Origin of the sequence: Streptomyces sp. NBC_00090, assembly GCF_045160815.1 — a bacterium.
Taxonomy (GTDB): Bacteria; Actinomycetota; Actinomycetes; order Streptomycetales; family Streptomycetaceae; genus Streptomyces.
Map to the genome: position 1 here is coordinate 6,156,569 of NZ_CP108224.1, position 461,373 is coordinate 6,617,941.

375 protein-coding genes, 6 tRNA genes, 3 rRNA genes, 2 pseudogenes and 3 riboswitches (1 of these 389 running past the window's edge) are annotated in these 461,373 nt (G+C 71.5%); of the genes and pseudogenes, 260 read left to right on the forward strand and 126 right to left on the reverse strand.

The features are described 5' to 3' along the window. Window positions 1-241 precede the first annotated feature (241 nt). The 9 genes from OG361_RS27745 to gcvT form a co-directional block, all read right to left on the reverse strand. Entirely contained in the window at window positions 242-481 is a 240-nt protein-coding gene (locus OG361_RS27745) for a hypothetical protein (protein ID WP_405857788.1), read from the reverse strand. Between the two features lie 135 nt (window positions 482-616). Beyond that, window positions 617-1,372, reverse strand: a complete 756-nt coding sequence (locus OG361_RS27750; protein WP_405852512.1) for a transposase family protein — start codon at window positions 1,370-1,372, stop codon at window positions 617-619. A gap of 425 nt (window positions 1,373-1,797) precedes the next feature. Continuing rightward, window positions 1,798-2,046, reverse strand: a complete 249-nt coding sequence (locus OG361_RS27755; RefSeq protein ID WP_405862464.1) for a hypothetical protein — start codon at window positions 2,044-2,046, stop codon at window positions 1,798-1,800. 209 nt (window positions 2,047-2,255) lie between these two features. Then, window positions 2,256-2,648, reverse strand: a complete 393-nt coding sequence (locus OG361_RS27760; protein ID WP_399696033.1) for a type II toxin-antitoxin system VapC family toxin — start codon at window positions 2,646-2,648, stop codon at window positions 2,256-2,258. Then, on the reverse strand, window positions 2,645-2,917 hold the full coding sequence (locus OG361_RS27765) for a hypothetical protein (RefSeq protein WP_329115660.1): 273 nt from the start codon (window positions 2,915-2,917) through the stop codon (window positions 2,645-2,647). The genes OG361_RS27760 and OG361_RS27765 overlap by 4 nt, the downstream gene beginning before the upstream one ends. 250 nt (window positions 2,918-3,167) lie before the next feature. Next, on the reverse strand, window positions 3,168-4,538 hold the full coding sequence (locus OG361_RS27770; protein ID WP_384568399.1) for an L-serine ammonia-lyase: 1,371 nt from the start codon (window positions 4,536-4,538) through the stop codon (window positions 3,168-3,170). 189 nt (window positions 4,539-4,727) lie between these two features. After that, window positions 4,728-5,996: a serine hydroxymethyltransferase gene (gene glyA / locus OG361_RS27775; protein ID WP_405857791.1), complete on the reverse strand. Its 1,269-nt coding sequence runs from the start codon at window positions 5,994-5,996 to the stop codon at window positions 4,728-4,730. A 32-nt stretch (window positions 5,997-6,028) separates the two neighbouring features. Next, window positions 6,029-6,409: a glycine cleavage system protein GcvH gene (gene gcvH, locus OG361_RS27780; RefSeq protein ID WP_405857793.1), complete on the reverse strand. Its 381-nt coding sequence runs from the start codon at window positions 6,407-6,409 to the stop codon at window positions 6,029-6,031. Between the two features lie 77 nt (window positions 6,410-6,486). Then, entirely contained in the window at window positions 6,487-7,611 is a 1,125-nt protein-coding gene (gcvT, locus tag OG361_RS27785; RefSeq protein ID WP_405857795.1) for a glycine cleavage system aminomethyltransferase GcvT, read from the reverse strand. A gap of 172 nt (window positions 7,612-7,783) precedes the next feature. Continuing rightward, window positions 7,784-7,881: riboswitch (glycine riboswitch) on the reverse strand. 151 nt (window positions 7,882-8,032) lie between these two features. Here gcvT and OG361_RS27790 point away from each other — a divergent pair. The 11 genes from OG361_RS27790 to OG361_RS27840 all read left to right on the forward strand — a co-directional run bounded on the left by OG361_RS27790 (window position 8,033) and on the right by OG361_RS27840 (window position 20,291). Next, window positions 8,033-8,695, forward strand: coding sequence for an AAA family ATPase (locus tag OG361_RS27790; RefSeq protein ID WP_405857797.1), 663 nt, complete (start codon window positions 8,033-8,035; stop codon window positions 8,693-8,695). Window positions 8,696-8,808: 113 nt separating this feature from the next. Continuing rightward, the gene (locus OG361_RS27795) at window positions 8,809-9,549 is read left to right on the forward strand and encodes an enhanced serine sensitivity protein SseB (protein ID WP_384568414.1); all 741 of its coding nucleotides are present in this window, start codon (window positions 8,809-8,811) and stop codon (window positions 9,547-9,549) included. A 110-nt stretch (window positions 9,550-9,659) separates the two neighbouring features. Continuing rightward, window positions 9,660-10,451, forward strand: a complete 792-nt coding sequence (locus OG361_RS27800) for an enhanced serine sensitivity protein SseB C-terminal domain-containing protein (protein ID WP_405857799.1) — start codon at window positions 9,660-9,662, stop codon at window positions 10,449-10,451. 363 nt (window positions 10,452-10,814) lie between these two features. After that, the gene (locus tag OG361_RS27805) at window positions 10,815-11,852 is read left to right on the forward strand and encodes an ABC transporter permease (protein ID WP_405857801.1); all 1,038 of its coding nucleotides are present in this window, start codon (window positions 10,815-10,817) and stop codon (window positions 11,850-11,852) included. 110 nt (window positions 11,853-11,962) lie between these two features. After that, entirely contained in the window at window positions 11,963-13,732 is a 1,770-nt protein-coding gene (locus OG361_RS27810) for an ABC transporter substrate-binding protein (protein WP_405857803.1), read from the forward strand. A 114-nt stretch (window positions 13,733-13,846) separates the two neighbouring features. Beyond that, window positions 13,847-14,845: an ABC transporter permease gene (locus tag OG361_RS27815; protein WP_405857805.1), complete on the forward strand. Its 999-nt coding sequence runs from the start codon at window positions 13,847-13,849 to the stop codon at window positions 14,843-14,845. Next, window positions 14,842-15,966: an ABC transporter ATP-binding protein gene (locus OG361_RS27820; protein WP_405857807.1), complete on the forward strand. Its 1,125-nt coding sequence runs from the start codon at window positions 14,842-14,844 to the stop codon at window positions 15,964-15,966. Before OG361_RS27815 ends, OG361_RS27820 begins: the two co-directional genes overlap by 4 nt. Window positions 15,967-15,974: 8 nt before the next feature. Further along, complete coding sequence (locus OG361_RS27825) at window positions 15,975-17,180, forward strand: ABC transporter ATP-binding protein (protein ID WP_405857809.1); 1,206 nt, start codon at window positions 15,975-15,977, stop codon at window positions 17,178-17,180. 241 nt (window positions 17,181-17,421) lie between these two features. After that, window positions 17,422-18,099, forward strand: a complete 678-nt coding sequence (locus OG361_RS27830) for a trimeric intracellular cation channel family protein (protein ID WP_405857811.1) — start codon at window positions 17,422-17,424, stop codon at window positions 18,097-18,099. A 23-nt stretch (window positions 18,100-18,122) separates the two neighbouring features. After that, a complete protein-coding gene (locus tag OG361_RS27835; RefSeq protein WP_405857813.1) occupies window positions 18,123-18,998 on the forward strand; it encodes a thioesterase family protein in 876 nt (291 codons plus the stop codon). 129 nt (window positions 18,999-19,127) lie between these two features. Next, window positions 19,128-20,291, forward strand: coding sequence for a cysteine desulfurase family protein (locus OG361_RS27840; protein ID WP_405857815.1), 1,164 nt, complete (start codon window positions 19,128-19,130; stop codon window positions 20,289-20,291). Between the two features lie 20 nt (window positions 20,292-20,311). Here the strand turns inward: OG361_RS27840 and OG361_RS27845 are convergent, their stop codons facing one another. Beyond that, window positions 20,312-20,971, reverse strand: coding sequence for an N-acetylmuramoyl-L-alanine amidase (locus OG361_RS27845; RefSeq protein ID WP_405857817.1), 660 nt, complete (start codon window positions 20,969-20,971; stop codon window positions 20,312-20,314). A 60-nt stretch (window positions 20,972-21,031) separates the two neighbouring features. Here OG361_RS27845 and mnmA point away from each other — a divergent pair, with 60 nt between their 5' ends. Next, window positions 21,032-22,171, forward strand: a complete 1,140-nt coding sequence (gene mnmA, locus OG361_RS27850) for a tRNA 2-thiouridine(34) synthase MnmA (RefSeq protein WP_405857819.1) — start codon at window positions 21,032-21,034, stop codon at window positions 22,169-22,171. Between the two features lie 186 nt (window positions 22,172-22,357). On the opposite strand, the gene OG361_RS27855 is transcribed toward mnmA, so the two are convergent. Continuing rightward, window positions 22,358-23,143 (reverse strand): alpha/beta fold hydrolase, encoded by a 786-nt coding sequence (locus tag OG361_RS27855; protein ID WP_405857822.1) that lies wholly within the window; start codon window positions 23,141-23,143, stop codon window positions 22,358-22,360. A gap of 98 nt (window positions 23,144-23,241) precedes the next feature. Here OG361_RS27855 and OG361_RS27860 point away from each other — a divergent pair, with 98 nt between their 5' ends. The 9 genes from OG361_RS27860 to gatB all read left to right on the forward strand — a co-directional run bounded on the left by OG361_RS27860 (window position 23,242) and on the right by gatB (window position 33,868). Beyond that, window positions 23,242-23,781: a TIGR00730 family Rossman fold protein gene (locus OG361_RS27860; protein WP_384570827.1), complete on the forward strand. Its 540-nt coding sequence runs from the start codon at window positions 23,242-23,244 to the stop codon at window positions 23,779-23,781. 7 nt (window positions 23,782-23,788) lie between these two features. After that, complete coding sequence (locus OG361_RS27865) at window positions 23,789-24,487, forward strand: SDR family oxidoreductase (RefSeq protein ID WP_405857824.1); 699 nt, start codon at window positions 23,789-23,791, stop codon at window positions 24,485-24,487. A 70-nt stretch (window positions 24,488-24,557) separates the two neighbouring features. Continuing rightward, window positions 24,558-25,556: a methionine synthase gene (locus OG361_RS27870; RefSeq protein WP_405862466.1), complete on the forward strand. Its 999-nt coding sequence runs from the start codon at window positions 24,558-24,560 to the stop codon at window positions 25,554-25,556. A 32-nt stretch (window positions 25,557-25,588) separates the two neighbouring features. Beyond that, the gene (gene ligA / locus OG361_RS27875) at window positions 25,589-27,769 is read left to right on the forward strand and encodes an NAD-dependent DNA ligase LigA (protein ID WP_405857826.1); all 2,181 of its coding nucleotides are present in this window, start codon (window positions 25,589-25,591) and stop codon (window positions 27,767-27,769) included. Window positions 27,770-28,082: 313 nt separating this feature from the next. Beyond that, on the forward strand, window positions 28,083-30,197 hold the full coding sequence (locus OG361_RS27880; RefSeq protein ID WP_405857828.1) for a putative bifunctional diguanylate cyclase/phosphodiesterase: 2,115 nt from the start codon (window positions 28,083-28,085) through the stop codon (window positions 30,195-30,197). Between the two features lie 105 nt (window positions 30,198-30,302). Further along, entirely contained in the window at window positions 30,303-30,599 is a 297-nt protein-coding gene (gatC, locus tag OG361_RS27885) for an Asp-tRNA(Asn)/Glu-tRNA(Gln) amidotransferase subunit GatC (protein ID WP_015036350.1), read from the forward strand. A 2-nt stretch (window positions 30,600-30,601) separates the two neighbouring features. After that, window positions 30,602-32,101 (forward strand): Asp-tRNA(Asn)/Glu-tRNA(Gln) amidotransferase subunit GatA, encoded by a 1,500-nt coding sequence (gene gatA, locus OG361_RS27890; RefSeq protein ID WP_384570837.1) that lies wholly within the window; start codon window positions 30,602-30,604, stop codon window positions 32,099-32,101. Continuing rightward, window positions 32,098-32,340 carry a hypothetical protein gene (locus OG361_RS27895; protein WP_386296505.1) on the forward strand — a complete coding sequence of 81 codons (243 nt, stop codon included), beginning with the start codon at window positions 32,098-32,100 and terminating at the stop codon, window positions 32,338-32,340. Before gatA ends, OG361_RS27895 begins: the two co-directional genes overlap by 4 nt. Window positions 32,341-32,356: 16 nt before the next feature. Next, window positions 32,357-33,868, forward strand: coding sequence for an Asp-tRNA(Asn)/Glu-tRNA(Gln) amidotransferase subunit GatB (gene gatB / locus OG361_RS27900; protein WP_405857831.1), 1,512 nt, complete (start codon window positions 32,357-32,359; stop codon window positions 33,866-33,868). Window positions 33,869-33,941: 73 nt separating this feature from the next. Here the strand turns inward: gatB and OG361_RS27905 are convergent, their stop codons facing one another. Further along, entirely contained in the window at window positions 33,942-35,894 is a 1,953-nt protein-coding gene (locus OG361_RS27905; RefSeq protein WP_405857833.1) for a protein kinase domain-containing protein, read from the reverse strand. 292 nt (window positions 35,895-36,186) lie between these two features. Here OG361_RS27905 and OG361_RS27910 point away from each other — a divergent pair, with 292 nt between their 5' ends. The 6 genes from OG361_RS27910 (at window position 36,187) to OG361_RS27935 (ending at window position 45,363) form a co-directional block, all read left to right on the forward strand. Continuing rightward, window positions 36,187-38,265 carry a phosphocholine-specific phospholipase C gene (locus OG361_RS27910; RefSeq protein ID WP_405857835.1) on the forward strand — a complete coding sequence of 693 codons (2,079 nt, stop codon included), beginning with the start codon at window positions 36,187-36,189 and terminating at the stop codon, window positions 38,263-38,265. Between the two features lie 179 nt (window positions 38,266-38,444). Beyond that, window positions 38,445-40,688: an MMPL family transporter gene (locus OG361_RS27915; RefSeq protein WP_405857837.1), complete on the forward strand. Its 2,244-nt coding sequence runs from the start codon at window positions 38,445-38,447 to the stop codon at window positions 40,686-40,688. Then, the gene (locus OG361_RS27920) at window positions 40,666-41,253 is read left to right on the forward strand and encodes a GNAT family N-acetyltransferase (RefSeq protein ID WP_405857839.1); all 588 of its coding nucleotides are present in this window, start codon (window positions 40,666-40,668) and stop codon (window positions 41,251-41,253) included. Before OG361_RS27915 ends, OG361_RS27920 begins: the two co-directional genes overlap by 23 nt. A gap of 63 nt (window positions 41,254-41,316) precedes the next feature. Continuing rightward, window positions 41,317-41,940 carry a hypothetical protein gene (locus tag OG361_RS27925; RefSeq protein ID WP_405857841.1) on the forward strand — a complete coding sequence of 208 codons (624 nt, stop codon included), beginning with the start codon at window positions 41,317-41,319 and terminating at the stop codon, window positions 41,938-41,940. A gap of 161 nt (window positions 41,941-42,101) precedes the next feature. Beyond that, the gene (locus tag OG361_RS27930; RefSeq protein ID WP_384570857.1) at window positions 42,102-42,299 is read left to right on the forward strand and encodes a hypothetical protein; all 198 of its coding nucleotides are present in this window, start codon (window positions 42,102-42,104) and stop codon (window positions 42,297-42,299) included. 7 nt (window positions 42,300-42,306) lie between these two features. Beyond that, complete coding sequence (locus OG361_RS27935) at window positions 42,307-45,363, forward strand: AAA family ATPase (protein WP_405857843.1); 3,057 nt, start codon at window positions 42,307-42,309, stop codon at window positions 45,361-45,363. On the opposite strand, the gene OG361_RS27940 is transcribed toward OG361_RS27935, so the two are convergent. From OG361_RS27940 to OG361_RS27950, 3 genes are all read right to left on the reverse strand, one after another. Then, window positions 45,247-45,540 carry a DUF6191 domain-containing protein gene (locus OG361_RS27940; RefSeq protein WP_405862468.1) on the reverse strand — a complete coding sequence of 98 codons (294 nt, stop codon included), beginning with the start codon at window positions 45,538-45,540 and terminating at the stop codon, window positions 45,247-45,249. The genes OG361_RS27935 and OG361_RS27940 overlap by 117 nt on opposite strands. Before the next feature lie 26 nt (window positions 45,541-45,566). Next, entirely contained in the window at window positions 45,567-46,736 is a 1,170-nt protein-coding gene (locus OG361_RS27945; RefSeq protein WP_405857845.1) for a PQQ-dependent sugar dehydrogenase, read from the reverse strand. Window positions 46,737-46,848: 112 nt separating this feature from the next. Further along, complete coding sequence (locus tag OG361_RS27950; protein ID WP_405857847.1) at window positions 46,849-47,859, reverse strand: aldo/keto reductase; 1,011 nt, start codon at window positions 47,857-47,859, stop codon at window positions 46,849-46,851. A gap of 75 nt (window positions 47,860-47,934) precedes the next feature. Here OG361_RS27950 and OG361_RS27955 point away from each other — a divergent pair, with 75 nt between their 5' ends. From OG361_RS27955 to OG361_RS28025, 15 genes are all read left to right on the forward strand, one after another. Further along, window positions 47,935-48,900, forward strand: a complete 966-nt coding sequence (locus tag OG361_RS27955; protein WP_405857849.1) for a 2-hydroxyacid dehydrogenase — start codon at window positions 47,935-47,937, stop codon at window positions 48,898-48,900. Between the two features lie 428 nt (window positions 48,901-49,328). Next, window positions 49,329-52,160 (forward strand): putative bifunctional diguanylate cyclase/phosphodiesterase, encoded by a 2,832-nt coding sequence (locus tag OG361_RS27960; RefSeq protein WP_405857851.1) that lies wholly within the window; start codon window positions 49,329-49,331, stop codon window positions 52,158-52,160. A 214-nt stretch (window positions 52,161-52,374) separates the two neighbouring features. Further along, window positions 52,375-54,222 (forward strand): acetolactate synthase large subunit, encoded by a 1,848-nt coding sequence (locus OG361_RS27965; protein WP_384570873.1) that lies wholly within the window; start codon window positions 52,375-52,377, stop codon window positions 54,220-54,222. 31 nt (window positions 54,223-54,253) lie between these two features. Beyond that, window positions 54,254-54,781, forward strand: a complete 528-nt coding sequence (gene ilvN / locus OG361_RS27970; RefSeq protein WP_024756291.1) for an acetolactate synthase small subunit — start codon at window positions 54,254-54,256, stop codon at window positions 54,779-54,781. A gap of 119 nt (window positions 54,782-54,900) precedes the next feature. Next, complete coding sequence (gene ilvC / locus OG361_RS27975; protein WP_317599396.1) at window positions 54,901-55,902, forward strand: ketol-acid reductoisomerase; 1,002 nt, start codon at window positions 54,901-54,903, stop codon at window positions 55,900-55,902. 237 nt (window positions 55,903-56,139) lie between these two features. Beyond that, window positions 56,140-57,729, forward strand: a complete 1,590-nt coding sequence (gene serA / locus OG361_RS27980) for a phosphoglycerate dehydrogenase (protein ID WP_405857854.1) — start codon at window positions 56,140-56,142, stop codon at window positions 57,727-57,729. Between the two features lie 98 nt (window positions 57,730-57,827). Beyond that, window positions 57,828-58,409: a TetR/AcrR family transcriptional regulator gene (locus OG361_RS27985; RefSeq protein ID WP_405857856.1), complete on the forward strand. Its 582-nt coding sequence runs from the start codon at window positions 57,828-57,830 to the stop codon at window positions 58,407-58,409. 497 nt (window positions 58,410-58,906) lie between these two features. Further along, entirely contained in the window at window positions 58,907-60,142 is a 1,236-nt protein-coding gene (locus OG361_RS27990; RefSeq protein ID WP_405862470.1) for an ROK family transcriptional regulator, read from the forward strand. A gap of 481 nt (window positions 60,143-60,623) precedes the next feature. Next, window positions 60,624-61,127 carry a flavin reductase family protein gene (locus OG361_RS27995; RefSeq protein WP_405857858.1) on the forward strand — a complete coding sequence of 168 codons (504 nt, stop codon included), beginning with the start codon at window positions 60,624-60,626 and terminating at the stop codon, window positions 61,125-61,127. Between the two features lie 42 nt (window positions 61,128-61,169). Next, window positions 61,170-62,243, forward strand: a complete 1,074-nt coding sequence (locus OG361_RS28000; protein ID WP_405857860.1) for an ABC transporter substrate-binding protein — start codon at window positions 61,170-61,172, stop codon at window positions 62,241-62,243. Beyond that, entirely contained in the window at window positions 62,240-63,181 is a 942-nt protein-coding gene (locus OG361_RS28005) for an ABC transporter permease (RefSeq protein WP_405857862.1), read from the forward strand. Before OG361_RS28000 ends, OG361_RS28005 begins: the two co-directional genes overlap by 4 nt. Continuing rightward, a complete protein-coding gene (locus OG361_RS28010; RefSeq protein ID WP_405857864.1) occupies window positions 63,157-64,002 on the forward strand; it encodes an ABC transporter ATP-binding protein in 846 nt (281 codons plus the stop codon). Before OG361_RS28005 ends, OG361_RS28010 begins: the two co-directional genes overlap by 25 nt. Then, entirely contained in the window at window positions 63,986-65,380 is a 1,395-nt protein-coding gene (locus tag OG361_RS28015) for an LLM class flavin-dependent oxidoreductase (RefSeq protein ID WP_405857866.1), read from the forward strand. Before OG361_RS28010 ends, OG361_RS28015 begins: the two co-directional genes overlap by 17 nt. Further along, window positions 65,377-69,315: an ABC transporter ATP-binding protein gene (locus tag OG361_RS28020; protein ID WP_405857868.1), complete on the forward strand. Its 3,939-nt coding sequence runs from the start codon at window positions 65,377-65,379 to the stop codon at window positions 69,313-69,315. Before OG361_RS28015 ends, OG361_RS28020 begins: the two co-directional genes overlap by 4 nt. Next, entirely contained in the window at window positions 69,312-70,352 is a 1,041-nt protein-coding gene (locus OG361_RS28025) for an aldo/keto reductase (protein WP_405857870.1), read from the forward strand. Before OG361_RS28020 ends, OG361_RS28025 begins: the two co-directional genes overlap by 4 nt. A gap of 18 nt (window positions 70,353-70,370) precedes the next feature. On the opposite strand, the gene OG361_RS28030 is transcribed toward OG361_RS28025, so the two are convergent. Then, window positions 70,371-71,483: a PucR family transcriptional regulator gene (locus tag OG361_RS28030; protein WP_405857872.1), complete on the reverse strand. Its 1,113-nt coding sequence runs from the start codon at window positions 71,481-71,483 to the stop codon at window positions 70,371-70,373. A 185-nt stretch (window positions 71,484-71,668) separates the two neighbouring features. On the opposite strand from OG361_RS28030, the gene OG361_RS28035 reads away from it, so the two are divergent. Continuing rightward, window positions 71,669-72,595: a proline dehydrogenase family protein gene (locus OG361_RS28035; RefSeq protein WP_405857874.1), complete on the forward strand. Its 927-nt coding sequence runs from the start codon at window positions 71,669-71,671 to the stop codon at window positions 72,593-72,595. A gap of 30 nt (window positions 72,596-72,625) precedes the next feature. Next, window positions 72,626-74,266 (forward strand): L-glutamate gamma-semialdehyde dehydrogenase, encoded by a 1,641-nt coding sequence (gene pruA, locus OG361_RS28040; RefSeq protein WP_405857876.1) that lies wholly within the window; start codon window positions 72,626-72,628, stop codon window positions 74,264-74,266. An 89-nt stretch (window positions 74,267-74,355) separates the two neighbouring features. Here pruA and OG361_RS28045 read toward each other — a convergent pair whose 3' ends face one another. Further along, complete coding sequence (locus OG361_RS28045) at window positions 74,356-75,240, reverse strand: alpha/beta fold hydrolase (protein WP_405857878.1); 885 nt, start codon at window positions 75,238-75,240, stop codon at window positions 74,356-74,358. Window positions 75,241-75,351: 111 nt separating this feature from the next. Here OG361_RS28045 and OG361_RS28050 point away from each other — a divergent pair, with 111 nt between their 5' ends. Further along, window positions 75,352-75,888: a GNAT family N-acetyltransferase gene (locus OG361_RS28050; protein WP_405857880.1), complete on the forward strand. Its 537-nt coding sequence runs from the start codon at window positions 75,352-75,354 to the stop codon at window positions 75,886-75,888. Window positions 75,889-75,959: 71 nt separating this feature from the next. On the opposite strand, the gene OG361_RS28055 is transcribed toward OG361_RS28050, so the two are convergent. Both OG361_RS28055 and OG361_RS28060 read right to left on the reverse strand, forming a co-directional pair. Continuing rightward, window positions 75,960-76,721, reverse strand: a complete 762-nt coding sequence (locus tag OG361_RS28055) for a hypothetical protein (protein ID WP_405857882.1) — start codon at window positions 76,719-76,721, stop codon at window positions 75,960-75,962. Next, window positions 76,718-77,059 (reverse strand): PadR family transcriptional regulator, encoded by a 342-nt coding sequence (locus OG361_RS28060; RefSeq protein WP_384570917.1) that lies wholly within the window; start codon window positions 77,057-77,059, stop codon window positions 76,718-76,720. Before OG361_RS28060 ends, OG361_RS28055 begins: the two co-directional genes overlap by 4 nt. 358 nt (window positions 77,060-77,417) lie before the next feature. Between OG361_RS28060 and OG361_RS28065 the strand changes: the two genes are divergently transcribed. The 3 genes from OG361_RS28065 (at window position 77,418) to OG361_RS28075 (ending at window position 80,031) form a co-directional block, all read left to right on the forward strand. Beyond that, a complete protein-coding gene (locus tag OG361_RS28065) occupies window positions 77,418-77,549 on the forward strand; it encodes a hypothetical protein (protein WP_384570920.1) in 132 nt (43 codons plus the stop codon). Between the two features lie 95 nt (window positions 77,550-77,644). Beyond that, on the forward strand, window positions 77,645-78,685 hold the full coding sequence (locus OG361_RS28070; protein ID WP_405857884.1) for a 3-isopropylmalate dehydrogenase: 1,041 nt from the start codon (window positions 77,645-77,647) through the stop codon (window positions 78,683-78,685). Window positions 78,686-78,942: 257 nt separating this feature from the next. Further along, window positions 78,943-80,031, forward strand: coding sequence for a branched-chain amino acid aminotransferase (locus OG361_RS28075; protein ID WP_384570926.1), 1,089 nt, complete (start codon window positions 78,943-78,945; stop codon window positions 80,029-80,031). A gap of 49 nt (window positions 80,032-80,080) precedes the next feature. On the opposite strand, the gene OG361_RS28080 is transcribed toward OG361_RS28075, so the two are convergent. Beyond that, window positions 80,081-81,502 carry a cytosine permease gene (locus tag OG361_RS28080; RefSeq protein ID WP_405857887.1) on the reverse strand — a complete coding sequence of 474 codons (1,422 nt, stop codon included), beginning with the start codon at window positions 81,500-81,502 and terminating at the stop codon, window positions 80,081-80,083. Window positions 81,503-81,647: 145 nt separating this feature from the next. Between OG361_RS28080 and ureA the strand changes: the two genes are divergently transcribed. The 8 genes and pseudogenes from ureA (at window position 81,648) to OG361_RS28120 (ending at window position 92,846) form a co-directional block, all read left to right on the forward strand. Then, complete coding sequence (gene ureA, locus OG361_RS28085; RefSeq protein ID WP_405857888.1) at window positions 81,648-82,343, forward strand: urease subunit gamma; 696 nt, start codon at window positions 81,648-81,650, stop codon at window positions 82,341-82,343. Then, the gene (locus tag OG361_RS28090) at window positions 82,343-84,025 is read left to right on the forward strand and encodes an urease subunit alpha (protein WP_405857890.1); all 1,683 of its coding nucleotides are present in this window, start codon (window positions 82,343-82,345) and stop codon (window positions 84,023-84,025) included. The genes ureA and OG361_RS28090 overlap by 1 nt, the downstream gene beginning before the upstream one ends. A gap of 9 nt (window positions 84,026-84,034) precedes the next feature. Next, complete coding sequence (locus tag OG361_RS28095; RefSeq protein WP_405857892.1) at window positions 84,035-85,051, forward strand: agmatine/peptidylarginine deiminase; 1,017 nt, start codon at window positions 84,035-84,037, stop codon at window positions 85,049-85,051. A gap of 114 nt (window positions 85,052-85,165) precedes the next feature. Then, window positions 85,166-85,711 (forward strand): TetR/AcrR family transcriptional regulator, encoded by a 546-nt coding sequence (locus OG361_RS28100; protein ID WP_405862472.1) that lies wholly within the window; start codon window positions 85,166-85,168, stop codon window positions 85,709-85,711. Between the two features lie 75 nt (window positions 85,712-85,786). Then, window positions 85,787-87,127: an MFS transporter gene (locus OG361_RS28105; RefSeq protein WP_405857894.1), complete on the forward strand. Its 1,341-nt coding sequence runs from the start codon at window positions 85,787-85,789 to the stop codon at window positions 87,125-87,127. 282 nt (window positions 87,128-87,409) lie between these two features. After that, the gene (gene cimA / locus OG361_RS28110) at window positions 87,410-89,041 is read left to right on the forward strand and encodes a citramalate synthase (RefSeq protein WP_405857896.1); all 1,632 of its coding nucleotides are present in this window, start codon (window positions 87,410-87,412) and stop codon (window positions 89,039-89,041) included. Window positions 89,042-89,127: 86 nt separating this feature from the next. Then, a pseudogene (locus OG361_RS28115) lies at window positions 89,128-91,428 on the forward strand (glycoside hydrolase family 3 protein); the annotation flags it as partial. A 77-nt stretch (window positions 91,429-91,505) separates the two neighbouring features. Then, complete coding sequence (locus OG361_RS28120) at window positions 91,506-92,846, forward strand: hypothetical protein (RefSeq protein ID WP_405857898.1); 1,341 nt, start codon at window positions 91,506-91,508, stop codon at window positions 92,844-92,846. Between the two features lie 4 nt (window positions 92,847-92,850). On the opposite strand, the gene dnaN is transcribed toward OG361_RS28120, so the two are convergent. Next, window positions 92,851-94,035, reverse strand: a complete 1,185-nt coding sequence (dnaN, locus tag OG361_RS28125; RefSeq protein WP_405857900.1) for a DNA polymerase III subunit beta — start codon at window positions 94,033-94,035, stop codon at window positions 92,851-92,853. A 215-nt stretch (window positions 94,036-94,250) separates the two neighbouring features. Between dnaN and OG361_RS28130 the strand changes: the two genes are divergently transcribed. After that, complete coding sequence (locus OG361_RS28130) at window positions 94,251-94,697, forward strand: DUF4267 domain-containing protein (RefSeq protein WP_405857902.1); 447 nt, start codon at window positions 94,251-94,253, stop codon at window positions 94,695-94,697. 48 nt (window positions 94,698-94,745) lie between these two features. Then, a complete protein-coding gene (locus OG361_RS28135) occupies window positions 94,746-95,903 on the forward strand; it encodes a serine hydrolase domain-containing protein (RefSeq protein ID WP_405857904.1) in 1,158 nt (385 codons plus the stop codon). Between the two features lie 114 nt (window positions 95,904-96,017). Here OG361_RS28135 and OG361_RS28140 read toward each other — a convergent pair whose 3' ends face one another. Further along, window positions 96,018-96,629, reverse strand: a complete 612-nt coding sequence (locus OG361_RS28140) for a YceI family protein (protein WP_405857906.1) — start codon at window positions 96,627-96,629, stop codon at window positions 96,018-96,020. A 301-nt stretch (window positions 96,630-96,930) separates the two neighbouring features. On the opposite strand from OG361_RS28140, the gene OG361_RS28145 reads away from it, so the two are divergent. The 5 genes from OG361_RS28145 (at window position 96,931) to OG361_RS28165 (ending at window position 105,918) form a co-directional block, all read left to right on the forward strand. After that, window positions 96,931-97,440, forward strand: a complete 510-nt coding sequence (locus OG361_RS28145) for a hypothetical protein (protein WP_384570961.1) — start codon at window positions 96,931-96,933, stop codon at window positions 97,438-97,440. A gap of 180 nt (window positions 97,441-97,620) precedes the next feature. After that, the gene (locus OG361_RS28150; protein ID WP_405857908.1) at window positions 97,621-101,505 is read left to right on the forward strand and encodes an endo-alpha-N-acetylgalactosaminidase family protein; all 3,885 of its coding nucleotides are present in this window, start codon (window positions 97,621-97,623) and stop codon (window positions 101,503-101,505) included. Between the two features lie 127 nt (window positions 101,506-101,632). Further along, a complete protein-coding gene (locus OG361_RS28155) occupies window positions 101,633-103,963 on the forward strand; it encodes a polysaccharide lyase 8 family protein (RefSeq protein WP_405862474.1) in 2,331 nt (776 codons plus the stop codon). 153 nt (window positions 103,964-104,116) lie between these two features. Next, on the forward strand, window positions 104,117-105,700 hold the full coding sequence (locus OG361_RS28160; protein WP_405857910.1) for an acyl-CoA carboxylase subunit beta: 1,584 nt from the start codon (window positions 104,117-104,119) through the stop codon (window positions 105,698-105,700). A 14-nt stretch (window positions 105,701-105,714) separates the two neighbouring features. Continuing rightward, the gene (locus tag OG361_RS28165) at window positions 105,715-105,918 is read left to right on the forward strand and encodes an acyl-CoA carboxylase subunit epsilon (protein WP_405857912.1); all 204 of its coding nucleotides are present in this window, start codon (window positions 105,715-105,717) and stop codon (window positions 105,916-105,918) included. 171 nt (window positions 105,919-106,089) lie between these two features. Here OG361_RS28165 and OG361_RS28170 read toward each other — a convergent pair whose 3' ends face one another. From OG361_RS28170 to OG361_RS28205, 8 genes are all read right to left on the reverse strand, one after another. Then, a complete protein-coding gene (locus tag OG361_RS28170) occupies window positions 106,090-106,671 on the reverse strand; it encodes an ATP/GTP-binding protein (RefSeq protein ID WP_024756258.1) in 582 nt (193 codons plus the stop codon). After that, window positions 106,652-107,203 carry a DUF742 domain-containing protein gene (locus OG361_RS28175; protein WP_384573805.1) on the reverse strand — a complete coding sequence of 184 codons (552 nt, stop codon included), beginning with the start codon at window positions 107,201-107,203 and terminating at the stop codon, window positions 106,652-106,654. Before OG361_RS28175 ends, OG361_RS28170 begins: the two co-directional genes overlap by 20 nt. 92 nt (window positions 107,204-107,295) lie before the next feature. After that, window positions 107,296-107,709 (reverse strand): roadblock/LC7 domain-containing protein, encoded by a 414-nt coding sequence (locus OG361_RS28180; RefSeq protein WP_053725133.1) that lies wholly within the window; start codon window positions 107,707-107,709, stop codon window positions 107,296-107,298. Between the two features lie 7 nt (window positions 107,710-107,716). Beyond that, the gene (locus OG361_RS28185) at window positions 107,717-111,031 is read right to left on the reverse strand and encodes a nitrate- and nitrite sensing domain-containing protein (RefSeq protein ID WP_405857914.1); all 3,315 of its coding nucleotides are present in this window, start codon (window positions 111,029-111,031) and stop codon (window positions 107,717-107,719) included. Between the two features lie 374 nt (window positions 111,032-111,405). Beyond that, window positions 111,406-111,996 (reverse strand): ATP/GTP-binding protein, encoded by a 591-nt coding sequence (locus tag OG361_RS28190; RefSeq protein ID WP_384573799.1) that lies wholly within the window; start codon window positions 111,994-111,996, stop codon window positions 111,406-111,408. Continuing rightward, window positions 111,977-112,381 carry a DUF742 domain-containing protein gene (locus OG361_RS28195; protein ID WP_024756254.1) on the reverse strand — a complete coding sequence of 135 codons (405 nt, stop codon included), beginning with the start codon at window positions 112,379-112,381 and terminating at the stop codon, window positions 111,977-111,979. The genes OG361_RS28190 and OG361_RS28195 overlap by 20 nt, the downstream gene beginning before the upstream one ends. A gap of 162 nt (window positions 112,382-112,543) precedes the next feature. Beyond that, complete coding sequence (locus tag OG361_RS28200) at window positions 112,544-112,957, reverse strand: roadblock/LC7 domain-containing protein (protein WP_030496942.1); 414 nt, start codon at window positions 112,955-112,957, stop codon at window positions 112,544-112,546. An 8-nt stretch (window positions 112,958-112,965) separates the two neighbouring features. Next, window positions 112,966-116,847, reverse strand: coding sequence for a nitrate- and nitrite sensing domain-containing protein (locus OG361_RS28205; protein WP_405857917.1), 3,882 nt, complete (start codon window positions 116,845-116,847; stop codon window positions 112,966-112,968). A 568-nt stretch (window positions 116,848-117,415) separates the two neighbouring features. Between OG361_RS28205 and OG361_RS28210 the strand changes: the two genes are divergently transcribed. From OG361_RS28210 to OG361_RS28250, 9 genes are all read left to right on the forward strand, one after another. Next, window positions 117,416-117,619, forward strand: coding sequence for a hypothetical protein (locus tag OG361_RS28210; protein WP_405862477.1), 204 nt, complete (start codon window positions 117,416-117,418; stop codon window positions 117,617-117,619). A gap of 161 nt (window positions 117,620-117,780) precedes the next feature. Continuing rightward, a complete protein-coding gene (locus OG361_RS28215; RefSeq protein WP_405857919.1) occupies window positions 117,781-118,575 on the forward strand; it encodes a fumarylacetoacetate hydrolase family protein in 795 nt (264 codons plus the stop codon). Further along, the gene (gene gltX / locus OG361_RS28220) at window positions 118,568-120,043 is read left to right on the forward strand and encodes a glutamate--tRNA ligase (RefSeq protein WP_405857921.1); all 1,476 of its coding nucleotides are present in this window, start codon (window positions 118,568-118,570) and stop codon (window positions 120,041-120,043) included. The genes OG361_RS28215 and gltX overlap by 8 nt, the downstream gene beginning before the upstream one ends. A 36-nt stretch (window positions 120,044-120,079) precedes the next feature. Further along, on the forward strand, window positions 120,080-120,802 hold the full coding sequence (locus OG361_RS28225) for an HAD family hydrolase (protein ID WP_405857923.1): 723 nt from the start codon (window positions 120,080-120,082) through the stop codon (window positions 120,800-120,802). A 92-nt stretch (window positions 120,803-120,894) separates the two neighbouring features. Continuing rightward, a tRNA-Gln gene (locus OG361_RS28230) sits at window positions 120,895-120,966 on the forward strand. A gap of 41 nt (window positions 120,967-121,007) precedes the next feature. Then, a tRNA-Glu gene (locus tag OG361_RS28235) sits at window positions 121,008-121,080 on the forward strand. Between the two features lie 84 nt (window positions 121,081-121,164). Next, window positions 121,165-121,237: transfer RNA gene (locus tag OG361_RS28240), tRNA-Glu, on the forward strand. Between the two features lie 14 nt (window positions 121,238-121,251). Further along, window positions 121,252-121,323, forward strand: a tRNA-Gln gene (locus tag OG361_RS28245). Window positions 121,324-121,364: 41 nt separating this feature from the next. After that, a tRNA-Glu gene (locus tag OG361_RS28250) sits at window positions 121,365-121,437 on the forward strand. A 126-nt stretch (window positions 121,438-121,563) separates the two neighbouring features. On the opposite strand, the gene ndgR is transcribed toward OG361_RS28250, so the two are convergent. After that, complete coding sequence (gene ndgR / locus OG361_RS28255) at window positions 121,564-122,280, reverse strand: IclR family transcriptional regulator NdgR (protein WP_017235973.1); 717 nt, start codon at window positions 122,278-122,280, stop codon at window positions 121,564-121,566. Between the two features lie 140 nt (window positions 122,281-122,420). On the opposite strand from ndgR, the gene leuC reads away from it, so the two are divergent. The 4 genes from leuC (at window position 122,421) to OG361_RS28275 (ending at window position 125,619) form a co-directional block, all read left to right on the forward strand. Continuing rightward, window positions 122,421-123,845, forward strand: coding sequence for a 3-isopropylmalate dehydratase large subunit (gene leuC, locus OG361_RS28260; RefSeq protein WP_405857925.1), 1,425 nt, complete (start codon window positions 122,421-122,423; stop codon window positions 123,843-123,845). A gap of 6 nt (window positions 123,846-123,851) precedes the next feature. After that, window positions 123,852-124,445 carry a 3-isopropylmalate dehydratase small subunit gene (leuD, locus tag OG361_RS28265; RefSeq protein ID WP_384573783.1) on the forward strand — a complete coding sequence of 198 codons (594 nt, stop codon included), beginning with the start codon at window positions 123,852-123,854 and terminating at the stop codon, window positions 124,443-124,445. A gap of 104 nt (window positions 124,446-124,549) precedes the next feature. Further along, window positions 124,550-124,777, forward strand: coding sequence for a hypothetical protein (locus OG361_RS28270; RefSeq protein ID WP_024755921.1), 228 nt, complete (start codon window positions 124,550-124,552; stop codon window positions 124,775-124,777). A 143-nt stretch (window positions 124,778-124,920) separates the two neighbouring features. Continuing rightward, complete coding sequence (locus tag OG361_RS28275) at window positions 124,921-125,619, forward strand: HU family DNA-binding protein (RefSeq protein WP_405857928.1); 699 nt, start codon at window positions 124,921-124,923, stop codon at window positions 125,617-125,619. Window positions 125,620-125,757: 138 nt separating this feature from the next. Here the strand turns inward: OG361_RS28275 and OG361_RS28280 are convergent, their stop codons facing one another. Then, entirely contained in the window at window positions 125,758-125,970 is a 213-nt protein-coding gene (locus OG361_RS28280; protein ID WP_384573777.1) for a hypothetical protein, read from the reverse strand. Window positions 125,971-125,980: 10 nt separating this feature from the next. Continuing rightward, entirely contained in the window at window positions 125,981-126,628 is a 648-nt protein-coding gene (cofC, locus tag OG361_RS28285) for a 2-phospho-L-lactate guanylyltransferase (RefSeq protein ID WP_384573774.1), read from the reverse strand. A gap of 126 nt (window positions 126,629-126,754) precedes the next feature. Between cofC and OG361_RS28290 the strand changes: the two genes are divergently transcribed. The 3 genes from OG361_RS28290 to OG361_RS28300 all read left to right on the forward strand — a co-directional run bounded on the left by OG361_RS28290 (window position 126,755) and on the right by OG361_RS28300 (window position 129,803). After that, window positions 126,755-127,507 carry a lysophospholipid acyltransferase family protein gene (locus OG361_RS28290; RefSeq protein WP_405857930.1) on the forward strand — a complete coding sequence of 251 codons (753 nt, stop codon included), beginning with the start codon at window positions 126,755-126,757 and terminating at the stop codon, window positions 127,505-127,507. Then, window positions 127,504-128,505, forward strand: a complete 1,002-nt coding sequence (locus OG361_RS28295; RefSeq protein WP_405857932.1) for an NAD(P)H-dependent glycerol-3-phosphate dehydrogenase — start codon at window positions 127,504-127,506, stop codon at window positions 128,503-128,505. Before OG361_RS28290 ends, OG361_RS28295 begins: the two co-directional genes overlap by 4 nt. A 158-nt stretch (window positions 128,506-128,663) precedes the next feature. After that, window positions 128,664-129,803 carry a D-alanine--D-alanine ligase family protein gene (locus tag OG361_RS28300; RefSeq protein WP_405857934.1) on the forward strand — a complete coding sequence of 380 codons (1,140 nt, stop codon included), beginning with the start codon at window positions 128,664-128,666 and terminating at the stop codon, window positions 129,801-129,803. Between the two features lie 46 nt (window positions 129,804-129,849). Here OG361_RS28300 and OG361_RS28305 read toward each other — a convergent pair whose 3' ends face one another. After that, window positions 129,850-130,329 carry a DUF3515 domain-containing protein gene (locus OG361_RS28305; RefSeq protein WP_384573763.1) on the reverse strand — a complete coding sequence of 160 codons (480 nt, stop codon included), beginning with the start codon at window positions 130,327-130,329 and terminating at the stop codon, window positions 129,850-129,852. 20 nt (window positions 130,330-130,349) lie between these two features. Further along, complete coding sequence (locus OG361_RS28310; RefSeq protein ID WP_015036438.1) at window positions 130,350-130,583, reverse strand: Lrp/AsnC family transcriptional regulator; 234 nt, start codon at window positions 130,581-130,583, stop codon at window positions 130,350-130,352. Window positions 130,584-130,816: 233 nt separating this feature from the next. Between OG361_RS28310 and OG361_RS28315 the strand changes: the two genes are divergently transcribed. Together OG361_RS28315 and thiD are read left to right on the forward strand one after the other, a co-directional pair. Continuing rightward, the gene (locus OG361_RS28315; protein WP_056644467.1) at window positions 130,817-131,779 is read left to right on the forward strand and encodes a thiamine-phosphate kinase; all 963 of its coding nucleotides are present in this window, start codon (window positions 130,817-130,819) and stop codon (window positions 131,777-131,779) included. Continuing rightward, window positions 131,776-132,576: a bifunctional hydroxymethylpyrimidine kinase/phosphomethylpyrimidine kinase gene (thiD, locus tag OG361_RS28320; RefSeq protein ID WP_405857936.1), complete on the forward strand. Its 801-nt coding sequence runs from the start codon at window positions 131,776-131,778 to the stop codon at window positions 132,574-132,576. The genes OG361_RS28315 and thiD overlap by 4 nt, the downstream gene beginning before the upstream one ends. A 258-nt stretch (window positions 132,577-132,834) precedes the next feature. Here thiD and rpmB read toward each other — a convergent pair whose 3' ends face one another. After that, on the reverse strand, window positions 132,835-133,020 hold the full coding sequence (gene rpmB / locus OG361_RS28325) for a 50S ribosomal protein L28 (protein WP_003957616.1): 186 nt from the start codon (window positions 133,018-133,020) through the stop codon (window positions 132,835-132,837). Window positions 133,021-133,256: 236 nt separating this feature from the next. Here rpmB and OG361_RS28330 point away from each other — a divergent pair, with 236 nt between their 5' ends. The 9 genes from OG361_RS28330 to mutM all read left to right on the forward strand — a co-directional run bounded on the left by OG361_RS28330 (window position 133,257) and on the right by mutM (window position 143,228). Further along, the gene (locus tag OG361_RS28330) at window positions 133,257-134,885 is read left to right on the forward strand and encodes a DAK2 domain-containing protein (RefSeq protein WP_405857938.1); all 1,629 of its coding nucleotides are present in this window, start codon (window positions 133,257-133,259) and stop codon (window positions 134,883-134,885) included. Between the two features lie 28 nt (window positions 134,886-134,913). Beyond that, window positions 134,914-138,132, forward strand: coding sequence for a helicase-related protein (locus tag OG361_RS28335; RefSeq protein ID WP_405857940.1), 3,219 nt, complete (start codon window positions 134,914-134,916; stop codon window positions 138,130-138,132). Window positions 138,133-138,199: 67 nt separating this feature from the next. Next, window positions 138,200-138,784, forward strand: a complete 585-nt coding sequence (rsmD, locus tag OG361_RS28340) for a 16S rRNA (guanine(966)-N(2))-methyltransferase RsmD (protein ID WP_384573751.1) — start codon at window positions 138,200-138,202, stop codon at window positions 138,782-138,784. Window positions 138,785-138,810: 26 nt separating this feature from the next. Next, window positions 138,811-139,290 carry a pantetheine-phosphate adenylyltransferase gene (coaD, locus tag OG361_RS28345; RefSeq protein ID WP_405862479.1) on the forward strand — a complete coding sequence of 160 codons (480 nt, stop codon included), beginning with the start codon at window positions 138,811-138,813 and terminating at the stop codon, window positions 139,288-139,290. 110 nt (window positions 139,291-139,400) lie between these two features. Further along, window positions 139,401-140,435: an ATP synthase F0 subunit B gene (locus OG361_RS28350; protein ID WP_405857942.1), complete on the forward strand. Its 1,035-nt coding sequence runs from the start codon at window positions 139,401-139,403 to the stop codon at window positions 140,433-140,435. Window positions 140,436-140,572: 137 nt separating this feature from the next. Next, window positions 140,573-141,226, forward strand: coding sequence for a YceD family protein (locus tag OG361_RS28355; protein WP_405862481.1), 654 nt, complete (start codon window positions 140,573-140,575; stop codon window positions 141,224-141,226). A gap of 2 nt (window positions 141,227-141,228) precedes the next feature. Next, window positions 141,229-141,402, forward strand: coding sequence for a 50S ribosomal protein L32 (gene rpmF, locus OG361_RS28360; protein ID WP_015036448.1), 174 nt, complete (start codon window positions 141,229-141,231; stop codon window positions 141,400-141,402). A 20-nt stretch (window positions 141,403-141,422) separates the two neighbouring features. Continuing rightward, complete coding sequence (rnc, locus tag OG361_RS28365) at window positions 141,423-142,235, forward strand: ribonuclease III (protein ID WP_384573745.1); 813 nt, start codon at window positions 141,423-141,425, stop codon at window positions 142,233-142,235. Window positions 142,236-142,367: 132 nt separating this feature from the next. Then, a complete protein-coding gene (gene mutM, locus OG361_RS28370; protein ID WP_405857944.1) occupies window positions 142,368-143,228 on the forward strand; it encodes a bifunctional DNA-formamidopyrimidine glycosylase/DNA-(apurinic or apyrimidinic site) lyase in 861 nt (286 codons plus the stop codon). Between the two features lie 38 nt (window positions 143,229-143,266). On the opposite strand, the gene OG361_RS28375 is transcribed toward mutM, so the two are convergent. Next, window positions 143,267-143,656, reverse strand: coding sequence for a winged helix-turn-helix transcriptional regulator (locus OG361_RS28375; protein ID WP_405857946.1), 390 nt, complete (start codon window positions 143,654-143,656; stop codon window positions 143,267-143,269). A gap of 124 nt (window positions 143,657-143,780) precedes the next feature. On the opposite strand from OG361_RS28375, the gene OG361_RS28380 reads away from it, so the two are divergent. Beyond that, window positions 143,781-144,365, forward strand: coding sequence for a flavodoxin family protein (locus OG361_RS28380; protein WP_405857948.1), 585 nt, complete (start codon window positions 143,781-143,783; stop codon window positions 144,363-144,365). A 103-nt stretch (window positions 144,366-144,468) separates the two neighbouring features. Here OG361_RS28380 and OG361_RS28385 read toward each other — a convergent pair whose 3' ends face one another. Then, window positions 144,469-145,488: a CAP domain-containing protein gene (locus OG361_RS28385; protein ID WP_405857950.1), complete on the reverse strand. Its 1,020-nt coding sequence runs from the start codon at window positions 145,486-145,488 to the stop codon at window positions 144,469-144,471. 228 nt (window positions 145,489-145,716) lie between these two features. On the opposite strand from OG361_RS28385, the gene OG361_RS28390 reads away from it, so the two are divergent. The 4 genes from OG361_RS28390 (at window position 145,717) to OG361_RS28405 (ending at window position 152,066) form a co-directional block, all read left to right on the forward strand. Beyond that, the gene (locus OG361_RS28390; protein WP_405857952.1) at window positions 145,717-145,998 is read left to right on the forward strand and encodes an acylphosphatase; all 282 of its coding nucleotides are present in this window, start codon (window positions 145,717-145,719) and stop codon (window positions 145,996-145,998) included. 388 nt (window positions 145,999-146,386) lie between these two features. Continuing rightward, a complete protein-coding gene (locus OG361_RS28395; protein WP_024755899.1) occupies window positions 146,387-146,605 on the forward strand; it encodes a hypothetical protein in 219 nt (72 codons plus the stop codon). 234 nt (window positions 146,606-146,839) lie between these two features. Then, window positions 146,840-150,451 carry a chromosome segregation protein SMC gene (gene smc / locus OG361_RS28400; protein ID WP_405857955.1) on the forward strand — a complete coding sequence of 1,204 codons (3,612 nt, stop codon included), beginning with the start codon at window positions 146,840-146,842 and terminating at the stop codon, window positions 150,449-150,451. A 181-nt stretch (window positions 150,452-150,632) separates the two neighbouring features. Then, complete coding sequence (locus tag OG361_RS28405; protein WP_405857957.1) at window positions 150,633-152,066, forward strand: sugar porter family MFS transporter; 1,434 nt, start codon at window positions 150,633-150,635, stop codon at window positions 152,064-152,066. Between the two features lie 48 nt (window positions 152,067-152,114). Here OG361_RS28405 and OG361_RS28410 read toward each other — a convergent pair whose 3' ends face one another. Both OG361_RS28410 and OG361_RS28415 read right to left on the reverse strand, forming a co-directional pair. Then, window positions 152,115-153,140 carry an LLM class flavin-dependent oxidoreductase gene (locus OG361_RS28410; protein ID WP_405857959.1) on the reverse strand — a complete coding sequence of 342 codons (1,026 nt, stop codon included), beginning with the start codon at window positions 153,138-153,140 and terminating at the stop codon, window positions 152,115-152,117. A gap of 58 nt (window positions 153,141-153,198) precedes the next feature. Next, window positions 153,199-154,656, reverse strand: a complete 1,458-nt coding sequence (locus OG361_RS28415) for a cytosine permease (protein ID WP_405857961.1) — start codon at window positions 154,654-154,656, stop codon at window positions 153,199-153,201. A gap of 85 nt (window positions 154,657-154,741) precedes the next feature. Between OG361_RS28415 and ftsY the strand changes: the two genes are divergently transcribed. Further along, window positions 154,742-155,968 carry a signal recognition particle-docking protein FtsY gene (gene ftsY / locus OG361_RS28420; protein WP_405857963.1) on the forward strand — a complete coding sequence of 409 codons (1,227 nt, stop codon included), beginning with the start codon at window positions 154,742-154,744 and terminating at the stop codon, window positions 155,966-155,968. Window positions 155,969-156,060: 92 nt separating this feature from the next. Here the strand turns inward: ftsY and OG361_RS28425 are convergent, their stop codons facing one another. Continuing rightward, window positions 156,061-156,714 carry a bifunctional DNA primase/polymerase gene (locus tag OG361_RS28425; RefSeq protein ID WP_405857965.1) on the reverse strand — a complete coding sequence of 218 codons (654 nt, stop codon included), beginning with the start codon at window positions 156,712-156,714 and terminating at the stop codon, window positions 156,061-156,063. Between the two features lie 427 nt (window positions 156,715-157,141). On the opposite strand from OG361_RS28425, the gene OG361_RS28430 reads away from it, so the two are divergent. The 6 genes from OG361_RS28430 (at window position 157,142) to ftsH (ending at window position 167,046) form a co-directional block, all read left to right on the forward strand. Continuing rightward, complete coding sequence (locus OG361_RS28430) at window positions 157,142-158,617, forward strand: hypothetical protein (RefSeq protein ID WP_405862483.1); 1,476 nt, start codon at window positions 157,142-157,144, stop codon at window positions 158,615-158,617. A 495-nt stretch (window positions 158,618-159,112) separates the two neighbouring features. Next, window positions 159,113-160,459 (forward strand): ammonium transporter, encoded by a 1,347-nt coding sequence (locus OG361_RS28435; RefSeq protein WP_405857966.1) that lies wholly within the window; start codon window positions 159,113-159,115, stop codon window positions 160,457-160,459. Continuing rightward, a complete protein-coding gene (locus OG361_RS28440; RefSeq protein WP_015036464.1) occupies window positions 160,456-160,794 on the forward strand; it encodes a P-II family nitrogen regulator in 339 nt (112 codons plus the stop codon). Before OG361_RS28435 ends, OG361_RS28440 begins: the two co-directional genes overlap by 4 nt. A 20-nt stretch (window positions 160,795-160,814) precedes the next feature. Next, window positions 160,815-163,280, forward strand: coding sequence for a [protein-PII] uridylyltransferase (locus tag OG361_RS28445; RefSeq protein ID WP_405857968.1), 2,466 nt, complete (start codon window positions 160,815-160,817; stop codon window positions 163,278-163,280). A gap of 144 nt (window positions 163,281-163,424) precedes the next feature. Then, the gene (ffh, locus tag OG361_RS28450) at window positions 163,425-164,978 is read left to right on the forward strand and encodes a signal recognition particle protein (RefSeq protein WP_384573708.1); all 1,554 of its coding nucleotides are present in this window, start codon (window positions 163,425-163,427) and stop codon (window positions 164,976-164,978) included. Between the two features lie 142 nt (window positions 164,979-165,120). After that, a complete protein-coding gene (gene ftsH / locus OG361_RS28455) occupies window positions 165,121-167,046 on the forward strand; it encodes an ATP-dependent zinc metalloprotease FtsH (protein ID WP_405857969.1) in 1,926 nt (641 codons plus the stop codon). Between the two features lie 19 nt (window positions 167,047-167,065). Here the strand turns inward: ftsH and OG361_RS28460 are convergent, their stop codons facing one another. Continuing rightward, window positions 167,066-167,797: a methyltransferase domain-containing protein gene (locus tag OG361_RS28460; RefSeq protein WP_405857971.1), complete on the reverse strand. Its 732-nt coding sequence runs from the start codon at window positions 167,795-167,797 to the stop codon at window positions 167,066-167,068. Window positions 167,798-168,218: 421 nt separating this feature from the next. Between OG361_RS28460 and OG361_RS28465 the strand changes: the two genes are divergently transcribed. The 17 genes from OG361_RS28465 to OG361_RS28545 all read left to right on the forward strand — a co-directional run bounded on the left by OG361_RS28465 (window position 168,219) and on the right by OG361_RS28545 (window position 181,147). Further along, the gene (locus OG361_RS28465; protein ID WP_405857973.1) at window positions 168,219-168,812 is read left to right on the forward strand and encodes a hypothetical protein; all 594 of its coding nucleotides are present in this window, start codon (window positions 168,219-168,221) and stop codon (window positions 168,810-168,812) included. 214 nt (window positions 168,813-169,026) lie between these two features. Beyond that, on the forward strand, window positions 169,027-169,470 hold the full coding sequence (gene rpsP / locus OG361_RS28470) for a 30S ribosomal protein S16 (protein WP_030690646.1): 444 nt from the start codon (window positions 169,027-169,029) through the stop codon (window positions 169,468-169,470). Between the two features lie 2 nt (window positions 169,471-169,472). Beyond that, complete coding sequence (locus OG361_RS28475) at window positions 169,473-169,712, forward strand: RNA-binding protein (protein WP_005311361.1); 240 nt, start codon at window positions 169,473-169,475, stop codon at window positions 169,710-169,712. A gap of 118 nt (window positions 169,713-169,830) precedes the next feature. Next, window positions 169,831-170,424 carry a ribosome maturation factor RimM gene (gene rimM / locus OG361_RS28480; protein WP_405857975.1) on the forward strand — a complete coding sequence of 198 codons (594 nt, stop codon included), beginning with the start codon at window positions 169,831-169,833 and terminating at the stop codon, window positions 170,422-170,424. Then, on the forward strand, window positions 170,421-171,242 hold the full coding sequence (trmD, locus tag OG361_RS28485; protein ID WP_405857977.1) for a tRNA (guanosine(37)-N1)-methyltransferase TrmD: 822 nt from the start codon (window positions 170,421-170,423) through the stop codon (window positions 171,240-171,242). The genes rimM and trmD overlap by 4 nt, the downstream gene beginning before the upstream one ends. A 127-nt stretch (window positions 171,243-171,369) precedes the next feature. After that, window positions 171,370-171,720 carry a 50S ribosomal protein L19 gene (rplS, locus tag OG361_RS28490; protein WP_384568672.1) on the forward strand — a complete coding sequence of 117 codons (351 nt, stop codon included), beginning with the start codon at window positions 171,370-171,372 and terminating at the stop codon, window positions 171,718-171,720. Between the two features lie 69 nt (window positions 171,721-171,789). Beyond that, complete coding sequence (lepB, locus tag OG361_RS28495) at window positions 171,790-172,545, forward strand: signal peptidase I (protein WP_405857979.1); 756 nt, start codon at window positions 171,790-171,792, stop codon at window positions 172,543-172,545. Continuing rightward, a complete protein-coding gene (gene lepB, locus OG361_RS28500; protein ID WP_405857981.1) occupies window positions 172,538-173,476 on the forward strand; it encodes a signal peptidase I in 939 nt (312 codons plus the stop codon). Before lepB (OG361_RS28495) ends, lepB (OG361_RS28500) begins: the two co-directional genes overlap by 8 nt. Before the next feature lie 10 nt (window positions 173,477-173,486). Continuing rightward, window positions 173,487-174,392, forward strand: a complete 906-nt coding sequence (gene lepB / locus OG361_RS28505) for a signal peptidase I (RefSeq protein WP_405862485.1) — start codon at window positions 173,487-173,489, stop codon at window positions 174,390-174,392. A gap of 53 nt (window positions 174,393-174,445) precedes the next feature. Beyond that, complete coding sequence (gene lepB, locus OG361_RS28510) at window positions 174,446-175,258, forward strand: signal peptidase I (protein ID WP_405857983.1); 813 nt, start codon at window positions 174,446-174,448, stop codon at window positions 175,256-175,258. After that, window positions 175,255-175,812, forward strand: coding sequence for an NUDIX hydrolase (locus tag OG361_RS28515; protein WP_405857985.1), 558 nt, complete (start codon window positions 175,255-175,257; stop codon window positions 175,810-175,812). The genes lepB (OG361_RS28510) and OG361_RS28515 overlap by 4 nt, the downstream gene beginning before the upstream one ends. 55 nt (window positions 175,813-175,867) lie before the next feature. Further along, window positions 175,868-176,176: a DUF2469 domain-containing protein gene (locus OG361_RS28520; RefSeq protein ID WP_005311352.1), complete on the forward strand. Its 309-nt coding sequence runs from the start codon at window positions 175,868-175,870 to the stop codon at window positions 176,174-176,176. A gap of 132 nt (window positions 176,177-176,308) precedes the next feature. Then, window positions 176,309-176,674, forward strand: coding sequence for a YraN family protein (locus OG361_RS28525; RefSeq protein ID WP_405857987.1), 366 nt, complete (start codon window positions 176,309-176,311; stop codon window positions 176,672-176,674). Further along, on the forward strand, window positions 176,674-178,287 hold the full coding sequence (locus tag OG361_RS28530) for a YifB family Mg chelatase-like AAA ATPase (RefSeq protein ID WP_405857989.1): 1,614 nt from the start codon (window positions 176,674-176,676) through the stop codon (window positions 178,285-178,287). The genes OG361_RS28525 and OG361_RS28530 overlap by 1 nt, the downstream gene beginning before the upstream one ends. After that, on the forward strand, window positions 178,284-179,444 hold the full coding sequence (dprA, locus tag OG361_RS28535; RefSeq protein WP_405857991.1) for a DNA-processing protein DprA: 1,161 nt from the start codon (window positions 178,284-178,286) through the stop codon (window positions 179,442-179,444). The genes OG361_RS28530 and dprA overlap by 4 nt, the downstream gene beginning before the upstream one ends. Window positions 179,445-179,683: 239 nt before the next feature. Then, a complete protein-coding gene (whiG, locus tag OG361_RS28540; RefSeq protein ID WP_405857993.1) occupies window positions 179,684-180,520 on the forward strand; it encodes an RNA polymerase sigma factor WhiG in 837 nt (278 codons plus the stop codon). A gap of 72 nt (window positions 180,521-180,592) precedes the next feature. Beyond that, window positions 180,593-181,147, forward strand: coding sequence for a TetR/AcrR family transcriptional regulator (locus OG361_RS28545; RefSeq protein WP_405862487.1), 555 nt, complete (start codon window positions 180,593-180,595; stop codon window positions 181,145-181,147). Window positions 181,148-181,287: 140 nt separating this feature from the next. Here the strand turns inward: OG361_RS28545 and OG361_RS28550 are convergent, their stop codons facing one another. Beyond that, entirely contained in the window at window positions 181,288-181,737 is a 450-nt protein-coding gene (locus tag OG361_RS28550) for a murein hydrolase activator EnvC family protein (protein ID WP_405857995.1), read from the reverse strand. Between the two features lie 255 nt (window positions 181,738-181,992). On the opposite strand from OG361_RS28550, the gene rpsB reads away from it, so the two are divergent. The 9 genes from rpsB to OG361_RS28595 all read left to right on the forward strand — a co-directional run bounded on the left by rpsB (window position 181,993) and on the right by OG361_RS28595 (window position 191,929). Next, complete coding sequence (gene rpsB, locus OG361_RS28555) at window positions 181,993-182,940, forward strand: 30S ribosomal protein S2 (protein WP_405857996.1); 948 nt, start codon at window positions 181,993-181,995, stop codon at window positions 182,938-182,940. Window positions 182,941-183,042: 102 nt separating this feature from the next. After that, window positions 183,043-183,879 (forward strand): translation elongation factor Ts, encoded by an 837-nt coding sequence (gene tsf / locus OG361_RS28560; RefSeq protein ID WP_384568637.1) that lies wholly within the window; start codon window positions 183,043-183,045, stop codon window positions 183,877-183,879. Window positions 183,880-184,042: 163 nt separating this feature from the next. After that, a complete protein-coding gene (gene pyrH, locus OG361_RS28565) occupies window positions 184,043-184,807 on the forward strand; it encodes a UMP kinase (protein WP_055646001.1) in 765 nt (254 codons plus the stop codon). A 97-nt stretch (window positions 184,808-184,904) separates the two neighbouring features. Continuing rightward, entirely contained in the window at window positions 184,905-185,462 is a 558-nt protein-coding gene (frr, locus tag OG361_RS28570) for a ribosome recycling factor (protein WP_384568634.1), read from the forward strand. Further along, a complete protein-coding gene (locus OG361_RS28575; RefSeq protein ID WP_405857999.1) occupies window positions 185,462-186,565 on the forward strand; it encodes a phosphatidate cytidylyltransferase in 1,104 nt (367 codons plus the stop codon). Before frr ends, OG361_RS28575 begins: the two co-directional genes overlap by 1 nt. A 215-nt stretch (window positions 186,566-186,780) precedes the next feature. Continuing rightward, window positions 186,781-187,893: a 23S rRNA (adenine(2503)-C(2))-methyltransferase RlmN gene (gene rlmN, locus OG361_RS28580; RefSeq protein ID WP_384568627.1), complete on the forward strand. Its 1,113-nt coding sequence runs from the start codon at window positions 186,781-186,783 to the stop codon at window positions 187,891-187,893. Between the two features lie 29 nt (window positions 187,894-187,922). Beyond that, window positions 187,923-188,050, forward strand: a riboswitch (TPP riboswitch). 104 nt (window positions 188,051-188,154) lie between these two features. Next, window positions 188,155-189,234 carry a thiamine ABC transporter substrate binding subunit gene (locus OG361_RS28585; RefSeq protein WP_405862489.1) on the forward strand — a complete coding sequence of 360 codons (1,080 nt, stop codon included), beginning with the start codon at window positions 188,155-188,157 and terminating at the stop codon, window positions 189,232-189,234. A gap of 56 nt (window positions 189,235-189,290) precedes the next feature. Then, entirely contained in the window at window positions 189,291-190,904 is a 1,614-nt protein-coding gene (locus OG361_RS28590; RefSeq protein WP_405862491.1) for an ABC transporter permease, read from the forward strand. Further along, entirely contained in the window at window positions 190,904-191,929 is a 1,026-nt protein-coding gene (locus tag OG361_RS28595) for an ABC transporter ATP-binding protein (protein ID WP_405858001.1), read from the forward strand. Before OG361_RS28590 ends, OG361_RS28595 begins: the two co-directional genes overlap by 1 nt. Before the next feature lie 6 nt (window positions 191,930-191,935). Here the strand turns inward: OG361_RS28595 and OG361_RS28600 are convergent, their stop codons facing one another. The 6 genes from OG361_RS28600 to OG361_RS28625 all read right to left on the reverse strand — a co-directional run bounded on the left by OG361_RS28600 (window position 191,936) and on the right by OG361_RS28625 (window position 198,394). Further along, a complete protein-coding gene (locus tag OG361_RS28600) occupies window positions 191,936-192,997 on the reverse strand; it encodes a hypothetical protein (RefSeq protein ID WP_405858003.1) in 1,062 nt (353 codons plus the stop codon). Between the two features lie 89 nt (window positions 192,998-193,086). Next, on the reverse strand, window positions 193,087-194,265 hold the full coding sequence (locus tag OG361_RS28605; protein WP_405858005.1) for an LOG family protein: 1,179 nt from the start codon (window positions 194,263-194,265) through the stop codon (window positions 193,087-193,089). 124 nt (window positions 194,266-194,389) lie between these two features. Beyond that, window positions 194,390-195,541 carry a hypothetical protein gene (locus OG361_RS28610; protein WP_405858007.1) on the reverse strand — a complete coding sequence of 384 codons (1,152 nt, stop codon included), beginning with the start codon at window positions 195,539-195,541 and terminating at the stop codon, window positions 194,390-194,392. Further along, a complete protein-coding gene (locus tag OG361_RS28615; RefSeq protein WP_405858009.1) occupies window positions 195,523-196,251 on the reverse strand; it encodes an ABC transporter ATP-binding protein in 729 nt (242 codons plus the stop codon). The genes OG361_RS28610 and OG361_RS28615 overlap by 19 nt, the downstream gene beginning before the upstream one ends. A gap of 272 nt (window positions 196,252-196,523) precedes the next feature. Beyond that, window positions 196,524-197,903 carry an aspartate aminotransferase family protein gene (locus tag OG361_RS28620; protein ID WP_405858011.1) on the reverse strand — a complete coding sequence of 460 codons (1,380 nt, stop codon included), beginning with the start codon at window positions 197,901-197,903 and terminating at the stop codon, window positions 196,524-196,526. Further along, window positions 197,888-198,394 carry an Lrp/AsnC family transcriptional regulator gene (locus OG361_RS28625; protein ID WP_405858013.1) on the reverse strand — a complete coding sequence of 169 codons (507 nt, stop codon included), beginning with the start codon at window positions 198,392-198,394 and terminating at the stop codon, window positions 197,888-197,890. The genes OG361_RS28620 and OG361_RS28625 overlap by 16 nt, the downstream gene beginning before the upstream one ends. 191 nt (window positions 198,395-198,585) lie before the next feature. On the opposite strand from OG361_RS28625, the gene OG361_RS28630 reads away from it, so the two are divergent. From OG361_RS28630 to OG361_RS28640, 3 genes are all read left to right on the forward strand, one after another. Further along, window positions 198,586-200,022 carry a gamma-aminobutyraldehyde dehydrogenase gene (locus OG361_RS28630; protein ID WP_405858015.1) on the forward strand — a complete coding sequence of 479 codons (1,437 nt, stop codon included), beginning with the start codon at window positions 198,586-198,588 and terminating at the stop codon, window positions 200,020-200,022. 144 nt (window positions 200,023-200,166) lie between these two features. Beyond that, window positions 200,167-201,330, forward strand: a complete 1,164-nt coding sequence (locus tag OG361_RS28635; RefSeq protein WP_405858017.1) for a PotD/PotF family extracellular solute-binding protein — start codon at window positions 200,167-200,169, stop codon at window positions 201,328-201,330. Between the two features lie 120 nt (window positions 201,331-201,450). Continuing rightward, window positions 201,451-201,990, forward strand: a complete 540-nt coding sequence (locus OG361_RS28640) for a hypothetical protein (protein ID WP_405858019.1) — start codon at window positions 201,451-201,453, stop codon at window positions 201,988-201,990. Here OG361_RS28640 and OG361_RS28645 read toward each other — a convergent pair. Continuing rightward, a complete protein-coding gene (locus OG361_RS28645; RefSeq protein ID WP_405858021.1) occupies window positions 201,935-202,648 on the reverse strand; it encodes an IclR family transcriptional regulator in 714 nt (237 codons plus the stop codon). The two genes, OG361_RS28640 and OG361_RS28645, sit on opposite strands and share 56 nt — an antisense overlap. Before the next feature lie 74 nt (window positions 202,649-202,722). Between OG361_RS28645 and OG361_RS28650 the strand changes: the two genes are divergently transcribed. Then, entirely contained in the window at window positions 202,723-203,373 is a 651-nt protein-coding gene (locus OG361_RS28650) for a nitroreductase family protein (protein ID WP_405858023.1), read from the forward strand. A 21-nt stretch (window positions 203,374-203,394) separates the two neighbouring features. Here the strand turns inward: OG361_RS28650 and OG361_RS28655 are convergent, their stop codons facing one another. The 6 genes from OG361_RS28655 to OG361_RS28680 all read right to left on the reverse strand — a co-directional run bounded on the left by OG361_RS28655 (window position 203,395) and on the right by OG361_RS28680 (window position 209,131). Next, window positions 203,395-204,606: a serine hydrolase domain-containing protein gene (locus OG361_RS28655; RefSeq protein ID WP_405858025.1), complete on the reverse strand. Its 1,212-nt coding sequence runs from the start codon at window positions 204,604-204,606 to the stop codon at window positions 203,395-203,397. A 96-nt stretch (window positions 204,607-204,702) separates the two neighbouring features. After that, window positions 204,703-205,419 carry a response regulator gene (locus OG361_RS28660; protein WP_405858027.1) on the reverse strand — a complete coding sequence of 239 codons (717 nt, stop codon included), beginning with the start codon at window positions 205,417-205,419 and terminating at the stop codon, window positions 204,703-204,705. Beyond that, the gene (locus tag OG361_RS28665) at window positions 205,416-206,483 is read right to left on the reverse strand and encodes a sensor histidine kinase (RefSeq protein ID WP_405862493.1); all 1,068 of its coding nucleotides are present in this window, start codon (window positions 206,481-206,483) and stop codon (window positions 205,416-205,418) included. Before OG361_RS28665 ends, OG361_RS28660 begins: the two co-directional genes overlap by 4 nt. Before the next feature lie 131 nt (window positions 206,484-206,614). Then, window positions 206,615-207,394 carry an SAM-dependent methyltransferase gene (locus OG361_RS28670; protein ID WP_405858029.1) on the reverse strand — a complete coding sequence of 260 codons (780 nt, stop codon included), beginning with the start codon at window positions 207,392-207,394 and terminating at the stop codon, window positions 206,615-206,617. Further along, window positions 207,391-208,080, reverse strand: a complete 690-nt coding sequence (locus OG361_RS28675; protein WP_405858031.1) for a glycerophosphodiester phosphodiesterase — start codon at window positions 208,078-208,080, stop codon at window positions 207,391-207,393. The genes OG361_RS28670 and OG361_RS28675 overlap by 4 nt, the downstream gene beginning before the upstream one ends. Window positions 208,081-208,099: 19 nt before the next feature. After that, a complete protein-coding gene (locus tag OG361_RS28680; protein WP_384568596.1) occupies window positions 208,100-209,131 on the reverse strand; it encodes an adenosine deaminase in 1,032 nt (343 codons plus the stop codon). Between the two features lie 75 nt (window positions 209,132-209,206). On the opposite strand from OG361_RS28680, the gene OG361_RS28685 reads away from it, so the two are divergent. Next, a complete protein-coding gene (locus OG361_RS28685) occupies window positions 209,207-209,893 on the forward strand; it encodes a DUF4190 domain-containing protein (RefSeq protein ID WP_405858033.1) in 687 nt (228 codons plus the stop codon). Between the two features lie 61 nt (window positions 209,894-209,954). Here OG361_RS28685 and OG361_RS28690 read toward each other — a convergent pair whose 3' ends face one another. Continuing rightward, window positions 209,955-210,503: an NADAR family protein gene (locus tag OG361_RS28690; RefSeq protein ID WP_405858035.1), complete on the reverse strand. Its 549-nt coding sequence runs from the start codon at window positions 210,501-210,503 to the stop codon at window positions 209,955-209,957. 175 nt (window positions 210,504-210,678) lie between these two features. Here OG361_RS28690 and OG361_RS28695 point away from each other — a divergent pair, with 175 nt between their 5' ends. The 6 genes from OG361_RS28695 to OG361_RS28720 are packed head-to-tail and all read left to right on the forward strand — an operon-like array spanning window position 210,679 to window position 217,886. Next, a complete protein-coding gene (locus OG361_RS28695; protein WP_405858037.1) occupies window positions 210,679-212,193 on the forward strand; it encodes a gamma-aminobutyraldehyde dehydrogenase in 1,515 nt (504 codons plus the stop codon). A gap of 49 nt (window positions 212,194-212,242) precedes the next feature. Then, on the forward strand, window positions 212,243-213,490 hold the full coding sequence (locus OG361_RS28700; RefSeq protein ID WP_405858039.1) for a PotD/PotF family extracellular solute-binding protein: 1,248 nt from the start codon (window positions 212,243-212,245) through the stop codon (window positions 213,488-213,490). 44 nt (window positions 213,491-213,534) lie between these two features. Further along, window positions 213,535-214,704 (forward strand): ABC transporter ATP-binding protein, encoded by a 1,170-nt coding sequence (locus tag OG361_RS28705; protein WP_405858041.1) that lies wholly within the window; start codon window positions 213,535-213,537, stop codon window positions 214,702-214,704. Further along, window positions 214,701-215,636 carry an ABC transporter permease gene (locus tag OG361_RS28710; protein WP_405858043.1) on the forward strand — a complete coding sequence of 312 codons (936 nt, stop codon included), beginning with the start codon at window positions 214,701-214,703 and terminating at the stop codon, window positions 215,634-215,636. Before OG361_RS28705 ends, OG361_RS28710 begins: the two co-directional genes overlap by 4 nt. Next, window positions 215,636-216,430, forward strand: a complete 795-nt coding sequence (locus OG361_RS28715; RefSeq protein WP_405858045.1) for an ABC transporter permease — start codon at window positions 215,636-215,638, stop codon at window positions 216,428-216,430. The genes OG361_RS28710 and OG361_RS28715 overlap by 1 nt, the downstream gene beginning before the upstream one ends. A gap of 37 nt (window positions 216,431-216,467) precedes the next feature. Then, window positions 216,468-217,886 (forward strand): NAD(P)/FAD-dependent oxidoreductase, encoded by a 1,419-nt coding sequence (locus OG361_RS28720; RefSeq protein ID WP_405858047.1) that lies wholly within the window; start codon window positions 216,468-216,470, stop codon window positions 217,884-217,886. Window positions 217,887-217,999: 113 nt separating this feature from the next. Here the strand turns inward: OG361_RS28720 and OG361_RS28725 are convergent, their stop codons facing one another. Further along, window positions 218,000-220,315, reverse strand: a complete 2,316-nt coding sequence (locus OG361_RS28725; protein WP_405858049.1) for an MMPL family transporter — start codon at window positions 220,313-220,315, stop codon at window positions 218,000-218,002. 286 nt (window positions 220,316-220,601) lie between these two features. Here OG361_RS28725 and OG361_RS28730 point away from each other — a divergent pair, with 286 nt between their 5' ends. Then, window positions 220,602-221,075, forward strand: coding sequence for a hypothetical protein (locus OG361_RS28730; protein ID WP_405858051.1), 474 nt, complete (start codon window positions 220,602-220,604; stop codon window positions 221,073-221,075). Window positions 221,076-221,369: 294 nt separating this feature from the next. Beyond that, complete coding sequence (locus OG361_RS28735) at window positions 221,370-223,115, forward strand: chitinase (protein WP_405862495.1); 1,746 nt, start codon at window positions 221,370-221,372, stop codon at window positions 223,113-223,115. On the opposite strand, the gene OG361_RS28740 is transcribed toward OG361_RS28735, so the two are convergent. Next, window positions 223,051-223,815, reverse strand: coding sequence for a phosphatase PAP2 family protein (locus OG361_RS28740; protein WP_405858053.1), 765 nt, complete (start codon window positions 223,813-223,815; stop codon window positions 223,051-223,053). The two genes, OG361_RS28735 and OG361_RS28740, sit on opposite strands and share 65 nt — an antisense overlap. A 109-nt stretch (window positions 223,816-223,924) precedes the next feature. Continuing rightward, window positions 223,925-225,259: a 4-aminobutyrate--2-oxoglutarate transaminase gene (gene gabT / locus OG361_RS28745; protein WP_405858055.1), complete on the reverse strand. Its 1,335-nt coding sequence runs from the start codon at window positions 225,257-225,259 to the stop codon at window positions 223,925-223,927. A gap of 288 nt (window positions 225,260-225,547) precedes the next feature. Here gabT and OG361_RS28750 point away from each other — a divergent pair, with 288 nt between their 5' ends. Together OG361_RS28750 and OG361_RS28755 are read left to right on the forward strand one after the other, a co-directional pair. Next, window positions 225,548-227,806, forward strand: coding sequence for an ATP-binding protein (locus OG361_RS28750; RefSeq protein WP_405858057.1), 2,259 nt, complete (start codon window positions 225,548-225,550; stop codon window positions 227,804-227,806). Between the two features lie 188 nt (window positions 227,807-227,994). Next, window positions 227,995-229,548, forward strand: coding sequence for a PucR family transcriptional regulator (locus tag OG361_RS28755; RefSeq protein ID WP_405858059.1), 1,554 nt, complete (start codon window positions 227,995-227,997; stop codon window positions 229,546-229,548). A gap of 70 nt (window positions 229,549-229,618) precedes the next feature. Here the strand turns inward: OG361_RS28755 and OG361_RS28760 are convergent, their stop codons facing one another. Next, window positions 229,619-229,813: a hypothetical protein gene (locus OG361_RS28760; protein ID WP_405858061.1), complete on the reverse strand. Its 195-nt coding sequence runs from the start codon at window positions 229,811-229,813 to the stop codon at window positions 229,619-229,621. Window positions 229,814-229,966: 153 nt separating this feature from the next. Between OG361_RS28760 and OG361_RS28765 the strand changes: the two genes are divergently transcribed. From OG361_RS28765 to OG361_RS28810, 10 genes are all read left to right on the forward strand, one after another. Then, window positions 229,967-230,938, forward strand: a complete 972-nt coding sequence (locus OG361_RS28765) for an EamA family transporter (protein ID WP_405858062.1) — start codon at window positions 229,967-229,969, stop codon at window positions 230,936-230,938. Window positions 230,939-231,102: 164 nt separating this feature from the next. Further along, on the forward strand, window positions 231,103-232,548 hold the full coding sequence (locus tag OG361_RS28770) for an aldehyde dehydrogenase family protein (RefSeq protein ID WP_405858064.1): 1,446 nt from the start codon (window positions 231,103-231,105) through the stop codon (window positions 232,546-232,548). Between the two features lie 181 nt (window positions 232,549-232,729). Next, window positions 232,730-234,652: an acyl-CoA dehydrogenase family protein gene (locus OG361_RS28775; RefSeq protein ID WP_405858066.1), complete on the forward strand. Its 1,923-nt coding sequence runs from the start codon at window positions 232,730-232,732 to the stop codon at window positions 234,650-234,652. A gap of 70 nt (window positions 234,653-234,722) precedes the next feature. Then, the gene (aroA, locus tag OG361_RS28780) at window positions 234,723-235,958 is read left to right on the forward strand and encodes a 3-phosphoshikimate 1-carboxyvinyltransferase (protein ID WP_405858068.1); all 1,236 of its coding nucleotides are present in this window, start codon (window positions 234,723-234,725) and stop codon (window positions 235,956-235,958) included. Window positions 235,959-235,992: 34 nt separating this feature from the next. After that, a complete protein-coding gene (gene dxr / locus OG361_RS28785; RefSeq protein WP_405858070.1) occupies window positions 235,993-237,243 on the forward strand; it encodes a 1-deoxy-D-xylulose-5-phosphate reductoisomerase in 1,251 nt (416 codons plus the stop codon). Further along, entirely contained in the window at window positions 237,240-238,547 is a 1,308-nt protein-coding gene (locus OG361_RS28790; RefSeq protein ID WP_405858072.1) for a M50 family metallopeptidase, read from the forward strand. The genes dxr and OG361_RS28790 overlap by 4 nt, the downstream gene beginning before the upstream one ends. A gap of 127 nt (window positions 238,548-238,674) precedes the next feature. Then, the gene (ispG, locus tag OG361_RS28795; RefSeq protein WP_405858074.1) at window positions 238,675-239,832 is read left to right on the forward strand and encodes a flavodoxin-dependent (E)-4-hydroxy-3-methylbut-2-enyl-diphosphate synthase; all 1,158 of its coding nucleotides are present in this window, start codon (window positions 238,675-238,677) and stop codon (window positions 239,830-239,832) included. Between the two features lie 132 nt (window positions 239,833-239,964). Beyond that, window positions 239,965-240,810 (forward strand): GNAT family N-acetyltransferase, encoded by an 846-nt coding sequence (locus tag OG361_RS28800; protein ID WP_405858076.1) that lies wholly within the window; start codon window positions 239,965-239,967, stop codon window positions 240,808-240,810. Window positions 240,811-240,838: 28 nt separating this feature from the next. Next, the gene (locus OG361_RS28805) at window positions 240,839-241,384 is read left to right on the forward strand and encodes a GNAT family N-acetyltransferase (protein ID WP_384568531.1); all 546 of its coding nucleotides are present in this window, start codon (window positions 240,839-240,841) and stop codon (window positions 241,382-241,384) included. Between the two features lie 104 nt (window positions 241,385-241,488). Next, window positions 241,489-243,189, forward strand: a complete 1,701-nt coding sequence (locus OG361_RS28810; protein ID WP_405858079.1) for a proline--tRNA ligase — start codon at window positions 241,489-241,491, stop codon at window positions 243,187-243,189. A 111-nt stretch (window positions 243,190-243,300) separates the two neighbouring features. Here OG361_RS28810 and OG361_RS28815 read toward each other — a convergent pair whose 3' ends face one another. From OG361_RS28815 to OG361_RS28830, 4 genes are read right to left on the reverse strand one after another with little or no spacing between them, the layout of a single operon-like run. Next, window positions 243,301-244,242, reverse strand: coding sequence for a slipin family protein (locus tag OG361_RS28815; protein ID WP_405858081.1), 942 nt, complete (start codon window positions 244,240-244,242; stop codon window positions 243,301-243,303). Between the two features lie 46 nt (window positions 244,243-244,288). Then, window positions 244,289-245,188, reverse strand: a complete 900-nt coding sequence (locus OG361_RS28820; RefSeq protein WP_405858083.1) for an aminoglycoside phosphotransferase family protein — start codon at window positions 245,186-245,188, stop codon at window positions 244,289-244,291. Window positions 245,189-245,235: 47 nt separating this feature from the next. Then, window positions 245,236-245,652: a ferritin-like domain-containing protein gene (locus tag OG361_RS28825; protein WP_405858085.1), complete on the reverse strand. Its 417-nt coding sequence runs from the start codon at window positions 245,650-245,652 to the stop codon at window positions 245,236-245,238. Beyond that, window positions 245,649-246,221 (reverse strand): hypothetical protein, encoded by a 573-nt coding sequence (locus tag OG361_RS28830; protein ID WP_405858087.1) that lies wholly within the window; start codon window positions 246,219-246,221, stop codon window positions 245,649-245,651. Before OG361_RS28830 ends, OG361_RS28825 begins: the two co-directional genes overlap by 4 nt. A gap of 169 nt (window positions 246,222-246,390) precedes the next feature. Between OG361_RS28830 and rimP the strand changes: the two genes are divergently transcribed. The 9 genes from rimP to OG361_RS28875 all read left to right on the forward strand — a co-directional run bounded on the left by rimP (window position 246,391) and on the right by OG361_RS28875 (window position 258,478). Next, window positions 246,391-246,888, forward strand: a complete 498-nt coding sequence (gene rimP, locus OG361_RS28835) for a ribosome maturation factor RimP (protein ID WP_384568515.1) — start codon at window positions 246,391-246,393, stop codon at window positions 246,886-246,888. A gap of 2 nt (window positions 246,889-246,890) precedes the next feature. Beyond that, on the forward strand, window positions 246,891-247,886 hold the full coding sequence (gene nusA / locus OG361_RS28840) for a transcription termination factor NusA (protein ID WP_384568512.1): 996 nt from the start codon (window positions 246,891-246,893) through the stop codon (window positions 247,884-247,886). Between the two features lie 74 nt (window positions 247,887-247,960). After that, on the forward strand, window positions 247,961-248,242 hold the full coding sequence (locus OG361_RS28845) for a YlxR family protein (RefSeq protein WP_078626893.1): 282 nt from the start codon (window positions 247,961-247,963) through the stop codon (window positions 248,240-248,242). 145 nt (window positions 248,243-248,387) lie between these two features. Then, on the forward strand, window positions 248,388-251,489 hold the full coding sequence (infB, locus tag OG361_RS28850; protein ID WP_405858090.1) for a translation initiation factor IF-2: 3,102 nt from the start codon (window positions 248,388-248,390) through the stop codon (window positions 251,487-251,489). 150 nt (window positions 251,490-251,639) lie between these two features. Next, window positions 251,640-251,933 (forward strand): DUF503 domain-containing protein, encoded by a 294-nt coding sequence (locus OG361_RS28855; RefSeq protein ID WP_384568500.1) that lies wholly within the window; start codon window positions 251,640-251,642, stop codon window positions 251,931-251,933. 29 nt (window positions 251,934-251,962) lie between these two features. Next, on the forward strand, window positions 251,963-252,403 hold the full coding sequence (gene rbfA / locus OG361_RS28860) for a 30S ribosome-binding factor RbfA (RefSeq protein WP_267046149.1): 441 nt from the start codon (window positions 251,963-251,965) through the stop codon (window positions 252,401-252,403). Then, window positions 252,400-253,299, forward strand: a complete 900-nt coding sequence (gene truB, locus OG361_RS28865) for a tRNA pseudouridine(55) synthase TruB (RefSeq protein ID WP_405858093.1) — start codon at window positions 252,400-252,402, stop codon at window positions 253,297-253,299. The genes rbfA and truB overlap by 4 nt, the downstream gene beginning before the upstream one ends. Window positions 253,300-253,590: 291 nt before the next feature. Then, window positions 253,591-257,481 (forward strand): trypsin-like peptidase domain-containing protein, encoded by a 3,891-nt coding sequence (locus OG361_RS28870; RefSeq protein WP_405858094.1) that lies wholly within the window; start codon window positions 253,591-253,593, stop codon window positions 257,479-257,481. 31 nt (window positions 257,482-257,512) lie between these two features. Beyond that, entirely contained in the window at window positions 257,513-258,478 is a 966-nt protein-coding gene (locus OG361_RS28875; protein WP_384568493.1) for a bifunctional riboflavin kinase/FAD synthetase, read from the forward strand. A gap of 74 nt (window positions 258,479-258,552) precedes the next feature. Here the strand turns inward: OG361_RS28875 and OG361_RS28880 are convergent, their stop codons facing one another. The 8 genes from OG361_RS28880 to eccE all read right to left on the reverse strand — a co-directional run bounded on the left by OG361_RS28880 (window position 258,553) and on the right by eccE (window position 270,255). Continuing rightward, window positions 258,553-259,578 (reverse strand): ABC transporter ATP-binding protein, encoded by a 1,026-nt coding sequence (locus OG361_RS28880; protein WP_405858096.1) that lies wholly within the window; start codon window positions 259,576-259,578, stop codon window positions 258,553-258,555. Then, window positions 259,575-260,549 carry an ABC transporter ATP-binding protein gene (locus OG361_RS28885; protein WP_405858098.1) on the reverse strand — a complete coding sequence of 325 codons (975 nt, stop codon included), beginning with the start codon at window positions 260,547-260,549 and terminating at the stop codon, window positions 259,575-259,577. Before OG361_RS28885 ends, OG361_RS28880 begins: the two co-directional genes overlap by 4 nt. Further along, a complete protein-coding gene (locus tag OG361_RS28890; RefSeq protein ID WP_405858100.1) occupies window positions 260,546-261,457 on the reverse strand; it encodes an ABC transporter permease in 912 nt (303 codons plus the stop codon). Before OG361_RS28890 ends, OG361_RS28885 begins: the two co-directional genes overlap by 4 nt. Continuing rightward, complete coding sequence (locus OG361_RS28895; RefSeq protein ID WP_405858102.1) at window positions 261,454-262,515, reverse strand: ABC transporter permease; 1,062 nt, start codon at window positions 262,513-262,515, stop codon at window positions 261,454-261,456. The genes OG361_RS28890 and OG361_RS28895 overlap by 4 nt, the downstream gene beginning before the upstream one ends. A gap of 3 nt (window positions 262,516-262,518) precedes the next feature. After that, a complete protein-coding gene (locus tag OG361_RS28900) occupies window positions 262,519-264,396 on the reverse strand; it encodes an ABC transporter substrate-binding protein (protein WP_405858104.1) in 1,878 nt (625 codons plus the stop codon). Window positions 264,397-264,576: 180 nt separating this feature from the next. After that, window positions 264,577-267,909, reverse strand: coding sequence for an SCO5717 family growth-regulating ATPase (locus tag OG361_RS28905; protein ID WP_405858106.1), 3,333 nt, complete (start codon window positions 267,907-267,909; stop codon window positions 264,577-264,579). A 226-nt stretch (window positions 267,910-268,135) separates the two neighbouring features. Continuing rightward, a complete protein-coding gene (locus tag OG361_RS28910; protein WP_405858108.1) occupies window positions 268,136-268,951 on the reverse strand; it encodes a hypothetical protein in 816 nt (271 codons plus the stop codon). Next, window positions 268,951-270,255 (reverse strand): type VII secretion protein EccE, encoded by a 1,305-nt coding sequence (eccE, locus tag OG361_RS28915; protein WP_405858110.1) that lies wholly within the window; start codon window positions 270,253-270,255, stop codon window positions 268,951-268,953. The genes OG361_RS28910 and eccE overlap by 1 nt, the downstream gene beginning before the upstream one ends. A gap of 191 nt (window positions 270,256-270,446) precedes the next feature. On the opposite strand from eccE, the gene eccB reads away from it, so the two are divergent. From eccB to OG361_RS28935, 4 genes are all read left to right on the forward strand, one after another. Continuing rightward, the gene (gene eccB / locus OG361_RS28920; protein WP_405858112.1) at window positions 270,447-271,991 is read left to right on the forward strand and encodes a type VII secretion protein EccB; all 1,545 of its coding nucleotides are present in this window, start codon (window positions 270,447-270,449) and stop codon (window positions 271,989-271,991) included. A 13-nt stretch (window positions 271,992-272,004) separates the two neighbouring features. Next, window positions 272,005-273,261, forward strand: coding sequence for a type VII secretion-associated serine protease mycosin (mycP, locus tag OG361_RS28925; RefSeq protein ID WP_405858114.1), 1,257 nt, complete (start codon window positions 272,005-272,007; stop codon window positions 273,259-273,261). 190 nt (window positions 273,262-273,451) lie between these two features. Further along, window positions 273,452-273,802, forward strand: coding sequence for a WXG100 family type VII secretion target (locus OG361_RS28930; protein WP_384568462.1), 351 nt, complete (start codon window positions 273,452-273,454; stop codon window positions 273,800-273,802). A gap of 48 nt (window positions 273,803-273,850) precedes the next feature. Next, window positions 273,851-274,138: a WXG100 family type VII secretion target gene (locus OG361_RS28935; RefSeq protein WP_030322450.1), complete on the forward strand. Its 288-nt coding sequence runs from the start codon at window positions 273,851-273,853 to the stop codon at window positions 274,136-274,138. 66 nt (window positions 274,139-274,204) lie between these two features. Here OG361_RS28935 and OG361_RS28940 read toward each other — a convergent pair whose 3' ends face one another. Continuing rightward, window positions 274,205-274,411: a DUF397 domain-containing protein gene (locus OG361_RS28940; RefSeq protein ID WP_384568681.1), complete on the reverse strand. Its 207-nt coding sequence runs from the start codon at window positions 274,409-274,411 to the stop codon at window positions 274,205-274,207. A gap of 220 nt (window positions 274,412-274,631) precedes the next feature. Continuing rightward, entirely contained in the window at window positions 274,632-278,585 is a 3,954-nt protein-coding gene (eccCa, locus tag OG361_RS28945) for a type VII secretion protein EccCa (RefSeq protein ID WP_405858117.1), read from the reverse strand. 184 nt (window positions 278,586-278,769) lie between these two features. Between eccCa and eccD the strand changes: the two genes are divergently transcribed. The 6 genes from eccD to OG361_RS28975 all read left to right on the forward strand — a co-directional run bounded on the left by eccD (window position 278,770) and on the right by OG361_RS28975 (window position 285,875). Then, the gene (gene eccD, locus OG361_RS28950) at window positions 278,770-280,248 is read left to right on the forward strand and encodes a type VII secretion integral membrane protein EccD (RefSeq protein WP_405858119.1); all 1,479 of its coding nucleotides are present in this window, start codon (window positions 278,770-278,772) and stop codon (window positions 280,246-280,248) included. A 223-nt stretch (window positions 280,249-280,471) separates the two neighbouring features. Then, window positions 280,472-280,762 (forward strand): 30S ribosomal protein S15, encoded by a 291-nt coding sequence (gene rpsO, locus OG361_RS28955; RefSeq protein WP_056565800.1) that lies wholly within the window; start codon window positions 280,472-280,474, stop codon window positions 280,760-280,762. A 281-nt stretch (window positions 280,763-281,043) separates the two neighbouring features. Beyond that, a complete protein-coding gene (locus tag OG361_RS28960) occupies window positions 281,044-283,260 on the forward strand; it encodes a polyribonucleotide nucleotidyltransferase (protein ID WP_405858121.1) in 2,217 nt (738 codons plus the stop codon). Beyond that, window positions 283,257-284,636, forward strand: coding sequence for a M16 family metallopeptidase (locus OG361_RS28965; RefSeq protein WP_405858123.1), 1,380 nt, complete (start codon window positions 283,257-283,259; stop codon window positions 284,634-284,636). Before OG361_RS28960 ends, OG361_RS28965 begins: the two co-directional genes overlap by 4 nt. Before the next feature lie 28 nt (window positions 284,637-284,664). Further along, complete coding sequence (dapB, locus tag OG361_RS28970) at window positions 284,665-285,417, forward strand: 4-hydroxy-tetrahydrodipicolinate reductase (RefSeq protein ID WP_405858125.1); 753 nt, start codon at window positions 284,665-284,667, stop codon at window positions 285,415-285,417. 5 nt (window positions 285,418-285,422) lie between these two features. Then, window positions 285,423-285,875, forward strand: coding sequence for a hypothetical protein (locus OG361_RS28975; protein WP_405858127.1), 453 nt, complete (start codon window positions 285,423-285,425; stop codon window positions 285,873-285,875). Here OG361_RS28975 and OG361_RS28980 read toward each other — a convergent pair. Continuing rightward, window positions 285,865-286,425 (reverse strand): hypothetical protein, encoded by a 561-nt coding sequence (locus OG361_RS28980; protein WP_384568444.1) that lies wholly within the window; start codon window positions 286,423-286,425, stop codon window positions 285,865-285,867. The genes OG361_RS28975 and OG361_RS28980 overlap by 11 nt on opposite strands. Before the next feature lie 54 nt (window positions 286,426-286,479). Further along, a complete protein-coding gene (locus OG361_RS28985) occupies window positions 286,480-286,719 on the reverse strand; it encodes a hypothetical protein (RefSeq protein ID WP_384568441.1) in 240 nt (79 codons plus the stop codon). Window positions 286,720-286,884: 165 nt separating this feature from the next. On the opposite strand from OG361_RS28985, the gene thyX reads away from it, so the two are divergent. The 7 genes from thyX to OG361_RS29020 all read left to right on the forward strand — a co-directional run bounded on the left by thyX (window position 286,885) and on the right by OG361_RS29020 (window position 296,230). Beyond that, window positions 286,885-287,625 carry an FAD-dependent thymidylate synthase gene (gene thyX, locus OG361_RS28990; protein ID WP_405858130.1) on the forward strand — a complete coding sequence of 247 codons (741 nt, stop codon included), beginning with the start codon at window positions 286,885-286,887 and terminating at the stop codon, window positions 287,623-287,625. Between the two features lie 179 nt (window positions 287,626-287,804). Then, window positions 287,805-288,704 carry a 4-hydroxy-tetrahydrodipicolinate synthase gene (dapA, locus tag OG361_RS28995; protein ID WP_405858132.1) on the forward strand — a complete coding sequence of 300 codons (900 nt, stop codon included), beginning with the start codon at window positions 287,805-287,807 and terminating at the stop codon, window positions 288,702-288,704. Window positions 288,705-288,804: 100 nt separating this feature from the next. Continuing rightward, window positions 288,805-290,490 carry a ribonuclease J gene (locus OG361_RS29000; protein WP_384568433.1) on the forward strand — a complete coding sequence of 562 codons (1,686 nt, stop codon included), beginning with the start codon at window positions 288,805-288,807 and terminating at the stop codon, window positions 290,488-290,490. A gap of 519 nt (window positions 290,491-291,009) precedes the next feature. Beyond that, window positions 291,010-292,535, forward strand: a 16S ribosomal RNA gene (locus OG361_RS29005). Between the two features lie 289 nt (window positions 292,536-292,824). Next, window positions 292,825-295,948, forward strand: a 23S ribosomal RNA gene (locus tag OG361_RS29010). Between the two features lie 84 nt (window positions 295,949-296,032). After that, a 5S ribosomal RNA gene (gene rrf, locus OG361_RS29015) occupies window positions 296,033-296,149 on the forward strand. The 16S, 23S and 5S rRNA genes sit together here with 1 tRNA gene alongside, the layout of an rRNA operon. 5 nt (window positions 296,150-296,154) lie before the next feature. Further along, window positions 296,155-296,230 (forward strand) — tRNA-Thr (locus OG361_RS29020). A gap of 96 nt (window positions 296,231-296,326) precedes the next feature. On the opposite strand, the gene OG361_RS29025 is transcribed toward OG361_RS29020, so the two are convergent. Beyond that, window positions 296,327-298,972, reverse strand: a complete 2,646-nt coding sequence (locus OG361_RS29025; RefSeq protein WP_405858134.1) for a SpoIIE family protein phosphatase — start codon at window positions 298,970-298,972, stop codon at window positions 296,327-296,329. Window positions 298,973-299,241: 269 nt separating this feature from the next. Between OG361_RS29025 and OG361_RS29030 the strand changes: the two genes are divergently transcribed. The 10 genes from OG361_RS29030 (at window position 299,242) to OG361_RS29075 (ending at window position 314,132) form a co-directional block, all read left to right on the forward strand. Beyond that, window positions 299,242-304,722: a HAMP domain-containing protein gene (locus tag OG361_RS29030; protein ID WP_405858136.1), complete on the forward strand. Its 5,481-nt coding sequence runs from the start codon at window positions 299,242-299,244 to the stop codon at window positions 304,720-304,722. 294 nt (window positions 304,723-305,016) lie between these two features. Beyond that, complete coding sequence (locus OG361_RS29035; protein ID WP_383801202.1) at window positions 305,017-305,691, forward strand: two-component system response regulator; 675 nt, start codon at window positions 305,017-305,019, stop codon at window positions 305,689-305,691. A gap of 112 nt (window positions 305,692-305,803) precedes the next feature. Beyond that, complete coding sequence (locus OG361_RS29040) at window positions 305,804-308,647, forward strand: DNA translocase FtsK (protein WP_405858139.1); 2,844 nt, start codon at window positions 305,804-305,806, stop codon at window positions 308,645-308,647. Window positions 308,648-308,936: 289 nt separating this feature from the next. Then, the gene (locus OG361_RS29045; protein ID WP_405858141.1) at window positions 308,937-309,764 is read left to right on the forward strand and encodes a helix-turn-helix domain-containing protein; all 828 of its coding nucleotides are present in this window, start codon (window positions 308,937-308,939) and stop codon (window positions 309,762-309,764) included. 95 nt (window positions 309,765-309,859) lie between these two features. Beyond that, complete coding sequence (gene rimO, locus OG361_RS29050) at window positions 309,860-311,359, forward strand: 30S ribosomal protein S12 methylthiotransferase RimO (protein ID WP_405858143.1); 1,500 nt, start codon at window positions 309,860-309,862, stop codon at window positions 311,357-311,359. Then, a complete protein-coding gene (gene pgsA / locus OG361_RS29055) occupies window positions 311,356-312,030 on the forward strand; it encodes a CDP-diacylglycerol--glycerol-3-phosphate 3-phosphatidyltransferase (RefSeq protein WP_384568950.1) in 675 nt (224 codons plus the stop codon). Before rimO ends, pgsA begins: the two co-directional genes overlap by 4 nt. Beyond that, entirely contained in the window at window positions 312,027-312,548 is a 522-nt protein-coding gene (locus OG361_RS29060) for a CinA family protein (protein WP_405858145.1), read from the forward strand. Before pgsA ends, OG361_RS29060 begins: the two co-directional genes overlap by 4 nt. Window positions 312,549-312,657: 109 nt before the next feature. After that, entirely contained in the window at window positions 312,658-313,041 is a 384-nt protein-coding gene (locus OG361_RS29065; protein ID WP_024758922.1) for a helix-turn-helix domain-containing protein, read from the forward strand. A gap of 227 nt (window positions 313,042-313,268) precedes the next feature. Beyond that, window positions 313,269-313,739: a Dps family protein gene (locus OG361_RS29070; protein WP_405858147.1), complete on the forward strand. Its 471-nt coding sequence runs from the start codon at window positions 313,269-313,271 to the stop codon at window positions 313,737-313,739. A 123-nt stretch (window positions 313,740-313,862) separates the two neighbouring features. Next, entirely contained in the window at window positions 313,863-314,132 is a 270-nt protein-coding gene (locus OG361_RS29075) for a hypothetical protein (protein ID WP_405858149.1), read from the forward strand. On the opposite strand, the gene OG361_RS29080 is transcribed toward OG361_RS29075, so the two are convergent. The 3 genes from OG361_RS29080 to OG361_RS29090 all read right to left on the reverse strand — a co-directional run bounded on the left by OG361_RS29080 (window position 314,080) and on the right by OG361_RS29090 (window position 320,459). Then, window positions 314,080-314,844, reverse strand: coding sequence for an SDR family NAD(P)-dependent oxidoreductase (locus OG361_RS29080; RefSeq protein ID WP_405858151.1), 765 nt, complete (start codon window positions 314,842-314,844; stop codon window positions 314,080-314,082). The two genes, OG361_RS29075 and OG361_RS29080, sit on opposite strands and share 53 nt — an antisense overlap. A 32-nt stretch (window positions 314,845-314,876) precedes the next feature. Beyond that, window positions 314,877-315,707, reverse strand: a complete 831-nt coding sequence (locus tag OG361_RS29085) for an Fpg/Nei family DNA glycosylase (RefSeq protein WP_405858153.1) — start codon at window positions 315,705-315,707, stop codon at window positions 314,877-314,879. 90 nt (window positions 315,708-315,797) lie between these two features. Next, complete coding sequence (locus tag OG361_RS29090; protein ID WP_405858155.1) at window positions 315,798-320,459, reverse strand: DEAD/DEAH box helicase; 4,662 nt, start codon at window positions 320,457-320,459, stop codon at window positions 315,798-315,800. 134 nt (window positions 320,460-320,593) lie between these two features. Between OG361_RS29090 and OG361_RS29095 the strand changes: the two genes are divergently transcribed. The 3 genes from OG361_RS29095 to OG361_RS29105 are packed head-to-tail and all read left to right on the forward strand — an operon-like array spanning window position 320,594 to window position 322,678. Beyond that, window positions 320,594-321,550 carry an AraC family transcriptional regulator gene (locus tag OG361_RS29095; protein ID WP_405858157.1) on the forward strand — a complete coding sequence of 319 codons (957 nt, stop codon included), beginning with the start codon at window positions 320,594-320,596 and terminating at the stop codon, window positions 321,548-321,550. Between the two features lie 10 nt (window positions 321,551-321,560). After that, window positions 321,561-322,373, forward strand: a complete 813-nt coding sequence (locus OG361_RS29100) for an AzlC family ABC transporter permease (protein WP_405858159.1) — start codon at window positions 321,561-321,563, stop codon at window positions 322,371-322,373. After that, on the forward strand, window positions 322,370-322,678 hold the full coding sequence (locus tag OG361_RS29105; protein ID WP_405858161.1) for an AzlD domain-containing protein: 309 nt from the start codon (window positions 322,370-322,372) through the stop codon (window positions 322,676-322,678). The genes OG361_RS29100 and OG361_RS29105 overlap by 4 nt, the downstream gene beginning before the upstream one ends. Before the next feature lie 65 nt (window positions 322,679-322,743). On the opposite strand, the gene OG361_RS29110 is transcribed toward OG361_RS29105, so the two are convergent. From OG361_RS29110 to OG361_RS29120, 3 genes and pseudogenes are all read right to left on the reverse strand, one after another. Beyond that, the gene (locus OG361_RS29110) at window positions 322,744-324,147 is read right to left on the reverse strand and encodes an MFS transporter (RefSeq protein WP_405858162.1); all 1,404 of its coding nucleotides are present in this window, start codon (window positions 324,145-324,147) and stop codon (window positions 322,744-322,746) included. Then, entirely contained in the window at window positions 324,144-324,821 is a 678-nt protein-coding gene (locus tag OG361_RS29115) for an alkyl sulfatase dimerization domain-containing protein (protein WP_405862497.1), read from the reverse strand. The genes OG361_RS29110 and OG361_RS29115 overlap by 4 nt, the downstream gene beginning before the upstream one ends. Beyond that, window positions 324,795-325,259 (reverse strand): annotated as a pseudogene (locus OG361_RS29120) (MBL fold metallo-hydrolase); the annotation flags it as partial. The pseudogene OG361_RS29120 and the gene OG361_RS29115, both read right to left, overlap by 27 nt. 47 nt (window positions 325,260-325,306) lie before the next feature. On the opposite strand from OG361_RS29120, the gene OG361_RS29125 reads away from it, so the two are divergent. Next, window positions 325,307-326,245, forward strand: a complete 939-nt coding sequence (locus tag OG361_RS29125) for a PucR family transcriptional regulator (protein ID WP_405858164.1) — start codon at window positions 325,307-325,309, stop codon at window positions 326,243-326,245. Window positions 326,246-326,289: 44 nt separating this feature from the next. On the opposite strand, the gene OG361_RS29130 is transcribed toward OG361_RS29125, so the two are convergent. After that, complete coding sequence (locus OG361_RS29130; protein ID WP_405858166.1) at window positions 326,290-327,219, reverse strand: hypothetical protein; 930 nt, start codon at window positions 327,217-327,219, stop codon at window positions 326,290-326,292. A 79-nt stretch (window positions 327,220-327,298) separates the two neighbouring features. Here OG361_RS29130 and OG361_RS29135 point away from each other — a divergent pair, with 79 nt between their 5' ends. Then, window positions 327,299-327,493, forward strand: coding sequence for a DUF3046 domain-containing protein (locus OG361_RS29135; protein WP_384568909.1), 195 nt, complete (start codon window positions 327,299-327,301; stop codon window positions 327,491-327,493). 283 nt (window positions 327,494-327,776) lie between these two features. Beyond that, window positions 327,777-328,907 (forward strand): AI-2E family transporter, encoded by a 1,131-nt coding sequence (locus OG361_RS29140; protein ID WP_405862499.1) that lies wholly within the window; start codon window positions 327,777-327,779, stop codon window positions 328,905-328,907. 48 nt (window positions 328,908-328,955) lie between these two features. Here OG361_RS29140 and OG361_RS29145 read toward each other — a convergent pair whose 3' ends face one another. The 4 genes from OG361_RS29145 to OG361_RS29160 all read right to left on the reverse strand — a co-directional run bounded on the left by OG361_RS29145 (window position 328,956) and on the right by OG361_RS29160 (window position 333,453). Continuing rightward, window positions 328,956-329,735 (reverse strand): cytochrome d ubiquinol oxidase subunit II, encoded by a 780-nt coding sequence (locus OG361_RS29145; protein WP_405858168.1) that lies wholly within the window; start codon window positions 329,733-329,735, stop codon window positions 328,956-328,958. Window positions 329,736-329,786: 51 nt separating this feature from the next. Next, on the reverse strand, window positions 329,787-331,193 hold the full coding sequence (locus OG361_RS29150; protein WP_405858170.1) for a cytochrome ubiquinol oxidase subunit I: 1,407 nt from the start codon (window positions 331,191-331,193) through the stop codon (window positions 329,787-329,789). 236 nt (window positions 331,194-331,429) lie between these two features. Next, window positions 331,430-332,107 (reverse strand): response regulator, encoded by a 678-nt coding sequence (locus tag OG361_RS29155; RefSeq protein WP_384568900.1) that lies wholly within the window; start codon window positions 332,105-332,107, stop codon window positions 331,430-331,432. Next, entirely contained in the window at window positions 332,104-333,453 is a 1,350-nt protein-coding gene (locus OG361_RS29160; protein WP_405858173.1) for a sensor histidine kinase, read from the reverse strand. The genes OG361_RS29155 and OG361_RS29160 overlap by 4 nt, the downstream gene beginning before the upstream one ends. Window positions 333,454-333,662: 209 nt before the next feature. Here OG361_RS29160 and OG361_RS29165 point away from each other — a divergent pair, with 209 nt between their 5' ends. Both OG361_RS29165 and OG361_RS29170 read left to right on the forward strand, forming a co-directional pair. Next, window positions 333,663-334,466: an SGNH/GDSL hydrolase family protein gene (locus tag OG361_RS29165; RefSeq protein ID WP_405858175.1), complete on the forward strand. Its 804-nt coding sequence runs from the start codon at window positions 333,663-333,665 to the stop codon at window positions 334,464-334,466. After that, entirely contained in the window at window positions 334,463-335,248 is a 786-nt protein-coding gene (locus tag OG361_RS29170; protein ID WP_405858177.1) for a hypothetical protein, read from the forward strand. The genes OG361_RS29165 and OG361_RS29170 overlap by 4 nt, the downstream gene beginning before the upstream one ends. 128 nt (window positions 335,249-335,376) lie before the next feature. On the opposite strand, the gene OG361_RS29175 is transcribed toward OG361_RS29170, so the two are convergent. Then, window positions 335,377-335,955, reverse strand: a complete 579-nt coding sequence (locus tag OG361_RS29175) for a CGNR zinc finger domain-containing protein (RefSeq protein WP_405858179.1) — start codon at window positions 335,953-335,955, stop codon at window positions 335,377-335,379. A 56-nt stretch (window positions 335,956-336,011) separates the two neighbouring features. On the opposite strand from OG361_RS29175, the gene OG361_RS29180 reads away from it, so the two are divergent. From OG361_RS29180 to recX, 3 genes are all read left to right on the forward strand, one after another. Further along, window positions 336,012-337,226, forward strand: a complete 1,215-nt coding sequence (locus OG361_RS29180) for an MFS transporter (protein WP_405858181.1) — start codon at window positions 336,012-336,014, stop codon at window positions 337,224-337,226. Between the two features lie 194 nt (window positions 337,227-337,420). Then, complete coding sequence (gene recA, locus OG361_RS29185) at window positions 337,421-338,557, forward strand: recombinase RecA (protein WP_405858183.1); 1,137 nt, start codon at window positions 337,421-337,423, stop codon at window positions 338,555-338,557. Between the two features lie 4 nt (window positions 338,558-338,561). After that, window positions 338,562-339,128, forward strand: a complete 567-nt coding sequence (gene recX, locus OG361_RS29190) for a recombination regulator RecX (protein WP_384568836.1) — start codon at window positions 338,562-338,564, stop codon at window positions 339,126-339,128. Window positions 339,129-339,228: 100 nt separating this feature from the next. Here the strand turns inward: recX and OG361_RS29195 are convergent, their stop codons facing one another. The 8 genes from OG361_RS29195 to OG361_RS29230 all read right to left on the reverse strand — a co-directional run bounded on the left by OG361_RS29195 (window position 339,229) and on the right by OG361_RS29230 (window position 345,801). Then, complete coding sequence (locus OG361_RS29195; protein ID WP_405862501.1) at window positions 339,229-339,636, reverse strand: rhodanese-like domain-containing protein; 408 nt, start codon at window positions 339,634-339,636, stop codon at window positions 339,229-339,231. Between the two features lie 74 nt (window positions 339,637-339,710). Further along, complete coding sequence (locus tag OG361_RS29200) at window positions 339,711-340,259, reverse strand: cysteine dioxygenase (protein WP_405858186.1); 549 nt, start codon at window positions 340,257-340,259, stop codon at window positions 339,711-339,713. Between the two features lie 94 nt (window positions 340,260-340,353). Beyond that, complete coding sequence (locus OG361_RS29205; RefSeq protein ID WP_405862503.1) at window positions 340,354-340,440, reverse strand: putative leader peptide; 87 nt, start codon at window positions 340,438-340,440, stop codon at window positions 340,354-340,356. A gap of 32 nt (window positions 340,441-340,472) precedes the next feature. Continuing rightward, window positions 340,473-342,266 carry an FAD-dependent monooxygenase gene (locus OG361_RS29210; RefSeq protein WP_405858188.1) on the reverse strand — a complete coding sequence of 598 codons (1,794 nt, stop codon included), beginning with the start codon at window positions 342,264-342,266 and terminating at the stop codon, window positions 340,473-340,475. A gap of 192 nt (window positions 342,267-342,458) precedes the next feature. Next, window positions 342,459-343,349, reverse strand: a complete 891-nt coding sequence (locus tag OG361_RS29215; protein ID WP_405858190.1) for an amino acid ABC transporter permease — start codon at window positions 343,347-343,349, stop codon at window positions 342,459-342,461. Further along, the gene (locus OG361_RS29220; RefSeq protein ID WP_405858192.1) at window positions 343,346-344,020 is read right to left on the reverse strand and encodes an amino acid ABC transporter permease; all 675 of its coding nucleotides are present in this window, start codon (window positions 344,018-344,020) and stop codon (window positions 343,346-343,348) included. The genes OG361_RS29215 and OG361_RS29220 overlap by 4 nt, the downstream gene beginning before the upstream one ends. A gap of 120 nt (window positions 344,021-344,140) precedes the next feature. Then, the gene (locus OG361_RS29225; protein WP_405858194.1) at window positions 344,141-344,962 is read right to left on the reverse strand and encodes a glutamate ABC transporter substrate-binding protein; all 822 of its coding nucleotides are present in this window, start codon (window positions 344,960-344,962) and stop codon (window positions 344,141-344,143) included. Window positions 344,963-345,015: 53 nt separating this feature from the next. Further along, window positions 345,016-345,801, reverse strand: coding sequence for an amino acid ABC transporter ATP-binding protein (locus OG361_RS29230; protein WP_405858196.1), 786 nt, complete (start codon window positions 345,799-345,801; stop codon window positions 345,016-345,018). Between the two features lie 300 nt (window positions 345,802-346,101). On the opposite strand from OG361_RS29230, the gene OG361_RS29235 reads away from it, so the two are divergent. Both OG361_RS29235 and OG361_RS29240 read left to right on the forward strand, forming a co-directional pair. Next, on the forward strand, window positions 346,102-346,818 hold the full coding sequence (locus OG361_RS29235; RefSeq protein ID WP_405858198.1) for a response regulator transcription factor: 717 nt from the start codon (window positions 346,102-346,104) through the stop codon (window positions 346,816-346,818). Between the two features lie 18 nt (window positions 346,819-346,836). After that, window positions 346,837-348,267, forward strand: coding sequence for an ATP-binding protein (locus tag OG361_RS29240; protein WP_405858200.1), 1,431 nt, complete (start codon window positions 346,837-346,839; stop codon window positions 348,265-348,267). Between the two features lie 101 nt (window positions 348,268-348,368). Here OG361_RS29240 and OG361_RS29245 read toward each other — a convergent pair whose 3' ends face one another. Both OG361_RS29245 and OG361_RS29250 read right to left on the reverse strand, forming a co-directional pair. Next, the gene (locus OG361_RS29245) at window positions 348,369-349,367 is read right to left on the reverse strand and encodes a TAXI family TRAP transporter solute-binding subunit (RefSeq protein ID WP_405858202.1); all 999 of its coding nucleotides are present in this window, start codon (window positions 349,365-349,367) and stop codon (window positions 348,369-348,371) included. An 18-nt stretch (window positions 349,368-349,385) separates the two neighbouring features. Next, a complete protein-coding gene (locus OG361_RS29250) occupies window positions 349,386-349,808 on the reverse strand; it encodes an RCC1-like domain-containing protein (protein ID WP_405862505.1) in 423 nt (140 codons plus the stop codon). 703 nt (window positions 349,809-350,511) lie between these two features. Between OG361_RS29250 and OG361_RS29255 the strand changes: the two genes are divergently transcribed. The 10 genes from OG361_RS29255 to OG361_RS29300 all read left to right on the forward strand — a co-directional run bounded on the left by OG361_RS29255 (window position 350,512) and on the right by OG361_RS29300 (window position 360,291). Then, the gene (locus OG361_RS29255) at window positions 350,512-350,997 is read left to right on the forward strand and encodes a hypothetical protein (protein ID WP_405858203.1); all 486 of its coding nucleotides are present in this window, start codon (window positions 350,512-350,514) and stop codon (window positions 350,995-350,997) included. Between the two features lie 294 nt (window positions 350,998-351,291). Continuing rightward, window positions 351,292-352,569: a hypothetical protein gene (locus OG361_RS29260; RefSeq protein WP_405858205.1), complete on the forward strand. Its 1,278-nt coding sequence runs from the start codon at window positions 351,292-351,294 to the stop codon at window positions 352,567-352,569. Between the two features lie 66 nt (window positions 352,570-352,635). After that, entirely contained in the window at window positions 352,636-353,568 is a 933-nt protein-coding gene (locus OG361_RS29265) for a LysR family transcriptional regulator (protein ID WP_405858206.1), read from the forward strand. A 197-nt stretch (window positions 353,569-353,765) separates the two neighbouring features. Next, window positions 353,766-354,713, forward strand: a complete 948-nt coding sequence (locus OG361_RS29270) for a DMT family transporter (protein WP_405858208.1) — start codon at window positions 353,766-353,768, stop codon at window positions 354,711-354,713. A 367-nt stretch (window positions 354,714-355,080) separates the two neighbouring features. Further along, the gene (locus tag OG361_RS29275; protein ID WP_405858210.1) at window positions 355,081-356,247 is read left to right on the forward strand and encodes an ATP-binding protein; all 1,167 of its coding nucleotides are present in this window, start codon (window positions 355,081-355,083) and stop codon (window positions 356,245-356,247) included. Next, entirely contained in the window at window positions 356,244-356,645 is a 402-nt protein-coding gene (locus OG361_RS29280) for a roadblock/LC7 domain-containing protein (protein WP_384568784.1), read from the forward strand. The genes OG361_RS29275 and OG361_RS29280 overlap by 4 nt, the downstream gene beginning before the upstream one ends. After that, window positions 356,642-357,019 carry a DUF742 domain-containing protein gene (locus OG361_RS29285; protein WP_384568782.1) on the forward strand — a complete coding sequence of 126 codons (378 nt, stop codon included), beginning with the start codon at window positions 356,642-356,644 and terminating at the stop codon, window positions 357,017-357,019. Before OG361_RS29280 ends, OG361_RS29285 begins: the two co-directional genes overlap by 4 nt. Further along, window positions 356,994-357,596 carry a GTP-binding protein gene (locus tag OG361_RS29290; protein ID WP_405858212.1) on the forward strand — a complete coding sequence of 201 codons (603 nt, stop codon included), beginning with the start codon at window positions 356,994-356,996 and terminating at the stop codon, window positions 357,594-357,596. The genes OG361_RS29285 and OG361_RS29290 overlap by 26 nt, the downstream gene beginning before the upstream one ends. 5 nt (window positions 357,597-357,601) lie before the next feature. Further along, on the forward strand, window positions 357,602-358,951 hold the full coding sequence (locus tag OG361_RS29295) for a cytochrome P450 (protein ID WP_405858214.1): 1,350 nt from the start codon (window positions 357,602-357,604) through the stop codon (window positions 358,949-358,951). A gap of 224 nt (window positions 358,952-359,175) precedes the next feature. Next, window positions 359,176-360,291 (forward strand): tryptophan dimethylallyltransferase family protein, encoded by a 1,116-nt coding sequence (locus tag OG361_RS29300; protein WP_405858216.1) that lies wholly within the window; start codon window positions 359,176-359,178, stop codon window positions 360,289-360,291. Window positions 360,292-360,383: 92 nt separating this feature from the next. Here the strand turns inward: OG361_RS29300 and OG361_RS29305 are convergent, their stop codons facing one another. The 7 genes from OG361_RS29305 to OG361_RS29335 form a co-directional block, all read right to left on the reverse strand. Then, on the reverse strand, window positions 360,384-361,688 hold the full coding sequence (locus OG361_RS29305; protein ID WP_405858217.1) for a flavin-containing monooxygenase: 1,305 nt from the start codon (window positions 361,686-361,688) through the stop codon (window positions 360,384-360,386). 175 nt (window positions 361,689-361,863) lie between these two features. After that, window positions 361,864-362,508 carry a response regulator gene (locus tag OG361_RS29310; protein ID WP_405858219.1) on the reverse strand — a complete coding sequence of 215 codons (645 nt, stop codon included), beginning with the start codon at window positions 362,506-362,508 and terminating at the stop codon, window positions 361,864-361,866. Then, on the reverse strand, window positions 362,499-363,767 hold the full coding sequence (locus OG361_RS29315) for a sensor histidine kinase (protein WP_405858221.1): 1,269 nt from the start codon (window positions 363,765-363,767) through the stop codon (window positions 362,499-362,501). The genes OG361_RS29310 and OG361_RS29315 overlap by 10 nt, the downstream gene beginning before the upstream one ends. 71 nt (window positions 363,768-363,838) lie before the next feature. Next, on the reverse strand, window positions 363,839-364,510 hold the full coding sequence (locus OG361_RS29320; RefSeq protein WP_405858223.1) for a DedA family protein: 672 nt from the start codon (window positions 364,508-364,510) through the stop codon (window positions 363,839-363,841). Between the two features lie 74 nt (window positions 364,511-364,584). Beyond that, on the reverse strand, window positions 364,585-365,310 hold the full coding sequence (locus OG361_RS29325) for an NUDIX domain-containing protein (protein WP_405858225.1): 726 nt from the start codon (window positions 365,308-365,310) through the stop codon (window positions 364,585-364,587). Continuing rightward, window positions 365,307-365,684: a DUF4406 domain-containing protein gene (locus tag OG361_RS29330; protein ID WP_405858227.1), complete on the reverse strand. Its 378-nt coding sequence runs from the start codon at window positions 365,682-365,684 to the stop codon at window positions 365,307-365,309. Before OG361_RS29330 ends, OG361_RS29325 begins: the two co-directional genes overlap by 4 nt. Window positions 365,685-365,738: 54 nt before the next feature. After that, on the reverse strand, window positions 365,739-366,524 hold the full coding sequence (locus OG361_RS29335; protein WP_405858228.1) for a DeoR/GlpR family DNA-binding transcription regulator: 786 nt from the start codon (window positions 366,522-366,524) through the stop codon (window positions 365,739-365,741). 103 nt (window positions 366,525-366,627) lie between these two features. On the opposite strand from OG361_RS29335, the gene miaB reads away from it, so the two are divergent. Then, the gene (gene miaB / locus OG361_RS29340; RefSeq protein WP_405858230.1) at window positions 366,628-368,157 is read left to right on the forward strand and encodes a tRNA (N6-isopentenyl adenosine(37)-C2)-methylthiotransferase MiaB; all 1,530 of its coding nucleotides are present in this window, start codon (window positions 366,628-366,630) and stop codon (window positions 368,155-368,157) included. 191 nt (window positions 368,158-368,348) lie between these two features. Next, window positions 368,349-369,056: a class III extradiol dioxygenase subunit B-like domain-containing protein gene (locus OG361_RS29345; protein ID WP_405858232.1), complete on the forward strand. Its 708-nt coding sequence runs from the start codon at window positions 368,349-368,351 to the stop codon at window positions 369,054-369,056. A 143-nt stretch (window positions 369,057-369,199) separates the two neighbouring features. Here OG361_RS29345 and OG361_RS29350 read toward each other — a convergent pair whose 3' ends face one another. After that, window positions 369,200-369,457: an antitoxin gene (locus OG361_RS29350; protein WP_405858234.1), complete on the reverse strand. Its 258-nt coding sequence runs from the start codon at window positions 369,455-369,457 to the stop codon at window positions 369,200-369,202. Window positions 369,458-369,526: 69 nt separating this feature from the next. After that, window positions 369,527-369,907 carry a hypothetical protein gene (locus OG361_RS29355; protein ID WP_405858236.1) on the reverse strand — a complete coding sequence of 127 codons (381 nt, stop codon included), beginning with the start codon at window positions 369,905-369,907 and terminating at the stop codon, window positions 369,527-369,529. Between the two features lie 139 nt (window positions 369,908-370,046). On the opposite strand from OG361_RS29355, the gene miaA reads away from it, so the two are divergent. The 6 genes from miaA (at window position 370,047) to hflX (ending at window position 378,301) form a co-directional block, all read left to right on the forward strand. Beyond that, complete coding sequence (gene miaA, locus OG361_RS29360; protein WP_405858238.1) at window positions 370,047-370,985, forward strand: tRNA (adenosine(37)-N6)-dimethylallyltransferase MiaA; 939 nt, start codon at window positions 370,047-370,049, stop codon at window positions 370,983-370,985. Between the two features lie 108 nt (window positions 370,986-371,093). Further along, a complete protein-coding gene (locus OG361_RS29365) occupies window positions 371,094-371,570 on the forward strand; it encodes a hypothetical protein (protein WP_384567897.1) in 477 nt (158 codons plus the stop codon). 168 nt (window positions 371,571-371,738) lie between these two features. Beyond that, on the forward strand, window positions 371,739-372,620 hold the full coding sequence (gene dapF / locus OG361_RS29370) for a diaminopimelate epimerase (RefSeq protein WP_405858240.1): 882 nt from the start codon (window positions 371,739-371,741) through the stop codon (window positions 372,618-372,620). Between the two features lie 156 nt (window positions 372,621-372,776). Next, on the forward strand, window positions 372,777-375,041 hold the full coding sequence (locus OG361_RS29375; RefSeq protein WP_405858242.1) for a RelA/SpoT family protein: 2,265 nt from the start codon (window positions 372,777-372,779) through the stop codon (window positions 375,039-375,041). A gap of 119 nt (window positions 375,042-375,160) precedes the next feature. Beyond that, window positions 375,161-376,684: a M1 family metallopeptidase gene (locus OG361_RS29380; protein ID WP_405862507.1), complete on the forward strand. Its 1,524-nt coding sequence runs from the start codon at window positions 375,161-375,163 to the stop codon at window positions 376,682-376,684. Between the two features lie 123 nt (window positions 376,685-376,807). After that, the gene (gene hflX, locus OG361_RS29385; RefSeq protein WP_405858244.1) at window positions 376,808-378,301 is read left to right on the forward strand and encodes a GTPase HflX; all 1,494 of its coding nucleotides are present in this window, start codon (window positions 376,808-376,810) and stop codon (window positions 378,299-378,301) included. A gap of 171 nt (window positions 378,302-378,472) precedes the next feature. Here hflX and OG361_RS29390 read toward each other — a convergent pair whose 3' ends face one another. Continuing rightward, window positions 378,473-379,648, reverse strand: a complete 1,176-nt coding sequence (locus OG361_RS29390) for a trypsin-like serine peptidase (protein ID WP_405858246.1) — start codon at window positions 379,646-379,648, stop codon at window positions 378,473-378,475. 301 nt (window positions 379,649-379,949) lie between these two features. Then, window positions 379,950-381,125 carry a trypsin-like serine peptidase gene (locus tag OG361_RS29395; protein ID WP_405858248.1) on the reverse strand — a complete coding sequence of 392 codons (1,176 nt, stop codon included), beginning with the start codon at window positions 381,123-381,125 and terminating at the stop codon, window positions 379,950-379,952. Window positions 381,126-381,447: 322 nt separating this feature from the next. Here OG361_RS29395 and OG361_RS29400 point away from each other — a divergent pair, with 322 nt between their 5' ends. The 5 genes from OG361_RS29400 (at window position 381,448) to OG361_RS29420 (ending at window position 389,528) form a co-directional block, all read left to right on the forward strand. After that, window positions 381,448-382,938 (forward strand): diaminobutyrate--2-oxoglutarate transaminase family protein, encoded by a 1,491-nt coding sequence (locus OG361_RS29400; RefSeq protein WP_405858250.1) that lies wholly within the window; start codon window positions 381,448-381,450, stop codon window positions 382,936-382,938. Between the two features lie 71 nt (window positions 382,939-383,009). Next, window positions 383,010-384,863 carry an IucA/IucC family protein gene (locus OG361_RS29405; protein ID WP_405858252.1) on the forward strand — a complete coding sequence of 618 codons (1,854 nt, stop codon included), beginning with the start codon at window positions 383,010-383,012 and terminating at the stop codon, window positions 384,861-384,863. A gap of 55 nt (window positions 384,864-384,918) precedes the next feature. Next, the gene (locus OG361_RS29410; RefSeq protein ID WP_405858254.1) at window positions 384,919-385,617 is read left to right on the forward strand and encodes a GNAT family N-acetyltransferase; all 699 of its coding nucleotides are present in this window, start codon (window positions 384,919-384,921) and stop codon (window positions 385,615-385,617) included. A gap of 66 nt (window positions 385,618-385,683) precedes the next feature. Beyond that, window positions 385,684-387,504, forward strand: coding sequence for an IucA/IucC family protein (locus tag OG361_RS29415; RefSeq protein ID WP_405858256.1), 1,821 nt, complete (start codon window positions 385,684-385,686; stop codon window positions 387,502-387,504). Window positions 387,505-387,554: 50 nt separating this feature from the next. Next, complete coding sequence (locus OG361_RS29420) at window positions 387,555-389,528, forward strand: ATP-dependent DNA helicase (protein WP_405858258.1); 1,974 nt, start codon at window positions 387,555-387,557, stop codon at window positions 389,526-389,528. 91 nt (window positions 389,529-389,619) lie between these two features. Here the strand turns inward: OG361_RS29420 and lexA are convergent, their stop codons facing one another. After that, window positions 389,620-390,408 carry a transcriptional repressor LexA gene (gene lexA, locus OG361_RS29425; protein WP_024754934.1) on the reverse strand — a complete coding sequence of 263 codons (789 nt, stop codon included), beginning with the start codon at window positions 390,406-390,408 and terminating at the stop codon, window positions 389,620-389,622. A 450-nt stretch (window positions 390,409-390,858) separates the two neighbouring features. Here lexA and nrdR point away from each other — a divergent pair, with 450 nt between their 5' ends. After that, the gene (gene nrdR, locus OG361_RS29430; RefSeq protein WP_384567653.1) at window positions 390,859-391,368 is read left to right on the forward strand and encodes a transcriptional regulator NrdR; all 510 of its coding nucleotides are present in this window, start codon (window positions 390,859-390,861) and stop codon (window positions 391,366-391,368) included. 173 nt (window positions 391,369-391,541) lie between these two features. After that, window positions 391,542-394,436 carry a vitamin B12-dependent ribonucleotide reductase gene (locus OG361_RS29435; protein ID WP_405858260.1) on the forward strand — a complete coding sequence of 965 codons (2,895 nt, stop codon included), beginning with the start codon at window positions 391,542-391,544 and terminating at the stop codon, window positions 394,434-394,436. A gap of 443 nt (window positions 394,437-394,879) precedes the next feature. On the opposite strand, the gene OG361_RS29440 is transcribed toward OG361_RS29435, so the two are convergent. Further along, entirely contained in the window at window positions 394,880-395,410 is a 531-nt protein-coding gene (locus OG361_RS29440; protein ID WP_405858262.1) for a TerD family protein, read from the reverse strand. A 236-nt stretch (window positions 395,411-395,646) separates the two neighbouring features. On the opposite strand from OG361_RS29440, the gene OG361_RS29445 reads away from it, so the two are divergent. The 4 genes from OG361_RS29445 to OG361_RS29460 all read left to right on the forward strand — a co-directional run bounded on the left by OG361_RS29445 (window position 395,647) and on the right by OG361_RS29460 (window position 398,819). Continuing rightward, on the forward strand, window positions 395,647-396,381 hold the full coding sequence (locus tag OG361_RS29445; RefSeq protein WP_405858264.1) for an arylamine N-acetyltransferase: 735 nt from the start codon (window positions 395,647-395,649) through the stop codon (window positions 396,379-396,381). Between the two features lie 42 nt (window positions 396,382-396,423). Beyond that, window positions 396,424-397,029: a YdbC family protein gene (locus tag OG361_RS29450; protein ID WP_405858266.1), complete on the forward strand. Its 606-nt coding sequence runs from the start codon at window positions 396,424-396,426 to the stop codon at window positions 397,027-397,029. 209 nt (window positions 397,030-397,238) lie between these two features. Further along, on the forward strand, window positions 397,239-397,898 hold the full coding sequence (locus tag OG361_RS29455; protein WP_384567666.1) for a histidine phosphatase family protein: 660 nt from the start codon (window positions 397,239-397,241) through the stop codon (window positions 397,896-397,898). A gap of 12 nt (window positions 397,899-397,910) precedes the next feature. Continuing rightward, window positions 397,911-398,819, forward strand: coding sequence for an ADP-ribosylglycohydrolase family protein (locus OG361_RS29460; protein ID WP_405858268.1), 909 nt, complete (start codon window positions 397,911-397,913; stop codon window positions 398,817-398,819). Between the two features lie 200 nt (window positions 398,820-399,019). On the opposite strand, the gene OG361_RS29465 is transcribed toward OG361_RS29460, so the two are convergent. Beyond that, window positions 399,020-400,573 (reverse strand): MFS transporter, encoded by a 1,554-nt coding sequence (locus OG361_RS29465; RefSeq protein WP_405858269.1) that lies wholly within the window; start codon window positions 400,571-400,573, stop codon window positions 399,020-399,022. Window positions 400,574-400,743: 170 nt separating this feature from the next. Here OG361_RS29465 and OG361_RS29470 point away from each other — a divergent pair, with 170 nt between their 5' ends. The 3 genes from OG361_RS29470 (at window position 400,744) to OG361_RS29480 (ending at window position 402,944) form a co-directional block, all read left to right on the forward strand. Further along, window positions 400,744-401,370 (forward strand): TetR/AcrR family transcriptional regulator, encoded by a 627-nt coding sequence (locus OG361_RS29470; protein WP_405862509.1) that lies wholly within the window; start codon window positions 400,744-400,746, stop codon window positions 401,368-401,370. A 121-nt stretch (window positions 401,371-401,491) separates the two neighbouring features. Next, a complete protein-coding gene (locus OG361_RS29475) occupies window positions 401,492-402,202 on the forward strand; it encodes a ribonuclease HII (protein ID WP_405858271.1) in 711 nt (236 codons plus the stop codon). Between the two features lie 106 nt (window positions 402,203-402,308). Continuing rightward, entirely contained in the window at window positions 402,309-402,944 is a 636-nt protein-coding gene (locus OG361_RS29480) for a hypothetical protein (RefSeq protein WP_405858273.1), read from the forward strand. A 217-nt stretch (window positions 402,945-403,161) separates the two neighbouring features. On the opposite strand, the gene OG361_RS29485 is transcribed toward OG361_RS29480, so the two are convergent. Beyond that, window positions 403,162-403,791 carry a hypothetical protein gene (locus OG361_RS29485; RefSeq protein WP_405858275.1) on the reverse strand — a complete coding sequence of 210 codons (630 nt, stop codon included), beginning with the start codon at window positions 403,789-403,791 and terminating at the stop codon, window positions 403,162-403,164. Between the two features lie 422 nt (window positions 403,792-404,213). On the opposite strand from OG361_RS29485, the gene OG361_RS29490 reads away from it, so the two are divergent. The 8 genes from OG361_RS29490 (at window position 404,214) to OG361_RS29525 (ending at window position 417,018) form a co-directional block, all read left to right on the forward strand. After that, window positions 404,214-406,373: a RecQ family ATP-dependent DNA helicase gene (locus OG361_RS29490; protein ID WP_405858277.1), complete on the forward strand. Its 2,160-nt coding sequence runs from the start codon at window positions 404,214-404,216 to the stop codon at window positions 406,371-406,373. Between the two features lie 225 nt (window positions 406,374-406,598). After that, a complete protein-coding gene (locus OG361_RS29495; RefSeq protein ID WP_405858279.1) occupies window positions 406,599-408,032 on the forward strand; it encodes a DUF4192 domain-containing protein in 1,434 nt (477 codons plus the stop codon). A 115-nt stretch (window positions 408,033-408,147) separates the two neighbouring features. Further along, complete coding sequence (locus tag OG361_RS29500) at window positions 408,148-410,247, forward strand: glycogen debranching N-terminal domain-containing protein (protein ID WP_405858281.1); 2,100 nt, start codon at window positions 408,148-408,150, stop codon at window positions 410,245-410,247. Window positions 410,248-410,356: 109 nt separating this feature from the next. Then, window positions 410,357-411,160 carry an NUDIX domain-containing protein gene (locus OG361_RS29505; RefSeq protein ID WP_405858283.1) on the forward strand — a complete coding sequence of 268 codons (804 nt, stop codon included), beginning with the start codon at window positions 410,357-410,359 and terminating at the stop codon, window positions 411,158-411,160. Between the two features lie 122 nt (window positions 411,161-411,282). Next, the gene (locus OG361_RS29510) at window positions 411,283-413,088 is read left to right on the forward strand and encodes an ATP-binding cassette domain-containing protein (RefSeq protein WP_405858285.1); all 1,806 of its coding nucleotides are present in this window, start codon (window positions 411,283-411,285) and stop codon (window positions 413,086-413,088) included. Window positions 413,089-413,248: 160 nt separating this feature from the next. Beyond that, window positions 413,249-414,136, forward strand: coding sequence for a FadR/GntR family transcriptional regulator (locus OG361_RS29515; protein ID WP_405858287.1), 888 nt, complete (start codon window positions 413,249-413,251; stop codon window positions 414,134-414,136). A 374-nt stretch (window positions 414,137-414,510) separates the two neighbouring features. Then, window positions 414,511-416,055, forward strand: coding sequence for an RNA polymerase sigma factor (locus OG361_RS29520; RefSeq protein ID WP_405858289.1), 1,545 nt, complete (start codon window positions 414,511-414,513; stop codon window positions 416,053-416,055). Between the two features lie 144 nt (window positions 416,056-416,199). Beyond that, complete coding sequence (locus OG361_RS29525; RefSeq protein WP_405858291.1) at window positions 416,200-417,018, forward strand: serine protease; 819 nt, start codon at window positions 416,200-416,202, stop codon at window positions 417,016-417,018. Between the two features lie 114 nt (window positions 417,019-417,132). Here OG361_RS29525 and OG361_RS29530 read toward each other — a convergent pair whose 3' ends face one another. Beyond that, window positions 417,133-417,363 carry a hypothetical protein gene (locus tag OG361_RS29530; RefSeq protein WP_024754955.1) on the reverse strand — a complete coding sequence of 77 codons (231 nt, stop codon included), beginning with the start codon at window positions 417,361-417,363 and terminating at the stop codon, window positions 417,133-417,135. A 433-nt stretch (window positions 417,364-417,796) separates the two neighbouring features. Between OG361_RS29530 and OG361_RS29535 the strand changes: the two genes are divergently transcribed. The 3 genes from OG361_RS29535 to OG361_RS29545 all read left to right on the forward strand — a co-directional run bounded on the left by OG361_RS29535 (window position 417,797) and on the right by OG361_RS29545 (window position 422,109). After that, on the forward strand, window positions 417,797-419,914 hold the full coding sequence (locus tag OG361_RS29535) for a type IIA DNA topoisomerase subunit B (RefSeq protein ID WP_405858293.1): 2,118 nt from the start codon (window positions 417,797-417,799) through the stop codon (window positions 419,912-419,914). A gap of 189 nt (window positions 419,915-420,103) precedes the next feature. Continuing rightward, the gene (locus OG361_RS29540) at window positions 420,104-420,520 is read left to right on the forward strand and encodes a DUF485 domain-containing protein (protein WP_384567906.1); all 417 of its coding nucleotides are present in this window, start codon (window positions 420,104-420,106) and stop codon (window positions 420,518-420,520) included. Beyond that, window positions 420,517-422,109: a cation acetate symporter gene (locus OG361_RS29545; RefSeq protein WP_405858294.1), complete on the forward strand. Its 1,593-nt coding sequence runs from the start codon at window positions 420,517-420,519 to the stop codon at window positions 422,107-422,109. The genes OG361_RS29540 and OG361_RS29545 overlap by 4 nt, the downstream gene beginning before the upstream one ends. 13 nt (window positions 422,110-422,122) lie before the next feature. On the opposite strand, the gene OG361_RS29550 is transcribed toward OG361_RS29545, so the two are convergent. Beyond that, the gene (locus OG361_RS29550) at window positions 422,123-422,812 is read right to left on the reverse strand and encodes a response regulator (protein WP_405858296.1); all 690 of its coding nucleotides are present in this window, start codon (window positions 422,810-422,812) and stop codon (window positions 422,123-422,125) included. After that, window positions 422,809-424,563: an ATP-binding protein gene (locus OG361_RS29555; protein WP_405858298.1), complete on the reverse strand. Its 1,755-nt coding sequence runs from the start codon at window positions 424,561-424,563 to the stop codon at window positions 422,809-422,811. The genes OG361_RS29550 and OG361_RS29555 overlap by 4 nt, the downstream gene beginning before the upstream one ends. A gap of 267 nt (window positions 424,564-424,830) precedes the next feature. Here OG361_RS29555 and OG361_RS29560 point away from each other — a divergent pair, with 267 nt between their 5' ends. Beyond that, window positions 424,831-425,901 (forward strand): CobW family GTP-binding protein, encoded by a 1,071-nt coding sequence (locus tag OG361_RS29560; RefSeq protein ID WP_405858300.1) that lies wholly within the window; start codon window positions 424,831-424,833, stop codon window positions 425,899-425,901. Window positions 425,902-425,942: 41 nt separating this feature from the next. Here the strand turns inward: OG361_RS29560 and OG361_RS29565 are convergent, their stop codons facing one another. Together OG361_RS29565 and OG361_RS29570 are read right to left on the reverse strand one after the other, a co-directional pair. Continuing rightward, window positions 425,943-427,748, reverse strand: a complete 1,806-nt coding sequence (locus OG361_RS29565) for a DUF262 domain-containing protein (RefSeq protein ID WP_405858302.1) — start codon at window positions 427,746-427,748, stop codon at window positions 425,943-425,945. Window positions 427,749-427,964: 216 nt separating this feature from the next. Next, on the reverse strand, window positions 427,965-430,418 hold the full coding sequence (locus tag OG361_RS29570; RefSeq protein ID WP_405858304.1) for a DNA topoisomerase (ATP-hydrolyzing) subunit A: 2,454 nt from the start codon (window positions 430,416-430,418) through the stop codon (window positions 427,965-427,967). Window positions 430,419-430,599: 181 nt separating this feature from the next. Between OG361_RS29570 and OG361_RS29575 the strand changes: the two genes are divergently transcribed. From OG361_RS29575 to OG361_RS29590, 4 genes are all read left to right on the forward strand, one after another. Beyond that, window positions 430,600-431,952, forward strand: a complete 1,353-nt coding sequence (locus OG361_RS29575; protein ID WP_405858306.1) for a M16 family metallopeptidase — start codon at window positions 430,600-430,602, stop codon at window positions 431,950-431,952. 26 nt (window positions 431,953-431,978) lie between these two features. After that, complete coding sequence (locus tag OG361_RS29580) at window positions 431,979-433,346, forward strand: M16 family metallopeptidase (protein WP_405862512.1); 1,368 nt, start codon at window positions 431,979-431,981, stop codon at window positions 433,344-433,346. A 201-nt stretch (window positions 433,347-433,547) separates the two neighbouring features. Beyond that, a riboswitch (cyclic di-AMP (ydaO/yuaA leader) is annotated at window positions 433,548-433,711 on the forward strand. Between the two features lie 12 nt (window positions 433,712-433,723). Further along, window positions 433,724-434,506, forward strand: a complete 783-nt coding sequence (locus OG361_RS29585) for a M23 family metallopeptidase (RefSeq protein ID WP_405858308.1) — start codon at window positions 433,724-433,726, stop codon at window positions 434,504-434,506. Between the two features lie 195 nt (window positions 434,507-434,701). Continuing rightward, window positions 434,702-435,385, forward strand: coding sequence for a GntR family transcriptional regulator (locus OG361_RS29590; RefSeq protein ID WP_405858310.1), 684 nt, complete (start codon window positions 434,702-434,704; stop codon window positions 435,383-435,385). A 136-nt stretch (window positions 435,386-435,521) separates the two neighbouring features. Here the strand turns inward: OG361_RS29590 and OG361_RS29595 are convergent, their stop codons facing one another. Next, window positions 435,522-435,803 carry an HPr family phosphocarrier protein gene (locus OG361_RS29595; protein ID WP_267046286.1) on the reverse strand — a complete coding sequence of 94 codons (282 nt, stop codon included), beginning with the start codon at window positions 435,801-435,803 and terminating at the stop codon, window positions 435,522-435,524. Between the two features lie 175 nt (window positions 435,804-435,978). On the opposite strand from OG361_RS29595, the gene OG361_RS29600 reads away from it, so the two are divergent. The 6 genes from OG361_RS29600 (at window position 435,979) to OG361_RS29625 (ending at window position 444,178) form a co-directional block, all read left to right on the forward strand. Continuing rightward, window positions 435,979-438,918, forward strand: coding sequence for a GNAT family N-acetyltransferase (locus OG361_RS29600; RefSeq protein WP_405858312.1), 2,940 nt, complete (start codon window positions 435,979-435,981; stop codon window positions 438,916-438,918). A gap of 39 nt (window positions 438,919-438,957) precedes the next feature. Beyond that, window positions 438,958-439,554, forward strand: coding sequence for a DUF5998 family protein (locus OG361_RS29605; protein ID WP_384567734.1), 597 nt, complete (start codon window positions 438,958-438,960; stop codon window positions 439,552-439,554). Then, the gene (locus OG361_RS29610; RefSeq protein ID WP_405858315.1) at window positions 439,554-440,759 is read left to right on the forward strand and encodes an alkaline phosphatase family protein; all 1,206 of its coding nucleotides are present in this window, start codon (window positions 439,554-439,556) and stop codon (window positions 440,757-440,759) included. Before OG361_RS29605 ends, OG361_RS29610 begins: the two co-directional genes overlap by 1 nt. 50 nt (window positions 440,760-440,809) lie before the next feature. Beyond that, on the forward strand, window positions 440,810-441,460 hold the full coding sequence (locus tag OG361_RS29615) for a thymidine kinase (protein WP_405858317.1): 651 nt from the start codon (window positions 440,810-440,812) through the stop codon (window positions 441,458-441,460). 524 nt (window positions 441,461-441,984) lie between these two features. Continuing rightward, window positions 441,985-442,734 (forward strand): transposase family protein, encoded by a 750-nt coding sequence (locus tag OG361_RS29620; protein ID WP_405858319.1) that lies wholly within the window; start codon window positions 441,985-441,987, stop codon window positions 442,732-442,734. 238 nt (window positions 442,735-442,972) lie between these two features. Further along, complete coding sequence (locus tag OG361_RS29625) at window positions 442,973-444,178, forward strand: IS110 family transposase (protein WP_405858321.1); 1,206 nt, start codon at window positions 442,973-442,975, stop codon at window positions 444,176-444,178. A gap of 93 nt (window positions 444,179-444,271) precedes the next feature. Here OG361_RS29625 and OG361_RS29630 read toward each other — a convergent pair whose 3' ends face one another. After that, on the reverse strand, window positions 444,272-444,577 hold the full coding sequence (locus OG361_RS29630; RefSeq protein ID WP_405858323.1) for a hypothetical protein: 306 nt from the start codon (window positions 444,575-444,577) through the stop codon (window positions 444,272-444,274). Next, window positions 444,574-449,199: a DUF6531 domain-containing protein gene (locus OG361_RS29635; protein WP_405858325.1), complete on the reverse strand. Its 4,626-nt coding sequence runs from the start codon at window positions 449,197-449,199 to the stop codon at window positions 444,574-444,576. Before OG361_RS29635 ends, OG361_RS29630 begins: the two co-directional genes overlap by 4 nt. A 678-nt stretch (window positions 449,200-449,877) precedes the next feature. Here OG361_RS29635 and OG361_RS29640 point away from each other — a divergent pair. Beyond that, entirely contained in the window at window positions 449,878-455,058 is a 5,181-nt protein-coding gene (locus tag OG361_RS29640) for a sacsin N-terminal ATP-binding-like domain-containing protein (RefSeq protein WP_405858327.1), read from the forward strand. Between the two features lie 175 nt (window positions 455,059-455,233). Next, complete coding sequence (locus OG361_RS29645; protein ID WP_405862514.1) at window positions 455,234-455,863, forward strand: thymidine kinase; 630 nt, start codon at window positions 455,234-455,236, stop codon at window positions 455,861-455,863. 19 nt (window positions 455,864-455,882) lie between these two features. On the opposite strand, the gene OG361_RS29650 is transcribed toward OG361_RS29645, so the two are convergent. Beyond that, window positions 455,883-457,091 (reverse strand): sensor histidine kinase, encoded by a 1,209-nt coding sequence (locus tag OG361_RS29650; RefSeq protein WP_405858329.1) that lies wholly within the window; start codon window positions 457,089-457,091, stop codon window positions 455,883-455,885. A gap of 300 nt (window positions 457,092-457,391) precedes the next feature. Next, the gene (locus OG361_RS29655; protein WP_405858331.1) at window positions 457,392-458,072 is read right to left on the reverse strand and encodes a ScbR family autoregulator-binding transcription factor; all 681 of its coding nucleotides are present in this window, start codon (window positions 458,070-458,072) and stop codon (window positions 457,392-457,394) included. A 486-nt stretch (window positions 458,073-458,558) separates the two neighbouring features. Between OG361_RS29655 and OG361_RS29660 the strand changes: the two genes are divergently transcribed. Beyond that, window positions 458,559-459,203 (forward strand): winged helix-turn-helix domain-containing protein, encoded by a 645-nt coding sequence (locus OG361_RS29660; protein WP_384567748.1) that lies wholly within the window; start codon window positions 458,559-458,561, stop codon window positions 459,201-459,203. Between the two features lie 142 nt (window positions 459,204-459,345). After that, window positions 459,346-461,100, forward strand: coding sequence for an acetyl/propionyl/methylcrotonyl-CoA carboxylase subunit alpha (locus OG361_RS29665; RefSeq protein WP_405858333.1), 1,755 nt, complete (start codon window positions 459,346-459,348; stop codon window positions 461,098-461,100). A 244-nt stretch (window positions 461,101-461,344) separates the two neighbouring features. Here OG361_RS29665 and OG361_RS29670 read toward each other — a convergent pair whose 3' ends face one another. Then, window positions 461,345-461,373, reverse strand: partial view of a hypothetical protein gene (locus OG361_RS29670; RefSeq protein WP_405858335.1) — the final stretch only. It continues 886 nt past the right edge of the window; the window shows 29 of its 915 coding nt (coding positions 887-915); its start codon lies off the right edge, out of view — the gene reads right to left on this strand; the stop codon is at window positions 461,345-461,347.

Genomic DNA, 461,373 nt, shown 5'->3' on the forward strand with positions numbered 1-461,373 from the left:
TGGTGGTGGTTCTGACCTGCTAATTTAGCGCGACAAGCGCGCTTTGCGTCATGTCAGGGATTTTTTAGGGACTTCGTGTCGCCGGTTACCTGCAAGGTATCCGACGGTGTGTGACGTTCCTGAGTGGAGGCAGACGTTTGGCGCCCATGCAGACGTTCGACTACTTCATCGGGGCGCTGTGCGCGTAACGCCGACGGGGTGTCTACGCATTTGCTGTGGAGGGTTTGGCCAGGCTTGGTTGCTACCTGGGGTGGCGGTAGATCCGCGGGAGTCGTGACGACTTCAGCAGTCGCTCAAGCGACGGGACCCCGTCGTGGTAGATGGCTGGGCCTGCTGCGCCGGGCATGAGCCGGCGCAGCGCACGCGTTGCGATGTCGGCGAGGGTTGCGCCGACCTCGCCGTCTATCGCGATATTCATCGTGCCGATGAGATGAATCTCGCGATCGTCCCACTTGTCGATGTGCTCCGTGAGGAAGTCCACCGCCACAGACTGTCGACGGGCAAGAAGTAGCAGCTCGCATGCGTGCACGGCGTCGTGGAGGTCGAAGCGGAGGCAGGCTGTGAGCTCCGACGGTCCAGGCCCCGGTTCCCAGCAGGTAATGAGCCTTTTCCAACCTCACGCTGACGCGTGGTGAAGGACGAGGACGGCCTGGATGATCGCTGTGATGCGGTTGGTGCTGCAGCGGAGCTTCCGTAGGAGACGCCAGCGCTTCAGGGTGGCCATGGCCTGCTCGCCGAGGCAGCGGATCTTGGCGTGTGTGCTGTTGTGGCGGCGCTGCCACCGCTTGAGGCGACGGCCGCGGAAGGGCACCCGGATGGAGCCGCCGGCGCCCTGGTATGCCTTGTCGGCCCAGCACTTGAGGCCGGCGTCGGTGAGTGCTTCGACGATGCCGTGGGTGCGGGCGGCGGTCAGGTCGTGGGTGGAGCCGGGCAGCGCGGGCGAGGCCCACAGCAGGCGTCCGAACGGGTCGGTGAGGACTTGGATGTTCATGCCGTGGCGCTTGTGTTTGCCTGAGTAGTACGGGGTGTCGGCGGCGATCCGGTCGATCGGCAGCAGGGTGCCGTCCAGGATCACGAACGCCTTGGTCCGCGCGATGCGCATCGCCTCGGCCAGGGTGGGCGCGAGCGCGGCCAGCACGTCGACGGCCTCGCGTATGTAGCGGTATGCGGTCGCGATGCCGATACCGAACCCGGCGGCGAGCTGGGCGTAGGTGTCACCGCACCGCAGATGGGCCAGGGCGAGGAGAGCCTGACGACCGGCGGTCAGACGCCGCCACCGGGTCCCGATCTTCCCTCGCCGGGCAGCGAGTCGTCCGGTCAGGTACCGCAGGGTGCGACTGGACAGGTCGATCGACGACGGGTAGACGAGCACACGAAGCTCCTGGTGGCTACGGGCGATCTTGGTCGAGAACCCGTCTACCAGGAGCTTCGTCGTTCCGCAGATCCGTCCAACACGCGGCCAGCGCGGTCAGGTTGGAAAAGACTCAGTGCCCGGCAGGGAGGCCGCCGAAGCGCGGGGATCTGAACAGCTCGGCAAGCCTGCTGAGGTTGTTGCGCACCGCTGGCAAGTCCGGGAAGCGCTGGTACTCCGACGCCCCGATCAGCACCACACGGGTACCGTCGGGATCAGGCAGACTCATCACCTGTTTCCGGAGCCCGACGGCGCCGATGACTCTCCCGTGTCAGTCGCCCCTGAAGCTCCGCCGGGAGGCGCGGACGCCAACAGATCCACGACTCGGCGAAGGGTTTCCTCCGACGTATCGTGCACGGTCACGGTCGTACCGTCGCGGTCGAAGGTCACGGTCCCTGCGGCGAAGGGCGGGCTGCTCGCCAGGCGACCACGATGTTCACCAGCAAGCTTGCGGCGGCAAGGCCATTGCTGACGAACATGTTGATGGTCTCGCCCGCGTTCATGCGATCAGAAGCTTCAGGGGCTTGTGTCAGGTCGGCCTTCGCGTGACGCCGGAGTTCGCGATCCTGTCTGAGCCAGTAGTAGAGATCGTGCGCCGCTGCGTCGTCACCCTCTGCGTCGACCTTGATCTGCATCTCCACGACGTCTCCCCCTACGATCCCTGGTGCCCAGCGCTCACGGCATGGAGTAGTAGCCGGTCCAACGCTCCTGCCGCAGCTATCAACCAAGCCTGCTTCTGCGTCGTGTTGGCCGGAGTGATGAGGAGCTGCGTACCGGCTGCGCACTGGCCTTCCGCGCAGCGCTCTGATCCGCGCAAGGGGTGGGTCGAGGCGCGGCCTCACGGTCAGACCTTGATGATGCGGACGCTGGGGCCGCAGAGCATCAGGAGGTCTTCGGGGTCCGATGTCAGGACGGTCACTGGGGCCGGCGAGGTGAGCGCGGTGGCGGCCACGATGGCGTCGAGGGCGTACTTGTGGCCGTGCAGTCCGGCCGTGGCCAGGAGCTTGCTCGCATGGCGGGCGATGGCTTCGTTGGGCGGGATGATGTTCACTCGGGAGACGGCATAGTCGAAGCGGGCCTGGTTGACCTTGGGGTCGCGTGCTTCGACGAGGGTGACGGAGCTGGTGACGACGCGGATGTCTTCGGCTTCGGCTGCCGTCAGCCACTCGGTGATCTCAGGTGTGCGTCGTACCAGTTTGGACAGGCCTTCGCAGTCCAGGACGAGCGTGCCGCTCACGCGGCGTCCGCCGAGCTGGCCGTCTCGCCGCGGAGGACCGCACGTTTGGCGTCGACGGCCGACTGGTCGACCGGGCCATGGTCGGCTTCCGCGTCCTCGATGAGTTCGCGCAGTCGGTCCCGCTCCAGTTGGCGCTGGATGAGGGACTCGACGTAGGCGGACATGCCTCGCTTGCCTGTACGTGCCTTGAGGGCAGCGATGGTGCCTTCGTGGAGCGAGACCGATACGGGTCGGACGGGTCCTTCGCCGGGCGCAGGAGAGGTAGCCATGGGACCCAGTTTAACAAGACTCTTGTTATTGAATAAGGTGATGGTTCGATCTGCTGTGCCCGAGGGACATCATCGCTGCGCGGGTGCCGCGAACTTCCAGGTCACACGCCCATCAGTGGGGGATCCGCCAGGGACTGCTCAGGGACTTTCACGTCTGTCCCAGGGAGATTCCAGGGACTTTCCGCCGTGCAAGCAGGGAAGGCCCTGCCAGCGCTGAAAGATGGAAACGCGCTGGTCAGGGCCTAGAACCTCAGCACTCGATGATGTTCACCGCGAGACCGCCGCGCGCGGTCTCCTTGTACTTCACGCTCATGTCCGCGCCGGTCTCCTTCATGGTCTTGATGACCTTGTCGAGGGAGACCAGGTGGTTGCCGTCGCCGCGCATCGCCATCTTCGCGGCCGTGACCGCCTTGACCGCGGCCATGCCGTTCCGCTCGATGCACGGGATCTGCACGAGTCCGCCGACCGGGTCGCAGGTCAGACCCAGGTTGTGCTCCATGCCGATCTCGGCCGCGTTCTCCACCTGCTCGGGGGAGCCGCCCAGGACCTCGGCGAGCGCGCCTGCCGCCATCGAGCAGGCCGAGCCGACCTCGCCCTGGCAGCCGACCTCGGCGCCGGAGATGGAGGCGTTCTCCTTGAAGAGCATGCCGACCGCGCCGGCCGCCAGCATGAAGCGGACCACGCCGTCCTCGTCCGCTCCGGGCACGAAGTTCATGTAGTAGTGCAGGACCGCGGGGATGATGCCGGCCGCGCCGTTCGTCGGGGCGGTGACCACCCGGCCGCCCGCCGCGTTCTCCTCGTTCACGGCCATCGCGTAGAGGGTGATCCACTCCATCGAGAGCGCCGCGGGGTCGCCCTCGGAGCGCAGCTTGCGGGCCGTGTTCGCGGCGCGGCGGCGCACCTTCAGGCCGCCGGGCAGGATGCCCTCGCGGGACATGCCGCGCGAGACGCAGGCCTGCATGACCCGCCAGATCTCCAGGAGACCCGCGCGGATCTCCTCCTCGGTGCGCCAGGCCTTCTCGTTCTCCAGCATCAGGGAGGAGATCGAGAGGCCGGTCTCCTTCGCGAGCCGCAGCAGCTCGTCACCGGTGCGGAAGGGGTACTTCAGGACGGTGTCGTCCAGGACGATCGGGTTCTCGCCCTGCACGGCGTCCTCGTCCACGACGAAGCCGCCGCCGACCGAGTAGTACGTCTTCTCCAGGACGAGCGCGCCCTCCGCGTCGTACGCGAAGATCGTCATCCCGTTGGCGTGGTACGGGAGCGCCTTGCGGCGGTGCAGGATCAGGTCGGCGTCGAAGTCGAAGGGGATCTCGTGCGCGCCGAGGAGGTTGATCCGGCCGCTCGACTTGATCCGCTCGACCTCGTCGTCCGCCGTCTCGACGTTCACCGTGCGGGGCGAGCTGCCCTCCAGGCCGAGGAGGACCGCCTTGGGGGTGCCGTGGCCGTGGCCGGTCGCGCCGAGCGAGCCGTACAGCTCCGCCCGTATCGACGCGGTGTGGGCGAGCAGGCCCTCGTTCTTGAGCCGGCGGGCGAACATCCGGGCCGCGCGCATGGGGCCCACCGTGTGGGAGCTCGACGGGCCGATGCCGATCGAGAACAGGTCGAAGACCGAGATGGCCACGGAAGGACTCCTTGTGGGGGGCTAGACGCCGTTGTCTGCCGGGGTGGTGCAGAGAAGCGTGCAGAAAAGCGTGCGGTCGTGCGTGCGTGACGGCGCGACGACATGGGGTGGGGCACCGCGCTCACTGTCCAGTGTGCGCGGTGCCCCGGAAGTATCGTACGAACGAAGTCGGAACTAAATCGTACGAAATTACTTCAGGCCGGGGTACAGCGGGTGCTTGTCGGCCAGCGCGGTCACCCGGGCCTTGAGGGCCTCGGCCTTCTCCGCGTCGAAGCCCGGCTTCAGGGTCTCCGCGATGATGTCGGCGACCTCGGTGAAGTCCTCGGTCCCGAAGCCGCGGGTCGCGAGCGCCGGCGTACCGATGCGCAGACCCGAGGTGACCATCGGCGGACGCGGGTCGTTCGGAACGGCGTTCCGGTTGACCGTGATGCCGACCTCGTGGAGACGGTCCTCGGCCTGCTGGCCGTCGAGCTCCGAGTCGCGCAGGTCGACCAGGACCAGGTGCACGTCCGTACCGCCGGACAGGACCGAGACACCGTGCGCGGTGACGTCGTCCCGGACCAGACGCTCGGCGAGGAGGCGGGCGCCGTCCAGGGTGCGCTGCTGGCGCTCCTTGAACTCCTCCGAGGCCGCGACCTTGAAGGAGACGGCCTTGGCCGCGATCACGTGCTCCAGCGGGCCACCCTGGAAACCGGGGAAGACCGAGGAGTTCAGCTTCTTCGCGAACTCCTTCTTCGCGAGGATGATGCCGCCGCGGGGGCCGCCGAGCGTCTTGTGCGTGGTGGAGGTCACCACGTCCGCGTACGGGACCGGGTTCGGGTGCAGACCGGCGGCGACCAGGCCCGCGAAGTGGGCCATGTCGACCCACAGGTAGGCCTCGACCTCGTCGGCGATCCGGCGGAACTCCGCGAAGTCCAGCTGGCGCGGGTAGGCGGACCAGCCCGCGATGATCACCTTCGGGCGGTGCTCCTTGGCGAGGCGCTCGACCTCGGCCATGTCCACCAGACCGGCCTCGTCCACGTGGTACGCGACCACGTTGAACTGCTTGCCGGAGAAGTTCAGGCGCATGCCGTGGGTGAGGTGGCCGCCGTGCGCCAGGTCCAGACCCAGGATCGTGTCGCCGGGCTGGGCGATCGCGAAGAGGGCGGCCTGGTTCGCGGAGGCGCCGGAGTGCGGCTGGACGTTGGCGTACTCGGCGCCGAACAGGTCCTTGATCCGGTCGATCGCGATCTGCTCGGCCACGTCGACGTGCTCGCAGCCGCCGTAGTAGCGGCGGCCCGGGTAGCCCTCGGCGTACTTGTTGGTGAGGACGGAGCCCTGGGCCTCCATGACCGCGACCGGAGCGAAGTTCTCCGAGGCGATCATCTCGAGGGTGGACTGCTGACGGAGGAGCTCGGCGTCGACGGCGGCGGCGACGTCCGGGTCCAGCTCGTGGAGGGGAGTGTTCAGAAGCGACATGAATCGATCCCTAGGGGGTCTCGGGTCCGGTCTCAGTTCCCGGCGGAGAACGCGGTGTACTCGTCGGCGGTGAGCAGCTCGTCCGGCTCGCCCGCGACGCGTACCTTGAACAGCCAGCCACCCTCGAACGGAGCCGTGTTCACCAGCGACGGGTCGTCCACCACGTCCTGGTTGGCGGCGACGACCTCACCCGAGACGGGGGAGTACAGGTCGCTCACGGACTTCGTCGACTCCAGCTCGCCACAGGTCTCGCCCGCGGTGACGGTCGAGCCGACCTCGGGGAGCTGGGCGTAGACGACGTCACCGAGCGCGTTGGCCGCGAACTCCGTGATGCCGACCGTCGCGACGCCTTCCTCGGCGGCCGACAGCCACTCGTGCTCCTTGGTGTAGCGCAGCTGCTGGGGGTTGCTCATGACCTGATTCTCCTGGATCGGGGGAGTACTGATGAACGGTGGTCTCGCGAGGTGAGACCCGGGGTGAGACGACTGCGTCACTTCTGGCGCTTGTAGAACGGCAGCGCCACGACCTCGTAGGGCTCGTGGGTGCCGCGGATGTCCACACCTACACCCTGAGTGCCGGGCGCGGCGTGCGCCGCGTCCACGTACGCGATCGCGATCGGCTTTCCGAGGGTCGGGGAGGGGGCGCCGGAGGTCACCTCGCCGATGACCTCGCCGTCCTTGACGACGGAGAAGCCGGCGCGCGGGACCCGGCGGCCCTCGGCGATCAGGCCGACGAGCTTGCGCGGCGGGGCGGTCTCGGCGCGCTCGGCGGCCTTCTCCAGCGCCTCACGGCCGACGAAGCGACCCTCGTTGGTCGTCTTCTCGAACTTGACGACCCGGCCGAGACCGGCGTCGAAGGGGGTGAGGGCGGTCGTCAGCTCGTGGCCGTAGAGCGGCATGCCCGCCTCCAGGCGGAGCGTGTCACGGCAGGACAGACCGCAGGGGATCAGGCCGACCGGGGCGCCCGCCTCGGTCAGCGCCTTCCAGACGCCCTCGGCGTGCTCGGGCTTCAGGAACAGCTCGAAGCCGTCCTCGCCGGTGTAGCCGGTACGGGCGATCAGCGCGGGCACGCCAGCGACCGTGCCGGGCAGACCGGCGTAGTACTTCAGGCCGTCCAGGTCGGCGTCGGTGAGCGACTTCAGGATGCCGGGGGACTCCGGGCCCTGGACCGCGATCAGGGCGTACGCGTCACGGTCGTCGCGCACCTCGGCGTCGAAGCCTTCGGAGCGGGCCACGAGCGCGTCCAGGACGATCTGGGCGTTGGAGGCGTTCGCCACGACCATGTACTCGGTCTCGCCGAGGCGGTAGACGATCAGGTCGTCGAGGATGCCGCCGTCCTCCTGGCAGATCATCGTGTAGCGGGCACGGCCGACGCCCACCGTGGAGATGTTGCCGACGAGGGCGTGGTCCAGGAGCTCGACGGCCTGCGGACCCGTGACGGTGATCTCGCCCATGTGGGAGAGGTCGAAGAGGCCCGCCTTGGTGCGGACGGCGATGTGCTCGTCCCGCTCGCTGGCGTAGCGCAGCGGCATGTCCCAGCCCGCGAAGTCGGTCATGGTCGCGCCCAGGGAACGATGCAGCGCATCGAGGGCGGTCAGACGGGGGGCAGTGCTCATGGGGTGGCTCCCGGATCCCAAGGGCGGTTCGGTGACGAAACACATGACGGGCGAGGACGTCCTCCCCATCTGTCATGGAACCTGAGAGGTTCACCGAGAGCATCTCGTCACCGAGAGGTCGGCTTGCACCTTGGGTGGGGACACGGCAGGGTGTCCCGCTTTTCAGATCTGCCTCATCCACGCGGTACGGGGCCTGAGAGATTCAAGGGAGGGTCTTGCTCCTTCGGCGTCCGGCGCACGGGGCGTCCGGAACTCTCCCGCGCGGATTCGAGCGGCCGGTATGAGGTTGTGTGGCGACTGTGCGCGCCTGGCGCGGACATCATTGCACGCGTGCTCCGCGTGGCACATCACTTGTATCTCATTACCGCTTCTTTACACTTTATGGGCAAGGGTCTTCCGAGGCCCGGCAGGGGGAGCAGCGATGAGGATCCAGCACACCGGTGCATACGCGGCGGGTACCGGCATACCGTCCCAGCGCGCCCGCGCCCGGACCCGCCGCCGCGGCCGGATCCTGCGGGACCTGCGCGAGCGCGGCGGGCGGGGCCCCCGTGCCCTCACCTTCGCGGCCGGCGACCTCGTGGTCGTCTCCGGGCTGCCCGGAAGCGGCAAGTCCACCCTCATGAAGCGCGCCGCCGACGGCCGGGGCATCGACTCCCAGGACGCCCGCGAGCACTGGGAGGCCCGCATGCCGCGCCTCCTGCCGTACGCGCTCTACCGTCCCCTGGTCCGGCTCGCGCACTACGCCGGACTGCGCCGCGCCCTGCGCTCCGGGGCGAGCGTGATCGTGCACGACTGCGGCACCCAGTCCTGGGTGCGCGGCTGGCTCGCCCGCGAGGCGAGACGCCGCGGCGGAGCCCTGCACCTGATCCTGCTCGACGTCGCCCCGGACACGGCGCGGGACGGCCAGCGCGCCCGGGGCCGCGGGGTCTCCGCGTACGCCTTCGCCCGGCACCGGCGGGCCGTCGGCCGGCTCCTGCGGACCGCCGAGTCCGGCAGCCTGCCGCCCGGCTGCGCCTCGGCGACCCTCCTGGACCGGGACGCCGCGGACGCCTTGCGGAGGATCGGATTCCGCGGGGTGGCCTGAGAGCCGTACCACTTTCGTACCCACCGCTTTTGGCCACGACCGCGTCAGGGCGGCGTTAGGGTGCTGCGGGGTGGTGCGGGAGGGCGCGCCCCCGCGAGAAGGGGAAGAGGACCGTGGACGTGACGTGGCCGGGCAATGAGCTCGAAGAGGTGCTGGCCGCCTCGCTCGGCAACCCCGCCGCCGGGGGCCGACTGGTCGAGGTGCTGGGCCGCAGCCAGGTCTGGGTGCCCCTGCCCAACGGCGGCGGCCCCGACAGCCCCGACCTGGACCTCGCCACCATGGAGATCGACGGCGCGGCCTACGTCCCCGTCTTCAGCTCCGAGGAGCAGCTCCTCGCCTGTGTCGGCGGCCACATGTCCTTCACCGTCGCCCCGGCCCGCGACTTCGCCCGCGGGCTGCCCCCGCAGCTCGGCATCGCCGTGAACCCCGGTGGCACCGTCGGCCTCCCGCTGCCCCCGCCCGCCGTCGCCGAGCTCTGCCGCGCCGGCCGCACCCCGCTCGACGGCCCCGCCAGCGGCGGCCGGGTCCGCCTCTTCGAGCCCGACTGGCAGGACGACCCCGTCGACTTCCTCGCCGCCGCCTCCGCCGAGTTCGAGGCCACCGGCGTGGTCGCCACCGCCCACCGCGCGCTCGCGAGCGTCGAGGGCACCGAGCCGGTCCTCTTCATCGGCGTCCGGCTCCTCCACTGGGAGGGCGCCGACCGCACCGCGCCCCTGGACGCCCTCGGCCGCGCCCTCGGCCGGGTCGAGGTCGCCTGGCCGGTCAACCTCATCCTGCTCGACATGGCACAGGACCCGGTCGGCGACTGGATGCAGGAGCGGGTGCGCCCCTTCTACCGGCGTGCCGCCGGGTGAGCGGCCACCTCGGGGGTGTCCGGCGGCTCTGAGCCGAGGCGGCCCTAAGCTGAAGGAACTGAATCGGTAGCTGGACAGACGTGGTGAACGGAAGAGGGGTGGGACCCAGGGTGAGCGCGTCAGGCACCGCTGCGGCCGGACAGGTCGAGCACATGCTGCGCCAGGTGGCACCCGGACGCTACGACGCGTACGAGAGGCTGCTGCACGCCCTGGCCGACGGCGAGGTCTGGATGCTGCTCTGGCAGGGCTCGCCCGGCTCGCCCGACGCCCAGTACGGGAACATGGAGGTCGACGGCTTCGGCTACGCGCCCTGCGTCACCTCCGCCCAGGAGCTCGCCGCCTCCGGCTGGAACCGCGCCCACGAGCTCGTCACCGGCCGCGAGATGGCCCGCGCCCTCTACCCCGACCGCTGGGGCATCTGGCTGAATCCGCACGCCCCCGGCGGCGGCGTCGGCATCCCCTGGGCCGATCTGCGCCGCATCGCCACCGGCCTCGACCGGATGCCCGCGGGACCCCTGCGCGTCAGCGAGCCCGCGCTGGAGATCCCGCAGTTCTACGCCCTGCTCACGCAGAACGCGCACCGTACGTCGGCCGTCCGGTCGCTGCGCCGCGGCTGGGTGCAGCCCGCGCTCGGCTCCCCGTACCTCGCCATCGGCCTCGACCTGTACGACACCTCCGCGGCCGCCGTCGACACGGTCCGGGCGATGATGCGCCAGTCGATCTCCGCCGTGCCCGACGGGCTGCCCGTCTCGACCGTCGCGCTCTCCGACGCGTACGACCCGGTGGCGCTCTGGCTGGGTGCCAACGCGCGCCCCTTCTACGACCGCGAGGCGCACGCGGGACGCGGATCCGCCGCCGTTCCGGGGTACGGCTACCCTCCGCCGACCCCGTCCGGATACTGAGACGTCACGCTTTCACCCTTGCTTCCCACCGGCCTCCGGAGTCTTCTCCGGAGGCCGTCGTTCGTCCCAATACCGCACCTCGAACGCCTAGTTGCGCTACATGTCCGATTGGGGGGAAGAGGACCCGAGATGGTCCGCTCAGGTGATCACGACGTCCGGATAACGGAAGTCGCAGCACCGCATCACGTTTGAGCAAACATTCCTCGTCAGGGCTGGCGGGTGATCGCGAACGCATTGAAGACTCCCCGGAACACCGGGCGTTCGGCTCCTATCGAACCGATGCCCAGCAGGTTGTTCCACCGAGCCGCTACCCGCGGCAGGGCAAGGGCCGGCTACCGGCGGCCGAGAGGGGTCCTCACCACGATGACGGCACCACTGCACGAGACGAGTGCGGGCGAGTCGACCGCCACCGTCGTCGGCACGCCCGACGCTCCCGGCACACCGGACAACTCCGGCACCCCCGACACCTCCGCCAAGGCGATCCAGGGGCGGTCGCCCTGGCAGATCGCCTGGACCCGCCTCAAGCGCGACAAACTCGCCCTCGCCGGCGCCTTCGTCGTCGTCTTCCTCATCCTGGTCGCGATCTTCGCCCCGGTCATCGTCGGACTCCTCGGCCACCCGCCGGACGAGTTCCACGAGGACCAGATCGACCCGCTCTTCGGCACCCCGATCGGCTCGTGGGGCGGCGTCAGCTCCGACTTCCTCCTCGGCGTCGAGCCCGTCAACGGGCGCGACGTCTTCAGCCGGATCGTCTACGGCGCCCGGATCTCGCTGCTCGTCGCCTTCCTCGCGGCGGTCTTCGCGGTCGTCCTCGGCACCGTCCTCGGCATCGTCGCGGGTTACTTCGGCGGCTGGATCGACGCGGTGCTCAGCCGGGTCATGGACGTGATGCTCGCCTTCCCGCAGCTGCTCTTCACGATCGCCCTGGTCTCCGTCCTGCCGAACGAACTCCTCGGCCTCGACGGCTCCGGCGTCCGTATCGCCGCCCTGGTGGTCGTGATCGGCTTCTTCGGCTGGCCGTACGTGGGCCGCATCGTCCGCGGCCAGACCCTCTCGCTGCGCAACCGCGAGTACGTCGAGGCCGCCCAGAGCCTCGGCGCCGGTCGCCTCTACATCCTCCGCCGCGAGCTGCTGCCCAACCTGATCGCCCCGATCACGGTCTACGCGACCCTCATGATCCCCACCAACATCCTCACCGAAGCGGCGCTCAGCTTCCTCGGCGCGGGTGTGAAGCCGCCCACCGCTTCCTGGGGACAGATGCTGTCGACGGCCATCACCACCTACGAGGCGGACCCTCTCTTCATGGTGATCCCCGGCCTCGCGATCTTCATCACCGTTCTGGCGTTCAACCTCTTCGGCGACGGCGTGCGTGACGCGCTCGACCCGAAGGGCTCCCGCTGACCGCTCGTCGACGACACCCAAGACCCGCCCCTGCCGCTGGCGACAGGAGGCTCATCCCCCAACGGCGGACCGACGTAACGGCCGCCACTATCCCGGAGGTTGCGAGACCCATGACTCTGATGAGCTCTCAGAGGCGCAGAATCGCCGCGGGCGCGCTGCTCGCGGCGGCCACGATGGTCGTCACCACCGCCTGTGGCGGCGGCGAGAGCGGCGGCGGCGACAAGGGCAAGGGCGGTGCGCCCGGCTTCAACGCCGGTGTGAACAAGGTCGCCAACGCCTCCGACAAGAAGGGCGGCGAGCTGAAGTTCATCGGCTCGCAGGACGCGGACTTCTGGGACCCGCAGCGCGGCTACTACGGTTTCGTCTGGGACTTCGCCCGCTACTACACGCGCCAGCTGGTGACCTTCAAGGCGGAGCCGGGCGCCGCCTCCACCGAGCTCGTCTCCGACCTCGCCACCGACACCGGCAAGGTCTCGGCCGACGGCCTCACCTACACCTTCACCCTGAAGGACGGGGTGACCTGGGAGGACGGCAAGCCGATCACCTCCAAGGACATCAAGTACGGCATCGAGCGCATCTGGGCCCAGGACGTCCTCTCCGGCGGCCCGATCTACCTCCAGCAGGTCCTCGACCCCAAGGGTGAGTACAAGGGTCCGTACAAGGACACCTCCGCGGACAAGCTCGGCCTCAAGGCGATCGAGACCCCGGACGACAAGACCATCGTCTTCAAGCTGCCGGTCGCCAACGGTGACTTCCTGCAGATGCTGGCCATGCCCGCCGCGTCCCCGGTCCGCCAGGACAAGGACACCAAGGCCAAGTACACCCTGAAGCCGTTCTCGTCCGGCCCGTACAAGTGGGAGTCCTACACTCCCAACAAGTCCCTCAAGCTCGTCCGCAACGACAAGTGGGACGCCAAGAGCGACAACGTCCGCAAGGCGCTGCCGGACAAGATCAGCGTCACGTTCACCACGAACGCCGACGACATGGACAACCGTCTGGTCGAGGGCGAGTACGACCTCGACATCAACGCGACGGGTGTCGGCGCCGCCGCCCGCCAGAAGGTGCTCCAGCAGCACAAGGGCAACGTCGACAACCCCCAGACGGGCTTCATCCGTTACGCGGTCTTCCCGCAGACGGTCATCCCCAACATCGAGTGCCGCAAGGCCATCATCTACGCGGCCGACTCCAAGTCCCTCCAGACCGCCCGCGGCGGCCCGCAGGCCGGTGGCGACATCGCCACCAACATGCTGCCGCCGGCGCTCAAGGGTGCCGACGCGAAGGCCGACCCGTACGGCAAGCTCGCCGGCGCGCCGGACCTCGCCAAGGCGAAGGAGGCCCTGAAGAAGTGCGGTAAGCCGGACGGCTTCAAGACCACGATCGCGGTCCGCAACAACAAGAAGATCGAGATCGCGACCGCCGAGTCCCTCCAGCAGTCGCTGAAGGCCGTCGGCATCGACGCCCAGATCGACCAGTTCGACGGCGCCCAGACCTCCGGCATCATCGGTTCGCCGAAGGTCGTCAAGGACAAGGGCTACGGCATCATCATCATGGGCTGGGGCGCCGACTTCCCGACCGGTCAGGGCTTCCTCCAGCCGCTGGTCGACGGCCGCTTCATCCTCCAGAGCGGTAACAACAACTTCTCCGAGCTGAACGACCCGGCCGTCAACGGCCTGTTCGACCAGGCGCTGAAGGAGACCGACCCGACCAAGGCCGGCGAGCTCTACAAGCAGATCAACACCAAGGTCTCGGAGGCCGCGGTCTACCTGCCCTTCACCCACGAGAAGAACATCATCTGGCGCAGCTCCCGGCTGACCAACGTGTACACGGCGGACGCCTACAACGGCCGCTACGACTACGCGTCGCTCGGCGTCGTCAAGTAATCCGCTCCGCTTCACCGGCGCACCACCCGCCGCCAGGTCCGAAGGGCAGGTGATGGCCGAGGGCGGCGGCCGGGGGACCCGATCGGGTCCCCCGGCCGCCGACCGGCCGACCGCATGCTTGCATACATAGTCCGACGGCTCTTCGCAGTCGTCGCGATGCTGCTCGTCGTCACCCTCGTGACGCTCAGCATCTTCTTCCTCATCCCCAAGATGACCGGCAGTGATCCTGCCGCGATGTTCGTCGGCAAGCAGGCGGATCCGGCCGCCATCGAAGCCGTCCGGCAGAAGCTGGGTCTGGACGAGCCGATCCTGGTGCAGTTCTGGCACTTCGTCTCCGGCATCTTCGTCGGTCGTGACTACACCGGCGGTGGCGACACCATCCACTGCGCGGCGCCCTGCTTCGGCTACTCGTTCCGCAGTGAGCAGGACGTCTGGTCGATGCTGGTCGAGGCATTCCCCGTCACCCTCTCCATGGTGATCGGCGCCGCCGTGCTGTGGCTGGTCCTGGGTGTCTCCACGGGTGTCGTCTCCGCGCTCAAGCGGGGCACGGTCATCGACCGCGTGGCGATGATCACGGCTCTCTCGGGCGTCTCGCTCCCCATCTTCTTCACCGCCATGCTGGCGATGCTGGTCTTCCGCACCCAACTGGACTGGGTCGACGCCACGTACGTGCCGCTCTCCGAGTCCTTCGGCGGCTGGTTCGGCGGCCTGCTGCTGCCCTGGGTGACGCTCGCCTTCCTGTACGCGGCGATGTACGCGCGGCTCACCCGCGCCACCATGCTGGAGGTCCTCGGCGAGGACTACATCCGTACCGCGCGGGCCAAGGGGCTCCCGGAGTCGGTCGTGCTCGGCAAGCACGCCATGCGCTCCACCATGACCCCCATCCTGACCATCTTCGGTATGGACCTCGGCGCCCTCGTCGGCGGCGCGATCCTGACCGAGACCGCGTTCAGCCTCCACGGACTGGGCGCCCTGGCCATCCGGGGCGTCAACGAGCGCGACCTGCCGCTGATCCTGGCCGTCACCCTCATCACCGCCGCCTGCGTGGTCATCGCCAACCTCGTGGTGGACCTTCTCTACGCAGTGATCGACCCCCGAGTGAGGCTCGCATGACGGACAAGCTGACGAAGACCGGCGCGGCCGTGGAAGAGCCCGTCGCCTCCGGGACGTCCGCCCCTTCCGGGAAGTCCGCCCCCTCCGACGCCTTCCTCGACGTACGCGACCTGAAGATCCACTTCCCGACCGACGACGGTCTGGTCAAGTCGGTCGACGGGCTCAGCTTCCAGCTGGAGAAGGGCAAGACCCTCGGCATCGTGGGCGAGTCCGGCTCCGGCAAGTCGGTCACCTCGCTCGGCATCATGGGCCTGCACACGGTCGGCCAGTACGGCCGCCAGAAGGCGAAGATCTCCGGCGAGATCTGGCTCAACGGCCGCGAGCTGCTCTCCGCGGACCCCGACGAGGTCCGCAGGATGCGCGGCCGCGAGATGGCGATGATCTTCCAGGACCCGCTGTCCGCGATGCACCCGTACTACACGATCGGTCACCAGATCGTGGAGGCGTACCGCGTCCACAACGACGTCGACAAGAAGACGGCGCGCCGGCGGGCCGTCGAACTCCTCGACCGGGTCGGCATCCCCGAGCCCGCCAAGCGGTTCGAGAACTACCCGCACGAGTTCTCCGGCGGCATGCGCCAGCGCGCGATGATCGCCATGGCGCTCGTCAACAACCCCGAGCTGCTCATCGCCGACGAGCCGACCACCGCGCTCGACGTCACCGTGCAGGCCCAGATCCTCGACCTGATGCGCGACCTCCAGAAGGAGTTCGGCTCCGCGGTCGTCATCATCACCCACGACCTCGGCGTCGTCGCCGAACTCGCCGACGACATCCTCGTGATGTACGGCGGGCGCTGCGTCGAGCGCGGGCCGGCCGAGTCCGTCTTCTACGAGCCGCAGCACCCCTACACCTGGGGCCTGCTCGGCTCGATGCCGAGGATCGACCGCGAGCAGACCGAGCGGCTCATCCCGGTCAAGGGCAACCCGCCCAGCCTCATCAACATCCCGAGCGGCTGCGCCTTCAACCCCCGCTGCCCGTACGCGGACGTTCCCAAGGGCGGCATCACGCGCACCCAGCGGCCCGAGCTGGCCCTCGCCGGCGAGCGGCACTACTCGGCCTGCCACATGCCGCAGGAGGAGCGGACCCGCATCTGGACCGAAGAGATTGCGCCGAAACTGTGAGCGACAACATGGAACCTCTGCTCAAGGTCACCGGCCTGAAGAAGCACTTCCCCATCAAGAAGGGGCTTCTCCAGCGCCAGACCGGTGCGGTCAAGGCGGTCGACGGGATCGACTTCGAGGTCCTGCCCGGTGAGACCCTCGGCGTCGTCGGCGAGTCCGGCTGCGGCAAGTCCACGATGGGCCGGCTCATCACCCGGCTCCTCGAACCCACCGACGGCACCGTCGAGTTCCAGGGCAAGGACATCTCCCACCTCGGCGTCGCGGGCATGCGTCCGTTCCGCCGGGACATCCAGATGATCTTCCAGGACCCGTACGGCTCGCTGAACCCGCGCCACACGGTCGGCACGATCGTCTCGGCCCCCTTCAAGCTCCAGGGCGTCGAGCCCGAGGGCGGCGTGCGCAAGGAGGTCCAGCGCCTCCTCGGCCTGGTGGGCCTCAACCCCGAGCACTACAACCGCTACCCGCACGAGTTCTCGGGCGGCCAGCGGCAGCGCATCGGCATCGCCCGCGCGCTGGCCCTGAAGCCGAAGCTGGTCGTCGCGGACGAGCCCGTCTCCGCCCTCGACGTCTCCATCCAGGCGCAGGTGGTCAACCTCCTGGACGACCTCCAGCAGGAGCTCGGCCTCACGTACGTGATCATCGCCCACGACCTGTCGGTCATCCGGCACGTCTCGGACCGCATCGCGGTGATGTACCTCGGCAAGATCGTCGAGCTCGCGGACCGCAAGTCCCTGTACGAGAACCCGATGCACCCGTACACCCGGGCCCTGATGTCCGCGGTCCCGATCCCGGACCCGCGCCGCCGGGGCGCCAAGAGCGACCGCATCCTGCTCACCGGCGACGTCCCGTCCCCGATCGCCCCGCCGCCGGGCTGCCGCTTCCACACCCGCTGCTGGAAGGCGACGGAGCTCTGCAAGACCCAGGAGCCGCCGCTGGTGGAACTCCGCCCGGGCCAGCGCGTGGCCTGCCACCACCCGGAGAACGCGGAGTTCCTGACGATCCCGGGCGCCCGGGAATCGGTCGAGATCACGAAGCCCGAGGCGGCCGAGGCGACCGAGGCCGCCGTGTCGAAGACGGAGGCCGCGCCCGCCGCGGCGAAGTCCGAGACGGCGAAGTCCGAGACGGCGAAGTCCGAGACGGCGAAGTCCGAGACGGCGGAGGCCGCCGCCGAGGCAGCGGAGCCGTCGGTCGAGGGCGACGCACCGAAGGCGTGACCCCGAGAGGCCCCTGCCGCGCGGACGCGGCAGGGGCCTCCGGCGTACCCGGGCCGCTGCCGGCTCCCTGGTCGCCCCTGGACGCCCGCCGCACGGCAGTGGGGCCGGGGGCCGGCGCCCGCGGCGCGGAGCGGACGCGCACGGGGGTTCGGGGGCGGAGCCCCCGGTCCCGTCAGGGTTTCGGGGAGGGGCGGGGTGGGGGAGCCGCCGCCCCCTCAAGAGCAACCGGCACAATTGGGCGGTGCTCCACGATCTGTTCAGCCCCGATGTCCAGCACGCCCTGGACCTCGTCGGCATCTTCGTCTTCGCCATCTCCGGCGCCCTCCTCGCCGTCCGCAAGAACTTCGACGTCTTCGGCATAGCGGTCCTCGCCGAGGTCACCGCCCTCGGCGGCGGTCTTCTCCGCGACCTGATCATCGGCGCCGTACCCCCCGCCGCCTTCGCCGACCTCGGCTACTTCGTCATGCCGCTGGTCGCGACCGTCCTCGTCTTCTTCCTCCATCCTGAGGTCGAGCGGACCCAGACCGCCGTCAACGTCTTCGACGCCGCCGGCCTCGGACTCTTCTGCGTGACCGGTACGACGAAGGCGTACGACTACGGCCTCGGCCTCACCTCCTCCGCCGCGCTCGGGCTCGCTACGGCCGTCGGCGGCGGTGTCCTGCGGGACGTGCTGGCCAACGAGGTGCCGTCCCTGCTGCGCTGGGACCGGGACCTGTACGCCGTGCCCGCGATCGTCGGAGCGACGATGGTGGTCCTCTGCATCCGCTTCGACGTGCTCAACGCGTACACCAGCGGCGCCGCCGTCCTCACGGCCTTCGTGCTCCGGCTCCTCGCGATGCGCTACCACTGGCGGGCGCCCCGCGCCTGGAACCGCCGCTCCTCCGCCCGCGAGGAGCCCGAAAAAGCTACCGCTCAGTAGCTAGCTGCGGTACCGTCGGAACCATGAGCACGAGCACCGAGACGAACGCCGTCGAGACCGTGAAGGCGACGGCCGCCCCGACGGCCGAGTTCGACCGCGACACCGCCGTCACCCTCCGGGCCCCCGGTGTCTACGACGCCGACCTCTCCGCCGGCTGGACGATCATCCACGCCGTCAACGGCGGCTACCTCCTCGCCCTGCTCGGCCGCGCCCTCGGCGACCACCTCCCGCACCCCGACCCGTTCACGATCTCGGCGCACTACCTCACGCCGTCCGTGCCGGGCCCCGCGGTGATCCGGACCGAAACCGTCCGCACCGGCCGGACGCTCTCCACCGGACAGGCCTCGCTCTTCCAGTACGCCGAGGACGGCACCGAGGTCGAGCGCATCCGCGTCCTCGCCTCGTACGGCGACCTCGACGGCCTCCCCGACGACGTCCGCACCACCGCGACGCCGCCCGCGATGGCCCCGATAGAGAACTGCTTCAGCGCCTCCGACAACCCGGCCCCGAGGATCCCCGGCTCCTCCGCCATCGCCGACCGGCTGGACCTCCGCCTCGACCCGGCCTGTGTGGGCTGGGCGATCGGCGCCCCGTCCGGCAAGGGCGAGATGCGGGCCTGGTTCGGCCTCGCCGACGGCCGCGAGCCGGACGCGCTCTCCCTGCTGCTCACCGTCGACGCGCTGCCGCCGACCTCCTTCGAGCTCGGTCTCAAGGGCTGGACCCCGACCGTGGAGCTCACCACCCACATCCGCTGCCGCCCGGCCCCCGGCCCGCTGCGGGTCTCCATCACGACCCGCAACCTCGCCGGCGGCTTCCTGGAGGAGGACGCCGAGGTCTGGGACAGCGCCGACCGCCTGGTCGCCCAGTCCCGCCAGCTGGCCCGCGCCCCGCGCGCCTGAACACCCGGGCCCCGGGCCCACCGACGACCCGGGCCCAGGGGTCAGGACGCCCCGGGCCCCGTCGTGAGCGGGGGCGTAAACAGGCCAGGCGCCGGGGCCGCCGCGGTGGGCTCGTAGAATCGACCCACCATGGCTTACCTCGACCACGCCGCGACCACGCCCATGCTGCCCGAGGCGATCGAGGCGATGACCTCCCACCTCGCCGTCGCGGGCAACGCCTCCTCTCTGCACGCCGCCGGACGGCGGGCCCGGCGGACCGTCGAGGAGGGGCGCGAGACGCTCGCCGCCGCTCTCGGCGCGCGGCCCAGCGAGGTCGTCTTCACCTCCGGCGGCACCGAGGCCGACAACCTCGCCGTGAAGGGCCTCTACTGGGCCCGCCGCGACGCCGACCCCCGCCGCACCCGCGTCCTCGCCAGCCCGGTCGAGCACCACGCCGTCCTCGACGCCGTCGACTGGCTGGCCACGCACGAGGGCGCCGAGGTGGAGTACCTGCCGGTCGACCGCCACGGCCGGGTGCACCCCGAGGCCCTGCGCGAGGCGATCGCCCGTGACCCCGGTTCCGTCGCCCTCGCCACCGTCATGTGGGCCAACAACGAGATCGGCACCGTCATGCCGGTCCGCGAACTCGCCGACGTCGCCGCCGAGTTCGACGTGCCCCTGCACGCCGACGCCGTCCAGGCCGTCGGTCAGGTTCCGGTCGACTTCAGCACCTCCGGTCTCGCCGCCATGACCGTCTCCGGCCACAAGATCGGCGGGCCGTACGGGATCGGCGCCCTCCTCCTCGGCCGCGAGTACACCCCCGTCCCCGTCCTGCACGGCGGCGGCCAGGAGCGGCACGTCCGCTCCGGCACCCTCGACGTGCCCGCCGTCGCCGCCTTCGCCGTCGCCGCCCGGCTCGCCACCGAGCGCCGCGAGGAGTTCGCCCGCGAGATCGGCGCCCTGCGCGACGAGCTCGTCGGCGCCGTCCGCTCGGTCGTCCCCGACGCGATCCTCGGCGGCGACCCCGTCGAACGGCTCCCCGCCAACGCCCACTTCACCTTCCCCGGCTGCGAGGGCGACTCCCTGCTCCTCCTCCTCGACGCCGCCGGCATCGCCTGCTCCACCGGCTCCGCCTGCACCGCCGGCATCGCCCAGCCGAGCCACGTCCTGCTCGCCACCGGCACCGACCCGGACCTGGCCCGGGGCACCCTGCGCTTCTCGCTGGGCCACACCTCCACCAAGGAGGACGTGGCGGCGGTCGCCGAGGCGATCGGCCCGGCCGTCGAACGGGCCAGGACCGCGGGCCTCAGCTGAGGCCCACCCCCGCATCCACCTCACACGGGCTTCTTCGACGCCTCGCGCACCAGCCGCAGATAGCGGTCCCAGTCCCAGTGCGGCCCGGGATCGGTGTGGTCGGTGCCCTCGACCTCCACGTGCCCGATGATGTGCTCCCGGTCCACCGGTATCCCGTACCGCGCGCAGATGTCGGCCGTCAGCCGCGCCGACCCCGCGTACATCGCGGCCGTGAAGTCCTGCGGCCGGTCGACGAAGCCCTCGTGCTCGATGCCGATGCTCCGCTCGTTCATGTCGCGGTTCCCGGCGTGGAAGCCGACGTCGAGCTCCCGGATCATCTGCGCCACGTGACCGTCCTTGCGGACGACGTAGTGCGCCGCCGCCCCGTGCCCCGGGTTCTTGAAGACCTTCAGCGCGGTCGCGTAACTGCCCTGGACGACATGGATGACGACCCGGTCGATCCGGTAGTCGTCCGGCCGGTCGGCCCGCCGCCAGTTCGCCCGCGCCGCCGAGCTCCACTCGGCGCCCTTGTGGTCGAGCTCTCCGTCGACCCGCTTCTTCTCCATGCCCGGCAGCCGCCACCACAGCCGCGCCAGCTCGTCCCGGGCCAGTGCGGCCGTACCCACCACGGCGACCCCGCCGCCGAGCAGCACGGCCCGCCGCCCCACCCGCCTGTCCGACCCGCTCCCCTTGCTCCCCATGCACCAGAGAACGCTTACTCCCGCGACCAAGGTTCCCGGGCCCCGTACCCTGGTAGGGCTATGACTCAGACCCCGCCCTCGCGCCCCCGCACCCTCCGGGTCCTCGCCGCCATGTCCGGCGGCGTGGACTCCGCCGTCGCCGCCGCCCGTGCCGCCGAAGCAGGCCACGACGTCACCGGCGTGCACCTCGCGCTCTCCGCGAACCCGCAGTCGTTCCGTACCGGAGCGCGCGGCTGCTGCACGATCGAGGACTCGCGCGACGCGCGCCGGGCCGCCGACGTCATCGGCATCCCCTTCTACGTGTGGGACCTCGCCGAGCGGTTCCGCGAGGACGTCGTCGACGACTTCGTCGCCGAGTACGAGGCCGGCCGTACCCCCAACCCCTGCCTGCGCTGCAACGAGAAGATCAAGTTCGCTGCGCTGCTCGACAAGGCGCTCGCCCTCGGCTTCGACGCGGTCTGCACCGGCCACTACGCCACGGTCGTCCTCAACGAGGACGGCACGCGGGAGCTGCACCGCGCCTCCGACATGGCGAAGGACCAGTCGTACGTCCTCGGGGTGCTCGACGAGAAGCAGCTCGCGCACGCGATGTTCCCGCTCGGCGACACCCTCACCACCAAGGACGAGATCCGGGCGGAGGCCGAGCGGCGCGGACTCGCGGTCGCGAAGAAGCCCGACAGCCACGACATCTGCTTCATCGCCGACGGCGACACCCAGGGCTTCCTCGCCTCCCGGCTGGGCAAGGCGGAGGGCGACATCGTCGACGAGGCGGGCGCGAAGATCGGCAGCCACGACGGCGCGTACGGCTTCACCATCGGCCAGCGCAAGGGCCTGCGGATCGGCCACCCGGCCGCCGACGGCAAGCCCCGCTACGTCCTCGACATCTCGCCCGTGAACAACACCGTCACCGTCGGCCCGGCCGAGGCCCTCGACGTCACCGCCCTCACGGCGATCAAGCCCCGCTGGTGCGGCACCGCCCCCGAGGGCCCGGGCCGCTACACCGCCCAGCTCCGCGCCCACGGCGGCGAGACCGAGGTGACGGCCGCCCTCGCGGACGGCGAGCTCACGGTCGCCTTCGCCGAGCCGGTCCGCGGCGTCGCCCCCGGCCAGGCGATCGTGCTCTACGACGGCACGCGCGTGGTCGGCTCGGCCACGATCGCCACGACGACCCGCCGCACGACGGAGCCCACCCCCGCGTAGGGCGTGTGTCGAAAGTCCCGCCTGCCGGGCGGCGCCCGGCACGCACGCTCGCCGCGTTGTCGGGATCACCCCGATACATCCAGTATCGGGGCGACCCTCCGCCTTGCGATCGCACGCACCGGACACCGCCCGGCCTGCCCTTCGGGCAGACGGCGCTACTTTCGACACACGCCCTGGCTCCGGCGCCTACGCCGCCCCGCTCGTCTCCCGGTCGTCCGTCAGGAAGTCCTCCAGGACCGGCGCCAGGACGTGCGGGGCCACCTCGTGCGTCTGGCCCGTCAGCGTGCGGTGGCGGGCCCGGGGGAGTACCGCCGTCAGGGCGCGGGCCGCCCGGCGCGCCCACACCGGGCTCGCGCCCCCGTCGACGACCAGCACGCGCGCGTGGACCCCGGCGAGGCGCCGCTCCGGCACCGTCCCGTCGCCGAGGACGGCGTGGTCGTACGCGAGCGTCGACGCCAGCTCCTCCCGGCCGGGCCAGGCCACCGGTACGGCCGACTCCGCCAGGAACAGGTCCAGGGCGGCGCCCCGCTGCCCCCGGCCGAGCAGCGCCGCCGCCCTGCCGTGCGGTACGGCGGCCTCCGCCGAGTACGGCGGCTCGTACACCGACACGGGACCCGTCGACAGCCCGGCGGCCACCGCGGCGAGCGCCAGGGCGCCCCCCGTGCCCGTCCCGTGCAGCGCCGCGCCGGCCCCGGCCTCCCCGACCACCGCCGCCAGGTCCTCGATCTCCCGCTCCACCGCGTACGGTCCCGTGTCGCCGCTCCCGCCGCGCCCCCGCCGGTCGTACGCCACGACCGAGAAGCGCCCGGCCAGGAACCCGGCGAGGGGCCGCTCGCTCGCGGCCGTGCACAGGGTCCCGCTCACCAGGACCACCGGCGGCCCGTCCCCGTACCGCTCGTAGGCGATCGGCGTCCCGTCCCGGGACGTGACCCGTCCCCGGACCCTGCTCAGCGTGGTGTCCACCTCGTCCATGGCAGTGCAGACCCGGCCCGTCACCGGAACTCATCGCCACGCGGGGGGATTTCCCGAAGAATCTTGGAAGCCGCTGGTCAGGCCCTACGGTGGAGCGCATGAACATCTGCGTCTTCCTCTCCGCCGCCGACCTCGACGAGCGCTACACCGCCCCCGCGCGCGAGTTCGCCGGTCTTCTCGGCAAGGCCGGTCACACCCTCGTCTGGGGCGGCTCCGACTCGGGACTGATGAAGGTCGTCGCCGACGGCGTCCAGGAGGCGGGCGGCCGACTCGTCGGCGTCTCCGTCGACTTCCTCGCCGCCAAGGCCCGCCCGAACGCGGACGAGATGGTCACCACCCGGGATCTGGCCGAGCGGAAGGCGCTCCTCCTCGCCAAGTCCGACGCGATCGTGGTCATGGTGGGCGGCACCGGCACCCTCGACGAGGCCACCGAGATCCTGGAGCTGAAGAAGCACGGCAAGCACGCCAAGCCGGTGGTCCTGCTCAACACGGCGGGCTTCTACGACGGTCTGAAGGCCCAGTTCCACCGCATGGAGGACGAGGGCTTCCTCCCGCTCCCCCTCGCCGACCTCGTCTTCTTCGCGGAGGACGGCCGGACGGCCCTCGCGTATCTGGAGGACAACATCGGCTCCCGCTGATGGGAGCATGGCTCCCATGGCTACACATGTGATCACCGGAGCCGGTTCCGGCATCGGCGCGGCCGTCGCGCGCCGCCTCCACGCGCGCGGGGACGACCTCGTGCTCCACGCGCGTGACGCGGGGCGGGCCAAGGAGCTCGCCGCCGCCTTCCCCGGCGCCCGGACCCTCGTCGGGGACCTGGCCGACCCGGACCGGCTCTCCTGGGCCTTCTCGCACCAGAGCCTCCCCGACCGGGTGGACGGCCTCCTGCACATCGCGGGCGTCGTCGACCTCGGGCCGATCGGGGAGCTCACCCCGAAAGCCTGGCACCAGCAGCTCAACGTCAACCTGGTCGCCCCCGCCGAGCTGACCCGGCACTTCCTGCCGCAGCTCCGGGTCTCCAAGGGCCATGTCGTCTTCGTGAACTCGGGCGCCGGGCTCAACGCGCACGCCGAGTGGGGCGCTTACGCGGCCTCGAAGCACGGCCTGAAGGCCCTCGCGGACTCCCTGCGCCACGAGGAGCACGCCAACGGGGTGCGGGTGACCTCGGTCTACCCGGGCCGCACCGCGAGCCCCATGCAGGCGAAGGTGCACCAGCAGGAGGGCAAGGAGTACGACGCGTCGAAGTGGATCGACCCGGAGTCGGTCGCGACGGCGATCCTGACGGCGATCGACCTGCCGCGCGACGCCGAGATCAACGACCTGACCGTCCGTCCGGGACGGTAGGACGGTGGACATGAGCGACACCGGCGTGAGCGGAACCGGCGTGAGCGGCACCGACATCAGCGGCACCGACATGAGCGACACGAGACTCTGGTCCCCCGCCACCGGCGTCGGGTCCATGCCCGGCGGCGACGCGCGAGAGGCGGCCAGGACGGTCACCGGCTCCTTCGAGGACTTCCCCTTCCTCGCGGAGCTGCCCGCCCGCGGGCCCGGCGCCGACATGATCGGCCGGACCATCGGCATGCTCGTCGACATGTACGCGCACGTCGAGCCGAGCGGCTGGCGGATCAGCGACCGGCCCGGCCGGGACACCAAGCGGGCCCGCTCCTGGCTCGGCGAGGACCTGGACGCCCTGGAGGAGTTCACCCAGGGGTACGAGGGCCCGCTCAAGGTCCAGGCCGTCGGCCCGTGGACCCTCGCCGCCGCCCTGGAACTGCGCGGCGGCGAGGCGGCCCTCGGCGACGCGGGCGCCTGCCGCGATCTGGTCGGCTCCCTCGCCGAAGGACTCCGCACCCACCTCGCGGAGCTGGCCAAGCGCGTCCCCGGCGCGCGGGTCGTCCTCCAGCTCGACGAGCCCTCGCTCACCGCCGTCCTGCGCGGACACGTCCGCACCGCCAGCGGCTACCGCACCTACCGGGCCGTCGACCGGCAGGTCGTGGAGAGCGCCCTGCGGGACGTGATCGCGGTCCACGACGGGCCGGTGGTCGTCCACTCCTGCGCCCCCGACGTCCCCTTCGCGCTGCTGCGCAGGGCCGGCGTCGCCGGGGTCTCGTTCGACTTCGGGCTCCTCACCGAACGTGACGAGGAGACGATCGGCGAGACCGTGGAGGCCGGCACGAAGCTCTTCGCCGGTGTGGTGCCGTCCACCGACGGCCCGTTGTCGGACCCGGGCGGTAGCGTCATGGGTGTCAGGACGCTGTGGCGCAGGCTGGGGCTGAATCCGGGGATTCTCGCGGAGTCCGTGGTCGTCACCCCCACGTGCGGGCTCGCGGGCGCTTCGCCCGCCTACGCCCGTGCGGCGCTCGCCCACTGCGCCCGGGCGGCGAGATCGCTCGCGGACAACCCAGAGTGACCGGGTTTCGAGGCACGGGAGGACGGACGAAGGTGGCAGTCGAACAGGGGGCCCCGCCCGCCGAGGCACGGGAGAAGCACGCCGACCTGGCGGAGCGGATCGAGGAGCACCGCTTCCGGTACTACGTGAAGGACCAGCCGGTCATCAGCGACGGCGAGTTCGACACGCTCCTGCGCGCGCTCGAAGCGCTGGAGGAGGAGTACCCGGAGCTGCGCACGCCCGACTCGCCGACCCAGAAGGTCGCCGGGCAGTACGAGACCGACTTCACCTCCGTCGAGCACCGGGAGCGCATGCTCTCCCTGGACAACGCCTTCGACGACGAGGAACTGGCCGCCTGGGCCGAGCGGATCGCGCGGGACGTCGGCACCCCCGACTACCACTACCTGTGCGAGCTCAAGGTCGACGGCCTGGCCGTGAACCTGACGTACGAGCACGGGCGGCTGACCCGGGCCGCGACCCGCGGCGACGGCCGCGCCGGCGAGGACATCACGCCCAACGTGCGGACGATCGCCGACATCCCGGACCGGTTGCACGGCGACCGCGTCCCGGAGCTCGTCGAGATCCGCGGCGAGGTCTACTTCCCGATGGAGGCCTTCGAGGGGCTCAACGCCCGCCTGGTGGAGGCGGGGGACAAGCCCTTCGCCAACCCGCGCAACGCGGCGGCGGGTTCCCTCCGCCAGAAGGACCCCAAGGTCACCGCCTCCCGTCCGCTCCACATGGTGGTCCACGGCATCGGCGCCCGCGAGGGCTTCGACATCGACTGCCTCTCCCACGCCTACGAGCTGCTGCGCGAGTGGGGCCTGCCGACCGCCCGGCACAACAGGGTGGTCGACTCGCTCGACGGCGTGCGGGAGTTCATCGCGTACTTCGGCGAGAACCGCCACTCCGTGGAGCACGAGATCGACGGCGTCGTCGTCAAGCTCGACGAGATCCCCCTCCAGGGCCGCCTCGGCTCCACCGCACGCGCCCCGCGCTGGGCCATCGCCTGGAAGTACGCGCCGGAGGAGGTCAACACCAAGCTGGTCGACATCAAGGTCGGTGTCGGCCGCACCGGTCGCGTCACGCCGTACGCGCAGGTGGAGCCGGTGACGGTGGCCGGGTCCGAGGTCGAGTTCGCCACCCTCCACAACCAGGAGGTGGTGAAGGCCAAGGGCGTGCTGATCGGCGACACGGTCGTGCTGCGCAAGGCCGGCGACGTGATCCCCGAGATCCTCGGGCCGGTCGCCGACCTGCGGGACGGCAGCGAGCGGGAGTTCGTGATGCCGGCCGAGTGCCCGGAGTGCGGGACGCCGCTGAAGGCGATGAAGGAGGGCGACATCGACCTCCGCTGCCCGAACGCACAGACCTGCCCCGCCCAGCTCCGCGAGCGGCTCTTCTTCCTCGCCGGACGCCAGTGCCTGGACATCGAGAACTTCGGCGCGGTCGCCGCGGCGGCGCTGACCCGCCCGCTGGAGCCGGCCGAGCCGCCGCTGGTGGACGAGGGCGACCTCTTCGACCTCACCATCGAGCGGCTCCTGCCGATCAAGGCGTACGTCCTCGACCCGGACAGCGGGCTCCCCAAGCGGGACCCGAAGACCGGCGAGGCGAAGATCGTCACGGTCTTCGCCAACCAGAAGGGCGAGCCGAAGAAGAACGCCCTGTCGATGCTGGAGAACATCGCGGCGGCCAAGGAGCGCCCGCTCGCCCGCTTCATCAACGGACTGTCGATCCGGCACGTGGGGCCGGTCGCGGCCGAGGCGCTGGCCCGTGAGTTCCGCTCCCTGGAGCGGATCGAGCAGGCGAGCGAGGAGGAGCTCGCGGCCGTCGACGGGGTCGGCGGGATCATCGCCGCCGCCGTGAAGCAGTGGTTCTCCGAGGAGTGGCACCGCGAGATCGTGCGCAAGTGGCGCGCCGCTGGAGTCGCCCTGGAGGACGAGGGCGCCGGCGAGGACGAGGGCCCGCGTCCGCTGGAGGGCCTCACGGTCGTGGTGACCGGCACCCTGGAGAAGTTCACCAGGGATGGCGCGAAAGAGTCCCTCCAGGCGCTCGGAGCGAAGGTGACCGGTTCCGTTTCGAAGAAGACCGCCTTCGTGGTGGTGGGTGAAAACCCTGGTTCGAAGTACGACAAGGCGATGCAGCTGAAGGTTCCGGTTCTCGACGAGGAAGGCTTCTCGGTCCTGCTCGAACAGGGTCCCGACGCCGCTCGGGAGGCCGCGGTCCCGGTCGCCGGGTAGCCGCCCTCCACCCCGCGAAAAGCTCACCCGTTCGGCGCATACCAGATCGTTACGGGTGGCCGGTCCGCATTCGGGCAAGACATGGAGAGCGCTGCCCGTCGGAGCCCTCGGCGGCCTAGTGTGGTGACCGTGCGTCTTGTCCCGCACGGCCGAGCGAGGGCTTGCCGGTCGGGCGTGCCCAGGACGAACGGCCAAGTGGCATGAGGAACGGCCGCCCGGTGGCGGCCGCATGGCGGAGGGCCGGACCACGGACGGCCGCGCGACCGCGGCCCATCGCACACCGACGGCACCGCCGCCTGTGAGAGGGACGGGAATGGAACCGACCGAGAGCGCCGCCCCGGGCCCACGGCCGTACGGCCGTGTGGTCCCCACGGGCTTCCCCTCCCGGCTGCCCGCAGCCGTGGTGGGTATCGCAGCCGTCGTGCTCGTCGTCGGCCTCCAGCGGGCCCTGAGCACCGGACACGGACTCTTCCCCGGCGGGGTCGTCGGCTGGTCCCTCGCCCTCCTCACCGGCCTCATCGTCGGCCACCTGGTCGCCCTGGGCCGCGACCGCTGGTGGGGCGGCACCGGCTCCGGCGCCGCCCTCACCCTCGCCGTCCTCCTGCTGTACGGCTGGGTGCCCGCCGGACTGGTCTCGCTGACCGTCGTCGCCCTCGTCGGCGCGGCCCGCCGGCACCGCTGGCGCCAGGGCCTCCTGCACGGCGCCGCCGACGTCCTCGGCGTCGGCGCCGCCGCCCTCGTCCTCGCCCTCTTCGGAGACGTACCGACCGTCGAACAGCCCTGGCAGCCCCTCGACTGGTCGATCGAGGACCTCCCGGAAGTCGTCCTCGCCGCGGCGGCCTATCTCGTGGTGACCCGGATCCTCCTGTGGTACACGCTCGCGCCCCAGGGCCGCGGACTGCCCACCATCGCCCGCACCGCGCTCCTCCGGCAGGGGCTCGTCGCCGTCGCCCTGCTCGGCATCGCCCCGCTCATCTGCGTCGTCGCCGCCTCCCGGCCCGTCCTGCTGCCGCTCTTCGCCGTCCCCCTCATCGCCCTCGACTCCACCCTCTGGATCGCCCGCGCCCGCGCCGAGGAGCAGCTGCGCGACCCGCTGACCGGGCTCCCCAACCGCCAGTGGCTCCTGGAGCGGGCCTGGACCGCCCTGGAGGAGGCCGAGGGCGTAGGCACCCGCGCCGCCCTCGTCCTGATCGACCTCGACCGTTTCCGATCGGTCAACGACACCCTCGGGCACCTCGCGGGTGACCGCCTCCTCCTCCAGATAGCCGACCGGCTCCGGCTCGCCCTGCCGCACGGAGCCGAGGCCGCCCGGCTCGGCGGAGACGAGTTCGCCGTCCTGCTGCCCACCGCCGACTCCACCACCAGCGCCCAGCGCGTCGCGCGCCACCTCGTCGCCGAACTCTCCTCCCCGCTCGACCTCGACGGACTCACCCTCGTCCTGGAGGCCAGCGCCGGCGTCGCTGTCTTCCCCGACCACGCCCTCGACGCCGAGGGCCTGCTGCGCCGCGCCGACGTCGCCATGTACCAGGCCAAGCGGGACCGCACCGGTGTCGAGGTCTACGAGTCGAAGCGCGACTCCAACACCCCCGACCGGCTCGGCCTCCTCGGCGACCTGCGCCGCGCCCTCGACGCCGGCGACGTCGAGCTCCACTACCAGCCCAAGGTCCGCTTCGACGGCCAGGTCGCCGGCCTGGAGGCGCTCGTCCGCTGGGTCCACCCGGAGCGCGGAAAGGTCCCGCCGGACGAGTTCATCGCCATCGCCGAGTCCTCCGGCCTCATGCCCCACCTCACCGAGTACGTCCTGGAGACCGCCCTCGCCCAGGTCGCCCGCTGGCGCGCCCAGGGCCTCAACGTCCCGGTCGCCGTCAACGTCTCGCCGCGCGACGTCCACACCCCCGGCTTCGCGGGCGCCGTCGCCGCCCGCCTCGCCCGCCACGGGGTCCCGGCCGGAGCGCTCCAGCTGGAGATAACCGAGCACGTGCTCCTGGAGGACCCCCAGCGGGCCGCCGACACGCTCAACGGGCTCACCGGCCACGGCGTCAAGATGTCCCTCGACGACTTCGGCACCGGCTACTCCTCCCTCGTGCACCTGCGCCGGCTGCCCGTCAGCGAACTGAAGATCGACCGCTCCTTCGTCGCCCGGCTCGCCGTCGACACCGAGGACGCCGAGATCGTCCGCTGCACCCTCGACCTCGCCCACTCGCTCGGCCTCGTCGTCGTCGCCGAGGGAGTGGAGGACGACGAGACCTGGGAGCGCCTCCGCGACCTGGGCTGCGACGCCGTCCAGGGCTGGCTGGTCGCCGCGGCGATGCCGCCCGCCGAAGCGACCGCCTGGCTCCTGGCCCGCGGCGAACACGGCTGGCGCCGCCCCGCCGACATCGCGGCCGAGGTCGAGCTGGACCACCCCTCGGGCCAGGTCGTGCAGTAGGGGGTCGACCGATCGGGCCCGGCTCCGGCCGAACCGTTTCACGGGGAGCGGCGCGGGCCCCATAGGATGGGCCAACACCATCAAGCTCACCCCGTGAGGATCCGCATGCCTGGCATCACGCGCGAGGAGGTCGCCCACCTCGCACGGCTGGCGCGTCTGGAGCTGAAGGGCGAAGAACTCGATCACTTCGCCGGCCAGCTCGACGACATCATCGGCGCGGTCGCCCGCGTCTCCGAGGTCGCCGACCAAGACGTACCGCCGACCTCCCACCCGCTGCCGCTGACCAATGTCATGCGCGCGGACGAGGTCCGTCCGTCGCTCACCCCCGAGCAGGCGCTCTCCGGCGCCCCGGCCCAGGAGCAGCAGCGTTTCAAGGTGCCGCAGATCCTGGGGGAGGACTAGTCATGACGGACAACATCATCATCAAGCTCACGGCCGCCGAGATCGCCGGGAAGATCGCCGCGGGCGAGCTCACCGCCGTCCAGGTGACCGAGGCCCACCTGGCCCGTATCGAGGCCGTCGACGAGAAGGTCCACGCCTTCCTGCACGTCGACCGCGAGGGCGCCCTCGCCCAGGCGCGCGCCGTCGACGAGAAGCGCGCCCGGGGCGAGAAGCTCGGCCCGCTGGCCGGCGTCCCGCTCGCGCTCAAGGACATCTTCACCACGGTCGGCATTCCGACCACCGTCGGTTCGAAGATGCTCGAGGGCTGGATCCCGCCGTACGACGCGACCCTGGTCAAGAACCTGAAGGCCGCCGACGTCGTCATCCTCGGCAAGACCAACATGGACGAGTTCGCGATGGGCTCCTCCACGGAGAACAGCGCCTACGGTCCGACCGGCAACCCCTGGGACCTGACCCGGATCCCCGGCGGCTCCGGCGGCGGCTCCTCGGCCGCCCTCGCGGCGTACCAGGCCCCGCTCGCCATCGGTACGGACACCGGCGGCTCCATCCGCCAGCCCGCCGCCGTCACCGGCACCGTCGGCGTCAAGCCGACCTACGGCGCGGTCTCCCGCTACGGCATGGTGGCCTTCTCCTCCTCCCTCGACCAGGGCGGCCCCTGCGCCCGTACGGTCCTGGACGCGGCGCTGCTGCACGAGGCGATCGCCGGGCACGACCCGCTCGACTCGACCTCCATCGACGCCCCGGTCCCGCCGGTCGTCGAGGCCGCCCGCAACGGCTCGGTCGCCGGCATGCGCGTCGGTGTCGTCAAGCAGTTCCGCGGCGAGGGCTACCAGGCCGGTGTCGTGCAGCGCTTCGACGAGTCCGTCGAGCTGCTCAGGTCGCTGGGCGCCGAGATCGTCGAGCTGGACTGCCCGACCTTCGACCTCGCCCTGTCGGCGTACTACCTGATCGCGCCGTCCGAGTGCTCCTCGAACCTGGCCCGCTTCGACGCCATGCGTTACGGCATGCGGGTCGGCGACGACGGCACGCGGTCCGCCGAGGACGTCACGGCCCTCACCCGTGAGGCCGGCTTCGGCGACGAGGTGAAGCGCCGCATCATCCTCGGTACGTACGCGCTGAGCTCCGGCTACTACGACGCGTACTACGGCTCGGCGCAGAAGGTCCGCACGCTCATCACCCGCGAGTTCGAGAAGGCCTTCGAGGAGGTGGACGTGATCGTCTCCCCGACGACCCCCACCACCGCCTTCCCGATCGGCGAGCGCGCCGACGACCCGATGGCGATGTACCTCGCGGACCTGTGCACCATCCCGACCAACCTGGCCGGCAACGCCGCCATGTCGCTCCCCTGCGGCCTCGCGCCCGAGGACGGTCTGCCGGTCGGCCTGCAGATCATCGCTCCCGCCATGAAGGACGACCGGCTCTACAAGGTCGGCGCCGCCGTCGAGGCCGCCTTCGTGGAAAAGTGGGGGCATCCGCTGCTTGAGGAGGCTCCGTCGCTATGAGTGCCATGGCAAAGAAGGCCAAGAACTTCAAGAAGTCCAAGACCGGCGTCTACGTCTCGCTGGCGACCACCGCGTTCGGTGCCATCAGCGTCGCGAAGCAGGCCAAGCTGGCCCGCAACGACAACGACATGCTGCGGCTGATCGACTCCGCCGTGTCCGCCGCCGCCATCGTTACCGGCCTGGCGATCCTCTACCGGGAGCTCAAGCGCCTGGGCGACGACGACGTCCTGCTGGGCTGAGAGGGAAAGTCTCACCGTGACTGTCACTGAACTGCTGTCGTACGACGCGGCCCTCGCGGCGTTCGACCCCGTCATGGGCCTGGAGGTCCATGTCGAGCTCGGCACCAAGACGAAGATGTTCTGCGGCTGCTCGACCGAGCTGGGCGCGGAGCCGAACTCGCAGACCTGCCCGACCTGCCTCGGCATGCCCGGCTCGCTGCCGGTGGTCAACGCGATCGGCGTCGAGTCCGCCATCAAGATCGGCCTCGCGCTGAACTGCGAGATCGCCGAGTGGTGCCGCTTCGCCCGGAAGAACTACTTCTATCCGGACATGCCGAAGAACTTCCAGACCTCCCAGTACGACGAGCCGATCGCCTTCAACGGCTACCTGGACGTCCAGCTGGAGGACGGCGAGATCTTCCGCGTGGAGATCGAGCGCGCCCACATGGAGGAGGACACCGGCAAGTCCACCCACATCGGTGGCGCGACCGGCCGCATCCACGGCGCCTCGCACTCCCTGCTCGACTACAACCGGGCCGGCATCCCGCTCATCGAGATCGTCACCAAGCCGATCGAGGGCGCGGGCGAGCGGGCCCCCGAGGTCGCCAAGGCGTACGTCGCCGAGCTGCGCGAGCTGATCCGCGCCCTCGGCGTCTCCGAGGCGCGCATGGACAAGGGCCAGATGCGCTGCGACGTGAACCTGTCGCTGCGCCCGAACGGCACCAAGACCTTCGGCACCCGCTCGGAGACGAAGAACGTCAACTCGCTCCGTTCGGTGGAGCGCGCGGCGCGCTTCGAGATCCAGCGCCACGCGGCCGTGCTCACCTCCGGTGGCACGATCGTGCAGGAGACCCGTCACTTCCACGAGGACGACGGCTCCACCACCTCCGGCCGCATCAAGGACAACGCCGAGGACTACCGGTACTTCCCGGAGCCCGACCTCGTCCCCGTCGCCCCGGCCCGCGCGTGGGTCGAGGAGCTGCGCGGCGGTCTGCCCGAGCTGCCGCGGGTGCGCCGCAACCGGCTGCGCGAGGAGTGGGGCGTGTCCGAGCTGGACATGCAGTCCATCCTCAACGCGGGCGCGGTCGACGCGATCGTCGCCACGATCGAGGAGGGCGCGGACGCGGCCTCGGCCCGCAAGTGGTGGATGGGCGAGCTCGCCCGTAACGCCAACGAGCAGGGCGTCTCCCTGGAGGAGCTGGCGATCACCCCGTCGGACGTGGCCCGGGTCTCCGCCCTGGTCGCCGCCGGTGATCTGAACGACAAGCTGGCCCGTCAGGTCATCGAGGGCGTCCTCGCCGGCGAGGGCACCCCCGACGAGGTCGTCGAGAAGCGCGGTCTGAAGGTCGTCTCCGACGACGGCGCGCTCGGCGCGGCGGTCGACGAGGCCATCGCGGGCAACGCGGGCATCGCCGACAAGATCCGCGGCGGCAAGGTCGCCGCGGTCGGCGCCCTGGTGGGTGCGGTCATGAAGGCGACCCGCGGCCAGGCGGACGCGGCGCGCGTGAAGGACCTGATCCTGGAGAAGCTGGGCGTCAGCGAGGGCTGAGCCTCTTCTCGTACGGACATGTGAGCGGCCCCGCACCGGAGTTCCGGTGCGGGGCCGCTCGTCGTCGTACGCGCTACCGCTTGAGCAGCGGGGCGGCGATGACCGCGTTGCCGGAGTCGGTGCAGGTCGCCTCCACCTTGAGCCGCAGCCGCAGGGCCCCTTCGATGTTCAGGGACTTGGTGATCGGCTTTCCGAGGTCCACGGTCTCGTTGAAGAGGGCGGGCTGGTCGTCCACGGAGATGACGACCCGTGCGGACTCGATCCTGGAGCCGTCGTCGATCCCGGCGGTGAACTCGAAGGTCTTCCACTCGCGGTTGAGGTCGTACTCGACGTACGCGCCGTTGTAGCAGTCGCCGATGAGGGCGGCGCCGTACTCCTTGGTGTCGATCTTCGCGCTGCCGATGGCGAAGTCGTCGGGTTCGCTGACCGAGGCGAGGGCGGTCAGATCGGCGACGGGCAGGTCCCGCACCGAGCCGGGGTCGTCGGTCGGGCTGGCGGAACCCTCCGGGTCCGTGGCCGGGGTGTCCGTCGGTTCCTCGGAGGTCGGCTGCTCGGAGGTCGGCTCCTCCGTGGGCTCCTCCGTCGGGGCTTCCGTCGTGGGCTCCGTCGTGGCGGGCGCGGAGGTGGTGGCCACGGTGGACGGGCCGCCGCCGGCCCTGTTCTTGCCGTCCTCGCCCTCCTTGTCGCCGAGCAGCTGGACGCCGATCACCGCGAGGACGGCGATCAGGACGACCCCGGCAGCGGCACCGATGAGGGGGCCCTTGCGGCGGCGGCGCCGCGGCTCGGGTGCGGAGGGAGCCGTCGACGCGGGCGCGGACGCCGCGGGAGGCGTCGGGGGACCGAAGCCGGGCGTCGCGACGGTGGGCGGCTCGGCGGACGGCTCCGGTACGAGGGGCTGCGGGGCCACGACGGGCTGCGGGGCCACGGGCTGGGGAGCCACGACCGGCGGCTGGGCCACCGGCGGCTGGGCCACGGGTGGCTGGGCCACCGGCGCGGCCACCGGCGTGGGCGGCGGGGTCGCGGGCGGGGGCGGGCCCACGGGAGGTGCCACCGGCGGTACCGCGGGCGCCGCCACGGGCCGCGCGGTGGGGACCGGCGGGACCGCGTCCTGGACCGTCGCGGGGCGCGAGGTCGTCGTGGACACCATCCCGTGCCGGACGTCCTTCACCCAGGACGACAGGGAGAGCGGGCGGCGGTCCGCGTCGGCCGCCGCGATGCTCAGCACCCGCTCGCGCTGCTCCGCCGGCAGCCCCGCGATCTGCGGGAGCGCGCTGAGCGCCGCCACCAGCTGCTCGGGCGCGGTGGGCGGGGACTCCCCGCTGAGCAGGAAGTACGCGATGGCGCCGAAGGCATAGCGGTCGGTGCTCGGGGTGCGCTTGCCCGCGAAGATCTCCGGTGCCGCGTATCCGGGGGTGAACCACACCTCGGCGGTCTGGTGGTCGGCGGTCAGTTTGCTCAGACCGAAGTCGACCAGGGTGGCCTGGCCGTGCTCGTCGACCATGACGTTGCCCGGGGACAGGTCGCCGTGGACGACGGTCCGCCCGGAGGGCGTGGCCTTCCCTGAGTGCAGCCAGTCCAGGACGTCCGCGAGCTGCTCCAGGGTCCGCATCACCTCGCGCCGCTCGCCCGGCGTGGTGAGCGTGCGCTCGGCCCGCCAGTCGCGCAGGTCGAGGCCGTCGACGTGGTTCATGACGAGCACCAGGGCCCGGCCGGTGATGCTTCCGGACTCGCCCGGGCGGTGGATCGGCGGGCCCTGGAAGTGCTCCCGTACGCCGACCACACCCGGCCGGTGGACAAAGCGCAGCAGCTCGGCCTGCTCGTTCCACTTCTGGCTGATCCGCTCGAACACCTCGGGCGTGATCGTCGTCTTCGAGTCGAGGATCTTGACGACGACGGGCTCCGTGCCGCCGGCCAGCTGGATCTCCGCGAGATAGAGCACGGCTTCGCCGCCCCGCCCGATGGACCGGAGGAGCCGGTACCGGTCAGGAGTGGAGTCGGGCCCGATGTGGTGTGCCGTGTTGCTCAATTTTCCCCCAGGGCACAGTGATTGACTGAGGATCAGCTTGCCGTTCCGGTGTGTCGGAGGTCAACGCGGGAGTGGTCCCGCACAATGGTCCGGTGCTCCGGGGCCTCCCGGCGCGGGGCGAAGATGGCCGGAGATCGCTTGGATTCCCGGCGCGTCCTCTTGGACGTTCACCGCCACGCCCCCGTCGGGTCTTCTCGACGTCATTCCGCCTCACTACCGTCCCCGGCGTACCACCCAATGGCTCGAAGGCGAACCATTGGCCGTCGACTGGAGGTCGGTCTTGTCATCCGAGATGTCCCGCAGAAGGCTCCTCGCACTGGGCGGCGGCGCCCTCGGCGTCGCGGCGGCCGGCTCGTTGCTCCCGCCGTCGCTGCAGGCCGCGATGGCCGCGGAGCCCCCGGCCGGGGGGTTGGCCGCGGTGCGGCACGTGGTGATCCTGATGCAGGAGAACCGTTCCTTCGACCACTACTTCGGGACCCTCCGCGGGGTCCGCGGATTCGGCGACCGCAACGCCATCGAGCTGCCCTCCGGCAAGCCGGTGTTCGAGCAGCCGGCCGCGCTCGGCCGGACCGTCCTGCCGTTCCCGATCCGCGGGGCCGCCGAGACGCAGCAGAAGGACCTCCAGTACATCGGCGACCTCGACCACTCCTGGAGCGGCGGCGGCAAAGCCTGGCGCGGCGGCTGGATGGACGGCTGGGTCTCGGCCAAGACCGCCGCCACCATGGCGTTCTACGACCGGCAGGACATCCCCCTGCACTACGAGCTCGCCGACACCTTCACCGTCTGCGACGCGTACCACTCGTCCGTCCACACCTCGACGAGCCCCAACCGCAACCACCTCTGGTCCGGCTGGACCGGCTTCGAGGCCGACGGCAGCCGGGCCGTCACCAACGCCGCCTACGCCGAGGGCACCCACCCCGGCTACGGCTGGTCCACCTACGCCGAGCGGCTCGAAGCCGCCGGGCGGAGCTGGAAGACGTACACCGAGTGGGAGAACTTCACAGACAACAACATCGAGTTCTTCACCACCTTCAAGAAGATCGCCCGGAAGGCGCTCGCCGGGACCGGCGGGCACACCTTCATGGAGTCGTTCTACGCCGCCGTCCGCGACACCGACGACACCACGGAGCGGACCCGCCTCCTCGGCCTCCTGGAGGAGGGCGTCGCCGGCCTCACCGAGGCCGAGCGCTCCCTCTTCGAGCGCGGACTGCGCCGCGTCGAGAGCGGCACCCTCGCCGACGCCTTCCGCGCCGACGTCGCCGCGGGCACCCTGCCCGAGGTCTCCTACCTCGTGCCCTCCGCGATCGACTCCGAGCACCCCGGCTCCTCCTCGCCGATCGCCTCCGCCACCCTCGTCTACAAGGTGCTCGACGCCCTCGGCTCGCACCCCGACGTCTGGCGTCACACCGTCGTGCTGATCAACTACGACGAGAACGACGGCTTCTTCGACCACGTGCCACCGCCCGTCCCGCCCACCGAGAACACGGACGAGCGCTGGAAGGGCCAGCCCACCGGCCTCGGCATCCGGGTCCCGCTGCTCGTCGTCTCCCCCTGGTCGGTCGGCGGCTACGTCTGCTCCGAGACCTTCGACCACACCTCCGTGATCCGCTTCCTGGAGAAACTGACCGGGATCGCCGAGCCCAACATCACCCCCTGGCGCCGGGCCGTCACCGGCGACCTCACCTCCGCCTTCGACTTCAAGCGGGGGCGCCGGCAGCCGCCCGTCGAGCAGCCCGGACCGATCCCGCCCTTCACCGGCCGCTGGCGGCCCCAGCCCCCGGCCGTCCAGCGGATGCCCGTCCAGGAGCCCGGTGTCCGCCCGGCCCGCCCCCTGCCGTACCAGCCGGACGCCTCCGCGACCGTCGGGCCCGGGGCCGTGACCGTCGCCCTGCGCAACACCGGCAGGGCGAGCGCGCACTTCGCCCTCTACCCGTACGCGGGAGAGTTCGCCGTCCCGCAGCATCGGGACGTCAGGGGGACGGGGGAGTGGACCGTCCCCGTATCGGGTGATCGTTACCGCTTCACGATCACCGGCCCGAACGGCTTCCGCCGCGAGTTCGAGGGCCCCGCCATGGGCGGCGCGGAACTCGCCACGCGCCTCGACCACCACGACCGCGACCTGCACCTCACCGTGCGGAACACGGGCCCGGCCCCGCTCGCCTTCACCGTCCGGCCCCTCGGGTACGTCGACGAGCGCGACCTCGCCGACTGGACCCGCACGGTCACCGTGAGGCCCGGGAAGACCCGTACCGTCGTGCACTCGGCCGCCGACGCCCACGGCTGGTACGACGTCGAGGTGACCGCGCCCGGCGGCTTCCGCCGCCGCCTCATGGGTCACATCGAGAACGGTCGCCCCAGCGTCTCCGGATGACTCCACTCCGTGCGCGGGGGTTCGGGACCTCGGTCCCGAACCCCCGGACACGGCTGTGAGCATCGACACGAAAGGGGCAAATGATCAGGTTTGGCTGCGAGAGTGGGCGCGATTAGGTCATGCGTTCTTCTCGGGCTGTTCCCGTGCAAGATCCACGAACCAACCAGGGAGCACGTCCTTTGGCAGCCATCGCCCGATGGTGCATCCGGCACCGTCTCGTCGTCGTTCTCCTCTGGCTCCTCGCGCTCGGCGGGGTCGGCACCGGTGCGGTCCTGGCCGGCAACGCCTACTCCAACGACTACGAGGTCCCCGGCACCGAGTCGGGCCGGGCCACCGCCCTCCTCGACCGCGGCTTCCAGGGCCTCGGCGGCGACAGCGACACCATCGTCTGGCACACCGAACAGGGCAGCGTCCGCGCCGACGCCGTCGAGCAGCGCATGACCGCGATGCTCGACAAGGTCGCCGAGCTGCCCGGGATCGCCGCCGTGACCTCGCCCTACGGCGACACCGCGGGACAGATCAGCGAGGACGGGCACACCGCCTACGCCACCGTCACCTTCGGCGCCCAGGCCGACGACATCCCCGAGGCGCAGGCCGAGGCGCTCGTCGACACCGCCAAGGCCGCCGAGGCGGAGAGCGAAGGCCTCCAGGTCGAGCTGGGCGGCACCGCCGTCGCCCTCACCGAGGCCCCCGGCGGCCACATCGCCGAGGTCGTCGGCGTCGCCGTCGCGGCCGTCGTCCTCTTCCTCGCCTTCGGCTCCCTCGCCGCCTCCGCGCTCCCCATCGCGACCGCCCTGGTCAGCGTCGGCATCGCGTACTCCGGGATCGTGCTCCTCGGCCATCTGATGACCGTCGCCGACTTCGCCCCCATGCTCGGCATGCTCGTCGGCCTGGGCGTCGGCATCGACTACGCGCTCTTCATCGTCACCCGGCACCGGAAGGGCCTGAAACGCGGGCTCTCCGTCCCCGAGGCCGCCGGGATCGCCGTCGCCACCACCGGCCGCGCCGTCGTCTTCGCCGGGGCCACCGTCTGCATCGCCCTGCTCGGCATGCTGATCCTGCGGCTCAGCTTCCTCAACGGCGTCGCCATCGCCGCCTCCCTCACCGTCGTCCTCACGGTCGCCGCCTCCATCACGCTGCTGCCCGCGCTGCTCTCGTTCATCGGCATGCGGGCCCTGTCCCGGCGCGAACGGCGGGCCCTCGCCGAGCACGGGCCGCAGCTCGAGCTCCCCACGGGCTTCGCCGCCCGCTGGTCCGCCTTCGTCGAGCGCCACCCGAAGCTCCTCGGGGCCGTCGCCGCCGTCGTCATGGGTGTCCTCGCGCTGCCCACCCTCTCGCTCCACCTCGGCACCTCCGACCAGGGCAACGGGCCCGCCACCGCCACCACCCGGCAGGCGTACGACCTGCTCGCCGAGGGCTTCGGGCCGGGCGTCAACGGCCCCCTCACCCTCGTCGCCGGGCTCGACGGCGCCGACGACCGGGTCGCCCTCGACCAGCTCCCGGCGGCGCTCTCCGCCACCCGCGGGGTCGCGTCCGTCTCCCCGGTCACGTACAACAGCTCCGGCGACACCGCCGTCCTCACCGTCGTCCCCGACTCCTCGCCGCAGTCCAAGTCCACCAGCGAGCTCGTCGACCGGCTCCGCCAGGACGTCCTCCCCAAGGCCGAGTCCGGCACCTCCCTGGAGGTGCACGTCGGCGGCGTCACCGCCTCCTACGACGACTTCGCCGAGATCATCATCGGCAAGCTGCCGCTCTTCGTCGGCGTCGTCATCGCGCTCGGCTGTCTGCTGCTCCTGCTCGCCTTCCGCTCGATCGGCATCCCGCTCAAGGCCGCCGCCATGAACGTCGCCGCCGTCGCCGCCGCCTTCGGCATCGTCGTGGCGATCTTCCAGTGGGGCTGGGGGAGCGAGCTCCTCGGCCTCGGCAGTGCCGGACCGATCGAACCCTTCCTCCCCGTGATCATGGTCTCCGTCCTCTTCGGGCTCTCCATGGACTACCAGGTCTTCCTGGTCAGCCGGATGTACGAGGAGTGGCTGGAGACCGGCGACAACCGGCGGGCGGTCCGGGTCGGCCTCGCCGAGACCAGCCGCGTGATCAACTCCGCCGCCGTCATCATGATCTCGGTCTTCCTCGCCTTCGTCCTCTCCGGTGACCGGGTCATCGCGATGTTCGGCATCGCGCTCGCAGCGGCGGTCGCCCTCGACGCCTTCGTCCTGCGCACCCTGCTCGTCCCCGCCCTCATGCACATGCTCGGCGGGGCGAACTGGTGGCTGCCGAAGCGGCTCGACCGGATCCTGCCCCGGATCAGCATCGAACCCCCCGAGTCCCGTGCCGCCGCGGACGCCCGTGCGAAGATCCCCGGGCAACGCGTGACGGATTCGACGGCGGAGGAGAACGACGATGTTCGCGATATCGCTGGGTGACGACGGGGCCGAGCTGCGGCCCCTGGAGCCCTGGCAGGCCGAGGAGTTCCTCGCCCACATGGACCGGGGCCGGGAGTTCGTCGGAGAGCACATCGCGCTCCCGGACTTCGTCGCGGACCTCGACTCCGCCCGCTCCTTCCTCCGCTCGTACGCCGAGAAGGCCGCGAACGACGCCGGACGCGTCTACGGCATCTGGACCGACGGCACGCTCGTCGGCGGCGTCCTCTTCCGGACCATGGACGTCGAGTACGGCACCGCCGAGGCGGGCTGCTGGCTGGAGCCCGCCGCCGCGGGGAAGGGCCTGATCACCCGGGCCTGCCGGGTGATCATCGACTGGGCGGTCGAGGAGCGCGGCATCCACCGCGTCGAATGGCACGCCTCCTCGAAGAACGAACCGAGCATCGCCGTCGCCCGCCGCCTCGGCATGACACGGGAGGGCGTCCTGCGCGAGAACTATCCGTACCGCGGCACCCGCTCGGACACGGAGCTCTGGGCCGTCCTCGCCCCCGAGTGGCGCGCCGCCCGGGCCGCGGCGAAGGCGCAGGCGCGGCCGGAGCCGTCCTGAGACGGCTCCCACATGAGAGCCGTCTTAAGACAGCTCTCATGTGGGCCGCCTAGCGTGCGCCGCATGGACATCACGAAGACCGACGCGAAGACCGACGAGAAGACCGAGGGCACGGCGCCGGAGCCGGAGGCCGAGGTCGCGGCCCCGGCCGAGGAGCTCGTCGACCCGCTCGCCCCGCAGGACGCCGAGCGGACCGCGTCGGCCGACGCCGCCCCGGCGGCCACCGACCGGGAAGCCGTCGACCTGGACGAGGACGACCTGGACGACGAGGACGATCTCGACGACGAGGTCTCCGGGACGGCCCCCACCGGCATCGGCGCCGGCGGCGCGGCCGTCGTCTCCGCCGCCCTCGGCGCCGTCGCGCTGACCGGCACCTGGACCGGCAAGGTCGTCTCCGAGCGCGAGACGCTTCTCGGGCAGATCAAGACCTCCCAGTCCGCCACCCCGGCCCAGCAGATCTCCGAGATCTACGGCGACGCCTGGCACAGCACCGCACTGGTCAACGGCGTCTTCTCGCTGCTCGCACTGGTCACCGCCGTCCTCGTCCTGGTCCTCGTCCGTCCCGAGCGCCCCGCCTGGGTCCGGGCGGTCGCGCTCGCCGGCGCCGTCCTGGGCGGTCTCGGGCTGCTCCTGTCGGTCGGTACCTACTTCGACCTCTTCCTGAGCCTGCCCACCGCCGGCTCCTGAGACGGGTACGCACTCCGCCTAAGGACCCCCTGAGGTCCGCCTAAGGCCCCCCGTACCCCGAACATGCGGCACTCGCCCGATGTGACGGCACCCCCTGGGAACCGAGAGTAGAGGCATCGCAAGGAGCGATACCGAAACCCGAAGCGACCAGGGAGCACCCGATGTTCGAGTACGAACTCCACCGCATGAACCACGCCCAGCTCGTCCGCGAGGCCGCCGCCCAGCGCCTGTCCCACGAGGCCGCCGAGTCCACCGGCTCCGCCCGGGGCCTGCGCCGCCTCGGCCGCCGCAGCGGGGGCCATGACACGGAGGGGCCGGTGAGCGGCACCGGACGCGGTCACTTCGTCCGGGCCGCGTGACCCCCGTATGAGCGACCGTGCGGATGGTTGTGCGATGCTCGGCGCCGTGGAGACCAGGTCAGTCAGCCCCGTCTTCGTCGGCAGAGCCGGCGAACTCACCGCCCTCACCGAGGCGCTCTCCCGCGCGACCGCGGGAGAGCCGCAGGCTCTGCTCGTCGGGGGCGAGGCGGGGGTCGGCAAGACCCGTCTCATCGAGGAGTTCCTCGACACGGCCTGCGACCGGGGCGCCGTCGTGGCCGTCGGCGGCTGCGTCGAACTCGGTGCCGACGGTCTGCCCTTCGCGCCCTTCGCCACCGCCCTGCGCTCGCTCCGCCGCAAGCTGCCCGACGAACTGACCGCCGCCGCCGACGGCCAGGAGGGCGAGCTCGCCCGACTCCTGCCCGAGCTGGGCGACCCCGGCAGCCACGAGTCCTCCGAGGAGGACTCCACCGCCCGCCTCTTCGAACTCACCGTACGGCTCCTGGAGCGGCTCGCCGCCGACCGTACGGTCGTGCTCGTCCTGGAGGACCTGCACTGGGCCGACACCTCCACCCGGCACCTGCTCACCTACCTCCTCCGCACCCTGCGCCGCGGCCGGATCGTGGTCGTCGCCAGCTACCGCGCCGACGACATCCACCGCCGCCACCCGCTGCGCCCCCTCCTCGCCGAGCTCGACCGGCTCCGCACCATCCGCCGCATCGAGCTCTCCCGCTTCACTCGCACCGAGGTGCACCGCCAGCTCACCGGCATCCTCGCCGCCGAACCCGCCCCCGGGCTCGTCGAGGAGGTCTTCGAACGCTCCGACGGCAACGCCTTCTTCGTCGAGGAGCTCGTCGTCTCCCACGAGGCCGGCTGCGCCCCGGGCCAGCTCAGCGACTCCCTGCGCGACCTCCTGCTCGTCCGGGTCGAGGCGCTCCCCGAGGACGCCCAGCGGGTCGCCAGGATCGTCGCCGAGGGCGGCTCCACCGTCGAGTACGGCCTGCTCGCCGCCGTCGCCCGGCTCACCGAGGACGAGCTCATCGAGGCGTTGCGGGCCTCCGTCGGCGCCAACATCCTGCTCGCCGTCCCCGACGGCGACGGCTACCGCTTCCGCCACTCCCTCGTCCGCGAGGCCGTCAGCGACGACCTGCTGCCCGGCGAACGCTCCCGCCTCAACCGGCGCTACGCCGAGGCCCTGGAGGCCGACCCCACGCTCGTCCGCCCCGACGAGCGGGCCACCCGGCTCGCCACCTACTGGTACCACGCGCACGACCCGGCCAAGGCCCTGCCGGCCGTCCTCCGCGCCTCCGTCGCCACCCGCAAGCGCCACGCCTACGCCGAGCAGCTCCGACTCCTGGAGCGGGCCATGGAGCTCTGGGACGAGGCCCCCGCCGAGATCCGCCGCGAGCTCCGGCCCATGGACTACGCCGAGGCCTACCCTCCCTGTGGCTGCGACCCCGAGACCACCCCGCTCAGCTACCTCGACCTCCTCGCCGAGGCCGCCGTCGCCGCCCGGCTCAGCGGCGAACGCGAACGCGCCCTCAAGATCGGCCGGATGGCGCTGCACCTCCTCGACAGCGAGGACGTGAACGACCCGCTGCGCGCCGCCTGGTTCTGGACCGAGAAGGCCCGCCTCCAGTCCAACCTCGGCCGCGGCGACGGCTCGGAGGAGATCGCCCGCGCCCAGGAGCTCGTCAAGGGCCTCCCGCCGTCCGCCGTCCACGCCGTCGTCCTCGTCGGCGCCGCCGGCTGGGGCATGCTCCGCAACCCCGGCCCCGAGGCCCTCACCGCCGCCGAACGCGCCGTCGAGTACGCCCGGCACGTCAGGGCCGAGTCGATCGAACTCAACGCCCGCCTCACCCTCGGCACCATCATGACCGCGGCCGGGGACGTCGAGGCGGGTCTCGCCGAGATGCACGAGGTACGGGAGCGCACCACGGCCCTCGGCCAGTTCAGCGAGGCCTCGCGCGCCCACATCAACATCTCCTCCTCCCTCGAGGCCCTCGGCCGCTCCCGCGAGGCCGTCGAGATCGCCGACTCCGGCATCCGCCTCGCCCGCTCGTACGGACTCGTCGACAGCGTCGGCTGGGTCGAGGCCAACCGCGCCGAGTCCCTCTTCTCCCTCGGCCGCTGGGACGAGGTGCAGGAGGCCGCCGAGCGGCTCCAGCGCTCGGCGACCAGCACCAAGCCCCGCGGCTCGGCCTCCCTCCGCCTCGCCCAGCTCGCCGCCGCGCGGGGCGAGCTGGAGGCGGCCACCCGCCACCTCGCCGACGCCTGCGCCGTCTACGGCACCCGCGACCCGATCCCGCAGTACACCCTGCCCATGGCCCAGGTCGCGATCGCCGTGGCCGCCGCCGAGGGCCGGGTCCGGGACGTCCGGGCCCAGCTCGCGACCGCCGCCGAGGGCGGCTTCCCGCCCGGCACCCACCGCTACGGCTGGCCGCTCGTCCTCACCGCCGCCACCGCGGAGGCCGACAGCCGGGGGCTGCCCGCCGCCGACGAGGGCCGCGCCGAGGCGCTCGCCCTGATCCGCGACTGCGTCCGCCGCCTCGCCGCCCCGGCCCCCGTCTGGGCCGCCCACTCCCAGCAGGTCTCCCAGGAGCTGGCCCGCGCCGAGGGCCGCGAGTCCGCCGCCCGCTGGACCGAGATCGTCGCCGCCTACGAGCCGCTGGAACGCCCCGCCCAGCTGGCCCGCGCCCGCCACCGCCTCGCCGACGCCCTGCTCGTCGAGGGCGGCCGCCGCGAGGAGGCCGTGGCCCTGCTCCGCGAGGCCCACGCCACCGCCGTCCGCCTCGGCCACCGACCGCTCCGCGAGGACGTGGAGCTCCTCGCCGCCCGGGCCCGCCTCTCCCTGGCGCCCGAGAAGCAGCCCCCGGCGCCCGCCGAGCCCGGCGACGACAGCTTCGGCCTGACCCCGCGCGAGCAGGACGTGCTGCGCCTGGTCGCGGCCGGCCGCACCAACCGGCAGATCGCCGAGGAGCTCTTCATCTCACCGAAGACGGCGAGCGTCCACGTCTCCAACATCCTCGCCAAGCTCGGCGTCGCCGGCCGCGGCGAGGCCGCCGCCCTCGCCCACCGCCTCCACCTCCTCGACGTGGCCATCTGACCCAGGGCGGGGGACCGCGACCGCCCCCGGGCGGGGGATCCGTATCGTCACGCGCCCCGAGGTCAGGTCTATCGGCCCGCGTGACGGGTCCGCGTCCCCCGGGTCCTCCCTGGTCAGAGCCTGTCGCCGCCGTTCCTCCTCGGCGTGCCTGTGCCCCGGGGCGAAGAGCTCCGCCATCGGACCGAACACGGTCACCGCCTCCCTCACGTCACCTCCAGCCGGAGGATCCTGTCGTCGCCGGGCTCGGGCGTGCCCCGGGTGTCGGTCTCGCTGGTCACCAGCCAGAGCCGGCCGTCGCCCCCGGCGAGGACCGTGCGCAGGCGTCCGTACTCACCGGAGAGGAACGCCTCGGGGTCCCCGGAACGTTCCGCGCCGGAGAGCGGGACGCGCCACAGTCGCTCGCCTCTGAGCCCGGCCATCCAGATCGCGCCCCGGGCGTAGGCGATCCCGCTCGGGGAGGCCTCCGAGGTCGGCCACTGGGCCACCGGGTCCACGAACCCCTCCCGGCCCGCCCGCCCCTCCGCCTCGGGCCAGCCGTAGTTCCGCCCCGGCTCGACCAGGTTCAGCTCGTCCCAGGTGTTCTGCCCGAACTCGGCCGCCCACAGCCGCCCGGCCGCGTCCCAGGCGATCCCCTGCACGTTCCGGTGTCCGTACGAATAGACCACCGAGCCGGCGAAGGGATTGCCCGGCGCCGGCCGGCCCTCCGGAGTCATCCGCAGGATCTTCCCGCCGAGGGAGGCCCGGTCCTGGGCCAGACCGGTGACACCCGTCTCGCCCGTCCCCGCGTACAGCATCCCGTCCGGTCCGAACGCGATCCGTCCGCCGTTGTGCACGACGCCCTTCGGGATGCCGGTCAGCACCGGCATCGGCGCCCCGAGCCGGTCACCCTCCGCCCCTCCGTACCGCATGCGCACGATGCGGTTGTCCGAGGAGGCCGTCAGGTACGCGTAGACCCAGCCGTCCCGCACCGCGAGCCCCATGAGCCCGCCCTCGCCGCCCGGGACCACCCCCGGCACCTCGCCCAGCGAGGTCTTGGCGCCGCTTCTCCCGTCGACCCGGGTGATCGTCCGCTCGTCCCGCGAGGAGACCAGCAGATCGCCCCCCGGCAGCTCGGCGAGGCCCCAGGGCGACTTCAGGCCCTCGGTGAGCGTGCCCGCCACCGCCACCCGCCCGCCGGGAGACGCCCCAGATGCCGAAACCGACGCCGACGCCGACACGGAGGCGGACGCGGACGGTGGAGTGGACTCGGGCGCGGAGGCGGACGTCGGTGGAGCCGCACCGGGTCGCTCCTCGGTACCGCCCGAGGAGCAGCCCGCCACGAGCACCAGCACGGCGGCGCCCCACAGGGCCTTCAGAACAGCAGGACGGCTCATGGTCCGGTCCCCTTCGACGAGTCGAGCGGCATCCCTACACCCTTGATACACCGCTCGGCCCGAACAGGTTCCCGACCGCCGACGACGACCCCCAGGGGGCGCTCGATCCCGCTCAGTCCCAGGAGCCCCGGGGTGCCGGAAGCGCCGCGATCTCCGCGAGGTCCGCCGCCGTCAGCCGCAGACCGGCCGCCCGCGCGTTCTCCACCACCCACCGCTCCCGCTTCGCGCCCGGCACCGGCACGACGTGCGGCCCGAGTCCCAGCACCCACGCCAGCGCCACCTGCGCCGGGGTGACGTCGGCCCCGTGCCGCGCGGCCACCCTCCGCAACCCCGCCACCAGCGGCTGGTTCGCCGCCATCATCTCGGCCGTGAACCGGGGGTGCCGGGCGCGCGGATCGTCCGACTCGAAGCCGCCGCCCGGGGTCAGCGTCCCGGTCAGGAAGCCGTTCCCCAGCGGCATGGCCGCCAGGAAGCCCACTCCGCGCGCCGCGCACCACGGCAGCAGCCGCACCAGCGCCTCGGGCGACCACACCGACAGCTCGGCCTCGACCGCCGCCACCGGGAACACCTGCTGGATCCGCTCCAGTTGGCGAATCGTTCCCTCGTAGCCGTCACGGGCGGCACCGGTCGCGCCCCTGCGCGCCGACCGTGCGCCGACCGCGCAGAGCCCGAGCGCCCGCACCTTGCCCGCCGACACCAGCTCGGCCATCGCGCCCCAGGTCTCCTCGACGGGCACCTCGGGGTCCGCCCGGTGCAGTTGGTAGAGGTCGATCACATCGGTCTGGAGCCGCCGCAGGGAGGCGTCGCAGGCCCGACGCACGTACCCCGGCCTGCCGTTGGCGACCACGTGCTGGTCGCCGACGAGCAGCCCGCACTTCGTCGAGACGAAGGCCTCCGCCCGCCTCTCCTTCAACACCCGCCCCACCAGTAGCTCGTTGGTGAACGGCCCGTACATGTCGGCGGTGTCGAGCAGGCTCACCCCGGCGTCCAGTGCCGCGTGCACGGTCCGCAGCGAGCGGTCCCCCCGTTGCTCCGAACGGCTGTACGCCCAGTTCATCGGCATGCACCCCAGGCCGATCGCCCCCACGTCGAGCGCCGTCGCCCCGATACTCCTGCGCTCCACCTGCCGGTACCCCTCCCTCTGCCGTCCCCCAAAGTAACCAATGGCGCGCGGGGTTCTTCGCATAGCCTCCCGGTCATGAGATTCGAAGACACGGCCGCCGACGTGTGGCTTCCGGTTCCGGCGGACGAGATCGAGGGACTCCCCGCGCCGGGCGAGTCGGGACTGAACTACCGCTTCTGGGACGGCGGACCGGAGTTCCCCGCCGATCCCGCGCACTGCGCCTTCTACGTCGTCCCGTACATGAAGGGGTCGGAGATCGCCGTGCGGCCGCTGGCCGCGATGACCTCGGTCCGGGCCGTGCAGACCCTGTCCGCAGGCATCGACCACGTCGTGCCCGGCATCGGCTCGCTGCAGCCCGGCGTCGCCGTCTGCAACGCGAAGGGCGTGCACGAGGCCAGCACCGCCGAGCTCACCCTCGCCCTGATCCTGGCCTCGCTGCGCGGCATCCCCGGGTTCGTGCGCGGCCAGGACGCCGAGGAGTGGCGGGCCGGCTTCTATCCGGCGCTCGCCGACAGGTCCGTACTGATCGTGGGGTACGGATCGATCGGCGCCGCCATCGAGGACCGGCTCGCGCCGTTCGAGTGCGCGCGGGTGGCGCGCGTCGCGCGCTCCGCGCGCACCACAGAGCGCGGCCCGGTCCACGCCCTCACGGAGCTGCCCGCGCTGCTTCCGGAGGCCGACGTGGTCGTCCTCTCCACTCCGCTCACGCCCGGGACCCACCACCTCGCCGACGCAGGCTTCCTGGCCAGGATGAAGGACGGGGCGCTCCTCGTGAACGTCGCGCGGGGGCCGGTCGTCGACACGAACGCGCTGCTCAAGGAGGTCGAGAGCGGACGGATCACGGCGGCGCTCGACGTCACCGACCCGGAACCGCTGCCGGCCGGGCATCCTTTGTGGCACGCTCCCGGTGTCCTGATCAGTCCCCATGTGGGTGGTTCCACTTCGGCGTTCATGCCGCGCGCGAAGAGGCTGATCGCCGGGCAGCTGCGGCGGTTCGCGGCGGGGGAGGAGCTGGACAACGTCCTGCTCACCACCGGCTGAGCCCGGAGGGCCGCGGCGGGCCGCGCGCCCCCTGAGCGCGCCGCCCGCAAGCCCCCGGGTGGTCACGGAGAGTACTGCGACCCTGTCCCTGAGTGACGATCCTGGTGTATCGTCCGGAGGCGGGGGACTGCGTCGATGACGGGCTGACGCTGGGGAGCGAAGTGACGGGTCATCAGAATCCGAGGGGGGCTACGGGTGAGGCACGGCCGGAGGACCGACGATCCGACTCGGCGGCGACGCCGGCGGCGAGCCTCCCGCGCCTCGCTGCCGGCCTCGCGCGTTCGGTGCCGGACCAGGCCACGCCGCGCCGCGCGCCACGCGCCGCCGGGCCTCACGACTGCGACGGGCACGCCCCCGGGGATGCCGAGGAGCCGCCCGCGCGTCCGCACGAACCGTCCGGGTGCGGTGGCGCGACGCCGGAGGGTCCCGTGAGCGCGCCCGGGGCGGTCATCGCGCGCAGCCCTGTCGGCGGCGACTCCGGGCACTCCGGCCGCGACCGCCCCGGGATCGGCTCGATCCTCGCCCAGATCGCCCTGGGCCTCATCTGCGCGGGCTACACGACCGGCGCCTCGCTCGGCTGGGGCTCCCCGGAGCTCGCCCTCTTCATGGGCGATTTCGGGCTCAGCGCCGCCGCGCTCACCGCCGCCGTCTCCTGCTCCCTCTACGCCCGGGCCCACCGCGGCAGCGACCGCCCCGCCTGGCTGCTCTTCGCCTTCTCCTCCCTCATGGCCGCCGCGGGCAACGCCGTGTGGGGGTGGTACGAGGTCGTCCTCCGGACACCGGTGCCCGACTCCTCCGTCGCCGACCTCTTCTTCCTGCTCTTCGCCCCGCCCGCCGTCGTCGGACTCCTCGTCCTCGCCAAGAAGCCCGTCACCCGGGCCGGCTGGGTCTGCCTCGCGCTCGACGCCTGGCTCATCGGCGGCTCCCTGCTCACACTCTCCTGGAGCCTCGCCCTCGCCCGCACCGCCCACTTCGAGGGCGAGTCCGTCGCCCAGACCGCCCTGGAGCTGGCGTACCCGCTGCTCGACATCGTCCTCGTCAGCATGGTCCTGGCCCTGCACTTCCGGCGCTCCCAGGCGAACCGCTCGGCGACCAACACCGCCATCGCCGCGCTCGCCCTGACCGTCCTGTGCGACGCCCTGTTCACCTCGCCGCTGCTCCGCGAGAACTACGCCTCGGGCCAGCTGCTGGACGCCGGCTGGTTCGCCGGTTCCCTGCTCCTCGCCTACGCGCCCTGGGGGGTGCGCCGTCTGCCCGACAGTACGACCGCCGCGCGCGGCCCATGGCTGCACAGCCGCCCCGTGGCCGGCTCGCTCGCCGCCCTCACCCCGTACCTCGCCGCGGCGGTCTGCACCCTCGGCATCCTCTACAACGTGGTCGAGGGGCGCAGGGTCGACCGGGTCGTCGTCCTCACCGGCTGCGCGGTCGTGCTCGCCCTCGTCGTACGGCAGGGCATCATGCTCCTCGACAACATCGCCCTCACGCACGAACTGGCCCAGAAGGAGAACCACTTCAGGTCCCTCGTGCAGGGCTCCAGCGACGTCATCATGATCGCCGCGCCGACCGGGATGCTCCGCTACGTCAGCCCGGCCGCCTCCGGCGTGTACGGCCGCGAGGCCGAGGAGCTCATCGGCTCCGAGCTCGCCTCCCTCATCCACCCCGAGGACCTCGGCGCCGTCGTCCACGAGGTGCGCCGGTTCCTCGCGGCCTCGCCCGCCGAGGAGCCCACCACCCGGATCGAGTGCCGTTTCCGCTCCGGCCGCGGCGACTGGCTCAACGTCGAGTCGACCGTCAACCGCCACCAGGGCGGCCTGATCTTCAACAGCCGGGACGTGACCGAACGGGTCCGCCTCCAGGCCCAGCTTCAGCACAACGCGGAGCACGACCCGCTCACCGACCTGCCCAACCGGGCGCTCTTCACCCGGCGCGTCCGGCAGGCGCTCGGCGGCCGCCGGTCCTCCGACCCCGGCACCGCCGTGCTCTTCATCGACCTCGACGGCTTCAAGGGGGTCAACGACCGCCTCGGCCACCAGGCGGGCGACGACCTCCTCGTCCAGGCCGCCCGCCGCCTCCAGGACTCCGTGCGGGCCGGGGACACGGCCGCCCGGCTCGGCGGCGACGAGTTCGCCGCCCTCATCCTCGGCGACGGCGGCCGCGACCAGGCCGCCCGCGAGAGCCAGGTCCAGGAGATCGCCGACCGGCTCCGGCTCACCCTCTCCCAGCCGTACCGCGTGGACGGCGGGAACGAGGTGCGGGTCGCCGCCTCCATCGGCGTCGCCTTCGCCGAGCCCGGCATGGAGGCGGGGGACCTCCTGCGCAACGCCGACCTCGCGATGTACCGGGCCAAGGCCGCGGGCAAGGACCGGGTCGAGCTGTACGCCCCCCAGATGCAGGCCGACGTGGTGCGGCGCAGCGAGCTGGCCGCCCGGCTGCGCACCGCCCTCCACGACGGCGAGTTCGCCCTGCTCCACCAGCCGGTCGTCGACCTCGCCACCGGCCGGATCTCGGCCGTCAGCGCCCAGGCGCGCTGGCGCTCGACCCAGGGCATCCTCTTCACCCCCGCCGAGTACCTGCGCGTCACCGACGACGGTGAGCGCACCGCCGAGCTCGGCCGCTGGCTCCTGGAGGAGGCCGTGGAGCAGGCCGCCGAGAGGGCGGGAATCGGCCATCGTGCGCCGGTCGCCATCCGGCTCTCCGCCCGCCGCCTCCTGGACCGCTCGCTCCCGCTCGGCTCGATCGAGTCGCTGCTCACCCGGCACGGGCTGCCCTCCGGCTCGCTGATCATCGAGCTCGCCGACAGCGACCCCCGGACCTCGCTCGACGATCTCGAACAGCGGCTGGTGACCCTGCGCCGTCTCGGGGTGCGGATCGCCCTCGACGGATTCGGCGGCGGACATGTGGCGATCGACGCCCTTCGGCGGCTTCCCGTCGACATACTGAAGCTGGACCGGGGACTCGTCGAAGGCGTGGTCGAGTCCGCCCGCCTCCGCAAGATCACCAGAGGGGTGCTCCGCATTGCCGGCGAACTCGGGATGCAGACCGTCGCCGAGGGCGTCGACGTGCCGGAGCAGGTGCTCGCGCTGCGCGCCATGGGCTGCACCCACGCCCAGGGCATGGCCTTCTCGGGCCCGCTCGACGAGTACCGCCTGCGCAGAGCCCTCGTACGGGACGAGTACCCGCTCCCCGGCGCGGTCCCCGTACGTGTCGGAAACCGTCCCCCGTTCCGCTCAAATACTGAGACGCCCGTCCCACCCACTTGACAGTAACAAGGTGCGAGAGGGAGGGTCAGTGCCATGCGCACCCGAATTCTCGTACTTGGAAAGCGCGTCGGCTGAAGCAGGGCCACCGTAGGCCCGGCTGAGAATCACCCGACGCGCTCCCCTCGCTTGCCTCACGGCACGAGGGGTTTTTTGTTGCACCGGCTCACCCCCAAGTCGTCCCAAACCTCGCAAAAACCCTCTGCTTCGAGAAGAGATGCTGATGACCGACCAGGCCACCGGGCACCATCCGCAGCCGCGGCCCCGTAGCGGCGCGCAGGCCGCCACCGTCGAGCACGTCACGGGTGCACAGTCCCTCATCCGTTCTCTCGAGGAAGTGGGCGCCGACACCGTCTTCGGCATTCCGGGCGGCGCGATCCTCCCGGCCTACGACCCGATGATGGACTCCCAGCGGGTCCGCCACATCCTGGTCCGGCACGAGCAGGGCGCGGGCCACGCGGCCACCGGCTACGCCCAGGCCACCGGCAAGGTCGGCGTCTGTATGGCGACCTCCGGTCCCGGTGCGACCAACCTGGTGACCCCGATCGCCGACGCGCACATGGACTCGGTCCCGCTCGTCGCGATCACCGGCCAGGTCGCCTCCAAGGCCATCGGCACGGACGCCTTCCAGGAGGCGGACATCTGCGGCATCACGATGCCGATCACCAAGCACAACTTCCTCGTCACCAAGGCCGAGGACATCCCGCGGACCATCGCCGAGGCCTTCCACATCGCCTCCACCGGCCGCCCGGGCCCGGTCCTGGTCGACATCGCCAAGGACGCCCTCCAGGCGAAGACCACCTTCAGCTGGCCGCCGCAGACCGACCTGCCCGGCTACCGCCCGGTCACCAAGCCGCACGCCAAGCAGATCCGCGAGGCCGCGAAGCTGATCACCGCCGCCAAGCGGCCCGTCCTCTACGTCGGCGGCGGCGTCCTCAAGGCCGGCGCCACCGGCGAGCTGAAGATCCTCGCCGAGCTCACTGGAGCCCCGGTCACCACCACCCTGATGGCCCTCGGCGCCTTCCCCGACAGCCACCCGCTGCACGTGGGCATGCCGGGCATGCACGGCGCGGTCACCGCCGTCACCGCCCTCCAGAAGGCCGACCTGATCGTCGCCCTGGGCGCCCGCTTCGACGACCGCGTCACCGGCAAGCTCGACAGCTTCGCCCCGTACGCCAAGATCGTCCACGCGGACATCGACCCGGCCGAGATCGGCAAGAACCGCGTCGCCGACGTCCCGATCGTCGGTGACGCCCGCGAGGTCATCGCCGACCTGGTCCAGGCCGTCCAGGCCGAGCACAGCGAGGGCAACAAGGGCGACTACACCGCCTGGTGGAGCGACCTGAACCGCTGGCGCGAGACCTACCCGCTCGGCTACGACCTGCCGGAGGACGGCAGCCTCTCGCCGCAGCAGGTCATCCAGCGCATCGGCCAGCTCGCCCCCGAGGGCACGATCTTCGCCGCGGGCGTCGGCCAGCACCAGATGTGGGCGGCCCACTTCATCGACTACGAGCAGCCGGCCACCTGGCTGAACTCCGGCGGCGCCGGGACGATGGGGTACGCGGTCCCCGCCGCGATGGGTGCCAAGGCCGGTCTGCCGGACCGCACGGTCTGGGCGGTCGACGGCGACGGCTGCTTCCAGATGACCAATCAGGAGCTCACCACCTGCGCCCTGAACAACATCCCGATCAAGGTCGCCATCATCAACAACGGCGCCCTCGGAATGGTCCGCCAGTGGCAGACCCTCTTCTACAACCAGCGCTACTCCAACACCGTCCTGCACTCCGGCCCGGACGACGTCCAGGCGAACAAGGGCACCCGTGTCCCGGACTTCGTCAAGCTCTCCGAGGCCATGGGCTGTGTCGCCCTGCGCTGTGAGGACCCGGCCGACCTGGACAAGGTCATCGCCGAGGCGAACGCCATCAACGACCGTCCGGTCGTCGTCGACTTCATCGTCCACGAGGACGCCCAGGTCTGGCCGATGGTCGCCGCGGGCACCTCGAACGACGAGGTCATGGCCGCGCGGGGCGTCCGCCCCGACTTCGGCGACGGCGAAGACGACTGAGCGCGCAGAGCGAAAAGGAAGAGACCCAGACATGTCCACCAAGCACACGCTCTCCGTTCTCGTCGAGAACACGCCCGGCATCCTCGCCCGGATCGCCGCGCTCTTCTCCCGCCGGGGCTTCAACATCGACTCCCTCGCGGTCGGCGTCACCGAGCACCCCGACATCTCCCGCATCACCATCGTGGTCAATGTCGAGGACCTGCCCCTGGAGCAGGTGACCAAGCAGCTCAACAAGCTGGTCAACGTCCTGAAGATCGTCGAACTCGAGCCCAGCGCCGCCATCCAGCGCGAGCTCGTCCTGGTGAAGGTCCGCGCCGACAACGAGACCCGCTCCCAGATCGTCGAGATCGTGCAGCTGTTCCGCGCCAAGACCGTGGACGTCTCGCCCGAAGCGGTGACCATCGAGGCCACCGGTTCGAGTGACAAGCTGGACGCCATGCTCAAGATGCTGGAGCAGTTCGGCGTCAAGGAGCTCGTCCAGTCCGGCACGATCGCCATAGGGCGTGGTTCCCGGTCCATCACGGACCGGTCCCTGCGGGCCCTCGACCGCAGCGCCTGAGAGTCATCGGAGGTCAACCGCGGGTCCATCCGGCGGTCCGACTGACGAGACCCCAAAGCCTCCCTCAAGCGCTCCGCCGTACGGTGGGACGCAACACCAGCACCTCAAGGAGATTTCCAGTGGCCGAGCTCTTCTACGACGACGACGCCGACCTGTCCATCATCCAGGGCCGCAAGGTCGCGGTGATCGGCTACGGCAGCCAGGGCCACGCCCACGCGCTGTCGCTCCGTGACTCCGGTGTCGACGTCCGCGTCGGTCTCCAGGAGGGCTCGAAGTCCAAGGCCAAGGCCGAGGAGCAGGGCCTGCGCGTCGTCTCCGTCGCCGAGGCGGCGGCCGAGGCCGACCTCATCATGATCCTGACCCCGGACCCGATCCAGGCCAAGGTCTACGAGGAGTCCATCAAGGACAACCTGAAGGCGGGCGACGCCCTCTTCTTCGGCCACGGCCTGAACGTCCGCTACGGCTTCATCGAGGTCCCCGAGGGCATCGACGTCGCGCTGGTCGCCCCGAAGGGCCCGGGCCACCTGGTCCGCCGCCAGTACGAGGAGGGCCGCGGCGTTCCGTGCATCGCCGCCGTCGAGCAGGACGCGACCGGCAACGCCTTCGCGCTGGCGCTCTCGTACGCCAAGGGCATCGGCGGCACCCGCGCGGGCGTCATCAAGACGACCTTCAAGGAGGAGACCGAGACCGACCTGTTCGGTGAGCAGGCCGTTCTCTGCGGTGGCACCGCGGCGCTTGTCAAGGCGGGCTTCGAGACCCTGACCGAGGCCGGCTACCAGCCGGAGATCGCGTACTTCGAGTGCCTCCACGAGCTGAAGCTCATCGTCGACCTCATGTACGAGGGCGGCCTGGAGAAGATGCGCTGGTCGGTCTCCGAGACCGCCGAGTGGGGCGACTACGTCACCGGCCCGCGGATCATCACCGACGCCACCAAGGCCGAGATGAAGAAGGTCCTCGCGGAGATCCAGGACGGCACCTTCGCCAAGGAGTGGATGGCCGAGTACCACGGCGGCCTGAAGAAGTACAACGAGTACAAGACCCAGGACGCCAACCACCTCCTGGAGACCACCGGCAAGGAGCTGCGGAAGCTCATGAGCTGGGTGAACGACGAGGAGGCGTAAGCCTCCGGGGACGGGGCCGGACACTGTGTCCGGCCCTTTCCCGCACCGTTGGACACCTCGTCCAACCACGGACGGGTGATCCTTCCAACGAGGCGTATGAGCTGCGCCGACGCACCACTACACTTCTCAACAACATACGCGTCAGGCCCACAGCGTCGTGCGCTTTCACGCGGCAAGCCCCCTCCACCGCCTGCGGCCGTCGGGACGGCCGTCCGCACTGGATCTGTGAGGACTCACGTGAGCTCGAAACCTGTCGTACTCATCGCTGAAGAGCTGTCGCCCGCCACCGTCGACGCGCTGGGCCCGGACTTCGAGATCCGGCACTGCAACGGCGCCGACCGCGCCGAGCTGCTCCCCGCCATCGCGGACGTGGACGCGATCCTGGTCCGTTCCGCGACCAAGGTCGACGCCGAGGCACTCGCCGCCGCGAACAAGCTCCGGGTCGTCGCCCGTGCCGGTGTCGGTCTGGACAACGTCGACGTCTCCGCCGCCACCAAGGCCGGCGTGATGGTCGTCAACGCCCCGACCTCGAACATCGTCACCGCCGCCGAACTCGCGTGCGGTCTGCTCGTCGCCACCGCGCGCAACATCCCGCAGGCCAACACCGCGCTGAAGAACGGCGAGTGGAAGCGGAACAAGTACACGGGTGTCGAGCTGAGCGAGAAGACGCTCGGTGTCGTCGGCCTCGGCCGGATCGGCGTCCTGGTCGCCCAGCGCATGTCCGCCTTCGGCATGAAGATCGTCGCGTACGACCCCTACGTGCAGCCGGCCCGCGCCGCCCAGATGGGGGTGAAGCTGCTGGCCCTCGACGAGCTCCTGGAGGTCGCGGACTTCATCACCGTCCACCTGCCGAAGACCCCGGAGACCCTCGGTCTCATCGGCGACGAGGCGCTGCACAAGGTCAAGCCCTCCGTCCGGATCGTCAACGCCGCGCGCGGCGGGATCGTGGACGAGGCGGCGCTCTTCTCCGCCCTCAAGGAGGGCCGGGTCGCCGGCGCGGGCCTCGACGTGTACGCGAAGGAGCCCTGCACGGACTCCCCGCTCTTCGAGCTCGACCAGGTCGTCTGCACCCCGCACCTCGGTGCCTCCACGGACGAGGCGCAGGAGAAGGCCGGCATCGCCGTCGCCAGGTCGGTGCGTCTGGCGCTCGCGGGCGAGCTGGTCCCGGACGCGGTCAACGTCCAGGGCGGCGTCATCGCCGAGGACGTGAAGCCGGGTCTGCCGCTCGCCGAGAAGCTCGGCCGGATCTTCACCGCCCTCGCGGGCGAGGTCGCGGCCCGTCTCGACGTCGAGGTCTACGGCGAGATCACCCAGCACGACGTCAAGGTGCTCGAACTCTCCGCGCTCAAGGGCGTGTTCGAGGACGTGGTCGACGAGACCGTGTCGTACGTCAACGCCCCGCTGTTCGCGCAGGAGCGCGGCGTCGAGGTCCGTCTGACGACGAGCTCCGAGTCGCCCGACCACCGCAACGTCGTCACCGTGCGCGGCACGCTGTCCAGCGGTGAGGAGGTCGCGGTCTCCGGCACGCTGGCCGGCCCCAAGCACCTCCAGAAGCTCGTCGCGGTCGGTGAGTACGACGTGGACCTGGCGCTCGCCGACCACATGGTCGTGCTGCGCTACGAGGACCGTCCGGGTGTCGTCGGCACGGTCGGCCGGATCCTCGGCGAGGCCGGTCTGAACATCGCGGGCATGCAGGTCTCCCGCGCGGAGGAGGGCGGCGAGGCGCTCGTCGTGCTCACCGTGGACGACACGGTGCCGGTGGCCGTCCTGGCGGAGATCGCCGAGGAGATCGGCGCCGCCTCGGCCCGCTCGGTCAACCTGATCTGACGCGCCTCGTACGCGCACGCGTACGCACGCACGTATCCGTACCCGGTCTCTAGACGATCGTCTTACACGATTGTCTAGCGGCCGGGTACAGTGCTGTCATGGGACACAAGGAAGACCTGCTCGAAGGCGCCAAGCGCTGTCTCCTGGAGAAGGGGTACGGGCGCACCACGGCCCGCGACATCGTCGCCGCCTCGGGCACCAACCTCGCCTCCATCGGCTACCACTACGGCTCCAAGGACGCCCTGCTCCAGCAGGCCTTCCTCGCGCTCACCGAGGAGTGGGGCGAGCAGGTCGGCCCCGCGGGCACCGGCGAGGAGAAGCGGGAGCTGCCGGCCGACCCGTACGCGCGCTTCCACGCCGTCTGGGAGCAGGTCATCGCCGCGGCGGAGGCGAGCAGGCCGGTCTGGAAGCTCCAGACCGAGATCGTCACCCGGCTCGACGACGACGAGAAGCTCCGCGACGCGATCAAGGAGCCGCAGCGCGAGGGACGGCTCGGCATGGCCGAGGGCTTCCTCGGCATCGACCCGGAGGCGGACCCCGAGAAGGCCCGGGTGGCCGGACTGCTCTGTCAGGCCCTGGCGACCGGGGTGATGATCCAGTGGATGGTCGACCCGGACACGGCGCCGACCGCCGACGACCTCACGGAGGGGCTCAAGATCCTGATGGGGGAGCAGGGCTGACGTTCCGCCACCGTTGTCCGCGAGGTGAGAGGGACCGGCGCTCCCGCCGTCCGAGGGGTGAGAAGGACCGGCGCTCCAGCCGTCCATGATGCGGGCCGTCGATTGACCGTCTTGCGCCACTCCGGCTATGTTGCGCGCCATGCACCGTTCCGCGCTTCTCACGACACGAGGTCACGTCGACCTGAAGCGTGTGTGCTCCGCCGCGTGTCCGTAGGCCCGCGAGCCCACGGCGCGGACCGCGCGGATTCCTGACACCCCGAGAGCACCACCGGGGGGAGTGGACCCGCGGCGCGCCGGCGCTCCGCCGAGAGCAGCGCTCCCGCCCGGGAGCTTCGAGCGTCTGCCCGCCTCCGGAACACCCCGGCCCACCCGGCTTTCCGGTACGCCGCCCCTCCCCGCCGCCGTACCCGCGGCCGGGGAGGGCGGCCGCACCTCGCGCGGCGGCGGTACGCACCACCGCAACGGACCCGAAGAAGGCCCTCGTGGACAGAACGCGCATGTCCTCCTCCCGCCCCGTCCCCCTGCGCCGCTCGGACATCCCGTCCGCGACCGTCCCGCCACGGCGCGCCTCCAGCACCGGCGCCGTGCTGGGGGCGATCCTCGACCACGGCCCGGTCGCCCGCAGTACGATCGCCCGGCTCACCGGTCTCTCGCCCGCCTCGGTCACGGGCCACTGCGCCACCCTGATCAGCAGGGGGCTCATCAAGGAGGGCCCGGAGACGGCCGGTCCGCGGGGCCTCGGCCGTCCGCACATCCCCGTCGAGATCGACACCGAGCGCTACCTCCTCGCCGGTGCGCACATCGCCGTCACCCACACCACGCTCGCCCTCATGGACCTGCGCGGACGTCTGGTCTCCGAGGAACGCCTCCCGCACACGAGCACCGAACCGGCCGAGGTACTGGGCCGGGTGGCGGAAGGGCTGCGCCGGATGCTCGCCGCCCACGGCTCGGGCCGGACCGCGCTCGCGCTGGGCGTCGCCACCGGGCACTGGGTCGACCCGGCCGCCGGGGTCGTGCTCCACCATCCGCAGCTGGGCTGGCGGCACGTCCCGGTGCGGGAGGTGCTCGCCGAGGCCACCGGGCTGCCCGTTCATGTGGACAGCCACTCGCGCGCCCTCGCCCGCGCCGAGCAGCTCGTCGGCGTCGCGTCGACCCGGGCCAGCGCGGTGGTGCTGTTCGTCGGCAACGTGGTGGACGCGGCCTTCGTCTCCTCGGGCACGGTGCACCAGGGGCCGAGGTTCGGCGCGGGCAACGTCGCCCACCTGCCGGTGGGGACGGGCGACGGCAGCACGACGTGCGTCTGCGGCGTTCCCGGCTGCCTCCAGTCCGAGGTGTCGGAGCCCGCGATGCTGCGCCGGGCCGCCCGGCAGGGCCTCCGCGTCGCGACGTTCCCCGAGCTGTTGGGGCGGGCGGTGGAGGGGGAGGCGGCCGCGGTCGCGCTGTTCCGCCGGCGGGCCCGGTTCGTCGGGAGGGCGGCGGCCGTCCTCCTCGACATGTTCGACCCCGAGGTGCTGGTGGTCGTCGAACCGGGTGCCGGCCGACTGGCCCCCTGCCTGGCCGAGTTGCGGGCGGTCACGGCCGAACGGTCCCTGGTCTGCGACGATCCCGAGCGGTCCGTCGTGCCGAGCAGCTTCACCGGCCGGGTGCTGGCCACCGCGGGACCGGCCGTCGCCCTCGGCGCCCTGCACGACGATCCGCTCGGTCCCTGGCCCGCGCTGCCCGCGGTGTCCTGACGGCGGGCGGGGGAGGGTCGTGCGCCCTCCCCGCCGTACGCCGGTACGCCCGCCTGTACGTCCGCCCGTGCGCCCGCGCCCGTGCGCCCACCCGTACGTCCCCGTACGGCCGGCGAATACGGACTTAATTCAGAGAGTTGCATTGTTGACCGGGTCGGATCGCGGACGGGAAGATGTATTCATGAGCAGCCCGCAGAGGACCCGACGCCACGTGCCGAATTCGGCACCTGTCCGGCGTTCCTGTTGTCCCTGCCGCGTCGCCCGATAATTAGAGCGGTATTCCCGACTTCCGCTCACGCTCCCGCTGACGCCCCCGGATTCCACGCGTGCGCTTTTCCGTGCGCGTGACGTCCCGGCCTTCCGTCGCCGTGCCCCTGTGGCGCCGCGGTCCCTTCGTACCGCCGTGCCCTGGTCCGCCGTGCCCGGGTCCCGCCCGCGCCCTCACCGTCCCGTACGCCCCTCTCCGTCGCCCGGGGGAATCATGACTGTCTCGTTGTCCTCGCATCCCGCGGCCGGTCTCGCACCCGGCCTCTTCAAGCAGGCCTTCCGCGCCTATCCGGCCGGCGTCGTGGTCGTCACCGCGGACGCCGGAGCCGGCCCCGTCGGCTTCACCGCCACCTCGCTCACCTCCCTCTCCCTCGAACCGCCGCTCCTCTCCTTCGGCATCGCGACCCGCTCCTCCTCCTGGCCGCACATCGAGCGCGCCGCGTCGGCGGTCGTCAACTTCCTCGGCGCCGAACAGGAGGACCTGGCCAGGCGCTTCGCCACCAGCGGGATCGACAGATTCGCCCACCCCACCGGCTGGCGGCGGCTCGCCGAGGGCGCCCCGGTCCTCGACGGCGTCACCGCCTGGCTGCGCGTCGACATCGAGCAGCTCGTCCCCGCCGGCGACCACCGCATCGTCATCGGCCGTGTCGTGGACGCCTGGCAGGACACCGACCGCCGGCCGCTGCTGTTCCACGACGGCGGCTACCACTCCCTCTGATCTCCCCGCCCGCGAGCACCGCACCCGACAGGAACTCCTCCCATGCCTTCCTTCCCGCACTCGCCACCGTCCCCGGCCCTCGCCCGAAGAGGATTTCTCGCCCTCGCGTCCGGCGCCGTCCTCGCCGCCGCGGGATGCGCTCCCCAGACGAGCAACGCCGCCCATTCCGTACCGCTGAAGGAGTTGCCCACCGGGCCGCCGCCCGCCGGAACGTCGCTGACCGTCGCCGTCCGCAGTTCACGCATTCAATTCGAGGAATCGGGGATCGGAAAGAAACTTCCCTTCACCGTCTCCGAGTGGCCCAATCTGAGTGCCGGACCCGACATCATCCAAGGATTCCGGGCGCACTCCATCGACCTGGCCAGCAACGCCGGAATTCCGCCGATCCAGGCCGAGGCCATCGGCGTGGAGTCCCGCATCGTCGCCGTACAGGTGCGCAGGAAGCCCTCGTACGTCTTCGCCACCGCACCCGGCGCCGAGCTCCGCAGCGTCGCGGACTTCCGGGGCAAGAAGATCGCCTTCTCGCAGGGGCAGGCACAGGGCGTGGTCGTCCTGCGCGCGCTGAAGCAGGCCGGGATCGCCCACGGCGACGTCGATCTCGTCGAACTGCCGAGCACCCAGTTCCTCACCGCGCTGCAGTCCAAGCAGGTCGACGTCGCACCCCTGGGCGAGCCGACGCTCACCAAGTACCTGACCCAGTACGCGAAGGACGGCGCCCGCCGGGTGACCACCGACGTCATCGACCTGCTGACCGTCCTCTGGGCCCCCGTCGAGGTGCTGAACGACCCGGCGAAGGCCGCGGCCGTCCGCAGCTTCATCCCGCTGTGGGCCCAGGGCGTGGTGTGGGCGTGGGAGAACACCGACCGCTGGATCGACGCCTACTACGTCAAGGACCAGGGCGTGAAGGAGGCCGACGGCCATCGCATCGTCGCCTCCCTCGCCAAGCCGCAGTTCCCCGTCTCCTGGGACAAGGCCATCGCCTGGGAGCAGGAGACCGCAGACCTGCTGGCCGAGGGAGGGTTCGTACCGAAGCTCGACGCCGCCTCGCTGTTCGACCGGCGCTTCGAGGGCCTCGCGTCCGGCGCCGTACCCGCCCAGTACCGGGAGGGGTCATGACCGACGCCCTGACCGATGTCCGCCCGCTCGTCCCGGCGGACGCACCCGCCCCGCCGCGGGAGCCGGACGGCACGAAGGCACCCGCCCCCGCGACCGCGACCCGGAAGCCGGCCGCCGCGCCCCCGGACGCCGGCGCGGCGCACCGCACCCGCATCCACAGGCGGCGCCGTCTGGGCCCCGGCCGGGGCGTTCCGTTCGGCCGGCTCCTCGGCCCCGCGCTGGTGGTCGCCGTCTGGTGGACCGCCTCCGCGGTCGGCTATCTGGACCCGCGCATCCTCTCCGGGCCGGGAGCGGTCGTCGCCACGGCCGTCGAGCTGATCGAGGACGGGCGCCTCCAGGGCAATGTGCTCGTCTCGTTGCAGCGGGCCGGCCTCGGGCTGCTGCTGGGGGTCGGTGCGGGAGTGCTGCTCGCCGTCACCGCCGGACTCAGCCGTACCGGCGAGTACCTCGTCGACGGGCCTCTCCAGATCAAGCGCGCCATACCGTCGCTCGCGATGCTGCCGCTGCTGATCCTCTGGCTCGGCATCGGCGAGCAGATGAAGATCACCGTCATCGCCCTCGGCGTCGCCGTGATCGTGTACGTCAACACCTACGCCTCACTGACCAGCATCGACAGCCGTCATGTGGAGCTCGCCGAGGTGCTGGAGCTGCGCCGATGGCAGTTCCTGCGCAAGGTCGTCCTGCCCGGTTCGCTGCCCGGCTTCTTCGTGGGGCTGCGGCTCGGCGTCACCTCGTCCTGGCTGGGGCTGATCGTCGTCGAGCAGGTCAACGCCACCAGTGGCATCGGTTACATGATGTTCCAGGCCCAGCAGTACGCCCAGTCCGACGTGATCATCGTCGGACTGGTGGCCTACGGAACCTTCGGTTTCGCCTCCGACGCCCTCGTACGAGCCGTCGAGAGGAGGGCCCTGTCATGGCGACGCACGCTGGCGGGCTGACGAAGGAACACGACCCAAGCCCCTCCGACCTCAAGGCTCCGGTCCCCGACGGGCAGGCTCCCGAGGCAGGGCCCGCCGTACGGGCCGGCCGCCTGGTCCGCCGCTTCGGTGACCGGATCATCCTCAAGGAGATCGATCTCGCCCTGGGCGCAGGGGAGTTCACCGCCCTCCTCGGGCGCAGCGGCTCCGGTAAGTCCACCCTGCTGCGCGCCGTGGCCGGCCTCGACCACGACGTCGAGGGTTCGGGGGAGCTGCTCGTTCCCGACCGGGTCTCGCTCTCCTTCCAGGACTCCCGGCTGCTGCCGTGGCTGCGGGTCCTGGACAACGTGACCCTGGGGCTGCGGGGGCCCGGCGCCCATGAGCGCGGCCGGACCGCACTGGCCGAGGTGGGCCTCGCCGGCCGCGAGCGGTCCTGGCCGCACGAACTGTCCGGCGGTGAACAGCAGCGGGCCGCGCTCGCCCGAGCGCTCGTACGCGATCCGGAACTGCTCCTGGCCGACGAGCCGTTCGGCGCGCTCGACGCGCTGACCCGGATCAAGATGCACGATCTGCTGCGCGAACTGTACGAACGCCACCGGCCCGCTGTCCTCCTCGTCACCCACGACGTCGACGAGGCCGTCGAACTCGCCGACCGCGTCCTCGTCCTCGACGAGGGGCGCATCTCGGTCGACCTCACCATCGACCTCCCCACCCCGCGCAACCGGCGTGACCCGCGGTTCCAGCAGTACCGCGACGCCCTGCTCGCCTCGCTCGGCGTGCACTCCGCACCGCACACCCCCGCCCCCCGCCAGGAGGACCACTCCCATGCCGCACACGCCTGACCGTCCCGCCCGCAAGCCCCTCCACCTCAACGCCTTCCTGATGTCGGTCGGCCACCACGAGGCGGCCTGGCGCCTCCCCGAGAGCCCCGCCGACGGCGGCACCGGCATCGCGCACTACCAGAACCTCGCCCGCATCGCCGAACGCGGCCTGCTCGACTCGGTCTTCCTCGCGGACAGCCCGGTCCAGCACGGGGACCCCGGGCGCCGGCCCGTCAGCAAGCTGGAGCCGACCGTGCTGCTCACGGCCCTGGCCGCCGTCACCAGCCACATCGGGCTCATCGCGACCGCCTCCACCAGCTACAACGACCCCTTCAACCTGGCCCGCCGCTTCAACTCGCTCGACCATGTGTCGAACGGGCGGGCCGGCTGGAACATCGTCACCACGGCCGGAGCGGACGCGGCCCGCAACTTCGGCCTCGACGACACCCCGCTGCACCGCGAGCGCTACCGGCGCGCGGCCGAGTTCGTCGACGTGGCCACCAAGCTGTGGGACAGCTGGGCCGACGACGCGGTGGTGGCGGACAAGGAGGGCGGGATCCACGCCCGCGCCGACCGGGTCCGGCCCGTCGGCCACCGGGGCGAGTTCTTCCGGGTGGAGGGGCCGCTGAACGTCGAGCGCTCCCCCCAGGGCTACCCCCTCCTGGTGCAGGCCGGGTCGAGCGAGGACGGCAAGGACTTCGCCGCCCGTTACGCCGAGGCGGTGTTCACCGCCCAGCAGACCCTGGAGGAGGGCATCGCCTTCTACAAGGACGTCAAGCGGAGGGCGCTCGCGCTCGGCCGGGACCCCGACGGCATCAAGATCCTCCCCGGCATCGTCCCCGTCATCGGCGACACCGAGAAGGAGGCCCGCGAGCTGGACGCCGAACTCGACCGGCTCATCGTGCCGGAGTACGCCAAGCGCCAGCTGGCACAGCGGCTGCGGATCGCGCCCGACGACCTCGACCTGGACGCCGAACTGCCCGAGGACATCCCGACCGAGGACGACATCGAGGGCGCGAAGAGCCGCTACACGCTGATCGTGGAGCTGGCCCGCCGGGAACGGCTCACCGTGCGCCAGCTGATCGGACGGCTGGGCGGCGGCCGGGGACACCGTACGTTCGCCGGTACCGCCGAGCAGATCGCCGACACCATCGAGCACTGGTACGTCAGCGGCGCGGCCGACGGCTTCAACATCATGCCGGCCGTCCTGCCGTCGGGCCTGGAGGCCTTCGTCGACCGGGTGGTGCCGCTCCTTCAGGAGCGCGGGCTGTTCCGCACCGAGTACACCGGCACCACCCTGCGGGACCACTACGGCCTGCCCCGCCCCGCCAACCGCCTCTTCGACACCGTGGAGCGCGACGCCGGCCACCTCGGCATCGGTCTGGTCGAGGCCCGGTGAGCGACTGTCCCCCGCACCAGGGCGGCGGCCCTGCCCCGGGAGCGGCGCGCCCCGGCTGGGCGCGCCGCCTCGGCGGGTACTGCCTCCGCCGCCGCACCGACCTCCTGCTCGCCTTCGGCGCCGCGGCCGTGGCCGCCGTCGCCACCGCCACGCTGCCCCTCCTGCTGCGCCATGTCGTCGACGGTGTCGCCGATTCCACGACGGCGTCCCTCACCCCCTGGATCCTGCTGCTGACCGGCATCGGCGCCGTGCGCTTCGCCGGGAGCTTCGTCCGCCGCTACTGCTCCGGCCGGCTCTCCCTGGGGGTCCAGTACGACCTGCGCAACGACGCCTTCGCGGCCCTGCTGCGACTGGACGGCACGCAACAGGACGACCTGCGCACCGGCCAGGTGGTGAGCCGCTCCATCTCCGACATCACCCTGATCCAGACACTGCTGCAGTTCCTGCCCAACATGACCGGCAACGCCCTGATGTTCGGCGTCTCGCTGGTCTTCATGGCCTGGCTCTCGCCGCTGCTCACCGGCGTCGCCCTGGTCGTCGGCCCGCTCCTGTGGCTGATCGCGCTGCGCGGCAGGCGCACGCTGTTCCCCGCCAACTGGCACGCCCAGCAGGAGGCGGCCGAGGTCGCCTCCGCCGTCGAGGCCACGGTCACCGGGGTCCGGATCGTCAAGGGCTTCGGCCAGGAGCGGCGCGAGCTGGAGGGGCTGGAGCGCCGCGTGCGCGGACTGTTCTCCTCGCGGCTGCGCGTCGTCGCGTTCACCAGCCGCTACAACCCGGCATTGCAGGCCGTCCCCGCGCTGGGACAGGTGGCGGTCCTCGTGTTCGGCGGCTGGCTGGCGCTCGACGGCCGTGTGTCGCTGGGCACCTTCCTCGCCTTCACCGCCTACCTCGGCTCCTTCGTCACCCCGGTCCGGCAGGTGGCGACCCTGCTCACCGTCTGGCAGCAGGCCAGGGCCGGCGCGGAGCGCGTCTTCGAGGTGATCGACGAGGAGCCCGGGATCACCGACGCCCCGGGCGCCCGCGACCTGTCCACGGACGTCCGCGATCCGTCCGCCGACGCCCCGGGCGCCGGTGGCCCGCCCGCCGGCCTTCCGGGGCTCGCCTGGGACGACGTGACCTTCGCCCACGGGAACGGCGAGCCCCTCCTGGACGGGTTCAGCCTGGACGTACGCCCGGGGGAGACGCTCGCGCTCATCGGCCCGGCGGGATGCGGCAAATCCACCGCCGTCGCGCTGCTGCCCCGCTTCTACGACACGGGGGCGGGCACGGTCAGGGTCGGCGGGCACGACGTCCGCGAGCTCTCCCTGGCCGGTCTGCGCTCCCGTATCGGCTTCGTCTTCGAGGAGAGCCTGCTGCTCTCCGACACCGTACGGGCCAACATCGCCTACGGCCGTCCGGACGCCGACGACGAGGAGATCCGGGCGGCCGCCCGGCTGGCGTGCGCCGAGGAGTTCGTCCAGCGGCTGCCCGACGGCTACGACACCCTCGTCGGGGAGCAGGGTCTGACGCTCTCCGGCGGCCAGCGCCAGCGGATCGCGCTCGCCCGCGCCCTGCTCGGCGACCCCGCCGTCCTGGTCCTCGACGACGCCACCTCGGCGATCGACGCCCGGGTCGAGGCCGAGATCCACGCGTCCCTGCGCGAGGCCGGGCGACGGTGTACGACGGTCCTCGTCGCCCACCGCGAATCGACGCTGGAGCTCGCGGACCGGATCGCGGTCATGGACGGCGGCCGGATCGTCGACACGGGCACCCTGGACGAGCTGCGCTCCCGCTCGGCGCTGTTCCGCGCGCTCCTGGCCATGGACGGGGACGAAGGGGAGCAGGTGGCGGCCCCGGCCCCGGCGCGGGGCGTCACCGAGGAGCTCTGGCGTCGCCCGGCGGAGTCCGGGCCCGTCCACGACGAGTCCACGGCCGTACGGGCCGCCAACGCCCTCGCCGAGGCCGCCGCCACCGCGGGGCCGGGCCGCGGCGGACCGGGTGGCGGGGTCCTCGGCTCCGCACCGCCCACCCCCGAGCTCCTCGCCGCCCTCGAACGGCTTCCGCTGCCCGAGGACGACCCGAAGGTGCCACTGGAGCAGGCGGTCTCGGCCGATCCCCAGTTCCATCTCGGCACCCTGCTGCGGCCCTTCCGGCTGCCGCTGCTCGCCGGACTGCTCCTCGTCGCCGTGGACGCCCTCGCCCAGATCGCCGTCCCCGTCCTCGTACGCCACGGCGTGGACGGCGGCGTCGCGCACCAGGCCCGGGGCGTCCTGCTCGCGGCATCGGCCACGGCCGCCGTCGTCGTCGGCCTGAACTGGCTCGTCGGCGTCGCCCAGGTCCGCACCACCGGACGCACCGGCGAGCGACTCCTCTACACCCTGCGGATCAAGACCTACGCCCAGTTGCAGCGACTCGGCCTCGACTACTACGAGGGGGAGCTCGGCGGCCGGATCATGACACGGATGACCACCGACGTGGACGCCCTGTCGAACTTCCTGCAGACCGGCCTGATCACCGCGGTCGTCAGTCTTCTCACCGTGTTCGGCGTCCTGGCCGCGCTCCTCGTGATCGACGCCGGCCTCGCGCTCGTCCTGCTCGCCGCGCTGCCGCTGCTGATCGGCGCGACCGTCGTGTTCCGCCACTACTCGGTGCCCGCCTACCTGGAGGCCCGGGAACGGATCAGCACGGTCAACGCCTGCCTCCAGGAGAACGTCGGCATGCTGCGCGTCACCCAGGCGTTCCGGCGCGAGCGGCACAACGCCGACCACTTCGCCGCGCTCGCCTGGTCGTTCCGGGACTCGCGGCTGCGCGCCCAGCGCTACATGGGCACCTTCTTCCCGTTCGTGGAGTTCCTCGGCACGCTGTCCACCGCCGCGGTCCTCGCCGTCGGCGTGGGACAGGTGCGCTCCGGGGAACTGACCGCCGGGACGCTGATCGCCTTCCTGCTCTACGTCGAGCTGTTCTTCTCGCCCATCCAGCAGCTCTCCCAGGTCTTCGACGGCTACCAGCAGGCGGTCGTCGGGATGAGCCGGCTGCGCGCCCTGATGCGTACCCCCGTCGCCACGCCCCAGGCGGCGGCACCGCGCCGGGTGACCTCGCTGCGCGGTGAGATCGAGTTCGACGACGTGTCGTTCCACTACGCGGGCGGCCGGGAACGGGACGTGCTCCACGGCGTCCGGCTGCGCGTCGCCCCCGGCGAGACGGTCGCGCTCGTGGGCACCACCGGCGCGGGCAAGTCCACGGTCGTCAAGCTCCTGGCCCGGTTCTACGACCCGGTGGCCGGGACGGTACGGGTGGACGGGCACGACCTGCGCGACCTCGACCTGACCGGCTTCCGCCGCAGGCTGGGCATCGTGCCGCAGGAGCCCCATCTGTTCGGCGTCACGGTCCGCGACGCCATCGCCTACGGCCGCCCGGACGCCACCGACGCCGAGGTGGAGGCCGCCGCAAGGGCGGTCGGCGCCCACGACACGGTGGCCGCGCTGCCGGCCGGCTACCTGACGCCCGTGGGGGAGCGGGGCCACGGCCTCTCGGCCGGGCAGCGTCAGCTGCTCGCGCTCGCCCGGGCCGAGCTCGTCGACCCCGACGTCCTGCTGCTCGACGAGGCGACCGCCTCGCTGGACCTCGCCACCGAGCGGCGGGTGGCCGCGGCGGTCGACGCGCTCAGCCGCAGGCGCACCACGCTCGTCGTCGCGCACCGGCTCACCACCGCGGCGCGCGCCGACCGCGTCATCGTCCTGGAGGCGGGCACCGTGGTGGAGAGCGGCACCCACGCCCAGCTCCTCGCGGGCCAGGGACCCTACCGGCGCCTCTGGGACGCCTACCGGCAGAGCACCACGACCACCACGACCACCTCGACCACCTCGACCACCTCGACCACCTCTACCACCACCGCCCCGTCCGCCGGTCCGGCGGCGGAGCACGACGACCGACTCGTTCAAGGGAGTGCGCGATGACCACCGAACACCGCCTGCTGGGCCGCACCGGCGTCAGGGTGAGCCCGCTGTGCCTGGGCACGATGATGTTCGGCGCCCGCGGCAACACCGACCACGCCGACAGCGTCCGCATCATCCACCGGGCCCTGGACTCCGGAATCAACTTCGTCGACACCGCCGACGTCTACTCGGCAGGGGAGTCGGAGACGATCGTGGGCAAGGCCCTCGCCGGAGGCCGCCGGGACCACGTCGTCCTGGCCACCAAGTTCCACGGCAGTCTCGGCGAGGACCCCAACGAGCGCGGCAACAGCCGGCGTTGGATCGTCCGCGAGGTCGAGAACAGCCTGCGCCGCCTCGGCACCGACTGGATCGACCTCTACCAGGTGCACCGGCCCGAGCCGGAGACCGATTTCGACGAGACGCTCGGCGCCCTGACCGATCTCGTCCGCCAGGGCAAGATCCGCTACATCGGCACCTCCACCTTCGAACCCTCCGCGATCGTCGAGGGCCAGTGGATCGCCGAGCGCCGGGGCCGCGAGCGCGTCGTCGCCGAGCAGCCGCCGTACTCCCTGCTGGCCCGCGGCATCGAGCGCGAGGTGCTGCCCGTCGCCCAGCGCTACGGGCTCGGCGTGCTCACCTGGAGCCCGCTGGCCGGCGGCTGGCTCTCGGGCCGCTACCGCAAGGGGGCGGAGCAGCCCGCGTCCAGCCGTAGCGACCGGCAGGCCGCCCGCTTCGACATCGGCGACCCCGAGAACGCGGCCAAGCTCGACGCCGCCGAGGCGCTGGCCCAGCTCGCCGAGGAGGCCGGACTGACCCTCGTCCAGCTCGCGCTGGCCTTCGTCCTGGAGCACCCCGCCGTCACCTCGGCGATCATCGGCCCGCGGACCTTCGAGCAGCTGGAGGCGCAGCTCGGCGCGGACCGGATCCGGCTGAGCCGGGACGTCCTCGACCGGATCGACAAGATCGTGCCGCCGGGCACGAACCTGTCGGCCCGGGACGCCGGGTACGTGCCGTCCGCGCTGGGGGAGCCCGAACTGCGCCGCCGTCCCCGGCCCTGACCTGCCACCGGGCGACGGTTACAGCTTGGCCGACTTCAGGGACATGTGGAGCAGCAGTCGGTCCTCGCCGTCGTCCAGGTCCAGGCCCGTGAGCTGTTCGACCCGGGACAGCCGGTAGTAGAGGGTCTGCCGGTGGATGCCCAGGGCCGCCGCCGTGCGGCCCGCCTGGCCCGCGTTGTCGAGGAACACCTCGGCGGTGCGGGCCAGTTCGGCGTGGGCGGGGGCGAGCAGCGGTGCGACGGCGGGGTCGATCTCGGGGTGGTAGAGCGCCGCGAGCAGGCGGTACGGGCCGATCCCCGCCCACTCCGCGACCGGGCCGAGCTTCGGCTGCGCCGTGGCGGCACGGGCCGCCGTGCTGGCCTCGCGCCAGGCCGCCGGGAGCTCCGTGAGGCCCCGGCGGGGGGTCGCGATGCCGGCCGGCGCGGCGGCGCGCAGCCGGTCCGCGGCCGTGTGGGCGGGGGAGAGGTCCTCGGCCGTGCGCAGCCGTACGAGGACGGCGAGGGACTCGGCCTCCGGGAGCGTGGCGACCGCCGCCGCGCCGGGGACCGCCCGGATCGAGGGGGCCTCGCCCTGCCAGGGGGTCACGCAGACGACGGTGTGCAGTCCGTCCGCGCTGGGGCCCAGGGCCGCGCGGAGCGCCGCGACGGCCATGTCGCTCTGCCAGCCGCGCCCGGCGGTCAGCACCGCGGCGAACTCGCGGGAGAGGTCGGCGTCCGCGCGCCCTTCGTCGGCGAGGAGCCCGCCGATCCGGGTGGCGACCTCCATCGCGGCCGTGAGCTGGGCGTCCGTGGGGCCGGGCTCGGCGTCCAGCAGCCAGACGTACCCGAGGACCACACCCCGATGGCGTACGGGAAGGCAGATCCGGTCCCGGAACACCCCGGCGTCCGGGGCGGCCGGGATGCGGACCGGGCCCGTCGCCCGGGTGATGCCGAAGCCCTCGAACCAGGCGCGGACCGCCGGGGTCGACTTCCGGGTCAGGATCGACCGCGTCCGGACGGGGTCCATCGCGGCGTCGTCGTCGCTGTCGTGTGCCCCGAAGGCGATCAGCCCGAAATCTCGGTTCTCCAGCGTCGCCGGGGTGGCAAGGAGCGCGGAGATCTCGTCCACCAGTTCTTGGTAATCGCCCTTCACGGCGCCATTCTCGCACCCCCCTCAGACATCTGTATGAGTTGCCGCGCACGGATGCGTGACAGCTGTCGATGGCAGAGGATCGGAGCGATCCATAGGTTTCACGGTGGTTCTCCGTGCTGTTACCCGTTTCTTACGAAAGACCGGGTACAGCGCCATTCGTCACCCTGTCCTTCTGGAGGTGCCCCGTGCTGGGTCCCGTGATTCTCGCCGCGTCGCGCAGCGACAAGATGCGCCGTCTCGTGTCGGCCGCCCCCGGGACCAAGCAGGTCGTCGCCCGCTTCATAGCCGGTGAGTCGGTCGGTGACGTCGTCCCGATCGTCCGGGAGCTGAGCGACCGCGGCCTGGAGGTCACCCTCGACGTCGTCGGTGAGGACATCACCACCGTCGAGCAGTCCTACGCCGCCCGGGACGCGTACCTGGAGCTCATCGGCCGTCTCAAGGAGCTGGGCCTCGGCGCCCGCGCCGAGATGTCCGTCAAGCTGTCGATGTTCGGCCAGTCGCTGGAGGGCGGCCACGAGCTCGCCCTCGCGAACGTCCGCCCGGTCGTCGAGGCCGCCGCCGAGATCGGCACCACCGTCACCCTGGACGCCGAGGACCACACCACCCTCGACTCGATGTTCGCCATCCACGAGGAGCTGCGGAAGAGCTTCCCGCAGACCGGCTGCGTCATCCAGGCGTACCTCTTCCGTACCGAGGACGACGCCCGCCGCCTCGCCGCGAACGGCTCCCGCGTCCGGATCGTGAAGGGCGCCTACAAGGAGCCCGCCTCCGTCGCCATCCAGGACAAGCCCGAGATCGACAAGGCGTACGTCCGGATCATGAAGATCCTGATGGACGGCGAGGGCTACCCGATGATCGGCTCCCACGACCCGCGCCTGATCTCCATCGGCCAGGAGCTCGCCCGCCGCGCCGGGCGCAAGCTGGACGAGTACGAGTTCCAGATGCTCTACGGCATCCGCGGCGAGGAGCAGAACCGGCTCGCCGCCGAGGGCCACCGTATGCGCGTGTACACCGCCTACGGCACCGACTGGTACGGCTACTTCATGCGCCGCCTCGCGGAGAAGCCGGCCAACCTCCTCTTCTTCGTCCGCTCCATCCTCACCAAGGGCTGAGCCCACCTCTCACAAGGAGTATCGAGACCCATGGACGCTGTCACCCAGGTCCCCGCTCCGGTCAACGAGCCGGTGCACAGCTACGCCCCCGGTTCCCCGGAGCGCCTCCGTCTTGAGGTCAAGCTCAAGGAGCTGGCCGAGAACCCGCGCGAGCTGCCGATGACCATCGGCGGCGTGAAGCGCCTCGGCGGCGGCGAGGAGTTCAAGGTCGTCCAGCCGCACAACCACAAGGCCGTCATCGGCACCTTCCGCGGCGCCACCGAGCAGGACGCCCAGGACGCGATCGACGCGGCCCTGGCCGCGGCTCCGGCCTGGCGCGCGATGGCCTTCGACGACCGCGCGGCGATCATCCTGCGCGCCGCCGAGCTGCTCGCCGGCCCGTGGCGCGAGACGCTGGCCGCCTCGACGATGCTCGGCCAGTCCAAGACCGCCCAGCAGGCCGAGATCGACACCCCGTGCGAGCTCGTCGACTTCTGGCGCTTCAACGTGGCGTACGCCCGCCAGATCCTGGCCGAGCAGCCGCCGGCGAACTCCCCGGGTGTGTGGAACCGTCTGGACCACCGCCCGCTCGAGGGCTTCGTCTACGCGATCACGCCCTTCAACTTCACGGCCATCGCGGGCAACCTGCCCACCGCCCCCGCCCTCATGGGCAACGTGGTGGTCTGGAAGCCGTCCCCGACGCAGACGCACTCCGCCGTGCTCCTCATGGAGCTCCTGGAGGAGGCCGGCCTGCCGAAGGGCGTCATCAACCTGGTGACCGGCGACGGCATCGCCGTCTCCGAGGTGGCCCTGAACCACCGCGACCTGGCCGGTATCCACTTCACCGGTTCGACCAGGACCTTCCAGCACCTGTGGAAGACGGTCGGCACCAACATCGAGAAGTACCGCTCGTACCCGCGGATCGTCGGCGAGACCGGTGGCAAGGACTTCGTCGTCGCCCACCCCAGCGCCGACCGGGCCATCCTGAAGACCGCGCTGACCCGCGGCTCCTTCGAGTTCCAGGGCCAGAAGTGCTCCGCGTCCTCGCGTGCGTACGTCCCGGCCTCCATCTGGAACGACGGCTTCAAGGAGGAGTTCGCGGCCGAGGTCGACGGCATCACCATGGGTGACGTCACCGACCTGTCGAACTTCATCGGCGCCGTCATCGACGAGCGCTCGTTCGCCAAGAACAAGGCCGCGATCGACCGTGCCGCGGCCGACCCGACCTGCACGATCGTCGCCGGTGGCACCTACGACGACTCGGTGGGCTACTTCGTCCGCCCGACCGTCATCGCGTGCACCGACCCGGAGAACGAGGTCTTCAAGGCCGAGTACTTCGGTCCGATCCTGGCGATCCACGTCTACGACGACAGCTCCGCCGACGCGTACGACGAGATGCTGACCCAGATGGAGTCGGTCTCGGACTACGCCCTCACCGGCTCGGTCATCTCCGGTGACCGCGCGGCCGCCGCGTACACGATGGAGAAGCTCCGCTTCGCCGCGGGCAACTTCTACATCAACGACAAGTCGACCGGCGCCGTCGTCGGCCAGCAGCCCTTCGGCGGCGGCCGTGCCTCGGGTACGAACGACAAGGCCGGCGCCCCGCAGAACCTGATGCGCTGGACGCTGACCCGCGCCATCAAGGAGACGCTGGTTCCGCCGACCGAGTACGGCTACCCGCACATGGGCTGACGCCCCCCGCCTCGCGAGAGGCACCGCCTCGTAGAGGCCCCCTGACACCGCCCCCCTCCTCTTCCCCCAATTGAGGACGGGGGCGGTTCTCATTCCCCGACGCGGCGCTTCAGGAAGTCGCCGATCAGCCCGGCGATCGCCGGCGCGTGGGTCTCCAGGGCGAAGTGGCCCGTGGGGAGCAGGTGGATCTCGGCGTCCGGGAGGTCGCGGCGGAAGGCCTCGGCGCCGGCCGGGACGAATACCTGGTCGCCCTCGCCCCAGACGGCGAGGAGCGGCACCCCGGAGGTGCGGAAGTACTCCTGGAAGGCCGGGTAGAGGGCGAAGTTGGTGCCGTAGTCGGCGATCAGGCCGAGCTGGATCTCGTCCTGGCCCTCGCGGGCCATCAGGGCGGCGTCGTGGTGCCAGGCGTCCGGGTCGAGGAGGTCGCGGTACTCGGCGGGGACGCCCGTCTCGTACTGCCAGCGGATGCCGTCGAGGGAGCGGATGCCCCGGACCGGCTCCTCGGTCTCGGGCGTGCGGTTCTCGATCAGGGCGAGGACCGGGGCCCAGGCCTCGGCGCCGAGGCCCTCCTCGTAGGCGTTGCCGTTCTGGCTGATGACCGCGGTGATCCGCTCGGGGTGGGCGAGGGCGAGGCGCAGGCCGATGGGGGAGCCGTAGTCCTGGATGTAGAGGGCGAACCGGTCCAGACCCAGGGCCTCGGTGAACTCGGACGTGAGCGCGGCCAGTTCGGCGAAGGTGTAGTCGAAGTCGGTGGCGGAGGGGGCGGCGCTGCGGCCGAAGCCCAGGTGGTCGGGGGCGATCAGCCGGTAGTCGTCGGCGAGCAGCGGGATCAGGTCGCGGAACATGCGCGAGCTGGTGGGGAAGCCGTGCAGCAGCAGGAGCACCGGGGCGTCGGCGGGCCCCGCCTCGCGGTAGGCGATGTCGTGGCCGCGGACGGTGACGGTGCGGTGGTGGGTCGGCAGCACGGTCGTCATCTCTCTAACCCCTTATGCGTGTGTGACTGGTTACGAGAGGACTCAATCAGGTATGCGTCTAACCTGTCAATGGATTGAGAGTGGTTAGCCAGGGTGTGGGAGCCTGGGCGCATGACCGTGAGGACCGCGCCCACTCATGCAGTCGGGGCCGTTCGGCTCCACTCCGTACGCGAGATGCTCGACACCGCCTTCGACGGCGACTTCGCCGACGAGGACTGGGACCACGCCCTCGGCGGGGTGCACGCCTGGATCGAGGACGGACGGGGCGTCGCCGCCCACGGCGCCGTCGTGATGCGACGGGTGCTCCACCGGGGCCGCTCGCACCGCGTCGGCTACGTCGAAGGGGTCGCCGTCCGGGGCGACCTCAGGCGGCGGGGGCTCGGCGGGGCGGTCATGGCCGAGCTGGAGCGGGTGATCGACGGCGCGTACGCCTTCGGGGCGCTGAGCGCCTCGGACGAAGGGGCCGCGCTCTACCGGGCGCGCGACTGGCGGGTCTGGGGCGGACGCCTCGCGGTGCTCGGCCCCGAGGGGATCGTCCGCCTGGCGGAGGAGGAGGGCTCCGTCTTCCTGCGCCCGGCGGTCGGCCGGACGCTGCCCGACGCCGCCGCCCCGCTCGTCTTCGACTGGCGGGACGGCGACGTGATGTGAGGGCCGCCGGCGGGGCGGCCATGTGTGTGCGGGCCGCCGATGGGACGGCTGCGTGATGTGAGGGTCGCCCGTCAGGCCTTGTCGTTCCCGGCCTCGCGCCGCTCCCGGTCGACGTGGCCCTTCCTCGTCTCCAGGCTCGCCGTGTACGTGGCGCCGATCGCCCAGCCCACGCCGAGCATCGCGAACGTGTACCCCGGCAGCCCCAGGTCCGTCAGGGGGATCGCCAGGCAGGCGAGGACGGCGATCGCCCAGATCGCCAGCGCCACCTTGCCCCGGCGGCTGAGGAACAGCCACCCGCGGGGGCGCACCGGTGGGGCCGTCAGGCTCCCCGCCGGTCCCGCGCTCGCCGCCTTCGGGCGCTTGAAGTAGCCGTACACCATCCACTCGCCGCACAGCTCCCAGCCCTCGGGCTCCAGTTCGCCCAGGACCTGCTCGCGGCGGCCGCCCTTGAGCACCTCACGGCGGTACTCCCAGAGCAGCGCGGCGCCCGGCGCCCGGCGGCAGACGAACCGCCCGAGCGCGTCGAGCGACTCCACCTCCCAGCCCTGGTCGCCGTGGACGGCCAGCATCCGGCGGTCGTTGAAGATGTCCGCCGTCCAGGTCCAGTTCTCCGCCCGCCGGTCCGGCTCGGTGGGGCGCGGGGCGAGGCCCCCGAGCTGCGCCGCGAAGGCGGCGGCCGGGCCGAACTCCTCCCGCGGGTCCGTCCCGGTCTCGGCGAGGTGTCCGCGGAGGTCCTCGACGGTCGCGGTGACCTGCTCGTCCGGCACGCCCGCGGTGCGCAGCGCCTCGGTCAGCTCGGTGAAGTACCTGTCGGAGTCCGTGGTCGTGCTCATGTCGTGCTTCCCCCTGGGTGCAGCGTGGTCTCGACGGCGCGGTGGAAGCGCAGCCAGTCGCGGCTCTCGTCGGCGAGGTGTTCGCGTCCCCGCGCGGTGAGCCGGTAGTAGCGGCGTCCCGGTCCGCGCTCGGCGGCGCGGAACTCGGCCTCCACCAGACCGGCTTCCTCCAGGCGGTTCAGTACGGGATAGAGCGTCCCGCCCTTGATCTCGCCGAGTCCCGCCTCGGCGAGCGCCTTGGCGATCTCGTACCCGTAACTCTCGCCGTCGGTCAGGCGGGAGAGGACGAGCAGGTCGAGGACTCCCTTGAGCCAGCTGGATCTGCGGTCTGCGGCCATGGGTGTATTGGATCACCAGCTAGGTAGGAATGCAAACTAGATAGGGATGCCGGTTCTCAGGGGGTGGCCGGCGTCCGCGGGCCGTCGCGGGGTGACCCTCGCGCGACCTCCCGAGGACTCTCGGTCCCACGCCGTCTCAGATAGTAGGAAGTCCGAGTAATTGTGGAGACAGATGCGGGCCCCTGCCCTAGCTTTGTAGAAGCCGAACGTCTCGCTACATCAGCGAATGGCGGTCGAGAGCGCGACGCCCCTGTGCAGGCAACCCCTGCGGCGGCGCTCCCCGCCCCTGCCGGCACCTTCGATCACCACTGATCTCCGCACTTTCGGATCACCACTGATCTCAAGGAGTCGATCCCTCATGGCCGCTCAGACCGCCCGCCGCGTCCGCCACTCCGTCAACCGTTCCAGCGACGAGGCTCGCCAGAACGCCGCCGCCGCCCTCCAGCGCGCCCTCGACCGCCGTGACAACGGCGGCTCCACCGGCCACTGACGCCGACCTCGGCCCATCGCCCGTACGGGCCTGTCCGTTCGTCCACATGATGGACGGAACGTGTCAGACGGTGGGACGAATAGTAGGGTGCCGACATGTCTCACAGCATCAATCTCGCAGTCATTCCCGGCGACGGCATCGGCCAGGAGGTCGTGGCCCAGGGCCTCAAGATCCTCGCGGCCGTCCTTCCCCAGGACGTGAAGCTGGAGACGGAGGAGTACGACTTCGGCGCCAAGCGCTACCACGCCACCGGTGAGACCCTCACCGACGCCGACCTCGACTCCCTCAAGAAGCACGACGCCATCCTGCTCGGCGCCATCGGCGACCCGTCGGTGCCGTCCGGCGTCCTGGAGCGCGGCTTCCTGCTGAAGCTCCGCTTCGCCTTCGACCACCACGTGAACCTGCGTCCCTCGAAGCTGCTCCCCGGCGTCGCCACCCCGCTCGCCGGGCAGCCCGAGATCGACTTCGTCGTGGTCCGCGAGGGCACCGAGGGCCCGTACACGGGCAACGGCGGCACCATCCGCAAGGGCACCCCGCACGAGGTCGCCACCGAGGTCTCGGTCAACACCGCCTTCGGTGTCGAGCGCGTGGTCCGGGACGCCTTCGCCCGCGCCCAGGCCCGTCCGCGCAAGAAGCTGACGCTGGTGCACAAGAACAACGTGCTGACCTTCGCCGGCCACCTGTGGACGAACATCTTCACCAAGGTGGCCGAGGAGTTCCCCGAGGTCACCACCGACTACCTGCACGTCGACGCCGCGACGATCTTCCTCGTCACCGACCCGGCCCGCTTCGACGTGATCGTCACCGACAACCTCTTCGGCGACATCATCACCGACCTCGCCGCGGCCGTCTCCGGCGGCATCGGCGTCGCCGCCTCGGGCAACATCAACCCGAGCGGCGAGTTCCCGTCCATGTTCGAGCCGGTCCACGGCTCCGCGCCGGACATCGCGGGTCAGGGCAAGGCCGACCCCACGGCCACCGTCCTCTCCGTCGCCCTGCTGCTGCGCCACCTCGGCTACGAGGCCCAGGCCGTCCGGGTGGAGGAGGCCGTCGCCGCCGACCTCACCGAGCGGGGCGACTCCGTCCGCACGACGGACGAGATCGGCGACGCGCTCGCCGCGCGAGTAGCGAGCTGACCCGCGCCGACTGACATCTGACAGCAGCCGCCGGGTCGCACATCGCACCCGGCGGCTGTACCTGTGCGGCCGGGTGGTGCCACCATCGAACCCTGGACCGCGCTCACCCGTTTCGTGCACCGGTCCCCGCGAGCGATAATCGAACGTGGGGCCGCGGCATGCGGGCATGCTCGGACGTCCACACAGTCATGGACTTCAGCCGTCGACTGAGGTGTGAACGCGGTCCTACACACACAACCGGTGAAGGACACGCACTCATGACGACGCCCACGATCGAGCTCAAGCCCTCCTCCAGCCCGCTGTCCGACGCGGAGCGCGAGGCGATCCTGGCCAACCCCGGATTCGGCCGCCACTTCACCGACCACATGGTCACCATCCGGTGGACCGAGGGTCGCGGATGGCACGACGGCCAGCTCGTGCCGTACGGCCCGCTGCACCTGGATCCGGCGACGAACGTCCTGCACTACGCGCAGGAGATCTTCGAGGGCCTGAAGGCCTACCGCCGCCCCGACGGCTCGGTCGCCAGCTTCCGTCCGGACGCCAACGCGCGCCGCTTCCAGTCCTCGGCCCGCCGTCTGGCCATGCCGGAGCTGCCCGTCGAGACCTTCGTCGAGGCCTGTGACCTCCTCGTCCGGCAGGACAAGGCGTGGGTTCCGGAGCACGGCGGCGAGGCCTCGCTCTACCTGCGCCCGTTCATGATCGCGACCGAGGTCGGCCTGGGCGTCCGCCCTGCCAACGAGTACCTCTTCGTCGTCATCGCCTCCCCGGCCGGCCCGTACTTCCCCGGTGGCGTGAAGCCCGTCTCCATCTGGCTCTCCGAGAACCGCGTCCGCGCCGTCCCCGGCGGCGTCGGTGACGCCAAGACCGGCGGCAACTACGCGGCCTCCCTGCTCGCGCAGGCCGAGGCGGCGCAGAAGGGCTGCGACCAGGTCGCCTACCTCGACGCCGTGGAGCACAAGTGGGTCGAGGAGCTCGGCGGCATGAACCTGTACTTCGTGTACGGGAACAAGCTCGTCACCCCGACGCTCACCGGCTCGCTGCTCGCCGGCATCACCCGTGACTCGCTGCTGAAGCTCGCGGCGGACCTCGGCCTGGAGCCGGAGGAGGGCCGCGTCTCCATCGACCAGTGGCAGGCGGACTCCGCGAACGGCACCCTGACCGAGGTCTTCGCCTGCGGCACCGCCGCCGTGATCACCCCGGTCGGCACGGTCAAGTCCGAGCGGGGCGAGTGGCAGCAGTCGGGCGGCGAGCCCGGCGAGATCACGATGAAGCTGCGCGACGCGCTGCTCGCCGTCCAGACCGGCAAGGCCGAGGACGCCCACGGCTGGATGCACGAACTGGGCTAGTCGCCGACCCGCGTGGTCGCCGACCTGCGAGCGGCGACTTCGCGAGCTCCTACTCGGTTCCCACCAGGGCTTCCGGGGCCGTCACGGTCCCGGGAGCCCTGTTCGGCGTCAGTGCGGCGTACAGCGCCCCGCCCACGACCCCCGACAGCACGAAGCTGCAGTCGATCCCGCCCGTCAGGGCGAGCAGCGGCCCCTCGTAGAGCGGCGTCGACACCCCGGCCAGGCCGACCGCCGCGCCGACCGCCCAGGACGCGGTGGCGCGCGGGTGCCAGCCCGCCGAGAACCAGTAGATCCCGCCGCGCGAGCGGCGGTTGTAGACCTGGAGCGCCTCCGGGTCGTACGTCCCCCCGCAGCGCACGTGCCCGATCAGGGTGATCACCGCCCACGGGGTGCCGATCGCGGTGAGCAGCAGGACGAACGAGGTCATCGCCGTCTGGGCGTCCGAGGCGAAGTGCCCCAGGAAGACGAAGGCCGTCGCCACCGCCGCGACCACCAGCGTGGCGCGTGCCCGGGTGGCCCGGGGCAGGATGGCGTCGAGGTCGAGCCCCATCGAGTACAGCATCAGCCCGGCGTTGCCGACGGACCCGGCGGTGGCCGCGAGGAGCAGCGGCACCAGGTACCAGGCGGGGGAGGCGTCGACGAGCGGCCCCGCGTAGTCGAGGGCCCCGCGGGCCGCGAGCGCCGTGTACGTACCGAAGAGCTGCGGGACCAGCAGGCCGACCAGCAGGCCGAGACAGGTGGCGCGCCAGACCTTCCGCCCGCTGTACCGGGCGGGCGAGATGTACCGGGTGTAGTCGCCGAGCAGGGTGATGAAGGCGACCGGCCCGCTGAGTCCGGCCGCCACCGCGGCGAGCAGCCAGGTCGGCCAGAAGGAGCCGAGCAGGTACGGGGTCTCCGGTACCGCCGCCGTCGTGAAGTCCCCGGAGTAGGCGACCAGGCCGAGGGCGAGGAGCACCGTCATGCCGACCGCGAGGGCCTTGCTCAGCCTGAGCAGCAGCCGGTAGCCGTACACCGCGGCGACCGCCGTGCAGGCGGCGAGCAGCGCGTAGACGGCGGCGTGCGAGGCGCCGCCGGTCGGCAGCCCGACCAGCCGGGCCAGCGTCCCGACCATGACGTCTCCGCCGATCCACAGCGTCAGCGCGGTGTAGCCGAGGGAGAGCAGCAGCCCGACCACCGAGCCGACGAGCCGGCCGCGGACGCCGAAGAAGGCGCCGGAGGAGGTGGAGAGGTTGGTGGCGGTACGGAGGGAGACGAGCGCGAGCGGGGCGGTGACGGCGACTCCGACGAGGGTGCCGGCGACGACGGAGGTGACCGAGGCCCAGAGGCCGAGGCCGAAGGAGACCGGGAGCCAGCCGAAGACGATCACCCCCAGGCAGAGGTTGGAGCCGAGCAGGATCGAGACGAGGTCGCGGGGGCCGCTGGTGCGTTCGGCCTCGGGGATGGTGTCGACTCCGCGCTGTTCTATCGGCATGGCGCCTCCTGGGGGTCCTGGGGGACGGGAGCGGTTGCATATTTAGAGTGACGCTCAATGTGACTTACGCCTGTCGGCCACGTCAATCCTTGGCGGCTCGCGTCTCAACATTTAGAGTGTCGCTCAAACAGGAGGTGTTTCGGACGTGCGACTGACCCCCACGGAACGCGACCGGCTGCTGCTCTTCGGCGCCGCCGAGCTCGCCCGCGCCCGCCGGGCCCGGGGCCTGCGGCTCAATGTCCCCGAGGCGACCGCGCTCATCGCGGACACCGTGTGCGAGGCGGCCCGGGACGGCAGACGACTCGCCGAGGCGATCGCCGCGGCCCGCTCCGTCCTCGGCCCCGACGACGTCCTCCCCGGCGTCGCCGACGTGGTCACCGAGGTCCACGTCGAGGCCGTCTTCGACGACGGCTCCCGCCTCGCGGTCGTCTCCGACCCGATCGGCGGAGGAAGCCTCGGCCAGGAGGCGCCGGGAGCCCTGCTGCCCGGCCCCGAGCACCCGGAGCCGGCGCCCGCGCTCACCCTTCCCGTACGGAACACGGCGACCGTGCCCGTCAGCGTCACCTCCCACTTCCACTTCTTCGAGGCCAACCCGCGCCTCGACTTCGACCGGGCCGCCGCCTACGGCATGCGGCTCGCCATCCCGGCCGGCGCCTCCTTCCGCTTCGGCCCGGGCGGCGCGGCCGAGGTCGGCCTCGTGCCGATCGGCGGCGCGCGCGTCGCCATCGGCTTCGCCGGCCTGGTCGACGGGCCGCTGGACGCGCCCGGCGCGAAGGAAGAGGCCCTGCGCCGCGCGGCGGCCTGCGGCTACCTGGGAGCCCCGTCCGAGGAGGGCAACTGATGGACCCGTACGAGTACGCCTCCGTGCACGGCCCCCGCGCCGGCGACCGCGTCGTCCTGGGCGACTCCGGGCTCGTCGTCCGCGTCGAGTCCGACTCCCAGAAGCACGGCGACGAGTTCCTCGCCGGCTTCGGCAAGACCGCCCGCGACGGCCTCCACCTCAAGGCCGCCGCCGTCCGCGAGACCTGCGACGTCGTCATCAGCAACGTCCTCGTCATCGACGCCGTCCAGGGCATCCGCAAGGTGTCCGTCGGCATCCGCGAGGGCCGGATCCACGCCATCGGGCGGGCCGGCAACCCCGACACCCTCGACGGCGTCGACGTCGTCGTCGGCACCGGCACCTCGATCGTCTCCGGCGAGGGCCTCATCGCCACCGCGGGAGCCGTCGACACCCACGTCCACCTCCTCTCGCCCCGGATCATGGAGGCCTCGCTCGCGAGCGGCGTCACCACGGTCATCGGCCAGGAGTTCGGCCCCGTCTGGGGCGTCGGCGTCAACTCGCCCTGGGCGCTGCGCCACGCCTTCAACGCCTTCGACGCCTGGCCCGTCAACATCGGCTTCCTGGCCCGCGGTTCGTCCTCCGACCCGGCGCCCCTCGTCGAGGCCCTCGCCGAGGGCGGGGCGAGCGGCTTCAAGGTCCACGAGGACATGGGCGCCCACACCCGCGCCCTCGACACCGCACTGCGCGTCGCCGAGGAGCACGACGTCCAGGTCGCCCTGCACAGCGACGGCCTCAACGAGTGCCTCTCCGTCGAGGACACCCTCCGGGTCCTGGACGGCCGGACGATCCACGCCTTCCACATCGAGGGCTGCGGCGGCGGACACGTACCCAACGTCCTGAAGATGGCGGGCGTGCCGAACGTCATCGGCTCCTCCACCAACCCCACCCTGCCCTTCGGCCGCGACGCGGTCGCCGAGCACTACGGGATGATCGTCTCCGTCCACGACCTGAAGACCGACCTCCCCGGCGACGCCGCCATGGCGCGCGACCGGATCCGGGCCGGGACGATGGGCGCGGAGGACGTCCTGCACGACCTCGGCGCGATCGGGATCACCTCCTCCGACGCGCAGGGGATGGGAAGGGCCGGCGAGACCGTACGCCGGACCTTCGCCATGGCCGGGAAGATGAAGGCCGAGCTGGGCTCGCTGGAGGGCGACGGCGCGCACGACGACAACGCGCGCGTCCTCCGCTACCTGGCCAAGCTCACCATCAACCCGGCGATCGCCCACGGCCTCGCACACGAGATCGGCTCGATCGAGGTCGGCAAGCTGGCCGACATCGTGCTGTGGCGGCCGGAGTTCTTCGGCGCCAAGCCGCAGCTGGTGCTGAAGTCCGGCTTCCCCGCGTGGGGGGTCGTGGGCGATCCGAACGCCGCCACCGACACCTGTGAGCCGCTCGTCCTCGGACCGCTGTTCGGAGCCCATGGCGCCACGGCCGCGGACATCTCCGTCGCGTTCGTGGCGCAGGCCGCCGTCGACCTCGGCTCCGACGCGATGCCGACCCGCCGCCGCCGCGTCCCCGTGCGCGGCACGCGCGGCATCGGACCGGCCGACCTGCTCCTCAACTCCCGTACCGGAGACGTACAGGTCGACGACCGCACCGGCCTCGTCTCGCTCGACGGCTCGCCGATCCGCTCCGAGGCGGTCGAGTCCGTCTCCCTCAACCGCCTCTACTTCCTCTAGGACCCTGTGATGACCTTCCGCATGCCCGCCGAGTGGATGCCGCACGAGCGCACCTGGATGGCCTGGCCCAGCCCCAACCCCACCTTCACGAACGAGGAGGAGCTCGCCGAGGCGCGCACCGCCTGGGCGTCCGTGGCCCGGGCCGTACGCCGCCACGAGCCGGTGACGATGGTCGTCGCCCCCGGCGACGCGGAGTCGGCCGCCGAGCTCCTCGGCCCGGAGATCGACCTGGTCGAGCGCGAGCTCGACGACGCCTGGATGCGCGACATCGGCCCCACCTTCGTCACGAACGGCACCGAACTGGCCGCCGTGGACTGGGTGTTCAACGGCTGGGGCGCCCAGGACTGGGCCCGCTGGGAGCACGACTCCAAGATCGCCCGCCATGTCGCGGACCTCTCCGGCGTCCCCGTACTCGCCTCCCCCCTCGTCAACGAGGGCGGCGCGATCCACGTCGACGGCGAGGGCACGGTCCTGCTCACCGACACCGTCCAGCTCGGCGCCGGCCGCAACCCGGAGTGGACCCGCGAGCAGGTCGAGAACGAGATCCACGCCAAGCTCGGCACCACCAAGGCCATCTGGCTCCCCAACGGCCTCACCGGCGACTACGGCCTCTACGGCACCCAGGGCCACGTCGACATCGTCGCCGCCTTCGCCCGCCCCGGCACGGTCCTCGTCCACAGCCAGCAGAACCCGGCCCACCCGGACTACGAGCGCTCGCGGATGCACGTGAACATCCTCCGCGGCCGGACCGACGCCCAGGGCCGCCCCCTGGAGGTCGTCGAGATCCCGGCGCCCACCGTCCTCAAGGACGAGGAGGGGGAGTGGGTGGACTACTCGTACATCAACCACTACCTCTGCAACGGCGGCGTGGTCCTCTGCGCCTTCGACGACCCCCACGACGAACTCGCCGCCGAGATCTTCCGCCGCCTCTTCCCGGAGCGCACCGTGACCCTGGTCGACGCGCGGACGATCTTCGCAGGTGGGGGCGGTATCCACTGCATCACCCAGCAGCAGCCGAAGGTCTGAGCCGGGCGGGCCATGAGGTAGAACGTACGAGTGAGTCAGAGCAGCAGCCCACCGCCCCACCCCCGCCGCCGCAACCAGGCCGCCCCGCCCCGCGAGGACGTGCTCGCCGCCGCCATGGGCACCATCGCCGAGCGCGGGCTCGACGGGCTCACCATGGCCGGGCTCGGGCGGCAGGTCGGGATGAGCAGTGGGCACCTGCTCTACTACTTCCGCACCAAGGACGAGCTGCTGCTGCAGACCCTGGAGTGGAGCGAGGGGCGGCTCGGTGCCGAGCGGAGCGCGCTGCTCTCCGGGCCCGGGAGCGCGCGCGAGCGGCTCGACGGGTACGTCGACGTGTACGTGCCCGACGGGCCGCGCGATCCGCACTGGACCCTGTGGCTGGAGGTCTGGAACCGGTCGCAGAACGCCGACGACGACGCCCGGGCCCGCCAGGCCGCCATCGAGGGGGCCTGGCACCGGGACCTCGTGGCGATCCTCGCCGAGGGGGTCTCGCGGGGGGAGTTCCGGGCGGTCGACCCGGACCGGTTCGCCACCCGTACGAGGGCTTTGCTCGACGGCTTCAGTGTGCATGTGGCCGTCGGGATTCCGGGCACCGGGCGCGAGCAAGTCCTCGCCCACGTACGGGAGTTCATCGAGCAGGACCTGCTGCCGCGACCGTAACGCACGCAAGTACACAGGATCGTTGCGCGCTACAGCCTTGTTGCCCGGGTGGGACCTCCGGCACGGTTCCGGTCCATGGGACGAGATCACTGGAAGAAGATCTGGGTCGGCTCCGCCGGCAACATGGTCGAGTGGTTCGACTGGTTCGTGTACGCGAGCTTCGCCACCTACTTCGCGGGCGCCTTCTTCCCCGAGGGGAACGACACCGCCAAACTCATGAACACCGCCGGCATCTTCGCCGTCGGATTCTTCATGCGGCCCGTCGGCGGCTGGCTCCTCGGCAGGGTCGCCGACCGCAAGGGCCGCAAGACGGCGCTCACCCTCACCGTCACCCTGATGTCCGCCTCCGCGCTCCTCATCGCCATCGCCCCCACCTACGCCGTCGCCGGCTACGGAGGCGCCGCCGTCCTCCTGGTCGCCCGCCTCCTCCAGGGCCTCTCCGTCGGCGGCGAGTACGCCGCCAGCGCCACCTACCTCACGGAGGCCTCGGCGCCGGAGCACCGCGGCTTCGCCTCCAGCTTCCAGTACGTGTCGATGACCGCGGGGCAGGTCCTCGGCCTCGGACTGCTGATCGTCCTCCAGCGCACCATGTCCGACGCGGCCCTGCACAGCTGGGGCTGGCGCATCCCGTTCGTCATCGGCGCCCTCGGCGCGGCCGTCGTCTTCTACCTGCGCCGCACGATGCTGGAGACGGAGGTGTACGAGGAGAGCGCGGGCGACGGGGTCGCCCGCGGCGAGCAGGGCACCCTCAAGGCGCTCTGGGCGCACCGGCGCGAGGCCTTCCTCGTGGTCGCCCTCACCATGGGCGGGACCGTGGCCTACTACACGTACACCACGTACCTCACCAAGTACCTCTCCAACTCCGCCGGACTCCCCAAGCAGACCGCGACCCTGGTCTCCTTCTGCGCCCTGATCGTCTTCGCCTGCCTCCAGCCGCTGGCCGGCCGGCTCTCCGACCGGATCGGGCGCCGCCCGCTCCTCATCACCTTCGCGGTCGGCTCCACCCTCCTCAGCGTGCCGATCCTGTCGATGCTGAAGCACGCGGGCTCCTTCTGGCCGGCCCTCGGCCTCTCCCTGCTCGCGCTCCTCGTCGTCACCGGCTACACCTCCATCAACGCCTGCGTGAAGGCCGAGCTCTTCCCGACCGGCATCCGCGCCCTCGGCGTCGCCCTCCCGTACGCCATCGCCAACGCCCTCTTCGGCGGCACCGCCGAGTACGTCGCCCTGTGGTTCAAGGACGCGGGCATCGAGTCCGGCTTCGCCTGGTACGTCGCGGGCTGCGCGGCCGTCTCCCTGATCGTCTATCTCTCGATGCGGGAGACCCGGGACATCGACCTGGGCCGGGTCGGCGGCTCCGGCTCCGGCGGCCCCGACACCCTGCCCGGACAGAAACGAGATCAGCTGCCCGTATCGTGAGATCGCCGTCCCGACGGCCCCTCACCTGTGTCAGACTTCCGGCGTGCTTGCTACCACGATGATTATCGGCAGCGGCGCGCCGGTCCGCAGTGGCCACTGAATCGCGGCACGATCCCCGCGGCAGTGGACACCGTGCCCCAGACCCGCGCGCAGACCTCTCGCACCCGCGAGGGGTTTTTTCGTTTTCCGGCCCCACCCCTGCCGGAAACGGACGACGCGTGAGAATGGGGGCAAGTGGATCCAGACCTTCCGGAGCCACATCCGACAGGAGCCATCACAGTCATGACCACGGAGAACGGCGAGAGCCGGCGCCTCGACGAGCACCACGTCGACGACAGCTTCCATGTCTTCGACACGACGCTGCGCGACGGGGCGCAGCGTGAGGGCATCAACCTCACGGTCGCGGACAAGCTGACCATCGCGCGCCACCTCGACGACTTCGGCGTGGGCTTCATCGAGGGCGGCTGGCCCGGCGCCAACCCGCGCGACACGGAGTTCTTCGCCCGCGCCCGGCAGGAGATCGCGTTCAAGAACGCGCAGCTCGTCGCCTTCGGCGCCACCCGCAGGGCCGGGGGCAACGCCGCCGAGGACCCGCAGGTCAAGGCGTTGCTCGACTCGGGCGCTCCGGTGATCACCCTCGTCGCCAAGTCGCACGACCGGCACGTCGAGCTCGCCCTGCGCACGACGCTCGACGAGAACCTGGAGATGGTCCGCGACACCGTCTCGTACCTGACCGCCCAGGGCCGCCGCGTCTTCGTCGACTGCGAGCACTTCTTCGACGGCTACAAGGCCAACCCGGACTACGCCAAGGCCGTGGTCCGCGCCTCGTACGAGGCCGGCGCCGACGTCGTCATCCTCTGTGACACCAACGGCGGCATGCTCCCCGCCCAGATCCAGGCCGTCGTGGCCACCGTCCTCGCCGACACCGGTGCCCGCCTCGGCATCCACGCCCAGGACGACACCGGCTGCGCCGTCGCCAACACCCTGGCCGCCGTCGACGCCGGCGCCACCCACGTCCAGTGCACCGCCAACGGCTACGGCGAGCGGGTCGGCAACGCCAACCTCTTCCCGGTCGTCGCGGCCCTGGAACTCAAGTACGGCAAGAAGGTCCTCCCCGAGGGCGCCCTCGCCGAGATGACCCGCATCTCGCACGCCATCGCCGAGGTCGTCAACCTCACGCCCTCCACCCACCAGCCGTACGTCGGCGTCTCCGCCTTCGCGCACAAGGCCGGGCTCCACGCCTCCGCCATCAAGGTCGACCCCGACCTCTACCAGCACATCGACCCCGAGCTCGTCGGCAACACCATGCGGATGCTCGTCTCCGACATGGCGGGCCGCGCCTCGATCGAGCTCAAGGGCAAGGAGCTCGGCGTCGACCTGGGCGACGACCGCGCGCTCGTCGGCCGGGTCGTCGAGCGGGTCAAGGAGCGCGAGCTCCAGGGCTACACGTACGAGGCGGCCGACGCCTCCTTCGAGCTGCTGCTCCGCGAGGAGGCCGAGGGCCGGGCCCGCCGCTACTTCCGTACGGAGTCCTGGCGCGCGATCGTCGAGGACCGCCCCGACGGCATCCACGCCAACGAGGCCACCGTGAAGCTCTGGGCCAAGGGCGAGCGGATCGTCGCCACCGCCGAGGGCAACGGCCCGGTCAACGCCCTCGACCGGGCGATGCGGGTGGGCCTGGAGCGGATCTACCCCCAGCTCGCCAAGTTCGAGCTGGTCGACTACAAGGTCCGCATCCTGGAGGGCCGCCACGGCACCGAGTCCACGACCCGGGTCCTCGTCACCACCAGCGACGGCAACGGCGAGTGGGCCACGGTCGGCGTCGGCGAGAACGTGATCGCGGCCTCCTGGCAGGCCCTGGAGGACGCCTTCACCTACGGACTCCTCCGGGCCGGGGTCGACCCCGCCGAGTAGCCGCGCGTCGTACCGGCCCTCCGGGGCCGGTACGCCCCAGCATGTCCGGTATGAATGGTCATACGTTCCGGGCGGCGCGGACGGGCATGGCGGCGGCCGTCGCGTCCGGCGCCGTCCTCGCCGGATGCCTCACGGCGACAGCCACAGCCACGGCCACGGAGGCCGTGCACCCGACCACGCGGCCCCCGGACCCGGTACGCGTCACCGCCGCCCCGGTCACCACGGTGGCCGAGGGGGCCACGGCCCGCGTCCGTCTCACCGTCGACTCCGCCCGCCCGCTGACCCACCCGGTGACGGTCGGCTGGACGACGGCCGCGACCGCCCCCGGCCCCGCCACCGCGGCGGGACCGGGCGACCGGGCGGCCGCGCCGACGCGCGCCCCTCGTGCCGGGGTCGCGGCCCCCGGCCGGGACTACCGGGCGGCCTCCGGCACGGTGACCTTCCCCGCCGGAAGCAGGCCCGGGGCCGCGCGCACCCTTGAGGTCGCCACCCTCCGCGACCGCGTGCCCGAGACCGCCGAGGCCGTGCCGGTCACGCTCGACGTCACCGGTGCCACCGCGCCGGAGCGTGCCCCGCTGGTCGTCGTGGACGCGCACGGGCTGCCCTACCTCGACCCGGCGCGCCCCGTCCGGGAACGGGTCGCCGACCTCCTCGGGCGGATGACGCTCGCCGAGAAGGCCGGCCAGATGACCCAGGCCGGCCGCAACGGCCTCGCCGCCCACGAGGACATCACCTCCTACGCCCTCGGCTCGGTGATCTACGAGGCCGAGCCGGACGGCTCACCGGCGCAGACCCCCGAGGCCTGGCGGAAGGTGACGGACACCTACCAGTGGTACGCCCGTGCCACCCGCCTCCAGATCCCGCTGCTCCTGGCCACCGACGCCGTGCACGGCCACGCCTTCGTCAAGGGCGCCACGGTCATGCCCCACAACATCGGGCTCGGCGCCACCCGCGACCCCGCGCTCGTCGAGCGGCTCGCCGCGATCACCGCCGAGGAGACGAGGGCGACGGGGATCGCCTGGAACTTCGCGCCCTGCGTGTGCGTCGTGCGCGATGTGCGCTGGGGCCGTACGTACGAGTCCTTCGGCGAGGACCCGGAGCTCGTGGCGTCCATGGCGGTCGCCGTGCGGGGCCTCCAGGGCGCCGCCGACGGCCGTGACCTCGCCCGCAACGACAAGGTCCTCGCCACCGCCAAGCACTTCGTCGGGGACGGCGGCACCGCCTACGGCTCCGGTCGCCCCCCGTACGTCATCGACCAGGGCGTCACCCGGATCGACCGGGGCGAGCTGGAGGCGGTGCACCTCCCCCCCTTCCGGCGGGCGATCGGACTCGGGGCGGGCGCCGTCATGCCCTCGTTCTCCTCGCTCGACCTGACCGGCGAGCGCGGCGGGCCGGTGAAGATGCACGCGCACGGCGAGATGATCAGCGGGCTGCTGAAGAGCGAGCTCGGGTTCCGGGGGCTCGTCGTCAGCGACTGGGAGGCCGTCGACCAGATGCCGGGCGACGCGGTCACCGACGTACGTGACGCGGTCAACGCCGGCATCGACATGAACATGGCGCCGCTCACGTACAAGGAGTCCGGCCGGATCATCGCGGACGAGGTCGCCGCCGGCCGGATCCCCCTCGCCCGGATCGACGACGCGGCCGGCCGCGTGCTGGAGCAGAAGTTCCGCCTCGGCCTCTTCGAGAAGCCGTACGCCGACACCACCCACCTCGCCGGGATCGGCTCCGCCGAACACCGGGCGGCGGCCCGCGAGGCCGTCGCCCGGTCGCAGGTGCTGCTGAAGAACAGCCGGGGCGTGCTGCCGCTGCGCACCGGGCGGCGGCTGTACGTCGCCGGGTCCAACGCGGACGACCTGGCCAGCCAGGCGGGTGGCTGGACCGTCGGCTGGCAGGGCGCCGGGGGGCGGGAGATCCGGGGCACCACCGTTCTGGACGGCATCCGAAGGGCGGACCCGCGGGCGCACGTCACCTACTCCGAGGACGCCTCGGCGCCGACCGCGGGACACGACGTGGGCGTGGTCGTCGTCGGCGAGACGCCGTACGCGGAGGGGGTCGGCGACGTCGGCGTCAACGGCCACGACCTGGAACTGTCCGCGGACGACAAGAAGGCCGTCGACCGGGTCTGCGCCGCGATGCGGTGCGCGGTCCTGGTCGTCTCCGGACGTCCGCAGCTGATCGGCGACCGGCTCGGCGCGATCGACGCCCTGGTCGCCTCCTGGCTGCCGGGCAGCGAGGGCGACGGCGTCGCCGACGTGCTCTACGGCCGGCGGGCCTTCACCGGACGCCTGCCGCTGAGCTGGCCGAAGTCGGCCGAGCAGCTGCCCCTGAACGCGGGCGACCGTGACTACGACCCGCAGTTCCCCTACGGCTGGGGCCTCACCACCCGGGCCGGCGCGAGCTGACCGCACAACAGTCCGATCGGGAGGTCTGAATATGACGGTTTTGGGGTAATTCAGGTGGTATGAGGACGAGGATTCCGTTGCTGTCGGCCTTGGGCGGGCTGCTCCTGCTGCTGCTCCTGGCCCTGGCCCCCTCTGCGGGCGCCAGGGCCGCGGGGATCCCGGACGCGGCCGCGGCCCTGAAACAGGGCCCGGTGTACGTCGACCCGGGCGCCGCCGACCAGCTCTCGCAGGCCGAGGCGAACGCCCTCGCCCAGAAGATCAAGGACGCGGACAAGCCGCTCCTCGTGGCCGTCCTGCCGGCGTCGGCGGAGTTCCCCCCGAATGGCCTCATCGACAACCTGCGCGCCCAGACCGGGGTCACCGGCCTGTACGCCGTGCGGCTCGGTGACCGGTTCGACGCGGGCGTCGACCCCTCCGTGATGTCCCCGGCCGCCGTACAGAACCTCGTGACCTCCGTGAGCGGGCCCGGCGCCGACACGGCCACCCAACTGAACGACTTCGTCGACCAGGCCCTCCCCGCGATGCGCGGCTCCGCCCCCGACTCCTGGGGCTCCGTCGGCACGGACTCCGGGGTCCCCGTCGCCGGACTCGTCACCCTCGGTGCCGTCGTCGCCGTGAGCGGCGCGGGCGCCTACGCCGTCGTCCGCCGCAAGAGGCTCCGCAAGGAGGCCGAGGAGCGGGCCGCCCTCGACAAGCTGCGGGTCGTCGTCGACGAGGACATCACCGCCTTCGGCGAGGAACTCGAACGCCTCGACTTCCACCCCGGCGAACCCGGCGCCGACGACGCCATGCGCGACGACTACGAACGCTCCCTCGACTCGTACGACAAGGCCAAGTCCCTCATGGGCTCCGCGACCCACCCGCACGACGTCCGCGCGGTCACCGAGTCCCTGGAGGACGGCCGCTTCTCCCTCGCCGCCCTCGCCGCCCGCCGTGAGTCCCGCCCGCTGCCCGAGCGGCGCTCCCCCTGCTTCTTCGACCCGCGCCACGGCCCCTCCACCGAGGACCGCACCTGGACCCCGGCCGGCGGCACCGCCCGTCAGGTCCCGGTCTGCACCGTCGACGCGACCCGCCTCGACGACGGCCTCGACCCCCTCGCCCGCACCGTCGACACGGACTCGGGCCGCCGCCCCTACTGGGAGGCGGGCCCCGCCTACGGCCCCTGGGCCGGCGGCTACTTCGGCGGCGGCCTCCTCCCCGGCCTCCTCATGGGCACCATGCTCGGCTCCATGCTCGCCACCCCCGCGTACGCCTCCGAGTACGGCGGCGGCGATTTCGGGGGCGGTGACTTCAGCGGCGGCGACTTCGGGTCGGGTGGCGGCTTCGGCGGCGACTCGGGCGGCTTTGGCGGCGGTGACTTCGGCGGAGGCGGCGGATTCGACGGCGGGGGCGGGTTCTGACCGGTCAGACCAGGGGCTTCACCGACATCAGCAGATGCCGGTGGGTCGGCTCCGGGGCGTCGGTGAGGAGGGCCCGCTGGCCGGGGCCGAGGAGGTGGAAGCGGACCTCCGGGGCGTCCAGGGAGCTCAGCGCGTCCAGGAGGTAGCCCGGGTTGAAGGCGACGGTCATGGACCCCGTCCCGGTCCCGGTATCGGTCCCCGTCCCGGTCCCGGTCCCTGTCCCGGCGAAGGAGCCGGGGAGGTGCTGGGAGGCCACGTCGTCCTCGTACCCCGCCTGGAGGTGGACTCCCGAGGGGGTGAAGGTCAGCTGGACCGGGCTGTCGCCCTCGGCGACCACCGCGACCCGTCTGACGGCCTCGGTCAGCGGCGCCCGCTCCGTGACCGCGAGGGTGTGCTCCCCGAGGGCGAAGAGCTTGTCGTGGCGGGGGAGCCGTCCGTCGAGCAGCCGGGTGGTGGTGCGCATGCCGCCGCTCTCGAAGCCGATCGAGCCGGAGTCGAGCGCGAGACGGGCGGGGCCGGTCCCGGCCAGGGAGCGGGCGATCTCGGTCAGCCGGCGGGCCGGGACGACCACGTCGGCGGACCCGGCGGACCCGGCGGCTTCGGCCGACTGCTCGGCCGCCGCCGTGCCCCTCCCGGCGTCGGGGTGCCACTCCAGGGAGCGGACCGCGTAGCGGTAGCGGTCGGTGGCCGCCACCGTCATGGTCGTGCCGTCCAGGGCGAGCCGTATCCCGGTCAGGACCGGCAGGGAGTCGTCCCGGCCCGCGGCCACCGCCACCTGGCCGACGGCCGTGGCGAACGCGTCCCCGTCCACCAGGCCCCGGACCTCGGGCAGCGCGGGCGGGGCCGGGTAGTCGTCTACGGGCAGCAGCGAGAGGCCGAAACGGGCGTCTCCCGAGGTCACCGTGAGGCGGGCGCCCTCCACGGCGAGCTCCGGGCGACCGCGCGGCAGCACCTTGCAGATGTCGAGGAGCCGGCGTCCCAGCACCAGGGCCCGGCCCTCGACGAGGGTGTCGGCCTCGACCTCGATGCGGGCGGAGGCCTCGTGGTCGAGGCCGGAGACCCGCAGCCGGCCCTCCGCCGCTTCCAGGAGCAGCCCGCCGAGGACGGGCATCGGAGAGCGGGCCGGGAGCACGCGCGCGGCCCAGGCCACGGCGTCCGTCAACACGTCGCCGTCGATACGGAATTCCATGCCGACGACGCTAGCGACCGCCACTGACAACGGCGTTGACCAGCAGGTTCCGGCCGCGTCCACGATCAGGCGATGACGTTCGGCTCGTTCGCGCTCTCGGCGCTGCTGCTGTGAGGACCTGATTGATTTCTAGCACTGCTAGACAAGAGAGCGCTGATAGGTCTAGCGTGGTGCTATCAGTCCTAGCGCCGCTAGATTCACTCCCTGGGGGAACCATGAAGCAGTACCGCGCCGCCACCGTCCTGTCCGTCCTCCTCGGCCTCGCCTGCCTCTGGTTCGGCATCAACTTCCTGTTCGCCCCGGAGACCGCCGCCGCCGGCTTCGGCATCCCCTCCTGGCCCGAGGGCGACGCCGCCGGATACTTCGCGCTCAAGGCCGTCCGCGACCTCGCCAACGGCGCGATCGTGCTCACCCTGCTCGCCCTCGGCAAGCGCCGCCCGCTGGCCTGGGTGATGCTGCTCCTCGCGATCGTCCCCTTCGGCGACGCCCTCGCCGTCCTCGCCCACGGAGGCGGCTACGCCGAGGCGCTCGGCATCCACGCGGCGACCGGCGTCGTGGTCCTCCTCACCGCCGGTCTGCTCTTCGCGACGTCCCGGGACGGAGCCGGGACGAACTCGGCCGCGCGGGAAGGGAATCGCGCCCTCCACCGTTCTACGGTCTGATCACGTCCACGGTCTGATCACGCAACGGCACGCAGGGGAGAGAGTGCGATGAGCGACGTCCGCGTCCACGGCACGGTGGAGCCCGGATTCGAGTCCGTACGTGAGGTGTTCGCGGAGATCGCCGCGAACGAGGCCCGCGACGGAGGCGCCCAGCTCGCCGTCCACCACCACGGCCGCCTCGTCGTCGACCTCTGGGGCGGTGACGGGGTCGACGGGGACTCCCTGCTCGGGCTCTACTCCTCCTCCAAGGGTGTCATGGCACTGGTCACCGCCCTCCTCGTCCAGGAGGGCGAGCTCGACCCGGACCGCGAAGTCTCCTCCTGGTGGCCCGAGTTCGCCGCCGAGGGCAAGGGGGCGATCACCCTCCGGCAGCTGCTCGCCCACCGCTCCGGAGTGATCGGCGCCGACGGCGGCCTCTCGCCGGAAGAGCTCGCCGACGACCGCCTGATCGCCGCCCGCCTCGCCGGGCAGCGCCCCTACTGGGAGCCCGACACCGGCCACGGCTACCACGCCCTGGTCATCGGCGCCCTCGTCGGCGAGGTGGTCCTGCGGGCCACCGGCCGGACGGTCCAGGAGCTGTACGAGGAGCGGGTCCGCGCCCCGTACGGCATCGACTACCACCTCGGCCTGCCCGAGGAACTGGAGCCGCGCTTCCGTACGGCCCTGCCGATGCTGCCCACCCCCGCCGAGCAGGCGCTCCTCGCGGAGAACCCGATCGCCCCGGACAGCCTCATGGCCATCGCGTTCAACTTCCACGCCGACCCGCCCTTCGACATCGTCGGCTACGCCAACTCCCGTGCGGTACGCGAGCGGGCGCCGCTCTCCGGCGGCGGCATCGGCTCCGCGCGCGGCCTCTCGCGGATGTACGCGACGATCGCGGGCGAGCTCGACGGCCGCCCCCCGCTCCTCGCGCCCGACACCCTTGCCGAGGTCGCCCGGATCCACTCGGCCGGCACGGACCTGGTGACGGGGGCGGAGAACGCCTTCGGGCTCGGCTTCGTCCCGCTGGCCACCCGCCACCCGTCCCTGAGCCCGGCCGCCGTCGGCCACAGCGGCGCCCCCGGCTCCCAGGCCTTCGCCGATCCGGCGACCGGCCTGGCCTACAGCTACGCCCGCCGCCGCTTCGCCTTCGCCGGAGGCCCGGGCGCCGCCGAGAACGACCGTCTGGTCCCGGCCGTCGTCGAGGCGGCGGCGAAGGCGGGCTGACCGGCCCCGCGCGAACGCCGAGCGCCCGCCTTCCGCTGCTGCGGAGGGCGGGCGCGCTCGTGTGGCCGGTTGGTCGGGCGGCGGACCGGGTTGGTCAGGCGGCTGACCGGTCGATCAGGCGGCGGCCTTGATCGCGGAGATGTCGAAGTTCAGCTTGACCTTGTCGCTGACCATCACGCCACCGGTCTCCAGGGCCGCGTTCCAGGTCAGGCCCCACGCGGAGCGCAGGATCTCGGCCGAGCCCTCGAAGCCGACGCGCTCGTTGCCGTAGACGTCGGTGGCCGTCCCGTTGAACTCCAGGTCGATGGCGAGCGGCTTCGTGACGTCCTTGATCGTCAGGTCGCCGGTGACCCGGTACTTGTCGCCGCCCAGCTGCTCGGCCTGCGTGGAGCGGAAGCTCATCAGCGGGAACTGCTCGGCGTCGAAGAAGTCGCCGCTGCGCAGGTGGCCGTCGCGGTCGCCGATGCCCGTGTCGATGGAGGCGATCTGGACGTCGATCGAGGCGGAGGAGGCGCCCGGGTTCGAGCCGTCCAGCTTCAGCGCGCCCTCGTGCTCGGCGAAGGTGCCGCGGACGTTCGTGACCATCGCGTGGCGGACGGTGAAGCCGATGCTGCTGTGGGCCGGGTCGATGGTGTAGTCGCCGGTCAGGGCGGCCAGGGCCGGGTCGACGGGGAGGGTGGCGGTGGCGACGGCGGACTCGTTGCTCTTGCGGGTGAAGAGACCCATGACTGACAGCTCCTTGATCGGCGTTTGTTGAACCTTCAACGAGAATGACTGTAGACCCATTCCGTTCAACTTTCAACATCTGTGGAAGATGTTCACCCGGGCGGCGCCGAAAGACGGCCGACGCCCTCTATCGGACGCGCGTAGAACTGCGGCACCATCTCCCTGCGCCACCGGATTCCCCGGCTCCACCCGCGCCACCGGATTCACCCGCACCAGCCGCTCCACCGGCTTCACCCGCGCCACCGGCACCACCTGCACCGCCGTCCCCAACCGTCACGGTCACCAGCAGGAGGCACTCCCGATGAAGCTCCGCTCCGTCCTCACCGCCCTGGCCCTCGTCCTCGGGGCGCTCTTCGCGCCCGGCGTCGGCGTCCTCACCGCCGCCGGCGAGGCCCACGCGGTCACCAAGATCAGCCACGCCACCGCGACCTCGATGTTCAGCTCCTCCGGCATCACCTGGTCGTCGTCCGGCAACTGCTCCAACCGGTACAACTCGACCTGCACGTCCTTCGAGCAGCTCAACCTCGCCACCGCCCAGGGCGCCCAGACCCTCAGGAGCGCCAGCGGCTGCGCCCTCAACATCACCGGCGGCACCGAGACCGGGCACGCGAGCGGCACGTACTCGCACTGGAACGGCTACAAGCTCGACTTCAGCAAGTACACCTGCCTCGGCAACTACATCAAGAACACCTTCACCTACATCGGTCTGCGTGGTGACGGAGCCCCGCAGTGGAGGTCCGGCGCGGGCAACGTCTACGCCGACGAGGGCAACCACTGGGACGTGACCTTCTACAACTGCGGCGGCTGCTGACCCCCGCCGACCCCCGCCCTACAACTGCGGCGGCTGCTGACCCCCGCCGACCCCCGCCGTACCCCAAGAAGCCCCCTTCGGACGTCACTTGGACTAACCGAAGGGGGTTCTTGGACTGGAGGGGCCCTCAGTGCGCGATCTCGTTGACGGTGCCGCGGGGACGGGGGCCAACTAGTGCGCATGCCCCTCCCCCCTTCGCGAAGGATCCGTGCGGCCTGCGCGCTCGCCGCCGCTTCATCCGCCGTGTTCGCCCTGGCCGGGCCCGCCGTCGCCGAGCCCCGGGCGCGACTCGCCGAGGACGCCGCCACCGCCGCGGCCGTCATCGCCTCCCCGCAGCTCTCCGTCGCCGTCGCCGAGGACTTCCCCCGCGTCCTCTCGTACACCGACCGGGCCGGCGGCGCCCGCATCCTCGGCAGTACGGCCCCGGTCACGCAGGTCGTCCTCAACGGCACCGCCTACGCAGTCCAGGCCAAGGGCGCCCCCGTCCTGACCGCCGCCACCGCCGCGTACACCCTCGCCTTCCCCACCCTCCCCGGCGTCGAGATCGACGCGAGCCTGAGCGTCGAGGGCCGGACCACCACCTTCCGGGTCACCGCCGTCCGCGACACCGAGGCCTTCCGCGTCGGCACGCTCGACATACCCGGCCACGACCTCGTCTCCGTGGGGTCCGCGGACGGCGGGGCCGCCACCGCCTTCACCCGGCTCGACCCGGACTCCACCCGTACCGCCGACGTCTTCGCCCAGGTCACCGCGGGCACCCCGGCGGAGACCGCACCTGTCGGCGCGAGCTACGCGATCGTCAACACCGGACAGCTGGCCGCAGCCGTCGAGTCGAACTCCAGCTACGACAAGCCCTCCGGCGCCTCCGCCCGCGACGGCGCCCGCTTCTGGCACCAGGCCCGTACGCACACCTCGGCGACCGGCCCCGAGACCCGCGTCGGCGTCTGGTCCGGCCAGTGGACCTACCGTGGCGCCGGCGCCCCGCTGCCCGAGAGCGGCGACGGCCTGCCCTGGGCCAAGGTCGTCGTCACCCCCGACGCCAACGCCGACGGCACCACCGACTGGCAGGACGGTGCCCTCGCCTTCCGTACGATCGGGATCAAGGCCCCCGGCAGCGAGCAGACCCCCGACCGGGTGGTCGCCCACATCCCGTTCAACTTCGCCTCGCAGGCCACCCACCCCTTCCTGCGGACCCTCGACGACGTCAAGCGGATCTCGCTCGCCACCGACGGGCTCGGCCAGTTCGCCCTGCTCAAGGGGTACGGCTCCGAGGGCCACGACTCGGCGCACCCCGACTACGGCGGCAACTACAACAAGCGCGCCGGCGGCCTCGCCGACCTCAACACCCTCCTCAGGGAGGGCAAGAAGTGGGGCGCGGGCTTCGGCGTCCACGTCAACGCCACCGAGTCGTACCCCGAGGCGAGGAACTTCAGCGAGACCCTCGTCGACAGGACCAAGCCCGGCTGGAACTGGCTCAACCAGAGCTACTACATCGACCAGCGCCGGGACATCAACAGCGGCGACCTCGCCCGCCGCTTCCAGCAGCTCCGCGACGAGACCGACCCCAACCTCTCCGCGCTCTACATCGACGTCTACTCCACGCACGGCTGGATCGCCGACAAGACGGTCCAGGCCGTCCAGAAGCAGGGCTGGAACATCGCCACCGAGTGGTCCGAGAAGTTCGAGCGGGCCTCCCTCTGGTCCCACTGGGCCAACGACCTCGACTACGGCGGCGCCACCAACAAGGGCCTCAACTCCCAGATCGTCCGCTTCATCCGCAACGGCGAGAAGGACGTCTGGAACAACCATCCGGTCCTCGGCCAGACCGCGCTCGTCGACTTCGAGGGCTGGACGGGCGAGACCGACTGGAACGACTTCACCGCCAACATCTGGCAGCGCAACCTGCCCGCCAAGTACCTCCAGCAGCACCGGATCACCCGCTGGAACGGCAACGACATCACCTTCACCGACGGGGTCCGCGGCACCGTCGAGAACGGCCGCCGCACCTTCCACGAGAACGGCCGCAAGGTCCTCGACGGCGAGAACTACCTCCTTCCCTGGGACGCCGACGGCGACGCCGGCGGCGGCCGGAAGCTCTACCACTACAACAAGGCCGGCGGCACGAGCAGTTGGGCCGTCCCCGCGGGCGCCGGCTCGTACTCCGTGTACAAGCTCACCGACAACGGCCGCGTGAAGACCGCGACCGTGCGGCCCACCGGCGGGAAGATCACCCTGGACGCCGTCGCCGGGCAGCCCTACGTCCTGTACCCCGACCGCGCGCCCGCCCGGACCGCCCCGAAGTGGGGCCAGGGCACCCCGGTCAAGGACCCCGGCTTCAACGACGCCAAGCTCGGCTCCTGGACCAAGGCGGGCACCGTCGCCCGTGACACCGACGCGCAGGGCCGCAACAGCGCGAAGCTCAGCGGCTCCGCCACCGCGTCCGTACGCCAGCGGATCACCGGCCTCACCCCGGGCGAGCGGTACACCGCCTCCGCCCTGATCGAGGTCGAGCCGGGGAAGACCCGCCCCACCACCCTCTCCGCCGGCGGCCGGACCGTCACCGTCGAGCGCTCCGCCCTCGACGACCGGGTCGCCGCGTCCGACTGGAACGGCACCCGCCTCCAGCGCGCCAAGGTCACCTTCACCGCCCCCGCCGACGGGTCCGCCCCGCTGCGGATCGAGGCCGCGAGCGGCAGTGCGGCGACCGTCCGGATCGACGACGTACGGATCGTGGCCAACGACCCGGCGACGAAGGCCGGAGCCGCCGTGTACGAGGACTTCGAAGCCGTCGACCAGGGCTGGGGCCCCTTCCTGAAGGGTGACTCCGGCGGCACGACCGACCCCCGCACCCACATCGCCCAGCTGCACGCCCCCTACACACAGGCGGGCTGGAACGGGAAGCCGATCGACGACGTCATCGGCGGCGCCGAGTCCCTCAAGTCGCACGACGAGAACAGCGGACTGGTCTACCGGACCGCGCCCTGGACCGTCCCGATGAAGGACGGGAACAGCTACCGCGTCGAGTACGACTACCAGTCCAGCCACGCCGGCGCGTACGAGTGGGTCACCGGCTACGACCGGACCAACGGCAACGGGCCGGCCGTCGAGACCCGCCGCACCCCGATCGGGCAGCAGCGGACCACCGGGCACTTCTCCGAGACCGTGACGGCCGGCTGCGGCGACACCTGGACCGGGCTCCGCAAGCGCGGCGACGCCCCCGACGGCGCCGACTTCGTCCTCGACTCCTTCACCGTCACCGACCTCGGCCCGGCCGCCGAGCGCGCCGCCTGCGGCACGCTCGCCCTCACCGCCCCGGAGACCCTGGAGCCGGGCCGCGCCAACGAGATCACGGCCGCCTTCAGCAACGACGAGGCCGCCGCGATCACCGGCGCCCGGGCCGCGCTCACCCTCCCCGAGGGCTGGACCGCCGAACCGGCGGCGCCCGTCGCCCTCGACACGGTCGCGGCGGGCGGCAGCACCACCGTCACCTGGCGGGTGACCCCGCCCGTGGACGCCGCCTACCGGCCCTACACCCTGGCCGCCGGGGTCACGTACGCCCTCGGGGGAGGCGAGCGGAAGCTCACCGCCGCCACCACCGTCCGCACCCTGCCCCCGCCGCCCACCGCCGACAGCTGGGCGAGCGACCTCGACTGGACCTCGGCCACCAACGGCTGGGGACCCGTCGAGCGCGACCTCTCCAACGGCGAGACGGGCACCGGAGACGGCTCCCCGCTGCGGATCGGGGGAGTGACGTACGCCAAGGGCCTCGGCAGCCACGCCCCCGCCAAGGTCCGCTACTACCTGGGCGGCCGCTGCACCTCCCTCACCGCGGAGGTCGGGGTGGACGACGTCCAGACCAGCCGCGGCACGGTCCGGTTCAGCGTCCTCGCGGACGGTACGGAGAAGGTGAAGTCCCCGGTCCTCGGGGCCACGGACACCGCCTGGTCGCTGACCGCCGACGTCACCGGCGCCTCCTACGTCGAGCTGGTCGTCGACGACGGGGGCGACGGCAACGGCAACGACCACGCGGACTGGGGGAACGCCCGCTTCCACTGCGGGAGCTGAGCACCCGGCACCGGACGGCAAGCGCTTACGGCCGGCCGGTGCCGTGCTCATTGATTGCGTCGGAAATCCGGTGTTACACCAGGCGGCGAACGGTCTCCACCACTTCCCCCGGGAGGCTCCCGTGCCCGTGCCCGTCCCCGCCTGGTCCCGCCGCACCTTCCTGATCACCGCGTCCGCCGCCTCCGCCGCCCTCGGACTCCCGCTCCCCCTCGCCCACGCGGCGGAGGCGGAGGGGGAGTTCGAGGCGCTACGGCTCCGCTGGCTCGACCTCCAGCTCGGCTCCGGCTTCGACGCCGGCGCCGAGCCCTACGCCTCGCGACTCGCCGAGACGGGCACACTGGCCCGTACCTTCCGGGCCTCCATGGCCCCCACGCCCACCACCCTCTGGCCCGGGGTCCCCTTCGACCCGCCGGCCGGCATCACCCAGAGCTACAGCCGCCTGTGGACCATGACCCAGGCGTACGCGCAGCCCGGCACCGGCCTCACCGGCGACACGAGCCTCCTCGCCGCCGTCCTGACCGGCCTCGACCACCTCTCCGCCACGGTCTACCGCGCGGGCGCCCCCCGCTACGGCAACTGGTGGGAGTGGCAGATCGGCAGCCCCCGCCTCCTCATGGACATCGTCGCCGCCCTCCACCCGCACCTCGGCGCCGAACGGATCGCCGCCGCCTGCGCCGCCGTCGACCACTTCGTCCCGGACTCGGTGCTCACGGAGTACAGCGGGACCTCCACCGGCGCCAACCGCGTCGACCTCTGCCGCTCGGTCGCCCTGCGCGGTGTCCTCGGCGCGGACCCCGCCAAGATCGCCCTCGCCCGCGACGCCCTCTCGCCCGTCTTCCCGTACGTCACCCAGGGCGACGGCCTCTACGCCGACGGCTCCTTCGTCCAGCACACCTGGGTCGCCTACTCGGGCACCTACGGACAGGTCATGCTCGACGGACTCGGCCGGCTCTTCTCGCTCCTCGCCGGGTCCACCTGGGCCGTCACCGACCCGAACCGGCAGATCGTCCTCGACAGCGTCGAGAAGGCCTACGCGCCCCTCATCTACGACGGCCTGATGATGGACAGCGTCAACGGCCGCGCCATCAGCCGGGGCCTCCTCAAGAACGACGACCGCCGGATCATGCGCTCCGACCACTTCCACGGTCAGGGCGTGATCGCGGCGATGGCGCTCCTGGCCGGCGGGGCCTCCGTCGCCGAGCGCGACCGGTGGCACGCGCGCGTGAAGGGGTGGATCAGGCGCGACACCGTCTCCCCGATCCTCGCCGCCCGCCAGTTCGGCGTCGCCGACCTCGCCCGGCTGCACGCGGTCGCCGCCGCACCCGTCCCCGCCGCCCCCGAACCCACCGGCCACCGGCTCTTCGCCGCCATGGACCGGGCCGTGCACCGCCGCCCCGGCTGGGCCGCCAACATCTCCATGGCCTCGAACCGGATCTCGTACTACGAGTGCGGCAACGGCGAGAACCCGCGCGGCTGGCACACCGGTGCCGGAATGCTCTCCTGGTGGACCCCGGACCTCGGGGACCAGTACACCGACTGGTTCTGGCCCACCGTCGACCCGTACCGCCTCCCCGGCACCACCGTCTCCACCAAGCGCCTCGCCGACCGGGCCGGCGGCGAGTGGGGAGCGCCCAAGCCGGCCGTACGGTGGGTGGGCGGAGCCACCGACGGCGAGTACGCGGCCGTCGGCCAGCACGTCAAGGGACTCGGCTCCACGCTGGAGGCCCGGAAGTCCTGGTTCTGCGCGGCGGACGCGGTCATCTGCCTCGGGGCGGGGATCACCGCGGCCGACGGGGTGCCCGTCGAGACCGTCGTCGACAACCGCCTCCTCGGCGAGAGCGGCGACCGGGCGTTCACCACCGGCGAGCGCTGGGCGCACCTGGACGGCCACGGCGGCTGGGTCTTCCCCGAGGGGGCCGGGAACCTCCGCACCCTCCTCGACGACCGCACCGGGGCCTGGAGCGACATCAACACCACCAGCTCTCCCGAGCGCCGCACCCGCCGGTACCGGACGCTCTGGCTGGACCACGGCACGGACCCGGCCGCCGCCTCGTACACGTACCTCCTGATGCCCGGCGCCTCCCGGCGCGGGATCGCGGCACGCGCCGCGGACCCGGAGTGGCTGCACGTTCTCGACAACACCGCCGAGCGTCAGGCGGTCGCCGTCCCGTCCCTCGGACTCACGGCCGCCAACTTCTGGCAGGCCGGTACGGTGGGCCGCCTCACGGTCACCGCCCCGGCGAGCGCCCTCGTCCGCAGGCGCCGCTCGGTGCTCGATCTGCGGGTCGCGGAACCGCCCCGCACGGGGCAGCCGCTGGAGCTCGTCTGGGACGGACCGGTGCGCCGGGTGCTCACCCACGACCCCTCGGTGGAGGTGCTCGCCACCGGGGCATCGCTCCGGCTGCGGATCACTCCCGGTGCCGGTGGCGCCACGCACCGTTGTGAAGTCCTCGTCTAGTCTTCTATGGAGACCCTACAAACACGAGGGGTGTTCGGCTGTTGACTCGGGCCGGGCGGGCGACGGTTCTGTCCGGCCCCACCAGGATTCGACACGGGAGACTGTACGGAGTCGACTGCGGGGTTTTCTTGTTGGATTCCATAGGGTCGGTACATGACCGTTGTGGACCAGATCCCGAGCGAGCCCGCTGACGCCCGTGGCCGAGTGGCCGAGCTGCACGTCCTGCGCGAGCAGGCTCTCCGTGGCCCGAGTGACCGCGCCACCGAGGCCCAGCACGCGAAGGGCAAGCTGACCGCGCGCGAGCGCATCGAGCTGCTGCTCGACCCTGGTTCCTTCAACGAGGTCGAGCAGTTGCGGCGGCATCGGGCGACGGGGTTCGGCCTGGAGGCGAAGAAGCCGTACACCGATGGTGTGATCACGGGTTGGGGCACGGTCGAGGGCCGGACGGTCTTCGTGTACGCGCACGACTTCCGGATCTTCGGTGGCGCGCTGGGTGAGGCGCACGCGACGAAGATCCACAAGATCATGGACATGGCGATCGCGGCGGGTGCTCCGCTTGTCTCGCTGAACGACGGCGCGGGCGCCCGTATCCAGGAGGGTGTCTCCGCGCTCGCCGGTTACGGCGGGATCTTCCAGCGCAACACCAGGGCCTCGGGTGTCATCCCGCAGATCTCGGTGATGCTCGGCCCGTGCGCCGGCGGCGCGGCCTACTCCCCGGCGCTGACCGACTTCGTCTTCATGGTCCGTGAGACCTCGCAGATGTTCATCACCGGTCCGGACGTCGTCAAGGCGGTCACCGGCGAGGAGATCACCCAGAACGGCCTCGGCGGCGCCGACGTGCACGCCGGGACCAGCGGGGTGGCGCACTTCGCGTACGACGACGAGGAGACCTGCATCGCGGAGGTCCGCTACCTGCTGTCGATGCTCCCGCAGAACAACCGCGAGAACCCGCCGGCCGTCGCCTCCGAGGACCCGGCCGACCGCCGCTCCGAGGTCCTCCTGGACCTGGTCCCGGCCGACGGCAACCGCCCCTACGACATGCACAAGGTCATCGAGGAGCTCGTCGACGACGGCGACTACCTGGAGATCCACGAGCGCTGGGCCCGCAACATCATCTGCGCGCTGGCCCGGCTCGACGGCCAGGTCGTCGGCATCGTCGCCAACCAGCCCCAGTCGCTGGCCGGTGTCCTGGACATCGAGGCCTCCGAGAAGGCCGCCCGCTTCGTGCAGATGTGCGACGCCTTCAACATCCCGATCATCACTCTTCTGGACGTCCCCGGCTTCCTGCCCGGCGTCGACCAGGAGCACGGTGGAATCATCCGCCACGGCGCGAAGCTGCTGTACGCGTACTGCAACGCGACCGTGCCCCGGATCAGCCTGATCCTGCGCAAGGCGTACGGCGGCGCTTACATCGTCATGGACTCCCAGTCCATCGGCGCCGACCTGACGTACGCCTGGCCCACCAACGAAATCGCGGTCATGGGCGCCGAGGGCGCCGCCAACGTGATCTTCCGCAAGCAGATCGCCGACGCCGAGGACCCCGAGGCCATGCGCACCCGCATGGTCAAGGAGTACAAGGCCGAACTGATGCACCCGTACTACGCGGCGGAGCGAGGCCTGGTCGACGACGTCATCGACCCCACCGACACCCGCCAGGTGCTCATCCGGTCCCTCGCGATGCTCCGCACCAAGCACGCCGACCTGCCGTCCCGCAAGCACGGCAACCCGCCTCAGTAAGAGGAGCCATTCACGTGAGCACCCCTGCCAATCTTCTCCGTGTCGAGAAGGGCCACGCCGATCCCGAGGAGCTCGCCGCCATAACGGCGGTCCTGCTCGCCCGCGCGTCCGCCCGCCCCGATGAGGACGCGGCGGCGCACGACGGCCGCTCCACGGCCGGCTGGCGCCGCCTGGAGCGCCAGTCGGGCTTCCGCCCCTCCCACTCCTGGCAGGGCTGACCCCCGCCGCACCGAAGGCCCCCGCTCCGTCCAGGAGCGGGGGCCTTCGGCGTACCGGCGTACCGGTGTACCCGTACCGGCGTACCGGTACACCTCAACCGAGAACGGAGGCCCCGCGCACCGACCGGTGCGCGGGGCCTCCGCGAGAATTCTTACCGACGTCCGTCGGGACTACCGCAGGCGGGCCATGAGGGCGTGCTCGACGAGGGTGATGAGCGCGCTCTTGGCGTCCGCGCGGTGGCGGGCGTCGGTGATGATGATGGGGGTGTCGGGGCCGATCTGGAGCGCTTCGCGGACTTCCTCGGGCTGGTAGGGCTGGTGTCCGTCGAAGCCGTTGAGGGCGATGACGAACGGCAGGCCGCTGTTCTCGAAGTAGTCGACCGCGGGGAAGCAGTCGGCGAGGCGCCGGGTGTCGACGAGGACGACGGCGCCGATGGCGCCGCGGACGAGGTCGTCCCACATGAACCAGAAGCGGTCCTGACCGGGGGTACCGAAGAGGTACAGGATCAGGTCCTGGTCCAGGGTGATGCGGCCGAAGTCCATGGCGACAGTCGTCGTCGTCTTGTCGCCGGTGTGCGTGAGGTCGTCGATGCCTGCGGAAGCAGACGTCATGACGGCCTCGGTACGCAGCGGGTTGATCTCCGAGACGGCGCCGACGAACGTGGTCTTGCCCACGCCGAAGCCGCCCGCCACCACGATCTTCGCGCTGGTGGTTGAGCGGGCTGCACCGCCGCTAGAGCTTGCGAAGTCCACTGAGCACCCTTTCGAGCAGTGTCACGGCTGGCTGGCCGCCGGCGGCTTCGTCGCCGCCTGGCTGGTGGATGGCGACGAGTCCGGCCTCCGCCAGGTCGGCGACGAGGATTCGGGCGACGCCGAGGGGAATGGAGAGCAGGGCCGAGATCTCGGCGACCGACTTGATCTCGATGCACAGCTGGCAGATCCGCTGGTGCTCGGGCAACTGCCCCTGCAGCCTGGCCAGATCGGCCGTGGTGCTGACCAGCGCCTCGATGGCGAGCTGGTAGCGCGGCCGGGTCCGGCCGCCGGTCATCGCGTACGGACGTACGAGCGGGTTGTGCCCGCCCGTACCACCGCCGGACGAGGAGCGCGAGGAGCTCGGCGAACCCGCGGGCGTGTGCTGGCCCTGCGGCTGCTGCCGGTAGGGCTGCGAAACACCCTGTCTGCTCGGGGCGGAGGGAAAGTTGAACCGGTTCTGCGCGGTGTCGCCCAGCGGCGCCTGGTGCGCGTCATATCCGTTGTAGTGGCTTGCGCCCGGGGGTGTTCCCACGTCTCCTCCTCCGACTGCCTCGCGGTCCATGTCCCTTGGAACCGCGCCACCGCACCTTACGGTGCGGTGACGTGAAACGCACTGTCTGTCTGTTAGTTGAGAAGACTTCCCTGAAGCTCCGCCCGGAGGTCAGGAGTGAGGACGGAGCCCGCGCGGTCCACGAGCAGGGCCATCTCGTAGCCCACGAGGCCGATGTCGGCCTCCGGGTGGGCGAGCACGGCCAGCGAGGAGCCGTCCGAGACCGACATGATGAAGAGGAAGCCGCGCTCCATCTCCACCACGGTCTGGTTGACCGCACCACCCTCGAAGATCCGGGACGCGCCCGCGGTCAGCGAGGTCAGTCCGGAGGCGACGGCCGCCAGCTGGTCGGCTCGGTCACGAGGGAAACCCTCGGACATCGCCAGCAGGAGTCCGTCGGCGGAGACCACCACGGTGTGGGACACCCCGGGGGTGTTGTCCACGAAGTTGGTGATCAACCAGTTCAGATTCTGCGCCGCCTGGCTCATGCTCACACTAACGCTCCTGGTTGTAGGTACTGCCCGGGCCGAGGCCCGATCCGTTCGTGTCCGTTCCCGCGTTGCGTCCCTGCTGGACGCCGCGGCGCAGGTTGCTCAACCTGCCCCGTACGTCCTCGGGTGCGCGGGAGACCTGGGGGCCGCCCTGCGGGGTCTGCTCCGCCGTGCCCTCGACCAGGTTGGCCTTCGGGACCCGTCGGGGAAGACCGGACGAGGTGACCCCGCCCGCCTTCGGGTCCTTGAGCTTCCCGGCCCGCTGCCAGCGCTCGTCGTTGGTCGAGCGCCAGGCCTCGGAGCCTTCGGCTTCGTTCTGCGCCTGCTCTACCGACCCCGCCGGCTGCTCGGCCTGCGTCGGCTGCGGGGCCTGTGCGGGCTGCTGCGCCTGTGCCGGCGGTGCCTGTCGCGGCGCCTGCTGCGTCTGCGGGGCGACGCTGCCGCGGCGCGGCAGACCTGCGTCGGTCAGCGCGTGGCCGGCGTCCGGAGCGGGGTTCGGAGTGGGACCCGGACGGTCGAAGCCTACGCGGTCGGGGGCCTGTTCGGGAGCGCTCGGAGCAGATTCCGATTCCGCTCCGTACTGCTGTCCGTAGCCGCCCTGGTAAGCGCTCTGATCCTGCCACTCTCCCTGGTGGGCGTGGGGATCGAACGCGTTGCCGTACTGCTGGTGTTCGGTTTCCGCAGTCTCGTACGAGGCTTCCGCATAGCCGGTCTGCGGGTACGTCTCGTAGCCCTGCTGCGGGTAGCCGTCGGCGTATTCCCGGCCGTACTCCTGCGGGGGCTGCTGCACGTAATCCTGCTGGGGCTGCGCGTACTCCTGCGCGTGCTCCTGCGCCGGGGCGTACTCGCCCGCGTACTCCTGGCCGTACGCCTCGGGCTGCGCGTACTCCTGGCCCTGGCCGTACTCCTGCGGGGCCTGGTCGTACCCCTGCGCGGCCGGCTCCGACTCGTCGCGGAAGAGCGGGCGGTCGCCGCCCTGCGCCTGGGTGCCCAGGGTCGCGCGCCGTCCCTCGCGGTTCAGCGAGCGGTTGACCGGGTCGAGCGACTGCTCACCGTCGCCCTGCTCCTCGTAGCGCGAGTCGTCGAAGCCGAGGTCGGCCGCGGTCAGCATCGCCTGCGGGGCCGGGGCCTCGAAGATGTTCGGCTGCTGCTGCCGGGGAATGATCTGCGAGACGGTGAAGTCGTCGTGGACCGGCTGCTCGCCGCCACCGCCGTGCGTGATCGCGTCCGGCAGCATGACGAGCGAGGTCGTCCCGGCCTGCTCGCCCGAGGGGCGCAGCTGGACCCGGATGCCGTGCCGGTCGGCGAGGCGGCCGACCACGAAGAGGCCCATGCGCTGCGAGACGGCGGCGTCCACGGTCGGCGGGTTGGCCAGCTTGTGGTTGATGTCCGCGAAGTCCTCGGCGGTCAGGCCGATGCCCTTGTCGTGGATCTCGACCATCACGCGGCCGTCGGGGAGACGGGTCGCGGTGACGCGCACCTTGGTCTGCGGGGAGGAGAACGTGGTGGCGTTCTCCAGGAGCTCGGCGAGCAGGTGGACGAGGTCGGTCACGGCCTGGCCGTGGATCTCGGCCTCGGGCACGCCGGCCAGCTCGATGCGCTCGTACTGCTCCACCTCGGAGGAGGCGGCGCGCATGACGTCGACCAGCGGGACCGGCTGGTCCCAGCGGCGGCCCGGCTCCTCGCCGGCGAGGACGAGGAGGTTCTCGCCGTTGCGGCGCATACGGGTCGCCAGGTGGTCCAGCTTGAAGAGGTTCTCCAGCTGGTCCGGGTCGGCCTCGTTGTTCTCCAGGTCGGTGATGAGGGTCAGCTGGCCCTCGATCAGCGACTGGTTGCGGCGCGAGAGGTTGGTGAAGATCGCGTTGACGTTGCCCCGGAGCATGGCCTGCTCGGCGGCGAGCCGGACGGCCTCGCGGTGGACCTGGTCGAAGGCGCGGGCGACCTCGCCGATCTCGTCCTGCGAGTCGATCGGGATCGGCTGGACGCGGGTGTCGACCCGGCCGGGCTCGGTACGGGACAGCTGGTCGACGAGCATCGGCAGGCGCTGCTCGGCGATGCCGAAGGCGGCGGTGCGCAGCTGCTGCATCGAGCGGCTCATCTGGCGGGCCATCATCCCGGCGAGGATGAAGGCGGCGAGCAGGGCGATGACGACGATGGCGCCGTTGACCCAGGCGTCCGTCTTGGCCTCGTCGGAGATCTTGACGGCCTCGGCCACGGCCTTGTCGACGAGCGACTTCTCGGCCTCGGAGTAGCCCTCGAACTTGGCGGTGGCGATGGCCATCCAGGTCTCGGCGGTGATGCCCTGGGCCTTCAGGGCCGCCAGGGCCTCGGGGTCCTTGGCGGTACCGATCGCGGAGGCGGCGCCGGAGTAGACGGAGCCGTCCTTGCCCTTGGGCAGCTCGACGTCGGCGGCCTGCATCTGCTTCGCGCCCTCGGCGGCCTTGCCGGCCATGATCTTCTTGAGGAGCTCGACGTCCTCGGGCATACCGCCGGAGCTGTACTCGCCGAGGGCGATCTGCTCCAGGTAGTTGTACGAGTTGAAGGCCACGGACTGCTGGGCGAAGACCGCTTCCTGGCGGCTGGGCCGGACCAGGAGCTGGGTGCCGATCGAGCGCTGGAGCGACTCGGCGCCCTTGGCGAGCTGGACGGCGTAGACGCTGCGGCCGTACGCGGTGACGTTGCCGGTGCCGAGGCCGAGCTCGTTGGAGAACTCGGTGAGGTAGTGCTGGACGCCGGTGTACCCGAGCTGGGTGTTCACCGGGTCGAGGGAGCGGCTGTACGCGGCCTTGCGCAGCGCCTCGAGCTTCGGCTCCTCGTCCCTGAAGAGCCGCAGACGGCGCTCCAGGCCCTGCCCCGAGGGAAGGTTCTTGGCCGCCTCGTCGAACTTGAGGCGGGCGGCGTCGGTCGCGGCGTACGCCTGCGTGACGTCGTCGCTCTTGCGGTCCTCGGGGGTCTTCGCGGCGAGCAGCGGAGCGGCGGTGAGGTCACGCTCGTTCAGCAGGGCGGTGCTGTACTCCGAGGCGGCCCGCACGATGAGCGCCGTCTTCTCGGCGTCCTGCGCCTCCTGCCAGGTGTCGATCGACCCCTTGACCTGGAAGCCGCCCATGACGAGGCCGACCAGCACGGGTATGAGGAGGATCGCGTTCAGTCGGGTGGGTACCCGCCAGTTCCGCGGCGACAGCTTGCTGGAGCTGCCCGGAGCGGCCGCGGTCGGCGGCGGCGTCACGGGCACGTCCGCAGGCGACACGGCTGTGCGCGACGGCGGGGTGAAGTTGCCCCGCGTCTCCTGCTCCGCGGAGCTTTCCTTGCTGCGCCTCACTCGACCAACAACCTCTCGGCGTCGGCACCTACGTTGTGCCGGTGTTTCGTTCAGGGCCGTACTACTCGGGAGTTCATGAATTGCAGCACGTGAAGGGGTTCCGTTCCAAACAGTGGGACGGAACCGCTTTTCGCGGTCCGGACCGCGAATAAAACGGGCATAAAGAGCGAGCCCCGCCAAATGGCGGGGCTCATGTGAGCGCAGTGACACCGATTGGATGCGTCGGGTGTCCGAGGCGCCCCAATTCTCTGTCGAAACGTTATGAACACGAGGGCGGCCGTGTCGAAGGACACAGACCGCCCCCAGGCAGGGGCATATGACAGACGCACGGGTCCGTGCGCTGGTCGACGGGCCGGTCGGGTTCCCCCGGTCCGCTACTTCAGGCGGGCCATGAGGGCGTGCTCGACGAGGGTGATGAGCGCGCTCTTGGCGTCCGCGCGGTGGCGGGCGTCGGTGATGATGATGGGGGTGTCGGGGCCGATCTGGAGCGCTTCGCGGACTTCCTCGGGCTGGTAGGGCTGGTGTCCGTCGAAGCCGTTGAGGGCGATGACGAACGGCAGGCCGCTGTTCTCGAAGTAGTCGACCGCGGGGAAGCAGTCGGCGAGGCGCCGGGTGTCGACGAGGACGACGGCGCCGATGGCGCCGCGGACGAGGTCGTCCCACATGAACCAGAAGCGGTCCTGACCGGGGGTACCGAAGAGGTACAGGATCAGGTCCTGGTCCAGGGTGATACGACCGAAGTCCATCGCCACCGTGGTGGTGGTCTTGCCCCCGGTGTGGGTCAGGTCGTCGATCCCCGCCGAGGCGGAGGTCATGACGGCCTCGGTACGCAGCGGGTTGATCTCCGATACGGCGCCGACGAACGTGGTCTTGCCCACGCCGAAGCCACCCGCCACGACGATCTTGGCGCTGGTGGTCGACCGGCCCTGAGAGCCGGTACCGCCGCTAGAGCTTGCGAAGTCCACTGAGCACCCTTTCGAGCAGTGTCACGTCCGGCGTGCCGCCGGTCTCTCCGTTGCCCGGCTGGTGGATCGCCACCATGCCGGCCTCCGCCAGGTCGGCGACGAGGATCCGGGCGACACCGAGCGGCATCGACAGCAGCGCCGACACCTCGGCCACCGACTTGACCTCACGGCACAGGTGGCAGATGCGCTGGTGCTCGGGCAGCAGCGTGGCGAGGTGCGCCGGGTCGGCCGTGGTGCTGACCAGCGCCTCGATGGCGAGCTGGTAGCGCGGCCGGGTCCGGCCGCCGGTCATCGCGTACGGACGCACCAGCGGCTGGTCGCCCTCGTATCCGTACTCGTCGACTGAGGCGCCGTACGGATCGTGAGAGGCGGGGGGCGGGGTCATGAATCCTCCGGGCGTGACAGCGAACTTCCGCCGTCTGATGGGGCCGGTGGGGGGCCGGGTGGGGCGGCCGGACGATGAACGTGCCAGGGCGGTACGGAGGGGCGTACCGCCCTGTCGGTCGGTCGATGCGTGATGGGGGTCCGTGACCGATGGGTGGACCGGCTAGTGGAGCAGGCTGCCCTGGAGCTCCGCGCGGAGATCAGGGGTGAGTACGCTGCCGGCCCGGTCGACCAGCAGCGCCATCTCGTAGCCCACGAGGCCGATGTCGCACTCGGGGTGCGCGAGTACGGCCAGCGAGGAGCCGTCCGAGACGGACATGAGGAAGAGGAAGCCGCGCTCCATCTCCACCACGGTCTGAGCGACAGGACCGCCCTCGAAGATCCGGGACGCGCCCGCGGTCAGCGAGGTCAGTCCGGATGCGACCGCCGCCAGCTGGTCGGCGCGGTCGCGGGGGAATCCTTCGGACATGGCCAGCAGGAGTCCGTCGGCGGAGACCACCACTGTGTGGGACACCCCAGGGGTGTTGTCCACGAAGTTGGTGATCAACCAGTTCAGATTCTGCGCCGCCTGGCTCATCGCGTTCACTAACGCTCCTGCTGGTGGTTCGGACCGAGGTGGTGGTTACCCGTGGTCGAGTTACCCGCCTGTCGGCCCTGCTGGATGCCGCGGCGCAGATTTGTCAGCCGGCCGCGGACGTCGTCGGGTGCACGCGAGACCTGGGGGCCGGCCGTGTGGGCCTGCTCCTGTGCGGTCCCGGGTACGAGGTTGGCCTTCGGCACACGCCGAGGAAGGCCGGAGGTGGTGACGCCGCCGGCAGCGGGCTTGCGCACCCGCTCCGCCTGACGCACCAACTCGTCGTTGGGCGAGGTCCGCCAGGCGGCCCCGCCGTTCTGCCGGCCGTCACCGGCGCCGGCACCGGCCGGGCCTCCGGCCGGACGCTGCTCCGCCGGAGCGGGGGCCTGCGGCGCGGCCGGGGCCTGCGCCTGCTGCGCGGCCTCCCGCTGCGCCTGCTCCTGGTGGAACCAGTTGGTCTCCAGCGTGTCGTACAGCGGGGTACGACCGTCGCCCGAACCGGCCGGCGGCAGTGCCTCCGGACGGCGGGGCTGCTGGAGCTGGGGCTGACGCGGCTGCGGGGCCTGCCCCTCGGCCGGGCGCGGGGCACCGAAGTCGCCACCGCCGCTCCGCTGCCTCGGGGCCGGCGCCTGCGGGGCCTGCTGCGGGGCCTGCTGGGCCTGCGGTACGTAGGGCTGCCGGCCGTACTGCTGCTGCTGGCCGCCCTGGTAGGCCTGGGGCTGCTGGCCCTGCTGCGGCTGCTGGCCCTGCTGGGGCTGCTGCGGGGCGCCGAAGTCGGGGCGCGGGAACTGGCCCGTGGAGCCGGGACCCTGCGGGGCACCGAAGTCGGGACGCGGGAACTGCGCCGTCGACGCCGGGTCCTGCACACCGCCCGGGTACGCCTGGATCTGCGGGGCCTGCGGCTGCTGCTGGCCCTGCTGGCCCTGCTGCGGGGCACCGAAGTCGGGGCGCGGGAACTGGCCCGTGGAACCGGGGCCCTGAGGGGCCGCCGGAGCCGCGTACCGGCCCGTCGTCTCCGGGTCCTCGTGACCGCGCGGCGCGTCCAGCGGGGACATCTCCTGCTGCGGGCGCCGAACCGGCTGCTGCGCCGGGTCGTTGCCCCAGCTCGCGGCCTGCGGGCGCTGCTGCTGCGGGTTGCCGCCGGGCAGCTCGGCGCGCGGGAAGCCGTACCCGCCGGGCTGGTCGCCCTGCGGGGCCTGCTGCGGAGCCTGCGACTGAGGGGCCTGGGACTGCGGAGCGTGCTGCGGAGCGCCGGGTCCGGCCTGCGGGGCACCCTGGTTGCCCCACACGTCCGTACGGGACGGGATGGCGCTCGCCGCACCACCGATCAGACCGCCGGTGCCGGGGCCCGGACGCAGCGGGTCCTGCTGCTGCGGGGCCGGGGGGACCTGCGGCAGCTGCCCGGTCTGGTCCAGCTGGGCGTTCTGCGGCTGCGCGGTACGGGACGGCTGGGGGCCACCCGTGAGCGGGGCGCCGTCGCGGCCGGGCAGCGCGGCCCGCGGACCGCTCGTACCGACCTGACCGCGCGCGGCACCGGCACCGGCACCGAGCCGGCCGGCCGCCGACGAGGGGGCACCGCCCGGAACGCCGGGCCGTCCGCCGCCGGGGCCACCGGCCGCGCCGGGACCGCCGGGGACGCGGCCGCCGGGGGCGGAGGCACCCGGGGGCATCGCACCCTGGCCACCGGCGCCCGGCTTGGGCGTGGGCTTCTTGTTGCCCTGGGCGACGTCCACCGGAAGCATGACGAGCGCCGTCGTGCCGCCCGAGTCGGAGGGGCGCAGCTGGATGCGGATGCCGTGTCGCAGGGACAGGCGGCCGACCACGAACAGACCCATGCGTCGGGAGACCGAGACGTCCACCACGGGCGGCGAGGCGAGCCGCTCGTTGATCGCGGCGAGGTCCTCGGGGGAGAGGCCGATGCCGGTGTCGTGGATCTCGACGAGCACCCGGCCGTCGGGCAGCGCGTGACCGGTGACCCGGACCTTGGTCTGGGGGGAGGAGAACGAGGTGGCGTTCTCCAGCAGCTCGGCGAGGAGGTGCACGAGGTCGTTGACGACCCGGCCGGCGACCTCGGTCGCCGGGACCGCGGCCAGCTCGATGCGCTCGTACTGCTCCACCTCGGAGGCGGCGGCACGGAGCACGTCGACCAGCGGGACCGGGCGGGTCCAGCGACGGCCCGGCTCCTCACCGGCGAGGACGAGGAGGTTCTCGCCGTTCCGGCGCATACGGGTCGCGAGGTGGTCCAGCTTGAACAGCGAGGAGAGCTGGTCGGGGTCGGCCTCGCGGGACTCCAGCTCGGAGATGAGCGAGAGCTGACGCTGGATGAGGCCCTGGGAACGGCGCGAGAGGTTGGTGAACATCGCGTTGACGTTGCCCCGGAGGAGGGCCTGCTCGGCGGCGAGGCGGACGGCCTCGCGGTGCACGTCGTCGAAGGCCGCGGCCACCTGGCCGATCTCGTCCCGGGAGTGCACACCGACGGACTCGACGGAGGTGTCGACGTCCTGCGGGTCCGACTCGGAGAGCTGCTTGACGAGCTCGGGCAGCCGGTCCTGGGCGACCTTGGTCGCGGTGTCCTGGAGCCGGCGCAGCGAGCGGATCATCGACCGGGCCACGACGAAGGCGCCGATGAGCGAGACGCCGAGGACGAGGAGGATCAGGGCACCGTTGATGATGGCGTCGCGCTGCGCCTCCTGGCGCAGCTCACGGGCCATCGACTCCATGTCGCCGAGCAGACCGCGCTCGATGCGGTTCATGGCGGTGATCTTGGTGCCGTACTCGTCGGTGAAGTTGAGGTGACCGCGCTTGGTGCCGCCGGGCATCGCCTCGTCCGACTTCAGCACGCGCTCCGCGTACTTGTCGGCGGCGGTGATCGACGGGTCACCGGAGTTCAGCGACTCGGTCCGCTCGGTGGCGTCACCACCGGCCGACTCGTAGATCGCCTGGAAGGACTTGAGCTCGACGCCCTCGGAGTTGAGCGCGGCCTCGCCGTAGAGGCGGTCACCCTGCTGGATCCGACCGGCGGTCTTGTCGCTCGCGGGGAGCGCGGCGGCGATGATCGCCTGCTGGATGGAGGCGTACTCCTTGGCGGACGAGAAGGCGGCGAGCGCCCGGGTCCGCTTGATCATCTCGGGGTTACTGGTCGCCTGCGCCATGTCCTGGGACAGGCTCAGCAGCGAGCGGATGAGACGGCTGTACGCCTCGACCGTCACCGAGTGGGCGACGCCCTTCTCGTAGGCGTTGCCGCGGATCGTGTTGAGCTGGATGACCTGGGAGGCGATCTGGCTGACGTTCTGCCGGATGCTCCGCAGCGCCTCGTCGCCCTCGGTGCTCGGGATCTCCTCGGTGGCGTCGAGGAAGGCCTTGTACTCGCGGTCGGTCCGCTTGCGCGGGTTGGAGACCTGGTAGTCGCTGACGGGCCTGCCGTTGGCCAGCGGACCGGCGGAGAGGTCACGCTCGGCCTGGAGGGCCTGGGCGAGGTCGGTCGCCTCACGGGTCAGCTTGGTCAGCAGCTGCATGTGGTCGAGCTGCTCGATGTCCTGGAGCGACTCGCTGATACGGATGCCGCCCAGGGTGGTCGCCGCGACCACCGGGAGGGTGAGCAGCGCGACCAGACGCGTGGAGATGCGCCAGTTGCGCAGGGCTATTCGCGGGCCGACCTCGTTCTCGGCCCTGGCCTTGGGGGGAGCCGCGGTGGGCTCGGCGGGTGCGGCCTTGACGCTCGCGCGCCTGCCGTCACCGCCGTCGCCGGACGGTCCCTGACCCTGGTTGGGGGTGTGCGAGGCCGAGGGACCGCGGTCGGTCCCGGCACGCGGTTCCTGCTCCGCCGGAGCTTCGGCTCGGCCCTGACGGGCCTGGGGAGACCCCGAGCCATCCCTCTTGAAACGTCCCTGCACTAGCGTCGCAACCTCTGGACCAGGCGTCCTTCCGGGTGAACGGAGAGGACGGTGTCGGCGTTTTTGGGACGCGTGGTGCGCCCCAGGGTGGTCGTCGGTGACCGGCGCAGATCCCCCTTCCCCGCCACTTGCCCGGCGCTGTGTGCGCCTCCTGCGCGCCGGCTTGAAACCCGCGGCGGTGCGTGGAATTCCAGCACAGTGCCGGATCTCCAACAAGGGCCGAGTATCGCGCCCGTAGGGGGATGACAACCAGTGGCCGGTGTGTCACCCCATGTAGAAGATGATCACGGAGGATTGGGACTTTTCCACTCCAATGGCTGGGCGTACCCGTGTGTCCCAGTCGCGATGATCAGGAGCGGAATAGAGCATTCAGTGGTGGAATGCCCGTTTCCGTGACGGGTCATGGCAGTCCGTAATGCCTGGAATGTGGAGTGATTGGTGAGCAAACTCACACGATGATCGATGCCTTAGCCATGCATTCGAAGGGAATCGCATGTTTAGCCTGACGCTTTACACGATGCTCGCGCCCGCAGGGGCGCCCGTCCCGGGACAGGGTCTGAACACCGCGATGAAGACGACGACGCTCCACACCACGGCCAACCCGCGCCGCTCCACCCTCGTCCACCTCGAGGACGCCGCACAGCTCGGCCGGGGCGCCCAGCCCGAGTACGCGGCCGAACTGCCGGGACGGACGGCCAACCCGCGCCGCACGATCCTCATGACCGCCCCGGCCCCCTACGAGCCGGCCCCCTACGCCTCCGCGTCCCGCTAGCCGGCACCGCCCCGGGCCCGTCCCGAGCTCCCGGGAGCTCGCCGCGAGCTCACCCCACCGGCACGCTTCGCCCCGGCGATATCGCCGGTCGGCCGCCCCCGCGCCGCGTTAGCCTGGAGCGTCAGACTCCAGCAAGTACCAAGTGAGGGGCGACAGCACTCGTGCGCATCGCCAGATTCTCCATCGACGGCAATGTGGCCTTCGGCGCCGTCGAGGGCGAGGGAACCGTCGAGTCCGGCGGCCTCGTCCTCGACATCATCAAGGGCATCCCGTACACCGACTTCGAGCTCAGCGGCACCAAGGTCCCGCTGAGCAAAGTACGGCTCCTGCCGCCCGTGCTCCCCAACAAGGTCGTGGCCATCGGCCGCAACTACGCGGAGCACGCGGCCGAACTCGGCAACGAGGTCCCCGAGGTCCCCGTCGCCTTCTTCAAGCCCACCACCTCGGTGATCGGCTCCGGCGACGCCATCGAGTACCCCTCCTTCTCCAACGAGCTGCACCACGAGGCCGAGCTGGCCGTGGTCATCGGCCGCATGTGCCGCGAGGTCCCCCGCGAGCGCGTCAAGGACGTCATCTTCGGCTACACCTGCGCCAACGACGTCACCGCCCGCGACGCCCAGCAGCGCGAGAAGCAGTGGGCCCGCGCCAAGGGCTTCGACACCTCCTGCCCCCTGGGCCCCTGGGTGGAGACGGGCATGAGCATCGCCGCCGCGAGCGACCTGACCATCCAGGCGACGGTCAACGGCGAGCAGCGCCAGCTGGGTCGGACGAGCGACATGATCCGCTCCATCGAGGACCTGGTCGTCCACATCACCGAGGCCATGACGCTGCTCCCGGGCGACGTCATCCTCACCGGCACCCCCGCCGGGGTCGGCCCCCTCAACGTCGGCGACGAGGTCGCCGTCACCATCGAAGGCATCGGCACTCTCACCAATAAGGTGATCAAGCGTGGCTAACGCGAACATCCGCGTCCGTTTCTGTCCCTCGCCGACCGGCAACCCCCACGTGGGCCTGGTCCGCACCGCTCTCTTCAACTGGGCCTTCGCCCGGCACAACGAGGGCACCATGGTCTTCCGCATCGAGGACACCGACGCGGCCCGCGACTCCGAGGAGTCGTACAACCAGCTGCTCGACTCGCTGCGCTGGCTCGGGCTCGACTGGGACGAGGGCCCGGAGGCCGGCGGCCCGCACGCGCCGTACCGCCAGTCGCAGCGGATGGACATCTACAAGGACGTCGCCGACAAGCTGCTCGCCGGCGGCTACGCGTACCACTGCTTCTGCACCGCCGTGGAACTGGAAGCCCGTCGTGACGCCGCCCGTCTGGCCGGCAAGCCGTCCGGCTACGACGGCACCTGCCGCAACCTGAGCGCCGAGCGCATCGAGCGCTACCGCGCCGAGGGCCGCGAGTCCATCGTCCGCTTCCGGATGCCCGACGAGCCGATCACCTTCGACGACCTCGTCCGCGGCGAGCTCACCTTCACCCCGGACAACGTCCCGGACTACGGCATCCTCCGGGCCAACGGCGCCCCGCTCTACACCCTGGTCAACCCGGTCGACGACGCCCTGATGGAGATCACCCACGTCCTGCGCGGCGAGGACCTGCTCTCCTCCACCCCGCGCCAGATCGCGCTCTACAAGGCGCTGATCGAGCTGGGCGTCGCCAAGGAGATCCCCGCCTTCGGCCACCTGCCGTACGTCATGGGCGAGGGCAACAAGAAGCTCTCCAAGCGCGACCCGCAGGCCTCCCTCAACCTCTACCGGGAGCGCGGCTTCCTCCCCGAGGGCCTCCTGAACTACCTCTCCCTGCTCGGCTGGTCCTTCTCCGCCGACCAGGACATCTTCACCATCCCCGAGATGGTGAAGAAGTTCGACATCGCCGACGTCAACGCCAACCCGGCGCGCTTCGACCTCAAGAAGGCCGAGTCGATCAACGCCGACCACATCCGGATGCTGGACGTGAAGACCTTCGCCGAGGCCTGCGAGCCCTGGCTGAAGGCCCCGCACGCCAACTGGGCGCCCGAGGACTTCGACCGCGCCGCCTGGGAGGCCATCGCGCCGCACGCCCAGACCCGTATGACGGTCCTCTCGGAGATCACGGCCAACGTCGACTTCCTCTTCCTCGCGGAGCCGGTCTTCGACCAGCCCTCGTGGGACAAGGCGATGAAGGGCGAGCCGGCCGCGCTGCTCACCACGGCCCGCGAGAAGCTCGTGGACGCCGACTGGAACGACCCCGAGTCCCTCAAGAACGCGGTCCTGGTCGCCGGCGAGGCCCACGGCCTCAAGCTCGGCAAGGCCCAGGCCCCCGTCCGTGTCGCCGTCACCGGCCGCACGGTCGGCCTCCCCCTCTTCGAGTCCCTGGAGATCCTGGGCAAGGAGAAGACCCTCGCCCGCATCGACGCGGCGCTGGCGAAGCTCGCCGCGTAAGGGACGCCCGTACGGGCCGCGCGGTACGGTCGGGCCATGGCCATCCGCGCGGTCCTGTGGGACGTGGACGACACGCTCTTCGACTACGCCCGTGCCGACCACGTCGGCATGAGCGAGCACCTGACGGCCGAGGGCCTGGTCGACGGATACGACTCCGTCGACCAGGCCCTCGGTCGTTGGCGGGAGCTCACCACGCTCCACTGGCGCCGCTTCGAGGCCGGCGGGGTCGACTTCCAGGAGCAGCGGCGGGAGCGGGTCAGGGACTTCCTGCGGGAGCCGGGGCTCGGCGCCGAGGCGGCCGACGAGTGGTTCCAGCGGTACGTCGCCCACTACGAGGCGGCCTGGGAGCTCTTCCCCGACGCCGTCCCCGTGCTCGACCTGCTGGCCCGTGACTACCGTCACGGGATCCTGTCGAACTCGAGCATCCACAACCAGGACCACAAGCTCCGTGTCCTGGGCGTGCGCGACCGCTTCGAGGCCGTCCTCTGCGCGGCCGAGCTCGGTGTCGCCAAGCCCGCCGCGGAGGCCTTCCACGCGGCCTGTACCGCCCTTGGCCTGGCCCCGGGCGAGGTGGCGTACGTCGGGGACCAGCCCGACATCGACGCGCGGGGCGCGGTGGAGGCGGGGCTCCTGGGCGTCTGGCTGGACCGCGCGGACAGCGGCGGCCGGCCCGAGCTGAACCGGATCACGGACCTTCGCCAGCTCCCCGCCCTGCTCGGCGGGCATACCCGTTTTGGAGCACCGTCCACCTTCGGGTAATGTTCTTTCTGCGCCGAGGGGAACAAGCCGAAAGGCAAGAGCCCGGAAAGCGCAAACCGAGCAAGATCCCCCTGGTGGGGACGTTGCCCCGGTGGCCTATGGTGTAATTGGCAGCACGACGGTTTCTGGTTCCGTTAGTCTTGGTTCGAGTCCAGGTAGGCCAGCTCGCAGAGCTCATCTGCAAATCGTGGATGGCATCCACAAAGCCCCCGTTGTGTAGCGGCCTAGCACGCCGCCCTCTCAAGGCGGTAGCGCCGGTTCGAATCCGGTCGGGGGTACAGATCCATCCTGCGGATCACTTGGGTAGCTCCCGGTGGATCCGCGGTGACATCACCCGGCTCATGCCGGGTGGGATCGCTAGGGCCCCCGTTGTGTAGCGGCCTAGCACGCCGCCCTCTCAAGGCGGTAGCGCCGGTTCGAATCCGGTCGGGGGTACGGTGTAACCACCATGGCCTATGGTGTAATTGGCAACACTACGGTTTCTGGTACCGTCATTCTTGGTTCGAGTCCAGGTAGGCCAGCTCGCAGAGCTCATCTGCATCCGCGGATCTGATCCGCAAAGGCCCCCGTTGTGTAGCGGCCTAGCACGCCGCCCTCTCAAGGCGGTAGCGCCGGTTCGAATCCGGTCGGGGGTACGAGACGAAGAAGCCCTTCCCTTCGGGGGAGGGCTTCTTCGCTGTTCGCCATCGGACGGACAACTCCGGCCCACCGCTGCGGCGTTGAAGCGGTGGGCCGGTGATGAACAGGAGGGACGGAGCGCGTCAGCCGTTGCGGCGGAGCGCCTCGGAGAGACGGGCGGCGGCGTCGATGACCGCCTGGGCGTGCATACGACCCGGGTGGCGCGTCAGACGCTCGATCGGGCCGGAGACCGACACGGCGGCCACGACGCGGTTCGAGGGGCCGCGTACGGGCGCGGAGACGGACGCGACGCCCGGCTCCCGCTCACCGATCGACTGGGCCCAGCCGCGGCGCCGTACGCCCGACAGGGCCGTCGCCGTGAAGCGGGCGCCCTGGAGGCCGCGGTGCAGCCGCTCGGGCTCCTCCCAGGCCATCAGGATCTGCGCGGAGGAGCCGGCCTTCATGGTCAGCGTCGAGCCGACCGGGACGGTGTCCCGCAGGCCCGACAGCCGCTCGGCCGCCGCCACGCAGATGCGCATGTCGCCCTGGCGCCGGTAGAGCTGGGCGCTCTCGCCGGTGACATCGCGCAGATGCGTCAGTACGGGGCCGGCGGTCGCGAGCAGGCGGTCCTCGCCGGCCGCGGCCGCGAGCTCCGAGAGGCGCGGTCCGAGGATGAACCGGCCCTGCATGTCACGCGCCACCATCCGGTGGTGTTCCAGTGCCACGGCGAGACGATGTGCCGTGGGTCGTGCGAGTCCCGTCGCCGCGACCAGTCCTGCGAGGGTGGCCGGACCGGACTCCAGGGCGCTCAGGACAAGGGCTGCCTTGTCGAGAACGCCTACGCCGCTAGAGTTGTCCATGCAACGATATTCGCGTCTCACTCTGTGAAACGCAAGTTCAATTTCCCGAGGAACTTGTCACTCTGGTGAGGCGGCCGCACAACGGCCCGCGAAACGGGTCTCTAGTTGTGCCGGCGTAGACGTCGGCCGGAGGGAAAGCGATGGGTAGGACACTCGCGGAGAAGGTCTGGGACGACCATGTCGTCCGGCGCGCCGAGGGCGAGCCCGACCTCCTCTTCATCGATCTGCACCTGCTGCACGAGGTGACCAGCCCCCAGGCCTTCGACGGCCTGCGCCAGAACGGCCGGCAGGTGCGGCGCCTCGACCTCACCATCGCCACCGAGGACCACAACACCCCGACCCTCGACATCGACAAGCCCATCGCGGACCCCGTCTCCCGCGCGCAGCTGGAGACCCTGCGGAAGAACTGTGCCGAGTTCGGCGTCCGGCTGCACCCGCTGGGCGACGTCGAGCAGGGCGTCGTCCACGTCGTGGGACCGCAGCTGGGTCTGACCCAGCCGGGCACCACCGTCGTCTGCGGCGACTCGCACACCTCCACGCACGGCGCCTTCGGCGCGCTGGCGTTCGGCATCGGCACCAGCCAGGTCGAGCACGTGCTCGCCACCCAGACGCTGCCGCTGGCCCGCCCCAAGACCATGGCCATCACGATCGACGGCGAACTGCCCGAGGACGTCACCGCCAAGGACCTGATCCTCGCGATCATCGCGAAGATCGGCACCGGCGGCGGCCAGGGCTACATCCTGGAGTACCGGGGCTCCGCCATCGAGAAACTCTCGATGGAGGCCCGGATGACCATCTGCAACATGTCGATCGAGGCCGGCGCCCGCGCGGGCATGATCGCCCCCGACGAGACCACCTTCGCCTACCTGGAGGGCCGCGCCCACGCCCCCGAGGGCGAGGACTGGGACGCCGCCGTCGCGTACTGGAAGACGCTGAAGTCGGACGAGGACGCCGTCTTCGACGCCGAGGTCGTCATCGACGCCGCCGCGCTGGCCCCGTTCGTCACCTGGGGCACCAACCCCGGCCAGGGCGCGCCGCTTTCGGCGAACGTCCCCGACCCGGCTTCGTACGAAGACGCTTCGGAGCGCCTCGCCGCCGAAAAGGCCCTGGAGTACATGGGGTTGACCGCCGGACAGCCGCTGCGCGACATCAAGGTCGACACCGTCTTCGTAGGCTCCTGCACCAACGGCCGCATCGAGGACCTGCGCAACGCCGCAGGACTGCTCCAGGGCCGCCAGGTCGCCGACGGCGTCCGCATGCTGGTGGTCCCCGGCTCGGTCCGGGTCGCCCTGCAGGCCGTCGAGGAGGGCCTGGACAAGGTCTTCAAGGAGGCCGGGGCCGAATGGCGGCACGCGGGCTGCTCGATGTGCCTGGGCATGAACCCCGACCAACTGGCGCCCGGTGAGCGCTCCGCGTCCACCTCCAACCGCAACTTCGAGGGCCGGCAGGGCAAGGGCGGCCGGACCCACCTGGTCTCCCCCCAGGTCGCCGCCGCCACCGCCGTCCTGGGCCACCTGGCCTCCCCGGCCGATCTGTCCGACGTCGCCACCACCGCGGGGGTCTGAGGAACCATGGAAGCTTTCACCACGCACACCGGCCGGGCCGTCCCGCTGCGCCGCAGCAACGTCGACACCGACCAGATCATCCCGGCGCACTGGCTCAAGAAGGTCACCCGCGACGGCTTCGAGGACGGGCTCTTCGAGGCCTGGCGCAAGGACTCCGAGTTCATCCTCAACCGCCCGGAGCGGCAGGGTGCCTCGGTCCTGGTCGCCGGCCCCGACTTCGGCACCGGCTCCTCCCGTGAGCACGCCGTCTGGGCGCTCCAGAACTACGGCTTCCAGACGGTCATCTCCGCCCGCTTCGCCGACATCTTCCGCGGCAACTCGCTGAAGAACGGCCTGCTGACCGTCGTCCTGCCGCAGGAGACGGTGGACGCGCTCTGGGAGCTGACCGAGGCCGACCCCACGGCCGAGATCACCGTCGACCTGGAGCAGCGCAAGGTCCTGGCCGCCGGGATCGACGCGGACTTCGAGCTCGACGAGAACGCCCGCTGGCGTCTGCTGAACGGACTCGACGACATCAGCCTCACCCTTCAGAACGAAGCCGACATCGCGGCCTACGAGGCGGCCAGGCCGTCCTTCAAGCCCCGTACAATTACGGTCTGAGCAGCGCTTTTCCAAGACTGCGCCCCCCACTGTCCGGTGGGGGGCGCAGTCGCTTGTTGGGACCCTGTCGGGCGACAACTCGCCCTAGATGGCACAATCGGTGCATGGAACGCGACAGCCAACTCGAGCTCTACGAGTCAGTCGCCGCCCGATTGAAGGAAGCGCACACAAGAGTGCGCTCACTGCAAGTCCCGGAGGGCGTAAGGATGGCGCTGTCCCGGAAGCTGCTGGTCGTGACGGCCGCGGCGAAGCACGATCTCAAGGACGCGGCAGCGCGTCTGGACCGGTTGATGAAGGACCTCGACGAGGGCCGATTCCCAGAGGACGACTGACACCAGGAACTCCGCAGCGGCTCTTCTGCGTTGCGGCACTAGGGTGATTAGCCCGTTTCGTGTTTGATTTGCGGTATATACATGCCTAACGTGCGAAAAAGCTTGAACACTTTCGTTCTGGCAATGTCTCCGAAGGGGAAGACGTGAACAAGGCGCAGCTCGTAGAAGCGATTGCCGACAAGATGGGCGGTCGCCAGCAGGCCGCCGAAGCCGTCGACCACGTGCTCGACGCCATCGTGCGTGCCGTGGTCGCGGGCGACCGGGTCTCGGTCACGGGCTTCGGCTCGTTCGAGAAGGTCGACCGTCCGGCCCGCTACGCCCGCAACCCGCAGACGGGTGAGCGCGTCCGGGTCAAGAAGACCTCGGTTCCGCGCTTCCGTGCAGGTCAGGGCTTCAAGGACCTGGTCAGCGGCTCGAAGAAGCTCCCCAAGGGTGGCGAGGTCTCCGTCAAGAAGGCCCCCAAGGGCAGCCTCACCGGTAGCGCCGCCGCGACCGTGAAGAAGGCCGCGGCCAAGAGGGCCACCACCGCCAAGAAGGCCGCCGCGAAGAAGGCGACCCCGGCGAAGAAGACCACGACGGCCGCCGTGAAGAAGGCGACCCCGGCGAAGAAGACCACCACCGCGGCGGCGAAGAAGACCACCGCGGCGGCGAAGAAGGCCACGACGGCGGCGAAGAAGACCACAACCGCCGCCGCGAAGAAGACCACCACCACCGCCGCGGCGAAGAAGACCACCGCCAAGAAGACCGCGCCGGCCGCGAAGAAGGCCACGGCGACGAAGGCGCCCGCGAAGAAGACCACGGCGCGCAAGACGACCGCCAAGAAGGCCGCCGCCAAGAAGTAGGACGAGCGGTACCACCCGCCGGGCCGGGCTCCCCACCAAGGAGCCCGGCCCGCGGCGCGTCAGCGGCCCTTCGTACGGGGGAGAAGGCCCGCTTCGTCAGGGGGAGGGAACCCGCTTCACAAGGGGGGGAAGGCCCGCTCAGAAGGTCTGGAGCGTCACCAGGGTGATCCGCGGGACGGCCCCGGAGGCGGCGCCCGGCTCCACCTCGATCCGCACCCGCTGGCCCGGCCGCAGCAGCCGCAGCCCGCCCGCCTCGAAGGCCTCCGCCCCGAATTCCACCGGGGTGCCGTCGTCGAGCAGCACACTTCCGCTGCGGGTCTCGGGGTCGTACGTGAACGCGGTCGCCTGCATGGACCGCAGCCTATCCGGCCACCGGCAGCCACCGGGCGGCCGTCCGCGGGCCGAGCCCCAGCGCCCGGGCCGCCGCCAGATCCTCGCCGGTGTCCACGTCCCGGCGTACGGAATCCACCCCGGTCAGCCGTATTTCCACCGCGCCCGACGACAAATGGCGCAGCCTCGACGCACCCCCGAATGCCGGTTCCAATTCCACCCCCGGACCCGCCGAGAGGAATGTCGTACCTATTTCGGCGGCATCCGCGAGAAATGCTCTCGGAAATTTCCCGGCCGCGTCCAGGACCCGGGCCAGTTCTTCGGTCCGCAGCGCCGGCAGATCGGCGTTGAGCGCGGCCACGCGCGCGTGCGGCCGCCGCTCCCGCACGGCCCCGACCCCGTGCGCCAGCGCCGCGTTGAGCCCCGCCGCCGGGGCGTCCGGCACTATCCGGGCCCCCAGGGCCGCGAGCGCCTCACCGGCCGCCGGATCGTCCGTGACGACCACCACATCCCGTACGCGCGCGCAGTTCAGCACCGCCCCCACCGTGTCCTCGGCGAACGCGAGGGCGAGCCGCGGGCGGAGCAGGGCTCCCGCCGCCGCGGCCAGTCTGCTCTTCGCCAGGGCAAGGGGCTTCAGGGGTACGACCAGGGACCAGCCGTCGTCCGCATCGCTGTTCATCGGGGCCTATTCTGTCCCGCCCGCGCCGCCCGCCGGAGGCCCCGGGGCGTACCGTGTCCTCGACAGACCAGGAGCATGGGGCGACACTTGACCCCCTGCCAGCCAGTCCCGGAGAAAGGTGTCCGAGTGCCCCGCCGCAGAATCGGCTTCTGGTACCGCCTCGCGGCGGTCATCGCCAAACCCCCCCTGGTGGTTCTGTTCAAGCGGGACTGGCGCGGTATGGAGCACATTCCGGCCGACGGCGGATTCATCACCGTGGTCAACCACAACTCCTACTTGGACCCGCTGTCCTACGCGCACTACCAGTACAACACCGGTCGTGTCCCGCGTCTCCTCGCCAAGGCGGGCCTCTTCAAGAGCCCCTTCGTCGGCATGATGCTGCGCAACACCGGCCAGATCCCCGTCTACCGCGAGACCACCAACGCGCTGGACGCCTTCCGCGCCGCCGTCGACGCCATCGAGCGCGGGGAGTGCGTCGCCTTCTACCCCGAGGGCACCCTGACCCGGGACCCCGACATGTGGCCCATGGCCGGCAAGACCGGCGCCGCCCGCGTCGCGCTCCTCACCAAGGTCCCGGTCGTCCCGGTGGCCCAGTGGGGCGCCAACCTCGCGATGCCGCCGTACGCCAGGGAGAACAAGTTCAGCCTGTTCCCCCGCAAGACGCTGACGGTCCAGGCCGGTCCGCCGGTCGACCTCTCCCGCTTCGACGGCCTGGAGCCGACGCCGGAGGTGCTCCGCGAGGCCACCGAGGTCATCATGGCCGCCATCACCGCCCTCCTGGAGGAGATCCGCGGCGAGAAGGCGCCCGCCGAACCGTACGACCACCGCAGGGCCCGCCTCGAACAGCGGCGCAAGGCCGCCGAGGGAGGCATCAAGTGACCAAGGCAGCCGTCTTCGGCAACGGATCCTGGGGCACCGCCTTCGCGATGGTGCTCGCCGACGCGGGCTGCGAGGTGAGCCTCTGGGGCCGCCGCGCGGAGCTCGCGAAGGAGATCAACGCCACCCGGGTCAACCCCGACTACCTCCCGGGCATCGAACTCCCGCGGGCGATCACGGCCACCGCCGACCCGGCAGAGGCCGCGCAGGACGCCGACTTCACCGTCCTCGTCGTCCCCTCCCAGACCCTCCGCGGCAACCTCGCCGCCTGGAAGCCGCTGCTCGCCCCCGACACCGTCCTCGTCTCCCTCATGAAGGGCGTCGAACTCGGCACCGCCGAGCGGATGAGCGAGGTCGTCATGGAGGTCGCGGACGTGCCCGCCGAGCGCGTGGCCGTCCTCACCGGACCCAACCTGGCCCTGGAGATCGCCGCCCGGCAGCCCGCCGCCGCCGTCGTCGCCTGCGTCGACGAGTCGGTCGCCCAGCGCTTCCAGACGGCCTGCATGACCCCGTACTTCCGCCCGTACACGAACACCGACGTCGTCGGCTGCGAGCTCGGCGGCGCGGTCAAGAACGTCATCGGGCTCGCCGTCGGCATCGCCAACGGCATGGGGCTCGGCGACAACTCCAAGGCCACGCTCATCACCCGCGGCCTCGCCGAGACCACCCGCCTCGGCCTCGCCATGGGCGCCGACCCGCTCACCTTCTCCGGCCTCGCCGGCCTCGGCGACCTGGTCGCCACCTGCTCCTCGCCGCTCTCCCGGAACAACACCTTCGGCACCAACCTGGGCCGCGGAATGACCCTCCAGGAGACCATCGCGGCCACCAAGCAGACCGCCGAGGGCGTCAAGTCCTGCGAGTCCGTGCTCGATCTGGCCCGCCGCCACGGTGTCGACATGCCGATCACCGAGACGGTCGTCTCGATCGTCCACGAGGGCAAGCCGCCGGTCGTCGCCCTCAAGGAGCTGATGTCCCGCAGCGCGAAGTCCGAGCGCCGCTGACGCAGGCGTGACGCACGCGCGACGCCCGCCGCTGACGGAGGCGTGACGCACGCGCGACGCACCCGCGAAGGCGCGGTGGCCCTGCCGCTGCGCCGGACGCGCGGGGAGGGAGCGGGGCGCTCAGCCGTTCGGGAGCCGCAAGGTACGCTCATCGCGATATGAGCGAGAACACCCAGAGCCCCCGCAAGCCGCGCGTGGCCGTCGTCTTCGGCGGTCGCAGCTCCGAGCACGCCATCTCCGTCGTCACGGCGGGCGCCGTCCTGAGCGCCATCGACCGGGACAAGTACGACGTGCTGCCCATCGGCATCACGACGGACGGGCGCTGGGCGCTCACCGCCGACGCCCCCGAGCGCATGGCCATCGCCGACCGCGCCCTGCCGAACGTCGCCGACCTGGCCGAGTCCGAGGAGGGCGGTGTCGTCCTCTCCGTCGACCCCGCCAACCGCGAGGTCGTCCTCAGCGAGCCCGGCGCCGTCCCGCGGGCCCTCGGCGAGGTCGACGTGGTCTTCCCGATGCTGCACGGCCCGTACGGCGAGGACGGCACCCTCCAGGGCCTCCTGGAGCTCTCCGGCGTCCCCTACGTCGGCGCGGGCGTCCTCGCCTCCGCCGTCGGCCAGGACAAGGAGTACATGAAGCGGGTCTTCGTCTCCTTCGGACTGCCGGTCGGCCCGTACGAGGTCATCCGCCCGCGCGAGTGGGAGCAGAACCCGGCCGCCGCCCGCAAGAAGATCGTCGAGTTCGCCGCCGACCACGGCTGGCCGCTCTTCGTGAAGCCGGCCCGCGGCGGCTCGTCCATGGGCATCACCAAGGTCGACGACCTGTCCGGCCTGGACGCAGCCATCGAGGAGGCCCGCCGCCACGACCCGAAGATCCTCGTCGAGTCGCTCCTGCGCGGCCGCGAGATCGAGTGCGGCGTCCTGGAGTTCGAGGACGGCCCGCGCGCCAGCGTGCCGGCCGAGATCCCGCCCGTCACCGACCACGACTTCTACGACTTCGAGGCCAAGTACATCGACTCGGCCTCCGGCATCGTCCCCGCCCCGATCGGCGACGAGGCCACCGCCGAGGTCCAGCGCCTGGCCGTCGCCGCGTACGAGGCGGTCTCCTGCGAGGGACTGGTCCGCGCCGACTTCTTCCTCACGGAGGACGGCGAGTTCGTCATCAACGAGATCAACACGATGCCCGGCTTCACGCCCATCTCCATGTACCCGCGCATGTGGCAGGAGAGCGGCGTCGGCTACTCCGAGCTCGTCGACCGGCTGATCCAGGCCGCGCTGACCCGCTCCACGGGCCTGCGCTAGCCACCCGCCCCGAGGGGCGGCCGAGGCTCCCCGGCCGCCGGGCCTCTCAGAGGCTCGGCGGCACGGCCTTCGCCACGGGGGCGGCGAGATCCGCGAGCGGCGTCGCGTCGTGCGCGTACCGCTCGTCCAGCGTCACCTCGACGTACGCCTTCCGATATGTCGAGGTGAACCGGGGCCCGCTGCCCTCCGGCCGCTCCAGCATCCAGTTCACCCCGTTCGCCTCGACGGCCTGAGCATTCGGATCGCTCATCTTTTCGGGCCGGGGGACCCCGCAGCGCAGTACGATCGCACCGTCACCCCACCCGGCGGTCAGCTCGGAGCCGGGCTCCGGATCACTCCGTTCCAGCCCCGCCACGGTGTCGGGCAGCTCCTTCTCCAGCGCCTGGCAGAAGGCCGCCTCCGCCGCCGGGGGACGGGGGACCGCGACGGACGCCCCGGCGTCCGACGAGGAGCAGCCGGTGGCGGCCAGCAGCAGGACGGCCGTCACGGCGGCGGGCAGGCCGAAGGGCCGGTGGGAAGACGTCACCGGCCAAGCGTAGACGGGGGCTACAGATGAACGACCGGGCAGGTGAGGGTGCGCGTGATGCCGTCCACTTGCTGGACCTTGGCGACCACCATGCGGCCCAACTCGTCGACCGTGTCCGCCTGCGCGCGCACGATCACGTCGTAGGGACCGGTCACGTCTTCGGCCTGGAGCACCCCCGGGATCTTGGAGATGGTGTCGGCGACGGTCGACGCCTTGCCCACCTCGGTCTGAATGAGGATGTACGCCTGTACCACGGAACCTCCAGGGCGACCACGAGGATCTTGTGGGAGAAAGAGACGCCACGGTACCGCGTCGCCGCGGGCCGCGGGGAGACCTGCGCGTCCCGGGGCACTCGCGTTGTGGCGTACGCACGACAGAAGTTGACGGTCTACTTGACGGTACCCAGCACGGTGACGGCCCGCGACCCGCGGCGCGCCCAGACGCGCCCCCGCCTGCCGGCCGGCACGAAGACACGAGGTGAGACGCGGTGAAGGGCACAGTCGGAGAGCTGGGCGAGTTCGGGCTCATCAGAGAGCTCACGTCCCGGCTCACCTCCACCCCGGCGGTACGGATCGGGCCCGGCGACGACGCCGCGGTCGTCTCCGCCCCCGACCGGCGCGTGGTGGCCAGCACGGACATCCTCCTCGAAGGACGTCATTTCCGCCGCGACTGGTCGACGGCGTACGACGTCGGCCGCAAGGCCGCCGCACAGAACCTCGCCGACATCGCCGCGATGGGCGCGGTCCCCACCGCGCTCCTCCTCGGCCTCGTCGTCCCCGCCGAACTCCCCGTCACCTGGCCCACCGAACTCATGGACGGGCTGCGCGACGAATGTCAGGTCGCGGGCGCGGCCGTGGTCGGCGGCGACGTCGTCCGCGGCGACACCATCACCATCGCCATCACCGCCCTCGGCGACCTGCGCAACCACGACCCGGTGACCCGGGGCGGGGCCCAGCCGGGCGACGTCGTCGCCTACACCGGCTGGCTCGGCTGGTCCGCCGCCGGATACGCGGTCCTCTCCCGCGGCTTCCGCTCCCCCCGCGCCTTCGTCGAGGCCCACCGCAGGCCCGAGCCGCCCTACCACGCCGGCCCGGCCGCCGCCGGGCTCGGCGCCACCGCCATGTGCGACGTCAGCGACGGACTCATCGCCGACCTCGGCCACATCGCCGAGGCCAGCAAGGTCCGCATCGACCTGCGCTCCGGGCTCATCGACATCCCCACCCAGATGAACGACATCGGCCAGGCCGTCGGCGTCGACCCCATGCAGTGGGTGCTCACCGGGGGAGAGGACCACGCCATCGTGGCCACCTTCCCGCCCGACGTGAAGCTCCCCGCCCGCTGGAAGGTCATCGGCGAGGTCCTCAACCCCTCGGCGCTGCCGCAGGTCACCGTGGACGGCGCGCCCTGGCACAGCGCCGGCGGCTGGGACCACTTCGGGGAGACCGAGTGACGGGCAGGCCGCCGCTGGTGCTCACCGTCGCCGGATCCGACTCCGGCGGCGGCGCCGGCATCCAGGCCGACCTGAAGACGATGCTCGCGCTCGGCGTCCACGGCATGAGCGTGCTCACCGCCGTCACCGCCCAGAACTCGCGGGGCGTCCAGGGCGCGTGGGAGCTGCCCGAGGAGGCCGTACGGGCCCAGTACCGGTCCGTCGTCGACGACATCGGCGTCCAGGCCGTGAAGACGGGCATGCTGGCCTCCGCCGGCCTCGTCGAGACGGTCGCCGAGCTGCTCGCCGCGACGGACGCTCCGGTGGTCGTGGACCCGGTCGGGGTCTCCAAGCACGGGGACCCGCTCCTCGCCGCCTCGGCGCTCGACTCGGTCCGGACGAAGCTGCTGCCGGTCGCGACCGTCGCCACCCCCAACCTGGACGAGGTGGCGCAGCTCACAGGCGTCCACGTCGTCCACGAGAGCGACATGCGGGTGGCGGCCGAGGCGATCCTGTCGTACGGGCCGCGCTGGGCCCTGATCAAGGGCGGACACCTGCCGACGGGCGGGGAGGCCGTGGACCTGCTCACCGACGGCACCGAGGAGCAGTGGCTGCGCGCCCCCCGGCACGACAACCGGCACACGCACGGCACGGGCTGCACGCTCGCCTCGGCGGTGGCCTCGGGGCTCGCCAAGGGCCTGACGGTGCCGGAGGCGGTGCGACAGGCCAAGGAGTACGTGACCGGGGCCATCGCCGCCGGATTCGCCCTGGGCTCGGGCATCGGCCCGGTCGACCACGGCTGGCGGTTCAGGGCGTGACCGCTTCGAGCCGTGACCGCTTCAAGCCGTGATTGCTTCAGGCCGTGATTGCTTCAGGCCGTGATTGCTTCAGGCCGTGATTGCTTCAGGCCGTGATTGCTTCAGGCCGTAAACGCCTCCGGCCCGCTGGCCCCCGCCCCGTACGGGAGGGATCAGCGGGCCGGAAGGTGTTTCCAGGTAAGGCAAGAGGCCGGTTCACCTAGGTGAACCGGCCTCTCAAGGCAACCGCAGGGGCTGCGCTACGACGGAACGTCGCAATTAGCGCGAGACCTTGCCGGCCTTGATGCACGAGGTGCAGACGTTGAGCCGCTTCGGCGTCCGACCGACCACGGCACGCACGCGCTGGATGTTCGGGTTCCAGCGACGGGACGTACGGCGGTGCGAGTGCGAAATGTTGTTGCCGAAGCCCGGCCCCTTGCCGCAGACGTCGCAGTTGGCAGCCACGGGTCACTCCAAAAGCTTCAGAATTACAGTGAAATCCGGCGCACCGGAATCAGGAGTCTGAAGTGGCTTGCCGGGGGATGGCCCGGTGTGAACCGGGCAACCGAAGCAGCATACAACGCCTGCTGCGGTGGAACGAAACTACCATGGTCTGCGCCGACCTCGCCCCGGGCCCAGGTCACGAGCAGGACACCCCGGGTCTACGCTGCGGTGAGCTCACCGCCGAAGGAGGCCCCCCGTTGTCGCGAGCCCTTCAGCCTTTCGAGGAGCTCGTCGAGCTCGACGCCGAAGCGCTCCGCACCTGGTGCGTACGGGCGCTGGACGCCCTCGGGCGGGAGCGCGAGGAGATCGACGCGATCAACGTCTACCCGGTCGCGGACGGGGACACCGGCACCAACCTGTACCTGACGGCGGAAGCCGCCCACCAGGCCGTCGAGGCCGTCTTCGCCGCCACCGAACCCGACGCCGCCGAGACCGTATGGGCCATGGCGCACGGCGCCCTGCTCGGCGCCCGCGGCAACTCCGGGACGATCCTCGCCCAGCTGCTGCGCGGCATGGCGGGCGTGCTCGCCGAGGGACGTGACGGTGATCACCTCGCCCGCGCCCTGGCCGAGGCCGCGACCGCGGCACGCCGGGCCGTCGCCCACCCCGTCGAGGGCACGATCCTCACCGTGGCCTCCGCCGCCGCCCTGGCCTGCACGGGCGGCGGCCGGCTCGCGGACGTGGCGGGAAGCGCCTACGAGGGGGCCAGGACCGCCCTCGCCACCACCAGGGGCCAACTGGACGTCCTCGCCCGCGCCGGGGTCGTGGACGCCGGCGGAAAGGGCCTGGTGACGGTCCTCGGGGCGCTCGTGGAGACCCTGACCGGACGGACCCCGACCCGCCCGGACACGCCACCGCACGGCGTGGTCGTGCCGGCCCGGCCCGCCGCGCCCGAGGAGTGCGGCACCGACGAAGGCCCCGCCTACGAGGTGATCTACCTCCTGGAGGCCGAGGAGGCCGCCGTGGACGTGCTGCGGTCCCGCCTCGACGCCCTGGGGGAGTCCCTGGTCGTCGTCGGCGGCGACGGGCTGTGGAACGTCCACGTGCACGTCGACGACGCGGGCGCCGCCGTCGAGGCCGGCGTCGAGGCCGGCCGGCCGTACCGGATCCGCGTCACCCACTTCGCGAGCACCGCGGCGACCCCGGACGGACGCGCGGAGCGCACCCAGCGCGCGGTGGTCGCCGTCGTCCCCGGCGAGGGCCTGGCCGGACTCTGCGCCGAGGCGGGCGCCACCACCGTCCAGACCCGGCCCGGCGAACCGCCCGCGGGCGACGAACTCCTCGACGCGATCCGACGGGCGCACGCCCGCGAGGTCGTCCTGCTGCCCAACGACACCGAGCTGCGGCAGACGGCGGCCGCCGCCGCCCAACGCGCCAGGGCGGAGGGCATCCGCGTCGCCCTCATCCCGACCCGCGCCGCCGTCCAGGGCATCGCCGCCCTCGCCGTCCACGAACCCGACCGGCGCTTCGACGAGGACGTCGTCGCCATGACGGCCGCCGCCGGCGCCACCCGCTACGCCGAACTCGCCGTCGCCGAGCGCCAGTCCTTCACCTCGGCCGGCGTCTGCCAGGCGGGCGACGTCCTCGGCCTCATCGAGGGCGACGTCGCCGTCATCGGCCAGGACCTCACCGACACGGCCCGCACCGTCCTGGACCGCATGCTCTCGGCGGGCGGCGAGCTCGTCACCCTCATCGTCTCCGACGACACCCCGCCCGACCTGGCCGCCGCCCTGGAGAGCCACGTCCGCCGCGGCTACCTGGCCGTCGACACGACCACGTACCACGCGGGCGAAGGGGCCCCACCGCTGCTCATCGGAGTGGAGTGAACCCCGACTGTCGGTCCGGTGGTGTGCAATGGAACGCGTGCCCGCGCTCGACGAACCACTCAAGAAGTCCCTCGGCCCCGCCACCGCCAAGGTCATGGCCGAGGCACTCGACCTGCACACGGTCGGTGACCTGCTCCACCACTACCCCCGCCGGTATGCCGAGCGCGGGGAGCTGACCACCCTCTCCGACCTGCCGCTCGACGAGCACGTCACGGTGGTCGCGCAGGTCGCCGACGCCCGTGTGCTCACCTTCAACGGCTCCAAGGGACGCGGACAGCGCCTCGAAGTGACCATCACCGACGGCAGCGGCCGTCTCCAACTGGTCTTCTTCGGCAAGGGCGTGCACAAGCCGCACAAGGACCTGCTGCCCGGCACCCGCGCGATGTTCTCCGGCAAGGTCTCCCTCTTCAACCGACGCCTCCAGCTCGCCCACCCCGCGTACGAACTCCTCCGCGGCGACGGCGACGAGGCCGCCGACAGCGTGGGCACCTGGGCCGGGGCCCTCATCCCGATCTACCCGGCCACCACCAAACTGGAGTCCTGGAAGATCGCCAAGGCCGTCGACGCCGTCCTGCCGCAGGCCGAGGACGCCGTCGACCCCCTGCCGCCCGCCCTGCGCGAGGGCCGCGGCCTCACCGAGCTGCCCGACGCCCTGCGGAAGATCCACCGACCCCGTACGAAGGCCGACGTCGCCGACGCCCGCGACCGGCTCAAGTGGGACGAGGCCTTCGTCCTCCAGGTCGCCCTCGCCCGCCGCCGGCACGCTGACACCCAACTCCCCGCCGTCGCCCGTCGCCCCGTCCCCGGCGCCATCCTCGACGCCTTCGACGCCAAGCTCCCCTTCACCCTCACCGACGGCCAGCGGAAGGTCTCCCGCGAGATCTTCGACGACCTCGCCACCGACCACCCCATGCACCGCCTCCTCCAGGGAGAGGTCGGCTCGGGAAAGGCGCAGCCTCTCGACTCGCTCGTCCTGACGCCTGAGGGCTTCAGGAGAATGGGGGATATCTCAGTGGGAGACCAGGTCGTGCTCCCAAGCGGCGAGATCAGCTTGGTCGACGGTGTCTTTCCCCAGGGCGACCGGGAGGTATGGCGTCTCGTACTGTCCGACGACACTTCCGTCGAATGTGATGACGAACATCTGTGGATCGTCGGAACAAGCTGCGCGTGGGACCGGGGACAGACGCCGAAGGTCATGACGACTCGCGAGATCCGCGCGGATACGTTCAAGGCCGATGGTTCTTCGAAGTGGTATCTCCCAGTGGCCACCCCGGTGGATCTGTCCGACGGCACCTCACCGCCTCTCGACCCCTACCTGTTCGGTCTGTTGCTGGGCGACGGATCCTTCCGGCACAACCTGCGCCTTTCGACGGCCGACGAGGAAATTCTGGCTGCCGCGCGTTCGATTCTGGCTCCGGATTGTGCGGTCACACCGGTTCCCGGCTCGCGTTGCGACTACAACATCGGGCTGTCAGCCCCCAAGGGTGACACCCGGCGGAACCCTGTGATCAGCGTCTTGCGTGAGCTCGATCTCTGGGGGCTCACTTCGCACGACAAGTTTCTGCCCCTCGCCTTCAAGAACACATCGATCAAGAACCGTCTCGCGGTCCTGCAAGGGCTCATGGATACCGACGGGACTGTGGACGCCCAGGGCATGAGCGTGTCGTTCTGTTCGGCCTCCCGGCCGCTGGCGGACGACGTGGCATGGCTGGTTCGTTCGCTGGGAGGGCGGGCTCGAGTGCTGCCGAAGAAGGCAGCGTTCAATGTCTCGATCGCATTGCCGGACGAATACGTCCCGTTCCGGCTCGCTCGGAAGGCGCGTCGCATGCGCCCGAGGCCGAAGTACAACACCTTTCGACGGGGGATCCGCGCGGTCGAGCACGTCGGGCGCAAGCCCGTGCAGTGCATCAGTGTCGCGGACCCGAGTCATGCATACGTGACTGATCACTTCACCGTGACGCACAACACGATGGTGGCCCTCCGCGCCATGCTCGCCGTCGTCGACGCCGGGGGACAGGCCGCGATGCTCGCGCCCACCGAGGTCCTCGCCCAGCAGCACCACCGCTCGGTCACCGAGATGATGGGCGAGCTCGCCGAGGGCGGGATGCTCGGCGGCGCCGAGCGCGCCACCAAGGTCGTCCTGCTCACCGGCTCCATGGGCACCGCCGCCCGCCGCCAGGCCCTCCTCGACCTCGTCACCGGCGAGGCGGGGATCGTCATCGGCACGCACGCGCTGATCGAGGACAAGGTCCAGTTCCACGACCTCGGCCTCGTCGTCGTCGACGAGCAGCACCGCTTCGGCGTCGAGCAGCGCGACGCCCTGCGCGGCAAGGGGAAGCAACCGCCCCACCTCCTGGTGATGACCGCCACCCCCATCCCGCGCACGGTCGCCATGACCGTCTTCGGCGACCTGGAGACCTCCGTCCTCGACCAGCTGCCCGCCGGCCGCTCCCCGATCGCCACCCACGTCGTCCCCGCCGCCGACAAGCCGCACTTCCTCGCGCGCGCCTGGGAGCGGGTGCGCGAGGAGGTGGAGAACGGGCACCAGGCGTACGTCGTCTGCCCCCGCATCGGCGACGAGGAGGACCAGAAGAAGAAGTCCAAGGCGTCCCCCGAGGACGAGGCCGAGAAGCGCCAGCCGCTCGCCGTCGTCGAGATCGCCGAGAAGCTCCGTACGGGCCCCCTCACGGGCCTGCGGATCGCCGTCCTGCACGGCCGCATGCACCCCGACGACAAGGACGAGGTCATGCGCCGCTTCGCCGCCGGCGAGCTCGACGTCCTCGTCGCCACGACCGTCATCGAGGTCGGCGTCAACGTGCCCAACGCCACCGCCATGGTGATCATGGACGCGGACCGCTTCGGCGTCTCCCAGCTCCACCAGCTCCGCGGCCGCGTCGGCCGCGGCTCCGCCCCCGGCCTCTGCCTCCTCGTCAGCGAGATGCCCGAGGCGAGTCCCGCCCGGCAGCGACTCAACGCCGTCGCCGCCACCCTCGACGGCTTCGAACTCTCCCGCATCGACCTCGAACAGCGCCGCGAGGGCGACGTCCTCGGACAGGCCCAGTCCGGCGTCCGCTCCTCCCTGCGGGTGCTCACCGTCATCGACGACGAGGAGGTCATCGCCGCCGCCCGCGAGGAGGCCACCACCCTCGTCCTCGCCGACCCGGACCTCGCCGCCCACCCCGGACTGCGCACCGCCCTCGAAGCCCTGCTCGACAAGGACCGGGAGGAGTACCTGGAGAAGGGCTGACCACGGGGCGGCGGCGGCCGCCATAAGCTGTTGCGTACGCAATGGCTTACGGAGAACGAGGACACCGATGACCCGCGTGATCGCCGGCACCGCCGGCGGACGCCGACTTGCCGTGCCCCCCGGCACCGGCACCCGCCCCACCTCCGACCGGGCGCGCGAAGGCCTCTTCTCCACCTGGGAGGCCTTCCTCGGCACCCTCGACGGGACCCGGGTCGCCGACCTGTACGCGGGCTCCGGCGCCGTCGGACTCGAAGCGCTCTCCCGGGGCGCGGCCCACGCCCTCCTCGTCGAGGCGGAACCCCGCGCCGCGAAGACGATCCGCGAGAACATCAAGACGCTCGGTCTGCCCGGCGCCGAACTGCGGACCGGCAAAGCGGAACAGATCGTGACGGGACCGGCCCCGGCCGACCCGTACGACCTGGTCTTCCTCGACCCGCCCTACGCCGTCGCGGACGACGATCTTCGCGAGATCCTCCTCACACTCCGCTCGGAGGGCTGGCTCACGGGCGATGCCCTCGTCACCGTGGAGCGCAGCACCCGAGGCGGGGAATTCGGCTGGCCGGCCGGTTTCGAGCCACTGCGGGCCCGTCGCTACGGCGAGGGAACGTTTTGGTACGGTCGCGCCGCCTCTACGTGCGAAGACGCACGATGACCGGACCGGAGAGCGAGGGACCAACGTTGCGCCGCGCCGTCTGTCCGGGGTCATTCGACCCCATCACCAACGGACATCTCGACATCATCGCCCGCGCCTCCAAGCTGTACGACGTCGTACACGTCGCGGTGATGATCAACCAGTCCAAGAAGGGGCTGTTCACCGTCGAGGAGCGGATCGAGCTGATCCGCGAGGTCACCGCCGACTTCGGCAACGTCGAGGTGGAGTCCTTCCACGGACTGCTCGTCGACTTCTGCAAGCAGCGGGACATCCCCGCCATCGTCAAGGGCCTGCGCGCCGTCAGCGACTTCGACTACGAGCTGCAGATGGCCCAGATGAACATCGGCCTCTCGGGCGTGGAGACCCTCTTCGTCCCCACCAACCCGACGTACAGCTTCCTCTCCTCCTCGCTGGTCAAGGAGGTGGCGGCCTGGGGCGGCGACGTCTCCCACCTGGTCCCTCCGCAGGTCCTCGGCCGACTGACCGAGCGCCTCGCGCAGAAGTGACGCCCGGCCACCGCCGCTGACACTCCGTCACCTGGTGTCGGACGGGCGGCGACTGCCCTTACAGTCGTCCCGTCCGTCTCCATCCAGCTGTAGAGAGTGGCGAGCACCCGGTGGACGTGCAGAAGAAGCTCGACGAGATCGTCGCGACCGTACAGGGCGCCCGTTCCATGCCCATGTCGGCATCCTGCGTGGTCAACCGCGCCGAGCTGCTCGCCCTGCTCGAAGAGGTGCGGGAGGCCCTGCCCGGCTCCCTCGCCCAGGCCCAGGAGCTGATCGGCGGCCGTGAGCAGCTGGTCGAGCAGGCCCGCCAGGAGGCCGAGCGGATCATCGAGGCCGCCCACGCCGAGCGCGGCTCGATCGTCTCCGACACCCAGGTCGCCCGGGAGTCGCAGGGCGAGGCCGACCGGATCCTCGCCGAGGCCCGCCGCGAGGCCGAGGAGGTCCGCGCCGAGGCCGACGACTATGTCGACTCCAAGCTCGCCAACTTCGAGGTCGTCCTCAACAAGACCATCGGCTCCGTCGACCGGGGCCGCGAGAAGCTCCTCGGCCGCGGCCCGGGCCTCGACCGGGACGGCTACGCGGACGAGGACGCCCCCGAGTACAGCGCCGACCCGCAGACCCTGATCAGCCGGGCCGACGAGTATGTGGACGCCAAGCTGGGCGCCTTCGAGGCGGTCCTCAGCAAGACCCTGGAGGCCGTCGGGCGCGGCCGGCAGAAGCTGCACGGCCGGATCGCCACCGACGACCTCGGCGAGCACATGGCCGCCCAGGACGGCCTCGGCGGCACGGTGCACACCAGCGACGCCGACTACCTCGCCGGACTCGCGGAGCTCGCCGACCCCGAGCCGGTCCAGATCCCCGCGCAGGCCCCGGCGCCGATCGCCGCCCAGCAGCAGCCCGACCCGTACGGCTACCAGCAGCCGCAGCAGGACCCCGCGTACGGCTACCAGCAGCAGCCCGACCCGTACGGCTACCAGCAGCAGCCCGACCCCTACGCGTACCAGGGGCAGTACGGCTACGAGCAGCAGCAGTACCCGCCGCAGCCCCAGCAGCAGGCGCCGTCCGCCGCGCTCGACGAGACCAGCTTCTTCGACACGAGCATGATCGATCTGGAGCAGCTGCGCCGGTACGAACAGGGACAGTAAGGGGCACGGGCCCCGGATTGGGCCCTGAGCGAAGCGTCCAGTATCCTGGCTCTTCGGTCGCGCGTATTCCGCGATCCTTGCTGCCCACACGTCGGCAGCCCCCTCACGATTCGATCGATCCGAAAGCAGGAAGAGCCCTGAGCACGCGCCTCGACCACCGCAACCCCCTCGTGTTCGACACACACGAGCTGGGGCGGCGTCCTGGTGCCCTCCAGCGGATCTCGCGTTCGGTCGAGGCCCCCACGGACCTCGGCGTCGAAGGGGTCATCGGAGTGCCCGAGGGCGCTTCCGTGGAAATCGATCTCCGTCTCGAATCGGTCATGGAAGGGGTGCTTGTCACAGGCACCGCCCGTGCATCGGCCGAGGGGGAGTGCGTAAGGTGTCTGGAGCCCGTCGAGCTTGATCTCGACGTGGACTTCCAGGAGATGTTCTCGTACCCCGACTCCGACGACCGGGGCCGCTCCAAGGCGGCCGCGGACGACGAAGCCGAGGAAGACGAGAGCGTGATCCCCCTCGAGGACGGCATGTTCGACCTCGAACCCGTGCTGCGTGATGCGGTGGTGCTCGCACTGCCGATGCAGCCGGTGTGCCGGGAGGACTGTGCGGGTCTGTGTTCCCAATGCGGAGCCAGCCTGAACGAGAACCCGGACCACCACCACGACGCCGTCGACATTCGTTGGGCGGCACTGCAGGGACTCACCGGTTCGCTGGGAACCGATGAGAAGGACAACATGAGCGGCAAAGCCTCTGACGGGGACGTCCGAAGCGCCGCCGAGAAGCAGGAGAAGTAGCCGTGGCTGTTCCGAAGCGGAAGATGTCGCGCAGCAACACGCGCCACCGCCGGTCGCAGTGGAAGGCTGCGGTCCCCACCCTGGTTTCGTGTGAGCGTTGCCAGGAGCCGAAGCTGCAGCACATCGCGTGCCCGAGCTGCGGCACCTACAACAAGCGCCAGGTCCTCTCGGTCTGATTGGGCTGGTGAGAGGCGCAATGTCTGAGTCCCGCAAGACGGACGACAAGACGGACCATGCCTCGTCCCACACGCTTCTGGAAGGGCGGCTCGGCTATCGGCTCGAGTCCGCCCTTCTGGTGCGTGCGCTGACCCACCGCTCGTTCGCGTACGAGAACGGCGGTCTGCCCACCAACGAGCGGCTGGAGTTCCTCGGGGACTCCGTGCTCGGCCTGGTGGTCACGGACACGCTGTACCGCACCCACCCCGACCTGCCCGAAGGCCAGCTGGCCAAACTGCGGGCCGCGGTGGTCAACTCACGTGCACTTGCGGAGGTCGGTCGCGGCCTCGAACTCGGCTCCTTCATCCGGCTCGGCCGGGGCGAAGAGGGCACGGGCGGCCGGGACAAGGCGTCCATCCTCGCCGACACCCTTGAAGCGGTGATCGGCGCGGTCTATCTCGACCAGGGCCTCGACGCGGCGTCCGAGCTGGTTCACCGGCTCTTCGACCCGCTGATCGAGAAGTCCTCGAACCTCGGTGCCGGCCTGGACTGGAAGACCAGTCTCCAGGAGCTCACCGCGGCCGAGGGCCTGGGTGTGCCGGAGTACCTCGTCTCCGAAGAGGGCCCGGACCACGAGAAGGTCTTCACTGCTGCCGCCCGCGTCGGTGGTGTCTCGTACGGCACCGGCACCGGCCGCAGCAAGAAGGAAGCGGAGCAGCAGGCCGCGGAGTCGGCGTGGCGCGAGATTCGCGCGGCCGCCGACGAGCGCGTGGCAGCGGCCAAGGCCGCCGCCGAGCGCGGCACGGGAGAGGTCGCCGACCCCTCTCCGTCCGTGAACGGGGCGACGGCCTGACGGCCTTCCCCCACCGCTTCCCGAGAACCCCGCCCCAGGGCGGGGTTCTCGTCTTTTCCCCGTCACGTCCTCCCTGTTCGCGCGGCCGGTAGGGTTGAACCGCTGTCGATCGAAGACGTCCGGAGGAGTCCCGTGCCCGAGCTGCCCGAGGTCGAGGTCGTACGGCGTGGTCTGGAGCGCTGGGTCGCCGGACGGACCGTGACCGAGGTCGAGGTGCTGCACCCGAGGGCCGTACGACGCCACCCGGCGGGCGGCGAGGACTTCGCGGCGCGGCTCAAGGGGCAGCGGTTCGAGGTGGCGCGACGCCGCGGCAAGTACCTGTGGCTGCCACTGGCCGACACCGGCACCTCCGTGCTCGGGCACCTCGGCATGAGCGGCCAGCTCCTCGTGCAGCCGGAGGGCGCCGCCGACGAGAAGCACCTCCGCATCCGGATCCGCTTCGACGATGCGGCCGGCACCGAGCTCCGCTTCGTCGACCAGCGCACCTTCGGCGGACTCTCGCTCCACGACCAGACCCCCGACGGGCTGCCGGACGTCATCGCGCACATCGCCCGGGACCCGCTGGACCCAGAGTTCGACGAGGCCGCCTTCCACCGCGCGCTGCGGCAGCGCCGTACGACCGTGAAGCGGGCCCTGCTCGACCAGTCGCTGATCAGCGGTGTCGGCAACATCTACGCGGACGAGGCGCTCTGGCGGTCGCGGCTGCACTACGACCGGCCCACCGTCACGCTCACCCGGCCGCGCTCGGCGGAGCTCCTCGGGCACGCCCGGGACGTGATGAACCAGGCGCTCGCGGTCGGCGGCACCAGCTTCGACAGCCTGTACGTGAACGTCAACGGCGAGTCCGGCTACTTCGACCGCTCGCTCGACGCCTACGGGCGCGAGGACGAGCCCTGTCACCGGTGCGGTACGCCGATGCGCCGGCGCCCCTGGATGAACCGCTCCAGCTACTTCTGCCCGCGCTGCCAGCGCCCGCCGCGCCCGGGCGTGTGACGGGGCGGCCCGTCAGGCCGTGACGGATCGGTGGTCGTTCAGGTCGTGACGGGGGTCGCGCGCTCCGCGTCGTAACTCTCCCGGGCCGCCTCCACCTGGGGCATGCGGCCCTCGACCAGCTGGATCAGGCCGATCAGCCGCTCCGCTATCTCACGGCCGAGCGGGGTGAGCCGGTAGTCGACCCGCGGCGGGTTCGTGGGCTGTGCGTCGCGGTGGACGAGGCCGTCGCGCTCCAGCGCGTGGAGCGTCTGCGACAGCATCTTCTCGCTCACGCCGTCGACCCGGCGCCGCAGCTCGTTGAAGCGGAACGTTCCGTCGTGCAGGGCGCCGAGGGTCAGGCTGCCCCAGCGGCCCGTCACGTGCTCCAACGTGCCGCGCGAGGGACAGGCCCGCGCGAACACGTCGTAGGCGAGGTGGTCGTCAGTCATGTGTTCCACCGTACTCGCGTGCAGCGCTTACTGCCATGAGTGCGCTAACTGCGAGCTTGCGCTATCCAAAAGTTAGTGCTCTACTTCTGGTCATCGCCCCGCAGACCTCTTCGAGGAGCTCCTTGTGACCACCCCCGTCGTCTCCATCGCCTACCACTCCGGCTACGGCCACACCGCCGTCCTCGCCGAGGCCGTCCGCGACGGTGCCGTCGACGCGGGCGCCACCGTCCACCTGATCAAGGTCGACGGGATCACCGACGCCGAGTGGGAGCTGCTCGACTCCTCCGACGCGATCGTCTTCGGCTCCCCGACCTACATGGGCACCGCCTCCGGCGCCTTCCACCAGTTCGCCGAGGCCACCTCGAAGCGCTGGTTCTCCGACGCCTGGCTGGACAAGCTCGCCGCGGGCTTCACCAACTCCGGTTCCAAGAGCGGCGACAAGCTGCACACCCTCCAGTTCTTCCAGACCCTCGCCGGCCAGCACGGCATGACCTGGGTCAACCTCGGTCTGAAGCCCGGCTGGAACAGCAGCGAGGCCTCCGAGAACGACCTCAACCGCCTCGGCTTCTTCTCCGGCGCCGGCGCCCAGACCCACACCGACCTGGGCCCCGAGGGCGTCCACAAGGCGGATGTCGCCACCGCCGAGCACCTCGGACGCCGCGTCGCCGTGACCGCCCGCACCTTCGCGGCGGGCCGGGCCGCCGTCTGACCGCGGCGCCTGCCGCTACGCGAAAGGGCCCCGTCACCGGAGTGGTGACGGGGCCCTCTCGCGTACGGGGACAGCCCGGCGGGATCGGCTCGGCGGGCTCGGCTCAGCGGCCGAAGTCCTGGGTCCACCAGGGGCCGCCGTCGGCGAAGTACACGCCGACGCCCAGCGTCGTGTACTCGCAGTTCAACATGTTGGCGCGGTGGCCGTCGCTGTTCATCCAGGAGTCCATCACGGCAGCCGCGTCCGCCTGGCCGCGCGCGATGTTCTCGCCGGCCAGACCCGAGATGCCCGCCTTCTCCGCACGCGCCCACGGGGTGGCCCCGTCCGGGTCCGTGTGGTCGAAGAAGCCGCGCTGCGCCATGTCCACGCTGAACGCGCCGGCCAGCGCCGCGAGCTGCGCGTCCGCGCGGACCGGGGTGCAGCCCACCTGGGCGCGCTCGGCGTTGACCAGCCGGAGGACCTCCGCCTCGGCCGCCTCGGCCCGGTCGGCGGTCGAGGGGGCGGCGGTCGAGGGGGCGGCGGACGTCTCCACCGGAGCCTCGGTGGTCGGATCCGGCTTCGGGGCGGCCGGCTTCGTGGTGGGCGCGGCCGTGGTGGGCGCGGCCGTGGTGGGCGCGGCCGTGGTCCTGGGAGCCGCGGGCTTGGGAGCCACAGGCTTGGGCTTGCTCGTCGACTTCGACGGGCTCGGCTTTGGACTCGGCTTCGCGGAGGTCGACGGTGCGGCCGAGGGTGAGGCGCTCTTGCTCGCACTCGCCTTGGCGCTCGGAGTCGTGCTCGCGCCGGTGCGCTTGCCCGAACCCGCCCGGGTCCCCGTACCGGCGCTCGTCCCGCTCGTCCCGCCGTCGGCCGGGGTCTGCGTCGTCCCGCCCTGCGTCGTCAGTTCGGGAGCCTGTCGTGACTGGACCTGGCGCTCGCCCGTACCGGCGTTGCCGATGGTGAAGGTGTCCCCGCCGGGCAGCAGGCCGGAGGCGACGGCCACCGCTCCCACCGCGACCGCGGCGGAGGCGCCGAGCAGGCCGGTGCGCACGGGGCGCCTGCGGCGATCCCCCCGGTGTCGACGGTCCGTACCGGCCGCGTAGTCTTCTGCGGCGGGTGCGGCTCCGGAGCGACGGTGGCGTCCCATCTGCTGCCCTGCCTTTCCTCTGCGGATCGCGGATCGCGGAACTCCGCCGATCGCTGCGGTTCTTTGCTGGTCTTCGCGGTTCTTTGCTGATCTTTGCTGTCGGCACGGTTCGGGCCGACAGTCGAATGGCGCGCGCCCGAACGGGTGAGGCGTATTCCGACGGGACTGTACGCGAAGAGAAGCAGGGGTGGCGTGCTCATCGGGCAATCCGCCCGTTAGCGTTCAGTCATGAGTGATGACGTACGGATGACCGCCTGGGTGCGCGGCCGGGTACAGGGAGTGGGATTCCGCTGGTTCACCAGGGCAAACGCACTGGAGATCGGCGGCCTGGTGGGCTTCGCCCTGAACCTCGACGACGGCCGGGTACAAGTGGTGGCCGAGGGCCCGAGTGAGAATTGCCACCGTCTGCTCGACTGGCTCCACACGGGCGACACGCCCGGCCGCGTGGACGGCGTGACAGAGATATGGGACACGCCGCGCGGCGGCTACGAGAGCTTCGCCATCCGCTGACATCCGTGCCGCCGACCCCTCTCCGGTGACGGGGAGGGGCGTTGCGGGGACGCGCGGTAACGGGGGTGCGAGGGGTGAAAGCCCCTGGTGGTTGCCAAGATGTGCGCGCCATGGAAGGCTGCGCGGTAAGGATGATCGCCACGCCCCGAGGCACCGGGTCGAGAGGCACCGCTGCTTGCCGCGCGGCCGCCGACTCCCCGGTCGCCCCTTCGAACGGGGCGTGATCGTGTTGACCGTCAAACTTTTTGGTGAGACGCTGGAATCCCCGCGCACCTTAGCTGTTTGGCAGTAATGAACCGGCACGATGTACTGCCGAGCACCGCGGGTGCGAATCCCTCACGACCCACACCGCAATCGGTCGGTCACTCAGTGTGGAGGACCATCCATCATGGCAAAGGCGCTTCTCGGTTACGTCGGCGGCTCCGACCCGCGACTCCTCGCCGAGATGCGACGGCTTCAGCAGCGCGTCCAGGATCTGGAATCCGAGCTGGTACGGATCCAGTCCGAGAACGACACGCTCGCGGCTGCCGCCGCTCATCACCAGGGAGAGTCGCTGCTCGACAGCATCGATCTCGACGTACCCCAGGCGGAGCCTGCGCTCACCTGATAACCCAGCCCCGAGGGGCCAGGTGGGAAACACTCCGTCCGCCACCGTCGACCGGACAGCCAGGTCGGCGCAGCCGGACAAGGCACAACTGGATATGCAAGGGGCGCTTCGGCGTCCCTTCTTTCTTTCACCCGCCGTTTCCCCCACGGCCCACCCCTGGCCACCCCTCCTCACCCGAGGATCTGCCCTGCACCTTCGCGGGTGAAACGCGTGGGCCCCGGTAGAGTCCCCGGGGTGCACCTCAAGGCCCTGACCCTCCGAGGCTTCAAGTCGTTCGCCTCGGCCACCACACTGCGGTTCGAACCCGGAATCACCTGTGTCGTGGGTCCCAACGGATCGGGCAAGTCCAACGTCGTGGACGCCCTGTCCTGGGTCATGGGCGAGCAGGGCGCCAAGTCGCTGCGCGGCGGCAAGATGGAGGACGTCATCTTCGCCGGCACGACCGGGCGCCCGCCGCTCGGCCGCGCCGAGGTCTCGCTGACCATCGACAACTCCGACGGCGCGCTGCCCATCGACTACGCCGAGGTCACCATCACCCGGATCATGTTCCGGGGCGGCAGCAGCGAGTACCAGATCAACGGCGACACCTGCCGGCTGCTCGACATCCAGGACCTGCTCTCCGACTCCGGCATCGGGCGCGAGATGCACGTCATCGTCGGACAGGGGCAGCTCGACTCCGTCCTGCACGCCGACCCGATGGGTCGCCGCGCCTTCATCGAGGAGGCCTCGGGCGTCCTCAAGCACCGCAAGCGGAAAGAGAAGGCGCTGCGGAAGCTGGACGCGATGCAGGCCAACCTCGCGCGCGTGCAGGACCTCACCGACGAACTGCGCCGCCAGCTCAAGCCCCTCGGCCGGCAGGCCGCCGTCGCCCGCCGCGCCGTCGTCATCCAGGCCGACCTGCGCGACGCCCGGCTCCGGCTCCTCGCCGACGACCTCGTCCACCTCCAGCGGGCGCTCACGGCCGAGATGGCCGACGAAGCGGCGCTCCTCGCGCGCAAGGAGGCCACCGAGACCGAGCTGCGTGCCGCCCTCGCCCGCGAGGCGGAGCTCGAAGCGGAGGCCCGCGCCCTCGTACCCCGGCTCGAACGAGCCCAGCAGAGCTGGTACGCCCTCTCGCAGCTCGCCGAACGGGTCCGCGGCACGATCTCGCTCGCCGACGCGCGCGTGAAGAGCGCCACCGACGCCCCCGCCGAGGAGCGGCGCGGCCGCGACCCCGAGGACCTGGAGCGGGAGGCCGCCCGCGTCCGCGAGCAGGAGGCGGAGCTCGAAGCGGCGCTGGAGGCGGCCGAACGCGCCCTGGAGGACACCGTCGCCCATCGCGCCGAGCTCGAACGCGCGCTGACCGCGGAGGAGCGCCGCCTCAGGGACGTGGCCCGGGCCGTCGCCGACCGGCGCGAGGGCCTCGCCCGCCTCCACGGCCAGGTCAACGCCGCCCGCTCGCGCGCCGCCGCCGCCCAGGCCGAGATCGACCGGCTGACCGCCGCCCGGGACGAGGCGGGGGAGCGGGCGGTCGCCGCCCAGGAGGAGTTTGAGCGGCTGACGGCGGAGGTCGGGGGCCTCGACGCCGCGGACGGCGAACAGGGCGAGCGGCACGAGACCGCCCGCCGCGAACTCGCCGAGGCGGAGCGGGCGTTGAGCACCGCCCGAGAGGCGCTCGGCACCGCCGAGCGGAGCCGGGCCGCGACCCGCGCCCGGCACGAGACGCTCGCCCTCGGCCTGCGCCGCAAGGACGGCACGGGCGCACTGCTCTCCGCCGGCGTCACCGGACTCCTCGGCCCGGCCGCCGAACTCCTCACCGTCACCCCGGGATACGAGATCCCCGTGGCCGCCGCTCTCGGCGCGGCGGCCGACGCGATCGCCGCCACCGGGCCGACCGCCGCCGCCGAAGCCCTCCGCCTCCTCCGCAAACAGGACGCGGGCCGCGTCTCCCTCCTCCTGGCCGACGCACCCGAGCCCACCCCGGAGCCCGCAGCGGCCCCCGGCGCCGAGGGCTGCCTCCACGCCGCCGATCTGGTCCGCGGTCCCGCCGAACTCCTGTCGGCGGCCCGCCGGTTGCTGGCCGGAACCGTCGTCGTCGACGGCCTGGACGAGGCCGAGCGGCTCGTCCGGACCCACCCGGCGCTGACCGCTGTCACCGCCGAAGGGGACCTGCTCGGCGGGCACTTCGCGCACGGCGGGTCCGCCGGCGCCCCCAGCCTGCTCGAAGTCCAGGCCTCGGTGGCCGAGGCCGCCGAGGAGCTCGACGAACTGACCGTACGCTGCGAGGATTTGACCACCGCGCAGCGGCAGGCCGACGAACGCCGCCGCACCGCGGGCGCGCTCGTCGAGGAGCTGGACACCCGCCGCCGCGCCGCCGAGCGGGAGCGGTCCGCCGTGGCCGGGGAGCTCGGGCGGCTCGCCGGACAGGCCAGGGGAGCGGCGGGGGAGGCCGAGCGGACCGCCGCGGCCGTCGTCCGCGCCCAGGAGGCCCTGGAGAAGGCGGTCGCCGAGGCGGAGGAGCTGGCCGAACGGCTGCTCGTCGCCCAGGAGGCCACCGCATCCGGCGACGAGCAGGACGAGACCGCCACCTCCGTCCGCGACCGGCTCGCGATCGACGGCTCCAACGCGCGACAGACCGAGATGGAGGCGCGGCTCCAGGTCCGTACCCATGAGGAGCGGGTCAAGGGGCTCGCGGGGCGCGCCGACTCGCTCGACCGGGCGGCCCGCGCCGAACGGGAGGCACGCACGCGTGCCGAGCAGCGCCGGGCCCGGCTCCAGCACGAGCGCCGGGTCGCGGGCGCGGTCGCCGCCGGCGCCCGCGGGCTCCTGGCCCACGTCGAGGTCTCGCTCGTCCGCGCCGAGCGGGAGCGGGTGGCCGCCCAGGCGGCGCGCGCCGACCGTGAGCAGGGGCTGACGGCGGCCCGGGCCCGCGCCCGGGACCTCAAGGCCGAGCTGGACAAGCTGACCGACTCCGTCCACCGGGGCGAGGTGCTCGGCGCGGAGAAGCGGCTGCGGATCGAGCAGCTGGAGACGAAGGCCCTGGAGGAGTTCGGCGTGGAGGCGACCGCGCTCGTCGCCGAGTACGGCCCCGAACAGCCCGTGCCCCCGCCGCCGTCCGCGGAGGGGGAGGCATCGCCCGAGGACGCGGAGGCGTCGCCCGAGGGCGCGGAGGCGTCGCCCGAGGGTGCGGAAGACCCGCACTCCCGGCCGCGCCCGTTCGTCCGTTCGGAGCAGGAGAAGCGGCTCAAGGCCGCCGAACGGGCGTACCACCAGCTCGGCAAGGTCAATCCGCTGGCCCTGGAGGAGTTCGCGGCCCTGGAGGAGCGGCACCGGTTCCTCTCCGAACAGCTGGAGGACCTGAAGAAGACCCGGACCGATCTCCTTCAGGTCGTGAAGGAGGTCGACGTGCGGGTGGAGCAGGTCTTCACGGAGGCGTACCGGGACACGGCCCGGGAGTTCGAGGGCGTCTTCTCGCGGCTGTTCCCCGGCGGCGAGGGCCGGCTGATCCTCACCGACCCGGACGACATGCTCACCACCGGCGTCGACGTGGAGGCCCGCCCGCCGGGCAAGAAGGTCAAGCGGCTCTCGCTGCTCTCCGGCGGCGAGCGCTCGCTGACGGCCGTGGCGCTGCTCGTCTCGATCTTCAAGGCCAGGCCCAGCCCGTTCTACGTGATGGACGAGGTCGAGGCGGCGCTCGACGACACCAACCTCCAGCGGCTGATCCGGATCATGGAGGAGCTCCAGGAGTCCTCGCAGCTGATCGTGATCACGCACCAGAAGCGGACGATGGAGGTCGCGGACGCGCTGTACGGCGTGTCCATGCAGGGCGACGGCGTCTCGAAGGTGATCAGTCAGCGGCTGCGCTGACGTCCATCTCTTCAAGTCTTGAAGTCATGGCACCTCCTTGCGTTCTTAAAGTCATACGACATCGACTATTGACTTCGAAACTTGAAGGCATAGTCTCTGCAACGTTGCTTTTACCTTCACGTGGTGAGCGGCGTGATGTTGTGCGCCACTGGAAGGGCTTGCCCCCCACCCAGGAGTCCATGTGACCAGCACCGCGCAGGCGCCCACGCCGCCGCCGTCCGAAGGCCGAGCGGCGCATCCTGACCACCTCGGCCACGTCATCTTCATCGCGGCCTCCGCCGCGATGGGCGGCTTCCTCTTCGGATACGACAGCGCCGTCATCAACGGCGCCGTCGAGGCCATCCGCGACCGCTACGACATCGGCTCCGGCACGCTCGCCCAGGTCATCGCCATCGCCCTGATCGGCTGCGCCATCGGCGCCGCGACCGCGGGCCGGATCGCCGACCGCATCGGCCGCATCCGCTGCATGCAGATCTCCGCGGCGCTCTTCGCCGTCAGCGCGGTGGGCTCCGCACTGCCCTTCGCCCTCTGGGACCTCGCCTTCTGGCGGGTCGTCGGCGGCTTCGCCATCGGCATGGCCTCGGTCATCGGCCCCGCGTACATCGCCGAGGTCGCCCCCGCCGCCTACCGCGGCCGCCTCGGCTCCTTCCAGCAGGCCGCGATCGTCATCGGCATCGCCATCTCCCAGCTGGTCAACTACGGCATCCTCCAGCTCGCCGACGGGGACCAGCGCGGCGAGATCGGCGGCCTGGAAGCCTGGCAGTGGATGCTCGGCGTGATGGTCCTCCCCGCCCTCCTCTACGGCATGCTGTCCTTCGCGATCCCCGAGTCCCCGCGCTTCCTCATCTCCGTCGGGAAGACCGACCGGGCCAAGGAGGTCCTCGCCGAGGTCGAGGGCCACGGCATCGACCTCGACGCCCGCGTCGCCGAGATCGACCGGGCCATGCGCAGCGAGCACAAGTCCACCTTCAAGGACCTGCTCGCCGCCGGCAGCCGGTTCAGGCTGCTGCCCATCGTCTGGGTCGGCATCGGACTCTCCGTCTTCCAGCAGCTCGTCGGCATCAACGTCGCCTTCTACTACTCCTCGACGCTCTGGCAGTCCGTCGGCATCGACCCGTCCAGCTCGTTCTTCTACTCGTTCACCACGTCGATCATCAACATCATCGGCACCGTGATCGCGATGCTCCTGGTCGACCGCGTCGGCCGCAAGCCGCTCGCCCTCGTCGGCTCCGTCGGCATGGCGATCGCTCTCGCCGTCGAGGCCTGGGCCTTCTCCGCCGACCTCGTCGACGGCAAACTGCCCGAGACCCAGGGTGTCGTGGCGCTCGTCGCGGCCCACGTCTTCGTCCTCTTCTTCGCCCTCTCCTGGGGTGTCGTGGTCTGGGTCTTCCTCGGCGAGATGTTCCCCAACCGGATCCGCGCCGCCGCCCTCGGCGTCGCCGCCTCCGCCCAGTGGATCGCCAACTGGGCCATCACCGCCAGCTTCCCGTCCCTCGCGGACTGGAACCTCTCCGGCACCTACATGATCTACACGTTCTTCGCCGTGCTCTCGATCCCCTTCGTGCTCAGGTACGTCAAGGAGACCAAGGGCAAGGCGTTGGAGGAGATGGGCTAATCCCCGCTGCCCCTCTCCTCACCCATGGAACTGCCCCGGCCCGAGGCCCTATGCCCCGAGCCGGGGCAGTACGCCGTCGCAGAACAGCCGCAGACTCCGCCACCCCTCCTCGACCGGCATCCCGCCGCACAACGGATGCAGCACCAGGCTCTCCAGGCCGAGCACCAGGCACTCCTGCGGAGTCACCACCCGGTACACCCCCTCCGCGCGCAGCTCCGCCACCGTCGTCGCGGCCGACCGCACCGCCGAGCGGATGTCCTTCGACTGCCAGGAGGCGTACGTCCGCGCCTCGTGCAGGAAGTGCTCCCCGTACTCGGCCCAGGTCCGGTCCGGATCCTCCGACAGGTGCAGCAGCGGCGTCTCCTCGGCCGGCATCATCGTCCAGCCCTCCGTGCCGTACTCGGCACACCGCTCGCGGTAGTACGCCTCGAGCTCCGGCAGGTGCGCGCTCGGGAAGAACGGCAGCCCGAGCCGGGCCGCCCGCCGCGCCGCCGCCCTCGACGAGCCCCCGACCAGCAGCATCGGATGCGGCTGGGTGTACGGCCGCGGGGTGACCCGTACCGTACGGCCCTGATACGTGAAGGGCTCGCCGGTCCAGGCCGTCAGCAGGGTCTCCAGGAGCAGGTCCTGGAGCTTCCCGCGCCGGCCCCAGTCGACCCCGCGCTCCTCGTACTCCTCCGGCCGGTAGCCGATCCCCGCCACCGTCACCAGCCGGCCGCCGCTCAGCAGGTCCAGGACCGCGATGTCCTCCGCGAGGCGCAGCGGATCGTGCAGCGGCCCGATGATCGCCGAGACGGTGACGGCGATCCGCCCACCCGTCTCCCGGCCGCCGCCCCTCAACGAGGCGCTGCGCGCCACCCCTCCCATCGTCGCCCCGAAGACCGCGCCCGCGAAGGCGAAGGGGGAGGGCAGCCAGTTGTTCGCGACGCCGTGGTGCTCCTCGGTCTGGACCGTGTCGACCCCGTGCGCGTCGGCGTGGGCGGCCATCTCGACGGCGGCCCGGTAGCGGGCCGCGAGGGAGACGGGGGTCGCGTGCGGGTCGACGAGGTTGAACCGTACGACTGTGAAGGGCATGGGAAGTCCCCCTCCGCTGGTGGGATGCCGGCGAAGGGGGACGCTATCTGACGTGGCGTCAGATGGAAACGGTCTCGCGGACCTGAGCCGGCTCCGCCGGAGCCTTCGCGGGGCTACGCGGCAGCACGGCGTACAGCGCACCCGCCACCACGATCGTCGCCGCCCAGCCGAGACCGTTCTCACCGATCCACGACGAGGCCAGCGGACCCGAGAACCAGTCGACCTTCGTGAACAGCAGACCCACGAGCAGCGCCACCGCCCACGCCGCCATCGCCTGCCAGGCGAAACCGCCCCGGTACCAGTACGCGCTGGTCCGGGTGGTGTCCATCAGCGCCACCGCGTCGTACGACCCACGGCGCAGCATGTCCACGCCGAAGACCCCGATCCACGCCGAGAACGCCACCGCGAGCAGGGTGAGGAAGGAGATGAACGAACCGATGAAGCTGGTCGCCACCACCATCAGCAGGAAGCCGAAGACCAGACTGATCACCGCGTTCACGCTGACCGCCGCCGCCCGCGACACCCTGATGCCCAGGGTCTGCGCCGTGAACCCGGCCGAGTACATCGACATCGAGTTGATCAGCAGCATCCCGAGCAGCGCGATCACCAGATACGGAACGGAGATCCACATCGGGAGCAGCTCACCGATGAAGGAGACCGGGTCCTGCGCCGAGGCCAGGTCCGGAGTCGACACCGCCATCACCGCGCCCATCAGCACCATCGGCAGGACCACGATCCCGGCGCCGCCGACCGTCGAGCCGACCATCGCCTTCGAGGAGGCCGTACGGGGCAGGTAGCGGGTGAAGTCGGGGCCCGACGGGACCCAGCTGATGCCACCGGCCGCGATCGTGCCGATGCCCGCGACCATCATCGCGGTCGAACCGGCCGGCTTGTCGAAGACCGCGGACCAGTCGGTGTTCGCCACCAGATAGACCAGGACCAGCACGGAGAACGCGCCGAAGAGGTACGTGGACCACTTGCTGCACACCCGCAGCGCGTGGATCCCGAGGCCCGAGACCAGGAAGGTGCAGGTGACGAAGAGCAGCAGCGTCACCACGATGAGGAGCGTGTTCGACTTCACGCCGAAGAGCAGGTCGAGCACGGTCAGCACCGCGTAGGCGCCGGTCACCGCGTTGATGGTCTCCCAGCCCCAGCGGGCCACCCAGATCAGCGCACCGGGAAAAAGGTTTCCCCGCTGACCGAACACGGCCCGCGACAGCGCCATCCCCGGCGCCCCGCCCCGCTTCCCCGCGATCGAGATCAGGCCGACGATCCCGTACGAGAGCACGGGCGCGGCGATCGCCACGGTCAGGACCTGCCAGAAGTTCAGGCCGTTGAAGACGATCAGGCCGGCGCCCATCGTGAGCAGCAGCACACTGATGTTGGCCGCGACCCAGGTCGGGAAGAGCTCGCGGACCCGACCGGTCCGCTCGGCGTCGGGGACCGGCTCGAGACCGCGGGTCTCCATGGCGCCGTCGTGCGTCGCGCCTACGGCTTCGGAGGCGTCGTGGGGCATGGGGGTACTCCGTAAAGATGTGGGGGAGCCATACAGGGTACGTGCTCCGCCTTCGGGCCCCTCGTGGCCGATACTGGTACGCGTTATGGAACTCATCCTTGCTGTAGTCATCGCTCTGGTCGTCGCGGTCGCCGTGACGAGCGGGCTCGTGATCAGCGGCCGCAAGAAGAAGCAGCTGCCGCCGGCCGAGCCGCCGTCCACCACGCCGACCATCACCGCTCCGCCCGCCGAACCGCACGTCGGCGAGGAGGCGGAGACGCCGCGGGAGGAACCACGCCGCACGGTCGAGGAGGTCGAACTCCCGACGGGCGAGGAGGCCGCCGAGACGCCGGCCGCCGTCGAGGACCCCGTCGTCGCGGCGCCCCCGGCTCCCGAGATCGAGGTGCCCGAGCCGACCGCCGGTCGTCTCGTACGGCTCCGCGCCCGGCTCGCCCGCTCCCAGAACTCGCTCGGCAAGGGGCTCCTGACGCTCCTCTCGCGCGAGCACCTCGACGAGGACACCTGGGAGGAGATCGAGGAGACCCTTCTCACCGCCGACGTCGGCGTCGCCCCCACACAGGAGCTCGTCGAGCGGCTGCGCGAGCGGGTCAGGGTGCTCGGCACCCGCACCCCGGAGGAGCTGCGCGCCCTGCTCCGCGAGGAGCTCATCACGCTCCTCGGCCCCGATTTCGACCGCACGGTGCACACCGAGAGCCCCGCCGACGTGCCGGGCGTGGTCATGGTCGTCGGCGTCAACGGCACCGGCAAGACCACCACCACCGGCAAGCTGGCCCGCGTCCTGGTCGCCGACGGCAAGTCCGTCGTCCTCGGCGCCGCCGACACCTTCCGGGCCGCCGCCGCCGACCAGCTCCAGACCTGGGGCGAGCGCGTCGGCGCCCGCACCGTGCGCGGACCGGAGGGCGGCGACCCGGCGTCGATCGCCTTCGACGCGGTCAAGGAGGGCATCGCCGAGGGCGCCGACGTCGTCCTCATCGACACCGCGGGCCGCCTCCACACCAAGACCGGCCTCATGGACGAGCTCGGCAAGGTCAAGCGCGTCGTCGAGAAGCACGGCCCGCTCGACGAGATCCTTCTCGTCCTCGACGCCACCACCGGCCAGAACGGCCTGATCCAGGCCCGCGTCTTCGCCGAGGTCGTCGACATCACCGGCATCGTCCTGACCAAGCTCGACGGCACCGCCAAGGGCGGCATCGTCGTCGCCGTCCAGCGCGAGCTGGGCGTCCCGGTCAAGCTGATCGGCCTCGGTGAGGGCCCGGACGACCTGGCCCCCTTCGAGCCGGGCGCCTTCGTCGACGCCCTGATCGGCGACTGACCGCCGTACGCGCGAACGCTCGCACGCGCCGAGCGCTCACGGGTGAGGGCCCCCGCCACGAACCGGCGGGGGCCCTCACGCATGTCCTGGGCTCAGAAGTGCGTCCGGTGACAGATGTACGCCAGCGTCCCGAGCAGCAGCCGCGCCTGCGGCGGCGCCCCCGCCGTGTCCAGCGTCGGCGGCCGCAGCCAGAGCACCGGACCCAGACCGCCCAGATCCGACGGGGGAGCGGTGACGTGGGCGCCGGGCCCCAGACAGTGCAGGTCCAGATCGGCGTCGTCCCAGCCCATCCGGTACAGCAGCTGCGGCAGCTCGGCCGCCGCGCCGGGCGCCACGAAGAACCGCGCCCGGCCGGTCGGGGTCGCGCACACCGGGCCCAGCGGCAGCCCCATGCGCTCCAGCCGGACGAGCGCCCGGCGGCCCGCCGCCTCCGCGACCTCGATCACGTCGAAGGCCCGGCCCACGGGAAGCATCAGCGCCGCGCCCGGGTACTCCGCCCAGGCCTTCGTCGCGTCGTCGAGACCGGCGCCCGCCGGCACCGGTTCGGCGAAGGAGAGCGGATGCGCCCCCGGGGCCGTGCACGCCGGATCCCCGCAGGAGCACTGGCCGGAGACGGCCCGAGCCCCGGGGACCACGTCCCAGCCCCACAGTCCTGTGTACTCGGCCACCGCTGTGCACTCCGTGGTGCGTACGCGGCGGCGCGCGCCGGACCGCATCTCACGAATGCCGCCGATCGTGAAGCCCATGCCCCCTCCAACGGGTCGAACGCGCCGGTGGTTACGACCCGGAGCATCGTCGTCACCTTTGGTCACGATCCGTCGCCCCCAAATGGCGCGCGGTCGTGGGAGGGGTGGTGCGGGCCGTCGCGCGCGCCTCTCCGCGCATCCGTCCGCCGACTCCGGTTCGTCGCATGTCAAGTGAATCGCGTCCAGCCGGTGGCGAGTTCATTCGAAGGGGTGGCGAATGGTGGCGTTTCTTGAATCGCCCTCACGGGAGAGGTGATCGTAGGATTACTTTCGGTACTCGAACCCCGGGCCCGCTTGTGCGCGCGGGTATGCCGGAGGCAACCCGGTTTCCCGTCCGAAGGAGCGAGAACCCCGGACGAGAGCCGCGCGAGGCGGCATTCTGATAGGGGTTCGCATGACAGGCAATCAGGTGGATGGGGGCGTTCCAGTGGGCGGCAACGGCGCAGACGGTACGACTGCCGGCAAGCGCCCGAACGAGCAGCTGGGCTCGTGGTTCGTGCGCAGCGGCTGGTCCAAGGGCGAACTGGCACGGCAGGTGAACCGCAGGGCGCGCCAGATGGGCGCGCACCACATCTCCACCGACACCTCGCGCGTACGCCGCTGGCTCGACGGCGAGCAGCCCCGCGAGCCGATCCCGCGGATCCTCTCCGAGCTGTTCTCCGAGCGCTTCGGCTCCGTCGTCGCCGTCGAGGACCTCGGCCTGCGGACCGCCCACCAGTCCCCGTCCGTCTCGGGCGTCGACCTGCCCTGGGCCGGCCCCCAGACCGTCGCCCTGCTCAGCGAGTTCTCCCGCAGCGACCTCATGCTCGCCCGGCGCGGCTTCCTCGGCTCCTCGCTCTCGCTCGCCGCCGGACCCACCCTCATCGAGCCGATGCAGCGGTGGCTCGTCCCCACCCCGGTCACCGACATCGAGCGCCCCGAGTCCCTCGTCGACGCCCGGCGCCCCAACCGGCTCTCCGAGATCGAGCTCGACCTCCTCGAATCCACCACCGCCATGTTCCGCAAGTGGGACGCCCAGTGCGGCGGAGGGCTCCGACGCAAGGCCGTCGTCGGACAGCTCCACGAGGTCACCGACCTCCTCCAGGAGCCACAGCCCGCCGCCACCGCCAAGCGCCTCTTCACCTGCGCCGCCGAACTCGCCGAACTCGCCGGCTGGATGAGCTACGACGTGGGCCTCCAGCCCACCGCCCAGAAGTACTTCGTGCTCGCCCTGCACGCCGCCAAGGAGGCCGGGGACAAGCCCCTCGGCTCGTACATCCTCTCCTCGATGAGCCGCCAGATGATCCACCTCGGCCGGCCCGACGACGCCCTCGAACTCATCCACCTCGCCCAGTACGGCAGCCGCGACTGCGCCACCCCCCGCACCCAGGCCATGCTGTATGCGATGGAGGCCCGCGCCTACGCCAACATGGGGCAGCCCTCCAAGTGCAAGCGGGCCGTCCGGATGGCCGAGGACACCTTCGCCGACGTCGGCCTCGACGGCGAGCCCGAGCCCGACTGGATCGGCTTCTTCTCGGAGGCCGAACTGAACGGCGAGAACTCCCACTCCTACCGCGACCTCGCCTACGTCGCCGGGCGCTCCCCGACCTACGCCTCCCTCGCCGAACCCGTCATGGAGCGGGCCGTCGAGCTCTTCGAGAAGGACCCCGACCACCAGCGGTCGTACGCGCTCAACCTGATCGGCATGGCCACCGTCCACCTCCTCAAGCGCGAGCCCGAGCAGTCCGTCGTCCTCGCCGAGAAGGCCCTCGGCGTCGCCCGGAGCATCCGCTCCGAGCGGGTCAACAACCGGCTCCGCAAGACCGTCGACCACGCCGCCCGCGGCTTCGGCGACGTCGCCGAGGTCGTCCAGCTCACCGACCGGCTCACCCAGCTCCTGCCCGAGGCCGCCGAAGCGGTCTGACCCCTCCCACAGCACTCCACGACCCCGCCCACGGCCGTCACAGGCCCCTCCCGCGGCCCTCAGGGGCCCCTCCCGCGGCCCTCCCGCCGCCCCTCGGCACCGGGAGCGGCCCGCCAGACTCCGGCCGCGCCGGACGTCCCGTACTGCCCGACTCGGCTCCCCCGCCGCAAGGTCACACGGACGCCCGGCGCGGCCGGTTTCGTGCTCCCCCGCGCGATCCCGGGCGGTCCCTCGCGCGATCCCGGGCAGCCCCCCGCGCGATTCAGGCCAGCCCCCCGCGCGATTCCGGGAGGGTACTTCCGTGACCCGCCCGTGACCCTGCCGTTCACGGCCACGTAACACGCCCCACCCCTTCGTCACTGCGCCGAAACATCGAGCGGCATCGGCGGAAACCGCGCTGCGCGAATCTCTGGCCCATAACCGGCCACGCCCCTCGCGGCCGGCCGCTCTCCGGCCCCGCCCCGCACAGGCCGTACCGACGACGAGGAGACGCCGATGGCACCAGCCATCACGACCCTGGCCGCAGACGCCCCCGAGCTGTCTGCCGCCAACACCGGGTTCATGCTCATCTGCTCCGCCCTGGTCATGCTGATGACCCCGGCTCTCGCCTTCTTCTACGGAGGCATGGTCCGCGTCAAGTCCACCCTCAACATGCTGATGATGAGCTTCATCAGCCTCGGGATCGTCACGATCCTCTGGGTGCTCTTCGGCTTCAGCCTTGCCTTCGGCACCGACATCGGATCGATCATCGGCTGGTCCTCCGAGTACGTCGGCCTCAGCGGCATCGGCGTCACCGAACTCTGGGACGGCTACACCATCCCGGTGTACGTCTTCGCCGTCTTCCAGCTGATGTTCGCGATCATCACGCCCGCCCTGATCAGCGGCGCCCTCGCCGACCGCGTCAAGTTCACGGCCTGGGCCCTCTTCATCACCCTGTGGGTCACTGTTGTCTACTTCCCCGTCGCCCACTGGGTGTGGGGCTCCGGCGGCTGGCTCTTCGAGATGGGCGTCATCGACTTCGCCGGTGGCACGGCCGTCCACATCAACGCCGGTGCCGCGGCCCTCGGCGTGATCCTCGTCATCGGCAAGCGCGTCGGCTTCAAGAAGGACCCGATGCGCCCGCACAGCCTCCCGCTGGTCATGCTGGGCGCCGGTCTCCTCTGGTTCGGCTGGTTCGGCTTCAACGCCGGCTCCTGGCTCGGCAACGACGACGGCGTCGGCGCCGTGATGTTCGTCAACACCCAGGTCGCCACCGCCGCCGCCATGCTCGCCTGGCTCGGGTACGAGAAGATCCGCCACGGCTCCTTCACCACCCTCGGTGCCGCCTCCGGCGCCGTCGCCGGCCTCGTCGCGATCACCCCGTCCGGCGGCGCCGTCAGCCCGCTCGGCGCGATCGCCGTCGGCGCCATCGCCGGTCTCTTCTGCGCCATGGCCGTCGGTCTCAAGTACAAGTTCGGCTACGACGACTCCCTCGACGTCATCGGCGTCCACCTCGTCGGCGGTGTCATCGGCTCCCTCCTCGTCGGCCTCTTCGCCACCGGCGGCGTCCAGTCCGACGTCAAGGGCCTCTTCTACGGCGGCGGCCTCGACCAGCTCGGCAAGCAGGCCGTGGGAGTCTTCGCCGTCCTCGCCTACTCTCTGATCGCCTCCGCGATCCTCGCCCTGATCATCGACAAGACGATGGGGATGCGGGTCAGCGAGGACGACGAGGTCTCCGGCATCGACCAGGTCGAGCACGCCGAGACCGCGTACGACTTCAGCGGAGCCGGTGGCGGCGCGTCCTCGCGCTCCACCGCCGCCCCCGCCCCGGCCGTCACGGAGAACAAGAAGGTGGACGCATGAAGCTCATCACCGCGGTCGTCAAGCCGCACCGGCTCGACGAGATCAAGGAAGCCCTCCAGGCCTTCGGCGTCCACGGCCTCACCGTCACCGAGGCCAGCGGATACGGACGCCAGCGCGGCCACACCGAGGTCTACCGCGGCGCCGAGTACACCGTCGACCTCGTCCCCAAGATCCGCATCGAGGTCCTCGTCGAGGACGAGGACGCCGAACAGCTCATCGACGTCGTCGTGAAGGCCGCCCGAACCGGCAAGATCGGAGACGGCAAGGTGTGGAGCGTGCCGGTCGAGACCGCCGTAAGGGTCCGCACCGGCGAGCGCGGTCCGGACGCACTGTAAGCACACGAAGGAGCCGCCGGGTGACGAGCCTCGAAGCGAGTACACAGACCGAAGATTCGGGACCCGGCGGTTACGCGGCGGCCCGGCTGCTCCTTCTCCATGAGAAGGAGCGGTCCGGGCCGCCGCGCCGTAACGCCCTGGCCCGGCTCACCGACGACTGGCTGGCCGGCCTCTTCGCCGCCGCCGCCCCGCCCCGCGGGACCGCCCTCGTCGCCGTCGGCGGCTACGGGCGCGCCGAACTCTCCCCCCGCAGCGACCTCGACCTCCTCCTGCTCCACGACGGCAGCGCCGACCAGGCGGCCGTCGCCGCCCTCGCCGACCGCATCTGGTACCCCGTCTGGGACCTCGGCATGGCCCTCGACCACTCCGTCCGCACCCCCGCCGAGGCCCGCACCACCGCCGGCGAGGACCTCAAGGTCCAGCTCGGCCTCCTCGACGCCCGGCACGTCGCCGGAGACGCCGGCCTCGTCGCCGCCCTCCGCACCACCGTCCTCGCCGACTGGCGCAACCAGGCACCCAAGCGCCTCCCCGAACTCGACGAACTCTGCCGTGACCGGGCCGAACGCATGGGGGAGCTCCAGTTCCTCCTCGAACCCGACCTCAAGGAGGCCAGGGGCGGACTCCGCGACGCCCAGGCCCTCCGCGCCGTCGCCGCCTCCTGGCTGGCCGACGCCCCCCGCGAAGGCCTCGACGCGGCCCGCCGCCGCCTCCTCGACGCCCGTGACGCCCTGCACCTCTCGACCGGCCGGGCCACCGACCGGCTCGCCCTCCAGGAACAGGACGCGGTCGCGCGGGAACTCGGCCTCCTCGACGCCGACACCCTGCTCCGCGAGGTGTACGAGGCCGCGCGGATCATCTCGTACGCCACCGACGTCACCTGGCGCGAGGTCAACCGCGTCCTCAAGTCACGCTCCGCCCGACCCCGGCTGCGGTCCCTCCTCAGCGCTAGGCCCGGCGCCGCGAAACCGCCCGTCGAACGCACCCCCCTCGCCGAGGGCGTCGTCGAGATGGACGGCGAGGTCGTCCTCGCCCGCACCGCCAAACCCGAACGCGACCCCGTCCTCCCCCTGAGGGCCGCCGCGGCCGCCGCCCAGTCCGGCCTGCCGATCTCCCTGCACGCCGTACGCCGCCTCGCGGCCGCCGCCAAACCCCTGCCCGTGCCGTGGCCCGCCGAGGCCCGCGAGGAACTCGTCACCCTCCTCGGCGCGGGCGAGGCGACCGTGCCCGTCTGGGAGGCACTGGAGGCCGAAGGGCTGATCACCCGCCTGCTCCCCGACTGGGAGCGGGTGCGGTGCCGCCCCCAGCGCAACCCCGTCCACACCTGGACCGTCGACCGCCACCTCGTCGAGACCGCCGTACGCGCCGCCTCCCTCACCCGCCGCGTCGGCCGCCCCGACCTCCTCCTCGTCGCCGCCCTCCTCCACGACATCGGCAAGGGCTGGCCCGGCGACCACTCCGTCGCCGGCGAGACCATCGCCCGCGACCTCGCCACCCGCATCGGCTTCGACCGCACCGACACCGGCGTCATCGCCACCGCCGTCCGCCACCACCTGCTCCTCGTCGAGACCGCCACCCGCCGCGACCTCGACGACCCCGCCACCGTCCAGTCCGTCGCCGCCGCCGTCGGCACCCTCGGCACCCTGGAACTGATCCACGCCCTCACCGAGGCCGACGCCCTCGCCACCGGCCCCGCCGCCTGGTCCTCCTGGCGCGCCTCGCTCGTCGCCGACCTGGTCAAACGGGTCGCCGGCGTCCTCGCGGGCGAAACCCTCCCCGACCCCGAGGCCGCCGCGCCCAGCGCCGAACAGGAACGCCTCGCCATCGAGGCCCTGCGCACCGGCGAACCCGTCCTCGCCCTCCACACCCGTACCGAAGCGGCCGTCGACCCCGAAGCCCCCGACGACGACACCCCCGAACCCATCGGCGTGGAACTCGTCATCGCCCTGCCCGACCAGCCCGGCGTCCTCCCCGCCGTCGCCGGCGTCCTCGCCCTCCACCGGCTCACCGTTCGGGCCGCCGACCTCCGCGCCGTCGAACTCCCCACCGGCCTCGGCTCCGGCGCGGTCCTCGTACTCGACTGGCGCGTCGCCGCCGAGTACGGCTCCCTGCCCGAGGCCACCCGGCTCCGCGCCGACCTCGTCCGCGCCCTCGACGGCTCCCTCGACATCCCCGCCCGCCTCGCCGAACGCGAAGCGGCCTACCCCCGCAGGCGCGGCCTCACCGCCCCGCCGCCCCGCGTCACCGTCGCCGCGGCCGACTCCCGCCTCGCCACCGTCATCGAGGTCCGCGCCCAGGACGCCCCCGGCCTCCTCCACCGCATCGGCCGCGCCCTGGAGGGCGCCGCGGTCCGCGTCCGCAGCGCCCACGTCTCCACCCTGGGCGCGAACGCCGTCGACACCCTGTACGTGACCCGCCCCGACGGCTCCCTGCTCCCCGACGAGGAGGCGGTGGACCTGGCCCGGGCACTGGAGTCGGCGCTGCGCTGAACCCCGGAACCGCCCCGCCGCACGACCCGCCCCACGACCCGCCCCCGCCCACCGGATCCGGTGGGCGGGGGCACATCCTCCGAGCGGCCCGATACCCTGGAGGGCAGTCCGACCGCCCCCGACACCTGAGGATCCGCGACCGCCGTGTTCGATACCCTCTCCGACCGCCTTGCAGCGACCTTCAAGAACCTCCGCGGCAAGGGCCGTCTGTCCGAGGCGGACATCGACGCCACCGCGCGCGAGATCCGTATCGCGCTGCTCGAAGCGGATGTCGCCCTGCCGGTCGTCCGGTCCTTCATCAAGCAGGTCAAGGAGCGCGCCCTCGGGATCGAGGTCTCGCAGGCCCTGAACCCCGCCCAGCAGGTCATCAAGATCGTCAACGAGGAGCTCATCGCCATCCTCGGCGGCGAGACCCGGCGCCTGCGGTTCGCGAAGACCGCCCCGACCGTGATCATGCTCGCCGGTCTCCAGGGTGCCGGTAAGACGACCCTCGCCGGAAAGCTCGGCGTCTGGCTCAAGAGCCAGGGCCACTCCCCGCTGCTCGTCGCCTGCGACCTCCAGCGCCCCAACGCCGTCAACCAGCTCTCCGTCGTCGCCGACCGCGCGGGCGTGGCCTTCTACGGCCCGCAGCCGGGCAACGGCGTCGGTGACCCGGTCCAGGTCGCGAAGGACTCGATCGAGTACGCGCGGACCAAGATGTACGACGTGGTCGTCGTCGACACCGCCGGCCGCCTCGGCATCGACCAGGAGCTGATGCAGCAGGCCGCGGACATCCGCGACGCGGTCTCGCCCGACGAGATCCTCTTCGTCGTCGACGCGATGATCGGTCAGGACGCGGTCAACACCGCCGAGGCCTTCCGCGACGGCGTCGGCTTCGACGGCGTCGTGCTCTCCAAGCTCGACGGCGACGCCCGTGGTGGTGCCGCGCTCTCCATCGCGCACGTCACCGGCAAGCAGATCATGTTCGCCTCCAACGGCGAGAAGCTCGACGACTTCGACGCGTTCCACCCGGACCGCATGGCGTCGCGCATCCTCGGCATGGGCGACATGCTCTCCCTCATCGAGAAGGCCCAGCAGACCTTCGACGAGGACGAGGCCGCCAAGATGGCCTCGAAGCTCGCGTCGAAGAAGGGCCAGGACTTCACCCTGGACGACTTCCTCGCCCAGATGGAGCAGGTCCGCAAGATGGGCTCCATCTCGAAGCTGCTCGGCATGCTGCCGGGCATGGGCCAGATGAAGGAGCAGATCGCCAACATCGACGAGCGGGACGTCGACCGCACGGCCGCCATCATCAAGTCGATGACCCCGGGCGAGCGCCACGACCCGACCATCATCAACGGCTCCCGCCGCGCCCGTATCGCCAAGGGCTCCGGCGTCGAGGTCAGCGCGGTGAAGGGCCTGGTCGAGCGGTTCTTCGAGGCCCGCAAGATGATGTCCCGCATGGCGCAGGGCGGCGGCCTGCCGGGGATGCCGGGCATGCCGGGCATGGGCGGCGGCCCCGGCCGGCAGAAGAAGCAGGTCAAGCAGGCCAAGGGCAAGCGCAAGAGCGGCAACCCGATGAAGCGGAAGGCCGAGGAGCAGGCCGAGGCCGAGCGCCGCGAGCAGGCGCAGCAGGGCGGCGCCTTCGGTCTCCCGGCGGCGGGCCAGAGCCCGAAGGACTTCGAGCTCCCGGACGAGTTCAAGAAGTTCATGGGCTGAGCGAAGCCGTACGAGGGGCCCGGAGCGGTGTGAAACCGCCCCGGGCCCCTTTTCGCGCCTCTTCACTCCGGGGGATCGCCCGCGATGCCGGGTTTCTCCCGCTCTTCGATACTGGGGCCACTGCCGCCCCGAGGAGAGTCACGTGGCCAACCCCGTACCCCCGCGCGACCGGACCGATCAGCCCTGGCGCTCGGAAGGGGCCCCGCCGCCCCCGCCGGCCAAGAGGAAGATGCCGGGCGGCTGGGGCGGACTCATCCTCACCGCGCTCGCCGTGTACCTGCTCGCCAACGTCGTCCTGTCGTTCTTCAACGAGGGCGACGGGCCGAACGTCTCGTACACCGAGTTCAGCAAGCAGGTCGCCGCCGGCAACGTCACCAAGATCTACTCCAAGGGCGACGCGATCCAGGGACAGCTGAAGGAGGAGCGGCCCGTCCCCGACGGCAAGGGCGACTACACCAAGTTCACCACTCAGCGGCCCGCCTTCGCCGACGACGACCTGTGGGCGCAGCTGACCAAGCAGAACGTCACCGTCACCGCCGAACCCGTCGTCCGGGAACGCAGCTTCCTCGCCAACCTCCTCATCTCGCTCGCCCCGATGCTGCTGCTCGTCCTGCTGTGGGTGTTCATCGCCCGCCGGATGCGCTCGGGCATGGGCGGCATGGGCGGCGGCATGCTCGGCCGGAAGACCCCGCCCAAGCCCGTCGAGCTGGAGGGCGGCAAACGCACCACCTTCGCGGACGTCGCCGGCATCGACGAGGTCGAGAGCGAGCTCAACGACGTCGTCGACTTCCTGAAGAACCCCGCCGCCTACCGCGAGATGGGCGCCAGGATGCCGCGCGGCGTGCTCCTCGCCGGCCCACCCGGCACCGGCAAGACCCTGCTGGCCCGGGCGGTCGCGGGCGAGGCCGGAGTGCCCTTCTTCTCCGCCTCCGCCTCCGAGTTCATCGAGATGATCGTCGGCGTCGGCGCCTCCCGGGTGCGGGAGCTCTTCGCCGAGGCCCGCAAGGTCGCCCCCGCGATCATCTTCATCGACGAGATCGACACCATCGGCCGCGCCCGCGGCGGCGGCTCCGGCATGGGCGGTCACGACGAGCGCGAGCAGACCCTCAACCAGATCCTCACCGAGATGGACGGCTTCACCGGCTCCGAGGGCGTCATCGTCCTCGCCGCCACCAACCGCGCCGACGTCCTCGACCACGCCCTCACCCGGCCCGGCCGCTTCGACCGGATCGTCCACGTCAACCCGCCGGACCGGGGCGGGCGCGAGGCCATCCTGAAGATCCACACCCGGGAGATCCCGCTCGCCAAGGACGTCGACCTGGAGCACGTGGCCCGCACGACCCCGGGCATGACCGGCGCCGAACTCGCCAACCTCGCCAACGAGGCCGCCCTCCTCGCGGTCAAGCGCGACCAGCGGGCCGTCACCCAGTCCGACCTCTCCGACGCCCTGGAGAAGGTCCAGCTCGGCGCCGAACGGCCGCTGGTCATGCCGGAGGAGGAGCGGCGCCGCACCGCCTACCACGAGAGCGGCCACGCCCTGCTCGGCATGCTCCAGCCCGGCGCCGACCCGGTCCGCAAGATCACCATCGTGCCGCGCGGCCGGGCCCTCGGCGTCACCCTCTCCACCCCCGACGTCGACAAGTACGCCTACACCGAGGAGTACCTGCGCGGCCGGATCATCGGCGCCCTCGGCGGCATGGCGGCCGAGAAGGTCGTCTTCGGCGTCGTCACGACCGGTTCCGAGAGCGACCTGGAGCAGGTCACCTCCATCGCCCGGGGAATGGCCGGCCGCTGGGGCATGAGCGAGCGCGTCGGCCGCCTCACCGCCATCCCCAGCGACGCCCAGCAGGCCTACGGCCTCTCCGCCGCCCCCGCCACCCTCGACACCGTCGACGCCGAGATGCGCCGCATCGTCGACGAGTGCTACGAGAGCGCGGTACGACAGCTCCGCGAGCACCGCCCCCAACTGGACGCCCTGGCCGCCGCCCTCCTCGCGAACGAGACCCTGGAGGAGGCCGCGGCCTACAGCGCGGCGGGCATCACCCGCCCGGGCCGCGAGGACGCCTGACCACGGGTGCCCACGGGCCCTACTGCACCCGGGCGAGCACGTACCGGAAGACGTTCGGCATCCACACCGTCCCGTCCGCGCGGACGTACGGGGCGAGCGCCTCCTCGATCTCCTTCTCCACCTGCGAGGGATCGCTCGCCCGCACCGCCTCGTCGAACGCCCCCGTCGACAGCAGGCCGCGCACGGCGCTCGACGCGTCCGCGTACCCGAACGGGCACGCCACCCGCCCCGACCCCGCGGGCCGGAGCCCCGCCCCGGCCACCAGACCGTCCAGATCGACACGAGGCGACGGCGCCCGGTCCGCGAGACGCGCCGCGACGACCCGCAGCACCGGCTCCGTCGCGCACCGCTCCGGCGGCCCCCACCCCGCGAGAACGACCGTCGCGCCCGACTGCGCCGAACGGGTGAGCGCCGCGAGCTCCGGCAGGAGCCCGTCCGTCGCGTGGAACGCCGTGATCACGTCGTATGGGCCGCCGCCCTCCGGCACGCCCTCCGTGACCACCACGTCCTCCGGAAGACGTTCCCTGGCCAGCTCCACGCGCGCGTGGTCCCGGTCCACACCGGCCACCCGCGCACCCCGCGCCGCCGCCATCAGCAGCGCCAGGCCGGAGCCCGAGCCGAGGCCGAGCAACCGGGACCGCGCCCCCACACCGACGCGGTCGTACACCGCCTCGTAGAGCGGGACGAGCATGCGTTCCTGGATCTCGGCCCAGTCACGCGCGGGGTGGTGCGGGACGAGCGTAGGTGTCATGGAAAGAGCCCCAATCCGTGCCTGGACGACAGCCCCCCGTAGTCAGGGAACTGCGCATCCCCGGCCGCGTCCAGTGCTCGCGCCGCACCGATTCGCCCGGGGGAGGGGCGGTGCGTGCCCCCGCACGCGGACCCGGTAATGTCCCCGCAACGCTTCCCTCATGTCTCCGCAACGCTTCGCACCCCCCTCCCGGGCCGTCCCGGGACGCGTCGGGAACCCCTTCCGGGGGCGTGCGCACCACGGATATGCGCCAGGGCGTATGCGCCACTACGCACCAGCTTGACGCCCCCTGCGCGCCTTCTCCGCAGATCAGCGCACTGGCCCTCGTCAGGACGCATCAACGGCAACTGACGGGTAAGTGCAAAATATTTGGGATGCCCCGGAATGGAACCCGGGGGCACTTCGGCTCGTTGTACACGACGTGAGCACGACACCACCTGTTCTCGCCGCAGAGCTGGCACAGGCGTGGGCCGACATTCAGCGGCACCACCCCGAGCTGCCCGATCTTGCCGCGCCCGAGTCCCTGATCGGAGAGTCCTCGTCCGCCTGCGGCGCCGAGCTCTCCTTCGAGCGACTGCTCCACGAGGCAGTCCACGGCATCGCCGCCGCCCGGGGGGTCCGCGACACCTCCCGCGCAGGCCGCTATCACAACCGCAGATTCCTCGCGATCGCCGAGGAGATGGGGCTCGACCACCCCGAGGAGCCACACGCCAGCAGCGGCTTCTCCCTGGTCACGCTCAACCCGGAGGCGCGGCGGCGCTACCGGCCGACCATCGAGCGGCTCCAGCGGGCCCTCAAGGCCCACATGGTCGCCACGGCGACCGACACCAAGCGCTCCTTCCGGGGCCCGGCCGCCCGGCACGGTTCCTCCGGCGGCGGCGTCCGCGTCAAGGCCGTCTGCGACTGCGGGCGGAACGTCCGCGTCGTGCCCTCCGTGCTGGCCCAGGCCCCGATCGTCTGCGGCGGCTGCGGCAAGCCCTTCCGCATCCCGGAGACGGTGGGCGCCGCCGGCTGACGCTCAGGGGGTGCCTCGTCGGTCAGGCCGGGCGAGCGGCCGGCCTGACCGACGAGGCACCCCCTCGGCGTGTGGCACAATGGCTAGCTGTACTCGACAGTCGCATAGGACCCCTCTCTCCTCCGGCTGACGCGTCCATCGGGCATACGAGTACCGCAACCCCACGTGGCATCTCAAGTGCCCAACCACGTCAAGACCAGGAGACACCACTCCAGTGGCAGTCAAGATCAAGCTCAAGCGCCTCGGTAAGATCCGCCAGCCCCACTACCGCATCGTCGTCGCCGACTCCCGCACCCGCCGGGACGGTCGCGCGATCGAGGAGATCGGCCTCTACCACCCGACGTACAACCCGTCGCGTATCGAGGTCGACTCCGAGCGTGCGCAGTACTGGCTGTCCGTCGGCGCCCAGCCGACCGAGCCGGTCCTCGCCATCCTGAAGCTCACGGGCGACTGGCAGAAGGCCAAGGGCCTCCCGGCCCCCGAGAAGGCGCTGCTCGTCCCCGCCACCAAGGAGGCGAAGCGCGCGTCGTTCGACGAGTTCGCGAAGACCCTCGAGGGCGGCGACGACAAGGGTGAGGCCATCACCCCGAAGGCCAAGAAGGCCGACAAGAAGGCTGACGAGGCCGAGGCCGCGTCGACCGAGTCGACCGAGGCCTGAGCATGCTCGAGGAGGCTCTCGAGCACCTCGTGAAGGGCATCGTCGACAACCCCGACGATGTGCAGGTCGCCTCGCGCAACCTGCGCCGTGGCCGCGTGCTGGAGGTCCGGGTGCACCCCGACGACCTCGGCAAGGTGATCGGCCGCAACGGCCGCACCGCGCGTGCGCTGCGTACCGTCGTGGGCGCCATCGGCGGCCGTGGGATCCGAGTCGACCTCGTCGACGTGGACCAGGTCCGCTGAACAAGTCGGCCACATCGGTTGAATGATGTGCCGGCACGGGCCGGGGAGGGCTTACGAGCCCACCCCGGCCCGTTGTCGTTTGTGTCGTACGAGCTGTGTGACAGGAGAGTGTGGAGCAGTGCAGTTGGTAGTCGCGCGGATCGGCCGCGCCCACGGCATCAAGGGCGAGGTCACCGTCGAGGTGCGGACGGACGAGCCCGAGCTCAGGCTCGGCCCCGGAGCCGTACTGCTCACCGACCCGGCCTCCGCCGGGCCGCTGACCATCGAGACCGGCCGGGTCCACAGCGGGAAGCTGTTGCTGCGCTTCGAGGGCGTCCGCGACCGCACCGGAGCCGAGGCCCTGCGCAACATCCTCCTCATCGCCGAGGTCGACCCCGAGGAGATGCCGGAGGAGGAGGACGAGTACTACGACCACCAGCTCATGGACCTCGACGTCGTCCTCGCCGACGGCACCGAGATCGGCCGCATCACCGAGATCTCCCACCTGCCGTCCCAGGACCTCTTCATCGTCGAGCGCCCCGACGGCACCGAGCTGATGATCCCCTTCGTCTCGGAGATCGTCACCGAGATCGACCTGGAGGAGCAGCGGGCCGTCATCGACCCGCCGCCCGGTCTGATCGACGACCGCGCCGAGATCGTCTCCTCCCGCGAGGAATCCGGCGAGGAGTCCGGCGAGGAGTCCGGGGAGAAGTCCGGGGAGGAGGAGGCATGAGGCTCGACGTCGTCACGATCTTCCCCGAGTACCTCGAACCGCTGAACGTCTCCCTCGTGGGCAAGGCACGCGCGCGAGGCCAGCTCGACGTCCACGTCCACCACCTGCGCGACTGGACCTACGACCGGCACAACACGGTCGACGACACCCCGTACGGCGGCGGCCCCGGCATGGTCATGAAGACCGAGCCCTGGGGCGACGCGCTCGACCAGACGCTCGCCGACGGCTACGAGGCCGGCGCCCACGGCCCGGTCATCGTCGTACCGACCCCCAGCGGCCGGCCCTTCACCCAGGAACTCGCCGTCGAGCTCTCCGAGCGGCCCTGGCTGATCTTCACCCCGGCCCGCTACGAGGGCATCGACCGCCGCGTCATGGACGAGTACGCCACCCGCATGCCCGTCTACGAGGTCTCCATCGGCGACTACGTCCTCGCCGGCGGCGAGGCGGCCGTCCTCGTCGTCACCGAGGCCGTCGCCCGCCTCCTGCCCGGCGTCCTCGGCAACGCCGAGTCCCACCGCGACGACTCCTTCGCCCCCGGCGCCATGGCCAACCTCCTGGAGGGGCCCGTCTACACCAAGCCCCCCGAGTGGCGCGGCCGGGGCATCCCCGACGTCCTGCTCAGCGGGCACCACGGCAAGATCGCCCGCTGGCGCCGGGACGAGGCCTTCCGGCGCACCGTCGCCAACCGGCCCGACCTCATCGAGCGCTGCGATCCGACCGCCTTCGACAAGAAGGACCGCGAGATCCTCTCCATGATGGGGTGGGCCCCCGAGCCCGGCGGCCGATTTTGGCGCAGGCTCGACGACGTGGAAGAATAGGCCGCTGCCGTCCGCCCGGCGCGCGCCCCTGCCACAGGGGGAACGACGCCCGCCAGGGACGAACGGCATCCCAGACATCCGAACGTACCGCTGATGACCTGTGGCATCAGCGAGGAAAGAGACCTCCATGGCCTCCCTGCTCGACCAGGTCAACGCGGGTTCGCTCCGCTCCGACCTCCCCGCCTTCCGCCCCGGCGACACGGTCAACGTCCACGTGCGCGTCATCGAAGGCAACCGCTCCCGTATCCAGCAGTTCAAGGGCGTCGTCATCCGCCGCCAGGGCTCGGGCGTCAGCGAGACCTTCACGGTCCGCAAGGTCTCGTTCTCCGTCGGCGTCGAGCGCACCTTCCCGGTGAACAGCCCGATCTTCGAGAAGATCGAGCTCGTCTCCCGCGGTGACGTCCGTCGCGCCAAGCTCTACTACCTGCGTGAGCTGCGCGGCAAGGCTGCCAAGATCAAGGAGAAGCGCGACCGCTGAGCCCCGGCTCACCGCTCACGCGAAGCTTGCGGGTCCTCGCACAGACGGGCCGGATAGGCTCTGTCCCCGATGGACACCGAAGCACAGCACACGGAGCGCGACCCCTCCACCGACACGGAGGCGGGGTCGCGCTCCGCGCGCGTTTCCTGGCGGCGCACGGGAATCACGGGCGTCGCCTGCGTCCTCTTCCTGCTGCTCCTGAGCCACTTCGTGGCACAGCCGTTCCTGATCCCCAGCAGCTCGATGGAGCCGGGGCTCCAGGTCGGCGACCGGATCCTCGTCAACAAGCTGGCATACCGTTTCGGCAGCGAGCCGGGCCGGGGTGACGTCGTCGTCTTCGACGGCACCGGCTCCTTCGTACGCGAGGACCTCGACGGCAATCCGGTCACCGGACTCCTGCACGACGCCGGAGCCGCCCTCGGACTCGCCGAACCCGACGAGACCGACTTCGTGAAACGGGTCGTCGGCATCGGAGGCGACCGGGTGGTCTGCTGCGACAAGGACGGCCGCCTCACCGTCAACGGCGTCCCCGTCCAGGAGCAGTACGTGATGCTCGGCGACCGGCCGTCCAGCGTCCCCTTCGACATCGTCGTCCCCCCGGACAAGCTCTGGGTCATGGGCGACCACCGCAGCCAGTCCAGCGACTCCCGCGACCACCTGGGCAACCCCGGCGGCGGCATGGTCCCCGTCGACAAGGTCGTCGGGCGCGCCGACTGGATCGTCTGGCCCTCCGACCGCTGGTCCACCGTCGCCCCCGGCACGGCCGCCTTCGACGCCGTACCGGCGCCACCGGCCGACGGACACGTCACGGGCCCCCATGGGTAGCCGCGGCCGCCCGTCCGGCGCGCCCGCCGACGGACCCGGCACCGCACCCCTGCCCGGCCGGGCCGAGCGGCGCAGACTCGCCCGCAAGGTCAAGCGGCGCCGTCAGCGCTCCGCGATCCGGGAGATCCCGGTCCTGATCACCGTCGCCGTCCTCATCGCGCTCGTCCTCAAGACCTTCCTCGTCCAGGCGTTCGTCATCCCCTCCGGCTCCATGGAGCAGACGATCCGCATCGAGGACCGGGTCCTCGTCGACAAACTCACCCCCTGGTTCGGCTCCCGCCCGCAGCGCGGCGACGTCGTCGTCTTCAAGGACCCCGGCAACTGGCTCCAGCAGGACGCCGCGCCGGCCGCCGAGGACCCCATCGGCGTCAAGCAGGTCAAGCAGGCCCTGACCTTCATCGGACTGCTGCCCTCGGCCGACGACCGCGACCTCATCAAGCGGGTCGTCGCCGTCGGCGGCGACACCGTCCGCTGCTGCGGCGAGGACGGCCGCCTCACCGTCAACGGCGTACCCCTGGACGAGCCGTACCTGCACCCGGGGAACAAGCCCTCCACCATCCCCTTCGAGGTGCAGGTCCCGGAGGGCCGGATCTTCGTCCTCGGCGACCACCGGTCCGACTCGGCCGACTCCCGCTTCCACCTCGACGAGAAGGACCGCGGAACCGTCTCCGAGGAGCAGGTCGTGGGGCGCGCGGTCGTGATCGCCTGGCCCGTCGGACACTGGCGGCGCCTGGAGGAGCGCGAGACCTTCGCCGCCGTACCGGACGGGCTTGCGGGTTCCGAGCCCGCGCTCGGTCTGTCGCATAGTGTGTCCCAGCGGAATCTGAACGGATTGCCCGGGCTCCCGACCCCTGCGGAACTTCTGCTCGTTATGGGAGTGGTGGGCCTGTCCCTGTTCCGGGGCAGGCGATCGCACGGAGTGAGGAGTTGATGTGGGGGATTTGGCCGTCGGCGCACGATCCGGACACGATGAGCCCGAGAAGAGGGCCGACGAGGCCATCGGTGACGACGTGACGGGTGACGACGTGACGGGTGACGAACTGGCGCACGACGACGAGGAGGCGGGCAAGCCGGGGAAGGGCCCGAAGAAACCGCGTTCCTTCTGGAAGGAACTGCCCCTCCTCATCGGCATCGCCCTGGTGCTCGCGCTGCTGATCAAGACCTTCCTGGTGCAGGCGTTCTCGATCCCCTCGGAATCGATGATGAACACCCTGCAGCGCGGTGACCGGGTCCTCGTCGACAAGCTCACCCCGTGGTTCGGCTCCGAGCCGGAGCGCGGCGAGGTCGTCGTCTTCCACGACCCGGGCGGCTGGCTGGAGGGCCAGGAGACCCCCGAGCCGAACGTCGTCCAGAAGTTCCTCAGCTTCATCGGCCTCATGCCGTCCGCAGAGGAGAAGGACCTCATCAAGCGGGTCATCGCCGTCGGCGGCGACACCGTCTCCTGCAAGGAGGGCGGCAAGGTCGTCCTCAACGGCAAGGCCCTGGACGAGACCTCGTACCTCGCCCCGGGCTCCGTCCCCTGCCAGGACTCCTTCGGCCCGATCAAGGTCCCCGAGGGCCGCATCTGGGTCATGGGCGACAACCGCCAGAACTCGCTGGACTCCCGCTTCCACCAGCAGCTCCCCGGCGGTGGCACCGTCGCCAACGACCAGGTCGTGGGCCGTGCCGTCGTCATCGCCTGGCCCGTCACCCGCTGGGCCACCCTCCCCGTACCCGACGTCTTCGACCAGCCCGGCCTCAACCAGGCCGTGGCCGCCGCACCCCTCGGCGCGGCCGGACTCGCCGGAGCCCTCCCGCTGGTGCTCTGGCGCCGGAAGAAGCACACGGCAGGGCATACCGCCGAGTAGTGACCCGCGGGTAGATTGCCGTCCCGGACCGTCGACAGACCTCTGGGGTGCGCATGAGCGGAAACACACGAGTCAAGGGCGGCCGCGGCCGCCTCGGCAGCATGCTGTCGGGGCTGGCCGTGGCCCTCGGCTCCGCGCTCTTCCTCGGCGGATTCATCTGGGGAGCCGTGCTCTACCAGCCGTACACCGTCCCCACCGACTCCATGACCCCGACGATCGCCGTCGGCTCCCGCGTCCTCGCCGAACGCATCGACGGCGACGAAGTACGACGCGGCGACATCGTCGTCTTCACCGACCCCCTGTGGGGCGGCTCCCCGATGGTCAAGCGCGTCGTCGCCGTCGGCGGCGACACAATCGCCTGCTGCGACGCCGACGGCCGGCTCACCGTCAACGGCAAGGCCGTCCACGAGCCCTACCTCCGCCCCGGCATCGGCGGCCGCATCGTCGCCTCCGGCCAGGACTTCTCCGCGACCGTCCCCGAAGGAAACCTCTTCCTCCTCGGCGACGACCGCCACACCTCGCTCGACTCCCGCAGCCACCTCGACGAGGCCGGACAGGGCTCCGTGCCCCGCTCCACGGTCATCGGCAGGGTCGACGCCGTCGCCTGGCCCGCCAACGGCCTCCTGGAGCCCGCGACGGGCTTCGCCGCCCTCCCCGGCGGCATCTCCCGGCCCGGGCCCTTCACGGCCCTCTTCACGGCGATCGTGGCCGGGTGTGTACTGATCCTGGCGGGAGCCGCGTGCGGGCCGGTGGCGCGCCTCCTGACCCGGCGACCGGCCGGGACGGGAACCGGAGCGCGAGCCGGGGGACGATCCGGGGAACGTCCCGGAGGACGCCCCGGGGGACGGGAGAAGGTGGGCACATGACAGATCCCGCCCCGGACCGGGCCTCTCTCACGGAACCGGATCCCGCACCGCCGACGGAACCGGATCCCACACCGCGACAGGTCGCCAGAGTCGTCCTCCTCGATCCCGACGACCGCATCCTGCTCATGCACGGATACGAACCGGACGACCCCGCCGACACCTGGTGGTTCACCCCCGGCGGAGGGCTGGAGGGCGACGAGACCCGGGCGGAGGCCGCCCTGCGCGAACTCGCCGAGGAGACCGGCATCACCGACGCCGAACTCGGACCCGTGCTCTGGCAGCGGTACTGCTCCTTCCCCTTCGACGGACGCCGCTGGGACCAGGACGAGTGGTACTACCTCGCCCGCGTCCGCCGAACCGGCACCGAACCCCGGCCCCAGGCCCTCACGGAGCTGGAGACCCGCAGCCTCGCGGGCCTCAGATGGTGGACCTCCGCCGAACTGTCGGCGGCCCGTGAGACGGTGTACCCGACCAGACTCGCCGAGCTGCTGCGCACGCTGCTCGACGAGGGACCTCCGAGTGCACCGGTGGTTCTCGCCCCGGAAATCGTTTAGGGGCGCGCACGGCTGGCGCACAATAGGTGGACGCACGGCTGAAGGGGAACATGCCATGAGCGCCGAGGACCTCGAGAAGTACGAGACCGAGATGGAGCTGAAGCTCTACCGGGAGTACCGCGACGTCGTCGGGCTGTTCAAATACGTGATCGAGACCGAGCGGCGCTTCTACCTCACCAACGACTACGAGATGCAGGTGCACTCGGTCCAGGGCGAAGTCTTCTTCGAGGTCAGCATGGCCGACGCCTGGGTCTGGGACATGTACAGGCCCGCCAGGTTCGTCAAGCAGGTCCGCGTCCTGACCTTCAAGGACGTGAACATCGAGGAACTCAACAAGAGCGACCTCGAACTCCCCGGCAGCTGACACCGGAGCCGCCGCCAAGGGGGAGCGAACCACCCCCAGGGGTGAGCGAGTTCTCCACAGGCCTCCAGCCGTCCACAGCGCCGCACACGGTCCGCCTCACCCCGTCACAGTCGGTGACGGAGGTGGTACCCCATGAACAGGACCCAAGCCCTCGGACGGTACGGCGAAGAACTGGCCGCCCGCCGGCTCACCGCGACCGGCATGCGCATCCTCGCCCGCAACTGGCGCTGCGGCCGCACCGGAGAGATCGACATCGTCGCCCGCGACGGCGACACCCTCGTCATCTGCGAGGTCAAGACCCGACGCCACGGCACCTACGAACACCCGATGGCCGCCGTCACCCCGACCAAGGCCGAACGGCTCCGCCGCCTCGCCGACTGCTGGCTCGACCACAGCGGCACCCCGGCCCCCGCCGGCGGCGTCCGCATCGACCTCATCGGCATCGTCCTGCCCCACAAGGGCGCCCCCGTCCTCACCCACGCCCAGGGGGTGGCCTGATGGGATTCGCCCGCACCTGCTCCGTCGCCCTCGTCGGCGTCGAAGGCGTCGTCGTCGAAGTCCAGGCCGACCTCGAACCAGGCGTCGCCGCCTTCACCCTCGTCGGCCTCCCCGACAAGAGCCTCAGCGAGAGCCGCGACCGCGTCCGCGCCGCCGTCGTCAACTCCGGCGCCGAATGGCCCCAGAAGAAACTCACCGTCGGACTCAGCCCGGCATCCGTCCCCAAGAGCGGCAGCGGCTTCGACCTGGCCGTCGCCGCCGCCGTACTCGGCGCCGCCGAACGCATCGACCCCCGCACCATCGCCGACCTCGTCCTCATCGGCGAACTCGGACTCGACGGCCGCGTCCGACCCGTCCGAGGAGTCCTGCCCGCCGTCCTCGCCGCCGCCGACGCCGGCTACCACCAGGTCGTCGTCCCCGAACAGACCGCCGGCGAAGCATCCCTCGTCCCCGGCGTCTCCGTCCTCGGCGTCCGCACCCTCCGCCAACTCATCGCCGTCCTCACCGACGAACCCGTCCCCGACGAGGAACCCACCGAGGAAGGCCGACCCGACGCCATGCTCGCCGGACTCCTCGTCCCCGGCGCCGGCATCGGCACCGGACTCACCACCGGCCCCACCGAAGGACCCGACCTCGCCGACGTCGCCGGCCAACACCGGGCCCGCCGAGCCCTGGAGATCGCCGCCGCAGGCAGCCACCACCTCCTGCTCTCCGGACCGCCCGGCGCCGGCAAGACCATGCTCGCCGAACGACTCCCCGGCATCCTCCCGCCCCTCACCCGACAGGAATCCCTCGAAGTCACCGCCGTCCACTCCGTCGCCGGCATCCTCCCGCCCGGCGAACCCCTCGTCCGCCGCGCCCCCTACTGCGCACCCCACCACTCCGCCACCATGCAGTCCCTCGTCGGCGGCGGCAACGGCCTCCCCAGGCCCGGCGCCGTCTCCCTGGCGCACCGCGGAATCCTCTTCCTCGACGAAGCCCCCGAGTTCTCCGGCAAAGTCCTCGACGCCCTCCGCCAGCCCCTCGAATCCGGACACGTCGTCATCGCCCGCGCCGCCGGCGTCGTCCGCCTCCCCGCCCGCTTCCTCCTCGCCCTCGCCGCCAACCCCTGCCCCTGCGGACGGCACACCCTCCAGGGCGCCGGCTGCGAATGCCCCGCCTCACTCGTCCGCCGCTACCAGGCACGCCTCTCCGGACCCCTCCTCGACCGCGTCGACCTCCGCGTCGAAGTCGAACCCGTCACCCGCGCCGACCTCCTCGGCCAGGGCGGACGAGGCGAAACCACTGCCACCGTCGCCGACCGCGTCCACGAAGCCAGAGCCCGCGCCGCCGCACGCCTCGCCGACACCCCCTGGACCGTCAACAGCGAGATCCCCGGACACGAACTCCGTACCCGCCACCTCGCCGCACCCGGCGCCCTCGCCACCGCCGAACGCGACATCGAACGCGGACTCCTCACCGCCCGCGGCCTCGACCGCGTCCTCCGCGTCGCCTGGACCGTCGCCGACCTCGCCGGACACGACCGGCCCGACAGCCAGGACATCGCCCTCGCCCTCGAAATGCGCACCGGCATCGCCCGCGGCGTACCCGTCGGAGCGGGGGAGCGCACATGACCGACCACCACGACCCGGACGAGCGAATCGCCCGCGCCACCCTCACCCGAACCGTCGAACCCGGCGACGAACACGCCGGCCGCTGGCTCCGCCGATACGGAGCCACCGGCTTCCTCGACCGGCTCCTCCACCCCGGCCACGACCCCTTCCCCGGCACCGGAACCCCACGCGTCGACAGCTGGCGCCGCCGCGCCACCACCGCCGAACCCACCCGCGACCTCGACACCGTCCACCACCTCGGCGGCCGCTTCCTCATCCCCGGCGACACCGAATGGCCCCGTCAACTCGACGACCTCGGCGACGCCCGCCCCCTCGGCCTCTGGATCCGGGGCCCCGCCGACCTGCGCACCTGGGCCCTGCGCTCCGTCGCCCTCGTCGGAGCCCGCGCCTGCACCCCGTACGGCGCCCACACCGCCGCCGACCTCGCCACCGGCCTCGCCCGACACGGCTGGGTCGTCATCTCCGGAGCCGCCTACGGCATCGACGGCGCCGCCCACCGAGGCGCCCTCGCCGCCGGCGGAGCCACCGCCGCCGTCCTCGCCTGCGGCGTCGACACCCCGTACCCCCGCGGCCACGGCCAACTCATCGGCCGCATCGCCGAACAAGGACTCGTCATCGGGGAACTGCCACCCGACAGCCACCCCACCCCCAGCCGCTTCATCCTCCGGAACCGGGTCATCGCCGCCCTCACCCGCGGCACCGTCGTCGTCGAGGCCCAGCACCGCAGCGGCTCCCTCGTCACCGCCCGGGCCGCCGCCCGCCTCGGCCGCCACACCATGGGCGTCCCCGGCCCCGTCACCAGCGCACTCTCCGCCGGCGTCCACGAACTCCTCCGCGGCGACGCCACCCTCGTCACCGACGCCGAGGAGATCATCGAACTCGTCGGCGACATGGGCGAACTCGCCCCCGCCCGGCGCGGCCCCGTCCTCCCCAGAGACCTGCTCGCCCCCACCACCGCACACATCCTCGAAGCCGTCCCCGCCCGCGGCCCCACCCCCACGACCGCCATCGCCCGCCGAGCCGGAACCACCCCCGACGACACCCTCGCCAAGCTGTACGAACTCCACTCCCTCGGCTTCGTCGAACGGCACGGAGAGGGCTGGCAGTTGACGAACACAGCTACAAGGGGGTCGAACGCGCGGCGAGGCGATACTTGACCTGGAGCATTCGGGTGACAGGGTGAAGCCGATGAGCAACCGAGTTCTCTCGGCCGGATCCGAGGGGCCGACACGCGCCACGGCCCGGGTTCGAAGATGTGGCCGACGACGTCCACCCGCACCGGCGCGATCCGCAGATGTTCGCGCACCGCAACAGCGCACTCACGCTACGCTCACCAGGATTCCCCACAGGACACTCCCACCGACACACCCGACAGCAGAACGGCTCAAGGCAACGCATGCCCCAGCACACCTCCGGGTCTGACCGCGCTGCGGTGCCCCCAGCCGCCCGGGGCGCCGTGCGACCACCCGCACCGACCTCGCTCGACGAGCTGTGGCGGTCCTACAAGGACACGGGCGACGAGCGGCTGCGGGAACAGCTGATCCTGCACTACTCGCCGCTCGTCAAGTACGTCGCCGGACGTGTCAGCGTGGGGCTGCCGCCCAACGTGGAACAGGCCGACTTCGTCTCCTCCGGGGTCTTCGGCCTCATCGACGCCATCGAGAAGTTCGACGTCGAGCGCGCCATCAAATTCGAGACGTACGCCATCACCCGCATCCGCGGCGCCATGATCGACGAACTCCGCGCCCTGGACTGGATCCCGCGCTCCGTCCGCCAGAAGGCGCGCAACGTCGAACGCGCCTACGCGACCCTCGAAGCCCAGCTCCGGCGCACCCCCTCCGAGAGCGAGGTCGCCGCCGAGATGGGCGTCACGCTGGAGGACCTGCACTCGGTTTTCAGCCAGTTGTCCCTGGCGAACGTGGTCGCCCTCGAAGAGCTGCTGCACGTCGGCGGAGAGGGCGGCGACCGGCTCTCCCTGATGGACACCCTGGAGGACACGGCGGCGGACAACCCCGTCGAGGTCGCCGAGGACCGAGAGCTCCGCAGGCTGCTCGCGCGTGCGATCAACACCCTCCCCGAGCGGGAGAAGACCGTCGTCACGCTCTACTACTACGAGGGGCTCACCCTGGCCGAGATCGGCCAGGTCCTCGGCGTCACCGAGAGCCGCGTCAGCCAGATCCACACCAAGTCCGTCCTCCAGCTCCGTGCCAAGCTGGCCGACGTCGGACGCTGACCCGCCCGGGGGCGGTCGTACAGTGGAGCCGTGCCCAGGATTCGAGCGGCCTCCGTGGCCGAGCACCGGACGATGCAGCGAGGCGCCCTGCTGGACGCCGCGCGTTCCCTTCTGTCCGAGGGCGGTACGGAGGCGCTGACCTTCCCCGCACTCGCCGAGCGCACGGGCCTGGCCCGCTCGTCCGTGTACGAGTACTTCCGCTCGCGCGCGGCCGTCGTCGAAGAGCTCTGCGCGGTCGACTTCCCCGTCTGGGCCGCCGAGGTCGAGACCGCCATGGCCGGTGCCGATACGCCCGAGGGCAAGGTCGAGGCGTACGTCCGCACCCAGCTGGCGCTGGTCGGCGACCGGCGCCACCGGGCGGTCGTCGCGATCTCCGCGAGCGAACTGGACGACGGCGCCCGCGAGAAGATCCGCGCGGCCCACGGCGGCCTCGTCGCCATGATCGTCGAAGCCCTCGCCGCGCTGGGCCAGCCCCAGCCCCGCCTGGGCGCCATGCTCCTCCAGGGCGTCGTCGACGCCGCCGTCCGCCGCATCGAACTCGGCGCGGCCGAGGACCCCACGGAGATCGCGGAGGCCGCGGTCACGATGGCCCTGCACGGCGTAGCCGGCCCCGGCCCCTGCGCCTGACCCCTGGGCGCGAACCTGTCCCCTGGGCGCGAATCTGTCCCCTGGGGGCCTCCCCCTCCCTCCCCCCACCCCCCACCCCCTCCCTCCCCCCGGTCCCGTCTGCTCCGTCGCCCCCTCAGGTCGTGGCGGATCCGTGTTCGTCAGTCGTCCGGTGGTAGGAGGCGTGACGGGGGCCTGCTCACCAGGGGCAGGGGGTTCAGGTAGGTGTCGCCGCGGAGCAGGCCCCAGTGGAGGCAGCTCCGGGGGCAGTGGGTGCCCGGGGCGACGCGGGCGACGGGGGTGCCCGCCCGGACCGGGGTGCCCGCTTTCACGAGCGGGGTCACCGGGGAGAAGGTCGTGCGCAGTGGGGGAGTGCCCGTGCCCGGGAGGGTGAGGGTGAGGACGCCGCGGCCTCCGACGGGGCCCGCGAAGGAGACCGTGCCGGCGGCCGGGGCGAGGACCGGGGTGTCGGGTGGGGCCGCCAGGTCGATGCCGCGGTGGCCGGGGCCGTACGGGCCGGCCGGGGGCTGCCAGCCGCGGAGGATCTCCGTCGGCGGCGGGGACACCGGCCACAGGAGGCCGAGGGTCAGGATCAGGGTCGTGAGGTGCATGGGGAAAGGTTCTCCGGCCTGACCGGTTCGGGACCGTCTCGGACGGTTTCTGTGGACTACTCGGCGGTTGTGGACAGTGCCGTCACCCGCCGCTCCCGGGGTCCCGTACACTTCCTATGGCGACTCGGGTCACCGGGTCGACTTCGCACGCCCCGCCATCAACCTTCACAGGTCGTGGCAGCGCCTTTCGGTCCCTCGTGGGCATGGCGCGTCGGGGCGTCAGGAACACAACCGAGAACCCAAGGAGATACGGCCATGGCCGTCGTCACGATGCGGGAGCTGCTGGAGAGCGGCGTCCACTTCGGTCACCAGACCCGTCGTTGGAACCCGAAGATGAAGCGCTTCATCTTCACGGAGCGCAACGGCATCTACATCATCGACCTGCTCCAGTCGCTGTCGTACATCGACCGCGCCTTCGAGTTCGTCAAGGAGACCGTCGCGCACGGCGGCTCCATCATGTTCGTCGGTACGAAGAAGCAGGCCCAGGAGGCCATCGCCGAGCAGGCGACGCGTGTCGGCATGCCGTACGTCAACCAGCGTTGGCTCGGTGGCATGCTCACCAACTTCTCCACCGTCTACAAGCGTCTGCAGCGCCTCAAGGAGCTCGAGCAGATCGACTTCGAGGACGTCGCCGCCTCGGGTCTCACCAAGAAGGAGCTCCTGGTCCTCTCGCGTGAGAAGGCCAAGCTGGAGAAGACCCTCGGTGGTATCCGCGAGATGTCCAAGGTGCCCAGCGCCGTCTGGATCGTGGACACCAAGAAGGAGCACATCGCCGTCGGCGAGGCGCGCAAGCTCAAGATCCCGGTCGTCGCGATCCTCGACACCAACTGCGACCCCGACGAGGTCGACTACAAGATCCCGGGCAACGACGACGCGATCCGCTCCGTCACCCTGCTCACCCGCGTGATCGCCGACGCCGTCGCCGAGGGCCTCATCGCCCGCTCCGGCGCCGCGACCGGCGACTCGAAGCCGGGCGAGAAGGCCGCCGGCGAGCCCCTCGCCGAGTGGGAGCGCGACCTGCTCGAGGGTGAGAAGAAGGCCGACGACGAGGTCCAGACCTCCGCCGAGACCGAGAAGGTCGCGGACGCCGAGGCTGCCGACGCCGCCGAGGTTGTCGCCGAGGCCGTCGCCGAGGCTCCGGCCGCCGAGGCCGAGGCCGAGGCCGTCGCCGAGGCTCCGGCCGCGGACGCCGAGCAGGCCTGACCCTTCAGGACCTTCGGGTGATGACGGCGGGGGCCCACGAAGCCCCCGCCGTCCACCCGTGGACCCGCCCGATCTTTCAGACTTCGAGAGAGAAACAGACTCATGGCGAACTACACCGCCGCTGACGTCAAGAAGCTCCGCGAGCTCACCGGCGCCGGCATGATGGACTGCAAGAAGGCCCTGGACGAGGCCGACGGCGATGTCGACAAGGCCGTAGAGGCCCTGCGCATCAAGGGCCAGAAGGGTGTCGCCAAGCGTGAGGGCCGCTCCGCCGAGAACGGCGCCGTGGTCTCCCTCATCGCCGACGACAACACCTCCGGTGTCCTCGTCGAGCTGAAGTGCGAGACGGACTTCGTCGCCAAGGGTGACAAGTTCCAGGCCGTCGCCGACCAGCTCGCCGCCCACGTCGCCGCCACCTCCCCGGCCGACCTCGCCGCGCTGCTCGCGTCCGAGATCGAGGCCGGCAAGACCGTGCAGGCGTTCGTCGACGAGGCCAACGCCAACCTCGGCGAGAAGATCGTCCTGGACCGCTTCGCGCAGTACGCCGACGGCTTCGTCTTCTCGTACATGCACCGCACGATGCCGGACCTCCCGCCGCAGATCGGTGTCCTCGTCGAGTTCGACAAGGCCGACGCCGCTGTTGCCAAGGGCATCGCCCAGCACATCGCCGCCTTCGCGCCGAAGTACCTCACCCGTGAGGACGTTCCGGCCGAGGTCGTCGAGACCGAGCGTCGCGTCGCCGAGGAGACCACCCGCGCCGAGGGCAAGCCCGAGGCCGCGCTCCCGAAGATCGTCGAGGGTCGCGTGAACGGCTTCTTCAAGGAGGCGACGCTGCTCGGTCAGCCGTACGCCCTTGACAACAAGAAGTCCGTCCAGCAGATCCTGGACGAGGCCGGTGTCACCCTGAAGCGCTTCACCCGCATCAAGGTCGGCATCTGAGTCCGTCCGCGAACGCGACGGACACCGGACCCCGGTAGGGTCTGAGGCAGTCGTCCGCCCCCGCGCAGGACGACCGCAGATCTGACGAGGAGGCCATTGCCGTACGGGATACCGCGAGGACCCAAGGCAATGGCCTCCTTCGTATGTGCACGAGGAGATCTCCATGAACCAGGGCGCCGTACAGGGCGACGACAACAACGGCAAAAAGGCCGGCCGCTACATGCTGAAGCTGTCCGGAGAAGCCTTCTCCGGCGGTACGGGCCTGGGCGTCGACCCCAACGTCGTGCACGCCATCGCGCGTGAGATCGCGGCGGTCGTACGCGACGGCGCGGAGATCGCGGTGGTGATCGGCGGCGGCAACTTCTTCCGTGGCGCCGAGCTCCAGCAGCGCGGCATGGACCGGGCCCGCTCCGACTACATGGGCATGCTCGGCACCGTGATGAACTGCCTCGCGCTCCAGGACTTCCTGGAGAAGGAGGGCATCGACTCCCGCGTCCAGACCGCCATCACCATGGGTCAGGTCGCCGAGCCGTACATCCCGCTGCGGGCCGTGCGGCACCTGGAGAAGGGCCGCGTGGTCATCTTCGGCGCGGGCATGGGCATGCCGTACTTCTCCACCGACACCACCGCTGCCCAGCGGGCCCTGGAGATCGACGCCGAGGCCCTGCTCATGGGCAAGAACGGCGTGGACGGGGTCTACGACTCCGACCCGAAGGCCAACCCCGGCGCGGTCAAGTTCGACGCGCTGGAGTACGGCGAGGTGCTCTCCCGCGACCTCAAGGTCGCCGACGCCACCGCCATCACCCTGTGCCGGGACAACAAGCTCCCGATCCTCGTCTTCGAACTGCTCACCGAGGGCAATATCGCTCGCGCGGTGAAGGGTGAGAAGATCGGCACGCTCGTGAGCGACCAGGGCACCCGGGCCTGACACCCGAACCGGGAACCGCCCCGCAAGGGGATGGACAGAGCCCTGCCGGTCGTACCCACCGTGCAGGACACAACGCGACGACACGCAGGAGCATGTGGTGATCGAAGAGACCCTCCTCGAGGCCGAGGAGAAGATGGAGAAGGCCGTCGTGGTCGCCAAGGAGGACTTCGCCGCGATCCGCACCGGCCGTGCGCACCCGGCGATGTTCAACAAGATCGTGGCGGACTACTACGGTGCCATCACCCCCATCAACCAGCTGGCGTCGTTCTCCGTTCCGGAGCCGCGCATGGCCGTGGTGACCCCGTTCGACAAGAGCGCGCTGCGCAACATCGAGCAGGCCATCCGCGACTCGGACCTCGGCGTCAACCCGAGCAACGACGGCAACATCATCCGGGTGGTGTTCCCCGAGCTGACCGAGGAGCGCCGCCGGGAGTACATCAAGGTGGCCAAGAGCAAGGCCGAGGACTCGAAGATCTCGATCCGCTCGGTGCGCCGCAAGGCCAAGGAGTCCATCGACAAGCTCGTCAAGGACGGCGAGGTCGGCGAGGACGAGGGCCGTCGCGCGGAGAAGGAGCTCGACGACACCACCGCGAAGTACGTCGCGCAGGTGGACGAGCTGCTCAAGCACAAGGAAGCCGAGCTGCTCGAGGTCTGATGAACGACTCTTCCTGGGGGGCCCCGGGCGGCATCGGCCGCAGGGGACCCGACCAGGGGCCTGCCCCGGCGGGTCCCGCATACGATAGGCATCAGGCGGCGCAGACTCGGCCCATGCCCATCGTGCCCGACGTTCCCGCCGGCGGATTCCAGGACGGTCACGGCCGGGGGGCCGCTCACCCGAGCGGTCCCCTGTTCCGTGACGAGACGCCGCACGAGCACCCGCAGGAGCCCATGTCCAGCCCCACCCCGCCTCCGCCGCCCGCGCCGACGGCGCCCCGGCAGAAGAAGAGCGCGGGGCGTGACCTGGGCGCGGCCATAGGGGTCGGAGTCGGCCTCGGCGCCGTCATCATCGCCTCGCTGTTCATCTGGAAGCCGGCGTTCGTCGGGGTGATAGCGGTCGCGGTGGTCGTGGGTCTGTGGGAGCTCACCTCCCGCCTCCAGGAGCGCAAGGCGATCAAGGCTCCGTTGGTGCCGCTCGCGGTCGGCGGTGCGGCGATGGTCGTCGCCGGCTACGTCCGGGGCGCCGAGGGTGCCTGGGTGGCGATGGCGCTGACGGCGCTCGCGGTGCTCGTCTGGCGGATGACGGAGCCCCCCGAGGGGTATCTGAAGGACGTCACGGCGGGTGTCTTCGCCGCGTTCTACGTGCCGTTCCTCGCGACGTTCGTGGCGATGCTGCTCACCGCGGACGACGGTCCGCAGCGGGTGCTGACGTTCCTGATCCTGACGGTGGTCAGCGACACCGGGGCGTACGCGGTCGGCTGGCGCTTCGGCAAGCACAAGCTGGCGCCGAGGATCAGCCCCGGCAAGACCCGCGAGGGTCTGGTCGGTGCGGTGGCCTTCGCGATGGGGGCGGGCGCGCTGTGCATGGAGTTCATGATCGACGACGGGGCCTGGTGGCAGGGCCTGATCCTCGGTCTGGCGGTGGCGGCGAGCGCGACGCTCGGTGACCTCGGCGAGTCGATGATCAAGCGTGATCTCGGCATCAAGGACATGGGCACGCTGCTCCCCGGACATGGCGGGATCATGGACCGGCTGGACTCGTTGCTGCCGACGGCGCCGGTGGTGTGGTTGTTGTTGGCGTTGTTCGTCGGCACCGGGTGATCGGGCGGTCGGTTTCGTCCGTCGGATCGGGTTGACGGACAGCGGGTACTCTGGAAGGGCTCGTGGCGTGCGCGCCGCGGGCCCTTCCGTCGTCCTCGCCGCCGCGGGGACGGTCCAGTGAGGTCTCCTGGCTTCGGCATCGGCTTCGTCATCGTCATGCCGCGCTCCCCCGTCGGGGATGTCAGACCTCGTGCCTTTTGAGGAGACACCCGATCGTGGCCCGTCCAGTGCCCGGAGAACTCACTTTCGTCGCCCCGCGCGGAGCCAAGAAGCCGCCGCTGCACCTGGCCGACCTGACGCCCGCCGAGCGGAAGGAGGCCGTCGCCGCGATCGGCGAGAAGCCGTTCCGCGCCAAGCAGCTGTCGACGCACTACTTCGCGCGGTACGCGCACGACCCGGCCGAGTGGACCGACATTCCTGCGGCCTCGCGGGAGAAGCTGGCCGGGGAGCTGCTGCCCGACCTGATGTCCGTGGTGCGGCACATCTCGTGCGACGACGACACGACCCGTAAGACCCTGTGGCGGCTGCACGACGGCACGCTCGTGGAGTCGGTGCTCATGCGCTACCCGGACCGGGTGACCATGTGCATCTCCTCGCAGGCCGGCTGCGGGATGAACTGCCCGTTCTGCGCGACCGGGCAGGCCGGTCTGGACCGGAACCTGTCGACCGCCGAGATCGTGCACCAGATCGTGGACGGGATGCGGGCCCTGCGGGACGGGGAGGTGCCCGGGGGACCGGCGCGGCTCTCCAACATCGTGTTCATGGGCATGGGCGAGCCGCTCGCCAACTACAAGCGGGTCGTCGGTGCGATCCGGCGGCTCACCGATCCCGAGCCGGACGGTCTGGGGCTCTCGCAGCGCGGGATCACCGTGTCCACGGTCGGTCTCGTGCCGGCGATGCTGCGCTTCGCCGACGAGGGCTTCAAGTGCCGTCTCGCGGTCTCGCTGCACGCCCCCGACGACGAGCTGCGCGACACCCTGGTGCCCGTGAACACGCGCTGGAAGGTGCGTGAGGTCCTGGACGCCGCCTGGGAGTACGCGGAGAAGTCGGGGCGCCGGGTCTCCATCGAGTACGCGCTGATCCGTGACATCAACGACCAGGCGTGGCGCGGTGACCTCCTGGGCCGGCTGCTCAAGGGGAAGCGGGTGCACGTCAACCTGATCCCGCTGAACCCGACGCCCGGGTCGAAGTGGACGGCGTCCCGCCCGGAGGACGAGAAGGCCTTCGTCGAGGCCATCGCCCGCCACGGGGTTCCGGTGACCGTGCGGGACACCCGAGGTCAGGAGATCGACGGTGCCTGTGGACAGCTGGCGGCCGCCGAGCGCTGACCTTGTACCCTGAGCTCGAACACATCTCCATATTCCGACAGGGGAGCGCCACAGCGCTGAGAGTGCGGTGACGTGCTTTTCGAACAAGCACAGCGACCGCAGACCCTCTGAACCTTGCCCAGGTCATTCTGGGTAGGAAGTTCGGTCGTAACTCGAGCTGTTGCGCCCTGCCCACCTTCGGGTGGGCGGGGCCGCGTCTCTTCCTGGTCATACCCAGGAGGAATCTCAGTGAGCACCACCATTTCGGCGAGCACGAAGAGAATGGCCGCCGCCGCGCTCGTCGCGGCGCTGGGCGTCACCACCCTCGCCGCCTGCGGCACGGAGGACGTCCGCGACGCCGCGGGCAAGACCGGCGCGCCCGCGCCGAAGACCGTCACCCTCGTGAGCCACGACTCGTTCAACGCCTCCAAGGAGGTGCTGGCGGAGTTCACGAAGCAGACCGGTTTCACGGTCAAGGTCCTCAAGAGCGGGGACGCGGGCGAGGCCGTCAACAAGGAGATCCTGACCAAGGGCTCCCCGCAGGGTGACGTCTTCTTCGGCGTCGACAACACCCTGCTCTCGCGCGCCCTCGACAACGGGATCTTCGTCCCGTACGAGGCGAAGGGCGTGGACCGGATCCCGGCCGCGTACCGGCTGGACGCGGAGCACCGGGTCACCCCGGTCGACTCCGGCGACATCTGCGTCAACTACGACAAGAAGTACTTCGCGGACAAGAAGCTGGCGCCGCCGCAGACCTTCGACGACCTGGCGGAGCCGGCGTACAAGGACCTCCTCGTCGTCGAGAACCCGGAGCGGTCCTCCCCGGGCCTCGGCTTCCTCCTCGGTACGGCCGCGAAGTACGGCGACGAGGGCTGGCAGGACTACTGGAAGAAGCTGAAGGCCAACGGCGTGAAGACCGTCGACAGCTGGGAGCTCGCCTACAACCAGGAGTTCTCCGGCTCGGCCGGCGGCAAGCAGGCCAAGGGCGACCGTCCGCTGGTCGTGTCGTACGCCTCCAGCCCCCCGGTCGAGGTGCTGTACGGCGAGCCGCAGCCGAAGGTGGCTCCCACCGGGGTCTCCACCGGCACCTGCTTCCGGCAGATCGAGTTCGCGGGTCTGCTGAACGGGGCGAAGAACCCCGAGGGCGGCAAGGCGCTGATCGACTTCCTGATCTCGAAGAAGTTCCAGGACGACATGCCGCTCCAGATGTTCGTCAACCCGGTCGCGAAGGACGCGACGCTGCCGGAGCTCTTCACGAAGCACGGTGTCGTGATCGAGAAGCCGGAGACCATGGCGCCCGCGAAGATCGCGGAGAAGCGTGACGCATGGATCCAGCAGTGGTCGTCGCTCGTCCTGAAGTGACACGCGGCCTCACCGTGAAGCACGGCCTCCGGGGGAGCGCGGCGCGGCTGGGCCTCATGGCCCTGCCCGTCGCGTTCTTCGGGGTCTTCTTCGCCTGGCCCGTCGCGTCGATCGTCGACCGGGGGCTGCGGCCCGACGGCGTCTGGCGGTTCGGCCGGATCGGCGAGACGCTGAGCCGGCCGGACATCCTCGACGTGCTCGGTTTCACCGTGTGGCAGGCGGCCGCCTCCACCGGTCTCACCCTGCTCGTGGCGCTGCCGGGCGCGTATGTCTTCGCGCGCTTCGACTTTCCCGGCAAGAGCGTGCTGCGGGCCGTGGTCACGGTGCCGTTCGTGCTGCCGACCGTGCTCGTCGGGACGGCCTTCCTGGCGCTCGTGGGGCGGGGCGGTCTGACGGACGAGCTGTGGGGGCTGCGGCTCGACACCAGCGTGTGGGCGATCCTCCTCGCGCACGTCTTCTTCAACTACGCGGTCGTCGTGCGGACCGTCGGCGGCCTCTGGTCGCAGCTCGACCCGCGCCAGGAGGAGGCCGCCCGGGTCCTGGGCGCCTCGCGCTGGACGGCCTGGCGGACGGTGACCCTGCCGGCGCTCGTGCCCGCCGTGTCGGCGGCCGCCCTGATGGTCTTCCTCTTCACCTTCACCTCCTTCGGCGTCGTACAGATCCTCGGCGGGGACGCGTACTCGACCCTGGAGGCCGAGATCTACCGGCAGACGGCCCGGCTGCTCGATCTGCCGACGGCCGCCGTCCTCACGCTCGTCCAGTTCGTCGCCGTCGGGGCGATCCTGGCCGTGCACGCGCGGACGGTGCGACGGCGGGAGACCGCGCTGCGGCTCGTGCCGCCGGAGCGGACCGCGCGCCGGCCGCGCGGCGCCGGGCAGTGGGCGCTGCTCGCGGGCGTCCTCCTCTCGGTGGCCCTGCTGATCCTGCTGCCGCTCGGCGTGCTCGTGGAGCGCTCCTTCGCGGGGCCGCAGGGGTACGGGCTCGGCTACTACCGGGCGCTCGGCTCGCTCGACGAGTCCGGGACCTTCCTGGTGCCGCCGCTGGAGGCGATCGGGAACTCGCTGCGGTACGCGGTGGCGGCCACCGCCATCGCGGTGCTGATCGGCGGGCTCGCGGCGGCCGCGCTCACTCGGCGGGCCGGGCGGCTCGTGCGGGGCTTCGACGCGCTGCTCATGCTGCCGCTCGGGGTCTCGGCCGTCACCGTCGGCTTCGGGTTCCTCATCACGCTCGACGAGCCGCCGTTCGATCTGCGGGCCAGCTGGATCCTCGTACCGCTCGCGCAGGCCCTGGTCGGCGTCCCCTTCGTCGTACGGACGATGCTGCCGGTGCTGCGGGCGGTGGACGAGCGGCTGCGGGAGGCGGCGGCCGTGCTCGGTGCCTCGCCGTGGCGGGCCTGGCGGGAGGTGGACCTGCCGCTGGTGCGGCGGGCGCTCCTGATCGCCGCCGGGTTCGCCTTCGCCGTCTCGCTCGGCGAGTTCGGCGCGACCGTCTTCATCGCCCGGCCGGACAGCCCGACGCTGCCGGTGGCGGTGGCCCGGCTGCTCGGCCGGCCGGGTGAGCTCAACTACGGGCAGGCGATGGCCCTCTCGACGATTCTGATGGTGGTGTGCGCGGTGTCCCTGCTGCTGCTCGAACGGCTGCGCACCGACCGGACCTCCGGGGAGTTCTGATGCTGAGGCTGGACGGGGCGACCGTGCGGTTCGGGGAGCGGGCCGCGCTCGACGCCGTGGACCTGGAGGTCGCCGAGCACGAGATCGTGTGTGTGCTCGGGCCCAGTGGCAGCGGCAAGTCCACGCTGCTGCGGGTCGTCGCGGGGCTCCAGGCGCTCGACGGCGGCCGGGTGCTGCTCGGCGGCGCCGACCAGGCGGGGGTGCCGGTACACCGGCGGGGTGTGGGCCTGATGTTCCAGGACCATCAGCTGTTCCCGCAGCGGGACGTCGGCGGAAACGTGGCCTTCGGTCCGCGGATGCGGGGTGCGGGGAAGGCCGAGCGGGCGGAGCGGGTGCGGGAGCTCCTCGACCTCGTCGGGCTGCCGGGTGCGGAGCGGCGCTCCGTGGCCGCGCTCTCCGGCGGCGAGCAGCAGCGGGTGGCGCTGGCCAGGGCGCTGGCGCCGCGGCCCCGGCTGCTCATGCTGGACGAACCCCTCGGGCAGCTCGACCGGGGGCTGCGGGAGCGGCTCGTCGTCGAGCTGCGGCAGCTCTTCGGAAGGCTCGGGACGACGGTCCTCGCCGTCACCCACGACCAGGGCGAGGCCTTCGTGCTCGCCGACCGGGTCGTGGTGATGCGCGACGGGCGGATCGCCCAGTCGGGGGCGCCGCTCGATGTGTGGCGGCGGCCGGCCTCGGAGTTCGTGGCCCGTTTCCTCGGCTTCGACAACGTGGTGGCGGGGCGGGTCGCCGGGACGGTCGCGGAGACCGTGTGGGGGAAGGTCCCGGTGCCGGAGGGCTCGCCGCAGGGGGAGCGGCGGCTTCTCGTGCGTCCCGGCGGGGTGCGCGTCACCGCCGTGGCGGAGGGGGCGTCGGCGGCCTGGACCGTGGATTCGCGGACCTTCCGGGGCGACCGCGTGGCGGTACGGCTCCGTCCGGCGGACGGGCCGTCGCTGGAGGCGGAGTTCCCGCTGCGGGAGGCGCCGGAGGTGGGCGCCGGGGTGGACGTGGGGTTCGCGGTGGAGGACGTCGTGGTGCTGGGCGACTGACCCGGGTCAGGGCCTGGCGCGCCCGTCGTGGAGCGCGCGCAGCCAGGGCTGCCGGACGGCGGGCAGGCGCGCGAGCGTGGCGCGGAACACCTGCTGGTCCGGCTGGAACATTCCCCACGGGTGGTCGGGCGGCGGGTAGTCGTAGTCGTCGCGGAGGACACCGTCCGGGAGCGTGCCCGACGCCGGAAGCGGTGACGTCTCGCGGGGGAGTGCGAGGTGGGCCCACACGTCGGGGGCCAGTGGTACGACCGCCGTGGCATCGGACGGCGGTCGCCAGGGCTCGCCCGTGCGCGGATGTCGGGGTACGAGGGCGATGTCGGGGGCCGGGGCGGCCGTGCCGGAGGCGGGCAGCCCGGGACCGGCCAGGGCCACGGACTTCGCGACGGGCCCCCGGGGCAGCAGCGCGGCCGCCGCGCGGCCGAACAGATCGGTGACGGGGCCGTCGGGGAGTGTCACCGGCCCGCCTTCCGAGGCCACCAGGAGATGGGCGAGGGCTGTGCCGACCGCCGCCGTCCACCGGGGATCCCAGCCACCGTCCGGGGTGACGGGGGACGTGCCGTGACGCTTCGGCGCTACGCTCTCCCAGCCGGCCGGCGGGGGAGTGGCCTCTCCGGTGGGCACCCGGCGCACGGCGTCCGGTTCGAGCCACACCGCCTGCCAGAGCGAGCAGTCGTCGATGCGGGTCGCGACGGGGAGGCCGCACCGCTCGCACGCCAGATTGGGGCCGTCCCGGCCGTCCGGGCCGAAGCAGTCGCCGGCGCACTTCTCGGGGATCAGGACGGTGCCACGCGTGTCGCCCGGTGCGACGACGATCCTGCCCGGCGCCCCGAAGGAGACCGAGTACACCGGAGCGAAGACGCCTCGGGCCGCGGCCTCGGCCTCCCCGATCTCCTCCCACGTCCGCCACGGAGGCCCGGACGGCGCCGGATCGACGGCGTACGTCCCGGGCTCCATCAGTGGCGGGAGCATCAGGTGCCAGACCGACTGGTGAGCGTGGGCGGGGAGCGCGACGGGGGACAACGGCGCGGTCAGCGCGGTGCCGCACCCTCTGCACACGAACTCGTCCACGTACTCTCCCCCGGCCGCCGTACCTGCGGATTCTCTCCGCGTGGCGTATCGGCGGCCAACGGGTTTTCGCCCGGACCGGGTCGTGCTCCTCATGCCTTCGCCAGCCGCTCCAGGGTCGCCGGGGCCTCGCCGATCGAGTCCACCAGGGCGATGCGGGTCGCCATCGGGCGGTCGGCGGCGAGGGATTCCAGGAGGGGCCAGGCCGGGAGCCGTTCGGCCCAGTGGGCGCGGTCGACCAGGACCATCGGGGTGGGGGCGCCCAGGGAGCCGTAGTAGTTCGGGGTGGCGTTGGCGAAGATCTCCTGGACCGTGCCCGCCGCGCCCGGCAGGAAGACGATGCCCGCCGTGGAGCGGGCGAGCAGGCCGTCCATGGGGGTCCCCCCTGCTCGAGCGGAGCCGAGAGCTTGGGGGAGGAGGGCGTTGGCGAAGTACTTGGCGATGTGGCCGGCGAAGGGGTTGGGCGGCTCGTGGCCGTAGAACCAGGTGGGAATGCCGACGGAGTCCCCGCCGTGCGGCCACCTGGCCCGTACCGCGAAGGCGGCGCGGGCCCACTCCGTCACGGAGGGGGTGAAGGACGGGGCGGTGGAGAGGACGGCGAGGGCCGCCGGCAGGGTCTCGTCGGGGAGCGGTGCCAGGTACGCGCCGAGGTTCGCCGCCTCCATCGCGCCCGGTCCGCCGCCGGTCGCCACGGTGAGGCCGGAGCGGGCCAGCGACCTGCCGAGCCGGGCGGCGCCCGCGTACGCCTCCGTGCCCCGGCTCATCGCGTGCCCGCCCATCACTCCGACGACCCGGGCTCCGGCGAGGAGCTCGTCGAGGGCGTCGGAGACGGCGTCGTCGTGGAGCGAGCGGAGCATCGAGGAGAAGATGTCGCCGTCGGCCCTGGTCCGGCCGAACCAGGCGTACGCGAGGGCGTCGGGCGTCGACTCGTATCCGGCCTCGGTGATGCCGTCGAAGAGTTCCCCGGGTCCGTAGAGCCGTGACCGGTAGGGGTCGAACGGCAGGTCGGGCACCGGCGGGAAGACGAGCGCCCCGTCGACGCGGACCTTGGCCGCGGCCTCCGGTTCCATGGGGCAGCCGAGGAAGACGGCGCCGGCCGCGGAGGCGGAGAGCAGGGCGAAGGTGCGGTCGGTGAGGTCGACGGACTGGACGCGGAGCCCGGCGAGCGCGCCGGGCCTGGCGAGTGCCGCGTCGAACTCGTCGAGCGTGTGGATCTCGCGCCCGTGCCCGCGCGGACCGGGGGGCCGGTGTGCAGGAGGAGGCGTCGCCATGGGCCCACGATAGGGGCCCCTTCCCCCGGGCCGCCCGTCGGCCGGTCTGCCTCTCGGCCGGTCTGCTGTCGGCCTGGCAGCTCGTCGGCCTCGCAGCTCGTCGGACTGGCGGCCCGTCGTCCCGTCAGCCCGTCAGGGGGAGGGCCGCGAGCTCCGCAACGATCCAGGTGAGCGGCAGGAAGACCGAGACGAGGGCGCCCGCCCGCATGAGGGCGGCCGTGCGCAGGACCGTGGGCGGGGCGCCGAGCCGGAGGAGCGCCTCGGTGGTGTGGGTGCGGCACTGCTTGGACTCCAGCGCCGCCGTCAGGAGCGTCGCCGTGGTGCAGGCCATGACCAGGGCCGCGCCCAGGCCGGTGAGCGGTCCGAAGGCGGCCGGGCCCGTGCCCGAGGAGTACAGGGCGGCCGCCGCCAGCGCCCCGGAGAGCACCGCGCAGACCACGCCGAGCGGGCGGCCGATACGGCGGGACTCGTCCATGAGGACACGGCCCGCGAGCAGTCGGGTGGCGCCCGGCCGGACGGCCTGGAGGAGGCGGCCGCAGCCGTAGGTGAGCCCCGGGCCCGCCAGGGCGAGACCGCAGGCGGTGAGCACCCAGCCGGCGAGGACGCCCGCCGGGCTGCCGTCGAAGCGGCCCGGGAGCGGGAGGCCGTCCCCGCCGCCGCTGCGGCCCGCGTACGTCTCGACGGCCAGGCCGACCGCGACGAGGGCGACGCCCCACGGCAGTCCGGACGGGACGGGCTTCTCGACGCCCTCCGGCTCGACGGGGGCCGTGCGCGGGCGCAGTGCCAGGCCGGCGGCCGTGGCGGCGACGACCGGCAGGATCGCCAGCAGTGTGAGGGCGGCGGCGAGCGGCATCGGCTGGTCGGCGGCGAGGAGCTCGGCCGCCGCGCCGTCGAAGGGGAGCCCCGTGATGTCGCCGCGCAGGTGCAGGTAGAAGAGGAGCGCGACCATGGAGCCGAGGGTGCAGGTGACGGCCGTCGAGGCCGCCGCGACCGCGGTGAGCCGGACGGGTCCGAGCCCGATCGCGGAGAGGCCGGGGCGCGGGCGGGTGCTGGGGTCGGTGCGGGCCACGGCCACGGAGAACTGGACGGTGGCGGCGAGCGGCAGGGCGCACCAGAGCAGGCGCAGCACGGAGGTCGAGGACTGGGCCGGGTGCCCCACGGCGTATCCGAGGGTGCAGAGCAGCAGGAAGCCCACCCCCGCGGACGCGGCGGCGACGAGGAGCCGCCGGGTCAGGACGAGGGGGTGGGTCCCGCGGGCTAGACGGAGAGCGAGCACGCGGCGACGCCCTCCGCCCCTGACGCCGGGGGTACGGTGCCGACCCGGCGTCCGTCGAGGAGGGCGACCGTGCGGTCGGCGAGCGCCGCGACCTCGCCGTCGTGGGTGGCGAGGAGCACGGTGATGCAGTGCGAGCGGGCCGCGGCCGTCAGGGTGCGCAGGACCTGCGCGCCGTCGGCGCGGTGCAGCGTGGCGGTGGGTTCGTCGGCGAAGAGCACCGAGGGGGTGGTGACGAGGGCGCGGGCGATGGCGATCCGCTGGCGCTGGGATTGGGTGAGGGCGTGCGGGCGCCGGCGGGCGCAGCCGCCGATGTCGAGGCGGTCCAGCCATTCGAGCGCGGCGGTCTTCGCGGCCCGGTGGGAGGCCCCGCGGAGCAGCAGGGGGAGGGCGGCGTTCTCCCAGCCGGTGAGTTCGGGGACGAGGCCCGGTTCGGGGTCGATCCAGCCGAAGCGGTCGCGGCGGAGCCGCTCGCGCTGGGCCTGGCTCAGGGTGTGGACGGGGCCGCTGTTGAACCAGACCTCGCCCTGCTGGGCGACGAGCTGCCCGGACAGGCAGCGCATGAGGGTGGTCTTGCCGCTGCCGCGCGGGCCGACGAGGGCGAGGATCTCGCCTTCGCGGACGCCGAGGGAGACGCCGCTGAGGGCGTCGGAACCGCCCAGGGCGCAGTGCAGGGAACGCGCCCAGAGCACGTCGTTGTCCGGTGGGGCCATCGCGTACACCTCGATGTCGGATCCGATCTGTGTTCCCCCGTCCGGGGGAACGAAGAGACGGGCCTTTCGGTCACTGGCGCCGTGGGAAATCAGGGGGCGGCCAGGGGAGCGACCTGGAAAGCGACCAGGGATGCACCGTAAGGATTCAGATCGGTTTGTACGGACAGCACGCGGCCCGGGCCGCCGCCATCCACTCGGATGGCGGCATGCCCGGGCCCGTGGTCACGCCGTGAGGGCGGCGTGAGGTCCTTCGCCCCGCGGGGCGGGGAGGATCAGAGCTTGGTCCACGCCTCGGTGAGCACCGAGCGCAGGATGCCTTCGATCTCGTCGAAGGTGCCCTGGTCGGCGATGAGCGGCGGGGCCAGCTGGATGACCGGGTCGCCACGGTCGTCGGCCCGGCAGTACAGGCCGTTCTCGAAGAGCGCCTTGGAGAGGAAGCCGTAGAGCACGCGCTCGGTCTCCTCGTCCGTGAAGGACTGCTTGGTGGCCTTGTCCTTGACGAGCTCGATGCCGTAGAAGAAGCCGTTGCCGCGGACGTCGCCGACGATCGGGAGGTCGTGCAGCTTCTTCAGGGTGTCGAAGAAGTTGCCCTCCTGGTCCAGCACGTGCTGGTTCAGGCCTTCCTTGTCGAAGATGTCGAGGTTGGCGATCGCGACCGCCGACGACACCGGGTGGCCACCGAAGGTGTAGCCGTGGAGGAAGGTGTTGTCGCCCTTGTAGAACGGCTCCGCTATGCGGTCCGAGACGATGCAGGCGCCGATCGGGGAGTAGCCCGAGGTCATGCCCTTGGCGCAGGTGATCATGTCGGGCACGTAGCCGAACTTGTCACAGGCGAACATCGTGCCGAGGCGGCCGAAGGCGCAGATCGTCTCGTCGGAGACGAGGAGCACGTCGTACTGGTCGCAGATCTCGCGGACGCGCTGGAAGTAGCCGGGCGGCGGCGGGAAGCAGCCGCCGGCGTTCTGCACGGGCTCCAGGAAGACGGCCGCGACGGTGTCGGCGCCCTCGAAGAGGATCTCCTGCTCGATCTGGTCGGCGGCCCAGCGGCCGAAGGCCTCCGGGTCGTCGCCGTGGATCGGGGCGCGGTAGATGTTGGTGTTCGGCACCTTGTGCGCGCCGGGGACCAGCGGCTCGAAGGGGGCCTTCAGGGCGGGCAGACCCGTGATGGACAGGGCGCCCTGCGGGGTGCCGTGGTAGGCGACCGCACGCGAGATGACCTTGTACTTGGTGTGCTTGCCCTGCAGCTTGAAGTACTGCTTGGCGAGCTTCCACGCGGTCTCGACGGCCTCGCCGCCACCGGTGGTGAAGAACACCTTGTTCAGATCGCCGGGGGCGTAGTCGGCCAGACGCTCGGCGAGCTCGACAGCCTTGGGGTGCGCGTACGACCACACCGGGAAGAACGCGAGCTCCTTGGCCTGCTTGTACGCGACCTCGGCAAGCTCCTCGCGGCCGTGTCCGGCGTTGACGACGAACAGACCCGCGAGACCGTCGAGGTAGCGCTTGCCCTTGTCGTCGAAGATGTAGGTGCCCTCACCACGCACGATGGTGGGAACGGGCGAGTTCTCGTACGACGACATGCGGGTGAAGTGCATCCACAGGTGGTCGTAGGCGGTCTTGCTGAGGTCCTGGCTCACTGCTATCGGGTTCCCCACATATAGGTCTGCTTCTTGAGCTTGAGGTAGACGAAGCTCTCGGTGGAGCGCACGCCGGGGAGGGTGCGGATGCGCTTGTTGATCACATCCAGCAGGTGGTCGTCGTCCTCGCAGACGACCTCCACCATGAGGTCGAAGGAGCCCGCGGTCATCACCACGTACTCGCACTCGGCCATGGCGGTCAGAGCCTCCGCGACCGGGTCGAGGTCACCCTCGACGTTGATGCCGACCATCGCCTGGCGCCGGAATCCCACGGTGAGCGGATCGGTGACGGCGACGATCTGCATGACGCCCTGGTCGAGCAGCTTCTGCACGCGTTGGCGCACGGCGGCTTCGGAGAGGCCGACGGCCTTTCCGATCGCCGCGTAGGGACGGCGACCGTCCTGCTGGAGCTGTTCGATGATTGCCAGGGAGACGGCATCGATCGTCGGGGACGAACCGGTCCCGGTTCTGGAGTCTGTGCTTCGACTGGCCACACCTTCACTGTGCACCGAGACTCGTCGGTCTGGCAACCCCGGAGCGATGTAATTCGTTGCGTGAGGGCTCGAATCTCACTGAATCCGAAGTTGGTGGGGGTCGGGCCTGTTGAAAGCGTCAGCCGAGCGACTAGGCTGAGGTGTCTCACCCATCGGGACACCGCACAAGGACGTGCGACGACAGAACGTGACAGGAGGGGTGGCAAGTGACCACCGAGCTGCGCCGGCTGCGTAACTACATCAACGGGGAGTTCCGCGACGCGGCCGACGGCCGCACCATCGAGGTGGTCAACCCGGCCACCGGCGAGGCGTACGCGACCTCCCCACTCTCGGGCCAGACCGACGTCGACGCCGCCATGGAGGCCGCCGCGGCCGCCTTCCCCGCCTGGCGCGACAGCACCCCGGCCGAGCGCCAGAAGGTGCTCCTCAAGATCGCCGACGCCTTCGAGGAGCGCGCCGACGAACTCGTCGCCGCCGAGGTCGAGAACACGGGCAAGCCGACCGGCCTCACCGCGAGCGAGGAGGTGCCGCCGATGGTGGACCAGATCCGCTTCTTCGCCGGTGCCGCCCGCATGCTCGAGGGCCGTTCGGCCGGCGAGTACATGGAGGGCATGACCTCCATCGTCCGCCGCGAGCCCGTGGGCGTCTGCGCCCAGGTCGCGCCGTGGAACTACCCGATGATGATGGCCGTGTGGAAGTTCGCCCCGGCGCTCGCCGCGGGCAACACCGTCGTCCTCAAGCCCTCGGACACGACCCCCGCGTCGACCGTCCTGATGGCCGAGATCATCGGGCAGATCGTGCCCAAGGGCGTCTTCAACGTCATCTGCGGCGACCGGGAGACGGGCAAGGCCATGGTCGAGCACCCGACCCCGGCGATGGCCTCCATCACCGGCTCGGTCCGCGCGGGCATGCAGGTCGCCGAGTCGGCGGCCAAGGACGTCAAGCGCGTCCACCTGGAGCTGGGCGGCAAGGCGCCGGTCGTCGTCTTCGAGGACACCGACATCGACTCGGCCGTCGAGGGCATCTCGACCGCGGGCTTCTTCAACGCGGGCCAGGACTGTACGGCCGCCACCCGCGTCCTCGTCCACGAGTCCATCCATGACGAGTTCGTCGCCGCGCTCGCCAAGGCCGCCTCCGAGACGAAGACCGGCCAGCCGGACGACGAGGACGTGCTCTACGGGCCGCTCAACAACGCCAACCAGCTCAAGCAGGTCACCGGCTTCATCGAGCGCCTCCCGGCGCACGCCAAGGTCGAGGCCGGCGGCCACCGCGTCGGCGACAAGGGCTACTTCTACGCCCCGACCGTCGTCTCCGGCCTCAAGCAGGACGACGAGATCATCCAGAACGAGGTCTTCGGGCCGGTCATCACGGTCCAGTCCTTCGCGGACGAGAGCCAGGCCCTGGAGTACGCCAACGGCGTCGAGTACGCCCTCGCCTCCTCCGTCTGGACCAAGGACCACGCGCGCGCGATGCGCATGTCCAAGACCCTCGACTTCGGCTGCGTGTGGATCAACACCCACATCCCGCTGGTCGCCGAGATGCCCCACGGCGGCTACAAGAAGTCCGGCTACGGCAAGGACCTCTCCGCGTACGGCTTCGAGGACTACACGCGCATCAAGCACGTCATGACCTCGCTGGGCTGATCCCCACCCGCGCACGACACGCGGCCCCGGCATCCTGGTCGACAGGGTGTCGGGGCCGCGCGCCGTCGCTCGACGGAGCGTCCATTGCCGCAGGTGGCGGCGGGTGGGGATGCTGTCCGGGTGAGAGCGACAGCCAGGAACACCATGTCCCGACGGTCCCTGCTGCGCGGGATCGGCGGTGTCGGGGCCGCCACGGTGCTCGCCGGATGCGGGGTGCCCGCCGCCTACGTCGACGAGCGGGACCGGGCCGGCCGGGACCTGTCCGCGCGGGACCGGAGGCTCGACTTCGCCAACTGGCCGCTCTACATCGACACCGACGACGACGACACGTCGAAGCGCCCGACCCTGAACGCCTTCCGCGAGCGCACCGGGATCTCCGTCCGCTACACGGAGGAGATCAACGACAACGACGAGTTCTTCGGCAAGATCGGCCCGTCCCTGATGAACCACCAGGAGACCGGGCGCGACCTGATCGTCGTCAGCGACTGGATGGCCGCCCGCTTCGTCCGCCTCGGCTGGGCCCAGGAGATGGACCGCGCCGCCCAGCCCCACGTCGCCGAGCACCTCGACCCGCAGCTGCTCTCGCCCGCCTTCGACCGGGGCCGGCTGCACAGCGTGCCCTGGCAGTCCGGGATCACCGGCATCGCGTACAACCGGAAGAAGCTCGGCCGGGAGCTGCGCTCCACCAAGGAGCTGTGGGCCGACGACCTGCGCGGCAAGGTCACGCTCCTCTCCGGTCTCGACGAGTCCTTCGCCCTGCTCATGCAGGGCAACGGGGTCGACGTCACCCGGTGGACGAGCGACGACTTCCACGCCCTCTGCGAGCAGATCGAGGGGCTCGTCCGCCGCAAGCACATCCGCCGCTTCACCGGCAACGACTACATCAAGGACCTCTCCACCGGCGACGTGATCGCCTGTCAGGCGTACTCCGGTGACGTCATCCAGCTCCAGGCCGACAACCCGGACATCGAGTTCGTCGTCCCCGAGGAGGGCGCCGAGCTGTGGGCCGAGTCCCTCCTGATCCCCAACCGGGCCCAGCACAAGACCAACGCCGAGAAGCTGGTCGACTACTACTACGAGCCCGAGGTCGCCGCCGAACTCGCCGCCTGGGTCAACTACGTCTGCCCGGTGCCGGCCGCGCAGAACGTCCTCGCGGACTCCGGCGACGAGGAGTTGGTGGCCCTCGCCGAGGACCCGCTCATCTTCCCGGACGCGGACATGCGGGGACGGCTCGCCATCGCCCGCGACATCGGCCCCGACGAGCGCCAGGCCTACGCGAAGAAGTGGAACGCGATCGTGGGCCTGTGAGGGAGAGGCCGTGGCCAAGGGACCGTGGCCAAGGGACCGTGATCGAGGGGCCGTCAGCGAGGGCCGCGGCAAGGCGACCCCCGTTTTTGAACGTGTTCATTAGGGGCGTACGCTGCCGTCATGAGCGACTCGAACGGGCCGAGAGCCCTTCTCACGCGCATCCGCGGCTGGCTGGTCGTCTTCGTCGTCTGCCTGGTCCTGAGCGGCGCCACCGCCTTCCCCCTCGTCACCGAACTCCGGCTGGTGGACGAGGCGCTGGACTCCTGGGCGGCCCCCTTGGCCGAGCTGTTCCCCGGGCTCGCCGAGTGGATCACCCGGGTGCGGGGCGGCGTCGAGGCCGCCGACGCGCAGGCGCCGTACCTCCTCTACGGAACCGACTGGCTGGCCTTCGCGCACCTCGTCATCGCGGTCGCCTTCTACGGCGTGTACCGCGACCCCGTCCGCAACATCTGGGTCGTCGAGTTCGGGATGATCGCCTGCGCCGGCATCGTCCCGCTCGCCCTGATCTGCGGGCCGATCAGGGACATCCACTTCTGGTGGTCGGTCATCGACATGTCGTTCGGCGTCTTCGGAATCCTGCCGCTGCTCGTCGTACGCCGGATGATCAAGCGCCTGGAGGCCGCGACGACGGCTCCGGAGCCGGCGGCCGTACCCGCGTAGCGGCCGCCCGGACCGCCGCCGTCACCCGGTCCAGGGGTACGCCGGTGGGGACGGTCACCCCCACGGCGGCGACCGTCCCGGCCGGGCCCCGCACCGGGGCGGCCACCGTGATCTCGCCCAGCCGGTACTCCTCGGCGCAGACCGCGAGGCCCTCCGTACGGACCCGGGCCAGCTGGGCCGCCAGCACCGCCGGGGAGACCACCGTGTGGCGGGTGTGGCGAGCGGGCCGGGCGAGGTCCGTCGGGGGAGCGGTGAGCAGGACCTTGCCGTACGCCGTCGCATGTCCCGGCAGCCGCTCCCCGCTCACCAGGCACAGCACCCCGTCGGCCCCCGGGCCGGGGAGCACCGCCACGTCCGCGTGACCGCCCGTCCTGGCGCCCAGGGCCCGGAGCGCCGGCAGCGCCGCGTCGAGGAGACCGCGCGGGCAGGGCGCCGCCGCGCCGAGCGCCCGCAGCCGCAGACCCAGCCGGTACGTGCCGTCCGTGCCCCGCTCCAGACCGCCCCAGGCCACCAGCTCCCGCACCATGCGCAGGGCCGTCGGCGCCGGGAGCCCCGTCCGCGCCGCGATGTCGGTGAGCCGCAGCGCCACCGGACCGCCCCGCGTCACGTCGAAGGCGTCCAGTACCGAGAAGAGCCGTCCCGCCACGCTCTCGCCCATGTCGCCGACCGTGCCTTTCACTCAGTGGAAGCCCGGGCTTCCGTGCCACACCGGCCCCGTACGAGGCTCAACGCATGAACCTCGGTCTCGCTTCCGACACCCTGCTCTCCACCACCCGCGCCGTCCGCCACCGCCTCGACCTCACCCGGCCCGTGCCCCGCGAGCTCCTGGAGGAGTGCGTGGACCTCGCCGTCCAGGCGCCCACCGGCCGCAACCGGCAGCGCTGGCACTTCGTGATCGTCACCGATCCGGTCCGCCGCGCCGCCCTCGCCGACCTGTGGCGGGCCGCCCTGACCGCGCCCGGCGCCCACCAGCCGCTGCCGGACCGGGACGTGCGCAGGGCCGAGGTCGCGCCCGGCGTCATGGACCGCGTGTACTCGGGCGTCGGGCACCTGCACCGGCACCTGCACGAGGTGCCCGCGTACGTCATCCCCTGCGTCGAGGGCCGCACCGAGGGCGCCACCGTCACCCACCAGGCCGGCACCTGGGGGTCGATCCTGCCCGCCGCCTGGAGCTTCATGCTCGCCGCCCGCGAGCGCGGGCTCGGCACGGTGTGGACGACGGGGAACCTGCCCATGGAGCGGGAGTTCGCGCGCTTCCTCGGCATTCCGTACGAGCACGTGATGCAGGCCGCCTTCATCCCCGTCGCGTACACGATCGGCACCGACTTCCGGCCCGCCCGGCGCATCCCGCGCGAGCAGGTGCTCCACTGGGACGCGTGGTGAACCGCCGCCCCGGGCGGGTGATCAGTCGGGGAGGCCGTACGCCGACACCATGACGGTCAGCGCCGTCCGGTTCATGTCCTGGCCCTTGGCGTCGGTGGAGTTGACGCTGTAGACGAGGGTGCGGGCACCGTCACGGGTCGAGGCGATGGCCGTGTTGTAGCCCCAGCGGCCGCCCGTCTTGCCCCACACCTCGCGCCCGCCGAGCCGCTTCATCGACAGGCCGACGGCGTACGCGGCCGGGGCGCCCGTCTTCAGGTCCGCGACCTTCGGCAGGGTGAACATCTCCTCCAGGAGCGGCCCGCGCACCACCCGGCCCGCGAACAGCGCCCGGGTGAACCGCTCCAGGTCGGCGGTGGTCGAGACGAGGTCGCCGGCCGCCCAGCCGTCCGTCGTCCCCCACACGGAGACGTCGCGCAGCCCGGTCGTGCCGTCATCGAGCAGCATCCGCTGGTAGCCGTGGTTGTACGGGCCGTCGATCCCCGGGTCCGTGCCCGGGAAGTAGCTGTCCCGGAGACCGAGCGGGCGCAGGATCCGCCGCTCCACCTGCCGCTCGTACGTGTCGCCCGTGACCCGCTCCACGATCAGGCCGACGATCGTGTAGCCGATGTTGAGGTAGCGCTGCTTGGTGCCCGGCCGGAACTCGCGCGGCTTCGCCGTCGCCGAGCGGACCATCGCCTCCGGGGTGTGGACCAGGAAGCGGTTCGCGTACCACTCCTCCACGGTCGTGCCCGGGAAATCGGGGGCCGGGATGCCGTGCGTGTGGTTCAGGAGCTGGCGGACGGTCACCGTCGCGTACCGGCCGGGGATCAGCTCCGGGAGGTACGAGCGGGCCGACCGGTCCAGGTCGATCCGGCCCTCGGCGGCGAGCTGGAGGACGGTCGCCGCCGTGAACACCTTCGTCACCGAACCGGCCCGGAAGCGGGCGCCCGGGTCCGCCGGGGCGCCGCTCTCCAGGTCGTGGACGCCCGAACTGCCCTGCCAGGAGCCCTCGGTGCCGCCGACCCGGACCAGTGCGGCCGTGGCGTCGGCCCGGGGGAGCCCCGCGATGGCCGCGGACATCGCCGCCTCCAGGGAGGGAACCGACGCCTCCGGCGCGGCGGACGTCGGGGCCGCGGCACCCGTCGGGGTCGTGGCGTTCGCCGGGGTCGCGGCCGCGGCCGGGACGATCGCCGGTCCCGCGGCGACGCCCAGGACCAGGGCGGCGGCGAGCAGCGTGCGGGTGGACTTCCTCATGGTCAACTCCGTGGGTGTGAGCCGTCGTTCTCGATGGCTCCATCCTGCTGACCGGCGGCGATCCGCGGATCGCCCGCACCGGCGGTCCTGCGGGGGTCAGTTCCTCGCCGACGCGGGGGAGGAACCGGGACCCGTGCCTCCCCCGGGCGGGGGAGAGCCCGCCGCGACCAGACCCGTCTCGTACGCGCAGATCACCGCCTGGATCCGGTCGCGCAGCCCCAGCTTCGCAAGCACGTTCCCCACGTGGGTCTTCACCGTGTGGTCGCTCACCACCAGCTCGGCCGCGATCTCCGCGTTCGACAGACCGCGCGCGAGGAGCAGCAGCGTCTCCCGCTCCCGGCCGGTCAGCGCGTCGAGCCGGGGGTCCGGGCCGGGGGCCGTCCGGCGCGGCCCGCCCGAGGTGTACTGCTCCACGAGCCGCCGGGCCACGGACGGGGCGAGCAGCGAGTCGCCCGCCGCCACGACCCGTACCGCGTGCACCAGGTCGTCCCTGCGCACGTCCTTGAGGAGGAAGCCGCTCGCCCCCGCGTGCAGCGCCTCGTACACGTACGCGTCGGTGTCGAAGGTCGTGAGGATCACCGTCCGGCAGCGGGACTCCGCGCTGATCGTCCGGCAGGCCTCAATGCCGTCCGTCCGGGGCATCCGGATGTCGAGCAGCGCCACGTCGGGTGTGTGGCGGCGCACCGCCTCCACCGCCTCCGCGCCGTCACCGGCCTCCGCCACCACCTCGATGTCCGGCTGCGCGTCGAGGATCATCGCGAAGCCGCTGCGGACCAGCTCCTGGTCGTCGGCGACCACCACCCGGATCGTCATGCCCCCACCTCCGCCGTGGAGGGTACGGGCCCGGTGGCGACGGGCAGCAGCACCCGCACCTCGAAGCCCCGGCCGCCGGGGCCCGGGCCCATCGCCGCCGTACCGCCGTGCGCGGCGGCCCGCTCCCGGATGCCGACGAGGCCGTGGCCGCCGGAACCCGCCTGCGGGCCGCGCCCGTCGTCCGTCACGGTCACGCGCAACACGCTCTCCTCGCAGGTCAGCCGGATGTCGATGGTGTGGGCGCGGGCGTGCTTGACCACGTTCGTCAGGGCCTCCTGGACGATCCGGTAGACGCTCGCACCGGTCGACGAGGGCAGGGAACGGACCCCGCCCTCCGTCGCGTAGGTGACGGCGAGGCCGCTGGCCCGGACCCGCGCCACCAGCTCGGGGATGCCCGCGAGGTCGGGCTGGGGCTCTCGCGGGGCGGTCCCGCTCTCGGGCCGTTCGCGCAGCACCCCCAGCATCTGCCGCAGTTGGGCCATCGCGTCGCGGCCGGTCGCCGAGATCGCCTCGAAGGCCGCCTCCGCGCGCTCCGGGGCCGTGCGTACCGCCACCGGCCCCGCCTCCGCCTGCACGACCATCAGGCTCACCGCGTGCGACAGGATGTCGTGCATCTCCCGTGCGATCCGGGCCCGTTCGCGGGCGGCGGCCCGCTCGGCCTCGATCCGGTGCTCCCGCTGCCGGGCGTCGTGGAGTCGGCCGAAGACGTACGCGGCCCCGAACACGAAGAGGGAGAAGGTCAGTTCACGCGCCGACTGCGTGTTGAGCCAGACCGAGACCGGCACCGCGACGACCAGCAGCGCCGCCGTCACGAGCCGCTTCCACGGCGGGGAGAGCACGGCGATCGTGTAGACGCCGACGAGCCCGGTGTACGGCAGCGGCTGCCCGGGCCCCTCCAGGGCGAGCTTGTACAGCGCGCTCGCCGCCAGGATCGCGAGCAGGACGGCGAGGGGCGCGCGCCGCCGCCAGACCAGCGGCAGCACGGTGAGCGTCGTCAGGCCGTACGCGGGCCAGGTCGCCGGCTCCACCTCGGGCGGGCGCGGCACGACGAACGGCATCGTCATCGCCGCCTGCACGAGGAGCGCGATCCCGATGTCCACCGCCCACGGGTTCGCGCCGGCCCAACTCCGCGCCCGCGCACGCCAGTTCCGTACGGCCCCGGGTATGTCCCCGCTCGTGGCCCCCCGTGTGTCCATTACGGCTTGCGGCCCACCGCGCCGAACTGCGCCACCTCGGCCGCGCCCTCGGAGCGCCAGCGCGCGCAGGAGACGATGCCCGGCTCCAGCAGGTCGAGCCCGTCCAGGAAGGAGGTGAACTCGGCCCGGCTGCGGGCGGTGATCGGCGGGGTCGCGTTCTCGTTCCAGAAGGCCATGGCGGCCTTGTTGCCCTCGCCGCCGAGCTCCGGCTCCTGAGTCGGGTGGGTCAGGACGAGGTAGCTGCCGGAGGGGGCCGCGTCCATCAGGGTCCGCACGATCGACCGGGCCTCGTCGGTGTCGAGGACGAAGTTGAGGATGCCGAGCATCAGCACCGCGACGGGGCGGGAGAGGTCGAGCGTCGCGCCGGCGACCGCCAGGATCTTCTCCGGGTCCTGCGCGTCCGCGTCCACGTACTCGGTCACGCCCTCCGGTGCGCTCGTCAGGAGGGCCCGGGCGTGGGTGAGGACGATCGGGTCGTTGTCGACGTAGACGATCCGGGCGTCCGGGGCGACCCGCTGCGCCACCTCGTGGGTGTTGTCGGCGGTCGGCAGGCCCGTACCGATGTCCAGGAACTGGCGCACACCCGCGTCCGCGGCCAGGTGGGTCACCGCCCGGCCGAGGAACGCCCGGTCCGCGCGGGCCACTTCGCCGATGCTCGGGTAGAAGGCGGTGACCTGGTCGCCGACCGCGCGGTCCACCGGATAGTTGTCCTTGCCGCCCAGCCAGTAGTTCCACACCCGGGCGTTGTGGGCGATGTCGGTGCGGATCCGGTCGTTCATGCGCGAGCCTTTCGCAGGACGGCGGCGAGTGTGTCGACCCGGTTCGTGGTGACCGAGTCGACCCCGTTCAAGATCAGCTTACGCATGGTGCGGGCGGTGTCCGCCGTCCAGGCCGAAACGAGCAGACCGTCCCGGTGCACCCGCTCGGTCAGCGCCCGACTCACCAGGCCGAAGCGGTAGTTGAGCCACTTCGGGCGCACCGCGTCGAGCAGCACCGGCCGGGGCGGGGCGAGCGTGGTCCAGGTCAGGGCGATCTCGGCGGAGGGGTCGGCGGCCCGCACCTGGAGCATGGCCACGGAGCCGGCGCAGTAGTACACCCGCTCCGCCGCGCCGCACTCGCGGACCGTGCCGACGATCGTGCGGACGGAGTCCTCGTTCCCGCCCGGCAGGTCCAGCATCAGCCGGTGCGGCCCCGCCGTGATCAGCGCCTCGCGCAGGGTCGGCACGCCGTCGCCCGTCAGCTCGCGCAGCAGCTCGTACGAGAGCCCGGACAGCGGCCGGTCGTGGCCCCACAACCGCTTCAGGGTGTCGTCGTGGAGGAGTACGGGCACCCCGTCCCTCGTGAGCCGGACGTCGACCTCCACCGCGTCCGCCCCCCGCTCGATCGCCGAGGCGATCGAGGGGAGCGTGTTCTCACGGACGCGGTACGGGTCGCCGCGATGACCTACGACAGTGACAGGGCGCATGGCCCCATTCTCACCGCCGTCAGCGCGCCAGCCAGCCGTCCGTGTACGTGTCGATCTCCGCGGCGATCCGGGCCTTGCCGGCCGCGTCGAGGAAGGAGGCCTCCACCGCGTTCTTGGCGAGGGCGGCGAGACCGCGCTCGTCGAGGCCGAGGAGCCGGGCGGCCACCGCGTACTCGGTGTTGAGGTCCGTGCCGAACATCGGCGGGTCGTCGCTGTTGACCGTGACGAGGACCCCGGCCTCCACCATCTGCCGGATCGGGTGCTCGTCCAGGGTGGCGACGGCCCGCGTGGCGATGTTGGAGGTCGGGCAGACCTCCAGGGCGATGCGGTGCTCGGCCAGGTGCGCGAGGAGCGCCGGGTCCTGGACCGAGCTGGTGCCGTGGCCGATGCGCTCGGCGCCCAGGTCGTTGATCGCGTCCCAGACCGTCTGCGGGCCCGTCGTCTCGCCCGCGTGCGGGACCGAGCGGAGACCGGCGGCCCGGGCCATGTCGAAGTATGGCTTGAACTGGGGGCGCGGCACCCCGATCTCCGGGCCGCCGAGGCCGAAGGAGACCAGGCCCTCGGGGCGCAGGCCGTCGGTGGTGGCGAGCCGCGCGGTCTCCTCGGCGGAGACCAGACCGGCCTCGCCGGGGATGTCGAAGCACCAGCGCAGGATCGTGCCGAACTCGGACTCGGCCGCCTTGCGGGCGTCCTCGATCGCCGCCATGAAGGCGCGCTCGTCGATGCCGCGGCGGGTGGAGGAGTAAGGGGTGATGGTGAGCTCGGCGTACCGGATGTTCTGCCGGGCCATGTCCCGGGCGACCTCGAAGGTCAGCAGCCGGACGTCCTCGGGGGTGCGGACCAGGTCGACGACCGACAGGTAGACGTCGATGAAGTGGGCGAAGTCCGTGAAGGTGAAGTAGTCGGCGAGGGCCTCCGGGTCCGTGGGGACCTTGGAGTCCGGGTGCCGGGCGGCGAGCTCGGCGACGATCCGGGGCGAGGCGGATCCGACGTGGTGGACGTGCAGCTCGGCCTTGGGGAGGCCCGCGATGAACGGGTGGAGATCGGTCATCGGATCATCGTAGGCCGGACGGTTCCCTCTCAGGGGTGAGGTCGTAGCATGGCGTGACCACGATGGGGGAGGCCCATGTCTGACAACCGAGACCAGCCGCAGGGCGGGTACGACCCGGCGGACCCGTGGGCTCCGCCGAACCGCGACGGGGTGGAACTGAGCAGGCCGATGCCGTCGACGCCGCCGGTGCACGACCAGCAGACGGTCACGTCCATGCCGGCCGCGACCGGCCCCGGCGGCGAGGTTCCGCCGCCCCCGGTCGCCCCCGGCGGCCCGGCGGCCACGCCCGGCGCCTACGGACATCCGTCGGCCGCGCCCACGCCGGGCTACGGCTACCCGTCGGCCGCGACCACGCCCGGCTACGGATACCCGGCGGCCACGACCCCGCCGCCCTCGTACGGCTACCCGCCCGCCTACGGCGCCCAGCCGGGCTGGGGTGCGGCCCCGGCGAACGGCATGGGTACGGCGGGGATGGTGCTCGGCATCATCGCCGTCGCGCTGTTCTGCTTCTACGGTGTGCCGAGCCTGGTGCTGGGCGTGCTCGCCCTGATCTTCGGCATCATCGGCCGCAAGCGGGTCCAGCGCGCGGAGGCGACGAACAGCGGCCAGGCGACCGCGGGCATCATCCTCGGCTCGATCGGCATCGTCCTCGGTGTTCTGATCATCGCCTTCTGGGGGTGGTTCATCGCCAACATCGACGAGTACGAGTCCGGGTCCGGCGATACGTACGGGTCGAACCTGGTGGTCGAGAGCGTCCGCTAGCCCGACCAGTACGCACCACGCGGCGGGCCCCGCACCTCACCGGGTGCGGGGCCCGCCGTGTTCACCCACTCCGCAGCCGGTCCCGCGCCTCCATCAGGGCGAAGCCCAGGAGGTTCAGGCCGCGCCACCGGGCCGGGTCGTGGGCCCGGGCGTCGTCGGCCGCGAGTCCGATCCCCCAGATGGGGTCCACCGGGCTCGCCTCCACCAGGACGCGGGTGCCCGTGCCCAGGAGGTACGCCCGCAGGGCCTCGTCCGAGGAGAACTTGTGGACGCTGCCCTCGACGACGATCCCGAAGCGCTCCCGCTCCCACACCGCCCCGTCGAAGCCCCGCACCAGTCGGCCGGCCTTCTTCGCCTCCGCCGGGGTACGGGCGGTCAGCGCGGCCCGCTCGGCCTCCGCGTCACCGAAGAGGCGGGCCTTGGCCGCCATCATCCAGTGCTCGGCGGTCGCGTACGGCACCCCGTCGACCACGAAGGGTGCGGGCCACCACTGGCTCAGGCAGCTCGCCGAGAGGCGCCCGTCGGGGTGCGGGCGGTGGCCCCAGAAGTGCAGCCACTTGACCTGCGCACCCCCGTTGACCTGCTGCGTCAGCGCGTCGATCTTGTTCATGCACGCGAGTGTGGCATCCGCCACGGACACTCCGTACGGAGATTTTCCGGCCACCTCGACAGATGGTCGACCGATTCCGTCGCGTAATCAAAAGGCAACAACGGAATCCCTTGTTGGGGAGGCATCCCCATGTCAGGATCGGCACTCAATTCGAGCTGGGACAACGGAGAGCGTCATGGGCAACCGCTTCCAGGTGACGGACCGCTTCGCGGACGGCGCACAGTACATCGGCGGACGGCTCCGGGCCGGAACCTCCGACCGGGAACACACCGTCGTCAACCCGGCGACCGGGGAGGGCGTCTATACCTACCGGCTCGCCTCCACCGCCGACGTGGACGAGGCCGTGGCCGCGGCGAAGGCCGCCTTCCCCGGCTGGTCGGGAGCCACCCCGGGCGAGCGCTCCGACGCCCTCCACCGCTTCGCCGGCGTCCTCGCCGACTGGGCCGAGGACATCGCGCGGGTCGAGTCGCTCCAGGCCGGCAAGCCGCTCCGGCTCACCACCGAGTTCGACGTACCGGGCACGATCGACAACACCGCCTTCTTCGCGGGCGCCGCCCGCCACCTCCAGGGCCAGGCGGCCGCCGAGTACAGCGGCGACCACACCTCGTACATCCGGCGCGAGGCCATCGGCGTCATCGGCTCCATCGCGCCCTGGAACTACCCGCTCCAGATGGCCGCCTGGAAGATCCTCCCGGCGATCGCCGCCGGCAACACGATCGTCCTGAAGCCCGCCGAGATCACCCCGCTGACCTCGCTGATGTTCGCGCAGGCGGCGACCGAGGCCGGCATCCCCGACGGTGTCATCAACATCGTCAGCGGCTCCGGGCGGATCGTCGGCGAGCACCTCGTCGGCCACCCCGACGTCGTCATGACCTCCTTCACCGGCTCCACCCCGGTCGGCAAGCGCGTCGCCGAGGTCGCCACCTCCACCGTGAAGCGCCTCCACCTCGAACTCGGCGGCAAGGCCCCCTTCGTCGTCTTCGACGACGCCGACCTGGAGGCCGCCGCCAACGGCGCCGTCGCCGCCTCCCTCATCAACACCGGCCAGGACTGCACCGCCGCCACGCGCGCGTACGTCCAGCGCCCCCTCTTCGACGCCTTCGTCGCGCGCGTCGCCGAGCTGATGGAGACCGTCCGCCTCGGCGACCCCTTCGAGCCGACCACCGACCTCGGCCCGCTGATCAGCCACGCCCAGCGCGACAGCGTCGCCGGCTTCGTCGAGCGCGCCCGCGGCTACGCCACCGTCGTCACCGGCGGCGAAGCCCCCGGCGGAGACCTCAAGGACGGCGCGTACTATCGTCCGACCCTGATCACCGGCGCCGCTCAGGACAGCGAGGTCGTGCAGTCGGAGATCTTCGGACCCGTCCTGGTGGCCCTGCCCTTCGACAGTGACGACGAGGGCATCCGGCTCGCCAACGACACCCCGTACGGCCTCGCCGCCTCCGCCTGGAGCCGGGACGTCTACCGGGCCAACCGCGCCACGCGGGAGCTCAGGGCGGGCTGCGTCTGGGTCAACGACCACATCCCGATCATCAGCGAGATGCCGCACGGCGGCACCAAGGCATCGGGATACGGAAAGGACATGTCGATGTACTCCTTCGAGGAGTACACGCAGGTCAAGCACGTGATGTTCGACAACACCGCGGTGGCCGCGAAGGACTGGCACCGCACGATCTTCGGGGACCGATAGCCAGTTGCCGCCCGACCAGCGGCGAAACCATCCCGAAAGGGCACAGCGCATGGAGCAGTACGAGCCCGAAAGCCTGTCCGCCGCGCAGCTGGCGGCGGTACGGCGCAGCATGACGAGCGGCCGGGGCGCCCTCAGCCGTCGTTCGATGCTGCGCGCGGGTGGCGTCGGCGCGCTCACCGTCGGCGGTCTCGCCGGCCTGAGCGCCTGTGGCATCCCGCCGGCCAAGCGGGAGGGCCAGGGGCCCACCTCCACGGACGTCTCGGCCAAGGAGAAGAGCCTCGCCTTCTCCAACTGGACCGAATACATGGACATCAGCGAGGACGAGAAGTCCCGTCCCACGCTGGAGGCGTTCACGAAACGCACCGGGATCAAGGTCAAGTACACCGAGGACATCAACGACAACGTCGAGTTCTTCGGCAAGATCAAGCCGCAGCTCGCGGCCGGCCAGGACACCGGCCGCGACCTGATATGCGTCACCGACTGGCTCGCCGCCCGGATGATCCGGCTCGGCTGGGTCCAGAAGCTCGACCCCGCGAACCTCCCCAACGCGTACGCGAACCTCTCCGCCCAGTTCCGGCGCCCCGACTGGGACCCGGGCCGCTCCTACTCGTACCCCTGGACGGGCATCTCCACCGTCATCGCGTACAACTCCAAGGCCACCGGCGGCAAGAAGGTCGACTCGGTCACCCAGCTCCTGGACGACCCCGCGCTCAAGGGCCGGGTCGGCTTCCTCACCGAGATGCGCGACACCGTCGGCATGACCCTGCTCGACATGGGCAAGGACCCGGGCGACTTCACCGACGCCGACTACGACCAGGCGATCGGCCGGCTCCAGAAGGCCGTCGACAAGAAGCAGATCCGCCGCTTCACCGGCAACGACTACACCTCCGACCTGGACAAGGGCGACCTGGCGGCCTGTCTCGCCTGGGCCGGTGACGTCATCCAGCTCCAGGCGGACAACCCGGACATCAAGTTCGCGATCCCGTCCGCCGGATACATCACCTCCAGCGACAACCTGCTCGTCCCCGCCCAGGCCAAGCACAAGACCAACGCCGAGAAGCTCATCGACTACTACTACGAGCTTCCCGTCGCCGCGCAGCTCGCCGCGTACATCAACTACGTCTGCCCCGTCGACGGGGTGAAGGACGAGCTCGCCAAGATCGACCCCGAGCTCGCGAACAACACGCTGATCCTCCCGGACAAGGCCATGGCCAAGAAGTCGCGCGCCTTCCGCTCGCTCACCAGCGCGGAGGAGACGGCGTACGAGGAGAAGTTCGCCAAGCTCATCGGCGCCTGAGTCCGGCCTCGTCCACCTCTCTCACTCCCCTGGGACAGCAACCCATGACTGACAAGACTGCTCACACTGGAAAGAACACGGGCGGCGGCGACGTCCGTCTCACCGGGATCAGCAAGGCCTACGGCTCCTTCACCGCCGTCCACCCGCTCGACCTGACCGTCCCGCAGGGCTCCTTCTTCGCCCTCCTCGGCGCCTCCGGCTGCGGAAAGACCACCACGCTGCGCATGATCGCCGGCCTGGAGGACCCCAGCACCGGCACGATCTTCCTCGGCGACAAGGACGTCACGGACCTCCCGCCGTACAAGCGGCCGGTCAACACCGTCTTCCAGTCCTACGCGCTCTTCCCGCACATGGACATCACCGAGAACATCGCCTTCGGTCTGCGCCGGCGCGGTATCAAGTCGGTGAAGAAGCAGGTCGACGACATGCTGGAGCTCGTCCAGCTCGGCGACAAGGCCCGCCACAAGCCGCACCAGCTCTCCGGCGGCCAGCAGCAGCGCGTCGCCGTGGCCCGCGCGCTCATCAACCACCCGCAGGTCCTCCTCCTCGACGAGCCGCTCGGCGCGCTCGACCTCAAGCTGCGCCGTCAGATGCAGCTGGAGCTCAAGCGGATCCAGACCGAGGTCGGCATCACCTTCGTGCACGTCACCCACGATCAGGAGGAGGCCATGACCATGGCCGACCAGGTCGCGGTGATGAACGGCGGCCGGGTCGAGCAGCTCGGCGCCCCCGCCGACCTGTACGAGAACCCGCAGACCACCTTCGTCGCCAACTTCCTCGGCACCTCCAACCTCATCGAGGCCGAGGTCCTGGAGACCGGTTCCGACGTGGTGGTCTCGGCGGGCGGCGGCAAGCTCCGCGTGCCCGGCGACCGCTGTACCTCCGCGGTCCGCCAGGGCGGCAAGGTGCTCGTCGGCGTCCGCCCGGAGAAGATCTCGCTCGCGCACGCCGACGACGCGGGCTCGATCGCCGACGGCCGCAACCGGGTCACCGGCCGGATCGTCGACTCCTCCTTCATCGGCGTCTCCACCCAGTACGTGGTGAACTCGCCGGCGGGCGCGGAGCTCCAGGTCTACGAGCAGAACGTCGACAGGCGTGCGGGACTCCTTCCCGGTGCCGAGGTCGTCCTGCACTGGAACCCGGCGCACACCTTCGGGCTCGACGCGGCGCAGGACATCGACGCGGGTGTGGAGACGGTGGAGGACGCCGGATGAGCACTTCCACTCTCACGAAGGAGGAGGCACCGCAGCCGGTCGCGGAACCGGTGCTGCGCAAGCCCTCCACCCGCAAGCGGCTCGTCCCGTACCTGCTGCTGCTGCCCGGCATCGTCTGGCTGCTCGTCTTCTTCGCGCTGCCGCTGATCTACCAGGCTTCGACGTCGATCCAGACCGGCTCCCTGGAGCAGGGCTTCGAGGTCACCTGGCACTTCCAGACGTACCGGGACGCCTTCACCGAGTACTGGCCGCAGTTCGGCCGTTCCCTGCTCTACGCAGGGACCGCGACCATCCTCTGCCTGCTGCTCGGCTACCCGCTGGCGTACGTGATCGCCTTCAAGGCCGGCCGCTGGCGCAACCTGCTCCTGGTCCTCGTCATCGCCCCGTTCTTCACCAGCTTCCTCATCAGGACGCTCGCGTGGAAGACGATCCTCGCGGACGACAGCGTCGTGGTGGAGACGCTCAACGCCCTCCACTTCCTCGACGTCACCAGCTGGCTCGGCTGGACCGAGGGCGACCGGGTACTCGCCACCCCGATGGCGGTGGTCTGCGGTCTCACATACAACTTCCTGCCGTTCATGATCCTGCCCCTCTACACCTCCCTGGAGCGGATCGACGGCCGGCTGCACGAGGCCGCGCGGGACCTGTACGCCTCCCCGGCGACCACCTTCCGCAAGGTGACCTTCCCCCTGTCGATGCCCGGCGTCGTCTCCGGCACCCTGCTCACGTTCATCCCGGCGAGCGGTGACTACGTCAACGCCGAACTGCTGGGCTCGACCGACACCAAGATGGTCGGCAACGTCATCCAGTCGCAGTTCCTGCGGGTCCTCGACTACCCGACGGCCGCCGCGCTCTCCTTCATCCTCATGGCGATCGTGCTCGGCATGGTCACGGTCTACATCCGCAAAGCGGGAACGGAGGACCTGGTCTGATGCGTTGGATCCGTCGGAACCTCGTCGTCATCGCGGGCCTGCTCACGCTCGCGTACATGATCCTGCCGAACCTCGTGGTGATGGCGTTCTCCTTCAACAAGCCGAAGGGGCGCTTCAACTACTCCTGGCAGGAGTTCTCGCTCGACGCCTGGAAGGACCCGTGCGGCGTCGCCGACATGTGCGCGTCGCTCTCGCTCTCCCTCCAGCTCGCCGCCTGGGCGACGGTCGGCGCCGTCGTCCTCGGCACGCTGATCGCCTTCGCGCTCGTCCGCTACCGCTTCCGGGCGCGCGGCGCGGTCAACTCGCTGATCTTCCTGCCGATGGCGATGCCCGAGGTCGTCATGGCCGCCTCGATGCTCACCCTCTTCCTCAACATGGGGATCGAGCTGGGCTTCTGGACGGTCCTGATCGCCCACATCACCTTCTGCCTGTCGTTCGTCGTGACGGCGGTCAAGGCCCGGGTCGTCTCCATGGACCCGCGCCTGGAAGAGGCCGCGCGTGACCTCTACGCGAGTCCCACGCAGACCTTCCTGCGCGTGACCCTGCCGATCGTCGCGCCCGGCATCGCCGCCGGTGGCCTCCTCGCCTTCGCGCTCTCGTTCGACGACTTCATCATCACCAACTTCAACGCGGGCTCCACCGTCACCTTCCCCATGTTCGTCTGGGGCTCGGCGCAGCGCGGAACCCCCGTTCAGATCAACGTCATCGGCACCGCGATGTTCGTCCTCGCGGTACTGATGGTGATGGCCGGTCAAATCATTACGAACCGGCGCAAGAAAACAGCAACAGCCTGAGCAATAGGCAGCTCAGGCACCGAAGGAGTTGGAAACCATGGCCCCAGTTGCCATGCGTCTCGCTGCACAATCTCTCTCCGACGCCCAGCCCGTCCCCTTCTGGCTGGAAGATCCCGGCAAGCCCGGAGCCCTGCCCGCCCTCACCGGCACCGAGAAGTGCGATCTCCTCGTCGTCGGCGGCGGCTACAGCGGACTGTGGACCGCGCTCCTCGCCAAGGAGCGCGACCCCTCCCGGGACGTCGTACTGATCGAAGGCCGCGAGGTGGGCTGGGCCGCCTCGGGCCGCAACGGAGGCTTCTGCGCCGCCTCCCTCACACACGGCTTCGGCAACGGGCTCGCCCGCTGGCCGGGCGAGCTGCCGAAGCTGGAGGAGCTCGGCGAGCGGAACCTCGACGCCATCGAGGAGGCGGTCGCCCGCTACTCCCTGGACTGCGACTTCGAGCGCACCGGCGAGATCGACGTGGCCACCGAGCCGTACCAGGTCGACGAGCTCGCCGAGGTGTACGAGGAGATCGACCGGCTCGGCCTCGCCGACGGCCTCGAACTCCTCGACCAGGACGCCGTCCGGGCCGAGGTCGACTCGCCCACCTTCCTCGGCGGCCTGTGGGACCGCCGCGGCGTCGCCATGCTCAACCCGGCCAAGCTGGCCTGGGGCCTGAAGCGGGCCTGCCTCGACCTGGGGGTGCGGATCTTCGAGAACACCCCCGGTCTGGAGCTGGTCTCCGTCGGCGCCGGCATGGGCGTGCGCACCCCGTACGGCCGGGTCCTCGCCGGCCGGGTCGCGCTCGGCACCAACGTCTTCCCGTCGCTGGTCAAGCGGGTCCGCCCGTACACCGTCCCGGTCTACGACTACGCGCTGATGACCGAGCCGCTCAGCCCCGAGCAGCTCGCCTCGGTCGGCTGGAAGAACCGGCAGGGACTGGGCGACTCCGCCAACCAGTTCCACTACTTCCGGATCACCGCCGACAACCGGATCCTGTGGGGCGGCTACGACGCGGTCTACCCCTTCGGCGGCAAGCTCGACGCCGAGATGGACCAGCGCCCGGAGACCTACCTCAAGCTCGCCGAGCACTTCTTCCGCTGCTTCCCGCAGCTGGAGGGACTCCGCTTCAGCCACGCCTGGGGCGGCGCGATCGACACCTGCTCGCGCTTCTCGGCCTTCTTCGGTACGGCGCACAAGGGCAAGGTCGCGTACGCCGCCGGGTTCACCGGCCTCGGCGTCGGCGCCACCCGCTTCGGCGGCGACGTCATGCTCGACCTGCTCGCGGGGGAGCGCACCGAGCGCACCGAGCTGGACATGGTCCGCTCCAAGCCGCTGCCGTTCCCGCCCGAGCCGATCGCCTGGGCCGGCATCGGCATCACCAAGTGGTCGCTGGCGCGCGCCGACGAGAACGGCGGCCGCCGCAACCTCTGGCTGAAGGCCATGGACCGCGTCGGTCTGGGCTTCGACAGCTAGGGCGTGTGTCGAAAGTCCCGCCTGCCCTTCGGGCAGACGGCGCTACTTTCGACACACGCCCTAGATCCTCCGGGAGCCGGCTCCTCCGAGCCGACGGCCGTCCGGCGGCGGGGTCACGGTGTACGCCGTGCCCCCGCCGCGCCGTCCGCGCCCACCCGGGCCAGCTCGCCCTCGCCCTCCGTGTCGACGTGCGGCAGGATCCTGTCCAGCCAGCGCGGGGTCCACCAGGCCCACTTCCCGAGCAGGGTCATCACGGCGGGTACAAGCAGCAGCCGCGCGACCGTCGCGTCGATGAGCACGCTCGCGGCCAGGCCGAGCCCCATCATCTTCACCACGATGCTGTCGTTGAGGATGAAGGCCGCGAAGACGCTCACCATGATGAGCGCCGCGCAGGTGATGACACGGGCCGTGATCTCCAGGGCGTGTGCCACGCTCCCCTTCGCGTCGCCGGTGCGCAGCCACGCCTCGTGGACCCGCGACAGCAGGAAGATCTCGTAGTCCATGCTCAGGCCGAAGACGATGGCGAACATCATCATCGGCACGTAGCTCTCGATGGGCACGTCGCCGGAGACCCCGAGCGCCGGGCCGCCCCAGCCCCACTGGAAGACGGCGACGACGACGCCGTACGAGGCGGCGATGGACAGCAGGTTGAGCACCGCCGCCTTGAGGGCGACGAGCGGGCCGCGGAAGACGACCAGGATGACGAGGAAGGCCAGGGCCACGACCACCGCGATGATGAGCAGCAGCCGACTGGAGACGATGTCGAGGAAGTCCACCTGGGCGGCTGTGGTGCCGGTGACGTACGTGGCCGCGGTGGTGCCGCTGACCGCTTGTGGGAGGACGTCGTCGGCCAGGTGGTTGGTCAGGGACGTGGTCTTCTCGTCCTGCGGGGCGGCGACCGAGTAGGCCGTGGCGATCAGGACGTCGCCGTCCGAGGTCGGCGTGAGCGGGGTGATCAGGGCGGCGTCGGGAACCCCGGTGAGAGCCTTCTGTGCCTGGCTCGCGAGCGAGGAGCGGTCGGCCGCGGGGACCGAGGTCTGGTCGATCACCAGCGTCAGCGGCCCGTTGGAGCCGGGTCCGAAGGCCGAGGACATCAGGTCGAACGCGCGCCGGTCGGTGAAGGACTTCGGGTCCGCGCCGTCGCCGATGTGTCCGAGCTGGATGGAGAACAGGGGGATGGCGAGCACGGCGAGGACGACGACGCCCGAGGTCAGGTACCACCAGGGACGGCGTTCCACGCGCAGGGCGTAGCGGTGCCAGGTGCCGTGCGCGTCGCCGGTCGTCTCCTCGGTCTCGGCGATCGGTTTGCGCAGATGCAGCCGGTCGATGTGGCGCCCGACCAGTCCGAGCATCGCCGGGACGAGCGTGAGGGCTCCGGCGACGGCCGTGACCACGGTGGAGGTCGCGGCGAGGCCGAGCAGTCCGATGAAGCTCAGTCCGGAGACCCACAGTCCGCCGAGGGCGATGATGACGGTGCAGCCCGAGACGAGGACGGCCCGTCCGCTGGTCGCGGTGGCGATTCCGGCCGCCGTGACCGGATCCTGGCCGTTCATCAGCAGCTGCCGGTGCCGGGTGATCAGGAAGAGGGCGTAGTCGATGCCGACGCCGATGCCGATCATCGTGGCCAGGGTGGGGGAGACGGTCGCGAAGGTCCACACGGAGGCGAGGAGGCCGAGGATCGCGAGGCCGCAGATGGCCGCCACCAGGGCGGTGACCAGGGGCAGTACGGCGGCGATCAGGCTGCCGAAGCCGATGATCAGGACGATGATCGCGACGCCGAAACCGATCGCCTCGCTGGTCCGGTCGTCCGCCTCGGGCCGGGCCAGTTCACCCAGTGAACCGCCGTACTCGACCTGGACCCCGGCGGTGCGCAGGGGTTCCACGGCGCTGTCCACTCCGGTCAGGTAGTCGTCGCCGAGGGTGCCGGGCTGGACGTCGAAGCGGACGGTGATGTAGCCGGTCTTCCCGTCGGTGGACAGCGGGCCGACATTGGGGGTGCCCGCGGGAGGGGTGGGCGGCGGGGTGCCGGGCGGCGGCAGCGGGCTCGTGGCGTTCAGGACGTGCGGGAGCTTCTGCAGCGAGTCCACGGCGGACGAGACCTGGTCACCGACGTCGGTGAGCGGCTTGGCGCCGTCGTACAGCACCACCTGTGCGCTGTAGCCGCCGGCGGCGGGCTCGTGCGCGCGCAGCACGTCGAGCCCCTCCTCGGACTGGGTGCCCGGCAGCGAGTAGTTGTCGGAGTACTCGCCGCCGTACGCGTTGTTCAGCGCCATCAGGGCGCCCAGGGCCACGATCCAGGCGACCAGCACGACGACGAAGTGACGTGCCGACCACTCGCCCATCCGCCGCAGCAGGCCCTTGCCGGAGGGACGGCCGTCCGGAGTGGTACCGCCCGGTGCGGTACCACCCGGTGACTGGGGAAACGGCATGGGTACTCCCGTGGCGAGGGCGGTGTGACCGGGCGTGCGGAGGCCCATACGAACACGGGGGGACGGGCGGGAGAGGGAAGCCGCCGACCCGGCCCCCCGCTGTCCACCCGATCGGGCGCCCGAAGGGCGTCGGTGCGCCTGGTGTACACCCCCTGGCGTATCCGCTCATTCGCCGTGTGACCCAGCTCGCCGGCAATCGGTGGTCCGAACCCGCGTAATGATCGGCACCGACCCCGCTCTCTGCGTGTGGACAACGTGTCCGCACAGAGAAGGGAGGCCGTAGGCCATGACTGGTTCGGGGGCGGCCAAGACCGCGGTGGAGTGGCTGGCGTCGGTGGCACCGGATCCCGAAGCCTGCCGGTGGGAGTGGGAGCGCAACCCCCACGGGGTCGCGCTGCTGCCCGCCGGAAGGCGTTGGGACGTGCTGATCCTGCCGGGGGAGCTCGGCTATCCCACCCTCGACGTGCTGACCCGTCTGGTGGACCGGCCGGGGCCCGTCCTCGCCGACTTCGGCGACGCCCGGATCGGCTTCTTCGTCCCGTCCGGCACCGCCGCCCGCTGGCTCGGCACCGGGGTGCGCAGCGCCGGCCCCGGCACCTGGATCGTGGTCCCGTACCCGGGACGGCCGGCCGGCGGGGTCCGCTGGCTGGTGGCGCCGGACGGCATGGGCACCCTCAACGACACCTCGCTCCTGGAGCTGGCGATGCACGAGGCGGCGGGGCAACTGGCCAGGGGGGACGGGGGAGGGGCGGGGGTCTGACGCGCGCCGCGTACGGCGGAGGCCAGGGGTCTGACGCGCGCCGCGTACGGCGGAGGCCAGGGGTCCGACCCGCGCCGCCGATGGTGCAGGCCGGGGGTCCGACCGGCGCCGCCGACGGGGCCTGGCCCGGGGGCCGGCTCAAGTCCCGGAAGAGACAGAGGTCTTGACCAGTTGATTGGTCTGGACCATGCTGTGGCGCGCTCCACCTCGATTCCCCCACCCCCGGAGGCAGTTGTGGACCGCACCAGACCCCTCACCCTGCTGTTGGCGGGCGCCCTCGCCGCCGGCGGACTCATGGCGATCACCCCCGTGGCGGCCCAGGCCGCCGACGCCGAACTCGCCCGCAACGGCGGCTTCGAGGCCGGCCTCGACGGCTGGACCTGCACGGCGGGCAGCGGCACCGTCGTCTCGTCACCCGTCCACGGCGGGACGAAGGCGCTCCAGGCCACCCCGGCCGGCAGCGACAACGCCAAGTGCTCCCAGACCGTCACCGTCAAGCCCAACTCCTCGTACGAGCTGAGCGGCTGGGTCCGCGGCAGCTACGTCTACCTCGGCGCCTCCGGCACCGGCACCACCGACGTCTCCACCTGGACGGGTTCCGCCCCCGACTGGCAGCGGCTGACGACCCGGTTCACCACGGGCGCCTCGACCACCTCGGTCACCCTCTACACCCACGGCTGGTACGGCACCCCCGCCTACCAGGCCGACGACCTCTCCCTCTTCGGCCCCGGCGGCGACCCGGTCCAGCTCCCGGCCGCCCCCGCCGGCCTCGCGGCCGGCTCCCCGACCTCCACCACCGTGCCGCTGACCTGGACCGCGGTCTCCGGCGCCACCTCGTACAACGTCTACCGGGGCACCACGAAGATCCAGACGGTCACCGGCACCTCGGCCACCGCGACCGGGCTCACGGCCTCCACCCCGTACACCTTCCAGGTCACGGCCGTGAACAGCGCGGGCGAGTCCCCGAAGTCCGCCGCCGTGACCGCCACGACGACCAGCGGCGGCGGGGGCGGCAACCCCGGCCTGCCCGCGCACGCCCTCGTCGGCTACCTCCACGCCAGCTTCGCCAACGGCTCCGGCTACACCCGCATGGCCGACGTCCCCGACTCCTGGGACGTCATCAACCTCGCCTTCGGCGAACCGACCTCGGTGACCTCGGGCGACATCCGCTTCTCCCTCTGCCCGGCCACCGAATGCCCGAACGTGGAGTCCGTCGCCGACTTCAAGGCGGCGATCAAGGCCAAGCAGGCCGCGGGCAAGAAGGTCCTGATCTCCATCGGCGGCCAGAACGGCCAGGTCCAGCTCTCCACCACCGCCGCCCGCGACACCTTCGTCTCCTCCGTCTCGAAGATCATCGACGAGTACGGGCTCGACGGCCTGGACATCGACTTCGAGGGCCACTCCCTGTCGCTCCAGACCGGCGACACCGACTTCCGCAGCCCGACCAGCCCGGTCGTCGTCAACCTGATCTCGGCGGTCAAGTCCCTGAAGGCCAAGTACGGTTCCGGCTTCGTCCTGACGATGGCCCCGGAGACCTTCTTCGTCCAGCTCGGCTACCAGTACTACGGCTCCGGCCCCTGGGGCGGCCAGGACCCGCGCGCGGGCGCCTACCTCCCGGTCATCCACGCCCTGCGCGACGACCTCACCCTGCTCCACGTCCAGGACTACAACTCGGGCTCCATCATGGGCCTGGACAACCAGTACCACTCGATGGGCGGCGCCGACTTCCACATCGCCATGACCGACATGCTGCTCACCGGCTTCCCGGTCGCCGGCAACAGCGAGCGCTTCTTCCCGGCGCTCCGCCCCGAGCAGGTCGCCATCGGCCTCCCGGCCTCCACCCAGGCGGGCAACGGCCACACCAGTCCGGCCGAGGTGAACAAGGCCCTCAACTGCCTGACGAGGAAGACCGACTGCGGCTCGTACCAGACCCACGGCACCTGGCCCGCCCTGCGCGGCCTGATGACCTGGTCGATCAACTGGGACCGCTACAACCAGTGGGCGTTCTCGAAGAACTTCGATTCGTACACGTGGAGCTGACCCCCAGGACCAACAGCCCCAGGCAGAGGCTGGCCAGCACGTCCAGGGGCCAGTGGTAGCCCCGCAGGACAAGACCGGTCCCCGTCACCGCCGTCAGCACGGCGGCGACGGGGATCAGCCGGTTCGAGACGAGGAAGGCCGCACCGAAGTACGCGACCATCGCGGTGGCCGTGTGGCCCGAGGGGTAGTAGCCCTGCGCCCAGGGCTCCAGGGGGCCGGGACGGGCCGTCCACTCCTTCAGCGGAATCACCAGGAGCGGTACGAGGGCCATGGCGAGCCCCGCGTACAGGGCGGCGAGCCGCCGGCCGCGCCACACCGCGTACGCCATCGCGCAGCCGAGGACCGGAAGGGCGACCGTCATGTTGCCGAGGTCGGAGGCGAGTTCGCTCAGCGAGCGGGGGACCGTGTCCACCAGGGAGAGCGAAACCCGCTCGTCGAGCCTGGTCAGGGGGCCGTGGACGAGCACCTGCCAGGTCACGACGGCGAGGGCGACGAGCGCCGAGAAGAGAGCCGGCCGCCCTGGAACAGGGGGGGTGGTTCCAGGGCGGCCGAGGGGATCGGGCTGCCGCGCGCCCCGGGGGGTGTGGGGCGGGCGGCCATCCGATCGGTGAGGAGTCCCGGAGCATGAAGCTCCAGCGGTGTGCGCCAAGGCGCGGTGTGGGCGGGGCTGGGGAGGCTCCGCCCGGGGTGTTTCTCTCATCTGCAGAAACCGTACGCCAGAGAAGAGGGGGCCGACAGCGGGAAGGGCATCCCGCCATCGGCCCCCCACAGAGTCTTCACACGGTGTGTGAGAACAGGGCCCGTTCGGCTCAGATCTGGGCGAACGCGTTCTCGATGACGTCGAGTCCCTCGTTCAGCAGGTCCTCGCCGATGACCAGCGGCGGCAGGAAGCGCAGCACGTTGCCGTAGGTGCCACAGGTCAGGACCAGCACACCCTCGGCGTGGCAGGCCTTCGCCAGCGCCGCGGCGGCCTCCGCGTACGGCTCCTTCGTCACCGGGTCCTTGACCAGCTCGATGGCGATCATGGCGCCGCGACCGCGGATGTCGCCGATGGCGGGGAACTTCTCCTGCATGGCGGTGAGGCGGGCCTTCATGACCTCCTCGATGCGCCGGGCCCTGCCGTTGAGGTCGAGCTCCTTCATCGTCTCGATGGAGCCGAGCGCACCGGCGCAGGCCACCGGGTTGCCGCCGTAGGTGCCGCCCAGACCGCCGCCGTGGACGGAGTCCATGATCTCGGCGCGGCCGGTGACGGCGGCGAGCGGCAGACCGCCCGCGATGCCCTTGGCGGTGGTGATGAGGTCCGGGACGATGCCCTCGTCCTCACACGCGAACCACTGGCCCGTGCGGCAGAAGCCGGACTGGATCTCGTCGGCGACGAAGACGATGCCGTTGTCGTTGGCGAACTTCACGATCGCCGGCAGGAAGCCCTTGGCCGGCTCGATGAAGCCGCCCTCGCCGAGGACCGGCTCGATGATGATCGCGGCGACGTTGTCGGCGCCGATCTGCTTGCTGATCTGGTCGATCGCCTGGGCGGCGGCCTCGGGACCGCAGTTCTCGGCACCGGTCAGCCAGCGGTAGCCGTAGGCCACCGGCACGCGGTAGACCTCGGGGGCGAACGGACCGAAGCCCTGCTTGTACGGCATGTTCTTCGCCGTCAGCGCCATCGTGAGGTTCGTACGGCCGTGGTAGCCGTGGTCGAAGACGACGACGGCCTGGCGCTTGGTGTACGAGCGGGCGATCTTCACCGCGTTCTCGACGGCCTCGGCGCCGGAGTTGAAGAGCGCCGACTTCTTGGCGTGGTCGCCCGGGGTCAGCTCGGCGAGCGCCTCGCAGACCTCCACGTAGCCCTCGTACGGCGTCACCATGAAGCAGGTGTGCGTGAAGTCCTGGAGCTGCGCGGCGGCGCGGCGCACGACGGCCTCGGCGGAGGCGCCGACCGAGGTCACGGCGATGCCGGAGCCGAAGTCGATCAGGCGGTTGCCGTCGACGTCCTCGATGATGCCGCCACCGGCCCGCTTGGTGAAGACGGGCAGCGTGGAGCCGACGCCACCGGCGACCGTGTCGAGACGGCGGGCCTGAAGCTCCAGCGACTTCGGACCGGGGATGGCGGTGACGACGCGCCGCTCCTGCGGGACAGCGTTCATGCGGGGCTCCTGGGGGTGTTCTGGACGCACTTGCGGGTTTCCTCCGCAGGCTAGGCGCGCGGGAGGGCGAGAGGCATGCGCCGATCGGGAGTGGTGGCGGGTGTGTCGTTGTCCGGGATGGACATGGCGGCTCCGCTACCACCCCCAAGGGTGAGCGGTTACGCCGCTCGGCGGTGATCGGCGGTGATCGGCCGTACGGGTGGGCGAAACCCCTCCGGGGCGCTTCCGGCCCACTAGATTGACGGTGGCACAGATGCGGCGACCTGGCTGTTCAGGGGGCAGGGGTTCATGGAGACCGACGGCACGTACGAGTCACGCGACGCCAGGGGGCACGCGGTTCCGCGTCCGTCACCGCCCCCGCCCGGCGCCGCACCCGCCGTCCCCCCGACACGGCCCGGTCCCGCGGGGCCCGTTCCGCCGGCCAACACGGGGCCCGCCGTGCCGTCGGCGCCGCCCGGACACACGGGACCCGTCGTACCGTCGCCCGGACCCGCCGCGCCGGCCGCCGCGCACTCCGGCCACCCGGCGCCGGCCGCGCACCGGGGGGCCGTTCCCCCGCCGCCCGTTCCCCCGCCGCCCGGGCACGCGCCCGGACGGGTCGCCGTCGCCGACTGGCTGCGCGTCCCCCGGCCCGCCGCCGACCCCGGGGTCTGGCGCCTCGGGCACCGGCCGCGCCCCGCCGAGGCGCCCGAGGAGGTGCCCGCCCGCCGGCTCTTCGCGGGAGCCGCGATCGCCCTGCTCAGCGGCTGGCTCCTCTGGTCGCTCCTCTGGAACGGCTACCTCGGCGGCTACTGGCTCTGGCCGCTCTACCTCCTCACCCCCGACTCCTGGGTCGGGGACATGGCCTTCGTCTGGGCCTGGCGCGTCTACGTGGGCGTCGTCGCCGTCGGCCTCGCCGTCTTCTTCGCCCGCATCGGCCACGTACCGGACATCTGGCGCCGCTACACCCGCAAGAAGGAAGCCCCCCTCCCGCCGCCCCCGCCCGGCGCCGACCCCGTCGACTGGCCCGAGATCCGGGACGCCGGACTCGCCGACACCGCGCGGACCCTCTCCGAGGCCACCCGGCAGGGCACGCTCGGGGACGTCGACTACGCCCGGATCGGCCGCGCCTGGCAGGGCGTCCGCTCCCGCCCCGACCGGCTGCCCGCCTTCACCGAGGCCGTCCGCACCCGGGGCGCCGCCGCCTGCGCCCATCCCTCGGGCATCCGCGACCTGCCCGTCCGCACCGCGACCCACGACCTGGCCACCGGACAGGTCCTCATCGGCACCGCCGCCGACCACCCCCGCAACCCCTACGCCCGCCGCACCACCGGCGTCGCCCTGGAGCCCGCGCTGCTCGGCACCTCGCTGCTCGCCGTCGGGCCCGCGGGCTCCGGCAAGACCGCCCGGCTGATCCGGCCGGTCGTCGAGTCCCTCTGCCTCCAGGCCCTGGCCAACCGCACCGCCGTCGTCGCCGTCACCGCCCACGGCGCCTCCCTCGGCACCGAGGAGGCCTTCGACCTCGTCGTCGCCGTCGGCCGCCCCGACTCCACCCACGACCTCGACCTGTACGGCGGCTCCGACGACCCCGACGAGGCCGCCCGGATCCTCGCCGAGGCGCTCGTCGGCGACCTCGTGGCCGACAGCCGCCGGGCCGCCACCGCGCTCGCCCAGCTCATCGGCCCCTTCCGGGCCGCGTACGGCCGCTTCCCCGCCGTGCCCGAACTGCGCGAACTCCTCTCCGGCACCCCCGCGGCCCTCGACGCGCTCCGCACCGCTGTCGCCGCCGACCCCGCCCAGCTGCGCGAGCTCGACGCCCGGCGGCGGCAGGCCGAGCGCGGCGACGACCCCGGCGTCCTGCTCGCCGAGCGCATCGCCTTCCTCGACCGGCCCGCCTTCGCCGCCTTCTTCGCCACCGGCCCGGCGGAGCGGCCGCAGTTCTCCCTCCGGGCCCTCGAACACCCCCTCCGGGTCCGCGTCGACCTCCCCGAACGCGGCCATGCCGAAGCCTCCCGGATCGTCTCCCGGCTGCTCCTCGCCCAGTTCACCGAGGCCGCCCTCGGCCGCCGCGACCGCTCCCTCTTCGCCTGCCTGGTCCTCGACGACGCCACGTACACCGTCACAGGCGAGGCCCTCCGGGCCGTCCAGCGGCTCCGCTCCGCGCACGCCGGGGTCGTCCTCGCCCTGCGCAGCCTGGAGGACGTGCCCGAGGCGCTCCGCGGACCGCTGCTCGGCGCGGTCGGCTGCCGGATGGCCTTCGCGGGCCTCGCGCCCTGGGACGGCGGACGGTTCGCCGACGCCTGGGGCACGGAGTGGGTGCAGACGAAGGACGTCACCAACCGGCAGATCATCTCCGACGAGCCCCTCACCAAGGCCCTCCACGCGGTGCGGCGACTGGTGACGGGCAAGGCGACCACCGCGGAGGCCGTGACCGTACGGGAGGTGGAGCGGCAGCGCTGGTCCGCCTCCGACCTCGCCCACGCCGTCCCGCCGGGCCACGCCGTCCTCTCCCTCACCCATGTGCGCGGCGAACACACACCGCCGCTCCTCGTCGAGCTCCGCGGCTGAGCCGAGCGCCGCGGCCGAGCGGGTCCCGTAGCCGGGCCGAGCTTCGCGGCCGAGTGGGTTCCGCGGCCGGGCCGAGCTTCGCGGCCGAGCGGGCTCCGCGGCCGAGCGGGTGCCTTTCGGCCCTGGCACAATCGGGGGCGCCGCTCGGCTGAGCGGCGCCCCCTCGCCCAAAGGTCCGACGGTCCCCAATGCCGCCCACCCTCGCCTCGCTCGTGCAGCACTCCGCCCTCAAGCTGATCGTCCGCGCGGGTGAGGACCGCCTCGACACCCCCGTCCGCTGGGCCCACGTCAGCGAGCTCGCCGACCCCGTCCCGTACATGGAGGGCGGCGAGCTCCTGCTCACCACCGCACTCACGCTGGACGCGGAGGACCTGGAGGCGATGCGCCGCTACGTGCGGCGGCTGCTCGGCGCGGGGGTGGTGGGCCTCGGCTTCGCCGTCGGCGTCAACCACGACTCCATCCCGGCCGCCCTGCTCGAAGCGGCGCGCGAGGAGCACCTGCCGCTCCTGGAGGTGCCGCGCAGGACCCCGTTCCTGGCGATCAGCAAGGCGGTCTCCGCCGCCATCTCCGCCGACCAGTACCGGGCCGTCACCGCCGGCTTCGAGGCACAGCGCGAGCTGACCCGGGCCGCGCTCGCCGAGGGACCGGAGGCGGTCGTCGCCCGGCTCGCCGCGCACGTCGACGGCTGGGCCGCGCTGTACGACACCTCCGGCACGGTCGTCGCCGTCTCGCCCGAGTGGGCGGCGCGCCGGGCCGCCCGGCTCACCCCCGACGTGGAGCGGCTGCGCGACCGGCCCGCGCCCGCGAGCGCCGTGGTCGGCGGCACGGACGACCGCGTCGAGCTCCAGTCGCTCGGGTCCGGGCGGCGGGTGCGGGGCGCGCTCGCGGTCGGCACGGGCGCGCCGCTGGGCACGGCCGAGCGGTACGCGGTGCACTCGGCGATCGCGCTGCTCACCCTCACCACGGAACGTTCCCGCTCGCTCCAGGCGGCGGAGCACCGGCTCGGCGCCGCCGTCCTGCGGATGATGCTCGCGGGCCAGCCGGACCACGCCCGCGCGGTCGCGGGCGACGTGTACGGCGGGCTGCTCGACGCGCCCTTCCGGCTGGTCGTCGCGGAGGCCGCCGGGGGCGAGACGGCGGGGGAGGCCCCGCTGCCGGTCCTCGCCGAGGCGCTGGAGACGGCCGCCGCGCGGGCCGGCGAGGCGGTGCTCACGGTCCCCGAGAGCGAGGGGCGGCTCGTCGTCCTGGCCGGGGACGGGGGCGCCGTCGTCACGGCCTGCCACGGGTACGCGGAGCGGGAGGCGGAGGAGGCCGGGGTCGTCGTCGGGCTCTCGGCCCCGGCCCGACCGGTCGCCGCGGCGGCCGCGTACAAACAGGCGGAGCAGGCCCTCGCGGTGGCCCGGCGGCGGGGCCGCGCGCTCGTCGAGCACGAGGAGCTGGCCGCCGGCTCGGTCCTGCCGCTCCTCGCCGACGACGCGGTACGCGCCTTCGCCGACGGGATGCTCCGTGCGCTGCGGGAGCACGACGCGACGGGCCGCGGCGACCTGGTCGCCTCCCTGCGCGCCTGGCTCTCCCGGCACGGCCAGTGGGACGCGGCGGCGGCGGACCTCGGCGTCCACCGGCACACCCTGCGCTACCGGATGCGGCGCGTGGAGGAGATCCTGGGCCGCTCGCTGGACGACGCGGACGTACGGATGGAGCTGTGGCTGGCGCTGAAGGCGACGGGCGAGGACACCCCGTAGAGGGACCTCGACGGGGTCCGTCTGGAGGGCCCCTCGGACACCCCGTAGAGGGCCCCCCGGGAGAGGGCGTCTACTCGCCCGCGGCGTTGTTTCCGTCGCTCTGCCGCAGGCTCCGCCGTCGGTTGTCGCGCACCAACTCGCCGCCGAGCAGGGTCACCATGGCCACCGCGCGGACCCAGCGCGGGCCGCCCCGCGAGGCCCACACGACGCACGCACACCCTCCGACGGCGAGCACCAGGACGCCGATCAGAACCATCAGGATCATGTTTTCCCCCATTACTGTCGCGGTCGGGGTCATCCTGTCACCCCCGCGCCGAGGGGCCTTTACCCCGCCTCGGCCGTCCAGATTCCGGTATCCCTGCCCGAATGCGGGCAGTTTTCTTGGTCATTGCCTCCTGGACTGCCTACTCTCCTGCACATGACAAGCCCCGCCGTCGATCCGGCCCCCGAGGCGCAGCAGGCCGCCCCCGAACCCCGCACCGCCTCGCCCGCGGCGTCCGCCCGTCGGATCACCGGCGCCGTATGGGCCGCGCTCGGCATCGTGTACGTCGTCTGGGGCTCCACGTACCTCGGCATCCGGATCGTCGTCGAGACGGTGCCGCCCTTCCTCTCCGGCGGCGCCCGCTTCGTCACCGCCGGACTGCTCCTGGCCGGGATCATCGCCTGGCGGCAGGGCCCCGCCGCCCTCAAGGTGACCCGTCGACAGCTCGCCTCGGCCGTCCTCGTCGGCCTGCTCCTCATCCTCGGCGGCAACGGCCTCGTCGTCCTCGCCGAGACCTCCATACCGTCCGGCCTCGCCGCGCTCCTCATCGCCGTCGTCCCCGCCTGGGTCGTCGTCCTCAAGGCCGTCTCCGGCGACCGGCCCACCCTCGGCGGCACCGCCGGCGTGCTCCTCGGCCTCGCCGGCCTCGCCGTCCTGACCCTCCCCGGACTCAGCGGCGACGTGCGGATCGGTGGCGTCCTCCTCGTCGTCGCCGCGACGCTCTGCTGGTCCGTGGGCTCCTTCTCCTCCTCGCGCCTCCCGATGCCGGCCAACCCCTTCACCGCCAGCGCGTACGAGATGATCGCCGGCGGTCTCGCGGGCCTCGCCGTCGGCCTGCTCCGCGGCGAGCAGCACGGCTTTGAACTCTCCGAGGTCTCCACCCGCTCCTGGGCCGCCCTCGCCTATCTGGTCGTCTTCGGCTCGCTGATCGCCTTCACCGCGTACGCCTGGCTCCTCCAGGCCGCCCCGATCTCCCTGGTCGCCACTTACGCGTACGTCAACCCCGTCGTCGCGGTCGCCCTCGGCGCCCTCGTCCTGAACGAGGCGCTGACCTGGCCGCTCCTCCTCGGCGGCGCGATCGTCGTGGCCGGCGTCTGGCTGATCGTCTCGACCGAACGGCGCAGGTGAGGGCGGGCCCGGGCGGGGACGGGCCGCGGTAGCTCTTCGGCCGAAGCGGACAGCGCCGACACCCCACTACTCCATACCGGACAAGCCCGCGCTCGGCGCCCCGGCCCTAACGTGTGACGTGAGCGATCGCTCGCACCCCCGATACGGAAAGGGCCGGGACCGCAATGACGACCACCCACGCCTTCTGGCTCGCCGGCCGCGAGGCCACCGGCGAGGCCACCTTCGACGTCACGAACTCCTTCGACGGACGTCTGGTCGGCAAGGTCAGCGTGCCCACCGAGGCCCAGGTCGAGGAGGCCGTCGCCGCCGCGCACGCCGTCGTCGACGAGTTCGCCGCGACCCCGGCGCACGTCCGCGCCGCCGCCCTCGACCACGTGTCGAAGCGGCTCGCCGAGCGCACCGAGGAGATCGCCCTGCTGATCTCCGCCGAGAACGGCAAGCCCGTCAAGTGGGCCCGCGGCGAGGTCGGCCGTGCCGTCTCCGTCTTCCGTTTCGCCGCCGAGGAGGCCCGCCGCTTCAACGGCGGCGAGGCCCAGCGCCTCGACACCGAGGCCGGTGGCGTGGGCCGTCTCGCCCTCACGCGCCGTATCCCCAAGGGCGTCGTCCTCGGCATCGCGCCGTTCAACTTCCCGCTGAACCTCAGCGCCCACAAGGTCGCCCCGGCCATCGCCGTCGGCGCCCCCATCATCCTCAAGCCGGCCCCGTCGACCCCGATCTCCTCCCTGATCCTGGGCGAGATCCTGGCCGAGACCGAGCTGCCGGCCGGCTCCTGGTCGATCCTGACCGTGCCGAACGACCGCATGCCCGCCCTGGTCAAGGACGAGCGCCTCCCGGTCATCTCCTTCACCGGCTCCGACAAGGTCGGCTACGCCATCCAGGAGTCCGTGCCGCACAAGCACTGCACCCTGGAGCTCGGCGGCAACGCCGCGGCCGTGGTCCTGCCCGACTGGTCCTCCGAGGCCGACCTGGACTGGGCGGCGACCCGTATCGCCACCTTCTCCAACTACCAGGGCGGCCAGTCCTGCATCTCCGTCCAGCGTGTGATCGCCGACGCCTCGGTCTACGACCGCCTGGTGCCGAAGATCGTCGCCGCCGTCGAGGCCCAGGTCACCGGTGACCCGTCCGACTCCGCCACCGACGTCGGCCCGCTGGTCGACGAGGCCGCCGCCCAGCGCGTCGAGTCCTGGGTCGACGAGGCCGTCGCGGCCGGCGCCAAGCTCCTCGCCGGCGGCAAGCGCGAAGGCGCCACGTACGCCCCGACCGTCCTCACCGACCTCCCGGCCGACGTCGCCCTGGCCCGCGCCGAGGTCTTCGGCCCGGTCCTGACGATCGCGAAGGTCGACGGCGAGGCCGAGGCCTTCGCCGCGGTCAACGACTCCGACTTCGGTCTCCAGGCCGGTGTCTTCACCCACGACCTGCAGACCGCCTTCCGCGCCCACCGCGCGCTGGAGGTCGGCGGCGTGATCGTCGGCGACGTCCCGTCCTACCGCGCCGACCAGATGCCGTACGGCGGCGCCAAGCGCTCCGGCGTCGGCCGCGAGGGCGTCAAGTACGCCATGGACGACTACACGTACGAGCGCGTCCTCGTCCTGACGGGCCTCGCGCTCTAAGACGTGCGGGACGGGTGAGACGTACGCCCCGTACGTCTCACCCGTCCGCGAGACCAGGCGGTCCGGGCCCACTGTGCGGGGGCCCGGGCCGCCTTTCGCCTTTCGGGACCCGCGGAAATCGGGTACGACGGACAGAGCCCCCTCGGGGGCGCCCCAAGCCCCGACGAGCGGCGAGGTGAGCATGTCCGCACCCACCCAGCGGCCCAAGGTCACCGAACGCGAGGCCCGGCAGACCGCCGAGGCAGCGCGCGAGCAGGACTGGCACAAGCCCAGCTTCGCCAAGGAACTCTTCCTCGGCCGGTTCCGCCTGGACCTCATCCACCCCCACCCACTCCCCGCCGACGAGGACGTCCGGCGCGGAGAGGCCTTCCTCACCACTCTCCGTACGTTCTGCGAGACCCGGATCGACGGCGCCCGCATCGAACGCGAGGCCCGCATCCCCGACGAGACGATCACCGGTCTCAAGGAGATCGGCGCGCTCGGGATGAAGATCGACCCGGCATACGGCGGCCTCGGCCTCACCCAGCTGTACTACAACCGCGCCCTGGCCCTCGTCGGCTCCGCGAGCCCCGCCGTCGGCGCCCTGCTCTCCGCGCATCAGTCGATCGGCGTACCGCAGCCGCTGAAGCTCTTCGGCACCCAGGAGCAGAAGGACGCCTTCCTGCCCCGCCTCGCCCGCACCGACCTCTCCGCCTTCCTCCTCACGGAGCCCGACGTCGGCTCCGACCCGGCCCGCCTCGCCACCACCGCCGTACCGGAGGACGACACGTACGTCCTCGACGGCGTGAAGCTGTGGACCACCAACGGGGTCGTCGCCGACCTGCTGGTCGTCATGGCCCGCGTCCCCGCCTCCGAGGGCCACCGCGGCGGCATCACCGCCTTCGTCGTCGAGGCGGACTCGCCCGGCATCACCGTCGAGCACCGCAACGCCTTCATGGGGCTGCGCGGCCTGGAGAACGGCCTCACCCGCTTCCACCGCGTCCGCGTCCCGGCCGCCAACCGCATCGGCCCCGAGGGCAGCGGCCTCAAGATCGCCCTCACCACCCTCAACACCGGCCGCCTCTCGCTCCCCGCCGTGTGCGCGGGCGCCGCCAAGTGGTGTCTGAAGATCGCCCGCGAATGGTCGGGAGTCCGCGAGCAGTGGGGCAGGCCCGTCGCCCGCCACGAGGCCGTCGGCACCAAGATCTCCTTCATCGCGGCCACCACCTTCGCCCTGGAGGCCGTCGTCGACCTCGCCTCGCAACTCGCCGACGAGGACCGCAACGACATCCGCATCGAGGCCGCCCTCGCCAAGCTGTACGGCTCCGAGATGGCCTGGCTGATCGCCGACGAACTGGTCCAGATCCGTGGCGGCCGCGGCTACGAGACCGCCGACTCCCTCGCCGCCCGCGGCGAGCGTGCCGTCCCCGCCGAGCAGGTCCTGCGCGACCTGCGGATCAACCGGATCTTCGAGGGCTCGACCGAGATCATGCACCTGCTGATCGCCCGGGAGGCCGTCGACGCCCACCTCTCCGTCGCCGGCGACCTCATCGACCCCGACACCTCCCTCTCCGACAAGGCGAAGGCCGGCGTACGGGCCGGCGGCTTCTACGCCCGCTGGCTGCCCGGACTCGTCGCCGGAGCGGGCCAGCTGCCCGGGGCGTACGGAGAGTTCGGCGACCTCGCCGGTCACCTCCGGTACGTCGAGCGGACCTCCCGCAAGCTCGCCCGCTCGACCTTCTACGCGATGTCCCGCTGGCAGGGCCGCATGGAGCTCAAGCAGGCCTTCCTCGGGCGGATCGTCGACATCGGCGCGGAGCTCTTCGCCATGAGCGCCGTCTGCGTACGGGCCGAACTCCTCCGCACCACCGGCGACCACGGGCGCGAGGCGCACGAGCTCGCGGACGCCTTCTGCCGCCAGGCCCGGCTGCGGACCGAGGAGCTCTTCGGCCGCCTCTGGTCCAACACCGACGACCTCGACCGGCGGATCGTCGACGGAGTCCTCGACGGCCGGTACACCTGGCTGGAGGCCGGCATCGTCGACCCCGGCGACGACGGACCGTGGATCGCGGACGCCACGCCGGGGCCGTCCACGCAGGAGAACGTCCACCGGCGCGTCCCCTGACGGGGCGGCCCGTGTTCCGCCATGCGGAACGCGGGCCCGTCCGGCCGGACGAAACGGCAGGATGACGGCCGTGACCGTCATCGACATCCCCGGCTCCAAGTCCGTCACCGCCCGCGCGCTCTTCCTCGCCGCCGCCGCGGAGGGCACCACCACCCTCCTCAGGCCGCTCGTCTCCGACGACACCGAGGGCTTCGCCGAAGGCCTCACCGCCCTCGGCTACGCCGTCCGCCGCGAGGCCGAGGCCTGGCACATCGAGGGCCGCCCCGCGGGCCCCGGCGCGGACACCGCCGAGGTCTACTGCCGCGACGGCGCCACCACCGCCCGCTTCCTGCCCACCCTCGCCGCCGCCGGCCACGGCACGTACCGCTTCGACGCCTCCGCCCAGATGCGGCGGCGGCCCCTCGGCCCCCTCAGCACCGCCCTGCGCACCCTCGGCGTCGACCTCCGGCACGGCGAGAAGGAGGGCCACCACCCGCTCGCCGTCCACGCCCACGGCGTGAAGGGCGGCGCGCTCACCCTCGACGCCGGGCAGTCCTCCCAGTACCTGACGGCCCTGCTCATGCTGGGACCCCTCACCGCCGAGGGCCTCGACATCACCGTCACCGACCTGGTCTCGGAGCCGTACGTCGAGATCACCCTCGCGATGATGCGGAGCTTCGGCGCCGAGATCCGCCAGGACGGCCGCACCTACCGGGTCGCCCCCACCGGCTACCGGGCGCAGACGTACGGCATCGAGCCCGACGCCTCCACCGCCAGCTACTTCTTCGCCGCCGCCGCGCTCGAACCGGGCCGCTCCGTCACCGTTCCCGGCCTCGGCACCGGCGCCCTCCAGGGCGACCTGGCCTTCGTCGACGTCCTGCGCCGCATGGGCGCCGACGTCGAGACCACCGCCGCCGGGACGACCGTCCGCTCCACCGGCACCCTGCGCGGACTCACCGTCAACATGCGGGACATCTCCGACACCATGCCGACCCTCGCCGCGATCGCGCCCTTCGCCGACGGCCCCGTCCGCATCGAGGACGTCGCCAACACCCGGGTCAAGGAGTGCGACCGCCTCGACGCCTGCGCCGAGAACCTGCGCCGCCTCGGCATCACCGTCCGCACCGGCCCCGACTGGATCGAGATCCACCCCGGCACCCCCACCGGGCCCGCCGAGATCGCCACCCACGGCGACCACCGGATCGTCATGTCCTTCGCCGTCACCGCCCTGCGCACCCCCGGGATCACCTTCGACGACCCCGGCTGCGTGAAGAAGACCTTCCCCGACTTCCACCGGGTCTTCGGCTCGTTTGTCCACACCCCGTGAAGACCGCGCGGTCTTTGCGGCAAGAATGGGGGGCATGAGCGACCGCCCCTCTCCTCTCGCCGATCCGCACATCGCCTTCGACGTGTCCGAAGGACGCCGGGACATCGTCGTCCTCGGCTCGACCGGGTCCATCGGCACCCAGGCCATCGACCTCGTGCTGCGCAACCCCGACCGCTTCCGGGTCACCGCCCTGGCCGCCTCCGGCGGCCGGGTCGGACTGCTCGCCGAGCAGGCGCACCGGCTGAAGGTCGCCGCGGTCGCCGTCGCCCGCGAGGAGGTGCTGCCCGAGCTGCGCGAGGCGCTGAAGGCGCTGTACGGCTCCGAGCCGCTGCCCGAGCTCCTGGCGGGGCCGGACGCCGCCACCCAGCTGGCCGCCTCCCCGTGCCACACCGTGCTCAACGGCATCACCGGCTCCATCGGCCTCGCGCCCACGCTCGCCGCCCTCGAAGCCGGCCGCACCCTCGCCCTCGCCAACAAGGAGTCGCTGATCGTCGGCGGCCCCCTGGTCAAGGCGCTTGCCAAGCCGGGCCAGATCATCCCGGTCGACTCCGAGCACGCGGCCCTCTTCCAGGCGCTCGCCGCCGGCACCCGCGCCGACGTCCGCAAGCTGGTCGTCACCGCCTCCGGCGGCCCCTTCCGCGGCCGTACGCGGGAGCAGCTGGCCCACGTCACCCGCGAGGACGCGCTCGCCCACCCGACCTGGGCGATGGGCCCGGTCATCACGGTGAACAGCGCCACCCTGGTGAACAAGGGGCTGGAGGTCATCGAGGCCCACCTGCTGTACGACATCCCCTTCGACCGCATCGAGGTCGTCGTGCACCCCCAGTCGTACGTCCACTCGATGGTGGAGTTCACGGACGGCTCCACGCTCGCCCAGGCGACCCCCCCGGACATGGGCGGCCCGATCGCCATCGGCCTCGGCTGGCCCGAGCGCGTCCCGGACGCGGCCCCCGCCTTCGACTGGAGCAAGGCCTCCACCTGGGAGTTCTTCCCGCTCGACACCGAGGCCTTCCCGTCGGTCGGGCTGGCCCGGCACGTGGGCGACCTGGGTGGCACGGCCCCCGCCGTCTTCAACGCGGCGAACGAGGAGTGCGTCGAGGCGTTTCTCGCCGGGCGGCTGCCGTTCAACGGAATCATGGATACGGTCACAGCGGTCGTCGCGGAGCACGGCGTTCCCGGCACGGGAACCTCCCTCACCGTCCCGGACGTCCTCGAAGCGGAGACCTGGGCACGGGCCCGGGCCCGAGAGCTCGCAGTGAAGGCAACGGCGGAGGCGCGCGCATGACCGAAGTGCTCTTGTACACGCTGGGCATCGTGCTGTTCGCCCTTGGCCTCCTCGTCTCCATCGCGTGGCACGAGCTGGGTCACCTCTCCACCGCCAAGCTCTTCGGCATCCGCGTGCCGCAGTACATGGTCGGCTTCGGCCCCACGATCTGGTCGAAGAAGCGGGGCGAGACCGAGTACGGCATCAAGGCCGTCCCGGCCGGCGGCTACATCCGCATGATCGGCATGTTCCCGCCGGGCGACGACGGCAAGATCGAGGCCCGCTCCACCTCGCCCTGGCGCTCGATGATCGAGGACGCCCGCGAGGCGTCCTACGAGGAGCTCCAGCCCGGCGACGAGTCCCGGCTCTTCTACACGCGCAAGCCGTGGAAGCGCGTGATCGTGATGTTCGCCGGACCCTTCATGAACCTGGTCCTGGCGGCGGCGCTGTTCTTCGGCTCGATGATGACGCTGGGCGTCGAGGGCCAGACGACCAAGGTCGCCGGCGTCCAGAAGTGCGTCATCAAGCAGAGCGAGAACCGCGAGAAGTGCGCCTCGGGCGACCCCGTCTCCCCGGCCTACCGGGCGGGGCTGAAGGAGGGCGACAAGATCGTCGCCTTCAACGGCACACCGGTGGCGGACTGGGACACGCTCTCGGACCGCATCCGCGACACCATCGGGGCGGCGACGATCACCGTCGAGCGGGACGGCCGGAGCGTCGACCTGCACCCCACACTCGTCTCCAACAAGGTGCCGATGAAGGACGAGGACGGCCAGGTCGTCCAGCCGGTCCGGTACATCGACGCCGGTTACCTCGGCTTCGCCTCCAAGACGGAGGTCGCCGCCCTCGGCTTCGGCGAGACCACCGAACGCATGTCCGACCTGCTGGAGAACGGTGTCCAGTCGGTCATCGCCCTCCCCGGCAAGATCCCCGGCCTCTGGGACGCCACCTTCGGCGACGGGGAGCGGGCCAAGGACTCCCCGGTCGGCGTCGTCGGCGCCGCCCGGCTCACCGGTGAGCTCATGAACATCGAGGCGCCGCCGACGACGATCCTCGTGATGTTCATGAACCTCCTGGTGTTCTTCAACGTCTCGTTGTTCCTGTTCAACATGCTCCCGCTGCTGCCGCTCGACGGCGGCCACATCGCGGGCGCCCTGTGGGAGTCCGTACGCCGCCACACGGCCCGGATCTTCAAGCGCCCCGACCCGGGCCCGTTCGACGTGGCCAAGCTGATGCCCGCCGCGTACGTGGTGGCCGGCGTCTTCGTCTGCTTCACGCTGCTCGTCCTCGCCGCCGACATCGTCAACCCGGTGAAACTGACGTAGCCCCGGACGATGTTCCGGACACAGCTCCAAAGGGGGCCCGACCCGCTGGTGTCGGGCCCCCCGCCCCCGGGGCGGTAACCTCGGAGACCTGAGACCGCCGACGCACAACCTTGAGGTTGCACAGAAGATGACCGCGATTGCTCTCGGTATCCCGACCGTCCCGACCCGGCTCGCCGAGCGGCGCAAGAGCCGGCAGATCCAGGTCGGCAGCGTGGCCGTCGGCGGTGACGCCCCCGTCTCCGTGCAGTCGATGACGACGACCCGCACCTCCGACATCGGCGCCACGCTCCAGCAGATCGCCGAGCTGACCGCCTCCGGCTGCCAGATCGTGCGCGTGGCCTGCCCCACCCAGGACGACGCCGACGCGCTCGCCACGATCGCCCGGAAGTCGTCGATCCCGGTGATCGCCGACATCCACTTCCAGCCGAAGTACGTCTTCGCCGCGATCGACGCGGGCTGCGCGGCCGTCCGCGTCAACCCGGGCAACATCAAGCAGTTCGACGACAAGGTCAAGGAGATCGCCAAGGCGGCCGGCGACGCCGGCACCCCGATCCGGATCGGCGTCAACGCCGGCTCGCTCGACGCGCGGCTCCTGAAGAAGTACGGCAGGGCCACCCCCGAGGCGCTCGTCGAGTCCGCCCTCTGGGAGGCCGGCCTCTTCGAGGAGCACGGCTTCCGCGACATCAAGATCTCGGTCAAGCACAACGACCCGGTCGTGATGGTCGAGGCCTACCGCCAGCTCGCCGCCCAGTCCGACTACCCGCTGCACCTCGGCGTCACCGAGGCGGGTCCGGCCTTCCAGGGCACCATCAAGTCGGCCGTCGCCTTCGGCGCGCTCCTCGCCCAGGGCATCGGCGACACCATCCGCGTCTCGCTCTCCGCGCCGCCGGTCGAGGAGATCAAGGTCGGCATCCAGATCCTGGAGTCGCTGAACCTGCGCCAGCGCCGCCTGGAGATCGTCTCCTGCCCGTCCTGCGGCCGCGCCCAGGTCGACGTCTACAAGCTCGCGGAGGAGGTCACCGCCGGCCTCGACGGCATGACCGTCCCGCTGCGCGTCGCCGTCATGGGCTGCGTCGTCAACGGCCCCGGCGAGGCCCGCGAGGCCGACCTCGGCGTCGCCTCCGGCAACGGCAAGGGCCAGATCTTCGTGAAGGGCGAGGTCATCAAGACCGTCCCCGAGTCGAAGATCGTCGAGACCCTGATCGAAGAGGCGCTCAAGATCGCCGAGCAGATGGAGAAGGACGGGGTCGCCAGCGGCGAACCGACCGTGGCCATCGCGGGTTAAGTACTGAGGGACCAGCCCTGCCAAGCCCCGTCGCCCGCTCCGGGTGGCGGGGCTTCGTGCTGCCAGAGGCGTGCTCCGCGACCCTCCGGGTAAAGTGCGGGAATCAGCAGATCCGTACCGTGAGGCCCCCTCGTGTTGACAGAGACCACCACCCGGGTCCTCGAACCCGCCGATCTCGGCGCCGCCCTGGCCGTCCTGGAGAGCGCCCCCGTCGAGAACGCCTTCGTGACCGCCCGCGTCCAGGTCGCCGGACTTGATCCCTGGCGGCTCGGCGGCGAGATGTGGGGCTGGTACACCGAGGGCCGGCTGCGCTCGCTCTGCTACTCCGGCGCCAACCTCGTCCCCATCTGCGCCACCCCCGCGGCCGTCCGCGCCTTCGCCGACCGGGCCCGCAGGATCGGCCGCCGCTGCTCCTCGATCGTCGGCCCCGTCGACCCCACCACCGAGCTCTGGCGGCTCCTGGAGCCCAGCTGGGGCCCGGCGCGTGACGTCCGCGCCCGCCAGCCGCTGATGGTCGCCCAGACGCCCTCCACCACCGTCGCCTCCGACCCCTTCGTGCGCCGCGTCCGCAAGGACGAGATGGAGGTGATCATGCCCGCCTGCGTGGCCATGTTCACCGAGGAGGTCGGCGTCTCCCCGCTCGCCAACGACGGGGGACTGCTCTACCAGGCCCGGGTCGCCGAGCTCGTCGGCGCGGGCCGCTCCTTCGCCCGGATCGAGGACGGCAAGGTCGTCTTCAAGGCCGAGATCGGCGCCGCGACCCGCCAGGCCTGCCAGATCCAGGGCGTCTGGGTCGCCCCCGAACACCGCGGCAAGGGCCTCTCGGAGACGGGCATGGCCGCCGTCCTCCAGTACGCCCTCGCCGACATCGCACCGGTGGTCAGCCTGTACGTCAACGACTACAACACCCCCGCCAGGGCCTCGTACCGCCGGGTGGGCTTCCGCGAGACCGGCGCCTTCATGAGCGTGCTGTTCTGAGGCCCCGGCCGCTTGTAGGGTGCGCCGCATGGATGACGCAGAGGTCATGATCGGTCCGGTCAATCTCGCCGCCCGGGTGGACGAGGCCCTCGCCGTGCAGGCGGTCGCCTTCGGCCTGGACCGGGACGAGATCGCCGTACGCCGCCACATCGTGCTGCGCCACCTCATGAGCCCCGGCGCCCGCGCCTACGGGGCCACCACCCCCGACGGGCGGCTCGTCGGCTTCGTGTACGGGATGCCCAACGACCGGACCCACTGGTGGTCCACCGTCGTGGAGCCGTACCTGCGCGCCACCGGCACCGCCGACTGGCTCGACGCCTCCTTCGTCATCACCGAGCTCCACGTCCACCCCGACTTCCAGGGGCGGGGCGTGGGCCGCGAGCTGATCACCACCATCACCGACCGGGCCGCCGAGCCCCGCTCGATCCTCTCCGCGATCGACACCGACTCCCCGGCCCGCGGCCTCTACCGCGCCCTCGGCTACGACGACCTCGCCCGCCAGGTGCACTTCCCGAGCGCCGCCCGCCCGTACGCGGTGATGGGCGCCCCGCTGCCCCTCCTGCGACGGAACTGATTTCTCCGAGGCGGGGCCGCCCGGCTAACCTCGGGCCCATCACCCTCCCCCATTCTCGGCGGCGCTCGAACGGGGGACCCCCATCCGGCAGGAGTACGAGAACCATGGCCAACGTACCGGTCCAGCGCATGTCGAAGTTGATGGCGAAGACGCTGCGCGACGACCCGGCGGACGCCGAGGTCCTCAGCCACAAGCTCCTCGTCCGCGCCGGCTACGTCCGCCGCACCGCCGCCGGCATCTGGAGCTGGCTGCCCCTCGGCAAGAAGGTCCTAGCCAACGTCGAGCGCATCGTCCGCGAGGAGATGGACGCCATCGGCGCCCAGGAGGTCACGCTCCCCGCCCTGCTGCCGCGCGAGCCCTACGAGGCGACCGGCCGCTGGGACGAGTACGGCGCCGAGCTCTTCCGCCTCCAGGACCGCAAGGGCGGCGACTACCTCCTCGGCCCGACCCACGAGGAGATCTTCACCCTCCTGGTGAAGGACCAGTGCTCGTCCTACAAGGACCTGCCGGTCATCCTCTACCAGATCCAGAACAAGTTCCGTGACGAGGCCCGTCCCCGCGCCGGCATCCTGCGCGGCCGCGAGTTCCTCATGAAGGACTCGTACTCCTTCGACACCGAGGACGAGGGCCTCGCCCACTCCTACGCCCTGCACCGCCAGGCGTACCAGCGCGTCTTCGAGCGCCTCGGCCTCGACTACCGCATCTGCGCCGCCACCGCGGGCGCGATGGGCGGCTCGAAGTCCGAGGAGTTCCTCGCCCCGGCCGAGGCCGGCGAGGACACCTTCGCCGACTGCCCGAACTGCGACTTCGCCGCCAACACCGAGGCGATCACGTACGAGCTGAAGCCGGTCGACGGCTCCGGCGTCGCGGCCGCCGAGGAGATCCCGACCCCCGACACCCCGACCATCGAGACGCTCGCCGCCTCGCTCGGCGTCCCGGCCTCCGCCACGCTCAAGAACCTCCTCGTGAAGGTCGACGGCGAGATCGTCGCCGTGGGCGTGCCCGGCGACCGCGAGGTCGACCTGGGCAAGGTCGAGGCGCACTTCGCGCCGGCCACCGTCGAGATGGTCACCGAGGCCGACTTCGCCGAGCGCGGGGACCTCGTCCGCGGCTACGTCGGCCCGCAGGGCCTGGACAAGGTGACGTACATCGCCGACCCGCGCGTCGCGCCGGGCACGGCGTGGATCACCGGCGCCAACAAGGAGCACACCCACGCGAAGAACGTGGTCGCGGGCCGTGACTTCGAGGTCGACGAGTACGTCGACGTCGTGGTCGTCCAGGAGGGCGACCCCTGCCCGAAGTGCGGCACCGGCCTGAAGCTGGACCGCGCCATCGAGATCGGCCACATCTTCCAGCTGGGCCGCAAGTACGCCGACGCCCTCAAGCTCGACGTCCTCGGCCAGCAGGGCAAGCCGGTCCGCGTGACCATGGGCTCGTACGGCATCGGTGTCTCGCGCGCCGTGGCCGCGCTCGCCGAGCAGACCGCCGACGACAAGGGCCTGTGCTGGTCCGCCGAGGTCGCCCCGGCCGACGTCCACGTCGTCGCCGCCGGCAAGGCGCTCCAGACCGAGCTGGCCCTCGAGGTCTCCGACAAGCTGGCCGCCGCGGGCCTCCGCGTCCTGGTCGACGACCGCGCGGGCGTCTCCCCGGGCGTCAAGTTCACCGACGCGGAGCTCATCGGCGTCCCGAAGATCCTGGTCGCGGGCCGCCGCTCCGCCGAGGGCGTCGTCGAGCTGAAGGACCGCCGCACCGGCGAGCGCGAGGAGCTCACGGTCGACGAGGCGATCGCCCGCCTCACCGCCTGACGCAGGGACACACGACGGAGGGGCCGGGCCCGCGTGCCCGGCCCCTCCGCCGTGTCACCACCTGCCGCCGGGCCCCGCCGCGCGCACGCGGCAGGTCCGCCCGCGCAGGGCTCACACGCCGGCGTCGTCCGGCTTCGGTGCCGGATCCACCGACGCGCCCGTCAGGTCCTCCACCGCATCCACCGCATCCCCCCGCCCTTTCAGATACGCCTCGCTCAGCGGCGCGATCTCGGGCGTGGGCTCGGGCGTGGGCTCGGGCGCGGGCTGTGCACCCGTCGACCCGTGTTCCGCCCCCGGAGCCGCTCGCTCCAGGAACCGCAGCAGTTCCACCGGGATCGGCAGCACCAGCGTCGAGTTCTTCTCCGCCGACACCGCCATCACCGTCTGCAGCAGCCTCAGCTGCAGCGCCGCCGGCTGCGCGGACATCACCCCCGCAGCCTCGGCCAGCTTCTTCGACGCCTGGAGCTCCGCGTCCGCGTTGATCACCCGCGCCCGCCGCTCCCGGTCCGCCTCCGCCTGCCGGGCCATCGAGCGCTTCATCGTCTCCGGCAGCGAGACGTCCTTGATCTCGACCCGGTCGATCGCGACGCCCCACCCCATCGCCGGGCTGTCGAGCATCAGCTCGAGGCCCTGGTTGAGCTTCTCCCGGTTGGACAGCAGATCGTCCAGGTCGCTCTTGCCGATGATCGAGCGCAGCGAGGTCTGCGCCATCTGCGAGACGGCGAACTTGTAGTCCTCCACCCGCACCAGCGCGTCCGCCGCGTCGACCACCTTGAAGTAGACGACGGCGTCGACCCGTACCGTGACGTTGTCCCGGGTGATGCCCTCCTGCGCGGGAACGGGCATCGTGACGATCTGCATGTTGACCTTGTGGAGGCGGTCGACGACCGGCACGATCATCGTGAATCCGGGTGAACGTATCTCGTTGCGCAGCCGGCCGAAGCGGAAGACGACCCCGCGCTCGTACTGCTTCACCACGCGCGCCGCCGCGCCCGCGTACACCGCGACCGCCGCACCCGCGGTGGCCACCGCTATCAACAGCTCTTCGATCATCACGGCCCCCTGGAATCGAGCCGAACGGTACAAAAAGGGTATTCCCTTAGAGCCAGCCCGCGAACTCCAGAAGCAGTTCCGCGTCCTGCCGCCGTCCCGCCGTGAGCGCCCGCGTCCCCGACTCGACCGCGCGGAACAGGGTCCAGCCGCGCAGCCGCTCCCGGTCCATGTCCAGGGAGTCCGCCAGCTTGTTCACCCGCCGCCGGGCCGTCGAGGCGCCCGCCGAGGCGCCGACCAGGTCCTCCACCCGGTCGCGGACGAGCCGGGCCAGGTCGTAGGCGCGCTCGCCGACGAGCGGCTCGGGTCCGACGGCCAGCCACGGGGCCCGGTCGCCGGCCAGCACCTTGCCCTGACGGAAGCAGCCGTGCAGCAGCAGCGACTCGGACGGGGCGGCCACGAGCTCCTCGCGGGCGGCGAGCGCCGCCGCCGTCAGGTCACCGACCGCCGGGTCCGCGCGGTACGGCTCCATCGCCGCGGCCTGCCGTTCCGTCCGCGCGGCGACCGATTCGAAGCCGTGCTCCACCGGGGGGTCGACCCACAGCTTCCGTACGGTGCCCGCGGCCTCCAGGAGCGCCTTGGCCTCCGGCAGGGAGCGCAGCGACACCTCGGGGTGCAGCCGTTCGAGGACGAGTCCGCCCTCGGCGGTCTCGTCGAGCAGCTGGACGGCGCCCCAGCCGCTCCAGTGCGCCAGCGCGTCCCGTTCCAGGTCGGGGCGGGCGAGCGGCGGCGCGATCTTGAGCGCCGCGGGGGAGCCGTCGGAGCGCCGGACGAGGAGGACCAGACTGCTCCGCCCGCCGGGGGCCATCACCCGTTCGGCGTCCAGCGAGGCGTGGTCGAGCACGGTCCGCGCATGCTCCGGCAGCGGCCCGAGCCACTCGGTCGCCGCGGTGTCCCCGTACGTCTCGCCGAGCGCCCGTACGAGTCGCTGCGGCGGTTCGAAAGCCATGCGTGCGTTGTCCTTCTGACGTTCGGTCGCCCTGGTCGGGGCCGGGCTCATACCCGCTCGGCGAGCCCAGGAAAGGTTACGTCGCTGCCGCGCCAGCGGACGGCGCGTACCGCCGCCTCCCGCAGCGCGGCGGCCGCCTCGCGCCGCAGCGGGCCCTCCGCGGCCCGGACGAGGTCGGAGTACACCCCGGCCACCCGGTCCTCCAGGACGGCCGCGAGCCGCACCGCCGCGGCCGGGTCGGTGACGCGGAACGGCAGCTCGTAGGCGGCCGCGGCGGCCGCCGGGGCCGCGCCGAGGTCGCGCACGGTCCGGCGCAGCGCGTCCCGGCGCGCCCGGTGGGCCTCGTACGCGGCCGTGGCCTCCGCCCTGCGCTCCGTACCGATGCGGCCGCCGACGACCCCGTACCCGTACACCGCCGCGTGTTCGGCGGCCAGCGCCGCCCTGGCCGCGTCGAGGGCGCTCATGCCGGTGCTCCTTCGGTCAGCAGATAGGCGTGCGCGGCGCCGGCCGCCGCCACGGAGGCGAGCAGCCGGGCGTACTCGGAAGGGGCGGTGAGCAGGGCGGTCGTGTGCCGGTCGGAGGTGGTGCGCTCGGCCGCCGCGAGCTCCTTCAGGGCCGTCCGGGGGTCCGCCGCCACCCGTACCGGTACCGGTGACGCCGTGGCCGTGGCCGTGGCGGAGGAGGTAGCGGAGGTCTTGGCCGAGGCCGTGGGAGTCGGGGAGGCCGTCGTACCGCCCTCGCCGAGGGCCTTCGCGTGCGCCGCGACGGAGCGCCGCAGCGGGTTCAGCCGGGAGGCCAGGGCGGGATGCGCGGAGAGTGTCGCGTCGTAACGTTCCAGCAGGGTCCGCGAGGCGGTCACCGAGCGGAGCCGCAGGGCCGCCTCGGCCCGCGCCACCCGTTCGGCCTCCAGCTCGGCGGCGCTCGGCCGCCGCGTACCGGAGCCGCCGTCGGAGGAGTCGGTGCAGCCCACGAGGGCCGTCGCTCCCGCCGCCGCGCCCGCCATGAGGAGTGCGCGCCTGCCCGTCGTCGTCACGCTCTCTCCCTCGTCCGCCGTCCGTTGTCGAAGATCGTCGAGATCACCGCAGGCGAGCGTACCCGCGGCCCCCGGGGCGATGGACGGCAACACCCTCCCGGACCGGATACCCTTTGGTCTGACACGCGACGAAACCCACAACAGCACACGCGGCCGAGGAGTCACCCGGATGAGCACCACCCAGAGCGACAGGCTGCGCGGACTCATTGAGCCGCTCGTCCACGCGAAGGACCTGGATCTGGAAGAGATCGAGGTGTCCCGGGCCGGCCGTCGTGGACTGCTGCGCGTCGTCGTCGATTCGGAAGAGGGCGTGGAGCTGGACGCCTGCGCCGAGCTGAGCCGTGAGATCTCCGAGAAGCTCGACGAGACCGACGTGATGGGTGAGGGCGAATACGTCCTCGAAGTCAGCTCCCCCGGCGCCGACCGCCCCCTGACCGAGCACCGCCACTACGTGCGGGCGACCGGCCGGCTGGCGAAGCTCCAGCTCGTCGAGGGCGACGAGCTCGTCGCCCGGATCCTCGCCGTGGACGAGGACGGCCTCGACCTCGAAGTGCCGGGCGTGAAGGGGCGCAAGCCCACCGCCCGCCGGGTCGAGTTCGCCGACATCGCCAAGGCGCGTGTCGAGATCGAGTTCAACCGCAAGGACAAGAAGGAAGAGGAGGCGTAGCCGTGGACATCGACGTGAAGCTTCTCAAGGGCTTGGCGAATGAGAAGGAGATCTCCTTCGACCTGCTGGTCGAGGCGATCGAGTCGGCCCTCCTCATCGCCTACCACCGCACCCCCGACGCCCGCCGCCACGCTCGTGTGGAGCTGAACCGGCAGACCGGGCACGTGACGGTGTGGGCCAAGGAAGACCCCTCCGAGCTGGAGGAGGGCCAGGAGCCCAAGGACTTCGACGACACCCCGTCGGACTTCGGCCGGATCGCGGCGAGCACCGCCCGCCAGGTGATCCAGCAGCGGCTGCGGGACGCCGAGAACGACGTGACGTTCGGCGAGTACGCGCGCCGCGAGGGCGATGTCGTCGCCGGTGTGGTGCAGCAGGGCAAGGACCCGAAGAACGTCCTCGTCAGGCTGGACGACAAGCTGGAGGCCATCCTTCCGGTGCAGGAGCAGGTGCCGGGCGAGGACTACTCGCACGGTCTGCGCGTGCGTACGTACGTCGTCCGGGTGGCTCGTGGTGTCCGCGGTCCTTCCGTCACCCTCTCGCGCACACACCCCAATCTGGTGAAGAAGCTCTTCGCCCTGGAGGTGCCGGAGATCGCCGACGGCTCGGTCGAGATCTCGGCCATCGCCCGTGAGGCCGGTCACCGCACCAAGATCGCCGTCCGTTCCACCCGTTCGGGCCTGAACGCCAAGGGCGCCTGCATCGGCCCCATGGGCAGCCGCGTCCGCAACGTGATGGCGGAGCTGCTCGGCGAGAAGATCGACATCGTCGACTGGTCGGACGACCCGGCCGAGATGGTGGCGAACGCGCTCTCCCCGGCGCGGGTCTCCAAGGTCGAGATCGTCGACATGGCGGCCCGGTCCGCCCGGGTGACGGTGCCGGACTACCAGCTGTCGCTGGCGATCGGCAAGGAGGGCCAGAACGCCCGCCTCGCCGCGCGTCTGACCGGCTGGCGGATCGACATCCGTCCGGACACGGAGCCGACCGGTCCGCAGGACTGAGACCGTTTTTGGCCAACAGCTGTTCGATTTTTGCCCCAAACGGGCGAGGTCGGTACGGGGAGGTAGACTTAATCGTGTCTGGCCGGACGCAAGCCCGCGTATGCCCTGAACGAACCTGTGTGGGATGTCGGGAGCGAGCGGCCAAGAGCGATCTACTGCGGATCGTGGTGAACAAGGACGAGTGTGTTCCGGATCATCGCGGTACGCTGCCCGGCCGGGGTGCGTACCTGCACCCCGCCGTGGTCTGTCTCGACCTGGCGGTCCGCCGCCGAGCGTTCCCGAGGGCCTTCAAGGTCCAGGGCCCGCTCGACACCGCGGAACTCCGTCACCACGTCGAGCGGTCGGCACCGCAGTGAAGAAGTACGGCACGGATCACCGTGCGGTCAGGTACCTCGCGAGTTGGAAGTAGGTCGAGATTGCGATGAGCACTCGATGAGTACGCGATGAGTACGCCCATGAAGTAGCGACGGTCCGGCGGTAACCGGACCTAAAAGGAGCGAAGTGGCTAAGGTCCGGGTATACGAACTCGCCAAGGAGTTCGGCGTAGAGAGCAAGGTCGTCATGGCCAAGCTCCAAGAACTCGGTGAATTCGTCCGTTCGGCGTCCTCGACAATCGAGGCGCCGGTCGTGCGCAAGTTGACTGACGCTTTGCAGGGTCCCGGCGGCAACGCCGGCAAGACCGCTGCCAAGCCCGGCGCGCCCCGCAAGGCAGCGCCCTCCCCCGCCGCGCCGAAGCCGGCGCCGGCAGCCCCCGCGCCGTCCCCGGCGCAGGCAGTACGTCCCGCCGCCCCGAAGCCTGGAGCGCCCACCCCGGCGCCCAAGCCCGCGGTCGCGGAGAAGCCCGCAGCGGCGCCCACCTCGGGCTCGCGTCCCACCCCGGGTCCGAAGCCCCCGGCCCCGCAGAAGCCTGCGCCGGCCTCCCCGGCTCCGACGACTCCGGAGTTCACCGCGCCTCCGGCGGCCCCGGCCGCCGCGCAGCAGCGTCCCTCCGGCGCGACCCCGGGCCCCCGCCCGGCGGCTGCCCGCCCCGCCCAGCAGGCCCCGCGCCAGCAGGGTCAGGGCCAGGGTGCCCCGCGTCCGCAGGGCCAGGGTGCCCCTCGTCCGGGCGGTGCCCGTCCGGCCGGTCCGCGTCCGGGCAACAACCCGTTCACCTCGGGCGGCTCCACCGGCATGGCGCGCCCGCAGGCGCCCCGTCCCGGCGGCGGCGCCCCGCGTCCGCAGGGCGGCCCCGGCGCCGCTCCGGGCGCTCCGCGTCCGCAGGGTGGCCCCGGTGGCGCCCCGCGTCCGCAGGGCCAGGGCGGCGCCCGTCCCACCCCCGGTGGGATGCCGCGTCCGCAGGCTCCCCGTCCGGGCGGCGCGCCCGGCGGTAACCGTCCGAACCCGGGCATGATGCCGCAGCGTCCCGCTGCCGGCCCGCGTCCCGGTCCTGGCGGTCGTGGTCCCGGTGGTCCCGGCGGTCGTCCGGCCGGCCCCGGTGGCGGCGGCGGCGGTCGTCCCGGCTTCGCCGGTCGTCCGGCCGGTCCCGGCGGTGGCGGCGGCGGCTTCGCCGGTCGTCCCGGTGGTCCCGGTGGCGGCGGCGGCGGTCGTCCGGGTGGTCCCGGCGGCGGTGGCGGCGGCTTCGGCGGTCGTCCCGGTGGCTTCGGTGGCCGTCCCGGCGGTCCGGGTGGCCGTGGTGGCACGCAGGGCGCCTTCGGTCGCCCCGGCGGTCCCGCGCGTCGTGGTCGCAAGTCGAAGCGTCAGAGGCGCCAGGAGTACGAGGCCATGCAGGCCCCGTCCGTGGGCGGCGTGATGCTGCCTCGCGGTGGCGGCGAAGTCATTCGCCTGTCGCGCGGTGCGTCCCTCACCGACTTCGCCGAGAAGATCGGCGCCAACCCGGCGTCGCTCGTCGCGGTGATGATGAACCTCGGCGAGATGGTCACGGCGACGCAGTCGGTCTCCGACGACACGCTGACGATGCTCGGCGAGGAGATGAACTACACCGTTCAGATCGTCTCGCCGGAGGAAGAGGACCGCGAGCTCCTCGAGTCCTTCGACATCGAGTTCGGCGAGGACGAGGGTGGCGAAGAGGCTCTGGTCTCCCGTCCGCCGGTCGTCACCGTCATGGGTCACGTCGACCACGGTAAGACCCGACTTCTCGACGCGATCCGCAAGACGAACGTCGTCGCGGGCGAGGCCGGTGGCATCACCCAGCACATCGGTGCCTACCAGGTGGGTACCGAGGTCAACGGCGAAGAGCGTCGCATCACCTTCATCGACACCCCGGGTCACGAGGCGTTCACCGCCATGCGTGCCCGTGGTGCGAAGTCGACCGACATCGCGATCCTCGTGGTCGCGGCCAACGACGGCGTCATGCCGCAGACGATCGAGGCGCTCAACCACGCCAAGGCCGCCGGCGTCCCGATCGTCGTCGCGGTCAACAAGATCGACGTCGAGGGTGCGGACCCGACCAAGGTCCGCGGTCAGCTGACCGAGTTCGGTCTGGTGGCCGAGGAGTACGGCGGCGACACGATGTTCGTCGACATCTCCGCCAAGCAGGGTCTGCACATCGACTCCCTGCTGGAGGCCGTCGTCCTCACCGCCGACGCCTCGCTCGACCTGCGGGCCAACCCGAACCAGGACGCGCAGGGTATTGCGATCGAGTCCCACCTCGACCGCGGTCGCGGTGCCGTCTCGACCGTCCTGGTCCAGCGCGGAACGCTGCGCATCGGCGACACCGTGGTGGTCGGCGACGCGTACGGCCGCGTCCGGGCGATGCTCGACGACAAGGGCAACAACGTCGAGGAGGCGACCCCGTCGACTCCCGTCCTGGTGCTCGGTCTCACCAACGTGCCGGGTGCCGGCGACAACCTCCTGGTGGTCGACGAGGACCGTACGGCGCGTCAGATCGCCGAGAAGCGCGCTGCGCGTGAGCGCAACGCCGCCTTCGCCAAGCGCGTCCGCCGGGTGTCCCTCGAGGACCTCGACAAGGTGCTCAAGGCCGGTCTCGTCCAGGAACTCAACCTCATCATCAAGGGCGACGCGTCCGGTGCGGTCGAAGCCCTCGAGGCCTCGCTGCTCCAGCTCGACGTCGGCGAAGAGGTCGACATCCGTGTCCTGCACCGCGGTGTGGGTGCGGTCACCGAGTCGGACATCGACCTGGCCATGGGCTCCGACGCCATCGTCATCGGCTACAACGTCCGTGCGGCCGGCCGTGCCGCGCAGATGGCGGAGCGCGAGGGCGTCGACGTCCGGTACTACTCGGTCATCTACCAGGCCATCGAGGAGATCGAGGCGGCCCTGAAGGGTCTCCTCAAGCCGGAGTACGAAGAGGTCGAGCTCGGTACGGCGGAGATCCGCGAGGTCTTCCGCTCGTCCAAGCTGGGCAACATCGCCGGTGTCCTCATCCGCTCCGGCGAGGTCAAGCGCAACACCAAGGCGCGCCTCGTCCGCGACGGCAAGGTCATCGCCGAGGACCTCACGATCCACGGTCTGCGCCGCTTCAAGGACGACGTCACCGAGATCCGCGAAGGCTTCGAGGGCGGTATCAACCTCGGAAACTTCAACGACATCAAGATCGACGACGTCATCGCGACGTACGAGATGCGCGAGAAGCCCCGCGCCTGATCGCGTCCGATCGCAGCAGTGAGCCGGGGCCGGTCGGTGGAAGTTATTCCGTCGATCGGCCCCGGCCGTTGCGTGTACGGTTCTGGTGTCCCTGCCGAGCGACGGCCCGGCAGGCCACCGAACCCGAACCGGCGGGACATCCGGCACCGCATGTACGTGGGGACTCTGTCCTTCGATCTGCTCCTCGGCGACGTTCACTCGCTGAAGGAGAAGCGCTCCGTTGTCCGACCCATCGTCGCCGAGCTCCAGCGCAAGTTCTCCGTGAGCGCGGCCGAGGTCGGCGACCAGGACCTCCACCGCAGGGCCCGGCTGGGCATCGCGCTGGTGTCCGGGGACCCGGGGTTCGTATCGGACGTGCTCGACCGCTGCGAGCGGCTCGTGGCCGCGCGTCCCGAGGTGGAGCTGCTTTCGGTGCGCCGCAGGCTCCACACTGATGAAGACTGAATGAGCAAGGCAAAGAAGGAGAAGGACCAGTGGCCGACAACGCGCGGGCGAAGAAGCTGGCAGACCTCATCCGGGAGGTGGTCGCCGAGAAGCTGCAGCGCGGCGTCAAGGACCCCCGCCTGGGTACGCACGTGACCATCACGGACACCCGCGTCACCGGTGACCTGCGGGAGGCCACGGTCTTCTACACGGTCTACGGCGACGACGAGGAGCGGGCGAGCGCCGCGGCCGGTCTGGAGAGCGCCAAGGGCGTCCTCCGTTCGGCCGTGGGCCGCGCGGCGGGGACCAAGTTCACCCCGACCCTGACGTTCATCGCCGACGCCCTCCCGGAGAACGCCAAGACGATCGAGGACCTCCTCGACAAGGCGCGGGCCTCGGACGCCCAGGTGCGGGAGGCGTCCTCGGGCGCCGCCTTCGCGGGCGAGGCCGACCCCTACAAGAAGCCGGGCGAGGACGAAGCCGCCGAATGAGCAACGCAGCAAAGACGCCCGACGGCCTTGTCATCGTCGACAAGCCGTCGGGCTTCACTTCGCATGACGTCGTGGCCAAGATGCGCGGGATCGCCAAGACCCGCCGCGTCGGCCACGCGGGCACGCTCGACCCCATGGCCACGGGCGTCCTCGTCCTCGGCGTGGAGCGGGCGACCAAGCTTCTCGGTCACCTCGCGCTGACCGAGAAGGAGTACCTGGGCACCATCCGGCTGGGGCAGAGCACGATCACCGACGACGCCGAGGGCGAGATCACGGCGTCGGTCGACGCTTCGAAGGTCACCCGGGAGCAGATCGACGCGGGCGTGGCAGAGCTGAGCGGCGCCATCATGCAGGTGCCGTCGAAGGTCTCCGCGATCAAGATCGACGGCAAGCGGTCGTACGCGCGCGTGCGCGGCGGCGAGGAGTTCGAGATCCCGGCCCGTCCGGTCACCGTCTCCTCGTTCCAGGTGTACGACGTCCGCGAGGCGACCGCCGAGGACGGCACGGCCGTCGTCGACCTGGTGGTCTCGGTCGTCTGCTCCTCCGGTACGTACATCCGGGCGCTCGCCCGGGACCTCGGTGCCGGGCTCGGTGTGGGCGGTCATCTGACCGCGCTGCGCCGCACCCGGGTCGGCCCGTACAAGCTGGACGCGGCCAAGACCCTCGACCAGCTTCAGCAGGAGCTCACGGTCATGCCGGTCGCCGAGGCGGCCGAGGCGGCGTTCCCGCGCTGGGACGTCGACGAGAAGCGGGCCAAGCTGCTCCTGAACGGCGTCCGTCTCGAGATGCCGAGCTACCCGGCGGGTGCGGTCGCGGTCTTCGGACCCGAGGGGACGCTGCTCGCGCTGGTCGAGGACCAGCGGGGCAAGGCCAAGAGCCTCGCCGTCTTCGGCTGAGGTCCTGAGGTCACGTGGCCTTGAGGCCTTGAGGCCTTGAGGTCCTGAGGCCTTGAGGTCCTGAGGTCCTGAGGTCCACGCCCGGGGCCGACGCCCCGGGCTCAAGCCGTCACTGTGGGGCGGGTACGCGCGCGTGCCCGCCCCGCAGTCCCCCTCCAGTACACATCTGTCCGCCGAAGCCCCAGGATTCACTCCATCGGGGAGGCGCTCGGAGTGAACCGGGGGAGCGTCGGGGGGCGCGTTTCCCGACTCGGCCCTCCGGGTGATCACCGGCGACCTACCGTCGACCCCATGGGACGCGGGGACCTGGCGACGCTGGTACGCATCTGTGATCCGGCGGGCCGGCCGCGCGGCACCGGATTCCTCGCCGACCACCACGGCACGGTCGTCACCAGCCACGAAGCCGTCGACGGGCTCAGCCGTGTCGTCCTGCACGCCCCCGGCGACCTGACCTGGCTGGCCGAGGCCGAGGCCGTCACCGCCCTGCCGGAGAGCGGCCTCGCGCTGGTACGGACCGAGGGGCTCGGCGTCCGCCCCCTGCCGCTCGCGACCCGCCCCGAGATCGAACCCGGCACGTACGTACGGATCGCGGCCCACGGCTGGCGCGAGGCGCGGGTCCTCGGCCCCGCCGCCGTCACATACGCCGCCACCGACCGCTTCCACGTCCTCGCGGACGCCCTCGAACTCGCCATCGGCACCGAGGGCGCCGAGGCGCTCCGCCGCGGCGGCCGGGCGGCCGGCGGCCCCGTCCTCGACACCGACACCGGCACCGTCCTCGCCGTCCTCGGCACCGCCCTGCACGGCGAGCGCCCGGCCGCCGGATACGCGGTGCCACTGCGGCCCGAAGGCCCGCTCGCCGTCCTGCTGCGGCGCAACGCGGCCACCGTCCCCGCCTACGGACCGGACCTCAACCTCGCCGGAATCCTGGAGCTCAGCGCCACCTCCTCCGGCCCCGTACGGGAACCCGACCCCTGGCCCGAGCCCGTCGAACGCCCCGAGTGCGTGCGCGAGTTCGCCCGCTTCACCGCCGGCGAGGCGCCGGTCCTCGCCCTCGTCGGCGCCCCCGGCACCGGCCGCACCACCGTCCTCGCCGCGCTCTGCGCCCGCCGCGCCCGGGGCGTCGCACCGGCCCCCACCGTCCGGCTGCGCGGCGCCGACCTGCGAGCCGAGGACCCCTCGCTCGCCGAGGCCGTCGGCCGCGCCCTGAGCCGGGCGGGCCTGATCGTCGCCGCCTCCGGGGCCCTCGGCGACACGGCGACCGCGACCCCCGAGCGGGCCGCCGCCCTCGCCCGGGAGGCGGGCCGGCCGCTCCTCGTGGTCCTCGACGGCCCCGAGGAGATGCCGCCGCTCCTCGCCCACCGCCTCGCCGACTGGACGGCCGCCACCGAGCGGTGGCTGCGCACCCACGGGGTCCACCTCGTCACGGCCTGCCGCCCCGAGCACTGGGACCTCGCCGGCGCCCTCTACACCCCGCACGCCCTGCACCGCCCGGCCGAGGGGAGCGGGGGCGGCCGGCCCGCCGCCCTGACGCTCGGCGCCTACTCGGAGGCCGAGGCACGGGCCGTACGGCAGGGGTACGGGATCGGGGAGACCGACCTGGCCGAGGCGGACGCCCGCCACCCGCTCGCCCTGCGGCTCCTCGCCGAGGTGCGGGCGGCGCTCCCGGGCGAGGTGCCGGGGCGGCCCGGGCGGGAGGAGATCTTCACCGCCCACCTGGACCTGATGTGCCTGCGCGTCGCCGTCCGGGTCGCCGCCGGCTCCCGGCCCCTGGTCCGGGGGAACGCCGTGCGGCTGCTCGCGGCGCGGGTCGCCGGCCAGGTCCACGAGGCCGCCCGCCGCTGCCTCGGCCCGGGGCACGGCGTCCTCGACCGGGCCTCCTTCGAGGAGCTGTTCCCGTGGCGGGAGGGCTGGGCCTCGGCCGTCCTCACCGAGGGCCTGCTCGTCCCCGCGGGCTCCGGCTACCGCTTCGCCCACGAGGAGCTCGCCGACTGGGTGCAGGCCGCCCACCTCGACCTGGACACCGCGCTGCACGCACTGGTCCACAGCCGCCACGAGGAGGCACCCCTCTCGGAGACCGGTTCCGTCCCGGGGCGCCCGGGGACGCCGGAGACCCACGACGGAGCGCAGCCGCCCTCGGCGGACTCGCACGCTCCCGCTCCTTCGGCGCTTCCCTCCGGCTCGTTCGGCGGGACCTCCCCCGTCGACGTCCCCCGGCAGCGGACCGCCGCCGAGGCGAAGCCCGCGTCAGGCCGACTCCCCGTACCCCGCCACCGCATCGGCCCCGTCCTCCAGGCGATGCTGCGCCTCCACCGCGAACAGGGACCGGCCGCCCTCGCCTCCCACCTCTCGGCGCTCGTCGAGTCGCTCGACCGGTTCGCGGACGGGGGCGGGGACGGGGGCGCGCAGGACGGGGGCGGGGACGGGGGCGCGCAGGACGGGGGAGTGGACGGAGGCGCGGGGGACGCCGCGCCAGAGTCGCCGGGTGGGGAGGGCCGGTCCTTCGGCGGCGAGGCCGCCGCCCCCGCCGTACCCGCGGCCCTGTCCGCCGTGGCCGGCCCGTACGCCGTACCCGAAGCGCTTGCCCCCGTACCCGAAGCCCCTTTCGCCGTCCCCGCCGTCCCCGCGGCCCCCGCCGCCCCCGCCGCCGTGCCCCCGGCCCCCGCCGCCGTGCCCGGTCCGTACGCCGACGCCGTCTGGTGGGCGGCCCGGCTGTTCCGGGAGACCGTGCGCCGGGTGGGCGACCCGCGGCCGTACCTGCCCGTCCTCCGGCTCCTCGCCGACCGGATCGGGGGCCGGCGAGCACGCCACCCGGTCTTCGCCGCCTTCGGCACCGCGTTCTGGCAGGAGCTCCCGCTCGGCGAGGACGAGCGGATCGACCTGCTGCGCCGGCTCGTGCCCGCCGATCCACCGCCGGGGCGGGAGCCGGGCGACCGCTGCCTCGACACCGTCGCGGAACTGCTCGCCGCCGACCCCCGGGGAGTCCAGCCGCTGCTGTGCCGCTGGTTCGGTGACGAGCGCGCGCTGCCCGCCGCGCCCCACACCACCGTCGCCACCACCGCTCAGGCCCTCCTGCACACCCACCGGGCGCTCGCCGTCGACGACCTGTGCGAGGCGCTCGTCGCCACCGCCCACCCGCTGGCCGACGGGCTGCTCGCCGCCCTCGCCGAGGACGAGCCGGCCGCGCTCTGCCGGGCCGTCGACCGCTGGGCCCACGACGACGGACGCCCCGAGCGCCGGGTCGCCGCCGCCACGTACGGGCACCTGGTCGCGGGGCGGCTCACCACCCCCGCCGACCGCGAGCTCCTCCGCTACGCCGCCCTCGCCCTGCTCGCCCGCCCCGGCGACCAAGCCCTCCACGGACCCGCCCTCGGACTGCTCGTCCGCGATCCGCAGACCCGCGCCCGCCACCTGCCGCGCGCCATCGCCGAGCCCCGGGTGCCCGCACACGCCCTCGCCGAGGCCCTCACGACCCACCCCGAACCGGTCCTGACCGCCTTCCGGTCCCGGCTGCACGGCACCGGTGACGAGGCCGCCGCCGCCCTGCGCGCCCTGGCCGAGGTCGACACGCCCGCCCTCACCCGCCGCGTCGCCGCCCTCGTCCGCGACTACGTCGCCCGGCTCCCCGAGGGCGCCCGGCACGTCGCCGGCTTCGTCGACCGGCGGTTCGAGGACGGCCCGGCGGCCAGGGCCGTCCTCTTCCCCCTGGTCTCGGGGCTGATCCGGGGCCGCCCCGCCGCGGTCCGCCGCGCCCTCGCCCCGGTGCTCGCCGCGCCCGGCACGGGCGCCTCCCGCCATCTGCGGGCCGAGCTGCTCGACGTACTCCTCGAACACGAGAGGTACGAGGCCGAGACCGGCGAGCTCTCCGTCCTGGACACCCTCCTGTCGGCCGCCGCCGAGGGCGCCGCGCGGCGCAGCGAGCCCCGCACCCGGGAGCTCGTGCACCGGGCCGGCGCGCTGTACACCCGTACGCCCGAAGGCCCCGGACGGCTCGACCGGGTCCTCGCCGGGCTCGCCGGTGAGCGTCCCGGCTTCGCGGCGCTCCTCGTCGGCTGGACCCTCGCCGCACCGGGGGAGTGGGTCCCGCTGCTCGGCCCCGAGACCCTCCGGGTGCTGCGGAGCCCCGGCACTTCCATGCCGATGCGGACCGACGGCCGTGGGCATGGCAGTCTTAGACCTGCGTAATCGGCGAACAGGCGGACGAGGAGCGGTCACAGTGCAGCGCTGGCGTGGCTTGGAGGACATCCCCCAGGACTGGGGGCGCAGCGTCGTCACCATCGGCTCCTACGACGGTGTGCACCGCGGGCACCAGCTGATCATCGGGCGCGCCGTCGAGCGCGCCCGTGAACTCGGCATCCCCTCGGTCGTGGTCACCTTCGACCCGCACCCCTCCGAGGTCGTGCGGCCCGGCAGCCACCCGCCGCTGCTCGCCCCGCACCACCGGCGCGCCGAGCTGATCGCGGGTCTCGGCGTGGACGCGGTGCTCGTGCTGCCGTTCACCGCCGACTTCTCCCAGCTGTCCCCGGCGGACTTCATCGTGAAGGTGCTCGTCGACAAGCTGCACGCCAGGGCCGTCATCGAGGGCCCCAACTTCCGCTTCGGGCACCGGGCCGCGGGGAACGTCGCGTTCCTCGCCGAGCTCGGCGAGACCTACGACTACGAGGTCGAGGTCATCGACCTGTTCGTCAGCGGGTCGGCAGGCGGCGGCCAGCCCTTCTCCTCCACCCTCACCCGCCGGCTCGTCGCCGAGGGCGACATGGCCGGGGCGGCCGAGATCCTCGGCCGCCCGCACCGCGTCGAGGGCATCGTGGTCCGCGGCGCGCAGCGCGGCCGCGAGCTCGGCTTCCCGACGGCCAACGTCGAGACCCTGCCGCACACGGCGATCCCGGCGGACGGTGTCTACGCGGGCTGGCTGACGGCCGCGGGCGAGCGGATGCCCGCGGCGATCTCCGTCGGTACGAACCCGCAGTTCGACGGCACGGAGCGGACGGTCGAGGCGTACGCGATCGACCGCGAGGGACTCGACCTGTACGGGCTCCACGTGGCCGTGGACTTCCTGGCGTACGTGCGCGGCATGCTCAAGTTCGACACCCTGGACGACCTGCTCCGGGCGATGGCGGCGGACGTGAAGCGCAGCAGCGAGCTGACGGAGACCTACGACCGGGAGAACCCCCAGGCGTAGAGCCTCCGTACGGCTCGCCCCACCACGTCCACGGGGCGGCCCGCGAGCGCCCCGGCCGACCGCCTCCCGCGGTCTCAGGCCACCGCGTCCCGCGTCACCCAGTGGCACGCCACCGCCCGCGAACCGCCGCCGCCGAGGACCGGCAGGCCCTCGCCCCGGCAGCGGTCCGCGACCGGCGCCGCCTCGCCCGAGGCGAGGATCTGGCAGCGGGCGTGGAAGCGGCAGCCGGACGGGATGCGGGACGGGTCCGGGGGCTCCCCGGTCAGCACGACCGGAGCGCCGCCGGACTCCGGCAGCACCGACAACAGCGCCCGGGTGTACGGGTGTTGCGGAGCCGTCAGGACGGACTCCACCGGCCCGGTCTCCACGACCCGGCCCAGGTACATCACCGCCACCCGGTCCGCGATGTTCCACGCGAGGCCCAGGTCGTGCGTCACCACCAGCGCGGAGAGGCCGAGTTCGTCCCGCAGACGCAGCAGCAGCGCCAGGATCTCGCCCCGTACGGACGCGTCCAGGGAGGCCACCGGCTCGTCGGCGACGATCAGTTCGGGCTCCAGGACGAGCGCGCCCGCGATGACCACGCGCTGCCGCTGCCCGCCGGACAGCTCGTGCGGATAGCGCAGGAAGAAGCGCTCCGGCGGCCGGAGCCCGGCCCGCGCGAGCGCCCCGGCGACCGCGGCCCGCTCATCCTGCGTGGATCGGTGGACCCCGTGGATCCGCAGCCCCTCCGCCACCGCGTCGTACACGGTGTGCCGCGGGTTCAGCGAGCCGCTCGGGTCCTGGAGGACCAGCTGCGCCCGCTTGCGGTAGGCCTTGAGGGCCCCGGAGGAGTACGCGAGCGGCTTCCCGTCGAAGGAGACCGTGCCCGACGTCGGCCGCACCAGGCCGAGGAGCGAGCGGGCCAGCGTCGTCTTGCCGCACCCCGACTCGCCGACGAGCGCCACGATCTCACCGGCACCGATGTCCAGGTCCACCCCGTCCACCGCGCGCGCGGGCGGCGCGCCCCGCCGCCCGGGGAAGACGACGTGCAGCCCGCTCGCCGTGAGCAGCGGGCCCGCGGGGGCCTCCGTGCTCAGGACGGCACTCACGGCGGTGTTCATGACGCACTCCCCACGTGTACGCAGGCGGCCCGGCGCCCCGCGCCCGCCTCCCGCAGTTCCTGGTCCTCCGCCGCGCAGGCGTCCACCGCCACCGGGCAGCGCGGATGGAAGGCGCAGCCGCCCGGCAGGTCCGCCGGGTCCGGCGGGTCGCCCGGCAGGCCGCGCGGCGCCCGCCGGGACGCGAGGTCCCCGATCCGGGGGAACGCCGAGGACAGCGCCCGCCCGTACGGGTGCTCGGCGGCCTCGTACACCGCCCGTGCCGGGCCCTCCTCGACGACCCGTCCCGCGTACATCACGGCGAGCCGGTCGCAGGTGTCGGCGAGGACGGCCAGGTCGTGGCTGATCATCAGGAGGCTGATGGACTGCTCGGCGACGAGCCCCTCGATCAGCCGGAGGATCTGCGCCTGGATCATCACGTCGAGCGCGGTCGTCGGCTCGTCCGCGACGATCAGCCGCGGGTCGCAGGCGAGCGCCATCGCGATCATCACGCGCTGCCGCTGCCCGCCGGAGAGCTCGTGCGGGTAGGCGGCGGCACGCGCGGGCGGCAGCCCGACGTGCTCAAGGAGCTCGCCCACGCGCCTGCGGGCCGCCGCCGGGGTCGCCCTGCCGTGTACGAGCAGCGGCTCGGCGATCTGGTCGCCGATCCGGTGCACCGCGTTGAGCGAGTGCATCGCGCCCTGGAAGACGATCGACGCGCCCGCCCAGCGCACGGCCCGCAGCCGTCCCCACGACATGGCGAGGACGTCCTCCCCGTCGAGCAGGATCTCGCCGCCGATCCGCGCCGAGGCCGGCAGGAGCCGCAGCAGCGCGAGCGCGAGCGTGGACTTGCCGCAGCCGGACTCGCCCGCCACCCCGAGCTTGGTCCCGGCCTCCAGGGTCAGGTCGACCCCGCGCACGGCGGGCACGGCGGCCGGGCCCGTCCCGTACGTCACCCGCAGATCCTTGATCTCCAGCAGGCTTCGCGTGCTCAACGCCCCACCCCCAGCTTCGGGTTGAGAACCGACTCGACGGCCCGGCCGCACAGCGTGAACGCGAGCGCGACCAGCGCGATCGCGATGCCCGGCGGGGCCAGGTACCACCAGTGGCCGGAGGAGACGGCGCCCGCCTCCCGGGCGTCCTGGAGCATCCCGCCCCAGGAGACCACCGTCGGATCGCCGAGCCCGAGGAAGGCGAGCGTCGCCTCGGTGAGGATGGCCGTCGAGATGCCGAGCGTGGTCTGCGCGAGGACCAGCGGCATCACGTTCGGCAGGACGTGCCTGCCCATGACGTGCCGGTGGCCGCCGCCGAGCGCGGTCGCCCGCTCGATGTACGGGCGGGACTCGACCGCGATCGTCTGCGCCCGCACGAGGCGGGCCGTCGTCGGCCAGGAGGTCACGCCGATCGCCACGACCACCGTCCACATCGACCGGGACATGACCGTGGCGAGCACGATCGCGAGGACCAGGGTCGGCATCACCAGGAACCAGTCGGTGATCCGCATGACGACCGTCGAGAACCAGCCGCCGTAGTGCCCGGCGATGATCCCGACCAGCGTCCCGATGGCGACCGAGAGGGTCGCCGCGAGCAGCCCCACGAGCAGCGAGATCCGCGCTCCCCAGATCAGCAGGCCGAGCAGTGAGCGACCGAACTGGTCGGTGCCGAGCGGGAATTCGGCGCTCGGGGGCTCCAGGGCCGTGCCCGGCGCCTGCGTCACCGACTGGACGTCCGCGCCGACGGTCAGCGGGGCGGTCAGGGCCAGCAGGGCGATGAGGGCGAGCGCGCCGAGACCGAAGAGCCCGGCCCGGTGGGTGCGGTACTGCTTCCAGAAGCGGGCCACCGAGGCCCGGCGGCGTGCCCACACCAGTGACGTCCTGGTGGAGGTCGTGTTCACGGACGTCATCGGCCCACCCGGGGATCGAGCAGCGGATAGAGCAGGTCGGCGATCAGGTTCATCAGGATCATCGCTCCGGCGAAGACCACGAACAGGCCCTGCACGAGCGGCAGGTCGGGCACGCTGAGCGCCTGGTAGAAGAGCCCGCCGAGCCCCGGCCAGGAGAACACCGTCTCCACCAGGATCGAACCGGCCGCCACATGCCCCAGGTTGATGAAGATCATGGTGACGGTCGGCAGGAGCGCGTTCGGTACGGCGTGCCGGCGCCGTACGACGTCGTCGCGCAGCCCCTTCGCCCGCGCCGTCGTCAGATAGTCGCCGCCCATCTCGTCGAGGAGCGAGGAGCGCATGACGAGCAGGGTCTGCGCGTAGCCGACGGCCACGAGCGTGACCACGGGCAGGACCAGGTGGTGGGCGACGTCGAGGACGTACCCGAAGCCGGTCTCGCCCGTCCCCGACTCCATGCCGCCGGTCGGGAAGAGCCCGGGGATCGGCCCCATGCCGACCGAGAACACGATGATGAGCAGCAGCCCGAGCCAGAAGGAGGGCACCGACCACAGGGTCAGCGCGAGCCCGGTGTTCAGCCTGTCGCCGGTGCCGCCGTGGCGCCAGGCCGAGCGGGTGCCGAGCCACAGTCCGAGCGCCGAGTAGATCACCACGGCGACCCCGGTGAGGAGCAGCGTCGCGGGCAGCTTCTCGGCGATCAGCTCCCCGACGGGGGCGCGGAACTGGAACGAGGTGCCGAGATCGCCGCTCAGCGCCTTGGCGCAGTAGTCGGTGAACTGTTGCCAGAGCGGCAGATCGAGTCCGAACTGGTGTCGGAGCGTGGCGAGTTGCTCGGCCGACGTGGGGACGCCGTGGGTCATCGCCTTCACCGGGTCACCGGGGATGATCCGGAAGAGGAAGAAGCTGGTGACCAGTACGGCGAGGAGCGAGACGAGCGCGCCGCCCAGCTTCCCCGCCGCGTGGCGGAGATAGCCGAGGGAGGAACCGGTGCGGGGTGCGCCGTCCGTGGCGGGGGCCTTCTCGGCCCGCGCCACGTCGGCGGCGGTGCTTGCCGTCGTCACGTCCTACTCGCGGTCGTCGGCGGTGGTGCGGCGGCGCATGCGGAGGAGGACGACGACGCCGGCCACGACCACCACGGCCGCGCCGATCCCGACGATCACCCCGGTGGACGAGCCGCCCTCCGAGTCCCCGGACGCGGAGGCGGCGGGCACGGCTGACCACCAGCTCCAGTAGCCGTCCTGCCCCCACAGGTTGCCGGCGGCCTCCGGCATCGTCGTGATGGACTTGATCTGGTCCGTGCGGTACGCCTCAAGGGCGTTCGGGTAGGCCATGACGTTCATGTACCCCGTGTCGTACAGCCGGGACTGCATCCGCCGCACCAGATCCGCCCGCTTGGCGGCGTCGTACTCCACCGCCTGCTGCGCGTAGAGCGTGTCGAAGTCCTTGTCGCAGATGAAGTTGTCGGTGGCGCCGGTGTCCTTCGGCGTCGCAGGGAGCGTGCCGCAGGTGTGGATCGACAGCACGTAGTCCGGGTCCGGGTTGACCGACCAGCCGTCGAAGGCCAGGTCGTAGTCGCCCTTGACCCACGGGTCGGAGACGCTGTCCAGGCATTCGACCTTCAGCCCGATGCCGAGCTTGCCCCACCACTCCTGGAGGTACTTGCCGATCGCCTTGTCGTTCGGGTCGGTGGCGTGACACAGGATCCGGAAGTCCAGCGCCTTGCCGTCCTTGCCGACCCGCTTGCCGTCGGCGTTCTTCCGGTACCCGGCGGCGTAGAGGAGCTTCTCCGCCCCGACCGGGTCGTAGGCCCGCTTCTGCGCGGCCTCCGGCTTCCAGAAGTACGAGCCGAAGCGCGGCGGGATGTATCCCTCGCCCTCGACCGCGTGGCCCTGGAAGACCTTGTCGACGATGGTCGTCCGGTCGACGGCGAGGAAGAGCGCCTTCCGTACCGCCGGGTCGAGCAGTGCCTTGTGGCCGTTGCCGAAGGTCTTGCCGTCCTGGGAGCGGGCGCCCGGGTTGGTGGCGATCGCGAAGAAGCGCCGGCCGGGAGCGTCGTTCACCTTGATGTTCTTCTGCGACTTCAGCGCCGCCGCCTGGGCGGGCGTCAGGTTCGGTACGAAGGACACCTCGCCCTTCTGGAGCGCGGCGACGGCGGCGTCACCGTCCTTGTAGTACTTGAACACCAGCTCGTCGAACTTGGGCGCGCCCCGCCAGAACGTCTTGTTCGGCTTGAGCTTGATGTACTGGTCGACCTTGAAGTCGGTGATGACGAAGGGGCCGTTGCCCACGATGGGGAACTGCTGGTCGTTGTTGAACTTCGAGAAGTCGCCGACCTTCTCCCACACGTGCTTCGGCACGATCGGCACGTCGAGCGCCGTCATCGTCGCCTGCGGCTTCTTGAGCTCGATGACGAGCGTCTGCGGGTCGGTGGCGGTGACCTTCCTGAAGTTGGACGTGAAGCTGCCGTTCGCGGTGGCGGCGTTCGGGTCCGTCATCATCTTGTTGAAGGTCCAGGCCGCGTCCTCGGCGGTGGCCTGCTTCCCGTCGGACCAGGTCGAGTCCTTGCGGATCGTGTACGTCCACGTCAGCTTGTCGGGCGAGGAGGTCCACGCGGTCGCCAGGCCCGGGACCGTCCGGGCGTCCTTGGCGTCGTAGTTGGTGAGGTACTCGTAGGCCAGCCGGTGGATGCTGGTCGAGGTGAGCTTCTGGGCCAGGAACGGGCTCAGCGAGTCGATGCTCTGCGAGACGGCCACCGTGAGGGTGGTGCCGCCGCCCTTCGCGTCACCGGCCGTGGCCTGGGCGACCGGGGCGGCGGGGGCGGCCTGCGAGGCCTGTGCGGCCTGGGGGACGACCGCGAACGAGGTCGCGGCGACGCCCGTGGCGAGAAGCAGCCGGAGGAGTCTTCGGGGGGCGGCCGGGCGGGAAGGGACCTTCGTGACCATGACCATAGGACGTGACCTCGTGTCGTGGATCTTGGGGGCGCCAACTGGTGAAGCGAAGGTCTATCAGCGGCGGACGACCGCGTCAACGATGCCTCAAACCCCTTGTGGGCTGCGGGAATGCCAAGAGGCTCCGTATCGGACGACCGATACGGAGCCTCATTGGTCTACGCCTGTGACGCCCTACTGCTGAGGGGCTGGCGGCGCCTGCGGCGGCCCCTGGGGGTCGGCCTGCGGGGGCAGCGGCTGCCCCGGCTGGGGCTGCGACGGATCCTGCGGCGGCTGCTGCTGCCAGGCCTGCGGCACCCCGGGGTGACCCGGCTGACCCGGCTGTCCGGGCTGCTGCGGATAGGGCTGGGGAGCCTGGGCGGGGTACGGCTGACCGGGCGAGGGCTGCCCCGGCGCGTACTGATCCGGTGCGTACTGACCCGGCTGAGGCTGACCCGGCTGGGGGTACGCCTGCTGCGGGTAGGGCTGTCCGGGCTGCTGGGGCTGCGCGGGATACGGTTGACCGGCCTGCGGCGCCTGGGGCGCGTACGGCTGTCCGGGCGCGGGCTGCCCGGGCGCGTACTGGCCGGGTGCCGGCTGCCCCGGCGCGTACGGACCGGGCATGGGCTGACCCGGCATCGGCTGACCCGGCTGGGGGTAAGCCTGCGGCGGGAACTGACCCGGCATCGGCTGGCCCGGCGCGGGCTGACCGGGCGCGTACTGCTCGGGCATCGGCTGGCCCGGTGTCTGAGCGCCCGGCATCGGCGGGGCCATGTGCGGAGGCATCCCGCCCTGGCCGTCGCCGGTCCACAGCCCCTGCACCTGCTGCGCGCGGACGAAGTCCTCGGCCACCATCGCCGACAGGTGGAAGTACGCCTCCCGCGTCTTCGGCCGCATCATGTCGAGGTCCACCTCGGCACCGGCCGACAGGTGCTCGTCGAAGGGCACGACCACGACACCGCGGCAGCGGGTCTGGAAGTGCTGCACGATGTCCTCGACCTTGATCATCTTGCCGGTCTCACGGACACCGGAGATGACCGTGATGGAGCGCTGCACCAGGTCCGCGTAGCCGTGCGCGGAGAGCCAGTCCAGCGTCGTCGACGCGCTGGAGGCGCCGTCCACGGAGGGCGTGGAGATGATGATCAGCTGATCGGCGAGGTCGAGGACCCCGCGCATGGCGCTGTACAGCAGACCCGTACCCGAGTCCGTGAGGATGATCGGGTACTGCTTGCCGAGCACGTCGATCGCGCGCCGGTAGTCCTCGTCGTTGAAGGTCGTCGAGACGGCCGGGTCGACGTCGTTGGCGAGGATCTCCAGCCCGGAGGGCGCCTGCGAGGTGAACCGGCGGATGTCCATGTACGAGTTGAGGTACGGGATCGCCTGCACCAGGTCGCGGATGGTCGCCCCGGTCTCGCGCCGCACGCGGCGGCCGAGGGTGCCGGCGTCCGGGTTGGCGTCGATCGCCAGGATCTTGTCCTGCCGCTCGGTCGCCAGGGTCGCCCCGAGCGCGGTGGTCGTCGTGGTCTTGCCGACACCGCCCTTGAGCGAGATGACCGCGATCCGGTAGCAGGAGAGGACGGGCGTCCGGATCAGCTCCAGCTTCCGCTGCCGCTCCGCCTCCTCCTTCTTGCCGCCGAGCTTGAAACGGGCGGCGCTGCCGGGCGTACGGCTGGACTTCGGCTTCTGCTTGTTGTTCCGGAGCAGCCGGTCGGAGGAGAGCTCGACGGCCGCGTTGTACCCGAGCGGGGCGCCCGGCACGGACCGCTCCCGCTGATCGTGCGTCACGGGCGAGGGCCAGGCGGCCCCGGTCCGCGGATCGACCGGCGGCTGCGCCTCCTGCGGCGGCACGGCGCCGGGGTGCGGGTAGCCGTACCCGTCGGAGGCCTGCGCCTGCGGCGGCACACCACCCGGACCACCGTGCTGCTGCTGCGGGTATCCGTAACCGCCCTGCGGCGGCTGCGGGGGCGTACCGGGGTGCGGGAAGCCGTAGCCGCCCTGCGGAGTCTGCGGGGGTACGGCCCCGGGCTGCGGGTATCCGTACGCGCCGGGAGCCTGCGGCGGCACGGGAGTCTGCGGCGGTACGGCCCCGGGCTGCGGGTATCCATACGCGCCGGGGGTCTGCGGCGGTACGGGCGCGGGCGCGGCGGGCGCGGGCGCGGGCCCGGGCGTGCCGGGCACCGCCGGGGCGGTCCAGGCGGCGGTGGGCGGCAGCGGCGCGGCCGGAGGCACCGGCTGGGCGCCCGGGGCCGGCTGCGCCGGCCACTGCTGCGCGGGTCCGGGCGCGGCCGGCTGGAACGACGGCGGCAGCGGCGGCAGCCCCGCCCCACCCTGCGGGGCGACGGGCGGATAGGCCCCGTGGGCCGGGTCGGGCTGGGGCGCGGCGCCCGGGAAGGCTCCCGGAGCGGCGTCGGGCTGGGGCGCGGCACCCGGGAACGGTCCCGGAGCAGCGGGGGCGAAGTCCGGCTGCGCGGCGCCGGGGAAGGGCGACGCCGGAGCGGCGTCGGCCGGAGACCCGGCACCCGGGAAGGCTCCCGGAGCCGTGGCGTCGCCGGTCTCGGAGTCCTCGGCCGGTGCGGCGACGACGCCGTGCTCCGTACCGCTGTCCGAGTCGGCAACAGGAGCAGGGACAGGAACAGCACCAGCGTCAGAAACAGCGTCAGCGTCGACGTCGGTGTCGGCCTCGGTGTCCGCCGCGGGGGCCGACGGGGTGTCCGCCGCCTCACCGTCGGCGTCGGGCGCGGCCGTCACCACGTCGTCCGAGCTCGTCGCGTCCACGTTCGCTTCCGCGTCGGCCGCCGTCGTACCGGCGGAGGCGTCGCCCTCGACGGTTCCCGGCGTCTCGGCACCGTCCGTGTCGGAGGCTTCCCCGCCGGCGGCCTCGGCCCGCGCGGCCTTCGCCGCGGCCGAGCGCTCGGCCATCTCGCGCTTGAGCGCGCCGGGGGAGAAGCGCATGGTCGCGCCGCTCTCCACGTCGCCGCCACCGAACGGCTCACCGGCCCCGGCGGTCGCCGACACGGGCGCCTCGGGAGCGGGCACGGGAATCGGCAGAGGCGCAGGCGCAGGCGCAGGCGCGGGCGCAGGGACCGGCACCGCCCCCGACACCTGCGGAGGCACCGGCGCGGGCGGCACCACAGCGGCCGGCCTCTCCGGCACGGGGATGGGTGCCACGGGAGCCACAGGAGTCGCGGGGGCCACAGGAGCCACAGGAGCCACAGGAGCCACAGGCGCTACCGGAGCGACAGGAGCCGTAGAAGCCACAGGAGCCGCAGGCGCCGCCGGCGGCTGCGCCCCCCAGCCGGGCTCGAAGCCGCTGCCCGCCGGAAGCCCGGGCACCCCGACCGGCGCCCCGCTCGGCGGCGGGGGAGTGGCACCGCCCGCCGCCGCACCGCCCGACGCGTTCTGCGTGTACCAGGCGGGCGGGGTGTAGTCGATGGTGAACTCACCCGTCATCTCGGCGGGATCCGCGTCGGACTGATCGTCGGCGGGCGGATTCCAACCCCCGTGGATCTCGTCGCGATCGCCGTTCACTTTGCCTCCTGGTGTGGTCGAGCACCCTTGTGCCGTTGTGGGCGGGGCCCTTCCAGCCTAAACGGCGCGGCATCCCCCGGGCAGGCCCGGCGGCCGCTCCGCGAGCGCCGTTCCGACCGGGTCGAAGCCCCCAAGTGACCCGTTCGCGCCGCAGAGTGAGAACCCCGACCGTTCAAAACGATGCAAAAACGGACGTACTTGAACGACTTCGTGCCGCTCGGTCCATTCAGTCCATCCGGCGCGCGCCGCCCAACAATCCGGTCTCGGCGTCCGTCGCCTGTGTCATGACGAACTGCCGGTCGCCCGCGGTGCACCAGAGCGTCACCCCGTCCGCGAGCGTGGACAGCGCCTCGTACTCGTGGCGCGGGAGGCTCATGATGCGGCCGATCTGCGTGGCCTCGTCCGGGGAGACCCGCTGGATTCCGACCAGCGAGGACTTCTCCAGGAGGCGGGGCGCGACCGGGCTCAGATACGGGAGCAGCGTCACGACCGACTGCCAGGGCGCCGACACGACACGGCCGCGCGGCGGCCGCATGCCGCAGTCGCGCACCACGACGACCGGGCTGCCCGCCGAGGCGCCCTGCGGCGGCACCCGGCCCACGTCGTGCAGCGAGATGCACGGCTGCCCGCCGCCCGCGGCCTGCGCGAGCGCGGTCCACGCCTGCGCGCGGCCGGTCTCGACGGCCACCCGGGCACCCGTCGCGGCGGCCCGCAGCGCGAGTACCTGCGCGGTCCACAGACCGCCGATGAGCGTGACGTCGTAGGGGACGGGCCGGTTGATGCCCAGCACGGCCGGCCGGTTCTCGGCGTCCACGCCGATCACCATGCCGTCGTCGCCGACGGGCAGGGCCAGCGCGTCGAGCTGGTCCAGGGGGACCGAGTGCCGGTCGCGGCGTGGCCCGACGAGCCCGAAGCCGAAGCGGGGCCGTGCGTCCCGCCCCGTACGCCCGGAAGAGCGGTCGGACCGCGAGGCGCGGCGGGAGGGCGACGAGCCGGAGGAGGCTCCGGAGGCCGACGGCGTACCGAAAGAGGCGTGGGACATCAGCGCGCACCCCCCAGCGGCAGCGTCGCGAGAATGCCCGGCACCTGTTCCCGGTCCAGTCGCACCAGGCCCGTCCTCACCCCGCGCGCCGCGCGCTCCAGTTCGTGGCGGGCGGTCACCAGTTCCTCGTCGCTCCGCCCGGTGATCCGCACGTGCCCGGTCACCGTCACCTCCTGCCGGTCCCCGCCGCTCAGCGTCAGGCTGAACGTCGTCGCGAGCGCGGGCAGCGAGGTCAGCAGGGCCACCAGCTGGGGCATCGAGGCGCCCCCGCTGCCGCCGGGACCGCCCAACTGGGGCCAGCGCCCCACCCAGTACGTCGTGTGCCGCCGGTCGTCGACCCGCCAGGTCCGCGCGGTCTCCTGCGTCCGCCGGGTCTGCGCCTGCCCCCGGCCCGCCTGCGCGATCGCCATCGGGCTGGCGCAGGTCGAGGTGGCGATCGCCGCGGTCAGCTCCTGCTCGGTCAGCACGCTCGCCCGGAACCCGGCGCCGGCCAGCCGGCTCGCCAGCTGGTCCGCCGCCCGCACCACGCACTTCTGCGCGCCCGTCATGCCGCCGCCGCGGGCGGCGACCGCCTCCGGGCACAGCTCGGGGTCGAGCTTGAGCGCGATCCAGGTGATCCGCACCGCGGGCGAACCCGTCTGCGCCTGGAGCGGCCCGTAGTTGCGCGCGGCCATCGACTGCGCCGGAAGGTGCGGCGCGGGCGCGGGCTGCGTGTGCTGCACGATCTGCGCCGACTCCAGCCGGATGCCGTCCACGGTCAGGACGTCCCGGACCAGACCGACGGGCAGCGGCCGGGCCGCCCGGTCGGGCCGCAGCGCCGTACCGTCCGACTCGACCCGCAGCACCGCGGTCAGGAAGGTGCCGTCGCCGATCATCCCGACCGGCCGCCGGTCGCGGTCGCTGTACGCGTACGTCCGCAGCGCCGGGTCGCACTCCACGACCGGGGCGAGCCCCGGCTCCGTGCCCTCCGGGACGGTGAAGGAGGCCGCCCGGCGCGAACGGGCGCGCAGCGCGAAGAAGGTGCCGAGCCACTCGGGCAGGGACCGCCGGTGCCGGCGCACGAGGGCCAGCAGGACGAGCACGACGGCGACCACGCCCGCGGGTACGAGCATCAACTGGTCGACGACCCAGGCGACGGCGAGCAGTGCCGCCGCCACCTCTATCAGTACGAGCTGTTGCAATCGGAACGAACCGAAGTGTCCGGGTCGTGCCTGGAGTCTCGGTGAGACCGAGGAAACGGGTCCCGTGGAAGGGGGTGCGGAAGTTGTGGCCGCGCCGGGCCGCGTCCGCGTGGCGGAAGCCATGATGGAGAATCCCCCTCAATTCGTCCCGATCGCCCTGGCCCGCCAGGGCTTTGGCGGCCGGATCACCCTACCCGCCCCACGAACCCCACGGGACAGCAGGCATAGTAGGGGGCCGGTCCGACAGCCGGGGCCCGGGTGCCACCTCCCCCGGACTCCGCGCGAAGACTGCGCCTGACGAGAAACGGGGACTCATGGCATCGCGCCGGGACGAACTCAACGCGTACACCTTTGCGAAGAAGCGCACGGTGGCGGCATTCCTCCAACCCTCGCCCTCCGGTACGGAGGAGGGGGCACCGAAGCCGCTGCGTGCGATCATCCCCGGTCTCATCGTCGGCGCGCTGGTCATGGCGGGATTCGGCGCCTGGGGCATGTTCAGCCCGCAGGCGCCCAAGGGCTGGGACGTCCCGGGCACCCGGGTGATCGTCGGCAAGCAGTCGACGACCCGGTACGTCGTCCTCGAGACCGGCAAGGGCAAGGACAAGAAGACGCTGCTCCACCCCGTCCTCAACCTCGCCTCCGCCCGTCTCCTGCTCAACCCCGACCAGTTCAAGGTCGTCCAGGTCGACGACAAGAAGCTCGACCAGGACAAGCAGCGCGGCCCGATCCTCGGCATCCCCTACGCCCCCGACCGGCTGCCCGGCGCGGACGACGCGGGCAAGGAGAAGCGCTGGGCCGTCTGCGAGCAGCCCGGCGGCGGCAAGGGCTCCAGCGTCCAGAAGGCGACCTTCCTCTTCGCCCAGCGCGACCTCCCGCGCACCGAAGGCGCGAACAGGCTCGACGACGGCGAGATCCTCTACGTCAAGGGCCAGAAGGGGAGCGCCCAGTTCCTCGTCGACCACACCGGCACCAAGTACCCGGTGAAGGCCGACTCCGCCGGACTGCTCACCGCCCTCGTCGGCCTCGGCAGGGAGCCGCAACCCGTCACAGACGACTGGCTCGCCACCCTCAAGACCGGCGACGCCGTGGACTTCCCCCGCCTGGAGGGCAAGGTCGGCTCCTCCGCCGACATCCCCGGCAACACCCTCACCGGGACCGAGAACCGGGTCGGCATGGTGCTCCTCGCCCAGACCGGCTCCGGCCCCCAGCACTACGTCGTGCTGCCCGGCCGGGTCCAGCCCGTCTCCGGGTTCACCGCCTGGCTCCTCATCAACTCCCCGGAGACCGGCGTCCTCGACATGGACGGCGAGCCCACCACCGTCGACGCCTCCTCCTTCGCCCCCGACCCGAAGGTCTTCAACGGCGGCGCGCGCTGGCCGCAGCGGAAGTCCACCCAGGTCAACGCCGTCACCGGCGCCGGCGCCCGCGACACCGTCTGCAGCGTCCTCACCGACGTCGACGACAGGGGCAACACCACCCTCACCACCTGGGCCGGCACCGAGTACCCCGCCGAGATCACGGCGGGCGGCACCAGCACGTACGTCACCCCCGGCAGCGGCCTGCTCTACACCCAGGTCCAGGGCAAGCAGAAGACGCCCGACGGCTCCCTCTTCCTCGTCACCGACACCGGACTGCGCTACGCCGTCCAGGCCAACGGCGACAGCGACGCGGCCCGTTCGGAGATCGGCACCGGCGACCAGGAGAAGCAGACCGACGGACGCCCGGAACCCTCCGAGGCCCAGAAGCGTCTCGGCTACGAGAAGGTCGTGCCGCTCCTCGTCCCGATCGAATGGTCGGAGTTCCTGTCGAAGGGCCCGCGGCTCGACACCAACAGCGCGCGTCAGCCGCAGGGTTCCTAGGGGGGTGGCACCGGTGACGACGACACACCGCACGGCGGCCGCCCTGCTCACCGCCGCCACCCTGACGGGGCTGCTGGCGACGCCCGCGGCGGCGGCCGCGCCCGGGCCGGGGGCCTGGACGCTCGACGGCAGCGGCGAGTGCACCTTCCCCATGAAGAAACAGATCGAGGGCACCCCCTGGCCGCTCCAGCGGGTCCTCCTCGACGAGCTCTGGCAGGACACCAAGGGCAAGGGCGTCCGGGTCGCCGTCATCGACACGGGGGTCGACGACGTCAATCCGCAGCTGCGCACCGCCGTCGACGCCAAGGCGGGCAAGGACTTCCTCAAGCCCGACAAGGAGAACCCGGGCTTCGGCGACGAGCTGCGCGGCAAGACCGACGGCACCGTCGACGAGGTCGGCCACGGCACCAAGGTCGCCGGCATCATCGCGGCCCGCCCCCGGAGCGGCACCGGCTTCGTCGGTCTCGCCCCCGAGGCGACGATCATCCCGATCCGCCAGAACGACGAGAAGAACAGCGGCAAGTCCGACACCATGGCGCTGGCGATCGACTGGGCCGTCGCCAAGGGCGCCGACGTCATCAACATCTCGCAGGACACCACCCAGGCCCTCGACGCCGACTCGGACATGGGCAGGTCGATCGCCAAGGCGATCTCGAAGAAGATCGTCGTCGTCGCGTCCGCGGGCAACGACGGCATGGACGGCAAGCTCAAGACCACCTACCCGGCGGCCTTCCCCGGGGTCCTCGCCGTCGCCTCCTCCGACCGGAACAACGAACGCGCCGTGTTCTCCCAGTCCGGCACCTTCGTGGGCGTCGCCGCCCCCGGCGTCGACATCGTCTCGACCGTCCCCGGCGGCGGCCAGTGCGTCGACAACGGCACGAGTTTCTCCGCGCCGTACGTCGCCGGCGTCGCCGCCCTGCTCCGCGCGAAGTACCCCGAGTGGAGCGCGGCCCAGATCGTCACCCGGATCGAGCAGACCGCAGTCCGCTCCGTCAACGGACGTGACAACTACGTCGGCTGGGGCGTGGTCGATCCGGTGCGGGCGCTCGCCGACACCCCCGGGACGCCGCCGTCCACGCCCACGCCCGACCCGGGCCCGCCCAAGCCGCCGGCGCCCGAGCCGGCCCGTCTGGCGCTGTCGGAGACGCCCCAGGAGCGCTCCGAACGGCTTGCCACCTACGCGTTGGGGATCGGTGGTGTGCTGGTGGCCGTGGTCGCCGGAGCCGCCACCGTGATCCGCGACAGCCGCCGCAGGAGAGGGGTTCGTTGAACCACGTACCGGCCAAGTATCCGGTGTCTCCTTTGCAGTTGGAACTGCCGCCGTCAATGGATAAAGTGACCGCTGGGGGCACGGCAGTGCGAACCCAGCACGGGGGCGGCATCAGAAGATTCCCGTCCGCATCACAAACGGAAGGCCCGACGGCCCGGCCGTCGACGCCGCCGAAGGAAGAAGGGGCAAGATGTCGAAAGACCTGAACGTAACCAGTGCCGAACAAGTCAAGCTCGCCGGCCGGATCCAGGACTTCTCCGACGAGCTCCAGTCCCGCATCACCAACCTCAATGGCGTGGTGGACCGCGTCCAGGCGGGCTGGCAGGGCGCTGCGAGCAAGGAGTACGACCGGGTTCAGAACGACCTGAACCAGCGTCTGCGCAGCATGCGCAACGAGCTCTCCAAGCTCGAAGAGATGATGCGCATGAGCGCCGACGGGTTCTCGCGCGAGGAGGAGGACCGTCTGCGGTCCTTCCGCACGATGGACGCCAGCGGCGGCGCCGGCGGCGGCGGCAACCAGAGCGCCATCCTCGGCGTCTGAGCCACTCGACCAGTCCTCCGCGCCACTCTCACTCCAGGAGTCAACACCATGACCACTGCGGTCAATTACGACACCGTGACGCAGGCGGCGGCCGACACCCGCCTGACCTCCACCACCCTCACCCAGAAGCTCGACGACCTCATGGCCGAGGTCAACCGCGTCGCCAACAACTGGGAGGGTGAGGCCAAGATCGCGTACCGCGAGACCCAGGACCGCCTGACCCGCGACATGGCCGGCATGAACCAGGACCTGGCGCGCATCGCCCAGCTCCTCGACGAGTCGGTCGTCGGCTACCAGGACACCGACAGGGGCAACGCCGCCCGCTTCCGCATGTGACATCCCGCGGACACGCGTGAGGGGGTGGCCCGTTCCCACGGGCCACCCCCTCACGCGTACCGCCGGCTACCGCAGGTCGAACTCGCCGTCCCGGGCGCCGAGGACGAAGGCGTCCCACTCGGCCTTCGTGTAGCGCAGCACCGTCTCCTTGTCGAGCGAGGAACGCATCGCCACCGCCCCCTCGGGCAGGTGCGCGATCTCCACCCGCTCCTCGTCCGGGCTGGTGCCCGGCGCGCCCTGCCACTCGACGCCGGAGATGTCGAGCGCGTACAGCTCCTCCTTCTGCCGCTGCTTCTCGGCGGCGAGGGCGCTGTCGGCGGCGCTCCGCGAGGAGCTGTCGACGACGCTCTCCGGGGAAGTGTCGGTGGTGGTGCTGGCGTGTGCGTCGGTCATCGGCGCTTTCCCTTCGCGGTGGTACGGCGGTCCCGTCCACAGTAGTGGGACCGCCGTACCCGAACGGCGGGAAATCCCGCCTCCGCCCGTACCGCTCCGCTCAGTGCTGTTCCGGCAGCCAGCCCAGCTGCACCAGCGGCGTGCCCCGCTTGCGCGACACGAACGTGCCCCGGCCCGGAGGCATCGGCCGCGCCCGGACGTTGCCCAGGATGTCGCCCTCCTGCGGGTCGCCGGAGAGCAGCACGCCCTGCGCGCCCAGCTCCTTCATGCGCTGCATGAACGGCTCGTACATCGCCCGCGAGGCCCCTCCGGCGCTGCGCGCCACGATGAACCGGATGCCGACGTCCCGCGCGAACGGCAGGTTCTCGACCAGGACCGACAGCGGATTCCCCGAGTTGGTGGCCACCAGCTCGAAGTCGTCGACCAGCACGAACAGTTGCGGACCCGACCACCAGCTCCGGTCCCGCAGCTGCTGCGGCGTGATGTCGGGCTTGGGCGCCCGCTTCGTCATCACCGTGTTGATGGCGTCCATGTGCATCTGCATGGCCGAGGCCATCGGCGCGTACTCCAGGAGGTGCGAGGGCGCGACCGCCTCCAGCATCGTCCGCCGGTAGTCGCCCACCACGATCCGCGCCTGCTCCGGCGTGTACCGCTCGCACAGCTGCTTGGCGATCAGCCGCAGCAGCGCCGTCTTGCCGGACTCGCTCTCACCGAAGATCAGGAAGAACGGATCCGACTCGAAGTCGACGAACACCGGCTCCAGGTTCGTCTCGTCGATGCCGATCGCGATGCCGTGCTGCGGGTACTCGAAGCCCTTCGGCAGCTGCTCGGCCGGCAGCCTGCGCGGCAGCAGCCGCACCGCCGGGGCCGGAGCCCCGGTCCAGCTCGCCTTCACCGCGCGGACGAACGCCGACGTGCCCTCCGAGAGGTCGGCCGCCGAGCTCGATCCGTCGATCCGCGGCAGCGCACCCATGAAGTGCAGCTTCTCCGCCACCTGGCCGCGTCCCGGCACCCCGGCCGGCACGTTCGCCGCGACCTTGCGGTCGAACTCCGAGTCCATGACGTCACCGAGCCGCAGTTCGAGCCGGCCCAGCATCTGGTCCTTGAGGGCCGCCCGCACCTCCATGTACCGGGCGGCGGTGATCACCACGTGGATGCCGTAGCCCAGACCGCGCGCCGCGATGTCGGCGACGAACGGCTCCAGCGTGTCGTAGTCGTTGCGGAAGCCGCCCCAGCCGTCCACGACCAGGAAGACGTCTCCCCAGGCCTCGCCCGGCAGTTCGCCGGCCGCCCGCTTGCGCCGGTAGGTCGCGATCGAGTCGATGGAGTGCGTGCGGAAGAACTCCTCCCGCCGGTTGAGGACCCCCATGACCTCCGCGACCGTCCGCCGCACCCGCTCCGGGTCGAGCCGCGACGCCACCCCGCCGACATGCGGCAGATCGGCGAGCGAGATCATGCCGCCACCACCGAAGTCGAGGCAGTAGAACTGCACTTCGGCCGGGGTGTGGGTGAGCGCGAACGACGAGACGAGGGTCCGCATCAGCGTCGACTTGCCGGACTGCGGACCGCCGACCACCATCATGTGACCGGCCGCGCCGGAGAAGTCCCGGTACAGCACCTCACGCCGCTGCTCGAACGGCTTGTCGATGAGCCCGAGCGGCACGGTGAGCCCGCCCTGGCGCGTGTACTCCGTCGCCGTGAGCCCCCGGTCCGCCGTCTGCGCGAGCCCCGGAAGCAGCTGGTCCAGCGAGGGCGCCTGGTCGAGCGGCGGCAGCCACACCTGGTGCGCCGGGACGCCCTGCCCCTCCAGACGGCGCACGATCACGTCGAGGACCGTGTCCGCGAGCGCGTCGTCCTCCTCCGCACGCCGCTCCGCGAGGTACGCCGGGTCCGGCGCCGCGTACACCACGGGCACCGGCGACGCCGTGAACAGCGCGGGCCGCCTCTCCACCGGCAGCTGCCCGATCTCCAGCCGCGGCCCGCCCGCCCGGTGCGTCCCGGAGACGTACGCCGCCTTGAAGCGGGTCATCTCGTCCGTACCGAACTTGAGGTAGCCCGAACCCGGCACCGACGGCAGGTGGTAGGCGTCCGGCACACCGATCGCCGTCCGCGACTCCGCGGCCGAGAAGGTCCGCAGACCGATCCGGTACGAGAGGTACGTGTCGAGGCCGCGCAGCTTGCCCTCCTCCAGGCGCTGCGAGGCGAGGAGCAGGTGCACACCCAGCGAACGGCCGATGCGGCCGATCTGGATGAACATGTCGATGAAGTCCGGCTTGGCGGTGAGGAGTTCGGAGAACTCGTCGATCACCAGGACCAGCGAGGCCAGCGGCTCCAGCGGGGCACCCGCCGCCCGCGCCTTCTCGTAGTCGTGGATGTTGGCGTAGTTGCCCGCCGAGCGCAGCAGCTCCTGGCGCCGCTGCAACTCGCCGCGGATCGCGTCGCCCATGCGGTCGACCAGCGTCAGGTCGTCCGACAGGTTGGTGATGACCGCCGCCACGTGCGGCATCTGCGACATGCCCGCGAAGGTCGCGCCGCCCTTGAAGTCCGCGAGGACGAAGTTCAGCGTCTCCGAGGAGTGCGTCACCGCGAGACCCAGCACGAGCGTCCGCAGCAGCTCCGACTTGCCGGAACCCGTCGCGCCCACGCACAGACCGTGCGGACCCATGCCCTCCTGCGCGGCCTCCTTCAGGTCCAGCATGACCGGCTGGCCGTCCTCGCCGACACCGATCGGCACCCGGAGCCGCTCGGCCACCGTCCGCGGCCGCCAGGTCCGCGCCACGTCCACCGACTCCGCGTCCCCGAGGTTCAGCAGATCCGTGAAGTCCAGATTGGCGAGCAGCGGCTCGTCGTCGTCCCCGCCGCCCATCCGCAGCGGCGCCAGCTGACGGGCCAGCGCCTCGGCCGCCGGCAGGGACATGCCGTCCGGCAGCCCCTCGTACGAGAAGCCGCCGCCGAACTCCAGGTAGAGCCGGCCCGGCCGTACCACCACCGAGAGGCCACCGCGCGGCTCGTCGAGCTCGCCCGAGACGACCTCCACGATCGTCACGCCCTGCAGCCCCTCGGCCGCCGCGAAGAGCGAGTCCGGCGGCACCATCCCGCCGTCCAGGATCACGACCACGTGCGGCTGGTCGAGCACCGGCTGGTTGTCCTTGGAGAACCGCGGCCGCCCGTCCAGCTTCGAGCGGATCAGGTTCTCGAACTCGCCGAGGTCGTCACCGAACAGCCGCTTCGTACCGGCCCCGTCGACCTGCCCGGGCACCTGCGTGTGCGGCAGCCACTTCGTCCAGTCCCACCGCTCCTGCGAGGCCCGCGAAGCGACCACCGCGAGCATCAGGTCGTCGGGGGAGTGCAGCGTCACCAGCTGCGCCACCAGCGCGCGCGCCGCCGCCTGCGCCGACTCCGGCTCGCCCGACACCGTCACGTGGTAGAAGGCCCGCAGCGAGACCGCCATCGGCAGCCCGTCCAACGTGCCGTGCACCGCGAGGAACTGCTGCATCGCGCCCGCGCACAGCGGCTCCAGCTCGTCCACCGGAGCCGTGTCCGGCGCGACGAGCGGCGTCGCCAACTGGTGCGCCCCGAGCCCGATCCGCGCCTGCCCGAAGTCGTTGTCGCCGACCCGGCGCTCCCACACCCGCGAGCCCTCGGCCACGACCGACCACAGCTGCTCGGGGGAGGGGTGCAGATACAGCTGCGCGTCCCGCTGCTTCCGGGCCGTACGGCGGACCGTACGCCGGGTCTGCGCGAGGTATTTGAGGTAGTCGCGGCGGACATCGGCCATTTGCCCCTGCGTACCGCGACGGAATCTGACGAACTGGGCGACGGCCATCGCGACCGTCGACGCCAGCATCAGCACGCCCATGATCCGCATGATCGGCGACGGCGTCATGAAGAAGAAGACCACCGACGAACCCATGCCGAGCATCGGCAGGAGCTGCATCAGCGCCGACTCCTGCTGTCCCCGCGGAAGTTCCGGCGGAGACTCCAGGACCAGTTCCTCACCGGGCACTTCCGGCGGAAGCGCCCTCGGCGGGCGTTTGACGACGATCTGGCTCACCGGCGCATCAATCCCTCGTAGGAGGCGGGCTCGTGGCGGGAGCATCCGCGCCGGCACCCCTGTCGGCAGCCGGGTGCGCGGACTTCCCCCATGGGACGGCGATCCTACTTGCAGCCCCCACCGGCCGTCCCCGGTAGGGTGGCGCGCGCATCGTGCGCAACCGCGAATCAGGGGGTCCAGACACGTGAGTACGACCGCAGCGACCGGCTTCTGCCGCGTCACCGTCGTGGCGCCGGACAGCCGCATCGACGTCGCGCTCCCGGAGGACATCGCCGTCGCCGACGTCTACCCGGAGATCCTGCGGCTCACCGGGCAGACGCAAACGGCGGGCACTCCCACCGGCTACCACCTGGTCCGCCGCGACGGGTCCGTCCTCGACGGCGCCCGCACCCTCGCCGCCCAGCAGGTCCTCGACGGCGAGGTGCTCTCCCTGCGCCCCTTCGCCCAGTCCCTGCCGCCCGCCGTCTACGACGACGTCTCCGACGCCGTCGCCTCCGCCGTCACCCGCGACCGGCACCTCTGGGGCGACGAACTGCTGCGCGGCGCCGGACTCGTCGGCGGCGTCCTGCTGCTCGTGCTCATGGGCTTCGTCCTCTGGTTCGCGGACCCGGTCCGCCACGACATGCACAGCCTCCCCGGGATCATCGCCGGCGGCGCGGGCCTGCTCCTCACCGCCTTCGCCGGCGTCCGCGCCCGCGTCTACGGAGACCGGGCGACCGCCGTCGCCCTCGGCCTCGGCGCCCTGCCCCTGCTGCTCATCGCGGGCTCCGGCATCGTCGGCCCCGACGCCGGCGCCGGCCCCGGCCGCCTCCAGTTCCTGCTGGGCTGCGTCACCGTCCTGGTCGCCTCCGTGGCCCTCGTCGCGCTCACCCCCAGCGGAGACGCCCCCTTCGTCGCCGCCACCTTCCTCGCCACCGTCGGCACCCTCGCCACCTTCGTGATGATCCTCACGGAGAGCTCCGCGACGGAGACCGCAGCCGTCTGCGCCCCCGTCGCCATCGGCCTGGTCGCCTTCCTGCCCGGCCTCTCCGCCCGCTTCGCCCGGCTCCCCATCGGGTACGCCGCCCCGCGCAGCGCCGCCGACGACGAGTTCCTCGGCGACCCCCAGCAGCAGGCCGGCGACGACGCCCAGCCCGTCGACGGCGAGCGCATCGCCCTCCAGGCCCGTCGCGGCCACGAGATGCTCCTCGGCCTGGTCGGCGGCTGCGCGGCCGTCGTCGTCGGCTCCGCCGCCGTCCTCGGCTTCGCCGGAAACCTCTGGGGCCAGCTCCTGGCCCTCGCCGCCGGCCTGGCGATGCTGCTCCGCGCCCGCCTCTTCCGCTACACCTCGCAGGTCGCCTGCGTCCTGGTCGCCGGCATCGCCGCGATCGCGCTGCTCGTCCTCGGCCTCTCCCTGAACCCGCCGGCCGACCTGGTCAAGGACCTCCTGATGTACGGGGACCGCGGCGGCCTCGACATCCGTACGATCTGGCTCACCGCCTCCGTCGCCGCCGGAGCCTCACTGATCACCGCCATCGGCCTGATCATCCCGAGGAAGGGCCTCTCGCCCTTCTGGGGCCGGCTCCTCGACCTCGCCGAGGGCTTCGTCCTCCTCTCCCTCGTCCCGCTCTGCCTCGCCGTCCTCGACGTCTTCATGGCGGTCCGCTCCCTCACCAGCAAGTAGCCAGCCGGCAGCCGCGGGCCGGGCCCGCGCGCGGGCCCGCTCCGCCGAACTGGTACGCTGTGTGACGGCCGTTTGTGTACGCGCTCCCGGAAAGCCCCCGACCTGCTCGGGAAGCCTCTGGAAGCTGCGCCCATCGGACCTTCGCCCGTCGAGTCACGGAAGCTTCCCCTGAGATCTAGACCAGGGGCACTCGCGGGCGCACGAACACTAAGAGGAGATCAGCGTGGCTCTCGACGCCGCTGTCAAGAAGCAGATCATGACCGAGTTCGGCACCAAGGAGGGCGACACCGGCTCCCCCGAGGTCCAGGTCGCCATGCTCTCCCGTCGTATCTCGGACCTGACCGAGCACCTCAAGCAGCACAAGCACGACCACCACTCCCGTCGTGGTCTGCTGATCCTGGTCGGCCAGCGCCGCCGCCTGCTGCAGTACCTGGCCAAGAAGGACATCCAGCGCTTCCGTGCCCTGGTCGACCGCCTCGGCATCCGCCGCGGTGCGGCCGGCGGCGCCAAGTAAGGACGCCGTGAAGGGAGCGGTTCCCACTTTCAGGGGGCCGCTCCCTTTGCTGTACGTGCACAAAGTGCACACAGACACTTAGTCTGGTCGCACAACCCCATACGACGGACGAGCGAGGAGCCGCCGGCTCGCCGCCGGTCCTCGGTAGTGGCCCCCGGAAGATGCCGGGTGCTTCGATCGAAGACCGGCCCGCACCCAAGGCGCGTCTCTCCGCCCCGTCGACACCGTCCCCGGCCACACGGGCCCCGGACGCAAAGACGAACACGTAGGAGAAACCACTAGTGGAGAACGAGACCCACTACGCCGAGGCCGTCATCGACAACGGCTCCTTCGGTACCCGCACCATCCGCTTCGAGACGGGCCGTCTCGCCAAGCAGGCCGCCGGCTCCGCCGTCGCCTACCTGGACGACGACACGATGGTCCTCTCCGCGACCACCGCCTCGAAGAAGCCCAAGGACCAGCTGGACTTCTTCCCCCTGACGGTCGACGTCGAGGAGCGGATGTACGCGGCCGGCAAGATCCCCGGCTCCTTCTTCCGCCGGGAGGGCCGCCCCTCCGAGGACGCGATCCTCACCTGTCGCCTGATCGACCGCCCGCTGCGCCCCTCCTTCAAGAAGGGCCTGCGCAACGAGATCCAGATCGTCGAGACGATCATGGCGCTCAACCCCGACCACCTGTACGACGTGGTCGCGATCAACGCCGCCTCCTGCTCCACGCAGCTGGCCGGCCTGCCCTTCTCCGGCCCGATCGGCGGCACCCGTGTCGCCCTGATCAAGGGCCAGTGGGTCGCGTTCCCGACGCACACCGAGCTCGAGGACGCCGTCTTCGACATGGTCGTCGCCGGTCGCGTCCTGGAGGACGGCGACGTCGCGATCATGATGGTCGAGGCCGAGGCCACCGAGCGCACGATCGAGCTCGTCAAGGGCGGCGCCGAGGCGCCGACCGAGGAGGTCGTCGCCGCCGGTCTCGAGGCCGCGAAGCCCTTCATCAAGGTCCTCTGCAAGGCCCAGTCGGACCTCGCCGCCAAGGCCGCCAAGCCCACCGGCGAGTTCCCGGTCTACCTCGACTACCAGGACGACGTCCTGGAGGCGCTCTCCGCCGCGGTCAAGGGCGAGCTCGCCCAGGCGCTCACCATCCCCGGCAAGCAGGACCGCGAGGCCGAGCTCGACCGCATCAAGGAGCTCGCCGCCGAGAAGCTCCTCCCGGCCTTCGAGGGCCGCGAGAAGGAGATCGCCGGTGCCTACCGCGCGCTGACCAAGAAGCTGGTCCGCGAGCGCGTCATCAAGGACAAGGTCCGCATCGACGGCCGTGGCCTCACGGACATCCGTACGCTCGCGGCCGAGGTCGAGGCCATCCCGCGCGTGCACGGCTCGGCGCTCTTCGAGCGTGGCGAGACCCAGATCCTGGGCGTCACCACCCTCAACATGCTCCGCATGGAGCAGCAGCTGGACACCCTCTCCCCGGTGACCCGCAAGCGCTACATGCACAACTACAACTTCCCGCCGTACTCCGTCGGCGAGACCGGCCGCGTGGGCTCGCCCAAGCGCCGCGAGATCGGCCACGGCGCGCTCGCCGAGCGCGCCATCGTGCCGGTCCTCCCGACCCGCGAGGAGTTCCCCTACGCGATCCGTCAGGTGTCCGAGGCCCTCGGCTCCAACGGTTCGACGTCCATGGGCTCGGTCTGCGCCTCCACCATGTCCCTGCTGAACGCCGGTGTGCCCCTCAAGGCCGCCGTCGCCGGTATCGCCATGGGTCTGATCTCCGAGGAGATCGACGGCAAGACGCACTACGTCGCCCTCACCGACATCCTCGGTGCCGAGGACGCCTTCGGCGACATGGACTTCAAGGTCGCCGGTACGAAGCAGTTCGTGACCGCGCTCCAGCTCGACACCAAGCTCGACGGCATCCCCGCCTCGGTCCTGGCCGCCGCGCTGAAGCAGGCCCGTGACGCGCGTCTGCACATCCTCGACGTGATGAACGAGGCGATCGACGTTCCGGACGAGATGTCCCCGAACGCGCCGCGCATCATCACCGTCAAGATCCCGGTGGACAAGATCGGTGAGGTCATCGGCCCCAAGGGCAAGATGATCAACCAGATCCAGGAGGACACCGGCGCCGACATCACGATCGAGGACGACGGCACCATCTACATCGGTGCCCAGCAGGGCTCGCAGGCCGAGGCCGCCCGCGCCACGATCAACGCGATCGCCAACCCGACCATGCCGGAGGTCGGCGAGCGCTACCTGGGTACGGTCGTCAAGACCACCACCTTCGGTGCGTTCGTCTCCCTGATGCCCGGCAAGGACGGTCTGCTGCACATCTCGCAGATCCGCAAGCTCGCCGGTGGCAAGCGCGTGGAGAACGTCGAGGACGTGCTGGCGATCGGCGCCAAGGTCCAGGTCGAGATCGCCGAGATCGACCAGCGCGGCAAGCTCTCCCTGATCCCCGTGATCGCGGACGAGGACGCCGCCGACGCGAAGGACGACACCGACCAGTGACGTCCCGTAGTTCCGTGACGACGGCCCGCCCCTCTTCGGAGGGGCGGGCCGTCGCCCGTACCCAAACGCTTCTCCCGGGCAAGGACGGCATCGGCACGGTCCGCCGCACGACCCTCCCCGGCGGCCTGCGGATCGTCACCGAGACCCTGCCCTCCGTGCGCTCCGCCACCTTCGGCATCTGGGCGCACGTCGGCTCCCGGGACGAGACGCCGAGCCTCAACGGCGCCACCCACTACCTGGAGCACCTCCTCTTCAAGGGCACCCACAAGCGGTCCGCCCTCGACATCTCCGCCGCGATCGACGCGGTCGGCGGCGAGATGAACGCCTTCACGGCGAAGGAGTACACCTGCTACTACGCCCGGGTCCTCGACACCGACCTGCCGCTGGCGATCGACGTCGTCTGCGACATGCTCACCGGCGCGCTCGTCCTCGAAGAGGACGTGGAGGCCGAGCGAGGGGTCATCCTCGAAGAGATCGCGATGACCGAGGACGACCCCGGCGACGTCGTGCACGACCTGTTCGCGCAGACGATGTTCGGCGACACCCCGCTGGGCCGCCCGGTCCTCGGCACCGTCGACACGGTCAACGCGCTCACCCGCGGCCAGATCGCCCGCTTCTACAAGAAGCACTACGACCCGACCCACCTGGTCGTCGCCGCCGCCGGCAACGTCGACCACGCCACGGTGGTACGCCAGGTCCGCCGCGCCTTCGAGAAGGCCGGCGCCCTGACCCGTACCGACGCCGTCCCCGTCGCCCCCCGCGACGGCCTGCGCACCATCCGCACGGCGGGCCGCGTCGAGCACCTGAACCGCAGGACCGAGCAGGCCCACGTGGTCCTCGGCATGCCGGGCCTGGCCCGCACCGACGAGCGCCGCTGGGCCCTCGGCGTGCTGAACACCGCCCTCGGCGGCGGCATGTCCTCCCGCCTCTTCCAGGAGGTCCGCGAGAAGCGCGGCCTGGCCTACAGCGTGTACTCGTACACCTCGGGCTTCGCCGACTGCGGCCTCTTCGGGGTGTACGCGGGCTGCCGCCCCAACCAGGTCCACGACGTGCTGCGGATCTGCCGGGACGAGCTCGACAAGGTCGCCTCCGACGGCCTCACGGACGAGGAGATCGTCCGCGCCGTCGGCCAGCTCTCCGGCTCGACCGTCCTCGGCCTCGAGGACACCGGTGCGCTCATGAACCGCATCGGCAAGAGCGAGCTCTGCTGGGGCAGCCAGATGTCGGTCGACGACATGCTCACCCGTATCGCCGCGGTCACCCCGGACGACGTCCGGGCCGTCGCCCGCGATGTACTGGACCAGCGGCCCTCCCTGTCGGTGATAGGCCCGTTGAAGGACAAGCAGGCGGACCGCCTCCACCAAGCGGTCTCCTGATCCCGAGCCCCTTTAAGGAAACAGAGCAATGAGCAAGCTGCGCGTGGCGGTCCTCGGAGCCCAGGGCCGTATCGGCTCCGAGGCGGTCAGGGCCGTCGAGGCCGCCGAGGACATGGAACTGGTCGCCGCCCTCGGCCGGGGCGACAAGCTGGAGACGCTCACCGACGCGGGAGCCCAGGTCGTCGTCGAGCTGACCACCCCGGCCTCGGTGATGGAGAACCTCGACTTCTGCGTGCGCCACGGCATCCACGCGGTCGTCGGCACCACCGGCTGGACCGAGGAGCGCCTCGCGCAGCTGCGGACCTGGCTCGCGGCCTCTCCCGAGACCGGTGTCCTCATCGCCCCGAACTTCTCCATCGGCGCGGTCCTCACCATGAAGTTCGCCCAGATCGCGGCCCCGTACTTCGAGTCGGTCGAGGTCATCGAGCTGCACCACCCGCACAAGGTGGACGCGCCCTCGGGCACCGCCACCCGTACGGCTCAGCTGATCGCCGCGGCCCGCGCCGAGGCCGGCCTCGGCGCCCAGCCGGACTCCACCGAGACGGGCCTCGAAGGGGCCCGCGGCGCCGACGTGGACGGCGTCCGCGTCCACTCCGTGCGCCTGGCGGGCCTCCTCGCCCACCAGGAGGTCCTGCTCGGCGGCGAGGGCGAGACCCTCACCGTCCGCCACGACTCGCTGCACCACTCCAGCTTCATGCCGGGCATCCTCCTGGGCGCCCGCCGCGTGACCACCGCTCCGGGCCTCACCTTCGGCCTGGAGCACTTCCTGGACCTGGGCTGACGGTCATGGGCGGAAAGATCACGTACGTCTTCCTGGCCACCGTCCTCGTCCTCGTCTTCGGGGTGGTGGCGATGGAGGGCGTGCTGCTGCTCCTCACCGGGGAGCCGGCCGCCATGGGCATGGGCGCGGTGGCGTTCCTGCTGCCGGCCGTCGGCGGCTGGTTCCTGTGGAAGAACACCCGGTTCGCCCGGCAGGCGGGCCGCCTCGCCACCGAGCTGGAGGCCGAGGGCGGCCTGCCCGTCGACGAGCTGAAGCGCACGGAGGGCGGCCGGATCGACCGGGACTCGGCCGACGAGGTCTTCGCCCGGCGCAAGGCCGAGACGGAGGACTCCCCGGAGGACTGGCGCTGCTGGTTCCGGCTCGCGGTCGCCTATCACGACGCCCGCGACACCCCCCGGGCCCGCAAGGCGATGCAGCGGGCCATCGCCCTCCACGAGGGACGTACGGTCAGCGCGTAGCGGCCGGGACGACGCCGTACTCGGCGTTCCAGGCCTCGACCGTGTCGGCCGCGCGGTCGAAGGCCTCGACCCGGGAGAGGAAGTCGGCATTGTGGTCGGTGAGCAGCAGCAGCTGCTCACCACCCTGCCGGCCGAGCACCAGGGCCTGGCCCTGGACCGTGCGGGGCAGCCCCAGCCAGCGCACCGGCTGCTGCACGGTCCGTACGGAGGTCACCTTCGCCCAGGGCACGGTGGCGGTGACGAAGAAGCCCACGCGCCGCACGCCAGCGCGGCTCACCCAGGTGCCCACGCGGAGCATCCGCAGGGCGGCGAGGATGACGAGCACGGCGATCCCGAGCGTGACGGCCGCGGCGGCGAAGCCACCGGCGGCGACGATGATCACGGCCGCCAGCAGCACGAACGACGCCAGCAGCAGCGCGAGCGCCGCCGCTCCGACCCGCCACGACCCCGGACGGTACGGACGACGCCACTGGTCGTGGTCGTCGAACGGCAGGGCGATGTGGTCGGTCGTGTCAAAAGCACGGTCGGCCGTCAGGAAGGGCAGGGGCACGACAGGTCCTCACTCACAAGCACGCTCGAAGGGGCAGTGCCCGGTGAGGCTACCTCAGCGGTTGTCGGAGGCTTCGGACTGCTGCTGTCGAGTGGTGGAGTCCCCCGACTGGAGGGACGGCATGCCGAAGATCAGCGACCCGGCGAGGCCGGCCACGACGGTCAGCCCGATCAGCGTACGGCCCATGATCTGTGAGGCGCTGAGGCGCTCCCTGGGTGGCGGAGTGACGTTACTGCGGAAGTGGTCGGCCTCCGCGACGAACGCGAACGGTACGGCCTCTCGCCGGCGGAACATCAGGGCCACTCTCCTCTGTCGTCATCTCTGTCGTCGTCGTGCTTCATCGGTACAGACGACGGAACCGACGTTTTGGTGCCCTATTTCACCAAAGCGGCCGAATCTCATCCCTCAGTAGGACGTCGTTAGAGTGGCGGCTGCAACATCCGAATGGAAGGACCGCTGGTGAGCGACACCCCCGCCGAGAACGTGAAGATCGACTTCCGGAGCGACGTCACCGTTGATCTGGTCAAGAGCGCGGCGACCGACTCCGACGTCGTCTGGGCCGCACGTGTCTCCACGGCGGGGGAGGAGTCCCTCGAAGAGCTCGAGAAGGACCCGGAGCGCTCGAAGGGGCTCATCAACTACCTGATGCGGGACCGCCACGGCAGCCCCTTCGAGCACAACTCGATGACGTTCTTCATCAGCGCCCCGATCTTCGTGTTCCGCGAGTTCATGCGGCACCGCGTCGGCTGGTCGTACAACGAGGAGTCGGGCCGCTACAGGGAGCTCCTGCCGGTCTTCTACGTCCCGGACGCCTCCCGCAAGCTGGTCCAGGAGGGCCGCCCCGGCAAGTACGTCTTCGTCGAGGGCACCCAGGAGCAGCACGACCTGGTCGGCCGCTCCATGGAGGACTCGTACCGTCAGGCGTACGCCACGTACCAGGAGATGCTGGCCGCCGGCGTGGCCCGCGAGGTCGCCCGCTCGGTCCTCCCGGTCGGTCTCTACTCCTCGATGTACGCCACCTGCAACGCTCGCTCGCTCATGCACTTCCTCGGCCTGCGCACCCAGCACGAGCTGGCCGCGGTCCCGTCCTTCCCACAGCGTGAGATCGAGATGGTCGGCGAGAAGATGGAGGAGCACTGGTCCCGGCTGATGCCGCTGACCCACGCGGCCTTCAACAGCAACGGCCGTGTGGCCCCGTAGGGCACACATGTCCGAAACGCTCACACGAAGTGTCCGTATTGCGACGTTTCACGAAGTTCATCTAGGCTGATCAAACGGACCCGGCACTGCCTGAACCCCCGAGCAGGCAGTGCCGGGCTCCTCTTCTTCCTGTGCCCCTCGGGGACACCCGGCGCTGAGCAGCGAGTAGCGTGTTACCCATGGCTCCGATCTCCACTCCGCAGACCCCCTTCGGGCGGGTCCTCACCGCCATGGTCACGCCCTTCACGGCGGACGGCGCACTCGACCTCGACGGTGCCCAGCGACTGGCCACCCATCTGGTGGACGCAGGCAACGACGGCCTCGTCGTCAACGGGACCACCGGCGAGTCCCCCACCACCAGCGACGCGGAGAAATCGGAGCTGGTACGGGCTGTCCTGGAGGCGGTCGGAGACCGCGCCCACATCGTCGCCGGCATCGGCACCAACGACACCCACCACTCCGTCGAGCTCGCCCGCACCGCCGAGCGCGACGGCGCGCACGGCCTCCTCGCCGTGACGCCGTACTACAACAAGCCCTCGCAGGAGGGTCTCCGCCGCCACTTCTCGGCCATCGCCGACGCCACCGAGCTCCCGGTCATGCTCTACGACATCCCCGGCCGCAGCGGCGTCCCGATCGACACCGAGACGATCGTCCGCCTCGCCGAGCACCCCCGGATCGTCGCCAACAAGGACGCCAAGGGCGACCTCGGCCGCGCCAGCTGGGCCATCGCCCGCTCCGGCCTCGCCTGGTACTCCGGCGACGACATGCTCAACCTGCCGCTGCTCTCCGTGGGCGCCTGCGGCTTCGTCTCCGTCGTCGGCCACGTCGTCACGCCGGAGCTCCGCGCCCTCCTCGACGCCCACCTGGGCGGCGAGGTCCAGAAGGCGACCGAGATCCACCAGAAGCTGCTGCCGGTCTACACCGGCATGTTCCGCACCCAGGGCGTCATGACCACCAAGGCCGCCCTCGCCCTCCAGGGCCTCCCGGCCGGCCCGCTGCGCCTCCCGCTCGTGGAGCTCTCCGCCGAGGAGACCGAGCAGCTCAAGGTCGACCTGGCCGCCGGCGGGGTAGAACTCTGACAACGGACTTCACAACTGAACACTGACAACAGCAAGTGCACGAATGTCATGCGCGCCACGTGCCCGACCGGCACGTGGCGCGCGTGGTGAGGAGAGTCTTTTGAGTCATCCGCATCCTGAACTCGGTGCCCCGCCGAAGCTCCCGAAGGGCGCCCTGCGCGTCACCCCGCTCGGCGGGCTCGGCGAGATCGGCCGGAACATGACGGTCTTCGAGTTCGACGGCCGTCTGCTCATCGTCGACTGCGGCGTCCTCTTCCCCGAGGAGGAGCAGCCGGGTGTCGACCTGATCCTGCCCGACTTCACCATCATCCGGGACCGTCTCGACGACGTCGAAGGCATCGTGCTCACGCACGGCCACGAGGACCACATCGGCGCCGTCCCCTACCTGCTCCGGCTCAAGCCGGACATCCCGCTCATCGGCTCCAAGCTGACCCTCGCCCTGATCGAGGCCAAGCTCCAGGAGCACCGCATCCGCCCCTACACCCTTGAGGTGAAGGAGGGCGACCGGGAGATCCTGGGCTCGTTCGACTGCGAGTTCATCGCGGTCAACCACTCCATCCCGGACGCCCTCGCGGTGGCCATCCGCACCCCCGCGGGCATGGCCGTCGCGACCGGCGACTTCAAGATGGACCAGCTCCCGCTGGACGGCCGCCTCACCGACCTCCACGCGTTCGCGCGTCTGAGCGAGGAAGGCATCGACCTCCTTCTCTCGGACTCCACGAACGCCGAGGTCCCGGGCTTCGTCCCGCCGGAGAAGGACATCTCCAACGTCCTGCGCACGGTCTTCGCGAACGCCCAGAAGCGCATCATCGTGGCCAGCTTCGCCAGCCACGTGCACCGCATCCAGCAGATCCTCGACGCCGCCCACGAGTACGGCCGCCGGGTCGCCTTCGTCGGCCGTTCGATGGTCCGCAACATGGGCATCGCCCGCGACCTGGGCTACCTGCGGGTCCCGGCCGGTCTCGTCGTGGACGTGAAGACCCTCGACGACCTGCCGGACGACGAGGTCGTGCTCGTCTGCACGGGTTCCCAGGGCGAGCCCATGGCGGCGCTGTCCCGCATGGCCAACCGGGACCACCAGATCCGCATCGTCCCCGGCGACACGGTCATCCTGGCCTCGTCCCTCATCCCGGGCAACGAGAACGCGGTCTACCGCGTGATCAACGGCCTGACCCGCTGGGGCGCGAACGTCGTCCACAAGGGCAACGCCAAGGTCCACGTCTCGGGCCACGCCTCGGCCGGCGAGCTGCTGTACTTCTACAACATCTGCCGACCGAAGAACCTCATGCCGGTCCACGGCGAATGGCGCCACCTGCGCGCCAACGCCGAGCTCGGCGCGATGACGGGTATCCCCAAGGACCACATCGTCATCGCCGAGGACGGCGTCGTCGTCGACCTCATCGACGGCAAGGCCAAGATCGTCGGCAAGGTCCAGGCGGGTTACGTGTACGTCGACGGCCTCTCGGTCGGCGACGTCACCGAGGCCCACCTCAAGGACCGCCGGATCCTCGGCGACGAGGGCATCATCTCGGTCTTCGTGGTCGTGGACTCCTCGACCGGAAAGATCGTGAGCGGCCCGAACATCCACGCCCGCGGCTCCGGCATCGAGGACTCGGCGTTCGACGCCGTGGTCCCGAAGGTCGACCAGGTCCTGAACAAGTCGGCCCAGGACGGCGTCGTCGAACCCCACCAGCTCCAGCAGCTGATCCGCCGCACTGTCGGCAAGTGGGTCTCCGACACCTACCGCCGGCGCCCGATGATCCTCCCGGTCGTCGTGGAGGTCTGACCAGCGCCACACCGGAGCGGGGCCCCTCGATTTGCATCGGGGCGCCCCGCTCCAGTACGTTTACGGCTCCGCCAGACCGGGAAGTCCCGGCGCCGCTGTGCGCCAGGACGGGTGAACGGGAGGCGGAAATACCGACTCAGAACTTCTGATAAAGTCGGAACCGCCGAAAGGCCCCAGAGCAAAAGCGAATGGGACCGGAAAGCACCGAGGAAATCGGATCGGAAAGATCTGATAGAGTCGGAAACGCAAGAACGAAGGGAAGCCCGGAGGAAAGCCCGAGAGGGTGAGTACAAAGGAAGCGTCCGTTCCTTGAGAACTCAACAGCGTGCCAAAAATCAACGCCAGATTAGTTGATACCCCGTCCATCTTCGGATGGTCGAGGTTCCTTTGAAAAAGTCCACCCCTTGGGGTGGCACACTACAGCGAGGACGCTGTGGACAGTCGGCCCTATTCCGGCATGACTGTCCCGCTCAACGCGAGTGTCTCACCGGCCGTATTAATTTACTGGCCGAGTAAACATTCACGGAGAGTTTGATCCTGGCTCAGGACGAACGCTGGCGGCGTGCTTAACACATGCAAGTCGAACGATGAAGCCCTTCGGGGTGGATTAGTGGCGAACGGGTGAGTAACACGTGGGCAATCTGCCCTTCACTCTGGGACAAGCCCTGGAAACGGGGTCTAATACCGGATAACACCGGCCTCTGCATGGAGGCTGGTTAAAAGCTCCGGCGGTGAAGGATGAGCCCGCGGCCTATCAGCTTGTTGGTGGGGTAATGGCCTACCAAGGCGACGACGGGTAGCCGGCCTGAGAGGGCGACCGGCCACACTGGGACTGAGACACGGCCCAGACTCCTACGGGAGGCAGCAGTGGGGAATATTGCACAATGGGCGAAAGCCTGATGCAGCGACGCCGCGTGAGGGATGACGGCCTTCGGGTTGTAAACCTCTTTCAGCAGGGAAGAAGCGAAAGTGACGGTACCTGCAGAAGAAGCGCCGGCTAACTACGTGCCAGCAGCCGCGGTAATACGTAGGGCGCAAGCGTTGTCCGGAATTATTGGGCGTAAAGAGCTCGTAGGCGGCTTGTCACGTCGGGTGTGAAAGCCCGGGGCTTAACCCCGGGTCTGCATCCGATACGGGCAGGCTAGAGTGTGGTAGGGGAGATCGGAATTCCTGGTGTAGCGGTGAAATGCGCAGATATCAGGAGGAACACCGGTGGCGAAGGCGGATCTCTGGGCCATTACTGACGCTGAGGAGCGAAAGCGTGGGGAGCGAACAGGATTAGATACCCTGGTAGTCCACGCCGTAAACGTTGGGAACTAGGTGTTGGCGACATTCCACGTCGTCGGTGCCGCAGCTAACGCATTAAGTTCCCCGCCTGGGGAGTACGGCCGCAAGGCTAAAACTCAAAGGAATTGACGGGGGCCCGCACAAGCAGCGGAGCATGTGGCTTAATTCGACGCAACGCGAAGAACCTTACCAAGGCTTGACATATACCGGAAAGCATTAGAGATAGTGCCCCCCTTGTGGTCGGTATACAGGTGGTGCATGGCTGTCGTCAGCTCGTGTCGTGAGATGTTGGGTTAAGTCCCGCAACGAGCGCAACCCTTGTCCTGTGTTGCCAGCATGCCCTTCGGGGTGATGGGGACTCACAGGAGACCGCCGGGGTCAACTCGGAGGAAGGTGGGGACGACGTCAAGTCATCATGCCCCTTATGTCTTGGGCTGCACACGTGCTACAATGGCCGGTACAAAGAGCTGCGATGCCGCGAGGCGGAGCGAATCTCAAAAAGCCGGTCTCAGTTCGGATTGGGGTCTGCAACTCGACCCCATGAAGTCGGAGTTGCTAGTAATCGCAGATCAGCATTGCTGCGGTGAATACGTTCCCGGGCCTTGTACACACCGCCCGTCACGTCACGAAAGTCGGTAACACCCGAAGCCGGTGGCCCAACCCCTTGTGGGAGGGAGCTGTCGAAGGTGGGACTGGCGATTGGGACGAAGTCGTAACAAGGTAGCCGTACCGGAAGGTGCGGCTGGATCACCTCCTTTCTAAGGAGCACAGTACCGATTGCAGGCAAATGTTCTGCACGGTCAGCTCATGGGTGGAACGTTGATTAGTTGGCGTGAGCGAACCTGTTGGTTCTTCGAGTACTGCTTCGGCGTGGAAAGAAGAGTCCGGTGGGTGGCTCACGCTTGGCACGTTGTTGGGTATCTGAGGGTGCGGCCGTATGGTCGTTGCCTTCGTGATGCCGGCCCCAGTGAACTCATCGGCTTGTCCGGTGGGGTGATGGGTGGCTGGTCGTTGTTTGAGAACTACACAGTGGACGCGAGCATCTGTGGCCAAGTTTTTAAGGGCGCACGGTGGATGCCTTGGCACCAGGAACCGATGAAGGACGTGGGAGGCCACGATAGTCCCCGGGGAGCCGTCAACCAGGCTTTGATCCGGGGGTTTCCGAATGGGGAAACCCGGCAGTCGTCATGGGCTGTCACCCATGCCTGAACACATAGGGCATGTGGAGGGAACGAGGGGAAGTGAAACATCTCAGTACCCTCAGGAAGAGAAAACAACCGTGATTCCGGGAGTAGTGGCGAGCGAAACCGGATGAGGCCAAACCGTATGCGTGTGATACCCGGCAGGGGTTGCGCATGCGGGGTTGTGGGATCTCTCTTTCACAGTCTGCCGGCTGTGAGACGAGTCAGAAACCGTATGGATAGGCGAAGGACATGCGAAAGGTCCGGCGTAGAGGGTAAGACCCCCGTAGCTGAAATTCATGCGGCTCGTTTGAGAGACACCCAAGTAGCACGGGGCCCGAGAAATCCCGTGTGAATCTGGCGGGACCACCCGCTAAGCCTAAATATTCCCTGGTGACCGATAGCGGATAGTACCGTGAGGGAATGGTGAAAAGTACCGCGGGAGCGGAGTGAAATAGTACCTGAAACCGTGTGCCTACAAGCCGTGGGAGCGTCGCTCATTGGGTTTACCCAATGGGTCGTGACTGCGTGCCTTTTGAAGAATGAGCCTGCGAGTTTGCGGTGTGTTGCGAGGTTAACCCGTGTGGGGAAGCCGTAGCGAAAGCGAGTCCGAATAGGGCGATTCAGTAGCACGCTCAAGACCCGAAGCGGAGTGATCTAGCCATGGGCAGGTTGAAGCGGAGGTAAGACTTCGTGGAGGACCGAACCCACCAGGGTTGAAAACCTGGGGGATGACCTGTGGTTAGGGGTGAAAGGCCAATCAAACTCCGTGATAGCTGGTTCTCCCCGAAATGCATTTAGGTGCAGCGTCGTGTGTTTCTTGCCGGAGGTAGAGCACTGGATAGGCGATGGGCCCTACCGGGTTACTGACCTTAGCCAAACTCCGAATGCCGGTAAGTGAGAGCACGGCAGTGAGACTGTGGGGGATAAGCTCCATGGTCGAGAGGGAAACAGCCCAGAGCATCGACTAAGGCCCCTAAGCGTACGCTAAGTGGGAAAGGATGTGGAGTCGCAGAGACAACCAGGAGGTTGGCTTAGAAGCAGCCACCCTTGAAAGAGTGCGTAATAGCTCACTGGTCAAGTGATTCCGCGCCGACAATGTAGCGGGGCTCAAGCGTACCGCCGAAGTCGTGTCATTGCAGCGTATAGCCCCAACGGGTGTTGTGATGGGTAGGGGAGCGTCGTGTGCCGGGTGAAGCAGCCGCGGAAGCGAGTTGTGGACGGTTCACGAGTGAGAATGCAGGCATGAGTAGCGATACACACGTGAGAAACGTGTGCGCCGATTGACTAAGGGTTCCTGGGTCAAGCTGATCTGCCCAGGGTAAGTCGGGACCTAAGGCGAGGCCGACAGGCGTAGTCGATGGACAACCGGTTGATATTCCGGTACCCGCTTTGAAACGCCCAATATCGAGCCCATTAATGCTAAGGCCGTGAAGCCGTTCCGGACCCTTCGGGGAAAGGAAAGTGGTGGAGCCGTCGATCCAAGGTGGTAGTAGGTAAGCGATGGGGTGACGCAGGAAGGTAGTCCAGCCCGGGCGGTGGTAGTCCCGGGGTAAGGGTGTAGGGCGTGTGATAGGCAAATCCGTCACGCATTAAGCCTGAGACCTGATGCCGAGCCGATTGTGGTGAAGTGGATGATCCTATGCTGTCGAGAAAAGCCTCTAGCGAGTTTCATGGCGGCCCGTACCCTAAACCGACTCAGGTGGTCAGGTAGAGAATACCGAGGCGTTCGGGTGAACTATGGTTAAGGAACTCGGCAAAATGCCCCCGTAACTTCGGGAGAAGGGGGGCCATCACTGGTGATCGGATTTACTCCGTGAGCTGGGGGTGGCCGCAGAGACCAGCGAGAAGCGACTGTTTACTAAAAACACAGGTCCGTGCGAAGCCGTAAGGCGATGTATACGGACTGACGCCTGCCCGGTGCTGGAACGTTAAGGGGACCGGTTAGTCACATTTCGGTGTGGCGAAGCTGAGAACTTAAGCGCCAGTAAACGGCGGTGGTAACTATAACCATCCTAAGGTAGCGAAATTCCTTGTCGGGTAAGTTCCGACCTGCACGAATGGCGTAACGACTTCTCGACTGTCTCAACCATAGGCCCGGTGAAATTGCACTACGAGTAAAGATGCTCGTTTCGCGCAGCAGGACGGAAAGACCCCGGGACCTTTACTACAGTTTGATATTGGTGTTCGGTTCGGCTTGTGTAGGATAGGTGGGAGACTTTGAAGCCGTGACGCCAGTCATGGTGGAGTCGCCGTTGAAATACCACTCTGGTCGTGCTGGATGTCTAACCTCGGTCCGTGATCCGGATCAGGGACAGTGTCTGATGGGTAGTTTAACTGGGGCGGTTGCCTCCCAAAGGGTAACGGAGGCGCCCAAAGGTTCCCTCAGCCTGGTTGGCAATCAGGTGTTGAGTGTAAGTGCACAAGGGAGCTTGACTGTGAGACCGACGGGTCGAGCAGGGACGAAAGTCGGGACTAGTGATCCGGCGGTGGCTTGTGGAAGCGCCGTCGCTCAACGGATAAAAGGTACCCCGGGGATAACAGGCTGATCTTCCCCAAGAGTCCATATCGACGGGATGGTTTGGCACCTCGATGTCGGCTCGTCGCATCCTGGGGCTGGAGTCGGTCCCAAGGGTTGGGCTGTTCGCCCATTAAAGCGGTACGCGAGCTGGGTTTAGAACGTCGTGAGACAGTTCGGTCCCTATCCGCTGCGCGCGCAGGAATATTGAGAAGGGCTGTCCCTAGTACGAGAGGACCGGGACGGACGAACCTCTGGTGTGCCAGTTGTCCTGCCAAGGGCATGGCTGGTTGGCTACGTTCGGGAGGGATAACCGCTGAAAGCATCTAAGCGGGAAGCCTGCTTCGAGATGAGTATTCCCACCTCCTTGAGAGGGTAAGGCTCCCAGTAGACGACTGGGTTGATAGGCCGGATGTGGAAGCCCAGTAATGGGTGGAGCTGACCGGTACTAATAGGCCGAGGGCTTGTCCTCAGTTGCTCGCGTCCACTGTGTTAGTTCTGAAGTAACGAACACGCCCCCCTTCGGGTGGTGCGGCGGTTCATATCTTCATAGTGTTTCGGTGGTCATAGCGTTAGGGAAACGCCCGGTTACATTCCGAACCCGGAAGCTAAGCCTTTCAGCGCCGATGGTACTGCAGGGGGGACCCTGTGGGAGAGTAGGACGCCGCCGAACAACCCGCCCTTTTAGCTCAGTCGGTAGAGCGTCTCCATGGTAAGGAGAAGGTCAACGGTTCGATTCCGTTAAAGGGCTCCACTTGAAAAGGCCCCCGCCATTTGGCGGGGGCCTTTTTGCGTTTGCGTGGCGGGTGGGGGTGCGGCGGCCCCGGTTGGGGGCCGCCACATCAGTGGGTCAGTGGAGGTCGGGCTCTCGGAGGCGCATGGCCAGGATGGCCATGTCGTCGGAGGCGGGGGCCTGGGCGAAGCGCTCGACCGCGCGGAGGACACGGGAGGCGACCGCGCCGGCCGTCAGGCCCGTACACGTCCTGAGGACTTCGGCGAGGCCGTCGTCGCCCAGCATGCGGGTGCCTTCGCGGCGCTCCGTCACTCCGTCCGTGACACAGAGGAGGACGTCGCCCGGGTCGAGCGTGATCGTCTGCTCGTACAGCTCCAGGTCCTCCATGACACCGAGGAGCGGCTGCGGCTCTGCCGCCGGCTCGACCGTGCCGTCCTGGCGGAGGCGCAGCGGCAGGGGGTGGCCCGCGCAGACGACCTTCAGGATCGCGGAGCCGTCCTCCTGCGGCCGCATCTCCCCGTAGAGCAGGGTGAGGAAGCGGCTGCGGGCGCCCTCGTCGAGGATCGCCGCGTTGAGCCGCTCCAGGACGGCCGGGCCGCTGAAACCCTCCCGGGCCAGGAGGCGCAGGGCGTGACGGGCCAGGCCGGTGACGGCCGCGGCTTCCGGGCCCGTACCGCAGACGTCGCCGATGGCGAATCCGTACGCGCCGTCGCGGATCGGGAAGAGGTCGTAGAAGTCACCGCCGACCTCGTTGCCCTCGCCGGCCGCGCGGTAGATGACGTCTACCTCGACGCCGGGGATCACCGGGAGGCCCGGCGGGAGGAGGCTGCGCTGGAGGGACTGGCTGATCGCCACGCGCTCCGAGTAGAGGCGGGCGTTGTCCAGGGCCAGGGCGGCACGGCGCGAGAGGTCCTCGGCCAGCTCCAGGATCTCCTGGCGGAAGTGGTCCTCCGAGGGGCGGCCGAGGGTCAGCATGCCGATGACACGGTTACGGGCGACCAGTGGCAGGACGACGGTCTCGCCGGCGACCGTGCTCGCGGTCGCCAGGGTGGTGTCGATGCCGGAGGAGAGCGGGCTCGTGGGGTGGTCGAGGGCGCGGACCGAGGCGCTGAGCGCCGCTCGGTGGGCGGCGTCGCCGGGGGCCGTCCAGACCCGGGCGCCGGGGGTCGGCACCGGGTCGGGCGGGGCGATCGAGGAGAGCAGGTCCTTCAGGCCGTCGATGCGGTCCTCGTCCTCGTGGAGCACGTACGAGAGGTACGGGTCGGAGGCCTGGTCGGCGATCGTGTAGACCGCGCACCAGGTGGCGAGGGTCGGGACCGTCATCTGGGCCATCAGGGCCAGGGTCTGGTCGCGGTCGAGGGTGCCGGCGAGGAGGTCGGAGGCCTCGACCAGGAAGCTGAGTGAGCCGCGGCGGAGGCGTTCGAGCTCGCCGAGGCGGGCCGACTCGACCGCCAGGGCGATGCGGTCGGCGGCGAACTGGAGGCGGAGGGCCTCCTCGTTGGAATAGCGGTTCGCGGACTCCGCGGCCACGCCCAGGGAACCGGTGAGCCGGCCCTCGACCTTGAGCGGGACGGTGACCACCGAGCGCATGCCGGTGCCTTCGAGGAGGGGGACGGCGCCGGGGACGGCCGCCAGGTCCTCGTGGACGGCGGGCATCCTGGCGGAGCCGTAGCGGCTGGCGCCGGTCTCGACGGGGACGCGGGCGAAGCGCTGGCGGGCGGCCGGGAGTCCGGTGGTCGCCCGTACTTCGAGCTCGGTCTCGTCGTCGGTGGCGAGCAGGAGGAAGGCGGCGTCACCGTCGAGCATGTCGCGGGCGCGCTCGACCGTGCGCTGGAGGAGGCCGTCGAGGTCGTCGGGGGCCGGGGAGCCGATGAAGACCTCGAAGGGGTCCGTGGCGCGGCTCTCGGAGCCCGGTTCGGCGGCGGGGCGCTGCGGGGTCTGGAGGACGGCCCGCTCGTGCTCCCGTACGAGGAGACAGACGGTGGAGGGCTCGCCCTGGGTGTCGCGGACCCGGAGGTGGGAGGCGTAGACGGGGATGACGCGGCCGTCGGCGCAGCGGATGCCGTAGCTGCCCTCCCAGCGGGAGAGGCGCAGGGCCTCGGCGAGGCCGGTGCCGATGCCGGGGGTGTGCGGCCAGGCGGCGAGGTCGCCGAGGGGCTTGCCGGTGACCTGGTCGGAGGCGTAGCCGAAGAGCTCCTCGGCGTCCTCGTTCCAGGCGGTGACGGCTCCACCGCGGTCGATCTGGGTGACGGCGACGCGGACGCGGCTCTCGGCGGCGGGGAGGAGGGCGTCGGGGAGGACGGGGCCGGCGGAGCGGGTGCCCACCGGGCGCTGGGGGAGGTCGAGGTGGAACCAGACGTGCTTGCGGGTGGGGGAGTAGTCGACGCCCCAGCGGTGCGCGAGGGCGGCGCAGAGCAGCAGGCCCCGGCCGTTCTCGCGGTCCGGGCTGCCCAGGGAGCGGCCGTTCTGGACGGGGATCTCGCGCTCGGGGTAGCGGTCGGCGACCTCGACGCGGATGCTGTCCTCGGCGCGGAGGCAGAGGACCTCGGCGGAGGTGCCCGCGTGGATGACGGCGTTGGTGACGAGCTCGCTGGTCAGGACGACGGCGTCGTCGACGAGCTCGGGGTGCCCCCAGCCCTGGAGGGTGTCTCTGACGAAGGCGCGGGCGGCCGCGACGGACCGCCCGACGGGCTCGAAGCTGGCAGTCGCCCGCGCGGTGATCACAGCACTCCTCGTACGCGTCTCGACGCCCGGTTCTGCCATGATCGGTCTGTCCCTCCCACTGCCCGGTGGTCGTGCGCACACCACACCGACCCCGCCGGGCGGACCGGGGTGGTTGGACAGCCGTAAGCCAGGTTACTTACCTTCGCTGTCCGCGCGGATGCCGGTCATCACAGTTTCCGTCCCCCGGGGGTGGGGACGCTGTGCGAAGCTGCCGAACTGTTATCGCCTGGTTCGGTGGCGGTGAAACACTGGGCAGGCTATCGGCGAGAGCCGGAAGCGTACGGTCGACCCCTTTCGGGAGGGACACGGTGGAGTCTGGCACGGCGGCGCGACGTGGCGGCAGCGGCACGCGCGCGAGGGGCGGGCGTCCTCGTGGGGGGACGGTCCAGGTGGACGAGGCGGCGCTGGAGCGGTTGCTGGCCGCACTGGTGTCGATGCGGGACGGGAACTTCCGCAAGCGGCTCACGATGTCCGGCGACGGGGTCATGGCGGAGATCTCCGCCGTGTTCAACGAGGTCGCGGACCGGCAGATGCACGTGACGGGCGAGTTGTCGCGGGTCCGGCGGGTGGTCGGCCGCGAGGGCAAGCTGTCCGAGCGGCTGGAGGCGGGGGCCACCGAGGGGGCGTGGGCCGCGGCGATCGAGGCCGCGAACGCGCTGGTGGACGATCTGGCGCGGCCGGTGTCCGAGGTGGGCCGGGTCCTGTCCGCGGTGGCCGAGGGCGACCTCGACCAGCGGATGGACCTGCGTTCGGAGGGTGCCGACGGAGCCGTACGGCCGCTGCGCGGAGAGTTCCTGAAGGTCGCGCGTACCGCCAACAACCTCGTCGACCAGCTGTCGGTCTTCGCCTCCGAGGTGACGAGGGTCGCCGTCGAGGTGGGTACGGACGGCAAGCTGGGCGGGCAGGCGCAGGTGCGCGGGGTGTCCGGTTCGTGGAAGGACCTCACGGACTCGGTCAACACGATGGCGAACCGGCTGACGGCCCAGGTGCGGGACATCGCGCTGGTGACGACTGCGGTCGCGGACGGCGACCTGTCGCAGAAGGTCACCGCGAACGTCGCCGGCGAGATGCTGGAGCTGAAGAACACCGTCAACCGGATGGTGGACCAGCTGTCGTCGTTCTCCTCCGAGGTGACCCGGGTCGCCCGTGAGGTGGGTACGGAGGGCGAGCTCGGCGGCCAGGCCGAGGTGGCCGGGGTCGCGGGCGTCTGGAAGGACCTCACCGATTCCGTCAACACGATGGCGGGAAATCTCACCAATCAGGTGAGAGGGATCGCCGAGGTGACGACCGCGGTCGCCAACGGTGATCTGTCGCAGAAGGTGCGGGTCTCCGCGCGCGGTGAGATCGCGCAGCTCGCGGACACGATCAACCAGATGACCGAGACGCTGCGGACGTTCGCCGACGAGGTGACCCGGGTCTCCGGTGAGGTCGGGGCGCAGGGTCTGCTCGGCGGTCAGGCGCAGGTGCCGGGCGCGGCGGGTACGTGGAAGGACCTCACGGACTCGGTCAACACCGTCTTCCGGAACATCACCACGCAGGTGCGGGACATCGCGCAGGTGACGACGGCGGTGGCCAACGGTGACCTGTCGCAGAAGGTCACGGTCGACGTGGCCGGCGAGATGCTGGAGCTGAAGAACACCGTCAACACGATGGTGGACCAGCTGTCGGCCTTCGGTTCCGAGGTGACCCGGGTGGCCCGGGAGGTCGGGGTCGAGGGTCTGCTCGGCGGTCAGGCCGAGGTGCCGGGCGCGGCGGGTACCTGGAAGGACCTCACCGACTCGGTGAACACGGCCTTCCGGAACCTGACCGGTCAGGTGCGGGACATCGCGCAGGTGACGACGGCGGTGGCCAACGGTGACCTGTCGCAGAAGGTCACGGTCGACGTGGCCGGCGAGATGCTGGAGCTGAAGAACACCGTCAACACGATGGTGTCGCAGCTCTCGTCCTTCGCGGACCAGGTGACGCGGATGGCGCGGGACGTGGGTACCGAGGGCCGGCTCGGGGGTCAGGCGCGGGTGGACGGCGTCTCCGGTCGCTGGCGGGAGCTCACGGACTCCGTGAACTTCATGGCCGGCAACCTGACGTCGCAGGTGCGGCAGATCGCGCAGGTGACGACGGCCGTGGCCCGTGGTGACCTGTCGCAGAAGATCGACGTGGACGCGCGGGGCGAGATCCTGGAGCTGAAGAACACCATCAACACGATGGTCGACCAGCTCTCCGCCTTCGCGGACCAGGTGACCCGGGTGGCCCGTGAGGTGGGTACGGACGGCCGGCTCGGCGGTCAGGCGCAGGTGCCGGGCGTGGCCGGGGTGTGGCGTGATCTGACGGACTCGGTGAACGGCATGGCCGGGAACCTGACGACCCAGGTCCGTAACATCGCGCAGGTCGCCACGGCGGTCGCCCGTGGTGACCTGTCGCAGAAGATCGACGTGGACGCGCGGGGCGAGATCCTGGAGCTGAAGAACACCCTCAACACGATGGTGGACCAGCTCTCGAACTTCGCCGAGCAGGTGACGCGGGTGGCCCGTGAGGTGGGCACCGAGGGAATCCTGGGTGGTCAGGCCGAGGTGCAGGGGGTCTCCGGCACCTGGAAGGACCTCACCCAGTCGGTGAACTTCATGGCGAACAACCTGACGATCCAGGTGCGCAACATCGCCGAGGTCACGACGGCGGTCGCGATGGGCGACCTCTCCAAGAAGATCACGGTGGACGCCCGGGGCGAAATCCTGGAGCTGGTGACGACGGTCAACACGATGGTCGACCAGCTGTCGAACTTCGCGGACGAGGTCACGCGGGTGGCCCGTGAGGTGGGTACGGAGGGCATCCTCGGCGGCCAGGCGCGGGTGCGCGGGGTCACCGGTACCTGGAAGGACCTGAGCGACAACGTCAACCTGATGGCCAACAACCTGACCAGTCAGGTGCGGAACATCTCCCGGGTCTCGGCGGCGGTCGCCAACGGCGATCTGACGAAGAAGGTGACGGTCGAGGCGCGGGGCGAGGTCGCCGAGCTCGCCGAGACCGTCAACACCATGGTGACGACCCTGTCGTCCTTCGCGGACGAGGTCACGCGGGTGGCCCGCGAGGTGGGTACGGAGGGCGAGCTGGGCGGCCAGGCCCGGGTGCCGGGTGTCTCCGGCACCTGGAAGGACCTGACCGAGTCGGTGAACTCGATGGCCGACAACCTCACCGGTCAGGTGCGGCAGATCGCCGCCGTCACCACCGCCATCGCCAAGGGCGACCTCACCAAGAAGATCGACATCGACGCGCGCGGTGAGATCCAGGAGCTGAAGAACACCATCAACACGATGGTCGACCAGCTGTCGAACTTCGCCGAGGAGGTCACCCGCGTGGCCCGCGAGGTGGGCACCGACGGGCAGCTCGGCGGCCAGGCCCGGGTCCGGGACGTGGAGGGCACCTGGAGCGATCTCACCGAGTCCGTGAACGAGATGGCCGGGAACCTCACCCGGCAGGTGCGGGCCATCGCGGCCGTCGCCACCGCGGTGACCCGCGGTGACCTCAACGTCAAGATCGACGGTGTGGACGCGGCCGGCGAGATCCAGGCGCTCCAGGACAACATCAACACGATGATCGCCAACCTGCGCGACACCACCCTCGCCAACGACGAGCAGGACTGGCTCAAGAGCAACCTGGCCCGTATCTCCGGCCTCATGCAGGGCCGCCGGGACCTCGACGACGTGGCCTCGCTCATCATGAGCGAGCTGACGCCGGTGGTCTCGGCGCAGCACGGCGCCTTCTTCGTGGCCATGCCGACGGGCTCCGCCCACAGCGACGCCGAACTCGTCGGTGAGGGCGACGGCTCGTACGAGCTGCGGATGCGCGGGAGTTACGGATACTCCACCGGGTCCATGCCGACCTCGTTCCGCCCCGGCGAGACGCTCATCGGGACGGCCGCCGAGGAGAAGCGGACCATCCAGGTCAATGTGCCGCCGGGCTATCTGAAGATCTCCTCGGGGCTCGGGGAGGCCTCGCCCGCGCATGTGATCGTGCTTCCGGTGCTCTTCGAGGGCAAGGTCCTCGGGGTGATCGAGCTGGCCTCGTTCCAGCCGTTCACGCAGATCCAGCGGGACTTCCTCAACCAGATCGCCGAGCTGATCGCGACCACCGTCAACACCATCAGCGTCAACACCAAGACCGAGGTGCTGCTCCAGCAGTCGCAGGAGCTCACCGAGCAGCTGAAGGAGCGTTCGGCCGAGCTGGAGCACCGTCAGAAGGAGCTCCAGGGCTCCAACCTGGAGCTGGAGGAGAAGGCCGAGCTGCTGGCCCGGCAGAACCGCGACATCGAGGTGAAGAACACCGAGATCGAGGAGGCCCGGCAGGTCCTGGAGGAGCGTGCCGAGCAGCTCGCCGTCTCCATGCGGTACAAGTCCGAGTTCCTGGCCAACATGTCGCACGAGCTGCGTACGCCGCTCAACTCGCTGCTGATCCTGGCCAAGCTGCTCGCGGACAACGCCGAGACCAACCTCACGCCGAAGCAGGTCGAGTTCGCGGAGACCATCCACGGTGCCGGTTCGGACCTGCTCCAGCTGATCAACGACATCCTCGACCTGTCCAAGGTCGAGGCGGGCAAGATGGACGTCTCGCCGACGCGGATCGCGCTCGTCCAGCTCGTCGACTACGTGGAGGCCACCTTCCGGCCGCTCACGGCGGAGAAGGGGCTCGACTTCTCGGTGCGGGTCTCGCCCGAGCTGCCGGCCACGCTCCACACCGACGAGCAGCGGCTGCTCCAGGTGCTGCGCAACCTCCTCTCCAACGCGGTGAAGTTCACGGATTCCGGTGCGGTGGAGCTGGTGATCCGGCCGGCGAGCGCGGACGTGCCGCAGTCGATCCGCGAGCAGCTCCTGGAGGCCGGTTCGCTGCGCGATCCGGAGGCCGATCTGATCGCGTTCTCGGTCACCGACACCGGGATCGGGATCGCGGCGAGCAAGATGCGGGTCATCTTCGAGGCGTTCAAGCAGGCCGACGGCACGACCAGCCGGAAGTACGGCGGTACGGGTCTGGGGCTCTCGATCAGCCGGGAGATCGCACGGCTGCTCGGCGGCGAGATCTTCGCGGCGAGCGAGCCGGGCCGCGGCTCGACCTTCACGCTCTACCTGCCGCTGAGCCCGACGGAGCTGCAGTCGAACGGCTACGGGCAGGGGGCGTCGGAGGCCGAGGACCAGCAGGGCGCCGAGGACGGGGCGAGCGGGGCCGTCCACACCTTCCCGCACTTCCCGCCGCCGCCCGTACGGACGGAGGCGCGGTCCGGGGCCGGGGCGCTGTTCCGGCACCGGCGGAAGGCCGCGGCGGAGGCGACCGGGGCGCGGACCGCGGTGCCGTGGCAGTCGGGTCAGCAGGCCGCCGCGGACCGGGGGGAACCGGAGGCGGAGGTCGTGCCGCGTCGTACGTTCGGCTTCTCGGGCGAGAAGGTGCTGATCGTGGACGACGACATCCGTAACGTGTTCGCGCTCACGAGCGTCCTGGAGCAGCACGGTCTCGCGGTGCTGTACGCGGAGAACGGGCGCGAGGGCATCGAGGTCCTGGAGCAGCACGATGACGTCACGGTCGTGCTCATGGACATCATGATGCCGGAGATGGACGGATACGCGACGACGACCGCGATCCGGCGGATGCCGCAGTTCGCGGGGCTGCCGATCATCGCGCTGACGGCGAAGGCGATGAAGGGCGACCGGGAGAAGGCGATCGAGTCGGGCGCCTCGGACTACGTGACCAAGCCGGTCGACCCCGATCACCTGCTGTCCGTCATGGAACAGTGGATGCGGGGGAAGTGACTCCGGCCCGGGGGTCCGCGCGGTGCTCCGCGCGGGCCCCCCGGTTCCGCTGACGGGCTGTCGCCACAGGCGTGTGAGAGGGCGGGATACGGGGAACCTTCTGGTCTCCCACCGCGTTTCTGCTACGTGCACAGTGACATCGCGGTGACAGGGTGTGGCGACGGGCGGGGTGCGGCTACGATGACCGGCACAAGGACGGACGGCGCTAGGGAGTCGTCTTCTGGGGCGGCGCCCGGTGCTTCCCTCGGTTCGGGGAGCCGGGGTGAGCCGTTGCCGGGACGAGGAGGACGGGGCATGGTGCAGAAGGCCAAGATCCTCCTGGTCGATGACCGGCCGGAGAATCTGCTGGCGCTGGAGGCCATTCTCTCCGCGCTCGATCAGACGCTGGTGCGGGCATCGTCCGGGGAGGAAGCGCTCAAGGCGCTGCTGACGGACGACTTCGCGGTCATCCTGCTGGACGTCCAGATGCCGGGAATGGACGGTTTCGAGACCGCGGCGCACATCAAGCGGCGTGAGCGGACCCGGGACATCCCGATCATCTTCCTCACCGCCATCAACCACGGCCCCCACCACACCTTCCGGGGGTACGCGGCCGGCGCGGTCGACTACATCTCGAAGCCCTTCGACCCGTGGGTGCTGCGCGCCAAGGTCTCGGTCTTCGTCGAGCTCTACATGAAGAACTGCAAGCTGCGCGAGCAGGCCGCCCTGCTGCGGCTGCAGTTGGAGGGCGGCGCGGAGGGCGGTCACGGCAAGGAGTCCGCCGGTCTGCTCGCCGAGCTCTCGGCCCGCCTCGCCGCCGTCGAGGAGCAGGCGGAGGCGCTGTCGAAGCAGCTCGACGACGACTCCGCCGACGCGGCGGCCGTCGCCACCGCCGCGCACCTGGAGCGCAAGCTCACCGGGCTGCGGCGGGCTCTGGACGCCCTGGAGCCGGGCACCGGCGCCGCGCCTACGCTGCCCGCCCAGAGTTGACGTTCCGTCAACCGGCGGAGCCTGGTGATCCGGCGTCAGCTTCGCACCCCTGCAAGGACGACACGATCGGGTGAGGCGGACAGCCCGTCCCCTCACCGGTAACCTCAGCATCATGGCTTCACGTACGTCCGGCAAGGGTTCCCAGGGCACGGCGGGCACCGCAAAGCCGCGCGCCGGCCGGACGACGGGCGTCGCGAAGAAAGCGGCGCCCGCGAAGTCCCCCGCCAAGCCGCCCGCCAAGCCGCCCGCGAAGAAGGCGGCGGCCAAGAAGGCCGCGCCCGCCAAGCGCCCGCCCGCGCGGAAGCCCGCCGCGAAGAAGGCCCCGCCCCGCCCGGCCCCGTCGCCCACCGGAGGCGTCTACCGGCTCGTCCGCGGAATCTGGCTCGGCCTCGCCAACGCGGTAGGGGCGATGTTCCGGGGGATAGGGCGCGGAGCCAAGGGCCTCGACCCGGCGCACCGCAAGGACGGGCTCGCGCTGCTCCTGCTCGGCGTCGCGCTGATCGTCGCCGCGGGCACCTGGTCCAATCTGCGCGGCCCGGTCGGCGACCTCGTCGAGATGCTGGTCACCGGGGCCTTCGGCCGGCTCGATCTGCTGGTGCCGCTGCTCCTCGGGGCGATCGGCGGCCGGCTGATGCTCTACCCGGAGAAGCCCGAGGCCAACGGCCGGATCGTCATCGGGCTCTCCGCCCTCGTCATCGGCGTCCTCGGCCAGGTCCACATCGCGTGCGGTTCACCGGGCCGCGGTGACGGGACCGAGGCCATGCAGGACGCGGGCGGTCTCATCGGCTGGGCCGCGTCCCAGCCCCTCGTCTTCATGATGGGCGAGGTCCTCGCCGTACCGATGCTGGTGCTGCTCACGATCTTCGGCCTGCTCGTCGTCACCGCCACCCCGGTCAACGCCATCCCACAGCGGCTGCGCGCCCTCGGCGCCCGGCTCGGCATCGTCGAACCCGCCGACGAGCCGGCCGAGGCCGAGGGGTACGAACGGCACGAGGGGTACGAGGGGTACGACGAGGGGTGGCGCGAGGCCGCGCCGCGGACCGCCCGCCCCGCCCGTCGCCGGGCGTCCGGGCCGGCGGAGCCGTACGACGTGGACCGGGCCGAGGCGGAGCTCCTGGGGCGGCGCAGCGGACGCGGCCCGCGCCGCTCCGCCGCGCCGGCTTCCTTCGACCACGGCATGGACCCGGTGGACGTCGCCGCCGCCGCGGCCGCCGCCCTCGACGGCGCGGTGCTCAACGGCATGCCGCCGTCGCCGATCGTCGCCGACCTGACCAGGGACGTCACCGCCGAGCGGGATGCCGCCGTGGCCGCCGCCGGGGAGAGCGCCGGGCCCGCGGCCCCGCCCAAGCCGGCCGGACCGCCCGTGCCGTCGGCGCGCGGGGGCGAGCGGCGCTCCGGCGGGGGCGTACCCGATCTGACCAAGCCCGCGCCCGAGCCGACCGATCTGCCGCCCCGGGCCGAGCAGCTCCAGCTGTCCGGTGACATCACGTACTCGCTGCCGTCGATGGACCTGCTGGAGCGCGGCGGGCCCGGAAAGACGCGCAGCGCGGCCAACGACGCCGTCGTGGAGTCGCTCTCCAACGTCTTCACCGAGTTCAAGGTCGACGCGGCCGTCACCGGCTTCACCCGCGGTCCGACGGTCACGCGGTACGAGGTCGAGCTCGGCCCCGCCGTGAAGGTCGAGAAGATCACGGCCCTGACGAAGAACATCGCGTACGCCGTGGCCTCCCCGGACGTGCGGATCATCTCGCCGATCCCCGGCAAGTCGGCGGTCGGCATCGAGATCCCGAACAGCGACCGCGAGATGGTCAACCTCGGGGACGTGCTGCGGCTCGCGGACGCGGCGGGTGACGACCACCCGATGCTGGTCGCGCTCGGCAAGGACGTCGAGGGCGGCTACGTGATGGCCAACCTGGCGAAGATGCCGCACATCCTGGTCGCGGGCGCCACCGGCTCCGGCAAGTCCTCCTGCATCAACTGCCTGATCACCTCGGTGATGATAAGAGCGACCCCCGAGGACGTCCGGATGGTCCTCGTCGACCCCAAGCGGGTCGAACTCACCGCCTACGAGGGCATCCCGCACCTGATCACCCCGATCATCACCAACCCCAAGCGGGCCGCCGAGGCCCTCCAGTGGGTGGTGAAGGAGATGGACCTCCGCTACGACGACCTGGCGGCCTTCGGCTTCCGGCACATCGACGACTTCAACCAGGCCATCCGGGACGGGAAGATCAAGCTGCCCGAGGGCAGTCAGCGCGAGCTCAACCCCTACCCGTACCTCCTGGTCATCGTCGACGAGCTCGCCGACCTGATGATGGTCGCGCCGAGGGACGTCGAGGACTCGATCGTCCGCATCACCCAGTTGGCCCGCGCCGCCGGCATCCACCTCGTCCTCGCCACCCAGCGGCCGTCGGTGGACGTCGTCACCGGCCTCATCAAGGCGAACGTGCCCTCGCGGCTCGCCTTCGCCACCTCCTCGCTCGCCGACAGCCGGGTCATCCTGGACCAGCCCGGCGCCGAGAAGCTCATCGGCAAGGGCGACGGGCTCTTCCTGCCGATGGGCGCGAACAAGCCGACCCGCATGCAGGGTGCCTTCGTCACCGAGCACGAGGTCGCGGCGGTCGTACAGCACTGCAAGGACCAGATGACGCCCGTCTTCCGGGAGGACGTCACCGTCGGCACCCGGCAGAAGAAGGAGATCGACGAGGACATCGGCGACGACCTCGACCTGCTGTGCCAGGCCGCCGAACTGGTCGTCTCGACGCAGTTCGGCTCGACGTCGATGCTCCAGCGCAAGCTGCGCGTCGGCTTCGCGAAGGCCGGCCGGCTGATGGACCTGATGGAGTCGCGGAACATCGTCGGGCCGAGCGAGGGCTCGAAGGCGCGGGACGTGCTGGTGAAGCCGGACGAGCTGGACGGGGTGCTGGCCGTGATCCGCGGGGAGTCGGGGGAGTAGCGGCGGGGGGACGGGGTACGCGGTCGGGACAGGCGAGTCGAGGTCGGCCTGGCGGTCGGCAGGACCATCCGGCCGAGACCGGCGTACCCGATCGAGACCGGGCCGAGACTCACTCGTAAGGGAACAGTGGGCAACCGTTTCCCCTGCCCGCACGTCAAGTTGGACGGTGGGACAGAAGGATGTCCCAGCCTCATGGCGTACAAACAGCACCCGCCCGGTTGCCCCACCCTTTCGTACCACCCATAGACTGAACGTCCAGCAGGTGGCTACACGCTCGAAAGGCGCTCTCGTGTCCATCGGCAACTCCCCCGAAGACGACCGGACGTTCCCGGCAGACGACCGGGACGCGATCGGTCGCACTCTCCAGCAGGCCCGAATCGCCGCCGGTCTCACCGTCGAAGAGGTCAGTGCCTCCACCCGTGTCCGGATTCCGATCGTGCACGCGATCGAGGAGGACGACTTCTCGCGCTGCGGCGGCGACGTCTACGCCCGCGGTCACATCCGCACCCTCGCGCGCGCCGTCGGTCTCGATCCGGCTCAGCTGATCGAGCAGTACGACGCCGAGCACGGTGGCCGTCCTGCGCCCACCCCCGCCGCCCCGCTCTTCGAGGCGGAACGTATCCGCCCCGAGCCGCGGCGGCCCAACTGGACCGCCGCGATGGTCGCGGCCATCGTCGCCGTCGTCGGTTTCGTCGGCTTCACGATGTTCGACGGGAACGAGGCTCCCAAGGGCACCACCGCGGCCGACGGCGGCCCGGCCCCGGCGCCGGAGAAGGCGACCTCGGCCGCGAAGCCGAAGCCGGTCAAGCCCGTGGCCCCGAAGCCGACGGAGAGCGCGATCGCCGCGGTCCCGCAGGACAAGGTCACGGTCAAGCTCACCGCCGTCGACGGCAAGAGCTGGATCTCGGCCAAGGCCCACGACGGGAAGCTGCTCTTCGACGGCCTCCTCCTGGAGGGCGAGTCCAAGACCTTCCAGGACGACGAGCGGATCGACCTGGTGCTGGGCAACGCCGGCGCCATCGAGCTGCACGTCAACGGCAAGAAGGTGGAGGAGAAGTTCGAATCCGGCCAGGTCGAGCGGCTCACCTACACCAAGGGCGACCCCGAGGCCGGATGATCCACCAGGACCCCTCGGGCCCGTGATGTGACCTCTGTCGCGCAGGTGAACCCTGCGCGACGGGGTAACGGCCGGGACGAAGTAGTCTTGAGTCCATGCCCGAACGCCGTACCGTCGCCCTTGTCACTCTTGGCTGCGCCCGTAACGAGGTGGACTCGGAGGAGCTTGCAGGCCGCTTGGCAGCGGACGGCTGGGAGCTCGTCGAGAACGCCGAAGACGCGGATGTCGCCGTCGTCAACACCTGTGGATTCGTCGAAGCCGCCAAGAAGGACTCCGTCGACGCCCTCCTCGAAGCCAATGATCTGAAGGACCACGGCAAGACCCAGGCCGTCGTCGCCGTCGGCTGCATGGCCGAGCGGTACGGCAAGGAGCTCGCCGACGCCCTCCCGGAGGCCGACGGCGTCCTGGGCTTCGACGACTACGCCGACATCTCCAACCGCCTCCAGACCATCCTCAGCGGTGGCAGTGTCGAGGCCCACACCCCGCGTGACCGGCGCAAGCTGCTGCCGCTCTCGCCCGTGGAGCGCCAGGCGGCCGCCGCGGCCGTGGCCCTGCCGGGACACGGCGCCGTCGAGGAGCCCGAGAGCGTACCGGCCGACCTGACCGACCTTCCCGAGGGGATCGCGCCCGCCTCCGGGCCGCGCGCGCCGCTCCGCCGCCGGCTGGACACCAGCCCCGTCGCCTCCGTGAAGCTCGCCTCCGGCTGCGACCGCCGCTGCTCCTTCTGCGCCATCCCGTCCTTCCGGGGCTCCTTCGTCTCGCGCCGTCCCTCGGACGTGCTCAACGAGACGCGCTGGCTCGCCGAGCAGGGCGTGAAGGAGATCATGCTGGTCTCCGAGAACAACACCTCGTACGGCAAGGACCTCGGCGACATCCGGCTCCTGGAGAGCCTGCTGCCCGACCTGGCCTCCGTCGACGGCATCGAGCGCGTCCGGGTCAGCTACCTCCAGCCCGCCGAGATGCGCCCCGGTCTCATCGACGTCCTCACCTCGACCGAGAAGGTCGCGCCCTACTTCGACCTCTCGTTCCAGCACAGCGCCCCGGACGTGCTGCGGGCCATGCGCCGCTTCGGCGACACCGACCGCTTCCTGGAGCTCCTGGAGACCATCCGGTCCAAGGCCCCGACGGCCGGTGCCCGCTCCAACTTCATCGTCGGCTTCCCCGGCGAGACCGAGGCGGACTTCGCCGAGCTGGAACGCTTCGTCACCCACGCCCGGCTCGACGCCGTCGGTGTCTTCGGATACTCCGACGAGGACGGCACCGAGGCCGCCACGTACGAGCACAAGCTCGACCAGGACGTCGTCGACGAGCGGCTCGCCCACCTCTCCCGGCTCGCCGAGGAGCTCACCGCGCAGCGCGCGGAGGAGCGGATCGGAGAGACCCTGGAAGTACTCGTCGAGTCCGTCGACGAGGAGGACGGCTGGATCGGCCGCGCCGCCCACCAGGCGCCCGAGACCGACGGCCAGGTGGTCCTCACCACGGCCGACGGTACGAGCCCCGACCTGGCTCCGGGCCGTATGGTCAGGGCGAAGGTCGTCGGCACGGAAGGCGTCGACCTGGTGGCCGAGTGTCTTTTCGAGGAGGCAGCCAGATGACCGGAGTCCCGGCATCCGCGACGGGCGGGACCGGTAGGCCGGCGCCCCGCGGAAAGCTGGGCACTGCGGCCGTCAACCAGGCCAGCCTGTGGAACATCGCCAACATCCTCACCATGATCCGGCTCGTACTCGTGCCGGCCTTCGTGGTGCTCCTGTTCCAGGACGGCGGTCACGACCCCGCCTGGCGCGCCTGGGCCTGGGCCGCGTTCGCCGTGGCCATGATCACGGACGTCTTCGACGGGCACCTGGCCCGTGCCTACAACCTCGTCACCGACTTCGGGAAGATCGCCGACCCGATCGCCGACAAGGCGATCATGGCCGCCGGTCTCATCAGCCTCTCCGTGCTGGGCGACCTGCCCTGGTGGGTGACCGGGGTCATCCTGGCCCGCGAGCTGGGGATCACCCTGATGCGGTTCTGGGTGATCCGGCACGGGATCATCCCGGCGAGCCGCGGCGGCAAGATGAAGACGCTCGCCCAGGGGACGGCGGTCGGCATGTACGTCCTCATGCTCACCGGTCCACTGGCCACCCTGCGCTTCTGGGTGATGGTGGTGGCCGTCGTGCTGACGGTCGTCACCGGTCTGGACTATGTGCGACAGGCGGTCGTTCTGCGCCGCCAGGGCCTCGCGGAGGAGCGGGCGGCCGCGCGGTCGGAGGCGGCGACGCGATGACCGAGGCCGCCCGGGTGCTGGCACTGCTCGCGGAGCGTGGTCACACGCTGGCCGCCGCGGAGTCGCTCACGGGTGGTCTGGTGGCCGCCGAGCTCACCGGCGTACCCGGAGCCTCGAAAACTTTCCGGGGGTCGGTCACGGCCTACGCCACGGTCCTCAAGCACGAACTCCTGGGTGTCGACCGTGCCCTCCTCGCGGAGCGCGGCGCGGTCGACCCGGAGGTCGCGCTGCAGATGGCGGCCGGTGCGCGGGCCCGGCTGGGTGCCGACTGGGGGATCTCGACGACCGGCGTCGCGGGGCCCGAACCGCAGGACGGACAGGCCGTCGGAACCGTCTACGTGGCGGTCGCGGGGCCGACCGGAGCGGGCGCCGGAGCCGGGAAAGTGGTCTCGTTGAGGTTGAACGGCGACCGCGCGGAAATCCGTAGAGAGAGTGTACGGAGCGTGTTGGCACTGCTCCGTGAGGAACTCTCGGGAAATGCGCGGGCACAGGATACGGAACGGAACGGGGGGAATTGATGTTTGCAGCCCTGAGTGAACACGACATCGCTCCCCGCACGGCCGCAGCGCGAGGCGGTACGGTGGGGCGTGAAGGATGCGGCTACGCGGTCCGAGGAGGGAGCCACCGATGATTCTGCTCCGTCGCCTGTTGGGTGACGTGCTGCGTCGGCAGCGCCAGCGCCAAGGCCGTACTCTGCGCGAAGTCTCCTCGTCCGCCCGAGTCTCGCTCGGCTATCTCTCCGAGGTGGAGCGGGGGCAGAAGGAGGCTTCCTCCGAGCTGCTCTCCGCGATCTGCGACGCGCTGGACGTACGGATGTCCGAGCTCATGCGTGAAGTGAGCGACGAGCTGTCACTGGCCGAACTGGCCGAGTCGGCAGCGGCGAGCGAACCGGTGCCGACGCCGGTACGCCCGATGCTCAATTCGGTGTCGGTGACGTCGGTGGCCGGTGTGCCCACCGGGCGGGTGACCATCAAGGCGCCCGCGGAAGCGGTGGACGTCGTCGCTGCCTGAACCGAAGTGGGGCGAAGCCCCGGTCGGTGCCCCGTTGTGGGCGCCTGCCGGGGCTTTTCTCGTTCCGGTTCACTGACGGGTCTCTTTCCGGGGCTCCTTCCGGGTCTTCTCCCCGGTACCTGCCCGGTACCTGCTCGATCCGAGATTTCGGGCGATTTGTTTGAGATGCCGGGTTCCGGTGAGGCGTGCCATGGTGGGGGGAACGTACGACTGGTTGGAGATCCCGCATGTCTGTCGTGAAGAGCCCGCTGTCCGAGGCCGACCTCAAGACGGTCGGCAACGCGCTCCAGGGGGCGCTGGTCGATCTGGTCGACCTCGCCCTCGTCGCCAAGCAGGTGCACTGGAACGTCGTCGGTCCGCGCTTCCGCTCCGTCCATCTGCAGCTCGACGAGGTCGTCGACACCGCACGGCTGCACTCCGACACCGTGGCGGAGCGTGCCTCCGCGCTCGGCGTCAACCCGGACGGGCGCTCGGCGACGGTGGCCTCGTCCAGTGCCATCGGAACGGTTCCGGAAGGGTGGATCAAGGACGTCGATGCGGTCAAGATCCTGGTCGCCGCGCTGGGAGCGGTCATCACCCGCATGCGGGAGAGGATCGACGCGACCGGCGACCCCGACCCGATCAGCCAGGACATCCTCATCGGTCTGACGGGCGACCTCGAGAAGCACGCGTGGATGTTCCAGGCGGAGAGCGTCTAGGGCCAGGTGGAGCCGGTGGCCGGGGTTCCCATGGCGATACGTGCGGTGTGCGCCGGGTCTGCTTCCCGTGCGCCCTCCCGCAGGGTGATCCTGCCGGTCTAGCGTCGACCGCAGGAGGCGGCCATGGTACGGCGACGTGTTCCGCCGGTGACGCTCGCGCTGATCGCGATCGGGCTGGTGGCCGGGGGGCTCTGGTGGTGGGCGGTGCTGCGCCTGCTCCTCGTGCCAGGGGAGGCCGGCCCGGTCGAGGGGGCGGTGGCCGCGGGCGGCTGGGGACTGAGCCTGCTGCCGGTGCACGTCGCCGCCTCGTCGCGGAGGCCGGGCGCGTCCGCGCGAAGTGTCACCAAGGCATCGCGACGCCGCCGTTGGGGCGCAGGATCTGCCCCGTCGTGAACGAGGAGGCGTCGCAGGCGAGATGCAGGACCGCGTGGGCGATGTCCTCCGCCTCACCCACCCGGCCCAGCGGCGAGTGACGGATCATCGCGGCCTCCGCCTGCTGCTGGGCGGCCGGCTCGTGGCGGTCCGTCATGGGGGTGCGGATCCAGCCCGGGGCCACCGCGTTGACCCGGATGCCGTGCCGGCCGACCTCCACCGCCAGCGTCTTCGTCAGCTGGACGACGGCCGCCTTGGCGACGCTGTAGCAGACGAGGCCGGGGCTCGCGGTGTCCATCGCGCCCGAGGCCATCGTGACGATCGAGCCGGCGGTGCCGGAGGCGATCATCGAACGGGCCGCCTCCTGACAGGCGTACAGAACCCCCTTGAAGTTGACGGCGAGGACGCGGTCGAGGTCCTCGTCGCGGGTCTCCAGGACCGTACTCGTGTGCATGATCCCGGCGACGGCCGCCATGACGTGGAGGGGGCCCGCGGAACGGACCGCGGCGGCCAGGGCGGTCCGGTCGGTGACGTCCAGGGTGTGCGCGTGCGCTGCGCCTCCCGCGCCGGTGACGAGCGCCGCGGTCTCCTTCAGGCCGTGCTCGTCGCGGTCCGCGCAGTGCACGGTCGCGCCGGCCCGGGCGAGGAGCAGCGCGGTGGCGCGGCCGATCCCGCTCGCGGCGCCGGTGACGAACGCGGTGCGGCCGGTGAGGTCGTACGCCGAGAGGGTCATGCCCGGACCGTACGACCAGATCTGACGGATCGTCAATTGGCGTGGGGTGTGGTGTCGTTGTCGGTGCCGAGGTCTTCCCGGGTGGGGCCCTGCTGGCAGCCGGGGCACCAGTACGTGACCCGGTCGCCGAGCTCCGCCTTCCGGATCCGGGCGCCGCAGCGCAGACAGGCGTGGCCCTCGCGGCCGTAGACGTGGAGTGGGGTGCCGGGGCGCCGGGTGGTCGTGGTGCGCCGGTCGGGGCGGTCCTTGTTCACCTCCAGGAGGCGGTGGGCGGTCGCCACCAGGCGGGCGGGGACGTCGGGGCCGAGGTCGCCGACGGGGAGCCACGGCGTGACGGCGGCGAGGAAGGCCAGCTCCGACTTGTACACGTTGCCGATGCCGGCGAGGTTGCGCTGGTCGAGCAGGGCCTCGCCGAGCGGCCGGTCCGGATCGGTGAGCAGTCGCCGCACGGCCTCCTCGGGGTCCCAGTCGGGGCCCAGGAGGTCGGGGCCGAGGTGGCCGACCGCGCGGGACTCCTCGGCGGTACGGATCAGCTCCAGGACCGGGAGCCGGTAGCCGTACGCGGTGGACTGCTCGTTCCCGAGGATCGCCCGGATCTGGTGGTCGGGGCCGCCGCGCGGGCGCTCCCCGGTGGCGAACACCCGCCAGGCGCCGTCCATGCGCAGATGGGAGTGGAGGGTGAGACCGCCCTCGATCCGGGTGAGGAGGTGCTTGCCGCGCGGGGTGACGTCGAGGACCGTGCGGCCGGTGAGGTCGGCGGTCGCGAACCGGGGCACCCGGAGGTCCGAGCGGGTCAGGACCCGCCCGGCCAGCGCGGTGTGCAGGCGGTGCGCGGCCTGCCAGACGGTGTCTCCTTCGGGCACGGTTCCATGATGCCGGGTCGTGGGGAGCGGGGAGCGGGGAGCGGGGAGTGGGGAGCGAGGAGTGGGGAGTGGGGGCGAGGGGCGCGGGCCTCAGGCGCGTAGGCGGAGCCCTCTCGGGGTGGCGAGGAAGCCAGCCGTCTCCAGGGGGCGGGCGAGGGGTGAGGTCAGGGCCGTGGCGCCGTTGATCCGCTCCACCGTGACCGTGCCCAGCGCGCCCGCCCGTGCCGACGCCGCCAGCGCCTCGGCCGCCGCCGTCAGGGCGGGGTCGTCGGGCTCGGACGGCCAGGACAGCAGCGTCTTGCCGCCGCGCTCCATGTAGAGCGTGAGCTCGCCGTCGACGAGGACCACCATCGCGCCCGCCTTGCGGCCGGGCTTGTGGCCGGCGCCGGTCGGCGGCTCGGGCCAGGACAGCGCCGCCCCGTACGCGTTCGCCGGGTCCGCCGCCGCGAGGACCAGCGCGCGCGGGCCTGCCGCCGCCTCCGCGCCCCGGTCGCGGGCCGTCGCAGCGGCCCGCAGCCGGTCCACGGCCCCGTCCATCGCGAACTGGGCCGCGCCGAGGCCCTCCACGACATAGCCACGCCGGGCCTGACCGCTGTCCTCGAAGGCGGACAGGATGCGGTACGTGGCCGAGAAGCCGCCCTCCACGCCCTCGGCGGCCACCGCGCCCCTGGTGACCACGCCGTGCCGGTCCAGGAGGGTGCGGGCGAGGGCGTGTGCCCGGTGGGTCGGCTCCGGCTCGACGGCCGGCAGCAGCGACCAGCGGCCGGAGACCGTCGGCGGTCCCGTGCGGGACGCCGGGCGGGCGGCGGCGCTCAGCGTGCCGTACCGGCCGCGCGGGACCGTGCGGCGCGCGCGGTGGGCGGTCGACCCGGCGGTGCGGCCCGAGCCGAGCAGCGAGCGCAGCGGGGCGAGGGTGTCGTTGGTGAGCCGACCCGACCAGGCCAGGTCCCAGAGCGCGTCGGCGAGCTGCGGGTCGGTCGTGTCCGGGTGGGTGGTCGCGCGGACCTGGTCGGCGATCTGGCGGAAGAACAGGCCGTACCCGCCGGAGAGGGTGGTGAGCACCGACTCGTGCAGCGCGGACAGCTCCAGCGGGTGCGGCGGCGGGAGGAGGAGCGGCGCCGCGTCCGCGAGGTAGAGCGAGATCCACCCGTCCTTGCCGGGCAGCGATCCGGCGCCCGCCCAGACCACCTCGCCGGTCGTCGTCAGCTCGTCGAGCAGCGCCGGGGAGTAGTCCCGGACGCGGGACGGCAGGATCAGCTTCTCCAGGGCGGAGGCGGGCACGGGAGCGCCCTGGAGCTGCTCGATCGCGCGGGCGAGGCCGTCGATGCCGCGCAGGGCCCCGCCGCCCAGGTGCTGCCACTGGGGCAGGAAGGTGGCGAGGGCCGCCGGGGGCACCGGCTCCAGCTCGTGGCGCAGGGCCGCGAGGGAACGCCGGCGCAGCCGGCGCAGCACGGCCGCGTCGCACCACTCCTGGCCGATGCCGGAGGGATGGAACTCGCCCTGGACGACCCGGCCGGCGGCGGCGAGCCGCTGGAGGGCGCCGTCCGTGACGGCGGCGCCGAGTCCGAAGCGGGCGGCGGCCTGCGAGGAGGTGAAGGGGCCGTGCGTGCGCGCGAAGCGGGCCAGGAGGTCGCCCAGCGGGTCCTTCACCGGCTCGGTGAAGGCCTCGGGCACACCGACCGGCAGTGCCGTGCCCAGGGCGTCACGGAGCCGCCCCGCGTCCTCGATCGCCGCCCAGTGGTCGGCTCCTCCGATCCTGACCCGGATCGCGCGCCGGGACCGGGCGAGGTCGGGCGCCCAGCCCGCCTCCGCGCCACGCTCGCCGAGTTCGGCGTCGGTGAGCGGGCCGAGGACCCGCAGCAGGTCGGCGACGCCCTCCACGTCCTTGATCCGCCGGTCCTCCGTCAGCCACTGGAGCTCCCGCTCCAGCTCGGTCAGCACCTCCGGGTCGAGGAGCTCGCGCAGCTCCGCCTGGCCGAGCAGCTCCGCGAGGAGCCGGGAGTCCAGGGAGAGCGCGGCCGCGCGCCGCTCGGCGAGCGGGGAGTCGCCCTCGTACAGGAACTGCGCCACGTAGCCGAAGAGCAGCGAGCGGGCGAAGGGGGAGGGCTCGGGGGTGGTGATCTCGACGAGCCGGACCCGGCGGGCCTCGATGTCGCCCATCAGCTCGGTCAGACCGGGCACGTCGAAGACGTCCTGGAGGCACTCGCGGACGGCCTCCAGGACGATCGGGAAGGAGCCGAACTCGCTCGCCACCTGGAGGAGCTGGGCCGCCCGCTGCCGCTGCTGCCAGAGGGGGGTGCGCTTTCCCGGGTTCCGCTTGGGCAGCAGCAGGGCGCGCGCGGCGCACTCGCGGAAACGGGAGGCGAACAGTGCGGAGCCGCCCACCTGGTCGGTGACGATCTGGCCGATCTCGCCCTTGTCGAAGAGGGCGTCGGCCGCGCCGACGGGCGCCTTGTCCGGGTCGTACGTCGTGTCGAGGTGGCGGCCGGGGTCGACCGGCTCGTGGTCGAGGAGGTCGAGCCCCATGTCCAGGCCCGCTTCCAGGCCCATCAGGTCCGCGTCCGGAAGGCGCAGCACGATCCCGTCGTCCGCGTGCATCACCTGCGCGTCCATGCCGTACCGCTCGGCGAGCCGCGCGCCGAGCGCCAGCGCCCAGGGCGCGTGCACCTGCGCGCCGAACGGCGAGTGGATGACGACCCGCCAGTCCCCGAGCTCGTCCCGGAACCGCTCGACCAGGATCGTCCGGTCGTCGGGGACGTGACCGCAGGCCTCGCGCTGCTCGGAGAGGTACGCGAGGACGTTGTCCGCGGCCCAGGCGTCCAGGCCCGCGGCGATCAGCCGCAACCGCGCGTCCTCAGCCCCGAGGGCGCCGAGCTCCCGGAGGAACGCGCCCACCGCACGGCCCAGTTCGAGCGGACGGCCGAGCTGGTCGCCCTTCCAGAACGGCAGCCGGCCCGGCACCCCGGGAGCGGGGGAGACGAGCACCCGGTCCCGGGTGATGTCCTCGATCCGCCAGGACGTGGTGCCCAGCGTGAAGACGTCGCCGACCCGCGACTCGTACACCATCTCCTCGTCGAGCTCGCCGACCCGGCCCCCGCCCTTCTTCGGGTCCGCGCCCGCGAGGAACACGCCGAACAGGCCCCGGTCCGGGATCGTGCCGCCCGAGGTGACGGCGAGTCTCTGCGCGCCCGGCCGGCCCGTGACCGTCCCGGCGACCCGGTCCCAGACCACGCGCGGGCGCAGCTCGGCGAAGGCGTCCGACGGATAGCGGCCCGCGAGCATGTCGAGCACACCCGTGAACGCCGACTCCGGAAGCGAGGAGAAGGGCGCCGCCCGGCGCACCAGCGCCAGCAGCTCGTCCACCTGCCAGGTGTCGAGCGCGACCGTCGCGACCAGCTGCTGCGCCAGCACGTCCAGCGGATTGGCCGGGATCCGCATCGATTCGATCGAGCCGGAACGCATCCGCTCCGTGACCACCGCCGCCTGCACCAGGTCGCCCCGGTACTTGGGGAAGACCACGCCCGTCGAGACCGCGCCGACCTGGTGGCCTGCGCGCCCCACGCGCTGGAGCCCGGAGGCGACCGAAGGCGGCGACTCGACCTGCACCACCAGGTCGACCGCGCCCATGTCGATGCCCAGTTCCAGGCTGGACGTGGCCACCACCGCGGGCAGCCGGCCCGCCTTGAGGTCCTCCTCCACCTGGGCGCGCTGCTCCTTCGACACCGAACCGTGGTGGGCGCGGGCGAGCAGCGGCGGGGCACCCCGAGCCGCCCCCGACTGGGCCATGACCTCGGCCGGGGGAGAGCCCTCGGGGAGCGGCTCGCCGGTCGCCCGCTCGTACGCGATCTCGTTGAGCCGGTTGCACAGGCGCTCGGCCAGCCGCCGGGAGTTCGCGAAGACGATCGTCGAACGGTGGGCCTGGACGAGGTCGGCGATCCGCTCCTCGACGTGCGGCCAGATCGACGGTTTGTCGCCGCCGTCCTTGCCCTCGGAGGCCGGGGAGCCTCCCAGCTCGCCCATGTCCTCGACGGGGACCACGACGGAGAGGTCGAACTCCTTCCCCGACGGCGGCTGGACGATCTCCACCGCGCGCCCCGGGGAGAGATAGCGGGCCACCTCGTCCACCGGGCGGACCGTGGCCGACAGGCCGATCCGGCGCGCGGGCCGGGGCAGCAGCTCGTCGAGCCGCTCCAGGGAGAGCGCCAGGTGCGCCCCCCGCTTGGTGCCCGCGACCGCGTGGACCTCGTCCAGGATCACCGTCTCCACGCCCGACAGGGCCTCGCGGGCGGCGGAGGTGAGCATCAGGAACAGCGACTCGGGGGTGGTGATCAGGATGTCCGGCGGCCGGGTCGCGAGGCTCCGGCGCTCGGCGGCCGGGGTGTCACCGGAACGGATGCCGACCCGGACGTCCGGCTCGGGCAGCCCGAGCCGGACCGACTCCTGCCGGATGCCGGTCAGTGGGGAGCGCAGATTCCGCTCGACGTCCACCGCGAGCGCCTTCAGCGGCGACACGTACAGCACGCGGCAGCGCTTCTTCGGCTCGGCCGGCAGGGGCGACGACGCCAGCCGGTCCAGGGACGCGAGGAAGGCGGCCAGCGTCTTGCCCGAGCCGGTCGGCGCGACGACGAGCACGTCGGAACCCGCGCCGATGGCCTTCCAGGCCCCCTCCTGCGCGGCCGTGGGCGCGGTGAAGGCCCCCGTGAACCAAGCACGGGTCGCGGGGGAGAACGAGTCGAGCGCGGACCTGACCATGTCCCCCATCGTGCACCCGCCCACTGACAACCGCCCGGACCTGGGGAAACCGGCTCGTGGCCGGGGGCCGTGCGGGCGGCGGGGCGAGGCGGCGCGGCGAGCACCCGCGTGAGCCCCTGACGCAGAATGGAGTCATGGCGAGCGGGGAGCGGGCACGGTACTGGCAGTACTCCGAGCTGCCCGGGGTCGACCTCCTGCACGCCCACTACATCCGCAAGGCCTTCGCCCGGCACACCCACGAGACCTTCGTCTTCGCCGCGATCACCGAGGGCGTCGAGGCCTTCCACTACCGCGACGAGCTCGTCCACGCAGGGCCCGGACAGATCGCCCTGGTCAACCCCGACACCTCGCACACCGGGCACGCGGGCGTGCCCGAGGGCTGGACCTACCGCACGATCTACCCGGACGCGGGGCTCATCCGGTCGATCGCCGCCGACACCCTCGCGCTGCGCGGCTCGGTCGGCTTCACCGCGCCCGTCATCGACGACCCGTACGCCGCACGGCTCGTCGTCGGCGTCCACCGGGCCGCCGAGGAGGGCAACGCGCTCGCGGCGGACAGCCTGCTCCGGCTGGTCACGGCGCGGATGCTGCGCAGCCACGGCGGGCTGATCACCCCGCTGCCGCCCCGCTCGGCCGGCGCGCGGAACGCGGCACGCGCGCGTGCCGTCCTGGAGGAGCGGATGGCCGACCCGCCGACCCTGGAGCGGCTCGCCACCGACCTCGGCACCAGCCCCTTCGCCCTCCTGCGGGCCTTCCGGGAGGTGTACGGGATGCCGCCGCACACCTGGCTCACCGACGCGCGCGTGCGGCGGGCCAGGCGGCTGCTCGACGCGGGGACGCCTCCCGCAGAGGCGGCCGTCGCCGTCGGCTTCACCGACCAGCCGCACCTCAACCGGCACTTCACCCGGAGTGTGGGGGTGCCTCCCGGCGCTTACCAGCGGTCGCGGGGTGCGAGCGGGAGCGGGAGTGCGGGTGCGGGCTCGGGCGGGGTCGGGGGCGGGAGCGCGGGTGCGGGCTCGGGCGCGGGCGTGGACGCGGGTGCGTTCGCGGGTGCAAGAACGTACAAGACCGGGCTGTCGGCGGACACGTAACGTCCCTGACGTGGCAGAACAGACAGCACCTCCCGTCATACGGGACGACGGCGCACGGGCGAAGCCCGACGCGGCCGTCGTCCGCGACGCCCTCGGCGTCGGCATCGCCGTCGGACTCTCCGGCTTCGCCTTCGGCGTGACCTCCGCCGGTTCCGGCCTCAGCCTCCTCCAGACCTGCGTACTCAGCCTGCTCGTCTTCACCGGCGCCTCGCAGTTCGCACTCGTCGGAGCGCTCGCCGCGGGCGGCAACCCCTTCACAGCCGCCGCCGGGGCCTTCTTCCTGGGTACCCGCAACGCCTTCTACGGACTGCGGCTCTCTCAGCTCCTCGCCCTGCCGAAGGCCGTCAGGCCGTTCGCCGCGCACTGGGTGATCGACGAGACCACGGCGGTCGCGCTCGCCCAGCCGTCCCGCCGGGCCGCCCGCCTCGGCTTCACCGCCACCGGCCTCACCCTGTACGTCCTGTGGAACCTCACCACGCTCCTCGGGGCGCTCGGCGCCGAGGCGATCGGTGACACCGCGGCCTGGGGGCTCGACGCGGCCGGCCCGGCCGTCTTCCTCGCCCTGCTCGCCCCCATGCTGAAGTCGGCGACCGAGCGGGCCACCGCCGGGATCGCCGTCCTGCTGGGCCTCGGACTGCTCCCCGTCCTGCCCGCCGGGGTCCCGGTCCTCGCGGCGGCGCTGGCCGCGCCCGTCGTGCTGTGGTTCCAGGGCCGGCGCATGGCCCCGCCCGGAGGCGGGAGCGTGGAGAGCGGAGGCGGCGAAGCGGCGGAGACGGCGGAGATGGTGGAGACGGCGAAGACGGTGGAGGAGGAGTCCCGATGAACGTGTGGATCGCGATAGGTCTGACCGCCGCCGGGTGCTACCTGGTCAAGCTGCTCGGCCTGCTCGTCCCCGCCGGCGCGCTGGAACGACCGCTCGTCCAGCGGCTGGCCGCCCTGCTCCCCGTCGCCCTGCTGGCCGCGCTCACCGCGCAGCAGACGTTCAGCGCGGGCGGTGCCCTCGTCCTGGACGCCCGGGCCGCCGGGCTCGCCGCGGCGGCCCTCGCGCTCGTGCTGCGGGCCCCGTTCCTGGTCGTCGTGGGCGCGGCCGTCGTCGTCACGGCGGGGGTACGTGCCCTGGGCTGGTGAGCCCCGGGCCCGTACCTCCGCGGTCGGCCCCGGCACCCCCGCCGTGGGGCCACACCGGCACCCCCTCAGTGCGCCACCGGCACCCCCACCGGCGGGGTCTCCGGGACCCCCAGGCGGTCCGCGTCCCGCTCCGGGCGGAGGAACAGGGCCGTCAGGGCGCCCGCCACCGCGAGCAGACCGGCCGTGAACAGCCAGCCGTTCTCGTACCCCTGGGCCGCCGTCGCGCCCGCGTCGACGATCCCGCCCAGGACCAGCGGCGCCAGGACCCCGCCCAGGGCGAAGACGCACACCACGGCACCGAGCACGATCCCGCGCTGCGACGGCGGGGTGATCCGGGCGACCGCCGTCTGGCTGACGGTCATCATCGGCAGCGCCAGGGCCATCGGGCCGAACATCATCGGTACCCGCAGCCAGTCCGCTCCCGCCGTCGCGAAGACCGTCACCGCGGCGGCGGAGAGCAGGAGCAGCACCCCGGCGCCCGCGCCGGCGGGAAGACGACCGGGCCGGCCGCGCCGGGCCGCGCGCTGGGCGACCACGCCGTGCACCAGCAGGACGACCCCGTTGGCGACGGCTCCCGCGCCCACCATCAGACCGGCCCGGTGCGCGTCCCAGCCGAGGACCGTCTCCAGATAGTCCGGCAACCAGGTCAGCTTCGAGCTCATCAGCCAGTACGCGGCGAACGAGCCCACGCTCGCGGTCAGGAAGGTGCCGCTCAGCAGGATCCGGCGCAGCGGTACCTCCTCCGCCGCGCCCTCCGTCCCGTCGGCGGCCCGCCCGTCCGCACCGACCGGTGGCGCGAGCGGCCCCTCGGAGCCGTACCGGTGCCAGACGGCCGCCCAGACCAGGCCGATCACGCCGACCGTCCCGAAGGCCCAGCGCCAGCCCCAACCGGAGATCACCGCGGACAGGACGGGCGCGGCGACCGCGACCCCGGCCGCGGCGCCCACCATCAGGACGGCCGTCGGCAGGTTCCGGTCCCGCTGACCGAACCAGCCGTGCAGATGGTGGACCGCGACCGGGGCGGCCGGGCCCTCCGCCGCGCCGAGCAGCACGCGCGTGAGGACCAGCGTCCCGAACCCGGCGGCCGCCCACACCATCGGCAGCTGGGCCGCCGACCACGACAGCGCCATCCCGAGCAGCAGGACCGAGGTCCGTACCTTCCGCGTCAGGGCCGACACGGCGAGCGCCGACACCGAGAAGAGCGCGAAGAACGCCGCCTGGGCCGCCCCGAACTCCTGCCGGGAGATGTCGAACTCGCGCATGATGTCCGGCCCGGCGAGACCGAGGACGGCCTTGTCCGCGAAGTTGACCAGCATGAACCCGAGCAGCAGCCAGGTCGTTCCCCAGGGGGTGCCCGGTACCGCCGGGCCGGGCGCGCCCTTCGAGGGCCGCCCCGCCGTCCCTGTCCGCCCCGCCTTCGCCGTCCGCCCCGCCTTCGTGGGCCGCCCCCTCCCCGCGGGCCCGCTCATCCGCAGCACAGGTCCTCTTCCGCGACCACGCCCACGCTGATCGCCCCGGCGGCCCGCTCGCGCCCGGCGGCCGAACGGGTCAGCTCCGTCGTCACGTCCGTGCCCTCGGCCACCGCCGCGGACTCCGCCGCCGCCCAGTGGAACACCCCGCGCGCCATCGTCGACGTCTCGCGCCCGGCCCGCGTCCCGTAGACCCGGGCCCGGATCCTGGCCACCGCCACGTCCTCGGGGGCCGCGAGCGCCGCCGTCTCCGCCAGGTGCGAGGCCAGCCGCAGATCGCCCTCCTCCAGGAGCCGGACCGCCCGCTCGGCGAGGGCGAGCGCCCCGCCGGCGGCGTCGGCCAGCTCGGCAGCGACGGCCGCCTCCGGGGCCGGCTTCAGGTTCGCCGGATTCTGGTCGTACCAGCCGCCCCACAGCCGCCACAGGTTCCGTACGACGAACTCCGGCTCGTCGTAGGCGGGGTGGAGGTACGGCTTCGCCAGCAGCTCCTCGGGGACCTTCACGCCGTGGATGACCGCGTCGAGCCGCAGCCCGGCGTTCATCAGGTCGCGGGTCTGCGAGCAGAGCGATTCGAGCAGCGTCGCCGTGTCGTCCAGGGCCGTCGCCACCCGGTCCGCGCCGACGATCGGGATGCCGTGGCCGGGCAGCAGCACCTCGGCGCCCAGCTCGCCCATGGCGCGCAGCGCCCGCGCCCACTTCTCCGGGTAGCGCTGCACCTTCTGCGGGTTGCCGGCGTTGGGGGAGTTCCAGATGAAGAGATCACCCGTGCAGAGGGTTTTGAGCTCCGGCACCCACACATAGGTGTGGTCGTCGGTCTCCCCGCGCGCGTGGAACAGCTCGAACGTCAACTCGCCGTGACGGACGGTCAGCCGGTCCCGGTAGGTCGTGTCCGGGTAGCGGTACGTGGTCGGCCATTCGAGGCCCGGTACGCCGAACTGGCGCCGGTTGATCCATGAGTTGTAGCCCGAGGTCTCCACGTACCGGTCGAAGCGGGCGGCCACCGCCTCGTGGGCGATCACCTCCGGCCGTACCGGCTCGGCGTCGAAGGGAGCGACCCCGAAGACGTGGTCGACATGGCCGTGGGTGTAGACGACGGCACGGACCGGGTCCGGGCTGAAGGCGCGGACCGCCGTGGCTCCTGCGCAGCCACGCCCTCGGCATGTACGTGCTGTGGCAGGCGCTGCGCGAGGTGGCGCTGCCCGGTGACGAGGCGGCCCTCGTCGAACTCGCCGACCTGCTCCTGGAGGCCCAGCAGGGCATCGTCGGCGCCGTCGCCGAGACCTATCTCGACGAGCGCTCCGCCCTGGAGACCGAGCGGCGGGCCCAGCGTCGCTCCCTGTTGCGCGGGCTTCTCGACGGGACGCTGTCCCCGGCGCTGCTCGGGGTCGCCCCGTTCGGGATCGACGGGCCGTGCCTCGTACTCGCCGTCGGTGGCGGCGTAGGCGTAGGCGTAGGCGTAGGCGTTGTCGACGGAGTCGGAGCCGGTGTCGGTGTCGGATCCGGGGAGGGAGACGTGGCCGCTCGCAGGAGGCTGCGCCGGGTCCAGACCGCGCTCGACCACTGCTTCGGCGTGGAGGTGCCCGCCCTCCTCGACATCGGTACGGAGCCGGGGCGGGCGATCGTCCCCGGCGCCGCCGAACCGCTCGCCGACCTGGCACGGCGGCTCTCCCGGGCCGCGGGCGTCACGCTGCGGGTCGCCGCGGTGCCCGCCGACGGCCCGGCGGAGGTGCCGGAGGCCGCCCGCATCGCGGGAGAGGTCCTGCGGGTCGCGGCCGGGTGCGGGCTGCCGCCCGGGCTGCACCGGCTCGACGACGTACTCCTCGAGTACCACCTGTCCCGGCCCGGGGAGAGCGGCCGGCGGATCGCGGCCCTCCTCGACCCCGTCGCCGACCGCCCGGAGCTCCTGGAGACCCTCCGCGTCCACCTCGCCCAGGGGCAGGACCGGCGCGCCACGGCCACCGCGCTCGGGCTGCACCCCAACACCGTCGACAACCGGCTCGCCCGGCTCGCCGAGCGGACCGGCATCGACCTGGCGACGCCGAGGGGCACGGCGACGGCCCTCGCGGCCCTGCTGCTGCGCGAGGCGCCGGAGGTGTAGGGCGGTCGGCGGTCCCCCCCCGAAGGTGCCCAGCCGGTCCGGGGTCAGTCGACCGGGCGGCCGTGGGCGCGGAGGGTGCGGAGCGCCTCGACCGTGACGATCGGGCGCCACTCCAGGGCCGACCCCGGGGCCCAGGGCTCCCAGCGGATCGGCCAGCCGCCGTCCTCCTCCTGGTCGGCCGCGAGCCGGTCCAGCGAACGGGCCATCTCCTCCTCCGTGAACCAGTGACTCGCCAGTGAGTGCGGCACGCGCGCGTAGTCGTGCGGAAAGTGGTGCTCGCCGGGCGCGTACCCGTCCGCGACCGGGTACTCCTCCGGCCGGTCCGGGTCGAGGACGGCGAGCCGCTGGTCGCGCACCAGCCTCCCCAGCCGGTCGGCCGCCGCCTCCGCGCGCGGGCGGTCCGGGACCCCGTCCAGGAAGGCGACGGCGGCCTGGATCTCGTACGGATGGGACTTCTCCAGCGACTCCACCGCGGCCCAGCAGAACTCGGTGGCCCGGAACAGCCACGCGTGCCACACCTGGTTGCGGTGGAGCAGCCCGACCACCGGGCCCGTGGTGAGCAGCGCGCTCGGCGGGGAGTCGACGACCGGGACGAACGGCGCCGAGGGGTAGCCCCGCTGGGACGGGTGGATCGCCGGGAGCGCCCCCTCGTGCGTCGAGATCTCGGTGAGGTAGCGGCAGATCCGCTCGACCCGCATCCCGCCGCAGCGGCCGATGGAGTCCAGGACCCGAAGCGCGTGCGCGGTGTGGAGGGGCTGGCTGACCGGTCCGCGCAGGTCGGGTTCGAGGGCGTGGCCGTAGCCGCCGTCCTCGTTCAGGTACGCGGTGAGGGCCGTCTCGACCTGGTCCGCGCCACCGCGCAGGAAGTGGTAGGAGAACCGGCGCTGTTCGAGGACGCGGGCCGTCAGCCAGACGAAACGCTCGGCGCGGGCCAGAGGAGTCGAGGGCGGCGGGGAGAGGGGTTTTTCGGCCATGCTCCGACCGTAGGGCGGAAAGTCGCGGTGACAAGGCCTGCGGAGCGGGCTGCACTCTTGGGAGCGGGATACTGGGTTCATGCGGTTGACGATTTTCTGGGAGCGGATGGCGGACCACTTCGGTGCGTCCTATGCGGAGTCCTTCGCGAGCGACCATGTGATGGCGGAGCTCGGCGGGCGGACGGTGCGCGGCGCGCTGGACGACGGCTGGGAGGCCAAGGACGTGTGGCGGGCGGTCTGCGCCGCCGTCGACGTCCCCGCCGACAAGCGATGAACTGCCGGTAGACGGTGGGGTGACAAGCAGGGATGCGCGGGGCCCCGGGTGGAATGTCCGTGCGGTGCGCGAGACTGGCGGGGTGGCCCCGACTGACGACACCGGCAAGACCGACCCGACCGACAAGGCAGCCCCGACCGACAAGGCTGCCCCGACCACACCACCGGCGGCTCCGGCCACCGGGCCAGCCCCCGCTCCTGCTTCGGCTGCCGCTCCCGACGCCGCTTCCTCGGTACCCGCGGCTCCCGCGGCGGCCGGTGCCGCTCCGGGGGCGGCCGCGCGGATGCCCCGCTGGCTCCCCCGCGCGCTCGTCCTGGCCCTCGCGCTCTACGCCTGCTTCCTGCTGGGCAGCTGGGCGTTCCACCAGCTCGTCGGACTGCTGGTCAACATCCTGCTCGCGTTCTTCCTCGCCCTCGCCATCGAGCCGGCGGTCGGGCGTATGGCGGCGCGCGGGATGCGCCGCGGTCTCGCCACCTTCCTCGTCTTCCTCGCCGTCCTGGTCTTCAGCGTCGGCTTCGTCGTCCTCCTCGGTTCGATGCTCGCCGGGCAGATCGTGGACATGGTCGAGAACTTCCCCCAGTACCTCGACTCGGTGATCAACTGGATCAACGAGAGCTTCGACACGGACCTGTCCAGGGTCGAGGTCCAGGACAGCCTGCTGAGCTCCGACTGGCTGCAGAAGTACGTGCAGAACAGCGCGTCCGGGGTGCTCGACATCTCCACCACCGTCCTCGGCGGCCTGTTCCGGCTCCTGACGATCTTCCTCTTCTCGTTCTACTTCGCGGCCGACGGGCCCCGGCTGCGGCGCGCGCTCTGCTCCGTCCTGCCGCCGGCCCGGCAGACCGAGGTGCTGCGGGCCTGGGAGATCGCGGTCGACAAGACCGGCGGCTACCTCTACTCGCGCGGCCTGATGGCCCTCATCTCGGGCGTCGCGCACTTCGTCCTCTTCGAGATCCTGGACGTGCCGTACGCCCCGGCGCTCGCGGTCTGGGTCGGTCTGGTCTCGCAGTTCATCCCGACCATCGGCACGTACCTCGCCGGGGCCCTGCCGATGCTGATCGCCTTCACCGTCAACCCCTGGTACGCGCTGTGGGTGCTCTGTTTCGTCGTGATCTACCAGCAGTTCGAGAACTACGTGCTCCAGCCGAAGGTCACCTCGAAGACGGTGGACATCCACCCGGCGGTGGCCTTCGGCTCCGTGATCGCGGGGACGGCGCTGCTCGGCGTGGTCGGCGCGCTGATCGCGATCCCGGCCGTCGCCACCCTCCAGGCCTTCCTCGGCGCCTATGTGAAGCGGTACGACGTGACGGACGACCCGCGCGTCCACGGGCACCGGCGGTACGGCGAGGCGGTGGTGGCCCGGCTGCAGAAGGCCCTGCACCACAAGAAGGAGTCCTCGCAGGAGGAGTCCTGACGGGGGACCCCTTGTCGGTTTTTTGTCGGTACGCCGCCGTCGTGGCTCTCAGAGGTACGACGGGCGGGTCACCCGGTGCCGGAAGGCGTGCCAGGTCCAGGCCTGGACCGCCACGAGGAGGGGGGTGACGACGAGGAGGGTGGGGACGAGCAGGGACAGAGTGGCGGGGGAGGCGGCCTTCCCGGCCAGCGGGAGGGCGGTTCCCGCCCAGAGCGGCAGCCCGCCGAGGAGGACGCCGGTCAGGGCGAAGGACCGCCACGGGCGCCCGGAGCGGCCGACGAGCCCGCGGGCCCGCTCGTACGGGAGTCCTGTCAGCCGGAGCGTGGCGAAGCCCAGCCCGTGCGCGGCGAACAGGGCGGCGACGGCGAGGGCGGTGAGAACGGCCGTCGCGCCGGTGGCGGGCGCGTAGGGCCGTCCGGTGAGCAGGGCCGCGAGCAGCCAGCCCCAGGAGAGCGCGACGGTCCAGCTGCCGGCCGTCACGGCGGTGTCGCAGCCGGCGCGCCAGCGCGGCCCCGGGCCCCGGCCGCGCGACCAGAGCGCCGCGTCGCGGACGATCCAGCCGGTCAGCAGGGCCACGAGCACCGGGGACTGGCCGCTCAGGAGCTCCCCTTCGAGGGCGGGGAAGCAGCCGACGAGCACGCCCGCGGTCGCGACCAGCCAGACCTCGTTGCCCAGGAAGAAGGGCGCGAAGGAGGTGAGGACGAGGCGCCGCTCGCGGTCGCCGCGCCCGAGCCAGGGGGTGAGCATGCCGGTGCCGATGTCGGCTCCGGCGAGGACGAACCAGCCCGCGGCGAAGAAGGCGAGCAGGGCTATGGCCAGGGTCTCCACGGAGGGCTCCTCGGGGTGGCGGGGGACAGTGACGGGGGTCAGTAACGGGGGTCAGTAACGGGGGGCGGGGAGCGCGTCGGCGGGGTCGGGTGAGGGGGGCCCGCCCTCACCGCCGTCCCGGTCCGGGCCGTCTCCGTTCCCGCTGCCGCTGCCGCTCCCGTCCCCGTTCGTGTCCCCGCTCCCGTCCCCGTTCGCGTCCCCGTCTTCGCTGTCCCGGCCCGGCCGGTCGTCGTGGCCGAGCCCGGACTCCACGGGGCCGCGGCGGGCATGCCGGGCGAGGAGCCAGGCGTTCAGGACGGCGAGCAGGGCGAAGACCGTGGTGAAGACGGTGAGGGAGATCCGCATGGTGCCGGGGGAGAGGTCCGAGACCGCGTCCTCCGTCTTCAGCAGCCCGTAGACGACCCAGGGCTGTCGCCCGGCCTCCCGGAAGACCCAGCCGCTGATCATCGCGAGGTACGGCAGCGGCACCGCGGCCATCAGGACGAGATGCCAGAGCCGGAACCGGAAGACGACCTTCTTGAAGCAGGCCAGGATCACCCCGGCGAAGCACAGGTACATCATCAGGGCGAAGCTGATCAGCATCACCAGACCGCCGCCCCTGGTCCACGCCTCCGATGGCACGTAGTCGCCGGGCCCGAAACGGGCGGACAGCTCCGCCTGGAGCCGCGCGATCTCTGCCGCCTTTCCGCTGAAGACGGCCGACTTCATCGGCTGGAAGGTGGTGAGGGTGGCGAACTGGATCCCGCCGAAGACCGCGGCGGCCATCAGCGCGGGCGCCGACACGAACACCCCGATCCGCAGGCTGCGACCGAAGAACTCCCACTCGGGGGTGCGCCGGAAGAGGTGGTACGCGCTCACCCCGGCCATGAAGAACCCGGCGGTGAGCAGAGCCCCCGCGAGCACGTGCCCGAAGGCGAGGAGCGCGGAGGGGTTCGTCAGCACCGCGACCGGGTCGTCGAGCACGAGCTCCCCGCCCTCGGAGGCGTACCCCACGGGGTGGTTGAGGAAGCCGTTGGAGACGAGGATCCAGTACGCCGACGCGTAGGCGGTGAGCGCGACGATCCAGATCGCGGCCAGATGGGCCCAGCGGTTGAGCCGGTTCCAGCCGAAGATCCACAGGCCGAGGAAGGTCGACTCGACGAAGAAGGCCACGATCGTCTCCACCGCGAGCGAGGCGCCGAGGATGTTCCCGGCCTCGTGGGTGAGCCCGCTCCAGGCCATGCCGAACTGGAACTCCATCACCAGGCCGGTGACGATCCCGACCGCGTAGTTGATCACGTACAGCTGGCCCCAGAAGCGCACCATCCGGGCGTCCAGCGGCTTTCCGCTGAACGTGGCCCTCGTCTGGAGCCCGGCCACGACCGTGACGAGCCCCAGGGTGAGCGCGACGAAGAGGAAGTGGCCGCCGGCGGTGAGGGCGAACTGCAGCCGCGCGAGATCGAGTACGTCCTGATTCACCCTGGCAGTGTCCGCGCACGGTCAAGTGGCGGGCATCGGCCCGGGGAGGACACTTTCCGTACCCCACGGGTTGCGACGCCCCACGCGCGCGTACCCCGGGAGTTGCGGCTCGGGGTCCCTGACCCTTAGGGGTGGGTGGCCTGCCGATCTGGTCGGGACCGGGGCCCCGGAGTCCCGGAGTCCCGGAGTCCCGGAGTCCCGGAGTCCCGGAGTTCAGGAGTTCCGAGGCCTCGGGGTCAGGTCAGCCAGCCGGGGGTGATCATCCCGGACTCGTACGCCAGGACGACGAGCTGCGCGCGGTCCCTCACGGCCAGCTTGGTCATGATCCGGCTGACGTGGGTCTTGGCGGTGGCGGGGGAGAGGACCAGGCGGCCGGCGATCTCGTCGTTGGAGAGCCCCGCGCCCACCAGGCCGAGCACCTCGCGCTCCCGCTCGGTGAGGGCGTCGAGCCGGGGGCTCGGGTCCGGCTGCCGCCCGGCCCCGCCGGCGCGCTCGGCGAACTCGGCGATCAGACGGCGGGTCACGGCGGGGGCGATCAGGGCGTCGCCGCGCGCCACCACCCGTACGGCGTGCAGGAGTTCCATCGGCTCGGTGTCCTTGACCAGGAAGCCCGACGCGCCGGCGCGGAGCGCCCCGTACACGTGGTCGTCGGCGTCGAAGGTGGTCAGGACGACCACCCGGACACCTTCGAGCCGCTCGTCGGCGGTGATGCGCCGGGTGGCTTCGAGCCCGTCGAGAACCGGCATGCGGATGTCCATCAGGACCACGTCCGGGCGGAGTTCACGGGCGAGAGCGAGGGCCTGCTCGCCGTCCCCGGCCTCGCCGACGACCTCGATGTCCTCCTCGTCGGACAGGATCGACCGGAAACCGGCCCGGACCAGGGTCTGGTCGTCGGCGAGCACGACACGGATCATCGGGGGTCCCCTTCGGGCACTGCGGGTGCGTCGGGTGCGGTGGGATTCGTGGGCGTCGTGGTTTCGATGGGGGGTGTGGTCGCGGTGGGCGTCGTGGTTTCGGTGGGGGGTGTGGTCGCGGTGGGGGTCGTGGGTGCGGTGAGCGGGAGTCGGGCGTCGACGAGGAAGCCGCCGTCGGTGTTCCGGGCGGTGAGTTCGCCGCCGAGCGCGCGGGCCCGTTCCGCCATGCCCCCGATGCCGCTGCCCACCGGCCCGTCCTCGGGCGCGCCCCCGCCGTCGTCCGCGATCCGCAGCCGCAGCGCGCGCGTGCCGGGGGCCTCGCCCATGGCCACGTCCCAGTCGAGAGTGATCCGCACCGTGCGGGCGCCCGCGTGCCGGGTCACGTTCGTCAGCGACTCCTGCACGATCCGGTACGCGGCGAGGTCGACCGGCGGCGGTAGCGGTACGGGCGTGCCCGTGACGCTCGTACGGACGTCGAGCCCCGCGCTCCGGGCACGCTCGACGAGGTCGCCGAGCAGAGCCAGACCGGACGTGGGGGAGGTCGGTGTGGCCTCGTCGGCCCGGCGCAGCACCCCGAGCGTGGCCCGCAGCTCGCGCAGCGCGTCCTTGCTGGTGGCCTTCACCGCCTCCAGGGCCTCGGCGGCGGTGGCGAGCCCGGACTCGGGCGCCGGGTTCTTGCCGAGCCGGTGCAGCGCGGCGCCGGACTGGACGTGGATCAGCGAGACGCTGTGGCCGAGGATGTCGTGCAGTTCCCGGGCGATCCGCAGCCGCTCCTCGGTGGCGCTCTGCCGGGCCCGGGCCTCCTGCTCCCGCTCGGCGGCGAGCGCGCGCTGCTCGACCTCGTGCAGGTAGGCGAGCCGGGTGCGCTGGGCGCGGCCCACGGCGACGAGACTGATCAGCCAGCCGGCCAGCATGGCGAGCGAGGTGTCGTCGATCTGCCGGTGTCCGGGCTGCTGGCGGATCTCGCCGAGGCCGACCGCGAGCAGGGTGACGGCGGCGAGCGCGACGGCGGCGGCGAACCGGCCCTCGGCGGCGGTGGTGTAGAGCGCGAGCGCGAACGCGATCATGAGAGGGCCGTCCTGTGCGGACAGCGGGTAGTAGACCACGCAGGCGAGGAGCGTGACGACGGCGACGGCGACCGGCTGCCGTCGCCGGAAGTACAGGGCCCCGCAGCCGAGGAGGACGAGCGCCCAGCCGAACACCGTGCGGAGCGCCGGCTCGCTCGTGTACTGCGCCGAGACGAGCGTCCAGACCGCCACGACGAGCAGGACGGCGCCCGCGACCAGGGCGTCGGCGGCGCGCGGCGACAGACCGCCGCCGGGGCGGGCGCGGTGGGGGAGGGGCATGCGTCGAAGGATAGGCGGCGGGCGATCGAGGGGCTCCGCGTCGGGGACTCCGTGTCCTGGCCGCGAACTGGACCTGGGCCGGCTCCGGAGCGGTCCCGGCCCCGAAGCGGCCCCGGCTCCGGAGCGGTCCCGGCGCGGGAACGGCTGCTCCGGGGTCTGAGTTGTATAGTCAAAAAAGTTAGTAGTGGTGGTGGGGGAAGGTGGGTCTCATGTCGGACGGCACGTTTCTGCGGTACGTCGCCCTGGGGGACAGTCAGACCGAAGGGGTCGGGGACGGCGACGACACCCTCGGCCTGCGCGGATGGGCGGACCGGCTCGCCGAACTCCTCGCCCGTGCCCACCCGGACGTGCGGTACGCCAACCTGGCCGTACGGGGCCGGCTCGCCGGCCAGGTGCGGGCGGGGCAGCTGGCCCCGGCGCTCGCGCTGCGGCCGGATCTCGCCAGCGTCGTCGCCGGTGTCAACGACCTGCTGCGCCCCCGCTTCGACGTGGAGGAGACGGCCGGACACCTGGAGGCGATGTTCGCCGGGCTGACCGGCCAGGGGGCCCGTGTCGTGACCCTCACCTTCCCCGACGTCGGGCGGCTGATCCCGCTGGCCCGCCCACTCGGCTCCCGGGTCGAGGCGCTCAACGAGCGCATCCGGGAGGCCGGGCGCCGGCACGGCGTCACCGTCGTCGAGACCGGGCACCACCCGGTCGTCACCGACCCCCGGCTCTGGAGCGCCGACCGGCTGCACGCCGCTCCGCTCGGCCACGCCCGGATCGCCGCCGCGGTCGCCCAGGTCCTCGACCTGCCGGGCAGCGACGACAGCTGGACCCGCCCGTTGCCCCCGTCGCCCCTGCCCGTGCGCGTGGGCCTGCGTGCGGCGGGCGCCGAGCTGCGGTGGGCCGGGGCCTTCCTCGGGCCCTGGCTGGGCCGGCGTCTCCGTGGCCGCTCGTCGGGCGACGGCCGCCGGGCCAAGCGCCCGGAGCTGTCGCCGGTGACGGAGGTGGTGGAGGTGACGACAGAGTGAGCGGGGCCGATCCGGAGTCGGGCGACGGCCGTGGGGATCGCCCGGGCGAGCTCGCCCGGGCGATCACCGAGCGGTTCGGTCTCGACGCCGACGGGTACCGGCACGGGCCGTGCCGGGCCGAGCGGGAGGCCGACGGCGGCGCGTGGACGCTGGTGTGGACCGACGGGCCGACGGTCGGCCAGGTGCTGCGGGAGGTGGGACCGGGGGCCGGACCGGAGGCCGCGGAGCCGCGCTGTCGGCGCGTCCTCTCGGAGGAGACCGTAGCCCTCGGCGCCGTCCGCCTCGCGACGGGGGACGGCGCCGAGGGCGACGGTGTCCGGCCGGCGATCACCCCGGAGGCCGTGGAGCGGCTCTGGTTCGACGTGCCGTTCCCGCGGCCTGCCACCGACCGAGAACGTGCGCTGGTCTACGCGGTGGTCTATGAGGCCCACGACAACGAGCGCAGAAACCGCGTCGCCGACGGACGGATCTGCGACCTGGTGGCCACGGCGGGCCTCGCGCGGTTCCTGGAGCGCATGCGGCTCCCCCTCACCCCCGCGGAACTCCTGACGGCCCGCTACGCCGCCGCCCACGGTCACCCGGCCTGGCGGTACCGGCTGATCCCGATGGCCGTGCCGGCGCTCCTCCGGGCGGTCCTCGCGGACCGCGCCGCCTCGCCCGAGCTGCTCGCCGCGGCCCTCACGCTCGTACCCGAGTGGGAGGGTGAGCGCGAGGGCGCCGCTCCCGAGCTCCGCGAAGCCGCGACCGCGCTGAGGGAACGCCTCCGCCGCACGTGGCCATGAAGTCTGCGGCCGTGAAGTCTGCGGCCGTGAAGTCTGCGGCCGTGATGCCCCGGCGGGGGCCGGCGGTCATCGGGGCAGGCCCTGCGCCTTCCACTGCGTTCGAGGGCAGCCGCTCACATCGGGGCGCTCTACTCGGTCTCGCTCGGCTGCTCGGCGGCGTGGGAGCGTCGGTGGGCTGCGACTCGCTCGCGGGTCGCGCATCGGCGGGAGCAGTAGCGGCGTTCCGGACCGCTGCCTTGGGCGATGAAGGCGTTCTGGCAGCTGGGTGATGCGCAGACCCTGCCGGGCGGGCGTTGACGGTCCCAGACGAGGACGGTCAGGGCCATGCAGGACGAGGCGAGGAGCCACTCGTCCCAGGGACCGTCGTCGTCGCGGTCGAGGTGAGGATGCCAGGGAGTGCTGCCGCCGTGCGAGGTCAGGCGGAGCGGTCCGGTGTGTTCGTGCAGGAGGCGGTTGAGGGTGGCCGCGGCGCCGTCGGCGTCCTCGGCGGCGAAGACCTCTCGCAGGAGGGAGGCGGCCGTGCGCATCCCGGCGACATCGCCGGTGGTGAGGTCGATGGGGCCTGTCTCACCGTAGGCACGGAGCACGTCGGCGACCTCGGCCGGGTCGGGACGGTCGCCGGCGAGAGCGTTGATCAGGGCGGCGGTCCGCCGAGCCGTGGTCAGCACGGAGTGCCGGCCGGACCAGTCGTCGCTGTGGGAGGGCATCTGGGGAATGTAACGCATCTTGCTGACTTTTGAGTTACCTCCGTAACGTCTCGCTGATGAAAGAGCGTTACTCACTCCGCTTCCATCTCGCCGGAGCCATGGCGGCTCGCGCCGGGGACGAGATGTCAGGACCGGCACTGATGCTGGCGGGATTCGCCCTTGCCGGATCGACCACCGACGCGTCGTCCCTGCTCGCGGGCATCACGCTCTCCGCCGCGATCGGGGGCCCGGTGCTCGGGGTGCTCCTCGACAGGGCGGGGCGACCGGGAAGCCTGCTGGCCGGCGCCCTTGTCCTGTACGCGGCGGGGCTGGGGATGATTCTCGTGGGGCTCGGCCGGTTGCCGTTCGCCGTCGTCATCCTGATCGCGGTGTTGACGGGGCTGCTGGGGCCGGCCCTGTCGGGCGGATGGACGGCCCAGCTGCCCCGTGTGATGCCGAGTGACCGCCTGCCGCGGGCGAACGCGCTCGATGCCATGACGTTCGGCCTGGCGAGTCTGGCCGGTCCGGCTCTCGCCGGCGGAGTGGCGGAGGTGCTGGGAGCCCCGGCGGCCGTGGTGGTCTCCGTGGTGCTCATCGCCCTGGCGCTGCCCTTCGCGTGGATGGTGCCCGCTCGTCCGGGTCCGGTGCGGGGCGCTCGGACAACCTCGGTGATCAGCAATCTCGCTGCCGGAATGCGGGTCATCGCCGGAAGGCGGCCTTTGGCCCGGGCGACCGTCACCTCGGTCGTCTCCTGCGTCGCCCAGGGCATGCTGACGGCGTGCGTCCCGCTTCTGGGCGAGCGCGTCCTGGGCGGGGCAGGCCGCGGCGCGGTGCTGCTCTCTTGTGCGGCGGTCTCCGCTCTGGTGGCCAACGCCGTACTCGCCCGGTATCCGTGTTCGGTCTCCCCCGACACGATCATCTGGGTCAGTGTCCTCGTTCAGGCTGCCGCGTTGGCCTTGGCCGCGTGGGGTCGCCCCGTCGCGCTCATCGTGGCCGTACTCATGGCGGGGATCGGTGAAGGACCCCAGCTGGCCGCCTTGTTCGCAGTCCGCCACCGGGAGGCGCCAGAACACCTGCGCGGCCAGATCTTCACCACCGGTGCCAGCCTGAAGATCACGGGATTCGCTCTGGGGGCGGCGGTTGCCGGACCGGTCGTGGCCCGGTCTCTTCCGGGGGCCTTGGCGCTCGCGGCGAGTGTGGCGGTCCTCGCGGCGCTGGCCTTCTTCGCGATCCCGTCGGTCCCCGAAGTCGTCGGCGGCGGACAGCGAGGCCGCCGGGGGAACGGTCCGTAGCGCTCGCGGGTCGCCGCGTGGCGTGCTTGACAGCAAAATCGAACATCCATTCTGATGGAAGTCCGGCCACTGGGAATCGTGGGCTTGTCGGCGAGTTGTCCACAGGTCGGAGGGGACGCCGGGGCCCATTGTCAGTGGCAGGGGTTAGCGTCTTTCACATGAAGCGATCGACTACAGCAAACCGGGTGGAACCCATGGCAGGAACCGACCGCGAGAAGGCGCTCGACGCCGCGCTCGCACAGATTGAACGCCAATTCGGCAAGGGCGCCGTGATGCGCATGGGTGACCGCGTCCAGGAGCCGATCGAGGTGATCTCCACCGGATCGACCGCGCTCGACATCGCGCTCGGCGTCGGCGGACTGCCGCGCGGCCGTGTCGTGGAGGTCTACGGACCGGAGTCCTCCGGTAAGACGACCCTGACCCTGCACGCCGTGGCCAACGCGCAGAAGGCCGGCGGCCAGGTCGCCTTCGTGGACGCCGAGCACGCCCTCGACCCCGAGTACGCCAAGAAGCTCGGCGTCGACATCGACAACCTCATCCTGTCCCAGCCGGACAACGGTGAGCAGGCCCTCGAGATCGTCGACATGCTGGTCCGCTCCGGCGCCCTCGACCTCATCGTCATCGACTCCGTCGCCGCGCTCGTCCCGCGTGCGGAGATCGAGGGCGAGATGGGCGACTCGCACGTCGGTCTGCAGGCCCGTCTGATGAGCCAGGCGCTCCGGAAGATCACCAGCGCGCTGAACCAGTCCAAGACCACCGCGATCTTCATCAACCAGCTCCGCGAGAAGATCGGCGTGATGTTCGGCTCGCCGGAGACCACGACCGGTGGCCGCGCCCTGAAGTTCTACGCCTCGGTGCGCCTCGACATCCGCCGTATCGAGACCCTCAAGGACGGCACGGACGCGGTCGGCAACCGCACCCGAGTCAAGGTCGTCAAGAACAAGGTCGCGCCCCCCTTCAAGCAGGCCGAGTTCGACATCCTCTACGGCCAGGGCATCAGCCGCGAGGGCGGCCTGATCGACATGGGCGTGGAGCACGGCTTCGTGCGCAAGGCGGGTGCCTGGTACACGTACGAGGGCGACCAGCTCGGCCAGGGCAAGGAGAACGCCCGTAACTTCCTGAAGGACAACCCCGACCTCGCCGACGAGATCGAGAAGAAGATCAAGGAGAAGCTGGGCGTCGGTGTCCGGCCCCAGGCTCCGTCGGCCGAGCCCGGCGCCGACGCCGCGGCCGGTGTCGACACGGCCGGCGCGGACGACGCCGCCAAGACCGTCCCGGCACCCGCGACGAAGACCGCGAAGGCGACCAAGGCCACCGCGGCCAAGAGCTGAACCGGTGACCGGTCGCACCGAATGGCCGGGTGACAGCCCCGACTCGTCGAGGGCCGAGAAGGAGCTGTCACCCCAGGATCCGGCTGAGCGGGCGCGCGCGATCTGCCTGCGCCTGCTCACCGGGACCCCCCGCACGCGCAAGCAGCTGGCCGACGCCCTGCGCAAGCGGGAGATCCCCGACGACGTGGCGGAGGAGGTCCTCTCCCGCTTCGAGGACGTCGGGCTCATCGACGACGCCGCCTTCGCGGGGGCCTGGGTGGAGTCCCGCCACCACGGCCGGGGCCTCGCCCGGCGGGCGCTCGCCCGGGAGCTGCGCACCAAGGGCGTCGAGCCCGCCCTCGTCCAGGAGGCGGTGGACCAGCTCGACTCCGAGCAGGAGGAGGCCACGGCGCGCGAGCTCGTCGACCGCAAGCTGCGCGCCACCCGCGGTCTCGACCGCGACCGGCGTCTGAGACGCCTCGCGGGGATGCTCGCCCGCAAGGGGTATCCCGAGGGCATGGCCCTGCGGGTCGTCCGCCAGGCGCTGGAGGCCGAGGGCGAGGACACGGACGGCCTGGACGAGTCCTTCTGACCCTGGGGGGGGAGAGAAGGACTCGTCCGGCCGGGGGCTTTCCGTGTCGGCGCCCGAGCCCGCTGCCCGGCCGGGTGGTCAGGCGTGGGTGGCGGGGAGGTCAGGCGTGGGTGGCGGGGAGCAGGACCGGGAGGCCCGCCGCCTTCCAGGCCTGGAAGCCGCCGATGAGGTCGGTCGCCCGGTGCAGGCCCAGGCGGCGCAGGGACTCGACCGCCAGCGAAGAGGCGTAGCCCTCGTTGCAGAGGACCACCACCCGCAGGTCGTGGCTGTCCGCCTCCGGCGCGCGGTGGCTGCCCAGCGGGTCGAGCCGCCATTCCAGCTCGTTGCGCTCCACGACCAGTGCGCCCGGGATCAGCCCGTCCCGGGCCCGCAGGGCCGCGTAGCGCGTGTCCACCAGGAGCGCGTCACCCGCCTCGTACGCCTCGTGGGCGGCGCGGGGCTCGATCCGGTCGATGCCCGACCTGATCCGGTCGAGCAGCTCGTCGATGCCCACTCGCCCGTCGCCCACCCGTTCCTCGCCCACTCGCTTGTCGCTCAGCCGCTCGTCGCCCGCTCGCTCGTCGCTCAGTCGTTCCTCGCCGCTCACTGCCAGTCCTCCGGGCGCTCGACCTGCTCAAGGCGGAGTACCGCGGCCGTCCGGCTGAAGCGCCGGATCAGGGGGAGCGGCGGGTAGTAGGCGTGCACCGACACGGCGTGGGTGTCCGGGGACTCGTTGAGCACCTCGTGGACGTGGTGGCGGCCGAAGGCCCGGCCCATGCCCTCCGACAGCCGACGGGAGCGGTCGAGGCCGTCGGCCAGTTCCAGGGTCTTCCAGCCGCTCGCCGGCAGCCGTACCGCGAGCGCGTTCTCGGTCAGCGTGCCGCGCGCGGTGGCGAAGGCCCCCAGCGACTCGGCGTGGTCGTGCCAGCCGGTGCCCGTGCCGGGCGGCCAGCCGATGAGCCAGGCCTCGCTGCCGCCGGGGCCGTCGAGCCGCACCCAGGTGCGGCCCTCGGGGTCGAGCGGCAGGGAGTCGACAAGCGTCCGGTCCGCGGCCGTTCGGCGGACGAAGTCGAGCAGTTCGGCCGCCGTGGGGGCGCCGGAGGGAGGAGAGGAGACGGCGGGGGTGGCAGAGGTGGGGACAGGCTGGGGCACGGGTGACCGTCCTGAGGTTCGCGAAGGACGCGCGACGGCACAGGGCACACGGACGTACGTCAGTGGCGGGGCGCGCGCGGAGAAGGGGGCGAAGTCAGCAGGACGGGCGACACACGCAGCCCGCGTAGCGGACGAAGTCCATATGGACTCTCCGCCACAGGCGCACATCGGTGTCGGTCACGCTCCGGAGTACACCATGCGCGCCCGCCGGAATCAATGCATGTCCGCCGTGCGGTCACCGGCGGTGGACAGTGCGGCGGCCGCCGCGGCGGAGGCCGGCGTGGCCTTCTCCGCACCCTTACCCTTCTCCGCCCCCTTCCCCGCGCCCCTGCCCGTGCCCTTCCTCGCTCCCGTCTCGGCTCCTGTCTCCGCCCCCGCCCCCGTCTCCGGTTCGGCCTCGGCCGTGGCGGAACCGCCGCGGGCCGCGTCGGCCGCCGCGTACAGCTCCTCCGGACGGACCCCGGCGAAGGAGGCGACGAGGTGCCCGTCGGGGCGCACGAGCAGGACGGCGTGGGCCGGAGCGCCCGGGTACGCCTCGGTCACCAGGACCTCGGCCTTCGCCGGGAGAGCGCGGACGGCCTCCTCCAGCCGGGGCATCATGCCGGCGCTCCGCCAGTGCTGCTGGTCCCACACGCCGGTTCCGGGCGCGACGAGGAGGACCAGGAGACGGCCCTGGCCGAGCCGGTCCCGGAGCCGTACGGTCGTGCCGTCCGGGGCGGTCACCCGGACGTCCTCGACCGGCGCACCCGTCGGAGTACCCACAGGCGTCTGCCCGGCGGCGCTCGGAGGCGCGAGGGGGGAGTGCGGGTACGCGGGGGGCGCGCCGAGGGGGCCGCGCCCCACGTGGCCGTCGGTCAGCAGGACGTCGTGGCGCGCGGTCCCCGGGAGGTACGTCCGCAGGCCTCCGCCGCCGCGCAGCGCCGGCAGCGACTGGTCCGCCGCGCGCAGCCGGGAGGCCACGGCCGTCCGCCGCTCGCTCTGGTAGCTGTCGAGCAGCCGCTCCGAGGCGCCGTGGTGCCAGGTGTGGGCGAGCTTCCAGGCGAGGTTGTCCACGTCCCGGAGCCCCTCGTCGAGGCCCTGGGTGCCGACCGCGCCGAGCAGGTGCGCCGCGTCCCCGGCGAGCAGCACGCGGTCGACCCGCCAGCGCCGGGCGAGCCGCTGGTGGAGGGTGTGGACGCCGGTGTCGATGAGTTCGTACGGGGGTGTCACCCCGTCGCACCAGCCGGCCAGGGTCTCGCGGATGCGGGTCACCAGCGCGTCCGGGGTGACGAGCTCGCCGCGGGGCGGGAGCAGCCAGTCGATCCGCCAGACGCCGTCGGGGAGCGGGCGGGCGATGACCTCCTCGCCGCCGCCCCGCCACGGGGGCTGACGGTGCAGCAGGGCCTCGCCGGGCCAGGGGAGTTCGGTGCGCAGCGCGGCGACCGCGTGCCGTTCCACCGCCGTACGCCCGGGGAAGCGGATGCCGAGCAGCTTGCGCACGGTGGAGCGGGCGCCGTCGCAGCCGACGAGGTGGCTGCCGCGCCACCAGGTGCCGTCCGGGCCCCGGGTGTGGGCGACGACCCCGTCCCGGTCCTGCTCGATCGTGTCGAGCCGGGCCTCGGTGACGAGCCGGACGAGCTTCTGGTGGGCGATGGCGTCGCGGAGCCCGCGGGCGAGGGCGTGCTGCGGGATGTGCAGGGGGGCGGCCGGGAGGGCGGGGGAGTCGGGGTCCTCCGCCCACTCCTCCGTACCGCTGAGCCCCAGGTCGAGCGGGGTGTGGCGGGTCAGCTGACGGCGGCGCATGCTGCGCCAGCCGACCCAGCGGACGCCCTCGTCACGGAGGGTGGTGCAGCCGAGTCGCTCGACCATCGCGGCCATGTCGGCGCGCAGGACGGCGGTCCGCGCGGGGCGCGGTTCCTCCTTGCCGTCGCCCTCGTCGAGGACGACGCTGGGCACGCCCTGCGCGGCGAGCGCGAGGGAGAGCGCGAGGCCGACCGGCCCCGCGCCCACGATGATCACCGGGTCCACGGCGCGGCTCCTGAAGGCCGGACGGTCATGAGGGCAGCACAGCTGAGTGTGGCACGAGCCCGGTGGTTGATCACAGACCGTATGCAACCCACTGAGGGTGCTTGCGTCAAGCGACGGGGTGGGCGCGGTGCGGTTGACATGAAGTCAGTACCGCTCCGGCCCACCCCTGTTGTCGTGCGGACCCCGTCGGGGTCAGGCGCCGCTGACGGCGTCCGTCTTCACGTCGGCGGCTCCGGCCTGGGCCGGGAGGGTCACCGAGGCGGACTTCTTGCCCTGCCGCAGGCGCCTCTCCAGGCGTCCGGCGAGGCTGGTGAGGATCGCGTTGAGGACGATGTAGATCAGCGCGATGACCGTGAACGTGGCGATCGTGTTGGCGCCGTAGTTGGCCGTGATCTGCCGGTTCTGGCTGAGCAGCTCCGCGTAGCCGAGCATGGCGCCGCCGAGCGCGGTGTCCTTGACGATCACGACGAGCTGGCTGACCAGGGCGGGGAGCATGACGGTCACGGCCTGCGGCAGCAGGACGTACAGCATGGTCTGGCTCTTGCGCATGCCGAGGGCCTCGGCCGCGTCGCCCTGGCCCCGGGGCAGGGAGAGCACACCGGCGCGGACGACCTCGGCGATCACGGAGGCGTTGTAGAGCACCAGGCCGGTGACGACGGCGTACAGCGGGCGGAAGTCCGAGCTGATCGTCGTGAACTCCCGGTACAGGGCGGCCGCGAACATCATCAGCAGCAGCACCGGGATGGCGCGGAAGAACTCGACGACCGTGCCGGCGGGCACCCGTACCCAGCGGTGGTCGGAGAGCCGGCCGATGCCGAGGAGGGCGCCGAGCGGCAGCGCGATCACGATCGAGAGCGCGGCGGCCTTGAGGGTCTCCATCAGGCCGGGCAGCAGATACGTCGTCCAGACCTGGGAGTCCGTGACGAACGGCTTCCACTTCTCGGCCGCCAGCTGGTTCTTGTCGGCCATGGCGGACAGGACCCACCACGCCACCAGGCCGAGGACGGCCAGGAAGGCGATCGTGTACACGACGTTCCGCCGCTTGGCGCGGGGGCCGGGAGTGTCGTACAGGACGGAACTCATCGCTTCACCGCCAGACGCTTGGCCGCCCAGCCCAGGATCAGGCCGGTGGGGAGGGTGAGGAGGATGAAGCCGAACGCGAAGACGGCGAAGACGGCGAAGAGCGCGTCGGCCTCGTTCTCGATCATCTCCTTCATCAGGAGGGCCGCCTCGGCGGCGCTGATGGCCGAGGCCACCGTGGTGTTCTTGGTGAGGGCGATGAGGACGTTGGCGAGCGGGGTCACCACCGCGCGGAAGGCCTGCGGGAACACGACCAGGGTGAGGACCTGGGTGAAGCTCAGGCCCAGGGCGCGGGCCGCCTCGGCCTGGCCGGGCGGGACGGTGTTGATGCCCGAGCGCAGCGCCTCGCAGACGAAGGTGCCCGTGTACGCGACGAGTCCGAGGACCGCGAGCCGGAAGCCGATGTCCTCGGAGCGCCCGCCGCCGAGTGTGACGCCGAGCGTCTGGTTGAGGACGAACGAGCAGGCCACGAGGACCACGGTCAGCGGGGTGTTGCGGACGAGGTTGACGTACGCGGTGCCGAAGGCCCGCATCATGGGGACCGGGCTGACGCGCATGGCGACCAGGGCGGTGCCCCAGATCAGCGAGCCGATCGCCGAGTAGAGGGCGAGCTTCGCCGTCACCCAGAAGGCGCCGAGCAGGTCGTACTGCCCGGAATCAAGAAAGTCGAACACGATGCCCGCGCTCTCCCCTGGTGGTCGGTCGGTGGGACGGCCGGTGCGTGGGCAGCGGCCGGTGCCGGTGCGACGGCCGCCCCGGGACGGGGGCGGCCGTCACGGCCGGAGCGGGTCAGGTCAGTTCTCGACCTTCGGCGCGGGCTCGTACTTGTAGCCGGAGGGGCCGAAGTGCTGCTTGACGAGCTTCTCCCAGGTGCCGTCGGAGACCATCTTCTCCAGCGCCTGGTTGATCTTGCCGCGCAGCTCGTCGTCGCCCTTCTTGACGCCGATGCCGTACTTCTCGTCGCTCATCCGGAGACCGGCGAGCTTGAACTTGCCCGCGTGCTCCTTCTGCGAGGCGTAGCCCGCGAGGATGGAGTCGTCGGTGGTCAGGGCGTCGACGGCCTTGTTCTCCAGGCCGGTCAGGCACTCGGAGTAGCCGCCGAGCTGCTGGAGGTCGGCCTTGGGGGCGAGCTTGTCCTTGACGTTCTGCGCGGAGGTCGAGCCGGTGACCGAGCAGAGCTTCTTGGAGTTGAGGTCCTCGACCTTGGTGATCGAGCTGTCGTCGGAGCGGACGAGCAGGTCCTGGTGGGCCAGGAAGTACGGACCGGCGAAGTCGACCTCCTTCTTGCGCTTGTCGTTGATCGAGTAGCTGGCGACGATGAACTTCACGTCGCCGTTCTTGATCAGGTTCTCGCGCTCGGCGCTGGGCGCCTGCTTGAAGTTGATCTTGTCCTCGGCGTAGCCGAGCTCCTTGGCCACGTAGCGGGCGACGTCGACGTCGAAGCCGGCGTACGTGCCGTCCGGAGTCTTCAGGCCGAGGCCGGGCTGGTCGAACTTGATGCCGACGTTGATCTTGTCGCCGTTGCTCCCGGAGTCGGAACCGGTGCCACAGGCGGTGGCGGTCAGCGCGAGGACGACGGCGGCCGCGGCGGCGGCGGAGATGCTGCGAAGCTTCATGGAGGAAGGTCCCTTGAGTAGACGTGAGTTGGGAAGAATAGGTCCGAACTCGCTCAGTGGTGAAGGATCTTGGAGAGGAAGTCCTTGGCCCGGTCGCTGCGCGGGTTGCTGAAGAACTCCTCGGGCGTCGCCTGCTCGACGATGCGCCCGTCGGCCATGAAGACGACCCGGTTGGCGGCGGAGCGCGCGAAGCCCATCTCGTGGGTCACGACCACCATCGTCATGCCGTCCCGCGCCAGTTGCTGCATGACCTCGAGGACCTCGTTGATCATCTCGGGGTCGAGTGCCGAGGTCGGCTCGTCGAAGAGCATGACCTTCGGGCCCATCGCGAGCGCGCGGGCGATCGCCACGCGCTGCTGCTGGCCGCCGGAGAGCTGAGCGGGGTACTTGTCCGCCTGGGTGCCGACCCCGACCCGGTCCAGCAGGGCACGGGCCTTGGCCTCGGCGGCCTTCTTCTCCGTCTTGCGGACCTTGATCTGACCCAGCATCACGTTCTCGAGCACCGTCTTGTGCGCGAAGAGGTTGAACGACTGGAAGACCATGCCGACATCGGAACGGAGTCGGGCGAGCTCCTTGCCCTCCGCGGGCAGCGGCTTGCCGTCGATGGTGATGGTGCCGGAGTCAATGCTCTCCAGCCGGTTGATCGTTCGGCACAGCGTCGACTTGCCGGACCCGGAAGGCCCGATGACGACCACGACTTCGCCGCGGGTGATCGTCAGGTCGATGTCCTGGAGGACGTGCAACGCGCCGAAGTGCTTGTTCACCTCGGACAGGACGACCAGGTCGTCCGCGCTGCGCGGGGCGCCCTCGGGACCCTTGGACACTGACACTCCGCTCATGGGCCTCTTGCTCCGTCCTGCTCGGTTGGGGAGGACACTAGAGACCCGATGAGACGACCGTCATCACATCTGAGCGGAAATTGAGGATAACGATCCGGTCGCAAACGGACACACCGCGTGAAGGCGGCGCCCGGGGCGTACCGGGTGGATAACAGAAACGTCGGCGAAACAGGGGGAGACTTGACTGTGACGCCGATGATCGGCGTTCATGCCCTGGTGCCACCTGGTACACAGAGAGCCGTCATCGAGACGCGACCGACGCGACCACGGACCCGGACGCGCATCACGGAGGAGGTACACATGCGACTGCTGCTCGTCGAGGACGACGACCACGTCGCCGCCGCCCTCTCCGCCATCCTGGCCCGGCACGGCTTCGCCGTCACCCACGCCCGCAACGGCGAGGAGGCGCTCCAGGCCGTCCTGCCCACCGCGCAGGGCGAGCGGCCCTCGTACGGGGTGATCCTCCTCGACCTCGGCCTCCCCGACCAGGACGGCTACCAGGTCTGCGGCCGCATCCGGAAGCTCACCACCACCCCGGTGATCATGGTGACGGCCCGCGGCGACGTACGCTCCCGGATCCACGGCCTCAACCTCGGCGCCGACGACTACGTCGTCAAGCCCTACGACACCGGCGAGCTCCTCGCCCGGATCCACGCCGTCAGCCGGCGCAACGCCGGGACCGAGGAGACGGCGGCGGGCACCGGCGGTGCCGCCGACGGCACCCTGCTGCGGCTCGGCTCCGTCACCATCGAGCTGCCCACCCGACGGGTCAGCGTCGACGGCGAGGCCGTCGCCCTGACCCGCAAGGAGTTCGACCTGCTCGCGCTCCTCGCCCAGCGCCCCGGGGTCGTCTTCCGCCGCGAACAGATCATCAGCGAGGTCTGGCGCACCAGTTGGGAGGGGACCGGCCGCACCCTGGAGGTGCACGTCGCCTCCCTGCGCTCCAAGCTGCGGATGCCCGCCCTGATCGAGACCGTGCGGGGCGTCGGCTACCGCCTGGTCGCCCCCGCCGCGTAACCCCCGGCCGGCCCACCCGTGCGCACCCGTCTCCTCCCGCTCCTCATCATCCTGATGGCCGGGGTCCTGCTCGCCCTCGGCTTCCCGCTCGCCGCCAGCCTCGCCGCCTCCGAACAGCAGCGGGTCGTCGTCGACCGGCTCGACGACGCCGCGCGCTTCGCCGCCCTCGCCCAGTTCGTCAGCGAGAGCAGCCCCGGCACCGACGAGCGGCAGGCCACCCTCGGCGGCGAGCTCGCCAGCTACCACGACGTGTACGGCATTCGCGCCGGCATCTTCTACCGCGACAACCGGGCCATGGCCGCCGCCCCCGAGGACTGGGTCGTCCCGTACGAGGGGGAGGGCCGCCGCGCCTTCGGGGAGGCGCTGCTCGGGCGCCGCAGCCACAACCCGCCCCAGGTCTGGCCCTGGCAGGGCCAAGCACGGCTCACCATCGCCTCCCCGGTCGTCCGGGACGGAGACGTCGTCGCCGTCGTCGTCACCGACTCGCCCACCGGACAGCTCCGCTCCCGCATCCTGCGCGGCTGGCTGCTGATCTTCGCGGGCGAGGCGGCCGCGATGCTGGTCGCCATCGGCGCGGCCTTCCGGCTCACCGGCTGGGTCCTGCGACCGGTCCGCGTCCTCGACTCCGTCACCCACGACATCGCCACCGGACGGATGAACTCGCGCGTCGCCGCGACCGGCGGGCCGCCCGAGCTGCGGCGTCTCGCGCTCTCGTTCAACGAGATGGCCGACAACGTCGAGGACGCGCTCGAACAGCAGCGGGCCTTCGTCGCCGACGCCTCCCACCAGTTGCGCAACCCGCTGGCCGCGCTGCTCCTGCGGATCGAGCTCCTCGCCCTGGAACTGCCCGAGGGCAACGAGGAGATCGCCTCCGTACGGACCGAGGGCAAGCGGCTCGCGCAGGTCCTCGACGACCTCCTCGACCTGGCGCTCGCCGAGCACGTGGCGGCCGAGCTGCGGCTCACCGACGTCGGCGCGCTGGCCGCGGAGCGGGTCGCGGCCTGGCGGCCCGTCGCCGACGACAAGGGCGTCCGGCTGACCGGGGAGTGCGGGGCGCTGACGGGGTGGGCGGATCCGGTGGCCCTCTCCAGCGCCCTCGACGCGGTGATCGACAACGCGCTGAAGTTCACCCCGGCCGGCGAGGAGGTCACGGTCACGGTCTCGGTGGACCCGGGCGGGGCGAACGTCTCCGTCGTCGTCGCCGACCAGGGTCCCGGCCTCACCGAGGACGAGCTCGTCCGCGTCGGCGACCGCTTCTGGCGCTCCGGCCGCCACCAGAACATCAAGGGCTCGGGGCTCGGCCTCTCCATCACGCGCGTCCTGCTGACGGCGGGCGGCGGCGGCCTCGCGTTCGCGCCGAACGAGCCGCACGGCCTGCGGGTCACGGTCAGCGTCCCCCGGAACGCCCCCGTCGAGCGGGAGGGCCACGGCTACTCCGAGCGACGGTAGGCGTGGAGGGCGCGGTACGTGTCGCGGGTCACCGAGGGGTGGCCGAGCCCTCGCCGACGGTCAGGGCCGAACCGGTGGTCAGGGCCGCACCGAACCAGCGGTCAGGGCTTCACCGAGCGGTAGTAGCGGCGGGCGCCCTCGTGGAGCGTCAGGGGCTCCGTGTAGATCGCGGTCCGCAGGTCCACCAGCTGGGCCGGGTGGACCTGGCCGCCGATCTCGTCGCGGCTCCTGATCACCGTACGGGTGAAGCCCTCCACCAGGTCCGGATCGGCCTCGACCGTCGTGACCAGGAGGTTCGCCACGGCCAGCGTCCCGACCTGCTGGCCGTCCTGCGCCTTCGCGTACGCGTCGGCCGGGATCACCGCCGACCGGTAGTGGCGGGTGGACTCGCCGACGTCGTGCAGCCGGTCGACCAGGGTGCCGTCCAGCGGGATCAGCCGGACCTCGAAGCGCTCGGAGAGGGTCTGCACGGCGTGGGTGGGCAGCCCGCCCGACCAGAAGAACGCGTCGAGGTCGCCGCTCTCCAGATGCCCCGGCATGGTGTCGATGCCCGCCGAGACCGGCTCGATGTCCCGTACGGGCGCGAGGCCGGCCGCCGCGAGGACCCGGTCGGCGATCAGTCGCACACCCGAGCCGTCCTGGCCGACCCCGACCCGCAGCCCGCGCAGGTCCTGGACCTTCCGGATCGCCGACCCCTTGCGCACCACCAGCTGCACGTAGTCGTCGTACAGCCGGGCGCAGCCGCGCAGCCGCTCGAAGCCGGGCTTGCGCTCCCGCTGGTACTGGGCCACCGCGTCGGCCGTCGCGACGGTGAAGTCCGCCTCGCCCGAGGCCACGCGGGCCAGGTTCTGCTGGGAGCCCTCACTGTCCGTGAGCCTTATCGACACCTCGGGGAGGTCCTCGGCGAGGGCCTGCTTGAGGAGCTTCCCGTACCGCTGGTAGACGCCGGTCGGCACACCCGTACTGAAGGTGACCGTGCCGCTGGGGGCGGGGGAGCCGAAGGGAACCAGCCACCAGACGAGCGCCCCGCACACCACGAGCAGCGCGGCCGAGAGTGCCAGGACACGGCGGCGGGCGGCACGGGAGAGGGAGGCGAACATGGAGGCGATCCTGCCAGCTCACCGCCGCCGCTGGCCAGGGACGGGCGGTGTGAGGCGTTCGCGCGGGGGCCGGCGAGGGCCCCCGCGCGAGGCCCGGGGAGGGGTGGCGGCGGGGTCAGTAGGCGAATCCGGACTTGCCCGTTTCCCGGTGCGGGCGAGGACGAACGAGTCGGACGAGGAGGTGTCGCCGGCCGAGACCTGGTCGACGTCGCCGCGGAAGAGGCTGGTGACCGAGGACGGGCTGAGGCTGTCGGTCAGGGTGCCGTTGCCGAGCTGGCCGGTGCGGCCCGCGCCCCAGCTCAGTACGGTCGGGTTCCCCTCGTTGGCCGTCGCCGCCGGGGCCAGGGCCGGTACGGCGGCGAGGGCGGCGGCCGCCGTGAGGACGGCCGCGGCGAACGTCCGGCCGCGCGGTGCGGCGGGGCCGGGCCGGGGGCCGCGCAGCGGAGTGCGCGCGGGAGTGCGTCATGAACGGGACATGGCTCTGCTCTCCTTCGACGGGGACATACGGGAGCGCGGCGTCCGGCCGCAGCCGTCCGCGTCCGCGGGGTGGGCGGAGGCGTACGGGGCCGGGCGCGGGTCATGCGAACACGTCGTGCCGGGCCTTTGGGCGTGGGGCGCCCACGGCCGGTGCGACGACCGGGACAGGCCGTCGGGCACATGAGCAGACTGTCCGAGAATGATCACTGCAGCGAGCTGGAACGGCTGAAACACCCGTCTGACGGACGCCCGTTCGGGGTCGTGCTCCGGGGGCGCACTCGTCCGCGGTGCGCGCCCGTCGGGAGGCGTCGGCGGGTGGCCCCGGCGGGCCGCCGAACGGCGGCGCCCGGGGGAGTGAGAGACCCCGTCGCATACGGTCGGCCGCCCTCTCGCGCGCACCCCGGATTCCCTACGAACGAGTGGCCCGGCGGGCCCGGTCGCAGCCCGCGAACTGCCCGCCGTCACCCCGTCCGAGAGGTCCCGAGTGCGCTCCGCCGAAGCGGTGAGCGGGCCCCGCCGTGCGCGCCGCGCCGTGTGTCCTGCCGTGGCGCCGGGGCCCCGCCGGTTAGCGTCGGAAAGCGCTCGGTGATCTTGAGGACAGTCCCCTGTCCGCCCCTGGCATCCCCTTCCGAGCTCACCAACTCACCCCTGTCCCAAGGGAGTTCCCATGCCTTTCGTGAAGGCTTCGCCACGCCGCGCCCTCGGCGCCGGCCTGCTCGCGGCCGCCCTGGCCCTGCCCATGGCCTCCGTCGCACACGCGGAGGAGTGCAAGCCGGAGGACCAGGCCTGTCTGGACAAGGAGGCCAACGCCAAAGAGGCGAAGAAGATCGAGGAACAGCAGAAGAAGACCCAGGAGTCGGCCGGCAAGGCCGACAGGGACATCAAGGACGTCGGCAAGACTCTCGACGAGTGCCCGCCGAGCTCCGGTTCCTGCACGGGCAAGCTGACCTCGGGCAAGGGCGCATCCGAGGAGAAGGGCCTCGAGGACATGACCGAGACCATCTCCACGTACGAGCCGGAGCCCGCCGACAACGCGCAGACCGCGGTGACCTCCACCTGCGCGGAGTTCCCGGCCTCCTTGCCGCAGGGGGCCGGCGATCCGGGACAGTCCCCCTTCCCGGCCTCGCAGCTCTGCTCGCTGCTCGGCTCCTGAGCCGCCCCTCCTGAGCGACCTTCTCCCGTACGCCCCCCTCCCGTACGACCCGTCCCGTACACCCCCACCCGCGCCCCGTCCCGAAGGGTTCCTCCGCCATGCCTCCGCGCCGTCCCCGCGCCAGCCTGCCCTCGCTCGCTCGCCCGCCCCCTCGCCCTCACCCTCGCCGCACCCCTCGCCGCACCCCTCGCCCTGCTCGTCCCGCCCGCCGTCGCCGAGGAGGGACCGGGTGAGACCCCCGCCCCCCGTGCCGTCGCGCCCGCCGATGGGCAGGCCGCGCCCGCCGCGCAGGCCGTGTCCGTGCTCAACGGCGACTTCGCCGACCCCGTCATGAAGGGCGACGGTCCGACCACCGTCGGCATCGACTTCTGGAACGGCCTCAACCAGCGCTACTCGCCCACCGCTTCGGGACGCACCGACGGGTCCCACGGCGTCGCCCTCCAGAAGGACGGCAACACCCTCCAGCAGCGGCTGCGCGGAGTCCGCGCGGGAGCCAGTGTCACCGTCAGCTACGAGGACAGCCCCGCCGTCTCCAAGGAGTGCACCGGGGAGCAGGTCGTCAACGGTCAGCCGTACGCGGTCACCGGCTCCGGCGGACCGGTCCGCGAGGTCACCACCTCAGGAGACCCCGACCGTACGAAGGGCAAGCCGGGGACCGGCCGCTGGACCGCCCGCAGCTACGAGTTCACCGCCGGCGAGAACGAGCCGATGCTCACCTTCACCACCCGGGTCACCGACTCCCGTACGCATGTGACCTGTTCTCCGATGATCGCCCGCATCCGGGCGATCGAGGTGCCGCCGGTCCTCGACAAGACCGTCGACAAGACGGCGCTCGGCACCTCCGAGGCGTACAAGGGCAACGAGCGGGAGAGCACCCTCCACAACGCCGCCGCCGCGTGCAACGGGGAGAACGCCTGCACCTTCCGGCCCGACACCCGCACCTCCTTCCGCTACTACGACCGGGCCCGGGTCGTCGGCGAGGCCTTCGTCAACTGCACCCGCAACCCGCTGGAGCACTCCCGCCTCCTCTCCTACGCCGAGCGCGGGCACGACAGCGTCGCCCAGGCCTACGCCGCCGCGAACCTCCCGCTCAACGAGGTGGCCAGGCTGCCCACTTCGGGCGTGCGGGAGGAGGACGAGAAGCGGGTCAAGGAGCGCCCCATGGCCACGCAGTTCGCCCTCGCCTACGAGAGGACCTGGCAGCGGCCGTGGCAGTGGTTCAGCAGCGACCAGCGGACCGTCGTGGAGAAGATCCAGCCCGGCGAGGTGAGTTGGGTCGAGATGCAGCCGAGCCGCGAGCGGGTCGAGGGGTGGTTCGTCAGCAAGAAGGACGACTACCGGCTGCACGCCGTGATCGACGGGCCTTCCCGCGCCGTGCCCGACCGGCTGCTCCAGCGCACCGGGCCCATGTCCGAGGCCGAGAAGCAGCGTTGTGCCGCCGCCCGGCCCATGACCACGACGCCGGTGGGCGCGGACGCGCCCGCGAGCTCCAGTGACAAGGGCCTCTTCAGGATCCCGGCGCCGACGACTCCGGGCGCGCGGTCCGTGAACCGGAGCATGCCGCTGGAGTGACCTCGTGACCCGCTCGTCGCGACGACGGCTGCGTACGATGACCGGGAAGCGGGAGGGGGCGCGGGCGTGACCGATCCGGATCTGCGGAAGCTGCGGGTGCTGAGGGAACTCAGCGAGCGCGGCACCGTCAGCGCGGCCGCCCAGGCGCTCCACCTCACCCCGCAGGCCGTCTCGCAGCAGATCAGCGCCCTGGGACGGGAGTTGGGCGTCCCGCTCACCGAACCGTCCGGGCGCCGGCTGCGGCTCACCGGCGCGGCGCGGATCGTGCTCCGGCACGCCGACGCCGTCTTCACCCAGGTCGAGCAGATGCGCGCGGAGCTCGCCGCGCACCGGAGCGGCGAGCGCGGTGAGGTCGCGGTGGCCGGCTTCTCCACCACCCTCTCGGCCCTGATCCTGCCCGCCGTGGCCCGGCTGCGGGAGACGAGGCCGCTGCTGCGGACCTCGCTGGCCGAGGTCGACCCGCCGGAGAGCTTCTCCCTGCTCCACCGCGGGGAGACGGACGTCGTCATCTCCGCGGACACCGCGCTGAACCCGGGACCGGCGGGCGAGGACGGCCGGTTCGACGCGCGCTTCCACCGGGTCGCGCTCTGCGAGGACCCCTTCGACATCGCCCTCCCCGAGGGACACCGGCTCCTCGACAGCCCCAGGCTCGTCCTCGCCGACCTCGCCCGGGAGACCTGGATCTTCGCCACGACGGGGATGTGCCACGACATCGGCGTCGCCGCCTGTACGGCGGCCGGGTTCACCCCGCAGGCCTCCCACGCCATCGGCGACTGGGACGCCACGCTCGCGGCGGTGCGGCTCGGCCTGGGGGTCGCGCTGGTCCCGCGGATGGCCAGGCCGGCGCCGCGTCCCGAGGTGACGGTGCGCGCGTTCACCGAGCAGGCGCCCTCGCGTACGGTCTTCGCGGCCGTGCGGGAGGGCAGCCAGACCTCGCCGGAGATCGCCGCCGTCCTGGACGCGCTGCGTACGGTGGCCAGGGCGGCCGTCGCCGCCTGAGCCGGCCGGGGGACCCGCTCGGGTCCCCGATTCGCCACGGGGCGTGGACGGTACCGTCCAGCAGACGTTGCTGGACCCGCCCGATGGCCGGTGCGAGGCTCGTTCCCGTACCGCGGCGAGCTCCGCGCGTCCCCCTTCTTCTCTTCCTTCCTTCTTCCTTTACTCCTTGCCGAGCCCTCCGGAGAGCGGGAACACCCATGTCCAAGGCCACGTACACGCGGCTGGCCGCGCTGAGCCTCATCTGGGGCTCCGTATTCCTGTGGATCAAGATCGCCGGGTACGGGTTCTCACCGGTGCAGATGGTGCTGATCCGGCTCGCGCTCGGCGCCGTCGTCATCCTCGCCATCGGGTACGCGAAGGGACTCGGGCTGCCCAGGGAGGCGGCGACCTGGGGGCATCTGACCGTCGCCGCGCTGCTCGGCAACGCGGTTCCGTGGACCCTGTACGCCGAGGGGGAGATCGCCGGCTCCAGCAGCGTCGCCGCCGTCGTCAACGGCAGCGCACCGATCTGGACCCTGGCGGCCGCCCTGCTGCTCGGCCAGGAGAAGCGGGTCTCCGGTTTCAAGGCGGGCGGTGTGCTCCTCGGTCTCGGGGGCACCGCCCTCATCGCCTCGCCGTGGAACTCGGCCTCGGCGGGGACGGGTTGGAGCATCCTCTGCTTCGTCCTCGGCTCGATCAGCTTCGGCGCCAGCTTCGCGTACATGGGCAAGTTCCTCGTGGGCAAGGGCATCCCGCCGCTGATGCTGGCCGGTGGGCAGCTGAGCGCGGCCACCGTGCTGCTGCTCGTCGCCTTCCCCTTCCTGGGCCTCCAGACCATCACCTGGCGCACCGACTCGGTGATCGCGGTGCTCGTCCTCGGCGTGGTCTGCACCGGATGCGCCGCCCTGCTCAACTTCGAGCTGATCATCAAGGACGGGCCGACGGTGGCCTCGACCGTGACGTACCTGATGACCGCGGTGGCCGTGGTCCTCGGCGCCGTGGTGCTGCGGGAGCCGCTCGGCTGGACGGTGTGGCTCGGGGCGGTCGCGGTGCTCGCCGCCACCGGTCTGCTGCGGCGGAAGCCGCGTCCGGCGCCGGAGGCCGCCGAGGTCGCCGAGCCTGCCGAGCCCGCCGAGGTCGCCGAGCCCGCCGAGCGCCGCCGCTGAGCACCCTCATGTGTGCTGATCGGCGCGTCTCATCGGTGCCCCGAGGGATGGTGTCGGAGGCTCCGGCAGCGCCCGTGACCTGGGGCGACGCACGCCGTCGCCGGTATTCCGCCCGGTCGGCGCGGCCCCAGGGGCCGGGCGCCCGTCCCGTACCGTCCGACTGGTCTGGTCAGCCTGTCTATTGACGGACAGTCACCTAATCGCACAGTGATACGATCTGCGCGCAAGCGGGGCGGGCGGATAAGCGCAGGAGCATACCTCCGACTTCGGGGGTGTTCCGGGCAGGCGTCCCGATATGGGCGGTCCGCCGGTGCACCGCATTGACGGGAATTCAGTAACTGGCCGTCGGTCGCCTGAAGAGAGTCTTATGACGGAATACATACAGAACCCGCTGCTCTGGGCTCTGTCGGTCCTCGTTCTTGTCGCCATCGCCGTCATCGTCCGCCAGCGCAAGGCGGCCCAGACGTTGAGGCAGCAGATCGGCGGGCTCCGGAGCCACTACTCCGACCTGGAGAACCACTACACACAGTCCGTCGAAGCGGCGCAGGAACAGGCCGATGAAGCGACGAAGACCGTCCTGAAGTCCGCGATGCGGACGCTCCAGGGTCTCGCCGCCGAACAGCAACTGGTCGTCTCACGGCTGCAGAGCAAGTACGGCGAGTCCGCCCTGCTCCAGGATCTGCTCGAGATCGACCACACCAACTCGCAGTTCGGCCGGCGTGCGCAGTCCATCGCCGTGCTCTGCGACGGTTGGCTCGGCCGCCACCGCGACGTGGCGTCCGTGTACGACGTGGTCCGCAGCGCCCAGGGCCGGATCCGCCACTACCGGCGCGTGGAGATCCTCTCGCGCGTCGACTTCGGCATCACCAGCCGTGCCGTCGAACCGATGGCGCTGGCGCTCGCCGAACTCCTCGACAACGCCACCAGCTACTCCAGCCCGGACACCGTCGTCGAGATCAACATCCGCACCGTGCCCAAGGGCGTGTGCATCGTCGTCGACGACGCGGGCGTCGGCATGAGCGACGAGGAGCGGGCCCGCGCCGAGGGGCTGCTCACCAGCAACCGCGTCACCGGCGTCTCCAGACTCGGCAACCCGCCGCAGTTCGGCTTCGCGGTGATCGGCGTGCTGTGCGAGCGCTTCGGATTCGAGGTGTCCGTGGACTCGTCCTCCCCCTACGGCGGCGTGCGCGCGGTCGTCCTGCTGCCGCACGAGCTGCTCACCAGCGTGCCGGTGCAGAAGCCCGCGGCGCCGCCCGTGACCACTCCCGGCGTACCGCACCCGGCCGGGCCCGAAGCCGTGCCCGCCACGCCCTCGACCGACGACGGCCTGCCGAAGCGGCGCCGCAAGCGGCCGATGGCCATCGTGCCCAGCAGTACGCCCGCACAGGCTTCGAGCCGCTCCGAAGTCGAAGCGGCGGCGATCATGGGTGCCTTCCAGCGAGGCACGCAGTCCGGCCGGGCCTCCGTCCCGGAGGGGTCGGACCGGACGAGCAGCACATCTGGTGCAAGCAGCGAAGGACATGAGGTCTCGTGAACGACGATCTGTCATGGATGCTCGACAGCGCCCTGGAGATTCCCGGGGCGCTGCACGCGGTCCTGATATCCGCCGACGGCCTGTTGATGGCCAGGTCGAACGACTACGACAAGGACAACGCGGACCGCGTCGCTGCCGCGATGAGCGGTGTGCAGTCGCTGAGCCGTTCGCTCGGCTTCTTCTGCGAGGACCCGCGCGCGCAGTGGCGGCAGACCCTGGTCGAGTTCGACGGCGGCTGGGTCTTCCTGATCTCCGCCGGTGAGGGCGCCTACCTCGGCGTCTCCGCGTCCCCGGACGTCGACATGGCGGACATCACCTTCCGGATGCAGCAGCTCGTCGGCCAACTCGGCAAGGTGCTCATGACGCCGCCGCGCGAGAGCCTCGGCACGCGCTCATGACGGGACATGAGGAGTGGGAGCCGGAGGCCGCCGAGCTGGTCCGGCCGTACGTCATCACCAAGGGACGCGGCCTGCCCGACGAGCAGCAGCTCTCCCTGATCACGCTGGTGACCGCGGCGCCGGAGGAGGGCCAGCGGCCCACCCGGCTCTCCCCCGAGGAGCAGCGGCTGCTCGACATCTGCTCCGCCGGCTACCTGTCGGTCGCCGAGATCTCCGGCCACACCCGGCTCCCGCTCGGCGTGGTGAAGATCCTGCTCGCCGCCCTGACCGAGGGCGGCTACCTCGTCACGCGCTCCCCGGTGCGCCGGGCCGTCCTCGCCGACCGGGAAATCCTGGAGGAGGTGCTGAATGGTCTCCGCGCCAAGTTTGGGTAAACAGGACTACGTACGCGACGGGGCTTCGCAGATCCCGGTGAAGATCCTCGTCGTCGGACATTTCGCGGTGGGCAAGACCACGTTCATCGGCTCGATCTCCGAGATCGAGCCGCTGACCACCGAGGAGCGGATGACGCAGGCCGCCGAGCACATCGACGACCTCAAGGGCGTCCGGAGCAAGACCACCACCACGGTGGCCATGGACTTCGGCCGGCTGACCATCAGCGACCGCATCGTGCTGTACCTGTTCGGCACCCCCGGCCAGCAACGGTTCGTGCAGATGTGGGAGGACCTCGCGCGCGGGGCCCTCGGCGCGCTGGTCCTCGTCGACCCCGAGCGGCTCGCGGACTCCTTCGGGGTCATCGACCTGATCGAGCAGTACGGGCTGGAATACGCCATCGCCGTCAACCACTTCGACGGCTCGCCCCTGCGGGACGAGCCGGCGCTGCGCGAGGCGCTGGACCTGCTCGACGACACCCCCGTCGTCACCTGCGACGCGCGCGACGAGAAGTCGTCCGCCGACGCACTGACCACCCTGGTCCGCTTCTTGCTGGACCGCGCCCGACAGGAGCAGTAGCCGACATGGACACCCAGACCCCCGCCCCGGCACCCCCGCCCGGCTGCCCCGCCCACGCCTCCGGCGCCCGGGTCCCGCTGCACGGACCGGAGTTCGCCGCGGACCCCCAGGCGTTCTACGCCTACCTGCGCCACAACGGGCCCACCGCGCCCGTGGAGCTCGCCCCCGGGGTGGAGGCCACTCTCGTCACCGACTACGCGACGGCGCTCCAGCTGCTCCAGGACTCCGCGTCCTTCCGCAAGGACGCGCGCCTGTGGCGGGACTTCAACGAGGGCCGGATCCCGCGGGACAGCCCGGTCGTGCCCCTTCTCGCGTACCGGCAGAACTGCATGTTCAGTGACGGCGGCGAGCACCTGCGGCTGCGCCAGGCGATCACGGACAGCATGGCCCGGGTCGACTCGCACCGGCTGGCCCGGAACACCGAGCGGATCTCGGACTACCTGATCTCCCAGTTCAGCTCCCGCGGTTCGGCGGACCTGCTCGGCGACTACGCCAAGCAGCTCCCGCTGTTCGTGTTCAACGAACTCTTCGGCTGCCCGGCCGGCATCGGTGACCGGGTGCTGTTCGGCATCTCGGGGATGTTCGACGGGGTGAACGCCGAGAAGGCGACCGCGGTGCTGTTCGGGGCCGTGCAGGAACTGGTCACGCTCAAGCGGAGCCGGCCGGGCGAAGACGTCACGTCCTGGCTGATGCAGCACCACGCCAACCTGACCGACCAGGAGATGGTCGACCAGCTCGCCCTGCTCCTCGGCGCGGGCGCCGAACCGCTGCGCAACCTCCTCGGCAACACCCTGCACCGGCTGCTCACCGACGACCGCTACGCCGACGGCGGCGGTCTGATCGGGGAGGCGCTCGACGACACGCTGTGGGACAACCCGCCGATGTCGAACTACGCGCCCCACTACCCGGCCGTGGACATGGAGTTCGCGGGCGAGAAGGTGCAGGCCGGGGAGCTGATGCTGGTGAGCTTCGCCGCCGCCAACTCGAGCCCCGCGCTGGCGGCCGCCCGCACGGCCGGCAGCAACCGGTCCCACCTGGCGTGGAGCGCGGGCCCGCACGGCTGCCCGTCCAAGGAGCCGGCCCGGCACATCACCGTCACGGCCATCGAGCACCTGCTCAACCGCCTGCCGGACGTCGAACTCGCCGTACCGGAGGACAGCCTGATCTGGCGTCCCGGTCCCTTCAACCGGGCCCTGGCCACGCTGCCCTCCAAGTTCACCCCCGTCCCGTCGTCGGGACGCGGCGACGCGCGGGCCGGCGCGGCCGCCACCGCGTCCGGCGCGCACTCCGGCGGGGAGGGCAAGGACGAACGGAAGGGCCGCTGGAGCCAGTTCCTGTCCTGGCTCACCAACTGATCGACAAATTTTCCACTGCCTCAAGATCCCTGCATGAGTATTCGATCGCAGGGGTAGTGATCGACGCGGCATCAGTGTTGCGTATGAGGTAGAGGAGCTGTCGTGGACCACATATCCACCGACACCGCTTTGTCAGAGTCACCACCCCGTGTCGGTTCGCACCGGGATACCCGCCCTCGTCGGCGGGTATCTTCATGCAGACCCCGCTTCCTGGCGGGGGGTTGGTGACCGACTTGCTCTCCGACATCTCTCCGGATCCGGGGGCCGGCACGCTCGGCACCTTCACCCGGGCCCAGTTGGTACGCCTCTGCGACGTCGCGGGACTCTCTCCGGCCGACACGGAGGCGTACGCGCAGACCCTGGTCGAGGCGCTGGGTCCGGCTGCCGAGCGGTCGCTGGCCCTGCCGCCGCCGACGCGTACCTTCCTCTCCGACGACCACACCCCCGTCGAGTACTCGCTCTCCTTCAGCCCCGGCCGGGCTCCGGCACTGCGCGTGCTGGTGGAACCGGGCTGCGGCGCGGACACCCGGGCGGAGAACGGCCGGATCGGCCTGGAGGTCGTCCGCGCGATGGCCCGGCGCTGGGACTTCTCCACCGAGCGGCTCGACGAGATCGAGGACCTCTTCTTCCCGGCCGAGCCGAAGGGCCCGCTGGCGCTGTGGATCGCGCTGGAGCTGCTGCCCGGCGGCGTGCCCAAGGTCAAGGTGTACCTGAACCCGGCCGCGTCAGGGGCGAAACGTTCCGCCAAGACCGTACGGAAGGCCCTGCGCCGACTCGGCTACAAACGGGCGTACGCGGCGCTGCCGAAGGCCGACGGCCACCCCTTCCTCGCCCTGGACCTGGGCCACTGGGAGACGCCGCGGGTGAAGGTCTACGCCCGGCACCTCGACCTGTCGGCCGCCGAGGCGGGCGGTCTGTCCCGTACGGGCTCCGGCCCGGGGCCGGCGGAGATCCAGGAGTTCTTCCGGGCCACCGCCGCCGCCGACGACCTCGACCGGCGGCCCGGCCTGTCCTGCCACTCCTTCACCGAGACGGAGACCGGACGCCCCAGCGGCTTCACCCTCCACATCCCGGTGCGCGACTACGCCCGCGACGACGGAGAGGTCCTCGACCGGGCGGTGGACGTCCTGCGGAGCCACGGCATGGACCCCGCCCCGCTGGTCCGGTCGCTGTCCGCCCTCACCCCGCGGCAGCCGAAGGACGGAGTGGGCCTCATCGCCTACCTCGCGCTCGCCCACCAGCAGGGCCACCCGCCCCGGGTGACCGCGTACCTCTCGTCGGAGGCCTACGCCGTCAGGCCGCCGACGGAACTGCTGCGCCGCGCGGCGGCGCGGGTCTAGCGGCACCTCGACGGCGAAGCTCCCGGTGGATCTCCACCGGGAGCTTCGCCGTACAGGGGGCCGGGCGCGGCGCCCGGCCGGGCCTTCGGACTTCAGACGTTCTGGAGCCCTCGCATCTCCTGGAGGTAGGGGCCGACGTCGACCTGGATGGAGGTGCCGCCCTCCGCCGTGCCGTAACGCTCGGCGATGCCGCTCAGGTACGCATCGATCTCCTCGCGCATCGCGTCCGCGTCCGGCAGAACGACCTCGCCGCCGATGATGCGCGCGACCCAATGCGTCTGGCCCTCCACGAGCCGTGTGATCGCGCCCATCGGGCGGACCAGGCCGACGAAGTACAGGCCGGGTCGGCCGGGAGCGACGACCCGCCGGTACAGCTCGACCGACCCGCCCGGCCCGGCCGGGCATCCCTCGGGCAGGAACGGGAAGTCCATGCGGTAGCCGGTGCAGTAGACGATCGCGTCGGCCTCCTCCGACGTCCCGTCGGTGAAGACCACCCGCCTGCCGTCGAGGTGGTCGATCCCCGGCCTGGGGGTCACCGCGCCGTGGCGTATGCGGCTGAGGATCTCGTCCGAGATGGTCACGGGGGAGGAGAAGAGCGGGTGGTCCGGCTCGGGCAGGCCGTAGTCGGAGAGCTTGCCCCGCGCGATCCGCAGGGCCTCCTCGGCGAAGGCGATCTGCTCGGGCAGGGACATGGCGGTGAACCACGGCTCCTCGGCCATCTCGTCGACCGATATGCCGTGGAGCTGCTTGGGAACGATGTGCAGCCCCCGGCGCACCGAGAGCACGGTGCGCGCGGCATGCCGGGAGAGGTCCGTGGCGATGTCCACCGCCGACGCCCCGAGGCCCACGACGACGACGCGCTGCCCGGCGAAGTCGGCCCCGTCCTGGTAGTCGACGGAATGCAGAATCCTGCCGGCGAACCCGTCGGAGCCGGGCGGCGCGGGCTTCGGCAGCGTCGGCACCGTGTTGTGCCCCGACGCGACGACGACATGAGCGAACCGCCGCGACTCCAGCGCCCCGTCCGCCGCCCGGCTGACGACCGTCCACGACGCGTCGTCGCCCTCCTGCCGCACCGACACGACCTCGACGCCGAACTCGACGCGGTCCAACACCCCCGCCCATTCGGCGAAGGACCGCAGATAGGCCGCGATCTCGCTGTGCCGCGGATAGACGGGGTACGCGTCGGGCATCGGGAACTCGGTGTACCCCGTCAGCTGCTTCGCGGTGTTCAGATGCAGCGACTGATACCCGGGCCCCGGCTCGCCGGCCGCCGGCTGCCGCCAGATCCCGCCGACATCGACCGCCCGCTCAAGACAGACAAAGTCGATCCCCTTGCCCGCCAGAGCGTGTGCGGCCGCCAGCCCCGACAGCCCCGCACCGATCACGCACACACTCAAGGTTTCTCCCACAGAACAGACACTCTCCATTCGAACGAGCATTCACTGCCCACCCGTCCCCCGCCTCACACCCCCAACACCCGCAACACCTCCGAGGAACGCGTCACACCCACCGCGCCTCCGCCGAGCAGGCGACAAGCACACCCACCTGCGTCTCGGCGACCGAGAGACGTGGTCAGGACTCCAGATAGCGCAGCACGGCCAGGATCCGGCGGCTGTAGCCGTCGGCCCTGTGCAGCTCCAGCTTGTCGAAGACGGCGTTGAGGTACTTCTCCACCGCGCTCAGGGAGAGGTGCAGCTGCCGCGCGATGGCCGCGTTCGTGTACCCCTGGGCCAGCACCTCCAGCACCTCGCGTTCGCGCGGGGTGAGCCGGGCCAGGGGATCGCCGTGCGTGCTGCGCACCACCAGCTGCCGTACGACCTCCGGGTCGAGCGCCGCCCCGCCCGCGTGGACCCGCTCCAGCGCGTCGAGGAACTCCTCGACCTGCGCCACCCGGTCCTTGAGGAGATAGCCGACCCGCTCCGCCCCGGCGGCGAGGAGCCGGGCCGCGTAGCTCCGCTCGACGTGCTGCGAGAGCACGACGACACCGACGTCCGGCCACCGCTCGCGGATCTCCACGGCGGCCCTCAGCCCCTCGTCGGTGTGCGTGGGCGGCATCCGGATGTCGACGACCGCGACGTCCGGGCGGCGCCCCTCGACCTCCGCGACCAGGGTCACCGCGTCGCCGAGCGCGGCCACGACCTCGTGGCCCTCCTCGACGAGCAGGCGGACCAGCCCCTCCCGCAGCAGGGTCGAGTCCTCGGCCAGGATCACGCGCACGGCAACTCCGCGACAAGAGTGGTGGGTCCCCCGAGGGGGCTGTCGACACGCAGGACGCCGTCGAGCGCGGCGACCCGGCTGCGCAGGCCGGTCAGCCCGCTGCCCCCGGGGTCCGCGCCGCCCCGCCCGTCGTCCACGATCCGCAGCGTGAGCAGCGGGCCTTGGCGGGACACGTGGACGGAGACGGAGGAGGCCGAGGCGTGCTTGGCGGCATTGGTGACGGCCTCGGACACGACGAAGTACGCCGCCGTCTCCACGGGCCGGGGCAGCGGCCCCGCGACCTCGAACCGGATGCGCAGCGGGACGGCGCACCGCTGCGCCACCCCGCCCAGCGCCTCTTCGAGCCCCAGGCTGTCGAGCGCGGAGGGGTACACCCGCCAGGCCACGTCACGCAGTTCGGCCAGGACGTCCCCGGCCTCCCGGTGCGCCTGGAGGAGCAGGGCCTCCGCCTGTTCGGGGTCGCGGTCCCGGCTCCGGCGCGCCCGGCCGAGCAGCATGGCGAGCGCCACGAGCCGCTGCTGCACGCCGTCGTGGAGGTCGCGCTCGATGCGCCGGCGCTCGGCGTCCACGGCCTGGACGACGGCGGCCCGGCTGACGGCGAGTTCGTCGATCCGGCGCCGGAGCAGCTCCCGCTCGGAGGGCCCGAAGCACGCGCGGGCGAGCCGGGCGTCCAGCGCGGCCAGCGCGTGCAGGCCCTGGACGTCCAGGAAGAGCAGCACACCGCCGAGGAGCAGCTGCGGGAGCAGCTCCGCCCAGCCGAGCGTGCCGCGCACGACGCCCCCGACGAACAGTCCGGCCAGGACGGCGCCGAAGCCGAGGAGCCCGAGGACGATCCCGTACACCAGGCCCGTCCAGCTCCGGACCGCGAGATAGCGCAGCAGCCGCCGGTCCGAGACCGTGTACGGGCCGGGGAAGCGGTCGCCGAAGAAGGCGGAGCGGCGCCGGCGTTCAAGGGCCGCGAGGCGCCGCGCCCCGGCCGTCAGCCTCCGCCGGGCCCGTGGCCGGGTGCGGGGCCACAGCAGGAAGGGCCCGAGGACGGCCCCCGCGACGAGGAAGAACAGCGCACCGAGCAGGGCGGTGAGGCACCCGAGGAGGGCGCCGGCGAACCGGCTCGTCAACGGAGCCACCGCGCCGCCCTGTCCAGCCCCTTCGACCACTTCGACCCCTTCGACCCCTTCGGCCCAGGCCCCTTCGGTCCCCGCCTCTTCGACGCCGGCCCCTTCGACGCCCGCCCCTTCGACCCCTTCGTCCCCTCGCACGGTCCCCGAGGCTAGTGCCACCCCCGGGCCCGTACAAGATCGTCCGAATGGCCCAGGCCCCCGCCCGCCGGTCACGAGGTACGGCGGTGCTGGGCGCGCCCGCGTCCCCGGAGCCGTACGGCGAGGTACGCGGCCAGGGCCACGAGGGCCAGCACCAGGACGGCCTTGGAGACGATGCCGACGTACCCCTCGACCAGGTCCCAGCGGTCCCCGAGCCAGTACCCGGCCAGCACGAGCACGCTGTTCCAGACGAGGCTGCCGACCGTGGTGAGGAGGAGGAAGACGGGCAACGGCATCCGTTCGACGCCGGCCGGCACGGAGATCAGACTGCGGAAGATCGGCACCATCCGCCCCAGGAGCACCGCCTTGGTGCCGTGCCGCGCGAACCAGTCCTCGGTGCGCTCCAGATCGGAGACCTTCACCAGCGGCAGCCGCGCCCACAGCGCGTGCATGCGCCGGCGTCCGAACAGCGCGCCGATCCAGTAGAGGGCCACGGCCCCGACCACCGAACCCAGGGTCGTCCAGAAGAGCGCCGAGGCCAGGCTGAGCACCCCCTGCCCGGCGGCGAAGCCGGTCAGGGGCAGGATCACCTCGCTGGGCAGCGGCGGGAACAGGTTCTCCAGCGCGATGGCGAGCCCCGCTCCGGGCCCGCCCATCGTCTCGACGAGCCCCGCGGCCCAGCCGGCGACACCGTCGGCGGGTTCCTGGGCCTGGGCCAGAAGGAGCTGGTGGCTGAGCGGCATGGTGGGGTCTCCAAGGTGGCGAGGCTTCCCGGGACGCTCCGTCCCGGTCACCTCTCCACGCTAGAAATCCCAGCTCAGCCCCGGTATGAGGCTTCCCCTCCAGCACCCTGCGGAAAACCGCAGGGGGGCGGCTCCGGCGGGTCGGCCCGCCGGAACGGGCCGTCAAGGGCCGCCCACTGGAGCAGCATGACGGTCTTGGCGTCGGCGATCCTGCCGTCGCGGACCATGGCGAGCGCCTCCTCGAAGGGGAGCTCCACGGTGGTGATGTCCTCGCCCTCGGCGGCGACCCCGCCGCCACCCTCGGAGAACCCGGCCGTGTCGTAGGGGGCGGCGAAGAAGTGCACCCGTTCGGTGACCGAGCCGGGGCTCATGTAGACCTCGAAGACGCGCTCGGCGGCGCCGATGACGAGTCCGGTCTCCTCGGCGGCCTCCCGCCGGACCGCCTCCTCCGGGCCGTCGTCGTCCAGGAGCCCCGCCGCGGTTTCGAGGAGCATGCCGTCGGGGTGGCCGTTGACGTAGGCGGGGAGGCGGAACTGACGGGTCAGCAGCACCGTACGGCGGTCGGTGTTGTGGAGCAGGACGGTCGCCCCGTCGCCGCGGTCGTGGGTCTCGCGCTGCTCGCGGCTCCAGTGCCCGTCGCTGTGCAGGAAGTCGAAGGTGGTCTTGCGCAGGACGTACCAGTCGCAGGAGAGCACCTCCACGTCGACGATCCGCACGCGCGGGTTGCCGGTGAGGTCGCGGCCCTGCCGGTCCAGGCCGGTGCGGCCGCGACGGTCGGGGGTGTCGATGCCGGCGGTCATCGGGCGGCCGGGACGGCGGCCAGGTCGCCGTACACGTCCAGGCCCTGCTCACGGGCGTGCGCGACCATCATGTCCGCGCCCTCGGAGGGGCCGCCGATCCGCAGGACCGCGTCGCAGCGGGAGAGCAGCCGGTCGGCGACGGGGTGGAAGATCTCCTGGAAGAGCGCGTCGCCGGGGGCGGCGCCGCCGGCGGTCTCCAGGAGCGGCAGGGCGAGGGCCTCGCCGGTGACCGGCAGGTGCCCGGCGCGGAAGAGCACGAGAGCGGTCTCGTTCATCGCCCGTACGTTGGCTTCGAGCTTGAGGGGGTCGTCGCCGGTGCCCGAGCGGTAGGGGCCGGCGACGAGGATCATCAGCGAGCGGGGAACGGTGGTCACGGGCGGATCACTCCTCGGTACGTTCGCGAGTACGGCGTGCGGATACAGGCGGATTCAGGCCAGGACCGTGTCGACGCCCGCGTCCCGCAGCGCGTCCAGCGACAGCGGGCCACCGGGATGCGTGGCGGCGTCCTCGGCGGCCCTGTCGGTGACGAAGTGGTGCACCGCGGCGAGCGGGGCGACCCGGCTGAACGCGCGCACGCCCAGCTTGGTCGCGTCCGCGACCGCGACCGTGCGGCCGGCCCGGGCGAGCCCGGCCTGCTTGACGGCGGCGTCGTCCAGGGAGAACTCCGACCAGCCGTGCTCGGCGTGCACGCCGCCGATGGACATCAGGAAGCAGTCGAAGGCCAGGGACTCCAGCGTGCGCAGGGCGAGCGGGCCGACGAGCGAGCGTTCGCCGGGGCGGGACCGGCCCCCGACGATCAGCAGATCGATCCCGGGCCGGTCGGCCAGGACCACCGCGGCCTGGAGGCTGAGCACGGCGACCGTCAGCGGGCCGCGGGCCGCCAGGTGCTCGGCGACGTGCACGGTCGTGGTCCCCGCGTCCAGCAGGACGCGTGAGCCCGGCTCCACGAGCGCGGCAGCCGCCGCGCCCAGCCGGTCCTTGGTGGCGGCCTGCCACGGCTCCCGCGCGGAGAACCCCGCGTGCTCCTCCCGTACGCGGGTCGCGACGGCGCCCCCGTGCACCCTGCGGACCAGGCCCTGACGCTCCAGCGCGTCGAGGTCCCTGCGCACGGTCATTTCCGAGACGCCCAGTCGATGGGAGAGCTCCGACACGGAAACCCGGTCGGAGCCCTGCACCAATCGCAGGGTCAGGTCCAGACGATTGGCGACACCCATGACTCGTTTCTATCACGGTCATGTTCGAATGAACACTCTGATGTGTGAATGGCGGAGAACGGACCAGCCGGGGCACTCCCCGGACCGCCTACCCTGGTGACTCATGACCAGCAGCAGCGACCGGAGTCCCGCAGTGAGCGTTGAAGGATCCAAGACCTACGAGATTCGTACCTACGGGTGCCAGATGAACGTGCACGACTCCGAGCGGCTCTCCGGTCTGCTGGAAGAGGCGGGCTACGTGCGGGCGCCCGGCGGGTCCGACGGCGATGCCGACGTCGTGGTCTTCAACACCTGCGCGGTGCGGGAGAACGCCGACAACAAGCTGTACGGCAACCTCGGCCGGCTCGCGCCGATGAAGACCACGCGCCCGGGCATGCAGATCGCCGTCGGCGGCTGCCTCGCCCAGAAGGACCGCGACACCATCGTCAAGAAGGCCCCCTGGGTCGACGTGGTCTTCGGCACGCACAACATCGGCAAGCTGCCGGTGCTCCTGGAGCGCGCCCGCATCCAGGAGGAGGCGCAGATCGAGATCGCCGAGTCGCTGGAGGCCTTCCCCTCCACGCTGCCGACCCGGCGCGAGTCCGCCTACGCCGCCTGGGTCTCGATCTCCGTCGGCTGCAACAACACCTGCACCTTCTGCATCGTCCCCGCGCTCCGCGGCAAGGAGGAGGACCGCCGGCCCGGCGACATCCTCGCCGAGATCGAGGCCCTGGTCGCCGAGGGCGTCTCCGAGATCACCCTGCTCGGCCAGAACGTCAACGCGTACGGCTCGGACCTGGGCGACCGCGAGGCCTTCTCCAAGCTGCTGCGCGCCTGCGGGCAGATCGAGGGCCTGGAGCGGGTCCGCTTCACCTCCCCGCACCCCCGCGACTTCACCGACGACGTGATCGCGGCGATGGCCGAGACGCCGAACGTGATGCCGCAGCTCCACATGCCGATGCAGTCCGGCTCGGACTCGATCCTCAAGGCGATGCGCCGCTCGTACCGGCAGGAGCGTTTCCTCGGGATCATCGAGAAGGTCCGCGCGGCCATTCCGCACGCCGCCATCTCCACCGACATCATCGTGGGCTTCCCCGGCGAGACCGAGGAGGACTTCGAGCAGACGATGCACGCCGTCCGCGAGGCCCGCTTCGCCAACGCCTTCACCTTCCAGTACTCCAAGCGGCCCGGCACCCCGGCCGCCGACATGGACGACCAGATCCCCAAGGACGTCGTGCAGGAGCGCTACATGCGCCTCGTCGCGCTCCAGGAGGAGATCTCCTGGGAGGAGAACAAGAAGCAGGTCGGCCGCACCCTGGAGGTCATGGTCGCCGAGGGCGAGGGCCGCAAGGACGGCGCCACGCACCGCCTCTCGGGCCGCGCGCCCGACAACCGGCTCGTCCACTTCACCAAGCCGGAGCAGGACGTCCGGCCCGGCGACGTCGTGACCGTCGAGATCACCTACGCCGCCCCGCACCACCTGCTCGCCGAGGGCCCGACGACGTCGGTACGCCGTACCCGCGCCGGCGACGCCTGGGAGAAGCGCACCACCGAGGCCGCCGCGAAGCCGGCGGGCGTGCTGCTCGGGCTGCCGAAGATCGGCGTCCCGGAGCCGCTCCCCACGGCCGACGCACCGGCCTGCGGCAGCCACTGACGGCGAGGGCGCGGGCGCTGACCCAGGCCCGGCGGTGACGAGGGCGGCGCCGACCCGGGCCAGGTAGCAGGGAGGGCGCGGGGCTGACCCGGGCATGACTGACCCGGGCCTGGCGGTAGGAAGGGTGCGGCGCCGACGCGGGGCGCAGCAGTGACGCGGGCGCGGCGTGACGGCGCAGTAGGGTGCGGATCATGCTTGTCGCCGCAGCCGTCTGCCCCTGCCCGCCGCTCCTCGTACCCGAGGTCGCGACCGGCGCCGCCCCCGAGCTGGACGCCGCGCGGACCGCCTGCGCCGATGCCGTCGGACTGCTCGCCGCCTCGCGCCCCGACCGGCTGTACGTCGTCGGACCCTCCGGTGAGGGCGCCGACGGCGTCTTCCCGGCCGGTACGGAGGGTTCCTTCGCCGGCTTCGGGGTCGACCTCTCCGTACGGCTCGGCGACGGGCCCGCCGGCGATCGCCCGCTGCCCGCGAGCCTCACCGTCGGCGCCTGGCTCCTCGGCCGCGCCGACTGGACTGCCGCGCCCGTCGAGGGCCTGGCGGTGGGCGAGCGTGAGGCGGTCGAGGCCTGCGCGGCGACCGGCCGCGAGCTCGCCGCCTCCGCCGACCGGGTCGCGCTCCTCGTGATGGGGGACGGCAGCGCCTGCCGGACCGTGAAGGCCCCCGGCTACCTGGATGAGCGGGCGGCCGGCTTCGACGCGGAGGCGGCCCGCGCGCTGGGCGCGGCCGACGTGGCCGCGCTGCTCGCGCTGGACGAGGAGCTCGCGTACGAACTGAAGGCGGCCGGCCGCGCGCCCTGGCAGGTCCTCGCGGGCGCGGCCGAGGGCGCCGGCCTGGAAGGCCGACTCCTCCACGAGGACGCCCCGTACGGGGTGGAGTACGTCGTCGCCGCCTGGTCCTGACGACTCGAAGCCTCGAAGCCTCGAAGCCTCGAAGCAGCGACGCAGCGGCGCAGGAACGCAGGAACGGCGGACGGCCGCGGAGCGTGATGCTCCGCGGCCGTCCGCCGTGCGGAGGGACTGTCGGGTTCGGGTGACGCCGGTCGTCAGGCGGCCGGCGGCGGGGTCGCGCCGCCGCTCCCGGGCGTGCCGTCGTCCTTGTGGCCGATCCGGTCAACCGCGTCCTTGGCCTTGCCGGTACCGGACTGGATCTTGTCGCTGTACTTGCCCTTGGTCTTCTCGTCGACCATCTTCGCGGCCTTGTCGAGGCCGTGGTCGATCTTCCCGCCGTGCTGCTGCGCGAGGTCGGCCACCTTGTCCTTGGCAGGAGCGAGCTTGGCCTTCAGCGAATCCAGGAGACCCATGGGGCACCTTCCCTCCGCGGACCCTCTGGGGGTCCGTGTTCCGTGTCCTGCCCCCAGGACCCCGGGGGCCTACTTGCGGGCGCCTTCGCCTGCCTCGTTGTCCGCGGCGGCCTCGGCGGACTGCTGCTTCGGGATCTCCACGACCTCGGCGGCGACCGCTCCGGCCGCCGCCTTGTCCGTATCGACGTCTTCCGCACCGTCCACCGCCACGGCCTCAGGTGCGGCCTCGGCCCCAGTCGTCCCGTCGCCGTCGCCGTCGCCGTCGCCATCGGCCTCGGCCGTGACGTCGCCCTCGGCCTCACCGCCGACTTCGGCATCGACCGCCGCCCGGGTCTCCGCGGCCCCGGCTTCCGTCACGTCGTCCTCCGACGGCCCGACGGCCCCGGTCTCCTCCGACGAGGCCTCGACCACTTCCTTCTTCTTGCGGCGAAACAATGCAAAAACGCCCATATTCACTCCATAGCGTACTTGGATGGGAGGGTCTCGGCGGTGATCGACGGCCGGAACCTTGCAACAGGCAACGAAGTCGGATGGGGGCCGTCACGTAGCTCATTCGGGGACGGGCCGGGAGGTTTGCGAGACTGGTGCGGTGAGAAGTGCAGCTCCCGCCCCGCGGGTCATCGCCGTCGTCGGTCCCACTGCGGCCGGAAAGTCCGATCTGGGCGTATTTCTGGCCCAACAGCTCGGCGGCGAGGTCGTCAACGCCGACTCGATGCAGCTCTACCGGGGGATGGACATCGGCACCGCCAAACTGACGCTGGAGGAACGGGGCGGCGTCCCGCACCACCTCCTCGACATCTGGGACGTGACCGAGGCCGCCAGCGTCGCCGAGTACCAGCGGCTGGCCCGTGCCGAGATCGACCGGCTGCTCGCCGCAGGCCGCACCCCCGTCCTCGTCGGCGGTTCGGGGCTGTACGTACGGGGGGCCGTCGACGCCCTGGAGTTCCCCGGGACCGACCCCGCCGTCCGGGCCCGGCTGGAGGCCGAACTGGAGGAGCGCGGCTCCGGCGTCCTGCACGCCCGGCTCGCCGACGCCGACCCCGAGGCGGCCCGCGCGATCCTCCCCAGCAACGGACGCCGCATCGTCCGCGCCCTGGAGGTCATCGAGATCACGGGCAAGCCCTTCACCGCCAACCTCCCCGGCCCCGACTCCGTCTACGACACCGTCCAGATCGGCGTCGACGTGGGCCGCCCCGAGCTGGACGCGCGGATCGCCGCGCGCGTCGACCGGATGTGGGACGCCGGTCTCGTCGACGAGGTGCGCACCCTGGAGGCCCAGGGGCTGCGCGAGGGCCGCACCGCGGCCCGCGCCCTCGGCTACCAGCAGGTGCTCGCGGCGCTCGCGGGGGAGTGCACCGAGGACGAGGCGCGGGCCGAAACCGTGCGCGCCACCAAGCGCTTCGCCCGTCGCCAGGACTCCTGGTTCCGCCGCGACCCACGCGTCCACTGGCTCAGCGGAGCCGTCGAGGACCGGGGGGAACTCCCGCGGGACGCGCTTTCGTTGGTCGAACGAGCGGTTACAGCCTGATCACGTGATGGCATCGGGACGCCCTGCCAGTCCGTTCGGTGGTCAGGAGCGTGCCATCATCGAGCATCGATCGACCAAGTGGAGTCCGAGTGGGGAGGGCGCGTGGCGATGGAGGCCGGCCCTCGTGACAGAGAACAGCAGGAAGCGGTCCTGGGCGACCCGACGGGCGGTGCCCCGGTCGGAGCCCCTGGTCTGACACCGGACGGACCTGACGACGCGGAAGGTACCGCCGTCGAGGTGGACGCCGACGAGGTCGAGGTCGAGCTCAGGCCGCAGCGCCGCCTGCGGATCTGGCAGCTGGCCCCGATCGTGGCCCTCGCCGCGGTCGGCTCCCTGATGTTCGCCTTCCCGCTCGCCTTCGGCTCGGGCGACGGCGGAGCCGTCCTCGCCATGCTCGGACTGCTGATCAGCTCCTGCGCGGCCGGGTGGGGCATGATGGCCGCCCGCAAGGTCGGCTACACGTGGCCGGGCCTCCCGCAGCGCGGTTCCGGCGAGCGCCCCGACTGGCGCGTCCTCGCCCTGTACGTGGCGATGATCGCCGTCCTGGTCGCCCTGGCCGTCTGGCGCGTCGCCCGCCTCCGCTGAGTTCTCCGCGCTCGAGTCCCGGGCGCTCGAGGTCTCCGCGCTCCAGTTCTCCGTGCTGGAGCTCTCCGCGCTTCCCGTGGTGGACGTCCGTGCTCCCGCTGTGGACGTCCGTGCTCCCCATATGGACGGCCGCGCCGCTTGTCGGCACCGCCCCGTACAGTTGATCTCGTGACCAGCACGCAGACCTCGCCGCTCCCCTTCCTCAAGGGCCACGGCACCGAGAACGACTTCGTGATCGTCCCCGACGCGGACAACGCCGTCGAGCTGACCGCAGGCGCGGTCGCCAGGCTCTGCGACCGGCGGGCCGGCATCGGCGGGGACGGGCTGCTGCACGTCGTGCGCAGCGCCGCCCACCCCGAGGCGCGGCACCTCGCCGACGAGGCCGAGTGGTTCATGGACTACCGGAACGCCGACGGCTCGGTCGCCGAGATGTGCGGCAACGGGGTCCGGGTCTTCGCCCGCTACCTGGAGCACGCCGGGCACGTCACCGCGGGCGACGTCGCCGTCGCCACCCGGGGCGGGATCAAGCGCGTCCACCTCGACAAGGACGGCTCCGTCACCGTCTCCATGGGCCGCGCGGTCCTCTCCGAGGCCGGGGTCACCGTCTCCGTCGACGGCCGCAGCTGGCCCGCGCGGAACGTGAACATGGGCAATCCGCACGCCGTCGCCTTCGTCGAGGACCTCGGCCACGCGGGCACGCTGTACACCGAGCCGCCCTACGAGCCGGCCGCGGTCTACCCGGACGGGGTGAACATCGAGTTCGTCGCCGACCGCGGCCCCCGGCACGTCGCCATGCGGGTCCACGAGCGCGGCGCCGCCGAGACCCGCTCCTGCGGCACGGGCGCGTGCGCCGTCGCCGTCGCCACGGCCCGCCGCGACGGCGCCGACCCCGCCGTGAGCGGCACCCCCGTCACGTACACCGTGGACGTCCTCGGCGGGACCCTCGTCATCACCGAGCACCCCGACGGCGAGATCGACATGACCGGCCCCGCCGTCATCGTCGCCGAGGGCACCATCGACCCCGTGTGGCTGGCCGCCGACCGGAACTGAAACGGTCAACGATTGATTTGTCGCTCGAATGGGTGATCCGATTCACGCTGAGCGAGAGCATGACTGCGCCACGTGGTGGGCTCGGTAGCATCAAGCACCGGCCCCCCGGGCACGCCTGGCCCGCCCACCGCCGGTCGACGTTGCCGGAGGTGCCCCATGAGCGCAGAGGCCACCAACCCAGTGAGCGCGGCGGAAGCCGCCGTCACCGACCCGACCGTCCGCAGACGCGGACGCGCCCGGATCGACCTGCGCCGCCTCGGCCGCGCCGCCCTGCTCGGCGCCACCGCCGGCCCGGCCCCCCGTGACCGGTTGCCCGACGCCATCAGCCATGTCGCCGAGGCGCACCGGGCCCACCACCCCGAGGCCGACCTCTCCGTACTGCGCCGGGCCTACGTCCTCGCCGAGTCCTCGCACCGAGGCCAGTTCCGCAAGAGCGGCGAGCCGTACATCACGCATCCGCTCGCGGTCACCCTGATCCTCGCCGAGCTCGGCGCGGAGACCACCACGCTGACCGCCTCGCTCCTCCACGACACCGTCGAGGACACCGAGGTGACGCTCGACCAGGTGCGCCGGGAGTTCGGCGACGAGGTCGCCTACCTCGTCGACGGCGTCACCAAGGTGGAGAAGATCGACTACGGCGCCGCCGCCGAGCCCGAGACCTTCCGCAAGATGCTCGTCGCCACCGGCAACGACGTCCGCGTCATGTCGATCAAGCTCGCCGACCGCCTCCACAACATGCGCACCCTCGGCGTGATGCGGGCCGAGAAACAGGCCAGGATCGCCAAGGTCACCCGGGACTTCCTCATCCCGCTCGCCGAACGGCTCGGGGTCCAGGCCCTCAAGACCGAGCTGGAGGACCTCGTCTTCGCGATCCTCCACCCCGAGGAGTACGAGAACACCCGCGCGCTCATCGCGGGGGACGCGCACGCGGGCGACGCGCTCAGCGCCGTGGCCGAACAGGTCGGCGCCGTCCTGCGCGAGGCCGGCATCGGCGCCGAAGTCCTCGTCCGCCCACGCCACTTCGTCTCCGTCCACCGCGTCCGCCTCAAGCGCGGCGAGCTGCGCGGCTGCGACTTCGGGCGGCTCCTCGTCCTCGTCGCCGAGGACGCCGACTGCTACGCGGTCCTCGGCGAGCTCCACACCTGTTTCACCCCGGTGATCTCCGAGTTCAAGGACTTCATCGCGGCACCCAAGTTCAACCTGTACCAGTCCCTGCACACGGCGATCGCCGCCCCCGACGGCGCCGTCGCCGAGATCCTCATCAGAACCCACCGCATGCACACGGTCGCCGAGGCCGGAGTCGTCGCCCTCGGCAATCCGTACGCGGGCCAGGAGCCGTACGCAGGCCCGACGCCGACCTCGGGACAGGCGCCGTCGACGGGGCAGCCCGTCCCCGACCCCGTCCCGGATCCCGTTCCCGCCCACCCCGTCCTCCCCGTCCTCGCCCCCGACCCGCAGGCCGAGGACGGTGAGCGCGTCGACCCCACCCGCCCCGGCTGGCTCTCGCGGCTCCTCGACTGGCAGCAGTCCGCCCCCGACCCCGACACCTTCTGGACCTCGCTCCGCGCCCACCTCGCCGAGGACGACGAGATCACCGTCTTCCGTGCCGACGGCAGCGCCCCCGGCACGATCAGCCTCCCCGCCGGAGCCAGCTGCGTCGACGCCGCCTACGCGCAGCACGGCGAGGCCGCCCACGGCTGCCTCGGCGCGCGGGTCAACGGCCGCCTCGCACCCCTGAGCACCGTCCTCGGCGACGGCGACACCGTCCAGCTGCTGCTCGCCCAGGACACCGTGTCCGGGCCCTCTCCCGAATGGCTGGACCACGCCCGTACCCCCGCCGCCAGGATCGCGATCACCGGCTGGCTCCAGGCCCACCCCGAGGCCGTCGCCGCTCCCGCGGAGGTGGGCCCCCGGCCCCAGGCCAGCGTCACCGCCGACCGGCGCTCCGGTGCGGAGCTCCACGCCGACCTGGACGGCGAGCCGCCCACCGCCGTCCGCCCCGCCGGCTGCTGCACCCCCGTACCGCCCGACGAGATCACCGGCTTCCGCGTCCGCGGCGGCTCCGTCACCGTCCACCGGGCCGGCTGCGCGTCCGTCGACACCATGCGCGGGGTGGGCCGCGAGCCCGTCACCGTCCGCTGGGGCGACACCCCCCAGTGCCGGGTCACGCTCGTCGCCGAGTCCTTCGGCCGGCCCCGGCTCCTCGCCGACCTCACCGAGGCCATCGCCACCGCAGGGGCCGCCGTCGTCGCCGCGACCGTCGAGCCGCCCAGCGAGCAGCGGGTCCGCCACACCTACACGCTCCACCTCCCCGACGCCGCCGGCCTCCCCGCCCTCATGCGGGCCATGCGGGACGTGCCCGGGGTGTACGACGTGAGCCGCGCCCGTCGCCGGACGGCGGCCGAGCCGCGTCAGGCATGACGTGACATGACCCCCTTCGGGTGGCGGGCGAGCGCGCCGCCCGGAGGAGCGGCGGGCGCCCTGGTAGCCGTAGGGCCAGTCCTCCGGAAAGGCCCTGGCCCATGCCGCCCATGCAGCCCATGCCGCCCACGCCACCTGTGCAGCCCACGCCGCTCGTCCCCGACCCCCGCCCCCGGCCCCGCGCGAGGTGGCTGCGCGCAGCCGTCCTGGTCGCCGCCTCGACCGGGCTCGTCGCCGCCGCCCTGCCCGCCCCGGCGCCCCTCGGCATCGGCGACCCGCTCTTCCCGCACCTCGGCAACCCCGGCTACGACGTCCTCGCGTACGACCTCGCCCTCACCTATCCGGGGGTCAACACGAAGCCGCTCGCGGCCGTGACCCGGATCGACGCCCTCGCCACCGAGGACCTGGAGCGGCTCAACCTCGACTTCACCCACGGGACGGTCTCCGCCGTCACCGTCGACGACCTGCCGGCCGCGTACACGAGCAGCGGCGAGGACCTGATCGTCACCCCCGCCGTGCCGATCGACGCCGGCGAGCCGATCGAGATCACCGTCACGCACACCAGCGACCCCACCGGCCCCGCCGACACCGGCGGCTGGGTCCGTACCGGCGACGGGCTCGCCATGGCCAACCAGGCGGACGCCGCCCATCGCGTCTTCCCGTCCAACGACCACCCGGCCGACAAGGCGTACTTCACCTTCCGGATCACCGCCCCCAGCGCGCTCACCGCCGTCGCCAACGGCCTGCCGACCGGCCGCGACAGCCACGGCGCCACCACCACCTGGACCTACCGCACCCGCCACCCCATGGCCACGGAGCTCGCCCAGATCTCCATCGGCAGCTCCACCGTCGTGCACCGGGCCGGCCCCCGCGGGCTGCCCGTACGGGACGTGGTGCGCACCGCCGACCGGGAGCTGATGGAGCCCTGGCTCCGCAAGACCCCCGGCCAGCTGGAGTGGATGGAGCGGCAGGTCGGCCCGTACCCCTTCGAGACGTACGGCGTGCTCGTCGCCGACGCCGACACGGGCTTCGAGCTGGAGACGCAGACCCTCTCCCTCTTCGAGCGCGGCCTCTTCACGGAGCCGGGCTACCCGGAGTGGTACGTCGACTCGATCATGGTGCACGAGCTCGCCCACCAGTGGTTCGGCGACAGCGTCTCGCCCCGCACCTGGTCCGACCTGTGGCTCAACGAAGGACACGCGAGCTGGTACGAGGCGCTGTACGCGGAGGAGATGGCCGGGAAGTCCCTGGAGCGCCGCATGAAGGCGGCCTACGCGGCCTCCGACGGGTGGCGGGCGGACGGCGGGCCGCCGGCCGCCCCCGAGCCGCCCTCGCCCGGCCACAAGATCAGCCTCTTCCGGCCGGTCGTCTACGACGGCAGCGCCCTCGTCCTCTACGCGCTCCGCCAGGAGATCGGCACCGAGGCCTTCCGGCGCCTGGAGCGCCGCTGGGTCGCCGACCACCGGGACGGAACCGCCACCACCGCCGACTTCACGGCCCTGGCCGCCGAGATCGCCGGACGGGACCTCACCGCCTTCTTCCGCGCCTGGCTGTACGCGGCGAAGACCCCGCCCATGCCCGGACACCCGGACTGGCGCACCCGCCCGGCCGAGGCCGCCCGCACCGCGCCGAAACCGGGATGACGGGCGCGGCCGGGCCGTGCCACCATCTTCAGGTCGGCGACGCGGCCGGAACCGGGAATCTTCCGGTGCCGTCACGCGTTGCGACGGATACAGAACCCTCGCTTCATTCGACGTAAGGACCCAATGACCTCCTCTTCTTCCCCTTCCCAGGACGAGCAGCGCTTCGCGGAGACGAGCCGTACCGAGAGCCTTCGGGCCGATGCCCTGATGGAAGAGGACGTCGCCTGGAGCCACGAGATCGACGGAGAGCGGGACGGCGAGCAGTTCGATCGCTCCGAGCGCGCGGCCCTGCGCCGCGTCGCCGGCCTCTCCACCGAGCTCGAGGACGTCACCGAGGTCGAGTACCGCCAGCTGCGCCTCGAGCGCGTCGTGCTGGTCGGCGTCTGGACCTCGGGGACCGTGCAGGACGCGGAGAACTCCCTCGCGGAGCTCGCGGCCCTCGCCGAGACGGCGGGCGCCCTCGTACTCGACGGCGTGATCCAGCGCCGCGACAAGCCGGACCCGGCGACCTTCATCGGCTCGGGCAAGGCGCGCGAACTGCGCGACATCGTGGTCGAGACCGGCGCCGACACCGTCGTCTGCGACGGCGAGCTCAGCCCCGGCCAGCTCATCGCCCTCGAAGACGTCGTCAAGGTGAAGGTGGTCGACCGGACCGCCCTCATCCTCGACATCTTCGCCCAGCACGCCAAGTCCCGAGAGGGCAAGGCGCAGGTCGCGCTCGCGCAGATGCAGTACATGCTGCCGCGACTGCGCGGCTGGGGTCAGTCGCTCTCCCGTCAGATGGGTGGCGGCGGCGGTGGCGGCATGGCCACCCGTGGTCCCGGTGAGACCAAGATCGAGACCGACCGGCGCCGCATCCGCGAGAAGATGGCGAAGATGCGCCGGGAGATCGCGGAGATGAAGACCGGCCGCGACATCAAGCGGCAGGAGCGCCGCCGCAACAAGGTGCCCTCGGTCGCCATCGCCGGATACACCAACGCGGGCAAGTCCTCCCTGCTCAACCGCCTCACCGGGGCGGGCGTGCTCGTGGAGAACGCCCTGTTCGCGACCCTCGACCCGACCGTGCGCCGGGCCGAGACGCCCACCGGCCGGGTCTACACCCTGGCCGACACGGTCGGCTTCGTCCGGCACCTGCCGCACCACCTGGTCGAGGCGTTCCGCTCCACCATGGAGGAGGTCGGCGAGTCCGACCTCATCCTGCACGTGGTGGACGGCTCGCACCCCGCGCCGGAGGAGCAGCTGGCCGCCGTGCGCGAGGTCTTCCGGGACGTCGGCGCGGTGAACGTCAAGGAGATCGTCGTCGTCAACAAGGCGGACGCGGCGGACCCCCTGGTCCTCCAGCGCCTGCTGCGGACGCAGAAGTACTCCATCGCCGTCTCGGCCCGTTCGGGCCAGGGCATCGCGGAGCTGCTCGCGCTGATCGACGCCGAACTGCCGCGTCCCGAGGTCGAGCTGGAGGCCCTCGTGCCGTACACGCACGGCGGTCTCGTCTCGCGGGTGCACGCCGAGGGCGAGGTCGAGTCCGAGGAGCACACCCCGGAGGGCACCCTGCTCAAGGCCCGGGTGCACGAGGAGCTGGCGGCGATGCTCGCGCCGTACGTCCCCGCCGCGCACTGAACCACGGCAACCACTGAGGGCGCTGCCCCCTCCCTTGACGGGGAGGGGGCAGCGCCCTCGGCGGTTATGCGGTGCGGTGCCGACGTGGTGCGGGGCTCGCGCGGTGCCGTGCAGACGCGGCGCCGTGTCGGCGTGGTGCCGTGTCGACGTGGTGCGGTGTCGCGGGTCGCGTCAGCGGGCGAACTTCTTGCTGACCATCTCGTGGGCCGCCTTGGCGCCCTTGCCCAGCTGCGGTCCGGCGAGCCAGCCGTTGCTGCCGGCCGGGCCGATCGAGGTGTTCGACACGAGGGCCGTCTTCCCGTTCGGCATCACCCGGAACCAGCCACCGCCCGAGGAACCGGCGGTCATCGTGCAGCCGATCCGGTACATCGTCGGCGTGGCCGGAGCCGTGGTGAGTCGCGTCGGGCGGTCGAGGCACTTGTGCATGATCAGACCGTTGTACGGAGCGGCCTGCGGGTAGCCCCAGGCGCCCATCGTTCCGGACTGGGCGGCGGTCGGCGCGGAGAAGTCGACCGGCAGCGCGGCGCCGACGGTCTCCTCAAGCGACTTGCCGCCCCGCTCGGGCTGCACGTGCAGCACGGCGTAGTCGTACGGCCAGGCCTGGTTCGTGCCGCCGCGCTGGATCCACTCGCCCGAAGTCACGGCCCAGTCGGCCCAGTACTGGCCGTAGGGCGCGATCTCGTGCGGCTTCGCGTTGCGCAGGGCGGAGGCCGACTTGCCGAGGTCGTTGTAGGCCGGCACGAAGGCGATGTTGCGGTACCAGCCGCCGCTCTTGCCCGCGTGGACGCAGTGCCCCGCCGTCCAGACCATGTTGGACTTCCCGGGCCGGCGCGGGTCCTTCACGATGGTGCCGGAGCAGACCATGTGGCCCTGCGGCGAGTCGAAGAAGATCTTCCCGACCGGGGCCGCGTTGCGGTGGTACGGCGTCTTCTCGCGCTGCGCCTGGACGGGGCGGGGCGTCGGGTCGGTGCCGCCGGTGCCGGCCTGCGCCGTGATCGTCTGCTCCGGGCTCTTCGCCGACTGCATGCGCGTCGGGTCCCAGAGACCGTCGATCACCGGGTTGACGAAGTCCTCGGCCTCACGGAGCCAAGTCGCATGGTCCCAGTTCTTCCACTCGCCGTTCTTCCACTTGTCCAGGTCGACGCCGTGCTCCTGGAGCTTGTCGGCGAGGTCCTTGGCGAGGTCGCCGCCGGCGTCGCCGGTGGCTCCGGCCGCGGGCGTGGAGCTGCTCGCCCCGGCGGCCGGCTTGTCGGCGGCCGGGGTCTCGGTGGGGCCGCAGGCCGTGGCGGTCAGCGCGAGCGCCGTGGCCAGGCCGAGGACGGCGGGTAGGAGTCGTACAGAACGCATGAAGTGAATTCCCCCTGTGATGTGTTCCGCGTCGTGATGTGTCACGCGTCCGGGACCGGTCATGTGTCCGGGAGCGTTCACGCAGCCGGGACCGGTCACACGTCCGGGACCGGTCACACGTCCGGGACCGGTCACGTATCCCGGGCCGGTCGCACATCCGGGACCGGCCACGCCTCAGGCGCGATACCGCCTTGACGTTGCCATGGACGTGTCATCCGCGGTGCACAGTATGCCGGTTGGGCCGGACGTGGGTCGGACATGGAGGGAGGCGGGACCCGGGGGTCCCGCCTCCGTGCCGTGCCTACTGCCCGGCGTACTTCTTGCTGACCTCGTCGAAGATGGCCTTGGCCTCCGGCCCGAGACGCGGACCCGCGAGCCAGCCGGCCGTCGACGGGCCGATCGAGGTGTTCGACACCAGCGCCGGCTTGCCGTCACTGCCCTGGGCCACCCAGCCACCGCCGGACGAACCACCGGTCATGGTGCAGCCGATCCGGTACATCGTCGGCTGCTCCGCCTTCAGGGACAGCCGGCCCGGCTTGTCCTGGCACTGGAACATCTTCTGGCCGTCGAACGGGGGCGCCGCCGGGTAGCCGGTCGCCGTCAGGCTCGCGATCTTCGGCACGGCCGGCGCGTTGAACTCCACCGGAAGCGCCGAACCGACGGTCTCCTCCAGGGACTTGCCCGAGCCGCCCTTCTCCGGGGTCACCTGGATGACCGCGAAGTCGTACGGAGCGCCCGCGCCGCCGGTGGACGCGCCCTCGGCGATCCACTGGTCGGAGGTCTTGACCCAGTCCGCCCACCACACGCCGTACGGCGCGATCTGGTCCCGCGTCGCCTTCTCCAGGTCGGAGGTGGGCAGCGCGGCGTCGTTGTACGAGGGCACGAAGGCGATGTTGCGGTACCAGCCGCCCTGCTTGCCCTTGTGCACGCAGTGCCCGGCCGTCCAGACCAGGTTGGACTTGCCCGGGTGCGCCGGGTCCTTCACCACGGTGGCCGAGCAGACCAGCGAGCCCTCGGGGCCGTCGAAGAAGACCTTCCCGGACTCGGGAGCGTTGGCGTGGTACTTCGGGGCGACGGCCTTCGCCTTCACCGCGTCCGGAGTCGGGTCGGTGACACCCTCGTCACCCGAGATGTCCTCCTCCTCGACCGGCTTGTCGGGGCGCTCGGCCTCCCGCATCCGGTCCGGGTCCCAGAGGTCCTCGATGATCGGGTTGACGAAGTCCTTCGCCTCACGCAGCCACTTGTCGTGGTCCCAGTTCTTCCACTCGCCGTTGCGCCACTTGTCGAGGTCGATCCCGTGTTCCTTCAGACGGTCCTTCAGGTCCTCCGGAATCTTGATCTTGTCGGCCGGGTTCAGGCTGGCGGGCGCGCTGGGCTTGTCTCCCGCGTTCTCCTCGCTCGGGCCGCATGCCGTCGCGGTGAGCGTCAGCGCCGCGACGGCGGAAGCCGCCATCAGCAGCGGACGAATCGATCGCATCTCGTGATCCCCCTGGGACTACATCAACGTGTGCATGGGTGAACGTGCGGCCGCGTCCTCGCGGACGGCGACCGACGGCCCCCAACTATGCCGGTGCCGGAGGGGACGGTACCCGCCCCGCCACCGGTTCCGGATGCGGTACAGCCGTTGCCGTGCCGTGATCCGGGACACGCCAAGTTCTTGCCACCGGGCCGTGATCCCCGGCAGTTCCCGTCGTTGGTACGTACGGGGGACACAACGGCGGCGTTCAGGACGGCCCTTGCGGCGGATCGGCGACGTCCCGATGTGCAACGCAACTGTTACAGCGGGAGGACATCGAGCCGTGGCCGTGACCGAATCAGCTCCGGCCGTCGCACCGGCCGCGCGGGCGCAGGACCCGACGGACGACGGAGCGCACGACGGGACGTACGACGCGACGCGGGACGGCACGCGCGCTGCGGCGCACCAGGACGGCAAGGGCTCGTACGAGTCCATCCTGCGGCGGCAGTCGCAGCGCGAGTCCGCCGCCCGCACCTACGCCCGCTCCCTGCCGATCGTCCCCGTGCGGGCCCGCGGCCTGACCATCGAGGGCGCCGACGGCCGCCGCTACCTGGACTGCCTCTCCGGCGCCGGGACCCTCGCCCTCGGCCACAACCACCCCGTGGTCCTGGAGGCGATCAGGAAGGTCCTCGACTCGGGCGCACCGCTCCACGTCCTCGACCTCGCCACCCCCGTCAAGGACGCCTTCACCTCCGAGCTGTTCGCCACCCTGCCGGGCGAACTCGCCGACAACGCCCGCATCCAGTTCTGCGGACCGGCCGGCACGGACGCCGTCGAGGCGGCCCTCAAACTCGTCCGCACCGCCACCGGCCGCGACGGCCTCCTCGCCTTCACCGGCGCCTACCACGGCATGACGGCCGGCGCCCTCTCCGCCTCCGGCGGCGCGACCGACGTCCGCGTGACCCGGCTGCCCTATCCGCAGAAGTACCGCTGCCCCTTCGGCGTCGGCGGCGACCGCGGCGCCGAACTGGCCGCCCGCTGGACCGAGACCCTCCTCGACGACCCCAAGAGCGGCGTCCCCGCCCCCGCCGGAATGATCGTCGAGGCCGTCCAGGGCGAAGGCGGGGTCCTCCCCGCCCCCGACGACTGGATGCGCCGGATGCGCCGGATCACCGCCGACCGCTCCGTCCCGCTCGTCGTCGACGAGGTCCAGACCGGGGTCGGCCGCACCGGAGCGTTCTGGGCCGTCGAACACAGTGGCGTCGTCCCCGACGTCATGGTCCTCTCCAAGGCCATCGGCGGCTCCCTCCCGCTCGCCGTCATCGTCTACAGGTCCGAGCTCGACGCCTGGGAACCCGGCGCCCACGCCGGCACCTTCCGCGGCAACCAGCTCGCCATGGCCGCGGGCACGGCCACCCTCGCGTACGTCCGCGAGAACAAGCTCGCCGAACGGGCCGGCATCCTCGGCGCCCGTATCCTCGGCCGACTCCAGGGCCTCGCCGCCGCCCACCCCTGCGTCGGCGACGTCCGCGGCCGGGGCCTGATGATCGGCGTCGAACTCGTCGACCCCGAAGCGGCCGGTCCGGACGACCCCGTCCCGCCCGCCGCCCCCGCCCTGGCCCTCGCCGTCCAGCAGGAGTGCCTCGCCCGCGGGCTCATCGTCGAACTCGGAGGCCGCCACTCCGCGGTGGTCCGGCTCCTGCCCCCGCTCACCCTCACCGACGAGCAGGCCACCGCGGTCCTCGACCGCTTCGCCGACGCCCTGGCCGCGGCCGAACGGGCCCACACCCCCGCGAAGGGCGTCCCCCGGACCGCCCCCGGACCGTCCCACTGATCCCGGACCGTCCCACCGACCCCGGACCGCCCCCCGGACCGCCCCCCGGCCCCACCCCAAGGAAGCCCCCCGTGAACGCCACCCCCACCTCTTCGGCGCCCGAGACCACAGCACCCCTCGCCGTCGAGGAGCCCACCGTGCCGCGCCAGCACCCCGGACCGTACGACCTCCGCCCGGCCCGCCCGACCGCCGCCGGAGCCCTCGCCTCCGATCCGCTGGACGACCCCGACCCGCAGCGCGCCGCCGACGTGGCGGCCATCGAGAACCTGCTCCGCTGCTGGATCCGGGAGAAGAACCTGCCCGCCCCCGACTCCGCCACCCTGCGCGTCCCCCTCGCCGCCAGCGGCACCGCCCTCCTCGTCCCCGTCCGCTACTGGTCGGCCACCGGCTGGCACCGCTTCGGCGCCCCCTCCCTCGAAGGCCTCCCGGCCACCGCCCCGACCGTCGACGCCGTCACCGTCGCCGCGCTGCTCAGCCGCGAGACCGGCCGCCCCGAGGGCACCGAACTCGTCGGCCGGGTCGCCGACTCCGCGCGCCGCACCGCAGACTTCCTCGCCGAGCGCCGCCGCGACCCCCGGCCGCACCCGGACGCCGACCTCTTCCTCGCCGCCGAACAGGCCCTGCTGCTCGGCCACCCCCTCCACCCCACCCCCAAGAGCCGGGAAGGACTCTCCGAGGCGGAGTCCCGGCTCTACTCGCCCGAACTCCACGGCGCTTTCCCCCTCCACTGGATCGCCGTCGACCCCACCGTCCTGGCCTCCGACTCCGCCTGGACCGAACAGGGCCGTCACGTCACCGCGGAACAGCTCACCTCCGGCCTCGCCGAAGGGCTCACGCTCCCCGCCGGCACCGCCCCCCTGCCCCTGCACCCCTGGCAGGCCCGCGAGCTCCTGCACCGCCCCGACGTCCGGGCCCTCCTCGACGCCGGCCTGCTGCACGACCTCGGACTGCACGGCAGCCCCTGGCACCCCACCTCCTCGGTCCGCACCGTCCACCGCCCCGGCGCACGGGCGATGCTCAAGCTCTCCCTCGGCCTGCGCATCACCAACTCCCGCCGCGAGAACCTCCGCAAGGAGCTCCACCGCGGCGTCGAGGTCCACCGGCTGCTGCGCACCGGCCTCGTCGACGAGTGGCAGGCCGCCCACCCCGGCTTCGACATCGTCCGCGACCCCGCCTGGCTCGCCGTGGACACCCCGGACGGCACCCCCGTACCCGGACTCGACGTCATGATCCGCCACAACCCCTTCGGGCCCGGCGACGACGCCGTCTGCATCGCCTCCCTCACCACCCCCCGCCCCTGGCCCGGGACCACCACCATGCGCTCCCGGCTCGCCGACGTCGTCGGCCGGCTCTCCGCCCGCACCGGCCGTCCCACGACGGCCGTCGCCGCCGAGTGGTTCCTGCGCTACCTCGACCAGGTCGTCCGGCCCGTCCTCTGGCTCGACGGCCACGCCGGCATCGCCCTGGAGGCCCACCAGCAGAACACCCTGGTGCTCCTGGACCCGGACGGCTGGCCCGTCGGCGGCCGCTACCGCGACAACCAGGGCTACTACTTCCGCGAGTCCCACCGCGCCGAGCTGGAGAGCCGCCTCCCCGGCATCGGCGCCCACAGCGACACCTTCGTCTCCGACCAGGTCACCGACGAGCGCTTCGCCTACTACCTCGGCATCAACAACGTCCTCGGCCTGATCGGCGCCTTCGGCGCCCAGCACCTCGCCGACGAGCGCGTCCTGCTCGCGGCCCTCCGCAGCTTCCTCACCTCCGCCACCGGCCTCGGCTCACCCCTGCCGCACCGGCTCCTGGAGGCCGCGACCCTGCGCAGCAAGGCCAACCTCCTCACCCGCCTGCACGGCCTCGACGAACTCGTCGGACCGGTCGACACCCAGTCCGTCTACGTCACCGTCACCAACCCCCTCCGCCACTGAACCCGCCGCCGGAGCACCCACGCCCCGACCGCACCGCCGAGAGGAGAGCGCCACCGTGCCACCCACCAGCCCCCCGGTCGACCCGCCCGGGGACGACACCCTCGACCTGAGGGTCGACGACCTCGTCGCCCTCCTCGCCGCCGGAGAGCCCCCACGCTCCCCGGACGGCCGTCCCGGCGACGGGGACCTGCTCGACTCCGTCGCCGACTGGGGCCCGACCACCACCCCCTTCGGCACCTTCCAGCTCGTACCCGTACGCCTCGAACGGGACCTGCCGCTCCTCACCCGATGGATGAACGACCCCGCCGTCGCCGCCTTCTGGGAGCTCGCCGGTCCCGAGACCGTCACCGCCGGGCACCTCCGCGCCCAACTCGACGGCGACGGCCGGAGCGTCCCCTGCCTGGGCGTCCTCGACGACGTGCCCGTGAGCTACTTCGAGATCTACCGCGCCGACCTCGACCCGCTCGCCCGGCACTACCCGGCCCGCCCCCACGACACCGGTATCCATCTCCTCGTCGGCGGCGTCACCGACCGCGGCAGGGGCATCGGCACCGCCCTCCTGCACGCCGTCGCCGAGCTCGTCCTCGACCACCGTCCCCGATGCGCCCGGGTCGTCGCCGAACCCGACATCCGCAACACCCCCTCCGTCTCGGCCTTCCTCAGCGCCGGCTTCCGCTACGCGGCGGAAGTCGACCTCCCCGACAAACGAGCCGCGCTCATGATCCGCGACCGCACCCTGCGTCACGCTCTGTGAACACCCTCTGACTTACATACACCGCTCGACCCACAGCGGTTCCCACTCCGAGGAGTCCTCGTGTCGATGTCCCCTGCACCCCACGACTCCGCACAGCCCACCCCTCCCACCACGCCCCCCGCGCCCGAACTGCTCGCACCCCCCGAGCTGACGTCGGCCGCCTGGACCCGGGCATCCTCCCGCCTCCTCGCCAAGGCCCTCGCCGAGTTCGCCTACGAGGAGATCGTCGAACCCGTCCCGGTGGACGGCGACGAGCCCGACCGCCACGCGCTCCGCCTCGACGACGGCACCGCACTCACCTTCCGTGCCCGCCGCGGCGCCTACGGCAGCTGGCAGGTCACCGCCGACTCCATCACCCACGAGGGCCGGCCCCTGACCGACCCCTTCGACTTCCTGCTCCGCGCCCGGAACCTCCTCCGCCTCGACGGCGCCACCCTCGGCCACCTCATCCGCGAACTCTCCGCCACCCTCACGGCCGACGCCCGCCTCGACCACACGGCCCTCACCGCCGACCGGCTCGCCGAGCTCTCCTACGCCGAACTCGAAGGCCACCAGACCGGCCACCCCTGGCTCGTCCTCAACAAGGGCCGCATCGGCTTCTCCGCCACCGACGCCGCCCGCTGGGCCCCCGAGGCGCGCCGCGCCACCCGACTGCCCTGGATCGCCGTCAGCAACCGCATCGCCACCTACCGGGGCGTCGCCGGCCTCGAAACCCCCGACCGCCTCTACACCCAGGAACTGGACCCCGAGGTCCACGCCGCCTTCCGCGCCGAACTCGCCGGCCGCGGACACGAACCCGACGAGTACCTCCTGCTGCCCGTCCACCCCTGGCAGTGGGACGAGGTCCTGCTCCCGCTCTACGCCCCGGCCGTCGCCGCCGGCACCGTCGTCCCGCTCTCCGCCGACGGCGACCTCCGCCTGCCGCAGCAGTCCGTCCGTACCTTCCTCAACACCAGCCGCCCCGAGCGCCACACCGTCAAACTCCCGCTGTCGGTGCTCAACACCCTCGTCTGGCGCGGACTGCCCACCGAACGGACCCTCGCCGCCCCCGCCGTGACCGCCTGGGTCCACGGGCTGCGCGACGCCGACCCGTTCCTCCGGGACGAGTGCGGAGTGATCCTCCTCGGCGAGGTCGCGTCCGTCACGGTCGAGCACCCCCTGTACGACCGGCTGCCCGAAGTCCCCTACCAGTACAAGGAACTGCTCGGCGCGATCTGGCGCGAGCCGCTCCGGCTGCCCCCGGGCGAGCGCGCCCGCACCCTCGCCTCGCTGCTCCACACCGACCCGAACGGAAGGGCGTTCGTCGCGGAGCTCGTCGAGCGGTCCGGGCTCGACCCCGCCGTCTGGCTCCGGCACCTCTTCGGAGCCCTGCTGCCCCCGCTGCTGCACTTCCTCTACCGGTACGGCACGGTCTTCTCGCCGCACGGCGAGAACGCGATCGTCGTCTACGACGGCGAGGACGTCCCCGTACGGCTGGCGATCAAGGACTTCGTCGACGACGTGAACGTCAGCGCCCAGCCGCTCCCCGAGCACGACACCATGCCGGCCGACGTCCGCTCCGTACTCCTCACCGAGGAACCCGGCTTCCTCACCCAGTTCATCCATTCGGGGCTCTTCGTCGGTGTCCTCCGCTATCTGGCACCGCTCTGCGAGGAGCAACTCGACGTGCCCGAGACGGAATTCTGGTCCCTCGTCCGCGCCGAGATCATGCGCCACCAGGCACGCTTCCCCGAGCTGAAGGAACGGTTCGAGCTCTTCGACCTCCTCACCCCCCGGATCGAGCGGCTCTGCCTCAACCGCAACCGTCTGCACCTGGACGGCTACCGCGACCGGCCCGAGCGCCCCCACGCGGCAGTCCACGGGACCGTCCCCAACCCGCTCGCGTGAGGCGCTCGCGTGCTCGGGCTGTCAGTGCCGCCCCGTAGGCTGGAAGCGCTATGACGAAGCCATCCCTCCCCGACCTCCTCCACGCCGCCGTCGCCGCCGTCGGCGGCACGGAGCGCCCCGGCCAGGTCACCATGGCCGAGGCCGTGGCCGAGGCCATCGACGACAACTCCCACCTCCTCGTCCAGGCCGGCACCGGCACGGGCAAGTCGCTCGGCTATCTCGTGCCGGCGCTGGCCCAGGGGGAGCGGGTCGTGGTGGCGACGGCCACCCTGGCGCTGCAGCGCCAGCTCGTCGAGCGCGACCTTCCCCGGACGGTCGACGCGCTGCATCCGCAGCTCCGCCGGCGCCCGCAGTTCGCCATGCTCAAGGGCCGGTCGAACTACCTCTGCCTGCACCGGCTCCACGAAGGGGTCCCGCAGGACGAGGAGGACGGCCTCTTCGACCCCTTCGAGGCGGCCGCCCCCACCAGCAAGCTGGGACAGGACCTGCTGCGGCTGCGGGACTGGTCCGACGAGACGGAGACCGGTGACCGGGACGACCTGACCCCGGGCGTCTCCGACAAGGCCTGGGCCCAGGTCTCGGTCTCCTCCCGGGAGTGCCTGGGCGCGAGCAAGTGCGCGTACGGGGCGGAGTGCTTCGCCGAGGCGGCCCGCGAGCGCGCCAAGCTCGCCGACGTCGTCGTCACCAACCACGCACTGCTCGCCATCGACGCCATCGAGGGCGCCCCGGTGCTCCCGCAGCACGAGGTGCTGATCGTCGACGAGGCCCACGAGCTGGTCTCCCGGGTCACCGGCGTCGCCACCGGCGAGCTCACCCCCGGCCAGGTCAACCGCGCCGTGCGCCGGTCCGCGAAGCTCGTCGACGAGAAGGTCGCCGACCAGCTTCAGACCGCGGCCGAGGGCTTCGAGCGGGTCATGGAGCTCGCCCTGCCGGGCCGCCTGGAGACGGTCCCGGAGGACCTCGCGTACGCGCTGATGGCGCTGCGCGACGCGGCCCGCGCCGTGATCACGGCCCTGGGCTCCACCCGCGACCGGTCCGTGCAGGACGAGGACGCCGTCCGCAAGCAGGCCATGGCCTCCGTGGAGAGCGTCCACGGCGTCGCGGAGCGGATCACCCAGGGCTCGGAGTGGGACGTCGTCTGGTACGAGCGGCACGACCGCTTCGGCGCCTCGCTGCGGGTGGCTCCGCTCTCCGTCTCGGGCCTGCTGCGGGAGAAGCTTTTTACCGAGCGCTCCGTGGTCCTGGCCTCGGCCACCCTCAAGCTGGGCGGCGACTTCAACGGGGTCGGGGCTTCGCTCGGACTCGCCCCCGAGGGCACGACGGGGGACGACCTGCCCGTATGGAAGGGCATCGACGTCGGCTCCCCGTTCGACTACCCCAAGCAGGGCATCCTGTACGTCGCCAAGCACCTGTCCCGCCCCGCGCGCGACGGTGAGCGGGGCGACATGCTCGACGAGCTCGCCGAGCTGATGGAGGCGGCCGGCGGGCGCACGCTCGGCCTGTTCTCCTCCATGCGGGCGGCTCAGCAGGCGGCGGAGGAGCTGCGGGGCAGGAACCCGGAGCTGCCGATCCTGCTCCAGGGCGAGGACACCCTCGGCGAGCTGATCAAGAACTTCGCCGCCGACCCGAAGACCTGCCTCTTCGGCACGCTCTCGCTGTGGCAGGGCGTGGACGTCCCCGGTGCCAGCTGTCAGCTGGTGGTCATGGACAAGATTCCGTTCCCGCGGCCGGACGACCCGCTGATGAGCGCGCGGCAGAAGGCGGTCGAGGAGGCCGGTGGCAACGGCTTCATGGCGGTCGCCGCCACGCACGCGGCCCTGCTGATGGCCCAGGGCGCCGGCCGGCTCGTGCGGGCGACGGGTGACCGGGGTGTCGTGGCCGTGCTCGACCCCCGGCTGGCGACGGCCCGGTACGGCAGCTACCTCAAGGCCTCGCTGCCCGACTTCTGGTACACCACCGACCGCAACCAGGTGCGGAAGTCGCTGGCGGCGATCGACGCGGCGTCGAAGGCGGCGAGCGGCTGAGCCCCTGACCCTGCCGTGTGTCCGTACACACGGCAGGGCCCCGGGACCGGCGCAGTGGGTCCCGGGGCCCGGTCAGAGCCGGCGAGGGGTGTCAGACCCGCCGGAGCACCGCCACGACCTTGCCGAGGATGGTGGCCTCGTCGCCGGGGATGGGCTGGTACGCCGCGTTGTGCGGGAGGAGCCAGACGTGCCCGTCCTCGCGCTTGAAGCGCTTGACGGTGGCCTCGCCGTCGAGCATGGCGGCGACGATGTCGCCGTTCTCCGCGACGGGCTGGCGGCGGACGGTGACCCAGTCGCCGTCACAGATGGCGGCCTCGATCATCGAGTCGCCGACGACCTTCAGGACGAAGAGCTCGCCGTCACCGACCAGCTGCCGGGGGAGCGGGAAGACGTCCTCGACGGACTCCTCGGCCAGGATGGGGCCGCCGGCCGCGATCCGGCCGACCAGAGGGACGTACGACGCGGCGGGCTTGCCCGTGGTGTCCGTCGGCTGCGTGCTGGGCTGGTCCGAGCCGCGCACCTCGTACGCCCGGGGGCGGTGAGGGTCGCGCCGGAGGAAGCCCTTGCGCTCCAGGGCCATGAGCTGGTGAGCCACCGACGACGTGCTGGAGAGCCCGACGGCCTGGCCGATCTCGCGCATCGACGGCGGGTATCCGCGCCGCTGGACCGAGTCGCGGATGACCTCGATCACCCTGCGCTGCCGGTCGGTGAGGCCGGAACTGTCGGCCCTGATGCCTGGAGGTCGTCCGGGAAGAGCGCGGGCGGGTCGCCCGGGCTCCTCGCCGTTCATGGCTGCGTCATTCATGGCGTGCACCGGCTCGAGTCGGCCCTGGGAGCGGTCCTGGGCGGTGATGGTGGCACTGTCTGCGGTGGTGGTCACGTCGTCGGCCCCTCTCGAATTTGTCTCCCTGGCTGGCACAACGGTAGTGGCTTTCGAAAGGTTGCGCCAAACACACGTTCGAGTGAAAATTCGCAGATTGCCTTACGCGTGTACGTGTGGGGGTGTATGAGTACCGTCATTCCGACGCACTCCGTGATCCCAATTCGGTCATTACGGTAGCCTTCGCCGCTGGGTCGCGGGCAGTCGGTGTGCCCTCCCAGTGTCGCACCCGGGAGCGCGGAACCGCGGGAGCCCGCGGTCCGCGACACGCGGAGGGGGTCGAATCGCCCCCAACCCAAGATCTAGTGGTTGGATGGCACCGACCGCCCAGGGGTAGTGGTCCCCGGTCTGCCGGGGGTGCTCGCATCACCTATGCTGGAGGTCGCTTCGCAGGGTCCTGGCGGGCCGGGCGAGGTTCATCAGTCGTGCCGTGAGGGAGGGTCGGAAGCCATGCACTGCCCCTTCTGCAGGCACCCCGACAGCCGTGTCGTAGACAGTCGCACCACCGACGACGGGACGTCGATCCGACGCCGTCGCCAGTGCCCCGACTGCTCTCGCCGCTTCACCACGGTGGAGACGTGCTCGCTCATGGTGGTGAAGCGGTCCGGTGTCACCGAGCCCTTCAGCCGCACCAAGGTCATCTCCGGAGTGCGCAAGGCGTGCCAGGGGCGACCGGTCACCGAGGACGCCCTCGCCAAGCTCGGCCAGCGGGTCGAGGAGGCGGTGCGCGCCACCGGCAGCGCCGAGCTGACCACCCACGACGTGGGTCTGGCCATCCTCGGCCCGTTGCAGGAGCTCGACCTCGTCGCGTACCTGCGCTTCGCGTCCGTGTACAAGGCCTTCGACAGCCTGGAAGACTTCGAGACCGCCATCGCGGAGCTCCGCGAGCGGTCTCCCGCTGAGAATCGCGGGACCGGTGCGACCCCTGAGGTCCCCGTTCCCGCCATCGCCGCCGACTGATCGGCGGTCCGGGCCCACCGCGGCCCGGCGACCGGCCGCCCGAGCGGCCCGGCAGACGTGCCCCGAGTGACCCGTGCGGTCCTCGTGGCAGCAGTACCGATAGACGTACAGAAGACGGTGCCCTGGGACTTTCTGGGTGCCAAAGTGTGTTTTGCCCGTATATGGGAGGCGGCATGACAGAGACGGCGAGCGGCCCGGCACGTGGTTCCCGCAACAAGGGAACCAAGTCGGCGAGCAAGGGCCTGCGTATCGAGCGCATCCACACCACCCCTGGCGTGCATCCGTACGACGAGGTGGCCTGGGAGCGTCGTGACGTCGTCATGACCAACTGGCGCGACGGCTCGATCAACTTCGAGCAACGTGGCGTCGAGTTCCCCGACTTCTGGTCGGTGAACGCGGTCAACATCGTCACCAGCAAGTACTTCCGCGGGGCGGTAGGTACCCCGCAGCGCGAGACCGGTCTCAAGCAGCTCATCGACCGGATCGTGAAGACCTACACGAAGGCCGGCGACGACTACGGGTACTTCGCGTCCCCCGCCGACGCCGAGATCTTCGAGCACGAGCTGGCCTATGCCCTCCTGCACCAGATCTTCAGCTTCAACTCGCCGGTCTGGTTCAACGTCGGCACCCCGCAGCCCCAGCAGGTCTCCGCCTGCTTCATCCTGGCCGTCGACGACTCCATGGAGTCCATCCTCGACTGGTACAAGGAAGAGGGCATGATCTTCAAGGGCGGCTCCGGCGCCGGCCTGAACCTCTCCCGCATCCGCTCCTCCAAGGAGCTCCTCTCCTCCGGCGGCAACGCCTCCGGCCCGGTCTCCTTCATGCGCGGCGCCGACGCCTCCGCGGGAACGATCAAGTCGGGCGGCGCGACCCGTCGCGCGGCCAAGATGGTCATCCTCGACGTCGACCACCCCGACATCGAGGACTTCATCGAGACCAAGGTCAAGGAGGAGGAGAAGATCCGCGCCCTCCGTGACGCGGGCTTCGACATGGACCTGGGCGGCGACGACATCACGTCCGTCCAGTACCAGAACGCCAACAACTCCGTCCGTGTGAACGACACGTTCATGAAGGCCGTCGAGGCCGGCGGGAAGTTCGGCCTCACGTCCCGCATGACGGGCGAGGTCATCGAGGAGGTCGACGCCAAGTCGCTCTTCCGCAAGATGGCCGAGGCCGCCTGGGCCTGCGCCGACCCGGGCATCCAGTACGACGACACGATCAACCACTGGCACACCTGCCCCGAGTCCGGCCGCATCAACGGCTCGAACCCGTGCAGCGAGTACATGCACCTGGACAACACGTCCTGCAACCTCGCCTCGCTGAACCTGATGAAGTTCCTCAAGGACGACGGCATGGGCAACCAGTCCTTCGACGTCGAGCGCTTCGCCAAGGTCGTCGAGCTCGTCATCACCGCGATGGACATCTCCATCTGCTTCGCCGACTTCCCCACCGAGAAGATCGGCGAGAACACCCGCGCCTACCGCCAGCTCGGCATCGGCTACGCCAACCTCGGCGCCCTGCTGATGGCGACCGGCCACGCGTACGACTCCGACGGCGGCCGCGCCCTCGCCGGTGCCATCACCTCCCTGATGACCGGCACCTCGTACAAGCGCTCCGCCGAGCTCGCCGCGGTCGTCGGCGCGTACGACGGATACGCCCGCAACGCCGAGCCGCACCAGCGCGTCATGCAGCAGCACGCCGACGAGAACACCAAGGCCGTCCGCTTCGACGACCTGGACTCGCCGATCTGGGCCGCCGCGACGGAGTCCTGGCAGGACGTCGTCCGCCTCGGCGCCAAGAACGGCTTCCGCAACGCGCAGGCGTCGGTCATCGCCCCGACCGGCACCATCGGTCTCGCGATGTCCTGCGACACCACCGGCCTCGAGCCCGACCTCGCCCTGGTCAAGTTCAAGAAGCTGGTCGGCGGCGGCTCGATGCAGATCGTCAACGGCACCGTCCCGCAGGCCCTGCGCCGCCTGGGTTACCAGGAGGAGCAGATCGAGGCGATCGTCGCCCACATCGCCGAGCACGGCAATGTGATCGACGCCCCCGGCCTGAAGGCCGAGCACTACGAGGTCTTCGACTGCGCGATGGGCGAGCGTTCCATCTCCGCGATGGGCCACGTCCGCATGATGGCCGCCATCCAGCCGTGGATCTCGGGCGCCCTCTCCAAGACCGTGAACCTGCCGGAGACGGCCACGGTCGAGGACGTCGAGGAGGTCTACTTCGAGGCCTGGAAGATGGGCGTCAAGGCGCTCGCGATCTACCGCGACAACTGCAAGGTCGGCCAGCCCCTCTCCGCCAAGAAGAAGGAGGAGGAGAAGGTCGAGGTCACCGCGAAGTCCGAGGCGACGATCCGCGAGGCCGTCGAGAAGGTCGTCGAGTACCGTCCGGTCCGCAAGCGTCTGCCCAAGGGCCGCCCGGGGATCACCACCTCCTTCACCGTGGGTGGCGCCGAGGGTTACATGACCGCCAACTCCTACCCGGACGACGGTCTCGGTGAGGTCTTCCTGAAGATGTCGAAGCAGGGTTCGACCCTCGCCGGCATGATGGACGCCTTCTCCATCGCCGTCTCCGTCGGTCTGCAGTACGGCGTTCCGCTGGAGACCTACGTCTCGAAGTTCACCAACATGCGCTTCGAGCCGGCCGGCATGACGGACGACCCGGACGTGCGGATGGCGCAGTCGATCGTCGACTACATCTTCCGCCGCCTGGCGCTGGACTTCCTGCCCTTCGAGACCCGCTCCGCCCTCGGCATCCACTCGGCCGAGGAGCGTCAGCGTCACCTCGACACCGGCTCGTACGAGCAGTCCGAGGACGACGAGGTCGACGTCGAGGGTCTGGCCCAGTCCGCGCCCCGCGCCCAGGAGCTGAAGGCCGTCCCGGCCCCGGCCCCGATCGCCGAGGTTCCGGCCCCGAAGCAGGCGCACACCTCGGCGGAGCTCGTCGAGATGCAGCTGGGCATCAGCGCCGACGCGCCGCTCTGCTTCTCCTGCGGTACGAAGATGCAGCGGGCCGGCTCCTGCTACATCTGCGAGGGCTGCGGCTCCACCAGCGGCTGCAGCTGAAACTAGGCGGCATCGCATCTGCCGCACCCTGCGGCAGGTGTAGCCGCCTCGCCTGAACAGCAGGTCATGAAGGGCGCCGACGGCGAGTCGGCGCCCTTCGTGCTGTCTGCGGCCTGCCTGCCTCACCGTGCGCGGTGGCGATCGGGGCGGCGGTGGCGAACTTCTGCATGGTTTCTGCTCCTCTTGCGTTTCCTGCGCTGTTGTTTCCGGCAACGCAAAAGCTACGTTGCGTTCAGAGATCGAGTGACAGAATCGTTGCGTCATGTCCGCGTTAGTGTAGGTCGGGATGGAGATTTCATTGCAACGACTTCGCGGATAATGCAACGAGATTGACCGCGCTCATTGCAATGGGGTGAGTGTGAACGCCACGGTGCGCGCCAGGGAGAAGTGGCGAAGGGGCGCCGACCACCGGTCGGCGCCCCTTCGTCGTCCCGCGCGGCCGGTCAGGACGGCGCGGAGCCCAGTACCGCGGCGAAGGCCCGCGGGTCGGCGTCGAAGCCGCGGCTGATCGAGCGGTACGACCAGCCGTCCGCTCCGTCACGGGTGAACTCCACGACCGTCGCCGACAGGGCGTCCGGCACGTCGGCGAAGTCGTGTGTCAGGAGGTCGGTGTACCCCTCGCGGACCCGTACGCCCGTGTTCGCTATGTCACCGAAGGCCAGTCGGCCGCCGCCCTGTTGTATGGCCACGCCCACCACCACGCGCGCGTAGCGCGGCGCGAGCCGGTCCAGCTCCAGCGTCATCGCCTCGTCGTAGCCGAAGCCCTGGCCCGTGCGGCTGTCGCGGTGGAGCGTGATCGTGCCGTCGGGGGAGCGGCTGCCGAAGTGCACCAAGTGGACCGGTGACCCGTACGGGGCGTCGGCCGCGAAGACGCCGGCGACGAGATCCAGGTCGCGGGCCGGCGAGCCGGCCGGGGCAGGGTCCCACTTGAGCGTCACCTCGACCCGCGCCACCCCTTTGTTGAGTCCGCTCACGGTGCTTCCCCTCTCCCGCACGCCCCCGCGCGCGCCTCGCCTCGACCGTCGCCCCGCTCGAAAGCCCGTGGTTGCGGGGAGATTGCTCATGGTGTCATGGGGCTACGACAGTGAACCCGACGGTTGAGGGGGAGAGCGGTTTGTGGAGTGGTGACGAGCTGGATCTCGACGCATATCTGGCTCGAATCGGTGGCGACAACGGGCGGCTCGGAGAACTCGCCCCCGATCTGAGGACCTTGACGGCCCTTCACCGGGCGCACGTCCTGTCCATCCCGTTCGAGAACCTCGACGTGGCTCTCGGTAGGCCCGTCCAGTTGGACCTGAAGAGCCTCCAGTCCAAGCTCGTCCGTCGCCGCCGGGGCGGCTATTGCTACGAGCAGAACTCACTCCTCGCGGCGGCTCTCGAACGTATCGGCTTCCGGGTGGCCGGGCGCGGGGCACGCAACCGCACGCGGGGCGCGACGCTGCTGCCCGTCACGCACGCCCTGCTCGTCGTCGAGGTCGAGGGCGAACAGTGGCTCACCGACGTCGGGTTCGGTTGGCAGGGGCCGCTGGAGCCGGTGCCGCTGCGCGCCGGCGCGCGCGTGGAGCAGGGGGGCTGGACGTTCGGGATCGGGGTCGAGGACGAGGGCATCCACGTCCTGCGCTCCTTGCGCCCGCACGGCTGGACCGATCTGTACGCGTTCTCGCCGCAAACCCTGTACCCGGGTGATTTCACGGTCATGAACCACTTCAGCTCCAGCCACCCGGAGTCTCGCTTCCTCGGCCAGGTCGTGGCGCAGCGGCCCGGGGTCGACGTGCGCAGGGCCCTGGTCCGCGAGACGCTGACGACGGTGGGCACGGACGGCGGCTCCGAGGAACGGGTACTGACCGTCGGCGAGTTGGCGGCGACTCTGGAGCGCGATTTCGGCATCGAGATCGACGACGAGGAGCGCGCGGGCTTGGAGCGACTGCACCCGTCGGGTGTCTGACGCGGTCTGCCGGGGCGCTCCTCGGGCCCGTACGATGGCGCGGTGCTGGTCAAGTGGATTCGCTGCACCGTGGTGGACCGTCGAGGGTTCGAGCGGGGACAGCGGAAATGGGCGGGGCTGCTGGGTGAGCCGGGATTCCGGGGCCAGGGCGGCGGGTGGAGCCGGGCTCGTCCGGATGTCGCCCACATCTTCGCGTTCTGGGAGAGCAGGGCCTTCTACGACTCGTTCATGGCGCGGTCGCACGATCGTCTGGCGACCTCGCAGGTGGGTACGTACAAGGACATCCAGGTCAAGCTCTTCGACCACCGCTTCGACGTGAAGACGGGGTTCGAGCCCCGGTTCACGGATGCCGACGTGGCGCGCGTGGCGCACTGCCGGGTCCACGAGGACCGCGCCGAGCACTTCGCGCTCATGCAGGAGAAGGTCTGGAACCCGGCGATGGCCGGATCTCCCGGCATGCTGCGGGGGCTGTTCGGCGAGGCGCCGGGCAGCGAGTTCATGGTCCTGTCGATGTGGCGGTCCGCCGCGGAGCACGGAAAGTACCGGGTGGAGCGGGTGGAGCGGCTCGGGCTGCGGGCCCGGACCGACGCCGACGTGGCGGCGCTGACCGGCGACGTGGTGCAGCTCGAAGCGGCCTGGACCGTCTGAGAACACGCGGTCCCGGCGTAGTCCCTGCGGATTCACACGCCGGGGCCTACGCCGGGCCTACGCGGGATCCAAGCAGCGACCTACGCCTGGATCTCGCCGGTATCCACGCGGCGACCAACGCCGGTATCCACGCGGCGACCTACGCCGGATGGGCTCCGACCGGGGCCTCGGCCGAGCCCGCCCCGGGCCGTCGATCTAGGGTTCGGGGTATGGCACGACCGCGGCGCATCGTTCTCGTACGGCACGGAGAGTCCGAGGGCAATGCCGATGACACGGTGTACGAACGCGAGCCCGACCACGCGCTCCGGCTGACCGATACGGGGTGGCGGCAGGCGGAGGAGACGGGGGAGCGCCTCCGGGAGCTCTTCGGGGAGGAACCGGTCAGCGTCTACGTCTCGCCGTACCGCCGTACCCATGAGACCCTCCGGGCCTTCCGGCTGCCCCGGGAGCAGATGCGGGTGCGGGAGGAGCCGCGTCTGCGGGAGCAGGACTGGGGGAACTGGCAGGAGCGGGAGGACGTACGCCTGCAGAAGGCCTACCGGGACGCGTACGGGCACTTCTTCTACCGCTTCGCCCAGGGGGAGTCGGGGGCGGACGTCTACGACCGGGTCGGGGCCTTCCTGGAGAGCCTCTACCGCAGCTTCGAAGCCCCCGACCACCCGCCGAACGTCCTGCTCGTCACCCACGGCCTGACCATGCGCCTGTTCTGCATGCGCTGGTTCCACTGGACGGTCGCGGACTTCGAGTCGCTGTCGAACCCCGGCAACGCCGAGACCCGCACGCTCCTGCTGGGCGAGGACGGGAGGTACCGCCTGGACCGGCCGTTCGCACGCTGGCGTACCCCGGAACCGTACGGCCACACCGGATAGAGTGGCTGAGCGATGACCGCTGACTCCTCATTCGACCGGCGCTTCGACCGCGCCCTGGCCAGCCTGCGCGGGCTGTCCGTGGGAGACGCCCTGGGCTCCCAGTTCTTCGTACCCGCCCACTACCCCCTGCTGAAGCGGCGAGAGCTGCCGCCCGGCCCCTGGCAGTGGACCGACGACACCGAGATGGCCTGCTCCGTCCTGGCCGTCCTCGCCGGCCACGACCGCATCGACCAGGACGCCCTCGCGATGTCCTTCGCGGAGCACCACGACTTCGACCGGGGCTACGGGCCGGCGGTCAACCGGATGCTCCGGCTCATCAGGGAGGGCGGCGACTGGCGAGAGCTGGCTGCCGCGCTCTTCAAGGGGCAGGGGTCCTGGGGCAACGGCGCCGCGATGCGGATCGCCCCCCTCGGCGCCTGGTACGCGGACGACCCGGAGCAGGCGACGCACCAGGCCGAGATCTCCGCGTACACGACACACCAGCACCGCGAGGCCGTGGTGGGTGCCATGGCCGTGGCCGCCGCTGCCGCCCTCGCCGCCGACCCCGCCGGACCGCCCACACCGGAGGCCCTGCTCGACGGGGTCGTCGCCCTGGTGCCGCGCAGCGCGGTGGGGGCCGGTCTGCGCCGGGCTCGCGACATGCTCGACTACGGAGACGCGGGCACGGTCGCCGCGGTGCTCGGCAGCGGCCGGCGGACCAGCGCTCACGACACGGTGCCCTTCGCCCTCTGGTCCGCGGCGCGGGGGCTCGGCGACTTCGAGCGGGTGTTCTGGACGACCGCCCAGGTCGGCGGCGACGTCGACACGACCTGTGCCATCGCCGGCGGTGTCGTGGCCTCCGCGGTGACCGGTGCTCCGCCGGCCGACTGGCTGCGGCAGACCGAGGAACTGCCGGGGTGGGTCCCGGCCGGGACGGTCTGAAGGTCTGAACATCTGCACGTCCGAAGCTTCTTCTGAAGCTTGTGGTGTCCCCCGATCCCCTTGCGTGGGGGTCGGGGGACACCGGCGTACTCAGGGGCGTACGGCCCTGCTCGGGCCGCCGGTCCCCGCGTAGGCCACGGGACCGGTCAGGCCGCCGGCCTCGCTCGGGCCAACGGCCTCGCTCGGGTCACCGGCCCGGGTCAGGCCACCGGCCCCGCCGCCTCCGCCCGGCCGCTCAGTGCCTCCAGGTCGCTCTTGCGGACCCGGATCACCAGCACTGCCGTGACCAGCGCGATCAGGACCATGGCGACCGCGGCGGTGAAGGCCGAGGAGATGCCCGCGGTCAGCGCCTCGTGGCCCCAGGGAGCGGGCAGCTCCTTCGTCTTCGCGAACGCGGCCTGCTGTTCGGGTGTGGCATCGGCGAGGAAGGAAGGCACCTGCCTGGCGCCCTCTTCGCGGCTCGCCGTGCCGAAGACCGTGACCAGGATGGACAGGCCGAGCGAACCGCCGACCTGCTGGGTGGCGTTGAGCAGGCCCGACGCGGCACCCGCCTCGTGCGGGGCGACCCCGGAGACGGCCGTGAGCGTGAGCGTCACGAAGTTGAGCCCCATGCCGAAACCGAACAGGACCATCGGGCCGAGTACGGCACCGGCGTAACTGCTGTCCGACGTGATGAACGACAGCCAGAAGAGCCCGATGCCGGTGATCGCCGAGCCGCTCACCATGAACGGCTTCGGCCCGAGCACCGGCAGCAGCCGCTGCGCGAGTCCGGCACCGGTGACGATCGCGACCGTCACCGGAAGGAAGGCGAGACCGGACTGGATCGGGCTGTACCCCAGGACGTCCTGGACCCACAGGACGATGAAGAAGAACATGCCGAACATGGCGGCCGAGAGGCTGAGCATGATGACGTACGTGCCCGAGCGGTTCCGCTCGGCGAACATCCGGAGCGGGGTGATCGGCTCCTTGGCCCGCGACTCCACGACCCCGAAGGCCACCAGCAGGACCACCGCCGCGACGAAGGAGCCGATGGTCAGCGAGTCCTCCCAGCCCTTCTCGGACGCGCGGATGAAGCCGTAGACGAGGGCCGCCATGCCCAGCGTCGAGGTCATGGCGCCCGCGATGTCGAAACGGCCCGGGTGACGCTCCGACTCCGCGATGTAGCGCGGGGCGAGGAAGGCGATCAGCAGGCCGATCGGCACGTTGACGAAGAGGACCCAGCGCCAGTCGAGCCACTCGGTGAGCATGCCGCCCGCGAGCAGCCCGATCGCGCCACCACCGGCGGAGACGGCGGCGAACACGCCGAACGCCCGGTTGCGCTCCGGTCCTTCGGGGAACGTCGTGGTGATCAGCGCGAGGGAGGTGGGTGAGGCGATGGCGCCGCCGACGCCCTGCAGGGCGCGTGCGGCGAGCAGCTGCCAGGGCTCCTGGGCGAAGCCGCCGAGCAGCGAGGCGAAGGTGAAGACGAGGATGCCGGCCATGAAGACCCGGCGGCGCCCCAGGATGTCTCCTGCGCGTCCGCCGAGGAGCAGCAGGCCGCCGAAGGTGAGCGTGTAGGCGCTGAGCACCCACGAGAGGTCGGTGGTCGAGAAGGAGAGCGCGTCCTGGATGTGCGGGAGCGCGATGTTCACGATGGTGGCGTCGAGGACGACCATCAGCTGGCAGGCGGCGATGACGGCCAGCGCGATACCCGGCCGGCCTCCGGCGCGAGCGGTCGCATTCTTGGTCTGTGTGTCCACCGGAGAAGTTGTCACTATGGATCCCCCACGGAAGAATTAGTGAACGCACCCGTTCACTGTCCTCCAAGGTAGTGAGTCCCCGTCAGTGAACGCAACCGTTCACTGGGCACTGCCGAAGCCCCGCCCCGCCCCGATGCTCCACCCCGATGCTCCACCCGATCGACTCGCCCAACGGAGAGATCCTGATGGTTACTTCGCGCTCCACGGCCGCCGCCCGGCCGGAGGGGTCGGTACTGCGACGCCGCGGACCCGTACTGGAACGGGCCATTCTGGAGGCCACGCTCGAACAGCTGGGCAGCGTCGGCTGGAACGGTCTGACGATGGAGGGTGTCGCGCTCGGCGCGCAGACGGGCAAAGCGGCGGTGTACCGGCGCTGGCCGTCGAAGGAGGACCTGGTCGCGGACGCCCTCCGGGCCGGGCTGCCGACGCTCGACGAGGCGCCGGACCGGGGGAGCGTCCGGGAGGACCTGTACGCGCTCTGCCTGCGCGTCCGCGACGTGATGTTCTCCAAGCCCGGGTCCGCCCTGCGCGCCGTCCTTCACGAATGCGACGCCGACTCCGCCGAGAGGTTCCACGAGCTGATCGTCAAGGGAGTCACCGAGCCCTCGAACCGGCTCTTCCGGGACGTGCTGATCCGTGGGATCGATCGTGGTGAGGTGCGGGCCGACGCGGTCGACGGCCTGGTGCTCGATGTCATCCCCGCTCTGATGATGTACCGCTCAAAGGTTTGCAAGAGTGAATGGACCGATCGTGAGATCGCGGATGTGATCGACCGGGTCATGGTGCCGCTGATCCGGGCCGGGCGGGGCTGAGGCCTGGCTTGCGGGGAGGGGTCGAGGCCGGGCCTGCGGAGGGGCTGCGGCCGGGTCTGCGGGGTCCGAGAGGAAGCCGGGTATCGCGGGCGGCACCGGGCGGCGTAACCTGGCTTGCGCCATGCCGTACGAACCTCCCACCCACACTGTCGAGCGATCGCTCCGAGCGACCACCGGCGCCAGGATCGTCGCCGGAGTCGACGAGGTCGGGCGCGGGGCGTGGGCCGGTCCCGTCACCGTGTGCGCGGCCGTCACGGGCCTGCGCCGACCCCCCACCGGGCTCACCGACTCCAAGCTGCTCACGCCCAAGCGCCGCACCTCGCTGGCCGCGGAGCTGGAGCAGTGGGTCACGTCGTACGCGCTCGGCGACGCCTCCCCGCAGGAGATCGACGAACTCGGGATGACCGCGGCGCTCCGGCTCGCGGCGGTCCGGGCCCTCGAAGGGCTTCCCGTACGGCCGGACGCCGTGATCCTCGACGGCAAACACGACTACCTCGGCACTCCCTGGCAGGTCCGTACGGTGATCAAGGGCGACCAGTCCTGCGTCGCCGTGGCCGCCGCCTCCGTGATCGCGAAGGTCCGGCGGGACGCCCTGATGGCGGAGCTCGACGCCGAGTCCGAGGGGTGTGCCGCGTTCGGCTTCGCGGCCAACGCGGGCTACCCTTCGCCGGTCCACAAGGCCGCGCTGGAGGAGCTGGGCCCCACCCCGTACCACCGTCTCTCCTGGTCGTACCTGGACGCGTTGCCCCGCTGGCGCCACCTCAAAAAGGTCCGCCTCGCGGCGGAGGCGGCCGCGCTGGAAAGCGGGGGCCAACTCGGCTTCGACTTCTGAACTTCCGGCTGCCGAACCCTTCCTGAGGGCCTGCCGAGCAGCCGGGGTGCACCTGTGTGCCCACCCGCCGATGCCTCGCGCAGCGGCGTTTGATAGACATCCACCCATGCCTCTCACCCCCGAGGAGCCTCAGATTCACGAGAGCGCCCAGGGTCCCCGCGCCACCGCGGCCGCCGGCCGTCCCGCGTCGACCCCTCGTCCCGTACCCGGCCCGCGTTCCGCGGCCTCCCCGCGTCCCGGGCGTCCGGGCCCCGGCCCGGCCAGGCCCGGCCCGCCGGCCCCGCGCCCGCAACCCGCTGCTGCGGCGCAGTCTCCGGCGACCACCCCGGAGAATCGTTCCGACCAGCCTTCCGCTCCGCAGTTCCAGCTGATCCCGGCCCCGGTCGACGGCGCGCTCGACGCCGCCGAGGAGGCCCTGGACCTGCTCCTGGAGAGCGGACGCGCGCCCGGCGACGTCCTGGTGCTCACCACCGGTGAGCAGCACCCGTGGGCGGCGCACGAGCTGTCCTTCGGCGAAGCCGCCTACTGGGCCCAGCAGGACAGCGGCGAGGACGTGTTCTTCGCGGACGCCGCCGCGGTCGAGCGGGCCGCCACCCGGCCCGTGGTGATCGTCGCCGTCAACGGCGGAAGCGACGAGGCCACCGCCCGCGCCCTGCCGCTGGCGATGACCCGTGCGGGCGCGCTCCTGGTCGTCTGCGGCGACCAGGAGCGCGTCGCGGCGATCCTCGGCGCCGGAGTCTGACCGGACCGTCGGTTGGGAACCTGCCGGAGCTGAGCCCGCTGGACGCCTGAGCCCGTTGAGCCCGCTGGACCGGAGGCCCGGTCCGGCGGGAAGGCATCGGGCGTGCGTCGTGCGTCGTGTCTCGTGCTTCGGACGTTGTTGCCGTTGCCGTTGCCGTTGCCGTGGCCCGCAAGCCCGCGGCCCGTGCCTCGTACGCCGTGCCTCGCGGGTGCGGGCGTCAGCGCGCGGCGGCCCGGCGCAGGGGTTCGGACGCGCCGCTCGCGGTTCTCGGCGTGAGACGGCCGAGTTCGGCCGACTCGCTCCCGAGTGACTCCGGGTGCGAGTCGGAGCTCGGGCGACGGCCTCCGCGGCCCTCGCCGAGCACCTGCCAGCCCCCTCGCGTCAGGGTGATGTACGCGCCGCAGCGGAGCCCGTGCAGCGTGCAGGCGTCCCGGAGCCCCCACATCCAGGCCCCGTCCTCCTCGGTCCAGCGCTCGTCGCCCTCGCGGCAGTAGAGGAGGACCGCGGTCCGCACGGGCGTGCGGCGCCGGAGGTCGTGCGGAATGACGCGCCGCAGATGCGCCAGGAGCGCGTTCCGGAACTCCCAGCCGTCCGCCGGATTGGGGCGGCGGACGAACGAGGCGCTGGCGGCGAGCCGCTCCTCGTGGTCCAGGACCGCCACGACCGCCGTCGCGGGCGTGGGCGCGTGACGCGAGTGCAGTCCGCTGACGACGTCACGAGGATTGCGCAGCAGGGGAATTCCCGCCGCTGCCCACTCGGCCGGTTCGAGCATCCGAGCGAGGCGGCTGGTGGACTCGGTCGACGATCTGGTCGAGGTGGCTGTGGGCGGAGCGAATCCGAGGGTCACGGTCCTCCCTTCGGATACGCGCCCGCGCGGCGGGCAAGGTCGGGTGAGGGCGCACCACGGCACGGTCCTTCAGGGCCGCTGACGGGCCGTGCGGGGCGGTTTCCCAATTCTGGCTTGGCCCGTGCGTGAGCGGCAATGAGCAATTGAGGTCGCTGACGGGATTGCGGCGGTATGCCTTTCATATCCCTGCCCAGTTGCCCATTGTTCACTCCCCGTTTCCCCTCCTGTTTCACCTCCGGGCGGCAGGCATCAGTGGAAACACTCCTTCCGCTCCCGCCCTCCGAGTCTCCGCCGCCCCTCCGGGCGTCCACCGCCCCTCCGCTCCGCCGCCCTCGGCCGACGCGCGACGGTGACCCACCTCGCGCGGCCCGTCACACTGAGTGAGTTGGGCGATTGTCAGTGCCATCGGGTTGCATGGAGACATGGACAACCAGGAGCTCCGCGCCGAAGCAGATGCCATCCTCGCCGAGCTCGTCGGGGCCCCGGGGGGTTCGGCGCGGTTGCGGGAGGACCAGTGGCAGGCGGTGGCCGCTCTGGTGGAGGAGCGCCGGCGGGCCCTCGTGGTGCAGCGCACCGGCTGGGGCAAGTCGGCGGTGTACTTCGTCGCCACGGCTCTCCTGCGGCGGCGGGGTTCGGGACCCACCGTGATCATCTCGCCGCTGCTCGCCCTGATGCGCAACCAGGTCGAGTCGGCCGCGCGGGCCGGTATCCAGGCGCGCACCATCAACTCCGCCAACCCGGAGGAGTGGGACGCCATCTACGAGGAGGTCGAGCGCGGCGAGACCGACGTTCTCCTCGTCAGTCCGGAGCGGCTCAACTCCGTCGACTTCCGCGAGCAGGTGCTGCCCAAGCTCGCGGCCACGACCGGTCTCCTGGTGGTCGACGAGGCGCACTGCATCTCGGACTGGGGTCACGACTTCCGGCCCGACTACCGGCGGCTGCGGGCGATGCTCGCCGAGCTCGCCCCCGGCGTGCCGGTGCTGGCCACCACCGCGACGGCCAACGCGCGCGTGACCGCGGACGTGGCCGAGCAGCTGGGCACCGGGGCCGGCGAGGCGCTGGTGCTGCGCGGCACTCTGGAGCGGGAGAGCCTCCGCCTGGGCGTGGTCCAGCTGCCGGACGCCGCGCACCGTCTGGCCTGGCTCGCCGAGCACCTGGACGAGCTCCAGGGGTCGGGGATCATCTACGCCCTGACCGTGGCCGCGGCCGAGGAGGCGACCGCCTTCCTGCGACAGCGCGGCTTCACGGTGGCCTCGTACACGGGCCGCACGGAGAACGCCGACCGGCTGCAGGCCGAGGTCGACCTGCAGGAGAACAGGGTCAAGGCGCTGGTCGCGACATCGGCGCTGGGCATGGGCTTCGACAAGCCCGACCTCGGTTTCGTGGTGCACCTGGGGTCGCCGTCCTCTCCCATCGCCTACTACCAGCAGGTCGGCCGCGCCGGCCGAGGGGTCGAGCACGCCGACGTCCTGCTGCTGCCGGGCAAGGAGGACGAGGCCATCTGGCGCTACTTCGCCGATACCGCCTTCCCGCCCGAGGCCCAGGTCCGGCAGACCCTCTCGGCCCTCGCCGCCGCGGGACGGCCGCTGTCCGTACCGGCCCTGGAGGCGGCGGTGGATCTTCGCCGGACCCGGCTGGAGACCATGCTCAAGGTGCTCGACGTGGACGGGGCCGTCAAGCGCGTGAAGGGCGGGTGGAGCTCCACCGGCCGGGAGTGGATCTACGACTCCGAGCGGTACGCGTGGGTGGCCCGGCAGCGAGCGGCCGAGCAGCAGGCCATGCGCGACTACGTGAGCACGTCCACCTGCCGGATGGAGTTCCTCCGGCGCCAGCTGGACGACGAGGGGGCCGTCCCGTGCGGCCGCTGCGACAACTGCGCGGGGCCCTGGGCGGATTCCTCCGTCTCGTCGGAGACGCTGACCGGTGCGGCGAAGGAACTGGACCGCCCGGGAGTGGAGGTCGAGCCGCGCCGGATGTGGCCGACGGGGATGCCCGCACTTGGCGTCAACCTCAAGGGGCGTATCCCCGCCGGGGAGCAGTGCTCGACCGGCCGCGCCCTGGGGCGCCTCTCGGACATCGGCTGGGGCAACCGGCTGCGCCCCCTGCTGGCCGACAACGCGCCGGACGGTCAGGTCCCCGACGACGTCCTCAAGGCCGCGGTGGCCGTCCTCGCCGACTGGGCGCGCTCGCCGGGCGGCTGGGCAGCGAACGTCCCGGACGCGTCCGCCCGGCCGGTCGGCATCGTCGCCGTACCGTCCCTGACCCGCCCTCAACTCGTCGGCTCCCTCGCCCAGGGCATCGCGACCGTCGGCCGCCTCCCCTTCCTCGGCACCCTGACGTACACCGGGCCGGACGGTGCGCACACGGCGCGCCGCAGCAACTCCGCCCAGCGCCTCAAGGCGCTCTCCGGGGCCTTCGCCGTCTCGGAGGACCTGGCCGCCGCCCTGGCCGCCTCTCCCGGGCCGGTCCTGCTCGTGGACGACTGCACCGACTCCGGCTGGACCCTCGCCGTCGCTGCCCGCCTGCTCCGCCAGGCCGGCAGCGAGCGGGTTCTTCCGCTCGTCCTCGCCGCCGCGGGCTGAGTTCACTCCCCGAGGAGCCGGCCGCCCCGACCTGGGCGGTCGGCTCTGCCATGCCCTGGCCTGCCAAGACCTGCCCTGCCCTGCCGACAAGGGACCCGAATCATAGGCGTGTTGGCGCCGTCGCGGTATCGGCCTGTGGACAACTCCGCACGCTGACGAACACCGCGTTCCGGGAGTTATCCACAGGGGTTTCGGAATTCGGGAGAACACGAGACCGTCCTGACCATGAACGCGAATCAGCACGAATCCAGCGGACCCTCCCGTACCCAGCAGATCACCCTGCGCGGCCCGGCGGAACTGGCCGACGCTCTCCCCTTCATGCTGGGCTTCCACCCCACCGACTCCGTCGTCCTGGTCGCGCTCCACGGCGAGCACGGCCGCTTCGGCGGCCGCGTCAGGCTCGGCATCCCGCGCTCGCCCCGCGAATGGGCGTCCACCGCAGACCATCTCGCCGAATGCCTCGTCGAGGGCGGCGACCGGCACGGCGCCCGGCCGGACGGGATCGTCGTCTTCCTCTGCCAGGACCCGGAGCCCGGCGAGACGGGCCGCAGGGTCATGGAGCGGCTGCGCCCCTTCGCCCAGCGACTGCGCACCGCCTGCGGATCCCTCGACATCCCCGTCTACGAAGCCCTCTGCATCTCCGACGGTCTCTACTTCTCGTACTGCTGCCCCGACGCGCGGTGCTGCCCGCCCGACGGCACGCCCCTCGCACTCACCGGCACCTCGGTGATGGCCGCGACCGCCGCCTACGTCGGGGTTCAGCTACGGGGCTCCCTGCGCGACATGGAAGCGCGGTTCAAGCCCTCCGCCACGCCCTCCGCCACGCCCTCCGCCACGTCGTCCGCCACGTCGTCCGCCACGTCGGCGGACGAGCCGCAGCGTGCCGCCCTCGACGCGGCCGCCGCGGCCATCGTGCCCCGGATCCTCGAAGACCCCGCGAGCCGGGGGCGGGAGGAGGTGCGCGAGGCGACGCTGCGTACCGCCCGCGAGGTCCTCCGGAGGTTCGCCAACCCGGTGGGCGGCGCGGCCCGGGCTCAGCCTTCCCCCGGTGTGGCGGAGCGGGACGCGGCCGATGACGCCCTCATCGGGACCGAGGAGGCGGCCGTGCTCATCCTCGGCCTGCAGGACCGGGTCACCCGGGACCGCGCCGCCGAATGGATGGAGGGCTGGGAGGGCACCGCCGCCCTCCGGCTCTGGCGCGTCCTCGCCCGGCGCTGCGTCCCGCCCTACCAGGAGCACGCCGCCGCACCCCTCGCCCTCGCAGGCTGGGCAGCGTGGTCCACCGGCGACGAACCGACCGCCCGGGTCGCCCTGGGGCTCGCGCTCGACGCCGACCCCGAGTACGTCTTCGCCCGGCTGCTGCACCAGGCCTGCAACGAGGGGCTGGACCCCGAGTCGCTGCGCTCCTGCCTGAGGAGCGAGCGGGACTCCAGGGCAGCCACGGCGCAGACCGCCGCTCCGGCGCCCTCCCGGCGGGTCCGGACCCGCGGTGCCCGCCCGCAGGGCGTCCGGCAGGGCCTCGCGAAGCCGGGACGGCAGACCGGCGGATCGCAGCGCGGGACAGCGGCCGGAGTCCGGCCGAGCGGCCCCGCCGCGGGCAGGCCGGGGAGCGGTGCCCCGCGTCACGGCGGGCAGCGCGACACCAGGAGCGGACGATGACGACCGTGACCCGGCCGCCCGCGCACGCGTTCAGCTCTCTGACGGAGTCGTACGAACTGTGCCGCCGGCACCCCGCCGGCCGCCCGGACCGCACAGAGAGCAGCCCATACCCGCCATGGCCCTCAGCCCCGTCCCGGCCCCCGGACGCCCCGCAGGACACCCGAACGGACACGCCTACAGACACCCGAGCGGACACGCCTACGGGCCGCCGTCCGGAGTGGGCGCCGCGCCTCCGCGCGCGGCGCGGCCGGGCGAGCTGCCCTCGGTGCACGGCGCTCTCCTCTGCGTGGCCCTGCCCGCCCTCGCGATCTGCGCCGAGCACGGCCAGCTCACCGGGGACGGCCCGGAGGGGGTGTACGTGGCGGGACGACGGCTGCTGTCCCGCTGCGTCCTGCGGGTGGCCGGACGCGAGCCCGTCGCCCTTCAGGGCCGCATGGCCGCCGCCGACCGGGCGGTCTTCCTCGGTGTCCTGCGTGTCCCCGGGGACACGGGACCCGATCCCGGGCTCTCCGTCGAACGCTCGCGAGGTGCCGACGGAACCGAGCGCATCACCCTGCGGAACGCGACCGGCCGCCCCCTCCGCCTCCCGGTGGAAATCGCTCTGGGCACGGATCTCGCGCACCTGGGCGCGGTGGCGTCCGGCCGGACCGGACCCGAGCTCACCGCCAGCGTCCACGGCACCGGACTGCGCTGGACCGCGGGCGACGGACGGTCCGTCGCCGTCACCGCGGACCCGCCGCCCATGGACTCCCTGGCAGCGGCCGGCGTACTGCGCTGGGAGGCCGAGCTGGCCCCCGGCGGCCTGTACACGATCCAGCTGCGGGTGCGCGGCGACCGGATGGCCGGGCCCACGGCCGGCTCGGGCGGAGGCTCCGGACGGCCCGGCGGCCACCTCCTCTCCGAGGCGCGGGCCGAGGGCGACGACCCGCGCCCGACGGAGCTGCTGCGCACTTCCGTCGAGGATCTGCGGGCCCTGCTCCAGCGCGACCCCGCCCACCCCGCCGACGTCCATCTCGCGGCCGGCGTCCCCTGGCGCTGCGGACCGGTCACCGCCGAAGCGCTCTGGGCGGCCCGGATGGTCCTTCCCCTCGGAACGCGACTCGCCGCCACCACGCTCCGTGCCCTGGGCCGCGCCCAACTCCAGGGTTCCGGACCCGAGTCCGGCCGCATCCCCGGACCCCTCAGGGACGCGGGCCCGCACCTCCCGCCCCGCTGCACGGGCATCGAGGCGACCCTCGCCTTCCCCGCCGTGCTCGCCGAGGCCCGCCGCTGGGGGCTGCCCGCCGCCGACCTGGAGGAGCTGCTGCCCGTCGCGGAGCGCTGCCTCGGCTGGCTGCGCCGTACGGCCGCCCGCAGCGGCCTCGTACCCGACCCGGGGCCCACCGGGCCATGGCGGGCGGAGACCCAGGCGCACGCGCACCGCGCGGCCCTGCTCGGCGCGGACCTGCTCGACGCCTGCGGGAGGCCCGACGGGGACGCGCTGCGCGAGAGCGCACGGACCCTGCGCGAGCGGTTCCGGCGGGAGTTCTGGCTCGACGACCCGGCAGGGGGCCGGCCCGCCGTCGCCCGGGCCCCGGACGGCCGGACCTGGTCCCCGCTGGGCGGCTGGGCCGCACACCTGCTCGACACCGGTCTGCTGGGCGGCGGCCGGCACGCCCAGGGACTGCTGGACAGGGCGGAGACCGAACAGGTGGCCAGACTGCTCGGCACCCCGGCCCTCGACTCGGGGTGGGGGCTGCGCGGGCTGGGCGCGAAGGAGCCCGGACACAACCCCTTCGGCCACCGGGCCGGCGCGGTCCGGGCGCACGAGACCGCGGTCGCCGTCGCGGGACTCGCCGCCGCCGGTCACGAGAAGGAGGCCGCCGCCCTCCTGCGCGGACTGCTCGACGCCGCGGAGGCCTTCGCGTACCGCCTCCCCGAGATGTACGCGGGGGAGCAGCGGACGGCGGGTGGACGTCCGGTACCGCACCCGGCCGCGTGCCGGCCGGCGGCCGTCGCGGCCGCCGGAGCGGTGCAGGCGCTCGTCGCCCTCGCCGGGATCCGCCCCGACGCTCCGGGGCGGTCCGTGTCGGTGCACCCCATGGCCTCGGCCCCGCTGGGGGCGATCCAGCTGTCGGGGCTCGTGGTGGCGGGAGAGCCCTTCGCCGTACGGGTCGGCAGGCTCGGTCTCGGTATGGTCGAGGAGGCCGCCGAGGGCCTTCAACTGGGGGTGTGACGGGATGTCGGGCGCAGACACGAGGGAAGCTTCGCGGCAGGGCGAAGAAGTCGTCGCCGATACCTCGCCGAAGCGTGTTTATCGTCAGGGAGACGACTATGATCGCGGCATGTCTCCCTACGACCCGTCGGCCTATCCGCCTTTCGCCGTCACCGTCGATCTGGTCGTGCTCACCGTGCGGCGCCATGCGCTCTGCACCCTGGTCGTGAGGCGGGGAGAACCGCCGTTCCAGGGGTGCTGGGCGCTCCCCGGCGGCTTCGTCCGCGAGGGCGAGGACCTCGGTGCAGCGGCCGCCCGCGAGCTGATCGAGGAGACAGGTCTCTCCGCCCACGACCCCGGCGCCCCGCCGCCCGCGTCGGGGAACGGCGCACATCTGGAGCAGCTGGCGACGTACGGGGCACCCGGCCGCGACCCGCGCATGAGGGTGGTCAGCGTCGCGCACCTGGCGCTGGCACCGGACCTTCCCGCGCCGAGGGCCGGCGGAGACGCGAACAGCGCCCGCTGGGCACCGGTCGAGGAGCTGCTCGGCGAGGACGTGACCGCGGGGGCGGAGACGGAGCGGACCGAGACGGCCCTGGAGGCCGGGAAGAGGGGGGCCGAGCCGCTCGCCTTCGACCACGCCCGGATCCTCGCCGACGGCGTGGAGCGGGCCCGCTCGAAGATCGAGTACTCCTCCCTGGCCACGGCCTTCTGCCCGCCGGAGTTCACTGTCGGAGAGCTGCGGCGCGTCTACGAGGCCGTCTGGGGCGTCGCCCTGGACCCGCGCAACTTCCACCGCAAGGTGACCGGCACGCCCGGCTTCCTCGTTCCGGCCGGCGGCACCACGACCCGTCAGGGCGGCCGCCCCGCCCAGCTCTTCAGGGCAGGTGGGGCCACTCTCCTCAACCCGCCGATGCTGCGCCCCGAAGTCTGACCGCCCCGGACATCCGGCGCCCCAGGGCGCCAACCATGCACCCGAAGTCCGAAATGTAGCGTTATCTTGCTGCGGTAGCGCCGCCCTGCCGCGGAGCGGTGTCACCTACCGCGAGAGAAGCGATGCTCCAGGCAATCGGACTGACCAGTACTCCCCGCCGCGATCGCCCGCCCGCCGTGGCCGATCTGACCTTCGACGCGCGGCCGGGTGCCGTGACCGCGCTCCTCGGCCCCGCGGGTTCCGGGAAGACGACCGCGCTCCGGCTCATGCTCGAACTCGATCCGGGCCGCGGGATCACCCACTTCAGGGGCCGGCCGCTGCATCGGGTCGCCCGTCCGTCCCGTGAGGTGGGCGTGCTCCTCGGCGATGTCCCCGGGCATCCCTCCCGGACGCTCCGCGGTCAGCTGCGGATGCTCTGCGCCGCAGGGGGAACTCCCGTCGCGCGGGCCGACGAAGTGCTGCGGTCCGTGGGCCTGGCCGGGCTGGAGGGGCGGCGGATCGGCACCCTGCCGCTCGGCGCGGACCGCCGACTCGGCCTCGCCTGCGCCCTGTTGGGGGCCCCGCACGCCCTGCTGCTCGACGAGCCGGCGGCCGGACTCTCCAGCACCGAGAGCGCGGGGCTGTACGAGCTCCTCCGCGCGCACGCGGCCGGTGGGGGGACGGTGCTCTACACCACGCGGGACCCCAAGGACGCGGCCCGCAACGCCGACCGGGTCGTCACCCTCGACGGCGGTCGCGTCGTCGCCGACCAGGCCGTGACCGAGTTCGCGCGCACCCGGCTGCGCCCCCGGGTCGCCGTCCGCACCCCCCATGTCGCCCGGCTGGCCGCGGCAGTGACCCAGGAGGCCAGGGCCGCCCGCCGACCGGTCGAGGTGGTCGCGGAGGACGGCAACCTGCTGTCCGTCTACGGCAGCGACTGCGCCGCCGTCGGCGACACCGCGTTCCGGCACGGAGTGGTGGTCCACCGCCTCGCGGACGAGATCGGCGACACGGGTCCCGCTCCCCGAGCCGAGGGGGGTGACCCCGACGGGAGCGGCGCTCCCGAGCAGGAGGCCGCCCGGCGCGGGACACCTCCGTCCCGGGGCGTGGAGGGGGCGCCAGGGGCCGCCGGGAGCGGTGGCGGGGCCGAGGGCCGGCCCTCCGCCCGGAGGCCGGCCCGGTCGCCCTCGCGGCCGATCCGGTACGAGCTCCACCGGCTCGTGGGCGTGCCGAGCACCGCGCTCGTCGTGGCCGTGGTCCTGCTCGTCTCCGCGGTCCTCGCCGTGCTCCTCGGGCGCGGAGGCTCGGCCGAGCTGCCCGTCGTCCTCGCCGGCTGGCCGGCGCTGTCCCCGCTGCCGCCCGCCGCGCTCGGGGCCGGCGTGATCGGCGCCTTCTCCTTCGGGGAGGAGTACCGGTACCCGGCGCTCACCGCCGGCCGTGGGACCGTGCCCCGCAGGCTCGGCCTGCTCCTTGCCAAGCTCGTCGTGGCGGCGGCCGTGGCCCTCGCCCTCGGGGTGCTCGTCGTGGCGGCCGATCTGGGGGCCCTGCGGTTCTTGTACGGCGGCGAGTTGGTTCCCGTACCGGACAACTGGCCGGCGCTCTGTGCGAGTTGGCTGGGGCTGCTCGTCGGCTGCGCCTGGGCCGGGGTGCTCGGAGCCGGAGTTTTCCGGGCGGCGGCCGCCGGTGTGGCCGCGGTCCTCGCCGTACCGGTGGCCTTCGTGCCGTTGCTGCAGCAGGTGCTCACGGGGCCCTCGGTCCGGTCGGTCGCCGGACTGCCCGCGCGGCTGCGCGAGTTCGCCGGTCCGCAGTGGTCGCCGGCCGCCGACCGCTGGTTGGCGGGGGTGGTGCGGGTGGTCGGACAGCCCGCGGGGGTGGCGCTCTCGCTGGTGTTGACGGGGTTGCTCTGTGCCTATGTGTTCACGGGGCTTCGCCGGAGGGCCCGTTGGTGATCAATTACGGACCGAAAGGTTCCGGCTCGCGGGTAACTTCCTTGGAAAATGCCCTCTATGTCCGAAAAATCGTCAATTGCGCAGGGGGCGCCGATCACCCTTTCGTGTGCTTTTCACCAAAGACCTCAAGGGTCACGGAAGCAACGCCGACAAAGGATGCGTGAGTACCCTTGCGCACACCATGATGACCGCCGCCCGTTCCGTCGAGTCCGGCCTCGGCGCCCCGGGCGATCTCGACCGCTACCCCTACGCGGAGGCGCCCGGCGCCGGCCGCGTGGGTCCGCCCTCCTGGGAGGGCGTCGACACCGATCTGGGCCGCGTCGGCCGCCGGTCCGCCGGCAGCCGGGGCCGGGGGCTGCACGGTCAGCTCGTCCAGCAGCTCGGCCAGATGATCGTCTCCGGCGATCTCGGCGCCGACCGCCCTCTCGTCCCCGAGGAGATCGGTCAGCGGTTCGAGGTCTCACGCACCGTCGTGCGCGAGTCGCTGCGCGTGCTGGAGGCCAAGGGTCTCGTCAGCGCCCGGCCGAACGTCGGCACCCGGGTCAGGCCCGTCAGCGACTGGAACCTCCTCGATCCCGACATCATCGAGTGGCGCGCCTTCGGCCCACAGCGCGACAACCAGCGTCGTGAGCTGAACGAGCTGCGCTGGACGATCGAGCCCCTGGCCGCCCGCCTCGCCGCCGGACACGGCCGTGAGGACATCCAGCAGCGCCTCGCCGACATGGTCGAGATCATGGGGCACGCGTTCGCACAGGGCGACGCGGTCACCTTCTCCCGCGCGGACACCGAGTTCCACTCGCTGCTGATCCAGCTCGCGGGGAACCGGATGCTGGAGCACCTCTCCGGCATCGTCGGCGCCGCGCTCCAGGTCTCCGGCGGTCCCGTCACGGGCTGCGACCGTCCCGGTGAGGCCTGCCTCGGGCACCACGCCCGTATCGTGGACGCCCTGGCCGCCGGGGACGCACAGGCCGCCGAATCCGCCATGCGTCAGCTGCTGACCGCGCACCCCGAGGTGGAGCGCGTCGTTCCCGCCCCCCGCGAACACTGACCGCGGACCGTGGCCGGGAGCGCGGAGGCGTACGCATCGCGTGCCGCCGGGTCCGAGCGTGGTCCGGGGAGCCCGGCAGGGTTTCCCCGGATGGCGCCAGGGTTCCGGCGGCGCGAATGTCCCAGATCTACCGGTTCGGCCGCTTCGTCGTGAATGGGGTGTGACTCGGGCCACGAAGATTGGGCGTAACACTCCTCCGAGCCGTGCGATGACCTAAGAGGTGACAGCCGAGGAAGGAATACAGCAGCCGTCGTAGGCGCTGTGCAGTTCCCCGGTCCAACCCGCGCCGTCGGCACCTTCCGTCGACGGTCGTCGGCTCCGGCCCTATCCAGGGCGGGGCCGGAAGCCGTTTCCATCGTTCCGAGAGGTTGTTCGTGTCGGCCAGCACATCCCGTACGCTCCCGCCGGAGATCGCCGAGTCCGAGTCTGTGATGGCGCTCATCGAGCGGGGAAAGGCTGATGGGCAGATCGCCGGCGATGACGTGCGTCGGGCCTTCGAAGCTGACCAGATTCCGCCAACCCAGTGGAAGAATGTTCTGCGCAGCCTCAATCAGATCCTCGAGGAAGAGGGTGTGACGCTGATGGTCAGTGCAGCGGAGTCGCCGAAGCGCGCCCGCAAGAGCGTCGCAGCGAAGAGCCCGGCCAAGCGCACCGCCACCAAGACCGTCACCGCCCGCACGACCGTGACGAAGACCACCGTCTCGGCGACGGCTCCTGCGGCGGACAGCGACGACCTGGCCGACGAGGCCGGATCGCCCGCCAAGAAGGTGGCCGCGAAGAAGACCGTCGCCAAGAAGACGGCGGCCAAGAAGACCGTCGCCAAGAAGACGGCGGCCAAGAAGACCACGTCCAAGAAGGACGGCGACGAGCTCGCCGAGGGCGAAGAGCTCCTCGAGGACGTCGCGCCCGGCAAGGGTGAAGAGGAAGAGACCGAGGGCGAGAGCAAGGGCTTCGTCCTGTCCGACGAGGACGAGGACGACGCTCCGGCGCAGCAGGTCGCCGTCGCCGGTGCCACTGCCGACCCGGTCAAGGACTACCTCAAGCAGATCGGCAAGGTCCCGCTCCTCAACGCCGAGCAGGAGGTCGAGCTCGCCAAGCGCATCGAGGCCGGCCTGTTCGCCGAGGACAAGCTCGCGAACTCGGACAAGCTCGCTCCGAAGCTCAAGCGCGAGCTGGAGATCATCGCCGAGGACGGCCGCCGGGCCAAGAACCACCTCCTGGAGGCCAACCTCCGTCTGGTGGTCTCCCTGGCCAAGCGCTACACCGGCCGCGGCATGCTCTTCCTGGACCTGATCCAGGAGGGCAACCTGGGTCTGATCCGTGCGGTCGAGAAGTTCGACTACACCAAGGGCTACAAGTTCTCCACGTACGCCACCTGGTGGATCCGCCAGGCGATCACCCGCGCCATGGCCGACCAGGCCCGCACCATCCGTATTCCGGTGCACATGGTCGAGGTCATCAACAAGCTCGCGCGCGTGCAGCGTCAGATGCTCCAGGACCTGGGCCGCGAGCCCACCCCGGAGGAGCTGGCCAAGGAGCTCGACATGACCCCTGAGAAGGTCATCGAGGTCCAGAAGTACGGCCGTGAGCCGATCTCCCTCCACACCCCGCTGGGTGAGGACGGTGACAGCGAGTTCGGTGACCTCATCGAGGACTCCGAGGCGGTCGTGCCGGCCGACGCGGTGAGCTTCACGCTCCTCCAGGAGCAGCTGCACTCCGTGCTCGACACGCTCTCCGAGCGTGAGGCGGGCGTCGTCTCGATGCGCTTCGGCCTCACCGACGGTCAGCCGAAGACGCTGGACGAGATCGGCAAGGTCTACGGCGTGACCCGCGAGCGGATCCGTCAGATCGAGTCGAAGACGATGTCGAAGCTGCGTCACCCGTCGCGCTCGCAGGTGCTGCGCGACTACCTCGACTGATCCGTCCGAGGCGGCATAGCCACACGCGAAGGGCCCGGTTCCCCGAGAGGGAGGAACCGGGCCCTTCGCGTGTGCGCGGGTGCACGGGGCCGACGCGTGCTGGACGCTGGGTGAACCGACATCAGCGGAGAGTCAGGAGGCTCCATGCGTGGTTCCTTCACCCGAGCATTGACGGGTGCCCTGGGCCTGATCACGGCGGCGGCGGGGCAGCTCGCCACAGCCGCCCCCGTGGCCGCCGACAGCGTCGTGGTGGGCGGCCGACAGGCCTTGATCACGGACGCGCCGTGGGTCGTGGCGCTGTCCAGCCGTGACCGGTTCGGGGGTACCCGGGCGGGGCAGTTCTGCGGGGGCGTGGTGGTCGCGCCCACCAAGGTGCTCACAGCGGCCCACTGCCTCGGCCGAGAGGTGCTCGGCGGCGAGCCGTGGGAGGTGCGCGACTTCGTGGTCATCGCGGGCCGTGCCGCGCTGCGAGGGCAGGGCGGGCAGGAGGTGAGGATCTCGGAGACCTGGGTCAATCCCGACTACGACCCGACGGCGAACTCGGGCGATCTCGCCGTGCTGACGCTGGCGAGCGCGCTGCCGCAGTCGTACGTGATCGGAGTCGCCCCCGCGGGGGACCCGGCGTACACGCCCGGCACGGAGGCGGACGTCTACGGCTGGGGGGACACGACCGGCAACGGGACCTATGCCTCCACGCTGCGGACGGCACGCGTCCAGGTCCTGCCGGACACGGCGTGCGAGCGGGCGTACCCGGGCGGTTTCGGCGTCCCGTACCGCAGCGACACGATGCTGTGCGCGGGCGACCCGCAGGGCGGCAGGGACGCGTGCCAGGGGGACAGCGGCGGGCCGCTCGTCGCCAAGGGGCTGCTCGTCGGCCTGGTGTCCTGGGGGAGTGGCTGTGGGCAGGCGGAGAACCCGGGTGTCTACACGCGGATCTCGGCCGTGCTGCCGGAGCGCGTCTGACCGGACGGCTCCGGTCCCGGGTACGAGAACGGGCGGCCATCCCCCTTGCACGCGGGGATGGCCGCCCGCAGTCCGGTCAGCGACCGGATATGGGCTCGTCGGGGGTGCGAGGCGTCAGTGCTCGTCGCCCGTCGTGCGGGCAGGCACGTCCGTGAGCCGGTCCGTCTCGTCCTGTATCTCAGCGGCGATCTTCTTGAGTTCCGGCTCGAACTTGCGGCCGTGGTGGGCGCAGAAGAGCAAGTCACCTCCGCTGGTCAGGACGACACGCAGGTATGCCTGGGCGCCGCAGCGGTCGCAGCGGTCAGCGGCCGTCAGGGGGCTCGCGGGGGTCAGAACAGTAGTCACGTCGCCTCTTCTCTAGCTCGACGAGCTGTCGTACCAGGGTCAACATCCAACCAGGCCGGAAACGTTCCCGCTCGTGGCTTTTCCTCGAAACTTTTTCCCAAGGTGGCTGTCTGCTGCCGGTTGGCGGCGAATGAGCCGTATTGCTTCGCTCTACGGATTTCGCGTTGCTTGTGTAGGTGCGCCCTCCCGGCGTGGTTGCCGGTTGTTGATGAGGACGTGCCCGGAGCCTAAATGGTTCATGCCTGGAAGGGAACGTGATGTTCGCTTCACCCCATCGAGGGATCGAACATCCATACGACCCTGGACTAGCATGAGGAATCGGGGAGGGTGGCGTGACAACGGCTCTACCAGGCATCGGTACCCTCTGACCGGTGAACGACGCCGGGCCTTACCCCACCGGGCCAGTTTTCAAATTCAGCGAGGAGCGAACCGCGTGACCGCCGAAACGTCCGTGCCGTCCAGTGCGCTGCTGACCGCAGACCGTGACGCTTCCAACTACACCGCGCGGCACCTGCTCGTACTCGAAGGGCTCGAAGCGGTCCGCAAGCGCCCCGGTATGTACATCGGGTCCACCGACAGCCGCGGCCTGATGCACTGCATCTGGGAGATCATCGACAACTCGGTCGACGAGGCCCTCGGGGGCTACTGCGACCACATCGACGTCATCCTCCACGACGACGGCTCCGTCGAGGTCCGGGACAACGGCCGCGGCATCCCGGTCGACGTCGAGCCGAAGACCGGCCTCTCCGGCGTCGAGGTCGTCATGACCAAGCTGCACGCCGGCGGAAAGTTCGGCGGCGGCTCGTACGCCGCTTCCGGCGGCCTGCACGGCGTCGGCGCCTCCGTGGTGAACGCCCTGTCGGCCCGCCTCGACGTCGAGGTCGACCGGAACAGCTCCACGCACGCGATCAGCTTCCGCCGCGGCGTCCCGGGCATCTTCACGGAGCAGGGCCCCGACAGCCCCTTCGACCCGGGCAACGGCCTGCGGAAGAGCAAGCGCGTCCCCAAGACCCGGACGGGCACGCGGGTCCGCTACTGGGCGGACCGGCAGATCTTCCTCAAGGACGCCAAGCTCTCGCTGGAGACCCTCCACCAGCGCGCCCGGCAGACCGCCTTCCTCGTGCCCGGCCTCACCATCGTCGTCCGTGACGAGCGGGACCTGGCCGGGATCGGCAAGAGCGAGGAGACCTTCCGCTTCGACGGCGGCATCAGCGAGTTCTGCGAGTACCTCGCGCAGGACAAGGCCGTCTGCGACATCCAGCGCCTCACCGGCATGGGCACCTTCAAGGAGACCGTCCCGGTCCTCGACGAGCGCGGGCACATGACCCCGACCGAGGTCACCCGCGAGCTCGCCGTCGACGTCGCCCTGCGCTGGGGCACCGGCTACGACACGACGGTCAAGTCCTTCGTCAACATCATCGCCACCCCCAAGGGCGGCACCCACGTCTCCGGCTTCGAGCAGGCCATCACCAAGACGGTGAACGAGGTGCTGCGCTCGGCCAAGATGCTGCGCGTCGCCGAGGACGACATCGTCAAGGACGACGCCCTGGAGGGGCTCACGGCCGTCGTGACGGTCCGTCTCGCCGAGCCGCAGTTCGAGGGCCAGACGAAGGAGGTCCTGGGCACCTCCGCCGCCCGCCGGATCGTGGCGAACGTGGTCGCCAAGGAGCTCAAGGCCTTCCTCACCTCCACCAAGAGGGACGCCAAGGCACAGGCCCGCGCCGTTCTGGACAAGGCCGTCGCCGCGGCCAGGACCCGGATCGCGGCCCGCCAGCACAAGGATGCGCAGCGCAGGAAGACCGCGCTCGAGTCCTCCTCGCTGCCGGCCAAGCTCGCCGACTGCCGCAGCGACGACGTGGAGCGCAGCGAGCTCTTCATCGTCGAGGGCGACTCGGCCCTCGGCACGGCCAAGCTCGCCCGCAACAGCGAGTTCCAGGCCCTGCTGCCGATCCGGGGCAAGATCCTCAACGTCCAGAAGTCCTCGGTCTCGGACATGCTCAAGAACGCCGAGTGCGGGGCGATCATCCAGGTCATAGGAGCAGGCTCGGGCCGTACCTTCGACATCGACGCGGCCCGCTACGGAAAGATCGTCCTGCTGGTCGACGCCGATGTCGACGGTGCCCACATCCGCTGCCTCCTGCTGACGCTCTTCCAGCGCTACATGCGGCCCATGGTCGAGGCGGGGCGCGTCTTCGCCGCCGTACCCCCGCTGCACCGGATCGAGCTCGTCCAGCCCAAGAAGGGCCAGGACAAGTACGTCTACACGTACTCGGACAACGAGCTGCGCCAGACCCTGCTGGAGTTCCAGCGCAAGGGGGTCCGCTACAAGGACTCCATCCAGCGCTACAAGGGTCTGGGCGAGATGGACGCCGACCAGCTCGCGGAGACCACGATGGACCCGCGCCACCGCACCCTGCGCCGGATCAACATCGGCGACCTGGACTCGGCGGAGCAGGTCTTCGATCTCCTCATGGGCAACGACGTGGCACCCCGCAAGGAGTTCATCACCAGCTCGGCGGCGACCCTCGACCGCTCGCGCATCGACGCCTGACAGGGGCGACCGACCGGATCGGGCCGTGCGGTACGCATATCAGCACGGCCCGGTCGGGCCACCTGGGAGAACTGTCACCTGATGGGGTGAAGAGAGGGAGGAGAAGAGTCCGGGATCTTCCTGCTCTGTCCATCCTTGGGCACGCGGCCGAAACGGTTCGCTGACAAGGAGAGTTGGCCGGTGGAGCAGGTGGACAATCAGGAGGGGCGCGACGTTTCGGCGGTGCCGATCGACGCCTCCGGGTACGACACGGCAGTGCCCCGACAGCGCGATCCCGGCGCGGCGGAGATCTACCTGGAGGTCCAGCGGAGCCCCGCCTTCCAGGAAGTGCGCCGACGCTACCGCCGGTTCGTCTTCCCGGCCACCCTCGCCTTCCTGCTCTGGTACCTCGCCTACGTCGTCGCGGCGACCGCCGCACCCGGCCTCATGGCACGGCCGGTCGCCGGGGCGGTGAACGTGGCGATGGTCGCGGGGCTCGGACAGTTCCTCACCACCTTCCTGCTGACCTGGGCCTACGCGCGCCACGCGCGGCTGCGTAGGGACCGGGCCGCCCTGGAACTGCGCTGGGACACGCAGGAGATGACCAGAGGGGCGGCGCAGCGGTGACCGGAGACCACCAGACCCTGGCGCTCGTGCTCTTCAGCGTCTTCATCGCCGTCACCCTGGGCATCACCACGTGGGTGAGCCGCGACCGGCACGGATCGGCGGAGGAGTTCTACGCCGGGGGCAGGCTGTTCTCGCCCCTGGAGAACGGATTCGCCATCGCCGGCGACTACATGTCCGCCGCCTCCTTCCTCGGCATCTCCGGGCTGATCGCCCTCTACGGCTACGACGGCATGCTGTACTCCGTCGGCTTCCTCGTCGCCTGGCTCGTCGTCCTCCTGCTCGTCGCGGAACTGGTCCGCAACTGCGGGCGGTTCACCCTCGCGGACGTCGTCGCCGCGCGGATGTCCGAGCGGCCGGTGCGGATCGCCGCCGGCACCTCCTCGGTGGCCGTCTCCGTGCTCTACCTCGTGGCCCAGATGGTCGGCGCCGGAAGCCTGGTCGCCCTGCTCCTCGGGGGAACCAGCGAGGCGGCCCGCTCCTGGACCGTCATCGGCGTGGGGGCGCTGATGGTGGTCTACGTGTCGCTCGGCGGCATGCGGGCGACCACCTGGATCCAGATCGTCAAGGCGGTCCTGCTCATGGCGGGCACGATCGCGCTGACCGTCCTCGTCCTGTTCCGCTTCCACGGCGATGTGAACGGCCTGCTCTCCGCCGCGGCCGACCGCAGCGGCCACGGACGGGACTTCCTCGGCCCCGGGCTGCGCTACGGGGGCGACTGGACCGCCCGCCTCGACTTCATCAGCCTCGGCATCGCCCTCGTGCTGGGCACCGCCGGACTGCCGCACATCCTGGCGCGCTTCTACACCGTGCCCACCGCCCGGGCCGCCCGCCGCTCCGTCGTCTGGTCCATCGGCCTCATCGGCAGCTTCTACCTGATGACCATCGTGCTCGGCTTCGGCGCGGCCGCGCTGATCGGCCCCGCCGAGGTCCGCGCCTCCAGTGCCTCGGGGAACACCGCCATCCCGCTGCTCGCCCTCGATCTCGGCGGGGGAGCGGGCTCCACCGGCGGCACCGTGCTCTTCGCCGTCGTCGCCGCCGTCGCCTTCGCGACCATCCTCGCCGTCGTCGCCGGGATCACGCTGGCCTCCTCGGCCTCCGTCGCCCACGACCTGTACAGCTCGCTGCGCCGTCGGCACACGAAGCAGTACAGCGAGGTGACCGTGGCGCGGCTCGCGGCCGCCGTGATCGGCGCGGCCGCCATCGGTCTCGGGCTGCTCGCCCGCGATCTCAACGTGGCCTTCCTCGTCGGCCTCGCCTTCGCGGTCGCCGCCTCCGCCAACCTGCCCGTGCTGCTCTACTCGCTGTTCTGGCGGAAGTTCACCACCCGGGGCGCCGTCTGGTCGGTGTACGGCGGGCTCGTCCCCGCGGTGCTGCTCGTCCTGCTGTCACCGGTGGTCTCGGGCAGCCCGGAAGCACTGTTCCCCGGCGTCGACTTCCACGTCTTCCCGCTCCAGAACCCGGGTGTGGTCTCCATCCCGCTCGGATTCCTCGCGGGCTGGATCGGTACGGTCACCTCGACCGAGCCGCCGGACGAGGCGCGGCACGCCGAGACCGAGGTCCGGGCGCTGACGGGGGCCGGGGCGGCCTGAGCGGGCGGGTCCCTCAGGAGGCGGGCGGTGAGGCCGCCCAGGCGTACCGGTGCTCGGGGCGTCCCGTCTCGCCGTACCGCAGCGAGAGGCGTACCCGGCCGGTGCGTTCGAGGAGCTTGAGGTAGCGCTGCGCGGTCTGGCGGCTCACGCCGGCCCGCTCGGCGATCTCCTGCGCGGAGAGCGGCCCGTCCGCGGCGAGCAGCACCTGCCGGACCAGCTCGGCCGTGGTGGGGGAGTGCCCTTTGGGCAGGTCGGGGGCGACGACACCCGCCGCGAGGACCCCGAAGATCCGGTCCACCTCGGCCTGCTCCGCCTCGCCGCCGCCCCCCAGGGCCTGCCGGAGTGCCGCGTACGCCTCCAGCTTGGTGCGCAGCCCCGCGAAGTTGAACGGCTTGACCAGGTACTGGAGGGCGCCGTGCCGCATCGCCGCCTGCACGGTGGCCACGTCCCGGGCCGCCGTCACCATGATCACGTCGCACTGGTGGCCGCGCGCGCGGAGCTCACGTACGGCGGCGAGGCCGTTCTCGTCCGGCAGGTAGTGGTCCAGGAGGACCAGGTCCACCGGGTGCTCGGCCAGGGCGGCGAGCGCCTCGGCGGTCGAGTGGGCGGTGGCGGAGACCCGGAAGCCGGGCACCTTCGCGACGTAGGCCGCGTTGATCCGCGCCACGAGCACGTCGTCGTCCACCACGAGCACGTCGATCATCGGGCCTCCCCGGCGGGTTCCGGCGCGACGGCGCTTCCGGCGGTCGAGTCGGTCGAGTCGGTCGAGTCGATCGCGGTGGTCCCGGCGGGTCCGGCGGGTCCGGGTCCCGGCTCCGATGCGGGATCGGGATCGGTCAGGGCGTCCGGCAGGACGACGGTGAACTCGGCCCCGCCTTCGCGGCCGTCGGTCACCCGGGCCGTGCCGCCCCGGCGCTCGGCGAGCCGGCGGACGAAGGCGAGCCCGAGACCGCGCTTGCCGTGGGACGGCGGTTCCTTCGTCGACCAGCCCTCGGTGAAGATCAGCTCGCGGCGCTCCTCGGGAACACCGGGGCCGCTGTCGGTGACCCGCAGGACGACCGTACGGCCCTCGGTGCGGAAGGCGACCTCGATGCGGGCGCCGGGGGCGCCGGCGACGGCGTCCAGCGCGTTGTCGATCAGGTTGCCGACGACGGTGACCAGCTCACGGGGGTCGACCAGCCGGTCGGGCAGCAGGGACTCCGGGGAGAGCCGCAGCGAGACCCCGCGCTCGGCGGCGACGGTCGCCTTGCCGACCAGGAGCGCGGCGAGCAGCGGGTCGTGGATCTTCTCCGTGACCTGCTCGGCGGTGGCCCGGTGCACCCCGACCACCTCGGTGACGAACTCGACCGCCTCCTCGTGCATGTCCAGTTCCAGGAGGCCGAGGAGGGTGTGCAGACGGTTGGCGTGCTCGTGGTCCTGGGCGCGGAGGGCGTCGATCAGTCCCCGGGTCGAGTCCAGCTCGCGCCCGAGCCGCTCCAGCTCGGTGCGGTCGCGCAGGGTCGCGACGGCGCCGCCGTCGTCCGTGGGCATCCGGTTGGCGATGAGGACCCGGTGGCCCTGGACGGTGACCAGGTCGTCACCCGTGACCCGGCCGGCGAGGACGTCGGCGGTACGGCCCCGGCCGAGGACCTCGTCGAGGGGGCGGCCCGCGGCCTCGGGGCCGAGGCCCAGGAGCCGCTGGGCCTCGTCGTTCATGAGCCGCACGGAGCCCGTGCGGTCGATGGCGACGACACCCTCCCGGATGCCGTGCAGCATGGCCTCACGCTCGGCGAGCAGCGCGGAGATGTCGGAGAAGGCCAGGTCGTGCGTCTGGCGCTGGAGCCGCCGGGAGATCAGATACGCGGCCAGGGCCCCCACGGCGAGCGCCCCGCCCGCGTACGCGAGGAGGCCCGGGATCGCGGCGAGGAGCCGGTCGCGGACGCTGTCGTACTCGATGCCGACCGAGACCGCGCCGACGATCCGGCCGTCCGCGTCGCGCAGCGGCGCCTTGCCGCGTGCCGAGCGGCCGAGCGTGCCGCTGTCGATCTCCATCACCTCCTGCCCCGCGAGGACGGCGCTCGGGTCGGTGGAGACGCGACGGCCGATCTGGGCCGGGTCGGTGTGCGACCAGCGCAGCCCGCGGGTGTCCATGACCACGACGTACTCGGCGCCGGTGGAGGTCCGGATCCGTTCGGCCTCCGTCTGCACCGGGCCCCGCGCGGAGGGCGGGGTGCCGGTGAGGTCGGCGGCGAGCCGGGGCGAGGCGGTGGTCTCGGCGATGGCCAGGGCCCGTCGCATCGCCTGATCGTCGAGCTGGGCGCTCAGCGGGGCGAGGAAGAGCCCGGTGGCGAGGACGGTCACACCGGTCGCGATGGCCAGCTGCATCAGCAGGACCTGCGAGAACACCCGCTGGGGCCACCCGAACCGCCGACGGCGCGCGAGGGGCCGTGCGGGGCTGGTCTGTGCGGGGCTCATGGCAGAAAAGGTAAGCGGCCGGGAGCCGCGACCGGAAATGCCGGGGCGGACGCGAGCCTGTCGGCCGGGCGCATGGAACACCGGGAGCGGGCGGCGACGGCCGGGGGCGGGGTTGGCAGTGGCAGGACGGCGGGGCGCCCGGTCCGGCTGTCGGACCGTCCCGGCGGCGCGCCCCGCCCCTGGGACCGTCCCGGTCGCCGGGGCGATCCCGCCTATCCTGGGGCCTCCCACGTCCGTGGGAGGCACGCGCGACCGGAGGCACGACCCTTGACCACGCAGCAGATCCCCGTCGTCGTCCTGGCCGGGTTTCTCGGGGCCGGGAAGACCACGCTCCTCAACCATCTGCTGCGCAGCGCCCGGGGTACCCGCATCGGGGTCATGGTCAACGACTTCGGTGACATCGGCATCGACGCGATGACCGTCGCCGGACAGGTGGGATCCACCGTCTCCCTCGGCAACGGCTGCCTGTGCTGCGCCGTCGACGCGAGCGAGCTCGACGAGTACCTGGAGGTCCTGACCCGGCCCGAGTCCCGGCTCGACGTGATCGTGATCGAGGCGAGCGGCCTGGCCGAGCCGCAGGAGCTGGTCCGCATGGTGCTGGCCAGCGAGAACGAACGGATCGTCTACGGAGGGCTCGTCCAGCTTGTCGACGCGGCCGAGTTCGATGCCACCCGGCGGCTCCACCCCGAGACCGACAGGCACCTCGCCCTCGCCGACCTCGTGGTCGTCAACAAGGCCGACCGGGTCTCGGAGGACGGGCTGCGGGCCGTCCGGGACACCGTGGCCGGCCTCGCGGGACGCGCCGCCGTGGTCGAGGCCTCCCACGGCCGGATCGAGCCGGAGCTGCTCTTCGACCGGGTCGTCCCGGAGGACGAGATCGAGGGCCAGATGTCGATCGAGGACATCCTGTACGGCCCCGGGGACGACACCCACACCCACCCGCACGCGGCCTACGAGACCCTCTCGCTGACGGCCTCGACCCCGCTGCACCCGCGCCGGCTGATGACCTTCCTGGACTCCAGGCCCGAGGGGCTCTACCGGATCAAGGGCTTCGTCGACTTCGGCGTCGCCGACCCGGACAACCGCTACGCCGTGCACGCGGTCGGCCGCTTCCTGCGCTTCTACCCCGAGCCCTGGCCCGCCGGGGAGGAGCGGCTCACCCAGCTCGTCCTGATCGGCTCCGGCATCGACGCCGCCGGCCTGCGCAAGGAGCTCGCCGGATGCGAGCCGAGCGGCCCGGAGGACACCCCCGACGAGCACAGCATGTGGGGTGTCCTGCGCTACGTGCGGCAGACCGACGAGGAGCCGGACCAGGCCGGGGACGCCCCGCTCTCCTGACCTCCCGCGGGCCGGTGGGACTCCCGCCGGCCCGGGGCGGATCAGAGGCCTTCGGCGGCCTCCTCCACGGCGTCGTCCGCGATGGCCTTGCCCATCGCGGCGGAGACCTCGGCGAGCAGCGCTGCCTTCCGCGCGGCGAAGAACGCGGAGAAGTCGTCGGCCGCCATGTGCTCGGGCGCCACGAGGTGCGACCGGATGTGTCCGTGGACCTGCTCGGACGTCGTCTCCGCGCTCCTGGCCAGCTTCACCAGGTACTCGGAGGGCGCGTTGCCGCCGATGATCCGGTTGGTACGGGCCGTCAGCGGGGTCTTGTTGACGATGGAGTTGGAGAGACCCGCGTCCTTCCCCGCGCCGTGGCACCACACCTTCGGGAAGATGTGGTGGATGTCGATCGACTCGTCGAAGTACTGGGTGATCTCGGCCTTCTGGCCGGTACGCCAGTCCAGCGCGCCCGCCTTGAGCAGCAGGGCGTAGATGCCCTTGTACGCGGCGCTGTTGCGCGTCCGGAGGGTCAGCAGCCGGCCGGGGGCGAACTGCGCGGCCTCGACGGTGCGGGGCTCGCCCAGGGCACCGCGTATCCAGCCCACGACGTCCGGCAGGTCGTGGCTGAACCGGGTCTCCGTCGAGCCGCCGTACAGCTCGCCGAAGACACCGCACCAGTACCAGCGGGCGAGCTTGTCCTGGGCCCCCGCGCTCTGCGCGTCGTCGCCCGCGACGGCCAGGATCGCGGCGAGGGGGATGAGCTGGGTGCCGTACGGCAGGAACCGGGTGTCGAAGACGTACAGCTGGTGCAGGAACTTCGCGGCGCGCTTGAACCCCTCGACGACGAGCGGCGCGAAGCGCACGTACTCGTCGAGCGCGAGCTCCAGCATGTCCTTGCGCTTGCAGCCGACGCGCGGCAGGCGCTCCTCCGGGACCCCGCTCCGCACCGCGTCCTCGCGGCGGGCGGCCGTGGCCAGCAGGGTCACCGACTGGAGGAAGTCGGTGTTCGAGACGTCCTTGAGGATGCGGTACTTCGGCGCGTCCCAGGCCGCCTTCACCTGCGTCTCCCAGTGCTGCCTGAGGTCGAACTCGTCCGCCGCGAAGGTGGCCGTGAGCAGCTCGAAGACGGTGAGGGAGACACCGCCCGTGTTGACGTTCTCGAAGACCTGGCAGACGGCCTGACGGGCCGTGTTCCGGCCCAGGGAGATCACGGGCACCTGGTAGCGGTCGAAGTGCCGGAGGAACCTGTCGTCGAAGTCCTGCCAGAACAGGAGCTTGTCCCGGTCGAAGTCCCAGTGGGTCTGGTAGCCCGACACCCACTCGCGGGGATTCAGGACGTACTTCAGCGGGAAGAGGAGGGCCTCGTACTCCTTCTCCGGAGTCGAGTAGTCCTCGATCACCTCGCCGCGGAAGTTCTTGACGATCCTGTCGCGCGGCAGGAAGCGGATGGCGTCCTCGCGGTCGGTCTGACCGTCCATCACCGCCTGCATGTCGGCGTAGAACCAGCCGGACACCCGCTGCTTCCGCAGGTCCTGGGTGACCACCGGCTCGTCGAGCTTGATCGACTGGAAGAGCGAGGTGAGCCGCTGCTGGCCGTCGAGGACCAGGGTCTCCGGCTCGACGCCCGGGGGCGGGGTGGCCCCCTCGATCGGCCGGTGCTTGAAGCGGACGTCCCCGCCGGACTGCAGCGTCATGACCGTCCCGACCGGGAAGCCCTGCGAGACCGACGCGAGCAGCGCGGTGATGTTCGGATGCGGCCACACCCAGCCCCGCTGGAACTCGGGGAGCTGCGCCCTGCCGTCCTCGACCTGCCGGAGCAGATCACGTAACGGGCGCTTGTCGATGCTGAATGCTTCGTCCGTCAACGCGGCCTTCCTTCGCTCGGGACCGGACCGCCGGCGCAGGGCCCGGCCGATCATCGGGCCGAGGCTACCTGCCCTCCGGCAGGCGCGTCCGGCGGACCGTGGACCGAGACCAGGAAGGGGGACGGGGGCGGTCCGGTGGGGCGGCATGGGAGGACCCCCGTGGGGGCAGGCCGTGTGGCCGGCCCCCACAGGGGTCCTGTCGTGGCGCCGGGTCGGTCAGGCGGGGCCGGCGACGACCTCGACCGGGTGGGGGAGCGGGGTGCCCGAGCCGTCGCGGCGCGGGTCCGCCTCCGGCAGCTGCACCGGGGTCCCGTTCTTCTGGGCGGCGCGGGCGGGAGTGGTGCCCGCCCAGGCCAGGATCAGGACGTCCTCGCCCTTCAGGAACCGCTGGCAGCGGACGCCGCCCGTCGCGCGGCCCTTGCGCGGGTACTGGTCGAAGGGGGTCAGCTTCGCCGACGTGCCCGAGGCGTCCAGGGTGCCCGTGGAGCCCGCGACGGTGAAGACCACGGCGTCCGCCGCCGGGTCCACGGCGGTGAACGAGAGCACCTCGGCGCCCGTGGTCAGCTTGACGCCGGCCATGCCGCCGGCCGGCCGGCCCTGCGGCCGTACCTGCGCGGCCGGGTAGCGCAGCAGCTGGGCGTCCGAGGTGATGAAGACCAGGTCCTCCTCGCCCGTCCGCAGTTCGGTCGCGCCGACGATCCGGTCGCCCTCCTTGAGGGTGATGACCTCCAGCTCGTCCTTGTTCGCCGGGTAGTCCGGCACCACGCGCTTCACCACACCCTGCAGGGTGCCGAGCGCAAGACCCTGCGAGGACTCGTCGAGCGTGGTCAGGCAGACCACCGACTCGTTCGTCTCCAGGGACAGGAACTCCGAGAGCGGCGCGCCGCCCGCGAGGTTCGGGGTGCTCGCGGTGTCCGGGAGCTGCGGCAGGTCGATCACCGCGATCCGCAGCAGCCGGCCGTCGGAGGTCACCGCTCCGACGTCACCACGCTGGGTGGCGGCGACCGACGACACGATCAGATCGTGCTTGGTCCGCGGTGCCTCCGGGTCGACCGGCGGCAGCTCCGCCGTCGCCGTACGGGCCAGCAGACCGGTCGAGGAGAGGAGCACCCGGCACGGGTCGTCCGCGACCTCCAGCGGCACGGCCGCGATGGGCGCGCCCGCCGACTCGAGCAGGACCGTCCGCCGGTCGGTGGCGAACTTCTTCGCGACCGCGGCCAGTTCCGCCGAGACCAGCTTGCGCAGCTCGGCGTCGGAGTCGAGGATCCCGGTCAGCTCGTCGATCTCGCCGTTGAGCCGGTCGCGCTCGCTCTCCAGTTCAATCTTGTCGAACCGGGTGAGGCGGCGCAGCGGGGTGTCCAGGATGTACTGCGTCTGGATCTCGCTCAGGGAGAAGCGCTCCATCAGGCGCTCCTTGGCCTGCGCGGAGTTGTCGCTCTCCCGGATGAGCCGGATGACCTCGTCGATGTCGAGGAGCGCGACGAGCAGGCCCTCGACCAGGTGGAGCCGGTCGCGCTTCTTGGTCCTGCGGAACTCGGAGCGGCGGCGGACGACCTCGAAGCGGTGGTCGAGGTAGACCTCCAGGAGCTCCTTCAGGCCGAGCGTGAGCGGCTGACCGTCGACCAGCGCCACGTTGTTGATGCCGAAGGACTCCTCCATCGGCGTCAGCTTGTAGAGCTGCTCCAGGACCGCCTCCGGCACGAAGCCGTTCTTGATCTCGATGACGAGACGCAGACCGTGGTTGCGGTCGGTGAGGTCCTTGACGTCCGCGATGCCCTGGAGCTTCTTGGAGCCGACGAGGTCCTTGATCTTGGAGATGACCTTCTCGGGACCGACCGTGAAGGGCAGCTCGGTGACGATGATGCCCTTGCGGCGCGCCGTCACCGTCTCCACGGTCGTCGTGGCGCGGATCTTGAAGGAGCCGCGGCCCGACTCGTACGCGTCCTTGATGCCCGCGAGGCCGACGATCCGGCCGCCGGTCGGCAGATCGGGGCCGGGCACGAAACGCATCAGGGTCTCGAGGTCGGAGTTCGGGTGGCGGATCAGGTGGCGGGCGGCCGCGATCACCTCGCCGAGGTTGTGCGGCGGCATGTTCGTCGCCATGCCGACCGCGATCCCGGACGCGCCGTTGACCAGCAGGTTCGGGTAGGCGGCGGGCAGCGCCACCGGCTCCCGCTCCTGGCCGTCGTAGTTCGGGGAGAAGTCGACCGTGTCCTCGTCGATGGACTCGGTCATGAGCAGCGCGGCCGGGGCCATCCGCGACTCCGTGTACCGCATCGCGGCGGGCGGGTCGTCGTTGCCGAGGGAGCCGAAGTTGCCGTGGCCGTCGACGAGGGGCAGCCGCATGGAGAAGGGCTGTGCCATGCGGACCATGGCGTCGTAGATGGACGCGTCGCCGTGCGGGTGGAGCTTGCCCATCACCTCGCCGACGACGCGGGCGCACTTGACGAAGCCGCGCTCGGGCCGGAGCCCCATCTCGTTCATCTGGTAGACGATGCGGCGCTGTACGGGCTTCATACCGTCGCGGGCGTCGGGGAGCGCGCGCGAGTAGATCACCGAGTACGCGTACTCGAGGAAGGAGCCCTGCATCTCGTCGACGACGTCGATGTCGAGGATCCTCTCCTCGTACGCGTCGTCCGGCGGCGGTGTCTTCGTGCTGCGGCGGGCCATCGCGGCTGCGGCTCCTTCACCAACATGGTTGATCTGACGCGGACCATTGTGGACCGTGCCACCGACAACGCCGACCGCGACCCGGAAGAGGGACATCTCGAAGGGGCGGGAACTTCGCCAGGTGTCGGCGCGCTTGCATACAGTGGCAGGACTTTTTCACATCGCGATCGAAGGGACGTACATGCCCATGGGTCACACGGCCACGGCCGAGGCCGGCTCCGGCGGCCTGACAGCGACCGAGCACCGGTTGGCGAACGGCCTGCGCGTGGTGCTCTCGGAGGACCACCTGACCCCGGTCGCCGCGGTCTGCCTCTGGTACGACGTCGGTTCGCGCCACGAGGTCGCGGGCCGCACGGGCCTCGCGCACCTCTTCGAGCACCTGATGTTCCAGGGCTCGAAGCAGGTCCACGGGAACGGTCATTTCGAGCTGGTACAGGGTGCGGGCGGCTCGCTCAACGGCACGACGAGCTTCGAGCGCACCAACTACTTCGAGACCATGCCCACCCATCAGCTGGAGCTCGCGCTCTGGCTGGAGGCCGACCGCATGGGTTCGCTGCTCGCCGCCCTGGACGACGAGTCCATGGAGAACCAGCGGGACGTCGTCAAGAACGAGCGCCGCCAGCGCTACGACAACGTGCCGTACGGCACGGCCTTCGAGAAGCTGACCGCGCTGGCCTACCCGGAGGGCCACCCGTACCACCACACGCCGATCGGCTCCATGGCGGACCTGGACGCGGCCACGCTGGAGGACGCGCGGAACTTCTTCCGTACGTACTACGCGCCGAACAACGCGGTGCTGTCGGTCGTCGGCGACATCGACCCGCGGGAGACCCTCGCCTGGGTCGAGAAGTACTTCGGCTCGATCCCCTCCCACGACGGCAAGCTGCCCCCGCGCGACGGCTCGCTGCCCGAGGTCATCGGCGAGCAGCTGCGTGAGGTCGTCGTCGAGGAGGTGCCGGCCCGCGCCCTGATGGCCGCCTACCGGCTGCCGCACGACGGGACGCGCGAGTGCGACGCCGCCGACCTGGCCCTGACGGTCCTCGGCGGCGGGGAGTCCTCCCGCCTGCACAACCGCCTGGTCCGCCGCGACCGTACGGCCGTCGCCGCCGGCTTCGGCCTGCTGCGGCTCGCGGGGGCGCCCTCGCTCGGCTGGCTGGACGTGAAGACCTCCGGCGGTGTCGAGGTCCCGCAGATCGAGGCGGCCGTCGACGAGGAGCTGGCCCGCTTCGCCGCCGAGGGGCCGACGCCCGAGGAGATGGAGCGCGCGCAGGCCCAGTTGGAGCGCGAGTGGCTCGACCGGCTCGGCACCGTCGCGGGCCGCGCCGACGAACTGTGCCGGTTCGCCGTGCTCTTCGGCGACCCGCAGCTCGCCCTCACGGCCGTCGACCGGGTCCTCGACATCACCGCCGAGGAGGTGCAGGCGGCCGCCAAGGCCAAGCTGCGCCCCGACAACCGCGCGGTGCTCGTCTACGAGCCGGTGACCACCGAACAGAGCGAGAGCGACAGCGACGAGGAAGAGGGAGCGGACCAGTGACCGACGCTGCCGTGTCTTTGACCAGCATGGACTTCCACCCGCAGCCGGAGCCGGGCGTCGCCAGGCCCTGGGCCTTCCCGGCCCCGGACCGCGGAGCGCTGGACAACGGTCTGACCGTGCTGACCTGCCACCGCCCCGGCCAGCAGGTCGTGGCCGTGGAGCTCTACCTGCCGGCCCCGCTCGACGCCGAGCCGGCGGGTCTCGACGGCGTCGCCACGATCATGGCCCGCGCGCTCTCCGAGGGCACGGACCAGCACAGCGCCGAGGAGTTCGCGGCCGAGCTGGAGCGCTGCGGAGCCACGCTCGACGCGCACGCGGACCACCCGGGCGTACGGGTCTCCCTGGAGGTGCCGGTCTCCCGGCTGCCCAAGGCGCTCGGGCTGCTCTCCGAGGCCCTGATCGCCCCGGCCTTCCTGGAGACCGAGGTCGAGCGCCTGGTGCGCAACCGCCTGGACGAGATCCCGCACGAGACGGCCAGCCCGGCCCGCCGGGCCGCCAAGCAGCTCTCCAAGGAGCTCTTCCCGGCCGAGTCGCGGATGTCCCGGCCGCGCCAGGGCACGGAGGAGACGGTCGCCGCGATCGACGCCGCCGCGGTCCGCGCCTTCTTCGACGCGCACGTCCGCCCCGGCACGGCCACCGCCGTCGTCGTCGGCGACCTGACGGGCGTCGACCTGGAGAAGGTCCTCGCCGAGACGCTGGGCGCCTGGACCGGCGAGCCGGCCGAGCCGCTGCCGATGCCGCCGATCACCGCCGACGACACCGGCCGGGTCGTCGTCGTGGACCGTCCCGGCGCCGTCCAGACCCAGTTGCTGATCGGCCGGATCGGCGCCGACCGGCACGCGAGCGTCTGGCCCGCCCAGGTCGTCGGCACGTACTGCCTCGGCGGCACGCTCACCTCGCGGCTCGACCGGGTCCTGCGCGAGGAGAAGGGCTACACGTACGGCGTGCGGGCCTTCGGTCAGGTGCTCCGCTCCGACGCCGCGGGGAACGGCGCGTCGATGCTCGCCATCAGCGGCTCGGTCGACACCCCGAACACCGGCCCGGCACTTGACGACCTGTGGAAGGTGCTGCGGACCCTCGCGGCGGAGGGCCTCACCGACGCCGAGCGCGAGACGGCCGTGCAGAACCTGGTGGGGGTGGCGCCGCTCAAGTTCGAGACGGCGGCCTCGGTCGCCGGGACGCTCGCCGACCAGGTGGAGCAGCACCTCCCGGCCGACTACCAGGCCCAGTTGTACGCGCGTCTCGCCGACACCGGCACGGTCGAGGCGACCGCGGCCGTGGTCAACGCCTTCCCGGTGGACCGGCTCGTCACCGTGCTCGTGGGCGACGCGGCGCAGATCGTGGAGCCGGTGCGCGCGCTCGGCATCGGTGAAGTCACCGTCGTGACCGGCTGATCGCTCCTCGGATCCGCCGGTGGATGGCCCCGACGTCATGGTTTCGTCGGGGCCATCCGCTTTGTCCGAATTGATGTCAAGGGTGGCTGTCTGCCCTGTGGCATGTCTTACAAAGTGGCGTGTCTGTTTGGTGATTGAAAGACGATCCGCATAGCGTCGGTGCGGCTGTTCGTCAGGTGCACGTGCCGCGTCCGCGGCAACGGACAGTCATCGCCGAGTCCCCGTCAGGCGCGAGCCTGGGGAGCCGGGGACCCAACACGTCCCTGGGGTGAATCGGGCGCCTTCGTCTCGTACGGAGGGGCTCGTAGGAGACCTTCCTGCTCCGAACCCGTCAGCTAACCCGGTAGGCGAGAAGGAAGGAAAGGATCAGCCACTACATGGCGTTCACCCGTGCCACCGGGAAGCATCGTGGTCCGAGCCGGATGGCGCGCCGCAGCGTGGGCATCGCCGGCGTCGCGACGCTCGCCACCACCGGGGTGATCGGAACCTTCGCCTCCCCGGCGCTCGCCGCCGACACGGACAACCGCTCCGCCGAGGACACCGGCCTCACCCAGGTGATCACCGAGGACTCCCTCGCGGACCGGGTCAGCGCCCAGGTCGCCGCCCAGGAGCAGGAGGCCTTCGAGGCCGCCGCCAAGGCGAAGGTCGAGGCCGAGGCCCGGGCAGAGGCGAAGCGCAAGGCCGAGGCCCGCGCCAAGGAGGTCCGCGAGGAGAGGGAGCGCGCCGCCCGCGAGGCCGAGCGCCGCCGGCTCAACTCCTTCCAGCTCCCCGTGGCCGGCTCGTACGTGAGCACCGGCTACAAGGCCGGCGGCTCGCTCTGGTCCTCCGGCAGCCACTCCGGCATCGACTTCCACGCCTCCTACGGCAGCCGGGTCGTCTCCGTCGGCTCCGGCACCGTCGTCGAGGCCGGCTGGGGCGGCGCGTACGGCAACAACATCGTCATCCGGATGCACGACGGCACGTACACCCAGTACGGTCACCTCTCGTCCATCGGGGTCTACGTCGGCCAGACCGTCGAGCCGGGCCAGCAGATAGGCATCTCGGGCTCGACCGGCAACTCGACCGGCCCGCACCTCCACTTCGAGGCCCGGACGAGCTCCGAGTACGGCTCCGACATCAACCCGATCTCGTACCTCCGCGCCCGCGGCGTCAGCCTCTGACACCACCCGGATCGCGTCGCAAAAGCCCCGGCTCGTACTGAGCCGGGGCTTTTCGCTGGCCAAAACATATCCCTGGATTCCGTCGGGGCATCGGAAATTTCGGCGTGCTGCAATAGAGTCGCAGAACAGAAGCAGAACGGACGCGGAACAGGCATCGCTCGAATTGTCTCGCGCGGATCAAGGCGGAGGTCGGACATGCGCGTTCCCGCGCAATCGGTATGCACGGCGATCCGGGACGACATCGTCTCCGGTGTCTTCGAGCGGGGTGGCCGGCTGACCGAGGAGCAGCTCGCGCGCCGCTACGGGGTCTCTCGTGTCCCGGTCCGCGAGGCCCTGCGCACGCTGGAGTCCGAGGGCTTCGTCGTCACCCGCCGCCACGCGGGCGCCCATGTCGCCGAGCCCACCGAGCAGGAGGCGGCCGACCTGCTCGACATGCGGGCGCTGCTCGAACCGCTGGGCGCCGCCCGGGCCGCGCAGCGGCGCACGGAGGCGCACCTCAAGGTGTTGCGAGGGCTGGTCAGGCTGGGGCAGGAGCGGGCCAGGCGCGGCCAGGGCGAGGATCTGCGCTCGCTGGGCGGCTGGTTCCACGAGACGCTCGCCCAGGCCTCCGGCAGCCCTGCCCTGACGGCGCTCCTCACCCAGCTCCGGCACAAGATCGCCTGGATGTACGCGGTCGATCAGCCGGCCCAGCCCGTGGAGGCCTGGGCCGAGCACGGCGCCATCGTGGACGCCGTCGCGCGCGGCGACGCCGAGCGGGCCAGGGCGCTGACCGCGCTGCACGCGGAGCGCTCACTGGGGCTGCACCGCCTCAAAAGGCCGGAGCGCGGCCGTGTGAGGGTTTCGCAACATGTCGTCAACACGTCGAGTGCCCGGAATTAACGCGCGCGCCGTATACAAAGAATAGGAATTCGCTGGAGCTGATTTGTGCTGCCCGAAAATACCGGCTCCGGCAAATGCGAAACCGCGGCCACCGGAATTTCGGCGGCCGCGGTTTCGTCGTACGGGAAAGGCGGGGTCAGACGGTCTCGGGGAGTTCGTCGAGGCCCTCGGCGACGAGCTTGGCGAGACGGTCCAGCGCGATCTCGGCGCCGTCGGCCTCCGAAGCGAGAACGATCTCCTCGCCGCCCTGCGCGCCCAGGCCGAGCACCGCGAGCATCGACGCGGCGTTCACGGGGGTGCCGTCGGACTTGGCGATCGTCACCGGAACGCCGGAAGCCGTGGCGGCACGGACGAAGATGGACGCGGGGCGGGCGTGCAGGCCCTCGGCCCAGCCGACGTTGACGCGGCGCTCAGCCATGGTGTTGCCCTTCAAGTCTCAAGCGGGTTGTCTAGACCAGTCTCTCATGCGGTGCGCGGTGCTCGTGCCGACCTTCGGCCCGGCCCGGACCGCCCTTCGGCCTTCCCCACCTTGCACGGCGCGCACCCGCCGCGCGACCGGTGCCGGTGTCGTGTCCCGGCCGTAGGCTGGCCCCATGCAGAGCGCGTCGGAGCAGTCGGAAGCGGCGGATCGACCGGCACCGCCGGCAACACCGGAGCACGCCTACCCCGATCACTGGGAGGCGGACGTGGTGCTCCGCGACGGCGGCACCGCGCGCATCAGGCCCATCACCGCCGATGACGCCGACCGGCTGGTCAGCTTCTACGAGCAGGTCTCGGACGAGTCGAAGTACTACCGCTTCTTCGCGCCCTACCCGCGCCTCTCCGCCAAGGACGTCCACCGCTTCACCCACCACGACTTCGTCGACCGGGTGGGCCTCGCGGCGACCGTCGGCGGGGAGTTCATCGCCACCGTCCGCTACGACCGCATCGACGACCGCGGGATGCCCGCCTCGGCCCCGGCCGACGAGGCCGAGGTCGCCTTCCTCGTCCAGGACGCCCACCAGGGGCGCGGAGTCGCCTCCGCCCTCCTCGAACACATCGCGGCCGTCGCGCGCGAGCGGGACATCCGGCGCTTCGCGGCGGAGGTGCTCCCCGCCAACACCAAGATGATCAAGGTCTTCACCGACGCGGGCTACACCCAGAAGCGGAGCTTCGAGGACGGCTCCGTACGGCTCCACCTCGACCTCGAACCGACCGTCCGCTCCCTCGCCGTCCAGCGCGCCCGGGAACAGCGCGCGGAGGCGCGGTCCGTGCAGCGGCTCCTCACCCCCCGCTCCGTCGCCGTCGTCGGCGCCGGACGCGCACCCGGCGGCGTCGGCCGGACCGTCCTGCGCAATCTCCTCGGCGCCGGTTTCACCGGGCGCGTCCACGCGGTGAACGCCGCGCTCACCGACGGACCGGCGGAGCTCGACGGAGTCCCCGCCCACCCCTCCGTCGGGGCCATCGGCGAGCCCGTGGACCTGGCGATCGTCGCCGTCCCCGCCGACCGGGTGCCGGAAGTCGTCGCGGACTGCGGCGAGCACGGAGTGCAAGGACTCGTCGTGCTCTCCGCCGGCTACGCGGAGAGCGGGCCCGAGGGCCGCGAGCGGCAGCGCCAGCTCGTCCGGCAGGCCCGCTCGTACGGGATGCGGATCATCGGACCCAACGCCTTCGGGATCATCAACACCTCCGAGGACGTCCGGCTCAACGCCTCGCTCGCCCCCCAGATGCCGACCCCCGGGCGGATCGGGCTCTTCACCCAGTCCGGCGCGATCGGGATCGCGCTCCTCGCCGGGCTCTACCGGCGCGGCGCGGGCCTCTCCTCCTTCATCTCGGCCGGCAACCGCGCCGACATCTCCGGCAACGACTTCCTCCAGCACTGGTACGACGACCCCGGGACGGACGTCGTCCTCCTCTACCTGGAGTCGATCGGCAACCCCAGGAAGTTCACCCGGCTGGCCCGGCGCACCGCCGCGGTGAAGCCGGTCGTGGTCGTCAAGGGCGCCCGGCACAGCGGCAGCGCCCCGCCCGGCCACCGGGTGCCGGTCACCCGCATCCCGCACGCCACGGTCTCGGCCCTCCTCCGCCAGGCCGGGGTGATCCGTGTCGACACCGTCACCGAACTCGTCGACGCCGGACTGCTCCTCGCCGCCCAGCCGCTGCCGGCCGGGCCCCGGGTCGCGATCCTCGGCAACTCCGAGTCGCTCGGCCTCCTCACGTACGACGCCTGCCTGACCGAGGGACTGCGCCCGCTGAGGCCGCTCGACCTGACGACGGCGGCGGTGCCGGCGGACTTCCGGGAGGCGCTGGCGGCGGCGCTCGCGGACGAGACCTCCGACGCGGTCGTCGTGACCGCGATCCCCTGGGTCGGGGAGGACGGCGCCACCGAGTTCGGCGACGGGGAGGTCCTCGCGGCCTCCCTGCGCGAGGCCGTCGCCTCCGCCCCGGCCCCGGCGAAACCGGTCGTCGTCGTCCACGTGGAGATGGGCGGCCTCGCGGAGGCCCTCGCGGTCGCCACGAGCACCCGCCCGGCGGCCACGAGCACCCGCCCGGCCGCGACCGGCACCCGCCCGGCTCCGGCGGGAACCCGCCCCGCCCCGGCGCCCTCCGCCACCGCTTCCCCCGCCGACCCGGCCCCGGCCCCCGACCCGGCCCCGGCGCCGGTCCTCGCCCAGGAGGCCACCATCCCCGCCTACCCCGCCGCCGAGCGGGCCGTGCGGGCGCTGGCCGAAGCCGTGCGGTACGGGCAGTGGCGGCGACAGGCCGCCGACCCCGGGCGGGTGCCCGAGTACGAGGACATCGACGAGGCCGGGGCCGCCGCGCTCATCGAGCGGGTCCTCGGCGCCGGCGGCGACGCGGACCCGCGGGGTGTGACCCTCGACACCGGGGAGGCCGGGGAGCTGCTCGCGCGGTACGGGATCACCGTCCTGCCGACCCTCCCCGCGCCCACCCCCGACGAGGCCGTCGCCGCCGCCCGCCGCCTCGGCTACCCCGTCGCCCTCAAGACGACCGCGCCCCACCTGCGCCACCGCCCCGACCTGGGCGGCGTCCGGCTCGACCTCGCCACCGAGGAGCAGCTCCGTACGGCCTACGCCGAGCTGACCGAGGTCCTCGGCAAGCCCGCCGAGATCCAGCCGGTCGTCCAGGCGATGGTGCCCCGGGGCGTCGACACCCTCGTCCGCTCCGCCATCGACCCCGCCGTCGGAGCCGTCCTCTCCTTCGGCCTCTCGGGCGCGGCCTCGGAGCTCCTCGGCGACATGTCCCACCGACTGGTGCCGGCCACCGACCGGGACGCGGCCGAGCTCGTACGCTCCATCCGCACCGCCCCGCTGCTCTTCGGCTGGCGCGGCTCGGCCCCGGTCGACACCCCCGCCCTGGAGGAGCTCCTGCTCCGGGTCTCGCGGCTCGTCGACGACCACCCCGAGGTGGTGGCCGTCTCCCTGGAGCCGGTCGTCGTGGCCTCCGGCGGACTCTCCGTCCTCGGGGCCACCGTCCGGCTCGCCCCGCCGCCGCCCCGTACCGACCTCGGCCCGCGCCGCCTGCCGAGTTACTGAGGACCGGAAGGGGCCCCACGGCCCCGTAGGATGGAGTCCATGGCAAAGAGCGGTACGACGACCCAGGGGCTGCGCGCGGCGATCGAGCGCAGCGGCTACTACCCGGCCCTCGTGGCCGAGGCGGTGGAGGCCGCCGTCGGCGGCGAGGCCGTCGCGTCGTACGTGGTCCACCAGGAGACCACCTTCGACGCGAACGAGGTCCGGCGCCACGTCACCGTCCTCGTCCTGACGCCGCACCGCTTCATCGTCAGCCACACCGACGAGCAGGCCGCCGACACCAGCTCCCCGACGCCGTACGCCACGACGTCCACCGAGTCCGTGAAGCTCGACCGGATCTCGTCGGTCGTCGTCAGCCGCGTCGTCGCCAACCCCGAGTCGTACACCCCGGGCACGCTGCCCCGCGAGGTGGTCCTCACCATCGGCTGGGGCGCCGTCTCCCGCATCGACCTGGAGCCCGCCGCCTGCGGCGACGCCAACTGTGACGCCGACCACGGCTACACGGGCAACGCCACCGCCGACGACCTCAGCCTGCGGGTGAGCGAGGCCGGCGACGGTCCGGACACCGTCCGGCAGACCCTGGCCTTCGCCCAGGCACTCTCCGAAGCCATCGCGGCCACCGCCGCCACCACCCGCTGATGGTCCAGCCCACCGCCGTGGCCCACGGCTGGCCCGACGATCCGGTCCCGCTGGCGCTCGACACCGCCCCGCTGCCCGAGTACACCTTCGGCTCCCTCGGCGACCTGCTTCCGACGCTCGTCGCGGGACAGGGCGTGCCCGGTTTCACCCCGCGGATCGCCGAGCTCGCCCCGGCCGACCGGAACTGCGTCTTCCTGATCGACGGCCTCGGCTGGGAGCAGATCAAGGCCCACCCGGACGAGGCGCCCTATCTGACCTCGCTCCTCGGCTCCTCGCGCGGCGGCACGGGCCGCCCGGTCACCGCCGGCTTCCCCGCGACCACCGCGACCTCGCTCGCCTCGGTCGGCACCGGCCGCTACCCCGGTACGCACGGACTGCCGGGCTACACCGTCCGCAACCCCGCCACCGGCGACCTGATGAACCAGCTGCGCTGGAAGCCGTGGACCGCGCCGCGCGTCTGGCAGCCGTACCCCACCGTCTTCCAGCTCGCGCACGAGGCCGGGATCCACACCGCCCAGGTCTCCTCCCCGATCTTCGAGCAGACCCCGCTCACGCAGGTGGCGCTCAGCGGCGGAACGTTCCACGGGCGGCTCTCCGGCGAGGAGCGCATGGACTTCGCGGCCGAGCAGCTCGCCGCCGGCGACCGCTCGCTGGTCTACACGTACTACAGCGAACTCGACGGCGCCGGACACCGCTTCGGCATCGACTCCGACGCCTGGCGCGGCCAGCTGATGTTCGTCGACCGGCTCGTGCAGCGTCTCGCCGAGCAGCTGCCGCCGCGCTCCGCCCTCTACGTCACGGCCGACCACGGCATGGTCGACATCCCCTTCGACGAAGAGCACCGCATCGACTTCGACGAGGACTGGGAGCTGCGCGCGGGCGTCGCCCTGCTCGGCGGCGAGGGCCGGGCCCGCCACGTGTACGCGGTACCGGGTGCCGAGGCGGACGTCCTCACCTGCTGGCGCGAGGTGATCGGAGAGCAGTTCTGGGTGGCGAGCCGCGACGAGGCCATCGCCCTGGGCTGGTTCGGCGACGAGATCGACGAGCGGGTGTACGGCCGGATCGGTGACGTGGTCGCCGCGGCCGACGGCGACGTCGCGATCACGGCGTCCGTCAACGAGCCCCACGAGTCGGCGATGGTCGGCATGCACGGGTCCATGACCCCCGCGGAGCAGCTCGTCCCGCTGCTCGAAGTCCGTTCCTGACCCCTGCGCCGCCCGTCCCCTCCCACGACCTGAAAGGTCCCCGACCCGTCATGCCCGAGCTGGTCTTCTTCTCCGGAACCATGGATTGCGGGAAGAGCACTTTGGCGCTCCAAATTGGACATAACCGGTCAGCCCGGGGGCTTCAGGGCGTGATCTTCACTCGCGATGACAGGGCGGGCGAGGGCAAGCTCTCCTCCCGGCTCGGTCTTGTGACGGAGGCGGTCGAGGCAGGCGAGGGCATGGACCTGTACGCCTATCTGGTGGGCCAGCTCTCACAGGGCGGCAAGGCGGACTACGTGATCGTGGACGAGGCGCAGTTCCTCGCCCCGGACCAGATCGACCAGCTCGCCCGTATCGTCGACGACCTCGACATGGACGTCTTCGCCTTCGGCATCACGACGGACTTCCGGACGAAGCTCTTCCCCGGTTCGCAGCGGTTGATCGAGCTGGCGGACCGGATCGAGCAGCTCCAGGTCGAGGCCCTGTGCTGGTGCGGCGCGCGGGCCACGCACAACGCCCGTACGGTGGGCGGCGAGATGGTCGTCGAGGGTGAGCAGGTCGTGGTCGGGGACGTGAACCGGCCGTCGGAGGAGATCGGTTACGAGGTCCTCTGCCGCCGTCACCACCGCCGCCACATGACCTCGGCCTCGGCCCGGGCCGGCGTACTGTCCCCGGACGTCCTCCCGGTCAGCAACGCCTGACAGCTCCAAGGTACTGTTGTCGGCTGCGACTTGGACGGGCGTCCCGATTCAGCCCGCAAGTGTGGCGTCATTTTGCTGGAAATAAGGAGGGGCGGTGGCGGCTGTCGGCGCGTGAACGTGGCTCTGGCAAGAGTTCGTAGCCGGAGATCACCTCGGTGACACGGTGGGGCGGCCCACATAGCGGGCAGTCTGTGACTGTGCTCCCACGCACGTCGAGGCCTTCCAGCCCGGACAGGGGGCCGAGACACCGTCGTAAATTCGCGCGGAGAGCATGACGGAGCCCACTGCGGCAATAGGTCCCCAGCTCGACCTGTTGCCCACGTTCGGCCTGCACGAGGCTGACGGACTGCCACGAGTACGCGTGCAGTCCCGACCGGCGGCTACGAAATCCTGCAGTGAGCGTTTTCAGCGTGGCCACTGATCGGATGACGCCGGTGAGGTTGAGGTGAGGGCCGCAACACACAAGGCCCCCGTGCCGTTGGTGGAGGTGTTCGAAGTCTCAACCCGCCGGCACAGGAGCCTCGTTGGTTCCCTATCCTGCCGCACTCGACCTCCCGCATGCCCTTGTCGAGTGGGTCACGATGCTCGTCGTCACCCGTGAGGGTGACCGACGGTGCAAGCTCCCGCCACACCAGCGTGCGCTCGTCGCTCTGGTGTACCTGCGCCGCCACGACACCCTCGCCCGGATCGCGTCCGGGTTCGGGATATCCGTCGGCACCGCCCACGCGTGTGTCACCGCCGTGACCGGCCTGCTCGCCGACCGGGCCCCGGGCCTGCTCAAGACTCTGCGCGAGCATGATCCGGAGTTCGTCCTGCTGGACAGGACCCTCGCCGAGTGCGACCGAGTCGGCGACAGCCGGGCCGACTACTCGGCCAAGCACCGCCGACACGGCGTGAACGTCCAGGTCGTCACCGACCCCACCGGTGAGGTCCTGTGGATCTCGCCCGCACTGCCGGGCCGCACCCACGACCTGACCGCAGCCCGCACCCACCGCATAATCCGGATCTGCGAACGCCAAGGCGTCCCCATCCTCGCCGACCGCGCCTACCAGGGCGCCGGCCCCTGGCTCACCACCGGACTCAAACGCCCACCGGGCGGCGAACTCACCCTCACCCAGCGCACCGTCAACCGGGCCCTGGCTGCGGCGAGGGCACCGGTCGAACGCGGGATGGCACGGCTGAAGTCCTGGCAGATCTTCCGCAGATCCCGCATCAGCCCCAACCGCATGACCGTCATCGCCAAAGCCGTCCTCACCCTGGAGAGGCAACGTTGAAAACGCTCCTTACCGTGTTGGCGGGTTGATTCCGGTCCTTCGTACGATCGGGAGACCCAGGGGCCTGGGTGTGGCTTAAAACGCTCATGCCGTGGGTGTGGCTTTGACTGATTGGCCGCCCAGCGCCCCGCGACGACACGGCCACTCATTGGGATGAGCGAACACAGATCGCTTCGTAAGGACACGTCGGCGTGGTCGTCTGCAGGGACCAGTCAACCCATCGACGAGGGAGGCTCGGGTGCCCGAGCTCTGGGCGGGGACGGATGCCGGCAAGGCCGCGCATCACTGCACGGTGATCGACATGGACGGGACGAAGGCACTCTCGCGCCGGGTGCCGAACAACGAACCCGAACTGCTGGAACTGATAAGCGACGTCCTCGTATTGGCCGAGGGCAGCCCCGTGACCTGGGCGGTCGATCTGAATGCCGGTGGTGCCGCGCTTCTGATCGCCCTGCTGGCAAGCCACGGCCAGCGACTCCTCTACATCCCCGGCCGCACTGTTCACCACGCGTCTCGCGGCTACCGGGGCGATGGCAAGACGGATGCGAAGGACGCCTACGTCATCGCCGATCAGGCACGGATGCGCCGGGATCTTCAGCCGCTGCAGGAGTGGAACGAGATCGCGGTGGACTTGAAGATCCTCACCGCCCGCCGTTACGACCTCGCCGCCGACCGCACCCGCGCCATCAACCGGATGCGAGCCCAGCTCCTGGAGTACTTCCCCGCCCTCGAGCGGGCCTTCGACTACGCCGCGTCCAAGGCCGCACTCATCCTCCTCACCGGCTACCAGACACCCGCCGGCCTGCGGCGGACCGGCACGAGCCGGCTGGCGACATGGCTGAAGAACCGCAAAGTCCGTGGCGCCCAGGCCATCGCTGACACCGCCGTCGCCGCGGCTCAGGCCCAGCACACAGCCGTGGCGGGCGAGAGCACCGCCGCGGCCGTGGTGCACACCCTCGCCAAGGCGGTGCTGACGCTGGACGAGGAGATCGCGGACATCGACAGGCAGATCGCGGCCCGGTTCGGCGAGCACCGCGACGCGGAGGTGATCCTCAGCATGCCCGGCATGGGCCCCTTGCTCGGGGCCGAATTCATCGCCTGCACCGGAGGGGACATGGACGCCTTCGGCAGCTCGGGTCGTCTCGCTGGGGTCGCCGGCCTCGCACCGGTCCCGCGGGACTCCGGACGCATCAGCGGCAATATGCGCCGACCACACCGCTACCACCGCCGACTCCTACGCGTCTTCTACCTCTCCGCCCAGATCGCCGCCCGGTTCTGCCCCACCTCGAAGACCTTCTACGACCGCAAGCGAAACGAAGGTAAGAGCCACAAGCAGGCGATCCTCGCCCTCGCCCGCCGCCGCCTCGACGTCCTCTGGGCGCTGATACGCGACCATCGCACCTTCACCACAGCACCTCCAGCACCCGCTCACGCACCGGCTTGACCAGCTCATTCCACGTCACCAGACCGCTTGACAAACATGATTGGGAATCAGTGGCTTGGCCGGGTCTAGCGGTAGCACGACGCCCGCGTCACCTCACTCCGTCCGGGGCCGACCTTCCCAGGGCGGCGGCCCGACCTGAAGTCGAATCTGCTGGTCGCGGTCGACCAGGCTCACCACGGTCCCCTCGACTGTTTCACCGACCTCCGGGAGTGGTGCCGGAGTCTCGCTGCCCGGATCGCCCGGGTTGTACGACACGACGTCGACGAACCCTTTTACCGCAGGTGCTTCCTCCAGCTCGAGGAATACGCCGAAGTTGAAACGGGCTTTGACGACTCCCCGCGCGGTGGAGCCGACTGGGTACCTGTCCTTGGCCTTCTGCCATGATTCTGCATGCGTCACTTGTGTCGGATCCTTGGGTATTTGTTGAGCTCTTCCACCACGGTGTTCGGTATCTCAAGCTCTGTCAGTGGGCCGCCTTCGTATGGGCGCTCATATTGTGCGTAGCGTGCATCGTAGTCCGCCTTCGGAATCCTCACCTCGATGATTCCTTCACCGTAGTGAGGTGCGTACTTCTCGGCGAGTTCCCGTTCCTTCGCGAAGTAGACGAGGCCGTTCATGTAGGGGTCGTCCGGGCCGCCGGGGAAGTTCTCCTCCAGATATCCGTCTCTTTCCTGGGCATCGCCTTGATTCCTCTGCGGCGCCTTCCAGAGGGACTGTGTGTCGTCGTCAGGACACTCGGGTGCGAGCCCGAGGTGGTCGCTCCAGGTGTGCGGGTTGTGGACGTAGACCGCCGGGTTCGGGGCGGGCGCCAGGCCGAGGGGGTCCGGGGAGAGATAACGACCGGTCTGCGGGTCGTAGTGCCGACGGAAGTTGTGGTGCAGACCCGATTCCGGATCGAAGTACTGGCCGGGAAACCTCAGGGGCGTGTACGCCGTACTGGTGGCGGCCCAGGTCGTGCCGCCCCAGAGCGTGCCTCGAGTGCGCCAGGCTATGTCGCCCTTCTCGTCGATGAGTTCGCTGGGGGTGCCCACGAGGTCGGTCACGATGGCGAAGAAGCGTGTGTCGACCTCACTCTGGGGCGTGTCCCGCCCCAGGATCCGTTCGGTCTGGGCCAGGGGCCGCAGACCGTCGTGGTCCCAGGTGAGAGTGACCGGGTGTGGCAGGAAGTCCGCGCGGGTGGTCTGCTCGCAGAGAGTGCTGCCGTCCCAGGTGAAGTCGGTCCGCTCCACGATGCTCGCACCGTCCGCGGCCAGACGTTGTTTGGCGATGCGCCGGCCGACGGGGTCGTACGCGTAGCGCCACCGAGCACCGTCGGGTGTGGTGACCGAAACGAGGCGGTCTTCGGCATCCCACGTGTAGTGCCAGGTGCTGGGCTTCCGCGAGAGATGCTTCTGCCGGCGAAGCACAACGCGCCCCTGTGCGTCGTGCTCGTAGCGCACGTTTCCCGCCTCGATGAGACGTGTGCCGGAGTAGGCCCGGCGGCCGGTGGCCTCCTGGCCGGGATGGGACGCGGGCCAGGAGGCCTCGGTCTGGCTGCCGGTCTCGTCGTAGGCGTACCGCTCGGACCATCCCTCGGCGGTGACCGCGGTGACCCTGCCTCCGGCGTCGAGGTCGAAACGGCGGCTCCCCGAGAGCCGGTCGTCGACCCCGACGAGATGGCCGTCCGCACGGTAGGTATACGTGCGGTGCTGTGCCGGACGGCCCCGACCGGTGACGTGCTGGACGGCCACCCGGCCCTGCGTGTCGAACGTCTGGGTGACCGCGACCGACTCACCAATGCGGCGGGCCAGCTCATGCCCGGCCGCGTCCCATTCGAAGGTGATGGTCCGCCCGTTGGTCCGGAGCGAGGTCCGGCGGCCGGCGGCATCATAGGTCCAGCTGGAGTGGGCTCCGGTGGGTGTGGTGCGCGCGATGCGACGGCCCGCCGCGTCGTAGGCGAAAGTCGTCGTCCTGCCGTTGACGGTCTCCGAGATGACGCGTCCGCTCAGGTCCCGGGTCCGGCTCAGTTCCGCGTCCGGGCCCGTGATCCGTGCGATGCGCCCGGCGTCGTCGTAGGCGTAGGCCGTCACGGTGCCGGAGGCGTCCTTGCTCGTGGCCTGGCCGAGCTCGTTGTAGGCGAACCCGACCCGCTGCCCCGCACCGTTGAGACGTTCGGTCAGGCGCCCCGCGGCATCGTAGGCGTAGGACAGCACGCGTCTGTCGAAATCCGTCTCGGAGACGAGTCGGCCCGTACTGTCGTACGCGTACCGCCAGGTCAGGCGCCGAGGGTCGGTGACCGCCGTGAGGCGCAGCTCGGTGTCATACGCGAACTCGTACCTGACGCCGTCAGGTCCGGTACGCGCGGACAGCTTGTCGAAGTGGGTGTACTCGAAGCGGGAGACCGCGCCCATGGCGTCCGTGTGGGCGACACAGTTCCCTTCTCCGTCGTACGTCCAGGACTGCTGGGTACCGTCGGGCTCGACGCGGCGGGCGGGCCTGCCCTCCACAGTCCATTCGAGATGAGTGGTCGCGCCGAGCGCGTCCGTGATGCGCACGGGGCGCCCGAAGGAGTCCCGCTCGTACCGGGTGAGTCCATCGAGTGGGTCGGTCACCATGACGGGGAGCCCGGCGCTGTCGCACCGCACGCGGGTCACGTTTCCCAGTGCGTCCTCGACGGCTGTGAGTCGCCCTGCCCGGTCATAGGTGAAGAGTGTGGTGGAGCCGGTCGGATCGGTCTCGACCGTTCGATTGCCGCGGTCGTCGTAGGCCAGCGCCCGTACGGCTCCACCAGGTGCGCTGACCGTCGTGGGGAGATTCCGCTCGTCGTAGGAAGCCGTGGAGGTCTGTCCGTCGGCCCAGGTGATCCCCGTCCGGTTGCCTTGCTCGTCCCAGGTGTACGTAGTGGTGTGGCCGAGAGGGTCGGTGAGAGAGAGGGGACGGTCGTATCGGTCCCAGGTCCGGCGGATCGTATGGCCCAGCGCGTCGGTCTCCGAGACGACCTGGAGGCGGTCGTTGAGGACGTAGACCTTTGCCGCGCCCGTCGAATCCGTGAAGCGGGTGATCCGGTCGCCGGTCTCGGGGTGTGTGTCGTACACGAACGTCGCGGAGAGGCAGCCGTCGGGGCCGACGGTGCGCACGACCCTGCCGGCGGCGTCGTAGGCGTAGCGGTAGGCGGAGCCGTTGCGGTCGGTCCAGGAGGTGATCCGGCCGTCGGGGTCGTAGCTGAGCCGCAAGGGCAGGTCGGAGGAGTTGACGACCTCGGTGAGGTTGCCGCGCTCGTCGTGGCCGAAGCGCATGACGGTGACCGGGCCCTCGGGTGTGCGCAGGGCAAGCGCGTGGACGCGGGCGTTCTCGGTGGTGACCTGGACCGTGTATCCGCCGCTGTGGGTGACAGCGGTCGGGGTGCCGTCGGGGTGGCGGGAGAAGGCCATGTGGTTGTCGTTGCGGTCCTTGACCTCGGTGAGCCAGTAGCCGATGGAGGCGTGGTAGGGGCTGCCGGTGAAAGACCGGGTGAGTCCGGTGTGCGGGTCGGTGACCTGGTAGGTCGTTCGGTCCTCGACCTGTCCGCCGTGGAGCAGCGCGAGGCGCGGGCCCTCCAGGGGCAGGACAGGCTCGCCACCGGGCGCGGGCAGGTTCGGGTAGACGAGGAGGGAGCCGTCCTCACGGGCCCAGACCGCGCCGGCGCCGAGGGGGTCGAGTTCGAGGCGTTCGTCCAGGGTGGAGGCCCAGCTGCGGCCGAACCAGTGGCCGTAGCGGTAATCCGACAGGTGTGTGCGGCTGAGGACGAGCGGAAGGCTCCCCGGCAGGGACAGGTCCGTCTGCCGCAGGGTCATCTCGCCGGTAGCGACGTCGACCGGGTCGGTCTCGCAGGTCTTCTTCCTGAGCTCGATGCCGTGGCGGCGTGGATCGGAGGCGGCATCCCTCAGCGGCTCCGGCCTTGCCTGTGCCGTGCCGAGGCCGTCGGCCTTGCGGTTGCCGGTGCCAGGCCTGCCGTTCGGGCCGTGTTCGTCGTCGGTGCTCCTGCGCTGGCGGACGAGGCGGTCGCGGATGGCGTCGTCGTTGTTCTTGTGGTCGACGGATATCTGCTTCACGACCCTCGGCAGGGTCTTGCCGACGTGGTCGCCCATCGTGTTGGCGGACTTCTCCAGGGCGCCCATGGCCTTCTCGATGACCGGGTCCAGGGCGTCGGCGATGCTGTCCCGGCCCTTGTTGCGGCCCTGAGCCGTCTTCGCCTTCGTCAGCTTCCCGGCGGTCTTGCCGTGGATCCCGACGCTCACACCGTTCAGCTTCGTACCGGCGTTGTCGTGCTCGTCGTGCTCGATGTGGAAGCCGTTGCCCCCCGGGCGACCGCCGCCGCCCCCGTCGACCGAGGCGAGGTTCAGGCCCTGCTTCGCGCCCTGGACACCCTGGTCGAAGCCGTCCTTCCCGGCCTGCTTCGTCTGGTCGAGGTTCACCCCGTTCTGGACGCCCAGGGCGTCCATACTGACCTGGACCACCAGATCCGCGGCCATGTTCTCCAGCGCCGCCACCGCCGGTTCGGTCATCACCCCGACGATGTGACCGACCGCCTCCTCCATCGCGCCCGTGATGAACTTCAGCAGCTGCTTCTTCGTGTAGGCGATCGCACCGGCGCCGAGCAATGCCGACAGACCACCGGTCACCGGGATCAGCGCCATGGCCAAACCGGTCTGGCCAGCCAGGATGCCGAGCTCCGCGACCGCCTTCCACTTCATGGCCTCGATCGCGCCCGCCGCCATGTCGAGTGCGCCCGCGATCGTACGGGCCCCGGACACGATGTCCTTGAGGTGCTTGCCCTTGACCTTGCCCCAGTGCTCGTTCAGCGCGTCCATCGCCTCGCCGTGACCCGACGACAGCAGGCGCTCCATGTGGTTGTTGGCGAGCTGGCCGTCGTCGGCGAGGTCGTCCGCGAACTCCCGCAGCGCGTCCGCCATCTCCCGGTAGGCGTCCTCGTCCACGTTGGGCCAGTTCACCCCCACCAGGTCAAGGAGTGTGTCCGCCCAGTCCGGCACCGTGACAGCCATGAACCCAACTCCCCCGTACGCACAACATTTCCTAAAATGCTTGTGCGAAGAAAGCTTTCACGGCAACACCGACCGGAGCAAGGCGACTTCGGCGGCCCGGGCGCCACCACGCGTGAGAGCGCGAGCCCGCCACCCACGGGGAACATGAGTTTCCAGCCTCTTAACCGGAGTGCCTCCGGCCGGAATCCGTCTTGTCGAACCCGCCCATCCTGGCGTGACCGGGCGCACGGGTAATCAGCAAATCGTTCGCCTTGGCGAAGTCGAAGCCGGCTCTGTGTGCCTCCGGAGAACCCGAGACCCTTGTGTTTTGCGGGCCGTGTCCCGGTGCCGCCCTTCACGTCGAGCCCGGGTCACCACCTGTGGGTTCCGCGCGCGGGCTGCCGGAACCGGCAGGAGCGATGTTGGATGGCCAAGTAACAGGACCTCTTCAGACCAACTCTGTTCGGGAACTGGGTGTCTTCGACTCGGCAGTACCGGAGATCCGTAGCGATATCTCTCCGACCTCACGGTGCTTGGCTGAGTCGGCTGACCGGCGGGGTGAATCGATACGATCACCGGGTAGCCAACTCGTGGGGGTTCTTCATGGTCGCGGTGGGACGCAGTCGGCCTGCTGCCTGGCGGAAAAATGTCAACGACCGTGCCCTTGCACAGGTAGAGGGCTGTCTGCGGGATCCAGAGGTGTACCGGGAACTCAAGGAGATCGTCGATCGGATGATCTCGCCCGAGTACCAGGGGCGCGGGCTGATCGAGCTGCTACAGAACGCCCATGACGCCCATTCCTCACATTCCGCCGATGGTCGGGTCGAGATCGTCCTGGACGAGCAAGAGGGCGAACACGGTGTCCTCTACGTCGCCAACGGAGGCCGTCCGTTCAGCACACGTAACTTCAACGCGTTGTGCCGTATCGGGCGTTCCAGCAAACGCCCTGAGGAAGGCATCGGCCACAAGGGAGTGGGCTTCAAGAGCGTCTTGCACTTCAGCGAGGCCCCCGAGCTGTACAGCGTCGCACAGGTCGGCTCCAAGGTCTTTGACGGATACCGCTTTCGCTTCGCCCTGCCAGAGGACATTGACCGCCTGGCCGAGCAGATCGTTTCTGGCGTGCAGGACCCGTCGGGCCTCCTGCACGAGAACCTGCCTCGCCTCAGGGTGCCGGTCGTCCTCGAAGCGGTCCCGGAAACGGTCCGGCGTTTCGGCCCACGCGGCTTCGTCACCGTAGTCAGGGTGCCGTTGCGCTCGGCTGAGGCGCGAGAGGCGGCCCGTGCACAGATCCGTGAACTCATGGACGGCACAGCACCGTTCGAGCTGTTTTTGGATCGGCTCGTTCAGGTGACGCTGGACATCCGGTCGGAGAGCGGCCGACAGCGCAAGCGTTACGACCGAAAGGTTCGGCCGCTGTACGGATTCCGAGGACTCAAAGTCCAGGAGATCACGTTGCGCGGGCGGATGCGCCTGATCGTCGTGCGGGCCAGGGTCGACGAAGGACTGGCTCGAGACGCGATAGCGTCCAACATACGAGACGGTTCCATGAGTGCCGACTGGACGGCGTTGGAAAAGAAGGCCGAGGTGTGCGTGGCCGTCCCGGCGGGAGAACCGCTGCCGGATGGGCGCCTCTACGCTTTCCTGCCTATGGGGACACAAGCACCTTGCCCGATACCTGGGTTCGTGCACGCGCCGTTCTTCGTCGAGCTCAATCGACGGTCATTCAACGAGGCGAACCCCTGGAACGACCTGCTGCTCGATACTGCCGCGACGGCATGCGCCAGAGCGGTCCTGCTCGCTGGCGAGGGCCGGGTCGATGTCCCCGCGGGTGCGCTTGTCGATCTGATGTGCTGGGCGCCCGCCCACCTGGATCGCCTGGGAACATCTTGCCAACACCTCGGCGAGGACTTGGACGGCATCCCGTTCATGCCCGTACTCGCGCCTTCGGGGGAGCGAACCTCGCTGAAGAAGGGATACTTGTGGAAGTGCCCGGACTCGTCGCGGGCCTTCACACCCGCAGTCCTCGCGGCTATCGGTACACCGAACCTCATCGATCCAGGACTGCAACCGGTCCGTCGGCGACGCCTGCTCGCTCTCGCCGAAGCCCGCAGGTATCCCTTGCCCCCGCCGCGGACCGTGACCCTGAGATGGGCGGAGCAACTGGCAGCGGCGATGCAGCGCGACGAGTTCGACGCGGACCGATGGGCTGACTACTACGCCGACTTGTCTGAATCCTTCCCCGATGGCGCCTCCTTGTCCGGTAAGACAATCATCCTGACCTCCGAGGAAACCCTGGCATCGGCGGGCCATGACGCTGTCTTCCTGGAGCCGGGCCGTGCGGAGTCACCCACCCTGCCCACCCTGCCCGACGGCCTGTCGGGCAAAGTCTCCTTCCTCCACGGAGCGATCCACAGCTCTGCCCGACGTGGCAAGCGCCGACCGACAGGGTTGCGCTGGCTGCGTTCACAGCGGCTGGTCCATGCGTACGAACCGGAGTCCGTCCTGCGCGCCGTCAGCTCGGTCATGCAGCAAGACAGGCAGGACGAGGACACTCGGCACCAGTGCCTCCTCTACGCCTGCGCGGTATCCGGCACGCTCAGCCGCCCGCCCAAACTTGCAGACTTCCCCGTGCCGGTCCGCGACGGATGGCTGAATGCCGACCAGGCCATGTTCGGCCGCGGATGGCCGGGCAAGGAGCAACTGGTGGACGATACCCTCGTCCGCTTCCTCGAAGGTATTCGCGATGTGCCGGCCTTGAGGACGACCGCAAAGCGGCTGCTGAGAACCGCGGACCAGATCTGCGCCAATACGGGTATCTCAGCGGATGCCATGCGACGGTTCCTCGAACACCAGGGTGTACACCATGGTTTGCGACCGCGCTACGAGCAGTCCCGAGGCAGCGTGCGGGGCTCAGCTCTCAACAGGCCGCAGTTCTTCGCGGGAATGTCGAACAGCACCGCCAGAGCCGGCTTCCGGGACCAGTGGCGGGACGCCGCCTTGCGTTGGCCCGGTCGCAGCCAGGTCGCGTACGAGACCGTGGACTATCACCCGGCGCGTACCTGGCTGCCCGTGCTGCCCGGCCAGCACGACTATGACGCTTTCGACGACCACAGCCGCAGGCTGTACGCGGAACTCATCGTCCACGGCTTGGCGACCTGGGGTGACACCGACCTGGAGATGAGGTTCGTCCGGTCATCCGACAGGTCCGGCACTCGGTGGCCGACTCCCCTTGCGGTCTTCCTCACTCAGGAGGAATGGATTCCCCAGACCCCGGTCGGGACGGACGACGGTACCTTCGCAGCCGCCGACACCGCATGGTGGTGGTCGAGCGAGCAGCCCCCGCCCAACTACGTGGGCGTCGTGACCGCCGCCCTGCGCCGCAGGCACACCCCTAGGGTGCTCGATCGGCTGCGCCTCCTTGGCATCCGCTCCTGGGACGACCCGAAAACGGCGAGCGACCGAGTCAAGGAGCTGCCCGCTCTCGTACACCGGCATCCACATCTACGCACAGGGGTTCACCGGTACGAGGTGAGCCGCGAGTACGAGAAGGCGTGGGCGGAACTGCTCCCGGTGCACGAGCCTGCCGTGCGGGCAGGAACGATGGCTCCGTCCTGCCTTCTTCTCTCGCGAGCGGACGCGCTGGAGATTCATGAAGAGGGGTCCGAGGAAGGCGAGACCGTGTATGTGCCAGACCCTCAAGGAGTACAGGAACACAAGCTGCTTGAACGGGCGCCGGTTCCGGTGCTGCCCATCATGGACAAGGCGCTGGGTCGTCGGATCGTGGCATTCCTGCAGGCGCGGTCGCACTTCGAGGTACGTTGCGCCGGCGAGGCGGAACTGGAGATCAGCGTCGGTGTACTTCCCGCCCGACAAGCCCCTAGGGAATCACTTGTCGGCTACGCCGGTGCGTGGCTGAAGACTCTCGTGACCGCGGTGGTGGACCTCGACGAGGAGCGCGCCTCCCGGCAGGACCCCGTGTTCCTGCCGGAGGTCGATCGCCTGCTCCAGGCGTGTGTGTTCACCGTGACGCAGAACCTCGTCATCTGGATCGCCGGGCACCGCGTTGAGGCATCCGATGCAGAACGCTGTCTCCTGTACCAGGACCCTGACGAGCCCTGCCTCGTCATACGACACACCGGGGCGCTTACTCCCTGGCACGTGCTGCGGCATGCGGCCACGGCGATCAGCACACTGATCGGTACGCCCTACTTGGCCGCACAGCTGCGTACGGCCCTCTCTGAACTGGCCGATCGCTGCCCTCGGACTGAAGCGATCACTGACGGGGACGTTGCCGCCGCGCTCGGCATCCCGCTTGGGCGGCTCGAACTCGTCGTCGCGGACCGTGCGTCCCGGCGCTCCGGCAGCGCCCAACTGCTACCCCTGCTTGCCTGCGTCGATATCGACGGCGCGGAGGAACTGCGCCGCCGCATGGAAAGCTTCAACGACCGGGCCCAACTCCGCGAGTGGTTGGTGAGTCGACTCGATCCGGGCCGTGTCGACATGCTCCTGGGGCTGCTCGACGACGATGACCGGTCACGCCAACTGGAACTTCTTGACGTCCCCTTGGCCACCGCGAATCGAGCTTGGCGCACCCTGGGCCTCCCCGTCATCGACAATCGGGCCGGGCACCACCGTCAGTTCGAGGCATGGCTGGAGCGGGAACGACCGGCACTCCAAGAACGAGTCAGGGATGCGTTCGCTCATGTTTTCCGCTCCGGCGGTGACCTTTCCGAATACGTCCGCCTGCGCGTGCTGCCCGGCCTTGCGCCCGACGCGGATTGGCACACGACGTACTGGAATCTGTCCTCTGAGCTCCTGGCAGCCCGCGCGGACAGCTGGGTGGCAACCCACATGCCGACGTCGCCCTGTCAGCCGACAACTACACCGCTGCGCCCACTCGTCGAAGTGCGCGAAGGGACCATCGCGGCGATCCACACGCATCTGCCGCGACTGCGTGGTCTCGTTGAGGAATGGGTGCAGCACACGGGAGGAAGGGAGGAGTCGCTCCCCGATGCCTCGGAGATCATCCAGGAGCAGGATGGCGACGGTTTGCTCGACTTCGAGATTCCCTCAGCTCGGGACCTTGCCAACTGGCTGAGTGAACTCGGGCATTGGCCGACAGGTATGCCCGTCGCGCATCGGCGTGCGGATCTCGCACTGGAGAAACGGAATCCGCCGATTCCGGCACAGCGCCCGGGGCTGGCTCCGACCTCAGGACCCGGTCATGCGACGGTGGTTCCACCCTCCGGTCTCATGTTCAACGGCACGGCACTGCCAATTCAGCGAGACGACCTTCGCGAGCTCGCTCACAAAGTGGGGGCAGGGCTCACTGCCGAGCAACTGGCCACGCCTGCACGGGAGGTAGCGGGCCTAGCACCCCGAGCGCCTCGGCCACAGGGCTCTGGGTATCAGGGAACCGGCGGCGGTTCGGGCGGACGTGTTACTCCGGCGGACCCGGACGCAACCACAGCGGTCGGCCTTGCAGGGGAAGCAGTTGTAGCGCGCTGGCTCCAGGTGCAGTTCGGTGTTCCTCCCGAGGTCTCCTGGAAATCGAGTCTGCGCCGCCATGTTCTTGCGGGTACGGGAGACGACCACTTGGGCTACGACTTCCGCATTCATGAAGGCGGACGGACGTATCTGTTTGAGGTGAAGGCTTCCGTTGGCAGCAGCGGAAGGATCATTCTGGGTGATTCGGAGGTGGCTCGCGCCTCCCGTCTCGCTCCGCATGAGACGTACACCATCGTCTATGTGTCCGACGTCCTGGACGACGCTCGGCGACGTATCACCCCTCTTCCCAACCCATTCAGCGCGCCCAACCTGGCTGGGTACGAACTTGTCAGCACCAAGATGACGCTGCGGTTCGACCTCGCGAAGGAGTGATGGCCCGGGCGGAGCAGGTCTCACGCGACCGCTTTCTCACGGCTGGGGAGCGCGCCCCGACGCCAGGCGCGCTCGTTCTCCGGCGGCCGTACACGGAACCCGCTCCATCGCCGGCCTGGGCCCGGGGTGAAGGGGCCTGGACGGGAGGCGGTAGGCCTCTGGGCGTGGACGTTCCATAGTTGGTGGATGGTCAAGCAAGAGCACTTTGGCGCTCCAAATTGGACATAACCGGTCAGCCCGGGGGCTTCAGGGCGTGATCTTCACTCGCGATGACAGGGCGGGCGAGGGCAAGCTCTCCTCCCGGCTCGGTCTTGTGACGGAGGCGGTCGAGGCAGGCGAGGGCATGGACCTGTACGCCTATCTGGTGGGCCAGCTCTCACAGGGCGGCAAGGCGGACTACGTGATCGTGGACGAGGCGCAGTTCCTCGCCCCGGACCAGATCGACCAGCTCGCCCGTATCGTCGACGACCTCGACATGGACGTCTTCGCCTTCGGCATCACGACGGACTTCCGGACGAAGCTCTTCCCCGGTTCGCAGCGGTTGATCGAGCTGGCGGACCGGATCGAGCAGCTCCAGGTCGAGGCCCTGTGCTGGTGCGGCGCGCGGGCCACGCACAACGCCCGTACGGTGGGCGGCGAGATGGTCGTCGAGGGTGAGCAGGTCGTGGTCGGGGACGTGAACCGGCCGTCGGAGGAGATCGGTTACGAGGTCCTCTGCCGCCGTCACCACCGCCGCCACATGACCTCGGCCTCGGCCCGGGCCGGCGTACTGTCCCCGGACGTCCTCCCGGTCAACAACGCCTGACAGCATCGACCGTCAGGTTCTACGGCCGTACGCGGAGCGGAAGATGAATGTCGACGCTGGTTCCCTCTCCGGGCTTGCTGTCGACCGTGGTGCGCCCGCCGATCGCCGCGATGCGGTCCGACATACAGCGCAGTCCGTTGCCGTCATGCGTGTCCGGGCCGATGCGGTCGGCGTCGAAACCGATGCCGTTGTCCTTGACCCGGACATGGGTCCAGAGGCGTGTGACGCGGCTGGTCACCGTGATCCGGTCGGCCGCCGCGTGCTCGAAGCAGTTGCGCAGGCATTCACGTACGGCGAGGAAGATCTGATGCCGCGAGGAATCGGGCACCAGACGCTCGGCACCGGTGGCGGAGAAGGTGACGCGGACCGAGTCGGGCGCCGCCTGCGCGGCGAAGGACTCGACCGATTCCCGGAGCGGCGGCACCACGGTCTCCTCGCGCAGGCCGGTGACCAGGTCGCGCGCATGACCAAGGGCTGAACGCAAGCAGGTTCCGGCAGCGGCGAGATGCCCGTCGGGGTCTTCGTCGTGTTCTGCCCGGAGCTCGAGGCGGCGGAGTGCCACGGAGAGATTGGTGCCGAGCCCGTCGTGCATCTCACGGGCCAGCCTGCGTCGTTCGTGCCACAGGTCGCGGTGGGCGTCGGCCGGCACGGGCCGGGCGGCGCTCTGCCTGCGGATGGCCCGACCGATCGGCTGGATCAGCGCGATCGCGCGGGCGACGGCCTGCGTGGAGTGTGTGCCCGCCAGGACGTGCAGCAGGGCGCACTCGGTCAGCAGGCTGCCCGCCGCAGAGGTCAGTTCCGGGGTCAGGGCCGCCAACTCAGGTCCGTGGGGTGCGGGTTCGGCGGCTGCGCCGTCGACCTTCACCGCGACGTCATCGAGGATCCGGTGAGCGCAGGCGGTCAGCGCTGCCCGTACCGCGAAGGTGTCCAGTTCGAGTTCACGGTCGAACTCGAGTGCCGAGTGCAGCCGGTGCTCGAAGAGGCGAAGGATCGCACCGGCCTCATGCGGAAGCAGCACCCCGTGGGGCAACTCCGCCTCGTCCACGTGCTGTTGGGTGCAGCGCTCCAGCGGCCCGAAGCGGCGTCCGGACCCGCTGCGGGGTGCAGGAGCGTACGGCGAGACGGACCGGCTCAGACCGTCCTGCAGAGCGGCCGCGAATCCCCGGCCCACAAAGGATTCCAGCATTCCGATCCCGGACTGGCCGGCCGGAAGAGGTCGTATCTCCATGATCAGCCTCGTTCGAGTATGCCGACGGAGCTCTCCGCGGGCTGAGGTTGAGTCGGGCGGATACGGAAAATAACAAACCGGTGTGACTGTTTGTCAAGCGGGAACGGCCCATGGCTTCTGTGGATCTACGGCTCGCAGGCCGTTGACCTGGTGGTATATCGCCTCTTGAGTAAAACCAGTCGGACGGTTTTTCTGGGAGGTCTGGGGGAGTGCCGACCCGGTCGGCCGGGTCGGCTGGGTCGAGCTGGGTCGAGCCGAACGCGCGTCTGCGTAGACGCGCGTGACCGGCGCCGGAGGGTGTCAGTGAGACCGGGCGTCCCTGGTGGGCGTCAACTGCCCTGGAATGCCCGGCGTGCCGGCGCACGCCGAGTCCGTACCGCTCGGATCGAGACCTCCCAGTATGCGCTGGGCGGCCACCGCCGGCAGCAGCAGCTGCCAGAACCCCGTGAGCGAATAGTGGGACAGCCAGTTCGTGTCGCTTCTGCTCAGCACTTCGAATCCGGTGGTCGCGGCCACCACGGTGGCGACGAATCGCTCCTGTGGCACCCCCGTCGCGAGCACCTTCTCGCGCGCGGCCTGTGCCACGAGTCTCTGCACGCATCTCTGCCACTGCCGACGGAGGCTGAGATCGGTGTGCAGTCCTGTTTCGCAGTTGAGCCGGAACCCGGCGCGCACCACCACCTCCCCGTGCAGCAGGTGTGCCAGCGCGTGCGAGAGGTTCACCAGTGCCTGCAAGGCGTTCACCCGCACCAGCCCGGCATCGTCCGCCGCCCGGCGCAGGGAGTGGGCGGCGGCCGTCTCGACGGCGTCGGCCACGGCGGCCTTGTTCGCGAAGTGGAAGTGCAGGGCGCCACGGCTCACCCCGGCGCCCGAACTGATCTCGTCCAGACTGGCTTTGACATAACCGTGCCGCTCGAACAGCTCGGCTGCCGAGTGGATCAGCGCGTTGCGGGTACGGGCGGCCCGCTCCTGTTTGCTCACTACTTGGCTCCCGTCGCGAACGTGTGCCTAACGGATAGATCAAACCAGCATGCCGGTTTGATTTCCACTAGTTGGGGCCGACACTCCCAAATGGCCGAGTATCGATCATTCCGCTTGCTGGAACGCGAGGTCAACCAGGCGAGGGTCATGCTTGCATGAAGGGTCGCACAAGGGCCCCGAAAAATGCGGTCAACTGGTTCAATTCGGACAGTCGTTCGAGTGGGAGTCCAGGGAAACTCCAGGTGGGACTCAAACCACTTTGACAAACCGCCAGCGCGGTTTGTAATCTATTGTCGAACGTCTACTTGGGATGCGCCTGGTGCGCGGACATGGGGGAGACACACGATGGATGGGCAGCCGACAGACCTACTAGCACCGCGGATACCGCGACACCACGACTCGGAGTCCCTGGCGGGGCAGGCCCCCTACGAACCGGTGGCGGAACCGGTCGCCCGCCCGCGTCGGGAGGCGCTGCGGATCCTTGTGGTGGAGAACGAGACCCGAGCCGCCGACTCCTTGGTGCTCGGCCTGCGCCGGCACGGTTACCAGGCCGAAAGTGTCGCGACCGGCGCCAAGGCACTCCAGGTGCACCGGAGCGCTGACCTGATCCTGCTCGACCTCGATCTGCCCGACCTGGACGGTCTCGAGGTCTGCCGCAGTGTCCGGGCCACCTGCGAAACCCCGGTCATCGCCGTCACCGCGCGCGACTCCGAACTCGACCGGGTGCTGGGCCTGCAGGCCGGCGCGGATGACTACATGGTCAAACCCTACGGCTTCCGCGAGCTGATGGCCCGGATGGAAGCGATCATGCGCAGGGTCAGGCCGCCGCAACCCCTCGAGCAGGTCATCATGCGCGGTCCGCTGACGATCGACGCCGGCACACGGGAGATCCGCCTCGACGGCCGGTCCGTCGAGGTGACGCGCAAGGAGTTCGACCTGCTGCACCTGCTGGCCTCCCAGCCCGAAACGGTCATCTCCCGCAAGCAGCTGATGACCCAGGTCTGGGACGACTCCTGGTCGCGGCCGGGGCGCACCATCGACACGCACGTCAGCAGCCTGCGCAGCAAGCTCGGGGCCAGCAGCTGGGTCATCACCGTACGAGGGGTCGGCTTCCGGCTCGGCCATCCCTGAGCGATCGCCGCGGCCGGGCCGGCTCGCCCCTCAGGTGCGGCCCGGGAGTTGACCAAGGTCTGTACTCAAGGGCGTTGATCCCTGAAGCACGCTCCGGTGAGGGTGAGAGAGGTATCCGGACTGTCTGGAGGAGGGAGCCATCGTGCGCAAGGTGCTCATCGCCAATCGAGGCGAGATCGCTGTCCGTGTTGCCCGGGCCTGCCGGGATGCCGGGATCGTGAGCGTAGCCGTCTACGCCGACCCGGACCGGGACGCTCTGCATGTGCGTGCCGCGGACGAGGCGTTCGCCCTGGGCGGCGACACACCGGCGGAGTCGTATCTGGACATCGCCAAGGTGCTGGCCGCGGCGAAGGACTCGGGTGCGGACGCCGTCCACCCCGGCTACGGCTTCCTGTCGGAGAACGCCGAGTTCGCCCAGGCCGTGCTGGACGCGGGGCTGACCTGGATAGGTCCGCCGCCGCAGGCGATCCGTGACCTGGGTGACAAGGTCGCGGCCCGGCACATCGCGCAGCGTGCCGGTGCCCCGCTGGTCGCCGGTACGCCGGACCCGGTGTCGGGCGCGGACGAGGTGGTGGCGTTCGCCGAGGAGCATGGCCTGCCCATTGCGATCAAGGCGGCGTTCGGCGGTGGGGGGCGTGGTCTGAAGGTGGCCCGCACCCTGGCAGAGGTCCCGGAGCTGTACGACTCGGCGGTCCGTGAGGCGGTCGCGGCGTTCGGCCGGGGCGAGTGCTTCGTGGAGCGCTATCTCGACAGGCCGCGCCATGTGGAGACCCAGTGCCTGGCCGACTCCCATGGCAACGTGGTCGTCGTCTCCACCCGGGACTGCTCGCTGCAGCGCCGCCACCAGAAGCTCGTCGAGGAGGCCCCGGCGCCGTTCCTGACCGAGCAGCAGAACACCCAGCTGTACGCGGCCTCGAAGGCGATCCTGCGCGAGGCCGGTTATGTCGGGGCGGGCACGGTGGAGTTCCTGGTCGGCACCGACGGCACGATCTCGTTCCTGGAGGTCAACACCCGTCTGCAAGTGGAGCACCCGGTCACCGAAGAGGTCACCGGCATCGACCTGGTCCGTGAGATGTTCCGCATCGCCGACGGCGAAGCCCTCGGCTACGGCGATCCCGAAGTGCGCGGCCACAGCTTCGAGTTCCGGATCAACGGCGAGGACCCGGGCCGCGGCTTCCTGCCCGCGCCCGGCACCGTCACCCTCTTCACCCCGCCCTCCGGCCCCGGCGTCCGCCTGGACGCTGGCGTGGAGACGGGCAGCGTCATCGGCCCGGCCTGGGACTCGCTGCTTGCCAAGCTGATCGTCACCGGTGCCACCCGTGAGCAGGCCCTGCAGCGCGCCGCCCGGGCGCTGGGCGAGTTCACGTTGGAGGGCATGGCCACCGCCATCCCGTTCCATCAGGCCGTCGTCACCGACCCGGCGTTCACCGCCGATCCCTTCCGCGTCCACACGCGGTGGATCGAGACGGAGTTCGTCAACACCATCAAGCCCTTCTCCGCCGTGCCCGACGCGGAGGCCGAGGACGAGACGGGCCGCGAGGCGATCGTCGTCGAGGTCGGCGGCAGGCGCCTGGAAATCTCCCTGCCCTCCAGCCTGGGCATGACATTGGCCCGTACCGGTCTGGCCGCCGGCGCCAAACCCAAGCGCCGCGCCGCCAAGAAGTCCGGCCCGGCCGCGTCCGGCGACACCCTCGCTTCCCCGATGCAGGGCACCATCGTCAAGGTCGCCGTCGAAGAGGGCCAGGAAGTAGCCGAAGGCGACCTGGTCGTCGTACTCGAAGCCATGAAGATGGAACAGCCGCTGAACGCGCACAAGGCAGGCATCATCAAGGACCTGAGCGCGGCCGTGGGCGCCTCGCTCACCTCCGGCGCCGCGATCTGTGAGATCAAGGACTGAGCCGGTCGTACATCCGCGGGAACCGCCGCGCGCTTCGAGTCCATGCCGAAGCGCGCGGCTTCGGCCACGCGGTCCGCCGCACGCGGGCCGCCGGGCTGATGCGCGAGAACGGCATCGTCGTCCGTCACCCGCGCAAGCAGAGGCGCCGGCCGCGGTCGCGGCCCGCGGCGGTGAGGTCACCGGGGTGATCTCCCACGCGCCGCGGACCGCGCCACCTCATCGCCGGCGACCGGGGGGATCGGCGTCAGGCCGAGCGGCGCGGGGTGCTGAGCG

What these genes read in the sequence shown, in the direction of transcription:
- OG361_RS27755 (WP_405862464.1), bottom strand. Translation starts at nt 2,046, where the DNA reads ATGCAGATCAAGGTCGACGCAGAGGGTGACGACGCAGCGGCGCACGAT.
- OG361_RS27765 (WP_329115660.1), bottom strand. Translation starts at nt 2,917, where the DNA reads ATGGCTACCTCTCCTGCGCCCGGCGAAGGACCCGTCCGACCCGTATCG.
- glyA (WP_405857791.1), bottom strand. Translation starts at nt 5,996, where the DNA reads ATGTCGCTTCTGAACACTCCCCTCCACGAGCTGGACCCGGACGTCGCC.
- gcvH (WP_405857793.1), bottom strand. Translation starts at nt 6,409, where the DNA reads ATGAGCAACCCCCAGCAGCTGCGCTACACCAAGGAGCACGAGTGGCTG.
- gcvT (WP_405857795.1), bottom strand. Translation starts at nt 7,611, where the DNA reads ATGAGCACTGCCCCCCGTCTGACCGCCCTCGATGCGCTGCATCGTTCC.
- OG361_RS27790 (WP_405857797.1), top strand. Translation starts at nt 8,033, where the DNA reads ATGAGGATCCAGCACACCGGTGCATACGCGGCGGGTACCGGCATACCG.
- OG361_RS27805 (WP_405857801.1), top strand. Translation starts at nt 10,815, where the DNA reads ATGACGGCACCACTGCACGAGACGAGTGCGGGCGAGTCGACCGCCACC.
- OG361_RS27810 (WP_405857803.1), top strand. Translation starts at nt 11,963, where the DNA reads ATGACTCTGATGAGCTCTCAGAGGCGCAGAATCGCCGCGGGCGCGCTG.
- OG361_RS27815 (WP_405857805.1), top strand. Translation starts at nt 13,847, where the DNA reads ATGCTTGCATACATAGTCCGACGGCTCTTCGCAGTCGTCGCGATGCTG.
- OG361_RS27820 (WP_405857807.1), top strand. Translation starts at nt 14,842, where the DNA reads ATGACGGACAAGCTGACGAAGACCGGCGCGGCCGTGGAAGAGCCCGTC.
- OG361_RS27825 (WP_405857809.1), top strand. Translation starts at nt 15,975, where the DNA reads ATGGAACCTCTGCTCAAGGTCACCGGCCTGAAGAAGCACTTCCCCATC.
- OG361_RS27835 (WP_405857813.1), top strand. Translation starts at nt 18,123, where the DNA reads ATGAGCACGAGCACCGAGACGAACGCCGTCGAGACCGTGAAGGCGACG.
- OG361_RS27840 (WP_405857815.1), top strand. Translation starts at nt 19,128, where the DNA reads ATGGCTTACCTCGACCACGCCGCGACCACGCCCATGCTGCCCGAGGCG.
- OG361_RS27845 (WP_405857817.1), bottom strand. Translation starts at nt 20,971, where the DNA reads ATGGGGAGCAAGGGGAGCGGGTCGGACAGGCGGGTGGGGCGGCGGGCC.
- mnmA (WP_405857819.1), top strand. Translation starts at nt 21,032, where the DNA reads ATGACTCAGACCCCGCCCTCGCGCCCCCGCACCCTCCGGGTCCTCGCC.
- OG361_RS27855 (WP_405857822.1), bottom strand. Translation starts at nt 23,143, where the DNA reads ATGGACGAGGTGGACACCACGCTGAGCAGGGTCCGGGGACGGGTCACG.
- OG361_RS27860 (WP_384570827.1), top strand. Translation starts at nt 23,242, where the DNA reads ATGAACATCTGCGTCTTCCTCTCCGCCGCCGACCTCGACGAGCGCTAC.
- OG361_RS27865 (WP_405857824.1), top strand. Translation starts at nt 23,789, where the DNA reads ATGGCTCCCATGGCTACACATGTGATCACCGGAGCCGGTTCCGGCATC.
- OG361_RS27870 (WP_405862466.1), top strand. Translation starts at nt 24,558, where the DNA reads ATGAGCGACACGAGACTCTGGTCCCCCGCCACCGGCGTCGGGTCCATG.
- OG361_RS27880 (WP_405857828.1), top strand. Translation starts at nt 28,083, where the DNA reads ATGGAACCGACCGAGAGCGCCGCCCCGGGCCCACGGCCGTACGGCCGT.
- gatC (WP_015036350.1), top strand. Translation starts at nt 30,303, where the DNA reads ATGCCTGGCATCACGCGCGAGGAGGTCGCCCACCTCGCACGGCTGGCG.
- gatA (WP_384570837.1), top strand. Translation starts at nt 30,602, where the DNA reads ATGACGGACAACATCATCATCAAGCTCACGGCCGCCGAGATCGCCGGG.
- OG361_RS27895 (WP_386296505.1), top strand. Translation starts at nt 32,098, where the DNA reads ATGAGTGCCATGGCAAAGAAGGCCAAGAACTTCAAGAAGTCCAAGACC.
- OG361_RS27910 (WP_405857835.1), top strand. Translation starts at nt 36,187, where the DNA reads ATGTCCCGCAGAAGGCTCCTCGCACTGGGCGGCGGCGCCCTCGGCGTC.
- OG361_RS27920 (WP_405857839.1), top strand. Translation starts at nt 40,666, where the DNA reads ATGTTCGCGATATCGCTGGGTGACGACGGGGCCGAGCTGCGGCCCCTG.
- OG361_RS27925 (WP_405857841.1), top strand. Translation starts at nt 41,317, where the DNA reads ATGGACATCACGAAGACCGACGCGAAGACCGACGAGAAGACCGAGGGC.
- OG361_RS27930 (WP_384570857.1), top strand. Translation starts at nt 42,102, where the DNA reads ATGTTCGAGTACGAACTCCACCGCATGAACCACGCCCAGCTCGTCCGC.
- OG361_RS27935 (WP_405857843.1), top strand. Translation starts at nt 42,307, where the DNA reads ATGAGCGACCGTGCGGATGGTTGTGCGATGCTCGGCGCCGTGGAGACC.
- OG361_RS27940 (WP_405862468.1), bottom strand. Translation starts at nt 45,540, where the DNA reads ATGGCGGAGCTCTTCGCCCCGGGGCACAGGCACGCCGAGGAGGAACGG.
- OG361_RS27945 (WP_405857845.1), bottom strand. Translation starts at nt 46,736, where the DNA reads ATGAGCCGTCCTGCTGTTCTGAAGGCCCTGTGGGGCGCCGCCGTGCTG.
- OG361_RS27955 (WP_405857849.1), top strand. Translation starts at nt 47,935, where the DNA reads ATGAGATTCGAAGACACGGCCGCCGACGTGTGGCTTCCGGTTCCGGCG.
- OG361_RS27965 (WP_384570873.1), top strand. Translation starts at nt 52,375, where the DNA reads ATGCTGATGACCGACCAGGCCACCGGGCACCATCCGCAGCCGCGGCCC.
- ilvN (WP_024756291.1), top strand. Translation starts at nt 54,254, where the DNA reads ATGTCCACCAAGCACACGCTCTCCGTTCTCGTCGAGAACACGCCCGGC.
- OG361_RS27985 (WP_405857856.1), top strand. Translation starts at nt 57,828, where the DNA reads ATGGGACACAAGGAAGACCTGCTCGAAGGCGCCAAGCGCTGTCTCCTG.
- OG361_RS27990 (WP_405862470.1), top strand. Translation starts at nt 58,907, where the DNA reads ATGTCCTCCTCCCGCCCCGTCCCCCTGCGCCGCTCGGACATCCCGTCC.
- OG361_RS27995 (WP_405857858.1), top strand. Translation starts at nt 60,624, where the DNA reads ATGACTGTCTCGTTGTCCTCGCATCCCGCGGCCGGTCTCGCACCCGGC.
- OG361_RS28000 (WP_405857860.1), top strand. Translation starts at nt 61,170, where the DNA reads ATGCCTTCCTTCCCGCACTCGCCACCGTCCCCGGCCCTCGCCCGAAGA.
- OG361_RS28005 (WP_405857862.1), top strand. Translation starts at nt 62,240, where the DNA reads ATGACCGACGCCCTGACCGATGTCCGCCCGCTCGTCCCGGCGGACGCA.
- OG361_RS28010 (WP_405857864.1), top strand. Translation starts at nt 63,157, where the DNA reads ATGGCGACGCACGCTGGCGGGCTGACGAAGGAACACGACCCAAGCCCC.
- OG361_RS28015 (WP_405857866.1), top strand. Translation starts at nt 63,986, where the DNA reads ATGCCGCACACGCCTGACCGTCCCGCCCGCAAGCCCCTCCACCTCAAC.
- OG361_RS28025 (WP_405857870.1), top strand. Translation starts at nt 69,312, where the DNA reads ATGACCACCGAACACCGCCTGCTGGGCCGCACCGGCGTCAGGGTGAGC.
- pruA (WP_405857876.1), top strand. Translation starts at nt 72,626, where the DNA reads ATGGACGCTGTCACCCAGGTCCCCGCTCCGGTCAACGAGCCGGTGCAC.
- OG361_RS28045 (WP_405857878.1), bottom strand. Translation starts at nt 75,240, where the DNA reads ATGACGACCGTGCTGCCGACCCACCACCGCACCGTCACCGTCCGCGGC.
- OG361_RS28050 (WP_405857880.1), top strand. Translation starts at nt 75,352, where the DNA reads ATGACCGTGAGGACCGCGCCCACTCATGCAGTCGGGGCCGTTCGGCTC.
- OG361_RS28055 (WP_405857882.1), bottom strand. Translation starts at nt 76,721, where the DNA reads ATGAGCACGACCACGGACTCCGACAGGTACTTCACCGAGCTGACCGAG.
- OG361_RS28060 (WP_384570917.1), bottom strand. Translation starts at nt 77,059, where the DNA reads ATGGCCGCAGACCGCAGATCCAGCTGGCTCAAGGGAGTCCTCGACCTG.
- OG361_RS28065 (WP_384570920.1), top strand. Translation starts at nt 77,418, where the DNA reads ATGGCCGCTCAGACCGCCCGCCGCGTCCGCCACTCCGTCAACCGTTCC.
- OG361_RS28070 (WP_405857884.1), top strand. Translation starts at nt 77,645, where the DNA reads ATGTCTCACAGCATCAATCTCGCAGTCATTCCCGGCGACGGCATCGGC.
- OG361_RS28075 (WP_384570926.1), top strand. Translation starts at nt 78,943, where the DNA reads ATGACGACGCCCACGATCGAGCTCAAGCCCTCCTCCAGCCCGCTGTCC.
- OG361_RS28080 (WP_405857887.1), bottom strand. Translation starts at nt 81,502, where the DNA reads ATGCCGATAGAACAGCGCGGAGTCGACACCATCCCCGAGGCCGAACGC.
- OG361_RS28090 (WP_405857890.1), top strand. Translation starts at nt 82,343, where the DNA reads ATGGACCCGTACGAGTACGCCTCCGTGCACGGCCCCCGCGCCGGCGAC.
- OG361_RS28095 (WP_405857892.1), top strand. Translation starts at nt 84,035, where the DNA reads ATGACCTTCCGCATGCCCGCCGAGTGGATGCCGCACGAGCGCACCTGG.
- OG361_RS28100 (WP_405862472.1), top strand. Translation starts at nt 85,166, where the DNA reads ATGGGCACCATCGCCGAGCGCGGGCTCGACGGGCTCACCATGGCCGGG.
- OG361_RS28105 (WP_405857894.1), top strand. Translation starts at nt 85,787, where the DNA reads ATGGGACGAGATCACTGGAAGAAGATCTGGGTCGGCTCCGCCGGCAAC.
- cimA (WP_405857896.1), top strand. Translation starts at nt 87,410, where the DNA reads ATGACCACGGAGAACGGCGAGAGCCGGCGCCTCGACGAGCACCACGTC.
- OG361_RS28120 (WP_405857898.1), top strand. Translation starts at nt 91,506, where the DNA reads ATGAGGACGAGGATTCCGTTGCTGTCGGCCTTGGGCGGGCTGCTCCTG.
- dnaN (WP_405857900.1), bottom strand. Translation starts at nt 94,035, where the DNA reads ATGGAATTCCGTATCGACGGCGACGTGTTGACGGACGCCGTGGCCTGG.
- OG361_RS28130 (WP_405857902.1), top strand. Translation starts at nt 94,251, where the DNA reads ATGAAGCAGTACCGCGCCGCCACCGTCCTGTCCGTCCTCCTCGGCCTC.
- OG361_RS28135 (WP_405857904.1), top strand. Translation starts at nt 94,746, where the DNA reads ATGAGCGACGTCCGCGTCCACGGCACGGTGGAGCCCGGATTCGAGTCC.
- OG361_RS28140 (WP_405857906.1), bottom strand. Translation starts at nt 96,629, where the DNA reads ATGGGTCTCTTCACCCGCAAGAGCAACGAGTCCGCCGTCGCCACCGCC.
- OG361_RS28145 (WP_384570961.1), top strand. Translation starts at nt 96,931, where the DNA reads ATGAAGCTCCGCTCCGTCCTCACCGCCCTGGCCCTCGTCCTCGGGGCG.
- OG361_RS28150 (WP_405857908.1), top strand. Translation starts at nt 97,621, where the DNA reads ATGCCCCTCCCCCCTTCGCGAAGGATCCGTGCGGCCTGCGCGCTCGCC.
- OG361_RS28160 (WP_405857910.1), top strand. Translation starts at nt 104,117, where the DNA reads ATGACCGTTGTGGACCAGATCCCGAGCGAGCCCGCTGACGCCCGTGGC.
- OG361_RS28180 (WP_053725133.1), bottom strand. Translation starts at nt 107,709, where the DNA reads ATGAGCCAGGCGGCGCAGAATCTGAACTGGTTGATCACCAACTTCGTG.
- OG361_RS28195 (WP_024756254.1), bottom strand. Translation starts at nt 112,381, where the DNA reads ATGACCCCGCCCCCCGCCTCTCACGATCCGTACGGCGCCTCAGTCGAC.
- OG361_RS28200 (WP_030496942.1), bottom strand. Translation starts at nt 112,957, where the DNA reads ATGAGCCAGGCGGCGCAGAATCTGAACTGGTTGATCACCAACTTCGTG.
- OG361_RS28210 (WP_405862477.1), top strand. Translation starts at nt 117,416, where the DNA reads ATGAAGACGACGACGCTCCACACCACGGCCAACCCGCGCCGCTCCACC.
- OG361_RS28225 (WP_405857923.1), top strand. Translation starts at nt 120,080, where the DNA reads ATGGCCATCCGCGCGGTCCTGTGGGACGTGGACGACACGCTCTTCGAC.
- ndgR (WP_017235973.1), bottom strand. Translation starts at nt 122,280, where the DNA reads ATGGACAACTCTAGCGGCGTAGGCGTTCTCGACAAGGCAGCCCTTGTC.
- leuC (WP_405857925.1), top strand. Translation starts at nt 122,421, where the DNA reads ATGGGTAGGACACTCGCGGAGAAGGTCTGGGACGACCATGTCGTCCGG.
- leuD (WP_384573783.1), top strand. Translation starts at nt 123,852, where the DNA reads ATGGAAGCTTTCACCACGCACACCGGCCGGGCCGTCCCGCTGCGCCGC.
- OG361_RS28270 (WP_024755921.1), top strand. Translation starts at nt 124,550, where the DNA reads ATGGAACGCGACAGCCAACTCGAGCTCTACGAGTCAGTCGCCGCCCGA.
- OG361_RS28280 (WP_384573777.1), bottom strand. Translation starts at nt 125,970, where the DNA reads ATGCAGGCGACCGCGTTCACGTACGACCCCGAGACCCGCAGCGGAAGT.
- cofC (WP_384573774.1), bottom strand. Translation starts at nt 126,628, where the DNA reads ATGAACAGCGATGCGGACGACGGCTGGTCCCTGGTCGTACCCCTGAAG.
- OG361_RS28300 (WP_405857934.1), top strand. Translation starts at nt 128,664, where the DNA reads ATGAGCGAGAACACCCAGAGCCCCCGCAAGCCGCGCGTGGCCGTCGTC.
- OG361_RS28335 (WP_405857940.1), top strand. Translation starts at nt 134,914, where the DNA reads ATGGAACGCGTGCCCGCGCTCGACGAACCACTCAAGAAGTCCCTCGGC.
- rsmD (WP_384573751.1), top strand. Translation starts at nt 138,200, where the DNA reads ATGACCCGCGTGATCGCCGGCACCGCCGGCGGACGCCGACTTGCCGTG.
- rnc (WP_384573745.1), top strand. Translation starts at nt 141,423, where the DNA reads ATGTCTGAGTCCCGCAAGACGGACGACAAGACGGACCATGCCTCGTCC.
- OG361_RS28375 (WP_405857946.1), bottom strand. Translation starts at nt 143,656, where the DNA reads ATGACTGACGACCACCTCGCCTACGACGTGTTCGCGCGGGCCTGTCCC.
- OG361_RS28385 (WP_405857950.1), bottom strand. Translation starts at nt 145,488, where the DNA reads ATGGGACGCCACCGTCGCTCCGGAGCCGCACCCGCCGCAGAAGACTAC.
- OG361_RS28390 (WP_405857952.1), top strand. Translation starts at nt 145,717, where the DNA reads ATGAGTGATGACGTACGGATGACCGCCTGGGTGCGCGGCCGGGTACAG.
- OG361_RS28395 (WP_024755899.1), top strand. Translation starts at nt 146,387, where the DNA reads ATGGCAAAGGCGCTTCTCGGTTACGTCGGCGGCTCCGACCCGCGACTC.
- OG361_RS28410 (WP_405857959.1), bottom strand. Translation starts at nt 153,140, where the DNA reads ATGCCCTTCACAGTCGTACGGTTCAACCTCGTCGACCCGCACGCGACC.
- OG361_RS28415 (WP_405857961.1), bottom strand. Translation starts at nt 154,656, where the DNA reads ATGCCCCACGACGCCTCCGAAGCCGTAGGCGCGACGCACGACGGCGCC.
- ftsY (WP_405857963.1), top strand. Translation starts at nt 154,742, where the DNA reads ATGGAACTCATCCTTGCTGTAGTCATCGCTCTGGTCGTCGCGGTCGCC.
- OG361_RS28425 (WP_405857965.1), bottom strand. Translation starts at nt 156,714, where the DNA reads ATGGGCTTCACGATCGGCGGCATTCGTGAGATGCGGTCCGGCGCGCGC.
- OG361_RS28435 (WP_405857966.1), top strand. Translation starts at nt 159,113, where the DNA reads ATGGCACCAGCCATCACGACCCTGGCCGCAGACGCCCCCGAGCTGTCT.
- OG361_RS28440 (WP_015036464.1), top strand. Translation starts at nt 160,456, where the DNA reads ATGAAGCTCATCACCGCGGTCGTCAAGCCGCACCGGCTCGACGAGATC.
- OG361_RS28460 (WP_405857971.1), bottom strand. Translation starts at nt 167,797, where the DNA reads ATGACACCTACGCTCGTCCCGCACCACCCCGCGCGTGACTGGGCCGAG.
- OG361_RS28475 (WP_005311361.1), top strand. Translation starts at nt 169,473, where the DNA reads ATGCTCGAGGAGGCTCTCGAGCACCTCGTGAAGGGCATCGTCGACAAC.
- trmD (WP_405857977.1), top strand. Translation starts at nt 170,421, where the DNA reads ATGAGGCTCGACGTCGTCACGATCTTCCCCGAGTACCTCGAACCGCTG.
- rplS (WP_384568672.1), top strand. Translation starts at nt 171,370, where the DNA reads ATGGCCTCCCTGCTCGACCAGGTCAACGCGGGTTCGCTCCGCTCCGAC.
- lepB (WP_405857979.1), top strand. Translation starts at nt 171,790, where the DNA reads ATGGACACCGAAGCACAGCACACGGAGCGCGACCCCTCCACCGACACG.
- lepB (WP_405857981.1), top strand. Translation starts at nt 172,538, where the DNA reads ATGGGTAGCCGCGGCCGCCCGTCCGGCGCGCCCGCCGACGGACCCGGC.
- lepB (WP_405857983.1), top strand. Translation starts at nt 174,446, where the DNA reads ATGAGCGGAAACACACGAGTCAAGGGCGGCCGCGGCCGCCTCGGCAGC.
- OG361_RS28515 (WP_405857985.1), top strand. Translation starts at nt 175,255, where the DNA reads ATGACAGATCCCGCCCCGGACCGGGCCTCTCTCACGGAACCGGATCCC.
- OG361_RS28520 (WP_005311352.1), top strand. Translation starts at nt 175,868, where the DNA reads ATGAGCGCCGAGGACCTCGAGAAGTACGAGACCGAGATGGAGCTGAAG.
- OG361_RS28525 (WP_405857987.1), top strand. Translation starts at nt 176,309, where the DNA reads ATGAACAGGACCCAAGCCCTCGGACGGTACGGCGAAGAACTGGCCGCC.
- OG361_RS28530 (WP_405857989.1), top strand. Translation starts at nt 176,674, where the DNA reads ATGGGATTCGCCCGCACCTGCTCCGTCGCCCTCGTCGGCGTCGAAGGC.
- dprA (WP_405857991.1), top strand. Translation starts at nt 178,284, where the DNA reads ATGACCGACCACCACGACCCGGACGAGCGAATCGCCCGCGCCACCCTC.
- whiG (WP_405857993.1), top strand. Translation starts at nt 179,684, where the DNA reads ATGCCCCAGCACACCTCCGGGTCTGACCGCGCTGCGGTGCCCCCAGCC.
- OG361_RS28545 (WP_405862487.1), top strand. Translation starts at nt 180,593, where the DNA reads ATGCAGCGAGGCGCCCTGCTGGACGCCGCGCGTTCCCTTCTGTCCGAG.
- OG361_RS28550 (WP_405857995.1), bottom strand. Translation starts at nt 181,737, where the DNA reads ATGCACCTCACGACCCTGATCCTGACCCTCGGCCTCCTGTGGCCGGTG.
- rpsB (WP_405857996.1), top strand. Translation starts at nt 181,993, where the DNA reads ATGGCCGTCGTCACGATGCGGGAGCTGCTGGAGAGCGGCGTCCACTTC.
- tsf (WP_384568637.1), top strand. Translation starts at nt 183,043, where the DNA reads ATGGCGAACTACACCGCCGCTGACGTCAAGAAGCTCCGCGAGCTCACC.
- pyrH (WP_055646001.1), top strand. Translation starts at nt 184,043, where the DNA reads ATGAACCAGGGCGCCGTACAGGGCGACGACAACAACGGCAAAAAGGCC.
- OG361_RS28575 (WP_405857999.1), top strand. Translation starts at nt 185,462, where the DNA reads ATGAACGACTCTTCCTGGGGGGCCCCGGGCGGCATCGGCCGCAGGGGA.
- OG361_RS28585 (WP_405862489.1), top strand. Translation starts at nt 188,155, where the DNA reads ATGGCCGCCGCCGCGCTCGTCGCGGCGCTGGGCGTCACCACCCTCGCC.
- OG361_RS28590 (WP_405862491.1), top strand. Translation starts at nt 189,291, where the DNA reads ATGGCCCTGCCCGTCGCGTTCTTCGGGGTCTTCTTCGCCTGGCCCGTC.
- OG361_RS28595 (WP_405858001.1), top strand. Translation starts at nt 190,904, where the DNA reads ATGCTGAGGCTGGACGGGGCGACCGTGCGGTTCGGGGAGCGGGCCGCG.
- OG361_RS28605 (WP_405858005.1), bottom strand. Translation starts at nt 194,265, where the DNA reads ATGGCGACGCCTCCTCCTGCACACCGGCCCCCCGGTCCGCGCGGGCAC.
- OG361_RS28615 (WP_405858009.1), bottom strand. Translation starts at nt 196,251, where the DNA reads ATGGCCCCACCGGACAACGACGTGCTCTGGGCGCGTTCCCTGCACTGC.
- OG361_RS28635 (WP_405858017.1), top strand. Translation starts at nt 200,167, where the DNA reads ATGTCCCGACGGTCCCTGCTGCGCGGGATCGGCGGTGTCGGGGCCGCC.
- OG361_RS28640 (WP_405858019.1), top strand. Translation starts at nt 201,451, where the DNA reads ATGAGCGACTCGAACGGGCCGAGAGCCCTTCTCACGCGCATCCGCGGC.
- OG361_RS28645 (WP_405858021.1), bottom strand. Translation starts at nt 202,648, where the DNA reads ATGGGCGAGAGCGTGGCGGGACGGCTCTTCTCGGTACTGGACGCCTTC.
- OG361_RS28650 (WP_405858023.1), top strand. Translation starts at nt 202,723, where the DNA reads ATGAACCTCGGTCTCGCTTCCGACACCCTGCTCTCCACCACCCGCGCC.
- OG361_RS28655 (WP_405858025.1), bottom strand. Translation starts at nt 204,606, where the DNA reads ATGAGGAAGTCCACCCGCACGCTGCTCGCCGCCGCCCTGGTCCTGGGC.
- OG361_RS28660 (WP_405858027.1), bottom strand. Translation starts at nt 205,419, where the DNA reads ATGACGATCCGGGTGGTGGTCGCCGACGACCAGGAGCTGGTCCGCAGC.
- OG361_RS28665 (WP_405862493.1), bottom strand. Translation starts at nt 206,483, where the DNA reads ATGACGATGCCGTTCGTCGTGCCGCGCCCGCCCGAGGTGGAGCCGGCG.
- OG361_RS28670 (WP_405858029.1), bottom strand. Translation starts at nt 207,394, where the DNA reads ATGAACGACCGGATCCGCACCGACATCGCCCACAACGCCCGGGTGTGG.
- OG361_RS28675 (WP_405858031.1), bottom strand. Translation starts at nt 208,080, where the DNA reads ATGCGCCCTGTCACTGTCGTAGGTCATCGCGGCGACCCGTACCGCGTC.
- OG361_RS28680 (WP_384568596.1), bottom strand. Translation starts at nt 209,131, where the DNA reads ATGACCGATCTCCACCCGTTCATCGCGGGCCTCCCCAAGGCCGAGCTG.
- OG361_RS28685 (WP_405858033.1), top strand. Translation starts at nt 209,207, where the DNA reads ATGTCTGACAACCGAGACCAGCCGCAGGGCGGGTACGACCCGGCGGAC.
- OG361_RS28690 (WP_405858035.1), bottom strand. Translation starts at nt 210,503, where the DNA reads ATGAACAAGATCGACGCGCTGACGCAGCAGGTCAACGGGGGTGCGCAG.
- OG361_RS28695 (WP_405858037.1), top strand. Translation starts at nt 210,679, where the DNA reads ATGGGCAACCGCTTCCAGGTGACGGACCGCTTCGCGGACGGCGCACAG.
- OG361_RS28700 (WP_405858039.1), top strand. Translation starts at nt 212,243, where the DNA reads ATGGAGCAGTACGAGCCCGAAAGCCTGTCCGCCGCGCAGCTGGCGGCG.
- OG361_RS28705 (WP_405858041.1), top strand. Translation starts at nt 213,535, where the DNA reads ATGACTGACAAGACTGCTCACACTGGAAAGAACACGGGCGGCGGCGAC.
- OG361_RS28710 (WP_405858043.1), top strand. Translation starts at nt 214,701, where the DNA reads ATGAGCACTTCCACTCTCACGAAGGAGGAGGCACCGCAGCCGGTCGCG.
- OG361_RS28715 (WP_405858045.1), top strand. Translation starts at nt 215,636, where the DNA reads ATGCGTTGGATCCGTCGGAACCTCGTCGTCATCGCGGGCCTGCTCACG.
- OG361_RS28720 (WP_405858047.1), top strand. Translation starts at nt 216,468, where the DNA reads ATGGCCCCAGTTGCCATGCGTCTCGCTGCACAATCTCTCTCCGACGCC.
- OG361_RS28725 (WP_405858049.1), bottom strand. Translation starts at nt 220,315, where the DNA reads ATGCCGTTTCCCCAGTCACCGGGTGGTACCGCACCGGGCGGTACCACT.
- OG361_RS28730 (WP_405858051.1), top strand. Translation starts at nt 220,602, where the DNA reads ATGACTGGTTCGGGGGCGGCCAAGACCGCGGTGGAGTGGCTGGCGTCG.
- OG361_RS28735 (WP_405862495.1), top strand. Translation starts at nt 221,370, where the DNA reads ATGGCGATCACCCCCGTGGCGGCCCAGGCCGCCGACGCCGAACTCGCC.
- OG361_RS28740 (WP_405858053.1), bottom strand. Translation starts at nt 223,815, where the DNA reads ATGAGAGAAACACCCCGGGCGGAGCCTCCCCAGCCCCGCCCACACCGC.
- gabT (WP_405858055.1), bottom strand. Translation starts at nt 225,259, where the DNA reads ATGAACGCTGTCCCGCAGGAGCGGCGCGTCGTCACCGCCATCCCCGGT.
- OG361_RS28750 (WP_405858057.1), top strand. Translation starts at nt 225,548, where the DNA reads ATGGAGACCGACGGCACGTACGAGTCACGCGACGCCAGGGGGCACGCG.
- OG361_RS28755 (WP_405858059.1), top strand. Translation starts at nt 227,995, where the DNA reads ATGCCGCCCACCCTCGCCTCGCTCGTGCAGCACTCCGCCCTCAAGCTG.
- OG361_RS28760 (WP_405858061.1), bottom strand. Translation starts at nt 229,813, where the DNA reads ATGATCCTGATGGTTCTGATCGGCGTCCTGGTGCTCGCCGTCGGAGGG.
- OG361_RS28765 (WP_405858062.1), top strand. Translation starts at nt 229,967, where the DNA reads ATGACAAGCCCCGCCGTCGATCCGGCCCCCGAGGCGCAGCAGGCCGCC.
- OG361_RS28770 (WP_405858064.1), top strand. Translation starts at nt 231,103, where the DNA reads ATGACGACCACCCACGCCTTCTGGCTCGCCGGCCGCGAGGCCACCGGC.
- OG361_RS28775 (WP_405858066.1), top strand. Translation starts at nt 232,730, where the DNA reads ATGTCCGCACCCACCCAGCGGCCCAAGGTCACCGAACGCGAGGCCCGG.
- dxr (WP_405858070.1), top strand. Translation starts at nt 235,993, where the DNA reads ATGAGCGACCGCCCCTCTCCTCTCGCCGATCCGCACATCGCCTTCGAC.
- OG361_RS28790 (WP_405858072.1), top strand. Translation starts at nt 237,240, where the DNA reads ATGACCGAAGTGCTCTTGTACACGCTGGGCATCGTGCTGTTCGCCCTT.
- ispG (WP_405858074.1), top strand. Translation starts at nt 238,675, where the DNA reads ATGACCGCGATTGCTCTCGGTATCCCGACCGTCCCGACCCGGCTCGCC.
- OG361_RS28805 (WP_384568531.1), top strand. Translation starts at nt 240,839, where the DNA reads ATGGATGACGCAGAGGTCATGATCGGTCCGGTCAATCTCGCCGCCCGG.
- OG361_RS28810 (WP_405858079.1), top strand. Translation starts at nt 241,489, where the DNA reads ATGGCCAACGTACCGGTCCAGCGCATGTCGAAGTTGATGGCGAAGACG.
- OG361_RS28815 (WP_405858081.1), bottom strand. Translation starts at nt 244,242, where the DNA reads ATGATCGAAGAGCTGTTGATAGCGGTGGCCACCGCGGGTGCGGCGGTC.
- OG361_RS28820 (WP_405858083.1), bottom strand. Translation starts at nt 245,188, where the DNA reads ATGGCTTTCGAACCGCCGCAGCGACTCGTACGGGCGCTCGGCGAGACG.
- OG361_RS28825 (WP_405858085.1), bottom strand. Translation starts at nt 245,652, where the DNA reads ATGAGCGCCCTCGACGCGGCCAGGGCGGCGCTGGCCGCCGAACACGCG.
- rimP (WP_384568515.1), top strand. Translation starts at nt 246,391, where the DNA reads ATGAGCACCACCCAGAGCGACAGGCTGCGCGGACTCATTGAGCCGCTC.
- OG361_RS28855 (WP_384568500.1), top strand. Translation starts at nt 251,640, where the DNA reads ATGTACGTGGGGACTCTGTCCTTCGATCTGCTCCTCGGCGACGTTCAC.
- truB (WP_405858093.1), top strand. Translation starts at nt 252,400, where the DNA reads ATGAGCAACGCAGCAAAGACGCCCGACGGCCTTGTCATCGTCGACAAG.
- OG361_RS28870 (WP_405858094.1), top strand. Translation starts at nt 253,591, where the DNA reads ATGGGACGCGGGGACCTGGCGACGCTGGTACGCATCTGTGATCCGGCG.
- OG361_RS28880 (WP_405858096.1), bottom strand. Translation starts at nt 259,578, where the DNA reads ATGAACACCGCCGTGAGTGCCGTCCTGAGCACGGAGGCCCCCGCGGGC.
- OG361_RS28890 (WP_405858100.1), bottom strand. Translation starts at nt 261,457, where the DNA reads ATGACGTCCGTGAACACGACCTCCACCAGGACGTCACTGGTGTGGGCA.
- OG361_RS28900 (WP_405858104.1), bottom strand. Translation starts at nt 264,396, where the DNA reads ATGGTCACGAAGGTCCCTTCCCGCCCGGCCGCCCCCCGAAGACTCCTC.
- OG361_RS28910 (WP_405858108.1), bottom strand. Translation starts at nt 268,951, where the DNA reads ATGTCCCACGCCTCTTTCGGTACGCCGTCGGCCTCCGGAGCCTCCTCC.
- eccE (WP_405858110.1), bottom strand. Translation starts at nt 270,255, where the DNA reads ATGGCTTCCGCCACGCGGACGCGGCCCGGCGCGGCCACAACTTCCGCA.
- eccB (WP_405858112.1), top strand. Translation starts at nt 270,447, where the DNA reads ATGGCATCGCGCCGGGACGAACTCAACGCGTACACCTTTGCGAAGAAG.
- OG361_RS28930 (WP_384568462.1), top strand. Translation starts at nt 273,452, where the DNA reads ATGTCGAAAGACCTGAACGTAACCAGTGCCGAACAAGTCAAGCTCGCC.
- OG361_RS28935 (WP_030322450.1), top strand. Translation starts at nt 273,851, where the DNA reads ATGACCACTGCGGTCAATTACGACACCGTGACGCAGGCGGCGGCCGAC.
- dapB (WP_405858125.1), top strand. Translation starts at nt 284,665, where the DNA reads ATGAGCAAGCTGCGCGTGGCGGTCCTCGGAGCCCAGGGCCGTATCGGC.
- OG361_RS28975 (WP_405858127.1), top strand. Translation starts at nt 285,423, where the DNA reads ATGGGCGGAAAGATCACGTACGTCTTCCTGGCCACCGTCCTCGTCCTC.
- OG361_RS28985 (WP_384568441.1), bottom strand. Translation starts at nt 286,719, where the DNA reads ATGTTCCGCCGGCGAGAGGCCGTACCGTTCGCGTTCGTCGCGGAGGCC.
- dapA (WP_405858132.1), top strand. Translation starts at nt 287,805, where the DNA reads ATGGCTCCGATCTCCACTCCGCAGACCCCCTTCGGGCGGGTCCTCACC.
- OG361_RS29025 (WP_405858134.1), bottom strand. Translation starts at nt 298,972, where the DNA reads ATGGCAGAACCGGGCGTCGAGACGCGTACGAGGAGTGCTGTGATCACC.
- OG361_RS29035 (WP_383801202.1), top strand. Translation starts at nt 305,017, where the DNA reads ATGGTGCAGAAGGCCAAGATCCTCCTGGTCGATGACCGGCCGGAGAAT.
- OG361_RS29040 (WP_405858139.1), top strand. Translation starts at nt 305,804, where the DNA reads ATGGCTTCACGTACGTCCGGCAAGGGTTCCCAGGGCACGGCGGGCACC.
- rimO (WP_405858143.1), top strand. Translation starts at nt 309,860, where the DNA reads ATGCCCGAACGCCGTACCGTCGCCCTTGTCACTCTTGGCTGCGCCCGT.
- pgsA (WP_384568950.1), top strand. Translation starts at nt 311,356, where the DNA reads ATGACCGGAGTCCCGGCATCCGCGACGGGCGGGACCGGTAGGCCGGCG.
- OG361_RS29060 (WP_405858145.1), top strand. Translation starts at nt 312,027, where the DNA reads ATGACCGAGGCCGCCCGGGTGCTGGCACTGCTCGCGGAGCGTGGTCAC.
- OG361_RS29065 (WP_024758922.1), top strand. Translation starts at nt 312,658, where the DNA reads ATGATTCTGCTCCGTCGCCTGTTGGGTGACGTGCTGCGTCGGCAGCGC.
- OG361_RS29070 (WP_405858147.1), top strand. Translation starts at nt 313,269, where the DNA reads ATGTCTGTCGTGAAGAGCCCGCTGTCCGAGGCCGACCTCAAGACGGTC.
- OG361_RS29075 (WP_405858149.1), top strand. Translation starts at nt 313,863, where the DNA reads ATGGTACGGCGACGTGTTCCGCCGGTGACGCTCGCGCTGATCGCGATC.
- OG361_RS29080 (WP_405858151.1), bottom strand. Translation starts at nt 314,844, where the DNA reads ATGACCCTCTCGGCGTACGACCTCACCGGCCGCACCGCGTTCGTCACC.
- OG361_RS29090 (WP_405858155.1), bottom strand. Translation starts at nt 320,459, where the DNA reads ATGGTCAGGTCCGCGCTCGACTCGTTCTCCCCCGCGACCCGTGCTTGG.
- OG361_RS29095 (WP_405858157.1), top strand. Translation starts at nt 320,594, where the DNA reads ATGGCGAGCGGGGAGCGGGCACGGTACTGGCAGTACTCCGAGCTGCCC.
- OG361_RS29105 (WP_405858161.1), top strand. Translation starts at nt 322,370, where the DNA reads ATGAACGTGTGGATCGCGATAGGTCTGACCGCCGCCGGGTGCTACCTG.
- OG361_RS29110 (WP_405858162.1), bottom strand. Translation starts at nt 324,147, where the DNA reads ATGAGCGGGCCCGCGGGGAGGGGGCGGCCCACGAAGGCGGGGCGGACG.
- OG361_RS29115 (WP_405862497.1), bottom strand. Translation starts at nt 324,821, where the DNA reads ATGGGCGAGCTGGGCGCCGAGGTGCTGCTGCCCGGCCACGGCATCCCG.
- OG361_RS29125 (WP_405858164.1), top strand. Translation starts at nt 325,307, where the DNA reads ATGTACGTGCTGTGGCAGGCGCTGCGCGAGGTGGCGCTGCCCGGTGAC.
- OG361_RS29130 (WP_405858166.1), bottom strand. Translation starts at nt 327,219, where the DNA reads ATGGCCGAAAAACCCCTCTCCCCGCCGCCCTCGACTCCTCTGGCCCGC.
- OG361_RS29135 (WP_384568909.1), top strand. Translation starts at nt 327,299, where the DNA reads ATGCGGTTGACGATTTTCTGGGAGCGGATGGCGGACCACTTCGGTGCG.
- OG361_RS29140 (WP_405862499.1), top strand. Translation starts at nt 327,777, where the DNA reads ATGCCCCGCTGGCTCCCCCGCGCGCTCGTCCTGGCCCTCGCGCTCTAC.
- OG361_RS29155 (WP_384568900.1), bottom strand. Translation starts at nt 332,107, where the DNA reads ATGATCCGTGTCGTGCTCGCCGACGACCAGACCCTGGTCCGGGCCGGT.
- OG361_RS29160 (WP_405858173.1), bottom strand. Translation starts at nt 333,453, where the DNA reads ATGCCCCTCCCCCACCGCGCCCGCCCCGGCGGCGGTCTGTCGCCGCGC.
- OG361_RS29165 (WP_405858175.1), top strand. Translation starts at nt 333,663, where the DNA reads ATGTCGGACGGCACGTTTCTGCGGTACGTCGCCCTGGGGGACAGTCAG.
- OG361_RS29175 (WP_405858179.1), bottom strand. Translation starts at nt 335,955, where the DNA reads ATGCCCTCCCACAGCGACGACTGGTCCGGCCGGCACTCCGTGCTGACC.
- OG361_RS29180 (WP_405858181.1), top strand. Translation starts at nt 336,012, where the DNA reads ATGAAAGAGCGTTACTCACTCCGCTTCCATCTCGCCGGAGCCATGGCG.
- recA (WP_405858183.1), top strand. Translation starts at nt 337,421, where the DNA reads ATGGCAGGAACCGACCGCGAGAAGGCGCTCGACGCCGCGCTCGCACAG.
- OG361_RS29215 (WP_405858190.1), bottom strand. Translation starts at nt 343,349, where the DNA reads ATGAGTTCCGTCCTGTACGACACTCCCGGCCCCCGCGCCAAGCGGCGG.
- OG361_RS29225 (WP_405858194.1), bottom strand. Translation starts at nt 344,962, where the DNA reads ATGAAGCTTCGCAGCATCTCCGCCGCCGCCGCGGCCGCCGTCGTCCTC.
- OG361_RS29230 (WP_405858196.1), bottom strand. Translation starts at nt 345,801, where the DNA reads ATGAGCGGAGTGTCAGTGTCCAAGGGTCCCGAGGGCGCCCCGCGCAGC.
- OG361_RS29235 (WP_405858198.1), top strand. Translation starts at nt 346,102, where the DNA reads ATGCGACTGCTGCTCGTCGAGGACGACGACCACGTCGCCGCCGCCCTC.
- OG361_RS29245 (WP_405858202.1), bottom strand. Translation starts at nt 349,367, where the DNA reads ATGTTCGCCTCCCTCTCCCGTGCCGCCCGCCGCCGTGTCCTGGCACTC.
- OG361_RS29255 (WP_405858203.1), top strand. Translation starts at nt 350,512, where the DNA reads ATGCCTTTCGTGAAGGCTTCGCCACGCCGCGCCCTCGGCGCCGGCCTG.
- OG361_RS29270 (WP_405858208.1), top strand. Translation starts at nt 353,766, where the DNA reads ATGTCCAAGGCCACGTACACGCGGCTGGCCGCGCTGAGCCTCATCTGG.
- OG361_RS29275 (WP_405858210.1), top strand. Translation starts at nt 355,081, where the DNA reads ATGACGGAATACATACAGAACCCGCTGCTCTGGGCTCTGTCGGTCCTC.
- OG361_RS29285 (WP_384568782.1), top strand. Translation starts at nt 356,642, where the DNA reads ATGACGGGACATGAGGAGTGGGAGCCGGAGGCCGCCGAGCTGGTCCGG.
- OG361_RS29290 (WP_405858212.1), top strand. Translation starts at nt 356,994, where the DNA reads ATGGTCTCCGCGCCAAGTTTGGGTAAACAGGACTACGTACGCGACGGG.
- OG361_RS29295 (WP_405858214.1), top strand. Translation starts at nt 357,602, where the DNA reads ATGGACACCCAGACCCCCGCCCCGGCACCCCCGCCCGGCTGCCCCGCC.
- OG361_RS29320 (WP_405858223.1), bottom strand. Translation starts at nt 364,510, where the DNA reads ATGCCGCTCAGCCACCAGCTCCTTCTGGCCCAGGCCCAGGAACCCGCC.
- OG361_RS29325 (WP_405858225.1), bottom strand. Translation starts at nt 365,310, where the DNA reads ATGACCGCCGGCATCGACACCCCCGACCGTCGCGGCCGCACCGGCCTG.
- OG361_RS29335 (WP_405858228.1), bottom strand. Translation starts at nt 366,524, where the DNA reads ATGGGTGTCGCCAATCGTCTGGACCTGACCCTGCGATTGGTGCAGGGC.
- miaB (WP_405858230.1), top strand. Translation starts at nt 366,628, where the DNA reads ATGACCAGCAGCAGCGACCGGAGTCCCGCAGTGAGCGTTGAAGGATCC.
- OG361_RS29345 (WP_405858232.1), top strand. Translation starts at nt 368,349, where the DNA reads ATGCTTGTCGCCGCAGCCGTCTGCCCCTGCCCGCCGCTCCTCGTACCC.
- OG361_RS29350 (WP_405858234.1), bottom strand. Translation starts at nt 369,457, where the DNA reads ATGGGTCTCCTGGATTCGCTGAAGGCCAAGCTCGCTCCTGCCAAGGAC.
- OG361_RS29355 (WP_405858236.1), bottom strand. Translation starts at nt 369,907, where the DNA reads ATGGGCGTTTTTGCATTGTTTCGCCGCAAGAAGAAGGAAGTGGTCGAG.
- OG361_RS29365 (WP_384567897.1), top strand. Translation starts at nt 371,094, where the DNA reads ATGGAGGCCGGCCCTCGTGACAGAGAACAGCAGGAAGCGGTCCTGGGC.
- OG361_RS29375 (WP_405858242.1), top strand. Translation starts at nt 372,777, where the DNA reads ATGAGCGCAGAGGCCACCAACCCAGTGAGCGCGGCGGAAGCCGCCGTC.
- OG361_RS29380 (WP_405862507.1), top strand. Translation starts at nt 375,161, where the DNA reads ATGCCGCCCACGCCACCTGTGCAGCCCACGCCGCTCGTCCCCGACCCC.
- hflX (WP_405858244.1), top strand. Translation starts at nt 376,808, where the DNA reads ATGACCTCCTCTTCTTCCCCTTCCCAGGACGAGCAGCGCTTCGCGGAG.
- OG361_RS29390 (WP_405858246.1), bottom strand. Translation starts at nt 379,648, where the DNA reads ATGCGTTCTGTACGACTCCTACCCGCCGTCCTCGGCCTGGCCACGGCG.
- OG361_RS29395 (WP_405858248.1), bottom strand. Translation starts at nt 381,125, where the DNA reads ATGCGATCGATTCGTCCGCTGCTGATGGCGGCTTCCGCCGTCGCGGCG.
- OG361_RS29415 (WP_405858256.1), top strand. Translation starts at nt 385,684, where the DNA reads ATGTCCCCTGCACCCCACGACTCCGCACAGCCCACCCCTCCCACCACG.
- OG361_RS29420 (WP_405858258.1), top strand. Translation starts at nt 387,555, where the DNA reads ATGACGAAGCCATCCCTCCCCGACCTCCTCCACGCCGCCGTCGCCGCC.
- nrdR (WP_384567653.1), top strand. Translation starts at nt 390,859, where the DNA reads ATGCACTGCCCCTTCTGCAGGCACCCCGACAGCCGTGTCGTAGACAGT.
- OG361_RS29435 (WP_405858260.1), top strand. Translation starts at nt 391,542, where the DNA reads ATGACAGAGACGGCGAGCGGCCCGGCACGTGGTTCCCGCAACAAGGGA.
- OG361_RS29455 (WP_384567666.1), top strand. Translation starts at nt 397,239, where the DNA reads ATGGCACGACCGCGGCGCATCGTTCTCGTACGGCACGGAGAGTCCGAG.
- OG361_RS29460 (WP_405858268.1), top strand. Translation starts at nt 397,911, where the DNA reads ATGACCGCTGACTCCTCATTCGACCGGCGCTTCGACCGCGCCCTGGCC.
- OG361_RS29470 (WP_405862509.1), top strand. Translation starts at nt 400,744, where the DNA reads ATGGTTACTTCGCGCTCCACGGCCGCCGCCCGGCCGGAGGGGTCGGTA.
- OG361_RS29475 (WP_405858271.1), top strand. Translation starts at nt 401,492, where the DNA reads ATGCCGTACGAACCTCCCACCCACACTGTCGAGCGATCGCTCCGAGCG.
- OG361_RS29480 (WP_405858273.1), top strand. Translation starts at nt 402,309, where the DNA reads ATGCCTCTCACCCCCGAGGAGCCTCAGATTCACGAGAGCGCCCAGGGT.
- OG361_RS29490 (WP_405858277.1), top strand. Translation starts at nt 404,214, where the DNA reads ATGGACAACCAGGAGCTCCGCGCCGAAGCAGATGCCATCCTCGCCGAG.
- OG361_RS29495 (WP_405858279.1), top strand. Translation starts at nt 406,599, where the DNA reads ATGAACGCGAATCAGCACGAATCCAGCGGACCCTCCCGTACCCAGCAG.
- OG361_RS29500 (WP_405858281.1), top strand. Translation starts at nt 408,148, where the DNA reads ATGGCCCTCAGCCCCGTCCCGGCCCCCGGACGCCCCGCAGGACACCCG.
- OG361_RS29505 (WP_405858283.1), top strand. Translation starts at nt 410,357, where the DNA reads ATGTCTCCCTACGACCCGTCGGCCTATCCGCCTTTCGCCGTCACCGTC.
- OG361_RS29510 (WP_405858285.1), top strand. Translation starts at nt 411,283, where the DNA reads ATGCTCCAGGCAATCGGACTGACCAGTACTCCCCGCCGCGATCGCCCG.
- OG361_RS29525 (WP_405858291.1), top strand. Translation starts at nt 416,200, where the DNA reads ATGCGTGGTTCCTTCACCCGAGCATTGACGGGTGCCCTGGGCCTGATC.
- OG361_RS29550 (WP_405858296.1), bottom strand. Translation starts at nt 422,812, where the DNA reads ATGATCGACGTGCTCGTGGTGGACGACGACGTGCTCGTGGCGCGGATC.
- OG361_RS29555 (WP_405858298.1), bottom strand. Translation starts at nt 424,563, where the DNA reads ATGAGCCCCGCACAGACCAGCCCCGCACGGCCCCTCGCGCGCCGTCGG.
- OG361_RS29570 (WP_405858304.1), bottom strand. Translation starts at nt 430,418, where the DNA reads ATGGCCCGCCGCAGCACGAAGACACCGCCGCCGGACGACGCGTACGAG.
- OG361_RS29575 (WP_405858306.1), top strand. Translation starts at nt 430,600, where the DNA reads ATGCCCATGGGTCACACGGCCACGGCCGAGGCCGGCTCCGGCGGCCTG.
- OG361_RS29580 (WP_405862512.1), top strand. Translation starts at nt 431,979, where the DNA reads ATGGACTTCCACCCGCAGCCGGAGCCGGGCGTCGCCAGGCCCTGGGCC.
- OG361_RS29585 (WP_405858308.1), top strand. Translation starts at nt 433,724, where the DNA reads ATGGCGTTCACCCGTGCCACCGGGAAGCATCGTGGTCCGAGCCGGATG.
- OG361_RS29590 (WP_405858310.1), top strand. Translation starts at nt 434,702, where the DNA reads ATGCGCGTTCCCGCGCAATCGGTATGCACGGCGATCCGGGACGACATC.
- OG361_RS29595 (WP_267046286.1), bottom strand. Translation starts at nt 435,803, where the DNA reads ATGGCTGAGCGCCGCGTCAACGTCGGCTGGGCCGAGGGCCTGCACGCC.
- OG361_RS29600 (WP_405858312.1), top strand. Translation starts at nt 435,979, where the DNA reads ATGCAGAGCGCGTCGGAGCAGTCGGAAGCGGCGGATCGACCGGCACCG.
- OG361_RS29605 (WP_384567734.1), top strand. Translation starts at nt 438,958, where the DNA reads ATGGCAAAGAGCGGTACGACGACCCAGGGGCTGCGCGCGGCGATCGAG.
- OG361_RS29610 (WP_405858315.1), top strand. Translation starts at nt 439,554, where the DNA reads ATGGTCCAGCCCACCGCCGTGGCCCACGGCTGGCCCGACGATCCGGTC.
- OG361_RS29615 (WP_405858317.1), top strand. Translation starts at nt 440,810, where the DNA reads ATGCCCGAGCTGGTCTTCTTCTCCGGAACCATGGATTGCGGGAAGAGC.
- OG361_RS29635 (WP_405858325.1), bottom strand. Translation starts at nt 449,199, where the DNA reads ATGGCTGTCACGGTGCCGGACTGGGCGGACACACTCCTTGACCTGGTG.
- OG361_RS29650 (WP_405858329.1), bottom strand. Translation starts at nt 457,091, where the DNA reads ATGGAGATACGACCTCTTCCGGCCGGCCAGTCCGGGATCGGAATGCTG.